The following is a 370,688-nucleotide window of genomic DNA, read 5'->3' as shown; positions in this document are numbered from 1 at the left end:
AACCGCCTAGACAAACAAACCCAAAAGCCCCGCAACAAAAGCGGGGCTTTTTTATGTTTTAATAGATTGAATGGTACCGTCGTCTTGCACACAGATTGCGGTCGGATTGTCCGGCGATCGGGTTAAAGTGCGCGAGATTTCCGCAGCGTTCGCATGGCAAAAAGCCGTGGAAAGCGCGTCTGCCCAAGTGGCCGTGTTGGCGATGACGCTGACGGTTGACCACAAGGCTGGATCTTGCCCGTCGGGGTTCAGGATGTGGGATTGAGTTCCTTCCAGGTACATCGCGCCAGGGCTGGAGGTTGCGACGGAACGGTTTTTGAGCGCGACCGTTTCTACCAGGCCATGTAGGGGATCAGCAATGCCCATAGTCCAGGGGCGGCCCCCTGCGTAGAATTCACCTATGTTGACCAAAACGCTGGACCATCCGGCCTGTTTCAGCGCATGTGCCACAAGATCGGTCGCATATCCTTGCGCGATGCCATTCAGCGTCAATGCCTGACCATTGTCCAGCCTGATCCGTTCGGCTGTGATGCTAACGCGTTCCCAACCGATCAGGGAGCGCGCATCATTCACATCCCCGCCCTGCCGCAAAGCGGCCCAGAGCGGTTGTACCGTTGGGTCAAACAGGCCTTTGGTCACTCGATGTGCTTGCCCGCAGATGCGCAACAGGTCCAGCATTTCGCGCGGAGGGTTCCTCAGAAAACCGGTCTTGTTGAGTTCAGATAGGACCGAGTTTGGATCATAGAGGCTGAACATCTCCTCGCATCGTTTGAGCAGCCTCTCAACGCGGGAAATGGCGATTTGGGCATCTTCGGGGGTGGCATCCAGGGTCAGGCTGACCTCGGCCCCCATGGCGTATCCCTGCCAGTGGATGGACCTCGCCGCGGCAGGCGTGGCCAGTGCGGCGGCGGATATAGTAAGGAAACGGCGGCGGGCGATCATTCGGCGGCGACCTTTCTGGCCTGACGTCGGGCCGCGACGATCAGTGGTACGCAGCGCTGTTTGTCATCGTGGATGGCGACGCAGTCGAGGCATTGGAAGCACTCGTCATATTGAATCTGGCCTGTTTTCTTGATCGCGCCGTATTTGCACTTCACACGGCAAAGCTGACAGGGAGAGCCGCATTCGGCGCGTCGATCGATCCAGTCGCGTCCGCGTAGAAGCCCACCGATCGCCAGAAATGCGCCCAGGGGGCAGACATAGCGACAGAAGCCTTTGAACAGGACCATGCCCAGCAGCAGCCAGAAGACGGCATAGGCCACATAGTACCATTCACGGATGAAGAACGTGGTGATTGTGGTTTTGAAGGGCTCGACCTCGGCGGCTTTGTCGATCTGATCAGGTGCAACGAATACGGTGACGATCAGACCGCCCAGCACAATGTATTTCAACCACTTCAACCTTTGGTCCCAGGCGCGGGAGGGTTCGATTTGCGGGACGCGCAGGGCTTTTCCGACATGATGTGCCAACTCTTGCAATGCTCCAAAGGGGCAGAGCCAGCCACAGAACAGCCCCCTGCCCCACGCGACGAGGCCTGCAATCGACACGGCCCAGATCAGCAGCGAAAACGGGTCGTATAGAAGGAAAGCATAGCTGCCCCCGTCGAGGGCTGTTCTAAGCGTGCCCAGTACGGTGACAATGGAAAGCTGTCCCTGTCCCCACCATCCGACAAAGCCAACCACCACCGCCAGAATGGTCAGGCGCAGTGGTGTGAACATAGGTTGCGCGGCCAGTGCATTCATGCGCAGGCTCAAGATGCCAACAAGCACGGTCAGCAGGACACCAAGCACAATCATATCGTTTTGACGATTGCGCAGCGCTTCGAGCCAAGGTGGCGCGGGCTTGATTTGCACGGGGCGCTGAAAGAACCGCGCAGGGGTGACATGGGGGACGTCCATGGTGACCGAGCCGATCTCGGGTTGAAACATCCCGTGTTCGCGCACAGCCAGTACCTTAAGCACCCATTCCCGCGATGGATCGAAGCCCAGTCGCCGGTCGGTGCGCAGGATCATAGCGGTGCCGTCCGGCATTCCGTCGGCAAGCTCGACCAGCAGGTCTGCATCGCGCAGCGCGACAGGCAGTCCATCCTGTTCGGCCGAGATCCAATCGGGCGCGGTGTTGCGTACAAACTCGTCGCTGACCAAGCCGTGACGGGCGGTTTCGATCAGCAGGATCGGCTCATCATTGTCCGAGATTTCCATGAAGCGTTGAAGCTCATCAAAACTGTCTTCAGACAGGGCCGCGCGGGCGATAGATTTCGGTCCGAGGTCCACAATCCAGAGGTCCAGGAACGGCTCGGCCGGGTAGTCCTGCGCTTCGGGGTCGTCATCCTCCCACAATGTTCCAGCAAACAGCGCGTCGACCTCGGCATTACTGAGGGTCTTGTGGGTGGCGATGCCTTGATCAACCAGAGCGTCCCATGTCAGCGCCTCGTCATAGTCGGGGTCGGGATAGGCCGGGGGCGCGGTGGCCAGTCCCTGCATCTTTTCGCGGGCAACCGCCAAGGCGGCCCCCATGACAGATTCGTGGGCAATTCGGACGCTGGCCGTGGCCTTGGTGACGCCGTCGAGGTAAACAAGCTGTGAGCCGCTGGCGGCATCCCCATAGGGCGTGCCGACGACGATCGAGTCTGAAATAGACAGCCCTCCATACTGTTCGAAATATTTGTGGAACGGTGCCTGGCCCAGACCTGACACAAAGATCGGCTCATTATGTTCGATCAGTTGGACGTCCAGAAAACGACCTTCGAGATCGAGCACGACCAGCATGTTGATAGGCGCGCCCGAGAAACCGGGCAGCGGGGCTAACGGTTCTGTTTCAAAGACATAACCCGCCTCGATCCCGCCAGAGTTGAGCAAGGAATAGACGCCGTCGTCGTTCAGGGCCTCGCCCAGCGAAAAGGGAGCGCGAACGAACGACGCCAGTTTCTCACGTGGCAACGGCTCGGCCATGGCCGTCAGACCGCTTAGGATCAGCAAAAGCAGGGCAACGATCACGCGCATATACGCAACATTATATTTACGCCCCAAGCCGCGACATTCGACAAAAGTCCTAAGCCTTATCTACGACCCCAAGACGGTTGACGTGGTGGGGCGCGGCTCGGACACTGTGACCGGAGCGTACGACCAAAGCAGCATTTTCCGAAAATGATGTGGGTTGTAGGTTTTTTGAAATTGCCAGTCACTCATGGGAGGTAGCGATGACTTGGAGCACACCGAAACTGAAAGAAGTGAACTGCGGTATGGAGATCAACATGTATTCTCCGTCCGAGGATGAAGGCCGCGAGCACGAGCGCGACCTGTTCTGATTATGTGAACTCTAGCGGAGGCCCGAGGTGCATTTTCTGGTTCTTGGGGCTTCTGCAGGCGGTGGTTTACCGCAATGGAATTGTGGTTGCCGGAATTGCGAGGATGCCCGCAAGGGCCTTATCTCGTCTTCCGGCCAATCGTCACTGGCAGTCTCGCCTGACGGCGTTCGGTGGAGCATTCTGAACGCATCACCTGACATCCGGCAGCAGATGCTGGACAATCCGAAAATGCATCCCCGTGCGCTGCGCGACACGCCTGTGGCGTCAGTGTTGCTGACCAATGGGGATATCGACCATATCGCCGGGTTGTTGAGCCTGCGTGAACAGACGCCGTTTTCGCTGTTTGCAACGGGGGATATTCTGGATGTTCTGGCCCAGAACAGGATCTTCGATGCTGTGAACCGTGAAAAGGTCGAACGGACACGGATATCTCTGGATCAGGACTTTGCTTTGCAGGATGGGTTACAGGCGCGCTTGTTTGCGGTTCCGGGCAAAGTGCCTTTGTTCATGGAAGGTGACAGTGTTCAAACCGATCTCATTGGGGAGCAAACTGTTGGAGTGCGCCTGACGACAGGGGACAAGGTTGCCTATTACATTCCGGGATGCGCGCAAATCACCCCGGCTCTGCTGGATCAACTTGTGGATGCGGATCAGTTGTTCTTTGACGGAACACTTTGGGATGATGATGAGATGATCCGCACCGGCACCGGTATAAAGACGGGTCATCGTATGGGCCATATCTCGGTCAGTGGTGGGGACGGCTCGATCGAGGGCTTAAAGGGCATCGCGGCGGCCAAGACCTATATCCATATCAACAACACCAATCCTATTTTACAACCGGACGGGCCGGAGCGTGCCTTTGTCGAGGCCGCAGGCTGGACCATTGCCTACGACGGGCAGGAGATCACGATATGAGCCGAGAGAGCCTTGAAGCCCGTCTGCGTCAGATCGGGGCCGAGCGCTATCATGACAAGCACCCGTTTCATCACCGCCTGCACAGCGGCGAGTGCACCCCGGATCAGGCGCGAGCCTGGGTGATCAACCGCTGGGCCTATCAGGCCGCGATCCCGATGAAAGACGCGGCCTTCATGTCGCGCTGCACCGATCCGGACATCCGCCGCGAATGGCGCTCGCGCATCGAGGACCATGATGGCGACATTGGCGAAGGCGGTGGCATCCGGCGCTGGTTGAAACTGGCCGAGGCGGTTGGGCTTGATCCGGACTATGTCGCCTCGGGGCGTGGGATTTTGCCTGCCACGCAATTCGCAGTGGATGCTTATGTGCATTATGTGCGTGAGAAGCCGCTGTTGCAGGCAGTCGCGTCCTCGCTGACCGAGCTTTTTGCGCCGAAGATTCATGAACAGCGGATCGAAGGGCTGCTGGAGCATTACGATTTTGCCAATGCCGACAGTCTGTCCTATTTCCGCAAACGTCTGACTCAGGCCCCCAAGGATGTGGCTTTTGGCCTGAATTGGGTTCTGGATCATGCCGACACGTCCGAGAAAGAGGACATGGCCTGCGAGGCTCTGATCTTCAAAACCAATGTGTTGTGGGCGCAGTTGGATGCGCTGTGGTCGGCCTATGTTGAACCTGGGATGATCCCTCCGGGTGCGTGGCAACCGGGCGAGGGTTTGCTATGACTCTGGAACTGCGCCAGAGCGACCGTCCATACCTGCCGCGCGGCGTGCGGGTGCAGCGCGATGAGGTGCGCGACCGCACGGTGTTGATGGCGCCCGAGAAGGTGATCGAGCTGGATCAGATCGGGATGGCTATTTTGTCCCGCGTCGATGGGTCTGCCCGGTTTTCCGAGATCGTGCAGGACCTTGCCGCTACCTACAACGCCCCGGCCGAGCAGATTGAAACGGATGTTCAGCGCTTTTTGCAGACCTTGCGCAGCCGCGTCTATCTGATGGTGCGGGAATGAGTGCCCCTGCCCCCATCGCAATGCTGGCCGAGCTGACGCATCGCTGTCCGCTGAGCTGCCCCTATTGCAGCAATCCGGTGGAACTTGAACGCAAAGAGACCGAGCTGGACACTGAGACTTGGAAAGACGTGTTCAAACAGGCCCGCGCGCTGGGTGTTTTGCAGCTGCATCTCTCCGGGGGGGAGCCCGCATCCCGGAGAGATCTGGAAGAACTGACAGAATACGCATCACAAATTGGGCTTTACACCAATCTGATCACCTCGGGCATCGGGCTGACCCCCAAAAGGCTGGACCGGCTGGAAGAGGTCGGGCTGGATCATGTCCAACTGTCGCTGCAAGGGACGAATGCCGCTTTGGCTGATCATATCGGTGGGTATCGCGGCGGGTTTGACCGTAAGATGATCGTTGCGCGCGAGATCCGGGATCGGGGCATTCCCTTGACCCTGAATGCCGTGATGCATCGGCAAAATCTGGATGATCTGGACCGCACGATTGAAATGGCCGTCGAATTGGGAACACGCAGGCTTGAGGTTGCCTGTGTCCAATTCCATGGATGGGCTTTGAAAAATCGTGCCGCACTGTTGCCGACACGTGAGCAGACTCTGGCCGTGAAGGACACGGTCGCCAAAGCCGCGCAGCGTCTGCAAGGCGTTCTGGCGTTCGATTTTGTTCCGCCAGACTACTATGCGGATTTTCCAAAGGCCTGCATGGGCGGCTGGGGCTCGACCGGGTTGAACGTGACGCCAGATGGCACTGTTCTACCCTGCCACGCCGCGCAAACCATCAAAAATCTGCAGTTTGACAACGTCCAAAATAAAACGCTGGCGGAAATCTGGCAAAACAGTCCGGCCTTCAACGCCTATCGCGGGACGGATTGGTTGCCGGAACCCTGCCAGAGTTGCGAGCGGAAAGAGATCGACTTTGGCGGCTGCCGCTGTCAGGCCTTGGCCTTGGCCGGGGATGCGGCTGCGACTGATCCGGTGTGTCGCAAGTCGCCCTTGCATGCGCAGGTCTCGGCCATCTTGCAGGAAGAGCCGGAAGCAGGTTCGAATGATCTGATCTACCGAAAGCTTTGATTTCACGTTCGGTTTTTTGCTGGTGAAAATATGTTACAAAAATATTGAATATTGGAAAAAATGTAACATAATAGAGGGTGGGACGACTGAATCAGTCACCCTAGGGTGTGTAAGGAGGACGCAGCCATGTACGCGCAGATGGTACAGTCGACCGGAAAAGGTGTTCAGGACCGCAAGGAGATGAGCCCCGAGGATCAGGCCTTTCAAGACCGCATTGATCGCGGCGAAAAGATCGAGCCCAAGGATTACATGCCCGATGCCTATCGCAAGACGTTGATCCGCCAGATCGGCCAACACGCCCATTCCGAGATTGTCGGGCAACTGCCCGAAGGCAATTGGATCACCCGCGCCCCGACACTAGAACGCAAAGCCAATCTGCTGGCCAAGGTGCAGGACGAGGCGGGGCATGGGCTGTATCTTTATTGCGCGGCCGAAACGCTGGGGGTCAGCCGGGATGAGCTGGTCGAGATGTTGCACTCCGAGCGGATGAAGTATTCGTCCATCTTCAACTACCCCACCCTCACATGGGCCGATATGGGCGCGGTTGGTTGGCTGGTTGATGGGGCTGCGATCATGAATCAGGTGCCGTTGCAGCGCACCTCTTTTGGTCCTTACGCGCGGGCGATGGTGCGTATCTGCAAGGAAGAAAGCTTTCACCAGCGCCAAGGCTACCACATCATGATCAAGATGGCGAAAGAGGGCACAGCTGATCAAAAGCGCATGGCGCAGGATGCGCTGAACCGGTTCTGGTACCCCGCGCTGATGATGTTTGGGCCGTCCGACAAGGAAAGTGTGCATTCGGCGCAGTCGATGGCGTGGAAAATCAAGATCAACACCAATGATGAGCTACGGCAGAAATTCGTGGACGAAACCGTCCCGCAGGCCGAGTTCCTTGGCCTGACCATCCCCGACGAGAACCTGCGATGGAACGATGAGACCGGACACTATGAATTCAGCGAACCCGACTGGTCCGAATTCTTCGAAGTGATCTCGGGCAATGGCCCGTGCAATGTCGAGCGTCTGAACGCCCGGCGGAAGGCCTGGGACGATGGCGCGTGGGTGCGAGAGGCCATGCTGGCCCATGCCCGCAAATCCCAAAAACGCGCGCAAGCGGCGGAGTAAGCAATGACACATGAAAACGAATGGCCCCTGTGGGAAGTCTTTATTCGCGGCCAGCACGGTATGAGCCACCGGCATGTCGGCTCATTGCACGCAGCCGATGCGGAACACGCGATCCGCAATGCGCGTGATGTCTATACCCGTCGGAACGAGGGCGTCAGTATCTGGGTGGTCGAGGCCGCGAAGATCACCGCCTCCAGCCCCTCGGATAAGGGGCCTCTGTTCGATCCGGCGCGGGACAAGGTTTATCGTCATCCAACGTTCTATGATATCCCGGAAGAAGTTGGGAAAATGTGATGGCCGTGGAAAACCCCCTGTTCGAATTTCTGCTCAGGCAAGGGGACAATGCCCTTGTGCTGGGGCATCGCACGTCGGAATGGTGCGGGGTCGCGCCAATTCTGGAAGAAGATATAGCGCTGGCCAATATGGCGCTGGACCTGATCGGTCAGACGCAGATGTGGCTGGGCTATGCGGGCGAGGTCGAAGGGACCGGTCGTTCGGCCGATGATCTGGCCTATCTGCGCGACGTCTACGATTTTCGCAACCTGTTGATGCTTGAGGTCCCGAATGGTGACTTTGGCCGAACCCAGATGCGTCAATTCCTGTTCGATGCGTTTCAGGTGCCTTGGCTGACGCGCTTGCAAGACTCCGGCGATACCCGCATTGCCGAGATCGCGGCGAAATGCGTGAAAGAGGCGCTTTATCATTTGGAACGGTCGTCCCAGACCGTGATCGCTTTGGGTGATGGAACCGAGGAGAGCAACGCGCGCATGGTTGAGGCGTTGATGTTCCTGTGGCCCTATAGCGGCGAGATGTTTGTTGATGACGCAACCGATCAGGCGATGGCCGATACGGGCGTTGCCCCCCTGCCCTCGGAGCTGCGCGCGCCGTGGTTGGAGACCGTTGAAGCTGTTGCGGCAGAGGCCTGTCTGACCCTGCCTGACAGCGACTATGCGCAGAAAGGCGGGCGTACAGGGTTCCGCCATACAGAACACCTGGGCCATATGCTGGCGGTGATGCAAACCTTGCAGCGCTCCTATCCGGGGGCCACGTGGTAGGTACGATGGCTGTCACCGAAGCGGAGGTCTGGGATTGGCTTGAAAACGTGCCTGACCCCGAGATTCCGGTGATCTCGGTCGTTGATCTGGGCGTGATCCGGGGGGTGGACGTCAGGAATGACAGTGTGACTGTGACGATCACGCCGACCTATTCCGGGTGTCCCGCCATGGCGGTGATTGCGTTGGACATAGAAGCCGAATTGTCGCGCAACGGCATCGACAATCTGGACATCCAGACCCGTATAGCCCCGGCATGGACAACTGACTGGCTGTCCGCCAAAGGCCGCGCCCGGCTTGAGGAGTTCGGCATCGCCCCGCCGCAACCCGCAGGTGGCCCTGAACGGTGCCCGCATTGCAAATCAAAGCAGGTCGAAAAGATCAGCCAGTTCGGCTCGACCCCTTGCAAGGCCCAGTGGCGCTGCATGGATTGTCTTGAACCCTTTGACTATTTCAAATGTATCTGAGGTCCCGTTATGGCTATGTTTCATCCCCTTAAAGTAACGGACATCCACAAAACCATCCGCGACGCGGTGGTCGTGACCTTGAAACCCGAAAACCCCGAGCATTTTGCGTTTGCGCCGGGCCAGTATCTCACCTTCAAACGGGATTTCGATGGAGATGAGTTGCGCCGGTCCTATTCGATCTGCGCCGCCCCGCATGAAGGTATCTTGCAGGTTGGCATCAAAAGCGTGGATGGCGGTGCCTTTTCCACCTGGGCTAATACCGAGCTGCAAGTGGGCGACGTCATGAACGCCATGCCGCCGATGGGCAATTTCCATGCGGCCGCCAATGCCGATGCGCCGCACTACCTGGGCTTCGCCGGGGGCTCTGGCATCACGCCGGTGCTTTCGATCCTGAAAACCGCATTGACCGAGGACCCGTCGGCCCGGTTCACACTGGTTTACGCAAACCGTACCCCCAATACGATCATGTTCCGGGAAGAGTTGGAGGACCTCAAGAACCGCTTTCTGCACCGGTTGAACATCGTGCATATCCTGGAAGATGACAGTCAGGAGATTGACCTGTTCAAAGGCCGCGTCGATGCCGAAAAATGCGCGGCCCTGTTCCAGCACTGGATCGACATCAACTCGGTCTCTCTGGCCTATATTTGTGGGCCAGAACCGATGATGCTGGCGATTTCGCAGTCGTTGCAAGATCACGGCCTGACAAAGGATCAGATCCGGTTCGAGCTGTTTGCTTCATCCCAACCGGGACGTGCCAGAACCCGCGCTGTCTCGCGGTCGGTGGCTGAGAATGGCATCAAGGGGCGCGTCACATTGGGCGGCGAAACGCGGCAGTTCACCATTCCCAAGGATACCAGCCTGCTCGAGGCCGCGCTGGCTGAAAACCTGGATGCGCCCCATGCCTGCAAGGCGGGCGTGTGCTCGACCTGCAAGGCGAAAGTGTTGGAGGGCGAGGTCGAGATGGTCGCCAACCATGCGCTGGAAGACTATGAGGTTGAGGCAGGGTTCGTTCTGACTTGTCAGTGCTTTGCACTGTCCGACAAGGTGGTCTGGGACTATGACGAGGCGGGGCACTAGCCCGCGTTCTGCACTCCGGGCAACCCGGCAACGGTTAGGCGCGCGATGGTTCTGGCATAGCCTTCGCGATCGGCCCGCGTGGCTTTGGGTTGCCACATATAGTACCAGTTCAGCATTCCGAAGACTGACATTGTCACTTCGCGCAAAAGCTGCTGGTTTTCTCCCAGCTTGCCGTCACTGATCGCGTTGAGAATAGCGCTCATCTGCGCAACCATGTCTTTTTGGTAGGCCTTCAGAACCTTCTGCATGTTTTGCGGCAGCAGCGACACGCCTTCGCTTTGGATTTTGTGTTCGAAATCCATGCCTTCATAAGCCAACAGGTATTCCCGCAGAACCAGATGCAATCGATCAGCTGGAGGTATGCCGTCCAGATCAAGGGCAGAGACGCGGCTATTCAATTCAGAGAGGTAAGTGTTCAGAATGTCGAACAGCAAAGCCTCTTTGCCGTCGTAATAGTGGTAGATGTTGGCCTTCGAAATCCCCGCCGCTTTTGCGACTTGGTTCATCGAAGCCCGCGCGATGCCTTCGCGTGCGAACACGCTGGCGGCGACCGACAGGATGCTTTGACGTTTCTGGTCGTGGTCTTTTGCGATAGTGCGAGCCACTGGCTTAGCCCTTGGGCCTGTTGTCGATCACGCGGCGGGCTTTGCCCTGACTGCGTTCAACACTGCCAGGGGTGCCGACAGATACGGTCGCGCCGACGCCGATTGTGTCCCTGATCTTTTTGGCCAATACCCCGGACAGGGCCTGTCTGGCGTCCTCGCTTGCCGCAGCCTCAACATGCACCGTCATCGCGTCCATGCGCCCGTCGCGGGTCAGTTCGATCTGGAAATAGGGGGCCAGATCAGGGGTCGCGAGAACGAGTTCCTCGACCTGAGTGGGAAACACATTCACGCCGCGCAGAATGATCATGTCGTCCGAGCGCCCGGTGATCTTCTCCATCCGCCGCATGGACCGCGCTGTGCCCGGCAACAGCCGTGTCAGATCGCGGGTCCGGTAGCGGATCATGGGCAGGCCCTCTTTGGTGAGGGTGGTGAAAACCAATTCGCCCATTTCGCCATCCGGCAGAACCTCTCCGGTTTCGGGGTCGATGATTTCGGGAAAGAAGTGATCCTCCCAGATATGCAACCCGTCTTTGGTTTCGACACATTCATTGGCCACACCCGGCCCCATGATCTCGGACAGGCCGTAGATATCGACCGCATGCATGTCGAACGCCTCTTCGACCTCGGCACGCATTGCGTTGGTCCATGGCTCTGCGCCAAAAATGCCGACCTCCAAAGAGGTGTCACGCGGGTCGATCCCCGCCGCGTGGAATTGTTCCAGGATGTTGAGCATATAGGACGGCGTCACCATGATCGTGCTGGGGCGGAAGTCTTGAATCAGCATCACTTGCCGCTCGGTCATACCGCCCGAGACCGGGACGACAGTGCAGTTCAGCTTTTCCGCACCGTAATGTGCACCCAAGCCGCCGGTGAACAGGCCATAGCCATAAGCGACTTGCACAGTATCACCGGGTTTGGTGCCGCTGGCGCGCATGGATCGGGCGACCAGATGGGCCCAGTTGTCGATATCCGTGCGCGTATACCCGACCACCGTCGGCTTTCCGGTGGTCCCGGATGAGGCATGAAGGCGCAGGATCTGATCCTGCGGCACGGCGAAAAGCCCAAACGGATAATTGTCGCGCAGGTCATTTTTGTAGGTGAATGGGAATTTGGACAGGTCGCTCAGGTCCGTCAGATCATCCGGGTGAACCCCTGCTGCATCGAACCGCTGTCGATACATGGGCACATTGTCATAGGCGTGTTTCAGTGACCATCTGAGCCGCTGCAACTGAAGCGCTCGGATTTCATCTAAAGAAGCAATTTCGATCGGGTCGAGCGTGTCTCGGGCCGGTGTCAGGTCTTTCATGGGCGCCTCCCTATTCTTCGAACAACTGTCCGCGCACGGCCCGAGAGCATCCGCGGAATTCAGCGATCACAGCGTCGCTTTGGTTGGTGACGGTCACGTCGTAAATGCCGCTGCGCCCGGTCAGAGCGACCTCGCGCGCGCGGGCCGTCAGTCGGTCGCCCAAGCGGCCGGGCGTGATATAAGAAATCGTGTTGTGTTGGGCGACTGTGGATTGATTGCGACTGTTGCAGGCAAAGGCAAAGGCGCTGTCGGCCAGCATGAAGATCAGCCCACCGTGGCAAATCCCGTGCCCGTTGACGTGGTGTTCTGCGACGGTCAGGGACAGCTGCGCCTGCCCCTCATCCACCATATCAATCTGCATACCTGCCCAGGGGCTGGCATTGTCCGAGGCCCACATGACCTGCGCGGCACGTTCGGCGCGCTCTTTCGGGGTCATGATGGTACCTTTGGGCGTCTGTCAGGCGCGTTATCCGGCACGACATTCTCCTTGATCTTTGCCCGTCCTAAATCTAAACATTACATAAACCGACCGGTAGGTCAATTAATCAGTGACGCCTTGCCGGTCCTTATCACGGGGATCGCCAGATGAATATTCAGGACGTGCACAGCTATGTTTGCGGGCAATGGATCGGCAGCGACAGCACCGCGCGCGAGATCCATTCGGCCGTTACCGGCGAGCTGATCGCGCGCGCCGGAACCAGCCACTTGGATGTGGGCGCGATGCTGGAATACGCGCAGACCAAAGGCGGCCCTGCCCTGCGCAAGATGAGCTTTCACGACCGGGCCAGAATGCTCAAGGCGCTGGCGCTGCATCTGGGTCAGCATAAACAGGCGCTTTATGACGCCTCTTTCGCGACAGGGGCGACTCAAAGGGATCACATGATTGATGTCGATGGCGGGATCGGCACGGTTTTGGTCATCGCCAGCAAGGGTCGGCGCGAGATGCCCAATGACACGATCTATCTGGACGGCCCGGTTGAACGTCTGTCGCGGCAGGGCACGTTTTTGGGCCAGCATGTCTGCACCTCGCTGACCGGAGTGGCGGTTCACATCAACGCGTTCAACTTCCCGGTCTGGGGGATGCTGGAAAAGCTGGCTCCGACCCTGCTGGCCGGTATGCCCGCGATTGTGAAACCGGCCACTGCGACCTGCTATGTGACCGAACTCTGCGTTCGGATCATGCTGGACAGTGGTTTGCTGCCCGAAGGGGCCGTGCAGCTGGTCAGCGGCAATTTGGGCCCGATGCTGGATCATCTGGGCGGGCAGGATGTCGTCAGCTTCACCGGCTCGGCGGCGACGGCCCGCAAGCTGCGCAATGCGCCCTGCATTCTGGACAACGCCACCCGCTTTGTGGCCGAGCAGGACAGCCTGAACGCGTCAATCCTTGGTCCGGATGCAGGGCCCGGAACGCCCGAGTTTGACCTGTTCATCAAGGAGGTCCAGCGTGAGATGACCGCGAAAGCCGGGCAGAAATGCACCGCCATCCGCCGCATCATGGTGCCTGAGGCGCATATCGACGCGGTGTCAGATGCCCTGCGGGATCGGTTGAGCTCGGTCGTGATCGGGAATCCGGCGGATGAGAAGACTCAGATGGGAGCGCTGGTTTCACAAGCGCAACGCCGTGATGTGTTGGAAAAGGCGGCTCTGATCGGGCAAGAGGCCGAGCGTATTTTCGGCAACCCCGATGATTTTACTGTCCACGGCGCCGACGCGGACAAAGGGGCATTTGTCCCGCCGATGCTGTTCCGCTGTAATACACCGGATGCGGCCCAAACTCTGCACGCGGTCGAGGCCTTTGGTCCTGTTTCTACAGTGATGCCCTATCGGGATTTGGATCACGCGATTGAACTTGCCAACAAGGGCGAGGGCAGCCTTGTGGCTTCGGTCATCACACATGACCCCGAGGTCGCGCGCCAGTTTGTAATTGGTGTCGGGGCGTTTCATGGGCGGCTCTACCTCAACAACCGCGACTCGATGAAAGAAAGCACCGGCCATGGGTCCCCCCTGCCCCACATGGTTCATGGCGGCCCTGGTCGCGCAGGCGGCGGCGAAGAGCTGGGCGGCATACGCGGTGTAATGCACTATATGCAGCGAACTGCCGTACAAGGCAGCCCGGACCTGTTGACGCGGATCGGCAAGAGATGGGTGCCGGGGGCGACTGAGGCCACGGACCGCGCCCATCCCTTCATCCGGACGTTCCACGAATTGGAGGTCGGTGAGACGCTGGTGACGGACCCGCGCGAGATATCGCTGGATGATATTGAAACCTTCGCCCATTTCACGGGCGACACGTTCTACGCGCATATGGACGAGGTAGCGGCAAGTCGAAATCCGTTCTTTCCGGGGCGGGTTGCCCACGGATACCTGCTGCTGAGTTTTGCGGCGGGGCTGTTTGTACAGCCGGACGAAGGCCCGGTACTGGCCAATACCGGCCTCGACAATCTGCGGTTCCTGAAACCGGTGCAGGCGGGCGATAGTATCCGCGTGCACCTGACGGTCATGCAAAAGACCCCGCGCAACCAGGACTATGGTGAGGTGCGCTGGCATGTCTCGATCCGCAACCAAGAGGACGAGCTGACCGCCGAATACGAGTTGCTGACTATGAACGCCTATGCGCAGCCTGATCCTGCGGGATAAGCGTAGCCACGTGACCCGTCGGCATGGTACTTAAAGGGGCGCAACAGAGTGTACCCCCTTGGAAAGACCTACATTTGACTCCTGCCGAGACATTGATTGAAGACCTTAGCGCGCTGGAGCCGATCAAGACCTGGTCCCTGATCGTGACGCTGTTTGGTGACCTGAATGGTCAGCCCGTCACCGGCAAGCAGCTGGGTGCAATTCTGGGCCGGGTCGGGATTAAGACCGAAGCCATGCGCGTTGCCCTGCACAGGCTGCGCAAGGACGGCTGGATCGTATCCACCAAAATCGGCCGCGAAGTGACCTATAGCCTGTCCGGCCATGGTATGGCCGAAACCCGCGCGGTCTATGAGGACGTGTACCGTCAGGATGTTAAATTTCCCGATGGTTGGTGTGTGGCTTTGACTCGACAGGATTGTGAGCCGACCGGCGCGATGATCCGTCTGGACCGGGCATTGTTTCTGGTGCCGGTATCCGAGGCTACGCGCAGCGATCAGACACGGCTGCGGTTTGAACCCGAGCCCGTGCCCATGTGGTTCGCCGGCAAGATTGTTGCACCGCAGACCATAACGCATGTGCAGCGTCTTCATGATCTGGCGGGACGCATGGATTTTCTGACCCTGCCCGCCCTGCCCCAAGCCACGATACGCCTTCTGCTTCTGCACCATTGGCGCAAAATTGCGCTGCGAGGGTCAAGCTGGGCCCATATCTCACTATGTCCAGACGGCCCGCTTGCGCTATGCCATCAACGTGTTTCGGGTTTGTTGGCCGAACTGCCCAATCTTTCAACGGATCACCTGACGATGTGAGATCGACTCCGTCGTGCTCACCGATGCAACAGCGCAACGAACCCTTTTTGTAACCTGGTGTTGATTGGTATTTCATTGCCCAATACGCCATCTTTTACCGATCAGTAAGAAAACGGGTTGAAATTTGACCGCACGATCAAGGTGACTGCGTGACGACAAAGATAGTTTCATTTCTAAACGCAGCGCTGGTTTCGGTGCTGATGTTGGGCGGCCACTCGGCCTCGGCACAGCCAGATATTCTGGTGCTTGGGGATAGCCAGATCTCGTTCGGGGCGGGCAAGGAATATGTTCGGTTCTTTGCGGAATTGCCGAACCGCTGCGAGATGACGCAAAAGCGCACCAAACTGCTGGAAAAGCTGGGCACGCGCCAGACGGCGGCCATCGGGGTGCGGTCGACATCGCTTCAATCATGGACCTCGACCAGCGGGCCGACGCGCGGTGCCATTTGTGACGTTGACAAGAAATACGGCGTGAATGCAGGCGCCTACGGCATCGACGGCAACCCGGACCGGGTGTTCATCCAGATCGGCAAAGGCAAGTCCTATCAGTTCTGCAAGCCGAAACAGACCGCCTTCGAGTCGATGTTTGCAGATGGCTACTATGACCCTGACCTGCTGATCCTAACCTTTCTGGGCAATTCTGCGGACAGATGGGCAAACTCACCCGACGCGGCCGAAGAGGACGTGCGGCGGACTTTAGCACAGGTGCCTGAAGATACGGCATGTATCTATATCTCCAGCGCACCGGTTTACCTGAAAAAGACCAATGACAAGCGGATGAAAGCGCAAACCGCCATCGCCCGCGCGTTCGACCGCGCCGATGCGCAGTGTATTGCGGTTGAGGGGTTCAACGCGAAAACACGTGCGGCAATCGAAGGGAAGCCCAAGTTTTTTCGCCGCAACGATGCCGGTCGCGTCAAAGACCCGCATCATCCCAGCAACGCCGCCATTCGCCAATTTTTAAAGATCAACACGACCGAGTTTTGCGACGCCATATTCTCGGCCCTTGAATAAAGAGACCGCATAAAGGGGGAAACATGCAGTTTCTGACAAAAGCACTGAGCCTTGTCATAGGCGCGTTGATGATGGTGCCTGCAGCGCAGGCGGAACCTTTCGACTCGCCCGAGATTTTGATTATCGGTGACAGCCAGATATCTTTCGGGTCAGGCCCGGCATTTCTGGAGTTTTTCAGCGACATAAAAAGCCATTGCAAACCAAACGCCCAGCAAAAAAGCCATCTGAAACGTTTGGGGAAGATGCGCGTGGGTGTCATTGGTGTTCGTTCCAGCTCGATCAGCGCGTGGACGGCGCGATCGGGGGCCGGAAAGGACACGATCTGCAAGGTCGATCCGAAATGGCGGGTGAACGCGGGTGCCTATGGTTTTGTCAACAATTCCGACAAGAAATTTGTCCAGATCGGGCAAGGGCGTGAATATCAGTTCTGCGCGCCGGGGACCTCGCCTTTGGAGCAGATGCTGCGCGAAGATTACTATGACCCAAAGCTGATACTGATGTCATTTCTGGGCAATTCGGCCAAACGTTGGGCCAACAGCCCCGAGGCCGCGATCCGCGATGTGCAGCGCCTGAAAAGCCAGCTGCCGCCGGATTTGCCCTGTATCTTCATGACGACGGCACCGGCCTATAAGAAAAAGATCGTGGACCTGCGTCTGCGCGCGCAGGAAAACCTTATGAAGGCGTTTGAAACCTCTGGCCTGCGCTGTTCTTTCGTGCCGGGGGCGACGCCGGAAACCGTTGCGGCCAATCAGGGCAACAAAGAGTATTTCCGGCTGAACAAGAAAGGGCTGGTCAAGGATCCCTACCATCCCAACGAAGCGGCCGCGAAAAACTTCTTTGCGCTTGAGATGGATCAGATTTGCACAGCCATTTTCACCCAGATCGAACCGGTAAAAGAGCAGAGCTAGTCCGACGCCGTCTTGGACGAATAGTAGAACGCAATTGCCTGGGCCCGGTTCTTGACCGAGAGCTTTTCGTAGATGTTGGACAGGTGAAACTTCACCGTGTTGGCCGAAATTTGCAGCTCTTTCGATAGATCACGGTTGGATAAGCCTTTGGCCAAGGCTTCAAGGATTACAATTTCCTTGCGCGACAGGCTTTGCAGCGGGTCCCTTTGCATTTTGCGCACGTCGATAAATGGGAACACCATCTTGCCGCGCGCAACTTCGATGCAGGTTTCCAGCAGCCCCTCGACCTCGACCGAGCGCGAGGCGAACCCGGCCGCCCCCGCCTGCATCGCCAATCGGGGGATTTCTCCGCCGTCATCGCCATAGACGACAAAACGCGGCGGGTTCTCTTGTTCGCGCAGGACCTCGATCAGCTTTGCAGCACCAAGAACGGGCAAATTCCACGAGATCACGCAGATTTTGACCGGCACCCGCATGATGGCACCCAGAAACCCTTCGGCCGTTGCTGACGTAGCGACCAGAGAGAATCGGGGGTCACGCTCGAATATTTCAGACATGGCCGACAGAACCAGCGGGTTGTTGTTGGCCAGCATGACATCAATGGGGCGTGAGGCGGCATCGGACATTGATTTTCCCCGAAAAATTACAAATACTACCCGTATGGGTAGGATCAAAATCCGTATACAACGGCATATTTACCAGAATGGGTAGTTTCTTTCCCACCCCAACAGATATCCAAAGGCAGTAGTAAGTTACGTTGCGTGACGAGGCAAGATTCGATTTTCCTCACCCTCAACACGTCTGGCCGGGCGCCCCCAACCCCGGTCGTTTTGGAGGATCGAACGTGACATTTCAAATCTACCCTACCCTCGAAATCCCTGAAACACTTGCTGCGGGTCCTGGCCCCGGCAATACGGATGCCCGTGTTTTGCAGGCATTCGCCAGTGCCGGTGTTGCCGACCATATGCAGGGCGACGTTCTGCGCGGTATGATCGAATGCAAGCACATGCTGCGTCAGATCTGGGGGACTGAGAACACCTATACTTTCGCTGTCGCCGGAACCGGTTGGAGCGGGCTGGACACCATGTTCTCGGCCGTGATGCCGGGTGACAAGGTTGTCGCCTTTACCAACGGCACCTTCTCGGGCATCGATGCGCTGACCCTGCGGATCAAAGCCGCCACCCCGACCGAGCACGCAGCAAACCCGCTGGACCCGCAAGCTGCCAGCGTCACCGTGATTGAGGTGCCCCATGGCCAACCCGTCACCGGCGAGATGGTCGACGAGGTTTTGGCGCAGCATAAACCGAAATGGGCCTTCATGGCGCACTGGGAAACCGGTTCGGGCCGTGTGAACGATATTCAGGGCTTTTCGGACGCGTGCGAACGTCATGGCGCGATGGGCCTGATCGACGCTGTGTCGTCTCTCGGTGTGTCGGATTTCCGCATTGACGATTTCCCTGGCGTCGCAGGATGGGCGTCGTGTCCGCAAAAAGGCCTGTGCTGCCTGCCGCTGACCTATGCACCAGTCAGCTTTACCGACGCTTATATCGAGGTATTGAAGACGTCGGGCGCTTATTCCTACGTTCACAACCCGATCTTCGAGGCACGCCACTGGGGCATCGTCGATGGACAAGATGTCGAGAAAGGCGCTTACCACCGCACCCATTCGGGCTATGCCGTGGCCGCCTTCCATGAATCCCTGCGCCTGACCCTGATCGAGGGGTTGGCCAAACGTGCCCAATCCTACAAAACGCACGAAGCCGTGCTGCGCGATGCCGTGACTGCGATGGGATGCCAGGTGACGTCGGATATGCCCAGCCTTGTGGTGTTGAACCTGCCGCCGGAACTGGCCGGTCGTGAGATGGAGCTGGTGCAGAATTGTCGGGCACAGGGATTTGGTATCTGGCCGACGCTCAGCGCGCCTGTTCAGGTCCGGATTGGCATCCTGAACCAGCTGAACCACCAGGCCATCAGCCACATCGTGCGCCTGTTCGGCCAAGCGGTGCAGGACATGGGCGGCTCCGTTGATCTTGAGGCGGTCGAGGCCCTGCTGGAAAGCCGCTACGGCACGTCGATCGCGGCCTGACCGCGCTGCATGAACGGGAGGAATGCAGATGGATATCCATGAATATCAAGCGAAAGAATTGCTGTCGAAATTTGGTGTCGAGACCCCTTCGGGGGCCTTGGCCTACAGCCCCGAACAGGCCGCTTATCGCGCGCGCGAACTGGGCGGTGACAAGTGGATCGTCAAGGCGCAGGTCCATGCCGGTGGGCGTGGCAAGGCCGGTGGCGTCAAGCTGTGCAGCTCGGAAAGCGAAATCCATGCGGCCTGTGACGACATGTTCGGCCGCAAGCTGGTCACGCATCAGACCGGGCCCGAAGGCAAAGGCATCTACCGCGTCTATGTGGAATCCGCGGTGCCGATTGATCGTGAGATCTATCTGGGTTTTGTGCTGGATCGGTCCAGCCAGCGGGTGATGATTGTTGCCTCGTCTGAAGGCGGGATGGAGATCGAGGAAATTTCAGCCGAGCGTCCCGACAGCATCGTGCGCTCGATCGTTGAACCGGCGGTGGGCCTGCAGGAATTCCAGGCCCGCGAGATCGCGTTTAAATTGGGGCTTGAGCCGAAGCTGACCCAACACATGGTCCGCACCTTGCAGGGTTGCTATGCCGCTTTCAGCGAGCTGGACGCAACTATGGTCGAGATCAACCCGCTGGTCATCACTGGCGACGACCGTGTGTTGGCACTGGACGCGAAGATGAGCTTTGACGACAACGCTCTGTTCCGTCGCCCTCAGATCGCTGAACTGCGCGATAAAAGTCAGGAAGACCCGCGCGAAAGCCGCGCGGCGGATCGGGGCCTGTCTTATGTCGGGCTGGATGGCAATATCGGCTGCATCGTGAACGGCGCCGGTCTGGCTATGGCCACGATGGACACGATCAAGTTGGCCGGTGGCGAGCCTGCGAACTTTCTGGATATCGGTGGAGGTGCCTCGCCCGAGCGGGTGGCCAAGGCCTTCCGGCTGGTTCTGTCAGATGACAATGTTCAGGCGGTTCTGGTCAATATTTTCGCCGGTATCAACCGGTGCGACTGGGTGGCCGAAGGTGTCGTGCAGGCGCTGCGCGAGCTTGAGATTGACCTGCCAGTTATCGTGCGCCTTGCGGGCACGAATGTTGAAGAAGGTCAGAAAATCCTGGCCAAGTCGGGCCTGCCGATCATCCGCGCGACGACACTGATGGAAGCCGCCGAGCGCGCCGTAGGCGCATGGCGCAACGATTTGACCCAAAACACCAAGATGAGGGCCGTGCAATGAGCATTCTACTGGACCGTGATAGCCGCGTGATCGTTCAGGGCATCACCGGACGCATGGCACGCCTACACACTAAGGATATGGTGCAGTACGGCACCAATGTCGTCGGTGGCGTTGTCCCGGGTAAGGGTGGCGAAACCGTTGAAGGTGTGCCTGTCTTTGACACCGTCAAACAAGCGGTCGAGGCCACCGGCGCCGATGCCAGCCTTGTCTTCGTGCCGCCCCCGTTTGCGGCGGATTCGATCATGGAGGCCGCAGATGCCGGTATCCGTTATTGCGTCTGCATCACCGACGGTATCCCGGCGCAGGATATGATCCGCGTCAAACGCTACATGTACCGCTATCCCAAGGACAAACGCATGGTGCTGACCGGCCCGAACTGCGCTGGAACCATCAGCCCCGGTAAGGCGCTGTTGGGGATCATGCCGGGCCATATCTACCTGCCTGGCAATGTGGGCATCATCGGACGCTCGGGCACGTTGGGCTATGAAGCCGCAGCGCAGTTGAAAGAGCGCGGCATCGGTGTTTCGACCAGCGTCGGCATCGGCGGCGACCCGATCAACGGCTCGTCCTTCCGCGATATTCTTGAGCGTTTCGAACAGGATGAAGACACTGAGGTTATTGCTATGATCGGCGAGATCGGCGGCCCTCAGGAAGCCGAAGCGGCGGAATATATCCGCGATCACATCACCAAGCCCGTTGTGGCCTATGTCGCGGGTCTGACCGCGCCCAAGGGCCGGACGATGGGCCATGCAGGTGCAATCATCTCGGCCTTTGGCGAAAGCGCCAGCGAGAAGGTGGAAATCCTGTCGGCGGCGGGCGTGACCGTGGCCGAAAACCCGGCGGTGATCGGCGAAACCATCGCTCGTGTCATGGGAAAGGCTGCGTGATGGTCAAACCTTCGGTCCTTGTCACCCGTCGCTGGCCTGCCGCCGTCGAGGCGCAACTGGCCGAAAGCTATAACACCGTGCTGAATACCGGGGACATTCCGATGTCCCCGGCCGAGATCCGCGACGCGCTGAAAAAATACGACGCGGTTCTGCCCACTGTGACCGATACGCTCAGCGCCGAGGCGCTGGACGTGCCCGCCGCGCAAACCAAAATCCTCGCCAATTATGGCGTTGGCTACAGTCATATCAACGAACCGGCCGCCCGTGATCTGGGCATGACCGTGACCAACACGCCGGACGTCCTGTCCGAATGCACCGCCGATCTGGCCATGACGCTGTTGCTGATGGCCGCCCGTCGCGCGGGTGAAGGTGAGCGCGAGCTGCGCGCTGGTGGCTGGACCGGCTGGCGCCCGACCCATCTTGTGGGCACCAAGGTCAGCGGCAAGACGTTGGGCATTATCGGTTTTGGCCGCATCGGTCAGGAAATGGCCCGCCGGGCGCATCACGGGTTCGGTATGAACATTCTGGTACAAAACCGCAGCACGGTCTCGCCCGACGTACTGAAGCAATTCAACGCCACGCAGGTCGACACGGTGGACGATTTGCTGCCGCAATGCGACTTCGTCTCGCTGCACTGCCCCGGTGGGGCCGCGAACCGTCACCTGATCAACGGGCGCAGGCTGGACCTGATGAAGCCTGATGCCTTCCTGATCAACACTGCGCGCGGTGAGGTGGTAGACGAGCATGCTCTGGTGCAGTCGCTGATGTTCGAAACCATCGGCGGGGCCGCGCTGGATGTGTTCGATGGCGAGCCGCGCATTAGCCCGGACCTGCTGCAATGCGACAATCTGGTGATGCTGCCGCATCTGGGCAGCGCCACCCGTGAATCGCGCGAGGCCATGGGCTTTCGCGTGTTGGACAATCTGGGCGACTTCTTCGCAGGCCGCTCACCCCGAGACCGCGTGATCTAACGCACACTTCTTTCAAAGGACCAAACCCATGAGCTTTTATGCCATCGAACAGGCACCCGCGCGCCTGAACCGCAGCGAACTCGCCGTGCCGGGCAGCCAGCCCAGTATGTTCGAAAAAGCGGCCCAGTCGGATGTCGATGTGATTTTCCTTGATCTGGAAGACGCGGTCGCGCCCGACGAAAAGGAACAGGCCCGCAAGAACATCATTCAGGCTTTGAATGACATCGACTGGGGCAACAAGACCATGTCCGTGCGGATCAATGGTCTGGATACCCACTATATGTACCGCGACGTGGTCGATGTGGTCGAACAGGCGGGTGAACGTCTGGACCTGATCATGATCCCCAAGGTCGGCACCGCAGCAGATGTTTATGCGGTCGACATGATGGTCACTCAGATCGAAGACGCGATGGGGTACAAGAAACGCATCGGGTTCGAGCACATTATCGAGACCGCGTTGGGCATGCAGAACGTCAGCGAGATCGCGGCCGCCTCGAAACGCAACGAAAGCCTTCATTTCGGTGTGGCTGACTATGCGGCCTCGACCCGCGCGCGCACCACGATCATTGGTGGCGTGAACCCGGACTATTCCGTACTGACCGATCCCGATGGTGACGCATCCCGCGCAACCCATTGGGGCGACATGTGGCACTATGCGCTGGCGCGTATGGTCGTGGCTGCGCGCGCCAACGGCCTGCGCCCGATTGACGGCCCGTTCGGCGATTTCCAGGACCCCGAAGGCTATAAGGCGGCTGCCAAACGCGCAGCCGTTCTGGGCTGCGAGGGTAAATGGGCCATCCACCCCAGCCAGATCGCGCTGGCCAACGAAGTCATGTCGCCCAGCGATGCTGAAGTCACCAAAGCACAGCGCATTCTGGTCGCCATGGCCGAGGCCGAGACTGCCGGCAAAGGGGCCGTATCGCTGGATGGTCGCCTGATTGACCATGCTTCGATCCGGCAGGCCGAAGTCATGGTCGAAAAAGCAAAGCAGATTGCAGCCGCTTGATCTGCTTGCCTCGCGCGGCGCTGCCTGATCCCAAACAGCGCCGCGCGTTTTAGTCCCTTTTCTGTGGGTTTGGACGGTCTGACTTGCCAATCCTGGTTCACATTTGCGCGCACGTTCCGAAATCTGAACGATCTGTGCTGGATTTTGAACGGCTGAGTATGTGGTCTTGATCATCGTTGGGGATACTGGGCGCATCAGTCCAATCCAACGGAGATCCGTCATGAAAAGATTCCTCGCCACTTTCGCCATTTCGCTGGCTGTCGTAACCGCTGCTTCGGCGCAGGACGTTGCTGATATGAGCGACCTGGAATACGCGCATATCGCCTATACTGCTGACAACATTGACATTCGCTATGCGCATCTGGCCTTGGCGCTGTCGGAAAATCCCGACATCCACGAGTTTGCCAATACGATGATCCGGGATCATACCGCCGTTAACGCAGCGGCGCTGGGACTGCTGGACAAGTTGGGTGCATCGGCGCAGGACAATGCATTCAGCCAGACATTGAATTCCAACGCGGAAGAGATCATCAACAATCTGTCGCAGCTGCGTGGTGCCGAGTTCGACAAGGCCTATGCGGCCAATGAACTGGCGTATCATCAGGCCGTCAACGAGCTGGTTGAGAACACCATGATCCCCAATATCGATAATGCCGAGGTTAAGGCGCTGTTCGAGCAGGGCCTTGAGATTTTCAAGGCGCATGAAGGTCATGCGGAAATGATGGTCGAGTCTCTGAACTGATGTCCAAACCTGTGTCACGTCGATTCGTCGTGATCGGAGCGGCTGCTTCGGCAGCCGCTTTGGTATCGCGGGGAAGTGCAGAGAATGCCCCAATGACGCATGAAATCCAAATCCGTCGCTTCAAGTTCGAGCCCGATCAAATACAGGTTCGTCCGGGGGATAGGATCAAGTGGGTCAATCTGGATATCGCACCCCATACAGCGACCGCAGTTGATCGCAGTTGGGACACGTTTGAGCTTGAAAAAGACTCAAGCAGTGAAATTCAGGTTACGGAAGGGATGGAACAGTCCTATTTTTGCGAGTTTCATCCTCATATGAAGGGCCGGATCGAAATCCTTTGATCGGTCGATTTGGCTTTACCTAAGCCTCATCGAGCGAACCGTCGTCCCAATCTTTGGAGCGCGGAAACCGGTTCCATTCCAACAAAAACTTTAGAAAGAAATGGTGCGGGTGGAGGGACTTGAACCCCCACGCCTTGCGGCGCCAGAACCTAAATCTGGTGCGTCTACCAATTTCGCCACACCCGCATCGTGGCATCTCGTGCCAGACTGAGGGCCAAATAGCAAAGCTTGAACCCAAGTGCGAGAGGGAAATTTCGACTCAGGTCAATAAATTCGGCTGGTCGGATCACGTCGTAATCACGGGCCGGCAGCGTTCGCCGCTTGCTCGCGTGGACAGCTTGGTGGTTGAGTGCATTATTGTCGCCTGCGGTCGCACAAAAATTATCGCTAAGATATTGTATATAAACAAGAAACATATTTGCGCCACATTTCAAACGCCAAAAAATCTTATTCGCGTCAAATTAAGACCCCCTTGCAGATGGTTGATGGGCGCTGGGACCAGATGAGTCTTTTTGCCTCCGGGCGTTGTTGAAGAGCTTTTGCTCAACTCCAGAAAAAGGGTCGAAAACGTGACCAACATGATGAATTCCGCTGTGACCGAGCAAGACGCCGTTGGCCTTGCACGGGAAAGTTTTCTGGGCGAACTGAAATCCCTGAACCGGGATCATCCGAATACGGGTTTTGGCATTTCGTTGCGCACACATTCGGGGGGCCATTATCTGTTGGCAAATTCCCGCATGCCGCTGCCCGAAACCAAAGCCGCAGGTTTCCCCACGGGCCGTCGTCTGGCCTGTTTGGAAAACAGTGACAGTTTCAGCTCGATCGAAGTGCTGGCCGATTCCGGTGCTTATGAAAAGATTTCGCCCTCGGCCGAGGCTGCCATTCTGGGCAATGCACTGAACCTGATCGCGCGGATCGACACGCTGACCAGCGTGCAGCACGACCAGATTGACCACCCCATCGCCGCTACAGGAACCGGAGGTTAACCATGGCGCGTAACGATCACCTTTTGTCCGTTGGCAACGAAGCTCTGACGCCGATGACCTCGGCCATGACGGCTTTGACCACGCAGATCGACCAGCTGACAGAAGTGGCGGATGCGCGCTCCTCGGCGCGTCTTGCGACGCTGAAAACGCGGATGGAGAACTTCACCGCCAGCGTCACGCTTGTGGGACAGGTCAAGGCAGGGAAATCCTCGATCGTGAATATCCTGGCCGGGCGCCCTGCCCTTTTGCCTTCGGATGTGAACCCGTGGACTTCGGTGGTGACGACGCTGAACATCAACACCCGGACTGAGGGCGACAAAAAGGCCAAGTTTACTTTCTTCGAACAGGAAGAATGGGACAACCTAATGGTCGGCGGTGGCCGTCTGGGTGAATTGGCTAATCGCGCCGGGGCCGATGACGAGATGGACGATATCCGCCGCCAAATAGGCGAGATGAAGGCCAAGTCGGAAGATCGTCTGGGCAAGCATTTCGACCTGATCCTGGGCCAGAGCCACCAATACGATTATTTCGACGAAGAACTGATCCAGCGCTATGTTTGCCTCGGGGATGAGGATGACCCGGATATCAATCCAAAGACTGGGCGATTTGCCGATGTGACGAAGTCTGCGGAACTGTTCATGGACATCCCGCAATACCCGATTTCGCTCAGACTGTGTGACACGCCCGGCGTCAACGATACCTTCATGGTGCGGGAGCAAATCACCTTGCGCAGTCTGCGCGGGTCCGAGGTTTGCGTGGTCGTACTGGCGGCAAGTCAGGCGCTGACCACGATGGATATGGCACTGATGCGCATCATAGCGCAGTTCGAGAACCGCCAAATCATCCTGTTCGTGAACCGAATTGATGAACTGGCCGATCCGGTCAATCAGGTGCCCGAAATCCGCGACCGTATTCAGGACACGCTGAAACAGAACAATATTGACGGCAATACTAGCGTCGTGTTTGGCAGCGCGCTTTGGGCCGAGGCCGCACTGACCGGTAATCCTGACATCATGAACGAGGAATCGCGGCAGGCGCTGAACACCTTCTATTTGGCTGCAGGGTTTGGCGATCAGGCCCCCTCGCTGGACAAAATCTGGGCGCTTTCAGGCCTGCCCGATCTGCTGTTGGCGATGAACGAACGGATCGCCGAAGGCGCAGGCACCCGCCTGTTGGACCGTGTTCGCCACAAAGCGCGCAACATTGCCAGCCAAATCCGCGCAACTGCCGTAGCCAAGAAACTGTCAGATGGTGATGGTGTGGTGCGTGACCTCGACGGTGTCTCTCCTGAGCAGGCCATTGCGACCGTTATTGCGGAATATGACAAAAAGGCCGCTGTGCTGACCACATCCCTGCGGGAAAAAGTGCTGGAGCGTCTGAACTCGGCCGAAAAGAACTTTGTCAAACGCGCGACGGATTCCTTGATTGCGCATCTGGAAGAGAATGGCGAAGAAGGCACTTGGCAATACGATCCCGCCGGACTGCGGACCTTGCAAAAGGCGGCCTATTTCAGCTTTGCCCGCGCGATGCGTAAAGAGGCTGGTGCGCTTTACAGTGCTGCTGCGGCGGATGTTGAAGCCCTCTATCATAAGCTGCTGGGTAATCATCTTGGCGAGTTCGCAATCGAAGCACCAATTGTGCCGCGTGTCCCGCCCCCGTTGGGCATCGGGCGCACGATTGCGCTGGATTTGCAAAGCACGTGGTGGCGCCGCTGGTGGCAACGCCGCAAAGGGTTCGAGGCTTACGCCGCAGACTACACCCGCCTGATTGCGTCCGAAGCAAGCTCGATAACGAAGGATATCGAAGAAAACCAGATCGCGGCGGTGTTGGAAAACGTGCGTGCTGTTCTGTCTGACTTCCTGCGCGAGCAGAAAGAGACATTGCTGAACATATCGGCCACCGCCGAGACCGACGCATCCCGGAATGCGCTGATGGCGGGCATGGCCCCGCAGAAATCGCGCGACGATATCCTGGGCGACATCCTGAAAGATCTAAGCAACGAGGCAGCATAAGTAGCGACATGGCAAAAGATTCACAAACCCGCTTCGTTTCAACCAAGGCTTGGGAGCGCATTGAAAACTGGTCCCGGCGCAAACCCGTTTTCGCGCTAATGGGAGAGTTCAGCGCAGGCAAATCGACGCTGATGAACTTCCTGCTGCGCTCGGACGCTTTGCCGACGCAGGTCACCGCCACCCAACTTCCGCCCGTGTGGTTTAGCTGGGGTAAGCAGTCCGCCTATGTCCAACGACCGGATGGGTCCCGGGACACAATCGGATTGGATCAGCTTGAATCGGTCGGGGTCAACGACGCTCAGTTCGTTCGGATTTTCCTGCAATCGGATATTCTGGAAGCTGTCGATCTGATCGACACGCCCGGTATCTCGGATCCGAAGATCTCGGACGATGTTTGGCGGCGTGCTGTGGGTCAGGCGAATGGCGTGTTGTGGTGTACCCATGCAACGCAAGCCTGGCGCGAGACTGAACGCGCGACATGGGTGTCTTTGCCAGAGCGGTTGCAGCACAATTCACTGTTGTTGGTCACGCGGGCAGATGTTTTGGACGCAAAGGACCGCCAGAAAGTTTTGCGCCGGGTCAACCGTGAGGCTGGGCATCTGTTCAACCGTTCCATTCTGTTCTCGGCCCGCGATGCGATTATGGCTCGTGACAAAAGCGGCGATGCCGAGCAATGGGCGCGCAGTGGCGGTGGCAAGATGGTGGACAGTTTTCTTGAGATCACCGAACAGATCATGGACAACCGGGCCCATCAGTTGGCCAGATACCAGATTGATGACAGCCTGACCGGCGCGCCTGACATGAACGCTTTGCGCCCCGATGCCAACGGTGCGCGCGCACCACTGAAGCTGGTAGACCCGGTTGATGTCTCGGATGCCGAGGATGTTGTGACATCCTTCCCGGTTCGCCCCGCCCGAGTGGAACTTCGCAAGGACGACGCGGATCGCGCGCCTCGGATCGACGCGGACGAAGCGGAACGGATGCGTGCGGAGATGACGAACTCGCCCGAGGACGCACAGGAGGAAGACCTGCGATCCTTCTTCCGGGACGCCGAAGAGCCCGAAGTGACGTTGACAGAAATGTCCGCTGGAGCAGAGAGCGACGACACCGAGGTTGATGCGTTCGAACAGGAAGTTGCTGCATTCGAAGCTCCAGTTGACTCGGACGAGGAAACATTTGTCGATGCGCTTGAGGAAAAACTGGCTTCAACTCCAGAACAGCCCGAGGTTGAGGATACTTCGGCTCCGGAAATTAGCGCAGAAGGTTCCGTTTCGTCCATTGCCGCGTTGATGGCCGAACAACCCGAAAGTGCCGAGGATGAGTTTGAGCCTGAACCCGAGAGCAACAGCCTGATCGACATTCAGGTTGTCCCTCTCACCGGTGCCAAACGGACCGACAGCGACGCGCAGCCCGAAAAGCTGGAAGATCTGCTGAATGTGCCCGCCGGATCACCGCTGAGTGCGGCCGCGATGTGGCGCGACATTACCGAGGACGAGGACCTGCCTCAGGATGCGGACGGCCTGAAAGCTATGTTCCAGTCCTTCCTGGTCGAGTTTGACCAGATCGCGGCAGAACACAGCGCACGTAAATCTAAGCAGGACATGTCTTCGCTTGCCAAAAGCAACAAATCCGGCGGGGCCGAGTGGCATGTTCTGTAACCGACCGGCAGGTAGAAAGTAGACGTTCAGATGCCTATCGAAGCCGCTTTGAATGCCGCCATGAGCACAATACCCGACTGCATCGCAGCCGGGTATGTCGATATGGAGACGGGGATGTTGTTGGGCTCGGTCACGCCGGACCCAAACGATGCAGAGATTCTGGATACGCTCGCGATCGCGGTTGCCAACCTGTTTCAGGGGCGTGGTGTAAAGGGGTTCGAAGCACTGCTGCGCGAGGCCGGCGAGGATGCGAATGAACCGACTGGATTTGGTGAAATTGCGGTGTTCTCGAAAGACCGTTTGAACATCTTCCTGCGTACCAAGTCCTATCCGGACCATGTGCTCTGCTACATCTGCCGCAGCAGCGCCAATCTGGGCCTTGCGCTAACGAAATCACACCTAACCCGCGGACCGGTTGCGGCTGCGGTATGAACGGGACCAGAGGGGGTCACGGCATGATCGACGCGAACATACTCGACATGCTCGAGAATATCGGGCGCAGCGTTGTCGCGCGGGTGAATCCAGCGGTAACCTTGACAGGAACAACGGCTCAGGATCGGCGTGATCAGGTTTTGCGCACTATTCGCGGAACCGTTTTGCCCCGCAGGTTGGAGTTTACGGCAGCCAATGGTGACTGCCTCGCGATTGAGGTCAACAGCTCGCGCGTCACAGATGTTTTCTGCGTGAGCGACGGGGTTGCCCCTGATTTTGAAACAACATCGAGGGAAGAGTTGGCTGACCGCCTGGCGCAGCTTGTCAGTGACATTGCCACTGCCCCTGCCCCGCTGGAGCTTGTGTCCGTGCAACCTGAAACAACGCTGGATGCAGATGATGTCGGGATCACGTTCAGCGAGATTTCCAAATGCTGCAAAGCGATTGAATTGTCTGCTGAACCAGTGGTGTCGCTGGTGCCAGATGCGCCAAAGGCAGAGGAAACGCAGGGCTTGGCCAATCTGTTCTATGACGGGTCTGACCGGTTCGGATTGGGTCGCGTGTTGGCTTCGGCCAAGGACGGGACCCTCATGTCCACCGCGGGCGATTGTGCTGCCGACGGTTCCGCGCATGTAAGTCAGGACCTGATGCAGAGTTTCGCGCGTGATCTGGCGGGTTGGGACAAGGATACCCACGCAGATCTGGATTATCCGCAGCTAATCGTCATGCGTCCCTCAGGCGGCAAAGGCACCGGGCTGGCCGTTCTGCATGACGGTGAAAAGGTCTCGGTCGTGACCCACGAGGCGCGCAGGCTGGGTGCTGTTGTGGGAGTATGGGCTGCGTTAAAGGGGACGGACGAATGATCGCGCCCCAACCATTCAAATTTTCCAAGAATCCCATCAGTGAACAAGTGTGACCAGGGTAAGTGTTATGAGTGAGAGTAATCGCCGCGAGTTGATCCGCATCGCCGAAGACCTGAACGAGGTCAGCAACGACGAAACACGTCAGTTTATCTCGCGCATCGTGGGAGATCTGTCGAACCTCAAGCCCTCGATCGCCTTTGTGGGTCAGATCAAGGCCGGGAAATCGCGCCTGATCAATGGTTTCACCGGTCAGGCCGAGTATCTGCCGTCGGACGTCAACCCGTGGACGACCGTGATCACTGACATGCACTTCGGCCATCCTTCGGGACGGACAGAGGGCGCCGAGTTCCACTTTTTCGACAATCGCCAATGGCAAGCCCTGATCGCCGAGGGTGAAGAGCTGCGCAACATGTTCCCCGATGACGAGGACAGCTATAAGCGCGAGATGATCGAAGAACAGGTCGAGGCGATGAAAACCCGCGCCAAGCTGCGTTTGGGCGAAAGCTATACGCAGCTTCTGGGCCAGCATCACGATCTGGATCATCTGACATCTGACGATCTGGCGCGCTATGTCTGCGCCGGTGATGAGCCGTCCGAGGATGGCACGCTTGATCCCGGTTCCGATCGCGGGCTTTACAGCGACATCACCCGCAAGGCCGAGGTATATTTCGACATTGGCCATTTCCCGTTCCCGATCACTGTGACGGACACGCCGGGCGTCAATGACCCGCTGCTGATCCGCGAGGAAATCTCACGCCAGTATCTCAAGGAAAGCGATTTCTTCGTGGTTGTCCTGTCGGCGCATCAGGCGCTTTCGCGGGCGGACCTCAAGCTGTTCCGTCTTATGCAGGCGTTGGAGCTGGGCCAGATTGTAGTTTTCATCAACCGTGTCGATGAGCTGGGCGGGGGTGCAGATGACGCGACCAAAGTCCGCGCTGATGTAATGGACGGGTTGGAAAAAGCGCTTGGGAACTCGGATATCGACGTTCTCATGGGCAGTGCGCAATGGGCGCACTACGCATTGACCGGCGATGAAACCGGCGTGAACCATGACGATGTTCTGGCCTGGCTACGTGCCCACCCCGAGCAGATGAAGCAATATCTGGACGGTGTCGAAGAGATCAAGCAAGGCCCCGGCCCGATTAGCCGCGAGGGCGTTCTGCGTTTTGCGGCCATGATCGCCTCGGGCCTGCCGGATTTGCGTCGCCATGTGACCCGCGCCCTGGCAGATGGGCCGCGCAACGAGCAGATGCAAATGGCGTGGCAACACCTCAACAGCTTTGCGCAGGGTGAGCTTGACCGCACCAAGGCGCATCTGCGCGCGATCGAGGATCAGGGCGCAGACGGGGCGGATGACCCCAGCGAAAACGACAAGACTCTGGCCGACCTGCGCGCGCTGGTTCAAGACAAGACCGAGATGATCGTCAAGGATATGGATGACGTTTTGGCCAACCTGCGTGGTGTCATGGACGATACCGTGGCCGAGGCCGTATCGGACGTGGTGCGTGGCCCGAACGGAGATTCTCCGCTGTTGGCCAAAGGGGGCGAGACAGAGCTGAACTTTGGCCCCTTGCGTGATCGGATGAGAGAGCTGGTGCAAGGCGCAACCCAAGTTGTCCGCCAGCGTATGCTGAGCGAGCTTTATGCGGTTGACATGCAAAGCAATGCGGCGTTGCGATCCCTGCCGGGCTGGCAGGACTCCGGGGACAACCGGATGAACACCAGCGCGGTTCGCTGGTTCCGCCCTGATACGACGGCCTTGACCCGTGGCATCACCGTGGAACTGCGCGTGACATGGTTATCGCGACTGATTTCGCGCAAAAGCGTGGTCAATCGGGCGGAACGCATGATCGTTCAGGAATTCGAAATGATTGGCGACGATCTTGTCGATACGGCCCGTGAAAACCTGCTGGGGCGTTTGAACACAGTGCTCGACCACTATCTGGCCCTTCTGGCAGGACACCTTGAGCATCGCGCTGGAAGTGGTGAGACCAACGAACGGACCGAGGCGCAAACTGCCTTTAACACCGCGCAACGGATTGCGGATGAACTGGGTGCTGTCTACGGACCGGGCCAATCAGAAATTGAAATACCAAAGGCTGCGGAATGATCGAATTTCCAGGGACCGAACAGGAAGTACGCCAACTCGAGCGTTTCCTGACCGCGACTGAAAAACTACCATCCGACGAATCTGTGGATGACATGCGCGCGCGTGCACTGAGCCATGCCGAGCGGCTGTCGAATGCGATCAACATTGGGTTTGTTGGGGAGTTTGGAGCTGGCAAGTCGAGCCTCGCCAATATGTTGGCAGGGGCCGATATCCTGCCAACCGGACCACAGCATCTTATATTGCCCTTGGTGATCGTGGCCTATGCGGATGAGCCGGAAACCACGGTGGGCTGGTGGGACAAGGAACCCAAGGTCTATTCTGGCATCGCTTTGGAAAAGGCAGCGGCAGACAAACCTGATTTCATCTCGGTTGGGTTAAATACCCCCGCTTTGAAGGAAATTTCCCTGTTTGACCTGCCTGGTACGGGGTCGCTTGATGACGCGTCGAAAACTACGCTGGATTTGTTGCAATATGTCGATTGCGCCATCTGGTGCACCAATGGCACCAGCGCCTGGCGCGAGTCAGAGCGGCATTTGTGGTCCAAAGTCCCACCCGAATTGCGTGCAAACAGCCTGCTGGCCATCACACATACGGACCTTCCGCCGGTTCATGACGCGCTGGATCGGGTCCTGGCCCGGTTGAACAAGGAAAAAGGCGATATGTTCCGGGCGGTCGTGCCTATTGGAACGCCGGTTGCCGTCAAAGCCATGGCGCAAGAGCCCGAGCCCGATTTTGCCCTGTGGCAGAGCTGTGGTGGTCAGAACCTTGCTGAGCAAGTATTGCAAATCGCCTCAGACCGGCGGCTGGGAGATCTGAAGGCCGCGCGGGATGCGCTGGAACGCGAGTTTCTGCCCTTCCTCGACAGTTTGACCCTCGACCAGCCTGCACCTGTCGCGTCGCCCTCGGTTCAAGCCCCGCTTGAGGCTGCGTTGCCTCCGTTGGAAAACCCGATCCTCGAAGATTGGTTGGCTGCTATCGCCAGCATCTATGAGGACTTACGTGAATCCTCGGATATGGAGCCCAGCAGTTTTCTGAGCAGCTGTCAGGAGATTGTCGAAGATTTTGCCGAGCGTCTGGAACAGGGTGGTGAGATTGATCCGTCAGCCGATTGGATTCCAGCCGAGTTTGAAAAGGCGACCGACCTGCTGTTGTTGCTGCAATTCGAAACCGGGGCCGGGCCGCTTAGGGATGCCGTCAGTATCCTCACACAGCTGAGTGACTGCCTTGCCTGGGCCGGAAGTCGCGCCGAGTCCGCTCACACAAAAACCGGAACCTGAGGTCATATCGCATTTGAATCGCGCCGCAGGGCGCGATTCGAGTTGTCAAGAATCGCGCGCTTATTGTTTCGGAATCGCGCAACAATCATCCTAAATCCTGCGTTCAGTCCGCAATTTCTTGCGGGTGTCGGGCTATATATTGTGCCGCTAGTCGTTCGGGAAACAATATATGCGATTCGCGAAGTTTTGGTTCTCAGTGAAGCCATGAGGCGGCCCCAATAAAGTCAAATTTGAAACGTCTAACGTTCTTAAGTGTCCTGCGGTTGTGTTTGGTCGTGAGTTGACGGGCAGTTTACCCGAACACGAACCGCAAAATGTTTAGAACGGGCGGAAAGAAATGAGCCACAATCAGGCTGTCGATACGACGCATGACGAACCCAAAATTGAAGGCCTGGCACCCGGTGCAAAGTTGTTGCGCGGGCAGTATGAAATCCTGCGGTTTCTCAGCAATGGCGGTTTTGGCATCACCTATTTGGCGCGCGACAGTCTGGAACGCGACGTGGTTATCAAGGAATGCTTCCCCGGCGCCCTGTGTCATCGCAACGGCGATACGGTCGAACCAATCGATCCTTCCTACAAGGACGACCTGCGCTCGATCATTGACCTGTTTATTTTGGAAGCCCGCAACCATGCGCGGCTGGTGCACCCCAACATTGTCGACGTTCATCAGGTGTTTGAGGACAATGACACAGCCTATATCGCGATGGATTTCATCAAAGGCTGCGACCTGCTGGATTATGTTGAAAACCCCGAGAATGATGCCGGTCCCGATTTCATCGTGCAGGTCACCGAAAAAATGCTGTCGGCCGTGTCCTTCATCCATCAAAGCGGGATGCTGCACCGGGATATCTCGCCCGATAACATTCTGATCAACGAACATGGTGAGCCCGAACTGATTGACTTCGGTGCGGCGCGGGATCAGGCGGCCAATCAATCGGCGGCGCTGTTGACCCTGCGTGTGATCAAGGACGGGTATTCGCCGCATGAATTCTATGTGCGGGGGGCCGAGCAAGGCCCAAGCAGCGACCTCTATGTTCTGGCTGCAACGCTTTACCATGCCATCAGTGGCGAACGCCCCATTGATGGTCAGACGCGGCTGACTGCCTTCAATAACGGGCAGGATGATCCCTATCAGCCTCTGACAGGTCGGTATGATGGATACCCCGATGGGTTCCTTGAGGCGATTGACAAGGCGATGGAGGTGCACGCAACCGATCGTCTGCAAAGCGCGCTGGACTGGCTGCGGATGTTCCGTGGGCCTGGCGTAATGTTCGATACCTTCGCTCACCGTCCCATCTCGGTCATTGTCGGGATGGATCGCAAGGATGAAGAGGCCGAGAAAGCCCGGATCAAAGCAGAAAGCGAAAACGCCGAGGCAGTGGTGACCGCACTGCTGGCAGGCAACCCGGATATCGTTCTGGGTCATGAGGACAAGAAAGAAGAGGAACTGGCCACATTCACCGCGCCTGAGGAACCCCCGGTCGCCGTTGATACCGTGGTCAAAAGCGGCTCGGGTGGTAGTGGAAAACTGATTGCTGCTGCCGTAGTCGTCATCGCGGCCGCAGCCGCAGGTGGGTTTTTCGTGATGTCGGGTCAGGACGCGCCTGCAACTCAGGACCTAGCCCTTGACGAAACTCCTGCCGAGATTGAACCGGTCGAACCACCCGAGCTGGCCGTGCTGCAAGACACGGCCCCTGTTGAGTTGACCGCGACCACCGAACCGCAAGACATCGCGCCAGAGCTGACCTCACCCGAGGTTGACACTGGCGAACCGACGTCACCCAAGCAGGCGGAAGCAGTGCCAGAACCTGTCGAGCAGACCCTGGCCGAAACGGCTGCCACAGAAGGGCTAGAAGCCCCGGCAGCCGACCTTCCCGCAGAAGATGTGACCGAAACTGTCGCGGAAGACCCGGTTGAGCCTGCAACTCCGGTCACTTTGACCGAACAACAGGTGGCGTTTTCCCATTGGGACGTTGAAATTCCGTTCCAGACCTCGAAACGGCGCGCATCGACCGGCAGCGTCATTGCTGTGACTGGTGTTGATCCGGCGCTGGACATGTCCGTGATCGGAGATTGGGTGCAGCGTGGGGCCGCGATCTACACCCTGAATGGCGAACCGATCGAGGCCGACACCAGCTTTGCGGCTCAGGTTCTCAATGATCTCAACGTGGATCCTGACGGCTATACCCGCATCACCGCGCGCTATCGCCCGCTGGGTCAGACCCGCGCGCAGAACGGCCTGTTGGCTCTGCCCACCATGCGCATGGTGGGGCTGGACAACGGCTATGGTTTCACAGTTCGCAACAGTGGCGGTACCGGATGGCAAACCGTGGTCAAAAGCGTTCCCGCCGCAACCGCTGGTGGCCTGCAGGCGGGCGATATCCTGATCTCAGAGGCGCAGACGGAGCTGACCATCGACGGGCCGGAAAGCCTGGATGCCATGCTGGCTGATCTTGTGTCCGAAGGACAAGCTGAAGCCCAGTTGAACGTTCTACGGAACGGTACCGAAGCAGATGCCACTATGCAGTTGACGCAGGAGTAATCAGACCGGTTCGTTTGTAATCCGCCAGTGTGTGTTTGCTGAGGGTCACGACAGTGGAGTGACCCCGACGGGAACCGGCCCGTCGCGGAAAGTACCAGTGACGTTTGTTTTCCATCATCAGTGCCTCTGCGTGATCTGCGAAGGGGTGAGTAGAAGCCCAGCGGGGCATTGCCTCGTGCCAATAAACAAAGGTGTCGTCACCATGTTCAAATATAAAAGCCCTCTCAGCCGGCTTCTCGAAGGTGCCGGCAAACCGAAAGAAGCCGAGGCGGAAGACATCGCTGAAACCAGCGAAGACAAGCCCGAGCCGATTGCAGACTTCAACGCACTGCGCGTGGCGCTTGCTGGAAACAACATGCCAGCGTCGGACAGCTACGATGAGGCTGAGGACCTGATCCCCGAAGCCGAGATGCCGGACTTCTCCGAGGCCGATGCCGAAGACAGCGCTGAAACCGATGATGCGGCAATCCTTGCGGATGTTGTGGACGTCCTTGAGCCGACCGAAGAGCCCGCCGCCGAGGAAGAGATTGCCGAAGAAGACCCGATTGTGACGTTGCACGTTGCATCGGACGAAGAGGTTGGCGAGGCCGAAGAAGAAAACAGTAACCTGTTTGATACGACGCCGGCCGATCCTGTGATCGAAGTCGTCGCGGAAGATCCTGCGCCCGAGTCGGTGGCCGAGATCGTGGAGGCTGTGGACCTGCAACCTGAACCACTGCCCAATGCTCCGGCGGCGCAGATGGCGGAAACACCGTCCGCCGCGCAACCGGCCCAGTCGGATCGTCGTGGTCGTGTCAAAACCACCTTCCTGGGGTTTGAGCGAGCCGACACCCATGTTCAGGACCTGATGGAAACCGCCGAGCCCGTCGCCAAAACCGAGACTGCACAGCAGACCTTTCCGGTCGGTTGGCTGGTTGTAACCGGCGGTCCGGGCCGCGGCGCGTGCATTACTCTGACCGAAGGGCTGATGCAGATTGGTCGCAACGACGATCAGGCGATCCAGCTTGATTTTGGCGACACCGGCATTTCGCGCAGCAACCACGCTGTGATTGCCTATGACCCTGAAGATCGCAAATGCTATCTGGGTCACGGTGGCAAGGCCAATCTGGTACGTCTGAACGGTAAACCCGTTCTCAGCACCGTGGCGCTGGCCAGCGGCGATTTGATCCGCATCAGCGAAACCTCGATCCGGTTTGCAGAATTCTGCGGTGACAATTTCGACTGGCGGGATGCCTGATAGATGCTGGCGACCCCGGCATATGACATTGCGCTGATCCTCGATCAGGGTCGGCGCGACACGCAAGAAGACGCGGTCGCCGCGCGCATGTTCGATGTGGCGAATGCTGGGTATATCGTGGTTGCTGATGGCATGGGCGGGCATGCGGCAGGTGACATCGCATCCGAGCTTGTGATCAAAGCCTGGCGGGGTGCGCTGGACCCTGAACTGGAAACGGGTGCGCCATCGAAGCCCGCCCTGATCGACGCCCTGCCCTTGGCGGCAATGCAGGCAAATGCGCTGATCGCGCAGCATTCCGAAGAACAGGGTGATGGTTTCAACATGGGCTCGACCCTGTTGGGTACTCTTCTGATGGGGTCGGACGTCTATTGGATATCGATCGGGGACAGCCCTTTGTACCTGTTCCGCGACGGAGCGCTGCGCCAGATCAACGAAGATCATTCGATGGCGCCGATCATCGACGCGCAATGCGCCGAGGGCAAGCTGACGCAGGACGAAGCGCATACGCACCCGGATCGCAACCAACTGACCTCGGTCATCATGGGCGCGGCGATCCCAAAAGTGGATTGTCCCGAACACCCCGTCGCTTTGACTGCGTCGGATGTTTTGATCGCGGGCAGCGATGGGCTGCAATATCTCAGCGATGCTGAGATCGAGGCCATAGTTCAGGCCCAATCGGGTGACTTGGCACAGGATATAGCCGACGCGCTTTGGCAGGCGCTTCGGGATAAAGGCGACCCCGATCAGGACAACGCGTCCATTGCGGTCGTGAAATTGACAAGAAACGAATGAAGGCAAAGCGACAGGACACATGAGACCTCAACTGATCATCTCCAGCCTGGCTCTTGCGGCGGCAACAGGTGCCGCCTCGGCGCAAGAGGCGTGCTCGACCTACGAAATCAAGCGCGGCGACAGCCTGCGCGAGCTGGCCATTCAGGTCTATTCGACCGAAGACTTCAGCATTATCTTCGACGCCAACCGCGATGTGATCGGGAACAATCCCAACATCATTCGCGTGGGCGACGTTCTGACAATGCCCTGTCTGGAAGACGTGGGCCGCGCGCCGGAACCACCTGCGACCGAGGCCGAAGCCATGGCCGCCGAGATGGCGTCTGAACTGGTCAAAGCCGCAGAGGAACGTGCCGCCAAAGCCATAGCTGAGGCCGAAGCCCGCGTGGCCGCCGCTGAGGCCGAGGCCAAACAGGCCAGCGAAGACGCGGTGCTTGAGGCCAAAGCTGCCGCCAAGACAGAAATCGAAGCTGCCCGCGCCGAAGCCGCTGCGCTGATCCGCGACGCCGATACAAGTGGCCGTCCTGAGTTTCAGGATCGTCAGCTGCTTTTGATCACAGGCGGCAATTATGCGCCTTTCACCGATGAGGCCCTGCCCCACCGTGGCCTTTACACCAATCTGGTTGAGACCGCGATGCTGCGCGCCGCGCCCGAGCAAGGGTACAAGATCCAATTCGTGAATGACTGGTCCTCGCATCTGGACCTGTTGATGCCGACGCTGGCCTTTGACGCAACCTTCCCTTGGTCGCGCCCGAATTGCGAAGAACCCGCCGCCCTGTCTGAAACTGACCGGAACCGGTGCGAGACCTACAACTTCTCGAACCCGTTTTACGAGGTTGTGGATACCTTCTTTGCCCGTGAAGGCTCGGGCTATGAGCAGACCCTGACCTATGCCGATTTCGCGGGTACCACGATCTGCCGCCCCGAAGGCTGGTCACTGTCGCATATGGATGCGGTGGGTCTGTATGAGCCAGCGATTTCGATGCTGCGCCCGGTGTCGCCTGACGACTGCTTCCACGCCTTGATGGACGGTACGGCCGATATCGTCGCGGTCGAAGCGCATCTGGCGGTCGAAGCAATTGCGCGCCTTGGCTATGAACATCGCATTGTAGAAAACCCCAACCTTGCGGCGATCAAGTCGCTTAACATCATGACCCACAAAGATAATCCAGATGGGGAAGCGATCCTTGAGACGCTCAACCAGGGTCTGTCGATCATGCAGCAATCCGGAGAGTGGCGGGACATCGTCTCAACCGCTCTGCGCTATCAAATGGAAAATGGATAAGGCCCCAACTGGCCTGAAAACAACAAAAGTCTGGAGGACGAGACATGTTTAATTTCAATCTGAAGAAGGTGGCATTGTCGGCCACGGCTGTAACTGCCCTAAGCGCTGGTGCGGCAGCGGCTCAGGAAGCGTGTACCAACTACACCGTGCAGGATGGCGACACGATGGCGACCATTGCCATCGCGGCCTATGGCACCTCAAACTATCAGCCGATCTTCAACGCGAACCGCAATGACATCACCAACCCCAACGCGCTGGAGCCCGGTCTGGTTCTGGCACTGCCCTGTGACGATGGCAGCCTGCCGAACGGCCAGAGCGCGCAGGACATCATCGCCGCCGAAGAGCAGCGCGCCGCCAGTGTCAAACGTTCGAATGTCTACGCTCCGCCAATCAAGATGGTTGCCGGCAATGGCTGGGAACCTTTCACCAGCGAAGGTCTGGGCGGCGGCGGTATCATGACCCGTCTGGCGACCACCAGCCTCCAGCGTGCAGGAAACCAGCGTGAATATTCGGTCAGCTTTGTGGATGATTGGGCATCGCACCTGGATACGCTACTGCCACTTGGCGCGTTCGATATCTCGATCGCCTGGACAGTTCCGGATTGCACCAACCGCACCTATGAATGGTCCGAAGAAACCGAAGCACGCTGCTCGCAATTTGTGGCTTCGGTTCCGGTCTATGACGTCGTAGGCGGCTTTTTCACCCTGCCCGAGAGCGAATATGTCGACGCAACCTCCTTCTCGGATTTCGAAGGCGCAACCATCTGCCGGATGGCCGGTTGGAGCATGGTCGTTCTGGAAGAGGTTGGCCTGAACCGCAGCAACACCACCGTGGTTCAACCCAACTCGGCCCGCGAATGCTTGGATGCGGTTCTGACTGGTACCGCCGATGTCGCAGCGTTCGAAGTTGAATTGTTTGCGGCCACGAAGAAAGACATGGGCCTTACGTCGGCTGACATCGTGGAGAACCCCTATGTTTCGACCCTGTCGTCCATGAGTTTCCTGGCGCACCGCACCAACCCGTTCGCACGCGAATACATCGCCATGATGAACAAGGGCCTGAACGAGATGCGCGAAAGTGGCGAATGGTATGCGATCATTTCGGACACGCTGCGCGAGCAGAATGAAAAGCTGAACGCAGCATCGAACTAAGAGACTGGGGCCGGTCACACGATCGGCCCCTTTTTTGCGACGACGCCGCATAGCAGGCGTTGCAGACCAAGAACCTCGATCGGGAAGGCGCAGTTCTTTCCTGCTCACTCTAAAAAAGGGCCGACTTTGGGGGTCGGCCCTTTTTTTTGATACTGTGCGCGTACGCGGTGTTTTATGCGTCGATCAACGCATTCAGCGTGGCGCTGGGGCGCATAACCTTGACGGTCTTGGCCGGATCAGTGTGGTAGTAGCCGCCCAGATCAGCCGCTCCACCCTGCGCCGAGGCCAGCTCGGACAGGATCTCTTCTTCGCTATCGGCCAGCGCTTTGGCCAAAGGCGCGAACTCGGCGGCCAGGTCGGCATCGTCCGATTGCGCCGCCAAAGCCTCGGCCCAGTAGCGCGCAAACCAATAGTGGCTGTCGCGGTTATCGGGCTGACCGACCTTGCGGCTGGGCGAGCGGTTGTTGTCCAGAATGCCCTGCGTCGCGGCCTCGGCTGCCGCGCCCAGAACGCCCGCCTTGGCATTACCTTTGCTGTCGGCCAGGAAGTTCAGCGACTCGCCCAACGCGCAGAATTCCCCCATCGAATCCCATCGCAGATGGCTTTCCTCGACCAGCTGCTGCACGTGCTTCGGGGCGGAACCACCCGCGCCGGTTTCGAACAGGCCACCGCCATTCATCAGCTTGACGATGGACAGCATCTTGGCCGAGGTGCCCAGTTCGAGAATCGGGAACAGATCGGTCAGATAGTCGCGCAGCACGTTGCCGGTAATCGCAATCGAGTCGTTGCCGGCCGTGATCGTCTCCAGCGATTGACGGGTCGCTTCGCGCGGGGCCAGGATCATGAACTTGTCAGCCACGCCTGCGGCCTCAAGCGCCGGTTTGACGTATTTGATCAACTCAGCGTCATGTGCGCGGTTTGCGTCCAGCCAGAAGATCGCCTCGGACCCGGTCAGGCGCTGACGGTCCATGGCCAGCTGAATCCAGTTCTCGATTGGGGCTTTCTTGACGGTGCAAGAACGCCAGATGTCACCCTTTTCGACGTCGTGCGAATGTAGCACGTCACCATTGGCCAGAACGATGCGAATGGTGCCGTCGGCGGGTGCCTGGAACGTCGTCGGGTGGCTGCCGTATTCTTCGGCCTTCTGCGCCATCAGGCCCACATTGGCTACCGCGCCGGCTGTGGCCGGGTTCAGAGCGCCATTGGCTTTGAAGAAGTTAATCGTTTCGTCATAGACGGACGCATAGCAACGGTCAGGAATCACGCAATTGGTGTCGCCCTTGGCACCGGTCTCGTCCCAGCCCTTACCACCCGCGCGGATCACGGCAGGCATCGAAGCGTCGATGATCACGTCCGAGGGCACGTGCAGGTTGGTGATGCCTTTATCGCTGTCCACCATATACATGGACGGGCGGTCGCCCTTGATCGCGTCGATGGCGGCCATGATATCTGCATTACCCTGAACGCGCTCCAACAGGTCGCCGAGCCCTGAGTTCGGGTTCACACCCAGCGCATCCAGTTCCGCGCCGAATTTGTCAAACACCGGGGCCAGCCACGTCTTTACCGCATAGCCAAAAATGATTGGGTCCGAGACCTTCATCATGGTGGCTTTCATGTGCAGCGAGAACATCGTGCCGTCTGCTTTGGTGTCCTCGATGGCCTCGGCCAGAAACGCGGACAGAGCTTTGACCGACATGAATGTCGCGTCGGCCACGGTGCCTTCCGCCAACGGCCAGCCGTCTTTCAAAACGGTGGTGCTGCCATCTTTGCCGACGAATTCAATCCTTGCGTCGCCTGCTTGGTCTGCGGAGATGGTGGCCGATTTCTCATTTGCGTAGAAATCGTTGCCGGGCATGGACGACACTTTGGTTTTGCTGTCCGAGACCCATTCGCCCATCGAATGCGGGTTCTTCTGGGCGTAGTTCTTCACGGCCTTTGCCGCGCGACGGTCGCTGTTGCCTTCGCGCAGAACCGGGTTCACGGCCGAGCCCTTGATGGCGTCATAGCGCGCGCGAATAGCCTTTTCTTCGTCACTCGAGGGTTCTTCGGGATAGTTCGGAATGTTGTAGCCCTGCGATTGCAGCTCTTCGACTGCGGCCACCAATTGCGGGACCGAGGCCGAGATGTTGGGCAGCTTGATCACATTCGCTTCGGGTGTCTTCACCAGTTCACCCAGGGCGGCCAGATCATCGGTGATGCGCTGCGCGTCAGTCAGGTTCTCGGGGAAGGTCGCCAGAATACGTCCGGCCAGCGAGATATCCTTGGTCCCAACGCTTACGCCTGCGGCGGATGCGAACTTGCGGATGATGGGAAGGAACGAGGCGCTGGCCAGCTCGGGCGCTTCGTCTACAATGGTATACAATATGTCGAAGTCTGATTTATCTGCCATATTCTTTTACCTTTTTTAAAGCCTTTCGGGGCGTGCGTTCCAAGAGTTGGCCACTTTCGAGTGGCATAGGCGGGGCACGGCTATCCTGGTGCCCCAACGGTGACTCTGATTTGACAGGGCCTCCCTTAAATCACGTTTGGCTTGGGATCAATCACATCTGACCGCGCATTTTGACACGGTTTGCGGAAAATCGCGTCAATCACCCCGTCGCGCTCAATTTTCAGACGCCCCAGGTGTCGCTCAGCTTGTAGCCGCCCGGCCAGGGATCGCTGGGGTCCAGCATGTGTTGATGAGTGCCGGTGATCCAGCCGCGACCGCTGATTTCGGGGATGATGGCGGGGTGTGACCCGACTGTTGCGGTGTCCAGAATTTTGCCGGTAAAGCGAGAGCCGATGATCGAGACGGCCTCGAACGTCTGCCCAACGGCCAGTTCACCCTTGGCGGCCATCAGGGCCATGCGCGCCGATACAGCAGTTCCTGTGGGCGAGCGGTCGATCTTGCCCGGTTGAATAGCGACGGCGGATTTGCCCCGCAGCCCGGTTTCTGTCTTCTCAACCGGGCCACAGAATGCGCAAAACGAGATATGGGTCCAGTCTGGGTTTTCGGGGTGCCGGAAACCGAGTTGTTCATTCGCAGCATTGGTGATTGCAACGCCAACACGCGCCAGTTCACGTGCCTCAGATTCGACGATGTCAAAGCCAAGCTGCGTCGCGTCGACCACGACGAAACTATCGCCGCCATAGGCGGTGTCCACTGTCAGGTGCCCGAGCCCCGGAACCTCCAACGATGCCGCAATCCGGTCGGCGAAGCTGTGTAGGTTCTGCACATAGATGCGCTCGGCCGTGCCATTGCGACAGTCGGCCCGCACGCGGACCAGCCCGCCGGGGGCCTCGAGCGTCAGATGCGTGACGGGTTCCTGCATGGGGATCATCCCGCTATCCAGCAGCACGGTCGCTACGCAGATGGAATTCGACCCGGACATAGGCGGCGTATCCTCGGGCTCCATGATGATAAACGCTGCATCCGCCTCGGGGTGTTTGGGCGGCACCAGAAGGTTCACATGCCGAAACACGCCGCCGCGCGGCTCATTGAGCACGAAGTTGCGCAGCGTCTGGTCACGCGCGATGAAGGACCGCTGATCCCAGAGGGTCTTACCGGGCGGAGGCAAAACGCCCCCGACGATGACATCGCCCACCTCGCCTTCTGCGTGGGCGGAGATGATGTGGATGGTTTTCACGCTGCGCATCTGACCTCCCTAAAACCGAGTGGCGGAATAGGGGTTCATCGAGATGGGCGGCTGTGTCCCGTCCAGCAACGCACCAACCAATTCGGCGGTGCCTGCGGATTGCGTCAGCCCCAGATGGCCATGTCCGAACGAATAGATCACATCGGGCGCGTTGGGGGACGGCCCGATGACCGGGATACTATCTGGCAGCGATGGTCGAAAGCCCATCCACTGTGTGCCCCCTTGCGTGTTCAGTCCAGGCATGAACTGCGCGGCCTTGTTCAGCAGAGTCTCGGCGCGTTTGAAATTGGGTGGCAGGGAGAGCCCTCCCAATTCGACCGCACCACCGATGCGCACGCCGCCGTTGATCCGACTGGCTACAAAGCCGTGGCCGGAAAACGTCAGATGCATCCGCAGATCGAAGGCGCCCGGCGGCAGGGTCGTATTGTAGCCGCGCTCGGTCTCAAGGGGGATGTGATCGCCCAGCGTTTGTGCCAGATGGTGCGACCACGCGCCCGCCGCGACGACGACCTTTGCCGCATCCAACGTTCCATCCTCAAGGGTGATGCGTGTCCCATGTTCCAGCGGGGTCAGGGCCCGGACGCCGCGCGTCTCGATCCGCCCTTGCCGGTCGCTGAATGCTTTGGCCAGATGTTGGACCCACGTCTTTGGATCGATTGTATTCATCCAGTTCGGCGTAAACCCTGCATGGGTGAAGCAGGGGCTGAGGCCCGGTTGTTTCTCGGCTATCGCTTCGCGCGTTTCAAGCAGTTCGAATTCAATCCCATGCGCGCGCCGCTGGTCCCAAGCGGGCAAACTGATGCGGAACTCAGCTTCGGATTCGTAAAGTTGCATCTGTCCATCGCGCTGCATCATCGTCTCGCCCTCGACGGCCGGTATCAAACGCTCTAACGCAGAGCTTGAGACCTGCATCAGTCGGGCCTGCGCGTCCAGCAGATCCGCATAGCGCGAAGGCCGACTTGCCCGCCAAAAGCGGTACATCCACGGTGCGATCTTCGGCGCGTATGAGGGCGGGATAGACAAAGGACCCAGCGGGTCCAGCAGCCATTTTGGCGCTTTGCGCATGATACCGGGCGTAGCCAGCGGCTCGACCTCGGGGAAAGCAAATGCCCCTGCATTCCCCGCCGAGGTTTGAGAGGCGACCCCGTCCCTGTCCAGCACCAGAACCGAATGCCCTCGGCGCTGCAGTTCCAGCGCGGTCGTGATGCCAATTACCCCAGCCCCGATGATGACGACCTGCTCGCTCAAACTTGTATCCCTGTTCTGAACGGGTCAGATTCCGGGAAGATCAGCGTGGTTTCCGCCATGACATAAGCCTGCCCGGTGATGGAGGGGATCACGCCGCCATCCAGGCCGGGCTGATAAGACAGGCGATAGGTGCTGCCGATAACGCTCTGCTGCGTGATCTCATCGCCGGGGGCCAGCGCGCCATCGGCGGCCAAACAGGCCAACCGGGCCGAACAGCCGGTGCCGCAGGGCGAGCGGTCATAGTTATCGTCCGGGCACAGCACAAAATTGCGGCTGTGAATGGCTGGATCATCCGACGCGCCCTGAAAGATCACATGGTCTATCGGCTCACCCTGTTCGCCGCCTATCCCCTGCGCAATCGAGGCCTCGCGAATAGCGACCGTCATATCAGTGAGCTTGCGAATATTGGCAGATTCAACGGCAATCGGGCTGGGATCGACGATAAAGAACCAGTTTCCGCCATATGCAACATCGCCGGTCACCTGGCCATGACCCGGCACGTCCAGTGTCACGTCGCGATGCACCCGGCGGCTTTCGATATTCTGGACGGTCACTGTGTTTGCGTCGTGCAAAGTGACCGTCACCACACCAGCGGGGGTTTCGATGCGATGTTCTCCGATGCCGATACGTCCCAGATGCGCCAGCGTCATCGCCAGCCCGATGGTTCCGTGGCCACACATACCCAGCACTGCGTCAACGTCGAAATAGATTACGCCGGTTACGCATGTTGCGTCGACCGGTTCAACCAGCAACGCCCCGACCATGGCGGGTTGACCGCGTGGCTCCAGCATGATCGAGCGGTAGAATTCTTCGTGATCGGTTGCCAGCCTGCGAGCGCGGTCGGCCAGCAACCCAGTACCCAGATCGGGTGCACCATCCAGAATAACCCGCGTGGGCTCGCCTCCGGTATGGCTGTCGATCACATGCATTCAGCGATCACTCCGCCCTGTTTCGTCCAATTGGCGAACCACGCGCCGAACAAGGCATATTGCTGTTCGCAATAGTTACGCTGCGCGTCAGTCAGCTCGTCCGTTTCGTTGAAGTGCAACCGGTATTCCTCGTCCCCGTTCAGCACCAGAAGATGCTTGTAGTAAAGCACCAGATCCGGCCCTTCGTCAAAGCTGGACAGAACGTGAATCGCCTCGGTTAGTTCCTGCGCGCGCTGGCGGGCTTCGGCATCACCTTTAGCTGCCCTCTTGGACAGTTCGGCCAGCAACAGCGCCTCGCGCGGCAATGCGGTGCCGATGCCTGTAATCGAGCCGGTTGCGCCGCAATTGACGAACCCATGATAAACCTCGGTATCAACGCCAACCATCAGCGTGACCTGATCGTCCTGGCTGGTGATATTTTCCGCTGCATAGCGCAGGTCTTCTTTGCCGCCGAACTCTTTGAAGCCGATCAGGTTGGGATGCTCGGCTCGCAGTGCAAAAAACAAGTCGGCCCGCGTGGCGAACCCGTAGTAGGGGCTGTTGTAGATGATCGCAGGCACATCCGGTGCTGCGGTCAGGATTGCCTTGAAGTGGTTCTTCTGCGCGGTCGGCGAGCTGCCACGCGACAGAACACGTGGGATCACCATCAACCCAACGGCACCCACCTTTTGCGCATGCGCCGCATGGGCCACAGCGGATTTGGTATTGATCGCCCCGGTGCCCACGACAACGGGCAGCCCCGCGGCCACCAGACGTTCAACCCCTTCCATACGCTGGGCATCGGTCAGCAAAGGCCAATCCCCCATCGAACCGCAATAGACAACCGCAGACATGCCTGCGTCGATCATCTGTCGCCCCTTGCGCACCAACGCGTCGAAATCTGGTTGACGGTCCGCTGTGCAGGGGGTCATGAGCGCTGGCATTGTGCCGGTGAAAACATTGGTCGTCATACGGCGATCCTTCGACAAATCTGAGGTTGCGGCGCAGGAGATGCGCCGTTTCAACCGCGATATCGGATATTGGATACAAAATCCACAACAAAATTGCGCTTCAAAAGGCGCCGTGTCTCGTGGCCAACGCCCTTCTGCGATGGACTGGTCTGCGTTTACCGCAACCGTTCACCCGTTTCGGCGTCGAACATCATTGCACGGTCGGGCGAGAAGGTGACGCCAATACGTGCGCCTTGCTTGCTGCGCTCATCGTCCCGCTCTTCCACGATCAGCTTGTCGCCATTCGCGGTCAGCAGATACGAGTAACTGACTCCCCCCAAAGCTTCGGTCAGGTCCACGGTGCAACTGTCGCCAGAACGGTCCACCTGAATGTGTTCGGGGCGAACGCCCAGCGTCACTTTCGTTGCGTTAGCAGGAACCGAAGACGTCACCGGCACTGGCTGGCTGAACGCGGGATGCGTCACATGGCCATCTGTCACGTCGCACTCCAAAAAGTTCATCGCAGGCGAACCGATGAAGCCCGCGACGAACCGGTTGTCGGGGTCGCGATAGAGGTCCATCGGCGCGCCCACTTGTTCGATCCGGCCATCGCGCAGAACCACGATCTTGTCCGCCATGGTCATCGCTTCGACCTGATCATGGGTCACATAGATCATGGTCGCGCCGATTTCATTGTGCAGGCGCGCGATCTCGACCCGCATTTCGACGCGCAACTCGGCATCCAAGTTGGACAGAGGCTCATCGAACAGAAACACCTCGGGGCCGCGCACGATGGCTCGACCGATAGCAACACGTTGCCGCTGGCCACCGGACAGAGCTTTGGGCTTGCGCTTCAGATACTGATCGAGTTTCAGAATGCTCGACGCTTCTTGTACCTTCTTGTCGATTTCGGTCTTGGCGACGCCGTTCATACGAAGACCAAAACCCATATTCTCGGCCACTGTCATATGCGGGTAGAGCGCGTAGGTCTGGAACACCATTGCAACCCCCCGTTTGGCCGGGTCCAAATGGGTCACATCGCGCGACCCGATCCGGATCTCACCCTCTGTCGTTTCCTCAAGCCCCGCGATCATCCGAAGCAAAGTGGATTTGCCGCACCCAGATGGACCCACAAAGACGCAAAACTCGCCATCCTCGATCTGTAAATCGATTCCGTGAATAACCTGCGTCTCACCATATCGCTTGATCGCACTGTTCAGAGTGACGCCTGTCATGTCGCTTGCATCCTGTCCTTAGATCCGTTTGGACGGCTTTCGGGAAACCGCCAAGCTTGCGCTTCAATTCCAATTTGATCAGCCACGCGGCGTACACGAGGCACCCATGCCTGCAACTGATCAAAGCTCATTCGTTCCGTCGATCCGGTGATCGAAATCGCACCCAAAATCCGCCCCCCTTCGGTCAGGACGGGACAGGCTACGCAGATAATGCCCGGTTCGTGTTCTTCATCATCCACGGCGTATCCCCGCGCACGGATGACATCGAGATCCGCCCGCAAGAGTTGTTCCGACGCCAAGGTCTTGTCGGTAAACCGATGAAAGCTTTGCTGCGACAGAGCTTTATCCAGCGCGTCAGCGTCCAGATACGCCATCATGGCCTTTCCCACGCCTGTGCAATAAGCGGGGCCAACTTTACCCGCTTGCGAATACATTTCTACCGGTTGGGTTGCGTTGCGCTTGTCGACATACAGAACCTGACCTGAATCCAGTTGGGCAAGGTGTACAGTCTCGCCCGTTTCGCGGCTGAGCGCGTCCAGAAAAGGTCGTGCAATCGGGGCAAGCGAACTTTGGGTCCACGCCGCATGCGCCAAACGGACGAGGCGCAGCCCGGGCGCGTATGTCTGCCGGTCCGGGTCATAAGACAGCATGCCCTGGTTTGTCAGGCTTTGAAGAAAGCGATACAGGGTCGCCTTTGGAAAATCGCTGCTTTCCAAAAGTTCCGCGAATCGGACCGGGCGGGCAAACGCTGCCACCTGTTCCAATACGTCGCACGCTTTTCCTATAGTACCGTCGCCAGCCACGAGCGCCTTCCATCCTCCCATTGATCCACCGTCTTCGTCACGAGGGTCTTGACAAGATTAACCGATTCGATGTGTAGTTTTCAATATGTAAAACAAGGTTTCATTATTTGGAACCAAAATAACCAAAAAAATGGAATCTAAGGGAGGACACCATGAATTCCAACTTCAAGCGCACTGCGGCAGCTTTGGCGGCGAGTGTGGCACTTGCAGCGCCTGTAGCAGCTGAACTGACCGGCGAGCTGCGCATTTTCCTGGACACATCGAACCCGGCGCCTCGCGCAACGATGGAAGCGATGATCGACCGGTTTGCGGCGCAACACCCTGGTCTGGAGATCGAGACCACTGTGATCGACCGTGAGGCCTACAAGACTCAGATCCGCAACTTTCTGACTGCTGATACTCCGGATGTTGCCACCTGGTATGCTGCCAACCGGATGAAGCCCTATGTGGAGGCTGGCCTGTTCGAAGACGTGTCGGACCTTTGGGCCGAAGCCGAGATTGGCGACAATCTGGCTTCGACCAAAGGCGCGATGACCATCGACGGAAAGCAATGGGGCGTGCCCTATACTTATTACCAGTGGGGTGTTTACTATCGCAAAGACATCTTCGATGAGTTGGGTCTGACCGAGCCGACCACATGGGAAGAAGAGCTGGCCAACTGTCAGAAGATCGTCAATTCCGGCCGCGCCTGCTATACGATCGGCACCAAATTCTTGTGGACCGCAGGCGGCTGGTTTGACTATCTGAACATGCGTACCAACGGCTTCGACTTCCACCAGCAGCTGGCCAATGGCGAAGTGAGCTGGGAAGACGACCGCGTCAAGCAGACGTTCGCCAATTGGAAACAGCTGATCGACATGGGCGCGTTCATCGACAACCACCAGACCTATAGCTGGCAAGAAGCCCTGCCCTTCATGGTCAATGGCGAAGCTGCAGCCTATCTGATGGGCAACTTCGCCGTGGCCCCGCTGCGCGAAGCCGGTCTGAGCGACGATCAACTGGATTTCTATCAGTTTGTGTCGATCAACCCCGATGTCGAACTTGCCGAGGACGCGCCAACGGATACGTTCCACATCCCGTCGAACGCCTCGAACAAGGAAGCTGCGCGTGAATTCCTGCGCTTTGTTGTCTCGCCTGACGAACAGACCGAAATTAACAACGGCAAAAACCTGGGCCAGCTTCCTGTCAACGCAAAATCGGCCGTGGATGACGACAAATTCCTGAACCAGGGCTTCGAGATGCTGTCGTCCAACAGCCCCGGCGGTGTCGCCCAGTTCTGGGACCGCGACGCACCGGCAGAAATGGCCAAAGTGTCGATGGAAGGCTTCCAGGAATTCATGGTCAAGCCTGACAATGCCGACCGCATTCTGGCCAAGCTGGAACGCGCGCGTCAGCGCATCTACGACAACTGATCCGGTCAGACCGGGCCTCTGGCCCGGTTTGTACCAAGACCTGCGCAAGGCGGGTAAAGCCCGCCTTGCTCCTTTGATCCAATCCGAGTGTCCCCATGACCATTGCCGCCGAAGCTCCTGAACAGGAAAGCTGGTTTCACCGCAACCAGCAGCGCATCGCCCCGTGGCTGTTCCTTGCCCCTGGCCTGCTGTTCTTCATGGTCTACGTCATCATTCCAGTTTTTCAGTCCTTTAACCTCTCTCTTTATGAGTGGGATGGGCTGGGTGCTGCGGAATATGTAGGCTTTCGCAACTATGAGGACCTCTATTGGGAGTGGGTCGACCGGGATGCCTTTTTCATCTCACTCAAGAATAACCTGATCTGGCTTATACTGTATCTGGCCGCGATCCCTGCAGGACTTTTCATTGCGCTGTTCCTGAACCAGACCGTTTGGGGTATTCGCCTCTACAAGTCGCTGTTTTTCTTTCCGTTCGTGATCTCACAGGTTGTTGTGGGCCTTGTTTTCACATGGTTTTACGACCCGACCTTTGGATTGCTGAACGAATTCCTCGCCTTCTTCGGTCTTGGCCCGCTCAACGTGCTGGGCGACGAGCGCTTCGTGACCTATGGCATCATCGTTGCCGGTCTCTGGCCGCAAACCGCTTATTGTATGATCCTGTATCTGACAGGTTTGAACGCCGTGGACCCGGAACAGATTGAAGCCGGCCGCTTGGATGGCGCAAAGGGCTGGCGGATGCTGTGGCACATCATCCTGCCGCAACTGCGCCCTGCCACATTCATTGCTTTCGTCGTTACAATCATCGGCGCCTTACGCAGCTTTGACTTGATTTCGATCATGACCCAGGGCGGTCCTTTCGGTTCGTCTCGCGTGCTGGCCTACTACATGTTCGAAGTTGCCCTGTCCGAATATGGATTCCGCATGGGCTACGGTGCCGCCATTGCGGTCATTCTGTTCCTCATCATGCTGTGCTTCATCGCCTACTTCCTGTGGTCGATGTACCGCGAAGAAAGGGGACACTGAGATGTTTCCCAAACCTATCGAAAAACAGCCCCGCGCGGCGCGGATCACCTATCAGGCCATGCTACCCGTTGCCCTGCTGCTGTGGTTGGGACCATTGCTGGCGGTGGCGCTGTTCTCGGTCAAACCCGCGGCGGATTTCACCAACGCCAACTACTGGGGTATGCCGTCCAGTTTTGAAGGAGCATTCAACTATGGGCAGGTGTTCTTCAACTCGGACATGCCGCGATATCTGTTGAACTCGTTCCTAATCACCATTCCTACTGTGATTGGTGCCGTTGCGCTCAGCTGCATGACTGGATTTGCCCTTGGTATCTACAAGTTCAGGTCGAACCTGTGGATTTTCTTCCTCTTCGTGGCCGGCAACTTCGTGCCTTTCCAAATCCTGATGGTGCCGGTGCGCGATCTCACGCTGGAATTGGGCCTCTACAACACCAAAACCGGGCTGGTGTTGTTTCACATTGCCTTCCAGACTGGGTTCTGCACCCTCTTCATGCGCAACTTCATCCGGGCGCTTCCGTTTGAGCTGATCGAGGCCGCGCGGGTAGAAGGTATTAGCGAGGTGCGTATCTTTTGGTACGTCGTTCTGCCGCTGATGAAGCCGGCCATCGCTGCGTTGAGCGTGCTGATCTTCACCTTCATCTGGAACGACTATTTCTGGGCGGTGGTGTTGACCCAAGGGGCTGAAAGCCAGCCTGTTACCGCCGGGATCACCAGCTTTAACGCCCAATTCCGCGCCGCTTATCAACTGATGAGCGCCGGTTCCATCGTCGCGGCACTGCCGCCCGTGGCGATGTTCTTCCTGATGCAGAAACACTTCATCGCGGGTCTGACCCTCGGTGCCGTAAAATAACGTCAAACCAAAGGTTTGCAAAATGACAAAGATTGCCTTCGTCGGAGCGGGCTCCACGATCTTCATGCAGAATATCGTCGGCGATGCCCTGCTGACCCCTGCGCTTGCAGACAGCCATTTTGCGTTGATGGATATCGACGCGAACCGCTTGGCAGAAAGTGAAATCGTTGCCCGCGCCATGATCCGCTCGGTCGGGACCGGCGCAACCGTCACGACCCATACAGACCGCCGCACGGCGCTTGATGGGGCGGATTTCGTGGTAACAGCGTTTCAGGTGGGGGGCTACAAACCCTGCACGGTCACGGATTTCGATATCCCCAAGCAATACGGGCTGCGCCAGACCATCGCCGATACATTGGGCGTCGGCGGCATCATGCGGGGCCTGCGCACGGTTCCGGTTCTTTGGGATATCGCGCATGAAATGCTGCAGCTTTGTCCAAATGCAACGATGTTGCAATACGTCAACCCCATGGCGATCAACACCTGGGCTCTGGCCGAACGTTTCCCGACGCTCAAACATGTCGGGCTGTGTCACTCGGTCCAGAACACCGTCGAAGAACTGGCCCATGATCTGGACCTTCCAAAAAGCGATATTCGCTACAAAGTAGCGGGCGTAAACCACGTCGCCTTTTTCCTGCGGTTGGAGCATGAAGGACACGATCTTTATCCCGCGCTGCGTCAGGGCTATGCCGGTGGGCGGTTCCCGAAGCCGCCTTTGTTGATGCCCCGCTGTCCCAACAAAGTGCGGTACGAGGTGATGGACCACCTTGGCTATTTTTGCACCGAGAGTTCCGAGCATCTGGCCGAGTATGTTCCATGGTTCATCAAGGACGGTCGTGAGGACCTGATCGAGCAGTTTTCGATTCCGCTGGATGAATATCCCACCCGCTGCGAGGAACAAATCGTCAGTTGGAAAGAACAGGCAAAGACCCTGACGGATGGGCGCGACATCGCAGTGACGCGCAGCCACGAATTTGCGGCCGATCTGATGAATGCTATCGTAACCGACACGCCTTATGTGGCTTATGGCAACTTGCCCAACACCGGCCAAATCCCGCAATTGCCTTTGGGCGCGGCGGTTGAAACGCCCTGTCTGGTGGATAGTAACGGGGTACAGCCCTCGGTCGTGACAGATATCCCTCCGCAACTGATCGCGCTGATGCGCAGCCAGATCAATGTGCAGGAGTTGACCGTGCGTGCGCTTGTCGACCAAAACCCTGAATATATCTATCACGCCGCGATGATGGACCCGCATACAGCTGCGGAACTGGACTTGCGGCAAATTCGCAATCTGGTCACCGAACTCCTGACCGCGCATTCCGAATGGCTGCCCGATTGGTGTCAGCCTGCCAGGGCCGCGTGAGAGGCCCGACAAATTATTTTTCCAAACGGGCCAAACTACGCGCCCCGTAAGCAGAAAGAGCCGCTGATGAGCCAACCCGCCACATTCCACGACCTAAACGGTGCCTCGGTTTATATCACCGGTGGAGGCTCAGGCGTTGGCGCTGCGCTAACCGACGGGTTCATGGCGCAGGGGGCCAATGTCGCGTTCATCGGCCGGTCTGATGCCAGTGCTTTTGTTGAAGAGATGCGCGAAAAACACGGTCGTGCGCCGCTGTTCCTGCAAGGGGATATGACGGATACCGAACTGCTACGCGCCACGATGACCAAAGCGGCCGAGGCGCACGGACCGCTCAACGTGTTGGTCAACAACGCAGCCAATGACAAGCGCCACTCACTCGAAGAAACAACGCCCGAATTCTGGGATTGGATGATCGAGGTGAACCTCAAGGCGTATTTCTTTGCCTCACAGGAAGCCGCACGTCAGATGACTGAAGGCGGCGCGATCATCAATTTCAGTTCGATCAGTTACATGATGGGCAATGCCGGCTATCCGGTCTACACCACTTCGAATGCAGGGATAACCGGCATGACCCGCTCATTAGCACGTGAACTTGGCCCCAGGAATATCCGTGTCAACGCGCTGGCCCCCGGCTGGGTGCTGACGCAGAAACAACTGGACATGTGGGCCACGCCCGAAGATCTGGCCTCGCATCTGCACCGGCAATGCCTGAAGGAACATCTGACCCCAGAAGACATGATTGCGCCTACGCTTTTTCTGGCCTCGCAGGCCAGCCGAGCGATGACTGGTCAGTGCATGGCGGTCGATGGCGGTGTCGTGGTGACGGGATGAGACCATGAGTATCGAATGGATCGCAGCAGATTGGGGAACATCTCATTTACGAGTTTGGGCGATGCAGGGCAGCCATGTTCTGGATCAGGCGGACTCGGATAAGGGTATGGGAAGTCTGACCCGGGGCGCGTTTCAGGATGCATTGCTGGAATTGATCGAGGATTGGCTTGGTGCCGAGCCGGTCGATGTCATCGCCTGTGGTATGGTAGGCGCGCGTCAGGGCTGGGTCGAGGCCCCTTACTCTGCTGTGCCTTCAGCGCCAGTGCCACGCGCTCCGATCAGGGTGCCGGGCACGGACCCGCGCTTCCGCGCTTTTGTGGTGCCCGGTTTGAAACAGGCCAACCCGCCAGACGTCATGCGGGGTGAGGAAACTCAGATCGCAGGCTATCTGGCAGGATACAAGAATTGGGACGGCGTGATCTGCTTGCCGGGGACCCATACTAAGTGGGTGCAAGTCAGCGCGGGCGAAGTGGTCAGCTTTCGCACCTTCATGACCGGTGAGATGTTCAGCCTTCTCAGCGGGCATTCGGTGCTGCGTCACTCGGTCGGAGAAGGATGGGACGATGCGGCTTTTGCTGAAGCCGCGGCAGATGCTTTGTCCAAACCTGAACAGATGGCGGCGCGCCTGTTTGGACTGCGCGCAGCTGATTTGCTGAATGGGGAGGATGCTTCTGTTGCCCGCGCCCGTCTGTCAGGATTTCTAATCGGGGCAGAACTTGCTGCCACGCGACCCTATTGGCTAGGTCAGCAGATCGCGATCATCGGGGCTGAGGGGCTGTCGGATGTCTATGGTCACGCCCTGAAACAGCAAGGCGCTTTTTTTGAAATCGCCGATAGTACGAACACCACTCTGGCGGGTCTGCATCAGGCCCGAAACCTGACGAGGCAGACCGCATGAGCCGTCCCATTATTGCAATCCTCAGAGGTCTTCACCCGACCGAAGCGGCCGATGTTGGCCAGGCTCTGATTGATGCCGGTATCGACCAGATCGAAGTGCCGCTGAACTCGCCCGAGCCGTTGAAAAGCATCGGCATACTGGCCGAAAAATTTGGTGACACGGCGTTGATTGGTGCGGGCACGGTGTTGACCGTGGAACAAGTGGATGCCGTGGCCAAGGTTGGCGGCAAGCTGATCGTTTCGCCCAATTGCGACACGGATGTCATCCAGCGCACGGTCGCGCTGAACATGCAAAGCTGGCCCGGCGTCTACACCCCAACCGAGGCGTTTGCCGCCCTCAAAGCAGGCGCAACGGGGCTCAAGTTGTTTCCCGGTGTGATGGCGGGACCGACCGGATTGGCCGCTATGCGCCCAGTATTGCCGGAAGGGGCAAAGGTCTACGCCGTTGGTGGTGCTGGGCCCGATAATTTCGATGTGTGGATCAATGCGGGGGCGGACGGTTTCGGCATTGGATCGGCCCTTTTCAAGCCCGGCTTTTCAGTAGCCGAGATCTCGGAACGTGCACGCGGAATCGTCGCGGCCTACAACGAGGCCGCCGGATGAGCACCGTCTTTGACGACCGCCCTTGCGCATTGGGCGAGGGGCCGCTGTGGCATCCCCAACGGAAGCAGCTTTTCTGGTTCGACATTCTTGGCAAACGTTTGATGACGCAGGTCGATAGCGCGCCCGTTGAATGGCAGTTCGACGAACATGTCTCGGCCGCCGGGTGGATCGACACTGAGACGCTGCTGATCGCGTCTGAAACCGGGTTGTGGCACTTCAATCTTGAAAGCCGCGAAAAGACGCTGATCACTGCGCTTGAGGCAGAAAACTCTGTCACACGCTCGAATGATGGCCGGGCTGATCCGTGGGGCGGGTTCTGGATCGGAACGATGGGGAAAAATGCTGAGCGTGGAGCAGGCGCGATTTATCGGTTTTGGCGCGGGGAACTGCGCCGTTTGGTGCCTGACGTCACGATCTCGAACGCGATCTGTTTCGCGCCCGACCGATCCTGCGCCTATTTCAGCGATACAGCGACCCAGCAGGTGATGCGCTGGACTTTGAATTCATCGGATGGCTGGCCCGAGGGCGACAGCACCGTCTTTCTTGATTTGCGCGCAGATGATCTGAACCCTGATGGTGCAGTGGTGGATGCCCAAGGCAACATTTGGATTGCCCAATGGGGTGCAAATCGCGTTGCAGCCCATGCGCCGGACGGTCAGTTCCTGCAGTCGGTGGAATTTGATGCGGCACATACTTCATGTCCCTGCTTTGGCGGGGCCGATCTGACAACCTTGTTCTGTACTTCGGCCCGGCAGGGGCTGGATGCGGATATCCTTGCAAAACAGCCTTCAAACGGCATGACCTTTGCGGCACACAGCGCGGGAAAAGGTCAGCCAGAATACAGAGTTATCCTATGAAACCGGAACTTGGCGTCTGCTATTATCCTGAACATTGGCCAGAAGTGATATGGGCCGAAGATGCCGCACGCATGGTCGAAAACGGCCTGTCCTGGGTGCGCATCGGCGAATTCGCTTGGAGCCGGATGGAACCAACTCCGGGTGATCTGCAATTCGACTGGCTTGACCGGGCCATCGACACTTTGGGCGCGGCGGGTTTGAAAGTGGTTCTGGGGACACCAACCGCAACGCCACCGCGCTGGATGCTTGAGAAATACCCGGACATGCTGGCAGTTGACGCGGACGGGAACCCACGCAAATTCGGATCGCGCCGGCATTACTGCTTTAGCCATCAGGGCTATATTGAGGAATGCGCCCGGATCACGCAGATCATGGGGCAGCGATATGGAAGGAACCCCCACATTGCAGCGTGGCAGATCGACAATGAATATGGCTGCCACGATACCACCATCAGCTATAGCCCGGTCGCCCTTGCCGCGTTTCAGAACTGGCTTGAGGGTCAATACAGCTCGATTGACGCTTTGAATGCGGCCTGGGGCAATGTGTTTTGGTCGATGGAATATGATGGGTTCGACCAGATTGACCTGCCCAACCTGACTGTGACTGAACCCAACCCCGCCCATGTTCTGGCCTTTCGCCGGTTTAGCTCGGATCAGGTGGTGGTGTTCAACAAGGCGCAAGTGGATGTGCTGCGCAAGCTGACCGACGCGCCGCTGCTGCACAACTACATGGGCCGAGTATTGGAATTCGACCATTTCAAGGTCGGCGCTGACCTGGATATCGCGACGTGGGACAGCTATCCGATCGGCTTCTTGTCTGACCGGCTTGAGGTGGAAGAGGCGCATAAAGCCGCCTTTTTGCAACAGGGCGATCCTGACATGCAGGCGTTCCACCACGACCTCTACCGCGCCGTGGGGCGGGGTCGCTGGTGGGTGATAGAGCAGCAACCGGGTCCGGTGAACTGGGCGCCCTACAACCCGGCACCTCTGCCGGGTATGGTGCGCCTCTGGTCACTTGAGGCTGTTGCCCACGGGGCCGAGGTGGTGAGCTATTTCCGCTGGCGGCAAGCACCCTTCGCGCAAGAACAGATGCATGCAGGGCTACTGACACCAAATAATCGCCCTGCCCCAGCCTTGGCCGAGGCGCGAGAAACAGCGGATACCCTTGCCCAAATCGGTTCTGTGACGCAGCGCAAGACGGATGTCGCCATTCTGTTCGACTACGCCTCGGACTGGGCGTGGGCGACGCAACCGCAGGGGGCCGGGTTTGACTATTTCCGGCTGGTCTTCTCGACCTATCGCGCGTTGCGACGGGCGGGCTTGTCGGTGGACTTCCTGTCGACCGCCAGCATTCCGGCGGATGGCTACAAAATCATACTGGCACCTGGTCTGGCCACGATCGATAAGGACTTGGAGCGGAGTATTTCAAACGGCTGTGATCTGGCCATTCTGGGACCGCGCAGCGGGGCGATTACCCGCGATTTTCAGATTCCTCAGGCTGGTCGACCGGGCCTGGTCGGTGTGGACAGCCATGTTGACCTGGTCGAAACCCTGCCACCCACGTCCAAACGCGATGTCTCAGGCGGAGGAGCTGCCTGTCACTGGGTCGAGCGTTTGTCTGGGACCGCCCCAACACTGTTGACCCATGAAGACGGAACGCCAGCACTGACGGGCACCGAATTCATGTGGTACCTGGCCAGTTTCCCGGACGACACTCTTTGGGATCGTGTCGTTCGGATGGCCGCTCAGCATACGGGGTTGAGTGTGTATCCCATGTTGAGCGGCCTCAGACGTCGTGAGACAGGCGAACATACATTCCTGATCAACTACAACGCCGCGCCGGTCACGTGGAACGGGCATGTGATTGATGCCTGTGATGCGCTTGTTCTGGAAAAAGGCGCGCCCGCCGAGGGATAATCCCGGCGGGCGCAGATTGCGCTATTCGTCCGTTTTCAGACTGTTGGGGTCAAACGCTCCGCCGAACCCGCCATTGGTCGAAGGTTGCGGCTCGGCGTTGGATTCATCTTCGTCACCACTCAAAGCATTTGGCGCGAAGACATTGCCAAACCCGCTATTGTTCGACGGTTTCGGAGCGGATTGCGTCTCGCCTTGTTCTGCCTCGTCAACTTCGCGCTGTTTGCGGCGTTCTTCGCGCTGCTTACGCAGCTCTTGGATACGCTGGTCGGCTTCAAGCTGCTTTTGCTCTTTCACGTTGGCGATGCATTGGTCCGGGCTGTAGGCGGTTGCCGTGCCCACAACTGTGATCGTAGCGGCCGCGAAGATAACCACGAGCATGGCGGCGGCATTGCCTGCAAAGAAACTGGGCAGTTTGATCTTGCCCGCCAGTTCTTCGACCGTGGCATTCTTGCGCGCGGCGGCGACCAGTTCCTGTCGCTTCAACTTCGCCTCGTTCAGCAGGGCAAAAAACACCGTCAGAGCCACGATGATAAAGGCCAGGGCCGAGATCGACGGCGTTATGCCATAGCGTACTTTCTGTGCCAGTTCGATGGTCAGTGTCGGGTATTCGCCGAAGGTGAAGGTGGTCGTGTTGTAGTTTTCGAACGACGCGAGGAACGCCAGCACTGCGGCGCTTGCAATCGCGGGCCGCATAAACGGCAGCAGGATTTTGCGGAACGCCTGCGCATGGGTCGCGCCAAGGTCCAGTGCGGCCTCGGTCAAGGCCACGTCATACCGCTGCAGCCGCGCCACCAGAACCAACATGCAATAGCTGGCGATAAAGGTGGACTGGCCAATCACCGTCAGGAAAATGCCGTTCGACAGGACACTATCCGCGCCCAGCCCCAGCATCCGGTTGATCCGGTCCCAGAACACCAGGGTTGAAATCCCCAGAACAACCCCGGGGATCAGGATAGGCGCGATGATGATTGTGTAATAGGTTGCGCGCAGCTTGGGCCAGATCTGGGTCAGCATCAGCGCCCCCGCCAGCCCCATCGCCACCGACAGAACCACCGTACCGGCCCCGATGATCAGCGAGTTCTTGATGCCGTTCAGGATGCGCTGATCCTGAAACAGCTCTCCGAACCACTGGAAGGTCAGGCATTCCCACGGGGTCATCCGCGGGAAGGCAGACGAGTTGAAGGCCGTGACCGACATGATCACCAGCGGGCCCAACAGATACAGGAAGAAGATTGCCAGATAGACCCAGATACTTACACGAAGGAAGGACAGGTTCATTTGCCGATATCCCCCATATTCACCTTGAACAGGCGCATTACGGCCAACACAAACAGGATACAGGTCACCAACAGCACGATCGCGTAAGCGGCACCCTGCGGCCAGTCATTGTTATCGTTGAATTGCTGATAGATCAGCTGCGTGAACCACAAGCTGGACGGCCCGCCCAGAATTTGCGGCGCAGCCAGCGCACCTGCCGACAGCATGAACACCATCGTACAGCCCGAACTGATCCCCGGCTTGGCATAGGGGATTACAACCCGCCAGTGAATCCGCCACCACGGGGCACCCAGATCCCGTGCGGCCTCGATCTGGTTGCCGTCGAGGCTTTCAATCACGTTATACATCGGGAAAATCATCAGCAGGATGTAGGCGTAGCCAAGCCCTGCATAGAGCGCGATGTCGTTGCGGATGAAGTCGAACGGCGTGTCAAAGACGCCAAGGCCGACGAACAGGGTATTCAGCACGCCTGTCTCACCGAAGATGATGCGCAAGGCAAAGGCGCGCAGGATTTCGTTGATCCAGTAAGGGATGATCAGCATGATCGCAAAGATGCGAATATGACTGCCCTTGGACTGGCCCAGATAGTAAGCGATTGGGTAGCAGAGGATTAGGTTGAAGATCGTTACGCAGACCGCCGCAACCAGAGTGCGGAAGAACACGCGCAGATCGACCGCGTTGTAATCCTGACTGCCGCCTTCGGGGCCGTAGATCAGATATTTGTAATTCTCCAGCGTGTAGACATCCTTGGGCCCGCCAATCTCAGGCGGAGGCAGGTTAGGCCGGAATGAGAAATCCAGCATCGACAGCTGCGGCAGGATGATCAGGCCGATGGTCCAGAAGATCACCAGACCTAGAATCGCTAGCCCCATACCGGTACCGTTGCGGTTAAAGAACTCTTTCAGGAAGCGGGGCATTTCAGTTCCCCCTATTCCGCGGCCAGCTCACCGGCCGGAACCAGAACCGCATTCTGCGCCTCATATTCCAGCGTGATGTTCTGTCCGGTGTGATCCTGGAAGGATTGACCATGGTTCGGGATCGAGACCTTGATCTCCTTCCCGCCCTCACCCTCAGTGAAGATGTTGAAGACGTTCCCCTCGAATTCCTCGTGGTTAACGCGGGCGGTGACGAAATGGTCGCCCGTCGCCCCATCGGGGGCGATGGCAAACGCTTCGGGGCGGATGAACATCATGGCGTCATCCCCCTCTTTCAACTTGCCTTGGTTGGCGGTGGAAATTCGCGCCACTAGATCACCAGAGCGATTGGTCGCGATCATCGCCTCATTGCCCATGACCTGCTTGATCTTGCCCCGGAACACATTGTTTTCCCCAACGAATGAGGCCGCGAAGGCTGTGTTGGGATCATTGTAGATGGTCTTGCCATCGGCGATCTGGTCGATCACGCCCGCACGCATCACGGCGATGTTGTCGGACATGGTCAACGCCTCGCCCTGGTCGTGGGTGATGTAGATGAAGGTGATGCCAACACGCTGCTGAATCTCGCGCAGCTCGGTGCGCATATGCTGGCGCAGCTTCAGGTCCAGTGCCGACAGGGGCTCATCCAACAACAGCACATCGGGTTCGGCGCAGAGCGCACGGGCAATGGCGACCCGCTGGCGCTGACCACCCGACAGTTCGCTGGGCAGTTTGTCGCCCTGCCCCGGCAGCGCGATCATGTCCAAAAGCTCATCGGCGCGCTTGCGGCGTTCCTTGGCGCTGGCGCCCTTGATCTCCATGGAAAAGGTGATGTTCTCCCACACTTTCATCAGTGGAAACAGCGCGAGGTTCTGGAAGATCAGAGCTGTAGGGCGTTTGTTCGGTCCAATCCCGCGCATGTCGTTGCCGCCGATCAGAACCTTACCCTCGCTGGGGTCCAGAAAGCCCGAAACCGCACGCAGGATCGTGGTCTTGCCACAGCCCGAAGGGCCAAGGAACGAAAAGAAATCGCCCCCGTTGATGTTCACATTGGCATCCCGCACGGCGACGAAATCGCCGAACCGAATCCACAGGTTTTCCAGATCTACACCGACCCCTGCACTCATTTTAGGTATCTCCGTCTGGTGCGGATGGGGACCACACCGATATAGGGTCCGTCACGCCAAAGCGCACGGATGGATGGCCCCCCGCGACATCGCGGAGGGCGTCGTTTCAAAGCGATCAGGCGCTTTTGAACTTGTTGACGAATTCGGTCCGGGTTTCAGCGTACCACGGTGCTTCGGCCGGCCACGGGTTGAGGTTGGCCAGCGAGTCGCCCGGATAGGCCTCGGCAAAGTTCTTCTTATAGGTGTCGCCCGAGTATTGATCGGCACCCAGAACCGGCGAGTTATAGCCATGGCTATCAATCGCCACACCAGCCGGCTTCGCCTGATAAGCGAAGTCGATGAAGGCGTAGATCTGGTCGATATTTGCCGCACCGGTCGGAATCGACATACCGTCAACCCAGGCCATCGCACCTTCGACAGGAGCTTGGTAGTGCACCGGCTCGCCGGCCGATTTCAGCGCTAGCGGCGGACCATCCCAGGTCTGGCCGACAACAACACCTTCGTTCAGCAGGCCGTTTTTCTGAGTATCCGCGTCGTTCCAGATCAGTTTGATCCGGTTCTTGCGTTCGATGCACCAGTCGGTGATCTGACCCCAAACCTTGCGCATGGTGTCTTCGTCACCATAAGCGGCCCAGACCGAGCCCGGCTCCATCTCCCCCGAACGTTCCATGTAAAGACCTGCGCCCAGCATCATCGAATGCGCGCGGCCCATGGTTTTGCCCGCGTTCTCCTCGGACCAAACATCGCCATAAGACGGCGCATCGCCCTCGGGCAGCCATAGATCGGTGCGATAGGCAATGCCCTCGGTGCCCCAGATATGCGGCAGCCAGTGCACGCCCGCATCGCCAAAGTTCCACGCATCTGTGCCAATTGCGGCCATCGCCGGGTTCACCAGATCAATCGGCACCTTGTTCATGTCGAAGGGCTGCAACAGCTCCAGAGGTTCCCACTGCAACGACCGGTTGTTGGTGGGCGAGACGATGTCAAAGCCCTGGCCCTTGGTCGCCTTCATCTTGTTGATGATCTCTTCGTTCGACCCGATGCCGGTATAGTTGACCTTGATTCCGGTCAGAGTTTCAAACTCTTGCAGGAAACTGGGTGGCAGATAATCCGACCACATCAGAATGTTGATCTCACCTGAAGAGGCCAGTGCGCTTTTGCTGTAAAGAGGGGCCGCCAGAGCCGCGGCACCTGCGCTTTTCAGCACCGTCCGCCTGGACAGGTTTGTTAGTTTAGTCATTGTTAGATCTCCCGTTGTAAATCCGTTTTTTTGTTTTTGTGGATACAGGTTAGACCTTTGCGATCCAGCTGTCAGTCCAAAAGTGACAGTTGGCAGTTTCCATAAGTCCAGTTTGAATTGACTTGACGCCTTTGCGACCGCGTAACACCGCTGGTCGACGGGTCGGAAGATTTAACCAACCAGTGCGTTCACAAGCTAAAAAACACGTTCCATTATCCGATTAAGGCACGTTGGATTACCTGGCGGCGTGGCCGACAGGTACAATCGAAATGATCAACGCTGATGATTAAATTGGACTTCACCAATTCGCAGAAAAGTCAGGACCTGCCGCGCATAGATTTTCCGTCGTGAAACAAATGCACCTTTTCAGGACGGGCTGAGACACCAACAGTTTGTCCCCGCATATTGCGCTGGATACCTTGCAACTTGGCAATCACAGATTCAGCCCCGGTGCGGTTTTCAAAGTACAGCAGTGTGACTTCGCCTAGTGCCTCGGTGAAGTCCACCACCCCTTGAAAGGCCGCGTCCGCGTCAGCTGGAACAAAATCTTCTGGCCGGATGCCGACATTCACTTGTTTGCCCATGTCCTCCGCCTGGGTCGCGATAGCGCTCGTGATCGTTCCACCGGCCTCTAGCGTGACAACTGTCGTTTCGCCCGTTTGTGTGATGATACCAGGCAGCAGGTTCATCGAGGGCGAGCCGATGAATTGCGCGACAAATTCGTTATCCGGCGTCTCGTACAATTCCAGTGGAGTCCCAACTTGCGCGATCCCCTTATTGGCAAGCACCACGATGCGACTGGCCAAAGTCATCGCCTCGACCTGATCATGGGTCACGTAGATCATGGTGCTGTCAGGCATCGCCTCTTTCAGGCGCGCGATTTCGATCCGGGTGGCAACTCGCAGGGCGGCGTCGAGATTCGAGAGCGGTTCGTCGAACAGATAGACCTTGGGATCGCGGACAATGGCCCGCCCAATGGCAACCCGCTGACGTTGTCCGCCCGAAAGTGCCTTGGGGAGCCGATCCAGAAATGGTTCAAGCTGAAGGATACGCGCGGCGCGTTCGACAGCGGCATCCACATCCGCCGCAGGCATCTTTGCGATCTTGAGAGCAAAGGCCATATTCTCGCGCACGGTCATGTGGGGATAAAGCGCATAGCTTTGGAACACCATCGCAATGCCGCGCTGCGCCGGGGGCACATCGTTCATCACCTGCCCTTCGATCTCAAGCGTTCCGCCCGAGATCTTCTCCAACCCTGCAATCATACGTAGCAAGGTGGATTTACCGCAGCCCGAAGGACCGACGAACACGATCAGCTCGCCCCGGTCAATGTCCAGATTGATGTTCTTCAGAACATCTACATGACCATATGTCTTGGCCACGTCCGTGAGTTTGAGTTCAGACATAACCTACCCCTTGTCCCGCGCCAGCAGACAGAATTGCGCAGCGTCGAGGGACAATGCCCCTTCCCCGTCGACGCTGCCCAACTCCTCCCCGATTACATACCAGTTCCCCTCCGGCAGAGTGATTTGGGTCGGATCCGAGCCCAAATTGAAGGCACAGAACACCTGTTCAGTCGGGGCGTCCCGTAGGAAGGTCAGAACAGGGCCGGTCTGGGCCATCTGCATCTGCTCCCCGGACATCAGTGCCGGATTCGCATGTCGCAGCGCAATCGCGCGGCGATAGTGATGCAGCATTGAATTGGGGTCCTGTTCCAACCTGTCGACGGCGCGTTCGGCTTGCAGCGGGCTGACTGGCAGCCACGGTCGGCCAGCACTAAAACCCGATTGCTCGTCCTGCGCGGCCCAGACCATCGGTGTGCGGCACCCGTCGCGTCCTTTGAATTCGGGCCAGAATTCGATGCCGTAGGGATCTTGCAGATCTTCGAACGCCACATCGGCCTCGGGCAGACCCAGTTCCTCACCCTGATAAAGGCAGGCAGAGCCGCGAAGGCACATCATCAGAACCGCATGCTGTCGAACGGCCTCGTCGCTTAATCCCCAACGCGTCGCGTGTCGCGATACGTCATGGTTCGAGAAGGCCCAGCAAGGCCACGCATCACCGGCCTTGTCCTCTAACTGATCGAAAACCTGTTTGGCATAAGTCGCCGTTAGCGCGCGTTTTTCCAGAAACTCGAAAGCATAGCACATGTGCATCCGCTTATCGCCGGTTGTGTATTCGCCCATGATCTCAAGCCCGCGCTGCGCGTCGCCGACCTCACCCAGACAGGCGCGGCCTTCGTATTCGTCGGTCAACGCACGCAACCGTTCGAGGAAGGCGATATTCTCAGGCTGGCTCTTGGAGAAAAGGTGATCTTGATGGTTATACGGGTTCACCATGGGCGCGATTGAGGCGTTGCGCTGCTCCATCGGCAGGCCGGGGTTGTCGCGCAGCTGCTTGTCATGGAAGTAGAAGTTGATCGTATCCAGCCGGAATCCGTCGACACCCAAATCCAACCAGAATCGGGCCACATCCAGCAAGGCGTCCTGAACCGCCGGGCAATGAAAATTCAAGTCGGGCTGCGAAGTCAGGAAGTTGTGCAGATAATACTGCAACCGGCGCGAATCCCACTGCCAGGCCGAGCCTCCGAAGATCGACAACCAGTTGTTTGGCGGCGTTCCGTCCGGTTTCGGGTCCGCCCAGACATACCAATCGGACTTTTCGTTTTCGCGGTTGGACCTGCTCTCGCTAAACCACGGGTGCTGATCCGAGGTATGCGACAGCACAAGGTCGATCATCACTTTCAGCCCAAGCCCATGCGCCTGATCCAGAAGCTCTTTGAAATCCGCCATCGTTCCGAACATCGGGTCGACATCGCGGTAGTCGCTGACATCATATCCGAAGTCCTTCATCGGAGACTTGAAGAACGGCGATATCCAGATCGCATCGACCCCAAGCGAGGCGATATAGCCCAGACGCTGAGTAATCCCTTTCAGGTCGCCAATTCCGTCGCCGTTGCTGTCCTGAAAGCTGCGGGGATAGATCTGATAGATCACACCGCCGCGCCACCAATCGGACGCTGCTTGGGTTACCTTGGTTGTGTCCACAGTGTTCTGCACGTTCATCAGAAGCCTCTATTTGACGGATCCGGCCAGCAAGCCCCGGACCAGATATTTTTGCATTGCGAAGAAAACGATCAGCGGTACGGCGATCGATACGAACGCCGCCGTGGCCAGAATTTCCCAGTTGCCGCCCCGCGTGCCCAGCAGTTCGACAATCTGGTTGGTCATGACGGTGGTCTGACCAGACGCGTCGATCAAAAAGACCTTGGCAACCAGCAGATCATTCCAAGTCCACAGGAACTGGAAGATCGCAAAAGAGGCCAGCGCCGGGAAACTTAGCGGCAGGATCAGTTTGGTGAAGATCTGGAACTCGGTCGCTCCGTCAACCCGCGCGTTTTCGATCAGGTCTCGGGGAAGGCCAGCCATGTAGTTGCGCAGCAGGTAGATTGCCAGCGGCATCCCGAAGCCGGTATGGGCCATCCAAACCCCAAGATAGCCTTTCCCGATCCCGATATTGAGGTGGAATTTCAAAAGTGGGATCAGCGCCAGTTGTAACGGTACCACCAACAATCCAACTACGGCAGCAATCAGCAGGGCGCGGCCGGGGAAATCCATCCACGCCAATGCGTAGGCCGCAAAGGCGGCCACCAAGATCGGAATGATTGTCGCAGGGATGGTCACAGTCAGAGTATTGAAGAACGCCCGCCCCATGCTGTCAGAGGAATCTTCGGCCAACAAAACCTTGTGGTAATTGGCCAACGTGAACTCGGGCGGCAATTCTGCGGTCACGAACACACGCGCGCCGCGGCTGCCGGTAAATTCTTCCGAATTCTCCATCCGGTAGTTGCCTTGCGCGTCCACGGTAATCGTACCCCCCCGACGCAGCTCAGCAGTATCACCCGGAACAAACGCATCCACGGCCCGAGAGCTGACTCCCCATTGAGAGATCGTAGCCGTTGTGCCCGCGTCAAACAGGTTGCCTTCGATCACGTAAACCCCGTTTTCCAGTACCTGTGTGTCCGGCGCTGCAGACCGCAAAGTCAGATTCTGTTCGGACGGGAAGAGAGATTTCCACCAGCCGCTTGTGGCAATTTGATCGGCCGTGCGAAAAGACGAGATCAACAGCCCCAGTGTTGGCACCACCCAAAGCACGACCAGAAATATGACCGAGGCATGGACGACCCAGCGCAGCGCCGGTTTGGTTCCTGCAATATCGCTCATCGCCTCACTCCATCTCTTTGCGCGCGTTGCGCACGTTCCAGATCAAGATCGGTGTTACCAGCAGCATAATCACCATGGCTGAAGCCGACCCCACACCCCAGTCATTGGCGCGGAACAGCTTGTCATACATGTAGTTGGCCAGAACCTGTGTCTCCCACTGGCCGTTGGTCATGGCAAAGACGATGTCAAAGACCTTGAGCACGGTGATCGTGATCGTGGTCCATACGACTAGAATTGTGGTCTTGATCTGCGGCACCTTGATGCGGAAGAAAATCTGGAACGGGTTGGCGCCGTCCAGAATGGCGGCCTCGACGGTTTCCTCGGGGATGCCACGCAAGGCCGCGGACAGGATCACCATGGCAAAGCCGGTCTGAATCCAAATCAGCACGACCATCAGGAAGAAACTGTTCCAGAACGGGATGGTCAGCCAAGTTTGCGGCTCGGTCCCGCCAAAGAAGATATAAAGCGCGTTCAGCATCCCGATCTGATCCTGTTCGGCCGGGCGAGTGTCATAGACCAGCTTCCAGATCACCGATGCACCCACAAAAGAAATCGCCATCGGCATGAAGATCAGCGACTTGGCGATATTGCCCCAACGAATGCGGTCGGTCAGTTGCGCAACCAAAAGACCCAAAGCGGTGGACATCGCCGGCACGATGATTAACCAGAACATGTTGTTGCGCATGGCTTCCCAGAATTTGGGCTCATTCGCCATCTGGATGTAGTTTTCCAGGCCCACCCATTCATAGCCCCCACCGGGTACCCGATCCGTAAGAGACAAGCGCAGCGTTTCGACCACCGGATAGGCCAGATACAGACCCAACGCCGCCAACGCCGGGAACAGAAACAACCACGGACGGATCATGTTGGCGCGGTTGATATTGCGCCCTGCATTCGGGCCGCGCGCCGGGAACAGCACTTTGTCCAGAAATTGGTTGGAGAGGTAGAAATAGCCCACACACCCTGACACGCCGATGGCGATGGTCAGCAGGCCCTGTAATGCCGGATGCATGCCGCGTCTCCCTTGCGACGGTGGCAGGCAACCCGAACTGGCGGGTTGCCCGATCAGGAACGCTCAGTCCAGCGCGTCCCAGGAGGATTGGATTTCGTTGGCAACCTCTTCCGCCGAGGCCCCGCCCGCATAGTCGACCATGCCGGTCCAGAACGTCCCTGCGCCGACACCGCCGGGCATCAGGTCAGACCCGTCAAACCGGAAAGTGGTTGCTCCCAGAAGGATGTCGTTCATCTTCTTCAACGTCGGGTCCGAGAACAGCGAGGTATCAACGCCCTTATGGGGTGTCAGGAATCCGGTTAGCTGCATCCAGGTCTCGTGCGCTTCGGGGGCCTGCAGATACTCGATCAAAGCATGCGCGCCGGGGCTGTCATTGGTGATCGCCCAAAGCGTGCCCGCACCCAGAACTGGACTGCCCAAGTCCTTGCTTTCATAAGCGGGGAAGTAGAAGAAATCCACGTCTTCTCCCACGACCGTACCTTCCGGGAAGAATGCCGGAATGAACGAGGCCTGCCGGTGCAGATAGCATTGCGGCGGAGAGCTGAACATGCCTTTGGGACTGTCGCGGAAATCGGTTGTGGCTACGGCCCCTGCCCCACCAGCGACATAGTCGTCATTGCGGGCGAAAGCTCCGAATTCTTCGATGGCCGCGATGACCTTTGGGTCATTGAACTTCATCTCATTTGCGACCCATGCGTCATAATCCGCGGGCGATTGTGTGCGCAGCATCATGTCCTCGACCCAGTCGGTCGCGGGCCAGCCGGTCGCTCCGCCAGACCCCAGACCGATACACCAAGGCGTCTCGCCGTCCGCCACGATCTGGTCCGTCAGAGCTTTGAGTTCTTCCATCGTGGTCGGCACTTCGTACCCGGCGTCTTCGAAGTTCTCGGGAACATACCAGACCAGCGATTTCACATCGACCTTGTAGAAAAATCCGTAAAGATTGTCTGCGCCGTCCGGACCTGCGTAAGTCCCCAGATCGACCCAGGATTGACCCGCAGCGTAATTGTCGCGAATCCAATCGGATGTGCCATCTGCCAAAGGCGTCAGAAAGCCGGATTTGGCCATATCCGCCGCCAGACCGGGCTGCGGGAACACCGCAACGTTAGGGGCAGATCCTGCTTCCGCGTCGATGCGGATCTGCTGTTCGAAACTATCCGAGCCGACATAGGCGTACTCATGCCCGGTCGCGGCAGCAAAGCCGTCCAGCACCTTTTCGACATTTTCCTGATCCGGTCCCAACCAGGGGCCAAACACCGTGACCTTGTCGGCATGCGCCGCGCCCGCCATCAGGGCGAACGTTGCCGCGCCTGCGTAAAGCGAGTGTTTCATGAATTCTCCTCCCAACTCTGTTGCGCCCATGAGACTCAGTTTTCAAAGCGCTTTGAATGACGGGTTTTATCCGCTAACATTCAAGTTCTGTCAATATTAGGTTTGAAATTCGCCTAAAAATTAATAAAACACACGGTGAGTAGAAACAGGTTGACCCAATAGGAAAACCCACTCACAACAGTTTTGCCACCAATTTGAAGGCGCTTTGAAGCGAAATGAACCTAAAGCAGCTCTCAGAAATCCTCGGTCTTTCGCAAACAACGGTCAGTCGCGCGCTGAACGGATACCCCGAGGTGAACGAGGCCACGCGAGAGCGGGTTCAGGCTGCGGCGACCAAACACGGCTATCGCCCGAACAGCCGCGCTAAGGGACTGGCCACGGGGCGTTCTATGGTGATCGGGCACGTGATCCCCAGTTCCTCGCAACATGAAATGGTCAACCCGATCTTCGGGGATTTTGTCGCCGGGGCCGCTCGAACCTATGGCGCGCATGGCTATGACATGATGTTCACCAATGCCGACGATACCTCGATCGAACGAACCTATCGGGACCTCTTCCAACGTGGCGCTGTCGACGGGGTCGTTCTGCAAGGCCCCAAGGTCAACGAACACCGGATCGAGGTTTTGACCCGCATGGCGGTTCCGTTCATCGTCCATGGCCGCTCGACCGGGATCGAGGTGCCTTATGACTGGGTCGACGTTAACAACAAAAGCTCATTCCTGAGGGCGACCCGTTTTCTGGTTGATCTGGGACATAAACGTATCTCTCTGATCAATGGGCTAGAGGATATGGACTTCGCCCAACGTCGCCGCGAAGGATATCTGCAGGCACTGCAAGAAGCTGATCTGACGCCCGAACCCGCCCTAATGCGCAGCGCCGAGATGACCGAGGTTTACGGCCATCACGAAGCCCGCGACATGCTGCAGCTGGACACCCCCCCGACGGCCATATTGGTCTCGTCAATGATTTCTGCCATCGGGGTGCGGCGCGCTTTGAATGAGGCTGGGCTGAAAATGGGTCGCGATGTGTCCGTCATCGCGCATGATGACGACCTGTCCTATCTCAAGAATGGGCAGGACGTGCCTATCTTTACAGCAACGCGATCCTCGGTCCGGCAGGCTGGGGAAATCGCCGCCGAAATGCTGATCGACCGGATCAAATCACCGGACGACCCGGTTAAAACTAGATTGCTGGAGGCCGAACTGGTAGTTGGCGGCTCGACCGGCCCCGCTCCTGACAGGTTCTGAACATGAAATATACCCGTACTGATTTCCCCAAAGACTTCCTCTTTGGTGTCGCAACCTCTGCCTATCAGATCGAAGGCCACGCGCAGGGTGGCGCAGGTCAGACCCATTGGGACACGTTTGCGAACACGCCCGGCAATGTGGTGCGGGGCGAAAACGGAGACCTCGCCTGCGATCACCTCAACCGTTTCGATCAGGACTTTGATCTGGTGCGCGAAGCCGGTTTTGATTGCTATCGCTTTTCAACCAGCTGGGCCCGGGTTCTGCCCGAAGGACGTGGGGCCGTGAACCAAGCCGGGTTAGACTATTACGACCGACTAGCCGATGCTCTGCTGGAACGCGGCATTCGCCCCTGTGCGACGCTCTATCATTGGGAACTGCCCTCGCCGCTAGCGGATCTGGGCGGCTGGCGAAATCGGGATATCGCTGGGTGGTTCGCCGACTTCACTGAGGTCATTATGGGCCGCATCGGCGACCGAATGTTCAGTGTTGCCCCCATCAACGAACCCTGGTGCGTAAGCTGGCTGAGCCACTTCGACGGTCACCACGCCCCGGGCTTGCGCGATATCCGCGCGACGGCTCGCGCGATGCATCATGTTCTGCTGGCGCATGGCCGCGCGATCGAGGCGATGCGTGGTCTGGGCATGTCCAACTTGGGAGCGGTGTTCAATCTGGAATGGGCCGAACCCGCCGATGACAGCGCCGAGGCGCGCAAAGCCGCTGACTTGTATGACGGTATCTACAACCGGTTCTTTCTGGGCGGCGTATTCAACAAAGCCTATCCGCAAAATGTTCTGGACGGGTTGGAACCCTATCTACCCGCTGGCTGGCAGGATGATTTCGACACGATCGGCGCGCCCGTGGACTGGTGCGGGCTGAACTACTACACCCGCAAACTGATCGCGCCCGCCGACACCGCCTGGCCCAGCCTGCAAGAGGTCCCTGGCCCCCTGCCCAAAACGCAAATGGGGTGGGAAATTGAGCCTTCCGCCCTGACACGTTTCCTGACCCGGGCCGCTCGTGAATATACCGGCGATCTGCCGATCTATGTGACCGAAAATGGCATGGCCAGCTCTGAGCGCCAGCAAGATGAGGACCGGATCGACTACCTCAACCAGCATTGGGCCGCTGTGAAAGACGCGTTGGATCAGGATGTGCCCGTCAAAGGCTATTTTATCTGGTCGCTGCTGGACAACTACGAATGGGCCCTTGGCTACGAGAAGCGCTTTGGTCTGGTTGATGTGGATTTCGACACGATGGGGCGGACGCCCAAAGCGTCCTTTGAGGCGGTGAAAACTGCCCTCGCCGGTGCACAAGTCTCTGTCCCCTTAGCACAACCCGCCGGAGCCATGCATGAACACTGGAATCTGGTGGCCGATATCGGCGGGACCAACACCCGTTTGGGGGTTATCTCAAACGGGAGACTAACCGATCTGCGCAAATACCCAACGGGACAGCTGCCGCAACTGCTTGAGGCGTTTCACAGCCTGCGCGACGAGGTTGGCACCGACCCCCGCGCGGTTGTCGCCGCTGGGGCGGGCCCTGTGCGGGATGGTACGATCCGACTGACCAACGCGCAGCTTGATTTGTCCGAGGACGACATCGGACGCGCGACCGGCGCGCAACATACTTTTGTGATCAATGACTTCACCGCAGCCGCGTGGTCTGTGGCTGAAATCAGGGCCGGTGACGTCGAGGTTTTGCAAGGTGCGGAAACCCCGCCGGTCGGCACTCGCTTGGTCGTTGGGCCGGGCACCGGGCTTGGGGTTGGGTCGCTGCTCTATTCCGAGGGGCACTACCATACGGCATCTGGCGAAGGCGGCCATGTAGGCCTGTCCCCGCGCCACGCTGACGAGGTTGAAGTATTTCGCGCCGCCCGCGAGGTCGCGACCGAGTGTTTCTTTGACGACTCGCTGACCCTTGAGGCCGAGATGTTCCTGAGCGGCACCGGCCTGCCCATCCTCTACCAAGCCATCCAACTCGCAGCCGGTCAAACCAACGCGGAAACCCGTCCCGCAAAGGATATCCTGCAAGACGCGCTGGCCCAAACCGACCCTCATGCGGTACGCGCGGCCCATATGTTCACCACTCATCTGGGGGCTGTCATGGGCGATATGGCTGTGACCATGATGCCAGCGGGCGGTGTTTTTCTGGTGGGCGGCGTGGCCGAAAAGAACCGTTGGCTGTTCAAGGACGCCTTCCGCGACGCTTTCAACGCCGGGGGTCGGTTCAGTGAGCTACGCCGGTCGATGAACCTCTATGTCTCGGAACAGGATGAATTTGGCATTGTTGGCGCTAACAATTTCTGCAAAAGTGCGCTCGCGCGTCGGATGGCCTGACGCGGCCAAACTGGAAAGGTCCCGGCATGATCCTGTGCTGCGGTGAAGCGCTGATCGACATGATCCCCACCCCAACCACCGACGGGGCACAGGGCTTTGTCCCCCATTCAGGCGGAGCGATCTTCAACACCGCCATAGCGCTTGGTCGTCTGGGCGCGTCGGTTGGGATGCTAACTGGCTTGTCCAGCGACATGTTCGGGGCACAACTGTCCGACGCGCTGACCGACAGCCACGTGGATCAGACTCATGTCATCCGCTCGGACCGTCCATCGACACTGGCCTTTGTGCAGTTGAAGGACGGACAGGCCAGCTACAGCTTTCTAGATGAAAACTCGGCCGGGCGGATGCTGCGGCCCGAGGATATGCCCGCGCAGTTGCCCGGCACCACAGCGCTCTATTTCGGTGGTATCAGCCTGGCCTGCGAACCTTGTGCGGATGCGTATGCGGCCTTGTTGGACCAACATGCCGACGCGTGCGCTGTGATGCTCGACCCCAATATCCGCCCCGGCTTTATCGCGGATGAGACCCGGTACCGCACCCGCCTGAACCGCATGATCGAACAGGCCGACATCGTAAAAGTATCTGACGAAGACTTGAATTGGATCGTCCCCGGACCTGAATCCCTGACCGAGAAAGTCCCTGCCCTGCTGGAAGCCGGACCGTCTGTTGTCATTATTACCAAGGGCAGCGAGGGCGCCTCGGCCTATCTAAACGACGGGTCCGAGACCTCGGTGTCGGTCAAACAGGTGCAGGTGGTCGACACAGTCGGAGCGGGCGACACGTTCAATGCGGGCGTTCTGGCCCAGCTTGACGCGGACGGCTTGTTGACCAAATCCGGTCTACGCTCGGTGGACGTCAGTGCCATACGATCCGCTCTAAGCAAAGGGGCCGAGGTTGCCGCCGTCACCGTATCCCGCGCCGGGGCGAATCCGCCCTGGGCACACGAACTCTGACCACGAAGGCCAAACCGATGAAACGTTCCGAAATCAACGAGATCAAATCCGCAGCCGAGGCGTTCATTCATTCCTTTGGTGCGGTTCTGCCTCCTTTCGCAACATGGTCGCCTGAACAGATGCGCAGCGCTCGGGCCGATGGCATTCGCGCGCGGGGATTGGGCTGGGATATCACCGATTACGGTCAGGGCCGATTTGATGAGCTTGGATTGTTCTTGTTTACACTGCGCAACGGCGATGTCACTGACCTGAGCAAAGGGCGCGGTATGCTTTATGCGGAAAAACTGCTGGTCTCGCGAGACAAACAACTCTCACCCATGCACCGCCATATCGTGAAGGCCGAAGACATCATCAACCGGGGCGGCGGTGATCTGGTGATGGAGATCTATGCCTCGGACACGGATGGCGGCATCGACCGCGACAACCCGGTCATTGTGCCAAGCGACAACTGCCCGGTCACGATCCAACCCGGTGAACTGTTGCGCCTGAAGCCCGGTGAAAGCGTGACATTGATGCCGGGTATCTGGCATGCCTTTTGGGCGGAGAAAGGCGATTGCCTGATAGGCGAAGTCTCAACCGTCAACGATGACCGAACCGACAATGTGTTCGAGGAGCCAATTCCGCGCTTTGCCACGATCGAGGAAGATGCCGCGCCCGATTTCCTGCTGGTGGCCGATTACTGAAAATCTCAATGCGTGCCGCGGGGCACGAAGTGAGGTTTAATCAGAATTGTTTCGCTGGCTTTCAAAGGGTTCTTCAGCCGTTTCTCCAAAAGTTGGATGACGGGCTCGACAGCTTCGTCGATCGGGTTGCAAACCGTTGACAGATCGAATGTTGGCCAGCCAGCCATCTCAATATCATCGAACCCCACAACTGACAGGGTTTCTGGAACTGATACTCCCAAGTCTCGGGCCGCTGTCAAAGCCCCAATCGCGGTTGCATCATTGGCACAAATCAATGCATCCAGTGAATGCGTGGTCAGCAGGCGGGTGGCCGCCCTGTGGCCGGCGTCGACAGTGAAGTCGCCGTCGGTTTCGGCAACCAGCGAAAGCCCAGCCTCAGCCAAACTGTCCAGTACCCCAGCCCGGCGACCGCTAGAAGAGGAGAAAGCCTCGGGGCCACCGATATAGCCGAATTTCTTTCTTCCCTTTTCGATCAGAACCCGAGTGGCAATCCGGGTGCCCTCGGCGTTTCGACAACAAACATTGTCAACACCCTGGGCCTCGACGACGCGCCCAGCGGAAATCATTGGAACCCCGATCTTGCTGCATTGCGTGACGACTTCGGCCTGCATACTTCCACCACGCAGGATCAACGCGTCCAACGGGTAGCGCAAGACTTGCTGAATTGCCTTTTCCGCAGACTGATCGCCGCCGTCGATCAGGATCGGCCATTTGTTCAGCGCGTTCAATTGCCCAACCAAAGCCATTACGAACTCGGTGTCATAAGCGCTGCGCATATTTCCGACAAAAACAGCGACAAGATGCGAGCGGCCATCTTTCAGCCCTGCCGCCAGCGCATTGGGCTGATACCCCATCTGCGCCGCGACCTCATGTATCTTTTTCCGCTTATCTGCATCCAGATAGGCGCCAGGTGTGAACGCGCGTGACACAGACGACCGCGATACACCTGCCGCTTCGGCCACAATCTGGGCAGTCACCCGCCGGGGTCGCGGGGTGTTATATTCATTGTCACTGCTCACGCACTACCTGTCCTCTGTTTCTGAATAATTTGTCAATAATGCTAAAAATCTTTCACCGAACTGTCACATGCAAAGCGTATGTGACCACGTGTGCACAAGATGTGCATCACGAATGGGATTCGCCCTATTTGTGCAGATTTTTGACGCTGCCTGGGGCTTCGGCCCCGCAACCTGGTGCGCTGACCAAAACCTTGGTCCGCGGCCAAACCGGAGAGAGACATGACCAAGCTGACCTTCAGCGCTACCGCCGCCGCACTCGCCTTTACTGCGACCGCAACTTTTGCCGAAACCGAGATCACATGGTGGCACGCAATGGGCGGCCAACTGGGTGAAACCGTCAACAAGATTGCCGAAGATTTCAACGCCTCGCAGGACGATTACAAGATCACTCCGGTCTACAAGGGCAGCTATGAGGAAACACTGACCGCAGGTATCGCCGCCTTCCGTGCGGGCGAGCAGCCCAACGTCATGCAGGTCTTCGACGCCGGTGCCGCCACCGTGATCGGAGCCAAGGGAGCAACTATCCCCGTTCAGGATCTGCTGGCCGATAATGGCGTGAATTTCGACATCAACGACTACATCGCCGGTGTGCGGTATTTCTATGCCGACAGCGACGGCAAGATGATCGGCATGCCCTTCAACTCGTCCACGCCAATCCTGTATTTCAACGTGGACGCGCTGGAAGCTGCAGGTGTCACTCCGCCGAAAACCTGGGAAGAGTTCCAGACAACCACTGCTCCTGCGCTGAAAGACGCGGGCTACATCGCGCTCAGCCAGTCGCACCTGCCCTGGATTTTCACCGAAAACTTCATGTCGCGCCACAACCTGCCGTTTGCCACCAACAACAATGGCTATGACGGCATCGACACGCAGATCCTGGTGAACAATGACGCCATCAAGGCCCACTTCACCGCCGTGACCGATTGGAAAGACGAAGGTCTGTTCGAATGGTATGGTACCGGCTGGGGCGACAACGCCAAGCCGTTCGAAGAAGGCAAAGTCGCCATGTGGCTGGGTTCGTCGGGCTCTTTTGGTGGCCTCCTGCAAAAAGACCTGCCGTTCGAATTCAGTGCAACCGAGCTGCCCTATTGGGAAGCCGTGACCGCCGAGCCTACCCAAACCTTCATCGGTGGCGCCGCTTTGTTCGCAATGTCCGGCAAATCGGACGACGAGAACAAGGCCACGGCTGAGTTCTTCCGCTTCCTAACCGCGCCTGAAACCCAGTACTTCTGGCACCAGGAAACCGGATACGTACCGATCACCGAAGCCGCATATGAGGTTGCCAAGAAAGACGGCCATTATGACCGCTTCCCGGCCGCCGAAGTTGGTGTGAACCAGTTGCAGGCTAAGGCGGGCGACAACACCAAGGGCTACCGCATGGGCTTTTACGTCCAGATCCGCGACATCATGAACCGCGAATATGGACGTATCCTGACTGGTGAAACCGACGTCGAGACCGCCTTCAAGACAATCGAAAAAGAAGCCAACGAACTGCTGGCACGCTTTGGTAAGACCCAGGGTTAATCCCCGTTATCACCCCCTGGATGGTCGCGCCTCCGGGTGCGACCATCGCTCATTATTCGCACGGAACCATTCATGAAACGCGCGGGCTTTGACACGATCTGGCTTCCTGTGGCGCTGCTGATGCCGCAACTGCTGATCATTGCCATCTTCTTCTACTGGCCTGCGGGCTGGGCTTTGCAATCCTCGTTCTACTTGCAGGACCCGTTTGGGTTCGGCTCGACCTTTGTAGGGGGGGAAAACTATACCTCGCTGCTGGGCAATGATCAGTACAAGCGCGTGGCAGGGTTCACGATCCTTTATTCGGTGCTTGTGACGTTCTTTTCGCTCGCCATCGCGCTGCTGCTAGCGGTCAAGGCGGACAAGGTAATCCGAGGGGCAAAGACCTATCGCACGCTTCTGATGTGGGTCTATGCCATCGCACCACCTGTGGCCGGGTTTCTGGGCATCCTATTCTTTGATCAAAGCACTGGGCCGCTGACCAAGTTTTTCCAGATGTTCGGCTGGAATTTCAAACTGGGCGTGGACTATAACGCCACGGCCACCGCTATGGTCATCGTGGCCGTGTGGAAGCAGATCCCGGTCAATTTCATCTTTTTCCTCTCGGGCCTGCAATCCATTCCGCGATCCGTGCGCGAGGCGGCGATGATCGACAACCGCTCGGCTACCGGACGGTTCTGGCAGGTGACTTTCCCGCTGCTGGCCCCCACCGCGTTCTTCCTGCTAATCATCAACATCACCTACGCGCTGTTCGACACCTTTGGCGTTATCGACGCGCTGATGAAGGGTGAGCCGGGCAACAACCCGATGACGCTGGTTTACAAGGTCTATCTGGACGGGTTCCGGGGCAATGACCTTGGCGGCTCATCCGCGCAATCGGTGATCCTGATGGTGCTGGTGCTGATCCTGACCGTGTTTCAGTTCCGCCTGGTGGAACGCCGGATTCACTATACGTAAGGGCTTTGGACATGGCAGAGACAACACTCGAAACTCCCGTTGAAACCCATCGTCCCCGCCGCATCAAATGGGGCGCGATCGGCGATCACACCGCCCTGATCCTAGGCGCTTTGCTGATGATGATACCACCGCTGCTGGCGCTGACCACGGCCAGCCATGACGCTGTGACGATCCACCGCGAGGGGTTGCAGCTGACGCTGGGCGACAATCTGGGCAAGAACTTCCATGCCGCCATGTTCGAAAAGGGTGGGTTCACCCAGACGGTGGATGGCACGCTGATGCTGATGAATTCCTTCATCCTTGGCATCGGCTTTGCGGTGGGCAAGATTATCATCTCGATGATGGCGGCCTATGCCATCGTCTATTTTCGCCTGCGCTTTGCCACGCTGGCCTTCTGGGTGATCTTCACCACCCTGTTGCTGCCGCTGGAGGTGCGCATCCTGCCCTCATACGAGGCGATCCAGAAACTGGGCCTGACAAACACCTATACCGGTCTGATCGTACCGCTGATCGCATCCGCAACCGGCACGTTCTTTTTCCGTCAGTTCTTCATGTCCGTCCCTGAGGAGCTGGCCGAGGCCGCCCGGATCGACGGCGCAGGCCCATGGAAGTTCTTTGTCGATATCCTTGTACCGCTTAGCCGGACGATGATCGCTGCGATCTTCATCATCATGTTTGTCTTTGGCTGGAACCAATATCTGTGGCCGACACTGATCACGACGGATGAGAGCTTTTTCACCCTGGTCCGGGGCATCAAACAGATCGTGCTGTCCTACACAGATAGTCAGATCCCAGAACACGGGCAGGCATTGGCGCTGGCCATTGTCGCGATGATCCCACCCGTGGCGATCGTCGTCTTTTTCCAAAACTGGTTCGTTAAGGGCCTTACAGAATCCGACAAATAAGGAATACGCGCATGGCTCAGGTTTCATTAGAGGGCATCCGCAAGGTCTATCCCAACGGCTTTCAGGCGGTTCAGACCGCCAGCTTCACCATTCAGGACGGCGAGTTTGTCGTGCTGGTCGGCCCCTCGGGCTGTGGCAAATCCACCCTGCTGCGGATGATCGCGGGGTTGGAGGAGATCACCGAAGGTACACTGAAGATCGGCGGCCGGGTGGTCAATGACGTGGATCCGGCGGACCGGGACATCGCGATGGTGTTCCAGAACTATGCGCTCTACCCGCATATGACCGTCCGAAAAAATATCGGCTATGGCCTCAAGAATCGCGGCAACCCGGCCTCCGAGATAGCGGCCAAGGTCGAAGACGCCGCCAAGATGCTGAACCTGACCGAATATCTGGACCGCAAACCAGCGCAGCTGTCGGGTGGTCAACGTCAGCGCGTCGCAATGGGCCGCGCCGTAGTGCGTGATCCGGCGCTGTTCTTGTTTGATGAACCGTTGTCGAACCTCGACGCCAAGCTGCGCAACCAGATGCGGATCGAGATTAAGGCCCTGCAACGCCGCCTTGGCACCACAGCCGTCTACGTGACCCATGATCAGGTCGAGGCGATGACGATGGCCGACCGGATCATCGTCCTGAACGCTGGCCGGATCGAACAGATCGGCACGCCGTCGGAAATCTACCACAACCCAGCCTCGACCTTTGTGGCCTCATTCATGGGGGCACCGCCGATGAACCTGATCCGAGCTCAGGTCGAGCAAGGAGAAGTGCGCATCAATGGCTATGACGGTCTGATGCCAGCACCTGCTTCGCAAAACGGGCCGGTGACTTTGGGCATTCGCCCCGAGGATGTGGTACTGGACGATCACGGCAACATCCCGTTCCGTGTAGACATTCTGGAAGAGCTCGGCGCCCATCGCCTGTTGCATGGCGTGGTGGGGGAACAACCTTTTTCGGTGATGATCGGCAAGGATGATGCAGCCTCCACCGGGACCGTGACATTGAATTTGAAGCCCGAGGCCCTGCGGCTGTTTGATACCGAAACAGGGCGCAAACTGTGACGGTGCAAACGTTTGAGACATTGCCCGCCGTGACGCTGGAACAGCGTAATGCGATCTTGGCTGCGCCGCGCACGGCTGAAGCGCATCGCGATTTGCTGTCCAGCCTGCCTGCCATGAATGCCGTGCAAGTTGGAGGCCGTGCTACGTCCACTCATTTGCAAAGCGATTTCACAGTGGCTGCCTGGAATGTGGAACGGTGTCTTTTCCCCGAAGAAACCGCCGCACATCTTGGCAAGGTCTGCCCCGATATCGTCTTGTTGTCCGAGGTCGATCACGGCATGGCCCGCACTGCACAGCGGCATACCACTGAAGTGATGGCCGACGCGCTTGGCATGACCTACGCCTATGGTGTCGAGTTTCACGAACTTGATCTCGGCGGCGCGACCGAGCGGGGCTTTTGCACGGATGACTTCAACAGTCTAGGCTGGCATGGGAACGCAATCCTGTCCTCGGTGCCGTTTGAACGCACGGCGATGATACGGCTGGACGATCACGGCCCTTGGTTTGCCTCGGACACTGGCGCGACGGACCCGGATCAACCGCGGGTCGGCGGTCGCAATGCCATCGCCGCCATTATCCCGGCCACGCAGGGTTCGCTTTGCGTTGTGTCCACTCATCTGGAAAGCAACGCAGATGCAGCGCACCGCCATCAACAGTTCCAACGGTTGTTAGATGAAATCGACGCGTTTGCGCCCGGACTGCCCGTTCTGATCGGTGGGGACCTGAACACCGGCAACCATCTGCCCCCCGATTTTGACTGGCGACGTGAAACCTTGTTTGGGTTGGCCGAACGCCAAGGCTACTCATGGTCTTTCACCGCAGAAGGTCCTACAACCCGACCCAGCCTGATCACTCCGCATCCTGAGCGAGTCATGAAACTGGATTGGCTGGCCGGACGGGGTCTGAAGTGCCTAGACAAAGGCATTCTGACTTCAATCTCGGACGAAGGTACGCCGCTTTCGGATCATGATTGCGTCTGGTGCCGCACAGGCTAAGCACTGGCCCGCTCAACTATCTGGATAAGTCCCTTTTACCGAAACAGAAAAACCGTCTAACATGCGGTTCATCGCGGTAGAGGGACGCAACCATGGTAACAAAAGCAGAATTGGAAGCAGAGGTCGCCGAACTGCGCCGCCAGTTGGCCGAACACGCCAACCCCGAGCCACCCAAGGCCCCGGAACCAGCCGATGCATTCGTCGACAACCTCGGCCATTGGACTGCCCAAATTGATGAAGTTCTGACAGAATTCGAGGATTTGCCGCATAAAAAGCCCATCCTATTCGCCCTTGGCGTCTTTGCGCTTGGGTACATGATCGGTCGATCCCGGTAGGAGTCTGACATGAGCCGCATTTCCCGAAATATCTCGATCATTTTGCGCGCTGAACGGCTGATTGCACAGCGTCAAGTCGCAGTTGCCGCAAAGCGCACAGGCATCTATGCCGCAGCAGGTCTTGCCGTGGGTCTTGCCGCCGTGATGCTGAACGTGGCCGGGTTTTTCTGGCTGTCAGAGACTCTGTCGACGACCTCGGCCGCGCTGATTGTGGCCGGGATTGATCTGGTGGTGGCCGTTCTGCTTGCGGCAGTTGCGAATTCCATGACGGCACAGACAGACACGTCGGATGCCGTCGAACTGCGCGACATGGCTTTGCGAGATATTGAAACCGAAATCCGAGAAAACTTCGCGGATGCGCGCAACGCCGTAACCGGCATTAGGCGCGATCCGCTTGGCACGCTGACACCTGAAATTGTCAGTGCACTTCTTGGGGTCCTGCTGAAATACGCCAAGACCCGTAAAAAGCCGCAGGACTAGGTCACTCCATTAGGTTCGCAGCCGCGCGGGCGATCACCATTTCCTCATTCGTCGGAATCGACAGAATCCGCACGCGGCTGAAATCGGTTGAAAGAACCGTGCCACCATCGGCATTCCGGGCGTGATCCATCTCGATCCCGATCCAACGCATGCCGTCACACACCATCTGCCGGATTGCGGCCGAGTTCTCGCCAACACCACCCGTAAAGACCAGCGCGTCGATCCCTTCCAGTGCGGCTGACAATGCGCCCAATTCGCGGCGTATGCGGAAGACGTAATAGTCAATGGCCTTACGCGCCTCGGACGTGTCAGCGGACAGAAGGGTGCGCATGTCCGACGATATCCCCGACAGACCCAGCAGACCGGATTTGCGATACAGAATCTCGGCAATCTCATCCGCCGACAGGCCTTCCTGCTGCATCATGTAAAGCACAACACCAGGGTCAAGCTGCCCGCTACGCGTTCCCATTGGCAACCCGTCCAGCGCCGAGAACCCCATAGTCGAGGCCACCGCCCGACCACCCGAAACCGCACACATCGAGGCCCCGTTACCCAGATGCGCAATAACCACGCGCCCGTCGTACAAGCCCGGCGCGATCTCTTTCAGCTTTTGCGTTATGTAGTCGTAGCTGAGCCCGTGAAACCCGTACCGTCGTACGCCTTTGTTATAGTAGCTCTGCGGCAGGGCGAAGGTGTCGTTGACCCAAGGGTGTGTCCGATGGAACGCCGTGTCAAAGCAGGCGATCTGCGCCGTGTCCGGGAAGGCCGCGCTGGCTGCGCGTATCCCTGCAAGACTATAGGGCTGATGCAGCGGCGCGAAAGGTATGAACCCAGACAACGTCTCGACAACCGAGGCGTCAATGCGCACCGGCTCGGAATAAACAGTGCCCCCGTGGACGACGCGGTGCCCGATGGCACGTACATGGATGTCCGGCAGGTATTCCCGCGCCATTTCCAGAAAGGCGTGGATCGCCTCGTCATGGCTTTTGGTGTTGGTCAAAGGACGGTCGATCGAGCGTCCTCCAGCGGATTGGGCCAGCAAACGTGGTGCGTCGCCCAAACGTTCGATCTGGCCACGCCAGCGCATACTGGGGCGATTGCCCTCAACCAGCTCATAAAGCGCGAATTTCAGGGAAGAAGACCCGGCGTTCAGCGCCACAACATGATCAGCCATGGATTTTACCCTTGTTTGCATGCGCATGAAGCGCGGCTACAGCACAGGATGCCAATCGCGAGGCATCATCATCGGATCGTGACGTCAAAATGATGGGAACGACCGCACCGATCACGACCCCTGCCGCCTCGGCATGAGAGATGAAGGTCAACTGTTTTGCCACCATATTCCCGGCCTCAATATTAGGCGCGACCAGAATATCGGCAGCACCGGCAACCTCTGACGTGATCCCTTTGGTACGGGCGGCGTTCAGATCAACCGCATTGTCCATCGCCAGCGGCCCATCGACCAACCCGCCGGTGATCTGACCGCGCTCGGCCATTTTCGACAGCAAGGCCGCATCGACCGATGACGGCATATGCGGGTTGATCGTCTCAACCGCCGACAACACGCCGACCTTGGGCTGTTCGATTCCCAAAGAATGTGCCAGGTGAATCGCGTTTTGCACGATATCCGCCTTGGTTTCCAAATCAGGCGCAATATTCACCGCCGCATCCGTCACCATGATCGGGCGCGACATGCCCGGAACATCCATTACGAACACATGTGACAGTCGCCGCCCTGTGCGCAGCCCTTTTTCACGACGCAAAACCGCGTGCAGCAACTCATCGGTATGCAGATACCCCTTCATCAGGGTCTGCGCGCGTCCGTCGACTACAAGATCCACGGCACGGTGCGCGGCGATGCCGTGGCTGCGGGCCTCGACAATTTCGATGCCAGACAAGTCGGCCCCCAGCTCAGCGCCAGCAGCGGCGATTTTATCGGGGTTCCCGACGAGGATCGGCGAAATAATATGATTGGCATGCCCCAGCAACGCGCCGCTCAGAGAGTTGGGCTCTTCTGGCGCAACAACGGCGGTTGGCATCGGCTCTAGTGGGCGCGCTTTTTCCAACAGCGCGTCGAAATGGCGGTGCCGCTGCACGATCAGGCCAGGGACCTCGACCGAGTCGAACTCCATATGCGTCGAAGGCGGTGTGACCTGAACGGTGCCGCTGAGAACCAGTGCATTGTCAACGACCCGTCGCACTTCGGCTGAGCAGAGCAGATCACCATCGTCGCGCTTTTCCTCAACAGCGACAAAGGCAGTCAGTTCTTCACCCGCAAGCACCGGGAGGTGGAAGGCCAAATCCGCGCGGCGAGTCTGCGTTCCGGCGCCGGGCATGTAGTTTCCCAGCACGGCTGCGACCAGACCGGCGGGCCACAGCGCGGGTGCGACGGCTTCGGCAAGGCCGTCGCCATCCCCGTCATAGGTTGCCAGATGCAGCGGATTGTGATCGCCCGAGGCCGAGGCAAAAGCATAAAGGTCGTCAACCGTGCACAAGCGGGTCAGTTGTGCCGCGTCGCCAACCTTGAGCTGCTCGAAGGTTTTATTTTCCTGGATTTTCATAGCGTGCCAACTTTGGTTTTTCGGACGTCTTACCGACTTGGGTCGCGGGTTTAATTGATGCAGGTCAGTTCGGGGTCACAATAGTACCTCCAGCACCCTTGAGCCCGCAAAACGTAGCCTCGGCTTTCAAATTTTGCTGCGTCGCAGCATAACTGATTGCCCACTGAGCAGCAATATCCTTTGCGCTGTCTTCACCGGAACGTTGCGGAATCCATATTGACCCATGCTCTGATCTGAGGCAGTGACGCTACGATGGTTCCCGATGCTGCACGCGCGGGATGAAAAGGGAATACGGTAAGGTGCAGACCAAATCCGTAACTGCCCCCGCAACTGTAGGCGGTGAGCGACGCCAATATCCCACTGGCCGGATCAGGTCGGGAAGGGTGGCCAAGCACAGACCCGCGAGTCAGGAGACCTGCCATCTCAAACGCAACCAAACCGGGGCGGGGTGTCCTGGAAAGAGGCTCAATGTCACATCGACCCGATGTCATCAGAACCGTTCCTCTCCCTGCCCGTCTGGCATGCAGGTGGGGCGGAGCATGACGGATCATGTGGTGCTGATCTGCACGACCTGCCAAGGGGCAGAGGCGGCGCTATCGATTGCCGAGGCCCTGCGCGAGCGCCTGCCCGAGGGCTACGGCACACGGATGATCGAGTGTATGGCCGGCTGCGATCACCCACTGACCGTTGGATTTCAGGCGGGTGCGAAGGCACAATATCTGTTTGGCGAAATTCAAACCTCGGCCGATATCGACGCTTTGGCCGCTTTCGCGCGGCAATACCAAAACAGTTCCACAGGTTGGACCAAGGCAACGGATCGCCCCGAGGCGCTGTTGCACAAGACCTTGTCGCGGATGCCGCCCTTGGCGACGGAGGCCACATGACCGAACATGCGTTCCTTCAGGTCAACGGCGTCGGTTATCACGCCTATCACGGCGAAGTTCTGCTTCAGGACATCACCTTTGCGCTTCACGAAGGCGCGGTTCTGGCCATCGCCGGGCCCAACGGCGCGGGCAAGACAACGCTGATGAACCTTCTATGCGGGTCCGAGCATCCTTCTGACGGCAATGTATTGTTCAAGGGGCGAAATTTGCGCAGCATGTCGGCGACCGAGCGTGCGCGGATGATCGCTGTTGTCAGCCAGCAGGAATATCCCGACGGGCGGCTCTCCTTGCGCGAGTATGTAGCGCTGGGACAGATCCCGATCCGGTCCGACCGCTCGGCCGAGGCCCATGCCGCCGATCTTGCGCGAATTTTGGACCTGACCAGCCTGAACGATCTGGCCGACAAGCGCATGGCGGTTCTGTCGGGCGGGGAACGGCAGCGCGCCCATATCGCGCGGGCATTGGCACAAAACCCGGCACTGCTGTTTCTGGACGAGCCCACCAACCATCTGGACCCGGACGCCAAGGGGCGGATGTTGTCACTGGTGGCCGGGCTGGGGATCACAGTGGTGATGATCGTCCACGATCTGGTCATGATCCCGGAATTTGCGACGCATGTCGCGCTGATGAAATCCACCCGTCTTACCGGGTTCGGACCTGTGGCCGACGTGCTGACCACCGACCGCGTGCGTGACACGTTCGGTGTCGATTACCTGTTTTTCCAGCACGAGGGCCGCTTGATCCCGGCGCTAGACATCCGAAAAACCTCAGTTTCCAATCCAGTTAGGAGCATTTCCGAATGAAACACATCTTGTCCGTGGCGCTGGTTACAGCCATGGCGGGCGGTGCCGCCGCGCATGAAGTTACCGTCAACAATTGCGGCGAACCGCTGGTGTTTGAAACCCAGCCCGAGCGTCTGGTCGTGCATGACATGAACATGACCGACATGGCCTTTGCACTGGGTCTACAAGACAAGATCGTCGGCCTGACCGGGATTACCGGCTGGTACAAAACCAGCCCCGAGTTCGACTCGCTGCGCGGCGATATCCCGGAACTGGCCCCGAAATATCCGACGGTCGAGAACCTGGTGGCCGTTGAACCCGACCTGTTCTTTGCCGGTTGGTACTACGGAATGCGGCCCGGCGGTGATGTGACACCGGAAACGCTGGCGCCCTTCGGGATCAAGACTATGATCCTGTCGGAAAGCTGCGTTCACCTGCATAAGGACCGCCCAAAGGCCAGCATGGACCTGCTGTTTGACGATGTCCTGCGTCTGGGCAAGGTCATGCATGTTGAAGACAAGGCCGAAGCGTTGGTTTCAAGCTGGAAAGACGAGCTGGCCGCGATTGAGGCGAAAACCGCCGATCTGCCGAAACCGCGCGTGTTCCTGCTGGACGGGCCCGCTGATGCGCCCTTCACCGCCGGAAAATACGCCATCCCTGATGCGATGATTGCCGCTGCGGGCGGTCAGAACGTGACCCATGACATGGATACAAGCTGGGGCCGAAGCTCTTGGGAGGCCGTCGCCGCCGCGAACCCCGAGTTCCTGGTGCTGTTGGACTATCAAACCGGAAATGGCGCGGTGGATACGTTCAAATTCCTGCAAGAGCACCCGGTGATGTCGCAAACCGATGCGGTCAAAAACGAGCGCTGGATCGGTCTGCGGTACGAAGAACTAACGCCGGGACCCGCGAACATTCAGGCGATCTCGAAAATGGCACAGGCCATGCATAAGGGCCTGAACTAATTTGGGCCGTCTGGGGCTGACACTTTTGGTGGGGGCGGTCATTCTGGCCGCCCTTCTTCTGGTTTCAACAATCTACGGAACCACATCCATCCCTCTGTCCGATACATTCAAGGCCATATTGCTGGGCACAGGCCTTGTGGATGGAGACGTGTCGCCCCTGCACCGTATCGTCTTTGACCTGCGCCTGCCCCGCGCGCTGTTTGCGGCCGTGATCGGCGCTGGTTTGGGGATTGTCGGCGTTGTCTTGCAGACAACCACTCGGAACGATCTGGCCGACCCGTTTCTGTTCGGGCTGTCTTCGGGCGCTGCAGCGGGTGCTGTGTTCGTCATCACCGTAACCGGGGACATTCTGGGGTTCTGGACCTTGCCGCTGGCGGCGTTTTGCGGAGGGCTGGTGGCCTCTGGCATCGTGCTGGCTTTGGTACACGGATTGCGGACGAGCGCGCCTGAGAAATTGATTCTAGCCGGGCTTGCGGTGTCCTTCCTGTTCTCAGCCCTAACCAATTACCTGATTTTCGCAGGCGACAACCGTGCTGCCCATTCCGTCATCTTCTGGATGCTTGGCGGTTTGGGTCTGGCGCGATGGGAAACCTTCCCGCTGGTCTGCGCCGGGCTGGCGCTTATTCTGGCCTATGCCCTCTATCGTAGCCGCTGGCTGGATGCGCTGCTGACCGGAGATGTCACGGCAACAACACTGGGCGTTCCGGTTCAGTCGCTACGGTTCAAAATGTTCTTTGTTGCAGCACTCGCGACCGCCGTTTTTGTGTCGGTCGCCGGAGTGATCGGCTTTGTTGGCCTGATGGTTCCACATATTGCGCGCGGCATCGCTGGTCCTTTGCACAATCACCTTGTCCCGACGGCAGCCGTGGTTGGCGCGGTGCTGTTGACCGGGTCCGATATCCTCAGCCGCCTGATGCTTGCCCCGCAAGAACTGCCGGTCGGAATTGTGACGACCTCACTGGGGTCGATTTTCGTTTTCATTCTGCTGCTCAGAACGGCGAAGCCCAAAAGATAAATTGGCTTGTCTTTGTCAGTCCCGACGCTTGCCGGGCTGTCAGCGCACCTGCAACAATTTGACAAAACAGATTTTTTGCATGCATATTTTTTTAAGTTCCATGCAAAAACTGCCAAGAAATTGATCAATATCAAATCCGGCGCTGAACGAAGCCGTTAATCGGGAATAGCGACGAACAGAATCTAGCAAAGCCAGGTCTTTGAGAATGGGCCAAGTGACTACCCGGCGCGCCTTCCTGAGCGCGAGATTTCACGATGAGGACGGTGTGACAGCCAGACCTCCGGGATCGGTCGGGCCTGACTTTCTGAAGCACTGCACGAAATGCGGCGATTGCGCCTCGGCTTGTCCTGAGGACGTGATTGCAATCGCTGCGGACGGCTTTCCTGTTTTTCAACCCTCAGACAATCCTTGCACTTTTTGCGGTGACTGCGCCAATGCCTGCCCAACCCCTGCTTTGGATATCGACCTTGTGTCCAACTGGCCCTGGCGTGCCGCGCTGAAGCTGGACTCCTGCCTGTCGATGAATGGCGTCAGTTGCCGCCTCTGTCAGGACAATTGCGAAGAAAGCGCGATCCGGTTCTCGCTGCAAACCGGTGGTCGGGCCAAACCGACACTGGATGTGGCGGCCTGCACCGGCTGCGGGCTCTGCCCTACCGTTTGCCCGGCGGATGCCATCTCGCTGGACCACACCCCTCAACTCAAAATGGAAGCTGTGCAATGAACATCTGCGGTTGCCTTGCCCATGTCGCGCCCGACTACGCTACGGCTGCGGCGCAATCCATGAGCGATACACCGGGTGTGGAAATCCACGCCCAGACCGAAGACGGCCGTTTCGTCGTCGTGGTCGAAGATACCCCTGAACGCCTTGCGTCCGAGACCATCATGGATCTGCACCAGATCCCCGGGGTCGTGTCTCTGACGTTGACCTATCACCATTTCGAGGACCTTGCAGAGACCCGCCCGCGTCCCGATGCCCTAAGCCAAACCACCAGCCGGAGGCTCACGCTATGACACATTCTGAATCACGCCGGACATTCCTCAAGGCCACTGCGGCCACAGCCACGGCCTCGGCCGCCGGTATTCCGCTGGCCACAGGCGCGGCCGACGCTCAGGCGGCGACACCGGATATCCGCTGGGACAAGGCCGCGTGCCGGTTCTGCGGAACGGGCTGTTCCGTTCTGGTTGGCACCAAGGAAGGCCGCGTTGTGGCCACTCAGGGCGACCCGGACGCGCCGGTGAACCGCGGCCTGAACTGTATCAAGGGCTATTTCCTGTCCAAGATCATGTATGGCAAAGACCGCCTGACCACTCCGTTGCTGCGCAAGACCAATGGCGAATACGACAAGAATGGCGAGTTCGAACCGGTCAGCTGGGACGAAGCCTTTGATGTCATGGCCGCTAAGTGGAAAGAGGCGCTGGCCAAGAAAGGCCCGACCAGCGTGGGCATGTTCGGCTCGGGTCAGTGGACGGTCTGGGAAGGCTATGCCGCCGCCAAGCTGATGAAAGCGGGCTTCCGCTCCAACAACATCGACCCCAACGCGCGCCATTGTATGGCTTCTGCTGTTGTTGGGTTCATGCGGACCTTCGGCATAGATGAGCCGATGGGCTGCTACGACGATTTCGAGCACGCAGACACATTCGTTCTGTGGGGTTCCAATATGGCCGAAATGCACCCCATCCTGTGGTCGCGCCTGACAGACACGCGTTTGACCAAACCGGGCAGCGAAGTTCATGTTCTGTCAACATTTGAACATCGTTCTTTCGAATTGGCGGACAATGGCATCGTGTTCAACCCACAGACCGATTTGGCGATCCTGAACTACATCGCCAACTACATCATTCAGAATGGCGCGGTGAACGAAGACTTCGTCAAAAAGCACGTAAACATCACCAAGACGGCAACCGATATCGGTTACGGCCTGCGCGACGAAAACCAACTTCAGCAAGACGCGGAAAACCCGAACTCGGGCAAAATGGAACCCATCAGCTTCGAAGAATATGCCAAAGCTGTTGAGCCTTACACTTTGGAATATGTATCTGAACTCTCAGGTGTTCCCGCTGACAAGCTTGAGAAACTTGCGAAACAATATGCGGATCCGAACCGGAAAGTCATGAGCCTTTGGACCATGGGTTTCAACCAGCATACGCGCGGTTCGTGGGTGAACTCGCTGATGTACAACGTCCACCTTTTGGTTGGCAAGATTTCCGAACCCGGCAACTCGCCCTTCTCGCTGACCGGCCAACCATCTGCCTGCGGCACCGCCCGAGAGGTTGGCACATTTGCCCATCGCCTGCCCGCGGACATGGTTGTCGCGAATGACGAGCACCGCGAGATTTGCGAAACCGCATGGAAAATTCCCGAAGGTACAATCCCGCCAAAACCTGGCTTCCACGCTGTTTTGCAACACCGAATGCTGAAAGACGGTGTGCTGAACGCGTATTGGGTTCAATGCAACAACAACATGCAAGCCGCCCCGAATATCAATGAGGAAGGGTACCCCGGTTATCGCAATCCTGAAAACTTCATCACAGTTTCAGATCCCTATCCAACCGTCACCGCAGTTTCAGCTGACCTGATCCTGCCAACGGCTATGTGGGTCGAGAAAGAAGGCGCATATGGAAACGCCGAGCGCCGCACTCAGTTCTGGCATCAACAGGTTAAAGCCCCGGGCGAGGCTAAGTCCGACCTTTGGCAGCTGATGGAATTCTCGAAACGCTTCACCGTAGAAGAAGTTTGGGGCGAAGAGCTGCTGGCCAAGATGCCAGAGCATCGCGGCAAGACGATGTTCGAGGTTCTGTTCCAGAACGGGAATGTGGACAAATACCCGCTTTCTGAAACCGCCGAAGGTTTCGACAATGACGAAGCAAAGCATTTTGGGTTTTACGTGCAGAAAGGATTGTTCGAAGAATACGCCGAATTCGGGCGCGGCCATGGGCACGATCTGGCACCTTTCGAAATGTACCATCAGGCACGCGGTATGCGTTGGCCGGTCGTGGACGGTAAAGAAACGCTTTATCGTTTCCGCGAGGGCTATGACCCCTATGTGCCCGAAGGGGCCGACGTGAAATTCTATGGCCACAAGGACGGCAAGGCCAAAATTATCTTCGCGCCTTACGAACCTGCTGCTGAAGAGCCGGACAATGAATACGACTTGTGGCTCTGTACTGGTCGGGTTCTGGAACACTGGCATTCGGGTTCGATGACCCGCCGGGTTCCGGAATTGCACCGCGCCTTCCCATCAGCTGTTGTTTTCATGCACCCCGACGACGCCCGGGATCGCGGTCTGCGGCGCGGTCAGGAAATTGTTTTGTCCACTCGCAGGGGCGAGGTGACCAGCCGGGTCGAAACCCGCGGGCGCAACAAGGTGCCACGTGGGCTGGTCTTCATGCCTTGGTTTGACGAGCACCAACTGACTAACAAACTGACGCTGGATGCAACCTGCCCGCTGTCGAAGGAAACCGACTACAAGAAATGCGCCTGTAAGGTCGAGCGCGCGTAAGAGACTGGCAAGGTAAAGGTAAGACCCATGTCTGGTGTTGGCTCTCCCCTCTCGCCGCGGCGGCGCCGGTTCCTGCAGGACTCGGCGCGCGCCGCTGGCGGCTGCGTGGCGGCCGGGTCCTTGTTGGCCTGGCTGGCACGCGACGCGCGGGCTTTGCCGGCCGAGGCCTTGCGTCCCCCCGGTGCCTTGCCGGAACAAGACTTCCTGTCCGCCTGTATCCGTTGCGGCCTGTGCGTGCGGGACTGCCCCTATGACACGCTGAAACTTGCCGAGCTTGGCGTCGATGCCGTCGCCACCGGCACACCCTATTTCACCGCTCGCGACGTGCCTTGCGAGATGTGTGACAACATTCCCTGTGTCGCCGCCTGCCCCACTGGGGCGCTGGACCCCTCGCTGGACAACATCGACGACGCCGACATGGGGGTGGCCGTTCTGGTCGATCAGGAAAACTGCTTGAACTTCCTGGGGCTGCGGTGCGACGTCTGCTACCGCGTCTGCCCCGTGATTGACGAGGCAATCACGCTTGAGACCGCGCATAACACCCGTTCGGGTCACCACGCGCTGTTCCTCCCTACCGTACACGGCGACCGCTGCACCGGTTGTGGAATGTGCGAGAAAAGCTGCGTTCTACCGGAAGCCGCGATCAAGGTTCTGCCCACCCGGCTGGCACGCGGTAGCAGTGCCGACCACTATCGCAAAGGCTGGGAAGAAAAAGCCGCCAAAGGCGCGCCTGTGGTCGAAGGTATCATAGACCTGCCCGACCGCCTGCCCGGACCGGGTACCGATAATCTGGTCACGCCTGGCGGCTTTGCGCCGGAGTACAATTTGCCGGGGGCCGGACAATGAGCACCCGCACCCATATGCCTGTCGGACAGGAAGCCATCGAAGTCAAAGGCTGGATCGGCGCGCACAAATACCTGCTGCTGCGCCGTGCCTCTCAACTGTTCTTTCTGGTTCTGTTTCTGCTGGGCCCGTGGTTTGGCATCTGGATCGTACAGGGCACGCTGGCCGGGTCGTTGACCCTTGGCGTGCTGCCGCTGACCGACCCTCTTGTGCTGCTGCAAAGCGTGGTTGCCGGGCACTGGCCCGAACTGACCGCCCTGATCGGAGGCCTGATTGTTCTGGTCGCCTACGCGCTGATCGGCGGGCGCGTCTATTGCTCCTGGGTCTGCCCGATCAACCCGGTAACCGATGCCGCCCATTGGCTGCACCGCAAGCTAGGCCTGCCCAAAGGCTGGCAACCCAAACGCGGTACGCGGCTGTGGATATTGGCCACGGTACTGATCGTCTCGGGTCTGTCCGGGGTCATCGCGTGGGAACTGATCAACCCGATCACCATGCTGCATCGTGGCCTGATCTTTGGCGCGGGCTTTGTCTGGGCGATGATCGTTGCGATCTTCTTCTTCGACCTGTTCGTGTCACGCCACGGATGGTGCGGGCACCTGTGCCCGGTCGGAGCATTCTATGGCCTGATCGGCACCAAAGCGATGTTGCGTGTCAGCGCGCCCAATCGCGCAGCCTGTGACGACTGCATGGATTGCTTTGCCGTCTGCCCGGAAAACCACGTCATCTCACCCGCGTTGCGCGGCAAAACCGGCACCACACCGCTGATCCTGTCGCCCGACTGCACGAATTGCGGCCGCTGTATCGATGTTTGCGCGGTTGATGTTTTCAAGTTTACTCACCGGTTCGACGACCACGTCGCCGCACCTTCCGAACCCGTTCCCGCGCCCATTCAGCGCGCAGCCAGACCCACCTAAGGGAGTGCCAAGATGAACAAGCTAATCCTGACCGGCGTCACAGCCCTGATCCCCGTCATACTCCTGAGCGGTTTCGCCCTTGCCCAATCCGCGCAAGTCGAAGCCCTGCGCGGGGCCGAGGTTGATGAACCCGTTCCACTCGATCAGGTCCACCGCACTATCGAAGGGCGTATGCAGAGGAATTACCGGCAGCAACCTCCGCTGATCCCGCATTCAATCGAACAATACCAAATCGATCTGCGGACCAACCAATGCCTGTCCTGCCACGACTGGACAAAGGCGGGTGAGCGCAACGCACCCACTTTATCGATGACGCACTATCTGGACCGCGAAGGACGTGAACTGGATCAAATCGCCGGTACTCGGTACTTCTGCAACCAGTGTCATGTCCCACAGGCAGACACGCCGGCGCTTGTCGATAACGTTTTTGAACCTTCTTCCGGAAACTGATCCAACGCTTGACTGAAAGGAGCACCGAAATGGCAGACTCCCCCGAAAAACGCGGCTGGATCGGCCGCATCTGGAATGCGATCTGGACACCGACCGTTCTGTTCAGCTCGGGCTTTTTGGTGCTGGCAGGGTTTCTGGCCGGTATCCTGTTCTGGGGTGGGTTCCACTGGACCCTGGAACTGACCAATACCGAAGAGTTCTGCACCTCGTGCCACACGATGGAAACGAACCTTGGCGAATACCGCGAGACGATCCACTACAACAACCACTCGGGCGTGCGGGCTATATGTTCGGATTGCCACGTGCCGCATGAGTGGAACCACAAGATCAAAGCCAAGATCATGGCGGTCAAGGATGTCTATCACGAGCTGGCTGGCACCATCGGCACGCCCGAGAAATACGAAGAACATCGACTGAGCATGGCCACCGCCGTGTGGAAAAAGATGAAAGCTTCAGACAGTCGTGAATGCCGCAACTGTCACAACTTCGACTATATGGACTTCACCCTTCAGGAAAATCGTGCGGCGTCCGAGCATCAGCGTGCCATCGACACCGGCATGACCTGCATCGACTGCCACCAGGGGATTGCGCACAGCCTGCCACCTGGACATCTGCAGCGGTATCAGGAAATCACCGAAGAGCTGGCTGCTGACGCACCGACACCGCTGGGTCAACAGGTGGCGGACGGAAGTGAAGAAATCCGGTCATTCCTGACCAATCGGTCCGAGTAAAAAGGAGGCAGATATGCTGGAACTTCTGGGAACAATCGGAGCCAACATAATCAGCCTGCCCGGTATATTGGGCCTGGCACTGGGTATGATGACCCGCAACCCCTTGCTTGGCGCGGTGATGGGAGGCGTTGTTGGAGTCGCTGAAACGCTAATCTTTGCGCATTGGTCATTCGCCAATTTCGGAACAGGCGAACTGCTTATCGCAGTGGTCGTCGGGATGTGCGCAGGGGCCTTGGGTTCGGCAATTCGCATCAAGGGCGCTACTGTTTGATGTTTTGACAAACAGGTTTGCCGTAGCAAACTTTGCATTGAACAGTTGAAGGCGGTGCTAAATTGGCGCCGCCTTCTCTTTTCGCGCAAAAGTTGCGCTCGACGAAAACGGCCCACAAACATAGAAAACATCAAACAATCTGACTCATTTTAGCGGATTGTTGAAACACCAGGGCACATAGATACTTCAAAAATTGGTGTCCATTGGGGTGCAACAAGGTTCGGTTTTTGCACAAACGCGCTGAATTTTTATTTCAACGTTTTCCGACGCTTGTTGACCAGAAGATACGATGGGCATCTTGAAGTCGCAATACGAAGACCGCTGTTGCAAATTTGCAATCTGAAAAAATTTTCCAACCAAACACTTTCCACCATTTACGCCCCCAACTCGCATTGGCTACTAATGTTAACATATCGTTAACGAGTTCATCTTTGGGGGTATGCAGTGAATAGTTGCGCAAAGCAGCACACGCCGGCACATGTGGCAAGAGGCGGTCGTGTTGTGAAGTGGAAGGGCCGGGTGGCCAGTGTTGCGCCTTCGGTATTCCTGGCCTCGATAGCGGTAAGCGCTTGCGCAACTGTTGCTTCTGCGGATGTTGTCATTTCTGCACCGCAGACGACCCCGGCGGACTTTCTCATCGACGAGGACATAACGATCACCGAAACCGGGGCTGTTAATCTGACCGCGGATTCTGGCCCCGCCGTGCAGATCAACACCGATTACACCAGCGTCTTTACCAATGACGGAACGATCTCAGGCCCCGCCCCCGGAGAACAACTTGGGTTCGGCCTGGAGCTAAACGGAGATCTGGGTGAAACCGGACAGGTTATCAACAACGGGTCGATCGACATTGATATCGACGCCAATGGGTCCGCACTTGGCCTTGGTGTCCTGTTTGACGACGATCTTGCCGGAACATATCAGAACAACGGGACAATCGACGTCAATGTCAGCAGCGACAATGCCGTCGCATTGGCGATTGGAACTGTGGTCGACGGTGTTGCTCAATCAACGGCGACGATCGAAAACAACGGGGACATACTGGTACAGTCCTCGTCGGTTCCGACTGAAAACGTGGCTGCGGCCGGGTTTCTGTTCGTGAACCCCGCCGAAACAGACATCGACAATGCCGGTACGATCCAAGTCACAGCCCAGACGGGCGAACAGGCCTCGGCCTTCGGCTTTCAGTTTGAAGGAAGTCTGAACGGCAATCTGACCAACTCGGGCACGATCAGCGCTACGGCCACGGACGGGGTGGACGATGTCTATGCCATCGGGGTTGAGGTGATCACCGATGTAAACGGCGACATCAACAACACCGGCACTATCTCAGTTCTGGCCAATGGTTCAGCGGATGACGCGACTGCCTGGGGCATCCATGTCGAAGGCGACCAGAACGGTGCCTTGATCAACTCGGGCACCATCGTCGCAACGGCGCAAACGACCTCGGGCAGCGCTGATGGCGCGGCTGTCTATGTTGAGGGCAACACGGTTGGCAACATCACCAACAGCGGGACGATTGATGCACGCGGCACCGGGACGGCATCTGCCAGCGGAGCGGCTTATTATCTAGGCGGCGATTTCGACGGCGATTTCGAAAACTCGGGCACCATTCTGCTGGCCTCTGACTCCACCGCGTCCGAGGCAGAGACTTTTGGCCTGTTTGTCAGCGGACAAATGGACGGTGATTTCACCAATGGTGGCACGATCACCATAAGCGCCACGGGTAGTTCGGCCGAAGCCCGGGCCCTGACGATCAATGGCGGCTTGATCGGGGAAATTCGCAACACTGGCACGCTTATGATCCAGGTCAACGCTTCCTCCGAGGGATCTGGCACCGGCTTTTACATCCGCAACGGGCTGACCGGGAATTTCGCCAACACCGGCACGCTTCAGATCAATGTGACAAGCGATACCTCCGAGGCAACGGCCTCTGGCCTGCGCGTCTTTGGTGGAATGGACGGTGACATCATCAATGACGGCACAATCACAGTCGAAGCCGAGGGCGATTTCTCGGCCTTTGCGGCTGCTGCCGATATCCGCAACACCCTGACCGGATCAATCACCAACACTGGCACTCTGCGTATTCAGGCCGAAGCGTTTTCGACCGCAACTGCCGGGGGCTATACGATCACTAACGGGATGGTTGGCAGTTTCAGCAACAGCGGTACCCTAATGGTGTCGGCCATTGGCAGCACGAACGAGGCCCGCGCCTTCGGCCTGCGCGCCTTTGGCGGGGTCGATGGGGACATCACGAACTCTGGCACGATTGCCGCTCAAACCAGTGCGGCGCAAACATCGGTGGCTACAGGCTTTATTGTCGGCGGGCCGTTTGACGGTAACTTCCTGAACACCCAGACAATTACGGCAATGGCCGAAGCCAGCACCGGGTCGGCCCGCGCCCATGCCCTGGACATCACTAGCACCTCGACAGGACAGATCGAAAACAGTGGCACACTGAACGTGCGGGCCGAAGGATCGACCAACGCCTTTGCATCCGCCATCGACATCAGCGGCGGCTTGAATGGCGACTTTGTCAATTCCGGCACCGTCCGCGCCGAAGCGGACAATCTGTCCGGTGGCTCCTCGGCCTCTGCTTTCGGGGCGTTTATTGCCAACGGCATGACCGGAAATATTGAAAACTCGGGCACGCTTACTGTTGAAACCAACGGACAAACTCTGGGTGTCGCTGCCGGGGTTTTCGTGACCAATAATGGGTTGGACGGAGATTTCACCAACTCAGGCACAATCATGGCCAATGGATCAGCCGAAACCGGCGACGGTCGCGCCTTTGGTCTGCTTGTGAATGGCGGCATTGATGGCGTGCTGACCAACAACGGCACCCTGATTGCCGAAGCCTCGGCCCTTTCTTCGGCCCGTGCAACTGGCATTGTCGCGAATGGTGGACTGACGGGAAGTTTTGCCAATTCGGGTACGATCTCGACCACGGCGATTTCAGAAACCGATGAAGCGCTGTCGCAGGGTATTTTCACGGGCAACAGCAGCGATGCAGCCGCAAGTAATACCGGCAATGTCTCTGCGTCTGCCACCGGCGCATTGGGTGCAACGGCGCAGGCGTTGTCTCTGGGCGGGGTCTACAATGACGCAGTCACCAACTCGGGCCAGTTGACGGCAGTCGCCGCTATCGCAAACGGAACCGGTGATGCCGACGCCAGTGGTGTGTTTATTGCCGATTTGCAGGGCACATTCGCCAATACTGGCGTGATCAATGCCGCTGCTTCGGGCGGCGACACGTCCGAGGCCTTTGGTCTGAACATCCAGAATTTCGACGGCGAGATTACCGAGGTTGGCTCTATCTCGGCGCGTTCGGACACAGATGATGCCTATGCCATCTTCTTGGGCTCGGGAACCGGGACGCTGAATCTGGACACTCAGGACAATGTCGACGGCTTGATCCGTGTTCAGGATCATCAGGTCAATCTGTTCGCCCAAGGCGGCAGTTCGGTGTTCTTTTTCGAAGATGCCGCGCCAGGAACAGAGGATTTCAACACGATTATCTCGGACGGCCGGTCGGGATGGTTCGTGCAGAATGAAGGTGGCCCGGCACCGGTCTATGCCGCTGTCGATCCGGCCGAAATTCTGACATCGGCCGATATCGTAGCCTATTACGGCACTCTCATCGGCAGCTCGAACGGCGCGCTGCGCTATGAGGCTGCGCAGGTCACACGCAATGCCGAAACCGGCAATGTCTCGGGCCTGAGCATTGGTGGCTTTCGTCCTTATGTGCATCTCGACGCGGCCTCACGCCGGTTCGAGAATGTGCCGGGCATTGATACGGATGTCACGGCGATCAACGGTAGCGTCGGCTTTTCGGGACAGTTGGACAATGGCACCGCGCTGGCCTTTGGGCTGGGTGTGTTCCGCACGGATGGCGACACCGACACCACCGATTTTGACACGGACGGCTTCTATATCGACGCCTCGATCGGACGTCAGATCGGCGACTATACGGTCGAGGCCGGGCTGGGCTATGGCTGGCTATCCACTGACCGCACGCGCGAGATTTCGGGCAGCGCTGATGCGGATGCCGATTTCGACAGCACCTTGCTGACGGTCTACGCCGGTGTCGAGCGGGATTTCGAGACCACAGGCACCATCGGCCTGACCGGTTTTGGCGACCTCCGCTATACCCGGCAAGAGGATGACAGCTACACCGAAACCGGCTCATCCGCGAACGCGACCGTGGACGACGCCACAACTGACGTGATTGAGGTCCGCTTGGGTGTCGAAGCCTCCAAGGCTCTGAACACAGGCGGCGTGTTGGTCGGTCAGCTTTCCGGCGTTGTCCGGCAGGGTCTGGGCGACTCGGATGCGGATGTCACTGTCTTTGGCTCAACCCAAAGCCTCAGCTTTGCGGCCACCGACTTCTCGGGCGGGAGTGTTCTGATTGGATATGAGCATGAGTTCATCCCCAACATGCAGTTCGAGGCCAACGCCTCGCACGAGGTTGGCAGCGATGCGCAGGGACCGAATTTCCTTGCGGGCATTCGCTGGTCGTTCTGAGGAACCGATCTAAAAGAACAAGGGCCGAAGTGGTTGAACACTTCGGCCCTTGCTTTAGCGGCGGCCTTTCTTCCTGTTCATCCAGAAAGGCGGCACATCACCTGCCATGATACAGCCGTAGGGGTCGATATAATCCTCGATTTCGGCCAGATCATAGGATTTGATCTGCGCTACAACACTGTCCGCACTTTTGTAGCTGGACGGCAGTTCCGAGGCGTCCACACCGCCGGCATGGAAGCGAATATCCAGACCTTCGGTTTCCGCCTTCAACATCTCATCCGGCGTAACAGACCCCATCCGGCGCTTATGTTCGGAACGCGAGAAATTCCGCCCCGCCCCATGTGGGCTGAAGCCCAGACCGTGGCCTGCATCCTTGCCGCGCACGACCAGCACCGGCTCGGACATGTTCAGCGGGATCAGGGTCAGCCCGGTCGCGTCCGCGGCATAGTCACCCCACGCCGGGGTTGCGCCCTTGCCGTGATAGAACAGATCGCCCCGTTTGAAGACGAAGTTATGTTCGTTCCAATACCGGTCCCCGACATCGCCCACTCGCGCGGCCTCAACCGTTGCCTGATGGATCGCGTTGTGGTTGGCCTTGGTCCATTTGCGGATCAGTTGCAGGGCATCCCAATAGTCGCGCCCTTCCTGCGTGTCAGCTGGAATCCAGGCGTTTTGCTTCGGCGTACCCGGCGACAGCTCCTTGCGGAAGCGATGCGCGACGGTCATGCCGTTCTTATACAGAACAGCCCCCGGCCCGCGCGAACCGTGATGGGTCACAATCGCCGTCCGCCCGGTTTTGCGCGACCGGCCGACAAACAGGAAATGGTTCCCGTCGCCTTGCGTCCCCATATGCTCCTGCGCCATACGCAGCGATTTCGGGTTGTCGAGAAACGGATTTTCACGGAACGCATCCAGCAGTTTCAGCGAGGTTGTGAAGCGCTTGCCCTGCGGCCGACCACCCGGTCCGAAATGGGTCACTGACTGCGCCGCATCCAGCACGGCCTTTGGGTCAGCATTGCCCAGATCAGTGATCATGACCGAGCAGCAAATGTCCGCCGAGTGCATCCCCGGATGGATCGCATTGCGCGCCGCCGCGACGCCGCCAACCGGGATCGTGCCGACCGGACCGGCCGGACAGGCATCGGGCATAATCGCCCCGGCCTCAATCGTCGGGGTCCGCATCAGCGCGGTCATCGTTTCGCGGACTTTCTCGACGTTGTCCTCCTCATCCGGATCGCTGGCGTCGATATTTTCGTGAAACGGCACCTCACCGGGCGCGCGCAGATCCAGCGTAGGCGGAGTCGGAAGGATCTCACCCTCCAGCTCCTGCCGGATGCGCACCAGACCGAAGCCTTCGGCCCGCATCTCATTCGCGCGCGCCAACAGGGCGGGGAATTGCTTGCCAGGGCGATGCCCCCAGTCTTTCAGATGTTCACCCGTTACGGGATCAAATGTGTTTTCCATCATCATATTCACTCAAATTCAGGCCCCGGCGACAAGTGGGGAAGAAACAGTTCGGGAGGCCCGCCCCGCATCTGAATGGGCAGATGCGTTTGCCGTCCGGGCGCCGGCACGGAGGGGAGTTGAACCCGCTCGACCTGTCCCTGAGGTGCCATGTAGTTCCTTCGGCATTCGCCGGGGGTGTCCTTTCGTTTTGGGTCTCGACGACAAGAGTTTGGTGAAACGCCCTGCTCTACCCAACTGAGCTACCGTCCGTCCCCCGTGGGGCTCGGACGAGCGGGATTCGAACCCGCGACCTGGAGATTAACAATCTGTAGTTCCACCGGCATTCGCCGAGACATGTCCTTTCGTTCGGGTCAGGCAGACAAGGGGTGATGAGACCACGCCCTGGTCAGGGCGCGGATCGGTAACAGCGATGTAGTCCCACCGGCATTCTGCCTGATGTTGTTCTGATGGCCGGGGCAGCGCACTGCCCGAGCCTTGTTTATACATCGATCTTTTCGATCTCAGCGACCCAATGATCCGGGCCGGTTTGACCGCTGGCAAATGCCGCGATCTGGTCAAAGACCGCATCCGAGAACCCGCCGACATTCAACACATCGGCACGCGTCTGCGCCTGAGTGGTCCCGTATGGGGCGATGTCAATGCAGACCAGCTTGGCCTGCGGATTGCGACGCTTGATCACCTCCCACTCCTTCAACATCGCTGTGCCCTGACCACCATTCCGGGCATCCACCCACGACTGGTTGTCAGACACGAACACCACCAGATCCGGTGCGCGGCCGCGCTTGTTCAGCCAGGCCAGTGGCGCGGAACAGTTCGTCCCGCCACCGGCCAGTGCGGCCAGACGCTCGGCATTGGTCAGGATTGTGTCGCGCGGTTCCAGACGCACATCACGCACATCGAAATCGAACGGCAACACCTGACACCCACGGTTCACCCGTTGGAAGGACGCCGCCACCAGCGCCGCCACATCCACATGCCGCACGGCCGAGGTCGCCCCCGGACGATACCCGGTCACGGACCACGTCATCGACCCCGACACGTCTGGGCACACAACCACCTGCCCCGCAACCTGCGGTACGTTCTGCGCGGCGATCTCCATCGCGTCGTGCAGCGCGTCCACGATCAGGCGCGGCATATCCGGCACCACGTTTTGCGCAGCCACCATCAACTGGTACGGAAAGGCCCGAGCCTTGGCGATGGCTTTTGGGTCGCGCAGCGAAGCAGCCACGTGATCCACGTTGCGGGTCACGTCGAAAACGCCGTGACGCTGGAAGGTGTTCAGGTTCTGACGAACCATCTGCCACGAGCCCTTGCGCGCAATCCGCGCCCATTGGACCTGCGTCAGTTCCAGTTGCGTCAGCATCTGGAACGGCACGTCCGGCAACGGACCCTTGCCGGTTTCCCGAAACGCGATCCAATCCCTCAGGGCCTGCGGCAGCCGTGCCAGATTGCACGGCCGCCCGACGATCCATGCAAACAGCGCCTCCCGCTCGGCCGAGGCCGGTTTCGGGTGCACCATCTTGATCACGTCCGCCAAAGACGGGTCATTCCCGATATTGGCATTCAGCAGCGCACGGTCAGAGGCGGTGTTCAACCAGGTCTGGACCATCGCTTTCGGTGCCGACCCCAGAGACTTACGCCCCGTTTGACCCGACCGGACAACCTGCACGAACGTGCGCAGCATCTTGCCGTTATCAACCACGCGGGCGAAAGCCGCCCGAAACAGAACCGGGTCACGCCGCGCCAGAACAGCCAGCAAGACAGCAGGCATGTCCTTCATGTACCCCGACTGGCGGGCATAGATCGCAGCCTGCGCCAGGTACTTAGGCTCAACGGTCTCAGCCACATCCAGAACGTATTCCAACTCTTCCTGCGGCGACTGATAGAACATGCCGCCAAATGTTCCCGTCACGGCGACCTGCGCCAGAGCATGGGCATCTGAATATGCAAAAGCCGGCGCGCCATGGGCGTTCTTCGCAGTTGCTTTCGGCAGCAACCGGCCTTTCAACGATGCAAACACGGATTTGTTCGCCATTTTCCTATCCTCGTTTTGTCTTGAGGATGTTTTCTCATGGTCCAGCCAAAGCGCAGAGAAAAAAGTGAAAACAGTATAAGCTGTTGTTTATAATATAGTAATCGGCGATTTGCGATACGCGTAAACTCGCGATATTATACTTTTGTATCTTATATTATAGAATTGGATATACCATGAAGAATGTGGTCATCGGGTTTCTTGGTACGCAGCTAGATATGGGCAAAAAACGGCGCTGGAAGCCGACGCCCAGCCTGACATCGCATGATCATTTTCCTGTGCATCGGCTCGAATTGTTGCACGACCGCAAGTTCAACCGGCTTGCCCATCAGGTCAAACATGAGATCGCCGAGATATCGCCCGAGACCGAGGTCCTGCTGCAACAGATGGATTTGGATGACCCATGGGACTTCCAAGAGGTCTACGGCAAGCTGTATGACTTTGCCCGCGCCTATGGCTTTGACGAAGATCGCGAGCAGTATCATGTGCACCTGACCACCGGGACGCATGTGGCGCAAATCTGCTGGTTCCTACTGACAGAAAGTCGCCATGTCCCGGCGCGGCTGATCCAAACCGGCCCGCCCGGCCCGGAGGATCCAACCCCGAAATTCGATGTCATTGATTTGGACCTGAGCCGCTACAATGCCCTTCAACAACGGTTCGACCAGCTTTCGCGTGAATATAGCGATCAGTTAAAAGGCGGGATCGAAACACGAAACGCGCAATATAACACCTTGATCGACCGGATTGAGTTGGTTGCGAGCAATTCCGACGAACCGATCCTGCTGCTGGGCGAGACCGGGACCGGCAAGACGGAATTGGCTCAGCGGATTTACAACCTCAAACTGGATCGGCGCAGGGTCAAGGGACGACTAGTCCATGTCAATTGTGCCACGCTCAACGGCCCCGATGCGCTGGCCACCCTGTTCGGCCAGCGACGCAGCTATCTGGGGCAGGCCGGGACCGAACGTGGCGGGCTACTGCGTGAAGCAGATGGCGGCGTCCTGTTTCTGGACGAAGTTGATGAATTAGACTGGTCCGAGCAATCCATCTTGCTCAGCGCGATAGAGACCGGACGGTTTTACCCACTTGGATCGGATCACGAGGTGTCCAGCCGGTTTCAGGTCATCGCAGGTGCCAGCCACGATCTGCGCGCGTTGACGGCCGAGGGACGTTTTCGCCCTGACTTGCTTGCCCGCCTGAGCATGTGGAACTTCAGATTGCCCGCCCTGCGCGACCGGCGTGAGGATATCGAGGCCAACCTTCACTATGAACTCGCTCGGTCCGAGCGCAGCCTGGGCATTCAGGTCGGCTTCAACATCGACGCGCGCGAGAAGTTCATACAGTTCGCCACCAACCCATCGACCCATTGGCCAGGCAATTTCCGCGACTTCAGCGGATTGGTGAAACGCCTCTGCACACTGGCCCCGCGGGGCCGGATCACCCGAACAATGGTCGAGGATGAGACAGCCGCGCTGCAACAAGATTGGGCATCCTCGACCTCAGGCAGCGACGAGACACTGGTGCGCGGTATTTTGGGATCAGCCACGCGTGACATTGATCCCTTCGACCTGGTGCAATTGGCGAATGTCATCCGAACATGTCAACGCGCCCCCAATCTCAGCGCGGCGGGTCGCGCGTTGTTTTCGGTCTCACGGGAAAAGCGCAGCACGCAGAACGATGCGGATAGGCTGCGGAAATACCTGCAAAAATTCGACCTCGACTGGCACAAACTAACCGTCCCCGGCCAATAGTTGACCAATATTTTCACACTGGAGCAATCACGGAACGGTGAGAGATTTCTAAATTGGAAAAAAAATATTACCAATTCCTGAAGTCTCCTCTATGATCTCTAGCTATCACCATGTTTTCCACGAAAGCATGGTGATGATCTATGGGAGGATCAAATGAGCAATAAACTGATTACACGCCGCAACGCGTTCCGCACCCTTGCCGGTGCCGGGGCGGCCACCTTGGCCGCACCGCATATCGCCACCGCAGCAGGTGAGACCACCACTTGGAAGATCCAGACATCCTGGCCCGGGGGCATCGGGTTACAGACTTTCAAAGACTGGTGCGCTACGATCGAAGAAAAAACCGGCGGTGAGCTGGCCTTCCAGGCCTTTGGCGCCAATGACGTGGTTGGGGATTTCCAACTGGCCGATGCGGTGAAGAACGGTGTGCTGGACGCTATCAACCCGTTCACCATCTACTATCAGGGCATCATCCCTGCCGCCGTTTTCCTCAGCTCGTACCCGCTGGGTCTGCGCCAACCGCATGAATACGACACCTTCTACTATGGCCTGGGCGGGATCGATATCGCACGCGAGCTGCTAGGCCGTCAGGGTCTGCACTTTGTCGGACCGGTGCATCACGGACCGAACATCATCCACTCGAAAGTTCCGATCCGGTCGGTTGACGACTTCGCGGGCCGTAAAATGCGCCTGCCGGGCGGTATGGTGGCCGAGGTATTCTCGGAGCTGGGCGCTGAAACAACCGTTCTGCCGGGCTCGGAAATCTTCCCGGCGCTGGAAAAAGGCACTATCGACGTGGCAGACTTTGTGGGTCCGGCCGTGAACCACGCCTTGGGCTTCAGTCAGGTGACGGACTATATTGTGATGGGTCCTCCGGGCTTCATGTCGGTCTATCAGCCGGTCGACATCATGGACATCACCGTGGGCAAGGCCGCATGGGACAAACTGAGCCCGCAGATGCAGGAATTCGTGGAAATGGAAACTCACGTCTATTCCGATCTGCATCACGCCGCCATTCAGGCCGCCGACCAGGAAGCCTGGAAAAAGTTCGAAGCAGAAGGCACCGAAATCACACGCTTGTCTCAGGACGATGTCGAGCTGATGACCGAAGTCGCCGTGCCAATCTGGTTCAAATATGCCAACCGCGACAAAGACGCGGCGCGTGTCTTCAAGATCCAACTTGACTACATGATGTCGGGTTCCTTGGGCTATGTGACGCCTGAAATGATCGAAGGCTATACACTGGACCTGTAATCCGCTGAAGCCTAATCAAAAGTCCGCGCGAATTTCGCGCGGACGTGCCTTTTCTTTGGAATTCGGAACGTACTATGCCGAGCGTCGATTTCACGCTGCCGCACTGGCTATACTGGGTCGGGCTAATCGCTTTCCCGGCCCTGGCCATGGTGCTGGCGCGCAAAGCCCAACCTGAACAGCGCACCTATGGGTTGCCGCTGGGCTATCTGATCCTTGTCACTGGGGGAATGCTGGGTCTGCACCGCTTCTACCTGCGCAGCCTGCTGGGGTTGGTCTATCTACCGGTCTTCCTGCTGATCCTGTTCGCCAATGGCGAAGAGCGTACGGCCCGCAACGAATTCTCGAACGCGGTCAATATCGTCCGTCAGGCCGAACGCACGATCACGCGCGAAACCGAACGGGTCGCCACTGCCGAAGAAGGGCTGGAAGATCTGCGCGCCGCCGCTGAGGCCGCGCAAAATGGCACTGCGCTGCAAAAACGCCGGGCAGAACGCGCTTTGGATCGGGCGGAAAAAGCTATTGAGACCGGGCGCGAACGGCTTGCGGAATCCGAGGCAGCGCTAGCTGAGGCGCAACCGCTGGCCGAAATTGCCGGTGCTGATCGTGCCTTCTGGAGCTCGGTAGCGCGCTATGCGTTCTTCACGATCCTCGCCTTCTTGGCGATTGATGCGCTGATGCTGCCGCGCCTTGTGGCCAGTGCGCGCGTCAAGGCGGCTGCGGATCCACATGAGCCCGAGATGGAGATCGACGAAGAAACCGCAGCCCGCGCGGCGGAAATGGACCCCGGTGCCCGTAAGGCTGATCAGGATTATGCCGAGAACTGGATTGACCGCCTGTCTCTCTATGCAGGTGAGTTCGTCAGCTATTGGGCCGTGATTGCCGTATTCGTCTATTACTACGAAGTGATCGTCCGCTACGTGTTTAACGCCCCTACCAACTGGGCGCATGAATCCATGTATCTGATGTTCGGGATGCAGTACCTGATCGCCGGGTCCTATGCGATGCTGACCGAAAGCCATGTGCGTGTGGACATCTTCTATGCACCGCTGACCAAGCCGAAGCGCGCGTGGGCGGACCTGTTCACTTCGATTTTCTTCTTCATCTTCGCCGGAACCCTCCTGGTGACATCCTACATCTTCGCGATGGACGCGATTGCCGTTCCGACCGGTAACTCCGTCGTCTCAGACTGGGCGCGGGGCGAGATGAGCTTCTTCCAGATGTTCGGCGCACTGACCTTCGGCGACTGGACCGATCCGAACATCCGCTGGGGCGAAATCAGCTTTAACGAATGGGAAATCCCGCTTTGGCCAATGAAATGGATGATGGTCGTGGGCGCGGTTCTGTTGATTTTGCAAGGGGTGTCGAAACTATCCAAAGACATCCGAACGATTGCACGGGGGTACTGACCGATGGGTCTTGATATGTCCATCGAGCTGTTGACGCTCGTAATGTTCGGCTCGCTGCTGGTTCTGCTAATGGCAGGCCTCCCGCTGGCCTTTGTGACCGGAGGCCTGGCCTGTGTGTTTCTGTTCGTTCTGGGGGATGCGCGTGCGCTGAATATCGTACCCAGCCGGATTTTCCCGCTGATGACGAACTATCAGCTATCCGCCATTCCCTTGTTCATCTTCATGGCGTCAATGCTGGAACGGGCCGGGATCATCAACGATATGTTCGATGTGATCTACAAGGTGCTTGGCGGTCTGAAAGGCGGCCTTGCTGCGGCGACGATTATTGCGTCGACCGTTCTGGCGGCTATGGTCGGTGTGATCGGCGCAGCTGTGGTGACAATGGGGATCATTGCCCTGCCCGCCATGTTGAAACGCGGCTATGACACCAAGATCGCTATGGGTTCGATCATGGCCGGGGGGACATTGGGCATCCTGATCCCACCTTCCATTCTAGCCATCATCTACGCGGTTGTTGCCGAACAATCGGTGGGGGAGCTGTTCATCGGCGCGGTCATTCCCGGCCTGATGTTGTCGGGCATGTACATCATCTACGTGGTGGTTCGGTCCTATATCAATCCGGTCCTTGGCCCGCCAATCCCGGTTGACGAGCGCATCTCGAACCGAGAAAAAATGCGCCTGCTGGGCAAAATGTCCGCTCCGATTGCGCTGATCGTGATTGTTCTGGGCGTGATCTTCTCGGGCGTTGCAACCCCGGTTGAGGCGGCGGGTATCGGCACCTTTGGTGCCTTCATCGTAGCGGCGATCCACAACAAGCTGGACTGGCCCACCGTACGCGAGGCATGTCTGACCACTCTGAAAGCCTCGGCCATGGTGATCTGGATCATGTTCGGCGCCACGATCTTTGTGGGTCTCTACGTGTTGGAGGGTGGACAGCAATTCGTGCAGGAAACCATGCAAGGCGCAGGTCTGGGGCCCTGGGGTATCCTGATCGTCATGCAAATCCTGCTGGTGGTGCTGGGGATGTTCCTGGACTGGGTCGGCATCCTGTTGCTGTGCGTTCCGATCTTTGTGCCGATCATCAAGGCGCTGGGGGCTGCGGCCTTTGGCTTTGATGACCCTAACGATCTCGTGCTGTGGTTTGGCGTGCTCTATCTGGTAAACATGCAGATGAGCTTCCTGTCGCCGCCCTTCGGGTATGCGCTGTTCTATCTGCGCGGCGTGGCCCCACCGTCGATTCCGATGACGGATATCTTCAAGGCGGCGCTGCCCTTCCTGTTCCTGCAGATTGTCGGATTGGTCATCTGTATGATGTTCCCGTGGGTTGTGACGTGGTTACCCAATATCGTCTACGGGTAGACAAAATAACGGGCGGGGAATTCTCCCGCCCGTTTTCGTTTGACCGTTCTGTCGGTCTCTGCCGTCATTTTCTATTGGTTCAGTTCGTGAAGTCCGGCTTACGCTTTTCCTCAAACGCACGGATGCCTTCCAGCGCTTCGTCCCGGCCCAGAGCAAGGCCCATCTCCCGGCGTTCGCGTAGCAGATGTGCCTCAAACTCGGCCGTATCGGGGGCAGAGAGCAGCGCCTTGATCGCCGCTTGCGCCTCTGGCGGTCCCGAGACCAGATCCAGTGCTAGCTCCAATGCCTGTTTCAACGCCGAACCGGGTACAACCACCCGGTTCACGACACCTACGTCATACATGCGCGGGGCAAGAACTGGCCTGCCGGTCAAGCACATCTCGGTTGCAAGTTGACGTGGCAAGTTCGTGGTCAGGAATCCCGAACCACCCCCATCAGGCACTAGCCCCGCTTTGACATAGGCCAGCGTGAACTTTGCATCTTCCGCGGCAACGATCATGTCGCAGGCAAATGCCAATGAAGCACCCGCCCCTGCAGCCCCCCCTTCCACAGCCGCAATCACCGGGACAGGGCACGCTCGGATGGCCCGGATCATGCGGTGCAGGTATTCAATCTGTGCCTCACGCTCCGGCAGGGTCATTTCGCGACGGGACTTGAGCATCCGCAAATCGCCACCGGCAGAAAAAAACCCGCCGGCACCCGTAATCACCACGGCGCGGACGCCGGATTCAGCTGCGGTAGCGTCGCGCAGCGCTGACTCAACCGGTTCATAGACCAGACGCGACAAAACATTGCGCCGGGCCGGTTCATTGATGGTGATAATCAGCACCGCATCGCGAGTTTCGAACAAAACAGCCTCGCTCATGAATCAGCTCTCCATGACACGGTGCAATTGCGCATAGTGATCGCCCAATTGGTGGTCGATCATCGTCAATCGTTTGGCGTAGTGCGAGCCGGGATATTCCCAGGTCATTCCGATCCCTCCGTGAAGCTGAATGCATTCTTCTGCAATCATCGTACCTGCGCGTCCGATCAGGTTCTTGGCCATTGCGATATACTTCGCCTCGGCATCGGAGCCCAGTTTACTTGCTGCCAGAATAGTGATCGAGCGGCATTGCTCCATCTCGATGGCCATATCGACCGTACGATGCTGCAACGCCTGAAAACTGGCGATCGGTCGCCCGAACTGCGTGCGCTGCTTGAGGTAATCGACCGTCATGTTGACCAACACCTCCATCACGCCCACAGCCTCGGCACACAGCGCCAACCGACCCGCGTTCAGGGCGGATTCAATGATGTCACCAGCATTCTCACTCAGGCAAATGGCGGTTGCGCTGTCGAGGATCAACTCCCCTGCTCCACCGCCGTCAATCATCGCATAGTCGACGGTTTCAGGATTTTCGACAAGAAACAGGCCAAGCCCCTCATCAAGGCGTGCTGCGACCAGCACGCCATCTGCCCCAGGCAATCCATAGACCACCGATTTACGACCATTCAGCACCCAGTGATCGCCGGATTTGTCTGCGCTGGTGCGGATCAACGCCAGACTGTCCGCATCCGGTTCAAACACAGCCAAAGCAATCCGCTTTCCACCTGTGACCAACTCTTCAACCAAGGCTGTAGCACCACAATCGGCGGCGGCGCGAGCCGACATCAACGCGGCCAGCATCGGCTCAGGGCACAGACCACGGCCCAGCTCCTCAAATATGGTTGTGATGTCGAAACCTGTGCCGCCAAAGCCGCCTTGCTGTTCCGGGACAAAGGCACCGATCAGGCCCAATTCGGAGAGTTCAGCCCATTTGGCCGGGGAATGGAACGGCGCATTGTCCAGCACGCCGTAGCGGGTGTCGAAATCATACTGATCCGCCAGATAGCGCCTCACCGTGTCCGACAACATCTGCCTGTCTTCGGTTAAGTTGAAATCCATAGGTCAGCCTCCAAACAGGTCTTTGGCAATGATGTTCCGCTGAATTTCGTTCGATCCACCGAAGATTGAGAGTTTTCGATTGTTGAAATAGCTCGCCGCCGCACGCCGGGCGTCTTCGGGCACCGTCACCGCGTTTTCGAGCAGATCTTCAACGGGGAACGGCGCGGCGGCTGCCCCCAGGGCAGTGCGCGTCAAGCTGAGTACCCGCTGCCGGATCACCGTGCCTTTGATCTTCAGCATCGAACTTTGCGTACCCGAGGCCGCGCCTTCCTTGGCCGCCGACAACATCCGCAGGTTCGTCACGCGCAACGCCTCCAGATCAATCTCGACCTCGGCCATTTCGGCGGCGAACAACGGATCCTGCGCCAAGGGCCTGCCCGCGCGCACCAGCATCTGCGACAAGTCCTTGAGCTTTTCCAGATCGCGGGTCGAGAACCCGACACCCGCGATATTGGTCCGCTCATGCGTCAGCAGATATTTGGCGATGGTCCAACCTTTGTTCTCTTCACCGACCAGATTTTCCACCGGCACCCGAACGTCGGTGAAAAAGACCTCGTTCACCTCATGCCCGCCTTCCAACAGTTTGATCGGGCGCAGCTCAACGCCGGGGGCGTCCATATCGACCAAAACAAAGCTGATGCCTTCCTGCGGCTTGCCCTCGGTCGACGTGCGCACAAGGCAGAAGATCTTGTTTGCGTGTTGACCCAGCGTGGTCCAGGTTTTTTGACCGTTGATGACGTAGTCACCCCCGTCCCGCACCGCGCGAGTTTTCAGGCTGGCCAGATCCGAGCCAGCGCCCGGCTCTGAATAACCCTGACACCACCAGTCTGAGCCATCCAGAATACGTGGCAGAATCTCAGCCCTTTGCTTATTGGTGCCGAATTTGATCAGCACCGGCCCCAGCATGTTGAGGCCAAAGGGCACGATGCGCGGGGCGTTGGCGAGGGCGCATTCTTCGTCAAAAATATGCCGCTCAACCGCGCCCCAGCCGGGGCCGCCATATTCGGTGGGCCAGGTCACAGCAAGCCAGCCCCGCGCGTTCAGCCGGGCGTGCCAACCTTCCATTTCCTCTTTGGTCAGACTTTCCGAGTTACGGCCTTTTCGGACCAGCTCCGGGCTCAGGTTTTCCGACAGAAAGGCGCGGACTTCAGCGCGAAAAGCCTCTTCTTCGGGGGTGAAACTCAGGTCCATGCTCAGCCCTCTTTGTTGAGGTCGTTGAAGGTTTTGCCCGCCTCGACCAGTTCGCGCAGCAGGGCGGGCACCTGCCAATAATAGGGGTCTTCCTGCGCATATTGTTCGATCCGCTGCACGATGACAGCCAACCCGGTGATGTCAGCATATTGCAGCGGACCGCCCCAGTGGCGCGGGAAACCATAACCAAACAGAAAGACCGCATCCACGTCGATCGGGCGCAGGGCGATCTTGTCTTCGACCACCCGCGCGGCCTCGGACACCATCGCGGCCATATAACGATCCACAATTTCGGCATCGGTAAAACTGCGAGCAGTGATACCCTTAGCCTCCCGCTCGGCCTGTGCGAATTCCGCCACGGTCGGGTTCACGCTGCGATTTTTGCCGTCGTAGATATAGAAACCCTTGCCGCTTTTGCGCCCGAACCAACCCTGTTCACACACTCGGTCGGCAATCTCGACATAGCGCTCTTCGTCCGGACGGAACGCGGCCTGACGTTTGCGCGTGGCCCATCCGATGTCCTGCCCCGCAAGATCGGATACGGCGAACGGCCCCATGGCAAAGCCAAAATCTTCAAGGGCAGCGTCAATCTGTTCGAACGGTGCTCCGTCCAGCTGCATATAGGCCGAGGACTTGCGATAATGTGCCAGAATGCGGTTGCCTATGAAGCCATCACACACCGCAGATCGGACCGCGACCTTGCGCAATTTCTTCGCCAGCCTGAAGCTGGTCGCCACGATCTCGGGGGCCGTGTCTTTGCCGACGACAACCTCCAGCAATCGCATCACATGCGCGGGCGAGAAGAAATGCAACCCGATCACGTCCTGCGGTCGGTTGGTGGAGGCCGCAATTTCATTCACATCCAGATACGAGGTGTTGGTCGCCAGAATAGCACCTTGTTTGCAAATATGATCCAGCTTGCCAAAGACCTCGCGCTTGACATCCATGGATTCAAATACCGCTTCGATCACCACATCCGCGTCGGCAAGCGCGGACATATCGGTGGTGCAAGTCAGTTTCGCCAGCGTCGCATCGCGCTGTTCCGCGTTCAGCTTGCCGCGTTTCACAGCACCCTCGAGGTTCTTGGTGATCGTATCGCGCGCGAAGGCCACGCGGTCCTCTTCCATCTCGATGAGAGTGACCGGCATCCCGGCCAGAAGCATCGCAGTGGCAATGCCCGACCCCATGGTACCGCCGCCGATCACCCCACCGGTTTGCAAATCGCGCGCCTCGGCCTTGGATTCGGGGATATGAGAAACGGCCCGTTCGGCAAAAAAGGCATGTTTCAGGCCCTTATGGGCATTGCTCGCCATAGCCTCGGTGAATAGACGCCGCTCTTCTTTTAGTCCATCAGACAGCGGCAAATTGCTGGCCTCGGCCGCTTTCAAGGCGCGTTCCGCGACCTCGCCCCTTGTCTTTGCGCGGAAGGCGTCCAGATCGTCAGTGGTTATGCGGTTATCCAGATGCGCCGTTACTCGGGGTGTAAGCGCGCCGTCCAAAACCTGTCGACCGGCGGCCAGAGCGACCTTGGCCGGGTCGCCATCTTGCAGATCATCCAACAGTCTGGCCTCTAAGGCGGTCTCGGCGGAAATCGGTTTCCCCGAGGTGATCATGGTCAGCGCGGTCATCCCTTCGACCAGCCGCGGCAGGCGCTGCGTGCCGCCAGCACCGGGCAGAAGACCCAGATTGACCTCTGGCAGACCCAACTTAAGACCCTTGATCCCGACCCGTGCCTGACAGCTCAGCGCGATTTCAAGACCGCCGCCCAAAGTCGTGCCGTGCAATACGCAGACAATGGGCTTGGCGCTGGCCTCAAGGATTTCGCAAACTTCAGGCAGCATAGGCTGTTTCGGAGGTTGGCCGAATTCCCGAATGTCGGCGCCCGCCACAAAGGTGAGGCCCGCCGCATAAAGCGCGATGACCTTGACGCGTTCATCCCCCTCCAGCGCGCGCACCGCATTCACCAACCCGATGCGCACATCAATCCCCGCCGCATTGACTGGCGGGTTGTCGATTTTCACCAGCGCAACCTGACCTTCGAGCTTTGTTTCAACCGCTGCCATAAAAACCTCCTGTTCTCAACCACATATGCCAAGGCTGCGCCCAAGCGTTTGTACCGTGTCGCGCAGTTTCGGCCCCACGATCTGTTCCAGTTTCTCGCGGTTCAACTCAGACGTGTTGGCCCCGCAAAGAAACGCAAAGGGCGGGGCACCGGGGGCGGGGCTGAAGGGAACCGCACAGGCGTTGACGGCCCGGTTCCACCCGCCCAGAGACGACACATAGCCCATGCTTTCCAACTGTTCGCGATCCGTGCGCACCTGATCTGTTTCCCGCGCTTGCGCAGGTTCTACGGCCAGGATGGCCCGGCCCGCCGCGCTTTGTTCCATCGGAATGCGATGCCCTTCACTCAACCATAGTGACGACGCGTTTCGCGGTCGCCAGCAGCGCGTCAGCATCACCGCGTCGCCGTTGCGCATGGTCAGGGCGACCAGAACGCCGGTGTCATCGGCCAACTGCTGCATGATGTTTTCGGCCATTGGCAAAAAGGACAATCCCGCCCGCGCCGTGTACCCCAGCGCCATGACCGAGGGCCCAAGCCGGTACGCCTCGGACGGGTGCAACTGTTCCAGAAACCCCATCGAGGCCAGCGTGAACGTCATCCGCGCCACGGTCGAGGGCGGCATGCCTGTGCGCCGGGCCAGTTCGCGGTTGCCCAGCGACGCATCGTCGGGCTTGAACGCCTGCATGATCCGCAACCCTTTGGCCAGGGTCGCGGCGAAGCGGCGGTCTCGTTCCGCGTCCGGCATCCAGGTTAGACGCGCTCGAGGATCAGCGCGATCCCCTGCCCTACGCCGATGCACATGGACAGGCAGGCATAGCGCCCGCCGGTTTCCTCAAGGTGGCGCATGGCGGTTAGGATGATCCGCGCGCCTGACGCGCCCAGCGGATGCCCAACCGCAATCGCGCCTCCGTTCGGGTTCATGCGGCTGTCAGCGGGGTCCAGGTCCAGATGTTTGCAGCAGGCCAGAACCTGCGCGGCGAATGCCTCGTTAATCTCGATCAGGTCCATGTCGTTCATGTTCAGTCCCGCGCGGTCCAAGGCCTTTGGGATGGCCAGCGCCGGCCCGATCCCCATGATCCGGGGCGGCACGCCTGCGATAGCACCGGCCACGATACGGGCGCGTGGCTTGGCACGGTCGGTCTTGGCGCCGATCATCAGCATCGCCGCGCCGTCATTGACGCCCGAGGCGTTGGCCGCCGTCGTCACACCTTCGGGAAAGATCGTGCGCAGCGATGCCATTTTCTCAAGCTGTACATCCGGGCGAGGATGTTCGTCCTGCGTCACCTCATGGGTCGCGCCTTTACGGCCTTTGATCGTGATCGGAGTGATCTCGGCATCAAAGAACCCCCGCGCGCGGGCGGTTTCGAACCGGACCTGAGAGGCGTATCCAAACTGATCCGAGGCTTCGCGGGTGATCTGGTAATCCTGCGCCAGATTGTCGGCGGTCTGGGGCATTGGATATTCGCCATGCATCTGGGCAATGCGCGGATTGGGAAACCGCGCACCAATGGCACTGTCGTAGATTTGGGTCTGACGGGCATAGGGAGTTTCAGATTTGGCTATTGTGAAGGGTGCGCGGGTCATGCTTTCGACACCGCCCGCCACATACAAAGGCGCCTCGCCCACCGTGACCGACCGCGCCGCGTCCAGCGCCGCCGACATGCCCGAACCACACAGGCGGTTGACGGTTTGCCCCCCGACCTCGACCGGCAGACCGGCCAGCAGAGCGCTGTAGCGGGCGACATTGCGGCTGTCTTCGCCCGACTGGCAGACATTGCCCAGAATGACATCCTCAATCTCAGCAGCATCAAAAGCACCGCGCTGAACCAGCGCCTCCAGCACCTGTGCGGCCAGATCGTCGGGCCGAACCGAGGCCAGCGCACCGCCATGGCGGCCAAAAGGGCTGCGCAGCCCGTCATATATGTAAGCGTCAAGCATTCTTGGCCTCTAGATCCAGTTGTGCCAGTTCGGGCGCAAAGGCCCGAACCAACTTGTGTTTCAGAATTTTCCCCGTCGCGGCTTCTGGCAACGCGTCGGTGACAACAATGTGATGGGGGATTTTGTAGCGGACCAGAGTTTCCCCCAGATGAGCCTTCAACTCGGCCACGGTCGCTGGAACGCGTAGGGTCACAAAGGCCAGCACGTCTTCATTCCCATCCCGCGCGCGGCCCACAACGGCGGCTTGCGTGACGGATGGATGGGCGTTCAGCGCGGCTTCGATCTCGGGCGGGTAAACGTTGAAGCCGGAATGGATGATGACCTCTTTGCAGCGCCCTACGATGTAGATGCGCCCGTCTTCCTCTATTCGCGCCAGATCACCAGTGCGCAGGAAGCCGTCCGGGGTAAAGGCCTGCGCGGTTGCTTCCGGATTACGGTAATATCCCTTCATGATGTTACGTCCGCGCGCCAGCAACTCGCCGACTCCGTCCGCGCCGGGATTGTCCAACCGCACGTCGATCCCCGGCAAAGCAGGACCTACCGAGTCGTCCTGCGGCGGGTTCTCGGGCTGCGTGGTGGCAATGCCCGGAGACCCCTCAGTCAGACCATAGCCGTTATGGATCGGACAACCGAATATCCGCTCGACCCGGCGCTTCCAGCTTGGGTCCAGAGGCGAGCCCCCCGAAGACAGATAGCGCAATCCACTGTCCACGCGGTCTATGCCGTTGTCTTTGCAATGTTTGAGGATCAACGCAAACATCTGCGGCACGCCCGACAGCATCGTTGCACCGCTGTGCAGCCCAGCGATCACCTGCACCGGGTCGAACCGGGGTTGAAACCGCAGGCAGCCGCCCGCCAGAAACGTGGTCAGGATGATCGAGGAAAACCCGAAAATATGTGTCCCCGGCAGAACCACCAGCGACTGATCGGCCGCCGTTGCCTGCCGACGTTGTTTCGAGGCGTTGGCCGTGAACAGCAAATTATCATGGGTCAGCATCACCCCTTTGGGTGCGCCGCTGGTGCCAGAGGTATAGAGGATCGCCGCCACCTGCCCCGCACCGGCTTCGACCGGTTCGGGCGTTTCATCCCGCAAAGGTGAGACCACAAGAGACCCGCAGCACAACTGCCCCGATGAAACGGCCCCCAACCGTTGCGCATGGGCCCGCGCAGCATCGGACACATCCGATGTGCAAATCACGCAACGCGCGCCGGAATGGGCGATGACCGTGTCGACCTCTTGTTCGGTCGCACGCGCATTCAGCGGGACGATCCACGCGTCCAAGTCACTGAGCGCGAGAACAACTGCCGCATAAGTGGCGCAGTTCTCGGCCAGTACAACAACCCGGTCGCCCGGACGCACGCCATGCGCCCGTAACATCCGGGCGGCCTCCCTTACCGCGCCCCGCAACTCCTCATAGCTGAGCCGCGTTTCATCATAGTCGATGATCGCCAGCGTTGCCGGGTCCTTGCCGTCGATCAAGTGGTGAATTCGGTGCAACGCATTCTCCTCAGATGCGGTGCGACTGTTCTAGCAATCCGTCAGAAAGGCGTCAATATTCGGCACTCTGTTCCGCAATGCAGAACACAAACTCGTCAGAATACCTCAAAAAGGCCCGCCGCGCCCATTCCGCCACCGATACACATGGTTGCCACGGCATATTTCGCCCCGCGGCGTCGGCCCTCGATCAGCAGGTGGCCCGCCATCCGCGCGCCGGTCATCCCAAACGGATGCCCGATCGAGATCGAGCCGCCATTCACATTACAAATCTCTGGATCAATCCCCAGCGTCTGACGGCAATACAGCGCTTGCGAGGCGAAAGCCTCGTTCAACTCCCACAAGTCGATATCATCCACAGTCAATCCATGACGTTTCAGCAGGCGCGGCACGGCAAAAACCGGGCCAATGCCCATCTCATCTGGCTCACAACCGGCAACGGCAAACCCCATGAACGCACCCAACGGCTCCAGCCCTTCTCGCGCCGCGAAATCCGAGTCCACCACCACACAGGCTGACGACCCATCGGACAGTTGCGACGCGTTCCCTGCCGTCACGAATTGGTCCGCACCGCGCACCGGCTCTAGCCCGGCCAGACCTTCGAGCGTCGTGTTCGGCCGATTGCAATCGTCCCGATCAATAGTCACGGCTTTTTCAGAGATTTCGCCCGTTTCTTTGTCTTTGACCCGTTGCACCGCCTGCATCGGCACGATCTCGTCGTTGAACTTACCGGCGGCTTGGGCAGCGGCGGTGCGTTTCTGGCTTTCCAACGCCAGTTCGTCCTGCGCTTCACGGGTGACACCATAGCGCGCGGCTACGATGTCGGCGGTTTCGATCATAGTTAGATAAACGTCGGGCTTATGTTCCAACAGCCACGGGTCGCGGTCAAAAGGCCCCGGTGTCTGATCCCTTAGCGTGATGGATTCCACCCCACCCGCAATCGCGGCAGGCACCCCGTCCTGCACCACTGCATGCGCTGCCATGGCAATCGCCTGCAAGCCCGAGGAACAGAACCGGTTGATGGTCGTCGCGCCCACGGTCACGGGCAACCCTGCGCGCAGCACCGACTGGCGGGCGATATTTGCGCCGGTCGTGCCTTCGGGGAACCCGCAACCGATGAAGGCGTCTTCGATTAAGGCAGGATCAACGCCGGCGCGGTCAACCGCGTGTTGGATCGAATGCCCCATCAAAGAGGCCCCAAACGTGTTGTTGAACCCACCCCGGAAGGACTTGGCCAAACCCGTGCGGGCGGTTGAAACCAGAACGGCTCGTTTCATCTGTTGGGTTCTCCTTTTGCTTTACGTGTTTGGCGACACCCTCGCTTTGTAGCAAGATTTGCATTCCGCTCGGATCAATCCCGGCTAAAAGCGGCCAAGCGATCTGTGATGATCTCGTTGGCATCCGACATGATCCGATCAATCAGTTCCTGACAGGTAGGGATGTCATGGATTAACCCCGCAACCATCCCGCAGGACCACGCGCCTGCATCCATCTCACCATCTTGCATGACGCGCGGATAGACACCTGCGACTTCATTCATGATGTCCTCGAATTGTAGCTCCGTACCCTTGGCACGCTCCGTTTCCAAAACACGTTCGACGGCTGTGTTGGTCAGAACGCGCTCAGTGTTGCGCAAGTGGCGCATGACAAGGCGTGTGTCCAGTTCCGAGGCCGCGACGATGGCATCCTTGACGTTCTGATGCACCGGAGCTTCTTTCGTGGCGATGAACCGCGTACCCAGATTGATCCCGTCCGCCCCCATCGAAAGCGAAGCCACAAGACTGCGCCCATCCGCCTGCCCGCCCGATGCGACAAAGGGGATCTCCAGTTCATCCGCTGCGCGCGGCAACAGGATCATGTTCGGGATATCATCCTCGCCCGGATGACCGCCGCATTCAAACCCGTCGACCGACACCGCATCGCAACCGATCTCTTGCGCTTTCAGCGAATGGCGAACCGACGTGCATTTGTGGATGACCTTGATCCCGGCCTCTTTGAGGTAGGGCATCACCTGCACAGGATTGCGTCCGGCCGTTTCGACAATCTGCACCCCGCCATCGATGATTGTTTTGATGATGGCCGGGTAGTCGGGCGCATTTACCTTTGGCAGAAAGGTGACATTGACCGCGATAGGCTTGTCGGTCATGTCCTTGCAGCGCGCGATCTCATTGGCCAAATCTTTGGGTGTCTTCTGTGTCAGTGCAGTGATCGTCCCCAACCCGCCCGCGTTTGAGACCGCAGCCGCCAGTTCTGCAAAACCCACGTAGTGCATTCCCCCCTGCATGATGGGGTGTTGGATGTCGAACAACTCGGTAATTCGGGTTTTCATACTCTGCCCTTCAAATTTAATCTTCGATCGTTCAATCTGCCATCTATGCCAAAGAACCGTCTTGGGAACAGGTTCTGCCTCAAGACTGTATGATCAGTCTATTTCCTTCATTCTGTCCTTGGGAATGCGCGCGCCGAAATGCCGGATAACTTCGCCCGCCGTCCTCTGCCCCCAATGAACTGCCTTTTCCTGATCACAGCCTTTGAACCGAGCGGAAAGATATCCAGCGTTGAATGCATCTCCGGCACCCGATGTGTCGCGAACACCATCCACGGATTGGGTCGGAACTTCGCTCAGATGATCGTCGCAAAACGCCGTCAGAGCCGCCGCGCCATTTTTGACGGCAATTTCAACGACGCCAGCGCGACGCAAACGTTCAACTGTCTGAACCGGCGACTCGTCGCCCCACAGGGCGCTTTCATCGTCAAAGCTGGGGAGCGCGATATCGGTGAGCGTATTGATCCTGGCCAGAACAGCCCGCGTTTCTTCAGCAGACCTCCATAGTCGCGGGCGCACGTTAGGGTCGAATGACACGATCGCTCCCTGCGCCCGCGCCTTGGTTAAAGCTTCAAACAGAGTTTCACGGGCGGGCTCAGACAAAATGGCCAGTGTAATACCCGACAGATGGATCAACCCTGCACCGGTCACGGCCTGTTCCAGCCATTCCAGATCGTCAGCCAACAACCTCGCCGCTGACGTATCCCGCCAATACTGGAAACTGCGCTCAACCCCATCAAGCTCAATCATGTAAAGACCCATCGTACGAGCCGCTGATCGACCAACACCCGAGACATCCAGCCCGTCCTGCTGCGACTGCTCGACAAAAGCATCTGAAACGGAATCCATGCCAACTTTGGTAACAAACCCGACCTCGGCCGCATCCCCAAGTAGTTGTGCCATGTGCCAAGCGGTGTTGAACGTATCGCCGGCAAAGCCCCGGCGATAGGTTTCGTTGCCTACATCCGCCATTTCGATCATCGCTTCGCCGATAGCGAGCGCCTTTCGGGATCCAAACGCTAACACTGGGCAACCTCCAATTCGGGCTTTCCGCCGGGCGGCCGCGCGCAGCAGATTTTATCTGGCAATAGAAACGCCTTCGCGATGCGAGAACGGGCCAAAAAACACTCAGCGATTCCGCCACTCACATGCGGGTTTATCATTCAAAATTCCAACGGATTGATGGCGATAACAATCTTGTATCGTCAATGTATCGCAATCGACAACGGTTTCTTGTAGCGCGCCCTTTCAGACCCATCGACCATGGGCCCTGGACCACGAGAAATCCAGACCCGTCAGCATGGCCATTTTTTAAAAGACGTTGTGGTCCTGTTTGATCATATCTGCAGCCTTTTCACCGATCATGATCGACGGCGCGTTTGTGTTTGATGAGTTGACAGTTGGCATGATCGACGCATCTGCGACCCGCAGCCCCTCGATCCCATTGAAGCGCAAACGCGGGTTCAGAACAGCTCCGGTATCGCCGCCCATCCGGCAAGTGCCGGCGCAATGGTGTGAGGTTTTGGAATGTTCGCAGATGAAATTGAAATAGTCTTCGTCCGTGCGTACATCCGGCCCCGGAAGGCGTTCGGCCAGAATGTAGGGTTTCAGCGCCTCCTGTGCCAGAATTTTCTGCACCAATTTCAGCCCGCGAACGGACATCTCACGATCATAAGGATCTGACAGGTAATTCGGATCGATCAGAGGCATTTCGGCGGGATTGTCACTGCGCAACCGAACCGATCCCCGTGACCGTGGCCGCAAATGACAGGCGTTCAGCGTCACACCGCCATTTGGCATTGCCGCGACACCGGCTTCGATCCCGGTGCCAAGGCCCAGATGCATCTGGATATCGGGTGAGCGGGCGTTTTCATCTGCATACCAGAACCCACCCGTCTCAAACAGGCTGGAGGCAACCGGGCCCTTGCGCGTGAGCAGGTATTGCAAAGCCGCCAGCGCTGACAGATGCGGCTTGGCATAGCGGTCATAGGTATGTGGGCCCGTAACCTCGCATATCGCATAGAGGTCCAGATGATCCTGCAAATTCGTCCCTACATTGGGTTGGTCATAGACGACATCAATTCCCAAAGCTCTCAGCGTGTCTGCCGGACCAATACCCGAAAGCTGCAACAACCGGGGCGAGCCGATGGCTCCCGAGGACAGGATCACCTCAGCCTCAGCGACGATTTTGCGGCCGTCCAGTAATTCGACGCCCGTTGCCCGCCTGTTTTCAACCGTGATCCGGCGCACCTGCGCGTGTGTCTGAATGGTCAGGTTGGGCCGCGATTGCGCAGGCGCAAGGAAGGCCATCGCGGCAGAGGACCGACGTGCACTGCGCTGGGTCAGTTGGTAATACCCTGCCCCGTCTTGCTTGGCCCCATTCACATCCGTTGTCTTTGGTATACCCAACTGACCGGCGGCCTCGATAAACGCATCGCAGATCGGCAGAGGGGCTGCGGGCATGGAAACCCCCAACAGGCCGCCTTGGCCGTGGAACTCTCCCCCATATGTGTCATTGTCTTCGGATTTCTTGAAATAAGGCAGAACGTCCGCGTAACCCCATCCCTCGCAGCCCATCTGACGCCAGTCATCATAGTCCTGTGCCGCTCCGCGGGTGTAGATTTGGGCATTGATGGCCGAACCACCACCGATCACCTTGGCCTGTGTATAGGTGAACACCTTGCCCTGCATGTGCTGCTGCGGCACGGTGCTCCACCCCCATGACCCAATGCCTTTAGTCATCTTGGCGAAGCCTGCGGGCAGATGGAACAAGGGGTGACGGTCGCCGCCTCCGGCCTCAAGCAGCAGGACCCTCAGATCGGGGTTTTCCGAAAGGCGTGCGGCGATGACGGACCCGGCAGACCCCCCGCCTACGACGATAAAGTCGTAGCCGGTTGTCATGCGTTTAGGCCCTTCATCACAGTGGACTATCCCTGAATGCGGTTTTCGGTTTCAGGATCGAAGGCCACCGCTTTTTCCATGTTGACCGCAAAGGTGAAGTCCTGCCCAGGCGAAACCTCTGCATCCGACCGCATGCGTGCAATCACATCCCGACCACCCAGCGTCATGGACACAAATGTGTCGGACCCCGCCGGTTCTGTCACGACGATCCGATTGGTCATCTGCGCGATATTCGACGATTTCCGATCTGCCCCGTCAACATCCGTGATCGTCTCGGGTCGGATACCAAGCAGGATGTCGCGCCCGTCCCAATGGGATAGGTTGTCCTGGCTGAACGGCAGTTGCGCCATCGCGCCGTCATGCAAGGCAACCTCGGCATGGGGGCACCCATCCACCATCACCACCTTGGCAGGCACCACATTCATCGCGGGCGACCCCATGAAGGTGGCGACGAAGATATTGGCGGGGGTGTCATAGATCTCTTGAGGAGTGCCCAGTTGTTGCACGTAGCCACCGTTCATGACGGCAATCCGGCTGGACAGCGTCATCGCCTCGATCTGGTCATGGGTCACGTAGACAATGGTCGTGCCAAGGTTCTGGTGCAGTTTCTTGATCTCGGTCCGCATGTCGACGCGCAGCTTGGCGTCCAGATTGGACAGAGGCTCGTCGAACAGGAACACATCAGGGTTGCGCACCAAAGCCCGCCCCATGGCCACGCGCTGACGCTGACCGCCCGACAATTGGCCCGGCTTACGATCCAGTAACTGCTCAATCTGCAACAGCTTGGCAACCTCGGCCATGGCCTTTTCACGTTCGGGTTTCGGCACGCCGTGCATTTCAAGTCCGAAGGTGATGTTCTGCCCCACGGTCATGTTGGGGTACAATGCGTAGCTCTGGAACACCATGGCGATGTTGCGGTTTGAGGGATGAACCCCGTTCATCACCTGATCCTTGATGCGGATCTCACCGCTGGTGATCTCTTCCAGCCCCGCGATCATGTTCAGAAGGGTGGACTTACCGCAGCCCGAGGGCCCGACGAGCACCAGAAACTCGCCCTCCTGCACCGAGATGTCCACCTTGTGCAACACCTCGACCGCACCGTAGGACTTGGTTGCGTTGTCGATATCAAGAAATCCCATGGTCCGTTATCCTTTCACTGAACCCGCCATCAGGCCGCGGACGAAGTAACGACCGGCCACGATATAAACGAGCAGCGTTGGCAGCGCGGCCAGAATGGCGCCTGCAAAATGTACGTTGTATTCCTTTACCCCCGTCGACGACTGCACAAGATTGTTGAGCGCGACCGTCATTGGCTGGCTGTTGGCATCGGCAAATGACGCTCCAAACAGGAAGTCATTCCAGATATTGGTGAACTGCCAGATGATCGACACCACCGCGATAGGGCCTGAACTGGGCAGCAGGATGCGCCAGAATATCTGGAAGAACCCCGCCCCGTCGATCTGTGCCGCCCGGATCAGTTCGGTAGGGAAAACGGCATAGTAATTTCGGAAGTAAAGCGTGGTGAAGCCAATGCCGTAAACCACATGCACCAGTGCCAGACCCCATGTGGTGCCCGCTAGGCCCATCAGGCCCAGCATCCGCGCCATCGGGATCAGAACGATCTGGAATGGGATGAAACAGGCAAACAGCATCAGCCCGAACAGGATGGTGTCATACTTGAAGCGCCACTTGGTCAGTACGTATCCATTTAGCGCGCCCAAAATGGTCGAGACGATAACGGCGGGCACAACCATCTTGATCGAATTCCAGAAATACGGGCGCAAGCCCGTCGGTTCGACCCCAATCTGGGCCGAGGACCAGGCTTGCAGCCACGGCTCGAGCGTGAAGACCTCTGGCAGGTTCATCATGCCGCCGCCAGTAATTTCCTCCAAGGGTTTGACCGAATTCACCAGCATCACGTAAAGCGGCAAGAGGTAAAACAGGGCAAACAGCAGCAAAACCAGATAGATCAGCGTGCGCGTAACGCGGCCCGTGCGGATTGCGGTATCTTGAGAGGCCTGAGACATCAGCGTTTCTCCCGCAATTCAGCGTAGAGATAAGGGATCATGATCGCGGCTATGGTCATCAGCATGATCGTGGCCGAGGCTGCCCCGATCCCCATCTGATTCCGCGTGAACGTGTAGGAATACATGAAGGTTGCGGGCAGCTCGGTCGCGCGGCCCGGACCGCCGCCGGTCAACGCGATTACAAGGTCAAAGGTCTTGATCGCAAGGTGGCTGAGGATCACGAAAGCCGACAGGAAAGCGGGCCTCAGCTGCGGGATGATGATCCGACGATAGAGGTTCCAGTTCGACGCCCCGTCCATTTGTGCCGCGCGCAGGATTTCATTGTCGATACCCCGCAGACCGGCCAGAAACATCGCCATGACAAAGCCCGAGGTCTGCCAGACCGCCGCTAACACGACGGTGTAAATCGCAAAGTCGCGGTTCTTGATCCAATCGAACTCAAAACTGGTCCAACCCCAAGTATGCATCACGTTTTCCAGCCCGATGCCGGGATCGAGGAACCATTTCCACGCCGTTCCGGTCACGATGAAGCTGAGCGCCATCGGATACAGGTAAATTGGACGCAGCAGGCCTTCACCGCGAATTTTCTGATCGAGGAAGATCGCCAATCCCAAGCCGATACAGGTGCAGATCACGATATAAAGCCCCGCGAAAATCCCCATATTGATGAGCGAGGTTTCCCAATGGCTCAATCGCCAGAGCTTGTCGTAATTCTCCCAGCCGACCCAGCCGAAGCTGGGCAGTATACGACTGTCGGTGAAGGACAGGTAGACCGAGAACAGGATGAACCCGTAGACAAAGACCAGAACCATCGCCAGTGAAGGCGACAGGACCAGTTTGGGAATCCAGTTCTGAAGGCGTGTCTTGAAATCCGCGTCGGCTGAAGCAGCCATGGCGCGCCCTCCTCGTTCCAGAGTTGGTGTTTTGGGGCTTATCCTGCCCCTTTCAAGACAGGGCGGCCAGGCAGCCGCCCCGTCAGAAGGTTCAAGTCGGGATTACTTTGCGATGGAAACCGCGTCGACCAGTTCGGTCACAGCTGTTTCACTGTCATACTCGCCGTTGAAATGCGCCGTCACGACGTCATAGACCGCGTTTTTCACCGAAGCCGGCGCCGCGTGGCCGTGCGCCATAGAACCGAACAAGTTGCCCGACGATGCAGCGGCGGCCAGATCCTTCATGCCTTGCTGACCACAAGCGTCTAGGTCGCTGCCATCCACGTCGGTCCGGGCCGGAACGGAACCCTTCACCTTGTTGAATGCAATCTGGAAGCTTGGCGACAGAATGGCGCTGGCCAACGCGGCCTGCTCGGCTGAAACCGAACCGCCTTGGTCGAACATCATGAACTGGTCGGCGTTGAAGGTGACCTGGTCCTGCGTGCCGGGGAAGCGGAAGCACAGGAAGTCCTGACCCGGAACTTTGCCCGCGTTCAGGAATTCACCCTTGGCCCAGTCACCCATCATCTGGAAACCGGCCTCGCCATTGATCACCATCGCGGTGGCAAGGTTCCAGTCGCGGCCCGAGAAGTTCTCGTCCACATTGGCGGCGATGAAGGACATGCGATCGAACGCTTCTTTCATAGCATCACTGCCCAGCGTTTCTTCGTCCAAATCAATGAACGCCGCCTTGTAACCGTCCGCCCCCAAGGTTGACATCGCGATTGCGTCAAACACGGTTGCATCTTGCCAGGCCTGACCGCCATGGGCGATCGGGGTGATCCCGGCGGCTTTCAGCGCTTCGACAGCCGCGACGAACTCGTCCCAGTTGGTGGGCTGGGCGATACCGTTTGCATCCAGGACCGCCTTGTTTGCCCACACCCAGTTGGTCGAATGCACATTGACCGGAGCCGAAACCCACTTGCCGTCATGCTTGGCAAAAGCCTTCAATGCGTCTGGCACCACATCGTCCCAACCTTCTTTGGCTGCAACTTCGTTCAGGTCCGCCAATGCGCCCTGATCGGCCCAGTCCAGAATGTCGAAACCCAGTGCCTGAACGGCAGTCGGGGCATTCCCGGCTGTGACACGGGCACGCAGAACGGTCATCGCCTGCTCACCACCGCCACCGGCGACAGGCATGTCGGTCCAGCCGATACCCTGCCCGGACAGGTCGTCTTTCAGAACATTCAGTGCGGCGGCTTCACCACCGGACGTCCACCAGTGCAGAACCTCAACCTCTTCCGCCTGCGCCAGGCTGGTGGTGCACAACAGCCCTGCCACAATCAGAGATTTTGTTTTCAGTAAGTTACGCATTTTCTTTCCTCCCAATATGCGATCTTTTTTGCACGGCCCCTTTTCGGGGTCCCTTTCTTCCGTCTTGCGGCCATCCTCCAACCGCACATTCACCCGAAACGTTTATTGCGTTTTCTCGGCGAAATACTCCCAAACACTTAAGTTCATTCTTACCGAAGTCCCGGCCAAAGTGAATGTCAGCGCTATCATTGATCAAGGAACCGGCTTCGTCCAGTGTTTTGAACGCCAAAGTCAAAAGAAGGGTTTCAAATACCCGAGTCTTTTCGATCGGTTCGTTCGGGCACATGGCAGGGCCGCCAGATCGAAACGTCGCTTGGCTTGATCCGTGGGCCAATAGTCCGCATGATCACGAAATGAGTTTTGAAGTCACGTCATGGCTGAAAGACCTTGGAATGGAGCAGTATGCTGACACGTTCCTGCAAAATGACGTCGATGCACGTGCCCTACCGCTGCTCTCAAATGAAGACCTCAAAGAACTTGGCTTGTCCCTTGGCCACAGGAAGATCGTCCTTGCCGCCATAGCAAAGTTGGATGGCAACCCCGGATTGCCCATCACAAACGCCCCACCAGATGGAAACAAACCCGGTGAAACCGAAACCCGAGCACCTGCTGCCGAGCGACGCCATCTGACCGTGTTTTTTGCCGATCTTGTCGGATCGACCGAATTGACAAACAAGTTCGATCCCGAAGATATGCGCGCCTTGCTGCAAAGTTATCAAGACAGTGTCGCTGGGGCAGTGACGCGTTTTGGCGGCTATGTCGCCAAGTATCTGGGCGATGGATTGCTGGTCTTTTTTGGTTGGCCACAGGCCTATGAAGACCACGCCATCCGCGCGGTGAAGGCGGGATTGGATTCAGTTGCGCACGTGAAAACCCTGAAATCTCCTGACGGCGAGCGTTTGTCCGTTCGGATCGGTATCGCAAGCGGTGACGTGGTCGTAGGCGACGCCGTTGGTGAAAATACCTTCGAAGAGGGCGCAATGACCGGTCCGGTTCTGAACCTGGCGGCGCGGTTGCAGGAAAACGCGCAGCCGAACACGGTGGTAACTACAAGCGAGGATTCTGATGCCAGCCTGCGACGGGTCTTTTCGATTTCCTCACTTGGCCCTGTTTCGCTAAAGGGCTTTGACACCCCGCGTACCTTGCTGCAGGTCACGGCCGAGCGCAGCGCCGACAGCCGTTTTCAGGCGTTGCATCGTGAAAGTGAAAGCTCGGAAATGATCGGGCGGGACTTCGAAAAAGGTATCCTGCACCAAACCTGGCAACGGGCCTCTGCCGGGCATGGTGAGGTCGTCCTGCTGTCTGGCGAAGCCGGGATCGGCAAATCCCGCCTGACGGAAGAGTTTCTGAGCGGCGACGACATCGCTGCGACGGCAGACGTCTTACGACTGAATTGCTCGCCCTATCTGACCAGCAGCCCCTTTCACCCGGTGACCGAGCGCATCTCGCAGGATGCAGGTGTCGGACCGGATCTGGATGACGATCGGGTGGTAGAGCTGGTCCGCGCCATGCTTGAGAAACGCGAGGGGATCGAACTGGATCACGTCCTGCCGGTTTTTGCGGCGCTGGTCGCCCCGCACAGTGATGTGGCCGAAAAGATTCTTGACCTGTCACCACAGGAACAGCGGGATTTGACCATCCAGACGTTGATCGACACGGTCAAGGCCCGCTCAACCGTGCGACCGGTTGTTTTGTGTGTTGAGGACGCGCATTGGATCGACCCCTCGACAAACGCCTTGCTGGAAAGGTTCAAGTCCATCTGTTCGGACCTGCCATTGATGATGTTGATCACCCACCGCCCCGGCTGGGATCTTGCGCGGGACGAAGGGGAAGCACACACTCAAACCCTACACCTGCGCCGCTTTGATCCAGACCATGTGGCGAACTTGATCCGCAATGTCTCGGGTAAAACCCCTGACACCGATCTGGTTCAGCTGATCATAGAAAAGACGGACGGCGTCCCACTATTCGTCGAAGAACTGACCCGCGCCTATCTAACCACAGGTGGGCAGGGTGCAGTGGCTGTTCCTTCGTCACTAAAAGGCGCGTTGATGGCGCGGTTGGACGCGGTTTCATCAGACGCGAAACAGGTGGCACTGACAGGCTCGGTGATCGGGCGCGAGTTTGAACCTGGCCTGCTACGTGCAGCACTGACGGATGCCACGGTCGACACCGCAAAGGGCTTGGACGAACTGTGCAAAACCGGACTGGTTTTCGAAAGCGGCAACTCCAGAGGCCACTTCGTTTTCCGTCACGCACTGATCCGCGACACTGCCTATCAATCCATGCTCAGCACAACTCGGCGGGCGCAGCATGCCCATGTTGCCAAGGCGTTGGCAGCGTTGCGGTCCGCCGAGATTGAACGTCGACCTGAACTTGTCGCCCGACACCTGACCGAGGCCGAAGACTGGAGTGCGGCGTTCAAAAAATGGCAGGCGGCAACCGAAATGGCGCTGGCTCGTTCCGCCAGTCACGAGGCAATGACTAACGCGCACGAGGCGCTGAATGCAGCACGGAACCTTGAGGGCGACAATCAGTCCGAAACAATCCGGGCAACTGTTCTTGTCGGGCGCAGCTTTGATAGTTTGGGACAGCTACCCGAAGGCATTGCGGAACTCAAAAGCGCCTCGGACGCGGCAAATGCCCTTGGGGATGTCGAATTGGCCGCCGATGTAGCCCTGCATTTTTCGGATTCCTGCATGATGGCTGGGCAACGACATGGCGAAGTGATTTCCCTGTGCGAGGCCGCTTTGAAAAACCTGCCCGCGCAAGACGAAAGACGCCAGTGCCAGCTAAAAAGTCAGCTTGCCCGCGCCTGTCTGTTCCTTGGTCAAGCCTCAGAGGGTGCCCGATACGCCCAGGAATCGATGGAGCTTGCCGCCAAACTGGGAGACAACAAATCCCAGTTCTCGGTCATGATGATGCAATACGGCGCGCCATTTATCGCAAGACCCGCCGACGAAAGGCACAAATGGCGGGAACATCTGGACAAGATGCACGAAGTAGCGCAGCATCTTGGCTCGATTGATCAGGGTCGGGACCGCACACTCAGCCTGTTTGTTGGGGCCGAAATGGCTGACCGGGCTCTGCTGGACCGGTCATTGAAACTGCTGACCGAGGTGTCCCAGAAAGACAATCACTTGCAGCTCTATTGGGTTCAGACCCATGCCCGGGCAATGATAGCGATCATGGAGGGCGACTTTGGCAAGGCCGAAAAGCTAGCTACCGAGGCGGTGAAAATCGGCCGCAAAACCCACGGGAAACATATCGAGGGCGTGTTTGGCGTTCAGATGTTCACCCTGCGCCGAGAACAAAGCCGTTTGCACGAAGTGGCTCCGGTCATTAAAAAACTGATGGATGAAAACGCTGACGACATGACCTGGAAGCCCGGTTTTGGCGTCATCGCAGCTGAACTGGGGTTTCATGACCCCGCTGAACGCATCCTGAACGAGGTCGCCGAGAGCGGATTTTATCTGCCGTCAGACGCCATGTATTCGACCACATTGTCCTATCTGTCCGATATTTGCGTCGCAGTCGGTCATACCACGCACGCGCAAACGCTGTTCGAGATGTTGGCCCCTTACGAAGACCTCACCATTACCGCTGGGGCAACGACAGTATGTACTGGCGCGGGTGCGCGGCGGTTGGGAAATCTGGCTGCATTGCTTGAAGATTGGCCAACTGCAGAACGGATGTTTACCAAGGCAATCCAGATTGACACGGACATGGATTGCCCGCCCTGGGTGGCACACAGCAAAGCCGCCTATGCGGCGGCTCTGCGCAGGCTTGGCGGCAAGGACAACCTTGAACAGGCCATCCATCTCGAGGCCGAGGCGTTGGCAACAGCTCAGAAATTGAGTATGGTTTCCCTTAGGGAAAGGCTTGAAGGAACTGCAAGCTGAACCCTGTTTTCATTTCCTGGGGGGGAAATATGCCAAGGTATATTATTGAACGCCAATTCGCCGAACAGGTAAACCTGACCGAAGGCGACAAAGCACATATTAAAGAAATAAATGACGAAGAAGGGATCGAATGGATCTTTTCTTTCCTCAGCGCGGACAAGCGCAAGACTTATTGCCTGTACGAGGCCCCTGACGAAGAAAGCCTGAAACAGGCCGCCAAACGGCTGAATATTCCGGCTGATGTGATCACTCCGGTGGATCGCATCGACCCCGGCGTTTTTGCCTGAGTTCTCGCAAACTATAAAAGGCGCGTACCCGCCGGACAACAGGCGGGGCACAGGGGCAAGAAACCTTCCTTGAACCAGGAAGGAATTTAAGATGTTTGACGTCAAGACATTGGACGGCAGCGCCGCTCGGATCGATCGCGCTGCCTTGGACACTTTGGACGCAACGCTGCGCGGCGGCGTCCATTTGCCCGGCAGTCCCGAGTATGATCAGGCCCGCACAACCTGGAATAGCATCGTGGAGCGGCACCCAAGTTTCGTGATCCGCGCGCTTGGGTCCAGTGACGTGCAAAAAGCGGTGAATTTCGTGCGCGAGGCCGGGTTGACCATGTCCATTCGGTCGGGTGGTCACCAGATCGCGGGCCATGCTGTCGCCGACGATGCGGTTATGTTGGACCTGTCGCAGATGCGTTCGGTACATGTGGACCCGGTCAACCGAACTGCGCGCGTAGAACCCGGCGCCGTATTGGGCGATGTCGACCGCGAGACACAAGCCCATGCGCTGGCGGTGCCATTGGGCATCAACTCGACCACCGGAACGGCTGGTTTGACACTGGGTGGCGGCTTTGGCTGGATCACGCGGAAATTCGGGATGACCATCGACAACCTGATCTCTGCCCAAGTTGTAACCGCCGACGGCGAAATCGTCACCGCATCTGCCAAAAGCCACCCTGACCTGTTCTGGGCCCTGCGGGGCGGAGGTGGCAACTTTGGCGTCGTCACATCGTTCGAATTCCAACTGCATCCGCTGGGCCCCGATGTCTTGTCAGGTTTGGTCGTTCACCCGATCGAAGCGGCCCCCGACCTACTGCCGGAATACGTGAAAATCGCGGATTCCGCGCCGGATGAACTGACGGTCTGGACCGTGATGCGCAAGGCCCCGCCTCTGCCCTTCTTGCCCGAAGAATGGCATGGGCGCGAGGTTTTAATCTTTGCCGCGTGTTATGCCGGACCAATGGCCGATGGCGAAAAAGCTATGGCCGGCTTGCGCGGTCTTGGTGATCCGATTGCAGATGTCATCTCGCCCCATGCATTCGTGGACTGGCAAGCGGCCTTTGATGGGCTTCTGACGCCCGGCGCGCGCAATTACTGGAAAAGCCACGATTTCAGCACGCTGACATCCCACGCGACATCCGACCTGCTTGCCGCAATCGCCACGCTACCTGATCCGGCTTGCGAAGTGTTCATCGCACATGTAGGCGGTGCCATGGCGCGGGTACCCGCGGATGCAACGGCCTATCCCGAGCGCAGCGCTCATTTCATCATGAACGTTCACACCCGATGGGAAGATCCCTCAAAAGACGCTGCCTGCATCAGTTGGGCGCGGGCGTTGTACGATCAGATGGCACCTCACGCCACAGGCAGCGCCTATGTGAACTTCATGCCCGAAGATGAGGCCAATCACATGGCTGGAGCCTATGGTTCCAATGGCGCTAAACTGGGTCAGATCAAAGGACAATACGACCCGCAGAACCTGTTTCGGATCAACCACAATATCGTGCCAACCTGAGCGCAGATTTCAGAGCGACAAGGCCGAGCGCGCCAGCCACGCGCTCAGGTCCTTTTCAGCAGCAACGATGGCTTCGTTGTTCAAAATCTGCGAGGTCATCGCCTTGGACACGGCGCGCACGCGTTTGTTGATCGCAATATCTCCGGCTTCGATCAGCAAGTCGTTGACGTCCAGTTTTTCGTAGATCGACAGCAAACGGTTCTGGATAGTGCGCAGCGCCAGTTTTCTGCGCACGGCAATGGCCTTGTCTGGAAGACCTAGCGCAAGATCGGTCAGGATCGCCAGTTCGACCTCGGTCAGCGCCTCGCCCGACCGGCTTTGATCCCGCTGAATTTGGTGAATCTCACGGTCGACCATGATCTGGGCTTCCAGCAGGACTGCCCTTAACGCCAAATGCATGCGCGATGGACTGGCGGTTTTCAGAACATAGCCATACGCAGCCTCTTTCGGGACGATCCGGGCGATGCCGCGCAGATACGCTTCGTCTGAATAGTTCGACCAGAACAAGATGCGCGTTTCCGGTCGCTCGGACCAAATGGTGCGGGCCGCCTCGATCCCGTTGCGCTCTTTCATGCGCAGGTCCATGACGATGGCGTCGACACCATCTTCTCGGGCCTTGACCTCACCCTCGCGCCCGTTAGAGGCTAGGCTGATTTCCGACGCTTCGGGCAAAGCCTCCAGTACCAACTCTTTGAGGTAGTTGGCGTGCATGGCATCATCTTCGACCAGAAGAACCTTCATGCCACTTCCTCTCTGCCGCGGCACTCCGACACCGGCAGCCTGACACTAATCTCAGTCCCTTCGGCGTAGCGGATGTCAAATTGTGCCGCGATCAACCGGGCACGCGTTCGCATATGGGTCAAACCGCCCGAGACTTTCCCAGTTTCGATCGCTGCTGAGCTGGCCCCATCGTCACGCACTGATAGATGCAGCCCATCCCGGCATTCGATCTCGACCAAAATGGACGAGGCCTGAGCGTGGCGTACTGCATTATTGATTGCCTCCTGCGCGATACGAAAGAGCGCAATCCGTTTGGTCTGTGGCAGATCATCGATCAGCCCGTCGGACAGGTCGCGCACGTCAATGTCGATCTCCTGATCCGTTCCGACCGCGCGCTCAAGATGCGTGCGCACGGCGTGTTGAAATCCAAAAAGTTCCAAAAGGGACGGGATAGAGGTGTCGATAATCTCGCGCAATCCCTGGATGCAGGTTTGCATCGACCCGCGCACAGCTTCGATATCTTTCTGAGTTTTGCAGCGCTCAAGCTCTCGGCTGATCCGGGTCATATCGGCCAGCGTCTGGTCGTGCAGATCCATGCCGATCCTCTGCCGCTCAAGCTCAAGCGCGTCGGTCAGGCTTAGTGCGCCCAGACGTAACCCTTCTTCGCGCGCCTGCAATTCCGCGCGCATGATCGCTTCGCGCCGCGATTGTTCATTGGCCCGTAACGCATAGAAATAGGGGGCAAGAATATCGGCAATGTTGCGAACCTGTTCGACCGCCTGATCGTCATAGAAATCCAGCTTCTGCGACGAGCAGTTCAAGGCACCGATCGTGCGACCCAGCACTTTCATCGCCACGTTAACGCGACTGCGCATCTGATGTTTGATGATCGGCTCGCAATCGGCCCCTTCGAACACATATCGCGGGTCTTCCAGCGCGTTGCCGGTCAACATGCTGTCGCATTCCCCCCGCAGGATATCGCGCACCGGAGAAACCTCGACAGGCGCGCGCGTGCGGCTCCAACTGGTGCGCAGGCCGACCTCGTAGCTGGTGTTCCAGTTTCCCTTGTCATCGACCAGACACACATCCAGATGATCAACCTGCAAAATGCGGTCGATCTCGGACTTGACCGAGCGCAAAGCGGACTTGATGTCGAGGTTGCCTGCCAGGTGATTGGAAATCCGCAGGTAATAGGCAAGATCGGCCATGGACGCACTTTCGAAAAACCGGTCCGCGGCGACCGGCACAACACAGTATAGAAGTCCGACCCCACCCTGTCATGCGGATCACCGCAATAGTTTTGCGGGAACCCGCAATCTTTGCGCGCATCCTACTCTTACACTTTTGCCCATTGCGCGGAATCCTCTCGCTGCCTGCCGGATTGAGCGGGCCCGATGAACGTGCGGCGGAGGGGCCGCCCAGGGAGGAAACTATGACACTCAAGGCAATCATGCTCGGCGCTGTCGCCGGCATTACCGTATTGGCGGCCACCGGTGCCACCGCAGACACATCCGACAAACGCATCGCGCTGTCCAACAACTATGCCGGAAACTCGTGGCGTCAGGCCATGCTGGAAAGTTGGCAGAAGAATGGGGACGCAGCCGTTGCCGAGGGCCTGGTTGCCGCAGCGGATGCCTTCACCACCTCTGAAAATCAGGCGACCGAACAGGCCGCCCAAATCCAGAACATGATCCTGCAGGGCTATGACGCCATCGTCATCAACGCGGCCTCGCCCACGGCAATCAACGGCGCGGTCAAAGCCGCTTGCGACGCGGGCATCACCGTTGTCTCATTTGACGGGATCGTGCAGGAGCCCTGCGCATGGCGCATCGCCGTCGACTTCCAACAGATGGGCCGCGAACAAGTGAAATACCTGGCACAGCGCTATCCCGATGGCGGCAACCTTTTGGAAATCCGTGGGCTGGCCGGTGTCTTCGTCGATGATGAAATCAGCGCGGGTATTCATGACGAGGTAAAGAACTCCAACTTTGAGATCGTAGGTTCGGTTCATGGCGACTGGGCGCAGGACGTTGCGCAAAAGGCCGTTGCGGGCATTCTGCCAAGCCTGCCGGAAATCGTCGGTGTCGTGACCCAAGGTGGTGACGGCTATGGCGCCGCACAGGCCATTGGAGCCACCGACCGCTCGATGCCAACCATCGTCATGGGCAACCGTCAGGACGAATTGCAGTGGTGGGCCGACGAAAAAGCCGCCAACGGGTATGAAACCACGTCGCTGTCGATTGCTCCGGGCGTCAGCACGCTTGCTTTCTGGGTCGCGCAGCAGATTCTGGACGGAAACGACGTGCCCAAGGACCTGACCGTGCCTTTCCTGACCATCACTCAGGACGAATTGGAAGAGTCGCTGAAAACCACGCCCAAAGGGTCGGTCGCCAACGTTGAATATACGTTGGATCAGGCCAAAAACGTGATTTCGTCGGCTCAGTAGTCAATGAGCGATTTACACACGATACCCGGCGCAGTTTCTGCGCCGGTTGTCTCTCTGGACGCGGCCCATATGTCTTTTGGGCCCGTTCACGCGTTGCGCGCAGCGACGCTGGAAATTGCCGCGGGCGAGTGTATCGGATTGGTCGGCCACAATGGCGCGGGCAAGTCGACACTGGCCAATGTAATCAACGGGCGGCTGTCCCCCACTCAGGGCGCTGTGACCTACCGCGCCGGGGATGCCACGTTGACCAATGGACAAAAAGCGCAGGCATCCGGCGTGCGCAGCGTGTTTCAGGAATTGTCGCTTTGCCCGAACCTGACCGTGCTGGAAAACCTACGCATTCCATTTCGCACCATGCCACGCAAGAATTGGCGACGCGTGGCGCGGCAGAAAATGCAGGACGCGCTGGATCTGGTTTTTCCCGGCCACGGCATCAAACCAAGTGCCACTGTCGGCAACCTGACCATTGCCGAACGCCAGATGGTCGAAATTGCCATTGCCTTCGCAGACCGCGACAGCGAACCCAGCCTTGTTATTTTGGATGAGCCGACCTCATCACTTGATGCGGCCATCGCGCAGCAGTTGCTGGATCATATCAAACGTTTTTGCACCGAGGGTGGCGCGGTTCTGTTCATCTCGCACATGATGGGTGAGATTTTCGATGTGTCGACCCGGATCGTGATCATGAAGGATGGTCAGATCGTGGATGACCAACCGGCCCGAAATTTCACCCGCGAAAGCATTGTGGACGCTATGGGCCACGTGGCACCAGACGACACCCATACCAGCGAAACCTGCGCCACCAAAACGCTGGGTGCCGAGGTTGTGCGCGCCGAGAATGGCCTGAACGCCCGTCAAGGCGAGATCGTGGGCTTGGCCGGGCTGGCCGGTCATGGTCAGGCCGAGGCCCTCGCACAGATCTTTTTCGACCATTCATCGGTCTGGAAATCCTCGGGTGATCCCGAGGTGGTCTTCGTCGCGGGTGACCGTACCCGGGACGGGGTTATGCCGCTTTGGTCGATCCTCAGAAACTTGTCTTTGACCACCCTGTCCGAATTCAGCAGCCGAATTTTGGTGGATCGCGGAAAGGAATCCGATCTGGTTCAGAACTGGAAACAGAGGATTGGAATTCGCACCGACAACGTATCGAACCCCATCCTGTCTCTGTCCGGGGGGAACCAGCAAAAAGTTTTGTTCGCACGGGCATTGGCCTCATCAGCGCCGATTGTGGTGATGGACGACCCCATGCGCGGTGTCGATGTGGGCACCAAGAAGGAAGTCTATCAAATGATCCGCGACGAAGCCGCCAAGGGACGCAGTTTCTTGTGGTACTCCACCGAGACGGACGAGATTCTAGAATGCGACCGGGTGTTTGTCTTCCGCACCGGACACATTGCAGCGGAACTCAGCGGGGATGAGATCACCGAAGAGAACATTCTTGCCGCCTCATTCGAAATGCAGGAGGCCGCAGAATGACCGGGGATCGTCTGCGTCTCGCCCTGCCCGTTTTGTCGCTGGCCGTGCTTTTGGGGGCTGTCTTCTACCTGCAACCGCGCGCGATGAGTTATTTCGGTCTGAACCTGCTGTTCAATCTGGCGATTCCGGTCGCCTTAGCGACCATCGCCCAGATGATGATCATCATGGTCAACGATATCGACCTGTCGATTGGTACATTTGTCAGCTTCTGCGCCTGCGTGACTGCTACGTTCGTTCACGACACACCACTGATCGGCTATGCCATCCTGGCGACGGCTATTCTGGCTTATGCTTGTTTGGGCGCGCTGATCCAATTCCGAGGGTTGCCTGCCATTGTCGTAACTTTGGGTATGTCTTTTGTCTGGGGCGGGCTGGCCGTTTTGATCCTGCCTTCGCCCGGTGGCGCATCGCCGGAATGGCTCAAGACGTTGATGAGTTACAAGACACCTCTGGTCCCCATTGCTGTGGTCGCACCTTTAGTTATTGCATTGGTGGTACACCTGCTGATCAAACGATCCTGGGTCGGCGTGATCCTGCAAGGGGTCGGCGGCAATGACCGCGCGATGGAGCGCGCAGGGTGGTCTCTGGTCAAACTGCGCGCGTCCGCCTATGGGCTGGCCGGGTTGTTCGGCGTTCTGGCCGGAATGTGCCTTGTCGGTCTGACAACAGCGGCAGATGCCAACATTGCGCTGCGATACACTCTGCTGTCCATTGCCGGTGTCATTCTGGGCGGGGGCGAGTTTGTCGGTGGACGCATCTCTCCGTTTGGGGCGGTGATCGGCGCGCTTACCCTGACCCTTGCAGCCAGTTTCCTGTCCTTCTTGCGCCTGTCGCCTGACTGGCAGATCGGAGCGCAAGGGGCGATCCTGATCCTTGTTCTGGCGGTGCGGCTGCTCTTCGTTCGGAAGGAGGCTGCGGCGTGACCGATAATACCTCATCCACCGAAGGGCCCGTGAATCCTGTACGGATCTTGTTCTCAAAACCCTGGATCTGGGCCTTTGTGGCCGCCGCCCTGACTTTTGCGGCAACCAGTCTGATCGCCGGTTCCGGTGCTGGGTCGCTGTTCTATGCCGCCCTGACATTTGCTGCTTTTTCCGCCATCGTCGGGATCGGGCAGATGCTGGTGATCACCTTGGGTCCCGGCAATGTCGACCTTTCGATCCCCGCATCAATGACATTGTCGGCGACGCTGGCCCTGAAGTTCATGGACTCGGAAACCGCGCTGATCATACCCGGTCTATTGGTTGCAATCGGCGTCGGCATTGGCTGCGGCCTGGTGAATTTCGCCTTGATCCTGTTGCTGCGTATTCCACCAATCATCGCGACCCTGTCTGCCTCTTTCCTCTATCAATCACTGGCCATCTGGTCGAACCGAGGGCTGCGTATCAAACCGCCTGAGCCGCTGGCCGATTTCGCAACCGGTGGCGTGATTGGAATTCCCAACGTCGCCGTGATCGGTATCCTTCTGGCGATTTGCGCTTGGGTACTTTTGGAACGGTCGATCGCGGGACGGTGGATATCGGCCATCGGCCAGAACCTGCGCGCTGCCCGACTCAGCGGAGTTCCTGTCAACGCGGTCCGCTTTGGCGTCTATGTCAATTCGGCTGTCTGTGCTGCGCTGGCGGGGTTTCTTCTGGCCAGCTTTTCGGGGGGTGCAAACCTGAATATGGGGACTGAATACATGTTGATGTCCATTGCGGTCGTCGTGATCGGCGGATCTTCCATTGGTGGCGGCAATTCCAACGTGCCCGGTATCTGGGGCGCCGCTTTGTTTATGTTTCTCATCGTCTCAATGCTGAACTCCTACGGTTTGGGGGCTGGCGTCCGGCTTATTTTGACCGGGCTTGTCATCGTCGGAGTCGTCGCATTGGCCAGCCGTAAAGGATATGACGTATGATTTTTTCGCAGACCTACGACATCATCCGGCCCGAGTTCCGCGATCTGATCCATAGCAATATGGGCCTTGCGCGCCTCTCATCGGGGCACCGCTGGACAGAAGGGCCGGTCTGGTTTCCCGCACATAACCTGTTGCTGTTTTCAGATATACCCCATGCCCGCATCTACCAATGGACCGAAGGTGGTGGGGCAAGTGTGTATCGTCAGCAGTCCGAATATTCTAATGGCAACACCCGCGATCCAAACGGTCGCCTTGTTACTTGCCACCATGGAAGCCGCTCGGTTGTGCGCACGGAACATGACGGCACACGGCAGGTGATTGCCGAAAGTTACATGGGCAAGCGCCTGAATTCTCCTAACGACGTGGTGGTTCGCTCGGACGGGTCCATCTGGTTCACGGACCCGACCTATGGCATTCTGTCCGATCTGGAAGGGCATCAGGCCACCCCGGAACAAGAGGGCAGCTTTGTCTATCGCGCCAGCCCGGATGGGCAGGCACTTTCGGCGGTTGTCACCGATTTCGTTCAGCCCAACGGACTTGCCTTTTCGGTCGACGAAAACCGGCTCTATATTGCGGAGTCAGGCAGCAGCCACGACCCTGAAGTTCCTTCAGTGCTACGAGCGTTCGACGTAGACACGGATGGCAGTCTGAGCGGCGGTCAGGAGTTTGCAACCATCGACAACGGATTGCCGGATGGGTTGCGGGTGGATCGCTACGACAATATCTGGTGCTCGGCAGCAGACGGGGTGCATGTCTTTTCGAAGGCAGGAGATTTGCTGGGTAAGATCCTAGTGCCCGAAACGGTTGCGAACCTAACATTCGGGGGCACGCGCGGGAACATGCTGTTCATCACGGCCTCGACCTCTGTCTATTCGATCTTCGTCAATTCCGCCGCGGCCTGACGGGCTCAAGGCCCTATAGGCTATGAAGCTTCAACAGTTTCTTTGCAAACTTACCGGTCTTTCCGCCAGCTTTGATCGCCGCCAAAGCTGCTGTAGACTTTGGTGCTGTCAAACCAGACCCTGACAGCACACAAAGCTCATGGAGCAGTTCCAGAATTCCACCCAAATCGCGCGGAAGCGTGTCGGGCAAGTCATACAGCATCGCTGACAAAGCTTTTTGAATCTCATGCGCGTGCATTTTGGATAGCTCAGGGACTTGCGCCATGCGTTTGGTCCAGCGCCGCAGGGGGAGCGCTCCGAAAAAGACCAACTCGCGCGCGGCGTCGGCAAATTCTTCGGATTGAAATCTGCCCTGCGCAATCAAGGTTGCGATTGCGTCACCGGCGGTCATTCCGATACTTTCATCCGCACTTGCCAAATACCACGCCAACATCGCATGGGCCATTTTACCCGGCTGCAATCCGGGGCGAAAAAACGGGTCCAGATAGGTCAGGCAATGGTGCCGTGTCAGCTTTTGATCCAGTTCCAGATCGAAAATACCGGCAACGAAATACAACTCTGGCTGCGTAGGGTTTATCAATACTGCCCACGGGTTCAGTCCTAGCAGCCAGCTGGCACCAGGATCGCTTCCATAGCTGTGTTCGAGTTTTGCAGGCAGGGAAAAACCCAAACTCGGATCAACATCACCCGGTATTTGCGGTAAAATAGAAACGCTGGGCTGCGGCCAGAAATATTCGTCAATACGCCGGATTTTGGCCGTGAAACGATACTCTGCAGGAGTACCCAGACCGGGAATAATACCCCCAACCAAACGCTGGATATTGGGGTCGGCCTCAATCGGTCGGCGCCCCTGCCAGGCCATAGCCCAGAGTTGGCAATCTGTCTCAGGCCTGAACTCACCGCCCAAGGCATATCCCAACGCACGCTCTGCTTCGGTCTGCGGGTTTAGAGCCGCCAACGCCTTTTCGCGCCCTTCCGACCCCAGCCGCAGGATCGCAAGCCTGAAATCCATGGCACCCGGCCGAACGCCCAGGCCACGGTAACGTTCCAGCCTGTCAATCAAAGGCAATGGGTCAACACATCCGCGATTGTCGGAAGGGGCCGAGAGCATCGGAACCGAATGGCCCGCCTGAACGAAAGACAACAGCTCTTTGGCGCGCGCCGCGAATATCCCTTCGAAACTATGGGGCGAAATACCCAAGGGTTGGTGACCGGAATATCGTGGCTCTAGATAGGGTTGCAGTTCGGCATCGAAATCGGACCCGTTGGCCCAGCTCAATCCCGCAACCGAAATAGGTCGCTGAAAATACTTACCCGGACTAAAACCGCCCTCGAGATCGCGCGTTCTGATCTGATTTGCCCGCTTTTTTAGAGGGCCAAGTAGCGGGGCAGCCTCGGCTCCGAACCGCGCTATTCCATCAAATGCCTGCTCGATCAGGAAGGGGTCATGGCAATCCTCCAGGAGGGCCAGATATGCCGAAACCGCCTCATCTACGGAGGAAACAGGCTCAAACGGCTCAGGTCTAGGAACGGGAAAGTCGGTGATTTCCGCTTTGGCCAAAGGTGCGGTGTCAGCAAGCCGCGCGCGGACCGTCGGCGTCACCACATCCAGATAGTCCGCCATCGCCGTCTGAACCCCGGCATTATGCATCTGACCGAGGCTTTCTATCAGATCCACCGCCCGCGTTTGCACATCCCCAACCTCTGATATCAAAGACGAGGTGGCGGTTTCGGCAATTTCGGCCACCCTATCCGGAGTGCGTTTGGCGCAGGATTTCAATAGACCTAACGCATTCAAAGCCGTCGATTTCTGGCGGCTTTGCAAAGCAGGTTCAATCGCGTCGAGCAGGGCTTTGGCGTCAAGTTCACCACATTTGTCGGCGCGCTTGAGCGCCTTGACCGCAATCGCCACTGTCGGGGGAACCGCACTATTGAGGAGGCCGAGGTACTGATCCACGCGCTCAACGATTTCAGCATCGCTCGGTTCTAGCGCTGTATGAAACCGCGAGTACCAACCCGCGCGAAACTGCGCAAAATCCCGCTTCAGGGCCTCTAGTGAGCTATCCAACAAGCGCTGTCGGTCCAGGTCACCGATTTCGCTCAGAGCTCGCAAAACATCCGCCCATCCTGCGCGGGGTCCTGAATATTTGTCATGCGCAGCAAGACTGAGATCACCACCGCCTTCAACCTCGAAGAACCGCCAGACATCCTGAGACAAAAACTGATCCCGCGCGTTGTCGGGAACGCCCGCCTGAATGGCGTAGTAGCCAAGAATATAGGCGTCCGTCTGAGGGATTGAGCACAACCCCTTTTGGTTCAACAAATGTACCGCGTCGATCAGGCGGGGATTGTCTTCAACCGCAGCCTCGGCCCAGGCGTCGATCCAACTGAGCTTAAGCTGCGCAAACACTTCGTCCAAAGGAAGGGATTGCGGCAAGATACGCCAATCCCCACAGGCATATTCCGAGGGTCTGGCGGTGGCAATCACGGCGATCCCCAATGCTTCGCCGTCTTTGGCAAATGCTTTGAGCGGCTTTTGGCCTTTCATCTGCGCTTCCCACCAGACCTTTTCATAAGCTTTTTGCGTCTTCAGCGCATGCCGGGCAAATGGCCTTCGATCCGCCTCCGACATCTTTGCGAGGGCCTTTAGAACATAGCGCGCAGTGCGCGTTGTAATCAGGGTCAGAAACTCCTGTTCAATCACGCTTGGCGCTCCATCATCAGTTCGACGGCTAAAATGTGTTTGCAGGGACCACGCGTATGGCCATTGGCAGCAAACCACGGGCATGTGCAGCTGTGCCCGTCCTCGGCAAAGCGAACCCGATGCGTAACATCGCCACTTTTCACATCCGCATAGTTTTGGGACAAAGCGACCGCTCCGTTGTCCGCCAGGTTTGCGGCGGCTTTCAGCCTTGGATTCAAAGATCTGACGCGCTCGAAGCCAAAGGGGAGTTCTCGGTGAAACCAGGTTTGCGACCAAAGATCATAACCTACACGACCCAACGCAGCCAATTGGCACAGCGCGATGTGCACCTCGTGCGGTGAGGCGTTGATGAGGGGTGCCAGGATATTGGGATCAAGCCGGTCCTGCCAGTTCAATTGCGCGGTTACTGCAGCCGTTTTCTCGGCCTCGGTCGTGAGTTCAGAGAGCAACTGCCCGTCGCCTGAAAACCCGCGCCAAGGATCTGCATTCAAGACCAGACACAAACGCTGCCCAGCAAAATCCAAAACCCAGGCCGAACTTTTCAGACCTTCGTTGACAAAAACACGCAGTATCTTCGCCTTGGGAGCCAGAGACAGCAACACGTTTAACCGATGACCACCGCGCAACGGCACGCTACCCAGCGAAGCTCGGGTTGTTGCTCTGACCCGTTGCCCCTGAGCCGATACCCAAACCAGATGATCCGATTTCGATCGCGGCAACCTGCGCAAAAATTTCTGTGCTGGTGTCGGGGCCAATGAAAGAGCGGGTACCATACCAGCCATATGGCTCTGCACCTCGGCAAATCCCTTCAACCAGCGCAAGGGAAGCGGTACTTTTCGTTCGACGAGTCGGTTTTCATCATGTGTCAGGGCCACGGCTTTGGGCCCAATCGAGATCTGCAACTGGCTGTCGGGCGAAACCTGGGCCAGCATAGCCCTCAAGTTGGGGCCAAAATCCACATTGGTTGTCCCTGTGCGACGCTGTTCGGCGTCTAGCGCGGCCTCATCTATGTCCAGACGGGCATAGGTGCTGCAACAAGCTGAAAACCCCTCAAACCGCACGGTTTCGTGCCCTACTGTGACCACTGGGTCCGCTTCGCGCAGAATCCGGGCCAGCATCGCGGGTGGGACGTAAAAGCGGCTGCCGACGATATCGGAAACCGCGCGCAAAGACCTAGCCGTGATCAGAGGGTGTTTGGCGTGTGCGATCAGGAAATCCTGAGAAGCATCTGGATCGGACTGATCAGCCACCAGACTCAGCTTCTGCTGAGATGACATTCCGGTCAGAGATGACCGGCCCGCATAGTGATACGTGTAGTCGAGTTCTCTCATCTCCGTATACCGGAACTTAAAAACTAATCAATTTGTTCCGATTCATCGTAGACGCCGATTGCACCGCTATTCAACTGACCGAAACGGCCCGAGGGCGTCGTGAGACATTATCGCCGCAATTCCGGAATTGTCAGGGGAGCAACGGCGTCTGATCCGCGGCGGTCCGATCATTCCCATCACTGTGTGTTTGATGTTGCTTTTGCGGCAGTGTTCCGCTCTATCTCGCAACCCATGCATTTTAACTGTCTTTGTGGTGCGTTAGAGTCAAAACAGCATTGTCGTCGAAAGTCCTATTCGTGAAGCCAGCAAGCCGTTTCTCTCAACCTCCACAACACGAGCTGCGCAAAGTTCGCAATCAGGGATCAGCCTTTCTGACGCTCGCCTTCCTGTTCAGCATCTTCGTGAATCTGCTGATGCTGACCGGACCGTTGTTCATGCTGCAGGTTTACGACCGCGTTCTGGGGTCGCGCGCGGTCGAAACATTGACTGCTCTTTTCCTGTTAGTGGCGCTTTTGTACGGGTTGATGGCAATGCTAGACTATGCAAGGGGCCGTATCGTGGCCCGTTTTGGTGCCCGGTTCCAGTCAACCCTGGACGAACGTGTGTTCGAGGCGACGTTACAACGATCTTTGAATCCTCAGGTCCGGGCTGCGCCTTCAACAGGTTTGCGGGATTTGGAAGCCATTCAAAACCTCTGCTCATCGCCGGTATTGTTGGCTGTGATGGACATTCCGTGGACACCGGTTTTCATGGCTGCCATCTTCCTGTTCCACCCGATGCTGGGATGGCTTGCCGTAGGCGGCGGAGCATTTCTGGTGACTATAGCATTGCTGAACCAAGCGCTGACACGGCGCAAGGTGGCCACGGCGCAATCGGCTTCGGCACAGGCGAATTCCTTTTCCGAACACGCGCGGCAAGCGGCGGAAATTGTACGCTCTCAAGGCATGCAGAAGGACATCATTCAGCGTTGGCAAAAACAACGCACCAATGCATTGCACCAGACAATCGCAGCCAGCGACTGGACTGGCAGTTTTACCTCACTGACCAAATCACTGCGACTGTTCCTGCAATCCGCTATGCTGGCCTTGGGAGCCTGGCTGGTTCTGCGCAACGAGTTGACACCGGGCGCGATGATTGCTGGCTCTATTCTGCTGGGTCGCGCGCTGGCTCCGATCGAGCAGACAATTGGCCAATGGGCGATGATCGAACGTGCCCGAACAGCCTGGGGGTCTCTGAACGAGTTTCTGGATTCAACTCCACCTGAAACGCCTCGTACCAAGCTGCCTGTTCCCGAGGCCCGGTTGACGGCCAAGGGACTAACCGTCATTCCACCGGGTGCGGAAAAACCAACTTTGCGCAACATTTCCCTAAACCTGGCACCGGGCAGCGCTCTGGGCGTGATCGGGCGCAGCGGTTCGGGCAAATCGACACTAGCCAAAGCCTTGCTGGGATTGTGGCATCCGGCGGTCGGCGAAATCCGCTTGGGCGGTGCGACGTTGGATCAATACGACCCGACCGATCTGGGCCAGCATATCGGCTATCTGCCGCAGACCGTGACCCTGTTTAATGGCACTGTTGCGGAAAACATCGCACGAATGTCGGAAAACCCGGACGCCGAGGCCGTGGTTGAAGCTGCCCGAAAAGCGAACGCGCATGAGCTGATCCTGACGCTGCCAAAAGGCTATGACACGTTTCTTGAAGGCAACGATAGCCAGCTTTCAGGTGGTCAAAAACAGCGGATCGCTCTGGCGCGCGCCCTCTACGGGGACCCGGTACTTTTGATTTTGGACGAACCGAACTCGGCCTTGGACGCCGATGGGACAGAGGCACTGAACACCGCAGTGCGCGGCTTCAAGGCAGCTGGGAAATCCGTGATAATCATGACGCATCGTCCGCAGGCAATTTCGGAATGTGAAAACCTGATCGTTGTCGAACGCGGGCAGATCATCAAGTCCGGTGCTCGCGACGAGGTGCTGGGAGCCACGGTCCAAAACGCGGGTGCGATCAAACGCGGCCTCAGTCAGGCGGGGGAATGATGCAAAAAAGCAGCTCTGATACTCGTCCTGTTTGGCGCATCACATTTCCGGCGATGGTGGGATTTGTCGCCTTAGCCATTCTGGTTGGCGGTTTGGGGATCTGGGCCGTTCAAACCCGACTTGCAGGCGCTATCATCTCGCAGGGGACGATCGAAGTTCAAAGCAACCGGCAGGTCGTTCAGCACCCCGACGGCGGCGTGGTCGGAGAGATTTTCGTGCGCGATGGTGACGAGGTTCAGCAGGGCGATCTGTTAATCCGGTTGGACGGTACTTTTCTGAAATCTGAGAAAATCATCGTAGAAACTCAACTGTTCGAGCTTTTGGCCCGCAAAGCCCGACTGGAAGCGGAACGTGACGGCATCCCGGCACAGGAGTTGCGCGCACGTCTGGACGAATTGGAACGGCAAGAGGCCATCGAACCCGAACTAGTCAGCGGCCAGCAACGTTTGTTCGAGGCCCGGTTGGACACATTAAATAAACAAGCCGAGCAGCTCGGGAAGCAACGCATTCAGACGGAAAGCGAGATTGAAGGTACGGAGGCTCAGCTTATCTCTCTGCGCCGTCAAGTCGAGTTGATCCGGGAGGAGCTGGAAGATCAGCAGAGCTTGTTCGATCGGGGCCTGACACAGGCCAGCAGGGTCTCGGCGCTGTTGCGGGAAGAGGCCAGCCTGACCGGGGATATCGGCCGGTTAGAGGCCAATATCGCCCGTTTGCGCGGGCAGATCGCGGCAACCGAGATCCAGATTGTCGAGCTGAAAGCAGCCCGCCGAGAAGAGGCGATATCGACCCTGCGCGATGTTCAGGCACAGATCGCTGAACTGGCCGAGCGACGCCTGTCCCTGACCGTGCGTCTGTCAAGGCTGGATATTCGCGCACCGGTGACAGGGGTCGTCTATGGCAGTCAGGTTTTCGCGTTGCAATCCGTGGTCCAACCCGCCGAGCCTATGATGTATGTGGTGCCCTTGGACACACCTTTGCTGGTAGCCTCGCGCGTGGACGCCATTCATGTCGATCAGCTGCACGTGGGACAGCCTGTCCTGCTGCGATTCACCGCGTTCAATCAGCGTGAAACACCAGAAATCGAAGGGCAAGTCATCAACGTTTCGGCTGATGCTTTTACCGATGACAACACCGGGCTGACCTTTTATCGCGCCGAAGTTGTACCAAATGAAGGACAGCTTGGCCGTCTGAACGGTCAGGAACTGCTCCCCGGAATGCCCGTCGAAACCATGATTAAAACAGATGAGCGTACGCCTCTGTCCTATCTGGTCAAACCATTGTCGGACTATTTCAACAGGGCGTTCCGGGAATAGAGCGGCTAGGCCTGTTCAATATTGCCAAGCAGGATAGTGGTCATATCTGCGGTGATCACGTTGTCTACGGCAACGATATCGACCCCTGTTTCGTAGGACACATTGTTCGGCGTGATGCCGCTGAGATCCGCATCATCGTCCAAGAACACCCATTCCGGCGAATGTGGGGTAGATTGCCCAACAGAAACCTGCAAAATCGCCAGCGCGTCCAACGCATTTACAGTGCCGTCTTGCGAGATGTCGGCCGCAATCAGATTCTCGGCCGAGGCCGGTCCCCATGTTGGTTCAAGCCCGACGGAAATACGCAAAACCTGAAGCGCGTCTAGAGCATTGATATCGGCACTTGCCGTTGAATAGCCCTTGATCACGTCAAACTCACCCGAGAACATCCCAGGAGGGAGGTCAAGGTCGAATACACCATTCTCGTCCGCGCGCACGGTCAAAATGCCCCCGCCTTCGAGCGCTAACTGGATTTCTGCATTCGCCAAAGCCGGATTCTGCGTTTGGGAATCGATCGAGATATCGCCCAGAACACCATCCGAGCTACCGGGGTCCAGGCCCCCCAAAGTCCCCAGGTCCACGGGTATATGATCGGGGCCACCAAAGCCCGCGCCGAATACCTGTTGCTCGGACAATGGACCTCCCGCAGCGGATATGAGTTCGACCGTAGTGTCCAGAAACTCTATCAAGGCCCCCTGACCTGTAGCTGTGAATGTAAGTTGATCCGGTGTGCGCAGCAGTGGGAAATCGAACATGTCCAGACGGTCTGTACCCGCCTCGAAATCAGTAATGATCACAGGGGCGCTGCCATGCTGCATGACGAAAATATCCGCTCCGGCCCCACCGGTCATCTCTGTGGCTCCGGCACCGGCGATCAGGATGTCATCTCCCACCCCACCCGACAAATTCGTGTCGAGGATACCTCCGTTAAGCATGTCGTTTTGATTTGTGCCAGTGATCGTGCCAAACCCTTCCTGCACGATCCCCAGATCAGAGAGGTCGACTGTCAATTGCGTCAGACCACCATCCTGTTGTGAGGAGGCAAATATTTGCAGCTCATCCCCGACATGAGCCGTGATCACCGTCTCAACATTCTGTAGTCCGGTGTCCAACGTGTCGGCAAAACTGTCCAGGTAAACCAGTTGCCCGCCCGGTGTCATCGTGAAAAGTGTGACCCCGTCATCGCCTCCCCCAGCCACTAAGAACACATGGCCGTCCACCTCGATGACGGACATGTCCTGAAGGGTTTCGAACCGCGTGTGCAACGAATCCAACACGTGATCCGTGGGTACAAGCGAACCCGAGGCATCCAGCTTCATCAAGCTGATGGAATTGCTCTGCGCCCCGGCGACGACGACCCATGACTGACCGTACGCTTGCACCACGTCAACCGCGGTAGGCACTGCAATGCCCAGTTGGTTCAGCGCATCGCTGTTATCAACTTCTGACAGTCCCCCCGTGGCGGAATCCACTGTGTAAATCGCGATGGAATCCGTCTCTGCATCAGAGGCCACCACGACATTCTCACTGCCAAATTGAATGACCTCCATCGAGTCGGCGCGACCGGCGATGGATCCCGACACCGTCAGACTTCCGTCCGGATTCACTAGATAGGTCGAGATTTGACCCGTATCTTCATGGGCCAAGGCCAGCACTCCACCCGTCTCAACCGAGTATTGCACAAGCGCGGCAACATCTCCGCCCCCGATCAGACTGTCGGTGGTCTGCAACGTTCCGACAGTTCCATCTGGATTAAGTGTGTATCCTACCAATCCCGTGGCCAAATCGACATCCAGAATCAGTTGGTCACTACCGGCAAGCGTCACGAGCTCGGCACTATTGCCTATTTGTTGCGAAATCGTCCCGCTGTAATATTGAATGTCTTGCTGTTGCGGAACAATGCCTTCTAGCAACTTCCAAACCGTGATGCCACCTCCAGGGCCCGTCACGCTGTATAGAAACGTGTCCCCGTTAAACTTTTTTAAAGCCGTATCGCTGATACCTGAATCGAGCGCTACGCTTCCCGTTGCAACCACGCCTTCGAACTGAAGCATCATGTCAAATCACCCCGTGCCACACTTGGCTTCAATGAAAGGATGATCTGATGCCCGGTCCGAAACCAAAGCACAAATGTGGTGAAAACGCGAAGTTCGGCATCAGTTTAACTCAATTTTTTCTGGTCCGACCGCATGAGTCACTGGAGGGCAAGACAGATGAACAAGAGCTGGACCCCTCGGGCGGACGCGGACACCACATGTGAGGGTAAGATGACCAAGGACCACGATTCCAATCGCCACGCGAACAACCCCGTGACCGGGGTCGAGGGCAAAGCGCAGATTCGTCGTTGGCTGGATGACAAAATGCGCCGCTGGGCAGGTCGGGGTCTTGCAGGTGGGTTGGGCTCAACGCTGATGGCGCTGCCTGCTCTGGGGCAAGCCACGATCGAAGAGCTTTACGCCTTTCAATTCGCCGAAACCATCCCGGGTGTCAGATCGGTCAAACTGCTGAAAGATGGCGATGTCCTGGTTAAATTGGCGAACGGGAAATCGATGATCGTGGCGTCAGAGAACATCCAGATTCTCGATAGTGGTGCAATCATGATCGCGGAAGATATCGTGGCTGAGATTGCGCAGTTCAGCCTGGCCGCAGAAGCGGGCGGCGCGGCTGCCGCAAGTGGCATCAGTGGGGTTGGCGCTGCCGCACTAGGTGGACTTGGTTTGGCCGGGGCGGCCGCTGCTGCAGGCGGCGGGGGCGGAGGCGGGGGCGATGATCCCGCTCCAGCACCAACATATCCCCACCTGAATTTGGCAGGAGCCCAATCCAACGCGCTGAGCAGCACCGCACTAAATTCGGTCACGCCCGATGGGACAACAGATATAGAAGTGTCGATCGGATCCGTTTCCGTATCGGTGGTGCCCGAACCAGACGGAAGCTGGAACGTTGCACTGACACCCGACCAAGCGGCAAACCTTCCCCAAGGTGTCAACACCGTTACGATCCGTCATCTTGACGGCGACGGGAACGAACTGGCGGTCGAAAACGTGACCTTCAATGTCGATACAATTGCTCCGACGCTGGCAATAACCGATTTCTCGCACGGCGCGGTTTTGAACGCCATTGAGCAAGGAAACGACCTTACCGTATCCGGAACTTCGGACGCTGAAAACGGGCAAACCATCACGGTGTCCGTCAACGGACAAGTCTATTCAGCCACGGTGAACGCAGGCCTATGGACAGCGACAATACCAGCGGCAGACCTGTCAGCTTTGCCAGATGGAACAACTATTTCGGTAACAGCAGATGTGACAGACGCTGCGGGCAACCCTGCGCCACAGGCAACAGGCAGCTTTGAAACGGATTTCACCGCGCCCACGTTGACCCTCAATCCGTTAGCTGGCGGATCCATCGACCTGATTGACGTAGGGAGTGACCTTAATATTACCGGGACGACCACGGCTGCCGATGGCGAAATAGTCTCGCTTGACTTCAATGGGCAGGTCTACACGGGCACCGCATCCGGAGGAAACTGGACTGTCACAATCCCCACCGCGGACCTAAGCGGACTGTCGACCGGCACACCTGTCGCAATTGGCGTTTCAGTAGCAGATGCGGCTGGCAACATTTCTACCTTGGTCAACGCATCTATTCCGGTCGACTTGACCGGGCCATCGATCTCGATCGCAACCCTCCCCGTTGGCGACGCACTGAACACGGCGGAAGTGACATCAGACCTGACAATTTCCGGGACGACGGCAAATGTTCAGGATGGTCAAACCGTAACCGTCACACTGGACGGCCAGACCTATACAGGTACGGTCACAAGTGGAGTATGGAACGTTACTATCCCTGCATCCGATCTCGGCGCATTGACCGATGGCGGAACATTTTCCATCACAGCAGATGTGTCTGACACGGATGGATTGATAGCACCGCAAGCCAGCACGGCCATCGTCAAGGACGTCACCGCGCCGACACTTAGCATCGACAGTTTTTCGGCTGGCGCTGTCATGAATGCATCCGAGAGGGGTACGGATCTGACAATCACTGGCACCACCAACGCCGAAGACGGGCAAACGGTCACCGTCAATCTCGGAGGCCAATCCTACACCGCTACGGTATCTGGCGGCGCATGGACAGCAACTGCTCCTGCGAGTGACGTAGCCGCCCTATCGGACGGCGCAACCATCGCCGTCACCGCTGATGTTTCCGACGAGGCCGGAAACCCAGCTGTACGAGCCACAAGCAGCTTTGACACCGACTTTTCCGCACCCTCAATCAACGTGACTTCACTTTCGGACGGGCCTGTTCTGAACTTCGCAGAACTTAGTACCAACCTCGTGGTTTCCGGCACCTCCGATGCGGGCGACGGAGCTGTCGTTTCCGTCCAAATTGTCCGGGGGGATGGCACCGTAGACGTCGCAGGGACCGCCACTGTAAATTCGGGAAGCTGGTCGTTTACCGCGCCACCTTCTGACCTGACTGAATTACAAGACACGGAATCCTACACCGTATCCGCCTCTGTTTCCGACACGGCAGGCAATACCGCATCCGACATCAGCACTTTCGATACCGATTTTTCAGCGCCTGTCATAGCGATTGACCCATTAGCTGTCGGATCTACGCTGGACATCGCGGAAAGGGGCTCGGACCTGACGGTATCCGGCACCACGACCGCTGAGGATGGGCAAACTGTTACGGTCTCTCTGAACGGTCAGGACTATGTCGCCACGGTTGCTTCGGGAAGTTGGAGCGCGACCATCTCTTCTGGAGATCTCGGCAGCCTGGCAGACACAACAGCCTTCACCATAAGCGCAAATGTCGCTGATTTGGCAGGCAATCCGGCGACACCGGCGACGGCAGCGATAACGACGGATTTCCGCCCGATACTATCCTTGAATTCCACGGGTACCAACGGAGCGGTCTTGCTCGCAGACGCGCAGAGTACGGGACTCACAGTCTCTGGAAGTTCGATAGGTCTTACAGCAGGACAGACTGTTAGTGTAACCCTGAACGGAACACCTGTGGGGACAGCCTCGGTTGGCGCAGACGGGACATGGTCTTTGCCGGTCTCTTCAAGCGACTTTGCTGGTCTAAACGCTGGTGACGACCTCACTTTTCAAGTTCAGGCAACAGTTACGGGTGGGCCGGATCCCGCACCTACAACAGATACAACAACCGCGTATTTACCCGCCGCATACACAATCTCGGAAGTCAGCAACGATGGTTCTTCAGTGATATTCCAAATTCACGCCGACCCGAACCGCGATATCTCGGGCGGGCTGGCCGTCACAGCAGAAATCGGATTTGATCCGGCCGTTGTCACAATCAACCCTACCTCCATTTCCGAGAACAGTGATTTCGGGCTTTTCCTGACCAATCCAGTCGGAGCATCAGCTGTCAACATCGCGGGGGTCGCAACGACCTATTCGGACCTGTCACAACCCGTTGTGACATTTACCGCGGCTGTCGTTGATCCTTCCAAACCAATCATTCTGACCATAGACACGCCCGACGGTGGTCCTTCGGTCTACCAATTGGGCAGTGGAGGAGACGATACGCTCACCGCAAACGCCGTCGACAATTTCCTGCAAGGTTTCGGAGGAAACGACACCATAGACGTATCGAACGCAGGGCGGGATGTCGTGGTCTTCGAAGCTACGCCAGCAGCCAACGGCGTGGACACCATTACGGGCTTTACGCTCGGCGCAAAGGCTGAGGTCACAGATGCGATTATGTTCAATGGGTTCGACACTACCACACTGCGGGGAGACGGAACTAATTTCGAAACCCTGGAACTGGGAGACGCCGTTGGCACAAATACTGGTTTCGTGGGTCTTACGACCGTTTTGGTAGATTTGAGCGCAGGCACAATTGAAAACGCTGTCGAGAGTTTGAGCGATCTGCAAGCGGGTGACGAAATCTATGTCATGGCCACAGATGGCGATGACAGCGTGTTGGTCCATGTCGAATACAGCGCAGCAAATGCAGCATCGGTTGAAACAGTTGCAGAATTCACAGGGCTGGACGACCTAAGCGGTTTGTCCCCCGACAATATCCTGCACACCGACCCAACTGGCGCATCCGCCTGATCCAACGACACCGCCGAATTTGAAAATCGGCGGTGTCTTATATCCGCATGAGGTGAATATGTCACAGAACGGTCAGTTTCCACTGACGTTTTCGAGGTACCAAGGAAAATACTGGAAACGTTTTACCTCTTTTCGCTTTGCGCAAAACCTCACGGAATGTCCGATCGTCGAGAAAGAGATTCGTCAGGTTGCGGCGGCTTTTCCGATCGTGTTTCGGCGCGCGGGCACTGAAATTCACCCCTTTGCTTTGCTGAGTCTAAGCGGCGCCCGCACCCCTTTCGTCTCAGATGATGGGCGATGGTTGGCAGGCTATGTTCCATCCGATTTGCGCTGTCCTCCTTTTCGCTGGCGCACCAGTCAAGATCCGGCCAAGCAGGACTTGAACGCAGAGGGGCTTTTGGTCGACGAGTCACTGGGGTTTGTAGGTCAGGAAGGAGAACCCTTCTTCAATGCCAGCGGTGATCTAACGCCTGAACTGCGCCAGGTCTTTGGCTTCTTAAAAATGCGGGCTCAAAACGAACAGAAAACCGCAGCGATTTGCAATAAATTGGATACGTTTGACTTGCTGCAATCCGCCGGAATGCACGAAGGAATCGAATTTCCCGAAGGTATTCTTATCGTAGATTCTGGAAAGCTGGCGGCCCTGACCGACAAAGACAAATTGGCGCTGATCAATGATGGAACGCTGCGGCTGGTTCACGCCCATCAAGTGTCGTTGTCTCATTGCGCTTGGCTGGCAAGCGCCGAGCGAAATCTGACAACTTGTCAAGTCCAAACCTCGTACACCGAAAATTCAGATCTATCGGGTTTCCTCGGCGCAATGGCCCTCGCCCAATGGAACGAAATTCAAAAAAACGGTAGTTATTAAATGCGGCTATCTCCTAGAAGACTGGTCCTTTACTTCATCCTCTCAGGCTGGCTTACCGCTTGCGCTTTCGGACCGAATTTATCTTATGTCGACTCGTCTCTTTCCGCTGGTGCAGTCGGTCGCGGGGCCACTGCTCCTTCACTGACCCTGCTTCGAACGTCTTTTGGGCAACGCGTTAAGCAGGCGGTCGAGGACAACCCGAGCCTTGCGGAAAGTGAAAGCCGCTATAAAAGAGCTACCGCAACCGAAGAAGCGGCACGTGGAGCTTTTCTTCCCCAAGTAAATCTCGGTCTCAGCGCTCGATCGCAACGATCCGATTCCGACCTTGCGAATTTCACGCCCTACGTTCGTATTTCCCAACTCGTCTATGATGGCGGGGTCGCCTCCAGTGAGCTAATCGCAGCAAAAGCGCGCGTCCTTGAAAGCAGGGGAGACCAACTGCAAACAGGGTCCGCAATAGCTCTTGCAGCAATCGAAGCATACGTTTCGGTTCTCAGCCGTCGTGAGATTTTCGACATTTCAGTTCGAAACGTCGAAGTTCACGAAGATATCCTGCACCAGATCACTGAAAGGTCCTCTCTTGGTGCCGGATCAACGGCGGATGTCATGGCGGCGCGATCTCGAATGGCGGATGCGCAGACACGCCTCGCAGATGCACGCGCCAGAATCGACCGTGCCGAAGCGCAATTCCGCGACATCTTCGGCCAACAGGCCGGGGATCTATCGAAGCCGGCAAAGGCGCCGAAGCTGACGCGAACAGACGCGGAAATTGTAGTGAACAGCCCTCAGGTCAGACGAGCAGACGCGGCCTTATTGGCCGCTAAGGCAGATTTGACAGCGGCTTTGGCACGCCGTCGTCCGGGCGTCGAATTGGCTGCCTTTGCAGACCGCGACGATGACGATGATACAGATTTCGGAATTGACCTGTCCGTGAACTATGAGCTGGATAGCACCGGCCAGCGCCGCGCTTCGATTTCTGCCGCTGAAGCCAGAGTAAGCGAAGCCGAATTCGCGCGCGAGACGCTGATACGAGATATCCGGCGCGAGCTTGACTTTATTCGCTCTGACCAGCAAGCCGGCGCCAAGCGACTGCAAGCTGCCAAGATCGCCGCGAAGGCAAACGAAGACAGCGTGGAGGCAGCGCAGGCGCAATTCACCATAGGTCGGCGTAGTCTCATCGAAATTCTCGACGCCCAACGTGACTATGTAAACGCTCAGGAAAGGCTGATCCTGGCAGATCAGAATTTCTTTTTGACGAACTATGCTGCGCTCAGTTTGACAGGTGACATTTTGGACCTTCTCGGCCTTGAGGTCGTGACCCAGGGGGCAAGACAATGACACAACAACAAATTCTGATTGGGCCGTCCAAAACGTCTGGGCTTGAAACGTGTTTTTTGCATGTTGCAGCTCATCTCGATCGTCCACTTACAAGCGCTGCATTGAATGCCGCACTAACCGGAGACGGCGGCGGGCTGACCATTCACGACCTGCTCGAGGTGGCTCAGAATGCTGGGTTGCAAGCCGGTTATGGGCGTTGGGCGCTCGGGGATTTGGACAGTAGTTTTACGCCCGCAATTTTACTTCTGACAGATCAACACGCCGTCGTCTTTCACGGTTTTTCGGAAAACGGCGATCTCCTGATTTTTGACCCAAAGATGGGAAACGAAATAACCGAGATCGAAGGGGCTAAGTTGGCAACGATCTACACTGGCTACGCGATATTGTTTCGGCGCGTGCACAACGAAGATCACAACAGGACATTCAGACCCGAGACCGGTCATTGGTTTTGGTCGGCCATTGGTTCAAACCGCTGGTCCTACGCGCAAGTTGCGCTTGCGGCTGCGGTGGCAAATTTGCTCGGGCTTTCCACATCTGTCTTTATCATGGTGGTCTATGATCGAGTGCTACCCAATGAAGCAACTGAATCGCTGATCGCATTGACCCTTGGTGTCGGTCTAGCACTGGTATTCGACTTCTTCCTGAAACTGTTGCGCGCCGGGTTTATCGACCGAGCAGGTCAAAAATCGGACAGGATGATGGGACGACGCATTTTCGACCACCTTCTCAACATTCAGATGAAATCCAGAACCGGATCGACGGGCGCTATGGCCAGCACAGTTCGCGAGTTTGAAACGCTGCGCGAGTTTTTCACCTCGGCAACCTTGGTTGCTGTCGTTGATCTGCCTTTTGTCGCTTTGTTCGTATTCGCCATCCACCTTGTTGGTGGCCCTCTTGCCATAATACCAGCCATGGCAGTGCCAATCGTGTTGCTTTCGGGGCTGGCCGTGCAACCGTTTTTGTCCCGGTTGGCCGAACAAAACTTTTCCGGAGGGCAATCCAAACAATCCGTTTTGGTCGAAACGGTTTCGGGACTTGAAACCATCAAAACGACGGCCGCTGCCAATCAGATGCGTTGCCGTTGGGAAGGTGCGGTCGAACGGCAGGCATCACACAGTGTAAAAAGTCGAGCTATTACTCAATTGGCTCTGAACCTGACAGGGTTCACTCAGCAAGCAGCCCAGGTCTTGATCGTGTTCTATGGTGTCTTTCTGATCACCGAAGGGGCGACCAGTATGGGTGCCCTTGTCGCCTCGGTCATGTTAACCGGTCGGGCTCTCGCCCCTTTGGGGCAACTCGCGCAAACGTTGACACGCGCAAATCAGGCGCGCAGCGCGTACCGCAATCTGAACGCGCTGATGGAAGCAGAAAGCGAGCGTCCCCAAGGGAGGACATGGATCACCCGTGGCACTATTGAAGGACGTATCGCATTTAAGAACGTCTCGTTTTCTTACCCTGGTCAAACCCGTGACACCCTCAGCGATGTGTCCTTCGAAATTGAAGCTGGCGAAAAAGTCGCAATTCTAGGCCCCATCGGGTCGGGCAAAAGCACTATCTCGCGGCTATTGCTGGGTCTCTACCAGCCCCGCGCAGGGTCAGTGATGCTGGATGGTGTAGACATCCGACAAATTGATCCAGGCGACCTGCGGCGCAACATTGGTTCAGTGCTTCAGGACATATGGCTGTTTTCGGGAACGATCCGTGAGAACATTGCCAGTGGCACGATCAGGCCGCAAGATCAGGACCTAATTGACGCAGGGCAAGTTGCCGGAGTGGAAGATTTCATCGCCGACCATCCTGGCGGTTATGACCAGCCTCTTGCCGAACGTGGCGAGGGATTGTCCGGCGGGCAACGCCAAGCCATTGCCTTGGCACGGGCTTTGATTGGCCGTCCTCCGGTACTTTTACTGGACGAACCCACGAGCGCGATGGATGTGAAAACCGAGGCTGAGGTCATAAAGCGCCTGCATAGCGCTACCAAACGCGACACGATGATTATCGTGACCCATCGCACCAGCCTTCTGGCGCTTGTTGACCGGATTATCGTGATCGAAAACGGACAGGTTGCCGCAGATGGGCCAAAATCGATTTTGACACGGCAGCCACGCCCCAATGGGAGGCATCTGAATGTCGCAGCATCCTGACTTTGCATCATTGGCCAATGAAATAAGGGGGCAATCTCCTTGGCGCGGTTCTGTGTTGTTGTTTGCAATTCTGGCTTGCCTGCTGACAGTAGGGTTCTGGGCGTATTTTACTGAGTTGGACGACGTCACACGCGTGGACGGGCGCATCGTTCCATCAGCCAATGTTCAACTCATCGACGCCACAGAATCCGGCGTATTGCGATCGCTGCACGTCAAAGAAGGCCAAATCGTGGATGAGGGCACTTTGTTGATGGAGTTCGACACCACGCAAATAGACAGCCAACTCAATCAGGAACAACAAAGGGCTTTTGGCTTGATGGCCAGAGTCCACCGGTTGCAGGCGGAAATAAACGAAACCGAATTGCGATTTGCGCCAAGGCTGGTCGAAGGCGCGCCGGAAGTCGTCAGATCGGAAGCGGCCCTATTTGACGCCCGGCAATCCGAGTTGAGATCTGAGATCGCGATCCTGGAGCGACAACGACAACAACGTCACCGGGAATACGAGGAAAGCTTGGTTGATCAGGTAACTGCCGACGAAACCTTGCAAATCCTGGCAGAGGAACGCGCCATCATGACACCATTGGTCGAACAGCGCATGGAACCCGCGACGACACTGCTGACGTTGCGACGAAATGAGGCCGAATGGGAGGGGCGGCTTACACGGGCTGTTGCGATCACGCATCGCTTGAAAACCGGGCTGGATGAAATTGACGATCGGATTTTAGCAGCGCAAAGCCGGTTTCGAAGCGCAGCATTGACCGATTTGGCGATCACCACGGCAGAACTTGCGACCCTACAACCTCTTTTACCGGCCCTTAAGGATCGTGCCGAACGTGCCCAAGTCAAATCCCCAATGCGCGGCGTGGTTAATCGGATCTACCGTACTACGATCGGAGGGCTGGCCAGAAGCGGAGAAGAGTTGATCGAGATTATCCCTCTCGACGATCGCTTGCTGGTCGAAGCCTATGTAAAACCGGAAGATATCGCCTTTCTGCGCGCAGGGCAGCCGGTCAAAGTAAAGATTACGGCCTACGACTTTGCCCGTTATGGTGCATTGGATGGCCAGATCACGCGGATTGGAGCCAACACCATCACCCGGTCCGAGCGAAATGACGAAGAGGTTTTTGTCGTCGAAATTCAGACCAAACACTCGATTTTGGATGCCAATGGTGTAGAAGTGGAAATCATCCCAGGCATGATCGCAGAAGTGGATATTTTGTCGGGCAAGAAAACCGTGCTGGACTACGTTTTGCGTCCCGTCGTCAAAGTCAAAGACCAAGCGTTTCGCGAATAGTCCCGTCTGAAAGCCTCCGCATCTCATGTACAAACTGGGCAGCGGGGTCTCGACGACTATGAGACCGTCCGATCAGGCCCACTCAACATCCCCCAGAAAAATATATCCTGCGCCATAAATCGTCTTGATCAGACGCGGGTTTTTAGGGTCTTCACCCAGCTTCGTCCGCAGCCGAGATATGCGCACATCCATGGCCCTGTCAAAACTGTCACCGGCTCCCCCACCCAGCGCCTCTTGCATCTGAGCGCGGCTGATCAAGCGTTTAGGACTTTCAAGAAACAGTCGTAGAACTTCGCCTTCCGCATGGCTGAACGAAGTTTCCGCACCATCCTCGTTCTCAAGGATGTAGCGATCGAAATAAGCCGACCAGCCGTTAAAGCGGGCCGTATCCGACTGCACGGCCTGTACCCGCGGCGATCGCAATCGGGCGCGGATACGCGCAACAACTTCGGCAGGATCAAAGGGTTTGGTGATATAGTCATCGGCCCCCAATTCAAGCCCTGTGACGCGGTCCTGAACTTGCGCTCGGCCGGAAATGATGATGACTGCCGCGCCTTGCTCCAACGCCAACCGGTGCACCAGCGCCAAGCCGTCCGTGTCGGGCAGGGACAGATCCACAAGGCAGACATCGGGTGTGGCGCGTTTTAGCGACGCCTCGAATTCGCGGGCTCGGGCGAAGCTTTGAGTCCGGAACCCGGCATCTTCCAGGGCATCGGTCAGGATGCGGCGGATTTCAGGTTCGTCATCGACGATGGTGACCAATGGCTGTGTCATCAAGCAACCTCGGATCGGAGAAGGGCGGAAAGTTGTGCCCGCGTAAAGGGTTTGCGCAGAACAGGGGCGCGCGTCAGAGCTTCGCGGTGTAACGGGTCGGAATATGGCAGGGATGTCATCAGGATTGTTGGTAAACGTGACCGCATCCGTGTCAGCAAGTCCAAACCGGTTGCATCCCCTTCAAGCCGAATATCTGACAAAACCAACGCGATGTCGTTCAGGTCACTGGTCAAAGCCAGCGCTTCGTCGGCCGAGGTGGCTTCGATTACAGTGAACCCCAGATCAATCAGCATATCGCGAAAGTTCTGGCGCAAGGCATCGCTATCTTCGACCAACAAGACCAACCCTTCCTGCACCGGCGGCGCGGGACGATAGGGCAGCCGCAGAACGACGGATGCACCGGACGGCGTGTTGCGCAGGCTCAGATCGCCGCCTGCCAGTTTCACCGTGTCATAGACCATTGGCAGCCCCAGGCCCGATCCTTTGTCGCCCTTGGTGGTAAAGAACGGGTTCAGCGCCTTGTCCAGCGCCTCGAGCGAGAAACCGGGGCCGGTATCGGACACCGCAATTTCGATCCAGATTGTCCCGATCGTATGTGCGCTGATCGTCACCTGCCCCGAGCCGCCACAAGCATCGCGCGCATTCAGAACCAAGTTCAACAATGCGTCCTGCACCATGCCCGGATCCAGCATCAGCGCCTCATCGGGCAGAGTATTCACCACCGAAAGACCCACGCCGCGTGGCAGAGAGGGTGAGGCAAGGATACGCAAATCCTCTAACAAACCTCGCATATCGGTTGCCTTGGGCTGCGGCGTTCTGCTGCCGGTCATGTCAGCGATGCGGTTTAGAAGCTGGCCGCCTCGGCGCGCCGTCTGTTGCGTGGCGGCCACCAGTTCTCGGGCGCTTTCAGGCAGATCCATCTTTTGCAGCCGCGACTGTATGCCCAGAATGATCGTCAACAGGTTCGAGAAATCATGCGCCAGCCCGCTGGTCATCTGGGCAGCCATCGCCCGACGACGTGTTTGTTGCAGTGCGACTCTGGCCTGCGTTTCTTCGGTGATGTCCACCGACATGACATAGACGCCTCCTTCGCCATCTGGCGTGAACGAGACCCGAATGCGACGGGAATCCTGATCCTCGTTAAACTCGAAAACCGAGGGTTCTCCGCCATAGGCATTTTGCAAATGCGCTTCGACCCGGAGATATGTGGCCGATCCCAACGCTTGCGAAATATGCATCCCAAGTATATCGGACGGACGGCCAGGCAGTACGGTGCTCAGACGGCGGTTCGAGTAGTCATAGCGTCCCTCAGAATCCAGATGCGCGATATGGGCTGGCATCATTTCTGTCGTCATCCGGGTACGGGCTTCGATCTCGGTCAACTGTCGCTTGGCTTCCTCTAGCGCCGAGATCGTCGCAGCCAGTTTCCGGTTTGTTGCTGTCAATTCTTCGGCCCGGTCCAGAAGTTGTTCGGACAATTCCTCGGATCGGGCACGCAACAGGGCCTCAGCCTGTTTGGTGTTGGTTATGTCGGTATAAACGGCGACCCAGCCACCTTTAGGAAGCGGTGCCCCCTCGACCGAGATCACCTGCCCATTGGCCCGCACGCGTTCCATATAGTGGGGTTCGAAAGCAAGTGCCTGTTGGACACGCTGTTCAACGATTGTATCGACATCGGCTACGTCGCCATATTCGCCAAGTTCGGCAAGATATCGGATCGTGTCATGAAAGAACGCGCCGGGCTGGACCAAGCGATCCGGCAAATCGAACATTTCCTGAAACGGACGATTACTGACGACCATCCGCAACTGGCTGTCATAGATCGACAGCCCCTGACCAATCAGGTTTAGGCCTGCGGTCGTCATGGCCTTTATGTTCTTGTCAGTTAAGTCCAAACCCGTCCTCCCCGACATATGCGTAGCACCGGATCTTTCCCAGGTGTAGAGGGCACAGGCGCGACATTCGCGCCGGTGCGCGTCAATAGCGGGTTTGCACCTTCGGTCCATCCGAGGTGATGGAATGCAAGGACAGCGTATGATCCGTATTGCGCATCCGGTGACGTAGCATCTGCCGCCCCAATCGCGCCAAATCAGCCGCATAGACCGGATCGTTGGCTACGTTTTGCATTTCACCGGACTGTTGGTGATCGAACAGAATGGGCGGCAAGTCGGCGGCAAATTCGACCAAAGTAAACCGCGCGTCGCGCAAGATGGACAGGTTCGAGTCGCTATGGCCGGTTCCAAGCTTCTGTTGCCACAGAGTATTTGCTTGCGGGTCTCCGAAATCCAGTTCGCTGTAGGTATAATTGCGCCAATCTTCGGGCGCGTCCCCCGTCAGCAAGGGCAGCAATGACCGTCCGTCCATCGCATTGGGCGGCGTCCGGCCAACCCAGTCGAGGATGGTGGGCGCAATGTCAATGGACTCGGTCGGAACGGTCACAACCTGACCGGCCTGTGCCTGATTGCCCGGCACCCGAATGATCAGTGGCGTATGATAGGCGGCGTCAAACACCGTCATTTTGCCCCAGCTATGATGATCGCCCAGCATCTCGCCATGGTCTGCGGTCACTACGATAAGCGTCTGCTCATACTGGCCACTGTCTTTCAAAAACTGGATAACTCGCCCAATATGGTGATCGACCTCTGTGGTCAGGCCCAGATAGACGGACCGCAATGTCTGAATATTCTGATCACTCGGTTCGACTTCATCGAACCCCAACACAACGTCTCGTGCGCTATGGCGGTCTATGGTCGGCTCAAAGAACGGGTGCATGGCGCGATCTTGCGCCTCGTCTGCGTGCCGGATCGGCAAAGGCAACGCGGCGGGATCATACATGTCGTTATAGGGCGACGGGGCCACCAGCGGCGGATGCGGCCGGATATAGGTCAAATGCGCAAACCAGCCCTGACCGGCCATCGGCGCCATATGGTTCAGGAAGCTGTCCGTCAGAAAGGCTGTGTCGCTGTCCTCGGCCCGATAAGGTGCGGGATCGTTCAGCCTTGGCGCGCCACCGTCGGGTGCGGTTGGCTTGTGAAGATCCCAATAGTCCTGAAACGCATAGCCCTTTTGCATCAGATGGGCGCGCCAAGGATAGGACTCCTCCAACCGCATCTCCAGCACTTCATCAAAACCAGGCATCGGATGCTCATAAGATTTGAGGATCGGGTCTGACGCATCATAGGCCCTTGGGTCCGCCGAAGTATCGGTATAGCCGAACAACATCGGGCGATACCCCGCCTTTCGCATTTCCGATGCGATGCTGGGCGTGTCATGCCGCAGCGGCGTTCCGTTGCGCACAGACCGGTGGTTCATCGCATATTGCCCGGTCAGGATAGATGCCCGTGACGGCCCGCAGGGATTGGCGACTGAAAAATGGCGGTCAAAGCGGACGGCATCAGCTATCAACGCCCTGAGATTCGGCAGCTCGATACAATCCGCCAGAGCGCCGCTCAGACAATCTGCCCGAAGCTGATCAATAACAATGAAAAGGACATTCCCCGACTGCGGCATGTCAATTCTCTCAAACCCGAATTTAACCTGCGGCCACACTGTCCTGAACAGGTGAATTGAGCAATAGGTATAGACCACGCGCAATCAGGCTTTGGGGCTTGTCGCATTCACGACATGATGCAGGGACAAAATTGCTTCTTCCCAAAAAATTACATTGCAGCCCCACACTGTTTTACATCACATACAGCCATGACGCGACCTAGCCTGAATTCGGAAACAAGCGCCGACGGCGTTTACCTTCGGGTGTCCGGAGACTTGCTGACTCAGACACTCAGTAGCGTCGAACAGAGCTTTGCGGCGTATAAGCCTGACGATAGCAATCTGATCATTGATCTGTCTGGAATCCAGGCGCTGGACACCAGTGGGGCTTGGGTGGTTGCCGACCTTGCGCATAGGGCGAAACTGGCCGGAGCCGAGGTGCGGTTTCAAGGGGCGTTGCCCGCGTATTCCGACCTGATCGAGACGGTCACACGCAACATCCCCGAGGATCCGGAATCAGAAGACACTAGTCGCAGTTTCGCAGATTGGATCGAAAGTCTGGGCAAGCGGACTGCAGGAGGGTGGAAAGACACGCTGTCGATGCTGGAATTCCTTGGGATGACCCTGCACCGGTTGATGCGCACCCTAATGATGCCTCGACGACTGCGCGGTGCCGCGCTTGTGTCGCAAATGGAGGAAACCGGCTTTCGCGCCATTCCAATAGTCGCGCTGATGGGCTTTCTGATCGGGGTGGTTCTGGCGTTTCAGGGCGCAACCCAGCTGAAGCAATTCGGAGCCGAGATCTTCGTGGTCGAGTTGATCTCGATCTCGGTCCTTCGGGAACTGGGCATTTTGCTCACGGCCATCATCGTGGCGGGCCGCTCTGGCTCGGCCTTTACGGCCTCGATCGGGTCGATGAAAGTGCAAGAAGAGATTGACGCGATGAGGACCCTCGGCCTGGATCCGATCGAAGTTCTGGTCATACCCCGCGTCATGGCATTGCTGGTCATGCTGCCCATTCTGGGGTTCATTGCCAATATGGCGGCCCTGATCGGCGGCGGATTGATGAGCTGGATTGATCTGGGCGTCAGCCCCGGCATGTTCGCCACGCGTCTGAAGGAAAACACCGGCATCTGGCAATTTGCCATCGGCATGATCAAGGCCCCGTTCTTTGCGCTTGTGATCGGGGTGATTGCCTGCTGGCAGGCGTTACAGGTCAAGGGCTCGGCCCAAAGCGTTGGGCAGCGCACAACGGCGTCTGTGGTTCAATCCATTTTTATGGTGATCGCCTTGGACGCCTTGTTTTCCATCTTCTTTTCGGTGATGGGTGTCTAACATGGACGGGACTTTGCCGCAGCACAGCCAAAAGGCGGACACACAGCGCGAAGCTGTTATCCGCGTGCGCAACCTGACCAACCAATTCGGCCCTCAGATCGTGCATCAAAATCTGGATTTAGATGTCTGGCGCGGTGAAGTTCTGGGCATCGTTGGCGGATCAGGCACCGGGAAATCCGTTCTGCTGCGCACGATCGTCGGGCTAAACAAACCGGCCGCTGGCAGTATCGAGGTTCTGGGCGTCAATGTTGTGAACGGCCCCGAACAGGAACGCCGCCGGATTGAACAGCGCTGGGGCGTTGCGTTTCAGGATGGCGCGCTGTTTTCCTCTCTGACCGTGTTGCAAAACATCATGGCGCCGCTTCGCGAACACACGGGCCTCAGTGAAAGCCTGATGTGCGCATTAGGAAACCTCAAGATCAGCCTTGTCGGCCTGCCACAATTTAGCTGCGGCAAGTTTCCGTCCGAATTATCCGGAGGGATGCGTAAACGCGCCGCCCTTGCACGTGCGCTGGCGCTGGACCCCGAGATTGTCTTTCTGGACGAACCCACCGCCGGTTTGGACCCGATCGGGGCCGCCGCCTATGACGATCTGATCGGCGAGTTGCAACACGCGCTTGGGCTGACCGTTTTCATGGTAACTCATGATCTGGACAGCCTTTATGCCATCTGTGACCGGATTGCCGTACTTGCAGAAAAACGCGTCCTGGTTGAAGGTCCGATTGAAGAAATGACCAAAGTCGATCATCCTTGGGTGCAAGAGTATTTCACCGGCCCAAGGGCACGCGCGGCACAAGAAAAAGGGCTAGGCAGGTAACGGCAATGGAGACCCGAGCAAATTATATCCTGATCGGTGCCTTCACGCTTGCGGGCATTCTTGGTGCGTTCGGGTTCTTCCTTTGGCTCGCCAAATTCGAAATCTCGCGCCAATACGCGTATTATGAGGTGCTGTTCGACAATGTCTCGGGCCTCTCCGCCGCCGGTGGGGTCAGCTATAACGGGTTGCCCGTCGGACAGGTCATTTCGCTGGAGCTGGATGAGGACGATCCTTCGAAAGTACGAGTCCGTCTTGAGGTGGACGCGGAAATCCCGGTGACATCCGAAACTATTGCGCAATTGCAATCACTTGGGGTGACCGGCGTTAGTTTCGTGGAACTGACCGGTGGATCGTCAACCGCAGAACGCCTACCGCAGAACAGCCTGATCCAAAGCAAACGCAGCGCCATTCAGTCCCTCTTCGAAGGCGCGCCTTTGTTGATGGAGAAAGCCATCACCCTGCTTGAAGACATCAACGAGGTTGTAGACGATAAAAACCGGCAGGCCGTGTCCGATATTCTGGCCAACGTCGCCTCGGCCACCGGGCGGCTGGACAAGACTCTGTCAGATTTCGAATCCCTCTCGGCCGATCTGGGCGGCGCTGCCCGAGAGATTTCGGACTTCTCCAAACGCCTGGATCAGCTCGCCGATACGGCCGAGACCACTCTGACCACCGGAACCGATACACTGAATAGCGTCAAGACGGCCTCTGAATCCGCTGCCGCCGCGCTGGATAGCGCCAAGACGACTTTTGAGACCGCAGACCAGGTTATCCAGCAGGATCTGAGGCCGTTTATTGACCGCGCCTCATCTCTGGCAGAAAATCTGTCCGGCCTGTCAGATGAAGGCAGCGTGGCGCTTGCGACTGCCACGGAAACCTTCCTGAATGCCAACGAAACACTGGGCTCTATCACCGGTGCAATGGACACCGCAAAAGGCACGCTGACATCTGCCGAGAGCGCCTTTGATTCAGCCAATCGCGTGATCAACGAAGACGTGGGCGCTGTCATGGCCGACATCCGCAACGCCGCCAATCAGGTAGCAACCACTGTCACCAGCGTCACCGACAGGCTGGACGAGATTTCCAAGGATATCCTCAGCGCGTCGGAATCGGCCTCGAACCTGTTGGGAACGATTGACGGAATCGTCCAGGAAAATCGCCGTCAGATTTCGGATTTCATGCGCGTTGGCCTGCCCCAATTCACCCGGTTCATCGAGCAATCCCAACGATTGGTGGTCACTTTGGATCGGCTGGTCGATAAGGTTGAACGTGACCCAGCGCGGTTTCTGCTGGGCACTCAAGCATCGGAGTTTCGCCAATGATCAGGTTTCTTCCTTTCGTTCTGGCGGCAGTGGTTCTTGCTGGATGCACCGGGCTGGGTACGTTGCAACAGGCGTCAAAGCCCAACGACCTGTATCTGCTGACGCCTAAAAGCACGTTTTCATCGTCGCTGCCACGCGTACAGAAACAGATCGTTGTAGAAGAGCCGACCGCAACGGCGGCGGTCAATACGGATCAGATTGCGATCCAGCCTTCGCATCTGCAAGTACAGTACCTGTCCCGCGCGCGTTGGGTCGACCGAGCTCCCCTGATCGTGCAGGCGCTAATGGTTGAAAGCTATGAAAACAGCGGCAAAGTGGCCGCGGTTGGACGGTCCACTGTTGGCCTTCGAGCAGATTATGTCATCGTCCCCGATCTGCGCGAGTTTCAGGGCATAGTCGTCAGCGGCACAGATGGCGAGTCGACCGTTCGCATAGAAGTGCGCATGAACATCAAGATAATCGACGAGTTCGAAGACAAGATCATAGCGTCTGGTTCGTTTCAGGAAGCCGTGATTGCCGAAAGTGAACAAACCCCGGATCTGGTCAACGCTTTCGATATCGCCCTGGGCAAAACCATGCGCGACGCGGTCGAGTGGAGCGTTCGAAGAATACACACACACTCAACCAATAACCCAAGGTCGTTCTAATCGGCCAAGGACTGGGCCAGGCGCATCAACATGATTGCCTCGGCCCTGTATCCAAACGGATCGTCCCCCCGTGCCGCCGTGGCCATATCGATGGCTTGCGGATAAGACCAATTGCCCAGATATTCACCGCCCCGCAGCGCCTGAGCGTATCCCGCAATCGCGTGGGAAAACGCGACATCGTCCGTCACAACGCCCTGGTCGAAACGAATAGGGTTTTCGATCAACTGGCTGCGGTCCGATCCGGGTTGCTTGTAGCGCAATTTGAAATATCCGATCTCCTTGTCCGTATCCGCGACCACCTGAGACGCGCCATAGCGCAAGGGACCATTGCGGATCGCGTCGGAGCCGACAGGTGTGACTTCGTAAATCGCAGTCACACTGTGCCCTGCCCCGATATCGCCTGCATCGATTGCATCATTGTCAAAGTCCTGACGCTGAAGTGCCCGCGTCTCATAGCCAATCAGGCGATATTCGGCGATTTGCGCGGGGTTGAACTCGACCTGAATTTTGACGTCGTTGGCAATCGGAAACAGCACGCCGGTCAATTGATCGACCAGCACTTTACGCGCCTCGCCCAACGTGTCGATATAGGCCGCCTGCCCGTTCCCGTTCTGCGCTAAGGCCTGCATCGTGGCATCATCCAGATTGCCGCGTCCAAAGCCCAAAACGCTCAGATAAGTTCCGCTGTCGCGTTTCCGAGCGATGAAGTCCTTCAAAGCCTCCGGATCCGACAGCCCCACATTGAAATCACCGTCCGTTGCCAGAATGACCCGCGTCACCTCGCCATCCGACGCAATCTCCTCGGCCACCTGATAGGCCTGTTGCAACCCGGCTTGTCCGGCGGTCCCGCCTCCAGCCTCGAGCTTATCCAGCGCCGCCAAAATCTTACTCCGCTCGGTGGCCAGGGTCGGTTCCAGCACCTGCCCTGTATTGCCCGCATAGGTCACGATTGAGACCTGATCTTCAGGCCCAAGTTCCGACAGCAACAGCCGGAAAGACTGTTTAAGAAGCGGCAGCTTGTTTGCATCCTGCATCGAGCCTGAACTGTCGATCAAAAACACAAGATTCAGGGGCGGACGTTCGGCAATCTGGGGCAGCGCGCCCTGAATACCGATATGCACAAGCTGCGTTCCCGCGTTCCAAGGCGTCGGGCTGACCGTGATCGTCGGACGAAACGGGGCCTCACCATCGGGTGCCGGATAGGCGTAGGGGAAGTAATTCAACATCTCTTCCACCCGCACCGCGTCTTTCGGCGGCATCTGACCATTCAACAACGAGGACCGGACAATTGCATAGGATGCCGTGTCCACGTCGATCGAGAAGGTCGAAACTGGGTTCTCGGCCGTGACTTTCAGTGGATTGATATCGGCGTTTGCGAAGGCTTCTGTGTTCGGAGTTGATGCGACTACGACGTCGGGTGCAGCCGGGGCGATCCGGGCAACCTCGGCGACATTATCTCGACCGAGGCGAACCGTCGGCTCGCTGTTTGCACCTTCCGCGCGCTTGCTCAGCGCCTGCGGGGCAGCGGCGATAGCGTCGGCAAATTTTTCCTCGGCTTGTGGCAACGGCTGAGGGATAGTTGCCGGTTCAACAACCCGGCTTTCGATCTGGTCCGTCACGCGCAGCGGGCCAGTTTGCATCTGCGGGACAATAAGCACCAATGCGATAGCCCCAAGGGCTGTTGTAGCGGTCAGAACACCACGGGAAGTCAGGGAATTCAGCATGAAAATCGCTCCTTCTGTCAGGCGGGCTACTGGGCCACGCTTGACAGTGGGACGTGCGCCGACGCGAGATCCTTGGGCACGCGCAAAAGATTTTCGTGCCCGGTCCAGATTATTCGCCCGGCGTGCGCTGTCGGGGGCGGGTGTTGCCGCATCCATCAGCGATTTGAGATGGTCAAGATCGTCGGTCATTGGTCCAATTCCTCTTGCCGCATGGCCCGCAAGCGCTTTCGGATGTCCGACATACGCCACGAGACCGTCCCTTCAGACACGCCCAGAACCTCAGCCGCCTGCGCGTGGGTCATCTCTTCCTCAAGGGTCAGGGCAAGCGTCTCCTGCAAATCCTGCGGCAGGCTGCGCATTGCCCTTTGCAACCAATCCACGGCCTCGGCGGCCTCGGTCGCTTCGGCCCGACGCATCTGTTCGACGTCGCCCCACCCTGCTGCGGCGCGACTGTGAGAAGTGGCGCGGCGACGCGCATCCTCGGCTGCATTGACCACCACACGATAAAGCCATGTGGTGAACTTGGCCCGCGCCTGAAAGGCCTGGACTTTCAAAGGAAGCGCCGCGCAGATATCCTGCGTCAGGTCCTCAGCCTGATCCGCCCGCCCGGTCAGCCGGAAACACAGCCGGAAAATCCGGTCATAGTGGCGCCGCAAAAGAGAAGCGAACGCGTCCGCGTCGCCTTTTGCCGCCGCCCGGGCCAGATCCTCATCCGATGTTTCCATACGCATCACGATGAGTAAGACGGATGGAAAAGGTCAATCCTTGGCGCGCGCGTGAAAAAAATCAGAAATGCTGGGCCGAGGCGATTTTCCAATCGGCTGCGAACTCATCCGGGACGGCATCGCCCAGGAACGCGCCCTCTTCCACGATATCGTACAGTTCTGCGTAAGAGTGCTCTCGCTCATCCGCTGTACGACGCCGGATATCCGAGGGGTTAAGTTCGGACACTTTCTCTTTGCCCATGGCCCCCAGAATTTCGCGGAAACTTTCCAGCGTGGCGTCGTGATAGCGATGAACCCGCTGTCGTTTCTGCGGCACGTTCACGGCGCGACCACGAACCGGGTCCTGCGTGGCGACGCCGGATGGGCAGCGGTTGGTGTTGCAATGCAGCGCCTGAATACAACCAATGGCAAACATCATCGCCCTTGCCGCGTTACACATATCCGCACCAAGCGCGAATTTCTCGATCATGTCATAACCGGTGGCCACTTTGCCCGAACAAATCACCCGGATCTTGTCGCGCAACCCTGCGCCACGCAGGCAATTGTTCACAAAGATCAATGCCTCGTTCAGAGGCATGCCCAGACGGTTGGTGAACTCGACCGGAGCCGCGCCAGTGCCCCCTTCGGACCCGTCAATAGTGATGAAATCCGGCAGAATGCCTGTCTCAAGCATCGCTTTGCAGATTGCCATGAATTCCGACGGGCGACCGATGCATAGCTTGAAGCCAACCGGCTTACCACCCGACATCTCACGCAGATGCTGAACGAACTGCATCAATCCGGTCGGACCCTCAAAGGCGGAGTGCGTGGGGGGCGAAATGACGTCCTGGTGCACCGGAACGCCACGAATTTCAGCAATCTCCTCATCAACCTTGGCGGCAGGCAACACCCCCCCATGCGAGGGCTTGGCCCCCTGCGACAGTTTGATCTCAATTGCCTTTACAACGTCCTTTTTGGCCTTTTCGGCGAATTTGTCCTTGTCGAACCCGCCATCCGCTGAGCGGCATCCAAAATAGCCGGTTCCGATCTGCCAGATGATATCCCCACCCTCGGCCAGATGATGCGGAGACAAACCGCCCTCGCCAGTGTTATGAGCAAATCCTCCATCCTTGGCACCGCCGTTCAGAGCCCTGATCGCATTTGCACTAAGCGCGCCAAAGCTCATCGCCGACACGTTCAGGCGCGAAGCATTGTAAGGCTGGGAGCATTGCGGACCGCCAAGCAAAACGCGCTCTTCGCTTTCGTCCACATGTTTGGGGGCGAGTGAGTGATTGGTGCGGTGATAACCCACGGAATTGATATCGTACTGCGTCCCAAAAGCCTGCGTGTCCACCTGACCTTTCGCGCGGGAATAGACCAACCCGCGAACAATTCGGTTATAGGGGCGGCCACTTTCGTTCGTTTCTACGAAATACTGGCGGATTTCGGGGCTGACAAACTCCAGCATATAGCGAAAATGCCCAAGCACCGGGTAATTGTTCAGAACATTGTGCTTCGTCGTCAGTATGTCGTACAGACCGATCACTGCGTAGGGGATCAGCAAGATCAACAGCCAATGGATCGGAGACCAGACAAACCCAAGGATCAGGGTCAGCGGCAGGCAAACACAGCTTAGAAAGTAATAGAGTCGGCGGACTATCATTGGGGCTCTCCTGAACTGGCCTGCGTTACATCGGAAGTTGGGCAATTCGATATTTTGTTGCAAGCGTTTATGCCATTTGTCACCTGTTCCAGCGGATTCGTGATAGTGGCGGTCGATGGTTGATCCGTCCCCAGCCAGTGGGTATGCCGAAAGGCACAAAGAACTGGGCAGGGTCTGTGACTGATAGCAAACTTCAACCCAACATTGGGCGCATGTTCCTTGCCGTTTTTGTCGGCGGCGCGGCAGGTTCGCTGCTGCGTGAAGGGTTGTCGGTCCCGCTGCCCAGTATCTTGGCCGTAACGACGACCTTCGGGATCAATGTTCTTGCCTGTTTCGTTCTAGGCTGGCTCTATTCCATCCGGCACCGGGTTCATGCGCATGTATTGCATCTGGGAGCTGTGGGGTTTTGCGGCGGGCTGTCCACCTTTTCCTCTTTCGTGGCCGATCTGGCCGCGATCGCCTCAACTAGCCCATGGGGCGCGGTCTATGCTGCCACGTCCGAGATTGTCTTTGGCCTTGCCGCAGCCCTGTTGGGTGAGGCAGTCGGGCGGCGCGTTCACGGCGTGAAGGGGGCCAGATGACCGAAGCCTATCTGCACGCCATCTTTGGCCTCGGCGGAGGGTTGGGAGCGGTTCTGCGCCATTGGATCGCCTTGCGGCTGCGGCACGATCTGCCGATTGCAACGCTGTTTGTGAACGTGCTGGGCAGCCTGTTGCTGGGGCTTTGGATAGGGGTTCTCGGCGGGCCGGTCGAGATGGGGGAGGAGGCACGGCGACTGGTATTCGGATTCTGCGGCGGCTTCACCACGTTTTCTAGCTTTGCCTATCAAACGCTGGACCTGAAACGAGAACGCACCCTTGTGTTGGCCGCTGGCAACATCGCGTTCAGCCTTGCCCTATGCTGGGGGGCGGTAGTACTGGGAATGTGGCTGACGCAGTGACTGATTGCGGCCCCGGCGGGCTACATCGGATAGGTATGCATCCGCACCGACAGATTGCCCATGATCCAGACCGTGCCCACGATGATGATCAACAGGACAAGCGTTGAAAACAGCACGAGGTCCAAATCCTCGCGGCTGCTGCGGCGGCGATCAATATGCAGGAAATACACCAGTTGCACGATCAGTTGGGCCAGGCCCAACAGACCAATCGTCAGGTAGACGCCCGTGGTTTTAATGCCGAACACATAGGCAATGATGAAAACGATCAGCGTCAGCACCAATGAACCGCCGTAACCGACAACATAGCGTCTGCGTTCGCGCCGGTGCATCTCGGTGAGGTTATCCATAGGTCAGCCCTCCGAAGTAGACGATAGTGATGATGCCGATCCAGATCAGGTCGAGAAAGTGCCAGAACAGCGCCAGACGCACAACGCGGGACATCAGCACATCAGTCAGGCCAAAGACGCGCAGCTGTATGCCCAGCACGACCAACCACAGACACCCCGCCGCAACATGCAGCCCGTGTAGCGGGACTAACCCGTAGAATGCCGACAGGAAGCCGCTGCGCTGGGGTACTCCGCCCTTCTCTGCCATGGCCATAAAGTCGCGCAGTTCCAGCACCAGAAAGCTGAGGCCAAGGACCAGCGTTATCCCGAACCACATCACGATGCGGGATCGGGGCAGGTTGTATTTCAGCGCCAGCATTGCCAGCCCGACCGTCAGGCTGCTGGTCAGCAGGATCAGCGTCTGGGCGAAAATACTGGTCAGATCGAACAGCTCATGCGGACCGGGGCCACCGGCCTGAGCGTCGATCATGGTGATGTAGATGGCGAACATCAGGCCGAAATAAACCAGATCGCTCATCAGAAAGACCCAGAACCCGAACGAGACGACCTCACTGGCCTTGTCCGCGCCGGGGTGGCGGCGACCAAGATTCAGGCCCGGATAGCTGTGAGTGGGCGCGCGTTTCATGTCGCCACCTCCAGATCGGGGCGAGCGAGACCGCGGTTTTCCGACGCATATTCGTGATCGCGGTCAACGGGGGTCGCTGCGCGGACCAGATCCAGCCAGGCCTCGTGTTCCTTGCGCACCTGTTCGGCTGAGATAACTTCTTCGGTATCGGTTCTGAACGTCCAGGCGATGAAGGACACGAGCATCAGACCGGTAGTCAGCGCCGCCAGCCACCAGATCCACCAGACAAGTGCGAACATCCACACCCCGCTGAGCACGCAGAGGATGAAACCGATGCTTGTGTTGCGCGGCAGCAGGATATCCTCGTAGGCATCCGGCGTTGGATAGGCCGCGCCGCGCTCTTTCGCTTCGACAAAGTCGTCACGGTCTGTCACCTGCGGGATAACGGCGAAATTATAGGGCGGCGGCGGGGCCGGGATGGACCATTCCAACGTGCGCGCGTCCCATGGGTCCCCGACAGGAACGCGTGTGGTTTCACGCTGTTTGATACTGACCCACAACTGCGCGACAACCGACAGAAGTGCGGCCAGAATGACCAGCGAGCCCAGGGCAGCCACGATCATATAAGGGTGAAAGCTGGGGTCTTCCCAACTGAACGACCGGCGCGGCATCCCCATCAGTCCCACGAAATAAAGCGGCAGGAAGGTCAGCATGAACCCGACCGTCCACAGGACCACCGAGATCCGGCCCCATGTTTCGTTCAGGCGAAATCCGAAGGCCTTGGGGAACCAATAGTTATATCCGGCCAACAGCCCGAACAGCACCCCCGGCAGTAGCACATTGTGGAAATGGGCCACCAAGAACAAAGTATTGTGCACCTGATAGTCGATGGTCGGATTGGCAAGAATGACACCCGACAGCCCTCCGATCACAAAGAGCATCAGGAAGGCCAAACCGTAAAGCATCGGCACCGAAAACCGGATGCGCCCGCGAAACAGCGTCGCCATCCAGTCATAGACTTTCACACCGGTCGGGATGGCAATCAGCATCGTGGCGATCCCGAAAACCGCATTGATCAGCGCGCTTTGCCCCATGGTGAAAAAATGGTGCAGCCAGACGGTAAAGGACAGGATCGCAATCGACATGGTCGCAATAACCAGCGAGTTGTAACCGTAAAGCCGTTTGGCCGAAAAGGTGGCGAAAATCTCGGAATAGATCCCGTAGGCGGGCAGAACCAACAAATAGACCTCGGGGTGGCCGAACAGCCAGAACAGATTGGCGTAGTTCATCATGTTGCCGCCAAGGTCATTGGTGAAAAAGTGGAAATCCAGATACCGGTCAGCCGCCAACATCAAGGCGGCCACACCCAAAGGCGGCATTGCAAAGATGATCAGGATCGAGCTGCAAATGATCGTCCAGCAATACATCGGCAGCCGCATGAAGGTCATACCCGGCGCCCGCAGCTTGTAGATCGTCACCGCAAAGTTGATTCCTGTCAGGGTGGTGCCGATCCCCGATACGACAATCGCCCAAATCCAGTAATCCGGCCCGACCCCCGGGTTGAACGCGGCGCCGGTATAGGGCGGATAGGCCGTCCACCCTCCGGTCGAGAAAGCGCCCACCACCAGCGAAACCATCAACATCATCCCGGCAGAAACCGTCAGGCCCAAGCCGATCTGGTTCATGACCGGAAAGGCAACATCACGCGCGCCGATCATCAGGGGGATCAGAAAGTTCGCGACCCCAAACACAAAGGGCACCGCCACAAAGAACACCATGATCGTGCCATGGGTGCTGAAAAGCTCGGCGAAATGTTCGGCTTCAAGGAACCCGTCCCCAGGCCCCGCAGCCTGCTGGGCGCGCATAACGACGCCTTCCAGCACCCCACGCGCCAGCATGACGATCGCAAAGACGATGTACATGATACCGATTTTCTTGTGATCCGCACTGGTCAGCCAATCACGCCACAAGGGCCCCCACAGGCGGAACCATGTCAGCAGCCCTACAACGGCAACCACCCCGACCAGAACAACGGCGGCGGCGGCATTGGCCACGATCTCATTGGCGTTCGGCGTCTGGATCAGACCTACGATCGGGAACGCATCCCAGCTTAACCGCCCGATCAGCCCTCCTGCTTCCGACGTCATTGCGCACCCTCCTGCCCATAGGTTGCGGTTCCGGGTTGCTGATCTGTCGGTAGCGGTTGCCCACCGTGATATCGGTGCAGGATCGAGTGGAACAAATCCCCCTCCTCAAGCGTGAAATACAGCGCGTTGAGCGGCATGAGCGGCGTACCCAACGCGGCCTGTACCTCATCGCGGTCGGTGCGCATGGCCAATGTTTGATAGGTCTCATCGGTCAGCGGAATGCCATGGGTGCGGACGCTGTTGACCCAGACCTCAAAATCGCCCGGTTGCATCGCTTGCGTCACGAATTTCTGCTTGGTGAACCCACGGCCGTTATATTGGGTGTTTTCGCCCTGCATGGTCCGGGGGGTGTCGGCCACCAGATGCAATTTGGTTGTCATGCCGGGCATCGCGTAAATCTGCCCTGCCAGCGCCGGGATCATGAAGGATTGCATGACCGTATCGGTCGTCAAGGTCAGGGCCACCTGCTGGTTCACGGGTATGCCGAACTCTCCCACGCTGGCGATGCCATGATCGGGGTAGATGAACAGCCATTTCCAGTCGAGCCCCACAACCTGAACGTTCACGGCAGGCTGATCTCCAAACGGCGCGGCATAGGGATCAAGCCGATGCGTCGCTTTCCACAAGTAGAACGACAGGATGGCCACGATCAGTACCGGCACCCCCCACATGGCAAATTCCAGCGGACCAGAGAAATCCCATTTGGGCCGGTAAGCGGCAGAGGTGTCGGGGCGGCGGCGATAGCGATAGGCGATCAGGGGTACCAGCACCAACACCGGGATCACCGCAATCAGGATCAGAGCCGTTGCGCGCAGCAGATGGGTTTTCTGCACGGCCGCAATCGGCCCCTGCGGGTCTAGGAAACTGTCGCTGGCAAAAACGGATTGCGCGGACACAAGTGCAAGCACAACCAGCACGAGCACCCGCGACCAATTGAAATACCTCACACCCAAAAGCCCTTATACCGATATCTGGGTCAACTATCGGCAGAGTCACACGATTACTCAAGGCTTTTTCGGGTCGGATTTTCGCCCGACCCAAGCGAGCGGTGTCAGCCGCGCCCACGATAGGGCGGCACGCCCTGATCGGGAATCCAGACATGCTCGGGTATGGCCCCCGTCTGCCAGAAAACATCAATCGGAATACCGCCCCTCGGATACCAGTACCCGCCGATCCGCAGCCAGCGCGGGTCAAGAAAATCGACCAGACGGCGCGCGATGGACACGGTGCAATCTTCGTGAAACGCGCCGTGATTGCGGAACGAGCCCAGAAACAGCTTGAGCGACTTCGATTCCACCAACCATTCGCCGGGCACATAGTCGATCACCAGATGTGCAAAATCCGGCTGCCCCGTCATCGGGCACAGCGAGGTGAACTCGGGCGCGGTGAACCGCACGCAATAGTCGATATCGGCCTGCGGGTTTTGCACCCGCTCCAGCTCAGCCGCTTCGGGAGAGGTGGGCAGTTCGGTTTTGCCGCCCAATTGGGTCAGGTCGCTGTAAATAGTTTCCATTGTCTTCTCCTGATGGGGTTTTAGACCCCGCGTTTGTTGCCCCACAAAAGGACATGCAGTTGCGGCAACACCCGAGGGGTGAACCAGCCATCTGCGGTGACTTTCTCGACCAGCCATAGCAGCCGATCCGACAGGGTTTGCGGATCGACGGGCTGCGTGGGGTCGACCGTCTCATTACCCGGCTGTAGATACAGTGGCAGCGCCGGATAGCGATCCGCCGCGGCACGGGCCCAAGCGTAGTCACGCTCATCAAAGATCACGATTTTCATCACCGTTTTGGGGCCGTTTCCAGCAGCCGACAGGCAGGCGTCGAACGCGACCCAATCCACCGACTCCCCGCTCGAGGGCGGTTTAGGGCTTAGGACCAGCGTATCCAGATCGCTGAACCACGGCTTTGCGATAGAACCTTGCGTCTCGCAGGCGAACCGATAGCCTTCGACCTTTCCCTTGGCGATCAGAGGGGCAAAATCCTGAATGGCAGGATTGCCACCCGACAGCGACACGGTCAAAGGCCGCCCGCCTGACAGGTCGCGCACTCGGCTCCAAACCGCATCCGTGGTCATCGCCGCCCAGTCATGACGATAGGCAGTATCAACCGCGTGCAGGCTGTCGCACCAGCTGCACCGGTAATCACATCCGCCGGTGCGCACGAATACAGTAGGTTCCCCGATCAGCGCGCCTTCGCCCTGAATCGTGGGGCCGAAAATCTCGGCAATGCGCAGGCGGGTCATGGGCGATACTCGGCCCATGTTTTAGGAGTTTCGCTGACCCGCACGGCAGCGGTTTCCGGCCAACGGGCAGCACACCAGTCATAGAAATGACGCGCCATATTCTCGGCCGTGGTCAGGATGTTCAGCACATCGTTCAGATGGCGATGATCAAACGTCTCATCGATATAGGTCTTGAGCGGCTTCAGCTCGCCAAAATCGCGGACAAACCCGTCAGCGTTCAGGTCCTTGGCGGCCAGTTCGACCTCGACCACATAATTATGCCCGTGCATCCGCGCGCATTGGTGATCGTCGGGCAGATGGGTCAGTTGGTGCGAGGCAGAAAAGTGGAATTCCTTGGTGATCCGATACATCAGGCGCTTTCCTTCTGTGCCGTGGCTGCCACCCAGAAATCAGGGTCGTCATAGGTTGTAGGGTCAGGGATACCGGCCAGATGGAAGGCCTCTCGCCGCTCGACACAGGTACCGCAGCGCCCGCAATGGTTGTCTCCGCCTTTGTAGCAGGACCATGTCTGGGCAAAGGGGGTGTTCACACGCGCGCCCTCGGTCACGATATCGGCTTTGCTGCGATGCACGAACGGCGTGAACAGCGAGACGTCGGCATAGCCGTCCAGCGCCAGCTTCTGCATTGCCTCAAAGGCTTCGGTGAAGGCAGGGCGGCAATCGGGATAGATGAAGTGATCCCCACCATGCACGGCGGTGGCCACCGCATCTGCCCCACGGGCGGCGGCGGCACCGAATGCAACTGTCAGCATGATGGCGTTGCGGTTGGGCACCACGGTCACTTTCATGCTGTCTTCGGCATAGTGCCCATCGGGCACATCCACATCATCGGTCAGGGCCGAGCCGGTCAGAACCGCTCCAACCGAACGCAGGTCGATGATGTCATGGGGCACACCAAGGCGCAGCGCGCAAAGCGCAGCATAGTCCAGCTCTTTGCGGTGACGCTGGCCATAGTCGAAAGAGATCAGGCCCGCCAATTCGTGATTCTGCGCAACCATATGCGCCAAAGATACCGAATCCAGCCCGCCCGAGCAGATTACGATCGTTTTCATATTTTGAACCCTTGTTTTGATACCCGGGTAGGCTGCGACCGGGATGGGCCCTGTTATGCTCTGTCGTGCGCGGTGCCAAGGCCCAAGCGCCTGATTGCCGGATCACAAGACGGACAGATGGATTCAGGAGCGATTCGCATTTTTGGATCAGGTGACGTGAGGGAAACACAAAGACTTCAGGTCAAGTCCAAGCCACATGCTTCACGAAAGTGTCAAGAACACGTCAAGTTTCGCCATTTTATTGCCTGCGACCTCTCGGTTTCATTCACAATCCACCTAAGGTTGCCTAATTTGCAGGCAAAGGCTTTAACCTTTTTTGAAATAATGCCAACGTCTGCCCCAGTGAAAGGCGACTTTCGCAACAACATTCCTGACTGCAAACCGAAACCCAGTGACGCGGTGTTCATTGCGATCTGACAAAGCAAAATCTGAACCTGTTCCGGGCCGCTTTCTGGTCGGGCAATCAAGGTGGCAACGGGCCACCCTGATCGGCTGCGTGCGCCTTGCCTTCAAAAAACGGGAGTTAACAATATGAACAAGTATATTCGGACATCTCTAGCAGGCCTGCTGACCTCGACTATGATCACCGGCGCGGCTTTTGCCGCCGGAACCCACCCAACCACGGGCGAAGCGCTGGCCGATGACCAGACGTTCACCTATCGCATTCTGGACGAGCACAGCTCGGTCGATCCGCAGGTAGTTGAGGATGTTTCGGGCGCCGAGATCGTCCGCGATCTGTTCGAAGGTCTGATGAACCAGGACGAAGACGGTAATTTGGTGCCGGGTGTTGCCACCAGCTTCACCACCAATGATGCCAAGGACGTCTATACCTTCACCCTGCGCGACAATGCCAAGTGGTCCAATGGAGATCCGGTTACAGCTGGCGATTTCGTTTACGCCTGGAAACGTGCCGTCGATCCCGCGCTGTCCTCACCCTATGCGTGGTACATGGAGCTGATGTCGATCGAGAACGCGTCTGAAATTATCGCAGGCGAAAAGCCGGTTGACGATCTGGCCGTCAAAGCCATCGACGACCACACGCTGGAAGTAAAGCTTAGCGCGCCGCTGTCCTATTTCCCGCAGATGACCACGCATGCGACCACCTTCCCTGCCCCGCAGAAAGTGATTGAGGAGTTCGGCGACGCCTGGACCAAGCCCGGCAACATCGTGTCGAACGGTGCTTATGTTCTGACCGAGCATCTGCCGCAGGAACGCTCGGTTCGCGAGCGCAACGAGATGTACTGGGACAACGACAACACGATTATCGAAAAAGTCGTGGCCTTGGTCATTAACGACGAAAACGTGGCCCTGACCCGCTATCTGGCCGGTGAACTGGACCGCACCGAAGTGCCCGCAGGCCAGTTCCCGCGCCTGCAAAAAGAGCACCCGGAAGAGGCGATCAGCTTCCCGCGTCTGTGCAACTATTATTACACGTTCAACCTGTCCGAAGGTGGTCCGGAAGCGTTCAAAGACCCGAATGTCCGTCAGGCTCTGTCGCTTGCTGTCGATCGTAAGATCATCACCGAGAACATCATGGCAGGCGGTCAGCCACAGGCATATACTTTCGCACCCGAAGCAACCGCAGGCTTCACCGTTCCGGACGTCGAAATGGCGTCGATGTCGCAAGCCGAACGGGACGAACTGGCCAAAGAACTGCTGGCCGAGGCTGGTTATGGCGCAGACAATCCGCTGAGCTTCGAGATGGTCTACAACACGTCAGAAGCGCACAAGAAAGTTGCCGTGGCGCTGAGCCAGATGTGGAAACAGAAACTGGGCGTGAACGCCGAGCTGGCCAACATGGAATGGAAAGTGTTCCTGGAAGAGCGCGGCAACCAGAACTTCGATCTGGCCCGTGGCGCATGGTGTGGCGACTATAACGAAGCCTCGACCTTCTTGGACCTGTTGCAGTCCGATTCGGGCTATAACGACGGCAAGTACAACAACGCCAAAGTTGATGAACTGCTGGCCTCTGCCAAAACCGCAGACGATGCCGCGCCGCTTTATACCGAGGTCGAGCGTATCATCGCGCAAGAGACCCCCGTCATCCCGATCTATCACTATGCTGGCGTCTATATGATGGACAGCGATGTGGGGAACTGGCCGGTCAATAACGTAGAGCAGAACTGGTACTCCAAAAACCTCTACAAAACAGCCGAGTAATCACCTTTAGATCCCGCTGTGCCCCAAGGACCGCTTTGGGGCACAGCCAATAATTGGGGGCATGAAATGCTTGCCTATATTATCCGGCGGCTATTGGTCGCCGTTCCGACGATCCTTTTGCTGATCGTCGCCAGTTTCTTTCTGATGCACTTCGCGCCCGGTGGGCCCTTTACCTCGGAACGGCCTCTGCCGCCCGCGGTTCTGGCCAATATCGAGGCACGCTATGGGCTGGACCAGCCGCTGTGGAAGCAGCTTTGGGACTATCTGTATAACATCGTGGTGCATTTCGATTTCGGGCCATCCTTCAAGTTCAAGGATCGCGATGTGAATGATATCATCGCCCAAGGTTTCCCGATCTCACTGACCTATGGGTCCCTGTCGTTCCTGTTTGCCACCACGATTGGTGTGGGGCTGGGGATTGCGGCGGCCATCAAGCACAATAGCTGGATCGACTATTTCGCTGTCGGTCTGGGCATTGCAGCTCAGGCGCTGCCGAACTTCATCATGGGCCCGATCCTGATCCTGACCTTCACCCTTTGGCTGGGTTGGCTGCCGGGCGGTGGCTGGAACGGAGGGCAATGGCCATATCTGATCATGCCCGTTATCGCGCTCGCGACCTCATATATCGGCTCGATCGCGCGGATCACACGATCGTCTATGCTCGAGGTTCTGAACTCGAACTTCATCCGCACCGCGCGGGCCAAAGGACTGCCGACCAGAACCGTGATCTGGCGCCATGCGCTGAAACCGACGCTTTTGCCGGTGGTGTCCTATCTGGGACCGGTCTTCGTCTATGTTCTGACGGGTTCGGTCTTCGTTGACATCTATTTCTCGACCGGCGGTCTGGGGCAAGCCTATGTCGGCTCGGCCCTCTCGCGTGACTATGCGGTGCTCTTGGGGGTCACGATCCTCTATGGCGCGCTGACCGTCATCGTGAACCTTTTGACCGACCTAGCCTATGCCTGGTTCGATCCGAAAATCCGGTACTAAGGGGCGAAACATGCTTGGAAAATCTCAAAAAGCCGCCCATCTGGCCGAAGATATCACCGATTACACGGTCATTCAGGGGCGTTCACTGTGGCAAGACGCACGGATGCGTTTTGTGCGCAACAAGGCCGCAATGGCCAGCGTAATCATTCTGGCGCTGATCGTTCTGTTCACCCTTATCGGGCCCTACTTCGCGGTCTGGAACAATGAAGAGATCGACTGGAACGTTATGGGTGACGTGCAGGGCATGGGTATGCCCTCAGTCGAAACCGGCCATTTCTTTGGCGTCGATGACTTGGGGCGCGATCTGTACAGCCGCGTCATTCAGGCCACCACCACATCGCTGCTGGTCGGTCTGATCGGTGCAGCGACAGCGCTGATCGTTGGCACCTGCTATGGCATCGCCGCCGGCTATATCGGTGGCCGGACCGACAGCGTCATGATGCGCTTTGTCGACATCTTGCTGGCGATCCCGGCAACTCTGGTGATTATTCTGCTGCTTGTCGTGGCGGGTCGATCCTTCTTCATGCTGTTCATCGCACTTGGCGCGGTTGGTTGGCTGACCATGGCGCGGATCGTACGGGGTCAGACCCTGACCCTGAAGAACCGCGAGTTCATCGAGGCCGCCCGCGCCGCAGGTGTCAGCGAATTTACCATCATGTACCGCCATATCCTGCCCAACTTGCTGGGCGTTGTGATCGTCTATGCCTCGCTTCTGGTGCCTGAAATGATCCTGACCGAGAGTTTTATCTCGTTCCTTGGGCTGGGGATTTCAGAACCTTACACCTCGCTGGGTCGTCTGATCGCGGAAGGGGCCGGAACCATGGGGTATGGCACCCTGTGGCAATTGATGTTCCCGCTGACTTTCTACGTCGCCATCATCATCACGATGTTCTTCATCGGGGATGGTCTGCGTGACGCTCTGGACCCGAAGGATCGCTGATATGAGCCTGTTTTCCGTAAAAGACCTGAAGGTCCAGTTCGACACCCCCGATGGCGTGGTCGAGGCCGTCAAAGGCATCAGCTTCGACATCAACCCCGGCGAATGCCTTGGCATCGTGGGCGAAAGCGGGTCGGGCAAAAGCCAGACCTTCATGGCCGCGATGGGGTTGCTGCCACCCGCAGGACGGGCGCTGGGGTCGGCCACTCTGAACGGCACCGAAATCCTGAACCTGCCGATCAACCGCCTGAACAAGATCCGTGGCTCTGACGTGGGCATGATCTTTCAGGACCCGTTGACGGCACTTACCCCGCATCTTCGGATAGGCCAGCAAATGCGCGAGGTTCTGCAGGTGCATGAAGGGTTGCAAGGCGCGAAGGCGCGGGCCCGTTGCCTGGACTGGCTGAACCGCGTCCGTATCCCTGAGGCCGCGCGGCGACTGGACCAGTTCCCCCACGAACTGTCCGGCGGGATGCGCCAACGCGTGATGATCGCCATGTCGATGCTGTGCAATCCCAAGCTGCTGATCGCGGATGAGCCCACCACGGCGCTGGACGTGACCGTTCAGGCCGACATTCTGGACCTGATGGTGCGCCTGCAAAAAGACGAAGGCACCGCCATTGCCCTTATCACCCATGATATGGGCGTAGTCGCCCGTATGTGCGACCGCATTCAAGTCATGCGCATGGGCGAATTTGTCGAAGCCGGAGACACCCGCGAAATCTTCCGCGACCCGCAGCACGACTATACCCGCACCCTCCTCGATGCGATGCCGCGCATTGATGCGGGCGATGCGCCCAAGGCGTTGGAGAAGGTCGAAGAACCGCTGCTCAAGGTCGATGACGTCAAGGTGCATTTCCCGATCAACGTCAAAGGCGGGTTGTTCGGCCGCAAAGTGCCGCTCAAGGCTGTCGATGGCGTCAGCTTTGACATCCGCAAGGGTGAAACTCTGGGTGTTGTGGGCGAATCCGGCTGCGGCAAGTCCACGCTGGCGCGCGCCGTATTACAACTGATCGAACCCAGCGGTGGAAATGTCAGTTGGTTGGGCCATCCCATTGTGGGTCTGAAACGCGCCGAGCTGAACAAGTACCGCAAGGACTTGCAGATCGTCTTTCAAGACCCACTGGCCAGCCTCGATCCGCGCATGACAATCTCGGCCTCAATCGCCGAGCCGCTCAAGACCTATCGCCCCGATCTGACGGACCGCGAGCGCAAGCAGATGGTCAGCGAAATGATGGAGCGTGTGGGCCTGAATGCCAACATGATCAACCGTTATCCGCACGAGTTGTCAGGCGGTCAGAACCAACGGGTCGGCATCGCGCGCGCGATGATCAACAAACCCAAGCTGATCGTCTGCGACGAGGCAGTCTCGGCCTTGGACGTGTCCATTCAGGCGCAAATCGTTGAATTGCTGCGCGAGTTGCAGCAGGAGTTCGGTCTGTCGATGATCTTCATCAGCCACGATCTGTCGGTGGTACGCGCCGTGTCGAACCGGATCATGGTGTTGTATCTGGGTCGGATCGTGGAGCTGGGCGATGGCGAGGTGATCTGCTCGGACCCGATCCATCCTTACACCAGGTCACTGATCTCGGCCGTTCCGATCCCTGACCCGGATGTGGAACGCACCCGTCAGCGGCTGAAGCTGCCAGGAGAGCTGCCCTCACCCATGGACCCCAAAGCCGCGCTGCGCTTTTTGCCCAGCCGGTTGTCTGCCGGTGAGACCGACTATGTTCCAAGCCTCAGCGAAGTTCGTCCTGATCACTTTGTCGCCGAACACGACCCGTTGGATGCCATCATGGCCAATGGGTGATACCCGGCCCGAAGTCAGAATGCTGACTTCGGGCGTATTCAAACCCTGCTTAATTTGCAGGCAAGATTAACTAATAATTCAGCACTAGTTTAACTCAAATAAGTAAGATTGTTTCCAAACCGTTGGAACTCATTCGCCCGGCGCGCACCTTTGACATCGGATCGTTTTGACTTCCTGCCGTCTGAGTGGCACGCTTGTCGGCGATTGGTTATTTGATACGAGTGTTGACGTTGTACATTCCGGCCGCACCGCCTATGAACTCGCCGTGGGCACTTGACGGAATTTCCGGCACTATAGATTGAACTTGAGAGGTACTATGGCACGCAAGGTCACCAAAGCAATTTTCCCGGTAGCGGGACTTGGTACCCGCTTTTTGCCTGCGACGAAATCCGTCCCAAAAGAGATCATGACTCTGGTGGATCGCCCGCTGGTTCAATACGCGATCGACGAAGCCCGGGCAGCCGGAATTACGGAATTCATCTTTGTCACGTCACGCGGGAAATCCGCCCTCGAAGACTACTTTGATCACAACCACATCCTCGAACAGGAATTGAAAGCCAAGGGTAAGGATGACCTGCTGGAAGCGCTGAATGCCACCAATATGGAAAGCGGCGCGATTGCCTATATTCGTCAGCACAAAGCACTTGGTCTTGGGCACGCAGTCTGGTGCGCCCGCCGCCTGATCGGGGATGAGCCCTTTGCCGTTATGCTGCCCGACGATGTGATTGCGGGGGACAAACCTTGCCTTCAACAGATGGTCGAAGCCTATGAGGAAACCGGCGGCAATATGGTTGCCGCGATGGAAGTTCCGCAAGAGAAAACAAAATCTTACGGTGTTCTGGATGTCGGTGAAAACATCGGATCGGTTGTGCGCGCGCGCGGCATGGTAGAGAAACCAAAACCCGAAGAAGCCCCGTCGAATCTGGCTGTGATCGGGCGCTATATTCTTGGGCCGTCGGTTCTCTACAACCTCAACCAAAAGAAGAAAGGCAGCGGCGGTGAGATCCAGCTGACTGACGCCATTGCAGAAGATATCGGCAACGGAGTTCCCGTCTTTGGCTACAAGTTTGAAGGCCAGCGGTTCGACTGCGGTTCCAAGTCCGGGTTCCTGCAAGCCACCGTGGCCTTTGCTCTGGCCCGCCCGGATCTGCGCGACGATCTGCGCGAATATCTGCATGACATTGTTGCGACGGATCAGGCGGCCCAGTAATCGGCCACTCTTTCCTTTGATCGCAAGACGCGCAATATAGGCGCGACGCGCTAATAGGCAGATATTGATGACTACGATTTATCCCGTGATTCTTTGCGGTGGGGCGGGGACTCGACTGTGGCCCTTGTCGCGCAAGAGCTATCCCAAGCAATTCGTGCCGCTGATCGGCGCGACAAGCCTGTTGCAGGATTGTGCCGAGCGGATGCGTGGCCCTGCGGATGCCCCTTATGCCAAGCCATTGATTCTGACCAATGATGCTTTTCGCTTTGTGGTGCCCGAACAACTGGCGGAAATCGGCATTGATCCCGGCCCCATTCTGATCGAACCCGAAGGGCGCAACACTGCCCCGGCGGTTCTGGCCGCCGCGCTCTATCTGCACGCCAGCGACCCCGATGCGGTGATGCTGGTCGCCCCGTCCGATCATGTGGTTCCGGACAAACTGGCATTTCATACGGCCGTTGCAGCCGGTGTGGACGCCATCACCACTCGCAGTGATTTGGTCACATTCGGTATTCAGCCCGACCGCCCCGAAACCGGCTATGGCTATTTGAAACTCAGCCATGCACCGACCGGTGAGGGCCAAGCTGTTCCACTGGAACGGTTTGTTGAAAAGCCCGACCTGGCCCGCGCACAATCCATGTTGGAGGATGGCAGCTATCTGTGGAATTCGGGCATCTTCTTGTTTGCGGTCCGCGATATCATCGCAGCCTTTGAAGGCCATGCGGCCCAATTGATGGACCCTGTGCGCGCCGCAGTCTCGAACGCCAAAACGGACCTTGGTTTCTTGCGCCTTGACCCCGAGGCTTGGTCGCAGGTCGAGGATATCTCGATCGACTACGCCGTCATGGAAAAAGCCCCGAACCTGAGCGTCGTGCCCTATGCCGCAGGCTGGTCCGATGTCGGCAGTTGGTCCGCTGTTCACGAGTTAGGAGAACCAGACGCGCAAGGGGTCGCAACTGCAGGCGAGGCGACCGCTATCGACTGTCAGAACGTGCTGATCCGCTCGGAATCCTCGGCGCAGGAAGTAGTCGCGTTGGGGGTACAAGACATGATCGCCATTGCAATGCCAGACGCCGTTCTTGTGGCCAGTATGGATCGGGCGCAGGACGTGAAGAAAGCTGTGGCCGCCCTGAAGGAAAAGGGCGCGAAGCAGGCAGAATCCCTGCCGGTGGATCATCGCCCCTGGGGCTGGTTCGAAAGCCTGGTGATCGGCGACCGCTTTCAGGTCAAACGCATCCACGTGCATCCCGGCGCCGCGCTAAGCTTGCAATCGCATCACCATCGGTCCGAGCACTGGATCGTTGTGGAAGGAACGGCGAAAGTCACGATTGATGACGAGGTGCGTCTGGTCTCGGAAAACCAATCGGTCTACATCCCGCTGGGCGCGGTCCATCGGATGGAGAACCCGGGCAAGGTTCCGATGGTTCTGATCGAGGTGCAGACAGGCTCGTATCTGGGTGAGGACGACATCATCCGATACGAAGACATCTACGCCCGCGACTAACCAACATCTGCTTGCAAACTGGAAGTTACCAACTGGTTTCGCCGCCGTGCGTGCCGGTCACACGGGATTCATGCGCTTAATCTCATTGTGGCGCGCAGTGAATGCCGGACCGACAACCACAGGAGGGCGCGCCCAATGTCACAGAACTCACCCCGTTTGAACCTGCCATTTATCCAGCCATCGCAGGCGCAAAAGCATGTCACCCACAACGAAGCTCTGCGCCATCTGGATCTGGTCGTGCAACTCAGCCTTATCGCAACCGATGCTGTTACCCCGCCCGCGACGCCCGCGCAAGGTGACATCCACGCTTTGGGTGCCGCGCCCACCGGCGATTGGGCGGGACAAGGCGGGAAGCTGGCTGCATGGCTGGACAATGGCTGGGTGTTTTTTGACCCGAGCTTGGGATGGCGCGCCTGGGATCAGGGTGCGAGTGTCCTCAAGTTGTGGGACGGGTCGAATTGGATCGCGCCCCCGGCGGGCACGCAGAATCTAGAAGGTGTGGGCATTGGAACATCGTATGATGACACCAACAAGCTGGCGGTGCGGGCAAATGCTACGTTGCTAAGCCATGATGGCGCGGGTCATCAGTTGAAGATCAACAAGGCAGCGGCGGGCGAGACCGCGTCGCTGCTGTTCCAGTCGGAATGGACAGGTCATGCCGAGATGGGTTTGACCGGAACCACTGGGTTTACGATCAAAGTATCCCCGGATGGCAGCAACTGGAGCGACGCGTTGGCTTTGGACCCCGCAACCGGCACTGCATCCGGTACCGCGATCCAGCAAAACGCCAGTGACACCACAACCGGCCGGTTGATGCGGGCAGATTATGGTTATGGTCCCGGCAACCTTTTGGGCTCGGTGCAAGAAAACGCAGGCACTCCAACTGGCGCAGTGATCGAACGGGGTTCAAACGTGAATGGCGACTATGTCCGTTTTGCAGATGGCACCCAAATTTGCACAGCCCGGCTAAACCCGACGGATTGCACCACGGCGACAGGCGGGGGGTTCACCAGCGCCGAAGCCACCTGGACGTTTCCAATGCCCTTTGCGGCGGGTTCTGTTCCCGCGTTGTCAGGTGATGGCGGCGACACAAACCGCTTTGCTGCGTGGGGCACCCCAAGCACGACGCAGGTCAGCTTTAAGGTACAATCGTTCACCTCAGGCGCAGCCATGGTCGCCCCCGGCGCTGTCGCCATCGGTCGCTGGTTTTGATCCTAAGGCCGCCCGGCAATCTGTCGGGCGATTACTTCGCGCGGATTTGCGTCTGAGACTGATCCAGAAACCACGCATAGGTTTCGCGAATACCGTCATCCAGCCCGACCCGCGCACGCCATCCCATGTCGGCCAGCCGCGAGACATCCATCAACTTGCGCATCGTCCCGTCCGGCTTGCTGCTATCCTGTGAAATCCGCCCGTCATACCCCACGGTCCGCGCCACCAGTGCGGCAAGTTCCGCGATCGAGATATCTTCACCACAGCCCACATTGATATGGCTCAGCATCGGCTGGGTATTGGCCTCGTAAATATCGCGCGGCAGGTCGAGCACGAACAACGAGGCCTCGGCCATATCGTCCACATGCAGGAATTCGCGCCGGGGCTTGCCAGTGCCCCAGATCACCACCTCATCCAGCCCGTCGCGCTTGGCCTCGTGAAAGCGGCGGATTAGGGCGGGCAGCACATGGCTGTTCTCGGGGTGGAAATTGTCACCCGGACCATAAAGGTTCGTCGGCATGACCGAGCGGTAGTCGACCCCATGCTGCCGGTTGTAACTTTCGCACAGCTTGATCCCCGCGATCTTGGCGACTGCATAGGGTTCATTTGTCGGCTCCAACACGCCAGTCAGCAGGGCATCTTCGCGCATGGGTTGCGGAACCGCGCGCGGGTAGATGCAGGAACTGCCCAGTTGCAATAGGGTCTGAACCCCTGCAGCAAAAGCCTGATGGATCACATTGCACTCGATCATCAGGTTTTCGTAAATGAAATCCGCTGGATAGGTGTTGTTGGCATGAATGCCCCCAACCTTGGCGGCGGCCAGCACCACCACATCGGGGCGTTCGGATTGCATGAAGTCGCGAACTGCCGCCTGATCGGTCAGATCAAGCTCGGCATGGGTGCGGGTGATGAGCTCAAGCGCTTCACCTGCTTTTTTACGGCCTTGCAACCGACGCAGGATCGCGCCACCGACCATGCCGCGATGTCCGGCAACATAGATCTTTCGCATGCCCCGCTCCTCAGCCATTTTCCAGACTGACCGGCAAGTCATACCCGTGCTCTTTCAACAAGGCATGGCGTTTGGCGGTCTTCAAATCCTCACGCACCATTTCGGCGCACATTTCCTGAACGGTCAACTCGGGTTCCCACCCCAGTTTGTTTTTGGCATTTGACGGATCGCCCAACAGAGTTTCCACTTCAGCCGGGCGGAAATATTGCGGGTCGATCCGCATCACAACGTCCCCGGCCTTCAATGCAGGCGCATCCGCGCCTTCGACCGAGACCACAGTGGCAATCTCATCCACGCCGTCGCCCGAAAACGCCAGCGTCACGCCCAGTTCGGCCGCTGACCATTCGATGAACTGACGCACCGAATACTGCACCCCGGTTGCGATCACGAAATCCTCTGGCGTGTCCTGCTGCAACATCAGCCACTGCATACGCACATAGTCCTTGGCGTGACCCCAATCCCGCAGGCTGTCGATATTGCCCATATACAGACACTCTTCCAGACCCTGCGCGATATTGGCCAACCCCCGCGTGATCTTGCGGGTGACAAACGTCTCGCCCCGGCGTGGGCTTTCGTGATTGAAGAGGATTCCGTTGCAGGCATACATGCCATAGGCTTCGCGGTAGTTCACCGTAATCCAATAAGAATAAAGCTTGGCCACCGCATAGGGTGAGCGCGGATGGAACGGCGTTGTCTCACGCTGCGGAATTTCCTGAACCAGACCGTAAAGCTCCGAAGTCGAGGCCTGATAGAACCGGGTTTTCTCCTCCAGCCCCAGAAAGCGGATCGCTTCCAACAGGCGCAGGGTTCCGATGGCGTCCACATCGGCAGTGTATTCCGGCGACTCAAAGCTGACCGCCACGTGGGATTGCGCTCCCAGGTTATAAACCTCATCCGGTTGCACCTGCTGGATGATCCGGGTCAGGTTCGACGTGTCGCTCAGATCGCCATAGTGCAGATGAAGGCGTGGATTCGGCACGTGCGGGTCCTGATAGATATGGTCGATCCGCTGCGTGTTAAATGACGAGGCACGGCGCTTGATACCATGCACCTCATATCCTTTTTCCAGCAAAAACTCGGCCAAGTAAGAGCCATCCTGCCCAGTGATGCCGGTAATTAATGCTGTTTTTGTCATCGGTCCATTCCACACATTCTATCTGCTTGATCGCAGACTCAGAAACAGCAAGATACCCCGGAATGCAACCCAAGGTCACGGCTGGGCATTGAAACCGGCGAAACTTTCCTGAATGAATGCGCCACAAGGCGGTTTCCGAAGAAGGATATTGATACATGCGTATTGCAATGATCGGCACAGGGTACGTGGGGCTCGTGTCGGGGGTCTGTTTTTCGGATTTTGGCCATGACGTCATTTGCGTAGACAAGGCCGAAGGCAAGATCGAGATGCTTCAGACGGGCGAAGTTCCGATCTATGAGCCCGGTCTGGACGTGCTGATGGCCAAGAACGTCGCCTCGGGACGGTTGAGTTTCACCACCGACCTCGCCGCTGCCGTAGATGGGGCGGACGCTGTGTTCATTGCGGTGGGCACCCCGACCCGCCGCGGCGACGGGCATGCAGACCTGACCTATGTGATGGCCGCCGCCGAAGAGATCGCCAATGCGCTGACCGGGTATACCGTGATTGTCACAAAATCCACTGTTCCCGTGGGCACCAACCGTCAAGTTCAACAGGTGGTCGCCGCCGCCAACCCGCAGGCCGAATTCGATGTCGCCTCGAACCCGGAATTCCTGCGCGAAGGGGCCGCCATTGATGATTTCATGCGGCCCGACCGGGTGGTTGTCGGTGTCGAAAACGACCGGGCCGCCGGGGTGATGGCCGATATCTACCGCCCGCTCTACCTGCGTGATTTTCCGATCCTGACGACCGACCTGGAAAGCGCCGAGATGATCAAATACGCGGCCAATGCATTTCTGGCGACCAAGATCACCTTTATCAACGAAATCGCGGGCCTGTGCGAACGTGTGGGCGGCGATGTCAAAGAGGTGGCTCGCGGTATCGGTCTGGATGGTCGGATCGGTAACAAATTCCTGCATGCTGGCCCCGGTTATGGCGGATCATGCTTTCCAAAGGATACCAACGCGCTGGCGCGGATCGGACAGGATCACGCCTATCCGATGCAAATCACCGAGACGGTCATTCGGGTCAATGACGGTGTAAAAAACCGGATGATCGACAAGATCCGGGATGCCTGCGACGACAGTTTCAATGGCAAGACCATCGCGGTGCTGGGCGTGACCTTCAAACCCAACACCGACGACATGCGCGACGCGCCCTCATTGACCATCGTGCCCGCCCTGATCGGGGGCGGTGCCCGTGTCCGCGTCGTCGATCCGCAAGGCCGCGCCGAAGGCGAGGCCCTGCTGCCCGGTGTCGACTGGTTCGACGATCCTTATGCCGCCGCAAAGGATGCGGATGCGGTCGTGCTGCTGACCGAGTGGAACGAGTTCCGCGCCCTGAACCTCGGCGATATGGCGGCCTCGATGACTTCGGCCAGAATGGTCGACCTGCGCAACATCTATTCCCGCGACATGGCCCTGAAGGCCGGGTTCGAGAGCTATTCCGGGGTCGGTCGCTAACCGTACAGCGGCACATCCGCCTGCGCGCCCTCGGCCAAAGCCTTGCTCTGGTCGCGCCGCACCTGGTCGTACAGAGCCAGCGATTCTGCTGAAAACAAACTGTTGGGCGGGGGAACGGGAACAAAATTGCTCTGCCCGTCGCGCCCACGCGCCAGCATGGCATAGTCCTTTTCGGCCACCAATTGTTTGGCATTGGGGTTCAGATACCGGATCGCCAACCCGATGCGCCGGTCGTCCGAGCTGTTCGGTCCTGACCCGTGGATCGTTAAACCGTGATGCAGCGACATTTGCCCCGGCGACAGCTCTATCCGGGTTTTGTCCTCCTCCAGCACCTCCACGGCGATCTCTTGCCCGCGTGACAGAAGGTTCGTGTCAGAATAGGTGTCGTTATGCGGCAGGATCGGGTTCTTATGGCTGCCCTGCACAAAATCCATGCAGCCGCTTTCAGGCGTCGCAGGCGACAGCGCGATCCAGGCCGTAACCTGATCCGGCGTCTCGCCCATACCCCAATAGGTCAGGTCCTGATGCATACCGACCGTGTGCGCTGTCCGCGGTTCCTTGACGAAAAATTCGGCTGACCAGATCATGATATCGGGGCCCAAAACGCCCTCGACCAGATCCAGAACACGGGGGTCCATGGCAACGCGGGCGGCCAAAGGCATTACAAGATGCGAATTGACCCGCTTATAGGTGTTCAACGGCAAAGGCAGATCGGCATCCAGCCATTCCCGCTCAATCTGTTCGAACTCGGCCCGCAGGGCGGCCGTTTCCGTGCCCGTGAAAACGGTCAGGGGAAACAAATACCCATCCTCCCAATACTGAGCGGATTGTTCGGGCGTCAGGGCGGTTTGAGCCATTGAGACAGGGTCAGACATGCGCGCTCCTCCTTACTGCATGTGATTGCAGTCTAGTTGATGCGTCATTAATGGCAGAGCACAGGTTCTTGCCCGTCAGGCTAAGTTCAGCTTAGTCTAATTGCCATGGCAGGCCGTATCCCATCGCTGAACTGGCTGCGCGTGTTCGAGGCCGCCGCGCGAACCGAAAGCTTTGCGCGCGCGGCAGCCCAATTAAACATGTCCGCCGCCGCCGTCAGCCAACAGGTCAAGGCTCTCGAGACGCAATTGGGCTCCCCTCTGTTTCACCGCCATGCGCATTCCGTCACCCTGACCGAGACCGGACGCGCCTATCTGCCATCGGTGCAGCAATCACTGCTGATGCTGGAAACCGCAACGACCGGATTGTTCGGCGAAACACGCGAACAGCGGCTTTACGTGCAGTCGGTTCTTCTGTTCGCTCATGGGGTTTTGGCCGGGAGTCTGCCCGATTTTCACACGCAAAATCCCCATATCAACCTGTCGCTGTCGACCGGCAATCTGGACGCTGATTTCAGCAATCGTTTCACCGATCTTCAGATCGTGTTTGGCAATCCAAACCTCTTTGGCACGGAAAGCGATGAACTGGTGCGTGAAAGGCTGTATCCCGTGGCCCCGCCCGAATTGGCTGCGCAGATCGACACGCCGCAGGATTTGTTCAACTTCACCCTGATCGAGGTCTCGACCCACCGGGCAAGCTGGCCACATCTGTTCGAAACGCTACGCCTGCCCGGGGGTCAGGCGCGGTATTTCTTTGCAGACAACTCACTTATCGCGGCCGAGCTTTCGGCGGCAGGCGCGGGCATTGCGCTTGCCCGAGCGCCTGCGTCAGACCGTATTGTAGCTCTGTCAGGCTTGGTTCCATGCCTCGACGGGATCGAGGTACCGGGGCAAGAAGCTTATCACTTGATCTATCCGTCCCGCCGAACTCTGCGCCCTCCGGCTCGGCGTTTTCGGGACTGGATCATGGATCACAGCGCGGCAGTCCAGACGCGGTAACGCCCCTGCCCGGTCACTTCACGGATCAAGCCGCGATCCGAAAACCTGTCGATATTGCGCTGAACCGCCGCACGCGAGGCACCCGTCAACTCTTCGGCCAACGGGGCCGACACCATGGGCCAGGCTGTCAGCGCTTCGATCAGTTTGGGTGGGGTTCGTCCGCTCAGGTCGCCGGTCGCGGCGCGGGCACGGTTATCCCAGGCGCTGACACGGTCCAGATGCAACAAGGCGGCCAAGGCGGCCTGCCCAAGACCCCGATACCACGCGCCCAGCTTTTCCCCGGTATCACCCATGCCGCGCAAAGCGCCAGGGCCAGACAGGGCCAATGGCATGAAAAGCGCGCCGCCCCGACCCATCGTGGCCGCATGGCGTGCTGCGATGATGGCTGCTTCGGTGTCGTGCCCGACGCCGGGTGAAACCGCACGCCACGCATGAAAAGCAATCGCGGCTTGCGTGACCGGGTGCAGCCCGTCTGCATTTCCCATCACCTCGGCCAGATCGGCAATGGCCTCGGGCACTTCGTCGATCCCCTGCGCCATCCGGTCAAGAAAGGCTGTCACCCCGGTGGCCCATCCACCCTCGGACGGTCCAGCACCCGATGTCAGACGCCGCACGGCCCAGCCGGACCGAAACAAAGCCTGCACGTCATCACCGGTCGCGCCGATCCGCAACCCGGTCCACAGCGCCAAGCGATCCACACCGATCCGATCACCAGTCCACCAACCCAGATCAGACACATCCATCAATGCCAGACGATGCGTCCAGCCTTTGGGACCAGCCCGTAGCCTTTCATCCAAGGCGCCGAATGTGGCCGCCAGATCCGCCAGTTCCAGTGACAGTTCTGCCTGCGCCGCCCGCCAATCCCGAGGGTCGAACAACAGCCTGCGATCGGCCTTTGGGCCGGGCAGGATAAAATCCTCTTCGGGCTCTTCGTCGGGGGGCAGAAACCACAGATCGTCATCCTCGGGCGGGTCGACATCATAGATACTGCCGGGGCCCAGCGTTTCGTCATCCTCATCGGGATCAGGCATGGCAGGGTTCGTGGTCATACCCGACATATTTCGGGTATTTCCACCGGTTCACAAGGTGTTTCTGTGGCTGCGGACCTAGCTGGCGAAACCTGTGGTCAGAATGTCCAACTGTCCCTTCAGTGGGGTCTGAGGGCTACTGCCAATCAGCATATAGCCATAGCCTCCTTCGGACCATGTCGCGGTTGCCAGACCGCTCAACTCGGCAAGCTTCACGGCCTTGCTGGGGGCGCCTTCGCCCTGACGTATGATGCAGAAGGCGAAGGGCTGCCCCTGTTCATCTGCGAACACGACCTGAATCAACGGCTTTCCGTTGAACGACAAAACCTGCGCGCGCTTTAGCTCCATCCCCGGCAGGGCTTCCAGCGTGTCGCGGTTCAGCGACCGTCCCAACTCGGCCTCGGCCAATTCGAACTGCGCGTCCAGCGCCTGAGCCGAATTGTCCAGCGAAGCAATCGTATCGGGCACATATAGCGACTGGTAGATCGCCGCCTGTTCGGCCCAGCCCAGCGGCTCGGGCCGGGTGCTCCAGAAGGTTGCCGACACCGCCAGCACCGCGACCGAAGCGGCGACAGCCACCAAACGCCACGGGCTTCCGGAATGGTGAACAGGAACAGCCGACTGCGGTTCAGGCAGATCGACCTGCGGTGCCTCGGCGGGCACGTTTTCAAACACCGCCTGCACAACCGGTGCAAACGGATCCAGCGCCATCAGGCGCGCTTCCAGCTCGGGGTCGGCCGCAACCGCGGTTTCAATCGCGTTTGCCTCGGCCTCATCCACATTGCCTTCCAGATACGCTGTCAGCGTCTCATCGGAAAACTTCATTTGCCACTCCGTCGAACGGCGCTTGCAGCATCCTGCTGCATCACGGTTTTAAGTTTCTGCCGGGCGTTGGACAACCGGCTCATAATCGTACCAATGGGAACGTCCAGCATCGCCGCCGCTTCGCGGTAACTGTAGCCTTCGACAAAGACCAGCATTACCGTTTCGCGCTGCGCTTCTGGCAGTTGCATCACTTGGGTAAACACCTCAGCCGCGAAAATATTCGTTTCGGAATCGGAATCATGTGAAATTAATTCCGCCTCGGGCGTCACCGACAACGCCTGCGCCTTGCGGACCGAGCGCGAGCGCACCTCATTCAACCAGATCGAGCGGCAGATCGTCATCAGCCAACTGTCCAATCGATCATGCGAAGTCACCTGATGGTGACGCTCCAACGCACGCAGGCACGTGGATTGCAGCAAGTCATCCGCCACATCAGAGGCTCCGGACAAGGCAAGCCCAAAGCGCCAGACGCGTTTCGAATGCGTCTGTATCGCGCCGCGCACGGCCTGTTCGGAACTAATTTCACCACCCATTGAATAAATAGTGACCTGTGTGTGTTTGACATTCACGGATCGGGCCCGCGAGGTCAGGAATGTCATAACCTGTGGAGGAATGAAATGAAACTTATGTTGAAAGCAGTCACGATTGCGTCGGCAATTATTGCAACCCCGGCCTTGGCTGAACATTGGACCTTGTCGCCCGAAGGCTCGCACCTGGCCTATGGCACCATCAAGAAAGACACCGTGGGCGAAGTCAATTCCTTCACCAACCTGTCGGGCCATGTCAGCCCCGATGGCAAGGCCGAGATCGAGATCGACCTGTCCTCGGTCGAGACGAATATAGACATCCGCAACGAGCGCATGATCGAGCATGTCTTTCGCAATGCAGGCACGGCGACTTTGACCGCCCAGATCGATATGGACGAGGTGAAGGCGCTGGCCGTCGGTCAAACAGCAGTCGTTGATGTCGAAGCGGCACTGTCGCTGATCGGCACGGATGTTGAGTTTGATACTGAAATGTTCGTCCTGCGGGTTTCTGAGAAATCCGTGATGGTCTCGACCAACGACATGGTGTTTCTCAGCACGGAAGACGCGGGCGTAAATGCCGGGGTCGACAAGCTGATGGAGCTGGCCAGCCTTCCCGGCATCACCCGGACCGTGCCCATCACCGCACGCCTATTCTTCAAGATGGACGAGCAAAAAGCCGACGCTGGGACCGCTGCTCCGGTAGAGGTCGCCGCTGTTGCCGCAGTTGAAGGGGATATCAAGGCGGGCAAAAAAGTTTATCGCAAGTGCAAGGCGTGCCATCAGATTAAAGAGGGCAAGAACGGTGTAGGCCCCTCGCTGTACGGCATCGTTGGCGCGTCGGCTGCCCAAGCGGATGGGTTCAAATACTCGGACGCGCTGAAAAGCTCGGGCATTGTTTGGGATGTCGAGACCCTGACCACTTTTCTGGCTGACCCCAAGGGCACTCTGCCCGGCAACAAGATGCAGTTCGCCGGCTTGAAGAAGGATGAGGACATCACCAACGTCATTGCCTATCTGCAATCAGAATCGGAAGGCTAACGCCGGAAAGCTGTTCCTTCGCCTGCCCCGCCGCGCTATTCCTGTCCATGGCAACATGGAAAAGGAAGGCGGGGCATGAGCGAAACGGTCAAACTGACTTTGGATGAGATCCACGGGCTAAGCCTGACCATCCTAAAAAACGCGGGCTATGGCCCGGACCATGCCACCGCCATCGCGGATTTGCTGACCACCTGCCAGATCGACGATTGCCACTCGCACGGACTGTTTCGCCTGCTCATGTGCGCAGAAACGATGGACGCGGGCAAGGTCGACGGCCATGTCGCGCCAGTCATCACCCCCTCAGACAATGCCATTGTCCGTGTCGATGCACGCGGCGGGATCTCCTTGCTGGCCTTTCATGAGGCCCTTCCCCACCTGATCGAGAAAACGCGCACGCACGGCATCGCCGCAATGGCGATCAACCGGTGTTTCCATTTCTCAGCCCTCTGGCCCGAGGTTGAACAATTGTCCTCGGCTGGGCTGGCCGCGATGGCGATGGTGCCCAGCCATTCCTGGGTCGCCCCAGCCGGAGGTACACGCGGGTCACTTGGCACCAACCCGCTGGCCTTTAGCTGGCCGCGTCAGGGTCAGGATCCATTCACCTTCGACTTTGCCACCAGCGCCTTTGCGCGGGGAGAGATCGAGCTTTACCGCCGCGCAGGCAAACCCCTGCCCGACGGCGTAGCGCTCGACAAGGAGGGCAACCCAACAACCGACCCGCACGCTGCGATGGAAGGCGCGATGCTGACCTTCGGCGGCTATAAGGGGTCAGCTTTGTCGATCATGATCGAGCTTTTGGCTGGGCCCTTGATCGACGATCTGACCAGTCTGGAAAGCTTGGCCTATGCCGACGGCACCAGCAGCGCACCTTATCATGGCGAGATCATCCTGGCCTTCGACCCCGCCCAGTTCAGCGGCGGCCGCGTGGACGAAAACGATGCCCGCGCCGAGCGGCTGTTTGCCGATATCACGGGTCAGGGCGCGCGCCTGCCCTCGCAACGGCGCTATGCCGCGCGTGCGCGCAACAGGGCGCGGGGCTATGCAGAAATCTCAAAAACGCTGCACGACGATCTGCTGGCTCTGGTCCGTTAGAATTCGACCTCTTTCCCTTGCCGGTGCCTGTGGCTAAGAAGACCCTCCGACCCAGTTGAAGGAGACCCCCTTGGACCGCATCGCACGCACCATCGCCGCCGAGATCAACGCCCGCCCCGATCAGGTAGGCGCTGCGGTCAAACTGCTGGACGAGGGGGCCACAGTGCCATTTGTCGCCCGCTACCGGAAAGAGGCGACCGGCGGGCTGGATGACAGCCAGCTACGCACCCTGTCTGAGCGACTGGACTATCTGCGCGAACTCGATGCCCGCCGTGACACGATCCTGAATTCAATCCGCGATCAGGGCAAACTGACCGACGACCTGGCCAAGTCCATCGCCGGGGCCGAGACCAAAGCGCAGTTGGAAGACATCTATCTGCCCTACAAGCCAAAGCGGCGCACCAAGGCGATGATCGCGCGCGAAAACGGGCTGGAGCCGCTGGCAGAGGCGATATTGGCCGACCGCTCTGCCGATCCCGAAGCGCTGGCCGGGGGCTATGTCTCGGACGCAGTACCCACCACCAAAGATGCCCTGAACGGTGCCCGCGACATCATCACCGAACATTTGACCGAAAACGCCGTCCTGCTGGGTGAGTTGCGCAGCTTCATGCAACGCGAGGCCCTGCTGACCGCAAAAGTAATCGACGGCAAGCAGACCGAAGGGGCCAAGTTCAGCGATTATTTCGACCACAGCGAACGCTGGGCCGATACACCCTCGCACCGGGCGCTGGCGATGCTGCGCGCCTCGAAAGAGGGGATCGTGACGCTCGATATTGCCCCCGACCCCGAAACCGGCGCCGCAAGGGCCGAGGCTATGGTCGCCGCCCATCTAGGCACGCGGACCAATTCACCCGGCGATCTTTGGCTTCGCAAGGTGGCGGGCTGGACATGGCGGGTCAAACTGTCTCTGTCGATGTTGGTCGAGTTGATGGCCGATCTCAGAAGCAGCGCGCAGGACGAGGCGATTCAGGTCTTCGCCCGCAACCTGAAAGATCTGCTGTTTTCCGCCCCCGCCGGGGCCAAGGCAACGCTGGGACTGGACCCCGGTATTCGTACTGGTGTCAAAGCGGCGGTGGTCGATCCCACCGGCAAGCTGGTCGCCACCGACACCTTGTATCCGTTCCAGCCCAAAAACGATCTGCGCGGCGCGCAAGCCGCCATTCTCAAGCTGATCTCGACCCATGACATTGACCTGATCGCAATCGGCAACGGCACCGCCAGCCGCGAGACTGAAAGCTTTGTCGCCGATACGCTGAAACTGCTGCCAAGCGCGGTGAAAGCCCCGACCAAGGTGATCGTCTCAGAGGCGGGCGCGTCTGTCTATTCCGCCTCGGAACTGGCCGCGCGCGAGTTTCCCGATTTGGACGTGTCCCTGCGCGGCGCGGTTTCAATCGCGCGCCGTTTGCAAGACCCGCTGGCGGAACTGGTCAAGATCGAACCCAAGTCCATCGGCGTCGGGCAATACCAGCACGATGTCGACCAGCACCGTCTGTCGCAATCGCTGGATACTGTGATCGAGGATGTGGTGAACGCGGTCGGTGTCGATCTGAACACCGCCTCGGCCCCCTTGCTGTCGCGCGTATCGGGTTTGGGTCCGGGTTTGGCCGACGCGATCGTGGCACATCGGGACGTGAACGGCGCGTTTGACCGCCGCGAAGACCTGCTGAACGTCGCGCGCCTTGGCCCACGCGCTTTCGAGCAATGCGCCGGATTCCTTCGGATTAGAGACGGATCAGAGCCGTTGGACGCCTCTTCGGTCCACCCCGAGGCCTATAGCGTGGCGCGCCGCATCGTGGCCGCCTGCGGGCGCGACATTCGTCAAATCATGGGGCAGAAAGACGCCCTGAAAGGGCTGCAAGCCCGGCGTTTTGTCGACGATGCCTTTGGCCTGCCCACCGTGATGGACATCTTTACCGAGCTTGAAAAGCCCGGCCGCGATCCGCGACCCAGTTTCAAGACCGCCTCTTTCGCGGAAGGGGTCAATGAGATCACCGACCTGAAACCTGGTATGCGGCTTGAGGGCACCGTCACCAATGTCGCGGCTTTCGGCGCATTTGTGGATATCGGCGTGCATCAGGACGGGCTGGTGCATATCAGTCAACTGGCCGACCGCTTCGTCAAAGATCCGCATGAGGTCGTAAAGACCGGTCAGATCGTCAGAGTCTCGGTCGTGGAAGTGGACGTCAAACGCAAACGCATCGGCCTGTCCATGCGCAAGGATGGCGGGGCCGGTCAAACTGGGCGCGGGCGTCGTTAACAGATTATCTATTTGGGTTGCCCGCTCGGTTTCGCTAGGTTGACGGAAAATCACAGTCGGAGAGACCAGAATGCCCTCATTGTTCAGTCCATTTGACCTGCGATCTGTGTCGTTCAAGAACCGTATCGCGGTCTCACCGATGAGCCAGTATCGGGCGAATGAAGGCCGCGCCAATGATTGGCATCTGGTGCATCTGGGCCGGTTTGCCATGGGCGGTGCGGGGCTGATCTATGCCGAAGCGACCGCCGTCACCCGTGACGGGCGGCGCACGCCCGGCGATCTGGGTTTGTGGGAAGACGCCCAGATTGCCCCGCTGAAACCCATCGCCGATTTCATCACCCGCGAAGGCGCGGTGCCGGGCATTCAGCTGAGTCATGCGGGGCGCAAAGCCTCGGAGCGGCGTCCCTGGCACGGCGAAACTCCGCTGAATGATGAAGACGCCACGCAGCGCAAGGAAGCGGCTTGGCCTGCAATGGCACCCTCTGCCCTGCCCTATGCCGAGGGCTGGCCGACCCCGCGCGAAGTGACCCAGGCCGATATCGAAGACGTCATCGCCGCCTTCGGTGCAGCGGCCAGACGGTCACAGGCGGCCGGGTTCAAGATGATCGAGGTCTATGCAGCCCATGGTTTTCTGGTGCATCAATTCCTGTCTCCGATCACCAACCAGCGGGCGGACCATTGGGGCGGAAGCGCGCAGAACCGGGTGCGCTTTGCCGTCGAGATCGCACGTGAAATCCGACGAAACTGGCCCGAGGACTATCCTCTGGCTTTTCGGTTATCGGCGTCGGATTGGGTGGACGGCGGCATGACCGTCGAAGACACCGTTGACATCGCCAAGGCGCTCAAAGCTGCCGGCGTGGACATGATCGATTGCAGCTCGGGCGGGATCGGCGGCAAGGATCGCCCACAGCGGATGACCATCGAACACGGCTTTCAGGTGCCGTTTGCATCGCAAGTCCGGTCCTGGGCGGATATGCCGACAATGGCAGTCGGTTTCCTGTGGGACCCCAAGGTGTGCGACGCGGTGATTCAAAAGGGCGACGCCGACATGATCGCCGTGGCCCGCGAATTGCTGGACGACCCGAACTGGCCCCAGCGCAGCGCCGCTGCACTAGGGGCCGACCAGAACCATGCCCTATGGCCCGTCGAGGCCGGATGGTGGCTGATGAAACGCAACCGGCTATTGTCCAAACTGGGCCTGCGATAGCGCATCAGATCGCGCCTCGAAGTCCAGCGAGGCGCTTCTCTGTGTCGAAAATGGCGTCGCCTGCGCGAACATGGCTAAGACGGACACATCCGATACAAATGATACACGTCTGGGGATATTCTGGCGGACAACGGATCGCTAGCATCTGCGCCAAACTCGTAGTTTGTTGGTCAGGATTTAACGATGTCAGAATACCAGTTTGTCGAATCTGCCCCGTTTGAGACCGGGTTTTCCCGGATCTTTGACCAGCAGATCGCCCCATTCCTACGCGAGAAAGAAGTTGAACGTCAGGCCGCCGTCTCGCGCAGTATGTTCTGGATCAAGTTCTCTGGCGTTGTTGCCGTCGTACTGGCCGGATTAGGCGGGTACTACATTCATCCTCTTTTTGCGATTTTTCCACTTGCTTTCGGCGGGGCCGCGGCCTTGATCCTTTATCTGGAACGAGGCGGAAAAGTCAGTTCCGATGTTTCGAAATACATTCGCCCCATCCTGTGCAAATTCCTAGGGCATATGGAGCTGCACTCGGACGTACCTATGAGCTTCCTTCCGATTGGGCGCTTGGTTTCATTGCAAATCATACCTGAATCCGAACGCGTGCGCGAAAATCACGCGATCAGCGGCACCTGGCGGGACACTAATTACAAACTGCTGCAAATGAGCTGCTCGGACACTTACAGAGACAGCGACAACAAACGAAAGACCAGAACCCTGTTCTCGGGCATCGTGCTGGAAATCGACTGCCCGGCCGCATTGCCACGCACGGTCTTCGTCAAGGACTTCGGTGAGACCCTAAACAAGCTGTATAGCTGGGCAAGCCGCAACGTCTTGCCCCAACATCGCTGGGATCTTGGCCTAGAGGATGCCGAGAAGATCTTTGAGGTTTTTACCGACGACCCGCACCAGCTGGAACAATACGTCAAACCCGAATTCGCTTATACGCTGAGCGAGATCGCCAAACGCTACCAAGGTGGGCGCGACTATTGCTCAGCGGCATTTTCGGGCAAGAAATTCTATCTGGCGCTCAGCCTTCCCCACGGGTTTCTCAGCTTCAACCTTGGTGGTGCCCCGCTGAGTGAAGCGGATGAAACCATCCATCGCGCCTTCCGCGATCTGGTAATGCCACGACAGATCATTGATGCACTGCATCAATGAACGCTGTCGGGCGGCTCAGTCTTTCACCGATTGCATCGACACATGGGTCGAGGTGCTGTCCACATGCGGGAGCGTGGACACGACACGGCCCAAAATCTCACGGTAACTGCGCATATCCTTGGTGCGCAGTTTCAGCAGATAGTCAAAGGCACCCGCAATCATGTGGCATTGTTCGACCTCGGGCGCTCGTTGCACAGCTTCATTGAACTCAGTCAAAGCCGCTTCGGTGGTGATTTTCAGGCTGACCTCGACAAAGACCACCTGTTCGACCCCCAGCTTCGAAGGGTCCAGAATCGCGCGAAACCCCTGTATATACCCTTCCGAGATCAGACGTTTCATCCGCACCTGACAAGGTGTCTTGGATAATCCGACCCGCGCCGACAATTCCGTCACCGGAATACGGCCTTCACGGCTCAGAATACGTAGGATTTTCAGGTCATGTCGGTCTAGTTGACTATTTTTCTCTATTAACACGGTCTCAATCGCCAAAACTAAATAGGAAATTTGGTCAATAATCACGCCTATTTTGAAGCTTTAGTCAACATAACTTTCGGCGATTTGGTAAGATTATTTAAATCGAACGCGGATTGGAAAGAACATGACTGGGCTACATGATATTCGTCTGAACCTTCGACACAACCACCTGCGGGCAGAATCCAAGGTATTGCGGGACCTGACAAGCCGCAATCCGATTGACGCAGCAAGGCGGGCGGTGGTCCAGAATCGCGCGGCTGATCTTGTACGCGCGATCCGCAACGACAGCCGCCCCGGCCTGATGGAAGTCTTTCTGGCCGAATATGGCCTGTCCACCAATGAAGGCGTGGCCCTGATGTGTCTGGCCGAGGCACTGCTACGGGTGCCCGACGCAGATACGATTGACGCGCTGATCGAGGACAAGATCGCACCTTCGGCCTGGGGGCAGCATCTAGGGCAATCGTCGTCGTCTCTGGTCAACGCCTCCACCTGGGCATTGATGCTGACGGGCAAGGTTCTGCAGGATGGCACCGGCATTGCTGCGACCCTGAAAGGGGCGGTGAAACGGCTGGGGGAACCGGTGATCCGGGTCGCGGTGGCGCGGGCGATGAAGGAAATGGGCGCGCAGTTCGTGCTGGGTGAAACCATCGAAGAAGCACTGGAACGCGGCAAGAAACAAGAAGCCGAGGGCTATACCTATTCGTACGACATGCTGGGCGAGGCTGCTTTGACAGCCCACGACGCCAAGGCGTTTCTGGCCGCGTATTCGGACGCCATCGCCAAGCTGGCCAGGGAATGCGACGCGCAAGACATTCGGGAAAACCCCGGCATTTCGATCAAGCTCTCGGCGCTGCATCCCCGCTATGAGGTCGGGCAAAAAGACCGGGTGATGGCCGAGCTGGTGCCCCTGACGTTGCAACTTGCACAACAGGCCAAGGCCGCCAATATGGGCCTGAATATCGACGCGGAAGAGGCGGATCGGCTGGATCTGTCCCTTGACGTGATCGAAGCTGTTCTGCGCAACCCGTCGCTTGCGGGCTGGGACGGGTTCGGCGTGGTCGTGCAGGCCTATGGCAAGCGCGCAGCCTATGTTCTGGATTGGCTGCATGCGCTCGCCGCTGAATTGGACCGTAAAATCATGGTGCGTCTGGTAAAAGGTGCCTATTGGGATACCGAGATCAAGCGCGCGCAGGTCGAAGGGCTGCGCGGCTTCCCGGTTTTCACCCGCAAGGCGGCCACCGATATCTCGTATATCTGCTGCGCCCAGAAACTGCTGGGCATGACAGATCGAATTTATCCGCAATTTGCCACCCATAACGCCCATACAGTGGCCGCGATCCTCGACATGGCCACAGACACACGCAGCTTTGAGTTCCAGCGCCTGCATGGCATGGGCGAAAGCCTGCATGATCTGGTCCTGAAGGGCAGCGGCACCCGTTGCCGGATTTACGCGCCGGTCGGGGCGCATCGGGATCTTCTGGCCTATCTGGTGCGGCGCTTGCTGGAAAACGGGGCGAACTCTTCGTTCGTGAATCAGATCGTGGACCAATCCGTGGCCCCGGAAATCGTCGCCGCCGACCCGTTTGATGCGCTGGACTCAGGCTCTAATGCGGCTGTTTGGATGCCTGCGGACCTTTATGGGACCGAGCGCCCGAATTCACGGGGCTGGGATTTGCACGGCGCCGACGATCTGGCCGAGATCGAACAGGCCCGCGCGCCATTTCGCGCAAAGTTCTGGCAGGTTGGGCCGCTTTTGGAGGGCGCGTCGCAGAACACCACAGACCGCCCTGTCCTTAATCCCGCCGATCACGCGGACAAGGTGGGTGTGGTGGCTGAGGCATCGGTCGAGGATGTCAAAACGGCACTTGGCGCGGCAGCCCAGTGGAACGCGGGTGCTGAAACGCGTCGCCAGACCCTGTTTCGCGCCGCCGAGCTATATGAGCAGAACTTCGGAGAGCTGTTTGCCATCCTCACCCGCGAAGCGGGGAAGACCCCGATGGACGCCATCGCCGAGCTGCGCGAGGCGGTCGATTTCCTGCGCTACTATGCTGTGCGCGGCACCGAAGTCACGCGACCTGCGCGCGGTGTGATGGCTTGCATTTCACCATGGAACTTCCCGCTGGCCATCTTCACCGGGCAGATCGCCGCCGCACTGGCCGCTGGCAATGGTGTCCTGGCCAAACCGGCGGACCCAACGGCCATAACCGCCTGGGTCGCCGTCAACCTGATGCATGAAGCCGGGGTTCCGAAGACGGCGTTGCAACTGCTGCCGGGCCGCGGCTCGGTCGTGGGCGCACGGCTGACGTCGGACCCAAGGATCAAAGGGGTGTGCTTTACCGGCTCGACCCACACGGCGCAAACGATCAACCGCGCCATGGTGGATCAGATCGCCCCCGAGGCCCCTTTGATCGCCGAAACTGGTGGGCTGAACGCGATGATCGTGGACTCCACGGCGCTGCCGGAACAGGCGATCAAGGATATCGTCGCCTCGGCCTTCCAATCCGCCGGTCAGCGCTGTTCTGCGCTACGGCTGCTCTACGTGCAAGAGGACGTGGCCGAACCATTCCTCGAGATGCTATACGGAGCGATGGATGAGCTGGTCGTGGGCAACCCATGGGACTTGCGCACAGATGTCGGGCCAGTGATCAGTGACGGCGCGCAGGGTGAAATTCTAGCCTATGTCGAAGGCGCCCGCGCGCAGGGACGCGTGTTGAAACAACTGGATACTCCGACAGACGGCACTTTCGTGGCCCCAACCGTCCTGCGTGTATCGGGTATTGCTGATCTGGAAAAAGAGGTGTTCGGCCCGGTCATGCATGTGGCCACCTACAAGGCGTCGGAACTGGACGCGGTGGTCGCTGCGATAAATGCCACCGGCTTTGGCCTGACCTTCGGAATGCACTCGCGCATCGACGACCGGATCGAACAGGTTACGTCGCAACTGAACGTCGGCAACATGTATATCAACCGCAACCAGATTGGCGCGATCGTGGGGTCCCAACCCTTCGGGGGTGAGGGATTGTCGGGCACCGGGCCCAAGGCGGGCGGTCCGTCTTACGTCAAGCGTTTCACCAAACCCGCGACGCATAGCCTTACCGCGGCCACGGGGCAGGCCGCCGATCAGGCCACGGTTCAGGCTGTCCTGACGGCAACCAAACGCCCGCCGCGTATCGCGTTGAAACGGCACCAGCTACCAGGACCGACGGGCGAGTCGAACACGCTGTCGACCTATGGCCGTGGCATCATCCTGTGTCTTGGCCCATCGCTTGAGGCCGCGCAGGCGCAGCGCGAAATCGCTGTGGCGCATGGCTGTTCCGCCGTCGTCGTTGCGCCTGCGGCGAGCGGTCCGAACACGGTGGACGGTGTACTGGAACCCGCTGTGTTAGGCTCGATTTCGGGCTTCGATGCGGTTGTCTGTTGGGGAGAAGAGGCGCAGCTTCGGGCCATCCGCACGGCCTTGGCGCAGCGAGCCGGTGCTTTGATCCCGCTGATCAATGACGCGGATTTTGGCGATCGCTGCCAGCTTGAGCGTCACGTGTGTATTGACACCACCGCCGCCGGGGGCAACGCCTCGCTTTTGGCGGCAGCAAGTTAACCCGCGACCGCCCCGGCAGACCGATTTGTCCGGGGCGGTGCGCAAAAATGAGAGGCTGTCAGATCAGCCCACCTTTACGACCATTTTACCAAAATTTCCCCCGGCCAATAGCTGATTGAACGCTTCAGGCGCGTTTTCCAGCCCCTCGACCAAGTGTTCTTTGTAAGTGACCGAGCCGTCTTTTAGCCAGCCGGTCATATCGCGAACGAATTCCTGATACACTTCGGGGCCGAAATTGTCGAAAATGATGAAACCCTGCATGCGTACCTTCATCCGCAACAACGTCCCCATGATCACCGGGCCCATATCCGGCCCCTCGGGCAGACCGGGCAGGTTGTACCAGGCCATGACGCCGCAAACCGGAACGCGCGCAAACGGGTTTAACAAAGGCAGTACGGCATACAGCACCTTGCCGCCGACATTCTCGAAATAGACGTCGATGCCATCCGGGCAGGCATCACGCAGTTGTCCAGCCAAATCATCCGAGCGATGATCCAAACAAGCATCAAATCCCAGATTTTGCACCACATGCGCGCATTTCTCGGGCCCACCCGCAATGCCGACCACCCGGCAACCTTTCAGCTTGGCAATCTGACCCACAGTCGCCCCTACCGGGCCTGAGGCTGCGGCGACAACAACGGTTTCACCGGGTTTAGGCTCACCGATTTTCAGCAGCCCGGCATAGGCCGTATAGCCCGGCATCCCCAAAATCCCCAGCGCCCAGGACGGGTTGTCTGGTGATTGACCAAGATTGACCACCTGCGCCCCGTCCGAGATCGCATAATCCTGCCAGCCGCTCATGTTCAGGACATAATCGCCAACCGCAAAGCCCTGAAGGTTCGACTGCTCGACCCGTCCCACGACCTGCGCAGTCATAACACCGCCGATCGCCACCGGCTCGGCATAGGATTTTGCATCATTCATGCGTCCACGCATATAGGGGTCCAAAGACAGAAAGACCGTGCGCACTAGCATTTCATCTGCCCCGGGCGTCGGGACATCGGTTGTCTCTAACCGCAGAGTGTTCTCGTCTGGCTGGCCCTTGGGACGTTCAGCCAGAACAATACGGCGGTTTGTGTCGGGGGATTGGGGCATGGTGCTCTCCTACAAATCGGTTTGCCGTAGCAGAGACCGGATAGCTAAGATGTGCAACCCAATCTGCCCCGGAATTGTGGCGATACAACCATAGGCTGCTGAAACCCACCGATCTTTTCACCTTGCAAGGGTTTGACAATGCCGGGCCAATCGCCAACAACTTGCATGTCTCATTTCGTCAACCGACCCGCTGCGCCCGTGGTTTACAATCCTCATTTCGAAGGGCTGGCGCGTTTTGGGCCTGTTGCGGCGGGGACACGGCCCTCGGGGGCACGACACAACCAGGAGGATAGGCAATGAAAGTCGGCGGCGTTCACTATCGGTCGATCTGGCGCGATGCGCAAAGCGGCGCAGTGCGGATCATTGATCAACGCTGGCTGCCGCATGAATTCAAAGTCGTCAACTTGTCCGCATTGGAAGATTTCGAAGTCGCAATCCGCGACATGTGGGTGCGCGGGGCGCCTCTGATCGGGGCGACCGCCGCCTATGGCATGGCCGAAGCGATGACGAGGGACCCCTCGGACGTGAATTTCGAACACTCCAGCACCGTTTTGAACGCGACGCGGCCCACGGCGGTAAATCTGGCCTGGGCGCTTGCGCGGTGCCGCGCGACTCTGCTGCCGCTGCCCCCTGAAAACCGGGCTGACGCTGCTTGGGCGCTGGCGCAGGAGGTGTTCGAGGAAGATATCGAAATCAACCGCCGCATTGGTGAAAACGGCCTGGCCCTGATCAGAGAGATCGCCGCGAAGAAGCCCGCAGGCGAGCCAGTGAACCTTCTGACCCATTGCAACGCCGGCTGGCTGGCGACGGTCGATTGGGGCACGGCCACCAGCCCGATGTACCACGCCTACAACGAAGGGGTTCCGATCCATGTCTGGGTCGACGAAACCCGCCCCCGCAACCAAGGGGCCCTGACCGCGTGGGAGCTGGGCGAACATGGCATCCCGCACACCTATGTGGTGGACAATGCAGGCGGGCATCTGATGCAGCGCGGGCTGGTCGATCTGGTCATCACCGGCACCGATCGCACCACCGCACGCGGCGATGTGTGCAACAAGATCGGCACCTATCTCAAGGCGCTGGCGGCCCATGACAACGGCGTGCCGTTCTATGTCGCCCTACCCTCGCCCACCATCGACTGGTCACTACAAGACGGGGTCGCCGAAATCCCCATCGAAGACCGCCCCGAGGCCGAGATTACCCATATTCAGGGTCTGCAACAGGGTCAGATCGGCGATGTTCAGATCACGCCGCAGGGCACACCCGGCGGCAATCCGGCCTTTGACGTCACCCCCAACCGGCTGGTCACCGGCCTGATCACCGAACGCGGCATTTGCGACGCCAGCGCCCAAGGCTTGGCGGGTCTGTTCCCCGACAAAACCCATTGAAAGCCCACAGACTGCAAACTGAAAGAACACCGATGATTGAGAACTGGTACGACGCGGCAAAAGCACTGGAATGGCGCGCAGCGGCAGGTGATGACCCTGCCGATCAGGAACTGGCCGAGCGTGTCTATACCTCGCGCCTGATCGGCCAGAACCCCGACCTGTTGATGCATGGTGGCGGCAATACTTCGGTTAAACTGGAGCGTCCTGATCTGTTCGGCGACCAGCGCCAGGTGCTGCATGTCAAAGGTTCGGGCTGGGATCTGGACACGATTGAGGCACCGGGTCTGCCAGGGGTCTGGCTTGATCCTTTGCTGAAGGCCCGGCAACTTGAAACCCTGTCCGACGAAGACATGGTCAACTACCAACGCTCGAACTTGCTGGATTCGACCTCGCCCAACCCGTCGGTCGAAACGCTGCTGCATGCGTTCCTGCCGCATAGATATGTTGACCACACCCACGCGACACCTTTCCTGATCCTTGCTAACCTGCCGAACGCAGCCGAGATCTGCCGCGAGATCTTCGGCGATCGTTTGGGCATTGTACCCTATATCATGCCCGGCTTCGATCTGGCCAAAGCGGCCGCTGATGTCTACGACGCCAACCCTGCCGTCGACGGGCTCTTGCTGCTGCAACACGGGCATTTTGCCTTCGGTGACACGGCGCAGGAAAGCTATGACAAGATCGTCAGCCACAGCAATGAGGTCGCCGCCTATCTGGGCCTGACGGGCGTCACCCCTATCGGCGAACGCCGTCCAGCTGAGGGTTTGCAGGTTCTGCCTATGCTGCGCGGTGTCATCGCCGAGGTGAATGCCGAGCGCGACGACGCGATGCCCATCTTTGATCTGCGCAACGGCGATCATACCCATACCTTCATGGCCCGCCCCGATATCAACGCGCTGGCCACACGTGGGATGGCCTCACCCGATCACGTGATCCGCACCAAGGGCCGCCCGCTGGTGCTGCGCCGCGCCGATCTAGCCAACCGCGAGACCATCAAAGCCAAGGTCGAAGGTTTTGCCGACGAGTATCGCGCCTATTTCAACCGTCAGGCTCCGCACGCCAAGGAACCCAAAACCCTGCTGACCCCTGATCCCAAACATGCCTGGATCGAAGGGATCGGCATCGTCGGCATGGGCGGAAACGCCAAAGCAGCAGCAGCAGCGGCCGATCTGGCCGAGCAAAATATCCGCGTGCGCGCCGTTGGCGAAGATGCGGGCGGGTTCTATCCAATCAGCGAAAAGGACATGTTCGACTGCGAGTATTGGTCGCTGGAACAGGCCAAGCTGGGCAAGGGAACGCCACCGCCGTTTCAGGGCAAAGTCGTCATGATCACGGGCGGTGCGGGCGCGATTGGGCTGGCCACGGCCAAAGCCTTTGCCGCCAAGGGGGCCAACCTGGTGCTGATCGACAAGGACCCGCAGGCCTTGGATCAGGCACTGGACCAGCTTGGGCGGTGGCACGTCGCCCATGCCGAAGACATCACTTCGGACGGTGCGGCCCAGCGGGCGATGGACGCAGCGATCCTCGCCTTTGGTGGGTTGGACATCGTGATCTCAAACGCAGGCACAGCAAGGTCGGGGGCCTTGCTGGATCTGGACGATGCGGCCTTCCGGCAGGCGTTCGAATTGAATTTCTTTGCCCACAAGAATTTTGCCACCGCCGCCGCCCGCGTGATACAGGCGCAGGGACGCGGCGGGCAGATTCTGTTCAACATCTCAAAACAGGCGGTCAATCCCGGCAAGAATTTCGGGGCCTATGGCACACCGAAAGCGGCCACCATGTTCCTGATGCGCCAGTTGACTTTGGAACTGGCCGGTGCGGGCATTCGCGTGAACGGGGTGAATGCCGACCGCATCCGCTCGGGCCTGTTAACGGACGATTTCATCAAGGAACGCGCCGCCGCCCGTGGTGTCAGCGAAGACACCTATATGGGCGGAAATCTTCTGGGCCGCGAAGTTCAGGCTCACCACGTCGCCGACGGTTTCGTGACCCTTGCACTGTCCGAGCGTACCACCGGCCACGTCCTTACCGTCGATGGCGGCAACACTGAGGCCGAACTGCGTTAGCCGGGTGATTTCTGCGCCTGCTGCCACTCTCGCCAATGCTGGTCCAAAGGCCCCTGTACTGCAGCCATCACGGCCTCGGCCTGTTCAGCGGGAATGGCGACGCGGTCAATCGGATCGATACTGGGATTGCACCAGGTCGTGGCCCCCAGCCGGTTGCCAAAGCAATCAAAAATCACATAGTCGAAATGGTCAAACATATCGGCTAGCAGATAGCTGTTATTGGGTGAACTCGTGACATTGAACTCAAACGCCACAACGGGTCGGAAGTTTTCGAACGTTTTGTGAGCACCGTGCAGGACCTCAAGCTCGAACCCTTCCACGTCGATTTTGATGAAACCAGGTGTCAGGCCGAACTGATCGACCAGCACATCAACGTTCAGCATATCCATACGGATGGTTTCAAAATCATCCTCGATATCAGGGAAGAACTCTTCAATGTAATTTGGGCGCGCGGAGCCAAGCTCGTGATGAGTTTCGGAATAGGTAAAGCTGACATCGCTGGCCGCCCGAGACCCGATAAGCACATTGGCAATGTCGACCTGCGGGTCGCCCGCAAAACCTTGCTGCAACGCGCGATGCAGCGTCGGGTGGGGTTCGACTGCAATCAGCTTCTGGTCCGGTCGGCGAAAGGCATTGCGCATGGCATGGGTGTGAAACCCTTTGTTTGCCCCGATGTCGATAGCGTCACCGCCGCGTTCAAGCACTGGCGTATAATATAGCCGGACAACATCATGCAGCGCCTGCATGAAAGGATCAGGAAACCAGCCGTCTTTTACAAACGGAGCATACTGCGTTTGCAACTGCTGCGGCGTCGGTGCTTGAGGACTGGATTGCACCGTTAGATTTAACGCTTTGAACGTCATCAGGGTTATACGCGGGTCGCTGAACCGAAGGCCAATGATCGGATCAACTTCGGACCCATCCAGCTCGAAAACCAAGGTCTCGCGGCCCCAAGCATAATCCAGCAACCGCTGGTGAGAAGCCGCGTTGAAATTTCGATTTTCAGGGGCGCCCTGCTCCAAATAAGCTTCGAAAACAGGCGGCATGTCGCCGCTTTGATCATGGCGCCCAAACCATGAGAATGACACTTCAACCCACTGTTTTCCTCCTGACAGGTCAAGAACCTGGTCAAGGCGGAAAAATGCGGCATGGAAGTGCATATCCTGATTTTGAGAAACCCGGACGAAACGCGCTGTTCTATCCCTGACCTCGAAGGTCATATAATCTGGGCTTGTCGAAAATACTTCCATCAAATGCGATCCTTAGTGAGGCGTCGGAGGCCAAAAAAGCTTACGGCCCAAAATAGCTGTTGTGTGCGGTAAAGTCAGCCCGCACGCTAGAAGTCAATCGACATAAACACAAGCAATGACCCCTTAAATAACCCATTCGAAACTGGCGATTTTCCGCTTGTCCCGCTCCACTGCATTTGCCCCTGTTCAAATCCAATGTGCTAGTGTCTGGTAAATGTCACTTTAGTGTGCGAGTGACCTACCCGACGAATGCGGAATGAGGCTCAGTATGAGAGTATTGGTGACGGGTGGAACCGGTTTTCTGGGGCAAGCAGTCTTACGCCAATTGGCGGAGAAACCTTTTCACATAGGCAGCTTGCAACGTGCATCATCTACCTCTGTTGACGACCTTCTCGCAGATGGCGCCGCGACCGTTGAGACACTGATCCTGAAACCAGAACTGAAGGATATTTGCGCGCAGGTCGAAGCCTTTTCGCCTGATGTAATCGTGCATATCGCGGCCGTTTCTCGGGCCAAGGAAGACGAAGAGGGCATACGCGCGATGCTCGAGGTCAACACGCTATTGCCGTCGCTTCTGGCCCAAAGCGCGGCGCGCTGCGGGGCGAAGGGCATGGTGGTATGCGGCACAAGCTGGCAAACTTCGTCGCCAGAAAACATCTATGACCCGTTCAACTACTACGCAGCGACAAAGCAGGCCGCCGAAGATATTCTGGTTCCTTTCGCAAAGAACGGGCTGAATGTCATTTCCCTTAGAATGTTTGACAACTACGGCCCATCAGATTGGCGCAACAAAGTCGTCGATCTTGTTTTTAACGCGGTCGTCGCGCAAGAGCCCCTGAAAATGTCGCCGGGGTTTCAGAAAATGGACCTCGTCTACGTCGAAGATGCTGCGGCTGCGATTGTCGCCGCGACCGAGCGCGCGGCAGGCGACCCGCTGGACCAATTGGAAGTCTATGGTGTGTCTTCAGGTGAGCATCACTCGCTTCGCGATCTCGAAGCATTGATCGGCGAGATCACGGAGGCAGCACCCCCCATCCAATGGGGCGAACGCCCGTATCGTCCGAATGAAATAATGGAGCCCAATCGCAAATTGTCGCGCGTTCCGGGGTGGTCCCCTCGCGTCAGTCTTCGTAAAGGTCTTGAAAGAGTGTGGGAATCAAAACGCAAAGCATTGAGACTGGCAAAGTAAATGTCGCAAAAACACACGCTCACAACTCTCGCGCTGCTGGACAACATCCAGTTTCCAAAGCTGGAAAACGGCAAACCGCTTGCCTTGAACTACAGCCACGACAAGAACCTGTTTCAATTTGTGCACGAAGCGCTCAGACGCGGTCACACTGTATTCTTGGCCTCAGCGCAGGAATCTACGGACCCGAAATTCCGCGTGAAGGTAGTCAGCGCCTACCCCAACTATGTGTGCGAAACCGCAGATATTAACAACAAGGACGTCGATTTTGTCGTGAGCGTTTTCCCCGACGCTCTCAACATCAAGCCGACATTTCCCAATGCCAAGATCATCGCCATTATGCCCGCTTTGCATTGGGTTGAAGATCCCGGCTTGTTTACGCACGACTACTTGCGGCGGGTGATTACCGCGGCCCGCTATCATGTGGACTATTACGTCACCCAAAATATCCGTATGAAGCAGGTACTGTTTTCCTTGCTGCACCTGCTGGCGCGGTTTCCTTACGAAGATCGTATCCTGGTCGCACCCCAAGGGATCGTGGATGAGGTCAAGCGACAGGCCCCTGATCGGCAGGAACTGCGGCAGAAACTGGGACTAGAGCCCGATGACATCATGGTTCTGAATTCCGGCGGCATTTGGAAATGGACAGACTTCAACACTTTTTTCCAGGCGTTCTGCGAATTTACTGTCGAAAACCCGTCTCATAGGCTGCGGCTCTACATGATGGGAATTGTGCAGCCTTTTAACCGCGATCACGACGAATACGTCGCGCAATTCCGTGCCATTCTGGACAAATACCGGGATAAGCTGGGTAAACACCTTGTCCTGTTTGAAGACTGGGACGAGGGCGGTAAACATGTCCAAGACTATCTGAGCATCGCCGATGTTGGGATCAATGTCAGCCAGGACACGCTCGAGGCGTGGCAAAGCTACAGAATGCGCTTTCTGGACTACATGTATTTCGGCATTCCAGTGATTAACACGTCCGGGGATGATTTTTCGACCAGGCATCCCGACGCGTTGTTCGTTTGCAAACCCAAAGATACAGAATCGTATAAAACCATATTCCGGCAAATTACGGATCGCCCGGAGCTTGTCAGCGAAAAATCAGCCATGATGCGCGAAATTGCAGCTGAATATGATAGCCAGCAAACCTATGGCCGCCTGATCGAAAAGCTCGAGCGTTTACCCGCGCGCCCTGAAAAAGACCACGTCATGTGGGATGCAAGCATTGCCGATCAGCCAGATTTTTCGGCAACACCTACGCTGCACCATGCTCAGGAACGGCATAAAAACTGGTTTGTCAGAACTTGGAGACGCCTCACCCAGAGCCGAAAACGCAACCGAATGCGGATGAGGCACATGTTAGCCGGACAAAGTTATCTGATCGAGCGGCAGGCGGTGGCTGTCGACCAGCTTTCGAAGATAGATATGCAGCAAAAGGAAATTGCCGACGCTCTGGATCGCCTGAACTCGGCCGTCAATCAAAAGGACGCGCCAACGCAACAAAAGTAGGAATGGAATACTTGTTGCAAAGGGCAGCAGCATTTGGGAAGCGTAAACCACAATAAATACTAGAAGAAATTATTTGCGTTCAATAAATCCAAACACCCAGGAACTGAAAGATAGAAAAATGAAGGCTGTTATTCTTGCCGGCGGGTTCGGTACGCGCCTTGCAGAAGAAACCGGATTGCGCCCAAAGCCGATGGTTGAAATAGGCGGCAAACCGATCTTGTGGCATATCATGAAAACCTATTCCCACCATGGCATCAATGATTTCGTTATTTGCCTGGGATATAAGGGCTACTTTATCAAAGAGTATTTCCAAAACTATTTCTTGCACAATGCCGACGTCACTTTTGACATCAAACAAAACAGCATGACCGTCCATGAAATGCGAGCCGAGCCTTGGACCGTTACACTGGTTGAAACCGGCGAAAACTCTCAGATTGGCGGCCGGATCAAGCGGGCTTCGCGGTATTTCAAAGATGACGAGGCCGTGTGCATCACCTATGGGGACGGCGTCGCTGACGTTAACATCACTGCTGCCATCGAATTCCATAAACAACACGGAAAACTGGCTACCGTCACCGCCGTTCAGCCTCCGGGGCGGTTTGGCGCACTGGACCTTCAAGACGAGAAGGTGCTCGGGTTTCAGGAAAAGCCGGTCGGCGACGGCGGCTGGATCAATGGCGGATATTTCATCGTTTCTCCGAAAATCGTGGACTATATCGACGATGACTTCACGGTTTGGGAGCGCGAACCTCTGGAAAACCTTGCAAATGACGATCAGTTGCGGGCTTGGTACCACCATGGTTTCTGGCAACCCATGGATACCCTGCGGGACAAGGAGCATTTGAACCGTCTTTGGTCCAACAACGAAGCAAAATGGAAAGTGTGGTGACGTAGCATGTCTAAGAAAATCCTAGTGACCGGAAACACAGGTTATGTCGGCCCCGTTCTGGGGCGTTTTCTGAAACAGCGACACGCGGACCTGCATCTGGTCGGGTACGACGCGGGCTTTTTCTCGCATTCGCTGACCGGGTCCGATTTCCTGCCCGAAATCGTGTATGACACACAGCACTATGGCGACACACGCGACATCACCGCTGACCATCTTGCGGGCTGCGACGCGGTGGTCCATCTGGCCGCCGTTTCCAACGACCCCATGGGCAAAGAATTCGAAACAGTCACCCATGACATCAACCGCGCCGCAAGCGTTCGGCTGGCCAAGCTTGCCGCCGAATGTGGCGTATCGAATTTCGTCTTTGCCTCCTCCTGTTCCATGTACGGCGCGGCCGAGGGCGGCCCGCGCAAGGAAACCGACGCTACCGCCCCGCAAACCGCCTATGCCCGGTCCAAAATAGGCACCGAGCTTGACCTGCAAGAGGCCGATCTGGGCGACATGACCCTGACCTCTTTGCGGTTCGCAACTGCCTGCGGCATGTCCGACAGGCTGCGTCTGGATCTAGTGCTGAACGACTTCGTGGCCTGCGCCATGGCTACCAACAAGATCGTCGTTCTCAGCGACGGAACGCCGTGGCGGCCCTTGATCGATGTCGAGGACATGGCTCGCGCCATTGAATGGGCAGCTCTGCGCGAAACGTCGAATGGCGGTAAATTCCTGGCCGTGAATGCCGGACGTGACGAAAGCAATGTGCGTATCTCTGAGCTGGCCGAAAAGGTCAAAGCACAATTCCCCGGCACCGTGGTCGAGATCAATACCGACGCGCCGCCCGACAAGCGCTCGTACCAGGTTGACTTCGCGCTGTTCAAATCGCTGGCCCCCGAGTCCATCCCGCAAGTGACGCTCGAGCAATCCATCGAACGTCTGCGTGCAGGGCTGGAACATTTCGGCTTTGGCGACACTGATTTCCGCAGTTCGTCCTTCATCCGCCTGAACGCACTGCGTGCGCATATCGACAGCGGACGTTTGTCGCGTGATCTTCGCTGGGGGTCGCTGTAAATGCTGTTCACCCCGACCCCGCTTGAAGGGGCTTACCTGATCGAGCTGGAAAAACGCGGCGATGACCGCGGCTTCTTTGCCCGAATGTTCTGCGAGGACGAGTTCAAAGCACATGGCCTTGTCGGAAAGTTCATGCAGATCAACAATTCATTGACCATGTCGAAGGGCACAGTGCGGGGTATGCATTATCAACTTCCCCCCCACGCCGAGGTCAAGCTGATGCGCTGCGTAAAAGGTGCGATCTTCGATGTCATCGTCGATCTTCGGGATGGGTCAAAGACGTTCGGTCAATGGTTCGGCGCTGAACTTACCGCTGAGAACCGCAAGATGATGTATGTGCCGAAAGGCTTTGCCCACGGCTTCATGAGCCTTACTGATGACACGGAAATTATCTATCCGGTCAGCGCGGCATACGCGCCGGAAAGTGAGCGTGGTCTGCGTTGGGATGATCCGGCGATCGGCATCAATTGGCCTATGGCAGCTCAGGAAGTTTCGCAGAAAGACCAAACGTGGAACGATCTGGACAGATCGACCCATGCAGTAAAAGAAACTGAGTAATTTGCGGAAACTGGCCCAGGATTTCTGCAGGTCAGCTTCGGAAGTTACCCGATTTTGAAACTCAGAATGTTGTGGCATAGCCGCTAGAGCACACGGAAGGCACCGTAAGATGAAAAACCCTATGAAATCGCGGATTCGAAACAAACACATCAAGCGCAGCGTTGACGAATTGATCGCACAAGTTAGCGAGCTAAAACAGGCGCTGACAGGTGACGGTTCGCTTTATCCAGCGCAACCTGCGGAACTTGCCTTGAATCTACACAAGGCGATCGTAGGGAACTGGAGCGCGGTTGCTGCTACATGGCCGCTGGCTCGGACACCCAATGTCGACATTGCTCCTGACTACGAAACCCCCATACCGTCGCGCGACAATATTGGCAGGATACAGGGTAAGTATAATCCCTGTGTCGTGGGCACAGATGGATCTGAACCGGATGCGCTGAATAAGTCGTTTATTTCAGGCGGCATAGAAGACATGACCGTTGTCATGAACATCAGCGAGGTTATGGGACTGCCGCTAACCAAGGACACCGTTACACTTGATTGGGGCGTCGGTTGCGGACGCATCGCCAGACATATCCCCGACATATTGAAACCAAACTTGTTCGGCGCTGACGTTGACCCTGTCAATATTGCCTATTGCAAGGAGAACATGCCGTTCGGGGACTACACAGTGCTCGATCCATACAGCGCAACACCTTACGATGACGATCAGTTCGATCTGGTCTACTCTCATAGTGTGCTGACCCATCTTGCAGAACCTGACCAAAATCACTGGCTCAAAGAATTGTCGCGCATAACCCGTGGCTTGATGGTTCTGTCTGTTCACGGCCCGTATAGCGTGTCTACCGCCGAGTGGTCGAAAAACCCCTACGCGGTCGAACACTACATGTTGCAAGGCATCGTAGACGCACCCGACCCGAACCCAGACATCGCAGACGTAACCGACCCGGAATATTATCGCGATATTGGCCATACACCCCAGTACATTCAAAACCACTGGTCAAAATTCGTGGAAGTCGTCGAGATTATTCCTAAAGGCTTCGGGCATGTGCATGATGCAGTGGTCTGTCGTCCAAAATAAGATAATTCCCGCAGGTTCAACTAACCTACGAGCCTGCGGAAAAACCACTTGGGCTCGGCACCTGAGCGGACCGATACATTGAAGGCCGGCGCATTTCCGCGATAAAATGCGGTGGTCAGATCCCGGTTTCAATTGGTTGCCACCTTCAACAGGGCTCGAACTTAAATAACAGGTATGAACAACTTGGCTCCAAGCGATCAACTGCTCGAACGCGTCGATTCCTTTGATTTTCTATCGGTCGATATTTTCGACACGCTTCTGTTCCGCCACTGCAAGTCTCCTGTTGATCTGTTCGAATTCATGGCGGACCACCCTGAGGTCCTCCTAGCTACCCAACATTTCAAAGACTATCGCACTGGCGCCGAGGCAATGGCGCGAGAGGATGCTTCCGCACAGCGGATCGAAGACGTGACGCTGGATCAGATCTATGCCTGTTTCGCGCAACTGACAAATTGCACAAAAAATCAGGCTGACAAGATCAAACAGCTGGAACTTCGGACTGAACGCGATCTGTTGCATGTGACGAGCCTGGGTAGAAAACTTCTGACACGTATTCAGGACAGTAAGTCGCGTTGGGTGATCACCTCGGACATGTACCTGCCGAAAGACGAGTTGGAAGATCTCCTGACGCAAAAGGGTATAACCGGATGGGAGCGCGTCTTCGTCTCCGGTGAACAGGGTAAGACCAAGCACACGGGCAGCCTGTTTGACGACGTCGCAGCGCATTTTGATGTACCCCGCAACCAGATCCTCCACATTGGCGACAACCGCCATGCAGACGGGAAAATGGCGACGCAGGCAGGGTTCATATCGCATGTGCTACTGGCCAGCAAAGACCTGCCAACGCGATCTCCAAAACCCCGGCGACACACTAGTCTGCTGAATGGAACGCAGCCGATCTCACAGATTTTTACCGCCAACTACTTGGAAACACATCACTACGACTCGGAAAATGTCGACTTTCGAAAACTGTCCGACGACCAGTATCTTGAAGCGTTTGGCGCCTTGATGATTGCTCCGCTCATTACATCGCTGTTGATTTGGATAAAGCGGGAAATGGACAAACAGGGCATTTCGCGGCTCGCGTTTCTGGCACGGGATGGAATGTTTCCAAAAGCTGTTTTCGATCTACTTTGGCCGCAAGGATATGAAACTCAATATGTCGCTGCTTCCCGGCGTTTGTTGACCCTTCCTTTTACCGAGTTAGACCCTGATACAATCGCGGGAATGTTGCATGCCACGCTTGAGGGTTCGCAAACGCTCGACGCGTTTCTCGGGAAGATTTCCGCAGGCCCGCTGTTGAAATCTCTATTTACAGACGCCGGCCTATCCGGCACGGACGAACTGACAAAAGAGCGCCGCCGCACCATCCTGAACCTGTTGCGTGAAAACCCTGACGCTTTCTATCAATCTTTCGCGCATGAAAAGGAGGTCCTGTCCGACTACTACCGCTCGGTCTTCCCTGAAGGCACACATACAGCCATCTTCGACGTCGGGTGGCGCGGCAGTTTACAGCGGTCTATTGATGAGATTATCGGCAAGGACGCACATGTTCTGGGTCTTTATTTTGGCACGAGCGCTCAGGCTGCCTCTATTCTGCGCCGAAATGGGCTGGAGTACGAAAGTTTCGCCGCCTCCAATGGCCTTCCTCTGTTCATGTATCCTTGGGTCGAAGACTTCCGCGATATCGTAGAATTCTTCTTTTCTGCCGATCATGGCAGCGTTCTGGGTCTACAGGAAAAACCGCAGGGCGAAATCGCTTGGAAAACGTCTGACGTCAGTAAGGCAGAAGCTGAAAACCTCCAACGCGCCAAAAAGATTCAGGATGGCGCGCTGTGTGCCATCAAGTCGGTCACTTCGGCCATACCCATCGATGTGCTCGCTAAATATGCCGATCCAAGGGACGAAAAGGATCTTCGACAGTTTCTAAGCAAACCGCACCGCCACGATGCCGCCCGCTTCAACAAGGTCCGCATATTTTCAGGTGTGGGCGATACCACCGGAGAAAGCCTGACCCGCGTTGGCGAACGCAAATCCCATTACCGAAATGCGAAAGGCAGCCGGTGGAGGGCTGGCTACGTTGCTCAGCTAAACCCGATCGCATTCGCCTGGGTGAAATTGCAGTTCCGGAAAAGGAAGCGCATCCGATTGTAACGGATCGAGCCAGAACGCGAATCTAGCCCGGGCATTACTGGCACTTAATGTCGAAACACACAGTGGCTTCCCTGAGGATACGGCCCGTAAACCTGACGTCAAACCACCGCTTCGGCCGCATCGGGCAGCAACAAGGTCAGATCATCTTCCGCAAACAGGTCAAAAGACACGACCCATGCAGCGCCGGGCCACAGAAGTTGCAGCTGTTTCTTCGCGGGCCGGTAGACGGCTGTATAAAGCGTCCCGAACCCGGATTTGAAGGCGGTGGAATAAAGCGGCGGGCGCAGGAACGCGTCGATGAAACGCTTTTCGCTTTCGGGGTGCTGGTTCAGGCGGTTCAGCAGAAACCGTTCCCGTTCGACCGTTGCGGTAAACCGCGCATGTTTGGACCACTCAACCTGCCCCTGATGGTTTGTCGCCACCGACACATCTGAGATTTGAGGGTGCCGGTCAGGGGCAAGATAGACCGTGCTGTGATTGTATTTCGCGTCCAGAACGGTGACGTTATAGCTCATGTGGCAGGGAATGCGGCAGAGCGCATCTACCGCTTGTGCCGTGGTCTCACAGGTCTGCAACACATAGCGCAGGATCAGCGGCACGCCGAAGCCGTCGCCCACCTCGCGCCGACCGCCAAAGGTCAATGAGACCGTAAGGCCGGTATCGTTGATGCCATCCAGCAGGCCCAGAATGCCATCGCTCATCCCGATCACGCCGCGCCCGCCCCAGCGGGTTTTCAACAATGCAGCGTCAAAGGTTTTGGGGTGGTAGTCGTAGTTGCGCACCAAAATGGGTGTCTTGCCACGCCAGATCGCCTGGCTACACCCCGACAGATATTTGGGCGGGCAATAAAAGCTGAGAAACCGCGCCTGACTGTCGCTGCCGCCCACCAGTTCAACCACCTCTTCATATAGCGGCAGGATCTCGGGCATGTGCGTTTGCAACGCGCGCAAGCATTCGCGATAGGTGGGCCGCGCCGAATACCCCTCTTGCACCCACCATTTATGGTAGGCGGGCCAGTATTCGGCAAACAGCCCGGCCAGCTTGGGACCGGGCTGTTCCTCGTCGATTGAGCGAAAAACAAGCGCCATGAGGCCTTCTACATGATTTTGAACGCAGGATCTTCCATCGGCTGCGCGGCTGGCAGCGGTTCGGCGGCGTAGGCCGACGTAATGCCGTGAATCCACTTTTTCGACTTGTCCGTCAGCTTGAACCCCTTGGTCATTGACCGTCCCCGCGTCACCAGAATGCCCAGATCGGCCCCTTCATAGCGGTAGTCGCCGACATTCGAGATGCGCAGAAAGAACGCCTCATTCTCTCCCACTGCGCGGCGGTGATAGTCGAAGCGGTCAAACACCACACGGCCATCTTCGAGCATCTTGTAGATGCCCGATTGCGGGGCCTGCGTGATGCGGTCGACGCTGTCATCGGTATGCTTGATCACCATCTGCGACCAACTGTCGATCATGTCAGGGTCGGCCCAACGGGCGTTCAGTTCCTCGACATCCAACTCGAAGGGCTTCTTCGAAAATTCCAGCAGGTGGAACAGGAACAGCGGCGCGTCGGCATGGGCAAAAGCCGCATGGTTGGTCATCGAACTGGCCCCAGTGATACGCGGGTTCAGCTCACCCAGCCATAGCTCATCGGTTTTCTTGTCGATCAGGAAATCCAGTTCGAAATAGCCACGATAACCGGATTTGCGCAGTTCCTCGCCGAACTGGAAGGTCAGCTGCCGCGCCTGTTCGCGCGCCTTGGGTGGGAAGGCAGTCGAGAATATCTCGTTCCCGCACCAACCGCCGCGATAGGGGGTGAGTTCGTTGAAGCCCACGAGCTCGGTCATCAGCGGTCCCACAATAGTGCCTTCGGACGTCGCGCAGGCCTCGATCGCCGCACCGCGACAATCGATCCGCTTCATGATCTTGATCTCGCCCTCGCCTACGATCTCATCCTTGTGTTTGTTGAAATCCGCCTCGGATTTGATGAAGAAAGTGGTGTGACCGCTGTCGCCAAAGGCCGATTGTAGCACCAGATCATGCCCCAACCCGGCTTTGTCGCAAATTTTCTTCAGGTGATCATAGCTTTTGACCACGCTCAGCGTATTGGGCACCGACGGCACACCCGCCTTGTTGCCGATGCGGACCGTTTCGATCTTGTTGTCGCATTTGGTGCGCAGCTTGGCTTTGGGGAACCACAGCTGACCACCCAGTTCCTTGACCAGTTTCTCGGTCGTCTCATCGAACATCAGGAACACAAATTTGGGCTTGCCACCGCGCCGCTTGACCAGGTCAATGACCTCTTTGTGCTGTAGCAGATAGTTGTTGATGTCTTCGATCGACTGGAATTCGTCATGCGGCATCTCAGATGGCACGAACACGTTAGGATGCCGCCCGTCAAAGCAATCCATGTAGCAGATATAGGTGAAGTTCATCACCCACTCATCCAACCCCAACAAGTTGAAATTAGTCGCCGACACGAAATAGATCGGGTCCTTGTTGGTGTGGAAATACCGGCGGATTTCCGAAATGTTCTTCAGCACCTTCTTAGGCATATGGTCCTCCCAGTCCCTTATGTTTTCTTGACTGATTTCAAAGCGTCTTCGGTAAAAACGCGCAGGCCCAGATCGGCGCGGAAACCGTGGATCTCCGACACGTCCAGTTCCTGCATGAATTTAAGAATTTCCGGGCTGATCACCTGCCCCGGTACCAGAATAGGAAAGCCGGGCGGGTACGGGATCACGAAGGTGGCCGAGACCATTTCTTCGCCCGCCTCCAGCCGGTCCAGCATGTCATGATCGGGTTCCACGTAGTCACAATTGTCCTCGTCATAGGACAGGAAGAACGCGGTGCGGATATCGCCCGCTTCGGTGCCTTCAACACAGCGGAACGCATCATGGAAGCGGCTGAAGTCGGGCAGTGGCGGGACGTGTTCGCTCAGGTTGCGGACACGCTTGTCGAAGGCGCGCTTTTCCATCTTGGACGCATCGTCCATCAGATCGTCCAGCTCCTTGGCGATCTCGACCAGCACCTCGATCAGATAGGCGACCGAGCTGCGCGTGGTGCCGATATTGGTCATGAACAGCACGGTATTGCGCGAGGTCTTGTTGATCTGGATGCCGTATTTGTCCATCAGGATCTTGGTCTTGAACGTATCACCGTCCCAGCCCGTTGCGCCCACATGCAGCGTAATCCGGGTGGCATCCAGAACAAATTCATCCTTCGCCCAGCAATCCCAAACGTCCGCCCAGCCCTGATCGGGATCGAAATAGCTGCTCATACCGCTTTCGCGGTACTCCTCGGGGATCATGTCGCCCGCCGTGACCAGTTTGAAGTATTTCTTCAGCAGCGGATGCGTCGTGACCGCCCGGCGGATCGCCATGGCGCTTTCGACCTGACGCTGGACGAACTCATAACCTTCGATCTCGACCTGCCTGCGGCCAACATCCAACGAAGCGATGATCTGATAGTTGGGCGAGGTCGAGGTGTGCGTCATGTAGGCTTCGTGAAACGCTTCTTCCACAGCGCCTTTGAACTGTTGGTCGTAGACGTGGATCATCGAGCCCTGCCGCAGCGCGGTCAGCGTCTTGTGTGTGGATTGCGTGGCATAGACACGCACCCGTGCGTCCGGCGGGGCGATCAGACGGGTGTTCAGCAGGGTCTCATCATCCGCGCCCTCCAGCTCGACCTGTTGGGCTGCATAGGCTTCGGAATGGTCTGCGGAGCGGAACTGTTCGCGCAGGATATTGGCCGAGCGCATCGCCGTTCGCACGCGCGTGTTGGGTGCGAAACGGGCATAACCGAACCAGGCTTCATCCCACAGGAACACAAGGTCTTTCTTGATCGCCAGACATTCCTGCATCACCCGCTGAACGTTGTAGACGATGCCATCAAAGGTGCAGTTGGTCAGCAGCACCATGCGCACCTGATCCAGCTTGCCCTCGGCTTTCAGGGCCAGCAGCTTGTGCTTGATCTCGCGGATCGGCACCGCACCGTACATCGAATAGTCGTGCAGAGGGTAGCTGTCCATATAGACTACGCTCGCCCCCGCCAGCACCATGCCGTAATGGTGCGATTTGTGGCAGTCACGGTCGACCAGAACGATATCGCCAGGGCGTACCAGCGCCTGCACCACGATCTTGTTGCAGGTCGAGGTACCGTTGGTAGCAAAGAAGGTCTGTTTTGATCCGAACGCACGGGCGGCGGCCTCTTGCGCTTCCTTGATGGGGCCGCGTGGCTCCAGCAGAGAATCCAGCCCGCCCGATGTGGCCGAGGTTTCGGCCATAAAGATGTTCGACCCGTAGAACGCCCCCATATCCTGAATCCAATGGCTACGGCTGATCGACTTGCCGCGGCTGATCGGCATGGCGTGGAAAACGCCGGTGGGTTGCTTGGAATATTCTTTCAGCGCGGTGAAGAACGGGGTTTTGAACCGCCGCTGCACCCCGCGCAGGATGTTCAGATGCAGTTCCAGAAAATCTTCCTGATTATAGAACACCCGCCGGCACAGGCCCAGATCAAGCCCGGCGATATCCTCGGCCGAGCGGTCGGTGATCAGATAGGCATCCAGCTCAGGGCGCAGCATTCCAATCCGGCGACAGGTTTCCGGCCCGTATTCCGAAGGGGACAGCGCATCAAGATCTGCGCCTTCGCCGTAAAGGCTGATATAGCGCCCCAACACGTTGGTTTCGTTCTTGGACTTCAGGCTCAGACCCGGACGAACGATCACGGCCTGCACATTCTGGTTGAACAGAACGCCAATCAGCGCATCCTCGACGCTGGGCACCACGACGGTCTCATAAATGAACGGGTCTTCGCTGCGGCGCATCCGTTGCAGGCTGGATTGCAGGAACCGTTCCTGATGTTCGTTGACATTGTCGACGATCATTACCTCGAAATAGGGTCGCCCCAGCGCACGAGCTTCGTGGCTTTGAGCCGCTTCATCCTCGAACTCGTCGCCCTCGGTCTCATCCGCGATCAGAGGGATCGAGCGACGCCGATACGCCCCCGATGTCAGCGCGCGCGAGACCCGGCGCACGGCGGTCGAGAAATCGCCGAAATTGCCGTGGTCCAGCAGCCTGCGCAAATAGTCAAACGCCGACGCGCCAGGAAACGCGAAATAAACCTCGATAGGGGCCAGTGCCTGAAGCAGACGGCGCGCCCTGTCCCGATCAGAGTCACCGGCGTTTTGATCCAGAGATTCGGCTGTTTCCCGCAGCGCGCTCCACCTGTCCGCCCGCAATTGCGAGGCGCTGTAATAGTCCGAGATGGTGTGGAGCTTTTCGCTGTCGGATAAGCCGTGCATGAGATCAATGTCCTTTCTGCAATTCCCGAAAAGCTGCGCTGGTATCAGTCTGTGCCTGAGCGCCCTTTGTAGAGATAAAGATTATCGGGCTTGGTCGAGGTATCTTCGTTGTATCCCAGCGCTGTTCTGGGGTCGGAAGCGGCAACACCGGCAACATCGCCCTTTTGCGGGATGCGCAGCGGCCCCAGCGTGTGCAAATAGGCATCTGCTCCGCTGGCCCGGTCATAAACCGGGAAATCCGCCTCGCGGTCGCGGAAGCTTTTGAGGACCTGACCCAGACCTTTCAGCCCGACCTCGCGCTGGCGGCGGACCTGATCCAAATCGATCTCGATGGGGAAGATGTCCTCTTGCCCCGCCGATTGGTGCAGCACCGTGGCCGAGGGATCAACCACCAGCGACCGCCCCACCCCGCCAGCGGCCAGACCGTTCACGTCGAACACGTAACACTGGAACTGCGCCGCGGTGGCCTTTGCAATCGACAATTCGGCCTCACGGTCAGTGGTGCCGGTCAACACCGGATGCAGCAGAACCTCGACCCCCTGGCTGGTCAGGTGGCGAGTGGTTTCGGGGAACCAGATGTCATAGCAGATCGACAGGCCGAACCGACCCACATCCGGGACGTCAAAAATGCAGAATTCCGTGCCGGATGAAATGCTCTGTTCGTAGGGTTTGAACGGGAACATCTTCGAGTATTTCGAAACGATCTCACCCTCGGGGTTGATCACCACCGAGGTGTTGAAAATCCGCCCGTCCTCGCGCTTTTCGAACATCGAGCCGGGGATCAGCCAAATTCCATAGCGACGCGCAGCGTCCTGAAAACGCGACAGATCGTCATTGGGAAAAGGCTGGGCAAACCGGTCGAGCGGACCATAGGGGGCCAACTCGCTGAACAGCGCCATCTGGGTCCAGGGAAACCGCGCCATCATGATGTCGATCCGGTGCAGCATCGCATCTACATTCGACTGCAACGCGCCCACATGCATCTGAATTCCGGTTATCGCAAAAGGGGTCATCTTGTTTGTCTCTTCTTCTTGCCGATTGCGACCGCCGAGGTGGTCCGGCGTTCTTCATCGGAACATGAAAGCACGGATTGGTGCAAGCCCACGATCCGCAAGGGGGTGATTTAGTCGGCCTCCTCCTCGCCGGGGGATTCCACAAAGTCGATATCGTTGCGCACCCAAAAGAACCGGAACCCGCAACTACGCAGCCATTTCTCCAACCGGTCCAGACTGGACCATTCCCGCCGCAGACCGCGCGTGGATTCCACCAGCGCCCACTGACCGTCGACCAAAAAATAGACCGTCCAGGTGTTGGGATGCGCCGAGTGGTTGGCAAAGCCGCCGCTAACTACCTCGCGCGCAGTGCGCACGGCGACAGGATAGTCTCCGATCCGGTTCTCAGCGGCAAGGATGGCCAAGTCGTTCTGGCGGATCGTGAAAGTGGGAAAGGGAACGTCGTTCATGATTAGCCTGTTAATGAACACACCCATTCCGGCACCCCACGATCCGTCTGTAGATCAGCATATGACGGATCACGCGGCCACGGTCTGGTTTGCCGGCTCAGTGGTCTCGACCACAGCTTCAGCATCCTGATCCTGAATGGCGCGGAACAGGGCCCTGCGGCGCTCGCTGATATCTTCAGACTTCAGATTTTCGATCCGCGTCGCCAGTGTCCAGATATGGCCAAACGGGTCGGCAACCGTGGCGCAACGTTCGCCCCAATAGGTGTCGATTGCCTCGGCCATCAGGGTTGCGCCGTTTTCCAAAGCGGCCTCCAGCGCGGCATCCGCGTCTTCGACATACATGTGGTGGCCCACCGGGGTAACGGTGCCCGCAACTGTCGGAACATGTGCGCCCCAACCCGCAGTGACGAACAGCATCGAGTTGCCGATCTTGATGGCGGCAAAGCCGGGGGCCTCATCCGCGTCAAAGGCCTGAATCTTGGCGTCAAAGGCTTTTTCGTAAAATGCCAGCGCCGCGGGCACGTCCGCAACAGCCAGCGATGCCGTGCAGGTGCGATAGCCGCGAGGTAGGGTGGCAGGCTTCTTTTTCATATCTCAAATCTCCGAATTGGGCGGGGGAGCGCCCGATGAGACATGCGGGAAAATCCCGCACTATGAATCATACTGTGGATCAACTGGTCATTCATTGCAACACTATGGTTCATAGTGCGGATGCATCCGCGATGACGGTCAGAAAGTCGGCGGGGTACAGGCGCTGACGATCCGGCATTTTTCCGGTCCAACCTGACGGAACCGGTGCGGGGTGCGGCTGTCGAAATAATAGGCGTCCCCCGGCCCTAGCACCTTGCGTTGATCGCCCACCGTAACCTCGACCCGACCCGAAATCACCACGCCGCCCTCTTCGGCCTCGTGGCCATACATTACACGTCCGGTATCCGCGCCCAGATCATAGGTTTCCTGCAAGATCATCATCGCGCGCCCGTGCAAGTTCGATCCCACCTGCCGCAGCGACAGCCCGCCCTTGCCGATCTCGGTCAGGTCTTCTGCAGCATAGAACACGGTCTGCTCGGCCTCGATCTCGAACGAGAAAAAGTCGGACATGCCAATCGGAATACCCTGCAAAATCCGCCGCAACGCTCCGACCGAGGGGTTCATCTTGCCCGACTCGATCAGCGAGATGGTCGAGTTCGGCACATCCGACTTTTTGGCCAACGCCCGCTGTGACAGACCCGCGCGTTCACGCAGGGCGCGCAGGCGCAATCCAAGGGTCAGATCATCCTGATTGGCGTTCTTCATGTTCACTATCCGCATCACTTGAGGGGTGCAGGGACCGTAAATCAAGGGCTTATGGTTGGCAAGAAACAGGCTTTCGCTCAAACCTGTGGCTACTACAGTCACGCGATCAGATTTACGGGCGCGCGCCCGACAACCCGAAAGGACGCAATATGCTGAATGCTCAGATTGCTGAACGCCGCAACACATCGATCGCGCAAGGCGTGGGAATGCAGACGCAGGTCTATGTGGACCGCGCTGCGAACTCCGAGGTGTGGGACGTCGAAGGCAAGCGTTACATCGATTTCGCCGCAGGCATAGCCGTTGTGAATACCGGGCATTGCCACCCCAAGGTTATGGAGGCGGTCACGACGCAGGCCGCGAACTTTACTCATACCTGCCATCAGGTTCTGCCTTACGAAAACTACATCCGTCTGGCCGAGCGTCTGAACGAAAAGGTGCCGGGTGATTTCACCAAGAAGACCGTCTTTGTGACCACCGGTGCCGAAGCGGTGGAGAACGCCGTAAAAATCGCCCGTGCAGCCACCGGCCGCCCCGCCGTGATCGCCTTTGGTGGCGGCTTCCATGGCCGCACCTTCATGGGCATGTCGCTGACCGGCAAGGTGCAGCCCTACAAGGCCGGCTTCGGCGCGATGATGCCCGACACCTATCACGTCCCTTTCCCGGTTGAGCTGCACGGCACCTCGACAGAGGATTCGCTGGGCGCGCTGACCAAACTGTTCAAGGCCGATCTGGACCCGGGCCGCGTTGCTGCCATCATCATCGAGCCGGTTCAGGGTGAAGGTGGCTTTTACCCCGCCCCGGCCGAACTGATGCGCGGCTTGCGCGCCCTGTGCGACGAACACGGCATCGTTATGATCGCAGACGAAGTGCAGACGGGTTTTGCCCGCACCGGCAATTTGTTCGCGATGGAAGCCTATGACGTGGCCGCCGACATCACCACCATGGCCAAAGGTCTGGCGGGCGGTCTGCCGTTGGCCGCAGTCACGGGTCGCGCCGACCTGATGGATGCGGCGCAACCCGGCGGTCTGGGCGGCACCTATGGCGGCAACCCGCTGGGCATCGCCGCCGCCCATGCGGTGATGGACGTGATCGAAGAAGAGGACCTGTGCGCCCGCGCAAACGAGCTGGGCTCGCGTCTGAAACAACGTCTGGAATCGATCCGCGCCCGTACACCCGAGATCGTCGACATTCGTGGCCCCGGTTTCATGATCGCGACCGAGTTCAACACCACCGACGGTAGCGCAACAAACCCCGAGATGGCCAACGCCGTGCGGGCCGAGGCGCTTAAGCGCGGATTGATCCTGCTGACATGTGGCGTATATGGGAACGTAATTCGCTTCCTCGCACCGCTGACGGTGCAGGACGAGATCTTCGCCGAGGCGATGGATATCCTCGAAGCCTCGGTCGACGCTGCCAAAGGAGCCTGAACATGCTGGATACCAAAGTGACCAAGCTGGAGCTGAAAGATCCCAGCCTTCTGGAAACCCGCGCCTATATCAACGGCACATGGGTTGAGGGTGAAGCGACCTTTCCCGTTTACAACCCTGCAACCGGCGATCTGATCGCCAATGTGACCGATGTCAGCATCGAAGGCACCGCGCGAACCGTGGACGCGGCCTATGCGGCAAAGAAAGAATGGGCCGCGCAAACCGGCAAGGAGCGCGCCGCAATCCTGCGCAAATGGTTCGATCTGATGGTGGAAAACGCCGACGATCTAGCCACGATCCTGACCGCCGAGATGGGCAAACCCTGGGCCGAAGCGCGGGGCGAGATCCTGTACGGGGCGTCTTTCATCGAGTGGTTCTCGGAAGAGGCCAAGCGGGTCTACGGCGACGTCATCCCCGGCCATCAGCGTGACAAACGCATTGTCGTTCTGAAACAGCCTGTGGGCGTGGTCGGTTCGATCACCCCGTGGAACTTTCCCAACGCCATGATTGCCCGCAAGGTTGGTCCGGCACTGGCTGTAGGCTGTACCTTTGTGGCCCGTCCGGCAACGCTGACGCCTCTGTCTGCGCTGGCGATGGCTGTTCTGGGCGAACGTGCGGGCATCCCGGCAGGTGTGTTCAACGTCATCCCCGGCACTGACAGCTCGGGCGTGGGCAATGAGATGTGCACCAATGACAAGGTGGCCAAGATCACCTTCACCGGGTCGACCCGTGTTGGCCAGATCCTGATGCGGCAGGCGGCAGGCACGATCAAAAAGATGAGCCTCGAACTGGGTGGCAACGCGCCGTTCATAGTGTTCGACGACGCCGACGTGGACGCTGCCGTAGATGGCGCAATGATCGCCAAATTCCGCAACAACGGCCAAACCTGCGTCTGCGCCAACCGCATCTATGTGCAGGCGGGCGTCTATGACGAATTCGCCGCCAAGCTGGCCGAGAAGACCAAAGCCCTGAACGTGGGCGACGGTTTCGGTGACGGTGTCACCACCGGCCCGCTGATCAATGACGCGGCCGTCGCCAAGGTCGAGGAACATATCTCGGACGCGGTGTCCAAGGGCGCAACGGTCACGCTGGGCGGCAAACGCTCGGACCTTGGCGGCACGTTCTTTGAACCCACCGTTCTGACCGGTGTGACCCGCGACATGGTGGTCGCAAAGGATGAAACCTTCGGCCCTGTCGCGCCCCTGTTCAAGTTCGAGGACGAGGACGACGTCGTCGCCATGGCCAACGACAGCGAATTCGGTCTGGCCTCGTATTTCTACAGCCGTGATCTGGCGCGCGTCTGGCGCGTGGCCGAAGGGCTGGAATCGGGCATGGTGGGCATCAATACCGGTCTGATCTCGACCGAGGTCGCGCCCTTCGGCGGTGTCAAACAATCCGGTCTGGGCCGTGAAGGCTCGAAATACGGGACCGAGGATTTCCTCGAGATCAAATACCTCTGCATGGGCGAGATTTCCTGACCTTATCGGGCAGGATCTGACCCCGCGGCACCAAAGAAAAGACCGGGCTTCAACGCAAGCCCGGTCTTTTCTTTCCAATTCTGGCGGCTTCAGAACCCTACCGGATCACCGCCTCACTCTTTAGTGCGAAAAGCCAAAGATCTTCAGTATCCCTTGCGCACAGAGCGATCCGCCGACAGCGAATTTTGACTCTGTTCAACCAGCATTTCGATTGCATCTGCCAGATGTTCCCGGTTGATGTGATGATCCCCGCGCGCGACGCGAAGTTTATGCGCTTTTAGCAGTACATCAGCATGGCGACAGCCTTCGGGCGGTTCGAACCTATAGCTTGCAATTTCAAGCCGGAGCCCCAGCGGATCGCGGAAATAGATCGAATCCATGAAGCCCCGATCGACGGGACCCGTGTTATCAACGCCCCGCGCATCCAAACGCGCTGCCACTTGCCAGAATGTGGCTTGGCTGACGTTGAACGCGAGATGATGCAAAGACCCGATGGCCTCTGGTACAGGGGTCGCATCCGGTTTCCGGTCTTCATTGGTAAAAATTGTGATGAGGCGCCCATCGCCGGGGTCAAAATACAGATGCCCCTCGTTAGGGTTGTCGAGGTTCGGCTGATCAAAAATGAACGGCATTCCCAGAACCCCTTCCCAGAAATCAATCGACGTCTGTCGGTCCGCTCCGTTGATTGTGATGTGGTGCACGCCCTGCGTTTGAATTTTCTTAATCTGATTGGACTTTGACATTTTGCGACTCCGGGGTTTGTTCACTCAGGCCCGACCTGTCGGGTTTGATTTCTGCTGCATCACAGGTGCGGGCCCAAGGTTCATAAGCTTTGCCAGTGCAACAATTTTGCGCCCCACATTGGTTTTCAAAAACGTTTCAGCCGGGCCCTTTCACGTGTTGGTGACAGAATACAGCATTTCCCTTTTGCACGGCTCATTTGGTCAACCGGTCTTCTGCGAAAAGCTTAGGGTCAATGATCGCGACAATGTCGCTGCCGCTGTCCTGCAATCCAAGCCTTTCACACAAACAGGCAGACGCAACATTGCCGGGCGCAATGCCCGTCTTGAACCCCGCAGCGCCAAGCTGTTCATGAGAGTGTATCAGAGCCATTGCCCCCAAGATTGTCGCAATCCCCTCGCCCATACGCTCGGGTTTGGTCGAAAGCTGACCCCATTGCGCGCGACGATGCAACGGGCTGCTGGGTGGATGACACAGAACCGAGCCCGCGGTTGCGACCGGTGTACCCGACCTGTCAACGGCGACCATGGCAAACCCGGGCCGGGACACTCCACGCATAACCGGTCCGATCGGCGGCAAAACTCCGTGGCTCAATGCAACTTCGGCAAAAGCTTCCAGCCATTCCGGCGGAGAGTCGCGATCAATCACGCGCACGGTCAAATCCTCGGGCAGCGTCCGCGTCTCGACAACGTGGCGCGCGATGTCAACGCAATTCAGACCTCCCAGATAGCAGGCTATCGTATCTGTTTTGAAACCCTGGCTTTCAATTTTTGCCAGCGTTTTCGCAACCTCAGGACGTGGTATGCTCTCTATCGCGGTCACGCCAAGGATCCGGGCCATTGCATAGGCATCATCCAATGCCTCGCTATACTCATTGGAAACCTGAATACCCCGCCCATGGCTACAGAACCGAGGGTCGTCCCCCAGCAGATGCAAAAGATGCTCGCCCGTGGTGGACATTTGTCGCTGGGCTTCACTACCAAACACTTCCATCGGTTTTCCTTCAGGGCACCCCATGACAGTGAACCGATGATCATTTGATCAGGGGTGCGCCGTCAAGACGCTCGACCGTATTCTACCCGCCATGTCTCGGACTTGAGATTTCCCTCAGAAAACTTGCGCTTGCTTCGTCGGATGGAAAGAACAGTTCGATCTTCAAGTCATCCAGAGTGACATCCGTCACTGTGCTGAATTGCGCAACAGTCCCAAACATCGACACCCGTTGCTCCCCAAAACGATAGATCGCCGGAACCGTTGGACCGGGAACCATATCCCTGTGGATGCTTGCATAGGGCGCAAGCGCCTTGGCCGCAGCGTCCAATTCGGGCAACCCGCCAGCATTCGCGCTTTCCGAGCGCAAACGCAGCATTGTATGATGCGCAACCTCGGGCCAGTTTTCTACTAGCTCGGCCATGACCGGGCTTGTAACAAGCGCCAACAGGCTTTGCCCGGTTTCGATCCCAAGCGGTGTAAACAGAAGCTCGGCCGCTTTGTTCAATCTGACGATCCTCCAAACCCGATCCAACACCATCCCCGGATAGGGGTCATGCTGTTTCAGTGTCCATTCTACGGCATCGCGGATCGGGGCCATGGCGGCGTCGTCAAAGGGTGTTTTGGCAAAGCGGGCGGCAAAACCTTCTGCCTGCAGCATCTGGTTTCTGGCGTCGACAGGTACATCCATAACGTCCGAAAGATGAAGGATCATATCTGGGCTGGGCCGGGACCGACCGGTTTCGAGAAAGGATATATGTCGCGCACTGACATTGGCTTCGGTCGCCAGGTCAAGCTGGCTCATCCGCCGAAGCTTCCGCCATTCTTTCAGCAAACTGGAATACGGGGTCATGGTGCCACCTTAGTGACCCTGCAGGTAGAAATCACTTACCTCTGACGTAATTGATCTCGACCCGCCCCGACCGCATGAAGGACACCATCGAAAGGAGGGCGTCATGACCCCACAACACATCGCAATGCGACGGTCGGGCACGGCATTGGTCGCCACCGGAGTTCTATTTACATTGACCGCACTGCCTGCCTTGCACAGTCTGGCGCATATTTTTCTGACAGTGGCGTATTGGCCGATCCACTCGGTTGCAGCCGATATCACCGTCCCAGCGCCATTGTTGCTTGCAATTGTTGGCGGTCTGACGGCCGGGCTAGGCGCGATGCAATGGGCGTTGGGAACCTACGTTGTGCCGATATCCCCTGCCGCCGCAGCCAAAGTGGCACAGATCACCGCATGGGTCTGGTTTTGCACCGACAGCACTGGCTCGGTCTTGGTCGGAGCGCCCTTAAACGTTGCCCTCAACATTTCCTTCCTGCTGTTGATCCTCTGGTCCAGCCGACCGCAACCAGATGAAAATCCTTGAGGATCTGACGTTTTCGATCACCCAGCGATGGGTTCAATCTCGAATTGTCGAGGCCCGCTGCAAGCAACGGGCACGACGTCAGGGTTTTCAAAATCCATATCGACGGACACACAAATACAAATTCACCAGAGTTAAGTTGGAAATAGCCGGGTGGGATACAAAAAGTACTGGGTCAGCACAAAGGTGCCCTGCAACATGCCTGTAAAATCTCACTCGATGAAACTGATGACTGATTTCAGCAAGCGCCGGATGATCGTTTATAAAAAGCGATAGAACTCCAGGGGTGCTGAGTTGCAAAATCACGTTGAGAAACCTGTTTCCAGCTTGAAAAGGTCAGAGCCCCAAGGGGCTCTGACCCGTACCAGCGGCGTTACATGTCACTATCCGAGAACGGACGCGGACAGTTGTTGATCTGCTCGGGCGTGAAGGGCAAATTCTCGACCTCGACTGGAGCGGTATAAAGCTGCCGCGTCTCGGGCCGTTCGTTTGCGATACCCGTCAGGGCAGGCCCCGGAGTTGGATCGGGACGGTTCGGATATTGGTCCATCCACAGCTCGTGCCGAGCGCGTTGGCGATTGAACATCGACTTGATGTGGAACTGCTCGATTATCTCGCCGGTTTTCTCGCGCGGGTCGGTATAGAGATCATAGAACTCGTTCTTCGACAGGCCGGGAGTTGCGTTTTTCCAATCCCGCTTGAACCGGCCCTTGACGCCAGCCGACAGGTTGGGACCCTGATAGATCATGACATAGTCGCGGCGGCTGAAGCCGTCTCCGTTCAGCAACAGCGAGGTCTGATCGACACCGTCGATCACCCGGTCGGTTGGGATGGCATCCATCGCACCTCCAAGGCGCGCGAAGGTGGTGAAAAGGTCGCTGACATGCAAGATGTCCCCCACGATCTGATCGGGCTCAATCACACCCGGCCACTTCGCGATTGCCGGAACCCGCACACCGCCTTCGGTAAAGTCACCCTTACCGCCTGTATACAGCGTCTCGACCATGCCACGCGGCCCGTAGTGAATGAATGGACCATTGTCGGCCATCACGATCACCAGCGTGTTTTCAGCGATGCCCTTGGCCTCGAGATAGTCAAACAACTCTCCCACGAATTGATCGATTGCAACCAGACCTTCTTGCGCAAGGTTCTTGTTGGCCGTGTCTTTCTGCGTCTTGCGCGGATCAGGAAAAAATGCCGCCAGGATCGGGTGATAAGCGATGAAAAAAGGCTTTTGCTCCTCGACACTCTTGTCGATGAACGCCAGTGTCCGGCGCTGCGCTTCTGTTTCGATATCCCAATAGTTCTCGATATTGGGCGGCGGGCCCCATTCCAGCGTCTCGCCGCCTTTGGTTCCCTCAAGCGTCCAGACCTGACCCAACGGCTGCCAGGAGTTGTCGATGTCATATTTGTCTTCACCATAGAAGTCCGGATAGAGGCCGGTGATCACGTTGCCGACCTCGGCCTGCGGTATCCACATCGACGGAACCTGATTGTAGGGGGTAAACAAGGCCTCGTCATAACCCTGGTTGTGGGCGTATGAGAACTCGGTATCCCCCAGGTGCCACTTGCCGTAAAACGCGGTGTTGTACCCGGCACCCGAGAGGACCTCGGCAATGGTCACCTCCTCAGCATCCATGCCTGAATATTCAACGGGGAAGGACACTGTGTGCATCCCGCTGCGCACGGCGTAGCGACCGGTCTGAAATGCTGCCCGCGTGGGGGTGCAAGCGGGTTCGGTATACATGCGCATGAAGTTGATCCCTTCATCCGCCATCTGGTTCATATTGGGGGTCTCGAACCCACGCACGGCCTGAATTTCGGGGATGCCAACCTCGCCCACGGCGGTGTCGTCCCACATGATGTGGATGATGTTGGGTTTGGTGCCGTGTTCAGCCGCAAGCGCATCGAGTTTTTCCTGAAGCGCGGCATCTTCGGTCGCCCACCGCTCGCCGTGCTGAGCATGAAGGATGTAATGTTCGGCGTCGTGGATGATGGGCTGAGCCGCCACATCCGACGAAAGCACAGCTGCCGCTGCGCCACAGATTGCCAGACTAAATTTCATTTCAATTTCCCTTTCCTCTATGCTGTTTCCAATAAGTTGATCGGATCCGCGCGGCTGGCGTTCAGCCCCCAAGATTGCGTTCAAGTACGGTTTCGATTTCGCGGACCAGCCCCTGCAGGCTTTCAAGCAGAAGGTCGCGTTCGGCCTGTGTTCCCGGATGCGAGCTGGGACGGCATCGGATCAGAGCGTTCAGGTCACCGGCCAGCAGCTCGTAGTCGCGGCAGATTTCGGCGAAAACTACGTTGGATTGCCGAAGCTGCGTGATAAGCACCTGCCGGTCCGGCAGGTACAATTCGACCGTCGAAGGGTATAGTTCCGATCTGTCAATATGCAGAGCCATGCATGGCAGCATGAGCGCGGTTGAAAGGACCCGATAGGGGTTATACGGTGAAATACGACGTGAAGCCGTGACTTCATACCGGTTTAGAAACTTGTTTTTGTTGACTTAAGCGACTCTGAGATGAGCGGCGCATCGAATATGGAAAAGCGTGACGAGCCTTTGACCGAAGCCCAGATCCGAGAGGCGTTGTCCAGAGTTCTCAACAGCCCGCAGTTGTCAGCCTCGGCGCGGTTGCAGGACTTTCTGACTTACGTTGTCGACGAAAGCCTGCACGGTCGGGGGCAAGCCATTGTCGGCAAAATTATCGCGCAGGATGTTTATGGGCGCGACCCCACCAAGGGCAGCGACAACGTTGTTCGGGTTGATGCGCGTAGGTTGCGACGGGCGCTCGCGGAATATTATGGCGCGGATGGTGCGGATGACCCAGTGCTTATCCATATCGACAAAGGCCACTATACGCCGCGGTTCGAAGCACGGTCGCAGGCAGATCGGCCAGGACCACAACATGCGCGTGCTCAGTGAAGACGAATGCCCGCGCTCTGGCCCATTCTGATGGTCGGCGCGATCGTCAGTTTGGCAGTTGTATTCTGGATGTCTTTTAAGGAAACGCCGCAACCCTCAGAAACAGAAAACACAAGCAATGCTGCGCAGGAACGGCTGGCTCTGGCGGCAAAATCAATGGCAACATTGCAGGCTGCCAACATGTCGCAAAAGGCCAGCGAACTTTTGTTTCCCATAGCGGATACAGATCATCAGAATTCGGCCACGCAAATGTTCAAAGAGGCCATCCGCATCGATCCCGAGTATTCAGGCGGCTATGCAGGTGCCGCGCACAGCCTGTCAACTCTGGCTATTCTGTCCCCGGATGAAACCCGGCGGCAGGCGATGCTTCGCGAAGCGTCGCAGATGTCGCAAAAGGCGGTCGATCTTGACCCGACGAATGGGTGGTCAATCTCGTCTCAAGCATGGCTGGCTTTTGCTTCGGGTGACTTGGAAACCGCAAAAGAATTAGCGGATCGGGCTTTCAAACTCAGTGACATGGATGCGCGGGTTTTGGATTTCAGCACGGTGATCTTTTTACTGACAGGTGATTTTAAATCCGCTCAGATGATTTCTGACCCGGAACAGCCACGCAGAGCTGCGGCATTGCATCACGCACATCGAAACATTTTTGGCGTCGCGAGTTTCCATTTGGGCAACTACGAAGCCGCTATCTCGGCCTTTGATACGGCCATTGCTTCCGGAGGTCCCGTCAGTGAGTTGACACTGCTTTTCAAAGCCGCCTCCTATCAAGCTGATGGTCAGACAGATATGGCAAAAGTGCTTCTTTCAGAACTGGCACAGATTTGGCCCGATTTTCATCCTTCTGTCGCGCTGAACGGGCTATACATCAATCCCGATCACGCGAGCGCTGTGCTGTCGCAATTGAAAGCCGCGGGTTGGCAAGAAAACCCGAATGTGCCGAAACACTCGGACGCCAATTGACGGGCACGACGGCCCGTTCTGCTTTGCTTGCGACGTCTCCCTGTTAGTGAAACACGGTTTCACCAGCGTCGTCGCGGATGGTCGTTCCCTTGGTACCGGCCGCGATCCCAGCCAGATCAGCCAGGGCGCCGATGGCGGCGGATTTGCCGGTCAAGCGGGCGAACTGAACCGCGGCATCCACCTTGGGACCCATCGAGCCTGCGGCGAAATCATAGGCGTCGATCGCATCAGGTGTTGCCGTCTTGATGCCACGTTGATCATCAGTGCCCCAGTCCAAATAGACGCTGTCCGCATCGGTGGCTGAAATGAACAGGTCCGCCCCCACTTCGCGAGCCAGCAGTTCTGAGGCCAGATCCTTGTCGATCACCGCTTCGATCCCCTCCAGCGTACCCGCGTCGTTATAGACGGTGGGGATTCCGCCGCCACCGGCGCAGATCACCACGGTCTGTTTCTCCAACAACCATTTGATCGGCCGGATCTGGAAAATCCGCTTGGGCAGGGGTGAGGCGACCACCCGCCGCCATTTGTCGCCATCGGCACGGATGTCCCAACCCTTGTCAGAGGCCAGCCGTTCGGCCTCGGCCTTTTCATAAACAGGCCCGATGAACTTGGTCGGGTTGTCAAAGGCGGGGTCCTTGGCGTCGACCTCGATCATGGTCAGCAGCGTGGCCAGAGGGGTTTCCTGCGGCAGGCGGTTGCCCAGCTCCTGTTCGACCATATAGCCGATCATGCCTTCGGTCTCGGCCCCCAACACGTCCAGAGGGTAGGCTTCGTCCGGTTTGTAAGCATTGCCTTGCAGCGCCAGCAAGCCGACCTGTGGGCCATTGCCATGGGTCACGATCAGCTCGTTGCCTTCGGCGATGGTGGCCAGCGCCTCGGCGGCGATGGCGGTGTTTTCGCGCTGGTTCTCCGCGGTCAAGGCCTGACCGCGGCGCAGCAGCGCATTGCCCCCAAGGGCGACGACAATGCGCATGGCTCAGCTCCCTAATGTGGCGACCAGAACCGCCTTGATGGTGTGCATCCGGTTTTCCGCCTGCTCGAACTGGATCCCGGCGGGGCTTTCGAACACCTCTTCGGTCACTTCCATTTCGGTGATGCCGAATTTCTGATGGATGTCCTCGCCCACCTTGGTTTCCGTGTTGTGGAAAGCGGGCAGGCAATGCATGAATTTGACGTTCGGATTGTTCGCCGCCGCCATCAGATCGCTGTTGACCTGATAAGGTGTCAGCTCCTTGATCCGGCTTTCCCAGACCTCGGCTGCCTCACCCATCGAGACCCAGACATCGGTATGGATAAAGTCCACGCCGTCCACCGCCTCTTTCGGATCGTCGGTGATGGTCAGCTTGGCGCCATAGCGCGCGGCGGCCTCTTCGGCGGGACCTCGGAATTCGTCCGAGGGCCACAGCTCTTTCGGGGCGCCGATGCGCACGTCCATACCCATCATGCAGCCCGCGATCATCAGCGAATGACCCATGTTCGAGCGCCCGTCACCAACATAGGCATATTTGATGTCATGCAAGGGTTTTTCGCCATATTCCTGCATGGTCAAAAGGTCGGCCAGCATCTGGGTCGGGTGGAACTCATCCGTCAGGCCGTTATAGACGGGCACACCCGCATAGTCGGACAGCGTTTCGGCCAGATTCTGACCGAAGCCACGGTATTCGATCCCGTCGAACATCCGGCCCAGCACGCGGGCGGTGTCTTTCATGCTTTCCTTATGCCCGATCTGCGACCCCGAGGGCCCAAGATAGGTGACGCCCGCGCCCTGATCCATCGCCGCTACTTCAAAGGCACACATGGTCCGGGTCGAGGTCTTTTCAAAGATCAGGCAGATATTCTTGCCCTTCAGGTGCTGAATCTCGGATCCGGCGTATTTCGCACGTTTCAGGTCGCGTGACAGGTCCAAAAGATAGCGCAGTTCGCGCTGGTTGAAGTCGAGCAGTTTGAGGAAGCTGCGGCCCTTGAGGTTAAATGCCATCGTCTTCGTCTCCTTTTCGTCATCAGTCTCAATAATCTACGGGGTCGCGCCAGATCGGGCAGGTCATGCAATGCCCTCCGCCACGTCCACGGCCCAGTTCGGACCCGGAAATGGTGATCACCTCGACACCCGCCTTACGCAGCAGCGTGTTTGTATAGGTGTTGCGGTCATAGGCCACGACCACGCCGGGCTCTAGCGCGACCACGTTGTTGCCATCGTCCCATTGCTCGCGCTCCTGATTGAACGCATCACCACCGGTCTGCACGATGTTTAGCGATTTGATGCCAAGGCACTCTGCCGCGACATCAAACAGGTGTTTGTCCTCACGCCGGAACTCGATCGAGCCCTCTTTGTTGCCCGGATGCAGGCTGATACACTGGATCTCGTTACAGACATCCACAAAAGCGGTCGCGGTTTCGCGGTCGCAATGGCTAAACACCGTATCCAGATGCATGGCCGCCCGGCTGCGTGGCATCTGGCAGGCCACAACCCGTTCCGCCGCTCCCTTGGCGAACAGCGCGCGTGCCACCTGACCCACCGCCTGCGGGCTGGTGCGTTCGCCCATACCGATCAACACGCTGCCATTGCCCCAGGGCATGACATCGCCGCCCTCGACCGTGGCCGCGCCATGATCTTCGTCGGGGTCGCCCCACCAGATTTCGAAATCCCCGTTCTTGAAATCAGGGTGGAACTTGTAAATCGCGGTGACCAGCAGCGTTTCAGGCCGCCGCGCGGGCCAATACATCGGGTTCACCGTCACACCGCCGTAGATCCAGCAGCTGTTGTCGCGGGTGAACTGCGTGTTGGGGATTGGGGGGATCACAAATCCCAGAGGGCCAAGGTAGCTGCCGAACATGCCCGAGGGCTTGAAGGGCATATCCTCGACCGCGATGCCGCCGATCAGGTACCTGGCCAGTTCTTTGGCCGGCATTTCATCAAGCCATCCGCGCAACTCAGTCAGCATGCCGACGCCAACCTGATTTTCCGTGATCCGCCGTTCCAGCACCCAGTTGCGGGCATCTTTGTCCTTGAGTGTCGTCTCTAGCAAAGCGTGGAATTCCAGCACTTCGACCCCGCGCTCTTCCATTTTCATGCGGAAATCAGCGTGATCGGCACGGGCTTTGTGCACCCATAGAACGTCATCATACAAAAGCTCGGCTGCGTTGCCCGGGGTCAGGCGTGAATGGGCAAGGCCCGGTTCGCACACCATCACCTTGCGAAGTTTGCCAATCTCGGAATGGGCTCCAAATCCAGTCATGATGTCTCCTTCGGTGTTGCTTTGCCGGACTGCCAGCGCAGCCAGACATGGATGGGCAGACCTGCCAAAAGCAGCAGAACGCCCCAGAAAACCACATCCTCACCCGCGCCGTAGATCGCCCAGAGCGCGTAGGCAAAGCCCAACGTGGCAAGGATAAGGATGTTGGGTGACAGCCGGATGTGGTCGCCCCGACGCGCACGGATCATGATCTCGGCCAGGGCGCATAGCAGATAGGGGATCAGGGTCGACAGCGTGGCCAGCAGGATGATAAATTCGAACTGCTCGGCCAGCGACCGTGTGTAATTCATGGCAATGAGGGCACTGGCCAGAAGACTGGACACGATCAACCCAAAGGCCGGTGTACCTGAGCGGGACAGGCGCGCGAAATAGGCCGGGAACAACCCGTCGCGGGCCGCGCCTAGGGGCACCTGCCCAGTCAGAAGAACAAAACCGTTCAGCGTCCCAAAGGTTGAGATACAGGCCCCGATGGCGATAAAGACAGCGCCACCGAAGCCCCACATGACTGTGGCGACATCGGCAAGCGGCGCATTGCTTCCCGCCAAAAGTGACGAGGGCACGACACCGAGCGCCACATAGGTTGTCGCGATATAGATCAATGCCGCCACGCATGTGCCAAGGATCGTGGCGCGGGGAATGGTGCGCTTGGGATCTTTGACCTCACCTGCCGGGACGGTCGCCGATTCCAGCCCCACAAAGGCCCACAGTGTCAGCGCAGCACAAGTTGAAATCGCCGAGATGTTGGACATTCCGCTGACATTCACCGGTTTGAAATTAGCGCTGTCTACATATGCAAAGCCCAAAACGATCAGCACCAGCAGCGGAGCCAGTTTCATCACGGTGGTCACGACCTGAATGATCCCCGCTTCACGCACGCCGCGCACGTTGATCCAAGTCAGCAACCACATCGACCCCAGTGCAGCGGCCAACCCGGCCAATGCGCTTTGGCCCACGGCAGGGACCATAACGCTGAGATATCCAGCAAAGGCCACGGCCACGGCGGCATTTCCCGACCAAAGGGCGATCCAATAGCCCCACGCGATGATGAACCCTGCAAAATCCCCAAAGCCTTCGCGGGCATAGGCATATGGCCCACCGGTATCAGAAGACAGGCGCGCCAGCCGTCCGAAGATCAGCGCCAGGACGATGGCTCCTCCGGCGGTCAGAACCCATCCCGCCATCGAGATCGGCCCAAACGCTGCAAGAGACGACGGCAGCAGGAAAATTCCCGACCCGATCATATTGCCCACCACCAAGGCGGTACACATCCAAAACCCAAGAGCGTGTGGGGTATCAGAAGAGGTCATCGGACAGCCTTACGCAATTGCCGACAGGCTGAGACCGACCATGATGATCACGATCAGTACACCCAGCAGCGGAAGGGTGAATTTCAACCACCGTTCATAGGGCACACGTCCCAACGCCAAGCCACCCATCACCACAGCCGAGGTCGGCGTGATCAGATTCACCAGACCGCTAGCGGACTGATAGGCCGTGACGACCAAAGAACGGTCCACGTTCGAAAAATCCGCCAGTGGCGCCATGATCGGCATGGTCAGAACCGCCAGACCCGATGAGGACGGCACCAGGAAAGACAACAGCCCCTGCAGCCCGAACATGGTATTGATGAAAGCCACCTGACCCAACCCGTTCACTGCACCCTCGGCCCAATACAGGATCGTGTCCGTTATACTGCCAGCATCCATCACGATAACGATGCCACGTGCAATCCCGATCACCAGCGCCACGCCCAACAGATCACGCGCGCCATCCACGAAAGTCGAAGTGAACTCTTCTTCTCCCATCCGTGCGATCAGCCCGACGACGATGGCGGCCACAAGAAACAGGCCCGACATCTCGGCCATCCACCAACCTCCGACGGATACGCCCCAGATCATCACGCCGAAGCTGGCTGCAAAGATCACAAGGATTACACCATGGGTGCCCGTAAAGGTGACAGGCGCATCGCCCTCGCGTTTGCCTTTGAGGAAATGTGTTTCATTGCTTTCGCGTTTGTCGGCGACGATCGACAGCTGAGGGTCGGCTTTGACCCGCGCCGCGTAGCGCATGACAAACGCGACACAGGCCAGCCAGCAGACCGCAAGCAGTCCAAAGCGCAGCATGATCCCATTGGTGAACGGTACCCCCGCCGCGTCCGAAGCGATCACGGTGGCAAAGGGGTTGATGGTGGACCCCAGCGTACCCACGCCCGCGCCCAGCATGATGATCGCCACACCTACTGCGGCGTCATAACCCGCCGCAATCATCACCGGAATGATCAGGGTGTAGAAGGCCAGCGATTCCTCAGCCATGCCATAGATGGTGCCGCCTGCAGCAAACAACGCCATCAGGATGGGGATCATCCACTTTTCATGCCCCTCCATCCTTGCCATCGCTTTGGCGATGCCTGCGTCAATGGCTCCGGTATGGGCTACGATCCCCAGAAAGCCTCCAATCACAAGAACAAACAGCGCAACGTCGATGGCCTGAGCCTCATAGGTGGCGGGATTGTAGAAACCCGCAATCGGTGCCAGAACCACGTCGAAAAAGCCCTGCGGCTGCGGGTCAACTACCTGATAGCTGCCTGGAACCGGGACATCCTTGCCCAGCTGTTCATTTGCGACTCGGTCATACTGACCGGCGGGCACGAACCAAGTGGCGATCGCAACCACTGCGATCAAAGCAAAGAGAATGGTGTATGCAGTAGGGAACTTGAACTTCATTTGAACGATCCTCTGAAAATACCGAGAATGAAAGCTAAGCTGCCTGCGTGCCCGATGATCTTCCGTTCAGTCCGGCCAGGTTCGTTGCAAGCTGTTGCGTGAAATGTGCAAAGCAAAATCAAACAGGACTTTGACTTGGATCATTTAAAACCCAAAAAGATGTAACTGATTTGTGAAATTTAGCCCTCGGAATTTTGCATGGGCAGACAAAAGCCGTTTTTTGCGGGCTAGCTGTTCACGTTATCCGGATCGAACGTTCCCGATGACAGATCGACACGCGCGTCGACCTCAGCTGCGTTGACGGTGGCGTCGGCCACCGGATCGCTCACAATAGTAGCTGTCTAAGGGGCCGGCTTTTGGCGTGTCACACTTCGAACTTTTCCCGGCACAGGCTTTCAATCTGTGCCCAAGTTGATTTGAATTCAGGTGTATTTTCGGCCGCGTAGTGGAAGTTCTTCATCAAGCCTGTCAGCTGCGTAAACACCTGACGTACTTCGGCTTTATCGGCGAAATCGGCGGTGGATTGGGTCACGCCATAGACCAGCTTGAAGGTCATCTTCTGCCGCTCCAGCGGGACGGTTGCGTCCACCTGATCAAAGGCGTCCTGCTGCAGATAAACCATGTCCACAAACAGTGCTTTTTGCTGGGTGACAAAGTCCTCGATCGTGACGCCCTCTTCGCCCGTCACCTGCATCATTTGATCGACCTGTTCGCCCTTTTCGATAAGCGCCAGCAGATCGCGGACCTTGCCGGTCCAGCCAGCTTCGGCATTCTTGTCATACCAGTCGGACAGCTGATCCAGATATCGTGACCAGCTGAGCATCGGGTCCACCGCCGGGTAAAACCGCTTGTAAGCGCGCTCGGACGACAGGCCGAGGAAACACTTGACCGTAGACAGGGTCGACTGCGTGACCGGCTCGTCAAAATTGCCCCCGGCGGGTGAGACCGTGCCGATCAGGGTCAGGCTGCCCAACGCGCCGTCATTGGTCTTCATCGCGCCTGCGCGCTCGTACAGACCCTTGATCGAGCTTTCCAGGTAGGCCGGGAAGCCCTCCTCACCCGGAATTTCCTCAAGCTTGCCCGAAGTCTCGCGCATGGCCTGCGCCCAGCGGCTGGTGCTGTCGGCAATCAGCAGCACGTCATAGCCCATCTGGCGGTAATATTCGCCCAGTGTGATGCCTGTAAAGATCGACGCCTCGCGCGCAGCGACCGGCATGGACGAGGTGTTACAGATGATGATTGTCCGGTCCATCAGGCTGCCGCCCGAGGTCGGGTCGGTCATCTTGGGGAATTCCGCGATAGTTTCCACCACCTCGCCCGCGCGCTCGCCGCAGGCGACAACGATCACGATATCGACCTTGGAATTCCGTGCGATCAGGTTCTGCAGCACGGTCTTGCCTGCACCGAACGGGCCGGGAATACAGGCCGTCCCGCCGCGCGCGATAGGGAAGAACGTGTCGATCAGGCGTTGCGAGGTCAGAACCGGCTCGGTCGGGTAAAGACGTTCAGACAAGGCGCGCTTCAGGATGTTTTCCGGCAACGCCCTCCGGACGGGCCATTTCTGTGACAGGGTCAGCGTGTGTTCGCCGCCCTGCGCATCCTCAAGCCGGGCCACGATGTCGTGGATCATGGCAGCCCCTTTCTGGACCCAGACGACCTTGTAATCGCCAACCCAGTTAAACGGCAGCATGATCTTATGCTCGAACCGCCCCTCGGGCACCGTACCGATGCTGTCGCCCGCTGTCACCGTGTCGCCCACCTTTACCGAAGGTGTAAACGACCATTTCGCCAGCGTATCCAGCGGGGCCACGTCCGCGCCGCGCGGCAGGAAAGTGCCAAACTCAGCGGCGACCTTGGGCAAGGGCGATTGCAGCCCGTCAAACACCTGACCCAGCAGACCCGGACCCAGTTCGACCGATAACAACTGGCCAGATTGCTCCACCGGGTCGCCCACGGCCACGCCGTCGGTGCTTTCATAGACCTGCACATCCGCTGTATCCCCGCGCACGCGCAGCACTTCGGCCTTGAGACGTTCCTGACGACCACCGGGGCCTGGGCGCGTGGGCAGGATGAAGACCACCTCGTTCTTGACCAATTGCCCCGGCGCGCCCGAGGCATCTGCGTTGGCCTGAATTTGCACCAGCCCCTCTTGCACCGAGACAACGCGGGCAGTGGCGGTTTGCGTGACGGGGGTTGCGGCGGTCATGCGTAGGCTCCCTCAAAGTCGATATCGGCGACGTCGGCCATTGCCTGTTGCGCCAGTTTTTCAAATCGCGTTGCCGCATCCTGCGCATTGCTTTGCGCCCAGCGGTTGAAAATATTCCAGATCAGAACGTAAATCGCTAGGGCCTCGAAATCGAACAGATGGCGGGCGGCGTGGCGTTTCAGCTGTTTATGGCTAACCGACAGCAGAAGCCGCTCCAGACCCAGCGGGTCCTCGGCCTCCAGCAGTTGCTGCGCTTCCTTGAGCCACGGCATCGAGGTCTCAAGCTTGAAGGTCGGATCGCTCCAGTTGGCCGGGATGTGGCGGGCCCAGCGGCCCATGCCGAAGGTTCCGGTAGGCGGGCTTCCGCCCTGTTTGCGCAGGCGCAAAGCGGCTACGGCGGTACGCAAGTCCATCCGCTCCAGAAACAGCTTCTGTAGGGTCGGCTGCGGGATATCAGCCAGCGCGGCCTTGCACCGTTCGACGGCCTGCACGTCTGTCACGTCCATATCGTAGTCACCCCAATTCAGAGCGTGCTCCAACACCCGCAGCACCTGCGCATCCTCACGCGCCAGCGCGCGCAACCGACGGTCCAGGCGAAGGCGCGAGATCGGGGGCTGCTTGGCGACGAACAACCGCTCCGAGCCCGGGAGGCTGCTGATTAGCGCGATATAGGCGTCGGGGTCCGACATGTCAGCGGATCACCCCTTCCAGCACGGCACGGAACCGGGGTTGCAGATGCTCCATCAGCAAGGAGGCAACAGCCTTGTCCGTCAGGTCCAGCACCACGCCCTGATCCTCGGCCTGCACCCGGATGCCATCCTGCGTGCTGTCTGCAGCGTGCAGTTCCACCTGTTCGCGTAGCATGTCGGCGGTCAGGCCCAGCACGTATTTCGTCAGCTTGCCCGACTGGATATCGTCAGCGTTCTGCTTGATATCCTCTTGCGTGGCCACCTTAGCAGGCAGGATCACCTGCACCTTACCGCCCAGCTTGGCCCCTTCAGCCCCGCGCCCGACGACCTCAAGGATCATCTGTTTCAGCATCTCGGGGTCAGCCATTTCTTTGGTGACAAGGCGTTCGACATCTTCGCGGAACCGGTCGGTCAGGCCCGCCTTCATGGTCAGCACCGCATCACGCATGGCGGTGTTCAGCGCCTCTTCCCCGGCGGCACGGTAATTGTCGGATTCGGTGCGCGCCTTTTTCTGATACTCATCCGCTTCGCGCTTGGCATCGGCGAGAATCTTCGCCGCCTCGGCCTTGGCTTCAGAACGCAACTTGTCTGCATCCGCCTGCCCCGCCGCGACACCGTCGCTGCGCAGCTTGTCGATCAGCGCATCGACCCCGTGCGAGATCATTCCGTCCTGTGCCATCAGCTGATCCCCGCGCTAATGACCAAGGCAAAGACAAAGGCAAAAACGCCAAAGCCTTCTATGATCGCCGCAGGGGCCAGTGACAGGCCGAAGATTTCCGGTTTCTCCTTCGTGGCATTGATCGCCGCCGCACAGGCCCGGCCCTGCCAGATGCCGCAATACATCAGCGCAATCCCCGAAAGGATGCCGATGCCGAACAACCCGCCCGCGTTTTCCGGCGTCACATCGCGGTTCAGGGTAAACATGATCACGATGCCGTAGATCACCATGGTCGACGGAAAGGCCGAGACGCCGATGAACCGGCCATAGCCGCCCTCGGTCTCGGTCATCGCGCCGATACTGGCCTGCCCCGCAATGGCACAACCAATGGCGCTAGACGCCGCACCCAAAGCCATGGGCGCATAGATTCCCAGCCAACCCAATGTCAGTACAAGCTCATTCATTCCTGAACCTCCTTGCGGGCGAACGGGCGAAAGACGATGCCTTCATCCGGCAGACCCCATTTAAAGAATTCGATGTAATTGAGACGTAACCCGTGGACGACGCCGCTCATCAGTGCGAGTGCGAAATTGAGGAGATGCCCGGCAATCAGGATCAGCAGCCCGAACAGGATGCCCGGCCCTTTCAGCGCCTGCATCACTTGGACCGCCAGATCGTTGAACGTGATCGCCAGCGAGGCCGAGGCTAGCCCCAGCGCGAACAGGCGCATGTAACTCAGAACATCGCCAAACGCCCCCATCGCCCCCGCCAGCCCCTGCAGCCCGTCGATCAGACGCCACAGCCAATCGGTGGGTTTGGTGATCTGACGCTCGCTGGTGAACAGCAGGATCGCCAGAAAGCCTGCGCCCATCAGCACCGCTCCGGGCAATGTCGCGCCGTCGTTCATGTAAGCCAGCCACAGAACGAACCCGCCGATCAGCACGGCAATCCAGCCCAGATTGGCAATGGCTCTGCGCCGCCCCCACGCCGCCCGCGCGGCCAGTGCGTTGGCCAGCACCAGATGGAACACGCCAACAACGATCGAGATCATCATCATCACGTTGAAATTGTTCAGATCCAGTATCTTGAGCCGCGCCCAGATCGACCCCTCTGCCGGGGACGCGCCAAAATAACTGCCAACCATGACACCGTAAATTACCGTCGCACCCGCGATGATCACACCATAGAGCCGCCACGACCGCTGCGCCGGGGACTTGTCCATCTTTTTCCAGAAGGCCAGCAGGCCCAGCAGGATCACCGCGCCATAGCCCGCATCCGCCACGATCATCGCAAAGAAGATCGCGAACGAGGCCGCAACGATGATGCTGGGATCCCAATCCCGGTAGCCCGGTATCTGGTAAAACAGCGCCAGATCGACCGCTGCGCTGCGGTTTTCGGGCTGCTCCAACAGCGTCGGAGGGGCGTCATCCGGGCCCGGTTCCTCGATCAGAACAGCGGCGTCTCGCGCCTGCGCCATCTCCAGCACCGCATCCACACGATCTTCAGGCACCCAGCCCTGCAGGGCAAACATCGCGCCCTCGTCGCGAACCTTCTGCGTGGCATGGGCGAGTTCAGCCGCGCTTTCCGCCGCCGACAGGTTGCGGCGCATCAGCGTCAGGTAGCGGGTTTGGGCGATGCGTTCGGCCTCCAGCGCCTCGATCGCAATCTCGGCCTCTTCCAGCTGCGCCTCAAGCTCATGGATCGGCAGCGATCCGGTATGGGTACGCGGCACCGGCAGAATATCATCACCCGGATCGTCGGGCGCGACCAGCACAGCGTAGATATAGCGGTGATCCTGTTCCAGAATGGCCCAGGGCAGTTTGACCTCGGACAGCGCCTCACGGTGTTTCACCGGTAGTTGGTAGAACCACAGCCGATTGCCCGCCAGAACGTCATTGGGCGGAAAATCCAGATCCCCCCACGGGCGGACTTGCCCAATCCGGTGCGCCAGAAAATCCCGCCGATCTGTTGCCTCTCGGGTGCGCTGCATCAGGTCCAGCACGTAGCGCACGAACTGGTCCATATCGAACGCAGGGTCACGTTGTATCTGGCGGCGCGGGTCGGCCACGTCGGTCAAAAAGCGCAGCGCCTTATAGGCATCATGCGCACCCCGTTCGCTGATCTTTTCCGGCTCGGCGGGTAGAGGCGCCAGCGGCAGTACATGCATACAGCCCAGCCCTTGCAGCGCCTCTAACGTGTCGCCCTTATGCGCGGCGGGTCCGACGAGGGACAGTTTCTTCAGCCGCGCGACGCTCATGTCAGCGCCTCCTGCGCATGTTTGCGTTTGGAGATTTTCGAGCGCACAACCGCCTGCATCTGCTCATCGCTCAGATAGATGCGGATTTTCTTGATATTGGCCTTGGCGCGTGGGATCAGAACCTTTTCGAACAGGTTGACCCGTTGCGTGATCGTGGCCACGGCCTTGTCGAAAATGCGCACCCTTTCTTCGGCGACCTTCACGCGTAGCCGCGCCTCGATCATGTCATGCAACAGGTTGGCGGCGGCATCGACCCAATGTGGTTTGGCCAACAGCGAATAGGGTCGCACGGCAACTTCGATTCGGTCCAGATCGGGCATCTTGACGCCGACCACGTTGACCTCTTTCAACTGGTAATCCTTCAACTCGACCAACCCGTCCAGGTCGACCCCCTGCTGCGCCAGCATCGGCAGTTTTTCCCCGACCTGCTGCGCCAGATTGTGCACCTCTTGCTGCAGGCGGTGGACGTCTTCGCGGGCTTTGGCACGTTCCGCCATCAACTGCTGGCGCTTGAGGTCCAGCGACGGCAGGAACCGCTCATAGCTTTTCAGCTGGGTCTGCTGACGAGCCAGCGACGATTTATTCAGCTGCAACCGCGCCATCGGTATCCTTTGGGAAATACTTCTCGACCAAAGCCTGCTTCATCAGCAACTGTTCAGGCTGGAAACACTCGGCCAGCGTCTTCCACCCCAGATCCAGCGCGTCCTCGAGCGGGATCGAGACGTTGATGTCCATAAACCGCGCCCGGAACAGCGCGCCGAATTTCAGCAACTGGTGATCGTAATCCGAAAGATCAAAGGCCATCGCCTGTTTCTGCGCCGCATCGCGGCTTTCGGAATAGAAGCGGATCATCGTGTTCATGATCTGCCCGTGATCTTCACGCGTGGTCTTGCCGATCACGTTCTGCTTGAGGCGTGACAGGCTGCCAAACGGATCAATCACCCCCGAATGCAGGTAAAACTGCCCCTCGGTGATATAGCCCGTGTTGTCCGGCACCGGATGGGTCACATCATTGCCGGGCATCGTCGTGACAGTCAGTACAGTGACCGAACCGCCTTTGGCATAGTCACACGCCTTTTCGTACCGCCGCGCCAGTTGGGAATAGAGATCGCCCATATAGCCGCGCTGCGAGGGCACGCGTTCCTGACTGATTCCCACTTCTTTCATCGCGTCGGCATAGGCGGTCATGTCGGTCAGTAGCACCAATACCCGCTTACCTTCCTCGACCGCGAATTTCTCGGCCACCGCCAGCGCCATGTCCGGCACCAAGAGCCGTTCCACCAGTGGGTCCATCGCCTGATTGACGAACATCACAGTGCGCGAGAACACGCCCGCATCCTCGAACGACGTCCGGAACGTGTGATAGTCGTCAAAGATCAGCCCCAGCCCGCCAAAGACTACGATATCCGCATCCGCCTGAATGCCGATCCGGCTGAGAAAGGCATTGAACGGCTCGCCCGAGACCGAAAAGATCGGGATTTTCTGGCTTTCGACCAGAGTATTGAACACGTCGATCATCGGCACGTCCGTGCGGATCATCTTGTTGGGCACTGCGCGTTCCGAAGGGTTTACGGTCGGCCCGCCAATCTCGATCCGCGGCTCGGATGACAGATCCGGCCCACCGTCGATTGCCACCCCTGCCCCGTCAAAGACGCGGCCAAGAATATTGGCCGAATAGGGCGTCTGCATAGGATGACCCAGAAAAGTGGCTGTCGCCTCGGTCGAGATACCCTTGGTGCCCGAGAACACCTGCAGCGTCACCACATCCCGGTCGATGAAAATCGCCTGCGCCAGCGTTTTGTGTCCGTCGATGGTTTCGATCACTGCCAGATCGTTGAACCTAACGGTTGCTTCAGCCGATCCGTCCAACGGAACCCTAACTTTGATCGTATCCCCAACGATTTCCAGAACACGAGTATATTTCAAGAGACTCTGAGACATCGCCTACCCTAAGTCGCATGATTAAGAGTTTATTTTTCTTTCCACCTTCAAACTGCCCACCGAACCAGTGCGCTCGGAGGGTTTAATATTGATTTGGTAAATCCGGTTGCCTCCAAGCTAATAGAGATTGCAGGCCTAAAGCAATGGAATCAGTTCAATTCTGACTGGATTTTGTGTCGCCATTCGATTTCAAGACTTTGCCATTGACGTCTGCGACGCCGCCTTTGGCCCCGTTTCAGCATCGGGACGATAGTCCAAAACGCGCAAAAGCAAGTTGGCCATCTCTTCAAGTTCTTTGGAAGGTGTTTTGACTTCCCCTATGATGCGTTTGACCAGATCAACGGCTTCAGTGCGCTGCTCCTCGTCAGGCAACAGATAAGGCAACGTCTCGACTGCACCCTTCGGATCGAAAGTGGCGACCAGAGTCTGCTCGTGCAACATACGTTGACGTTCTACAACCGAAATGGATTTGAACGGCGCTTCGTGCCGAAAGATATGCGCCCAGCGGTGCAGAATCTCAGCGCGAAAGCCTTTGTGACTGTCGGCCAATAAGATCAGCATTCGAATGACCGCCTCGGGCAGACCTCCTTGCCGCATATGCGCAAGCACCGTGTTGACCTCTGGCAAATTGCGCAAAGACGCTGGGTCTGGCAGGGTTCGGCGCTTGGAATACTCTTGCCCGAACCAAGTTGCGAACGGCCCGCCCCAAGTGGCGAAGAAGGTTGCCTCATACCATGCGTCGCGCAAATCACGGCCCAAATCCATCGATTGCTCGATCCATTCACCGGTGAGTTTTTCCCATTTTAGAAACAGGTTGTCAGCATCGGCTGGCGCGCGCTGCGCTCTGGCGTCCTGCGCCAGTTTCTCGATCCCTTTCCCCATAACTGTGTTCGAAGACATCGAAGAACGCTGTACGCGCAGCGGATGCGCATCGCGCAAAGCCTGCGCTGTCACCGGTGTCGACATTGTTTGCACGACTGGGCGACCAAAGGTTTCATAGGCACCCGCTTGCACTTCCGACATATGCGCCACGGCGGCAAAGCTGGTTTCATCCTGGCGACCGTCATCCAATGCAGCGACATCTGAAAGCGTTCGATCGACGAACCGAACTTCGAAGGATTTTTCGACCCCGTCCCCTTCGATGTTATCAATGACCATTTCATAAAGACCGGGTGCCATTGCCTCGACTGTTTCAAGTGTAGAGGCAAGGCCTGTGTGCTCTTTGCGCGCAATCTTGGAGGAAACAAAAATGCCCAGATGCCCCACTTCATCATGAAGCATGTAAATAATGCGCTGGCCGCGTACTCGTATCTCTTCTTCGTCCGCATACGTTTCAGCGATCCAGTTCAAAGCCTGTTGCGGCGGCGTGATATTGTCGCCATGACTTGCAAAGACAAAAATCGGCGCTTTGATCGCCTTGAGATCTACGGGAACTCCGGGTTCCAGTTGTGCGGTATTCTTGACGAGCCGGTTTCCAACGAACAGTTGTTCGACAATCCATCGAATTTCGGCCTCGTTCAGAAGAAAGAAACCGCCCCACCAACGCTCAAAATCGATGAAACGCTGACGGCCGGCTTCGGGATCGCGGTACAGGTCGAAATACTTGCCAAAGTAGTTGCGGCTGGGATTTAGCTGCTCGAAATTCATCACCAGATTGGCACCGTCAAATTTGCCGTTCCCCATATCTGACCAGAGCATCGGCTGCCATGTACCGCCAAGCATCCCACCATTGTAGCGCATTGGATTTTCACCAACTTCACCCGACCAAGGTGCGACCGGCGCACCATTGAGCACCAGAGGCCCAGTCAGATCGGGGTTGCAGGCCGCCATCAGCAAGGTCGCCCAGCCGCCCTGGCAGTTTCCTGTCACAACAGGTTGCGGGCTTTTTGGGTGACGCGCGCTGACGGTGCGAACAAATCCAGCTTCGGCATGCATCACATCCGCCAGTGTCTGTCCTTCGACCGGGTCACGGCCAAAACTCACAAAGTATACCGGGTGGCCCTTCGCCAGCGCCACGCCGACCTGGCTGTCGGACTTGAACCCACCAATACCACCGCCATGTCCAGCACGAGGATCAATAATGATGTAGGGGCGTTTGTGATCGTTTACGTTGATCCCTTGAGGGGGAACAATGCGCAAAAGCTGATAGTTGCAGGGCCGGTCGAGCTCCCTCCCGTCAACCATCACTTCGTAGTCATAGACAAGCACTGGCGGGCAACCGGCCGCTTCATGTTCGAGGAAAACGTCTCCGCGCTCGCGCAAGACGTCCATCGTCAGGGCGACGCGCTGACCTGCATCCTTGATATAGTCCGTCCATGCCGAACCTACGGATTTCGTCTGCGCGAATTGCACCGCAAGATCTCGCAGATCGTTTGACCATTTCGTAGACCGGTTTGAATGGTGCTCAGTTATTTTCTGTGCCTGATTAGTGGCGGCTTGCGACAAAATTTGGTACTGCATACCAGATTGATCAAGCACACCAGAAATCGCATCAAGCACGTTGCTGTTTACGGTCGCTGTGGTTTTTTCACCGGTTGAAGGGTGCGATGCATTTTCTTTCGCAATTGAATTCCGGGCCATAGGTCAATCCTTCCTCAGACGATGCTGTACCCACCGTCGATGGGGTGTACGCCGCCAGTCACGTTGAACGCCTCGCGGCTTGCAAGAAACGCGGCATAGGCACCGACATCTTCGATGGTCGCCAACTGATGGGTGGGTGCACGCTCGGCAGCGGCGCTCAACAGTGCATCAAAATCGGACAGCCCGGTGGCCGCGCGGGTTTTCAGAGGGCCAGGCGACAGAGCGTGCACCGAAATGCCTTTGGTCCCCAGTTCTGCAGCGGCATAGCGCACCGAGGCTTCCAAAGCGGCCTTCACCGGCCCCATGATATTGTAGTTTTCAACAACCCGAGTCGCCCCAAGAAACGAGACCGTCATACATGTTCCGCCACGCACCATCAGCGGTTCGGCCATGCGGATCATGCGCAGAAACGAATGAACAGAAATATCCATGGCCACCCCAAACCCTTCGGCCGAGGTATCAATAACCCTTCCGTGCAGATCATCGCGTGGCGCAAAGGCAATAGAATGCACAAGAGTGTCAATCCGGCCCCATTGCGCCCGGATTGCATCAAACAAGGCGTTTGTCTGGTCTGCATCCCGCACATCCAGCGGAAGACAGATTTTTGCATCAACCTCTTCAGCCAGCGGGACGACGTATGGTTTGGCCTTTTCGTTTACATAAGTCAGCGCGATCTCTGCGCCTTGTGCATGAAGCGCACGCGCGCATCCCCACGCAATCGACTGATCGTTTGCGACACCGATAACAACTGCTTTGTATCCGTCCAATCGAAACATAGCACGCCTTTTTCTGCAGTGCAGCATAGCGCCTTTTCCTCGATTCGGGAAAGACGATTGCGGGGCAATTCTGCCTACGCTGCGTCACAGAGCGATGAACACGCACCAGTATGCTCAAAAACGGGCGAATTATGTCCGGGCTCTTTCCGTTTCAGCAATTCGCGCAGTAGACGATAGTATACGCCCCTGCCTTGTCCGGCCACGAGTGTTGAGATGACACTCAAACGGAAACGACGCTCTAAACTTCGGCTCTGTACCTCAGCGGAGTGCGAAGGGGTTTTCTTGGATTGCCGTGTTTGCTCGTGTACTAGCTGTGAGCCCAAAGCAACCATACCCGCATTAACTAAAGCGCAAGACCGTATCGAAAGCTCAAATCAAAAAGAAATTTTAGCGCATTGCCTGCAATTGCTAAGGGCCCATCAATTTCGCGTTTCGACGGCGCGCAATCTCCTGTCGAATTAGGTCTATGTGCAAACGTGCATCATAAGCGCCTTGGCGATATGCGAGCGGCAGGTTCAGGTTTGCTAGTGCGGTGTCCACTTCTTCGAATTTATTGGCGACTTCTTCCACCTCAGCCAAAGTCTGTGCCTTGCTGAGTTCTTCCTCAAGCGCAGCGATGCGCTGGTAAAAACGCCAGACCCTACGCTTTTGAAACCAAACGTAGCCAGACGGGACGATCCGCAGAAAAGGAACTAAGAACAACAAAGGCAATAACAACAGCAATACACTGCCAAATTGCGCTGCGATCCAATATGGCAAGACGCCATGCAAAAAGTTTGGCCCAGAATTTATGAGTTCTGTCGCAATTTTGTTTAGTGGCACAGGCGGTGAAGCTGTGTTTGGATACTCGCGCGCACTTTGCAAAATAGTGGCTTCGCTATGAATGTTCTTCGCTGCATTCACCAACCTATCGGTTACTGCAGGATGAAGATCGGAAGCGGCGATAAGTGAAGCCCTCAACGCTAAGATTTTGACATCCTCCGGCGGCCTCGGAGGGTCCAGTGTGATTGATCCTGCCGGTACAGTTACCGAATTTGCGCCTGAAAGTTTCAATGCCAGAGCATCGACCAAAGCCATGGGAACGAAAACGATTTCTGGATCAAAAATTGCGTCCATAAGATAAGGCGCATCGAGGGGTGCGACAAACAACGCTGCATCGGCATCGTTGGAATACAACGCCTCTATTGCATCGTTTCCCCCGGCATCGACTAGGGTTATGCCGACATTTTGCAAACCTGCGGCCTCAATTAGCGATAAAGCAGCGGCGCGAGTACCAGACGCCTTGGTTCCTGCTGCTAAACGTATGTCTCCCCATTCGCCTGCATTGGCCCCAACTGAACTAGACGTTCCACGGAACACCACCATGGGTTCAAGAAAAATGGCACCCAGGGACTGTAAGTTTTCGTCCTGAGGTAGTTCGAGACCGCCTTGAACAAAAGCGGCATCCACTTCGCCGGAAACAAGTTTTTGAATGTTCTCAACGGACCCCTCGGTTTCAACCAGAATTACCTGAATGCCGTCACGTGCAAGTTCTGCTTTATAGAGTTGTCCAACTTGCCAGTATCCGCCGCCGTTTATGCCAGCAGCCAGCTTAATATTGTTGGGCGGTTTCAAACCAAAGATCAGAAAAACAACCAAACCGACAAACATAATCGGAAAGAGAATGAAAAGAGCTAAGCGCATTTATTCCCACATTCGGATGATCGGAACCGTTAAGTCGTTCTCATTTGATAGCAATCTTTTTGCCAACGAGAAACTGATCCCAGCGATTGGCACTCGTAGCTCTTATGAGCGTCAAGACCCATAAGTATGCACCTGATACTCCTGATCGAGTTTGTGTTTTGCGTCAGCCAACCAGTCTTGTAATGATCATAGTAAAGACTTTTTGCGCACTACATGATTGAGCACATAATCTATCCTCGTCACGAACTAGACAGCCAAAGCGGCATTCAAGCCTACTAAATAAGGATTTGACTCCAATACATCCCCTTGTGTCCACCTCCTGCAGCCCCCCCCTGCCCTTACATGTTGCGCCGTTGCCCTACCGACCGCTGTGCTTACTGGGTCCACGAACCCCTTCTTTGTAGACAAACCCAGTCATTGCGTTCCAAGCATCCAATCCCAAGCTCGCATCATATGCCTGGGCTCGGCCACAAGATTCTCTGCCAACTACCATCAAGTCCAAAACAGCTTATGGGAAAACCCGCTCTAAAAATGGCGCACGAAAAACGCCAGACACTAGCCCGGCGTTTCTGTTTGTTAGCATGTTGCTGATCTTACCCGTGGGTAAGGTCGTCGTCTTCCTGCAACTCGTCCAGCAATGAGGCGATCGCTTGCTCTAGCTTGGCACGGTTCACCCGAGTGAAGTCCAGATTATAGCGCAGTTCAATTCGCCCGCTTGAGGCCGAGCACTTCGCCACCCCTGCCCTGCCCGAAACTTGAAACGTAGTCTTCGCTCGCCGCGTCTTTCCACCGCTTGCACCTGGCACTTTCTTGGGGTTGTCAGCTGTCGGCTCTAAAAACGAGCGGAGAATAGCAACCTCGCGCGCGCCGTCGCGATCCGGTTCGTTCATCAAACTGGTGCTCACATGACGCGCCAAACCGGGATCGGCATCCAACTTACGTTTCAGCTCAACGCCGACATTGCGCGGAATATCGTTAGGATGCATCAGCACCTTGTCCAGCATCATCAGCAGGCTGGCGAAAGATCGGATATAGCTGCGTTTGGTATAGCTGGCGGACTTGAACAAAAGCGCAACGGCCTTGTCCACGTCCGGGCATTCATTCGCAGGGTTCTCGGCAAAGGCCCGCGCCAATGCACCCATTTCCGCAAATGAGATATCCTTGCGGATCAGGTTTTCATCTACCATGCGACGGTAGCTGTCATTCAGATCCGCGCCTTCCGAAATGCCCGCCGGGATAGTCGCATACACTTCATTGCCGGTTTCCTGATACAGAGCTCGATAGGCAGACAATCTCCGCATCCCTTGAATGAGCTCGTACCGACCATCAGCCCGACGCTCCAACCGGATTGGGTTCGACAATCCGATTTCGCGGATCGAATCCTTCAACTCGTCCAATTCAGGATCCGGGCCGTCCTTGCGATCCCGGGTCAGCTTTTCAGTTACCACATCAGCCAGAAGTACATGCTCAGTCACCAGACCTTCGGACCGCAGACGAACAAGCTCATGGGCCAGGCGATCGTTTTCGGCGCGTATGGTGTCCTCTGTCGATTGTTGCCCGCGCAACGCTTCGGCGTTTTCCGAGATCGCGGCGGCCATCGGGCCGCGGCGTTTTTCCAAGACCTTGTCAGGAACTTTGCCAACCGGGATATCCTCCATGGATGGCATGTCGATGTCGAACATTCTGCGTTTGCGGCTCATGCGTCATCCTCCAACTGGTCCCAGGCCGAAAGCATCACGCCCCGGAATTCCTCGTACACGTTATCAAATGTAGACCGCGCCCGGCGCCATGTCTCGCGCGTCATTTCGCGGTAGTCCATTTCATAGACCGAACTCAGAAATCGGCCGGACTGTTCGACCGCACGGGTCATTTCAACCGGATGCTCGGCCACATGTTCGCCAAACACTTTCTTGAACGCTTCGAACATAGCCGAATGCAACGCGTTGCCCGGCTCGTACCGGGTCAGCAGAAAGCGCATTTCACAGAATGTCTTGGGCAAGCCAATCTTACCCGTGGGTAAGGTCTTGTCGAAACCGTAGGCAAGGTCTTCCAGCGCTTCGGCCAGCTGGCCAATGAAAGAGGTTGTCGAGTCGTATTCCCAATAGCCGGGCCCTGAGGGAATATAGAGCATGTCTGCCGCGAACACCGCGTTCATGGATTGATACCCAATCGCAGGCGGGCAATCGAACAGGATCAGGTCATAGGCATCATCGGGGATCTGATCCAGATAACGCGACACGGCCGCGAAGAATGACCACTCTGGGTTCAAGTGACGATACTGGGCCGAGGCGAACTCGACAAAGGCGGCGTTGGCGCAGGAGGGGACAACGTCAATGGTCGACCACGAGCTTTGCTTGATGAAATCCCCAATCCGAAGATCGCCCAGGCCCATGTCCGTGATCGACGGCGGCAATTCGCGGCGGGGCAGGGCGGTGCCTGATTCAGCAGCGACGGGGCGGTTGTTCATACGCTCGGTTTCGCGGATCAGATCGCGGGCCATAATACCCCAGACCGTGAAATCTTCGGCCACATCGGTCAGGCCCATGGAATGGCTTAAAGTGGCTTGCGGATCGAAATCCACCACCAACACGCGGTAGCCATCCAGCGCCGCCGCATGAGCCAAGTGAAGCGCAACGGTCGACTTACCAGCGCCGCCTTTGAAATTTGCCACCGCCGCACGTATCGCGCGCTTACCAACGGGGCGGGGCGGCATAAGAGATTTGCGGTTCACCTTGAGCCGCCGGCGGAGCTCATTCACCTCTTCCAGGCTGAACCAGCGTTGCCGGCCGTCTGGTTCCACCTCACCACCCGGCAGCGAGGGATCCGCAGCCAACTTGCCCCGAAAGGTCGACTGGTTAATGCGAAAGATCAGCTCGGACACTTCCCAGCTGGAAAAACGACGAAGAGTCTTCTCCATCTCAGGACTAAAGGTTTGCTGCCGAATCCAGCCCTGCAACTTAAGGGACTGGTTCCGCAATGCGTTCAGGTCTTCGTGCGTATACATGCCTCGGGTCTCACTATTATGGACGCTATTTTTTATGATTTCACTATTTACGCCCTATTTGCACTTTAAGCAAAAGAAAATATACTCAGATCACGATCTTACCCATGGGTAACATAAACAAGGGAAATCAACGTCCTTCAGGACCCGAATCGCGGTGATTCGCGGTGCCTCTGGAAAATAGGGCAGGACGCTATATTTAGGGGGGCGTTAGACTCTCTATCGGTCGATTTGGGGGGACAAATATGCCACTTAAGGGGACAACTAGAATGTCCCCCATCACCAATACTTCACCATTTTTCTTTTTTAAAATTGGGTTTGAGTTGCTGAAAAACCGGGTCAAATCAAACTTCTCTTGACAGAATCGTCGCTTTGGACGCTAATCAGGGCATCAAGACGAAAAGCGTTGGCAAACAGCGCAACAGGGGTGGAAACTCCGCCCGAGGCAGACAGAGCGGTAAGATTGGAATGCAGGTTGCAAAACCGGTTGGGCTAAACGCGCCCGCCATAAAATATGATATCCTGTCCGCGATGACGGTGCACGCTTTGTCAGGCGACAAGCATCGGCAGCGCAGTATTCTACGCATCATTGCGTTGATCACCACGCGGTATAACTGGCGCGCGAATGAGTTGTCGATCGGGCGGGAAGAGATTGCGCGGCTATGGTCGGTGAATGAGCGCACCGTCAAACGTGAGATGTCCAAGCTGCGGTCTATGGGTTGGATTGCGGTCAAACGCCCCGCCGCGCGGGGCAGGGTGGCGGTGTATGAGCTGGACCTCAAACAGGTGATGATCGACACGTCCGAGGTTTGGCCGACGATTGGCGCGGATTTTGTCGCGCGGATGTCAGACTCGCCCGAGCCCGGCACAAATGTGGTGCCGTTCAAAGTGAAACCTCCGGCGCCCGAGGAAAGCGATGGAGATATCTGGACGCAGGTTCAGGCCATTTTGCACGGGCGCGATCCCGAGCTTTGGGCCAGCTGGTTTCGCCATTTGATCGAGGCCGAGAGGGCAGGGGGGGCCGTAACCCTTGTCGCCCCCTCACGGTTCGAGGCGGACTATATCCATCGCAACTGGTCCGAGCGTCTGCTGGCCGCCTATAGCCGCATCGCGCCCGAGATCAGAAAAGTGCGGATCGAATCTAGCGGCTAGACAGGAGGGTTAACCAGAAGCACTGAAATCACGCAGAACCTGACCGGAATTGCTGGATGTGCGCAGGCCGTTCCGCATCGCCAATGCCCCGTTCACCAGCACATGTGCAATGCCCGAGGCATAACGGCGGGGGTGTTTCGCGGTTGCGTTGCTGGCAATATTGACCTGATCGAACACGCAGATATCGGCCTGTTGCCCTGCGGCCAAAACCCCGCGGTTCTTCAGCCCCAACCGATTGGCGGGGATCGAGGTCAGCTTGGCCACCCCCTGTTCCAGAGACAGTGTCGACTTGTCCCGCACGTAGTATTGCAGGAACCGCGCGGCCCAGCCGTAACCCGATAGCGAGCCAATGTGGTCCTTCAGAACGCCCTCATTGGCGATGGCCACAGTGTCCGAGATCACGGCGCATTCGGGTTGTTCCAGACAGAGTTCCACATCCGAGTTGCGGAAGGATTTGGACGACCACATGCAGGCCATCAGGTTCTCGCCTTCCTCCATCAGGATATCGAGCACTGCGTCATAGGGGTGGCAATTCCGCATTCGGCCGATCTCGGCGAAGTCGGCGCCGACGATGTCCTTGTTGACGGTGGCGTTCAGCAAGACGATGTCCGACCATTTCTCGGCATTGACGATCAACCACATGGGTTGGGGGTTGGCCTTGATCCGCGCGCGGGATTCAGGGTCGGCCAGTCGCGCAAGCACATCGTCCACGGACCCTGCCTGCGCCCATTTCGGCAGGATCGCCGCCATGAGGGTATGGTTCCAGTCATGCGGGATGACGTCAAAGGCGATGTCCACGTCGTGGCGGCGAGCCAGGTCGATCATTTCCAGTGTGTGGTCCATGGCATAGTCCGGCGCGCCGAATTTGGGCTGGATATGGCTGATCTGCAGCTTGGAGCCGGATTGGCGTGCGGTGGCGATAGCTTCGGCAAAGCCCAGATCGTAATGCGTATCGCGGTTGCGTACATGGGTGGCGTATAGGCGTTTGTATTTGGCCGCGACCTCACACATCGGCACCAGATGTTCCGGCGAGGCGAGGCTGCCGGGGAAATATTCCAGACCCGAGGAGAACCCACCTGCGCCTTCGTCCATGCATTGATCGACCAACCGGGCCATTTCGGTGACGTCTTCGGCCTCGCCCGGATGAAGCTGATCGCCCAGAACCGCGCGATGCACGGTGCCGTGGCCGACAAAGGCCATGACATTCACGCCGAGCTCTGTGCGATCCAGCACATCCAAATAGTCGCCGAAACCCAGCCATGTGTCATGCTTGGCCTGATCGGTGTACCACGGGGCCACGCGGCTGATATCGCCGGGGCTGTTAACGGGCGCGCAGCTGATGCCGCATTGGCCGATCACCTCGGTCGTGACGCCCTGATGCACCTGACTTTCCGCGCGTCCATCAGCGATCAGCGTGAAATCGGAATGAGTGTGCATGTCGATGAAACCCGGCGCGACGACCAGGCCCGAGACGTCGATCTCTTGCGCGGACTTCTGCCCGGTCAACTCACCGGCGGGCAGGACGGCGCTGATGGTCTCGCCTGTGACTGCCACGTCGCCCAAATAGCCGTCCTGTCCTGTACCATCGACAATGGTGCCGCCTTTGAGAACAAGATCGAACATGGGTGCCTCCTATTTCGCTTCTCCGTACAGCCAGTCGGGCAGGAAGGTGGTGAGGTCGGGGAAGAATATCAGGATCACCATGCCGATGATATAGGCGAGGATGAACGGCAGGACGGCGACGGATATGCGTTCGATGGATATCCCGGAGATCCGCGCCGCAACCGTCAGGTTGGCGCCAAGGGGAGGTGTCAGGAACCCGATTTCGCAAGTGATGACGGTGAAGATACCGAACATCACCGGATCAACGCCCAGAGAGCTGACCAAAGGCAGGAACACAGCGGTGAAGAGGACGATCTGAGCCAGCGACTCCATGAAAGTGCCGATGAAGATGTAGAACACGCCGATCAGCAGCAGGACGAGGAATTTGTTCTCGGTGATCGAGGTGATGCCGTCTTGCACGGCCGTGGGCACGTCATAGAACGCGGTCAGTTGCCCGAAGGCCAGCGTGGGCGTCAGCAGGATCAGGATGCCGGTCAGCAGCGAGGTAAATCGCAGCGCTTCGATCAGCTTCTTCAGGGTCAGTTCGCGGTAGATGAAGAAGCCCACGAACAGTGAATAGAAAACCGCCACGCCTGCAGCTTCGGTCGGCGTGAAGGCCCCGCCATAGATGCCGCCCAGGATCAGAACCGGCGCGCCGATGGACCATTTCCCGTCCCAAGCCGCGCGCAGGAATGGACCCCATGAGAACCTCTCGCCGTCGCCGCCATATCCGCGCCTACGGGCGACGATATAGGTGGTGATCATCAGCAGGATCGTGACCATGACACCGGGGATGAGCCCCGCCAGAAACAGGCGCGGAATCGAGGTTTCAGACACCAGCCCGTAAATGATCAGCAGGTTCGAAGGCGGGATAAGACTGCCCAAGGCGCCTGCGCTGGCGGTGATGGCGGCAGCGAAGGGCACGTCATAGCCTTCGCGTTTCATTGCAGGCACGGTTACAGACCCAATCGCCGCCGTGGTGGCAGGGCCTGAGCCCGAAAGTGCGGCAAACAACATGCAGGCAAACACTGTCACCAGCCCCATCGAGCCGCGATAGGCCCCCACCAGATTGGTCGCGATCGAAATCATGCGGGTGGCCATGCCGCCCACTTCCATCAACCGTCCAGCCAGCACAAACAGCGGAATGGTCAGCAGCGGGAAGGGGGTCAGGCTGCCATAGCCGGTCTGCGCCATCAGCGTATATGGGATGTCGATCAGATACAGCGCCAGCGCCGTGGTCAGACCGACCGACACAAAGAGCGGCACGCCCATGACGGTCAGCACCACAAAGGCGATGGCCAGGATCATCAGAGCGCTCATATCTGATGCTCCTGATCCTTGGTGGTTGCTTCCCATTCCTCATCCAGCATTCCGGGCAGGCCGTTGCGCCCGTCGCGCCACCAGTTGACATAGGTTTGTGCCAGACGGATCAGCATCAGCGCGTAGCCGATTACCAGAATGGTTTGCGGGTAGAACTGGTTGATGCCTAGACTGGGGCTGGTTTCGGGAAAGCGCCAGAAGACGGTCAGATAATCCCAACTGATCCGCAGCATGAAGAGGCAGAAGAAGGCCCAGAAGATATCTGCGATGAAGATGACGATCTTGCCGAAGCCGGTGGGTAGCGCCTGTACCGCGACCATAATGCGGATGTGGAACCGCTCGCGCACACATAGCGATGCGCCCATATAGACCGCCCAGACCATGCACATGGCGGCGGTTTCCTCGGTCCAGTGCAGCGCCACCTGAAACACGTAGCGCGCCACCACCTGCGCAAAGACTGCCACGGCGATCACCGCCAAACAGGTGCAGCAGATCAGTTCCTCGAAATGCCGTTCGAGCCACTTGAGTGCAGCCATTTTGTCCCTCGTCCGCTTGCCGGGCCGAAAAAAGGGCGCCTTGTGGCGCCCCGGTTTTTTTTATTGGGCGGCGGCCTGAATGGCGTTCACCAAGGCGATGAATTCATCACCGCGTTTTTCCGCGAACTCCTGCTGCACGCCTTGGGCCGCGGCAATAAAGTCAGTGCGATCCGGGTCGGTGCGGGCCATGCCGCCTTCGTCAACCAGCCACTGGCGGACCTCTTCGGTTTCGGTCGCGACCTGAGCGGCAAATTCGGCCCCGGCCTCGGCAGCGGCGGCCATGATCTGGGCACGCTGTTCATCGTTCAACTTCTTCATGAAATTGTCCGACGCGAACAGAGGTGCGAAGGCCACGAAATGCTCGAGGATGACCAGATGCGGCTCGAACTCGAAGAACTTCATGTCGCGAATGAAGGATGTTCCGTTGTCGCCACCATCCACGGTGCCAGTTTGCAGCGCGGTGGGGGTCTCGGACCACGCAAGCGGCACTGGGTTTGCGCCAAAGGCTTCGAAGGTGGCAATCATCACCTCGTTCTTGGGGACGCGGATTTTCAGACCTTCCATATCCGCCATGGTGTTCACGGGGCGAACAGAGTTGTAGAAATCCCGATAAAGCGCCGGACCAAAGGCCAGCAGGTGGACGCTGGTATCGGCTTGCAACTGATCTTTCATCTGCTGTCCGACTTCGCCGTTCAGCACCCGGTCCAGATGTTCGGCGTTCTGGAAGATATAGGGCAGCACCGTGACATCCATCAGCGGCCAATGGGGCGAGACGTTGTTGGCGGTGATAAAGAACCCATCAACCGTGCCAAGCTGCATGGCCTTGAACGCCTCATCCTCGCTGGAGATCTGGTTGCAGCAGCGCAGTTTGACTTCGATTGCACCGTCCGAGTGCTCGGCCACTTTTTCCTGAAAAATCTTGCCGAACCGGCCATAGAGCGATTCCTCTGGCGCGCCAAAGCCGACATTCATCGTGATGTCAGCGGCCAGTGCGGATGTGGCGGAGAGTGCGAGTGCCAGTACCGGCATCGTCACCGTTTTCAAGTTCCAAAGTTTCATGAAGTCCTCCTGGTTGGTGCGTTCTTGTTGTTTGATCTTGCCGTTTGCCGCCCCGATTTTGTTGATATTCCGTAAGCCTATTACGGGGCGGTAGAATTCTGCAAATCCCAGCGCGCCAAAGAGTGTCAGGCAGCTAAAGCCTGATCCCTCGGATCTGTGAGTGGGACAGGGAAACGCTACCCAATCCTCATTGATGCAGAAAACAGTTGTTTTCTGGGGGTATTATTGCATTTTTTGGGTTTATTGCGCCGCGTACGGCGTAGGCTGCGTCAGGAGGTGATCAAACCCGCCCTGATCCGAGATCTCGCGGCAGGTTTCCAGCACCTTGCGCACCAGGGCCGAGCGTTTGCCCGCGCCGGTATAGGCTACCCCGTAAAAAGGCGCATCCTGATCCCCTGAAATCGGCCGCGCGACATAGCCGTTCTGACCTTTGCGGTCCAGCGGCCCGCAGATGTTCAGAATGGCATAGCCCAGATCCGCCGCGACCATCCCGCGCAGAACCGAGGAGCTTTTGGTGGTGTGGGCAATACGCGGGCGCAGCCCTTCGGTGGTGAACAGTGCCTCGAAATAATCCGGGGCGCCAGGCAGATCCAGCAGGATCATCGGCAGGTCGGCCAGATCGGACAGCGCCACCTGGTCCTTTTGGGCCAAGGGAGAGACATCGGGGATCATCGCAATTGGTGCCGCCTTGAACATGGGCAAGAAGGGCTGCGCCTTGGGCGCGGCGCGACGGTAGGTCAGGGCCAGATCGACCACGCCGCTGTTGAGCATTTCGGCAATGCTGAGCATGTCGCCCTCTTTAATCTCGACCCTGATCTGGGGGAAATCCTGCGAAATGCGCTTGAGGATCGGTGGCAGAACATAAGGCGCGGTGGGGGCATAGCAGCCCAGACGCAGAGTGCCAGCTGGATCTCCGGTTAGGGTCAGCAGATCGGATTCGAAGATGCGTGCCTGTTCCAGAAAGGTGCGGATACGAGCACCGATCTCGATGCCTTTGTCGGTGGGGACAATGCCTTTGGCAGGCATCCGCCGCAACAGTTCGGCCTGGGTCGTGCTTTCGATCATGTCGATGGCGGCCGTGATCGAGGATTGCGAGATATTCATCTCGACCGAGGCCCGCGCGATCGAACCGGTGCGCAGGGCCGCATCGAAATACTGAAGCTGTTTGAGGGTAAAGCGCACGGGTAATTCCTGTATTTTTTGTGTGATACTCTGATACTAATTCTATTTTTCCAAGTGACCAAGCTTGGCTAGCTGTAGGAGACCCGAGAGGAGGGGGACATGGGCAAAACGCTTCTTTTCCATGCGAAATCCGTGGTCACGATGGACAGAAACCAGCCGCGCGCCGGCCATGTGGCGGTGCGCGACGGGCGGGTTCTGGCGGTAGGCGGACCGGATTGCGCAGACCCGTGGGGCGGGGCCGAGGCCCATGTCGATCTGTCTGACACGGTGTTGATGCCGGGTTTTGTCGAAGGCCATGCGCATATGATGGCCGGGGCCATGTGGGACTATGCCTATTGCGGCTATCACGACCGGATCGACCCGCAGGGTCAGATGCACAAAGGTATGACGCAGATTGATCAGGTCATTGCGCGGCTGTCAGAGTTCGAGGCGACCCTGGCACCGGAGCAGCCGCTGATCGGCTGGGGGTTCGATCCGATTTTCCTGACCTCGGAGCGGCTCAGCCGCCATCATCTGGATCAGGTCAGCACCACGCGTCCCATCGTTATCATCTTTTCGAATTTTCACCTGCTCTGCGGCAACAGCGCAGCGCTTGCACTGGCGGGCTATGACGCTGCCACCAATGTCGAGGGCGTCACCAAGGGGTCGGACGGTCAGCCGACCGGAGAGTTGCAGGAAATGGCCGCGATGTTTCCAGTCATGCGCCGGACGGGGATCGACTTTCGCGACCTGACGCAGACCGATGCGGCGCTGCGGTCTTATGGTGAGGTCTGCAAGCGCGCGGGCGTCACCACCGTGACCGATCTGTTTGCCACGCTGGGCGATGAGGATGTCGCGCGTTTGGCCGCTGCGACTGCGCGGTCGGATTTCCCCGTGCGTCTTGTCCCTGCGCTGGGGGCGATGGGCGGCACCCCGGCCGAGATTGCGGCACAGGCGCGGGCGATGCGCGACCGCTCGACCGAGAAGCTGCGGCTAGGCGCGGTTAAGCTGATGACGGATGGTTCCATTCAGGGGTGGACAGCGCGTGTGCGGGCGCCGGGTTACGTGGGCGGGCAGCCGAACGGGCTGTGGAACACCGCGCCCGACCAGATTTTCCAGCTGTGCGAAGAGATGCAGCGCCAGGGGCTGCAAATGCATATTCATGTCAACGGGGATGAGGCGGCCGAGGTGACGCTGGACGCGTTGGAGGCGGCGGCGCGCAAACATCCGTGGCCGGGTGCGCGCCACGTGTTGCAGCATTGCCAGATGATGGATGTCGCTCTGTTTCGCCGCGCGGCTGAGCTGGGCGTTGCCTGCAACATCTTCGCCAATCACCTGTGGTATTTCGGCGATCAGCACACGGCTCTGACCATCGGCCCGGATCGGGCGCAGTCGATGGATGCGGTGCGTGATTGTCTGGATGCGGGGGTGATCACCGCCATTCACTCGGATGCGCCGGTGACGCCTATGGGGCCGCTGTTTACCGCGTGGTGCGCCGTGAACCGTCGCACCATGAGCGGCCAGACGTTGGGCCCGGCGCAATGTATCTCGGTCGAGGAGGCGCTTTATGCCATCACTCTGGGCGCGGCGCAGACGTTGAAAATGGATGCCGAGATCGGCTCGATCCAAACCGGAAAGCGCGCTGATTTCGTACTGTTGGGCGCGGACCCGACCGCAGTGGATCCGGACGCGTTGAAGGATATTACCGTCTTGGGCACGGTGCTGGGCGGTGAGGTGCATCGGCTATGACGCCGCTGCCCATGACGGTGATCGGAGGGTATCTGGGAGCGGGCAAGACAACGCTGATCAACCGGATTCTGTCAGGCGATCACGGGTTGCGCATTCTTGTGCTGGTCAATGATTTTGGTGCGATAAACATTGATGCCGACCTGCTGGTTTCGGCCAAAGAGGACACGATAGAGCTGGCCAATGGCTGTGTGTGCTGCACCATGGGCGCTGATCTGTTTCTGGCGGTTGGCGATGTGCTGGACCGTCGCCCAAGGCCCGATCATCTGATCATCGAGGCCAGCGGCATCGCCGACCCCGCGCGGATTGCAAACGTGGCGCAGGCGGAGCCTGATCTGGACTATGCAGGGATCGTGACGGTTGTGGACGGTCAGCAGGTGCAGGCGCTGTGCGCTGATCCTTTGATTGCACCACAGGTTCTAGGGCAGATCGCCTGCGGCGATATTATTGCCGTCAGCAAATGTGACCTGTCCCCTGCGTTGCGACAAACCCTGTCGGGCCTGAATACCACAGCGGTGCTGACCCGGACGCAGGACCTGAACATCGCGCAAGTGCTGATCGCACCGCAGGGTCCGATTGATCTGCCGCAGACCCCGCACCCGGCCTATACCAAGTGGTCGTTCACCGGCCCGGATCCGGTTGATCGGACGGCGTTGCAAGCCGCCCTGCGTGCCCGCCCCGAGGGGCTATTCCGGGTCAAAGGGCAGTTGAGGGGCCTGGATGGGTCGGGTCTTTTGGTGCAGGTGGCCGGGCGCGACATTGACATTGGCGATATCGAACAACCGGCGCAAAGCCAGTTGGTCGGGATCGGTCTGGCGACCAAATTATCAGCGAAGGCATGTGACCTTTGGTGGACGAAGTCCGCGTTGCGAAAGCAATAGTCGCAAAGGATTGAATATCTCCTCCGAAATACCCGTTGCACGAAAATAAATTGATGAGACAATGCAGTCACCGGCAAGGTTAGGGTGGTTGAGCCGCAGGGGAGGCGACTGAACGGGGGCTTTGTGCCTGGCCGGCATCATTCACAGTCAAAAAGCGCGGCTGCGCGGGGGGAAATTTTGACTAAAGTTCTTTTGGTGGAAGACAACGAGATGAACCGCGATATGCTGTCGCGCCGTTTGCAGCGCAAGGGCTATGAGGTCGTGGTTGCAAAAGACGGGTTAGAGGGTGTGTCGATGGCGGGTTCGGAAAACCCTGACATCATCCTGATGGATATGAGCTTGCCCGAGATCGACGGCTGGGAAGCGACGCGCCGCATCAAGGCCACGCCCGAGACGGCGGCGATTCCGGTTGTTGCCTTGACGGCGCATGCTATGGCCAGCGACCGGGAAAAGGCGCTGGAGGCCGGGTGCGATGATTTCGACACCAAACCGGTCGAGCTAAGCCGACTGCTGGAAAAAATGGATAAGCTGGTGCCTGCCTCCTGACAAGTCCGGCTATTTCGCTGGCGGTTTGCGCCCCGTGACGAAGTGCGTTCTGACCTGACCCTTGCCCTTGATGCGGGTCTCGATCGGGTCCGAGACTTGAAACCTGTGTGCGATCCGCCACGCGGTGTCTTCAGACACCTGCACCTGACCGGGTGCACCGGTTGATTCCAGACGGCTGGCGACATTCACCGTGTCGCCCCAGATGTCATAGAGAAACCGGTGCGAGCCGATAATGCCCGCAACCACCGGCCCGCTGTGGATGCCGATCCTGATATGCATTGGATGATCGACCTCGCGATTCAGCGCCTCGACCTGCGCCAGCATCCTGTGGGCCATCTCGACAATCACCTCGGCGTGGTCATCGCGGTGATCCGGGACACCGGCGGCGACCATATAGGCATCTCCGATAGTCTTGATCTTCTCGACGCCCAGTTCCGTCGCGGTCCGGTCAAAGCCCGAGAAGATGCGGTTCAGGTAAGACACCACATGGGCCGGGGGCAGTTTGGCCGACATCTCGGTAAAGCCCACGATGTCGGAAAACAGGACAGTGACATCGCTGTGTCGGTCGGCGATGGTCGCTTCGCCTTGGTTCAGGCGCGTCACGATTTTCTGGGGTAGGATGCTGTGCAGAAGGTCTTTGTATTTCTGCTTTTCCGCCTCCATCTGATCCAGATAGTGACGTTCGCGTACGCGCCAGCGTTTCTTCTCCAGCGCGGCGTTGATACGCGCTTGCAGCAGAACAGGGTTGAAGGGTTTGGGCAGATAGTCCTCGGCCCCGGCTTCGATACAGCGGGCGACGCTTTCTATTTCGTCCAGCGCCGAGATCATGATGACCGGGATGTCGTGCAGAGCGTCATCCTCTTTCAATCGGGCCAGCACGTCAAACCCGTTGATGTCAGGCATCATCAGGTCCAACAGGACCAGATCGAAGGGTTGCATGGACACCATTTGCAGCGCCGAATAACCGCCATCGGCGGTCCAGACCTGATGGCCATCGCGCTGAAGCCGTCGGGCCAGCAGCGCCCGGTTGGCCTCGACGTCATCAACCACAAGGATGTTGCCAGTTAAAAGCTCGGTCTCGGCAATCGGGTCGATCGAGCGCATGCTGTCGGCCAAGTTGGCGAACATCGCGGCAGTGTCCTGCGGCGCGTTGGGGATGTCCGCCGAATTGCCTGCCGGATCATCGGACAGGGCGGCAAGATGGTCGATCTGCTGCAAAAGCGCGTCGGTATGGTCCAAAAGGCCTACCAGGTCACCCTGAAGATGGCTTGCGTCCAGATCGTCCAGATCCTCGAGCAGCATTTCACTGTAGCCTTTGATCGCGTTCATGGGCGTGCGCAGGTCGTGGCGCAAACGCTGCACGCTTTCATCGCCACCTACGGTCAGTTTCAGCGCCGTTTCGGGATGCAAAAGCTGATCCACCTGTGTGTTCAGATCGGCGGTGGCCTTCGAGATCCGGTCGAGATCCGAGGCCACGTCCGACAGCGCCTGCCGGTCGACCTCGGATTGAAGCAGCTCGCTGAATCCCACGATGGCGCTGACCGGTGAGATCAGGCTCTGGCGCAGATTGGCCAACCACGCCGCCTTGGCGCGCTGGGTTTCATTGTCGGGCTCGGGGCGCATGATCTAGCGGTTCCCGGTTCGCGCGTTGGGCAGGATGGCGTTCAACTGGGACAAGATGGTTTCAACCTCGTCCCCGTCCTTGCTGATCAGCGTCTGGACCGAACCATTCAGCCGGGCGCGGTCCTCGTTCGACAGGGTTTTTGCAGTCACCACGATGACTGGAATTTCACCCCAATCGGGGTTCTTGCGCATTCCGGCCAGAAATTCGAACCCGTCCATCTCGGGCATCATCAGGTCCAGCAGGATCACATCCGGGGTGGATTTCGACATCTGGTTCAGCGCGTCCAGCCCGTTTATGGCCTGATCAATCTGCCAGCCCTCTTTGCCCAGAACACGGCAGATCATCTCGCGCGTGGCGGCTTCGTCCTCGACCACCAGTACGCGGGTGGAGGGTTGGGCGGAGCAATGCTGTTTCAGGGCGTTCAGCAATTCGACCGTGTCAATCGGCTTGCCCAGATACTCGCTTGCGCCCAGCGACAACCCGCGGGACCGGTCATCAGCGAAGGTCAGCATGATCACCGGAATTTCGGCCAGTTCGGGATCGTCCTTGAGTTTGGACAGCACCGCCCAACCGTCGATTTCGGGCATGAACACGTCCAGCGTGATCGCGTCAGGCCGGGTCTTGCGCGCCAATTCAAGCGCATCCTCACCTCTGGTCGAGGCCAGCACCCGGTATCCTTCGCGGCGCAGACGCCGCCCAAGCAGATCATGCACGGTCGGATCATCGTCGACCAGCAATATCAGCGGCGCGGTCGGATCACTGTTCGGATCGCCCTCGGTATAGCCCGGCCCGTGCAGCAGATTGGCTGCGGGATCGCGGCAGACACCCGGCAGGCGGATAGTGAAAGTCGAGCCTTCGCCTAGTGTGCTGGTGCAGCCGATATCGCCGCCCAGCTGTTCGCAGAACACCTTGGTGATCGACAGCCCCAGCCCGGTGCCGCCGTAATTCCGGGTGGTCGAGGAATCGGCTTGGGTGAAAGCCTCGAAAACCTTCTCGACTTGCTCGGGCGTCATACCGATGCCCTGATCGGTGACGGCGAATTCGATCAGATCGGGATCATCCGTGCGCTGCACGGTCAGAGTGATCCTTGCGTCTTCGGTGAATTTACAGGCATTGGACAGAAGGTTCAGCAGGGCCTGCCGGACCTTGGTCAGATCGCATACCATCTCGCCGATATCCTCGGGACACGAGATTTCCAGCGCATTGGCGTTTTTCTCGGCCAAAGGTTGCACCGTCGTGCTCACATCCATGACCATCTGGCAGATGTCAAAGGATTCCAGATTGAACTCCATCTTGCCCGCTTCGATCTTTGACAGGTCCAGAACGTCGTTGATCAGGGCCAACAGGTGCTTCCCGGCGGATTGGATCTTGGTCAGATCGCTGAGGTTGGCCTCATCATTCTGGTCAATGGCGTCTTCCAGCATCAACTCGCTGTAGCCGATGATCGCGTTCAGGGGCGTGCGCAGCTCGTGGCTCATATTGGCGAGGAAGGTGCTTTTGGTCTTGTTCGCAGTCTCAGCGATGTCACGGGCCACGCGCAATTCGCTTTCCACCTGTTTCTGAGTGGTGATGTCGCGCCCGTAGATATTGGCATAGCCACCATCGGGCACGGGCCACAGAAGCAGGGCGTAAATCAAGCCGCCGGCCTCGTACTCGAAATCCTGGCGTTGATCTTCTTGCAAGCCCTTGGCAACGCGCCTGCGCCATCCGGTGCCGACCCGGTCGCCCACCTTGAGCTGAAGCGCCGAGATCAGCGCCGCACTGGCGCGGTTGGCGTAGATCAGTTTGCCGTCGGCGCTGATGCGCATAACGGGGTTGGGATTTTCCTCGGGGATGCGGGACAGTTCACGCATCCTGTTCTCGGCCTGTTTCAACTGGGTGACATCGCGGCCGTAGAGGTTGACATGTTTGGCATCGGGCAGGGGCCAGAGCAGCAGGGCATAGACCATCCCGCCCGCCTGACATTCGAAATCCTGTCGTTCGTTCTGGCGCAGGCCTGTCTCGACCCGCTTTAGCCAGTCGGGGCCGACCCGCTGGCCGAATTTTAGGTCCAGCGCGTCCAGCAGCGGGTCGCTGGAGCGGTTGGCATAGATCAGCACCCCGTCATTGCTGATGCACATGACCGGGTTGGGGTTTTCCTCGGGGATCTGCGCCAGTTCGGCGTTACGGGCCTCGACCTTCTTCAGGTCCGAGACATCGCTGTAGATAGCGACAATCCCGTTGTCGCTTGTCTTGCGCTCGCTGATCTTGATCCACCCGCCCGAGGCGCGGCTTTGCATCTGGGTGCCTTCAGGGTTGAAGTGGCGCTTGAGCCGCTTGGTCAGCCATTCCTCTTCACGACCGGCTGCGTCCTGTATCACGCCCAGCGAAAGGGCTTTGCGGACGACCTGCTCAAACTTCATTCCCGGTTTGATTACATCTTCATGTCCCGGATACAGCATCTGGCGGTATGTTTGATTGGCCAGCACCAACCTGTCATCCGCATCGTAAAGGGCGAACCCCTCGGGGATGGTGTTGATCGCATCCACCAGACGGGCCAGCGTCTGTTCTGCCGCGCCATTTTCGGAGCTAGGGCTAAGCCCCGAGCATTGGGTGGTGAGCTGTTGGGTCAGCGCGATCTCATCTTCGCTGAACCCGGCGGCTTGGAGACGTGTGATCAGTTCGTCGGCGTCCTGCATCCGGGCCGTTAAATCTGCCAAAACCTGCAAGATCTCGGATCGGGTCATTTATGTGCTCTCCCACGTGGCGAGACCAGAAAACCGGGAAGCCGTCATATTGGTCGCCTGTCTATTCAGCAGTTCAAAGGAAATGCATGCACAAAACAAGGCGTTTTCCGAGAATGAGAGAAACTGTTTGGGCCGGGGAAGGCCCAAAAAGCACAGACATTAGCATGTCAAAATACAATCTAAGATTAATCATATCTACATATCACACAACGTCAAATTGTTGACGCAATTCCTTGGCACCTAAAATCTCAAAGTGATTTGTGCAGGAGATTTTCGATGCCGAAGCCAAACAAGGGTGGCAGCAATGTCATTTCGGGGAACAAACGGGACAACACTCTGACCGGAACCAGCGCGGATGAGGTGCTGGACGGCAAAGGTGGTAACGACCGTCTGACAGGCGGCGGTGGCGATGATACGATCCTGGGTGGCAGCGGGACCGACACGGCGGTCTATGCCTATGCGCGCGATGCTTATGAGGTCACGCTGCTGGATGACGGGCGCATACAGATCTCGGGACCCGAGGGGACAGACACCCTGTCTGATGTCGAGCTGTTCGAGTTTGCGGATATGACCCAAACAGCCTCTGATGTGATATTGCCTCGTTTTGCCAATCTGAGCGCGCAGGCGGTGCAAGTCGAGGACACCGTGCTGTCGCCGGGTGAGGTGACGGATTTGAGCGTTTCGATCGCTTCCGACGGTGTGATCGACGCTACCGCGTCCAGTGTTGACCTTGTGATTGCCACCGCTCCGGACGAAGGGGCGATCATCGACACAATTGACACGGCGCAACTGGGTGCTTTGGCGACCGGCAGCAGCGACTCGGTTTCCTTCACGCTTGATCCCGGCGCGTTGCAGCCCGGCACCTATTGGGTTGCGGTACGCGTGGACAGTGGCGATGCCCTGACCGAAGAGGATGAGACCGACAACCTGACAGAGTGGGTTCAGATCACAGTCGAGGCTCCCAGCACCGATTTGCAACTGCTTTCGGCCTCGGTTGGCGACGGATCGGACCTTGATTTGGACGGCGGCGCGCGGATCGAGATCGACTATGTCATTCAGGACGCCTCGAACATGGATGTGTCGGGGTATACGGTCGCCACCTATATCTCGACCGATGCAACGATTTCCGAAGATGATCAGCGTATTTCAGTGATCACTGGCGGCACCGATCCCGAGATGACGACAAATGTGACTGGAACGCATTGGCTGCCCGAAGGCTTCGCGCCGGGCACCTATCACCTGATAAGCGTCGTCGAATGGGATGACGGATCGACCGATACGCAGCCTGACAACAACACCATTGTGCATACCGTCACCCTGACCCCTCCGCCCGCGCCAGTGGTGGACCTGTCGGTGGGAACGCTCAGCATCGCCGCGTCCTCGGATCTGGATCTGGGACCCGAGGGATATTTGTCTGGCCCGACAGGCGGGCAGCTTGATTTCAGCTTTGACGTCTCGAACTTGGGCTCTGACCCGGCAATCGATACGGGCTTCACGGCCTATCTGTCGACGGACGGTACTGTGTCAGGCGACGATATTGTGATCTGGAGCGGTTCGGCCACTCTGACGGCTGGAGGTTCGGCGACTCTCACGGGATCGGCCAGTTTGGATGCGGGTCTTTCCGCCGGGGACTATCAGGTCATTCTGGTGGCGGATGCCCAGAATGAGGTGGACCCGTCTAACAATAGTGGCACCGCAGACGTCACCCTTATCGGAGGGTCCGCCGTGGGCACCGAAGGAAATGACGTTTGGGTCGGCACTGCGGGCGGGGATAGTGTCAATCTGCTGGGCGGCGACGATATCGCGCTTGCTGGGAGCGGGCTGGACACGGTAGATGGTGGCGACGGGGTCGATACGCTGGACTTCTCGGGCAGGGCACAAGGCGTGCAATTGGCTTATGATTTCGTTTTCGATCCCGAGGACCCTCAGTATCTGGTCGAACAGGGCGCGACCGAGGCGCAATACATCAATTTTGAAACCCTCATATTGACCGCGCAGGACGACCATATTGATCTGTCCGCTGGCGCGGCGGCCACGGTCAAAGCTGGCGCAGGCAACGATCTGATCTTTGGAAGTGCCGGGGATGATATCCTTGAGGGCGGCGCCGGGGACGATTTGATTGCTGGCTATATGGGCAATGACACGATCAGTACCGGTGAAGGTATAGATATGGTTGGTGTTGCGCGCAATGCCTCAGCGGACGGGGTCAGCGGATTTGGTCATGATGTGGTGGATGATTTCGACTTCAACTTTGACGCCGTAGTGATCAATGTGGGGTATCAGGACACCTACGACCCCATGGTCGATTTAATCCAGACCAGCGAGGGTGCGCTTTTGCAATATGCCGATGACTCGAGCCTGTTGCTGGAGGGGGTCGACGTTGCCGATCTGGATGCGAACCACTTTATCGTCGTCGAAGACGAGCCCGCTATGACCGGAATCTAGGGTGACGATCCGGGTGCTTGGGTGTCCAGAACCGCTGCGGTGAACCGGCGCAGGCCGGGGATGTCTTGTGACGCGGACAAGGTCGCAATTCGGGTCGGCCAGCTTAGGGGCGATGTTAGGCGCAACGTCGCAACGCCCGCGGTATCCGAGCTGCGCAGGATATTTGCATCGACAATGGCGCACCCGGCCCCTTGCGCCACCATATGGACCAGAGCGGTCTGTGTCTCGGCCTCGGCCCGGACCTGAAACGATGTGCCGGCGCGGTCGAACATCATCTCGACCGCGCGTCGAAATGGGCTGTGCGGGGTCAGCGTTATCAGCGGTCTTGTCGCCAGTTCAGCCGCCGAAACCTCGGATCTGTCGGCCAGCGCATCGGTGCGCGGCACGATTGCGACCGGGTCCAGATCGGTCAGGCGGGTGCAGGCGAGGTTGGGGTCTCCGGGGTCCGAGGAGACGACCGCACAATCCACCCGTCCTTCTCGTAGGGCCGCAAGACCAGCCCTTTCATTCAGAACGACCACATCCACGCGCAAGGCCGGAAACTCGGCCATCAACCGTCCGGCTGCAATGGCCACCCGCGTATCGGCCACGGCCGGAACTGTTGCCACGCGCAAATGCCCTCCGGTCCCAAGGGCGATCTGGGTGGCGGTGTCGCGGATGCGATCCAGCCCTTGATAGTGTTTCTGAACCGCCTGCTGCAAACTATGCGCCGCGGCGGTGGGTTCGAATTTTCGTCCGGCGCGGTCAAACAGGGCCACGCCCATCTCAACCTCGAGCTCGGCCACAACGCGGCTGATTGCAGGTTGCGAGATGTGCAGGGCGTCGGCGGCTTTTCGGGTGGACCTGTGGCGGTAGGCCATCTGAAACAGCTCAATCTGGCGGGCGGTAATGCGCATGCAAGTTGATAACATTTGAGCATCAATAAATACAATAAGATGATTTTTCATCATAGTAGATGAGCGCTAGGGTCATCGCTGCGAACCGCAGAAAGGACCTTGCCCCGTGTCGGCTGATTTGCTGATCTTGCTGATTGCCATCGTTTTAGGGGCCGGGCTTCAGGTTGGGGTCGGGATCGGTTTCAGCATCGTGGTGGCCCCGGTGATGATGGTGTTGCTGGGCACGGCGACGGCGGTGCCGGTGCTGTTGATGCTGAACACGCTTGTGTCGCTTGTGGCCACCGACCCGCAGGTCTGGCGGCGCGACCGGGGGCTTGTGCGGGACGCGGTTCTGGCCTGCCTGGCTGGGATCGCGCTGGGGCTGCTGATCTATCCGCTTTTGTCCGAACGCGCGGTTCTGTTTTTGACCGCCGCGCTGCTGCTGATTGGGGTTGCAACTTCGTTGATCCCATTCGGGCAGAACATCGGACCATCAGGATTCCGCACCATTTCGGGTCTGTCCGGCCTGGCAACTGTCTGGGCGGCCACGCCGGGGCCGTTGATGGTGCTTGGTCTGCTGGCGGTGGGCCGGTCGCCGCAAGCTGCCCGCAAACTGGTGCAACCCGTTGCTCTGGTTGCCTATGGCAGCGCCTTTGCGCTGCATTTGGCGCTGGATTGGACGGCCTTTGCTGGTGCGCCGTGGTTGGTGCCTTTTGCCGCCGCGACGGTATTGGGCAGCGTTTTGGGTCGTTTGATTGGCCCGAAGTTACCGCAACGCGTAATTGGGCAGGCGATCCGGGTGATCTCGGTTCTGGCCTGCGTGGCCCTCATTCGACGGGCCTGGATGATGGGATGACACAGGATGACCATGCACATGCAGATTGACCGAAAACTGACCGAATTTCCCCGCATCCGGTTGATGACTGAGGTCACTCCGGTCGAGCGGATGAACCGGATGTCGGACCGGTTGGGCATCGACCTGTGGTTAAAGCGCGACGACCTGACCGGGTTGAGTTTTGGCGGCAACAAGACCCGGCAGCTTGAATTCTACTTTGGCGAAGCCCTGCATCAGAAGGCTGACACGGTTTTGATCACGGGCGCGGTGCAGTCCAATTTTGTGCGCACTGCCGCCGCCGCTGCGGCGCGGTTGGGTATGACGTCGGTGCTGCAACTGGAAGAACGCGTACCGGGGATGGGGCCGGCCTATTACCGCTCGGGCAATGTTCTGCTGGCGCAGATTCTGGGGGCCGAGCATATGCACTTTCCGGTAGGCGAGGACGAGGTCGGAGCGGACAATGCGTTGCACGATCACGCCGCGCGCCTGAGGGCCGAAGGGCGAACACCTTATGTCATTCATCTTGGCGTCGATCACCCACCGCTGGGGGCCTTGGGCTATGTGCAGGGCGGCGCGGAACTGGCCGATCAGATGGCGGAATTTGATGTGGCGGTGGTGCCTTCCGGCAGTGGCGCGACCCATGGAGGGTTCCTGACCGGGCTGCGCCTGTCAGGTCATGGCGCGCAAGTCTACGGCATCTGCGTCCGCCGCGACCAAACCCAGCAGAAGGCCCGGATGGAGAAAGTTCTTGGCAAGCTGGCAGCGTTGATGGGTTTTGACCCGGCTTTGGTGAAGGAAGACATCCACGTCTGGGACGGTGCGCTTGCCCCCGGCTATGGTCAAATTGGGGACCGGACCCGCACGGCACTGGAGCTTATGGCCCGGACCGAAGGCATATTTCTGGACCCGGTCTACACCGCCAAGACCTTTGCAGGGCTTTTGGGGCTTCTGGACAGCGGCGCGATCCGCAAGGGCCAGAAGGTCGTGATGCTGCACACGGGCGGTTTGCCTGCGCTGTTCGGCTATCAGGACCAGCTTGAACCAACCTGACCAAACGACACTCAAGACAATCTCAAAGGGAGGAAATTATGAATAAGAAACTGATTTTGGCGTCGACCCTGACGCTTGCGCTTGGCACCGTGGCCGCTGAGGCTGAAGAGTTCGTGACCATTGGAACTGGCGGCGTGACCGGCGTGTACTATCCGACCGGTGGCTCAATCTGCCGTCTGATGAACAAGAATCGCAAGGAAACCGGGGTGCGTTGCACGGTCGAATCCACCGGTGGCTCGGTCTATAACATCAATACGATCCGCGAGGGCGAACTGGAATTTGGCGTGGCCCAGTCCGACTGGCAGTTCCACGCGCTGAACGGCACCTCAAAATTTGAAGAGGCCGGGCCATTCGAAGAGTTGCGCGCGGTATTCTCGGTCCATGCCGAGCCGTTCAACGTGATGGTTCGCGCCGATTCCGGGATTGAGCATTTCGATGATCTGGCAGGCAAGCGGGTTAATATCGGCAATCCGGGATCGGGCCAGCGCGGCACGATGGAGGTGCTGATGGACGCCAAAGGGTGGACAAAGGATACGTTTGCACTGGCGGCCGAGCTGAAATCGGCGGAACAGTCCAGCGCCCTTTGCGACAACCAGATTGACGCGTTCATCATCACTGCGGGCCACCCGTCCGGCAACCTGACCGAAGCCGCGACGACCTGCGATGCCAAACTGGTTCCGGTGACCGGTGACGCCGTGACCGGGTTGATCGACAACAACGCCTATTACCGGGCAGCGACCATTCCCGGAGGCATGTATCGCGGCACCGACGGGGATGTGGACACGTTCGGGGTCGGCGCGACGCTTGTGACCTCGGCCAAGGTCTCGGAAGCGGCGGTCTATGCGCTGGTGTCGTCGATCTTTGAGAATTTCGACGACTTCCGTACGTTCCACCCGGCATTCGCAAATCTGACCAAAGAAGAAATGGTTTCAGCGGGCCTGTCCGCGCCCATTCATCCCGGAGCACTCAAATATTACCGCGAGCAGGGTCTGTTGAAATAACGAAAGCGCAATCACTTGCATATCTCAGGTGAGGCCCAGGAGGGCTTCACTTTGCTGCAGGACTGCCTGTGCCGGTTGTTTTAGGATCTTCCCGGTCGGGCGGATGCGTCGGGTTTTCGGCGAGAAGGCATCCAGGGTTCATGATGCCTTTAGGGTCGAGCGTGAATTTCAACTGAGCCAACAGGTCATGACGTGCAGGAAGAGTTTTTCGGAACCACCCGGCCTTGGTGCGGCCAATGCCATGCTCTGCTGAAAATGAGCCGCCGAGCTCTGTGACAATGTCAAATATGCGCGCTTCGATGGTCTTTCCGACGGCGCGCGCCTCTTCCTCGGACTTGGACTCCGGGGGTAGGGCATTAAAGTGAAGGTTGCCGTCGCCCAAATGGCCGTAGGTCTGCGGTATCCAGCCCGGAAACTCCTCAGCCAGCATGGTTTCGAGCGCGACCGCGGCTTGGGGCACATGCCCCAAGCGAACCGACACATCGCTGCGCACGTGGTAGCCGCGCTTGATCTGTCCTTCGACCAGCCCTTCGCGGATGGACCAGAACCGGGCGGCCTGAGATTGCGATTGCGCGATGACGGCGTCCTGCACCACCCCTTGCTCAAATGCTGAGGCCAGAAGTGCCTCCAGATGGTCTTGCAGCGGTAGGTCCATCGCGGATGAAAACGCGATCAGCACATGGACGGGCGCATCGACCGGCAGGATCATCGAGGGGTCAACGGATTGGGCCAATGGCATACAGCTTTGGGACATCACTTCAAAGGCCGACAGGACCTCGTGCCCGTTGCTGCGAATATGCCGCAGCAGGTCCAGCGCGCCCTGCATCGAGGTGCAGCCGGCATATGCGGTGGCGCTATGTGTCTGGCGGGGAAGAATGCGCAGGCAGGCACGGGTGACCACGCCAAATACCCCTTCGGCGCCGATAGCAAGCCGCAACGGGTCCGGCCCCCGGTTGTCTTTGTGCAATCCTGTGATCGACGATAGGATCTGCCCTTGGGGCAGCACCATTTCCAACCCCAGAACCTGAGCACCCATCATGCCGTGGCGCAGGACATTCACTCCGCCCGCATTCGTGGATATCAGCCCCCCGATCTGAGCGCTGCCCTGAGAGCCGATGGCAACACCGAACTGGAAACCCTGCTCGCCTAGGGTCGTTTGCACTGTTTCAAGGACGGCGCCCGCCTGCACCGTGCATGTCATGCCGTCGGCGTCGATCTCTTCGATTGCGGTCATGCGTTGGGTGGAAATCAGAATGCAATCGCCCCGATTGCGCTGCGCGCCCCCGACCAGACCGGTATGCCCCCCTTGCGGGATGATACCGATGCCTGTGGCGTGGCTGAGGGCACAGACCTGCGACACCTCGGCTGAAGTGGCGGGTTTGACAACGGCCAGGCATTGTCCGTGCCGGTCTCGGGTCCAGTCTCGGGTGTAGGTCTCGGAAATATCTGAACCGGTCAGGACGGCGGCTTCGCCCAGCGTCGCCCTAAGCGCAGACAGATACGAATGAGTTGTGGCCTGGTCGTGCGAATCTGTTGGGGCTGATGGTGTCATGTCGGACCTTTGTCACATCCGCCCCGCAAGTAAACCATTATCGGTCCCTGCGCGTTTGCCTTTTGCCATGGCGTCAGGATCAGCTGGCAAGGATGCTGTTGCGCGGAGCCAAAGGGAAGACGTGATCGAGGTAGCGGGTCAACATGCCAGCAATCCGCTCGGATTTGGCCATCCCCTGTTGGGCCAGTCCAAGGCCGCGGTTTCAATGAATGTCAAAGACTGTGCTGCGCTTGCGACAATTGCTTGTGGAAACTGTGGCCCCAGAAATTGCAGGCCCAGATAGTGGTCGGGATGCGGGTGCGTGATCACGATATGGGTCAAAGGTTTGCCGGTTTCGCGGACCAGACGCGCCAGATCCTGCGCCTCGCTCACGTTCAGATTTGCGTCGACCAACTCACAGCTCTGAGGGCCTTCGATCAGACAGGCACTGGCGAAAAAGCCGACCTCTGGGGTCGGGTGACGGTCGAGTTGCGGCGCATCGGCCTGCGCCGGACGGGCCAACGCCGACAGCATGGCGCAGCCCGCAATCCGCATCCATTAGCGGCGCGAAATCATGGCGGGCTGTTTAGTTGCAACTGCCAACGGACCCAACGGCGCATTGTCGCGCGTCGTTGAAATAGGCCCCGTCAAATCTGGTGCCTTCGAAATTGTTGCCCCTCAATTGGGCTTTGGTCATGAAGGCCCCGCGCAGGTCCGCGCCCGCGAAATTGACTTGTTGCAAATCCGCGCCAATCAGGATGGTGCCGGTCAGATCGGCATGGGACAGGTTGGTCCCGCGCAGCTTGGCTGCAGTCAGTTTTGCGCCGCTGAGGTTGGCGTGGCTGAGATCCAAGCCCGAGAAATCCTGATGCGCAAAATCACAGCCGTGCCAATCCACTCGCGGCGCTGGTTGGGCATCGCAGTGATCGACCGCAGTCCCCATCTGCGCCAGAGCGGGGCAGGCTGCAAAACAGGCGACGAGAATGAGCTTATGTGACACGTGAAAGTCCAGAGAGGTTTTTGGGGTGCGAATGTTTTGGCCACCTATTGGCCACCGCGCCGACCTGACGCGATGGCATTCAGAGGTCGATCCGCTTAGTTCGCGCTGAGGATCGCGTAAAAGCGGGTGAAATCCATATCCTCGTCCGCATTGTCGATATGGCACGAGGCGCAGGCCTCGATTGGGGCGGAGGCGGCGGTTTCGGCATAGGGTGGGGCATGGTGGCCAAAGTTGAAATAGCCCCAGTTGTTACTTTCCGCAAAGCGCGAGGAATCCTTGACCGCGATGTCGATGCCGTTGAACCCGGCCGGGAAATAACCCTGTCCCGACACCTCAAGCCGCGATCCGTCCGCTTCCTCGCCGGGTTGGGTCAGTTGCAGCTCTTTCAACAAGATAGTGCCTTCGGGAAATTCCCCGGTTTCCTTGTACTGAGCATAGGCCGTCGGATGCATGTAAACATTGTGGTATTCCGGGAACCCGGCCTGCCCGCCGTTTAGTGCGTTCGGCGTCAGGGGTGAGCCCAGGAACACCCATTCCCTGTAGCCTGTCGGTAGAACCAGTTGACCATCCTCGGTCCATTGAGGCTGCCAGTCGTCGGACACTTGCGCGTTGACCGATGTGCTGAACTGACTGATCCCAAGCGCTGCAACACCCATCGCTGCGCCCAATGTTAGGATTTTCAATACTCTCATGGCTGATGTCCTCTTGCTTGGAAGTTTTCGTCGCCCGGAAATTTGGGGCGGGTTTATGTGACACCAGCCTATCCAAGCCGGCCCGGCGTCAAATTGCGTATCATCCGGAAAAGATGCAGATCGTTCAGCCTCACGAGCTTATCAGCAAAAACAGCGGTGATTTGACTGCCCGTGCGCATATTGGACGCTCGCATTTTTACGATGCCCGCGTCCATTTGCCCTGACTTGGTTTGAGTGAAAAATATTGCAACCACAAAATTTATCGATAAAAAATGACCGAAATCTCGGGTTACACGAAAGATTATAGATAAAATGCAGACCCAACCAAACTCGTGGACACGTGACGCGGCTCAGGCGCTGTATGATCTGCCGCTGATGGATCTTCTGTTTCGCGCCCAGACAGTGCATCGCGCCAATTTCGATCCCAATAAGGTCCAGACCTCGAAACTGCTGTCGATCAAGACCGGAGGCTGCGCCGAGGACTGCGCCTATTGCTCGCAATCGGCGCGCAATGGGTCCAAGCTGTCGGCCTCGAAACTGATCGAGGTCGAGCGGGTTCTGTCCGAGGCCCGTAAGGCGAAAGAGGGCGGCGCGACCCGGTTCTGCATGGGGGCCGCGTGGCGCGAGCCCAAAGACCGCGACATGGCTGCGCTGGTTGCCATGGTCGAAGGCGTGCGCGACATGGGGATGGAATCCTGCATGACGCTTGGCATGCTGAGTGACACGCAGGTGGTGCAACTGCGTGATGCGGGGCTGGATTACTACAACCACAATATCGACACGTCCGAGCGTTATTATTCCGAAGTGATCACCACCCGGACCTTTGCCGACCGGATCGACACGATGAACCGGGTGCAAGAGGCGGGGATCAAGGTGTGTTCAGGTGGCATTCTGGGCATGGGCGAGGGCGTTCAGGACCGCATGGACATGCTGGTGACGCTGGCCAACATGGCGCCTGCGCCGGATTCGGTTCCGATCAACATGCTTATGCCGCAGCAGGATACACCGCTGGCCGATGCCAAGCCGATTGATCCGATTGACTTTGTGCGGGTGATCGCTGTGGCGCGGATCATGATGCCGCAATCCTATGTCCGCCTGTCTGCCGGGCGCAGCGACATGAGCGATGAGCTGCAGGCGATGTGTTTCTTTGCCGGTGCGAACTCGATCTTTGTGGGCGAAACGCTGCTGACGGCGGAAAACCCTGAGGAAGACACCGACGCGGTTCTTTTTGCCAAGCTGGGGCTTCAGGCCGAGGTCGCGGCGCAGGACAGCCGGGCTGACGCGGCCGAATGACGGTTACGGCGCGCTTGTCCTCGATGCTTGAGGTGCTGGACAACCGGCATCGTCGGCGGGTGTTGTCACCGCGCCGGGGGTTGGATTTCGCGTCGAACGACTATCTGGGGCTGGCTCAGTCACCCGAATTGGCCGAGTCCGCGCAGCACGCGCTGTCGCGCGGGGTGCCGTTGGGGTCGGGCGGGTCGCGCCTGTTGCGTGGCAACCATCCCGAGCACGAGGCTTTGGAGCAGTTCGCTGCCAGTTTTTTTGGGGCCGAGGCCGCGCTGTTCATGGGTGGCGGGTTTCAGGCCAATCAGGCCATCTTTTCCAGCCTCCCCGCCGCGGGGGATCTGATCCTGCATGACGCTTTGGTCCATGCCAGCGCGTTCGAAGGGATGCGCACCGGGCGTGCCGACACACGGGGCTTTGCTCATAATGACTTGGCCGATGCGCGCCGGGTTCTGACGCAATGGCGCACCGAGGGTGGTTCGGGTCAAGTTTGGGTTGCGGTCGAAAGTGTCTATTCGATGGAAGGCGATCTGGCCCCGTTGGTCGATTTCGCAACGCTGGCGCGGGACCACGATGCGGTGCTGGTGGTGGATGAGGCCCACGCAACGGGCGTCTTTGGTCCACAGGGCCGGGGGCTGGCGCATGGGCTGGACGCGGATGTGCTGACCTTGCACACCTGCGGCAAGGGTCTAGGTGTTGCGGGCGGATTGATCTGCGGTCCGCGTGTGATGATCGACACTTTGATAAATCGCGCGCGCCCGTTCATTTTTGCCACCGCCCCGTCGCCCTTTAATGCAGGCCTCGTGCGGGCCGCGCTTGAGCTGCTGAGCAACGACCCGATTTGGACGCAGCAGGCGCAGGACCGGATCGCGCATGCCCATTCGGTGGCGCATAGTGCTGGGATCGCGCCGCAAGCTCTGACCAGTCAGATTATCCCCGTTATTCTGGGTGATGACGCCAGCACCATGGCAATGGCGGCGCGCTTGCGGGAACAAGGTTTTGATATCCGCGGCATCCGCCCGCCGACCGTGCCGAAGGGCACGTCGCGGTTGCGAATCTCGATCACCGGGAATGTCACCAAATCCGAGATCAGCGCCTTGTTCGAAACACTGTCGCGCTACCGGAAGGAGGCCGCATGAGCACTCTGGTCGTCACCGGCACCGATACCGGTGTGGGCAAGACCGTCCTGTCCGCCGGGCTGGCCGCTGCCCTTGGGGCCAGCTATTGGAAGCCGGTCCAGTCCGGGTTGGAAGAGGCGACGGATACCGAAACCGTGCAGGCCCTGTCTGGCGCGCCGGTCTTGCCCGAGGCGTATCGGCTGAACCTGCCCGCCTCGCCGCATCTGTCGGCCGAGGATATGGGGGTTGAGATCGACCTTGAGCGACTGACTTTGCCTCAGGTTCCCGGCCCGTTGGTTGTGGAAGGGGCGGGTGGCGTGATGGTGCCTCTGACCCGGCAGCATTTCTTTCTGGACCTGTTTGCCCGTTGGCAGGCGCCGGTCGTTCTGGCGGCGCGCACGGCTTTGGGCACAATCAACCACACCGCGCTGTCCTTGCGCGCCTTGCGCGGCGCGGGTGTCGACGTGGTCGGCGTGGCATTCATCGGAGACGCCGAGCCGGATGTCGAACAGACTATTGTCGAGATGTGCGAGACGCGCCATCTGGGACGGCTGCCGGTTCTTAACACCGTGACGCGTGCCTCTGTGGCTGATGCGATGGCGGGGATGGACCTGACCACGATACGGGGTGCGCTTTGACCCCATTGGATTTTGACGCGCGCCACCTGTGGCATCCTTATACCAACGTGCTGGATCCGGGGCCTATGCACCTGATCTCTTCGGCTGAGGGCGTCTGGCTGACGCGCGAGGACGGCGGTAAGATGATCGACGCCATGTCATCTTGGTGGTGTGCGGTGCACGGCCATCGTCACCCGGCCATCATCGCAGCGATGCAGACGCAGTTGGATCACTTGCCCCATGTCATGTTCGGCGGCTTGACGCATACGCCCGCGATTGAGCTGGGCAAGCGGCTGATCGACATGCTGCCCGATGGATTGGACCGGATTTTCTACAGCGACAGCGGCTCGGTCGCGATCGAGGTCGCGTTGAAGATGGCTGTGCAGTACCAGATGGCCAAGGGTCATTCGGGCCGGACAGAATTTGCCACGATCCGGGGCGGGTATCACGGCGATACATGGAAAGCGATGAGCGTCTGCGATCCAGTCAATGGAATGCATGGGCTGTTCCGGGGGGCGATGTCGATCCAGCATTTCCTGCCCCGGCCCTCTGTGGCGTTGGGACAGGACTGGCCGGAGGATCCGGCGTTGAATGGGCTTGGCGCTCTGGAAGAGATGCTGGACCGTCAGGGCGACCGGATCGCCGCGTTGATCCTTGAGCCGGTGGTACAGGGTGCGGGCGGGATGTATTTCTATCACCCGTCCTGGCTGAAAGGCGCGCGCGAGCTGTGTTCGGCCCATGGGGTGTTGCTGATCTTTGATGAGATCGCCACCGGGTTTGGGCGGACGGGTCAGCTTTTTGCCATGCAGCATGCGGATGTGGTGTCGGATATCCTATGCGTGGGCAAGGCGCTGACCGGCGGTCATATCACTCTGGCCGCTACAATTGCGACCGAAGCCGTTGCGCGCGGGATTGGTGAAAGCGAGGCCAGCGTGTTGATGCACGGGCCGACCTATATGGCCAACCCGCTGGCGTGCGCGGCGGCCATCGCCAGCCTCGACCAACTGAAACAGCGTGACTGGCATCATGAGGTCAGCGCAATTGCCAAGCAGATGGAGCATGAGCTTGCGCCCGCGTGCGACATACCGGGCGTGGCTGATGTACGGGTTCTGGGCGCAATCGGCGTGATCGAGATGGAGCAACCGGTTGACCCTCGGATCGCGCATGCGCAAGCACCCGAAACTGGTGTCTGGCTGCGGCCCTTCGCGCGCAATATCTATTGTATGCCGCCTTTCGTGATCTCGGGCGATGAGTTGAGCCGGGTGACGGCGGCGATGGTTAATCTGGCGCGGGGCGAGGCATGAAGGCGGTTTGGCTGTCCCGCTCTGGTGTTGAAAACCTGACACTAGTGTTCGGTGGTTGGGCGCTGGGGCCTGCCCCGTTTGCCGGGCTGGAGGGCGGCGGGGACGTCCTGTTTGTCGACGACTATACCCAGCTTGATGCTGAACTGCCCGAACTGGCCGATTATGATCGGCTCGATGTGCTGGCGTTTTCCTTCGGTGTCGCCTCGGCTGTGCACTGGTTAGAGGGGGCGGGGGTCAACCCGGATCGTCTGGTTGCGGTCAGCGGCACCTTGTTTCCTGCGGATGTGGAAAAAGGCATCGCGCCGGACATGATCAACGCCACTGCCGACAATCTGAGCGCGGCTAGCTTTGCCAAGTTCTGCCGCCGCGCCGGGTTCGAAGGACCAGCACCGCAGATTGACATCCATGCGGCGCAAGCGGAACTGCGTGCGATCCTTCAGCGCGGCCCCGCTCTGGCGCGTCGGTTTGACCGAGTGTGGATTCCGCACCAAGACCGGATCATCCCCACCAAGGCGCAAGAGGCGGCGTGGCAGACCTCAACCATTCGGCGCATTGACGGCCCGCATGTTCCGTTTCGAGCGGGTCAAAGCTGGGCAGAGTGGTTGGCATGAACACATTGATCACAGACCGGGTACAACGCAGTTTTAGCCGCAGTTTTGGCAGCTATCATGCGGCGGCGGGTCTGCAAGCGCAGATCGCCGCAGACTTGGCCGACGCGTTGCACGCCCACGACGCGCCTGCGCAGTTTGACCATGGGCTGGAGTTGGGCTGCGGTACCGGACATCTGACCCATGAGTTACAGGCCAGGTTCCGGTTTCAGGCTCTGACGCTCAATGACCTTGCGCCCGAGGCCGCAGCAACCGCGACCGCTGCAAAGGCGCGGTTTGTATGTGGCGATGCGGAACGGATTGCTTGGCCGCAGCGGCCCGATCTGATCTGCTCGGCGTCGATGATCCAGTGGTTGCACGATCCGGCGGCCCTGATGCGGCGCATGTCGCGTGCGCTGGCACCCGGTGGTTGGCTGGCAGTTTCGGGCTTTGGGCCACGGCAGTTTCACGAGTTGACGCAGATCGGGTCATCCGCCGAAGCGCCGGGCCTGAGTCGCCCCGAGGATCTGAGCGCGGCCATTTGCGATGAGTTGGAAGTGATGGTGGCAGACGAGGATATTCGGACCATTCGGTTTGCCTCACCCCACGACCTGTTGCGCCATTTGCGCAGCACTGGGGTGAACGGCCGTGCCCGCGCGGTTTGGACCCGCTCGGATTTGCGGCGGTTCTCGGACGCGTATGTCGCGCGCCATGGCTGCGGCGGCACCGTGCCGCTGACCTATCACCCTATCTGGATCATCGCCCGCAAGCCGGACTGATCGCCCACCGGGATCACAGCGCTGTCACACAGGATTGACCCGTTGGTTACGCGCCTCCGTGCTAGGCAGGACAGGCGCGCGTGTTTCCACCTGAATCTTCCGAACACAAAGGTCCCCAAATGATCAGAGCCGTCCTCATCTCCGCCAGCTTGCTACTCATCGCCGCCTGCGACAGCGGCCCAAGTGGCGGCAGCGCTGAAAATCAAACTCAGGACTTCGAAGAGAGCTTCCGCAATCGCGGCAGCTGATGCCTAATGGCTGGGCCAGGTGGTTTCGGCCCAGCTTTTCCTGACCGTCTGTCCAAGACGGGATAGGGCATTCTGGTCGGTTTGCTTCCTGCGCGCGGCAGGTATGCGTGCCTCATTTCCGCTCTATACATCCCCGTCGTCTCTCGCTATGAGCGGCGCTTCGACGATGATCCGTGTGTTGGACGCTCTGAGGGTGACAGCATCACCAGAGCGAGCCGATCTATGAAACAGACATTGCAGGATGCGCTCACGCGCAAAGGATATGAAACGCTGACCCCGGTACAGCAGGCCGTGACCGCGCCCGAATTGCAGGGGCGCGACCTGTTGGTTTCCGCGCAGACGGGTTCGGGTAAGACCATCGGGTTCGGATTGGCCATCGCGCCCACGCTTTTGGGTGAGGGCGATGACTTTGACGCGGCCGCAGCACCTTTGGCGCTGGTGATTGCGCCCACGCGCGAGCTGGCGATGCAGGTAAAGCGCGAGCTGGCGTGGCTTTATGCTGAAGCGGGGGCGTTTCTTGCCTCTTGCGTGGGCGGAATGGATATGCGCGACGAACGCCGCGCCTTGGCCCGAGGCGCGCATATCGTTGTCGCAACGCCGGGCCGGTTGCGCGATCATATCATGCGCGGTTCGATCGATCTGACTGATGTGCGGGCGGTGGTGCTGGACGAAGCTGACGAGATGCTGGATCTGGGCTTCCGCGAGGATCTGGAGTTCATTTTGGAACAAACGCCCGAGACGCGTCAGACGCTGCTGTTTTCGGCCACGGTGCCGCGCGCGATTGTCAGCCTTGCGGCGCGCTATCAACAGGATGCTGAACGGGTCAGCACGGTCAGCGAACGCACGCAGCACGCGGATATCGAATACCGTGCACTGAATGTGGCGCCGCGCGATGGCGAGAACGCAATCATCAACGTGTTGCGCTATTACGAAGCCCCGAACGCCATCGTCTTTTGCAACACACGCGCCATGGTCAGCCGTTTGACGGCACGCTTGTCCAACCGGGGGTTCCCGGTTGTCGCTCTGTCGGGTGAGTTGACGCAAAGCGAACGCTCTAACGCGCTGCAAGCGATGCGCGATGGCCGCGCCCGTGTTTGTGTGGCCACCGATGTCGCGGCGCGGGGGATCGACCTGCCGAACCTGGATCTGGTTGTTCACGCCGAACTGCCCAACAGCCATGAAACCCTGCTGCACCGCTCGGGCCGTACCGGGCGGGCAGGCCGCAAAGGGGTCAGTGCGCTGATCGTGCCCCCGGCGGCGTTCAAAAAGGCACAGCGCCTTTTGAAATTTGCCAAACTCACCGCCGAGTGGGGGTCTGCGCCCTCGGCTGAAGAGGTCAACGCGCAGGACTTGCAACGAATGTTTGCGTCCGACGACTGGCAGTCCGAGGTTCCCGAGACCGAGCGCGCCTCGGTCGAGCAACTGGTCGCGCGGTTCTCGTCAGAACAGCTGGCCGCGGCTTACGTTCGCCAATACACGCGCCAACATTCCGCGCCGGAAGAACTGAGCGAGGTCAACGCGGCAGCCAAACCCAGCGCTTCCTTTGGTCCCAGCGTTTGGTTTTCCCTGTCTGAGGGGCGCAATCAGCACGCCTCGCCGCGCTATGTTCTGCCGATGATCTGCAAGGCCGGGAACATCACGAAATCCGATATAGGCGCGATCCGCATTGCCGACGATGTGACCTATATCGAAATCCGCGAAAGCAGCGTGCCCGGTTTTATCGAAGCCATTGGGCCCGAGATGAAGGTCGAAGGAGCGAAAGAGATCGTTCGACTGGACACGGCCCCAGACCTGTCGCGACCCGCAAAACCGGGCCCCAAACGTGGGATGAAGGACAAGAAACGGGGAAAAACTGAGCGTCCGGAGCGTCTGGTCGAACCGCAACCGGCAAAGACGCGGAAGAAGGACACACCCAAACCTGCGGACAAGGGAAAAGCCGATCCCAAACCCAAGCGCAGCAAGGCCGGGGACGCCTGGGCAGGCAAGACACCGGATCGCCGCCCCAAAGGTCCTCCGCCGCCAAAAGGCAAGCCCAACAGCAAGAAGAACCGCGCGCGGGCCGCGGCGGCCAAGGGCGGCAATGCAGTTCCGAAACGCCGGACGTAAACTGGGGCGTTAATCGCGCTGCGAAGCCCCTTTGCAGAGGTCGTGCCTCGGTTCCGAGGCAGCCGCAGTCTGCTGCGCCGTACTCTCCCTGTGCGCGGCGATAGGGATGGACAATTGGCTGAAGCTCTAGGCAGCTTGCAAAAAACAATTGAGAGCGGGTCTGGGAAATTTATCAATGACGAACTAACAATCGTATTGGATCAGTCAGATAAGGCTGCTCTGTGTGTTACTTGGACACGAGTTTTTGTTATTAAGTATGACCCGTTAAAATTTAGACCATTTACCGCAGCAGAACTCTACGAAGCCCGATGGGAAACTCCCGATGATGCTGTGTTTGTCGAATTGGTGGATATGATACCTTTCCTGGAGGGGCAGAGAGACCAATGGTTATGGATCGGATTGATTAGGTCTCTAAATCCTGACATCAAAGGTTACATCGATGTTGTAACTTGGATTTTGGATCAGGATGACTGTGACGTTGCAGTTGCAATGTACGCTTATGGTTGCCTACAGGGACCATATGCTTGTGGTAGGCCGACATCCCGAGGAACCTCGTCTGAGTCAGAAGAACTGATCCCTCTTCGCGTGATTGAAGCACGAAATAAGTCTCGACCGTATACACAGAACAACCTCCTAATTGAGCAAAATGACTTTCAGCGCGGTGATCCAGATCAACTGCTTCAACAGAGTTTAGAATACGCTGACAAAATGCTTGAGAAAGCGAAGAAGGAGGCCGAAATCAAAGGCGAGACCTTGAGGGAGGAAGACTTTCCCAAGCCGCTTATTGCTCCCCCGGTAGAATTGCTGCAAACTCCGTTAACCGGACATCAAAGACGCGTCGACTACGTTATCGATGAGAACTACGCGGTTTTTGTGCCTGTTTGAAGCTTGCTGCATTAGAGTTGAACATTCATAGCCTGACATCCTGCGCAGAGCTGCCAATGCGTTAGAGTTCGAATAACGCTCAGGTTCAATGGACCGCGGATTGCTGTCTAATATACAACAAAGGCCCCTCAGGGGCCTTGTTTTTTGGTCGGAGTGAGAGGATTCGAACCTCCGACCCCTGCCTCCCGAAGGATCAGGCCGGAGCCTAACCCCCTGTATTTATTATGATGCGTTGTCATTTGACTGCTCCTTTGTTAACGTTTGTGATGGTCTATTTCCGGAAATGATCCGGATGTCAGATGGCATCCGCCGCCCCGCGCTGATGGTCTGGGTGGTGGTGCCCGTAGTTCTTTTCGAGCGTCTCGAGGGTCATCCCCAGAAAGCCGCAGGCGTCCCACTTTGGCGCACCCTTCTGCATGAGCCAGGTTGCGCAAGTGTGCCTCAGAGTGTGCGGCACGACTTTCCGGTCTCCCTGACCTTCGAGGCCAGCCGCTACAACGGCGGATCGAAACGCACGCTTGATATTCTGCAGGGACTTGCCGCGATGGGTGACAACGAATTCGTCTTCCGGAAATCGCTTCCGCCTGCGCAACAAGTGTTTCTTCAGGCGCGCGGGCAACCTTGAGCTCGGGCGCTCCTTCTTGGTCCGTCGACGCCCGACCGGATTCCAGTAGATGATGTTGCTGTTGAAATCGATATCGGACCAACGCAAGGACAGGATCGCTTCCTTCCGCTGGCCCGTCAGTAAACCGATACGGAGAAACAGGGTCAGGTGTTCGGTTTTTGACTCCGTCGGCACACCATCTTCCAAAGGGGTATCGAAGCTTCGCGAGGCTTTTATAAGTTTTATCGCTTCATCGCACGTCAGGAACCGGATTCGACCTTCGGGCTTCGGTGGAAGTCGAACGGCTATCCTGCGCGTGATCAGCTGATCTTCTTCGGCGCGCCTGATAGCGGTCGACAACAGGCTGAGTTCTCGTCTGAGCGTGCCGTCCTTGAGACCCTTTTCACCCCGGCCCTTTCGTCGCTTCTGGCAATACTCCTTGATGAGCGCATCATTGATGTCACCAACGGCGTAGCCGTCGAAAAATCGGATGATCGGCTTGGCCGCATTGGCCAAGCGCTCCGGATCGGAGACGTCATCAAGCCGTTTTGCCAGGTAGTGCGAAATTGCGTCGGCCACATAGAATTCGTAAGGCTCGACTGCTCGATCTGGCCTAAAGCGCCTTAGCTTCCACTCTGCGAAGTAGAGTTCAGACTGGTCGCGATCCCCAGTGCCAGTCGAGTGCTCGCGGCTGCGTCCCCCCTCGGTCCAGTAGATGTACCAGTTGCCCTCGGACGGACGCTTGCGGTCGCGCTCGAGGCGCGGCGGGGATGGCTTTCTGGGCATGTTTTCACCGTGAAATTGTCGACGTACCGCTCCCACGCGCCGGAAGGGATTTTCGGATTTCTACGCCCAGGGGCCGTATAGATGTGGTCCAGCATGTCTTCGCGGATCAGGTAGCGAATATTGGACACAGGAATGCCAACGCGCTCGGCCAGTTCTTTCGGGGTTTCCAAGAGCTTTTCCACGCTTCACCTCCTCAAACTCTTTGCTCACAAATCGAGGCAGTTAATTTCATTTTGCGTTCAGAATGAAACAAACATACGCTGATCTTACGTGAATCGAGCGCGTTGACACGATTTATGGTCATATGTGATTCATATAACCAGTATCGTGGTCAATGCAACCATTAAGAAGGTTTTCTATGACAGTTCCCGGTTTGGGACATCGCCTTGCGGCTGTGCGAAACATGGCAAGCCTCTCCCAAGAGGAGATGGCGCAGCGCCTTGGCGCCAGTCGGAGCGCATACCAGTACTATGAACGCAGCCAGCGGGATTTGACGGCTTCACTACTGTTGAAAGTCTACGAGGAATTCGACGTTGATCCGCTCTGGATGCTCGAAGGCGACTCGGAAGATGGCAAGAGCCGAAGGCACGAAGAGATCGCCGCCGCCTATCGTAAGATCGGCATCGCAGTCGAGCGCCGGATCAATGAACGCGGACTGACTGTGACCCCTGAAAAGAAGTGGGATGCCATCGATTTTCTCTTCGATGAGTTCCTGAACACCGATGCCCTGACGATTGAAGGCGGGGAACCGGACACAACAAGGATCGACAGCGTATTGAGGCTTGTAAGCTGATGTTGAATGAAGAATTTCCCGATGAAGTGCTGAAACTACGCCCGCGAAAGCTGCGGCTTGGTCAGGATATAGAGCGCCTGCTCGAAGGCGTCTGCGGGGCTGAAGAAGTCCCCGATCGCGAAGGTCAGAAGAAACACCTGCGCCCGAAAGCGGATAGTATCAATGCGGTCCGCTGCGCAGCCTGCGGACAGGTTGAGTACATCACACGCGATTATTGCCGCTGTGACCACTACATCGCTGGCCAAGTCATGGACGAATTCCTAGCATGGGAGCGCGATTTGGTCGAGATTCATGCCCGGTTGGCTGCGGAAGCCGAGGAAAAGATGAAACCAGTCAAGTGGTCAGCCCTGGCTGCCATGCCATTCTTGATTTGGCCTCTTCTCCAAACTTTGCTCTACAGTGAGCAAATGCCATTGGCGACGGGGCTTTGGTTCTTCCCGGGCATGGTAATTCTTGGCCTGTGTGCCGTGATCGAAAAGGTTATTACCCGGAAGCGCGATATCAGCGCATATGCGGTCGAAACCGCCACCTTCGAACAATTTCTAACTGAGCGCATTCCCGTTTCGAACAACTAACTTCACATGAGCAAAGCCCCACAGATCGACGAGTTCGTCGCGCACTGGAAATACACCGGTGGGAGCGAACATGCCAGACTCGAAGAATTTTGGTCAGTGCTCACCGAGTCGTCACACTATCATGTTCAGGATTTGACGGGCACGAATGCAGACTTCGGCGGTGCTCTTTTTCCTTCTGACCACAGATTTTATCCTCAGACGCGTATCATTTAGCTGGTACGGGGACTTTAACAGAGCGAGGGCCATAATCGTACACCTGCCGTTCGCTTCAACAGGAGCGAACTGGTAAGATGCGGGACAAACCGGACTTGTGCGATTGCGGCAATTGCTGACGCAGCATTGATTTGCTGTCGCAACACATTCATCGCTGCGTTGCAGCTGTTGTCGCCAGACCGGTCATTCAAAGCTATGATGATGCGATACTATCAAACTGTAGTTTCGAGGCACATAGGATCAGCAACTTAGACGCCGAACAAAGCCAACGTTTGCGTTGTCGCAGGCAGTGCAGCAGGACAGGCCATGCGGGCCTTCAGCCAGTAAGCAAATTCTCGTTGTGGCTCATGCAGGTGGCGGGGAAGAGGGAGTAATTCGCGGTCGTGGAATTTTTCATTAAGTTGAGATATTGCAGAGATTGGATCTTTGGTTCTTGCTTCGTGTTTGAATTGATCGGGAACGAAGCACCAATAGTGCTTCTATTTGTTGTTATGCTTTTTTGACGAGCGTAATCTTGTTTTTCTGACAGGAAATTAACGTTACTGCCGAACGCGATAGCCGGAAGCAATGATCTTGTTTATCAGAACAGCGGCGGCCTGGTGCATGTCCTTTTCATCGTTATTGCCGACCGCTGTTTCGTGGACAGCAGCTGCGTCATGCAGAACTCCCACAATTTCATGTTCGGGCAGAAGCTCACGATCTTTAATTGCAAGCAAAAGCGCTTCACAAATTGAGAGTGCGGCCATTCCTGAATGGTCTTGCCGGTCAGCCATGGTAGACGTCCTTTTCTAACAGGCGTCCAAGCATGGAAGCGCCACGATGAATTGCACCATACTGGCATAGATTGCTGTATACTTAACTGATCGAAAGCAGTCTTGGCGTCGGATAGTTTCGCAGGCTGCTCATCGATGAAGGAAGAACACTTGCGCACTATCAAAAATAGTCCACTCACCCGAAAGCTTTCAAACTTCGTCGCTCTGACTGAGGTTGAACTTGCGGTATTGGCACGCCTGCACAAGCGTCGCAGAACCTTTGAAGCCGGACGTGACCTTGTGCATCAAGGGCAATCAGAGCAGGCTGCCTACATTCTGGCCTCGGGCTGGGTTTGTTCCTACAAAACCCAGACTGACGGGTCGCGTCAGATCGTCGATTTCCAAATACCGGGTGACTTTCTGGGCTTGCGAAGCGTTCTGCTGCACACCTCGGATCACAGCATAGAACCAATCATGGAAATCCAAGCCATTGAAGTAGTAGTGGATGATCTCCTGGAAGCATTTGCGCAAACGCCCCGGCTGGCGACAGCAATCCTTTGGGCGGTCTCTAGAGATGAAGCGATGGTGGTTGAGCACCTGGTCAACATAGGACGGCGAGATGCGGGTGAGCGCATGGCGCATTTTCTTTTGGAACTTGGTGTGAGGCTGACTCAGGTCGGGATGGCAACCAAGATGGGATATACCTGCCCACTGACACAATACCATCTTGCCGATACGCTGGGACTTAGTGCCGTGCATGTTAATCGTGTCCTACGGCAACTGCGGGAAAAGGGGCTGGTTACTTTTCAATCCGGGCAAGTGGTATTTGATGATTATGACGGACTGGTGACGTTGGCCGGTTTTGACCCCACTTATCTGGATCAGGCCGGGCCACTGTTGAAGCAATAAGTTCACCCCTACAGCGATGCCGGGATTTTGATGATCGTTGCCTGTTAGAGACGGAATTCGCTTCGGCAGATTTGGGATTTCACTGAAAAAGAAGCGCAAGATAAATACAGTCCGATTGCGGTACTGGATTTCCTGCGCTTCTCAATTACTCGTTAAGAACACGCCAGCAAATATCCCGCCAACATACATCACGTTGCCGGAATCCAAACATCGTTGCACTGACGCAGGTTAGTCAATTTTTTACAGTACCTGATCCTCGGGCACCAAATGCATTTGAAATTCCAATAAAATCTCAGGTCATTGGTCGAAGACTAACATCGATCAGCGCGCGTCTGCCATTTGCACATTATTCTAAATTACAACGCCAGTACTACCGCAGCGCTTACGAGCGTGTACCGCGGCAGACTGCGCGGGGAAGATCCAACAAACTATATGGAGGACCAAGGTGAGCACGAGATCGTCCAGTTCTTTGGTGACGTTTTCAAATCCGTTCTCTTTGTCCGGCTACCCGGATGAACTTCCTGCAGGCGAGTATGAAGTAGTTGTTGAAGAAGAACTACTACAGGGCCTGAGTTTCGAAGCATATCGCAGAACCGGAACCTACCTGACAGTTCAGGGCAAAGGCAGCAAGCCAGGCCGCACGGAAATGCGCCCAATTGACCCAGAAGATTTTGAACTGGCGCTTAAGCACGACCAGACCTTGGCCACATCTAACAATGACAGCGATGCGGCGCTTTCCCCGCAGGAGGAATAGATTATGAACACGCCCGAATGGCTTAAACCCGGAATCTACGGTGCTCTGATCGGCGGGGTTTTCGTAGGCGTCGTTGGATTTTCATGGGGTGGATGGATGACCGGCGGTAGCGCGGACAAGATGGCCAACGCCATGTCCCGCGATAATGTAATCGCTGCGTTGGTTCCGATCTGCGTCGACATGGCGAGAACTGACACTCAACGCGCCGAAAAAATAACGACGATCAAAGAGGCTTCTTCTTTCAAGCGAAAGGATGCCGTTATGGCAGCCGGCTGGGCAACGGTACCGGGATCTCAAACCCCCAACAAAGATCTGGCACAGGCCTGCATTGAGGGGCTGAACCTGGATGGATCGTAACTCAATCACTCAACATTCGGACAAAGCCGTTTGCACCAGGACAAATCGAAAAAATCAGCACTGGTTTTACTCTCACTTTATGACGGCGCTGTTTGTCGGCGTTTTCAGCTGCTTGGCGGGCTCCTTTATCTCATCAAGTCCCGCATCGGCAGAAACAAATTCGATCCCGGATAACGCGCATCCCAATAAGTATGGCGACGGTTGGGAATGCGATTTGTCCTATCGGTTGGAAGGCGAAGAATGCGTGGCCATTGTCGTGCCGGGAAATGCCTACCCCACAAACAGAACATACGGCTCAGGGTGGGCATGTATGCACGGCTTTGTTGAAGTTGGCGGCACCTCATGCACTGAAGTGATTGTGCCTGAAGGTGGATATCTCGATCCATCAGGTGAGAGGTGGCGGTGCCTGCGTGGATACACAAGAGTAGACGATAGCTGCCAGAAAATCGTGGTGCCGGATAATGCTTACCTGACGAATAGCACTTATGGATCTGCATGGCATTGCAACCGTGGCTACGAAAAAGACGGAGAAGCATGCGTGGCAGTAGCGGTACCGGAAAACGCTTTTCTGAACGCATCAACCAGCGGGCGTCCCTGGACGTGCGAGCGTGGGTTTTTTGAGCGCGACGGACGGTGCGATGCCGTGTTTGTGCCTGAAAATGCTTTCTACGATGACGCGATCCATGGAGTTGGATGGAAATGCGAACGTGGCTACGAGGCGTCCGGTGATCGCTGCAATGCAATCGAGCTGCCGGCAAATGCCCATATCGACCGATCCGGCAATGGGTGGCAATGCCACAAAAACTATCATCGATCAGAAGGGCTGTGTGTTCTGAACCAGTGAGAATTCAGACAGAAAGCCCACTTTCCCAAACTTCACAATTTTTGCCCGTCCTTACCAAGGACGCGCGTTTCACACTCCAAAAAAGGAACAAATATGAAACCCGTACCCATTGCGTCGGATGCCAAGCAGTTCATTGCCAGCGATGCGCAAAAGCTGGCGCCTGAACAAGCAGTTTTTCCAGAGCTTCACCGCAAGACACTCGTGACAGATACACCGACTGCAATTGTGTATTGCGAAGGAAACTTCGCAAAGATCGATGGCAAGACGGCTAATGGTCTCGTTCGACATTCACAGGCCTATCGCGTTCTTTCGGTGATCGACAGCACGTATGGCGGTTGTGACAGTGGCAAAGTGCTTGATAATATCGCAAATCAGGTTCCCATCTTCGATGATCTTGATGCCGCCGTCGCTAGTGAAGCTACGATCCCCGACACTTTTATTTACGGAATGGCGCCGGCCAGCGGCAGAATGTCCCTTGAGGATCGCGAAGTTGTTGTGGATGCGATAACGCTCGGAATGAACATCGTCAGTGGGCTGCATGAATTTCTTAGCGATGACAAGGAGCTCGCCGGATTTGCCAAAATTCACGATGTCACGATACGCGACATTCGCAAGCCGCGGCCAAATCCCGACCTACGCCTGTTAGATGGCAGTATTGGAGACGTCCAGGCGATCCGCATCGCAGTGTTCGGCACCGATTGTGCAATTGGAAAGCGTACAACCGCGACAATCCTGACAGGCGCACTTAACGCGCATGGGATCAAAACAGTTTTGGTCGGCACCGGCCAAACTGGTTTGATGCAGGGCGCCAAGTATGGTGTCGCGATGGATTCGGTGCCGCCGCAATTTTGTTGTGGCGAACTTGAGCGCGCTGTCGTTGCGGCATCCGAGGGTGAGCACCCGGATGTAATAGTGATCGAGGGCCAGGGCGCGCTAAGCCATCCGGCTTTTTGCACATCAGCCTTCATTCTGCGAGGCAGTCAGCCACATGCAGTTATTCTTCAACACGCGCCTAAACGAAAACGTCGATGTGATTTCCCCAACATGACAATGCCCGACCCTTGCGATGAAATCACCCTGATCGAGGCTTTTGCGAACACAGAGGTAATTGGCATGACGATCAACCATGAAGGAATGAATGATATTGAGATTTCAAAGGCCATCACAGACTATAACCGCAAATTGTATCTCCCGGTCACTGACGCATTGAACCGTCCTCCAAAAAACTTGGTGAATATGGTTCTATCTGCCTTTCCGCGCTTGCAACCCGTACGTGCTACGACGATTGAATGAGCAAGCTGCGTATTGACGTTGATCTGGACAAAATTCGGTACAACACACGGTTCCTGGTCGACCACCTTAGACCCCGCGGAATTACGGTGACAGGTGTGACAAAAGCCGTTTGCGGTCATCCTGAGATTGCGAATGCTATGCTTGAAGGTGGCGCGACAGGGCTGGCGGACGCGCGGATCAGCAATATCATACGTATGCGCGATGCTGGGATCTCGTGCTCCATATCCTTGATCCGAACGCCCATGCTGAGCCAGGTCGCGCAAGTTGTTGATAACTGCAATGTCAGCTTCAACACAGAAATGGACATTATCGCAAGCCTGGCCGTGAGTGCGCTGGGAAAGAACATTACTCACAGTATTATCCTGATGGTGGAAATGGGGGATATGCGGGATGGCATCTTGCCTGAACACCTTGAGCGCACTGTGTCTCAAATTCTTAGAATGGAAGGGATTTCTCTGAAGGGGATTGGTGCAAATTTTGCCTGTCTGGGTCATGTGGCACCCTCTGCAGGAGCAATGGAATTGCTTTCGTCGCTTGCCGTCGATACCGAACTTGCAAGTGGACCCGCTCTGGAAACAGTGTCAGGCGGCGGTTCTGCCAGTTTGCCATGGGCGCTTGGCAAGGGGGCGACCGGAAAGATCAACAACCTGCGTCTGGGTGAGGCCATCCTGTTAGGTACCGATCCCGTTTCGGGATACGCGATCGACGGGCTTTACACAGATGTTTTTACGCTTTGGGCGGAAGTGATCGAAACGAAGACCAAATCAAATCCAAATCCCTTGCAATTGAATTATCCCATACCTTCAATGCAGTGTGTGACTTTAGACAGTCCTTCGAACACTCGGTCGATCCTCGCCATTGGACTTCAGGACACCGATGCTGCGGGTCTAATATTCCCTGCTGGCGTCACGTTCGTCGGAGCCACCAGTGATCATATCGTTGTTGAAACCACCGATTGTCCGGCTCGCGCTGGTGGCGAGATGAAGCTGAGAATGAAGTATGGCGCGCTTTCGCGTAGCATGGCAGCACCCGATGTAGCAAAGGTCTTCCGGGGTGCTAGCGCATTGGCAGAATTCAGCGCTGCGAACAATGATCGCCCATATTCGAAGTGAAGGCAGCGCACCAAGATCGTCGCCGATTAAACCCAAACCTCAGTCTACCGTCTTATTCTACAGCTTTACGTAGTAAATTGGGCCACCAACACCTATATTGGTGGTATCCGCATTCACTTTTCACACCCTATCTGGGCTCGTGGGTGTTGCGGACAATCAAAGGATCAAAATGATGTCTTTCAAAGACCTGACGACCAGGGCGGCTGCCGCACTGAAGGAAAACGATGCGGACGCGTTAAAAAAAGAAGTGACGTCGAAAGGGCAGGACGCCGTCCCCGAAAAATCAAAGCCTAAACCTCAAAACTGATAATACCCTGCCGGGAGCGGGTGGCTTGTTCTTGTCTGCATCTCCGAGCGAACGGTATCAGCAAAGGAGAACTACCCAAATGAACCAGATAATCAGCAAGACAATCGCAGTCTTTTCCAGGCCGTTTACTTTCCCTGGTTTCGACGAATTACTCCCGGCAGGCGAATACGACATAGAAACTGAGCTTTCCGCACCACCAGATTATTCGGACCCAGAAGCCTGGAAGGCCTCGGTGTTAATCTGTCTGCATCCACGGAAATCTCACCCCGGTCTGGCGCGTACCTTGACCGTTTCTCTTACTGATTTGGAGAGAGCCCGCGCAAAGGATAAATTGTCTTCAAAGCAGTTGTCGCAGTTCTTGCTCGACCAACTTTTGGCCGATCCCATGGTGCAATTGATTATGGAAGCGGATGGTGTGTCTGAGACTCAACTTCGGCACCTCTACTCGGAGTCGCTCATTTCTGAGGCAGACGACGGATCATCAGATCAACGAGCCATACCGCGAGGATGCGCAAGCGGTTCTCGGTATGCTTTCGCTGTCCAAGCTGCTGAGAACGAAGGAATGCCAGTTCGTCCTATTAAAACCCCTCGGATTACAGGCCGTCCCATCGGACAGTCTGAACCAGGCAGCTCCTTCAATCTCAAGGCTTAGGGCTCGGAACTTTCTTTTCCAGTCGCTGTATAAACCAAAACAGAAATCGAGGCTAAGAACTGATGGAAGACTTCGACAACGACGCAGATACGATCATGGCTCGCGCCCACAATGACGTGCCGCAAGAACGCCCGTGTCTTCGTTGCAGAACGCCATTCTGGAGCGAAGGGTTCGGAGAGCGGATTTGTCGACGCTGCAAGGGGTTGAGCGCGTGGCGAAATGGCGTATCGGTAAGCCCCGGGTTAGCTCGGCGTCGCTGATAACCTGACGCCGGTCTTACCAGCTTTTCTGATCATATCTCATTTTACCTTATTGGTGCTGACCCAGCCCGCTAATCCGGGCCGTTTTAATGTGGAACCAGATCGGTAATCGGCGCTGAAGACGAAGCGTAACCGCAATCGGATTGGAACCGAGCGGACATGGCACACATTCGCTTCGCCAAACCAATGTAGCTGAGATCTACCGCAAGACAGGAAATCTCCGCGCGGTCCAACTTCTGCTTGGGCACACAAAGGTCGATAGCACCGTGCGATACCTGGGCGTTGAATTGGAAGACGCGCTAAGCATTGCAGAGCGCATAGACATCTGAGACAGTTTGGCGAGCGGCGCTGTCGGTCGCCAATCCATAGCGGTTCTGGTTCTTTTACGCAGGGGTGGGGTGTAGCGAGCCCTGAGCGGAAGTGTCAAAATCTTGTTGCGTGCGCTCGCAGCACAGATTTCTCGGCACAGGCGCAATTTACAGAGTGCGGGACCGAGCGGCCATTTGATCGCGCCGCGGGTACTTGTGCAGAAGCGGCGCGAACATCCCCGCGTTGCAGCCAATGTCGTCCGGCCAGTCATTCCTAGTTACGAGGAAGCCTTGATCACATACTCCTCTTTCGCCGCACTCAGGCCCGACAACTGAAACGCGGACTTAAACTGCCACCCGCTGCTAGTCTGGCCCCAAGTCGATACAACGAAAAACTAATACCAGATAATTTCTTTCGGTAGTTCACCAGGAATCTTGGTCACCAGCAGTTCCAAAAACTATCTGCCCTAGTGGTGCTAGCGTTGCGACGAGGGAAACTTCCTTGACTCTATGCTGGCTAAGGACCACAAAAAGTGCATTGGTGAAAATTACTCGTCGCCGCGATGCTGCCGGTTTCGATGATCCAATGGCCTTCAGACTAACTGTAGCATGTACCCCAGCAAAGGAACGGGTTTCGCTGGGGTCTTCGTGATGAGCTAGTTCCTCGCAAGCATACACAACTGTCACCTGACAAGTCCCAGTCGTCGAGTGACCCATGAAAGAAAGCGCCGTATGAACAACACATGGCTCATAAATTGCGTGCTTGATGCCCGATAGATCAGGTCTCAGGCTTCGCTTCAATCTGTCATTCATCGTGTTTTCGAACCGCGTTTTTTGTTTGATCCCGACACTCTTGTTGTTGCTCACAGGGACGCAGCTTCCTGCCCAAGTCTCAGGCAATGCCGACGGAATGGTTTGTGAGGAAGGTTTCGAAAACAAAAACGGATCGTGTCAAAGAGCAAACGCACCTGAAAATGCGCATCTGACCGGCAGTTCCTATGGTCCAGTTTGGGAATGCAACCATGGATTCCAGCGTGTTGGAGATCTTTGTGAGGAAATAGCAGTTCCTAAAAACGCATATCTTGCATCGACCGGAGATCGATGGGAGTGCAATCGGCTCTTCCGACAAGTCGGAGAAAAATGCGAAGAATTGATTGCGCCTCAAAATGGGTACGTCGAAACCCGGTTTGGCGCACAGGAAGTACACTGTGACTGGGGATTTCGTAAGGAAGACCAGGATTGTGTTGCGATTAGTGTCCCCAGCAACGGCCGCCTGACTGACAAAAACAGCGCGGATGGTTGGGTGTGCCTCAGAGGTTTCAGAGAAACGGAGAGCGGTTGCGAACCGGTGGCAATTCCACAGCATGCATACCTTGCACCTGCAACCTACTCTGGATGGAAATGTGAACGTGGCTTTCGCTCAAACCAGGACAGGTGCGTTGCGATCCTTGTCCCTTCAAATGCTCACTTGAATCGGAGAGGTGACGGTTGGGAATGCAATCGGCCGTACACACGACAGAATGACAAGTGCACCGAAACTGTGCCGCGACAATAGGTTAATGGAAACCAATACCGCCTGAAATATCCGGAAGGACCAAGCCGTGAACCATAACTCGATTGACGAAAATCTGGGTAAAAGGCTCCAAGCCGAAAGGGCTCGTCGCAGATCCTACGGGATTAAAACATCTATTGCGTTAGCAGTGTGTGTTGCGGCCATAATTGTGGTGGTGTTTCTCTGATGCGTAAAAGCACCCCTCAGGTTAGCCTCCGGCACCCAATATCGGCAATTCGCGACCTAGAACAAAGAGCATTTCAGGACCGCAGTGTTCGTAAGTCGCGGAACGCTGACGTAGCCGGTGTGATTGAGGAAGAGTTTGGCAAGTACTTGATTAAGGCTGGCATTCTGAGCGGTAACAGCGTTGCGCGCGCATTCCCCAAGCCACCAGCTAAAACGCAGGCAATGATTGCCGATGCAGTCGGTGAAACACCGGCATTGGCCATTGAAACCTTAAAAGAAATTCTCGAAGAACGAGACAGGAAACGTAGCGGTCAACGCCGTTTGGAGGGAAACTCCGGCACCCTCGTTCCCAGTGAAAGAGAATATGCCGAAGCATTGCGACAGATCAGGCTCACCCCTGCGCAGGTCACAATGCTCAAAGCACTTACTATCGCTGGTAAGGAAGGTCTGACCATTGGTCACTTGTCACAGGCAGCCGGTTACAAATCGCGCGAGGCGTCCGTCAAGGTATTCAAGAAAATCGGGTTTTTGATCGCAGAATATCTGGAACTCGAACTTCCCGAAGGCGGGTCTGCTCAAAATGATGGCGCTGCTCAAGTCCTGGCATTTTCTCACGTCGAAAATGACGATAAACCAGCTACTTGGATCATGCATCAGGAACTGCGCGACGCCGTGCGTTCTATTCTATGACGAAAAACCAAGCACCTAAATACGAAGAGAGTTCCTGACCGCTCCAAATGCACGAAAGGTTGCACACATAGCTTATGCTGGAGAAAAAATCATACCCGCTCGACCTGATCTATGTACCTGTGAAACGTGCAAAAACACTTGATCAGCAAAAAGTCCTGACGCTGGCCGAAGATATCCTGAAGAACGGCCAGAAGACCCCGATTCAGATACGCGCGGACAACAAGAGGTTCGTGCTGATTGAAGGCCTTCACCGACTAGAGGCCATTCGCGCCCTCGGCGGTGATACTGTCGACGCCTTTTTGGTGCGCGCCAGATTACACTAAACTCTTGTTGGGATTGGCGTTCGACAAAGCCTGAGAAAACGTCAGCAGGCGCTGACTTTCTTCATCCCAAAGATGCAATCGTGCGCAATGAAGGCTCTCATATAGAGTAATACGCTGGCAATTTTCCAACTCGGAATGGTCACGCAAAACCTCGTTTAGCCGATAAAACGGTATGCGGCTGGCAAGGTGGTGAACATGGTGCACACCGATATTGGCAGAGAACCACCGCAGGATGCCTGGCAGGGCGTAGTGAGAACTTCCATAGAATGCGGCGTTCTGAAGATTCCACACTTCTTCCCGCTCCCAAGTCGTGTGTTCAAACTGGTGTTGAATATAGAATAGCCAAATACCAATCGATGCGGCGACGATCATGGTTGGAAGGAATACAAAAACCAGTACATCCAGGCCTCCGGTCCAAAAAATCAGAGCCAGGACCACCGCAATCGCGGCGTTTGTTCCCATTGCACTTGCCCAATTCAGCCAGCCTGACCGCATGAAACCAAAGGGCAAGCGATTTTGAAAAAAGAACGTGTAGACCGGTACTATACAGAACAGGAAGAAGGGGTTCCGGATTAACCTGTAAGCGGCACGCCCGAACCAATTCCGTTTCAGGTATTCCTCAATGGTCAATGTAGGAATGTCACCCATACCACGCCGATCAAGGTTACCGGTTGAGGCATGGTGAATCGCATGGCTTTGCCGCCAGACGTCATAGGGTGTCAGGGCGAGAACACCCAGAACCCGGCCGGTCCAATTGCAAACGGTGCGGCTTCTAAAGAAAGATCCGTGACCACAATCATGCATGATGATGAAGATACGCACCAGAAATGCGGCGTTCAGGATGGCCAATAGAACAGTGACCCAGATACTAAGGGATAGCGCAAACCACGCTGCGCCCCATAGCGCGAAAAAGGGGATGACAGTGATTGTCAGTTCAATAACGCTACGCTTCGTATCGGGCACACGGTATTGCGCGAGCGCCCGGGTCAATTCCTGCTGTTGCAACTGACTTGTTCTCCAAGGGCTTTTAGCAGCCCATTGTGCAAACGGGCACCCCATAAGGGTGCCCGTAAAAGGTCAGGCCAGTGCCAGATTGGCGGCGCTGTCGCGCCCGTCACGGCCAGCTTCGACGTCAAAAGTGACCTTCTGGCCGTCCTTCAATTCGCTGATGCCGGAACGCTCAAGTGCTGAGATATGCACGAACACATCGCGCTTGCCATCTTCAGGTTCGATAAAGCCAAAACCTTTGGTCGAGTTGAACCATTTTACTGTGCCATTTGCCATGGTGGAAGTCTCCTAATACTTGCCGCCCGCATTATTGCGGCGACTCGGCGTGGTCGGTCTGAATCGAAAGACTGAACGCCGAGTTTGGGAGACAGCAGGTCGAAAAAGAAAAACGTAAGCCCTGTGTATATGGACTTCGAGTACACACGATACAAGCCTTGATACAACGGAAAGCAACAGAAGATCTAAGTCTGCCCAGCCCAATTTGGGACAAAGATAAGCAGAACCATTGCTCTGTGGTTCGGAAATCAGAGGTCGGCTTCCGATAAAACCTGCCGAATGCGTATGCAGCAAATTGATTGCTCAGGCACGGCAGGTAGGGCTCACTGTCCGAAATCGCCGCGTGCTTCAAGAACACCGCGGCAAGGCACAAATGTTCATTGAGTGATTGAAACATTGCTAAATCAACGAGTTGACCTCTCTAACGAACGGTAGATTCTGCGCGGCCCGAATCTTGGGTCATGCTGCGTTGGCATAGGGCGACTGCGAGCCTCAAAGTGCCATTAGTAGGTCCGTATCTGCGCAAGCATCGGGCAAGAAACGTTCCCGATGTTACAGTTGGCCGTAAGTTCATTCAGGGCGGCCTCCAATCGCTTAAGTTCGATTATCTTCATACGCACATTGGAGATATGAAGCTCGGCCAGTTCCTTAACGGATTGGCAATCCTCGCTATCACCTTCGGATAGGTTGAGAAGCACCTTTGCATCGGCAAGCGAAAAACCCATGTCTCGGCACTTCCTTAGAAAACGAAGCCGTCCAACATCGTGCGCGGAGTACATGCGTCGATTATTCGATGCCCTTTCTGGTTTCGGCACGATCCCTTCGCGTTCGTAGTAGCGGATAGTATCAATTCCGACACCGCTTTGCCGGGATGCCTCCCCAATCGCAAACATGTGAGATTTCCTGTCTTGATCCTGTAGTGGCTACAGAAGTTAAACGAGAGGTTGTTGTCTCTACAACTCCGCGCGACGTAGTCCATCAGGGAAACAGAATGCAGAAGTACCTTAGCCTCAGCTATTTGGGATCGCTATCAGCGCTTGGCGTCGCGACTTGCTGCGTTTTGCCCATGACGATGATGTTACTGGGGCTGGGTGGCAGTTGGTTGGCAATCTTTGGGAAGGTTGCCGCAGCGAGTTACTATGTGCTGACGATGTCAACGGCGCTCGTCGTGATATCATGGATGGTATCTTATCGGCGCGGTTCCTTGCCGACGTTGAAATGGTGGCTTGCAGGAACGACTCTAATCACCGGCGTGGGTTGGGTCGTTGTGTTTAACGAGGCATGGATTAACGATTACCTGATCATGCAGATGTGAGACTATGACAAAACAAACTGTAGTCCTAGAAAGCACCCTGATTTGCCCGAAGTGCGGCCACAGTGAAACCGAGCAAATGCCAACGGATGCTTGCCAGTGGTTCTATGAATGCAAGTCGTGCAAAACAGTTTTGAAGCCGTTGGAAGGCGACTGTTGTGTTTACTGTTCATATGCCACGGTCCCGTGTCCACCAATTCAGCTAGGCGATAGCCGTTGCGGATGAAGTGAAGGACGGCTTTGTTGAGCAAACTATGAACTGCCGCCGCGAGCATCGCTGCTATTTGCATGAATGACAGTTCTTTCCGCTGCTTGGCCGCACAAGATATTCGGCAGTTGCAATGTTGTTACTGCTACAAGCGCATGCAGCAATAAAATCCAGGGTACAGGTTGGGCTCGCAACTGACCTTCTCTGCGCACACCATGAATGGCCGTTCCGGCGCTAGCGTACTATATCGCCCCCAGCCTTAAGCGACCCCACAAACTCAATCAATGGCTCAAAATCAAACCCATCAGCAGCCCGTAGTGCCGCGATGTAACGTGTGCGGTGGTCACCGTCCGCAGTCAGTGTCCCACTGCCTGACCAGTCGAGGAATATGTCCGGATCAATCGTGGTTAGGTAGGCATCCGCCATGATCCGAGCCCAGCGTCCGTTACCGTTGGCGAAGGGGTGAACCCATACCAGTTTGTGGTGGAAGCGTGCGGTGGCTTCCAGCGGCTCGTAGGTGCCGTTGTCGCACCAGTATCGGGCGTCGTCGAGGCAGGTGCGCATCTCGGTCGAGATGTGCCAGACCGGCACGCCGATGTTCTTCTCGGTCAAGCGGTAGACGCCTGCCCAATCCCAGACTTGGCCGAACAATCGCTTGTGGACCTCTCGTGCTGCATCGTCGGTCATAACTTCAAATGACTTGGGCCGCCGATCTAGCCAGGTAAGCCCTTCGATAATGTTTTCACCCTCCAGCTCATTCAGCTCGCCGCGCGTGGTGATGTGCTTGGCCTTAAGACCAAGCAACTCGTCCGGTGTCAGTGGTGTTGCGCCGGTGGGTTCGTGCAGTTCCAAGGTCACTTCCAGAAATCCCGCGGCTTCTCACGTGCGATTTCCTTCGCAAGCTCTTCAATCATCTCTTCCTGGCTGCGCAGGCCTTCGATCTGCTCTTCCAAGGCCATGTGCGCGCGGGTGCGTTGTATGATGCGTTTGGCCTTCTTGCGAGCCTGCGCCATGACGATCTCCTCGACCGCTCCTTTGCGCGGAATGATCGCGTAGACCAGTTTACCGCCCATCGCCTCAGCCATCTTGTCCAGCTGGTTAAGGGAGATTGTTCCAGCTTTTTCCTTTTGGATAGAGCTGTAAACGCTGTTCCTGGATACGCTTAGCCGTTCGGCTAGCGTTGGTGCGCTCATGCCAATGGCTTCCTGGAAGGTTGCGATCCAACCTCCAAGTGGCTTGGCGAAGGCCTGAGCCACTTGACTAGCCTGGTTTATCTTGCCTTCGGCTTGCCGCTGTTTTGCGCTTGATACGGACATCTGCCAACCTATGGTTTTGCATATTTACGTCTATTGTAATACTTTAGTATGTCATTATAACACGATTTGCAATACTATAATATGCCAAGTAATTTGATTTTGCCATGCCATAGCATTGCGGAATTACCAAAAGTTTTCGTAATCGGAAACACTCAAACTCATTGATGTGCTGGGAAGGCCGAGCAGAAATCACTAAGTTTCCGAGAGGAGAAATTGCTGTCCAACGGCAATTTCCTTCGCATTGATACCCAACTCCTTGATCGGATAGCCTTTATCGCCCCACCAACGAATATTTCGCATGTAGCCATTTCCAGCAACGTCCACAAACAAGCAGCGGATGTTCTGGTAGTCGCCCCAGACACCCGCTACGGCAATAAGCGGAACCCCTTCTGGAAGGCAAGCCACCTTTTCAAAACCGCGATAGTCGATGCCGTATTCGCGGGCTTGATGATAGCTCATGGTGAAGTGGTCGTGTGCAAAACTCATTGGTTTCCCTTCTTCACTAAAGTTCCAGACCATGGCTGCGGCCTCGTTCGATCTGCAATTCGTTCAGCTCTGCTTCAGCTTCTCTTCGGCGGCCTTCACTAAGCTCAAGCTCTCGTTCAACTTCGTGTCCAGCGCGTTGTAAGTGGCCTCTTCGTTCAGCAAGCCACGCAACGCCCTCATTGACGCGATCTGCGAGCGTATGAGCAACGTCGTGCAGGCCGCGATACCATCCAATTGGGCTTGCAGCCTCTTCGTTGAGCGTGCCTCTAATCCGCTCAATTCTTTGGCTGAGGTTTCGCAGGCCGTCACCAACCGCTCGACGCAGGCGAGCAAGTCGCGTTCCAAGGCTGTCAGGGGCGTTGTCATTCATCTCTCCTCGATCTTGATGCAAATGACCGGCCTCCCAGCCATCGTGCAGGTCTTCAGCTCGGTCTGGTCGGGGTCCAGCGTCAGCCAGGTCTGTTCCCCTTGGTCGATCCGCGTCAGGCCCAGTTCCGCCAGCTCCGAACGTGTCAGCAGAACCATCCAAAACCAGCTCGCGGCCATCATCGAGGCGATCCCCGTCACGATCAGCCCTGAGATCACCCAAGGAGAGATCGTCAGCCAGCGCCTGATCTGCTCGGTCCGTGTCTCGAACAAGCTCCTGCTCTCGTTCAGGAAGTGACGCGTATCGCTCTCGATGGTACGCCGCGCGTCGCTCACAATGGCTGTCAAATCGGTTCTGAAGCTCTCCAGCTGGGATGCCATCGAGGCGGCGTAGTCTTGGCGTATCGTGTCCAGCTCCGCGTTCAGTTTCTCGCTCAGCCGCGTCGGCTTGCCAGTCTTCATGAAAAATCTCTCCTTTAAGGCGCCAGCGTTCGCCGGACGCGGGGTCTTGGGCGGTCAGATAGGATTTGCCCGCACGAGGTAGGTCGAAGCCCGCGTCGGTAAGCGCCTCGATCATGCTTGCACGATCCTCGATCAGACCCATGGAAATCTGATCGAGGATCCACGCATGCAGTTCGTCGCGGCCTTGGGCGCGGTTCGGAGCTTCGATGGTGTCACGCACTTCTTGGGTGCGCTCCAGTTCCATTGGATCGGCCCAGCCGTGGCGCTGGTTCATCAGGTCGCGCAGGCTGTCATAGGCGTCCTGGTAGCCCGGTGGCGCGATGTTAAGGCTGCGCCCGGTGGTCAGCTCCAGACGCGGGGTGCAGAAATGCAGCTCGACGCGGTCTTCGTGGCTGTGACGGACCCAGAGCATGTCATACTGCTCGCCGTCCAGCCCGGCGAAGGCTAGTTGCTCAAAGGCGTCCATTACCTCGGCCTGCCGCGCCTCGCTGGGAGCATCCTCGGCGGCAAAGCTGATCACGCCTGCACGATAGGTCCACTGGTGACGGCTCGCATCGATCAGGGCCTCGGTGCGGCTGGGATCGCCACGCAGCACCTCGGGCAAGGGATCGCGCGTCACCGTCAGCGGCTGGCCGTCTGCATCGCGGATCAGGTCACGGTTGCCATCGTAGGCCAGCACGCGCTCAGCCACGAGGTAGCCGACCGGCCCGGCGCCCGCGCCCTTGCCGTTGGGAAAGAACTTGATCAGCACCGCCGCGCCTCGTCGAGGAGCTGGGCAAGCTGGCGTTCGATCACCAACAGGCGGCGAGCAACCGCCAGGCTGTCGAGGTCGGTGCGACCCACCAGCATCGCCCGGTTCAGCCAACGCGCGATCTGGTTGAGGTTGCCGCCGATACGCCCCACGGCCAGCACCAGCGCCGGATCGACGCGCGGCACGGGCTTGCGACGGCGGGCCTCGGTCAGGCCAAGTGCCTCCCGCAGGAGCGTCGCGGCGGGCAGGCCAGCGGCCTCGGCTCTGGCGCGCAGCTCGGCCTTCTCGGTCGCCGTGCAACGGAAGACGAAGGTCTCTGTCAGCGGCTCCTTCGCGCGGGGCTTGCTCGCGCCGGTGGGGTTCGAAGGGGAGGCTTGCCGCCCCTCGCAAGGTCCCATGTCATCCGCGCCAGCGTATGACATGGGTCGCCTTGCTGTTTGCTCAGACCGCATGGCGGTGCTCCGCGTTTTCTGACGTCTCGCGGATCAAATCTCTGAGCAATTGGAGCTGGTCCTGCCACTCAGCGCTGCCCAACGGGGCCGGTGTTCTCGCTGGAAGCCAGAATCCCAGGTGATGTTTATGCGGGGACAGGGGAAGGCTGCATTCCAGCGTGGTCATACCCTCCCTGGCCAGCCTCTCGTTCCAGTCCCGGACAAAGCAGATGCCCCTCGGGACGAAGACCAGGTGCTGGCCATCCGGGGCTCGTTTTGAGCGTGTTCCGCCGGATTGCCCTTCATCGAGCAAATCCGGCGCGGACGCGTGCCCTCGTTCTATTCTAAGTTCTTGTTCTCTGTTCGGGGGGCGATCCTGTCCCCCTTTCCCGGACAGGTCTGTCCCGCTTTGTGGACAGGATTGTCCCCCTTTGGTGCGGCTAAGCGGGACAACCTTGTCCCGCTCCCGGCGGCGATCCGTGGCTCGTTTCAGAGCCGCGTCGGTCGGGCGATAACGGGACGCGTTCCCCTTGTTGGTCCCGCGCTTGATGGTCATGTAACCCGCCGCCTCGACTTTGTTCAGCGCTCGCTTGACCGACTTGGCGTGCTTGCCGATTGCCGCGCCGATGGTCTCGAAAGACGGGCGGCTCTCGCCGGTCTCATGATTGGCATGTGCCAGTGCCAGATAGAGCGCCACGCGCAGGGCGTTGTCGTCCAGTTCGTGGTCGGTGACCATCTCCAGCAAGTATTGCAGCTTGATCTTGCAGAAGGGCAGAAGCTCAGACATCGGCCCCTCCCGCGATTGCGATCACGCCCGCGATCTGGTATCCATTCTGTGCAAACTTTTCGATTTGGCCGTTGACGCGGGTGCCAGCCCAGTCAGCGGCCTTTCGATTTCTGAGGGGGCTGGACTCACCGAAACCCGCCTCAAAAGCCGCATAATCCGGATCAAATCCGGACCGAGCCTTAACAACGGTAATGACAAAACCGACTAAGTATCTGGATTTATTGGTCGGAGTGAGAGGATTCGAACCTCCGACCCCTGCCTCCCGAAGACAGTGCTCTACCAGGCTGAGCTACACTCCGACCGTGGCGGCGGGTCTATACCCGGCAATTTGGATGTGCAAGAGGGATTTTGCGGTTTCAAACCCCGCGCTCATTGTCGCGATTGGTGTCAGGGCAGGGCGTCCGTGCGGTAGAGGCGGATTTTGGTGCCGCCGTGGTCAACCACCGGTCCGGGCGGCAGCAAAGGCAGGCGAGTTGCGCGGGCAAGCCCCGCATTGCTGGTCACGATCCCCGCGCGCCATCCGCTGAATCGAGAGGCAAGCACCTTGCCCAACGCCCCGTAGAGAGAGCGCAGGCGTTTTTCATCACCGATTCGTGCACCATAGGGCGGGTTGACGATGACAAGACCGGCGTCGCCGGTTGGGGGCTTGATGTCGCTGACGGCGCGGGTTTGGAACTTTGTGACCTCACTCACTCCGGCCTGCGTCGCATTGGCTTGGGCGGCTTCAACCGCGCCCGAATTGCGGTCGGAGCCGGAGAAAACAAGATCGGTTTCGGACATATCCCTGTTGGCGCGTAGATCGCCCCAAGCGGCAGGGTCGAACCCGGCAAGGTCTTCGAAGGCAAAGCTGCGGCCGCGACCGGGGTTCAGCCCCAAGGCGATCTCGGCGGCTTCGATGACGAAGGTGCCGGAGCCACACATCGGGTCCAGGACCGGTTCGGATCCGGTGTATCCGCACTCGCGCAGGAACATGGCGGCCATGGTCTCGCGCATGGGGGCTTTGGCAACTACCGGTTTGTGGCCGCGTTTGTGCAGCGGCTCGCCGGATGTATCGACTGAAAAAGTGCAGATATCCTTTTCAATGCGTAGCAGGACCCGCAGGGTGGCATCGCCCGAGATTGGCGCGCCGAGAGTTTCGGTAATTGCGTGCTCGACCCGCTGCTTTGCGGCGCCTGCATGGTAGATACGGGATTTGCGGCTGGTCGCCTCGACTTTGACCGGCACATCGGGGCGCAGAAAATCTGACCATGGAAACTTGCGGGCACGTTTGTCGAGCTGGGCCAGGTGAACGGCAGGAAAGCTACCGATGCGCAGCAAGACCTTGTTGGCACCCCGCAGACACAGATTGGCGCGCCAGACATCGGTCCATCCGCCGCGCAGGCTGACACCACCGGGTACGATTCTGGCGTTTTCGAATCCGTTTTCGACAGTCTCGGCCAGCAGGGGGGCCTCGAGGCCGGGCGTGGCCACCAGAAATATCTCGAATTTGTCGCTGTGTTCCATTTTGGGTGCTTACACCGGATGCGATCCGGGTGCGACATGCATTTTCCACGCATCGAAACTGCGCAACGTGATAGGAATGTGACAATTACTTGCGGCTTTGAGCGGTAACAGGTTTGCGTTTATGACCATCCCCGCGTAAAGGGTCCATGATCGAAAATATGCCTGCGGATTTTGGACCGTTTTCGGCGCTTTTGCGACGGAGATCCCGAAAAACCGTGCTATTGCAGGATTCCGAAAGGACGTCGGCAGAGTTGGCGCAGACAAAGAGGCTTGGAAGACCGTAGCGACATGCAAACTTTCAAACTGAAAAAAGGGTTCGAGCTGCCGGTGCTGGGTGCGCCGGATCAGACGATTCATCCTGGACCCGAGTTTTCGACCGTCGGGGTTTTGGGCGGCGACTATATTGGCCTGAAACCCAAGATGCTGGTACAAGAGGGTGACGACGTCCAGCGCGGCACGCCGCTGTTTAGTCACAAAGACGCGTCCGATGCGATGATGGTAGCGCCAATGACCGGCAAGGTCGTCGCAGTCAATCGCGGTGCTCGGCGCGTGCTGCAAAGCGTCGTGATCGAGGTGTCAGACCCCAATGACACCGGGGTTGATTTCTCGGGCACCGGGAATGCCGACAGCGCCGAGGGCGTGACGGCCAAGCTGTGTGCTGCGGGTCTTTGGACGGCCTTCCGAACGCGGCCCTATTCCAAAATGCCGACACCCGGCACCACACCTGCAGCGATTTTCGTGACGGCGATGGACAGTGAGCCTCTGGCGGGTGATGCAGCCGTGATCATCGCTGACGCAGGGGAAGCTTTCGCTGCGGGTCTGGCGGCGGTCGCGAACCTGACCGAAGGCAAGACCTATCTGTGCCACAAAGAGGGTGACTCGGTACCGGGCGCCGATGTGCCAGGAATTGAAGCCGCCGCATTCGCAGGGCCGCACCCGTCGGGGCTGGCGGGGACGCATATCCATTTCCTCGAGCCGCTGGCAGGGGACAAGCAGGTCTGGACCATCGGGTATCAGGACGTCATCGCCATTGGTCGCCTGATGCAGACCGGCCATCTGGACCCCAATATCGTGATCGCTCTGACCGGTCCGGGCGCGCGTCAGCCGCGCTTGATCCGCACGGTCATGGGCGCATCGACCGACGATCTGACCCGTGACGAGGTCGATGTGGACGGGACGCCCCGGATTATCTCGGGTTCGATCCTGTCAGGTGCACAGGCTGAAGGCCCGACCGCTTATCTGGGCCGCTTTGCGCGGCAGGTTTCGATCATCCGTGAAGATCACGATCAACACACGATGGGTTGGATTCTTCCGATGCCGTCGAAATTCGCCGTACAGCCCGTGTTGGGCTCGGCCTTTGCGAAAAAGCTGTATGCGTTCACTTCAAACCTGAACGGCGGCCGTCGTGCGATGGTGCCGACGGGCGTGTTCGAAGAGCTGATGCCGCAGGACTATTTGCCAACGCAACTGCTGCGCGCATTGCTTGTCATGGACACGGACACGGCGCAGGCGTTGGGTGCGTTGGAGCTGGATGAAGAGGATTTGGGCCTTGTGGGCTTTGCCTGTCCGGCAAAATATGAATACGGGCTGGCGCTGCGCGACTGCCTGACCAAGATTGAAAAGGAGGGCTGATCCACATGGGTTTGCGCAGCTTCTTCGATCGGATTGAGCCGAACTTTACCAAGGGCGGCAAGTACGAGAAGTATTTCCCCATCTACGAGATGGTCGAAAGCTTTATCTACACTCCGAAAACCGTAACCACCGTGGCCCCGCATGCGCGGTCCTACGTGGATATGAAGCGGATCATGACCTATGTCGTGATCGCCACGATCCCCTGTATCCTGTGGGGGATGTGGAATACGGGCTATCAGGCGAACTCGGCCATTGCGACGCTTGGTCCGGATGCCGCGACCGGTTGGCGTATTGCTTTGCTGCAGATGTTCGGTATCTCGCTGGATCCGTCCAGCCTGTTAGCCAATGTGTTGCACGGGTTGCTTTATTTCCTGCCGATCTACATCACGACGCTGGTTGCGGGTGGTATTTTCGAGGTCATCTTTGCCACCGTGCGTGGGCATGAGGTGAACGAGGGCTTCCTTGTCACATCGATGCTCTACACGCTGATCCTGCCCGCATCGACACCGCTGTGGCAGGTCGCTTTGGGCATCATCTTCGGCGTTGTCATCGGCAAAGAAGTATTTGGCGGCACCGGTAAGAACTTCCTCAACCCGGCATTGGTGGGGCGGGCGTTCTTGTATTTCGCTTATCCCGCGCAAATGTCGGGGGACTCGGTCTGGACTCCTGTGGATGGGTTTTCGGGCGCGACCGGGTTGGGGATCACCGCAGCCGAGGGCGTTCAGGCGCTGGCGGCCGACGGTATCACTTGGGCCAATGCGTTCTTCGGCACCATTCAGGGCAGTTTTGGCGAGACATCGACCCTGGCCTGTATGATCGGCCTGGCCTTCCTGCTGACAACGAAAATTGCCAACTACCGCCTGATCCTGGGCTGTTTGGCGGGGACCATCGGCTTTAGCCTGTTGCTGAACCTGATCGGGTCGGACACCAACCCGATGTTTGCGATGCCTTGGTACTGGCACATCGTTCTGGGCGGCTACGCCTTTGGTCTGGCTTTCATGGTCACCGAGCCGGTTTCCGCCAGCCACACTAACATGGGCCGCTATATCTACGGTGCGCTGATCGGTGTCATGGTTGTGATGATCCGCGTCATTAACCCTGCTTTCCCCGAAGGCATGATGCTGGCTATCCTCTTCGGAAACGTCTTTGCGCCGCTGATCGACTATTTCGTCGTGCAAGCCAACATCAAACGGAGGGCGCGTCGCCATGTCTGATACGCAGTCCCAAGAACCAAAGGGCGCGATTGCAAAATTTCTGGCCGCCTCGCCGGATTCTGTCGGTAAAACGATAGTCGTCGCGGTCGCTGTCTGCCTTGTGGCCTCGATGGTCGTATCCGCCGCAGCGGTCAGCCTGCGCCCGGTGCAAGAAGCCAACGCGCTGAAGGACAAGCAGGTCAACGTTCTGCAAGTCGCCGGTGTCTATGAGCCGGGCGTCGATGTCTCCGAAGCGTTCGCTGCGTTCGAACCGCATGTACTTGAACTGTCGACGGGCGCTTTCGTCGACGATCAGTTCGACGCTGCCACGTTTGATGACATCGCTGCGGCCAGCGATCCCGACCTGAGCGTTGCGCTGGACAATGACCCGGCAGGTATTGGGCGTCAGTCTAAGTACCGCGTGATCTATCTGTTGCGCGACGATGCGGGCGAGTTGGACAAGGTGATCCTGCCGCTGCATGGCTACGGCCTGTGGTCCACGCTCTATGGCTTTATCGCACTGGAGAACAACGGCAACGATATCTTCGGCCTGCAATTCTATCAGCATGGTGAGACGCCGGGCCTTGGGGCCGAGGTGGACAACCCACGCTGGAAGGCACTGTGGAATGGAAAACGTCTGCGTGATGACGCGGGTGAGCTTCAGATCACCGTCGCCAAATCGCAACCCGCCGCTGGCCCTGACTTTTACGTCGACGCGCTGGCCGGGGCGACGCTGACCTCGGTAGGTGTCGATAACCTTGTACGGTTCTGGATGGGAGATGCGGGTTACGCTCCGTTTCTGGCCAAACTGCAAGCAGGAGAATTCTGATGTCTCAGACTAAGAAAGAGATGCTGGTCGACCCGCTTGTCGACAATAACCCGATCACTCTGCAGGTGCTGGGCATCTGTTCGGCGCTGGCGGTGACCTCGTCACTGCAGGTCTCGATGGTGATGGCGCTGGCGGTGATCTTCGTGACCTCGTTCTCGTCCTTCTTTATCTCGTGCCTGCGCAACCAGATACCCGGCTCGATCCGGATCATCGTGCAGATGGTGATCATCGCCTCGCTGGTGATCCTGGTGGACCAGATCCTTAAGGCCTATGCGTTTGAGATCTCGAAAACCCTGTCGGTTTTTGTCGGCCTGATCATCACCAATTGTATCGTGATGGGCCGGGCTGAGGCGTTTGCGATGAAGAACCCGCCCGTCGCGTCGTTCATCGACGGCATGGGCAACGGTATGGGCTACGGCCTGATCCTGCTGCTGGTCGGCTTCATTCGTGAGCTATTCGGTGCCGGGTCGCTGTTTGGCATCACCATTCTGGAGACCGTCAACAACGGTGGCTGGTACGTTCCCAACGGCATGCTGCTGCTGCCTCCGTCGGCGTTCTTCATCATCGGTCTGATCATCTGGGCCTTCCGCACATGGAAGCCGAACCAGGTGGAAGAGCGTGAATATAAAATTCAGCAGGTAGAGGCCCACTGATGGAAGGTCTGATTTCACTGGCCGTAAAGGCCATATTTGTCGAAAACCTTGCGCTCAGCTTCTTTCTGGGGATGTGTACCTTCATCGCCGTGTCCAAGAAGATTTCGACCGCGCTGGGTCTGGGCATCTCGGTCATGGTGGTGCAGGCCATCACCGTGCCGGCCAACAACCTGTTGCTGAACTACCTGCTGAAGCCCGGCGCATTGGCCTGGGCCGGGTTCCCGGATGTGGACCTGACCTTCCTTGGCCTGATCTCGTATATCGGTGTGATCGCGGCGATGGTTCAGATCCTTGAGATGGTTTTGGATAAGTATTTCCCGCCGCTCTACAACGCGCTGGGGATCTTCCTGCCGCTGATCACGGTGAACTGCGCGATCTTGGGTGGTTCGCTGTTCATGGTGGAGCGTGACTATAACTTTGCCGAGGCCGCGACTTATGGTCTGTCTTCCGGTTTTGGCTGGGCACTGGCGATCACTGCGATGGCGGGTGTGCGCGAAAAGCTGAAATATTCGGATATCCCCGACGGCCTGCAAGGGCTTGGGATCACCTTCATCACCGCGGGTCTGATGGCGATGGCCTTCATGTCCTTCTCAGGCGTGAAACTGTAAGGAGGGGCGCATGGAAACTTTTAGCTTAGGCGTCGTTCTTTTTACCCTGATCGTGTTGGGGCTGGTGGCCATCATCATGGCTGCGCGGTCCAAGCTGGTGTCGACCGGGAACGTGAACATCACCATCAACGGTGAGAAAACCATCTCGGTCCCAGCAGGTGGCAAACTGCTGCAAACGCTGGCGGCCGAGAAGCTGTTTGTTCCGTCCGCCTGTGGCGGCGGCGGTACCTGCGCGCAATGCCGGGTGCGGGTGCATTCGGGCGGTGGCTCGATCCTGCCAACTGAGGAAAGCCATATCACCAAGCGTGAGGCTTCGTGCGGTGACCGTCTGTCCTGTCAGGTCGCGGTCAAGCAGGACATGGACATCGAAGTCCCCGAAGAGGTCTTTGGCGTCAAGAAATGGGAATGCACCGTTCGCTCGAATGAAAACGTGGCGACCTTCATCAAGGCCCTGACCCTGGACCTGCCTGAAGGCGAGGACGTGAACTTCCGCGCCGGTGGCTATATCCAGATCGAGGCCCCCGCGCACGCGTTGAAATATACCGATTTCGACGTGGAAGAGGAATATCGCGAAGATTGGGACAAGTTCAATCTGTGGCAATACGAATCCGTCGTGGCCGAACCGATTGAGCGGGCTTATTCCATGGCCAACTATCCGGACGAAAAAGGCATGATCATGCTGAACGTCCGAGTGGCTTCGCCGCCTCCGGGTTCGGATGGTATCCCCCCGGGTCAGATGTCGTCGTATATCTTCAACCTGAAACCGGGTGACAAAGTCACGATTTCGGGTCCGTTTGGTGAGTTTTTTGCCCGCGACACGCAGAAAGAGATGGTCTTTATTGGTGGTGGTGCGGGCATGGCCCCTATGCGCAGCCACATCTTCGATCAGCTCAAGCGTCTGGAAAACCGCGATCGCAAGATCAGCTTCTGGTACGGCGCGCGGTCGAAGAAAGAGATGTTCTTTGTCGAGGATTTCGACCAACTGGCCGAAGAGTTCGACAATTTCGAATGGCATGTCGCCCTGTCGGATGCGCAGCCCGAGGACGATTGGAAAGGCTATACCGGCTTCATCCACAACGTTCTGTTCGAGGAATACCTCAAGAACCACCCCGCGCCCGAGGATTGCGAGTTCTACATGTGTGGACCGCCGATCATGAACCAGTCGGTCATCAACATGCTGCTGGACTTGGGCGTGGACCGCGAAGACATCATGCTGGACGATTTTGGCGGATAAGACAGGATAAACCGGCGCAGCACAGCGCCGGTTTTTTTTACAACCGGAGGTCGCTGGCCTCTGGCGACAGACAGGATTTGACGTCGAACAACACGCTTTGATCCTTGCCAAAGGCGCGTATCTCGGCTGGGGCGAGCGCCAGAAATTCCTGATGGGCAACTGCCAGAACGATACCGTCATAGGCACCGGTTTCAGGCTGCGAAGTCAATGAAATCCCGTATTCCTTCTGCGCGGCAACTGCATCCGCATGGGGGTCGTGGACATCGACCGTGACGCCATAGTCTTGCAACTCGTCAATGATATCGACAACGCGCGTGTTGCGCAGGTCGGGGCAGTTTTCCTTGAAGGTCAGACCCATCACCAGCACACGGGCGGCGGCCACATTGATCCCGTCGCGCATCATCCGCTTGACCAGTTGCGAAACCACATAGCCGCCCATACTGTCATTCAACCGACGCCCGGCGAGAATGATCTGAGGGTGATGGCCCACAGCTTCGGCCTTGTGGGTCAGGTAATAGGGGTCGACGCCGATGCAATGCCCGCCCACCAGACCGGGGCGGAAGGGTAGAAAGTTCCACTTGGTCCCCGCGGCGCGCAGAACTGCATCGGTGTCGATATCCATCCGTCCAAAGATCATCGCCAGCTCGTTCACCAATGCGATATTCAGGTCGCGTTGGGTGTTCTCGATCACCTTTGCGGCCTCGGCCACACGGATGCTTTCCGCCTTGTGGGTGCCTACCGTGATGATCCGCGCGTAAAGCGCATCCACCAGATCGGCCACCTCGGGGGTCGAGCCGGACGTAACCTTGCAGATATCCGCGATCCGATGGGTCTTGTCGCCGGGGTTGATCCGCTCGGGGCTGTAGCCTGCAAAGAAATCGCGGTTGAACACCAGGCCCGAGGCGCGTTCCAACACTGGCACACAGTCTTCCTCGGTCGCGCCGGGGTAGACGGTGGATTCGTAGATAACCAGATCACCGGGTTTCAGCACGCGTCCAACGGTTTCAGACGCGCTGAGCAGCGGTGTTAAGTCAGGCTGCTTGCCTGCCGTGATCGGGGTGGGGACAGTGACGAAATAGGTGTCGCATCCGGCGATTTCTGCCGCATCGGTGGTGAAGGACAGGCCGGTTGCGGCGCGCAGGTCCTCTGGCTCGACCTCATGGGTTGCGTCCTGACCGGCGCGCAGGGCGGTTATCCGGGCTGTGTTGATGTCAAAGCCAATCACAGGGCCTATTTTGCCGAAGGCCACTGCCAGCGGCAGGCCGACATAGCCCAGTCCGATCACGGCGATCTTGCGGGCGTTGGGGTCTGTTTCAAACATCGCCGTCATTTTCCATGATAGTCGCGGAACCACGCGACGAACCGGGCAATGCCCTCTTTGAAATCGGTTTGCGGGCGGTACCCTGTCAGGGATTGCAGCAGATCATTATCGGCCCATGTCGCAGGCACATCGCCCATCTGCATAGGCATGTAGTTTCGGATAGCCTTTTTGCCCAAGGCATCCTCAATGGCCTCGATGAAGTCCATCAGCCGCACCTTGTCTCCATTGCCGATATTCACCACCCGCCACGGCGCTGCCGGAGACAGGCTGTCGCCCTCGGCAATCTGATCCGCGCTGTCCGGGCGCGCGGGCGGCACGTCGATCAGCAGGCGGATACCCCGCACCAGATCCTCGACATAGGTGAAGTCGCGGTACATGTCGCCGTTGTTGTAGATGTCGATCGGTCGGTCATCCAGAATGGCGTCCACAAATTTGTAGAGCGCCAGATCGGGACGCCCCCAACTGCCGTAAACAGTGAAAAAGCGGAACATCGTCGTCGGCAGGTTCCACAGATGAGCGTAGGAATGGCCCATCGCCTCATTTGCTTTCTTCGTGGCTGCGTAGATCGTCAGAGGGGTGTCGGCCTTTTCGACCTCGGTAAACGGCATCTCTTCGTTCGCACCGTAAACGGATGAGGTCGATGCTATCAGCAGATGCGCAACTTCATGTTCTCGGGCAATCTCCATGACATTGAATGTGCCCACGACGTTTGAGTTGATATAGCTGCGCGGGTCTTCCAGGCTGTAACGCACCCCGGCTTGTGCGGCGAGGTGAACGATGACCTCGGGCTTGAAGTCATCGGCGATCTGTTTCAGGCGGTCGTGATTTTCCAGCAAGTCCTCGGTTGCGGAAAAGCCCGGGTTTTGCAGCAACATCTGGTGGCGGCGCTGCTTGAGGGTGACGTCGTAATAGTCGGTCATCCCGTCATAGCCGTGCAAACGAAAGCCTTCGGCCAGCAAAAGCTTGGCCAGATGGAACCCGATGAACCCGGCCGTTCCGGTGACAAGAACCCGTTTCATGCAACCCTCTGTTTCATCGCCGTTTGATGCTGCATCAGGGATACTGTCACCGGCCCGAGGTCAAGCGGTTTTCGCACTTTGGAGCGTCAACCGACGATCATCTGTTTCATGCGAAGGGCTTCGTATTCCAGCTCTTTCAGGCGGAAATGCACGACGTCGCCAATGGTGATCACGCCGCGCAGGGCGCCGTCGGCGAGAACCGGCATATGGCGGAACCGCCCCTCGGTCATGGTTTTCAGAACGTCGTTCAGCGGGTCATCAGGTGCGCAGGTTTTGACCTCACGCGTCATCAGGTCCTCGACCGATTGTGGAAGCGTCTGACCGGGGGTGTCGGCCATGCGGCGCACGATATCGCGTTCCGACAGAATGCCCTGCAGTGCGCCGTTTTGATCTGTCACCAGAACCGCCCCGATTTTCTTTTCCTTCAGCGTGTTCACCACCGAGTGAATCGTGTCGTTTGGACGCACCGAGAACACCGCATTTCCCTTGCCCTCAAGCAGTTTCGCCACGGTCGTCTGCGAGTGTGACAGGTTCGAGTCGACCGACTGGCTGCGCGTGCTGGTCTCGGCCTTGTCGCCGCGGGTCGGTGGCTGGTAAGAGCTTGGGGCCATGGGCAATCTCCTTCTGCTTTGTTATTTACCTTAGCGCAGCCAAACGACCTGTATAGGGTGCAATTGCCCGTTCCGGGGAAAACTGCCGAAAACCAAGGATATCCGAACTTTTGTCCGACCTTTCTCTGACCCCGCCTGTTGCAGCGCTGATCTTTTTCGCCGTGGTTGTATGCGGGCACAATTTTCGCATGGCATGGAAACAACAAGCGCCGGGGTGGCAGAAAAAGGCGTGGCTGTTTGGGGTGCCTGCCGGAATTGGTCTGCTGGTTTTGGGCTTCATGCCGCTGAAACTCTGACGCAGGTTTGACTCTGATCCGGGGCGCTGGCATATGCCGGGCACGTTTTCCTAAGAGGGTGCTGTGATGCGTCTTGTCCCCGTTTTGGCTGTTGCCGCGCTGGTGTCTGGCTGTTTGTTCGACAAAGAACCAGAGGTCGTGCGCCTGTCTGGCGAAACCATGGGGACGACCTTCAACATCACCGCCATCGGCGTGGACCTTGACGAAGAGGCGCTGGCAGGTGCAGTCGATCAGACGCTGGCCGAGGTCAACGCCAAGATGTCCAACTGGGATCCGAATTCCGAGGTGTCCACCTTTTCTGCGTTGGACAGCACCGATGCCGTGGCAGTATCTGACGAATTTGCGTTGGTGATTGATGCGGCAAATGACGTGCACGAGAAAACGGGCGGCACGTTTGACGTCACCCTTGGCCCGCTGATTGAGCTGTGGGGCTTTGGCCCGCGCAAACCCGAAGATCCTGTGCCATCGGATGCCGAAATTCAGGCCGCGCTGGACAGCGTCGGTCAGTCCCGCCTGTTGACGCTGGACCGCGAGGCCGGGACGTTGGCCAAATCGGATGCGGATGTAGGCATCAACTTGTCGGCCATCGCCAAAGGCTATGGCATTGATGCGGTGGCCGAAACGCTGCGCGAAGCTGGGATCGAGAACTACATGGTCGAGATCGGCGGCGATCTGGTCACTATGGGTCAGAATGACAAGGGTGAGGCATGGCGGATCGGGATCGAAAAACCTGAAACTGGCGTGCAGGCCATTCAGTTGATCGTTCAGCTTGACGATCTGGGGATGGCGACCTCGGGCGATTACAAGAACTTCTTCGAACAGGACGGCGTGCGCTATTCGCATATTATCGACCCGGTGACAGGCCGCCCGATCACGCATCGGACCACCTCGGTCACGGTGCTGGCGGAAAACGCGATGATGGCCGATGCCTGGGCCACGGCCATGTTGGCGCTGGGGCAGGAAAAAGGGCTGGAACTGGCCGAAAAGCATAAACTTGCCGTGTATTTCATCTCGCGGGATGTGACAGGGGGCGAAGATGCCTATATCACGGTTCATAGCAGCGCGTTCAAAGACGCCTTGGGCAGCAACTGACGGATACGGATCATGAGCACCTTTATTCTGGCTTTCATACTGCTGGCTCTTGTGATGGTGGGCATGTCGTTGGGCGTGATGCTGATGGGCAAGACCATCAAGGGCAGCTGTGGCGGTCTGAACGCGATCTCGGGTGCGGATAAATGCGTGGTCTGTCAGAAAGATGTCGACCCGAACAGCCCGCTGCGTGATCAGTTGCAGTGCAAGCGCGCCAAGAAGATGCTGGAACAGATGGAACGCGAAGCGCAGGTGTAAATTCCGCTTCGCCGCTGACGCCGAATTGGTTAGCCTAAGCCCCGGACGATCAAAGGGGCGTATCCGTGGCAAAAGCCAAAAACATCCTGTTCATCATGTTCGACCAGCTGCGCTGGGATTACCTGAGCTGCTACGGCCATCCGCATCTGCATACTCCGAATATCGACCGGTTGGCGGCGAGGGGTGTGCGATTTGACAGGGCTTATATCCAATCACCCATTTGCGGCAGCTCTCGCATGTCGACCTATACGGGGCGCTATGTGCATTCGCACGGCGCATCCTGGAACGGCATCCCGCTGAAGGTTGGGGAGATGACGATGGGCGATCACCTGCGCAGGGCCGGAATGGAGTGCTGGCTGGTCGGCAAAACTCATATGCGCGCGGATGCCGAGGGGATGGCCCGACTGGGTCTGGAGCCTGACAGCCTGATTGGGGCCCGTGTGGCCGAATGCGGTTTTGACGTGTTCGAACGCGATGACGGGATGCTGCCCGAGGGACCGGATGGCTATTATGATCCGGACGGCGCGAAAGAGTACAACAAGTACCTCACTGCCAAAGGGTATGAGAGTGACAACCCGTGGCACGACTTTGCCAATTCTGGTCTTGATGCAGATGGCAACGTTTTGTCCGGCTGGTTCCTGAAGCATTCGACCGAGCCCGCAAATATCGCCGAGGAAGACAGCGAAACCCCATACCTGACCGGGCGCGGGATCGAGTTCATGGATACTCATGACGGACCCTGGTGTTGCCATCTGAGCTTCATCAAGCCCCATTGGCCTTATATCGTGCCCGAGCCCTATGCCTCGATGTACGGCCCCGATGACGTGCTGCCGGTAAACCGGTCCGAGGCTGAGCGTGACAACGCGCATCCCGTTCTGCGCGCTTTCATGGACACAAAGATCGGCCAGACATTCTCGCGGCAGGATGTGCGCAAGGCGGTGATCCCCGCCTATATGGGTTTGATCAAACAGGCGGATGACCAGATGGGCCACCTGTTCGACTGGATGGAAAAAACCGGCCGGATGGAGGACACGATGATCGTGCTGACCTCGGATCACGGCGATTTTCTGGGCGATCACTGGATGGGGGAGAAGACGTTCTTCCACGATGCCTCGACCAAAGTGCCGCTGATCATCTATGATCCATCGTCCGCCGCTGACGCCACGCGCGGCACGGCCTGTGATGCGTTGGTGGAATCCATCGATCTTGCCCCGACCTTTCTGAATGTGGCCGGTGGCGCAGATGCCTCGCATATCCTCGAAGGGCATTCCCTGTTGCCGATCCTGTATGGGACACAGGCGGAAACTCCGCGGGATGTGGTGATTTGCGAATATGATTATTCGGCCTCGCCACTGGCGGAGAAACTGAATGCCTCGGTCCGCGACGCGGTGATGTTCATGGTCGCCGACAGGAAGTGGAAGCTGATCCATTGCGAGGGTGGCCATCGTCCTTTGCTGTTTGATCTGGAAAACGATCCACAGGAATTGACCGATCTGGGCGACAGCGCCGACCACGCCGACGTCATCGCGCAGATGTATGAGCATCTGTTTACGTGGACCCGCAGGCAATCTCAGCGCACCACGCGGTCCGAGGCGCAACTGATCGAGATGCGGACCAAAAGCCGGGGCCGGGGGGTTGTTGTCGGCATCTACGACGAAAACGACATGCCGTTGGAGTTGACGGTGAAATACCGAGGCCGCAAAGCGCGCCCGTATCGGGAGATTGTCGGCAAGGATTAAATTCGCCGCGTCTACGCCAAAAGGCGGTTCACCCGGCGTCGGCCAAGGGGTAAAAGGTCAGGCAAGAGCAGCAATCCCGGAGAGTCCGAATGACCGCCCCCAAACCTGTCGTCCTGTGCATTCTTGATGGTTGGGGTTTGTCCGAGGACACCGAGGCCAACGCCCCCTATCTGGCGCAGACCCCGACATTTGACGCGATCATGGCGCGAGGGCCGCACGCGCAACTGATCACACACGGGCCAGACGTGGGTCTTCCCAGCGGCCAGATGGGCAATTCCGAGGTCGGCCATACCAATATTGGCGCAGGCCGCGTGGTTGCTATGGATCTTGGTCAGATTGATCTGGCGATCGAGGATGGGTCATTTTTCGAAAATCAGGCGTTGCAGGCCTTCATCGCCAAGGTGAAGGCGGCGGGCGGCACGGCGCATCTGATGGGTCTGGTCTCGGATGGCGGCGTGCATGGGCACCTGAACCACATCGTGGCGGCGGCCAAGGCGATCAGGGATGCGGGCGTGCCGGTGGCGTTGCACGCGGTGACGGATGGGCGGGACGTGGCCCCGAAATCGGCCGCGCCCTTTGTTGCCGAACTGGAAGAGCGACTACCCGAAGGCGCGCAGATCGTCACCGTCAGCGGGCGCTACTATGCCATGGACCGCGACAATCGGTGGGAAAGGGTCAGTCAGGCCTATGCTGCCATGATCAACGGGCAGGGGCGGGCGGCTAGCACGGCGCATGGGGCCATCGACCACGCTTACAACCAGTCGGAAACCGATGAATTCATCGTGCCCACGGTGCTGGGCGGGTTCGATGGGGTGACGGATGGCGACGGGTTCTTCTGTCTGAACTTCCGCGCCGACCGCGCCCGCGAAATCCTGCGCGCGATTGGCGAGCCGGGTTTTGCCGATTTCGACACCGGGCCGCGTCCGCATCTGTCGGCTTTGCTGGGAATGGTGGAATACTCAGACGGCCACAACGCCTATTTGACCACTGTATTCCCCAAGCGAGACATCGTGAACACCCTCGGTGAATGGGTGGCCAAACAAGGTCTGCGTCAGTTCCGTTTGGCCGAGACCGAGAAATACCCCCATGTCACCTTCTTCCTCAACGGTGGCAAGGAAACCCCCGAGGCGGGCGAAGACCGCTATATGCCCAAATCGCCAAAAGTGGCGACCTATGATTTGCAGCCCGAGATGTCGTCGGCCGAGGTGACGGCCAAATTCGTTGAGGCGATTGAAGAAGGCTATGACCTGATCGTCACCAACTATGCCAACCCCGATATGGTCGGCCATACCGGCGACCTTCAAGCAGCCATCAAGGCATGCGAGGCGGTGGATCAGGGCTTGGCACAGGTCGTTTCTGCGCTGACCAAAGCAGGGGGCGCGATGATCGTGACGGCGGATCACGGCAACTGCGAGGTGATGGTCGACCCTGAAACCGGTGGACCGCATACAGCGCATACGCTGAACCCGGTGCCCGTGGCTTTGGTCGGCGGACCCGAGGGCGCTACGCTGCGCGAGGGGCGGCTGTCGGATCTGGCACCGACACTGTTGGACCTGATGGGACTGGAGCAGCCTCAGGAAATGACCGGGCGCAGCTTGCTGTCATGAGGGCGCTTCCTGTTCTGCTCGCAGCCCTTCTGGCAGCCCCGCTTTACGCGCAGACGGACCCGTCCACTGCGGCGCTGAACGCGGCACGCCAGCTCGAGGCGGCCTCGATCGCGCTGACCGAAGCCGACAGCGCGCGGGATCGGGTGCGGGCGTTGACCACCACGGTGCAGGCTTATGAGGCCGGGTTGACGGCGATGCGCGAAGGCTTGCGCAAGGCCGCTACGCGCGAGGCGCAGCTGACCGCCGAACTGCACGCGCGGGAAAAGGATGTGGCGCAACTGTTGGGTGTGTTGCAAACGATCGAGACCACAGCGCCGCCGGTTTTGATGCTGCACCCGTCGGGCCCGTTGGGGTCCGCGAGGGCGGGCATGATGTTGTCCGAGGTCACGCCGGGCCTGAATGCCCGCGCTCAGGCCCTGGCCAGTGATCTGCGAGAGGTTCAGACGCTGCGCCAATTGCAGCAAAGTGCGACCGAAACCCTGACCGAAGGTCTGGTGGGTGTGCAAACCGCCCGAACCCAACTAAGCGCCGCGATTGCCGACCGTACAGACCTGCCGCGCCGCTTTGTCGAAGACCCTATTCGTACCGCCATCTTGATTTCCTCGACCGAGACTTTGGAAGGCTTCGCAAGCGGTCTGTCCGAGATTTCCGAGGGTGAGATTGCCGCCACCAATGCCGATGTATCCGACCGCAAGGGTCAGATCGACCTGCCGACGCAGGGGATCATCCTGCATCGCGCGGGCGAGACCGATGCCGCAGGCGTGACCCGCCCCGGCATTGTGATGGGCACCCGGCCCCGCGCGATTGTTACATCGCCCACGGCCGCGACGATCCGCTATCGCGGGCCGCTGCTGGATTTGGGCAATCTAGTGATATTGGAGCCGCAACCGGGTCTTTTGTTCGTCTTTTCCGGCTTACAAGAGGTGTATGGAGAGACGGGTCAGGTGATCCCGCAAGGCTCACCCGTTGGGTTGATGCCAGGTGAAACGCCGGAAATCGGCGCTATTTTGTCAACAAGCAGTGATGGCACTGGAACTGACCGCTCAGAAACGCTCTATATAGAGGTAAGACAAGAAAACAGCCCCGTGGACCCGGAATCGTGGTTTCGGACCGACAAGGATGGATAACCGAGTATGAAGAAATTTGTGATGGCCGGTTTGGCCGGAACCGTGGCAGGCATTATCGCAACCACTCAGATTGCAGGCCCCTTGCTGGCGCAAGAGGCCGAGAACAAGGCGAGCGTTTATCAGCAGCTTGACCTTTTTGGGGACATTTTCGAGCGTATCCGTTCGCAATATGTCGAAGAGGTTGAGCCCGAAGATCTGATCGAAGCGGCGATTGACGGAATGCTGACCTCGCTTGATCCCCATTCCAGCTACCTGTCGCCCAGCGATGCAGAGCAGATGCGTGTTCAGACGCGCGGTGAGTTTGGCGGGCTGGGGATCGAGGTTACGCAGGAAGAAGGCTATGTCAAAGTGGTCTCACCCATCGACGACACGCCGGCTGATGAGGCCGGGATCGAAGCGGGCGATTTCATCACCCATGTGGATGGCGAAAGCATTCTGGGCCTGACGCTGGACAAGGCGGTCGATCTGATGCGCGGGCCGGTGGGCTCGGAAATCGTGATCACCGTAGTTCGTGAGGGCGAGCAGGAGCCTTTTGACATCACCATTGTCCGCGACACGATCAAGCTGACTGCCGTGCGCGCCCGGACCGAAGGTACCAGTGTCGTTCTGCGTGTGACGACGTTCAACGACCAAACCTTCCCCAATCTGCAAGAGGGCTTGAACGAGCAGATCGAAGAGATCGGCGGCATCGACAAAGTCAACGGCGTTGTTCTGGACCTGCGCAACAACCCCGGTGGTCTGCTGACGCAGGCGATCAAGGTTTCAGACGCATTCCTGAATGAGGGCGAAATCGTTTCAACCCGTGGTCGTGACCCGGGCGAGGGTGAGCGGTTCAACGCCACCGCCGGCGATCTGGCCGAAGGCAAGCCGATCGTGGTGCTGATCAATGGCGGGTCGGCCTCAGCCTCGGAAATCGTGGCGGGTGCGCTGCAAGACCATCGCCGGGCGATTGTCGTGGGCACGAAGAGTTTTGGCAAAGGCTCGGTCCAGACGGTCATGCCGCTGCGCGGGGATGGTGCGATGCGTCTGACGACGTCACGCTATTACACGCCGTCGGGACGCTCGATCCAGGCGCTTGGGGTCAGCCCGGACATTATTGTGGAACAACCGCGTCGCGCTGCGGATACCGAGGAAGAGGAAACAAACCCCCGCACCCGGTCCGAGGCCGATCTGCGTGGCAGCCTGAACAATGACAGCCTCAGCGAGGATGAGATCCGTCAGATCGAGGAAGACCGCGCCAAGGCTGAAGAAACCGCCGAATTGCGGGAAGAGGATTACCAATTGGCCTATGCCATCGACATCCTCAAAGGTCTGTCGGCCTTCCGGCCCAACGGCCCGTCCCAGTAAATCGAAGGGCCGCTCCAGGGCGGCCCTTTTCTTATGAACTTAGCTTTCGACCTTCCGAAGCTTCTCTTCATCCAGCATCGTCGCGAGGATCATACCGACCGAGACCGAGATGGCGGCGAAGACAAAGGCCATGTTCATGCCGCTGTCAAACGCCGATGCGATAGCGGTTTTCACCTGTTCGGCCTCTGTCGGGGTCAGCTTGGCCATCACGGTTTTGGCGGAATCGGTAGTCAGCGTGCCGCCGTTGATGGCCCTTTGATCCGCATCGGACATTTTGATGCCATCCACCGCAAGCTGTTTGCCAAGGCTGGAGAGGCTGGTGGCATACATGATCGCGGTGGCGAACGCGACTGAGATGGCACCATAGACGAGATGGGTCATGAAGCTTAACCCGCCAACAAGCCCGGCGCGTTCGGGTTTGACCGCACTGACCGCAGCCGTACCCGATGGCCCCACTGTCAGCGTTGCGCCCAGCCCGATCATGGCCATGCCGGGCAGGATCTGGAAATAGCCCAGCCCTGCAGGCATCACCACGATGCTGAGCGCCCCTACGGTGGCAATGAGATAGCCCCAGAACAACAGCCGCTTCGGCCCGAAGTCGTTATAAAGCGTCCCAGAAACGATCGACCCGATCGCCAACAGTAAAGTCAGCGGGGCCAGCCCAAGCGCCGAATGAAAGACCGACCAGCCCAGAACCTTCTGCATATATTGCGGGAAATACAGCAGCCCGACAAAGGCGGCTGAGACGTTGAACATGTTCAGACCCAGCGTGATCAGAAACTCTCGGTTCTGCATCATTTGGGGCAGCAGCAGTGGCTCTTTCACACGCTTTTCGATTATGGGGAAAGACAGGAACAGCACGGCGCTGACGAAGAACACCATCAGCAGTGGCGGCGAGGCCCAACCCCAATCCGCGCCCACATCCAGTCCGTAAAGCAGCAGCAGGACCGCCAAGGACAATAGAACCATTCCGGCGATGTCCAGATGCTCACCCTGTTTGTGCTGTTTTTCACGCTCCATCAGGATCAGTGCCGTAATCATCGAGATGGTCGAGAATATGACATTGGCCAGGAAGAACAGCCTCCAATCACCGAAACTGACCGCTGCGCCGCTGATCAAGGGACCAAACACATTGCCACTGGTGACACCCGCCAAGATCATGCCCATGACCAAGGCCCGCTGTTCAGGCTTGGCGATCTTGGTGGCGCCAAAGGCCAGCGCGCAAGGCCAAACACAACCTGCGCCGATACCTTGCAAGGCGCGCGAGAGGATCAGGAAATCGAGGCTGGGGGACAGAAAACACATGACCGAAGATAACAGAAAGATCGACAGCCCGATCAGCATCATTTTGCGGTGGCCGAACATGTCCCCCATCCGGCCTCCGGCCACCATGGTCATGGCAAAGAACAGGGCGTAGATGTTTAACACCCATTGGGTCGAGGTGATGTCCGCGTCAAAGCTGTTTTCGATCGCGGGGACCAGTATCAAGGCGCCGGTAAAGTCGATCCCGATGCCAAACCCTGTCACCATCAGGGCGATGACCTTGATAATACTCGTCCGGTCCATACCAATACTCCACCAATCGCCTATCGGTTCATGATGCACGGAAAACGCTGGAAAGATAGGGGCTTGGGTCGCAGGCGTCAGGTATCGGACTGTTGCGACCGGCGAAAGGCGCGTTTCAGAAGGTCCAGTTCCGCGCGCAGCAGGTCAATCTCGGCCCGCAGATCGTCCGCCGCAGGAACCCCTGCAATGATGGTGAAATCGCCCAGTTTTTCCGAACTGTCCCGATCTAGGATGACAAAGCTGTGCACCCCGTCCGACAGAGCCGAGTTCGGGACGGGAATAGCCAGCGCCCAGCCATCGGGCGAGGCAGTCAGAGTTACGCCGTCCAACACCTCATCCCGGTAGTGAACTGAGACGTGCGGCTCGGCTGAGGATGTGATCAGCCCTTGCCAGATTCCGTTTTCCAGTCTGAGCGGCGTCAGGATGGGGTGCGTCATGATATGGGCCTCATAAATCGGCGCGATGGTGGCGGCAGAAGGTCAGTTCGCGCACAAAAATGCGGTTCATCGTCGGGGCGTCAAAGATGAGATCTAGCCAGATCTTGTCGATCCGCCGCTCATTCAGGGGTAGGTGGGCCAAATCGAAATCGACCCCGCCTGTTCGGTTTGGGTCTAACTCCCTGAGAACCTGTTCGGTATTGGGGCCGTGCTGGATGTTCAAACGGGCCATTCCGTGTGTATCGCGTTCCGCCTCGATCTGCGCATCGACCCGTATCAGGTGCTGCTTGGTCAGACCCTGCGCGGCATCTGCGGGCAACGCGACGGACAGGGACAGAAAGGAGCCTGCGAATTCGAACACCTCGAGACTGAGCCCAAAGGGTGCCAGATCATTGTCGCGCCGGTTGCGCGTCTGGCGCAGGCTGATTTCCGACAGCGCGCAGTCGTGAAACAAGGTAGTCTGACCGTCCAACGGTGTTCTGCGCGGGGCCGAGGCCAGCCCGCTGCGCGACAGCGGTTCGCGCCAGAGGTCGGGGCGCCAGCTCCAATCTGTGCCAAGGGGTTTGGCGAATTGGTTTGATCCGATCAGGGGCCGCGTCAAACGGCCATCCGCCGCATGGATCAACCGGTCCAGATCGGCGCGCAGCTTGCGCGCTTCGTCTCGCTGGTGGCGCAACTGGGCGGGGGGTGTGTGCCCGGCCATCTGTGCGGCCTGCCGCCAACGGGCCTGCACCTTGCGGAAAATATAGCGATCCAGAAATTTGCCCATGGTCCCCGTCATCTTTTGTTGACCACTGTTTAGTCAATGACGGTGGTTAGGATAAAGCCGAAACCCGGAAATATCGCGTTAATTCCGACGGAACAGTCGGGTTTCGGCTGGGCAGGCGGGTTGCGATCTGATACCCGCAGGGCCGTTCTTGCAATCGCGTGGACCAATGCGTACCGTCCGGCACCTGATTGCTGTAGATCATCCGAAAAAGCGCGTATCAAAAAACTTGAGGCAAGGCCGGGGTATGGAACCCACTCTTTTTTCGTTCATTTGGAAGTATTCGAAGAAGCAACAGATTGTGCTGTTGGTGCTGACGGTTCTGTCCTTCCCGTTTCTCTACGCCTCGTTGGAGTTGCCCAAGCAGATCATCAACGATGCCATCGGTGCGCCCAGCGACACGGTGACGGTGCTGGGGATCTCGTTCACACAGGTCCAGTATCTCTTGATTCTGTGCTGCGCGTTCTTGCTGACGGTGATCATCAGCGGGCTGATGAAGATGCGCATCAACACGATGAAGGGCGTTCTGGCCGAACGGATGCTGCGTCGGCTGCGGTTCACACTGATCCACCGTACCATGCGCTTCCCAAAATCCTATTTCCAGACCACCAGCCAGGGTGAGCTGGTGTCGATGATCACCTCCGAGGCAGAGCCGATGGGAGGGTTGATGGGCGATGCGATTGCCCAGCCGGTCTTCCAGTTCGGGCAGATGATGACCATCGTCACCTTTCTGTTTATGCAAAGCGTTTGGTTCGGATTGGCCAGCATCGCGCTGATCCCGCTGCAAGCGTGGATCATTCCCAAGCTGCAACGGCAGATCAACCTGCTGAACAAGGACCGCATCCAGGAGGTGCGTCATCTGAGTTCGGAAATCGGCGAAAGTGCCGCGGGCATCAGTGATCTACGCACCAATGGGGGCTGGCGATATCGTCTGGCGCTGTTCAGTCATCGGTTGGGCACCTTGTTCGAGATACGGTTCAAGATCTACAACAAGAAATTCTTCATGAAATTTCTCAACAATCTGATCACTCAGATGACGCCGTTCCTGTTCTATTCGGTTGGCGGCTATCTGGCGATCAAAGGAGAGGTTACGGTGGGCGCGCTGGTTGCGGCGCTGGGGGCCTACAAGGATCTGAGCGGCCCGTGGAAGGATTTGCTGACTTATTACAATCAGGTGCAGGATATGTCTCTGCGCTGGGAAATCGTGACCGAGCGGTTCGCGCCGGACAATATGATTCCAGAAAACCTGTTCGTGGGCGAGCCAGAGACGATTCCACACCTTACGGGCGTAATTCAGTTGCGCAACGTGACAGTCCGCGACGATGACGGCAAAACGATCCTTGAAGATATCGACCTGACGATCCCCAAGGGCGCGCGGGTTGCGATCCAATCTTCGAACGCGGCCGAGCGCAGTGCGTTGGCTCAGGTCCTCACGCGCGAGTTGCTTCCGGTGCAAGGCGATGTGACCATTGGCGGGCACGATCTGCAAGGGTTGCATCAGGCGGTGATCGCGGCCCGGATAGGCTATGCCTATTCGCGGCCCTATCTGTTCGACGGGACCTTGGGGGACAATCTGCTGATGCCCCTGCGCACCCGTCCGAAACATGCAGAAGAGGCCCAAAAAGCGCCGACACGTTGGCAGATCGAAGCGGAACGCGCCGGAAACCCGGTAGATTCCCTGTCGGACGAGTGGATCGATCCCGCGCTGGCCGGGTTGGAGGATATCGACGACATCCGGGACTGGTGGTTCCAGCTGGTCGAATCCATGGGCATTGACGAGTTCATGTTCCGTCGGACGTTGCGGTCTCAGTTCGATCCGGTGCAGCACCCGTCGTTGGCGCGTGAAATTGTCGATCTGCGCGGCCGCGTGGCCGAGCGGTTACAGGAAAAGGGGCTGGACCGGTATGTCTACCGCTTCGACCCGGATCTGTTCAACCCGGCGGTTCCATTGGGGGGCAACCTGCTTTACGCCGCGCCGTCGCATGATATTTCGCCCGATATTCTGGCGGGCGACCGGCGGTTCATGTCGATGTTGCGGGCACATGATTTGGATGACGACGCGATGGGGATCTCCAGCGCGGTGCTGAAGACACTGAACCGAACTTTCGGACGGGATGGCACCGATCACCCGCTATTCCTGCGGTTGGGCATGACCAAGGACATGTATTACCGCCTGCTGGATATCGAGGAACGGCGCAAGCTGAAGGGTGAGGCCGGGATCACCGATCAGGAACGCGCGCTGCTGTTGACCGTTCCTTTCCTGTTAACGGCGGAACAGATTGGCCCCGATTTCCCCGACGAATACAAAGAGAAAATTCTGGCCATCCGCAGCGGACAGGCGGACCGTCTGCGCGCGCATCTGAAGGGCATGTTCATCCCCGTTACGCCTGACGCCTATATCGAGCGTATGACGGTCATTGAGAATGCGCTCTTTGGCCGTATCTCGTTGATGGCGGGCGCGCATGCGGATGAGATCGAGGATGTGGTGGCCGATATCTTGAACGAGGCCGGTCTGCGCCGTCGTGCGGCGGCGATCATCTATGACTTGCCCTCGGGGCTGGGCGGAAACAACCTGCCGACGGTGTTTCAAGAGCGCGCCGCCTTTTCGCGCGCTGGAATCAAGCGGCCCGATGTCTTAATCTTGGACAAGGCGCTGGCCAGCCACGATTCCGAAAGCCGACTGCGGACGCGGTTGAAACTGCGAGAGCTGTTGCCCGACTCGATCATGATCTTCATGGAAGATCACTTTGCCCATCCCGAGGCTTACGACCTGTTTGTCGAGATCAAGGATGGCCGTATCGACGGCGTCTCCAAGACGCGAACCCTGGACGAGGTGGACACGACTGAGGATCTCAGCCGCAAGCTCAAGATCATATCCTCGACCGAGCTGTTCGCCGGCATGGATGGCCGCAACCAGCGCCTGCTGGCTTTTTCGGCGCAATGGTACCATGCCACGGCTGGTCAGGTCATCTTTTCATGCGGTCAGGCACCGGATGCGGCCTATCTTTGCATCTCGGGCCGAGCCAGCCTGGAATGGCCCATCGAGGGCGGCACCTCGCGGCAGGTTTCGGTTATTGAACCGGGCCGTCTGATCGGGGATTTGTCCATCATCACTCGGGACCCCCGTCAGTTGGACCTTGTGGCGCTGGAGGAGTGTTCCTTCCTGCGCATTGGTGCCGAAGAGTTCCGCGCCGTGGTCGACAGCGACGCGGGTGTTGCCGTTCAGTTGCTTGAAACTGTTGCCGGGTATCTGACCTCACTGGCCAACCGGGTGAACGAGACCAAGGACCCAACCATCTTCCTGGAAGATCCCGGCCAGCCCGAGAGCGTAAATGAACGTGCCTGAGATCAGCTCGCCCCGCTACGGGTCGCATGAACAGCTTGTGGCCCCGGCTCGGGCGCGCGCTGAGATTTGGCGTCTGTTGGCGGGGTTGGGCATCGTCGCAGCCGTTGTCATTGCCCTGAATCTGGCGCTTCTGATCGTCATTTCAGCTATAGGGTCCTACGAATGGGCCGAGGCGTTTTTGTCCGGTTCCTCACCGTTGTCCATGTTGGTTCTGCTGAGCAGTTTCGCCTTTGTGACATTGGGCGTTCGACTGGCGGTCCGCCGTCTTCACCAAAGGTCGCTCGCGTCTGTTTTGGGCCCACTAGGTCAAAGTGTTGCACAGTTCTGGGTCGTCTTGCGCGCATTGGTGGTGCTTGGTGTCGTCATCACGGTGTTGCCGCCATATGATATGGGGGCCGCTTTCGTTCCGAATCTGGCCTTGTCGACATGGCTGTTGTTTCTGCCCCTGTCTTTAGGTGCAGTTCTGATTCAAACCAGCGCAGAAGAGTTTTTGTTTCGCGGCTATATGCAACAAGCCCTCGCTGCGCGATTCCGGTCGCCTGCGGTGTGGATACTCGTCCCATCTTTGCTGTTCGGAATAGGCCACTACGCCCCCGGTACCGCCGAAGGGAACGCCGGGCTGATTGCGCTTTGGTCTATCATGTTTGGCGTTTTCGCGGCTGATCTCACCGCGCGCTCAGGCACGTTGGGCCCTGCGATAGCACTCCATTTCTTCAACAATACCGTGGCGTTGCTGTTCATCTCGTTGCCTGACAGCCTAAGCGGCCTTGCCCTTTTCCACCTGCCTTACGACATGTCCGATACCGGTATATTGCGGCAATGGCTCTACGTGGATTTCGCCATCATGACCGTCAGTTGGCTGACCGCGCGCCTTGCGCTCAGGCGTTGATTGCATTTCTTTCCGTTGCGTCTTATTTGACGTCAAAGCCGCATTAGCAAGGTTCCGACATGAACTGGATCACAAACTACGTCCGCCCCCGGATCAACTCGATCTTTTCGCGCCGCGAGGTTCCCGAAAACCTTTGGCACAAATGCGATGAATGCGGAACGATGTTGTTTCACCGCGAACTGGCGGCAAACCAGAATGTTTGCACCCAATGCGATCATCACATGGCGATCACCCCACGGGAACGCTTTGCTCACCTGTTCGACGGCGGTATCTTTACCGAGGTAGAGGTCCCTGCGCCCAAAGACGACCCGCTGCAGTTCCGCGATCAGAAGAAATACCCCGACCGGATGAAGGCGGCGCAGAAAAAGACCGGCGAGAAAGAGGCGATGCTGGTGGCTGCCGGTGAGATTGGCCGCACACCGATCATTGCGGCAGCGCAGGACTTTTCCTTCATGGGCGGCTCAATGGGCATGTATGTCGGCAACGCCATCATCGCCGCCGCGCAAGAGGCGGTGAAGCTGAAACGCCCGTTGATCCTGTTTTCTGCCGCTGGGGGTGCGCGGATGCAGGAAGGCATCCTCAGCCTGATGCAAATGCCGCGCACGACTGTGGCGGTCGAGATGCTGAAAGAGGCGGGCCTGCCTTATATCGTCGTGCTGACTCACCCGACCACCGGTGGCGTCACTGCGTCTTATGCGATGCTGGGTGACGTGCACATTTCCGAACCCAATGCGCTGATATGTTTTGCCGGGCCGCGCGTGATCGAACAAACCATCCGTGAAAAACTGCCCGAAGGGTTCCAGCGCGCCGAATACCTGCTTGATCACGGTATGCTGGACCGCGTCACCAAGCGCACCGAAATGCGGGACGAGTTGATCACCATCACCCGGATGCTGCTGAATCAGCCGCCAGCGGTGATGGGCGATCTGCCCGCTCCAACCCCGGAAGAAGCCCAGCCCGAAGCAGCGGCTGAACCTGCGGACGAAAAATGACATCACCGTCTTCTGACGTCGTCCTCGACCGGATGATGGCGCTGCATCCCAAGATCATTGACCTGACCTTGGATCGGGTATGGCGTTTGCTGGCCGCGCTGGATAACCCGCAAGAGATGCTGCCCCCGGCGATCCATATCGCCGGGACCAACGGCAAAGGCTCAACCCAGGCGATGATCCGCGCAGGGCTCGAAGGGGCAGGGCTGTCGGCCCATGCCTATACCTCGCCGCATCTGGCCCGGTTCCACGAACGTATCCGCTTGGCCGGAGAGCTGATCTCGGAACCGGCCCTGACCGAGGTGCTCGACGAATGTTACGCCGCCAATAACGGCGAAAACATCACTTATTTCGAGATCACGACCTGCGCCGCCCTTCTGGCTTTTGCGCGCACACGGGCCCATTACACTCTGCTCGAAGTGGGTCTTGGCGGGCGTCTAGACGCCACCAATGTGATCCACGAACCCGCAGTTACGGTGATCACGCCCGTGTCCATCGACCACGAACAGTTCCTTGGCAATACGCTGGGCAAGATCGCGGCGGAAAAGGCCGGGATCATCAAACCCGGCGTGCCCTGCATCGTCGGACCCCAACCCGATGAAGCGCTCGAGGTCATAGAATACACCGCCGCCCGTCTTGGCGCGCCGCTGCTGGTTTACGGCCAGCACTGGCATGTACACGAGGAAAACGGACGCCTGATCTATCAGGACGAAACGGGTCTGCGCGACCTGCCTCTGCCAAACCTGTTGGGCGCGCACCAGATCCAGAACGCAGGTGCCGCGCTGGCGGTCCTGCGCCACCTGAACCTGGGCGATGACGCCTATGAGGCCGCTGTCACCCGCGCCGAATGGCCAGCCCGGATGCAGCGCCTGAAAACCGGCCCGCTCGTTGATGCCGCTCCCCAAGCAGAGCTATGGCTGGACGGAGGCCACAACGCCGCCGCCGGGATCGCCTTGGCCGATGTGCTGGCGAAACTGCCTAAATGCCCCACCCATATGATCTGCGGGATGCTCAACACCAAGGACGTCACCGGATACCTGGCTCCACTGGCCGCACAGGCCCAAAGCCTGACTGCCGTTTCCATACCGGGAGAAGCCGCCACGCTTAGCGCCGAAGACACCGCATCCGCGGCCGCCAAAGTCAATCTGCCGGCCACTACTGCAAACAGTGTCATGGATGCTTTAACCGCCATCGTCACGGATGACCCGCAAGCCCGCGTCCTGATCTGCGGCTCGCTCTATCTGGCTGGTCACATCTTACGCGAAAACGGCTAACTCCCGATCCGCGCCGCTTCATCTGGCCAAAAATATCCCCGGGGGAGGCGCGCAAAGCGCGTCGGGGGCAGAGCCCCCTATGCTCCCCAATCCTGTGCTTGCATTTCCCGCAGACGTGATGCGGTGCGTTCGAACTCAAACGTCCCTTCGCCCTCGACATACAACATCTCAGGTTCCGCAGCCGCCGAGCAAATCAGTCGCACTTTTGCCTCGTAAAGCGCGTCGATCAGAGTCACAAAGCGTTTTGCCTCGTTAAAATTGTTGCGAGAAAGGCGCGGAATATCCTCTAACACAAGCACTTTGATGGCTTCTGCAATGGCCAGATAATCTGCAGGCCCCAACATCCGCCCGCATAGATCGTAGAAGCTGGCGCGCGCCACCCCATTCCGAAACGCCGGTAGCTCGACAGCGCGACCATTGACCTGCAAAACCAAGGGATCAGCCTGACCCCCGGACAAGTCCTGCCACACAGCCCGAACGCTCTGCCGCGCCTCAGGTCCAATCGGGGTGAAATAGACCGGCGCTCCTTCCAAACGGTTCTGTCGATAGTCGGTGGGCGAGACCAACTCCCACACCTGAAGCTGTTCCTTGATATGCGCGATGAACGGCAGGAACAGCTGCCGGTTCAGGCCATCCTTATACAAATCGTCCGGGTGCCTGTTCGAGGTCGTGATCACCGCCACCCCGCCCGCATGCAGCAGGTCGAACAGACGTCCCACAATCATTGCATCGGTGATATCGGTGATCTGCATCTCATCAAAAGCCAGCAGGCGGACGGATTTCACAACCGCATCGGCCACCGGGGCCAACGCATCCTCGACGCCATCGGCGCGGGCTTTGTGCATCCCGGCATGGATTTCCTGCATGAAGGCATGAAAATGAACGCGTCGTGCGGGAATATCCTCCAGCGCATCAACAAACATGTCCATCAGCATCGACTTGCCGCGCCCAACGCCGCCCCACAGATACAACCCCTGCGGTGAAGGTGGGGCCTTGCGGAAGAATCCGCGTTTAACCGGGGCGGCCAGAGCCTGACGGATACGTTCGAAATGAGGAAGAACAGCCTCTTGCGCATCGTCTCGGGTCAGGCTGCCATCGGCAATGCGTGCCTCGTAAAGCGAAATCAAATCCGTCATATTCCGAGGCATACCCGCCGCGCAGCCCGTTGAAAAGCGGCCATTCCCGCGACGCATCAATTTTGCTGATCCGAAGTCCCAAAACTCCTGAATTGACCACGTCAAGATTTCCTCTACCGTCCTTGGACCGAACCGTCCGAGGGCCCAATGCCGCAATACGAACGCCTGCTGAACCCGATCCTGATCGTTGGCTGCATCATCATCACGGTTAGCTTTGCCGTACGCGCGTCGTTCGGGGTGTTCCAGATTCCGATCGCCGACGAATTCGGCTGGTTGCGCACCGACTTCTCGATGGCGATTGCGATTCAGAACCTGGCCTGGGGGATCGGCCAGCCGATCTTTGGTGCGCTTGCGGAAAAAATTGGTGACAGGCGCGCGATTGTTCTTGGAGCGCTGACTTATGCCGCGGGCATGGTCCTGACCGCGTGGTCGGTGACACCGTTCGAACATCAACTATACGCTTGGCTTGTAGGTTTTGGCATTGCCGGAACCGGGTTTGGTGTAATCCTGGCTGTTGTCGGGCGGGCGTCTTCGGATCAGAACCGCTCGATGTCTCTGGCTATCGTGACGGCAGCGGGCAGTTTTGGACAGGTCCTTGGCGCCCCCGCAGCCGAATGGATGCTGAGCTTTCTGCCCTGGCAGCAGGTTTTCATCATCTTTGCGCTGCTTATTCTGGCCCTTGTCCTGACCTTGCCTTTCATGCGCGCGCCGCAAGCGGCCACCAAGGCCGAGTTGCAGGACAGCATGGGAGAAATCCTGGCGCGCGCTTTCCGAGACCCATCTTACGCGCTCATTTTTCTAGGCTTTTTTAGCTGTGGCTACCAATTGGGTTTCATCACCGCCCATTTCCCCGCCTTCGTGACTGAGATGTGTGGGCCGATCCAACCAGGAGGAGTACTGCACGCCGTCGGGATCACGACAACATCGGCGCTGGGGGCTGTGTCGATTTCTCTGATCGGTCTGGCTAATATAGGCGGCACACTGGTAGCGGGTTGGGCGGGTAGCCGCTTTCCCAAGAAATATCTGTTGGCCGGGGTCTACACGGCGCGGACACTTGCGGCCGCTGTCTTCATCGTCTTTCCGATTACACCGATCTCTGTCATCGTCTTTTCTCTGGTCATGGGGTCGCTATGGCTGGCCACAATCCCGCTGACATCAGGGCTGGTCGCTCATCTTTTTGGGTTGCGGTATATGGGTACGCTCTACGGGATCATCTTTTTCAGTCACCAGATTGGTAGCTTTTTGGGCATTTGGTTGGGGGGCCGCATGTATGACGCTTATGGCGACTACACGATGGTCTGGTGGATCGGCGTTGCCATCGGTGCTTTCAGCGCAATCGTTCACCTGCCCATCTGCGAAAACCGTACCCCTGTTCCAGCGTGACCATGGCCTTAAAAACCGCCGCGCGGCACGCGCTGCCCGGCCCAACCGGAGGTGACGCATCTTTGATGCGGCTTCGACGGGCGGGAGCGTTACGCCCTTTGTGCCGCGCGTAACTCCCGTTCCAAAGCGTCCAGAAACCGGGATCGGTCGGCCCTGTTGAACGGTTTCCCTCCGCCACCAGCGCCCAGCGGATTGGCCGCGCGCAGGTCGGCCATCAGATCGCGCATCGCCAGTTGCTGGCCGATATTGGCGGCGGTGAAGGCCTCGCCATTGGGGCGGAGAACCCGAGCACCGGCTTCGACGCATTTCGCGGCCAGCGGGATGTCGGACGTCACCACCACATCGCCGACACCGCAGCGCTCGGCTATCCACTTGTCCGCCTCGTCCGCGCCCTCAGATACGACCACAACCTGTACCAAAGGATTGGCCGAGGGGCGCAAACCCCCGTTTGACACCAGTGCCATCGGTACCTTGTGCCGGGTCGCCACACGTTCGGCCTCGGCTTTTACCGGGCAAGCATCGGCATCAATATAAAGCGTGGTCACGCCTTTTTCGCCTGTTTCGCTGCGGGTTTTTTCTTGACCTTGAACTCTTCGGGAATGGGCATTCGGTTGAACGCATCCAGCCCGGCGATTTTATAGGCTTCGGCCAGTGTCGGATAGTTGAACGTGTTCTGCACAAAATAGTCCACGGTGCCCTTCAGGTTCAGCACGGCCTGCGCGATGTGGATCAGCTCGGTTGCGCCTTCACCGACGATCTGCACCCCCAGCACCCGGCGGGTCTTCAGCGAGAACAGCATCTTCAGCATCCCGTGCTCCAGTCCCATGATGTGCCCGCGCGAGGTTTCGCGGAACCGCGCCACGCCGACCTCATAGGGGATACCGCGTTCTTGAAGCTCTTCTTCGGACATGCCGCAGGTGGAAATCTCGGGGACGGAGTAGATGCCGTAGGGGTACCACGGGCTTTCCGGCAGGGTTGGGGTCTCCAGCGCATGACAGGCCGCGACGCGACCTTGTTGTAGGGATGTGGATGCCAGAGAGGGATGCCCGATCACGTCGCCTGTCGCATATATATGCGGCACAGCGGTTTGATAAGTCTTGCGATCTACCGTGATCCGGTTGCGGTGATCTGTCTCCAGACCCACCGCCGACAGGTTCAGGGCCGATGTCGCGCCCATGCGCCCGGCGGCGAACAGCAGCATCTCGGCCCGGACATGGCGGCCATTGTCCAGCGTGACTTCCACATGGCCGCCGGCATCCTCGATCTTTTCGACCGCCGAACCCAACCGCAAGTCCACGCCGTTTTCGCGGATCTGATGGGTGAAATCGTGGATCAACCGGCTGTCGATGAAGTCCAGAAAGGTCTCGCGCGGCTCGATCAACGTGACCCGCACATCCAGCGCCGAGAACATGGTGGCATATTCCACCCCGATCACGCCCGCGCCGATCACGCAGAGCGACCGGGGGATCTCGTCCATTTCAAGAAAATCGTCGCCGTCCACCACAGTCTTGCCGTTGAAGGGCACATAATCGGGCCGGTAGGTCTTGGTTCCGGTGGCGATCAGGAACTTGGCGGCTGTCAGCCGGGTCGTCTTGCCCGCATCCGTTGCAACCTCGATCTCATGCGGGCCGACGAATTTCGCCAGACCGTTCAGCGTTTCCACGTGGTTGCGGTTGAACTGGTGTTCCAGAACATCGACCTCGTGATCCAGCGTCATGTGCAACCGGGCCTTGAGGTCCTCGGCCCGGATTTGGTCTTTCACCCGATAGGACCGCCCATAGAAACTGCGCTCGCGCCAGCCCGAGAGGTTCAGCACGGTTTCCCGCAGGGTCTTCGACGGGATCGTACCGGTGTGAACCGAAACGCCGCCCAAGCGGTCTTTGCGGTCGATCACCAGCACCCGGCGTTGCAGTTTGCCTGCCTGAATCGCAGCCGCCCGCCCCGAAGGGCCAGACCCGATGATGATCAGGTCGTAGTCGAAATCGCTCATGCGTTAGTCTCCGTACAGCGCCTCGGCGTGGAAGGTGATATGATCTTCCATGAAGGTCGACACAAAGAAATACGAATGGTCATAGCCCGGCTGCAAGCGATAGGTTGCCTGTTGGCGACGCTCTGCAATCGCCTGCGCCAACGCCTCAGGGCGCAGCAGGTCCATGAATTGATCGCTGGCCCCGGTGTCGATCAGGATGGGGCCGTCAAAGCCTTTTTCCTTCATCATCAGCGAGGCGTCATGTTTGGTCCATGCGGCCTCATCATCACCCAGATAGGCGCTCAACTGCTTGCGACCCCAATCGGCCCCCGTCGGGTTCGAGATCGGCGCAAAAGCCGAGACTGAGCGATAGCGCCCCGGCAGGTTCATTGCCAGCGTCAGCGCGCCATGACCGCCCATCGAATGGCCGGAGATGGCCTGACGCTCCATGTCGATGGCAAAGTTTTCAGCCAGCAGGGCGGGTAGTTCCTCGGCCACGTAATCCCACATGTTGAAATGTGGGGCCCAAGGGGTTTGGGTCGCGTTCACGTAAAAGCCCGCACCTTGGCCCAGATCGTAGTCCTCGTGATCGGCCACGCCCTCACCACGCGGAGAGGTGTCGGGAAACACAACCGCAATCCCTTGTTCTGCCGCCCACGCCTGCGCGCCCGCTTTGGTCATCGCGTTTTCATGGGTGCAGGTCAGGCCCGAAAGATACCACAGGACTGGAACTGGGCCGTCCTTGGCCTCGGCAGGCAGAAACAGGCCAAAGGTCATGTCGCATTGGCAAGCGGTCGAGGCATGGCGGTAGACGCCCTGTACGCCTCCGAAGCAGGTGTTTTCCGAAACGGTTTCCATCTGGCTTGTGTCCTTACATTGGGGTTGCGCCATGGCTAACCGCCCAAAAGCCGCACGTAAAGTGCGGTGGACACTGGGTGCGCGCATTTTTCGGAAAGGTGATGGTCAGGGCGTGCTGACCCACGCGATGACCAGCGGAACGGTCAGGATACTTGCGGCGGTCGACAGAAGGATAGCCGCCGATGCCCGATGAGGGGCGACGTTATAATGCGCGGCCAGCATATAGACATTTCCGGCGACCGGCAGCGCAGCGGCGGCAATGGCCACCGAGGCCGGAAAGGCGGCAATTGGCATGATCCACAGCAAGGCCACCGCCACACAGGCGGGATGAACCACCAGTTTGCAAAAACTCAACCACCCGGCGACCTGAACCCGTTCTGCGGATTTGGAGGCCAGCGACGCCCCGATGGCGAAAAGCGCGCCGGGTGTGGCTGCACCGCCAAGAATGGTCAGAAAGTCATTCAATGGCGCTGGGACAGGAAACTGCATGGCGGACCACAGCATTCCGGCCGAGATGGACACGATCATCGGGTTTTTTACCAGACCCAGTCCGATTAGTTTGAACGTGGCCGGGGCCAACCGCCCGTCGCGACCTGCATTGATCAGGATCACGATCAGCGACGAGAACACCACCAGATCAACGGTCAGCACCAGCATGACGGGGCCGATCGCGGCCTCGGTGAACAGAAGCGCGAGCATCGGAAGGCCCAGAAACCCCACGTTGCCGATAGCCGCGCACTGTGCCTCGACCGCGGCGGTTGGAATGTCGAGCCCGCGCAGCCAAGCGACGCAAGTGGCCAGTCCGTAGACGGCCACCGTGCCTATAAGATAGCCGATGACAAGGCGCGCGTTGAAAATCTCGGCGAAAGGCAGAGTGGCGGCAAACCGAAACAGCATCGCCGACAGGGCGAAATAGAACACGAATTTTGTCAGATAGGCCGTCGCCTCTTCGGTAAAAAAGCGGGTGCGACCGGCCCAGTATCCCAGGCCGATGATCGCGAAAAAAGGCAGGGTGCGCAAAAAGATATCGACCATGGCCGAAGTGTTAGCACGGTTTGGCAGAACGACAAGGCCGCGTATGTATGGTCATGGGGATCAAAGACCACGTTGGATACGTCTAGACAAAATTACAGGTTTTGTAGGGTTTCGGCGGCATCATTTTGTGCGAATCGTTGTGTCTGAACTAAACGGTTTATAAACTTTAACCTCTTCATCAACGGAGTGAGCATGTCAGAACCAGCCGCCATTTTGCGCACCGGACGCAAGTTCGATCAGGTATTGCGCGGTGCGCGCGAGGTGTTCATGGCGGATGGGTTCGAAGGCGCAAGTGTTGACGACATCGCGCGCGCGGCCGGGGTGTCAAAGGCGACGCTTTACAGCTATTTCCCTGATAAACGTCTGTTATTCATGGAAGTTGCGCAGACAGAATGTACCCTCATGGCCGAACACGTCGTGTCGATGGTGGACGATACGCTGCCGGTGCGCGACGTTCTGTTGATCACGGCCAAACAGTTGACCGCATTTCTTGTATCTGATTTTGCGCAACAGGTTTTCCGTATTTGCGTGGCCGAGCGCGACAGGTTCCCGGAACTGGGCCGCGCGTTTTTTGAGGCCGGGCCGAAACGCGGTACCGGCCACATTGCGGAGTATCTGCAACTGGCAGTCAAAAATGGCGAATTGGCGATTGAGGATGTGCAACTCGCGGCCGAGCAGTTCTCGGAGTTGTGTAAGGTGCGGATCTGGGCGCGGGCCGTTTTTGGAATTCAGAACCAGTTTTCGCAGGACGAAATAGATGCGGTCGCCTTGCAGGCGGTCGACATGTTCATGGCAAATTACGGGGTTCGATAGGTCGGGATTTGGTTAAACTTTAGGCATTGGGACGTGGCTCTGCGCGTCGCCTCAAGGCTGGGTTTGACTGCGCCGGAATAATAGCGAACCATCGGGTGTATGAAACCTAAGGCCCGGAACTTTTGACCAGTGTGAATTCCAGTTTCTCGCGCCGGCTGGCTGAGCTTGTCGCGCAGATCTACCCTGACAAGGACGTGCCGGACATTGCGAAGCGCGTGTCCGAGGCGTTCTGGCCAACCGGCACACATCGTCGCAAACAAGGACGCAAGCCGGGCAATGGTCTTTGGTCCGAGAAAGACAGCGTTCTGATCACCTACGGCAATTCGATCGAAGATCAAGTGCACAAGCCGCTTGATCTGCTGCATGATTTTCTGATCCGTCACCTGAACGGGGTGGTCAACGGCGTTCATATCCTGCCGTTCTTTCCATTCACCTCCGATGATGGGTTCGCCGTATCGGATTATTACAGCGTCAGTACGCAGCTGGGAGGTTGGCCGGACATCACTCGGATTGCCAGTGATTTCCACCTGATGTCCGATCTTGTGCTGAACCATGTCTCAAGTCAGGGTATGTGGTTCACAAATTATCTGCAGGGTAAACCGCCACATAACCGGTTCTTTTTCGAAGCTTCACCCGAGGATGATCTGTCTGCGGTTGTCCGTCCTCGCACCACGCCGTTGTTGCGGCAAGTCGATACCAGCGAGGGCGAGAAATACGTTTGGTGCACTTTCAGCCACGATCAGGTCGATCTGGATTTCTCGAACCCCGAGGTTCTGATCGAGATGCTGCGGATCATCCGCCTGCACATCGACAAGGGCGTGCGTATTCTGCGCCTGGATGCGGTGGCGTTCGTGTGGAAAGAGATCAGAACGAATTGCATCCACCTGCCGCAAACGCACGCTATCGTGCAATTGTTGCGGCTGTTGTGCGACTATGCCACCGAAACGCTGGTTCTGCTTACGGAAACCAACGTGCCGCGGACTGAAAACCTCAGCTATTTCGGCAACCGGAACGAGGCGCACGCGGTTTATAACTTCCCTCTGCCGCCTTTGATCCTGCATGCGATGCAATCAGGTACGGCGCAATATCTGCGTGAATGGCAGGCCGCGATGCCACCCGCGCAGCTGGGCTGCGCCTATCTAAACTTCACCGCCAGCCATGACGGCATCGGGATGCGCCCCGCCGAGGGCGTTTTGCCCCCCGAGGAAAAGGACCGAATGATCGACTCGGTGCGCCGGATCGGCGGATTGGTTTCGATGCGCGCGCTGCCCGACGGGCGCGAGGAACCCTATGAGCTCAACTGCGGTTACTTCGACGCTATGTCCGAGACGTTCCACGGGTCCGATCAATATCATCTGGCACGGTTTATCTGTTCGCAGACCATCGTGATGTCTTTGGAAGGGATACCGGCCTTCTACATCCATTCTCTGCTGGCCACGCCCAATGATCACGAGGCGGTCGAACGACGCTGCATGAACCGGGCGATCAACCGGCATCGCTGGCACTATCCCGATTTGTTGGCACGTCTGGCCGATCCGGGGTCAAATCAGGCGCTGGTATTGTCAGAGCTGTCCAAACGTCTGCACCTGCGGTCGCAGCAACCGGCCTTTCACCCCAACGCCACGCAGTTTACCCTGCGGCTGGATGATCGCGTCTTTGGCATCTGGCGGCAGAGTCTGGATCGCAGCCAGTCGATCTTTGCGCTGCACAATGTCTCGGCTGAATTGGTCCATGTCAGCCCCGCCGAGATCAATATGATCGCCGAAGAGGTCTGGACCGACGCATTGACCGGCGAAATCCTAGCCACCAACGGCCCGGATATTGTTCTGGCTCCGTATCAGTGCCGCTGGATCACGAACGCGGGCTGAATTCGTCCAGATCGTCGGATACGGCGGCCTTGAGACCCAGCAGAAACTCGGGGTCGGCCGAATGCACTCGGTTCCATGTAGGGATGAACGGCGTCTCATGCGGGTTGTCCAGAAACACCTGCCCGGCGCGAATGATGTTTTCGGCGAACAGCTCGATGGACTTCTCTTCCTTGTGGCGGTCCAGTTCCAGCCCGTTCATCTTGGCATCGGTATAGTAACCCTCGAGCAGATCCAGCGCCGAGCGATAGTAGGTCGCCTTGAGCGTGCGGAACGTATTGGGCGTAAACACGGTGCCATCGGCGGCCAGTTTGCGGAAGATCGCCTTGCAGATATCGGTGGACATACGCGACAGGCCGCGATTTGCGTCCTCGGGCGAAAGGTCTTGATGTTTGTGGTCGTAATTGTCGGCAATCTCGACCTGACAGACGGATTTCGGGGCCAGATTACGCCACGCTTCAGACAATACGCCGATCTCTAGCCCCCAATCGGATGGAATGCGCAGGTCGGGCAGGGTGGGCGTGCGGATCGCGAACTCTCCCGACAGCGGATAGCGAAAACTGCGCAGGTAATCGAGGTAATCCCGGTCGCCAATGACCTTTTTCAGCGCGATTAGCAGCGGGCTGACCAACAGGCGCGTGACGCGGCCGTTCAGCTTGCCATTGCCAATGCGGGGGTAGAACCCCTTGGCCATCTGGAACGGAAAGGTTGGGTTCACCACCGGATAGACCAGACGATCCAGCATTTGCCGGTCATAGGTCACGATATCGCAATCATGGATCGCCATCACGGAACTGTCGGCGCAAGCCAGCAGATACCCTATGCAGGACCAAACATTCTTGCCCTTGCCCGGCTCTTGCGGCGCCAGTCCCAGTTCTTGCAGATGCGCCTGCAACGCAGTCAGGCGGGGGCTGTCATTCCAGATGACGGCATGGTTTTGCGGCAGATCGGCAAAGAACGCCCGCGCGTGGCGATATTGCGTCTCATCCGCTTGATCCAACCCAATAATGACGCGGTGCAGGTAGGGCACTTGCGCCAGTTCGTGCAAAATCCCGGTCAATGCGGGACCTGCCAACTCTGAATAGAGGCAGGGCAGGATCAGAGTGATCTTGCGCGTCTCGGCAAAGACCGAGATTTCATGGGCCAACTGGCCGGCGGGTCGGCTGCGCAGGTTGTGCAGAGTGGTAATGTTTCCGTTCTGGTGAAAATCGGCCATGTCGTGCGCCTCGTTTTGTCAAAGATCCCGGGTCAGCGCCAAAATCGCGTCCGACCACCCTTGTGGACCTGCCTGTTTTGTTCTGAGAATGTGGGCTTCGGTATCGGACGGAAAGTGCGATATCCCAGCGCTGTGGGGGTTGTGCACGACCACGCCGTGATCGGCCAGCTCCAGCATCTCACGGTCATTCGGAGCATCCCCCAAAGCGATCGTCAGACGAGGGGTAAAGTGGCTGATAACCTCGCGCATCGCGTCCGCTTTGGTCGAGCCAAACGACAAGGTCAGAAATCGCCCACCCTGACGCGCGTGCAATCCGTGTTCCTGCGCGGCAGCAAGGAATGCTTCAAGGCCTGAAGTGGAGCCAGTCCACAGGCCCGGCTCGCTAAACCGACGCTGTCGGGCAAGCGACGCCTGCTGGGGGTCGAGGCCCGTCAAATTGGCGATCTCGCTATCGGACATATCCCCGAAGCCTTCAAATCCCTTGGGCAGTTCTGCGAGACTTGCGCGCAGCTTGGCATAACAGGTTTCGCCGCTATTGGGCTGGTCCGGCCATAGAACGCCCGAGCCGTTTTCAACGATGGCGGGCATCCCGACAAGCCCGAGTTCCTGTTGCAGAGGCAGAATTTCAGCCGCGGTTTTGCTGCTGGCTAAGACCAGACCGGCCTTCAGATAAGACAGGCGCTGAAGCCCGGGTTTGGCGGCTGCCCAGCTATAGTCGTGATGATCCAGCAGCGTCCCGTCGAGATCGGAAAAAACCAATAAATCAGGCGCGCGCGTCATGGCCGGGGAGGGGTCGTGCAGAGTTTCATATCGTGAAATTAGAAAACCATGCCCCAGCGAAGTAAATGTATAGCGGTGATAAATGCGCCAAAAGAACAACCCGCGCCTAAAAAATAGGCGCGGGGGTACCCAGGTCACTCGATAAACGTTTTGGCCAACCGGTCGCTGATAGGTTGCGACAGGTAGGTAAAGACTGCCCGTTCGCCGGTATTCACAAACAGATCGGCGGGCATTCCCGGCACCAGATCCAGTGCCGCGATCGCCTGCGGCTGATCGGCGTCCAATTTGACGCGGGCTTTGTAGTAAGCCTCGCCTGTGCGGTCGTCTTCCAGCGCGTCGGCTGAAATGTCGAAGATCTGACCATTGGCTTCGGGGACATCGGCCTGCGCGAAAGCGGACAGGCGGATACGCGTGGTTTGCCCGATATGCAGCTTGTCGATGTCACCGGTCTTGACGTGAGCTTCGACGATCAGGGCCTGATCGGCGGGCACGATGTCCATGATCGGCTCACCGGGTCGGATCACACCACCGGTCGTTGATACCGCCAGGTTCACCACACGGCCGCTGGTCGGGGCCAGAACCTGCGTGCGGTTCAGACGGGCCAGCGTTCCTGCAAATTGCGGACGGACCAGATCAAGCTGGGCTTCGACTACGGCCAGTTCTCCGGCGATGACCTCATCACGCAGTTTCTGCTGGCTGATCAGCGACAATTCCAGTTCCTGCACCTGGTTTTCGGCTTGCGCGATTTGCGCGCGCAGCGAGGCATCGACACCATTAAGACGCTCCAACTCGATCCGGCGGGCGCTGACGCGAGTGATGGCAACCAGACCTTTGGCCAACAAAGATTCCAGGTTGGTCAGCTCACCTTTGGTGATATCGATCTGGTTTTGAGTGCTTTGGCGTTGCTCTTTCAAACCCGCGATCTGGGCACGCAGACCCGACACGCGCTGCGCGTTGATTTGGGCTTCGGTGTTGCGGGCGCGGGCCTCGGCATCGAAGAGTTGTTTCTGCGTCAGATAGGGCGAGACCCAATGCAGGCGCTCCATGCCTTCCTGAAAACCCGCAAATGCGGCAGCTTCGTCGAAGTGACCTTGGCCGCTCATCTGTGCCATCAGACGGGCGCGGCGTACTGAAAGCTCGCCCAACTGGCTGCCCTGCACGCTAAGATCGACGTCGATCTCGGTGCTGTCGAGCCGCACGAGGGGTTGCCCGGCCTGCACAAACTCGCCATCCGTGACGAGGATTGCGTGAATGATGCCGCCATCCAGATGCTCGACCGTTTTGCGGTCGCCTTCGACCACGAACGAGGCAGGGGCAACTACTGCGCCGTCCAGTTTCGAGGCCAGGGCCCAATAGGCGCTGCCGCCGACAAAGGCCATCAGGGTGAAGACGCCGAACAGGATATAGCGTCCGATATTTGATGTGGTGTCGTTGATTTCCTTCAGCTGCGCCTCGTGAAAGGCAACTGCACCGTAGGATTGGGAGTGGGGAACCAAGTTTGTCATTGGGCTGCTCCGCTGATCTGAATTTCATTTGCAGGGCGTGGCGACGGGGTCGCAGCGCCGGGTTGATTGGGGGTATCAAGAACGTTGCGCCGGTTAACCTTCAGCACGTCGTCTTTGTCGCCGAATTGGGTCTGGTTACCGTCGCGCAGCACCATGACCTTGTTGGCCGCTTGCAGGGTGGCCGGACGGTGCGTCATCACGATCGAGATCGCTCGGCGGGCTTGCGCGGCCAGAATAGCGTCACGCAGAGCCTGTTCGCCTTCGGCATCCAAGTCCGAGTTCGGTTCGTCCAGAACCAGAACGAACGGATCACCATAGAGCGCGCGGGCCAGGGCCAGACGCTGGCGTTGACCACCCGACAGGAAAAAGCCTTTGCCGATGCGCGTTTCATAGCCGTCGGGCAGCGAGCTTATCAGCTCGTGCACACCGGCCTCGCGGGCGGCACGCAGAACTTCGGCGTCGTCGATGGCGATCGAGAAGCGGCCGATGTTTTCGCGGATCGTTCCGTCGAACAGCTCGACATCCTGCGGCAGATAGCCGATCTGTTTGCCGAGGTCTTCGTTGTTCCATTTCGATAACGGGCTTCCATCCAGCAGAACCTCGCCGCGCTGCGGGAACCAGATCCCGGCCAGCATCTTGCCCAGCGTGGTCTTCCCTGATCCGCTATGTCCGATCACAGCCAGCACGTCACCCGGTTGCAGGCTGAAATCGATACCGCGGACCGTGGCGTTCATCGCACGCGGCGGACCAGCCTGCGCGATTTTGACGTCCAGAGATTTGAATGCGCGTGGCAGGTTCAGATTGGTCGGCGCTTCCGCATAATCCTCGGTCAGTTTCTTGATCTTGGCATAGGAACCGCGCGCGGCCAGGAAGGTGCGCCACTGGCCGATCAACTGGTCGATAGGCGACAAAGCGCGGGCCAGAACGATGGTTGCAGCGATCATCACACCGGCGGTGGATTCCCCGGTGATGGCCAGTGCGGCACCCAGACCCAGTATGGCTGATTGCAGGCCCATACGGATTGTTTTGGACAGTACCGAGAAGCTGGCCACACGGTCCGAGGCGCGCGTCTTGTACTGGTGCGCATCGGCTTGCAAGGCAGTCCAACGGCGCATCAGGTCTGACTTCATTCCCAGCGCATGCACAAGTTCGGCGTTCTTGTCGCTGGTGTTGAACAGCGCGTCAGAACGTCCACGCGCCTGCGAGGCTTGCTCCATCGGGCCGCGGGCGCGCGAGTTGTTGATCAATGCCATGATGGTCAAGGTCAGCGCGCCGACCAGACCCAGCAGGCCCAGCAGTGGGTGCAGAACATACAGCACCATCAAATAGATCGGGATCCAAGGGGCGTCGAAAAAGGCGATCAGGGTCGTGCCCGAGATGAACTCGCGGAAGCCGTTGACATCCTCGACCAGATGCTCGCCGGCGTCGCTTTCGCCCTGCACCCGGCGGCGCATCGCAGCGCTGAGGACGGGGGCACCCACGGTCAGCTCGAACCGGGCGGCCAGACGGCCCAGGATGCGCATCCGCATCAGGTCAAGGCAGGCGATTACAATGAAAACACCAACCAGAAGAACGGACAGAGCGATCAGTGTGTCGACGTTCTGGCTGGTCAGAACACGGTCATAGACCTGTAGCATGTAAAGCGGCCCGGCCAGCATAAGCAGGTTCAGAAACAGGCTGAAGAAGGCGACCGCAACAAAACCCCTGCGCAGTGACCCCCAGGCAATTTTGACGGGATTGGCTTGCTTGAACATTTCTTTGACCCTTTCCGGTTTGAAGAACGGGGCGACCCAAGGCCGCCCCGCAGTTGGTCAGTTACGCGACAAAGTCGTCGTCGTTCAGGTCGGTGCTGTTGACACCGGCGAGGCGGACGGACCCTTCACTGCCGAAGGTGATGACCGCGTCGTCGCCATCTTGTGCAACGCTGACACTGCCGTCGAAGTCGGGTCCGAATTCGCCGAACTGGAGCTGGTCCAGACCGACTTCGAAGTCCTGAATGACGTCATTGCCGAAGTTGCCTTCGAAGACGAAGGTGTCGTTGCCTGCGCCACCGATCAGGATGTCATCGCCACCCTCACCGTTCAGCACATCGTCACCGGCCTGACCGTTCAGGGTGTTGGACCCCGAGTTGCCCGACAGGATGTCGTTGCCACCATTCGGGCTGCCAGCGTTGTTCGAGCCGTTGATGTTTTCGAACCCAAACACCTGATCCAGGATTGCTCCATCGGGTGCATTGACCTGTGCAACGCCGTTGCCTTCTTCATCCAGATCCAGAACAACGCCCGGCCCTGCAGTGAACAGCGCGGTGTCGATCCCTTCGCCACCGATGATCACGTCGGCACCTCCGAAGGAATGGATCGCGTCATTGCCGGCACCACCGTCGAGGATGTTGAACTCGTTGTTGCCAAGGATCAGGTCATCCCCGTCCGAGCCTACAACGTTTTCGAAGTCATCAACTTCGGCGACGATCTGGCCATTCTGGATGATGGCACCGTCCTGCGGACCTTCATCACCGCTGCCAGCAGGGTTCGGCGAAGGACCGCTGAGGTCCAGATCAACGGTTACACCGTCAAAGCTGGAGACGTCGATCGTGTCGCTGTCATCCGAGCCGACAACCCGCTCGATCGAGCGCAGGATGTCCACTTCGATCTGGTTGTCGATGACGTCCTCGCCGATGACACCTGTGCCACCAGTGGCTTCGGTATCCAGCGTTGCACCAGCATCTACCAGCGTGTCCTGCACGACCGGGCCGTTCTGACCAGCAGGTGCATTGTGCAAGTGCACAGCCGAGACAACACCCGGGATCGGCGTCAACAGATCAGCTTCGTTCAGGCCCGTCACGCTCAACTCGCTGGAATAGGTGACTTCACCGGTTTCCAAGTTTTGAGTGACGACGAGGGTAGCCTGACCGGTCGCTTCGCTGTCGGATGTAGGACCAGGCTCCTGCGAGGCGTCCAGACCACCGCTCAGCGTGACAGTACGGATGCCATTCTCGGTCACGTCGCTGTCAACCAGCAGTTGCCCGCGAATTTCACCAGCCGGGAAGTCCGATGTGTGGATGTTGTAGTACAGGTTGCCCTGGACTGCCTGCTCCACGAACTCGGCGCCGTTGGTGATGGACGATCCGAACTGATCCGGTGCTGCAACAACCGCGTCGGTGATGGTGACGTTAAAGCCTGTGTCACGTGTGGCAGTGCCATTGCCGTTTGCATCCAGGCTGACTTCGACCGCGACATCCAGATCCGAGAAATCGGCTGTGTCGATGCCTTCGCCACCGTCGATGAAGTCATTGCCAAGACCGCCGGTGATGACGTTGTCTGCGTCGCCTGCGATCAGAACGTCATCTCCTGCGCCGCCCGAGATATCACCGTTGGTGGTGCCCAGGTCGACAAAGATGTCGTCGCCGTCGCTCAGCAGAACGTTGCCGTTGATCACGCCTTCGTCGTCGTTGACGATGGTCACGAAGCCTGCATCCGATGCGTCGATCGCATTGACCGTGCCGCGGATTTCGCCTTCGTTCAGGATCGCGCCAACCAGGTTCAGGCCGCCATCAACGCGGATACCTGCTGCGGCGTCCGAGTCCTCGGAACCGGCGATCAGGCCTTCGTTGACCACAACACCCGCGAAAGAGGCGTCGTCCTGGCTGGTGAACAGGCGCAGACCGTCACCGACCTGGTTGCCTTCCAGCGCATCTCCACGACCTTGCAGCGTACCTTCGTTGATGACTGCTGCGGACACGATGTCCCCCGACTCGTCGCCGGTTTGCAGCGAAACGGCGGAACCGTTATTGCCTTCGCCTGCATCGACCAGACCCGAGTTGGTGAAGCTGTAGTTGTCAGCAGTGCCATCGGCATAGACTGTGCCGTTGCGCTGATCGCCAGTGCCAAGGATTTCGCCTTCGTTGACAACATCCAGACCGATCCCGTCGATGTTCACCGCACGGCTGTCCGATGTCACAGTGCCGCGGTTGACGAACGAGCCGCCTGTGTGATCACCGGTGCCAAAGTACACACCGTTCTGGCCGCCTTCGAACAGACCGCCTTCTTCGTTGATCAGCTGACCTTGGAAGTTGACGTTGTTCACCGCACGGAACGCACCGACGGTGCCGTTTGCACCTTCGGATGCAACGGTGCCCGAGTTGGTGATGGTGCCCGAGAACGTGCCCGTGTTGCCGACATTGCCAATACGGATGCCGTCTCCGGCGCCGTTGGTGCCTGCCGCCGCGTTGCCGCGACCCTGGATGGTGCCTTCGTTGTTCAGCTCAAAGCTGTTCTCGCCTGCAATCTCAGCGCCAAAGCCCGAACCTTCATTGCCTTCGCCCGCATCGACCACACCGGTCGAGAGGTTGTTGAAGGTAAAGTCCTGCGCGGTGCCATCGGCATAGACTGTTCCGTTGCGCTGATTGTCGGTGCCAAGGATGTCACCGGTGTTGTTCACTTCCAGACCGATGCCATCAATGTTGAACGCGCGGCTGTCGGACGAGATGGTCCCGCCTTCCAGGTTGTTGAACACACCACCGGTGTGATCTGCGCCCTCACCGTTGACCGGGTTGCCGAAATAGACACCGTTCTGCACGCCCGAGATATCGCCCGAGTTGTTGAACTCACCCTGGAACGAAACGCCGTTTACGAAGCGTACGCCAGCAACGGTACCGTTTGCGCCTTCCGAGTCGATGGTGCCGGTGTTGTTGATGACCGCATCGGTGGTGCCGATGTTGCCGACATTGCCGATCCGCACGCCGTCACCGGCTGCGTTTGTGCCCGCTGCGGCGTTGCCGCGGCCCTGGATCGTACCGGCGTTGTCCAGCGTGAACGAGGTCACGCCGTCTGGAGCGTCACCGATTTCAACACCAAAGCCCGAGCCTTCGTTGTGCTCGCCCGCGTCGATGGTCCCGGTTGCAAGGTTGTTGACCGAGAAATCATCGGCGGTGCCATCGGCATAGACAGTGCCGTTGCGCTGATCGTCGGTGCCCAGAATGTCGCCACCGTTGATCAAGTTAACGCCTGTGCCGTCGATGTTTACGGCGCGGCTGTCGGATTGGATGGTGCCAAAGTTCAGAACGTCAAGATCATGTTCACCCTGGCCGATATACAGACCGTTCGCGGCACCTTCGATCACCCCGGTCGAGGTGTTCAGGATTTCGCCTTCGGTGTTGGCGCCGTCGGCGATGCGGATACCACCGGCAGTGCCCTGGGTGCTTTCCGACGTAATCAGGCCGCTGTTGACGATTTCGGTTTCCAGGATGGTGCCCTCGGCGCCGTTGTCGACACGGATGCCGTCACCGGCCAGCGATGTGTTCGATGCCGCCTGACCGCGACCCTGGATGGTTGCGCCAAAGCCGTTGAAGATGTCGGTTTCGACACGATCGCCGACCTCGTCACCCACTTGCAGCGAAACGCCTGCGCCCCGGTTGCCGTCGCCCGCGTCAATGGTGCCACCGGTGAAGTTCGAGATCGAGACGTCCTCGGCGGTCGAGTTGGTGTAGATGGTGCCGTTGCGCTGATCGCCGGTGCCGATGATGTCACCAAAGTTGCGAACGTCGATTCCCTGGCCCTGAATGTCCACAGCCCGGCTGTCCGAGCTGATCACGCCGCCTGTAAAGTTGTCGAGGCTGCCCGAGCTTTCGGCGCCAGCAAATTGCACGCCGTTGAATTCGCCCACGATCTCGCCAAAGTTGCGGATCGAGGCGCTGCCTGTGACCTGAACACCGGTTGCCAGCGCGTCAGGGCCGTTGTTGGCTTCGATACGGCCGGTGGCGAAGTTGAAGATGTCGACGTCCTGGCCTTGGGCTTGAACAGCGGCAACTGCGTTGTTGGTGATGATTTCACCAAAGTTCAGCAGACGCGAAAAGTCGTTTGCCAGTACAAAAGCCGGGGTGTCATCAACCACGGTGCTTTGCGCGAAGTTGTTAATTAGAGTCTGACCATCACGAGAGGTCTCTTGCGCCAGCGTGGACGTCGTCAAGAGACGTGCGCGAAGGCTGCTTAGAAGTTGGGACAGCATTGGATACTCCGTCAAAAATTGTTTCGTTTTGCAGATCGCTCGCTGCGATGGGCGTTCCGCGTATCAAAGGGGTAGCCAGCCGTGCCGGTCAGCTAAAATTCATCCTTCGAATTGGGGGTATAACCAACGCAAATACTCACGTTATTCGTGAAGATTTTGAGCGTCGCTTGGTGTAAAAACAATGACTTAGCCGAAATCAGATCACTTCGGTAAACTATTCGGTTGCGACAGTTGACACTTATGTGACCAGACGTGATCGTGTTTTCATACACGAGGGGTAGCATTGGGGTAAGAATTGGTCGGCCCGCAGGGGTGCGACTCGGTTTTTATAGTTTGCGAAAATGAATTTCAGAGATTTGGAATATGTCTTGGCCATCGCCAAACATGGCCAGTTCAGTCAGGCCGCCGCGGCCTGCAATGTCTCGCAACCCGCATTGTCCAATCAGGTCAAGAAACTTGAGCAAGAGTTGGGAGCTGAACTGTTTCTGCGCCTCAATAACGAAGTGCGTCCGACAGCCTGTGGTCTACAAGTTCTGCGCATTGCCGAACGTGTTCTGAACGATGCGCAAAAGATCCGCGATACGGCGACTCAGTTCCGCGACCCCGAGGCGGTTCCCTACACTATAGGGATGACGCCGACGCTGGCCCCTTATCTGACGCAGTATTTCTCGGACCTGTTCAGCGCCCTGTTCCCGAACATGCGCGTGACGATGATCGAGGATCTGCCGCATAACATGTTGCGCATGGTAGAAGATCACACATTGGATCTTGCACTGGTCGCCAAGGTCAACAACACCGAGACGCTGGAGTTCACCTCGATCTGGTCCGAGCCGTTGTTTCTTGCGGTGCGCGAGGGGCATCCGCTTTGCACCCTTCCATCAATTGCCCCCGAAGACGTGCCGCGTCACGATTTCATCCGCCTGCCGCATAGTTTCGGCTATGAGCTGGAAAACAGGCTGCCCAAGATCGACCCGGTAAATCGCGCCAGCAAACGGTTCGATCTGACCGCCCTGCGGTTCGAGACGATCTGTCGGCATATTTGTCATTCCGATGATTGCACAATCGTGTCGGCCTTGGCAGCCGAGCAATTCAAACGCGACCGCTGGCCTTTGTGCTTTATCCCCTTTGACGCGCCGGGCAACCTGCGCGATCTAGGCGCGGCGACCCGTCCGGGTTGTCCAAGACGGCCGCTTTTGGATCGGATCGGGGCGTTCGTTCTGGAACAGCCTCCGGTCGGTGTGGCCCCAACATTCCAGATGTGATCGCGGAAATCCGAAAACTTGCGCTGTATCAAAGTCGGCGCGACTGATTCCCCTCAAAGCTAGGAACATAACCGGGCCGTCCCACGCCGGATGGCTGTCTTTGCGTATGCACGCGCTCGCGGACTCGTTAACTTTGTTGACAATGGATTTTGTATTTTGGATACATTGGGCAGTGATTTCGCGACGGCAAGCGTTGCCAAAGAGTGTTCTGACAAAAAAGCGCTAAGCGAAAACCAAGCAATATTTACTGGGAGAAACTCATGAAACTTAAGTTTTTGGCCGCAACCGCAGCGATTGCGTTGTCCAGCGCCGCGGCACAGGCAAATACGTTGGTCTATTGCTCGGAAGGCTCGCCCGAAGGTTTTGACCCGGCGCTGTTCACCGCTGGCACCACCTTTGATGCGTCCTCGCACCCGATCTACAACCGCTTGCTGGAATTTGAGACCGGCACCACCAATGTGATCCCAGGCTTGGCCGAAAGCGTCGAGGCCAGCGATGACGGTCTGGAATATACGTTCAAGCTGCGTCAGGGCGTCAAATTCCACTCGAATGACGAATTCACCCCAAGCCGCGACTTCAACGCCGATGACGTGATTTTCTCGTTCATGCGCCAGAAGGATGAAGGCCACCCATATAATCAGGTGTCTGGCGGTACGTGGGAATATTTCCAGGGCATGGGTATGCCCGATCTGGTCGAGTCCATAGAAAAGATCGACGACTACACGGTGAAATTCACGCTGTCCAAACCCGAGGCGCCTTTTGTCGCAAACATGGCAATGGACTTTGCCTCGATCCTGTCGGCTGAATATGCCGATGCGATGATGGAAGCGGGCACACCTGAAAAGCTGAACACCGCGCCTATCGGCACCGGCCCGTTCTCATTCGTGGCCTATCAGAAAGACGCCGTGATCCGCTATGCGCAGAACGCTGATTACTGGAAAGCACCGGCGGATGTGAGCAATCTGATCTTTGCGATTACGCCTGATGCGTCGGTCCGTTATCAAAAGCTGAAGGCGGGTGAATGCCACATCATGCCTTATCCGAACCCCGCCGACATTCAGGCGATGCAGGATGACGCTGACATCAACATGATGGAGCAAGAAGGCCTGAACGTGGGTTATCTGGCTTACAACACCACGATGGAGCCGTTCGACAACCCGAAGGTCCGTAAGGCGCTGAACATGGCGATCGACAAGCAGGCGATCATCGATGTGGTCTTCCAGGGCTCGGGGCAAGCGGCCAAGAACCCTATCCCGCCGACCATGTGGGGTTATAACGAGGCCATCACCGACGATGCCTATGATCCCGAAGCGGCCAAGGCGATGCTGGAAGCTGAAGGCGTCAGCGATCTGTCGATGAAAGTCTGGGCGATGCCGGTTCAACGCCCCTATAACCCGAACGCCCGCCGCATGGCCGAGCTGATCCAGGCAGATTTCGCCAAGGTCGGTGTGGATGTCGAGATCGTCTCCTATGAATGGGGCGAGTACCTGTCACGCTCTAAAGAACTGAACCGCGACGGTGCTGTTCTGCTGGGTTGGACCGGTGACAATGGCGATCCAGATAACTTCCTGGCCGTGCTGCTGGGCTGTGACGGCCGCGAAGCCTCGAACCGTGCACAATGGTGCCACGAGCCTTTCGAAGATCTGATCCTGAAGGCCAAGCAGACCACCGATCAGGCCGAGCGCACCAAGCTGTATGAAGAGGCGCAGGTCATCTTCAAAGAGCAAGCCCCATGGGCCACCATCGCACACTCGGTCGTTTACATGCCGATGCGCAACGAAGTGCAGGGCTACAAGGTCCACCCGCTGGGCGGCCACATCTTCTACGGCGTCAGCGTCGAATAAATCATCACTCACGGATCGGAGCCGCCCGCGTGGCGGCTCCGGTTTTCTTTTTTGGAGGTCGGCCCTCATGCCGGATTTGTCCGAGTACCGTCAACTGGCAAAGGACATGTCAGTCGATGCCGTGGCCCTCGTGCCCGGTCCCAATTTCACCCGCGCTTTGGGGAAACCCTTCATGAGCCACGAGCGACCCTTTGTGGTCGTGATCCCGGCCCAGGGCGCCCCTGCCGCGATTGTCCCCAATCTTGAACTTGGCACCTGGGCTTTGGTCGGCTTTGACGGCGTCGTTTTCGATTGGCTGGACCAGACGGGCTATGACAGCGCTTTTGCTGCTTTGGCTGCGCATATGCCGCTGACATCGCTGGCTGTCGAAGGGCAGGTGATGCGGGTCTTTGTGTCGAAGGCTTTCACCAACGCGCTACCTGATCTGCGCATTGTGGATGCCGAACGCGAAATCTCGGGCTTGCGGATCATAAAGACCGATGACGATATCGCGGCACTGCAAGCTGCCATTGATATCTCGGAACGCGCGCTGGAGCGTGTGATAGCCGATGTGCGCGTCGGACAGACGGAAAAACAGATCGAACAGGCGCTGATTCAGGCACTGTTCGCCGAGGGTGCGGCCTCGTTGGCGTTCGCACCAATTGTGGCGGCTGGTGACAATTCGGCCCAACCGCATGGCAAGGCGCGAGCGGATTATCAGATCAAACCCGGCGACGCGTTGTTGTTCGATTTTGGCGCGCGCAAACACGGCTTTGCCGCTGATATCACCCGTACGTTCTTTGTGGCCGAGGTTTCGGACGAGGGCAGGGATGTCTACGACACCGTCCTGCGTGCCAACCTCGAAGGGTTCAACGCCTGTCGCCCAGGCATGACGGCGCATGACATCGACGATGCTGTCACCCGAGTACTTGAGGCATCGCCCTATGCTGACCGTATCCGTACCAAGACCGGGCACGGGCTGGGCCGCGACGTACATGAAGCGCCCTATATCATGCGTGGAAACCATCAGGCCATCCTGCCGGGCATGGTCTGGACCAATGAGCCGGGGCTTTATGACCTTGGAAATTTTGGTGTTCGGATCGAAGATGATGTTCTGGTGACGCAGGATGGCTGCCGGTCACTGACCCGCTTTCCCAAAGATCTCACAATCATAGGTCGCTGATGTTTGGCTACTTCCTTTCGCGCCTTGGAATGTTCGTTCCGACATTTCTGGGCGTGACGCTGATTTCCTTCATGTTCATCCGGGTGCTGCCCGGCGATCCCATCATCGTCATGGCCGGAGAACGCGGTATGACTGAAGAACGCTATCAAGAGATGGTGGTCAAGCTGGGCTTTGACAAACCGGTGCTGCAGCAATACTGGGACTATCTGGTCGGCGTTATGCATGGCGACTTAGGCGAAAGCTTTGTCACTAAGAAACCGGTCTGGGATGAGTTCTTTGCCCTGTTTCCCGCCACGCTGGAACTGTCGATCTGCGCAATGATCTTTGCGGTGGCTCTGGGCTTACCTGCGGGTGTGATTGCAGCCGTGAACCGAGGCAGGTTCTTTGACCGCGCGTTGATGTCCTCGGCTTTGGTTGGCTATTCGATGCCGATCTTCTGGTGGGCCCTGCTGCTGATCATCGTGTTCTCGGGCAATCTGGGTTGGACGCCGGTATCGGGGCGGATCGACCTGCTGTATTACTTCCCCAGCGTGACCGGGTTCATGCTGATCGACAGCCTGCTGTCAGGGCAGGAGGGGGCGTTTACGTCAGCCGTGCGTCACTTGATCCTGCCGACCATCGTACTGGGCACCATCCCGCTGGCGGTGATCGCGCGCCAGACTCGCTCGGCCATGTTGGAAGTTTTGGGCGAGGATTACATTCGCACCGCCCGCGCCAAGGGCCTTTCACCCACGCGGATCAACGGGCTGCATGCGCTGCGCAACGCTCTGATCCCGGTGATAACAGTGATCGGCCTGTCGGTCGGCACGCTGCTGGCCGGTGCGATCCTGACCGAGACAATCTTTAGCTGGCCGGGAATCGGCAAGTGGATGGTCGACAGTATTTTCCGCCGCGACTACCCGGTGGTGCAGGGCGGGCTGCTGATGATCGCTGTGATCGTGATGCTGGTGAACCTGCTGGTCGATGTCCTTTACGGCATCATCAACCCCAAAATCCGGAGGCGGTGATGGCCGAGCTTTCCGCAACCACCCCCAAGACCGAGGACCGCCCAAGCGCCCTGCGCGAATTCTGGTTCTATTTCAGCGAAAACCGCGGCGCGGTGATCGGGTTGTATGTGTTCATGGCCTTCGTAATCTGCGCGGCCTTTGCGCCTTTGCTGGCGCCCTACGACCCGACTGAGCAGTTCCGCGACCACATCCTGCAACCCCCCGCGTGGCAAGAGGGCGGCAGCTGGGCCTTTCCGCTGGGCACCGATCCGTTGGGGCGGGATATGCTGTCGCGGCTGATCATGGGATCACGCTATTCCTTCTTTGTGGGCATCGTTGTTGTCTGTGTGGCCGTGACGGGCGGCGTGATCATCGGGCTTTTGTCCGGCTTTGCGCCGAAATGGGTCGATACGCTGATCATGCGGGTGATGGATATCATCCTGTCCTTCCCCTCGCTGCTGTTGGCGCTGGTGCTGGTGGCTATTCTTGGGCCGTCGCTGACCAATGCGATGATCGCTATCGCCATCGTTTTTCAGCCGCATTACGTGCGCCTGACCCGAGCCTCGGTTCTGTCTGAGCGACAGAAAGACTATGTGACCTCGGCCCGTGTGGCGGGCGCGGGCAAGGCGCGGCTGATGTTCAAGACTGTGCTGCCCAACTGTCTGGCCCCGATCATCGTGCAGGCGGCGCTGTCCTTCTCGACCGCCATTCTGGACGCCGCCGCGCTTGGATTTCTGGGGATGGGCGCGCAGCCACCCACGCCGGAATGGGGCACCATGCTGGCCGAGGCGCGTGAGTTCATTCTGCGCGCTTGGTGGGTCGTCACCTTCCCCGGCCTTGCCATTCTGGTCACGGTGCTGGCGATCAACCTGATGGGCGACGGCCTGCGCGACGCACTGGACCCGAAACTGAAGCGGAGCTGACGATATGAGTTTGTTGGATATCCGAAACCTCACTGTCGAATTCGCCACCGCCTCGGGCAAATTCCGCGCCGTGGACGGGGTGGACTTGACCGTCGATAGGGGCGAACTGATGGCCATCGTCGGCGAAAGCGGCTCGGGCAAATCCGTGTCGATGCTGGCGTTGATGGGCCTGTTGCCGTGGACCGCTACGATCACTGCCGACCAGCTGAGTTTCGAGGGCATAGACCTGACCAAAATTTCGGCCCGCGACCGGCGTAAGATCATCGGCAAGGACATCGCCATGATCTTTCAGGAGCCGATGTCGTCGCTGAACCCCTGTTTCACCGTGGGCTTCCAGATCAAAGAAGCGCTGCGCATCCATCTGGGCCTGAACCGCAAAGACCGCCACCAACGTGCGATCGAGTTGTTTGATCAGGTCGGCATTCCCGCGCCGGAAAGCCGGTTGAACACTTTTCCGCACCAGATGTCAGGGGGGATGAACCAGCGGGTCATGATCGCCATGGCGATTGCCTGCAACCCCAAGCTGCTGATCGCTGATGAGCCGACAACAGCGCTGGACGTCACCATTCAGGCGCAAATTCTCGATCTGCTGGTGCGGCTGCGCGATGAACAGGGGATGGGTCTGGTTTTGATCACCCACGATATGGGCGTTGTGGCCGAAACCGCCGAACGGGTGCAGGTACAATATGCCGGTCAGAAGGTCGAGGAACAACCGGTCAAAGACCTGTTCCGCACCCCGCGCCACCCCTATACCTCGGCGCTGCTCAGCGCGCTGCCGGAACGGGCGACCTCTAAAATGTTGCCGACGATTCCGGGTGTGGTGCCGGGGCAGTTCGACCGCCCCAAAGGCTGTCTGTTCAGCCCACGCTGTCAGTTCGCCGATGTCACCTGTCAGGCCATCCCGCCCACACCGCATAGCGATTTGTTCGGCAAGGCGCGGTGTCACCATGTCGAAAGAATTGCAGCCGGAGAAATGGCATGACAGCTCCTATCGTTCAGGCAAACGCGCTGGCGCGACACTATGAGGTCAAGGGCGGGCTGTTGTCTAAATCGGCCACGGTCAAGGCCTTGTCCGGCGTCGATTTCGCGATGCAACCGGGCAAGACACTGGCGATTGTCGGCGAGTCGGGCTGCGGTAAGTCCACGCTAGCGCGCGTCGTCACAATGATCGAAGAGCCGACCTCGGGCACGTTGTCCATTGACGGGGTCGATATCACCCCGTCGAAATGGGCGCAGATGCGCGATACGGTGCAGATCGTGTTTCAAGACCCCTATGGCTCATTGAACCCACGCCATCGGATTGGGCAAATTCTGCAGGAGCCGCTGATCATCAACCGCCCTGACATGTCTGCCGCCGACCGCGAAGCACGGGCGCGCGAGATGATTGATCTGGTCGGGCTGCGGTCGGAACACTATGACCGCTATCCGCACATGTTCTCGGGCGGTCAACGTCAGCGGATCGCAATTGCACGCGCGCTGATGCTGAACCCCAAAGTGCTGGTGCTGGACGAGCCGGTCTCGGCCTTGGACGTGTCGATCCAGTCGCAAATCCTGAACCTTCTGGTCGAATTGCAAGAGCGCCTGAACCTTGCCTATCTGTTCATCTCGCATGACCTGTCGGTAGTTAAACACTTCGCCGATGATGTGATCGTTATGTATCTGGGCCGCGCGGTCGAGCACGCCACGAAAGGCCAACTGTTCGCCGCCCCCCGTCATCCCTATTCTAAGGCGCTGTTATCGACCACGCCGCGCGCGGACCCTGAGGCGCGCAAGGAACGGATCAAGCTGGAGGGCGAGTTGCCCTCACCCATGAACATCCCCAAAGGCTGCGCTTTTGCGCAAAGATGTTGGCTCGCAACAGATGAATGCCGCGCAGCCCCGCCCGAGCTGTCGGGCGAAGCCCATCGCGTGGCCTGTCTGCATCCGCTGGACTGACACTAGTCTTCGGGGTTTCGCGTTGCCGTGACCATGGCCAGCAACTGGTCTTTGGTGCGTTGGATGTGCCGGGTTAGCAGATCGCACCCAGCTTCCACATCGCGCGCGCGGGCAAGGGCCAGCAACTCGCCATGATCACGCTTGGCGGGTTCGCGCTGTTCCATGACGCTTAGATGCATACGGACATAGCGATCCGATTGCACATTGACCCGTTGCAGAATGTCATTGGTAAGCCCGCGCCCTGCCGCTGCATAAAGCGCCTTATGATACTCATAGTTCAGACCGCCCCAGCGCCCGACATCGTAGGCTTCGTAGGATTTCTCCATCTCATCCAGCAACCTTTCGCATATGGCGAAATCGGCTTCGGTCATAAGTGGGATCGCGCGGCGGAACAGGTCAACTTCGAGCAACACGCGTAGGTCGAATATCTCGGCGATTTCGTCCAGCGAGTGCGTGGTCACGGCAGCGCCGCGATTGTTGGTCAATTGTACCAGCCCTTCGGCATCCAACCGCTTGAGCGCCTCGCGGATCGGCATACGCGAGACATCATAGTCCTCGGCCAGCGCTTCTTGGCGGATGGTCTCACCCTCGGCCATCTCGCCGCTAAGGATTCGCTCGCGCAAGTCATTGGTAATGACATCTGGCAGGCTTTGCCGTGGGATCGCGCGGGTGCTTGGCATTGTGTTCATCTCGGGCAGTGCATTTTGTATCCAAAGTACAAACTGGAGGCGAGATTTCCAAGGCCTTAGCGAATGGGTATTTTGCGCACCCAAGCTGACCTGACATTCGGTTGATGCAGCCATTAAAATAAAACCCCAGACTGCTGACGCGATCTGGGGTCCATTGGTAAGTGATTTGGTGCCAGGGTTAGCCCTGAACAACATCCTGCCGTTGCACGCCCAGTCCTTCGATCCCCAACTCCATCTTGTCGCCGG

General features: G+C 58.0%; 318 protein-coding genes, 2 tRNA genes, 2 pseudogenes and 1 riboswitch. Of the genes and pseudogenes, 180 read left to right on the top strand and 142 right to left on the bottom strand.

The features are described from left to right. Positions 1–51: 51 nt before the first annotated feature. Positions 52–942 carry an FAD:protein FMN transferase gene (locus tag GOV79_RS12640; protein ID WP_170790040.1) on the bottom strand — a complete coding sequence of 297 codons (891 nt, stop codon included), beginning with the start codon at positions 940–942 and terminating at the stop codon, positions 52–54. Beyond that, on the bottom strand, positions 939–3,002 hold the full coding sequence (locus GOV79_RS12635) for a 4Fe-4S binding protein (RefSeq protein WP_170790039.1): 2,064 nt from the start codon (positions 3,000–3,002) through the stop codon (positions 939–941). The genes GOV79_RS12640 and GOV79_RS12635 overlap by 4 nt, the downstream gene beginning before the upstream one ends. Positions 3,003–3,199: 197 nt before the next feature. Here GOV79_RS12635 and pqqA point away from each other — a divergent pair, with 197 nt between their 5' ends. From pqqA to GOV79_RS12585, 10 genes are all read left to right on the top strand, one after another. Next, a complete protein-coding gene (gene pqqA, locus GOV79_RS12630; RefSeq protein WP_170537497.1) occupies positions 3,200–3,307 on the top strand; it encodes a pyrroloquinoline quinone precursor peptide PqqA in 108 nt (35 codons plus the stop codon). Positions 3,308–3,334: 27 nt separating this feature from the next. After that, entirely contained in the window at positions 3,335–4,222 is an 888-nt protein-coding gene (gene pqqB / locus GOV79_RS12625) for a pyrroloquinoline quinone biosynthesis protein PqqB (RefSeq protein WP_170790038.1), read from the top strand. After that, a complete protein-coding gene (pqqC, locus tag GOV79_RS12620; RefSeq protein WP_170790037.1) occupies positions 4,219–4,947 on the top strand; it encodes a pyrroloquinoline-quinone synthase PqqC in 729 nt (242 codons plus the stop codon). Before pqqB ends, pqqC begins: the two co-directional genes overlap by 4 nt. Beyond that, positions 4,944–5,231, top strand: coding sequence for a pyrroloquinoline quinone biosynthesis peptide chaperone PqqD (gene pqqD / locus GOV79_RS12615; RefSeq protein ID WP_170790036.1), 288 nt, complete (start codon positions 4,944–4,946; stop codon positions 5,229–5,231). The genes pqqC and pqqD overlap by 4 nt, the downstream gene beginning before the upstream one ends. Then, positions 5,228–6,307, top strand: coding sequence for a pyrroloquinoline quinone biosynthesis protein PqqE (pqqE, locus tag GOV79_RS12610; RefSeq protein WP_170790035.1), 1,080 nt, complete (start codon positions 5,228–5,230; stop codon positions 6,305–6,307). The genes pqqD and pqqE overlap by 4 nt, the downstream gene beginning before the upstream one ends. Before the next feature lie 126 nt (positions 6,308–6,433). Next, positions 6,434–7,429, top strand: a complete 996-nt coding sequence (gene paaA / locus GOV79_RS12605; RefSeq protein WP_170790034.1) for a 1,2-phenylacetyl-CoA epoxidase subunit PaaA — start codon at positions 6,434–6,436, stop codon at positions 7,427–7,429. Positions 7,430–7,432: 3 nt separating this feature from the next. Next, positions 7,433–7,723, top strand: a complete 291-nt coding sequence (gene paaB / locus GOV79_RS12600; RefSeq protein ID WP_170785990.1) for a 1,2-phenylacetyl-CoA epoxidase subunit PaaB — start codon at positions 7,433–7,435, stop codon at positions 7,721–7,723. Continuing rightward, positions 7,723–8,484: a 1,2-phenylacetyl-CoA epoxidase subunit PaaC gene (paaC, locus tag GOV79_RS12595; protein WP_170790033.1), complete on the top strand. Its 762-nt coding sequence runs from the start codon at positions 7,723–7,725 to the stop codon at positions 8,482–8,484. The genes paaB and paaC overlap by 1 nt, the downstream gene beginning before the upstream one ends. Before the next feature lie 5 nt (positions 8,485–8,489). After that, positions 8,490–8,948: a 1,2-phenylacetyl-CoA epoxidase subunit PaaD gene (gene paaD, locus GOV79_RS12590; RefSeq protein ID WP_170790032.1), complete on the top strand. Its 459-nt coding sequence runs from the start codon at positions 8,490–8,492 to the stop codon at positions 8,946–8,948. A 9-nt stretch (positions 8,949–8,957) separates the two neighbouring features. Next, positions 8,958–10,025, top strand: a complete 1,068-nt coding sequence (locus GOV79_RS12585) for a ferredoxin--NADP reductase (RefSeq protein WP_170773567.1) — start codon at positions 8,958–8,960, stop codon at positions 10,023–10,025. Here GOV79_RS12585 and GOV79_RS12580 read toward each other — a convergent pair. Genes GOV79_RS12580 through paaI form a run of 3 tightly spaced genes read right to left on the bottom strand, consistent with a single transcriptional unit; the run spans position 10,022 to position 12,372 of the window. Then, a complete protein-coding gene (locus tag GOV79_RS12580; RefSeq protein ID WP_170790031.1) occupies positions 10,022–10,630 on the bottom strand; it encodes a TetR/AcrR family transcriptional regulator in 609 nt (202 codons plus the stop codon). The genes GOV79_RS12585 and GOV79_RS12580 overlap by 4 nt on opposite strands. A gap of 4 nt (positions 10,631–10,634) precedes the next feature. After that, positions 10,635–11,936, bottom strand: a complete 1,302-nt coding sequence (paaK, locus tag GOV79_RS12575) for a phenylacetate--CoA ligase PaaK (RefSeq protein ID WP_170790030.1) — start codon at positions 11,934–11,936, stop codon at positions 10,635–10,637. 10 nt (positions 11,937–11,946) lie between these two features. Further along, entirely contained in the window at positions 11,947–12,372 is a 426-nt protein-coding gene (gene paaI / locus GOV79_RS12570) for a hydroxyphenylacetyl-CoA thioesterase PaaI (protein WP_170790029.1), read from the bottom strand. Positions 12,373–12,521: 149 nt separating this feature from the next. Here paaI and paaZ point away from each other — a divergent pair, with 149 nt between their 5' ends. The 4 genes from paaZ (at position 12,522) to GOV79_RS12550 (ending at position 17,303) form a co-directional block, all read left to right on the top strand. Further along, positions 12,522–14,573 carry a phenylacetic acid degradation bifunctional protein PaaZ gene (gene paaZ, locus GOV79_RS12565; protein ID WP_170790028.1) on the top strand — a complete coding sequence of 684 codons (2,052 nt, stop codon included), beginning with the start codon at positions 12,522–12,524 and terminating at the stop codon, positions 14,571–14,573. Between the two features lie 74 nt (positions 14,574–14,647). Beyond that, positions 14,648–15,382 (top strand): hypothetical protein, encoded by a 735-nt coding sequence (locus GOV79_RS12560; RefSeq protein ID WP_170790027.1) that lies wholly within the window; start codon positions 14,648–14,650, stop codon positions 15,380–15,382. Positions 15,383–15,531: 149 nt separating this feature from the next. Further along, a complete protein-coding gene (locus GOV79_RS12555; protein ID WP_170773555.1) occupies positions 15,532–16,395 on the top strand; it encodes an SGNH/GDSL hydrolase family protein in 864 nt (287 codons plus the stop codon). A 23-nt stretch (positions 16,396–16,418) separates the two neighbouring features. Beyond that, a complete protein-coding gene (locus GOV79_RS12550; protein WP_170773553.1) occupies positions 16,419–17,303 on the top strand; it encodes an SGNH/GDSL hydrolase family protein in 885 nt (294 codons plus the stop codon). Here GOV79_RS12550 and GOV79_RS12545 read toward each other — a convergent pair. Next, positions 17,300–17,929, bottom strand: a complete 630-nt coding sequence (locus GOV79_RS12545; RefSeq protein ID WP_170790026.1) for a response regulator transcription factor — start codon at positions 17,927–17,929, stop codon at positions 17,300–17,302. The genes GOV79_RS12550 and GOV79_RS12545 overlap by 4 nt on opposite strands. 218 nt (positions 17,930–18,147) lie before the next feature. Here GOV79_RS12545 and GOV79_RS12540 point away from each other — a divergent pair, with 218 nt between their 5' ends. From GOV79_RS12540 to GOV79_RS12510, 7 genes are all read left to right on the top strand, one after another. After that, entirely contained in the window at positions 18,148–19,389 is a 1,242-nt protein-coding gene (locus tag GOV79_RS12540) for a pyridoxal-phosphate-dependent aminotransferase family protein (protein WP_170790025.1), read from the top strand. A 28-nt stretch (positions 19,390–19,417) separates the two neighbouring features. Then, positions 19,418–20,617, top strand: a complete 1,200-nt coding sequence (locus GOV79_RS12535) for a malate--CoA ligase subunit beta (RefSeq protein ID WP_170790024.1) — start codon at positions 19,418–19,420, stop codon at positions 20,615–20,617. Beyond that, positions 20,614–21,504: a succinate--CoA ligase subunit alpha gene (gene sucD, locus GOV79_RS12530; RefSeq protein WP_170773545.1), complete on the top strand. Its 891-nt coding sequence runs from the start codon at positions 20,614–20,616 to the stop codon at positions 21,502–21,504. Before GOV79_RS12535 ends, sucD begins: the two co-directional genes overlap by 4 nt. Beyond that, the gene (locus GOV79_RS12525) at positions 21,504–22,475 is read left to right on the top strand and encodes a 2-hydroxyacid dehydrogenase (RefSeq protein WP_170773611.1); all 972 of its coding nucleotides are present in this window, start codon (positions 21,504–21,506) and stop codon (positions 22,473–22,475) included. Before sucD ends, GOV79_RS12525 begins: the two co-directional genes overlap by 1 nt. Positions 22,476–22,503: 28 nt before the next feature. Beyond that, on the top strand, positions 22,504–23,481 hold the full coding sequence (locus tag GOV79_RS12520; protein ID WP_170790023.1) for an HpcH/HpaI aldolase/citrate lyase family protein: 978 nt from the start codon (positions 22,504–22,506) through the stop codon (positions 23,479–23,481). Positions 23,482–23,701: 220 nt separating this feature from the next. After that, positions 23,702–24,223, top strand: a complete 522-nt coding sequence (locus GOV79_RS12515) for a DUF4142 domain-containing protein (RefSeq protein ID WP_170773541.1) — start codon at positions 23,702–23,704, stop codon at positions 24,221–24,223. Further along, a complete protein-coding gene (locus tag GOV79_RS12510) occupies positions 24,223–24,564 on the top strand; it encodes a cupredoxin domain-containing protein (protein WP_269150136.1) in 342 nt (113 codons plus the stop codon). The genes GOV79_RS12515 and GOV79_RS12510 overlap by 1 nt, the downstream gene beginning before the upstream one ends. Before the next feature lie 101 nt (positions 24,565–24,665). Here GOV79_RS12510 and GOV79_RS12505 read toward each other — a convergent pair. Next, positions 24,666–24,750: transfer RNA gene (locus GOV79_RS12505), tRNA-Leu, on the bottom strand. A gap of 392 nt (positions 24,751–25,142) precedes the next feature. Here GOV79_RS12505 and GOV79_RS12500 point away from each other — a divergent pair. From GOV79_RS12500 to GOV79_RS12445, 12 genes are all read left to right on the top strand, one after another. Beyond that, entirely contained in the window at positions 25,143–25,550 is a 408-nt protein-coding gene (locus GOV79_RS12500) for a hypothetical protein (RefSeq protein ID WP_174819453.1), read from the top strand. Positions 25,551–25,552: 2 nt separating this feature from the next. Next, positions 25,553–27,562, top strand: coding sequence for a dynamin family protein (locus GOV79_RS12495; RefSeq protein WP_170773538.1), 2,010 nt, complete (start codon positions 25,553–25,555; stop codon positions 27,560–27,562). Positions 27,563–27,570: 8 nt separating this feature from the next. Continuing rightward, complete coding sequence (locus tag GOV79_RS12490) at positions 27,571–29,220, top strand: dynamin family protein (protein WP_170790021.1); 1,650 nt, start codon at positions 27,571–27,573, stop codon at positions 29,218–29,220. Positions 29,221–29,250: 30 nt separating this feature from the next. After that, on the top strand, positions 29,251–29,652 hold the full coding sequence (locus GOV79_RS12485; protein WP_170790020.1) for a hypothetical protein: 402 nt from the start codon (positions 29,251–29,253) through the stop codon (positions 29,650–29,652). 23 nt (positions 29,653–29,675) lie between these two features. Further along, positions 29,676–30,515 carry a hypothetical protein gene (locus GOV79_RS12480; protein ID WP_170790019.1) on the top strand — a complete coding sequence of 280 codons (840 nt, stop codon included), beginning with the start codon at positions 29,676–29,678 and terminating at the stop codon, positions 30,513–30,515. Positions 30,516–30,582: 67 nt separating this feature from the next. After that, on the top strand, positions 30,583–32,625 hold the full coding sequence (locus GOV79_RS12475; protein ID WP_170790018.1) for a dynamin family protein: 2,043 nt from the start codon (positions 30,583–30,585) through the stop codon (positions 32,623–32,625). Next, a complete protein-coding gene (locus tag GOV79_RS12470) occupies positions 32,622–33,902 on the top strand; it encodes a dynamin family protein (RefSeq protein WP_170790017.1) in 1,281 nt (426 codons plus the stop codon). Before GOV79_RS12475 ends, GOV79_RS12470 begins: the two co-directional genes overlap by 4 nt. Before the next feature lie 337 nt (positions 33,903–34,239). Beyond that, complete coding sequence (locus GOV79_RS12465) at positions 34,240–36,444, top strand: serine/threonine protein kinase (RefSeq protein ID WP_170790016.1); 2,205 nt, start codon at positions 34,240–34,242, stop codon at positions 36,442–36,444. 202 nt (positions 36,445–36,646) lie between these two features. Further along, the gene (locus tag GOV79_RS12460) at positions 36,647–37,681 is read left to right on the top strand and encodes an FHA domain-containing protein (RefSeq protein WP_170790015.1); all 1,035 of its coding nucleotides are present in this window, start codon (positions 36,647–36,649) and stop codon (positions 37,679–37,681) included. 3 nt (positions 37,682–37,684) lie between these two features. Next, positions 37,685–38,473, top strand: a complete 789-nt coding sequence (locus GOV79_RS12455; RefSeq protein ID WP_170790014.1) for a PP2C family protein-serine/threonine phosphatase — start codon at positions 37,685–37,687, stop codon at positions 38,471–38,473. Positions 38,474–38,492: 19 nt separating this feature from the next. Beyond that, on the top strand, positions 38,493–39,755 hold the full coding sequence (locus GOV79_RS12450) for a transporter substrate-binding domain-containing protein (RefSeq protein ID WP_170790013.1): 1,263 nt from the start codon (positions 38,493–38,495) through the stop codon (positions 39,753–39,755). Between the two features lie 44 nt (positions 39,756–39,799). Then, entirely contained in the window at positions 39,800–40,906 is a 1,107-nt protein-coding gene (locus tag GOV79_RS12445) for a LysM peptidoglycan-binding domain-containing protein (RefSeq protein ID WP_170773525.1), read from the top strand. 172 nt (positions 40,907–41,078) lie between these two features. Here GOV79_RS12445 and GOV79_RS12440 read toward each other — a convergent pair whose 3' ends face one another. The 7 genes from GOV79_RS12440 to GOV79_RS12410 all read right to left on the bottom strand — a co-directional run bounded on the left by GOV79_RS12440 (position 41,079) and on the right by GOV79_RS12410 (position 49,685). Continuing rightward, a complete protein-coding gene (locus GOV79_RS12440) occupies positions 41,079–43,295 on the bottom strand; it encodes an NADP-dependent isocitrate dehydrogenase (protein WP_170790012.1) in 2,217 nt (738 codons plus the stop codon). Between the two features lie 220 nt (positions 43,296–43,515). Continuing rightward, on the bottom strand, positions 43,516–44,541 hold the full coding sequence (locus GOV79_RS12435; RefSeq protein ID WP_170790011.1) for a trans-3-hydroxy-L-proline dehydratase: 1,026 nt from the start codon (positions 44,539–44,541) through the stop codon (positions 43,516–43,518). A gap of 9 nt (positions 44,542–44,550) precedes the next feature. Beyond that, positions 44,551–45,789 carry an NAD(P)/FAD-dependent oxidoreductase gene (locus tag GOV79_RS12430; RefSeq protein WP_170790010.1) on the bottom strand — a complete coding sequence of 413 codons (1,239 nt, stop codon included), beginning with the start codon at positions 45,787–45,789 and terminating at the stop codon, positions 44,551–44,553. Next, complete coding sequence (locus GOV79_RS12425) at positions 45,786–46,718, bottom strand: 4-hydroxyproline epimerase (protein ID WP_170790009.1); 933 nt, start codon at positions 46,716–46,718, stop codon at positions 45,786–45,788. The genes GOV79_RS12430 and GOV79_RS12425 overlap by 4 nt, the downstream gene beginning before the upstream one ends. Beyond that, positions 46,709–47,668, bottom strand: coding sequence for a dihydrodipicolinate synthase family protein (locus GOV79_RS12420; protein ID WP_170790008.1), 960 nt, complete (start codon positions 47,666–47,668; stop codon positions 46,709–46,711). Before GOV79_RS12420 ends, GOV79_RS12425 begins: the two co-directional genes overlap by 10 nt. Before the next feature lie 155 nt (positions 47,669–47,823). Next, the gene (locus GOV79_RS12415) at positions 47,824–48,882 is read right to left on the bottom strand and encodes an ABC transporter ATP-binding protein (RefSeq protein ID WP_170790007.1); all 1,059 of its coding nucleotides are present in this window, start codon (positions 48,880–48,882) and stop codon (positions 47,824–47,826) included. Next, positions 48,879–49,685: an IclR family transcriptional regulator gene (locus GOV79_RS12410; protein ID WP_170773516.1), complete on the bottom strand. Its 807-nt coding sequence runs from the start codon at positions 49,683–49,685 to the stop codon at positions 48,879–48,881. Before GOV79_RS12410 ends, GOV79_RS12415 begins: the two co-directional genes overlap by 4 nt. Positions 49,686–49,837: 152 nt before the next feature. Here GOV79_RS12410 and GOV79_RS12405 point away from each other — a divergent pair, with 152 nt between their 5' ends. The 9 genes from GOV79_RS12405 (at position 49,838) to GOV79_RS12365 (ending at position 59,436) form a co-directional block, all read left to right on the top strand. After that, on the top strand, positions 49,838–51,097 hold the full coding sequence (locus GOV79_RS12405; RefSeq protein WP_170790006.1) for an ABC transporter substrate-binding protein: 1,260 nt from the start codon (positions 49,838–49,840) through the stop codon (positions 51,095–51,097). A 95-nt stretch (positions 51,098–51,192) separates the two neighbouring features. Beyond that, positions 51,193–52,119: a carbohydrate ABC transporter permease gene (locus GOV79_RS12400; RefSeq protein WP_170773511.1), complete on the top strand. Its 927-nt coding sequence runs from the start codon at positions 51,193–51,195 to the stop codon at positions 52,117–52,119. Between the two features lies 1 nt (position 52,120). Beyond that, positions 52,121–52,969 carry a carbohydrate ABC transporter permease gene (locus GOV79_RS12395; RefSeq protein WP_170790005.1) on the top strand — a complete coding sequence of 283 codons (849 nt, stop codon included), beginning with the start codon at positions 52,121–52,123 and terminating at the stop codon, positions 52,967–52,969. Between the two features lie 22 nt (positions 52,970–52,991). Beyond that, complete coding sequence (melA, locus tag GOV79_RS12390; protein WP_170790004.1) at positions 52,992–54,332, top strand: alpha-glucosidase/alpha-galactosidase; 1,341 nt, start codon at positions 52,992–52,994, stop codon at positions 54,330–54,332. 66 nt (positions 54,333–54,398) lie between these two features. Next, complete coding sequence (locus tag GOV79_RS12385; RefSeq protein ID WP_170790003.1) at positions 54,399–55,163, top strand: SDR family NAD(P)-dependent oxidoreductase; 765 nt, start codon at positions 54,399–54,401, stop codon at positions 55,161–55,163. Positions 55,164–55,167: 4 nt separating this feature from the next. Beyond that, positions 55,168–56,061: a 2-dehydro-3-deoxygalactonokinase gene (locus GOV79_RS12380; protein ID WP_170790002.1), complete on the top strand. Its 894-nt coding sequence runs from the start codon at positions 55,168–55,170 to the stop codon at positions 56,059–56,061. Continuing rightward, the gene (locus GOV79_RS12375; protein ID WP_170785923.1) at positions 56,058–56,663 is read left to right on the top strand and encodes a 2-dehydro-3-deoxy-6-phosphogalactonate aldolase; all 606 of its coding nucleotides are present in this window, start codon (positions 56,058–56,060) and stop codon (positions 56,661–56,663) included. Before GOV79_RS12380 ends, GOV79_RS12375 begins: the two co-directional genes overlap by 4 nt. Then, entirely contained in the window at positions 56,660–57,520 is an 861-nt protein-coding gene (locus GOV79_RS12370) for an SMP-30/gluconolactonase/LRE family protein (protein ID WP_170790001.1), read from the top strand. Before GOV79_RS12375 ends, GOV79_RS12370 begins: the two co-directional genes overlap by 4 nt. Further along, positions 57,517–59,436, top strand: a complete 1,920-nt coding sequence (locus tag GOV79_RS12365) for a beta-galactosidase (protein WP_170790000.1) — start codon at positions 57,517–57,519, stop codon at positions 59,434–59,436. The genes GOV79_RS12370 and GOV79_RS12365 overlap by 4 nt, the downstream gene beginning before the upstream one ends. Positions 59,437–59,457: 21 nt before the next feature. On the opposite strand, the gene GOV79_RS12360 is transcribed toward GOV79_RS12365, so the two are convergent. The 9 genes from GOV79_RS12360 to GOV79_RS12320 form a co-directional block, all read right to left on the bottom strand. Next, positions 59,458–60,714 (bottom strand): ABC transporter permease, encoded by a 1,257-nt coding sequence (locus GOV79_RS12360; protein ID WP_170789999.1) that lies wholly within the window; start codon positions 60,712–60,714, stop codon positions 59,458–59,460. After that, positions 60,711–61,631 (bottom strand): ABC transporter permease, encoded by a 921-nt coding sequence (locus GOV79_RS12355; protein ID WP_170773497.1) that lies wholly within the window; start codon positions 61,629–61,631, stop codon positions 60,711–60,713. Before GOV79_RS12355 ends, GOV79_RS12360 begins: the two co-directional genes overlap by 4 nt. Positions 61,632–61,642: 11 nt before the next feature. Continuing rightward, on the bottom strand, positions 61,643–62,755 hold the full coding sequence (locus tag GOV79_RS12350; protein WP_170785917.1) for an ABC transporter ATP-binding protein: 1,113 nt from the start codon (positions 62,753–62,755) through the stop codon (positions 61,643–61,645). A 115-nt stretch (positions 62,756–62,870) separates the two neighbouring features. Then, positions 62,871–63,995: an extracellular solute-binding protein gene (locus GOV79_RS12345; protein WP_170773495.1), complete on the bottom strand. Its 1,125-nt coding sequence runs from the start codon at positions 63,993–63,995 to the stop codon at positions 62,871–62,873. A 317-nt stretch (positions 63,996–64,312) separates the two neighbouring features. After that, on the bottom strand, positions 64,313–65,401 hold the full coding sequence (locus GOV79_RS12340; RefSeq protein ID WP_170789998.1) for an ABC transporter ATP-binding protein: 1,089 nt from the start codon (positions 65,399–65,401) through the stop codon (positions 64,313–64,315). Positions 65,402–65,404: 3 nt separating this feature from the next. Further along, complete coding sequence (locus GOV79_RS12335) at positions 65,405–67,060, bottom strand: alpha-amylase family glycosyl hydrolase (RefSeq protein WP_170789997.1); 1,656 nt, start codon at positions 67,058–67,060, stop codon at positions 65,405–65,407. Between the two features lie 9 nt (positions 67,061–67,069). Next, complete coding sequence (locus GOV79_RS12330; RefSeq protein WP_170789996.1) at positions 67,070–68,218, bottom strand: carbohydrate ABC transporter permease; 1,149 nt, start codon at positions 68,216–68,218, stop codon at positions 67,070–67,072. Between the two features lie 4 nt (positions 68,219–68,222). Continuing rightward, positions 68,223–69,230: a carbohydrate ABC transporter permease gene (locus tag GOV79_RS12325; RefSeq protein ID WP_170754134.1), complete on the bottom strand. Its 1,008-nt coding sequence runs from the start codon at positions 69,228–69,230 to the stop codon at positions 68,223–68,225. A gap of 63 nt (positions 69,231–69,293) precedes the next feature. Continuing rightward, positions 69,294–70,562, bottom strand: a complete 1,269-nt coding sequence (locus GOV79_RS12320; RefSeq protein WP_170789995.1) for an ABC transporter substrate-binding protein — start codon at positions 70,560–70,562, stop codon at positions 69,294–69,296. 215 nt (positions 70,563–70,777) lie between these two features. On the opposite strand from GOV79_RS12320, the gene GOV79_RS12315 reads away from it, so the two are divergent. From GOV79_RS12315 to GOV79_RS12300, 5 genes and pseudogenes are all read left to right on the top strand, one after another. After that, complete coding sequence (locus GOV79_RS12315; RefSeq protein ID WP_170789994.1) at positions 70,778–71,809, top strand: LacI family DNA-binding transcriptional regulator; 1,032 nt, start codon at positions 70,778–70,780, stop codon at positions 71,807–71,809. Positions 71,810–71,811: 2 nt separating this feature from the next. Next, positions 71,812–73,113, top strand: a pseudogene (locus GOV79_RS22365) (GH1 family beta-glucosidase); the annotation flags it as partial. Positions 73,114–73,155: 42 nt separating this feature from the next. After that, positions 73,156–74,145: a glucokinase gene (locus GOV79_RS22360; protein WP_237218022.1), complete on the top strand. Its 990-nt coding sequence runs from the start codon at positions 73,156–73,158 to the stop codon at positions 74,143–74,145. Between the two features lie 26 nt (positions 74,146–74,171). After that, the gene (locus GOV79_RS12305) at positions 74,172–75,098 is read left to right on the top strand and encodes a carbohydrate kinase family protein (protein WP_170789992.1); all 927 of its coding nucleotides are present in this window, start codon (positions 74,172–74,174) and stop codon (positions 75,096–75,098) included. A gap of 17 nt (positions 75,099–75,115) precedes the next feature. Next, positions 75,116–75,781 (top strand): D-lyxose/D-mannose family sugar isomerase, encoded by a 666-nt coding sequence (locus GOV79_RS12300; RefSeq protein ID WP_170789991.1) that lies wholly within the window; start codon positions 75,116–75,118, stop codon positions 75,779–75,781. 5 nt (positions 75,782–75,786) lie between these two features. On the opposite strand, the gene GOV79_RS12295 is transcribed toward GOV79_RS12300, so the two are convergent. Further along, complete coding sequence (locus GOV79_RS12295; RefSeq protein ID WP_170789990.1) at positions 75,787–76,800, bottom strand: LacI family DNA-binding transcriptional regulator; 1,014 nt, start codon at positions 76,798–76,800, stop codon at positions 75,787–75,789. A gap of 219 nt (positions 76,801–77,019) precedes the next feature. Between GOV79_RS12295 and GOV79_RS12290 the strand changes: the two genes are divergently transcribed. From GOV79_RS12290 to GOV79_RS12260, 7 genes are all read left to right on the top strand, one after another. Continuing rightward, on the top strand, positions 77,020–78,324 hold the full coding sequence (locus GOV79_RS12290) for an extracellular solute-binding protein (RefSeq protein ID WP_170773473.1): 1,305 nt from the start codon (positions 77,020–77,022) through the stop codon (positions 78,322–78,324). 72 nt (positions 78,325–78,396) lie between these two features. After that, positions 78,397–79,278, top strand: coding sequence for an ABC transporter permease subunit (locus tag GOV79_RS12285; protein ID WP_170789989.1), 882 nt, complete (start codon positions 78,397–78,399; stop codon positions 79,276–79,278). Between the two features lie 11 nt (positions 79,279–79,289). Beyond that, positions 79,290–80,183 carry an ABC transporter permease subunit gene (locus tag GOV79_RS12280; protein ID WP_170789988.1) on the top strand — a complete coding sequence of 298 codons (894 nt, stop codon included), beginning with the start codon at positions 79,290–79,292 and terminating at the stop codon, positions 80,181–80,183. Positions 80,184–80,194: 11 nt separating this feature from the next. Next, a complete protein-coding gene (locus GOV79_RS12275; RefSeq protein ID WP_170789987.1) occupies positions 80,195–81,241 on the top strand; it encodes an ABC transporter ATP-binding protein in 1,047 nt (348 codons plus the stop codon). Then, positions 81,238–82,236 (top strand): endonuclease/exonuclease/phosphatase family protein, encoded by a 999-nt coding sequence (locus GOV79_RS12270; RefSeq protein ID WP_331252570.1) that lies wholly within the window; start codon positions 81,238–81,240, stop codon positions 82,234–82,236. The genes GOV79_RS12275 and GOV79_RS12270 overlap by 4 nt, the downstream gene beginning before the upstream one ends. A 92-nt stretch (positions 82,237–82,328) precedes the next feature. Further along, a complete protein-coding gene (locus GOV79_RS12265) occupies positions 82,329–82,571 on the top strand; it encodes a hypothetical protein (protein WP_170773454.1) in 243 nt (80 codons plus the stop codon). Positions 82,572–82,580: 9 nt separating this feature from the next. Next, a complete protein-coding gene (locus GOV79_RS12260) occupies positions 82,581–83,051 on the top strand; it encodes a phage holin family protein (protein WP_170789986.1) in 471 nt (156 codons plus the stop codon). Between the two features lies 1 nt (position 83,052). Here GOV79_RS12260 and GOV79_RS12255 read toward each other — a convergent pair whose 3' ends face one another. Both GOV79_RS12255 and GOV79_RS12250 read right to left on the bottom strand, forming a co-directional pair. Further along, entirely contained in the window at positions 83,053–84,225 is a 1,173-nt protein-coding gene (locus GOV79_RS12255; RefSeq protein ID WP_170789985.1) for an acetate/propionate family kinase, read from the bottom strand. Continuing rightward, on the bottom strand, positions 84,218–85,612 hold the full coding sequence (locus GOV79_RS12250; protein ID WP_170789984.1) for a bifunctional enoyl-CoA hydratase/phosphate acetyltransferase: 1,395 nt from the start codon (positions 85,610–85,612) through the stop codon (positions 84,218–84,220). The genes GOV79_RS12255 and GOV79_RS12250 overlap by 8 nt, the downstream gene beginning before the upstream one ends. A 237-nt stretch (positions 85,613–85,849) precedes the next feature. Continuing rightward, positions 85,850–86,049, top strand: a riboswitch (cobalamin riboswitch). Between the two features lie 102 nt (positions 86,050–86,151). Between GOV79_RS12250 and GOV79_RS12245 the strand changes: the two genes are divergently transcribed. From GOV79_RS12245 to GOV79_RS22595, 13 genes are all read left to right on the top strand, one after another. Next, positions 86,152–86,496 carry a DUF1636 family protein gene (locus GOV79_RS12245; RefSeq protein WP_170789983.1) on the top strand — a complete coding sequence of 115 codons (345 nt, stop codon included), beginning with the start codon at positions 86,152–86,154 and terminating at the stop codon, positions 86,494–86,496. Continuing rightward, on the top strand, positions 86,493–87,299 hold the full coding sequence (locus GOV79_RS12240; protein ID WP_170789982.1) for an ABC transporter ATP-binding protein: 807 nt from the start codon (positions 86,493–86,495) through the stop codon (positions 87,297–87,299). Before GOV79_RS12245 ends, GOV79_RS12240 begins: the two co-directional genes overlap by 4 nt. Then, the gene (locus tag GOV79_RS12235; RefSeq protein ID WP_170789981.1) at positions 87,296–88,243 is read left to right on the top strand and encodes an ABC transporter substrate-binding protein; all 948 of its coding nucleotides are present in this window, start codon (positions 87,296–87,298) and stop codon (positions 88,241–88,243) included. The genes GOV79_RS12240 and GOV79_RS12235 overlap by 4 nt, the downstream gene beginning before the upstream one ends. 1 nt (position 88,244) lies before the next feature. Beyond that, complete coding sequence (locus GOV79_RS12230) at positions 88,245–89,258, top strand: FecCD family ABC transporter permease (RefSeq protein WP_170773440.1); 1,014 nt, start codon at positions 88,245–88,247, stop codon at positions 89,256–89,258. Positions 89,259–89,463: 205 nt separating this feature from the next. After that, entirely contained in the window at positions 89,464–89,979 is a 516-nt protein-coding gene (locus GOV79_RS12225) for a ferredoxin-type protein NapF (protein WP_170789980.1), read from the top strand. After that, a complete protein-coding gene (locus tag GOV79_RS12220) occupies positions 89,976–90,269 on the top strand; it encodes a chaperone NapD (protein ID WP_170773436.1) in 294 nt (97 codons plus the stop codon). Before GOV79_RS12225 ends, GOV79_RS12220 begins: the two co-directional genes overlap by 4 nt. Next, on the top strand, positions 90,266–92,758 hold the full coding sequence (gene napA / locus GOV79_RS12215) for a nitrate reductase catalytic subunit NapA (RefSeq protein WP_170789979.1): 2,493 nt from the start codon (positions 90,266–90,268) through the stop codon (positions 92,756–92,758). The genes GOV79_RS12220 and napA overlap by 4 nt, the downstream gene beginning before the upstream one ends. Positions 92,759–92,785: 27 nt before the next feature. Further along, on the top strand, positions 92,786–93,604 hold the full coding sequence (gene napG / locus GOV79_RS12210) for a ferredoxin-type protein NapG (protein WP_170789978.1): 819 nt from the start codon (positions 92,786–92,788) through the stop codon (positions 93,602–93,604). Next, complete coding sequence (gene napH, locus GOV79_RS12205; protein WP_170789977.1) at positions 93,601–94,518, top strand: quinol dehydrogenase ferredoxin subunit NapH; 918 nt, start codon at positions 93,601–93,603, stop codon at positions 94,516–94,518. Before napG ends, napH begins: the two co-directional genes overlap by 4 nt. 12 nt (positions 94,519–94,530) lie before the next feature. After that, positions 94,531–94,968, top strand: a complete 438-nt coding sequence (locus tag GOV79_RS12200) for a nitrate reductase cytochrome c-type subunit (protein ID WP_170789976.1) — start codon at positions 94,531–94,533, stop codon at positions 94,966–94,968. A gap of 29 nt (positions 94,969–94,997) precedes the next feature. Beyond that, positions 94,998–95,699 carry a NapC/NirT family cytochrome c gene (locus GOV79_RS12195; protein ID WP_170773426.1) on the top strand — a complete coding sequence of 234 codons (702 nt, stop codon included), beginning with the start codon at positions 94,998–95,000 and terminating at the stop codon, positions 95,697–95,699. Positions 95,700–95,712: 13 nt separating this feature from the next. Further along, entirely contained in the window at positions 95,713–95,970 is a 258-nt protein-coding gene (locus GOV79_RS12190; protein ID WP_170773424.1) for a hypothetical protein, read from the top strand. 501 nt (positions 95,971–96,471) lie between these two features. Then, positions 96,472–100,494: a beta strand repeat-containing protein gene (locus GOV79_RS22595; protein ID WP_170789975.1), complete on the top strand. Its 4,023-nt coding sequence runs from the start codon at positions 96,472–96,474 to the stop codon at positions 100,492–100,494. 54 nt (positions 100,495–100,548) lie between these two features. Here the strand turns inward: GOV79_RS22595 and GOV79_RS12180 are convergent, their stop codons facing one another. Both GOV79_RS12180 and GOV79_RS12175 read right to left on the bottom strand, forming a co-directional pair. Beyond that, positions 100,549–101,961 carry an RtcB family protein gene (locus tag GOV79_RS12180; protein WP_237218015.1) on the bottom strand — a complete coding sequence of 471 codons (1,413 nt, stop codon included), beginning with the start codon at positions 101,959–101,961 and terminating at the stop codon, positions 100,549–100,551. 478 nt (positions 101,962–102,439) lie between these two features. Next, on the bottom strand, positions 102,440–103,996 hold the full coding sequence (locus GOV79_RS12175) for a vWA domain-containing protein (RefSeq protein WP_170789973.1): 1,557 nt from the start codon (positions 103,994–103,996) through the stop codon (positions 102,440–102,442). Positions 103,997–104,169: 173 nt separating this feature from the next. Here GOV79_RS12175 and rtcR point away from each other — a divergent pair, with 173 nt between their 5' ends. From rtcR to GOV79_RS12155, 4 genes are all read left to right on the top strand, one after another. Then, positions 104,170–105,747: an RNA repair transcriptional activator RtcR gene (gene rtcR / locus GOV79_RS12170; protein WP_170789972.1), complete on the top strand. Its 1,578-nt coding sequence runs from the start codon at positions 104,170–104,172 to the stop codon at positions 105,745–105,747. A gap of 153 nt (positions 105,748–105,900) precedes the next feature. Then, positions 105,901–107,001 (top strand): TRAP transporter substrate-binding protein DctP, encoded by a 1,101-nt coding sequence (gene dctP, locus GOV79_RS12165; RefSeq protein WP_170789971.1) that lies wholly within the window; start codon positions 105,901–105,903, stop codon positions 106,999–107,001. A gap of 74 nt (positions 107,002–107,075) precedes the next feature. Further along, positions 107,076–108,407, top strand: a complete 1,332-nt coding sequence (locus tag GOV79_RS12160) for a TRAP transporter small permease subunit (protein ID WP_170789970.1) — start codon at positions 107,076–107,078, stop codon at positions 108,405–108,407. A 15-nt stretch (positions 108,408–108,422) separates the two neighbouring features. Further along, positions 108,423–109,766: a TRAP transporter large permease gene (locus GOV79_RS12155; protein ID WP_237215859.1), complete on the top strand. Its 1,344-nt coding sequence runs from the start codon at positions 108,423–108,425 to the stop codon at positions 109,764–109,766. 79 nt (positions 109,767–109,845) lie between these two features. Here the strand turns inward: GOV79_RS12155 and GOV79_RS12150 are convergent, their stop codons facing one another. The 15 genes from GOV79_RS12150 to GOV79_RS12080 all read right to left on the bottom strand — a co-directional run bounded on the left by GOV79_RS12150 (position 109,846) and on the right by GOV79_RS12080 (position 127,879). Then, positions 109,846–110,631, bottom strand: coding sequence for an oxepin-CoA hydrolase, alternative type (locus GOV79_RS12150; RefSeq protein ID WP_170789969.1), 786 nt, complete (start codon positions 110,629–110,631; stop codon positions 109,846–109,848). A gap of 3 nt (positions 110,632–110,634) precedes the next feature. Beyond that, complete coding sequence (locus GOV79_RS12145; RefSeq protein ID WP_170789968.1) at positions 110,635–111,693, bottom strand: acyl-CoA dehydrogenase family protein; 1,059 nt, start codon at positions 111,691–111,693, stop codon at positions 110,635–110,637. Between the two features lie 3 nt (positions 111,694–111,696). Continuing rightward, entirely contained in the window at positions 111,697–112,884 is a 1,188-nt protein-coding gene (locus GOV79_RS12140) for an acyl-CoA dehydrogenase family protein (RefSeq protein ID WP_170789967.1), read from the bottom strand. A 2-nt stretch (positions 112,885–112,886) separates the two neighbouring features. After that, on the bottom strand, positions 112,887–114,947 hold the full coding sequence (locus GOV79_RS12135) for a 3-hydroxyacyl-CoA dehydrogenase NAD-binding domain-containing protein (protein ID WP_170789966.1): 2,061 nt from the start codon (positions 114,945–114,947) through the stop codon (positions 112,887–112,889). Between the two features lie 15 nt (positions 114,948–114,962). Beyond that, complete coding sequence (locus GOV79_RS12130; protein ID WP_170789965.1) at positions 114,963–115,691, bottom strand: IclR family transcriptional regulator; 729 nt, start codon at positions 115,689–115,691, stop codon at positions 114,963–114,965. 5 nt (positions 115,692–115,696) lie between these two features. Next, positions 115,697–116,884 carry an acetyl-CoA C-acyltransferase gene (locus tag GOV79_RS12125; RefSeq protein WP_170789964.1) on the bottom strand — a complete coding sequence of 396 codons (1,188 nt, stop codon included), beginning with the start codon at positions 116,882–116,884 and terminating at the stop codon, positions 115,697–115,699. Continuing rightward, positions 116,877–118,382, bottom strand: a complete 1,506-nt coding sequence (locus tag GOV79_RS12120) for a class I adenylate-forming enzyme family protein (protein WP_214648130.1) — start codon at positions 118,380–118,382, stop codon at positions 116,877–116,879. The genes GOV79_RS12125 and GOV79_RS12120 overlap by 8 nt, the downstream gene beginning before the upstream one ends. A 95-nt stretch (positions 118,383–118,477) precedes the next feature. Further along, positions 118,478–119,656: an acetyl-CoA C-acyltransferase gene (locus tag GOV79_RS12115; RefSeq protein ID WP_170789963.1), complete on the bottom strand. Its 1,179-nt coding sequence runs from the start codon at positions 119,654–119,656 to the stop codon at positions 118,478–118,480. A 74-nt stretch (positions 119,657–119,730) separates the two neighbouring features. Next, positions 119,731–120,708 carry an NAD(P)H-dependent flavin oxidoreductase gene (locus tag GOV79_RS12110; protein ID WP_170789962.1) on the bottom strand — a complete coding sequence of 326 codons (978 nt, stop codon included), beginning with the start codon at positions 120,706–120,708 and terminating at the stop codon, positions 119,731–119,733. Between the two features lie 93 nt (positions 120,709–120,801). Next, entirely contained in the window at positions 120,802–121,731 is a 930-nt protein-coding gene (locus tag GOV79_RS12105; RefSeq protein ID WP_170789961.1) for a sugar kinase, read from the bottom strand. A 285-nt stretch (positions 121,732–122,016) separates the two neighbouring features. Continuing rightward, positions 122,017–123,606, bottom strand: a complete 1,590-nt coding sequence (locus GOV79_RS12100) for a GMC family oxidoreductase (RefSeq protein WP_170789960.1) — start codon at positions 123,604–123,606, stop codon at positions 122,017–122,019. A 26-nt stretch (positions 123,607–123,632) separates the two neighbouring features. After that, on the bottom strand, positions 123,633–124,745 hold the full coding sequence (locus GOV79_RS12095; RefSeq protein WP_170773387.1) for an ABC transporter ATP-binding protein: 1,113 nt from the start codon (positions 124,743–124,745) through the stop codon (positions 123,633–123,635). Positions 124,746–124,751: 6 nt separating this feature from the next. After that, positions 124,752–125,633 (bottom strand): carbohydrate ABC transporter permease, encoded by an 882-nt coding sequence (locus GOV79_RS12090; RefSeq protein WP_170773385.1) that lies wholly within the window; start codon positions 125,631–125,633, stop codon positions 124,752–124,754. After that, the gene (locus tag GOV79_RS12085; protein WP_170773383.1) at positions 125,633–126,526 is read right to left on the bottom strand and encodes a carbohydrate ABC transporter permease; all 894 of its coding nucleotides are present in this window, start codon (positions 126,524–126,526) and stop codon (positions 125,633–125,635) included. Before GOV79_RS12085 ends, GOV79_RS12090 begins: the two co-directional genes overlap by 1 nt. 102 nt (positions 126,527–126,628) lie before the next feature. Continuing rightward, a complete protein-coding gene (locus tag GOV79_RS12080) occupies positions 126,629–127,879 on the bottom strand; it encodes an ABC transporter substrate-binding protein (RefSeq protein ID WP_170773381.1) in 1,251 nt (416 codons plus the stop codon). Between the two features lie 353 nt (positions 127,880–128,232). Between GOV79_RS12080 and GOV79_RS12075 the strand changes: the two genes are divergently transcribed. The 3 genes from GOV79_RS12075 to GOV79_RS12065 all read left to right on the top strand — a co-directional run bounded on the left by GOV79_RS12075 (position 128,233) and on the right by GOV79_RS12065 (position 133,575). Beyond that, the gene (locus tag GOV79_RS12075; protein ID WP_170789959.1) at positions 128,233–131,781 is read left to right on the top strand and encodes an adenylate/guanylate cyclase domain-containing protein; all 3,549 of its coding nucleotides are present in this window, start codon (positions 128,233–128,235) and stop codon (positions 131,779–131,781) included. A 29-nt stretch (positions 131,782–131,810) separates the two neighbouring features. Beyond that, positions 131,811–132,068 (top strand): DUF4242 domain-containing protein, encoded by a 258-nt coding sequence (locus tag GOV79_RS12070; RefSeq protein ID WP_170789958.1) that lies wholly within the window; start codon positions 131,811–131,813, stop codon positions 132,066–132,068. A gap of 91 nt (positions 132,069–132,159) precedes the next feature. Continuing rightward, positions 132,160–133,575 (top strand): FAD-binding oxidoreductase, encoded by a 1,416-nt coding sequence (locus GOV79_RS12065; RefSeq protein WP_170789957.1) that lies wholly within the window; start codon positions 132,160–132,162, stop codon positions 133,573–133,575. 9 nt (positions 133,576–133,584) lie between these two features. Here GOV79_RS12065 and GOV79_RS12060 read toward each other — a convergent pair whose 3' ends face one another. Further along, positions 133,585–134,316, bottom strand: coding sequence for a response regulator transcription factor (locus tag GOV79_RS12060; protein ID WP_170789956.1), 732 nt, complete (start codon positions 134,314–134,316; stop codon positions 133,585–133,587). Next, positions 134,313–135,503 carry a GAF domain-containing sensor histidine kinase gene (locus tag GOV79_RS12055; RefSeq protein ID WP_170789955.1) on the bottom strand — a complete coding sequence of 397 codons (1,191 nt, stop codon included), beginning with the start codon at positions 135,501–135,503 and terminating at the stop codon, positions 134,313–134,315. Before GOV79_RS12055 ends, GOV79_RS12060 begins: the two co-directional genes overlap by 4 nt. Positions 135,504–135,727: 224 nt before the next feature. Between GOV79_RS12055 and GOV79_RS12050 the strand changes: the two genes are divergently transcribed. The 5 genes from GOV79_RS12050 to GOV79_RS12030 are packed head-to-tail and all read left to right on the top strand — an operon-like array spanning position 135,728 to position 141,016. Continuing rightward, positions 135,728–136,741, top strand: a complete 1,014-nt coding sequence (locus GOV79_RS12050; protein WP_170789954.1) for an ABC transporter substrate-binding protein — start codon at positions 135,728–135,730, stop codon at positions 136,739–136,741. 3 nt (positions 136,742–136,744) lie between these two features. Next, positions 136,745–138,217, top strand: coding sequence for a sugar ABC transporter ATP-binding protein (locus GOV79_RS12045; RefSeq protein WP_170789953.1), 1,473 nt, complete (start codon positions 136,745–136,747; stop codon positions 138,215–138,217). Continuing rightward, complete coding sequence (locus tag GOV79_RS12040; RefSeq protein WP_170773368.1) at positions 138,214–139,140, top strand: ABC transporter permease; 927 nt, start codon at positions 138,214–138,216, stop codon at positions 139,138–139,140. The genes GOV79_RS12045 and GOV79_RS12040 overlap by 4 nt, the downstream gene beginning before the upstream one ends. Next, entirely contained in the window at positions 139,137–140,114 is a 978-nt protein-coding gene (locus tag GOV79_RS12035) for an ABC transporter permease (RefSeq protein ID WP_331252565.1), read from the top strand. Before GOV79_RS12040 ends, GOV79_RS12035 begins: the two co-directional genes overlap by 4 nt. Continuing rightward, complete coding sequence (locus GOV79_RS12030; RefSeq protein ID WP_170789952.1) at positions 140,111–141,016, top strand: SMP-30/gluconolactonase/LRE family protein; 906 nt, start codon at positions 140,111–140,113, stop codon at positions 141,014–141,016. Before GOV79_RS12035 ends, GOV79_RS12030 begins: the two co-directional genes overlap by 4 nt. A 13-nt stretch (positions 141,017–141,029) precedes the next feature. Here the strand turns inward: GOV79_RS12030 and GOV79_RS12025 are convergent, their stop codons facing one another. Further along, positions 141,030–143,720 carry a DUF6493 family protein gene (locus GOV79_RS12025; RefSeq protein WP_170789951.1) on the bottom strand — a complete coding sequence of 897 codons (2,691 nt, stop codon included), beginning with the start codon at positions 143,718–143,720 and terminating at the stop codon, positions 141,030–141,032. Then, positions 143,717–145,051, bottom strand: coding sequence for an SWIM zinc finger family protein (locus GOV79_RS12020; protein WP_170789950.1), 1,335 nt, complete (start codon positions 145,049–145,051; stop codon positions 143,717–143,719). Before GOV79_RS12020 ends, GOV79_RS12025 begins: the two co-directional genes overlap by 4 nt. 296 nt (positions 145,052–145,347) lie before the next feature. Between GOV79_RS12020 and GOV79_RS12015 the strand changes: the two genes are divergently transcribed. Together GOV79_RS12015 and GOV79_RS12010 are read left to right on the top strand one after the other, a co-directional pair. Beyond that, positions 145,348–147,087, top strand: coding sequence for a type I secretion system permease/ATPase (locus tag GOV79_RS12015; RefSeq protein ID WP_170789949.1), 1,740 nt, complete (start codon positions 145,348–145,350; stop codon positions 147,085–147,087). Then, positions 147,084–148,400, top strand: a complete 1,317-nt coding sequence (locus GOV79_RS12010) for an HlyD family type I secretion periplasmic adaptor subunit (RefSeq protein WP_170789948.1) — start codon at positions 147,084–147,086, stop codon at positions 148,398–148,400. The genes GOV79_RS12015 and GOV79_RS12010 overlap by 4 nt, the downstream gene beginning before the upstream one ends. Positions 148,401–148,405: 5 nt before the next feature. Here GOV79_RS12010 and GOV79_RS12005 read toward each other — a convergent pair whose 3' ends face one another. Then, positions 148,406–150,457: a dockerin type I domain-containing protein gene (locus GOV79_RS12005; protein WP_170789947.1), complete on the bottom strand. Its 2,052-nt coding sequence runs from the start codon at positions 150,455–150,457 to the stop codon at positions 148,406–148,408. A 156-nt stretch (positions 150,458–150,613) separates the two neighbouring features. Here GOV79_RS12005 and GOV79_RS12000 point away from each other — a divergent pair, with 156 nt between their 5' ends. The 5 genes from GOV79_RS12000 to GOV79_RS11980 are packed head-to-tail and all read left to right on the top strand — an operon-like array spanning position 150,614 to position 160,133. Then, positions 150,614–154,489: a beta strand repeat-containing protein gene (locus GOV79_RS12000; RefSeq protein WP_237218013.1), complete on the top strand. Its 3,876-nt coding sequence runs from the start codon at positions 150,614–150,616 to the stop codon at positions 154,487–154,489. A gap of 58 nt (positions 154,490–154,547) precedes the next feature. After that, on the top strand, positions 154,548–155,357 hold the full coding sequence (locus tag GOV79_RS11995) for a SapC family protein (RefSeq protein ID WP_170789946.1): 810 nt from the start codon (positions 154,548–154,550) through the stop codon (positions 155,355–155,357). Then, positions 155,358–156,695, top strand: a complete 1,338-nt coding sequence (locus tag GOV79_RS11990; protein WP_170789945.1) for a TolC family protein — start codon at positions 155,358–155,360, stop codon at positions 156,693–156,695. Then, positions 156,692–158,839, top strand: coding sequence for a type I secretion system permease/ATPase (locus tag GOV79_RS11985; protein ID WP_170789944.1), 2,148 nt, complete (start codon positions 156,692–156,694; stop codon positions 158,837–158,839). The genes GOV79_RS11990 and GOV79_RS11985 overlap by 4 nt, the downstream gene beginning before the upstream one ends. Continuing rightward, complete coding sequence (locus GOV79_RS11980; protein WP_170773358.1) at positions 158,823–160,133, top strand: HlyD family type I secretion periplasmic adaptor subunit; 1,311 nt, start codon at positions 158,823–158,825, stop codon at positions 160,131–160,133. The genes GOV79_RS11985 and GOV79_RS11980 overlap by 17 nt, the downstream gene beginning before the upstream one ends. 72 nt (positions 160,134–160,205) lie before the next feature. Here GOV79_RS11980 and GOV79_RS11975 read toward each other — a convergent pair whose 3' ends face one another. The 3 genes from GOV79_RS11975 to GOV79_RS11965 form a co-directional block, all read right to left on the bottom strand. After that, positions 160,206–160,907, bottom strand: coding sequence for a response regulator transcription factor (locus GOV79_RS11975; protein ID WP_170785802.1), 702 nt, complete (start codon positions 160,905–160,907; stop codon positions 160,206–160,208). Further along, positions 160,907–162,820 (bottom strand): PAS-domain containing protein, encoded by a 1,914-nt coding sequence (locus GOV79_RS11970; protein WP_408015518.1) that lies wholly within the window; start codon positions 162,818–162,820, stop codon positions 160,907–160,909. Before GOV79_RS11970 ends, GOV79_RS11975 begins: the two co-directional genes overlap by 1 nt. Before the next feature lie 64 nt (positions 162,821–162,884). Beyond that, positions 162,885–164,360 carry a sulfatase-like hydrolase/transferase gene (locus GOV79_RS11965; protein WP_237218018.1) on the bottom strand — a complete coding sequence of 492 codons (1,476 nt, stop codon included), beginning with the start codon at positions 164,358–164,360 and terminating at the stop codon, positions 162,885–162,887. On the opposite strand from GOV79_RS11965, the gene GOV79_RS22345 reads away from it, so the two are divergent. From GOV79_RS22345 to GOV79_RS11945, 5 genes are all read left to right on the top strand, one after another. Further along, positions 164,280–164,477, top strand: a complete 198-nt coding sequence (locus tag GOV79_RS22345; RefSeq protein WP_237218023.1) for a hypothetical protein — start codon at positions 164,280–164,282, stop codon at positions 164,475–164,477. The two genes, GOV79_RS11965 and GOV79_RS22345, sit on opposite strands and share 81 nt — an antisense overlap. A gap of 129 nt (positions 164,478–164,606) precedes the next feature. Then, complete coding sequence (locus GOV79_RS11960; protein ID WP_170785795.1) at positions 164,607–165,731, top strand: ABC transporter permease; 1,125 nt, start codon at positions 164,607–164,609, stop codon at positions 165,729–165,731. A gap of 1 nt (position 165,732) precedes the next feature. After that, entirely contained in the window at positions 165,733–166,548 is an 816-nt protein-coding gene (locus GOV79_RS11955) for an ABC transporter ATP-binding protein (protein WP_170789941.1), read from the top strand. A gap of 5 nt (positions 166,549–166,553) precedes the next feature. Then, positions 166,554–167,870 (top strand): MlaD family protein, encoded by a 1,317-nt coding sequence (locus GOV79_RS11950; RefSeq protein ID WP_170789940.1) that lies wholly within the window; start codon positions 166,554–166,556, stop codon positions 167,868–167,870. After that, positions 167,867–168,517: an ABC-type transport auxiliary lipoprotein family protein gene (locus GOV79_RS11945; protein ID WP_170785788.1), complete on the top strand. Its 651-nt coding sequence runs from the start codon at positions 167,867–167,869 to the stop codon at positions 168,515–168,517. The genes GOV79_RS11950 and GOV79_RS11945 overlap by 4 nt, the downstream gene beginning before the upstream one ends. Here the strand turns inward: GOV79_RS11945 and GOV79_RS11940 are convergent. The 3 genes from GOV79_RS11940 to GOV79_RS11930 all read right to left on the bottom strand — a co-directional run bounded on the left by GOV79_RS11940 (position 168,514) and on the right by GOV79_RS11930 (position 172,608). Next, positions 168,514–170,430, bottom strand: a complete 1,917-nt coding sequence (locus GOV79_RS11940; protein ID WP_170789939.1) for a vWA domain-containing protein — start codon at positions 170,428–170,430, stop codon at positions 168,514–168,516. The genes GOV79_RS11945 and GOV79_RS11940 overlap by 4 nt on opposite strands. Continuing rightward, the gene (locus GOV79_RS11935; RefSeq protein WP_170773347.1) at positions 170,427–170,966 is read right to left on the bottom strand and encodes an RNA polymerase sigma factor; all 540 of its coding nucleotides are present in this window, start codon (positions 170,964–170,966) and stop codon (positions 170,427–170,429) included. The genes GOV79_RS11940 and GOV79_RS11935 overlap by 4 nt, the downstream gene beginning before the upstream one ends. Positions 170,967–171,027: 61 nt before the next feature. Beyond that, entirely contained in the window at positions 171,028–172,608 is a 1,581-nt protein-coding gene (locus GOV79_RS11930) for an FMN-binding glutamate synthase family protein (RefSeq protein ID WP_170789938.1), read from the bottom strand. Between the two features lie 176 nt (positions 172,609–172,784). Between GOV79_RS11930 and GOV79_RS11925 the strand changes: the two genes are divergently transcribed. Both GOV79_RS11925 and GOV79_RS11920 read left to right on the top strand, forming a co-directional pair. Beyond that, the gene (locus tag GOV79_RS11925; RefSeq protein ID WP_331252561.1) at positions 172,785–173,189 is read left to right on the top strand and encodes a fluoride efflux transporter FluC; all 405 of its coding nucleotides are present in this window, start codon (positions 172,785–172,787) and stop codon (positions 173,187–173,189) included. Then, positions 173,186–173,548 carry a fluoride efflux transporter FluC gene (locus GOV79_RS11920; RefSeq protein ID WP_170773343.1) on the top strand — a complete coding sequence of 121 codons (363 nt, stop codon included), beginning with the start codon at positions 173,186–173,188 and terminating at the stop codon, positions 173,546–173,548. Before GOV79_RS11925 ends, GOV79_RS11920 begins: the two co-directional genes overlap by 4 nt. 20 nt (positions 173,549–173,568) lie before the next feature. Here GOV79_RS11920 and GOV79_RS11915 read toward each other — a convergent pair whose 3' ends face one another. The 8 genes from GOV79_RS11915 to queC all read right to left on the bottom strand — a co-directional run bounded on the left by GOV79_RS11915 (position 173,569) and on the right by queC (position 179,902). Continuing rightward, positions 173,569–173,895: a cytochrome o ubiquinol oxidase subunit IV gene (locus GOV79_RS11915; protein WP_237217442.1), complete on the bottom strand. Its 327-nt coding sequence runs from the start codon at positions 173,893–173,895 to the stop codon at positions 173,569–173,571. Then, the gene (locus GOV79_RS11910; RefSeq protein ID WP_170789937.1) at positions 173,888–174,520 is read right to left on the bottom strand and encodes a cytochrome c oxidase subunit 3; all 633 of its coding nucleotides are present in this window, start codon (positions 174,518–174,520) and stop codon (positions 173,888–173,890) included. The genes GOV79_RS11915 and GOV79_RS11910 overlap by 8 nt, the downstream gene beginning before the upstream one ends. Beyond that, positions 174,517–176,607, bottom strand: coding sequence for a cbb3-type cytochrome c oxidase subunit I (locus tag GOV79_RS11905; RefSeq protein WP_170789936.1), 2,091 nt, complete (start codon positions 176,605–176,607; stop codon positions 174,517–174,519). Before GOV79_RS11905 ends, GOV79_RS11910 begins: the two co-directional genes overlap by 4 nt. Then, positions 176,604–177,524: a cytochrome ubiquinol oxidase subunit II gene (locus GOV79_RS11900; protein ID WP_331252559.1), complete on the bottom strand. Its 921-nt coding sequence runs from the start codon at positions 177,522–177,524 to the stop codon at positions 176,604–176,606. Before GOV79_RS11900 ends, GOV79_RS11905 begins: the two co-directional genes overlap by 4 nt. Before the next feature lie 134 nt (positions 177,525–177,658). Further along, positions 177,659–178,120: a preQ(1) synthase gene (gene queF / locus GOV79_RS11895; protein WP_170789935.1), complete on the bottom strand. Its 462-nt coding sequence runs from the start codon at positions 178,118–178,120 to the stop codon at positions 177,659–177,661. 20 nt (positions 178,121–178,140) lie between these two features. Continuing rightward, positions 178,141–178,851 (bottom strand): 7-carboxy-7-deazaguanine synthase QueE, encoded by a 711-nt coding sequence (gene queE, locus GOV79_RS11890; RefSeq protein WP_170789934.1) that lies wholly within the window; start codon positions 178,849–178,851, stop codon positions 178,141–178,143. Beyond that, entirely contained in the window at positions 178,848–179,201 is a 354-nt protein-coding gene (queD, locus tag GOV79_RS11885) for a 6-carboxytetrahydropterin synthase QueD (protein ID WP_170789933.1), read from the bottom strand. Before queD ends, queE begins: the two co-directional genes overlap by 4 nt. Beyond that, positions 179,201–179,902: a 7-cyano-7-deazaguanine synthase QueC gene (gene queC, locus GOV79_RS11880; protein WP_170789932.1), complete on the bottom strand. Its 702-nt coding sequence runs from the start codon at positions 179,900–179,902 to the stop codon at positions 179,201–179,203. The genes queD and queC overlap by 1 nt, the downstream gene beginning before the upstream one ends. A gap of 531 nt (positions 179,903–180,433) precedes the next feature. On the opposite strand from queC, the gene GOV79_RS11875 reads away from it, so the two are divergent. From GOV79_RS11875 to GOV79_RS11845, 7 genes are all read left to right on the top strand, one after another. Beyond that, positions 180,434–182,062: a peptide ABC transporter substrate-binding protein gene (locus GOV79_RS11875; RefSeq protein ID WP_170773328.1), complete on the top strand. Its 1,629-nt coding sequence runs from the start codon at positions 180,434–180,436 to the stop codon at positions 182,060–182,062. A gap of 66 nt (positions 182,063–182,128) precedes the next feature. Next, positions 182,129–183,052 (top strand): oligopeptide ABC transporter permease OppB, encoded by a 924-nt coding sequence (gene oppB / locus GOV79_RS11870; protein ID WP_170773326.1) that lies wholly within the window; start codon positions 182,129–182,131, stop codon positions 183,050–183,052. A gap of 10 nt (positions 183,053–183,062) precedes the next feature. Further along, entirely contained in the window at positions 183,063–183,992 is a 930-nt protein-coding gene (locus GOV79_RS11865; RefSeq protein WP_170773324.1) for an ABC transporter permease subunit, read from the top strand. Position 183,993: 1 nt separating this feature from the next. Next, positions 183,994–185,799 (top strand): ABC transporter ATP-binding protein, encoded by a 1,806-nt coding sequence (locus tag GOV79_RS11860; protein WP_170789931.1) that lies wholly within the window; start codon positions 183,994–183,996, stop codon positions 185,797–185,799. A 316-nt stretch (positions 185,800–186,115) separates the two neighbouring features. Continuing rightward, the gene (galU, locus tag GOV79_RS11855) at positions 186,116–187,009 is read left to right on the top strand and encodes a UTP--glucose-1-phosphate uridylyltransferase GalU (RefSeq protein ID WP_170773319.1); all 894 of its coding nucleotides are present in this window, start codon (positions 186,116–186,118) and stop codon (positions 187,007–187,009) included. A 67-nt stretch (positions 187,010–187,076) separates the two neighbouring features. After that, positions 187,077–188,513: a mannose-1-phosphate guanylyltransferase/mannose-6-phosphate isomerase gene (locus GOV79_RS11850; RefSeq protein ID WP_170789930.1), complete on the top strand. Its 1,437-nt coding sequence runs from the start codon at positions 187,077–187,079 to the stop codon at positions 188,511–188,513. Positions 188,514–188,648: 135 nt separating this feature from the next. Then, on the top strand, positions 188,649–189,725 hold the full coding sequence (locus tag GOV79_RS11845) for a DUF2793 domain-containing protein (protein WP_170789929.1): 1,077 nt from the start codon (positions 188,649–188,651) through the stop codon (positions 189,723–189,725). Between the two features lie 31 nt (positions 189,726–189,756). On the opposite strand, the gene fcl is transcribed toward GOV79_RS11845, so the two are convergent. After that, a complete protein-coding gene (fcl, locus tag GOV79_RS11840; protein WP_170773315.1) occupies positions 189,757–190,734 on the bottom strand; it encodes a GDP-L-fucose synthase in 978 nt (325 codons plus the stop codon). A 10-nt stretch (positions 190,735–190,744) separates the two neighbouring features. Next, positions 190,745–191,869, bottom strand: coding sequence for a GDP-mannose 4,6-dehydratase (gmd, locus tag GOV79_RS11835; protein ID WP_170773314.1), 1,125 nt, complete (start codon positions 191,867–191,869; stop codon positions 190,745–190,747). Between the two features lie 155 nt (positions 191,870–192,024). Here gmd and GOV79_RS11830 point away from each other — a divergent pair, with 155 nt between their 5' ends. Beyond that, entirely contained in the window at positions 192,025–193,329 is a 1,305-nt protein-coding gene (locus GOV79_RS11830) for a UDP-glucose dehydrogenase family protein (protein ID WP_170789928.1), read from the top strand. Here GOV79_RS11830 and GOV79_RS11825 read toward each other — a convergent pair. Beyond that, complete coding sequence (locus GOV79_RS11825; protein WP_170789927.1) at positions 193,326–194,204, bottom strand: phytanoyl-CoA dioxygenase family protein; 879 nt, start codon at positions 194,202–194,204, stop codon at positions 193,326–193,328. The two genes, GOV79_RS11830 and GOV79_RS11825, sit on opposite strands and share 4 nt — an antisense overlap. 105 nt (positions 194,205–194,309) lie before the next feature. On the opposite strand from GOV79_RS11825, the gene GOV79_RS11820 reads away from it, so the two are divergent. Beyond that, positions 194,310–195,200 (top strand): LysR substrate-binding domain-containing protein, encoded by an 891-nt coding sequence (locus GOV79_RS11820; protein ID WP_170789926.1) that lies wholly within the window; start codon positions 194,310–194,312, stop codon positions 195,198–195,200. Here GOV79_RS11820 and GOV79_RS11815 read toward each other — a convergent pair. From GOV79_RS11815 to GOV79_RS11805, 3 genes are read right to left on the bottom strand one after another with little or no spacing between them, the layout of a single operon-like run. Continuing rightward, the gene (locus GOV79_RS11815) at positions 195,173–196,258 is read right to left on the bottom strand and encodes a helix-turn-helix domain-containing protein (protein WP_170789925.1); all 1,086 of its coding nucleotides are present in this window, start codon (positions 196,256–196,258) and stop codon (positions 195,173–195,175) included. The genes GOV79_RS11820 and GOV79_RS11815 overlap by 28 nt on opposite strands. A 48-nt stretch (positions 196,259–196,306) precedes the next feature. Next, on the bottom strand, positions 196,307–197,053 hold the full coding sequence (locus GOV79_RS11810) for an anti-sigma factor (protein WP_170789924.1): 747 nt from the start codon (positions 197,051–197,053) through the stop codon (positions 196,307–196,309). Continuing rightward, the gene (locus tag GOV79_RS11805; protein WP_170789923.1) at positions 197,050–197,586 is read right to left on the bottom strand and encodes an RNA polymerase sigma factor; all 537 of its coding nucleotides are present in this window, start codon (positions 197,584–197,586) and stop codon (positions 197,050–197,052) included. Before GOV79_RS11805 ends, GOV79_RS11810 begins: the two co-directional genes overlap by 4 nt. An 84-nt stretch (positions 197,587–197,670) precedes the next feature. Between GOV79_RS11805 and GOV79_RS11800 the strand changes: the two genes are divergently transcribed. From GOV79_RS11800 to GOV79_RS11780, 5 genes are all read left to right on the top strand, one after another. Further along, complete coding sequence (locus GOV79_RS11800; RefSeq protein ID WP_237218012.1) at positions 197,671–198,618, top strand: c-type cytochrome; 948 nt, start codon at positions 197,671–197,673, stop codon at positions 198,616–198,618. Positions 198,619–198,693: 75 nt separating this feature from the next. After that, positions 198,694–199,710 (top strand): Ldh family oxidoreductase, encoded by a 1,017-nt coding sequence (locus GOV79_RS11795; RefSeq protein ID WP_170789922.1) that lies wholly within the window; start codon positions 198,694–198,696, stop codon positions 199,708–199,710. Between the two features lie 70 nt (positions 199,711–199,780). Beyond that, positions 199,781–201,967: a Tex family protein gene (locus tag GOV79_RS11790; RefSeq protein ID WP_170789921.1), complete on the top strand. Its 2,187-nt coding sequence runs from the start codon at positions 199,781–199,783 to the stop codon at positions 201,965–201,967. 70 nt (positions 201,968–202,037) lie between these two features. After that, positions 202,038–203,174 (top strand): NADH:flavin oxidoreductase/NADH oxidase, encoded by a 1,137-nt coding sequence (locus tag GOV79_RS11785; protein WP_170789920.1) that lies wholly within the window; start codon positions 202,038–202,040, stop codon positions 203,172–203,174. A 183-nt stretch (positions 203,175–203,357) separates the two neighbouring features. Next, positions 203,358–204,326, top strand: a complete 969-nt coding sequence (locus GOV79_RS11780; protein WP_170789919.1) for a DUF3137 domain-containing protein — start codon at positions 203,358–203,360, stop codon at positions 204,324–204,326. Between the two features lie 15 nt (positions 204,327–204,341). Here GOV79_RS11780 and GOV79_RS11775 read toward each other — a convergent pair whose 3' ends face one another. Further along, complete coding sequence (locus GOV79_RS11775) at positions 204,342–204,800, bottom strand: Lrp/AsnC family transcriptional regulator (protein ID WP_331252117.1); 459 nt, start codon at positions 204,798–204,800, stop codon at positions 204,342–204,344. Positions 204,801–204,924: 124 nt separating this feature from the next. Between GOV79_RS11775 and putA the strand changes: the two genes are divergently transcribed. Then, entirely contained in the window at positions 204,925–208,395 is a 3,471-nt protein-coding gene (gene putA / locus GOV79_RS11770) for a bifunctional proline dehydrogenase/L-glutamate gamma-semialdehyde dehydrogenase PutA (protein ID WP_170789918.1), read from the top strand. Positions 208,396–208,458: 63 nt separating this feature from the next. Here the strand turns inward: putA and GOV79_RS11765 are convergent, their stop codons facing one another. Then, a complete protein-coding gene (locus tag GOV79_RS11765; protein WP_170789917.1) occupies positions 208,459–209,490 on the bottom strand; it encodes an NADPH-dependent curcumin/dihydrocurcumin reductase in 1,032 nt (343 codons plus the stop codon). Positions 209,491–209,786: 296 nt separating this feature from the next. On the opposite strand from GOV79_RS11765, the gene mtnA reads away from it, so the two are divergent. Together mtnA and GOV79_RS11755 are read left to right on the top strand one after the other, a co-directional pair. Beyond that, positions 209,787–210,878 carry an S-methyl-5-thioribose-1-phosphate isomerase gene (gene mtnA, locus GOV79_RS11760; RefSeq protein ID WP_170789916.1) on the top strand — a complete coding sequence of 364 codons (1,092 nt, stop codon included), beginning with the start codon at positions 209,787–209,789 and terminating at the stop codon, positions 210,876–210,878. Between the two features lie 32 nt (positions 210,879–210,910). Continuing rightward, positions 210,911–212,944, top strand: coding sequence for a bifunctional aldolase/short-chain dehydrogenase (locus GOV79_RS11755; protein WP_170789915.1), 2,034 nt, complete (start codon positions 210,911–210,913; stop codon positions 212,942–212,944). Here the strand turns inward: GOV79_RS11755 and GOV79_RS11750 are convergent. Then, entirely contained in the window at positions 212,941–213,990 is a 1,050-nt protein-coding gene (locus GOV79_RS11750; protein ID WP_170789914.1) for an FkbM family methyltransferase, read from the bottom strand. The two genes, GOV79_RS11755 and GOV79_RS11750, sit on opposite strands and share 4 nt — an antisense overlap. 472 nt (positions 213,991–214,462) lie before the next feature. Between GOV79_RS11750 and GOV79_RS11745 the strand changes: the two genes are divergently transcribed. The 7 genes from GOV79_RS11745 to GOV79_RS11715 all read left to right on the top strand — a co-directional run bounded on the left by GOV79_RS11745 (position 214,463) and on the right by GOV79_RS11715 (position 222,642). Further along, positions 214,463–215,383 (top strand): NAD-dependent epimerase/dehydratase family protein, encoded by a 921-nt coding sequence (locus GOV79_RS11745; protein ID WP_170789913.1) that lies wholly within the window; start codon positions 214,463–214,465, stop codon positions 215,381–215,383. Between the two features lie 195 nt (positions 215,384–215,578). Then, entirely contained in the window at positions 215,579–216,895 is a 1,317-nt protein-coding gene (locus GOV79_RS11740; RefSeq protein WP_170773286.1) for a glycosyltransferase family protein, read from the top strand. Between the two features lie 118 nt (positions 216,896–217,013). Next, the gene (gene rfbF / locus GOV79_RS11735; RefSeq protein WP_170773284.1) at positions 217,014–217,784 is read left to right on the top strand and encodes a glucose-1-phosphate cytidylyltransferase; all 771 of its coding nucleotides are present in this window, start codon (positions 217,014–217,016) and stop codon (positions 217,782–217,784) included. A 6-nt stretch (positions 217,785–217,790) separates the two neighbouring features. Beyond that, positions 217,791–218,846, top strand: coding sequence for an NAD-dependent epimerase/dehydratase family protein (locus tag GOV79_RS11730; RefSeq protein ID WP_170773282.1), 1,056 nt, complete (start codon positions 217,791–217,793; stop codon positions 218,844–218,846). Then, on the top strand, positions 218,847–219,404 hold the full coding sequence (gene rfbC / locus GOV79_RS11725; RefSeq protein ID WP_170789912.1) for a dTDP-4-dehydrorhamnose 3,5-epimerase: 558 nt from the start codon (positions 218,847–218,849) through the stop codon (positions 219,402–219,404). A gap of 109 nt (positions 219,405–219,513) precedes the next feature. Beyond that, positions 219,514–220,488 carry a class I SAM-dependent methyltransferase gene (locus tag GOV79_RS11720; RefSeq protein ID WP_170789911.1) on the top strand — a complete coding sequence of 325 codons (975 nt, stop codon included), beginning with the start codon at positions 219,514–219,516 and terminating at the stop codon, positions 220,486–220,488. Positions 220,489–220,662: 174 nt separating this feature from the next. Next, on the top strand, positions 220,663–222,642 hold the full coding sequence (locus tag GOV79_RS11715) for an HAD-IA family hydrolase (RefSeq protein WP_170789910.1): 1,980 nt from the start codon (positions 220,663–220,665) through the stop codon (positions 222,640–222,642). A 98-nt stretch (positions 222,643–222,740) separates the two neighbouring features. On the opposite strand, the gene GOV79_RS11710 is transcribed toward GOV79_RS11715, so the two are convergent. The 7 genes from GOV79_RS11710 to GOV79_RS11680 form a co-directional block, all read right to left on the bottom strand. Further along, on the bottom strand, positions 222,741–223,730 hold the full coding sequence (locus GOV79_RS11710) for a C45 family autoproteolytic acyltransferase/hydrolase (RefSeq protein ID WP_170789909.1): 990 nt from the start codon (positions 223,728–223,730) through the stop codon (positions 222,741–222,743). 8 nt (positions 223,731–223,738) lie between these two features. Next, positions 223,739–225,187 carry a biotin carboxylase gene (locus GOV79_RS11705; RefSeq protein ID WP_170785722.1) on the bottom strand — a complete coding sequence of 483 codons (1,449 nt, stop codon included), beginning with the start codon at positions 225,185–225,187 and terminating at the stop codon, positions 223,739–223,741. 17 nt (positions 225,188–225,204) lie between these two features. Further along, positions 225,205–227,937, bottom strand: coding sequence for an aminotransferase class I/II-fold pyridoxal phosphate-dependent enzyme (locus GOV79_RS11700; protein WP_170789908.1), 2,733 nt, complete (start codon positions 227,935–227,937; stop codon positions 225,205–225,207). A 44-nt stretch (positions 227,938–227,981) separates the two neighbouring features. Next, entirely contained in the window at positions 227,982–228,950 is a 969-nt protein-coding gene (locus GOV79_RS11695) for a carbon-nitrogen hydrolase family protein (RefSeq protein WP_170773267.1), read from the bottom strand. Between the two features lie 110 nt (positions 228,951–229,060). Then, entirely contained in the window at positions 229,061–229,399 is a 339-nt protein-coding gene (locus GOV79_RS11690; RefSeq protein ID WP_170789907.1) for a hypothetical protein, read from the bottom strand. A 69-nt stretch (positions 229,400–229,468) separates the two neighbouring features. Next, a complete protein-coding gene (locus tag GOV79_RS11685) occupies positions 229,469–229,990 on the bottom strand; it encodes a VOC family protein (RefSeq protein ID WP_170789906.1) in 522 nt (173 codons plus the stop codon). A 138-nt stretch (positions 229,991–230,128) separates the two neighbouring features. Continuing rightward, positions 230,129–230,695: a cupin domain-containing protein gene (locus GOV79_RS11680; RefSeq protein WP_170789905.1), complete on the bottom strand. Its 567-nt coding sequence runs from the start codon at positions 230,693–230,695 to the stop codon at positions 230,129–230,131. A gap of 149 nt (positions 230,696–230,844) precedes the next feature. Here GOV79_RS11680 and GOV79_RS11675 point away from each other — a divergent pair, with 149 nt between their 5' ends. Together GOV79_RS11675 and GOV79_RS11670 are read left to right on the top strand one after the other, a co-directional pair. Next, positions 230,845–232,122 (top strand): 4-aminobutyrate--2-oxoglutarate transaminase, encoded by a 1,278-nt coding sequence (locus GOV79_RS11675; protein WP_170789904.1) that lies wholly within the window; start codon positions 230,845–230,847, stop codon positions 232,120–232,122. Positions 232,123–232,124: 2 nt separating this feature from the next. Beyond that, positions 232,125–233,600, top strand: a complete 1,476-nt coding sequence (locus GOV79_RS11670) for an NAD-dependent succinate-semialdehyde dehydrogenase (protein WP_237215846.1) — start codon at positions 232,125–232,127, stop codon at positions 233,598–233,600. Positions 233,601–233,743: 143 nt separating this feature from the next. On the opposite strand, the gene GOV79_RS11665 is transcribed toward GOV79_RS11670, so the two are convergent. The 3 genes from GOV79_RS11665 to GOV79_RS11655 all read right to left on the bottom strand — a co-directional run bounded on the left by GOV79_RS11665 (position 233,744) and on the right by GOV79_RS11655 (position 236,184). Beyond that, on the bottom strand, positions 233,744–234,325 hold the full coding sequence (locus GOV79_RS11665) for a VOC family protein (protein ID WP_170773595.1): 582 nt from the start codon (positions 234,323–234,325) through the stop codon (positions 233,744–233,746). Positions 234,326–234,536: 211 nt separating this feature from the next. After that, positions 234,537–235,334 (bottom strand): hypothetical protein, encoded by a 798-nt coding sequence (locus tag GOV79_RS11660; RefSeq protein WP_170789903.1) that lies wholly within the window; start codon positions 235,332–235,334, stop codon positions 234,537–234,539. An 82-nt stretch (positions 235,335–235,416) separates the two neighbouring features. Beyond that, on the bottom strand, positions 235,417–236,184 hold the full coding sequence (locus GOV79_RS11655; RefSeq protein ID WP_269150133.1) for a helix-turn-helix domain-containing protein: 768 nt from the start codon (positions 236,182–236,184) through the stop codon (positions 235,417–235,419). 103 nt (positions 236,185–236,287) lie between these two features. Here GOV79_RS11655 and GOV79_RS11650 point away from each other — a divergent pair, with 103 nt between their 5' ends. Continuing rightward, the gene (locus tag GOV79_RS11650; RefSeq protein ID WP_170773252.1) at positions 236,288–236,707 is read left to right on the top strand and encodes a hypothetical protein; all 420 of its coding nucleotides are present in this window, start codon (positions 236,288–236,290) and stop codon (positions 236,705–236,707) included. A gap of 370 nt (positions 236,708–237,077) precedes the next feature. Here GOV79_RS11650 and GOV79_RS11645 read toward each other — a convergent pair whose 3' ends face one another. Continuing rightward, complete coding sequence (locus GOV79_RS11645) at positions 237,078–238,769, bottom strand: sulfatase-like hydrolase/transferase (protein WP_170789901.1); 1,692 nt, start codon at positions 238,767–238,769, stop codon at positions 237,078–237,080. 61 nt (positions 238,770–238,830) lie between these two features. Further along, positions 238,831–239,109, bottom strand: a complete 279-nt coding sequence (locus GOV79_RS11640) for a hypothetical protein (RefSeq protein WP_170789900.1) — start codon at positions 239,107–239,109, stop codon at positions 238,831–238,833. A gap of 120 nt (positions 239,110–239,229) precedes the next feature. Between GOV79_RS11640 and GOV79_RS11635 the strand changes: the two genes are divergently transcribed. Together GOV79_RS11635 and GOV79_RS11630 are read left to right on the top strand one after the other, a co-directional pair. Then, positions 239,230–239,631: a helix-turn-helix domain-containing protein gene (locus tag GOV79_RS11635; protein ID WP_170789899.1), complete on the top strand. Its 402-nt coding sequence runs from the start codon at positions 239,230–239,232 to the stop codon at positions 239,629–239,631. Between the two features lie 30 nt (positions 239,632–239,661). After that, positions 239,662–240,594 (top strand): tetratricopeptide repeat protein, encoded by a 933-nt coding sequence (locus GOV79_RS11630; RefSeq protein WP_170789898.1) that lies wholly within the window; start codon positions 239,662–239,664, stop codon positions 240,592–240,594. A gap of 43 nt (positions 240,595–240,637) precedes the next feature. Here GOV79_RS11630 and arcC read toward each other — a convergent pair whose 3' ends face one another. From arcC to GOV79_RS11545, 17 genes are all read right to left on the bottom strand, one after another. Beyond that, positions 240,638–241,567, bottom strand: a complete 930-nt coding sequence (gene arcC / locus GOV79_RS11625) for a carbamate kinase (protein ID WP_170789897.1) — start codon at positions 241,565–241,567, stop codon at positions 240,638–240,640. A gap of 3 nt (positions 241,568–241,570) precedes the next feature. Further along, positions 241,571–242,572: an ornithine carbamoyltransferase gene (argF, locus tag GOV79_RS11620; RefSeq protein WP_170785704.1), complete on the bottom strand. Its 1,002-nt coding sequence runs from the start codon at positions 242,570–242,572 to the stop codon at positions 241,571–241,573. Positions 242,573–242,600: 28 nt separating this feature from the next. After that, positions 242,601–243,830 carry an arginine deiminase gene (locus GOV79_RS11615; protein WP_170789896.1) on the bottom strand — a complete coding sequence of 410 codons (1,230 nt, stop codon included), beginning with the start codon at positions 243,828–243,830 and terminating at the stop codon, positions 242,601–242,603. After that, positions 243,827–245,155: an amino acid permease gene (locus tag GOV79_RS11610; RefSeq protein WP_170789895.1), complete on the bottom strand. Its 1,329-nt coding sequence runs from the start codon at positions 245,153–245,155 to the stop codon at positions 243,827–243,829. The genes GOV79_RS11615 and GOV79_RS11610 overlap by 4 nt, the downstream gene beginning before the upstream one ends. Before the next feature lie 9 nt (positions 245,156–245,164). Next, on the bottom strand, positions 245,165–246,571 hold the full coding sequence (locus tag GOV79_RS11605; protein WP_170773236.1) for a YfcC family protein: 1,407 nt from the start codon (positions 246,569–246,571) through the stop codon (positions 245,165–245,167). A gap of 364 nt (positions 246,572–246,935) precedes the next feature. Continuing rightward, complete coding sequence (locus tag GOV79_RS11600) at positions 246,936–248,777, bottom strand: V-type ATP synthase subunit A (RefSeq protein ID WP_170789894.1); 1,842 nt, start codon at positions 248,775–248,777, stop codon at positions 246,936–246,938. Further along, positions 248,774–249,466, bottom strand: a complete 693-nt coding sequence (locus tag GOV79_RS11595; protein ID WP_170789893.1) for a hypothetical protein — start codon at positions 249,464–249,466, stop codon at positions 248,774–248,776. The genes GOV79_RS11600 and GOV79_RS11595 overlap by 4 nt, the downstream gene beginning before the upstream one ends. A gap of 1 nt (position 249,467) precedes the next feature. Then, a complete protein-coding gene (locus GOV79_RS11590; protein ID WP_170789892.1) occupies positions 249,468–250,145 on the bottom strand; it encodes a hypothetical protein in 678 nt (225 codons plus the stop codon). After that, positions 250,145–250,588: an ATP synthase subunit C gene (locus GOV79_RS11585; protein WP_170352721.1), complete on the bottom strand. Its 444-nt coding sequence runs from the start codon at positions 250,586–250,588 to the stop codon at positions 250,145–250,147. The genes GOV79_RS11590 and GOV79_RS11585 overlap by 1 nt, the downstream gene beginning before the upstream one ends. Beyond that, entirely contained in the window at positions 250,585–252,381 is a 1,797-nt protein-coding gene (locus GOV79_RS11580) for a V-type ATP synthase subunit I (protein WP_170789891.1), read from the bottom strand. The genes GOV79_RS11585 and GOV79_RS11580 overlap by 4 nt, the downstream gene beginning before the upstream one ends. Beyond that, complete coding sequence (locus GOV79_RS11575; protein WP_170789890.1) at positions 252,378–252,983, bottom strand: V-type ATP synthase subunit D; 606 nt, start codon at positions 252,981–252,983, stop codon at positions 252,378–252,380. Before GOV79_RS11575 ends, GOV79_RS11580 begins: the two co-directional genes overlap by 4 nt. Continuing rightward, complete coding sequence (locus GOV79_RS11570; RefSeq protein WP_170785689.1) at positions 252,961–254,322, bottom strand: V-type ATP synthase subunit B; 1,362 nt, start codon at positions 254,320–254,322, stop codon at positions 252,961–252,963. The genes GOV79_RS11575 and GOV79_RS11570 overlap by 23 nt, the downstream gene beginning before the upstream one ends. 189 nt (positions 254,323–254,511) lie before the next feature. Beyond that, positions 254,512–256,902 (bottom strand): DUF3141 domain-containing protein, encoded by a 2,391-nt coding sequence (locus GOV79_RS11565; RefSeq protein WP_170789889.1) that lies wholly within the window; start codon positions 256,900–256,902, stop codon positions 254,512–254,514. A gap of 14 nt (positions 256,903–256,916) precedes the next feature. After that, positions 256,917–257,678, bottom strand: a complete 762-nt coding sequence (fabI, locus tag GOV79_RS11560) for an enoyl-ACP reductase FabI (protein ID WP_170789888.1) — start codon at positions 257,676–257,678, stop codon at positions 256,917–256,919. A 408-nt stretch (positions 257,679–258,086) separates the two neighbouring features. Then, positions 258,087–259,361, bottom strand: a complete 1,275-nt coding sequence (locus tag GOV79_RS11555; protein ID WP_170789887.1) for a TAXI family TRAP transporter solute-binding subunit — start codon at positions 259,359–259,361, stop codon at positions 258,087–258,089. A gap of 593 nt (positions 259,362–259,954) precedes the next feature. Beyond that, positions 259,955–261,061 (bottom strand): ParB/RepB/Spo0J family partition protein, encoded by a 1,107-nt coding sequence (locus GOV79_RS11550; RefSeq protein ID WP_170789886.1) that lies wholly within the window; start codon positions 261,059–261,061, stop codon positions 259,955–259,957. Next, positions 261,058–262,365: an AAA family ATPase gene (locus tag GOV79_RS11545; RefSeq protein ID WP_170773215.1), complete on the bottom strand. Its 1,308-nt coding sequence runs from the start codon at positions 262,363–262,365 to the stop codon at positions 261,058–261,060. The genes GOV79_RS11550 and GOV79_RS11545 overlap by 4 nt, the downstream gene beginning before the upstream one ends. Before the next feature lie 465 nt (positions 262,366–262,830). On the opposite strand from GOV79_RS11545, the gene GOV79_RS11540 reads away from it, so the two are divergent. Continuing rightward, complete coding sequence (locus tag GOV79_RS11540) at positions 262,831–263,514, top strand: DnaA N-terminal domain-containing protein (RefSeq protein ID WP_170789885.1); 684 nt, start codon at positions 262,831–262,833, stop codon at positions 263,512–263,514. Between the two features lie 9 nt (positions 263,515–263,523). On the opposite strand, the gene GOV79_RS11535 is transcribed toward GOV79_RS11540, so the two are convergent. The 5 genes from GOV79_RS11535 to GOV79_RS11515 all read right to left on the bottom strand — a co-directional run bounded on the left by GOV79_RS11535 (position 263,524) and on the right by GOV79_RS11515 (position 269,213). Beyond that, entirely contained in the window at positions 263,524–265,137 is a 1,614-nt protein-coding gene (locus tag GOV79_RS11535; RefSeq protein ID WP_170789884.1) for an N-acyl-D-amino-acid deacylase family protein, read from the bottom strand. 9 nt (positions 265,138–265,146) lie between these two features. Continuing rightward, a complete protein-coding gene (locus GOV79_RS11530) occupies positions 265,147–266,436 on the bottom strand; it encodes a TRAP transporter large permease (protein ID WP_170785678.1) in 1,290 nt (429 codons plus the stop codon). After that, positions 266,433–266,972, bottom strand: a complete 540-nt coding sequence (locus GOV79_RS11525; RefSeq protein WP_170789883.1) for a TRAP transporter small permease — start codon at positions 266,970–266,972, stop codon at positions 266,433–266,435. Before GOV79_RS11525 ends, GOV79_RS11530 begins: the two co-directional genes overlap by 4 nt. A 60-nt stretch (positions 266,973–267,032) precedes the next feature. Then, entirely contained in the window at positions 267,033–268,031 is a 999-nt protein-coding gene (locus GOV79_RS11520; protein ID WP_170789882.1) for a TRAP transporter substrate-binding protein, read from the bottom strand. A 240-nt stretch (positions 268,032–268,271) separates the two neighbouring features. Further along, positions 268,272–269,213: a LysR substrate-binding domain-containing protein gene (locus GOV79_RS11515; RefSeq protein WP_170773203.1), complete on the bottom strand. Its 942-nt coding sequence runs from the start codon at positions 269,211–269,213 to the stop codon at positions 268,272–268,274. Between the two features lie 99 nt (positions 269,214–269,312). On the opposite strand from GOV79_RS11515, the gene GOV79_RS11510 reads away from it, so the two are divergent. The 3 genes from GOV79_RS11510 to GOV79_RS11500 all read left to right on the top strand — a co-directional run bounded on the left by GOV79_RS11510 (position 269,313) and on the right by GOV79_RS11500 (position 272,365). After that, the gene (locus GOV79_RS11510) at positions 269,313–270,941 is read left to right on the top strand and encodes an amidohydrolase (RefSeq protein WP_170789881.1); all 1,629 of its coding nucleotides are present in this window, start codon (positions 269,313–269,315) and stop codon (positions 270,939–270,941) included. Continuing rightward, complete coding sequence (locus GOV79_RS11505) at positions 270,938–271,819, top strand: CobW family GTP-binding protein (protein WP_170789880.1); 882 nt, start codon at positions 270,938–270,940, stop codon at positions 271,817–271,819. The genes GOV79_RS11510 and GOV79_RS11505 overlap by 4 nt, the downstream gene beginning before the upstream one ends. A gap of 177 nt (positions 271,820–271,996) precedes the next feature. After that, positions 271,997–272,365 (top strand): response regulator, encoded by a 369-nt coding sequence (locus tag GOV79_RS11500; protein WP_170773197.1) that lies wholly within the window; start codon positions 271,997–271,999, stop codon positions 272,363–272,365. Positions 272,366–272,374: 9 nt separating this feature from the next. On the opposite strand, the gene GOV79_RS11495 is transcribed toward GOV79_RS11500, so the two are convergent. Next, a complete protein-coding gene (locus GOV79_RS11495) occupies positions 272,375–273,988 on the bottom strand; it encodes an adenylate/guanylate cyclase domain-containing protein (protein ID WP_214648129.1) in 1,614 nt (537 codons plus the stop codon). 3 nt (positions 273,989–273,991) lie between these two features. Then, entirely contained in the window at positions 273,992–276,715 is a 2,724-nt protein-coding gene (locus GOV79_RS11490; RefSeq protein WP_170789879.1) for a response regulator, read from the bottom strand. Between the two features lie 276 nt (positions 276,716–276,991). On the opposite strand from GOV79_RS11490, the gene GOV79_RS11485 reads away from it, so the two are divergent. After that, the gene (locus tag GOV79_RS11485) at positions 276,992–279,160 is read left to right on the top strand and encodes a CARDB domain-containing protein (RefSeq protein ID WP_170789878.1); all 2,169 of its coding nucleotides are present in this window, start codon (positions 276,992–276,994) and stop codon (positions 279,158–279,160) included. On the opposite strand, the gene GOV79_RS11480 is transcribed toward GOV79_RS11485, so the two are convergent. Continuing rightward, positions 279,157–280,056 carry a LysR family transcriptional regulator gene (locus GOV79_RS11480; protein WP_170789877.1) on the bottom strand — a complete coding sequence of 300 codons (900 nt, stop codon included), beginning with the start codon at positions 280,054–280,056 and terminating at the stop codon, positions 279,157–279,159. The two genes, GOV79_RS11485 and GOV79_RS11480, sit on opposite strands and share 4 nt — an antisense overlap. A 106-nt stretch (positions 280,057–280,162) precedes the next feature. Between GOV79_RS11480 and GOV79_RS11475 the strand changes: the two genes are divergently transcribed. From GOV79_RS11475 to GOV79_RS11465, 3 genes are read left to right on the top strand one after another with little or no spacing between them, the layout of a single operon-like run. Next, complete coding sequence (locus tag GOV79_RS11475) at positions 280,163–280,891, top strand: TSUP family transporter (protein WP_170773190.1); 729 nt, start codon at positions 280,163–280,165, stop codon at positions 280,889–280,891. Between the two features lie 6 nt (positions 280,892–280,897). Beyond that, positions 280,898–281,920, top strand: coding sequence for a D-cysteine desulfhydrase family protein (locus GOV79_RS11470; RefSeq protein WP_237218011.1), 1,023 nt, complete (start codon positions 280,898–280,900; stop codon positions 281,918–281,920). Positions 281,921–281,958: 38 nt separating this feature from the next. Beyond that, entirely contained in the window at positions 281,959–282,921 is a 963-nt protein-coding gene (locus GOV79_RS11465) for a TAXI family TRAP transporter solute-binding subunit (RefSeq protein WP_170789876.1), read from the top strand. 46 nt (positions 282,922–282,967) lie between these two features. Here the strand turns inward: GOV79_RS11465 and GOV79_RS11460 are convergent, their stop codons facing one another. The 4 genes from GOV79_RS11460 to GOV79_RS11445 form a co-directional block, all read right to left on the bottom strand. Beyond that, complete coding sequence (locus GOV79_RS11460) at positions 282,968–284,473, bottom strand: FAD-binding oxidoreductase (RefSeq protein WP_170789875.1); 1,506 nt, start codon at positions 284,471–284,473, stop codon at positions 282,968–282,970. 138 nt (positions 284,474–284,611) lie between these two features. Then, the gene (locus GOV79_RS11455) at positions 284,612–284,986 is read right to left on the bottom strand and encodes an MBL fold metallo-hydrolase (protein WP_170789874.1); all 375 of its coding nucleotides are present in this window, start codon (positions 284,984–284,986) and stop codon (positions 284,612–284,614) included. 52 nt (positions 284,987–285,038) lie between these two features. After that, positions 285,039–285,452, bottom strand: coding sequence for a pentapeptide repeat-containing protein (locus GOV79_RS11450; RefSeq protein ID WP_170789873.1), 414 nt, complete (start codon positions 285,450–285,452; stop codon positions 285,039–285,041). A 95-nt stretch (positions 285,453–285,547) separates the two neighbouring features. Beyond that, complete coding sequence (locus GOV79_RS11445) at positions 285,548–286,144, bottom strand: cytochrome P460 family protein (RefSeq protein ID WP_170789872.1); 597 nt, start codon at positions 286,142–286,144, stop codon at positions 285,548–285,550. A gap of 312 nt (positions 286,145–286,456) precedes the next feature. Between GOV79_RS11445 and bioB the strand changes: the two genes are divergently transcribed. From bioB to GOV79_RS11405, 8 genes are all read left to right on the top strand, one after another. Then, the gene (bioB, locus tag GOV79_RS11440; RefSeq protein WP_170789871.1) at positions 286,457–287,437 is read left to right on the top strand and encodes a biotin synthase BioB; all 981 of its coding nucleotides are present in this window, start codon (positions 286,457–286,459) and stop codon (positions 287,435–287,437) included. After that, positions 287,434–288,567, top strand: coding sequence for an 8-amino-7-oxononanoate synthase (locus GOV79_RS11435; protein ID WP_170789870.1), 1,134 nt, complete (start codon positions 287,434–287,436; stop codon positions 288,565–288,567). Before bioB ends, GOV79_RS11435 begins: the two co-directional genes overlap by 4 nt. Then, a complete protein-coding gene (gene bioD / locus GOV79_RS11430; RefSeq protein ID WP_170789869.1) occupies positions 288,564–289,184 on the top strand; it encodes a dethiobiotin synthase in 621 nt (206 codons plus the stop codon). Before GOV79_RS11435 ends, bioD begins: the two co-directional genes overlap by 4 nt. Next, positions 289,181–290,467, top strand: a complete 1,287-nt coding sequence (gene bioA, locus GOV79_RS11425; protein ID WP_170789868.1) for an adenosylmethionine--8-amino-7-oxononanoate transaminase — start codon at positions 289,181–289,183, stop codon at positions 290,465–290,467. The genes bioD and bioA overlap by 4 nt, the downstream gene beginning before the upstream one ends. Further along, positions 290,464–291,078 (top strand): pimeloyl-ACP methyl esterase BioG family protein, encoded by a 615-nt coding sequence (locus tag GOV79_RS11420; protein ID WP_170789867.1) that lies wholly within the window; start codon positions 290,464–290,466, stop codon positions 291,076–291,078. The genes bioA and GOV79_RS11420 overlap by 4 nt, the downstream gene beginning before the upstream one ends. Beyond that, positions 291,075–291,833 (top strand): methyltransferase domain-containing protein, encoded by a 759-nt coding sequence (locus GOV79_RS11415; RefSeq protein WP_170789866.1) that lies wholly within the window; start codon positions 291,075–291,077, stop codon positions 291,831–291,833. The genes GOV79_RS11420 and GOV79_RS11415 overlap by 4 nt, the downstream gene beginning before the upstream one ends. A 470-nt stretch (positions 291,834–292,303) precedes the next feature. Further along, positions 292,304–294,187: a DEAD/DEAH box helicase gene (locus GOV79_RS11410; protein WP_170789865.1), complete on the top strand. Its 1,884-nt coding sequence runs from the start codon at positions 292,304–292,306 to the stop codon at positions 294,185–294,187. A gap of 114 nt (positions 294,188–294,301) precedes the next feature. Beyond that, the gene (locus GOV79_RS11405) at positions 294,302–295,072 is read left to right on the top strand and encodes a hypothetical protein (protein WP_170789864.1); all 771 of its coding nucleotides are present in this window, start codon (positions 294,302–294,304) and stop codon (positions 295,070–295,072) included. Between the two features lie 295 nt (positions 295,073–295,367). Here the strand turns inward: GOV79_RS11405 and GOV79_RS11400 are convergent, their stop codons facing one another. Further along, entirely contained in the window at positions 295,368–296,462 is a 1,095-nt protein-coding gene (locus GOV79_RS11400; protein WP_170789863.1) for a tyrosine-type recombinase/integrase, read from the bottom strand. 358 nt (positions 296,463–296,820) lie between these two features. Between GOV79_RS11400 and GOV79_RS11395 the strand changes: the two genes are divergently transcribed. Both GOV79_RS11395 and GOV79_RS11390 read left to right on the top strand, forming a co-directional pair. Further along, on the top strand, positions 296,821–297,255 hold the full coding sequence (locus tag GOV79_RS11395) for a helix-turn-helix domain-containing protein (RefSeq protein WP_170417167.1): 435 nt from the start codon (positions 296,821–296,823) through the stop codon (positions 297,253–297,255). After that, positions 297,255–297,830, top strand: coding sequence for a hypothetical protein (locus GOV79_RS11390; protein WP_170670435.1), 576 nt, complete (start codon positions 297,255–297,257; stop codon positions 297,828–297,830). Before GOV79_RS11395 ends, GOV79_RS11390 begins: the two co-directional genes overlap by 1 nt. 752 nt (positions 297,831–298,582) lie before the next feature. On the opposite strand, the gene GOV79_RS11385 is transcribed toward GOV79_RS11390, so the two are convergent. Then, positions 298,583–298,816: a hypothetical protein gene (locus tag GOV79_RS11385; protein ID WP_010442296.1), complete on the bottom strand. Its 234-nt coding sequence runs from the start codon at positions 298,814–298,816 to the stop codon at positions 298,583–298,585. A gap of 135 nt (positions 298,817–298,951) precedes the next feature. Between GOV79_RS11385 and GOV79_RS11380 the strand changes: the two genes are divergently transcribed. The 11 genes and pseudogenes from GOV79_RS11380 (at position 298,952) to GOV79_RS11335 (ending at position 308,342) form a co-directional block, all read left to right on the top strand. Further along, entirely contained in the window at positions 298,952–299,704 is a 753-nt protein-coding gene (locus GOV79_RS11380; RefSeq protein WP_170596903.1) for a Crp/Fnr family transcriptional regulator, read from the top strand. 445 nt (positions 299,705–300,149) lie between these two features. Then, complete coding sequence (locus GOV79_RS11375) at positions 300,150–300,458, top strand: hypothetical protein (protein WP_170336653.1); 309 nt, start codon at positions 300,150–300,152, stop codon at positions 300,456–300,458. A gap of 3 nt (positions 300,459–300,461) precedes the next feature. Continuing rightward, entirely contained in the window at positions 300,462–300,815 is a 354-nt protein-coding gene (locus GOV79_RS11370) for a hypothetical protein (protein ID WP_170670434.1), read from the top strand. Further along, positions 300,805–301,659 carry a hypothetical protein gene (locus tag GOV79_RS11365; protein WP_170789862.1) on the top strand — a complete coding sequence of 285 codons (855 nt, stop codon included), beginning with the start codon at positions 300,805–300,807 and terminating at the stop codon, positions 301,657–301,659. Before GOV79_RS11370 ends, GOV79_RS11365 begins: the two co-directional genes overlap by 11 nt. Before the next feature lie 93 nt (positions 301,660–301,752). Then, positions 301,753–302,952 carry an N-acetyltransferase DgcN family protein gene (locus GOV79_RS11360; protein ID WP_170789861.1) on the top strand — a complete coding sequence of 400 codons (1,200 nt, stop codon included), beginning with the start codon at positions 301,753–301,755 and terminating at the stop codon, positions 302,950–302,952. After that, complete coding sequence (locus GOV79_RS11355) at positions 302,949–304,064, top strand: alanine/ornithine racemase family PLP-dependent enzyme (RefSeq protein ID WP_170670431.1); 1,116 nt, start codon at positions 302,949–302,951, stop codon at positions 304,062–304,064. Before GOV79_RS11360 ends, GOV79_RS11355 begins: the two co-directional genes overlap by 4 nt. 172 nt (positions 304,065–304,236) lie before the next feature. Further along, positions 304,237–304,371, top strand: a complete 135-nt coding sequence (locus GOV79_RS22500; protein ID WP_269150132.1) for a hypothetical protein — start codon at positions 304,237–304,239, stop codon at positions 304,369–304,371. Between the two features lie 79 nt (positions 304,372–304,450). Next, on the top strand, positions 304,451–305,023 hold the full coding sequence (locus GOV79_RS11350; protein WP_170545357.1) for a hypothetical protein: 573 nt from the start codon (positions 304,451–304,453) through the stop codon (positions 305,021–305,023). A gap of 388 nt (positions 305,024–305,411) precedes the next feature. Next, positions 305,412–305,612 (top strand): annotated as a pseudogene (locus GOV79_RS11345) (tyrosine-type recombinase/integrase); the annotation flags it as partial. Between the two features lie 1,717 nt (positions 305,613–307,329). Next, the gene (locus GOV79_RS11340) at positions 307,330–308,019 is read left to right on the top strand and encodes a hypothetical protein (RefSeq protein ID WP_170789860.1); all 690 of its coding nucleotides are present in this window, start codon (positions 307,330–307,332) and stop codon (positions 308,017–308,019) included. A gap of 74 nt (positions 308,020–308,093) precedes the next feature. Continuing rightward, positions 308,094–308,342: a ParB N-terminal domain-containing protein gene (locus tag GOV79_RS11335; RefSeq protein WP_170789859.1), complete on the top strand. Its 249-nt coding sequence runs from the start codon at positions 308,094–308,096 to the stop codon at positions 308,340–308,342. Here the strand turns inward: GOV79_RS11335 and GOV79_RS11330 are convergent. The 3 genes from GOV79_RS11330 to GOV79_RS11320 form a co-directional block, all read right to left on the bottom strand. Beyond that, positions 308,334–309,347, bottom strand: a complete 1,014-nt coding sequence (locus GOV79_RS11330; protein WP_170674489.1) for a fatty acid desaturase — start codon at positions 309,345–309,347, stop codon at positions 308,334–308,336. The two genes, GOV79_RS11335 and GOV79_RS11330, sit on opposite strands and share 9 nt — an antisense overlap. 72 nt (positions 309,348–309,419) lie before the next feature. Next, a complete protein-coding gene (locus tag GOV79_RS11325; protein ID WP_170430361.1) occupies positions 309,420–309,626 on the bottom strand; it encodes a cold-shock protein in 207 nt (68 codons plus the stop codon). A gap of 503 nt (positions 309,627–310,129) precedes the next feature. Continuing rightward, positions 310,130–310,519 carry a MerR family transcriptional regulator gene (locus GOV79_RS11320; protein ID WP_170637988.1) on the bottom strand — a complete coding sequence of 130 codons (390 nt, stop codon included), beginning with the start codon at positions 310,517–310,519 and terminating at the stop codon, positions 310,130–310,132. Between the two features lie 98 nt (positions 310,520–310,617). Between GOV79_RS11320 and GOV79_RS11315 the strand changes: the two genes are divergently transcribed. Beyond that, the gene (locus tag GOV79_RS11315; protein ID WP_170447553.1) at positions 310,618–310,941 is read left to right on the top strand and encodes a hypothetical protein; all 324 of its coding nucleotides are present in this window, start codon (positions 310,618–310,620) and stop codon (positions 310,939–310,941) included. Between the two features lie 4 nt (positions 310,942–310,945). Then, positions 310,946–311,164 carry a GDCCVxC domain-containing (seleno)protein gene (locus tag GOV79_RS22340; protein WP_237218010.1) on the top strand — a complete coding sequence of 73 codons (219 nt, stop codon included), beginning with the start codon at positions 310,946–310,948 and terminating at the stop codon, positions 311,162–311,164. Positions 311,165–311,380: 216 nt separating this feature from the next. Here GOV79_RS22340 and GOV79_RS11310 read toward each other — a convergent pair whose 3' ends face one another. The 8 genes from GOV79_RS11310 to GOV79_RS11275 all read right to left on the bottom strand — a co-directional run bounded on the left by GOV79_RS11310 (position 311,381) and on the right by GOV79_RS11275 (position 317,248). Next, the gene (locus tag GOV79_RS11310) at positions 311,381–312,004 is read right to left on the bottom strand and encodes a mobile mystery protein B (RefSeq protein ID WP_311201794.1); all 624 of its coding nucleotides are present in this window, start codon (positions 312,002–312,004) and stop codon (positions 311,381–311,383) included. Beyond that, complete coding sequence (locus GOV79_RS11305; RefSeq protein ID WP_170417143.1) at positions 312,001–312,462, bottom strand: helix-turn-helix domain-containing protein; 462 nt, start codon at positions 312,460–312,462, stop codon at positions 312,001–312,003. Before GOV79_RS11305 ends, GOV79_RS11310 begins: the two co-directional genes overlap by 4 nt. A gap of 192 nt (positions 312,463–312,654) precedes the next feature. Further along, positions 312,655–312,981 carry a hypothetical protein gene (locus GOV79_RS11300; protein WP_237218009.1) on the bottom strand — a complete coding sequence of 109 codons (327 nt, stop codon included), beginning with the start codon at positions 312,979–312,981 and terminating at the stop codon, positions 312,655–312,657. Continuing rightward, on the bottom strand, positions 312,965–314,527 hold the full coding sequence (locus GOV79_RS11295; protein ID WP_170789858.1) for a relaxase family protein: 1,563 nt from the start codon (positions 314,525–314,527) through the stop codon (positions 312,965–312,967). Before GOV79_RS11295 ends, GOV79_RS11300 begins: the two co-directional genes overlap by 17 nt. Beyond that, the gene (locus GOV79_RS11290; protein ID WP_237218008.1) at positions 314,521–314,949 is read right to left on the bottom strand and encodes a plasmid mobilization protein; all 429 of its coding nucleotides are present in this window, start codon (positions 314,947–314,949) and stop codon (positions 314,521–314,523) included. The genes GOV79_RS11295 and GOV79_RS11290 overlap by 7 nt, the downstream gene beginning before the upstream one ends. 19 nt (positions 314,950–314,968) lie before the next feature. After that, positions 314,969–315,745 carry a helix-turn-helix domain-containing protein gene (locus tag GOV79_RS11285; protein ID WP_170789857.1) on the bottom strand — a complete coding sequence of 259 codons (777 nt, stop codon included), beginning with the start codon at positions 315,743–315,745 and terminating at the stop codon, positions 314,969–314,971. A gap of 222 nt (positions 315,746–315,967) precedes the next feature. Further along, positions 315,968–316,044: transfer RNA gene (locus GOV79_RS11280), tRNA-Pro, on the bottom strand. Positions 316,045–316,132: 88 nt separating this feature from the next. Then, on the bottom strand, positions 316,133–317,248 hold the full coding sequence (locus tag GOV79_RS11275) for a THUMP domain-containing class I SAM-dependent RNA methyltransferase (protein ID WP_170789856.1): 1,116 nt from the start codon (positions 317,246–317,248) through the stop codon (positions 316,133–316,135). A 288-nt stretch (positions 317,249–317,536) separates the two neighbouring features. Between GOV79_RS11275 and GOV79_RS11270 the strand changes: the two genes are divergently transcribed. The 6 genes from GOV79_RS11270 to nqrF are packed head-to-tail and all read left to right on the top strand — an operon-like array spanning position 317,537 to position 323,397. Then, positions 317,537–318,880 carry a Na(+)-translocating NADH-quinone reductase subunit A gene (locus tag GOV79_RS11270; protein ID WP_170789855.1) on the top strand — a complete coding sequence of 448 codons (1,344 nt, stop codon included), beginning with the start codon at positions 317,537–317,539 and terminating at the stop codon, positions 318,878–318,880. Positions 318,881–318,885: 5 nt separating this feature from the next. Next, on the top strand, positions 318,886–320,094 hold the full coding sequence (locus GOV79_RS11265) for an NADH:ubiquinone reductase (Na(+)-transporting) subunit B (protein ID WP_170789854.1): 1,209 nt from the start codon (positions 318,886–318,888) through the stop codon (positions 320,092–320,094). Further along, on the top strand, positions 320,087–320,902 hold the full coding sequence (locus tag GOV79_RS11260) for a Na(+)-translocating NADH-quinone reductase subunit C (protein ID WP_170789853.1): 816 nt from the start codon (positions 320,087–320,089) through the stop codon (positions 320,900–320,902). The genes GOV79_RS11265 and GOV79_RS11260 overlap by 8 nt, the downstream gene beginning before the upstream one ends. Then, a complete protein-coding gene (locus GOV79_RS11255; RefSeq protein WP_117873115.1) occupies positions 320,902–321,555 on the top strand; it encodes an NADH:ubiquinone reductase (Na(+)-transporting) subunit D in 654 nt (217 codons plus the stop codon). The genes GOV79_RS11260 and GOV79_RS11255 overlap by 1 nt, the downstream gene beginning before the upstream one ends. Beyond that, on the top strand, positions 321,555–322,163 hold the full coding sequence (nqrE, locus tag GOV79_RS11250; protein ID WP_050603817.1) for an NADH:ubiquinone reductase (Na(+)-transporting) subunit E: 609 nt from the start codon (positions 321,555–321,557) through the stop codon (positions 322,161–322,163). Before GOV79_RS11255 ends, nqrE begins: the two co-directional genes overlap by 1 nt. Positions 322,164–322,173: 10 nt before the next feature. After that, positions 322,174–323,397, top strand: coding sequence for an NADH:ubiquinone reductase (Na(+)-transporting) subunit F (gene nqrF / locus GOV79_RS11245; RefSeq protein ID WP_170789852.1), 1,224 nt, complete (start codon positions 322,174–322,176; stop codon positions 323,395–323,397). A 37-nt stretch (positions 323,398–323,434) separates the two neighbouring features. On the opposite strand, the gene tviB is transcribed toward nqrF, so the two are convergent. The 3 genes from tviB to GOV79_RS11230 form a co-directional block, all read right to left on the bottom strand. After that, the gene (gene tviB, locus GOV79_RS11240) at positions 323,435–324,718 is read right to left on the bottom strand and encodes a Vi polysaccharide biosynthesis UDP-N-acetylglucosamine C-6 dehydrogenase TviB (protein ID WP_170789851.1); all 1,284 of its coding nucleotides are present in this window, start codon (positions 324,716–324,718) and stop codon (positions 323,435–323,437) included. A 5-nt stretch (positions 324,719–324,723) separates the two neighbouring features. Then, positions 324,724–325,737, bottom strand: a complete 1,014-nt coding sequence (locus GOV79_RS11235; protein ID WP_170789850.1) for a GDP-mannose 4,6-dehydratase — start codon at positions 325,735–325,737, stop codon at positions 324,724–324,726. An 86-nt stretch (positions 325,738–325,823) separates the two neighbouring features. Then, entirely contained in the window at positions 325,824–326,348 is a 525-nt protein-coding gene (locus GOV79_RS11230; protein WP_170773146.1) for a CBS domain-containing protein, read from the bottom strand. Positions 326,349–326,458: 110 nt separating this feature from the next. Between GOV79_RS11230 and GOV79_RS11225 the strand changes: the two genes are divergently transcribed. From GOV79_RS11225 to GOV79_RS11195, 7 genes are all read left to right on the top strand, one after another. Further along, positions 326,459–326,644: a hypothetical protein gene (locus GOV79_RS11225; protein ID WP_170773143.1), complete on the top strand. Its 186-nt coding sequence runs from the start codon at positions 326,459–326,461 to the stop codon at positions 326,642–326,644. A gap of 66 nt (positions 326,645–326,710) precedes the next feature. Further along, the gene (locus GOV79_RS11220) at positions 326,711–327,736 is read left to right on the top strand and encodes an FAD:protein FMN transferase (protein WP_170790042.1); all 1,026 of its coding nucleotides are present in this window, start codon (positions 326,711–326,713) and stop codon (positions 327,734–327,736) included. Positions 327,737–327,748: 12 nt separating this feature from the next. Beyond that, positions 327,749–327,991 carry a (Na+)-NQR maturation NqrM gene (gene nqrM / locus GOV79_RS11215; protein ID WP_170356551.1) on the top strand — a complete coding sequence of 81 codons (243 nt, stop codon included), beginning with the start codon at positions 327,749–327,751 and terminating at the stop codon, positions 327,989–327,991. A gap of 65 nt (positions 327,992–328,056) precedes the next feature. Next, positions 328,057–329,730: a sulfatase-like hydrolase/transferase gene (locus tag GOV79_RS11210; RefSeq protein ID WP_170789849.1), complete on the top strand. Its 1,674-nt coding sequence runs from the start codon at positions 328,057–328,059 to the stop codon at positions 329,728–329,730. Positions 329,731–329,819: 89 nt separating this feature from the next. Then, a complete protein-coding gene (gene gpmI, locus GOV79_RS11205) occupies positions 329,820–331,337 on the top strand; it encodes a 2,3-bisphosphoglycerate-independent phosphoglycerate mutase (protein WP_170789848.1) in 1,518 nt (505 codons plus the stop codon). Further along, positions 331,334–332,464: a murein hydrolase activator EnvC family protein gene (locus tag GOV79_RS11200; RefSeq protein ID WP_170789847.1), complete on the top strand. Its 1,131-nt coding sequence runs from the start codon at positions 331,334–331,336 to the stop codon at positions 332,462–332,464. The genes gpmI and GOV79_RS11200 overlap by 4 nt, the downstream gene beginning before the upstream one ends. 6 nt (positions 332,465–332,470) lie before the next feature. Beyond that, positions 332,471–333,811 carry a S41 family peptidase gene (locus GOV79_RS11195; RefSeq protein ID WP_170789846.1) on the top strand — a complete coding sequence of 447 codons (1,341 nt, stop codon included), beginning with the start codon at positions 332,471–332,473 and terminating at the stop codon, positions 333,809–333,811. 39 nt (positions 333,812–333,850) lie between these two features. Here GOV79_RS11195 and GOV79_RS11190 read toward each other — a convergent pair whose 3' ends face one another. The 3 genes from GOV79_RS11190 to GOV79_RS11180 all read right to left on the bottom strand — a co-directional run bounded on the left by GOV79_RS11190 (position 333,851) and on the right by GOV79_RS11180 (position 336,583). Next, entirely contained in the window at positions 333,851–335,377 is a 1,527-nt protein-coding gene (locus tag GOV79_RS11190; protein WP_170789845.1) for an MFS transporter, read from the bottom strand. A 77-nt stretch (positions 335,378–335,454) separates the two neighbouring features. Then, on the bottom strand, positions 335,455–335,814 hold the full coding sequence (locus tag GOV79_RS11185) for a hypothetical protein (RefSeq protein WP_170785606.1): 360 nt from the start codon (positions 335,812–335,814) through the stop codon (positions 335,455–335,457). 10 nt (positions 335,815–335,824) lie between these two features. Continuing rightward, a complete protein-coding gene (locus GOV79_RS11180; protein WP_170789844.1) occupies positions 335,825–336,583 on the bottom strand; it encodes a DUF6478 family protein in 759 nt (252 codons plus the stop codon). A 244-nt stretch (positions 336,584–336,827) separates the two neighbouring features. Between GOV79_RS11180 and GOV79_RS11175 the strand changes: the two genes are divergently transcribed. From GOV79_RS11175 to GOV79_RS11160, 4 genes are read left to right on the top strand one after another with little or no spacing between them, the layout of a single operon-like run. Further along, positions 336,828–339,926 (top strand): ABC transporter transmembrane domain-containing protein, encoded by a 3,099-nt coding sequence (locus GOV79_RS11175; RefSeq protein ID WP_170789843.1) that lies wholly within the window; start codon positions 336,828–336,830, stop codon positions 339,924–339,926. Further along, complete coding sequence (locus GOV79_RS11170; protein WP_170773123.1) at positions 339,913–340,815, top strand: CPBP family intramembrane glutamic endopeptidase; 903 nt, start codon at positions 339,913–339,915, stop codon at positions 340,813–340,815. The genes GOV79_RS11175 and GOV79_RS11170 overlap by 14 nt, the downstream gene beginning before the upstream one ends. A 59-nt stretch (positions 340,816–340,874) precedes the next feature. Next, a complete protein-coding gene (accD, locus tag GOV79_RS11165) occupies positions 340,875–341,807 on the top strand; it encodes an acetyl-CoA carboxylase, carboxyltransferase subunit beta (protein WP_170789842.1) in 933 nt (310 codons plus the stop codon). After that, on the top strand, positions 341,804–343,078 hold the full coding sequence (locus GOV79_RS11160) for a bifunctional folylpolyglutamate synthase/dihydrofolate synthase (protein ID WP_170789841.1): 1,275 nt from the start codon (positions 341,804–341,806) through the stop codon (positions 343,076–343,078). The genes accD and GOV79_RS11160 overlap by 4 nt, the downstream gene beginning before the upstream one ends. A 77-nt stretch (positions 343,079–343,155) precedes the next feature. On the opposite strand, the gene zapE is transcribed toward GOV79_RS11160, so the two are convergent. Beyond that, positions 343,156–344,214, bottom strand: coding sequence for a cell division protein ZapE (gene zapE, locus GOV79_RS11155; protein WP_170789840.1), 1,059 nt, complete (start codon positions 344,212–344,214; stop codon positions 343,156–343,158). Positions 344,215–344,361: 147 nt separating this feature from the next. Between zapE and GOV79_RS11150 the strand changes: the two genes are divergently transcribed. Next, positions 344,362–345,597 (top strand): MFS transporter, encoded by a 1,236-nt coding sequence (locus GOV79_RS11150; RefSeq protein WP_170789839.1) that lies wholly within the window; start codon positions 344,362–344,364, stop codon positions 345,595–345,597. Positions 345,598–345,686: 89 nt separating this feature from the next. Here GOV79_RS11150 and GOV79_RS11145 read toward each other — a convergent pair whose 3' ends face one another. The 4 genes from GOV79_RS11145 to GOV79_RS11130 all read right to left on the bottom strand — a co-directional run bounded on the left by GOV79_RS11145 (position 345,687) and on the right by GOV79_RS11130 (position 349,459). After that, positions 345,687–346,142 (bottom strand): YaiI/YqxD family protein, encoded by a 456-nt coding sequence (locus tag GOV79_RS11145; protein ID WP_170789838.1) that lies wholly within the window; start codon positions 346,140–346,142, stop codon positions 345,687–345,689. Further along, positions 346,139–347,587, bottom strand: a complete 1,449-nt coding sequence (gene sthA / locus GOV79_RS11140) for a Si-specific NAD(P)(+) transhydrogenase (RefSeq protein WP_170785590.1) — start codon at positions 347,585–347,587, stop codon at positions 346,139–346,141. Before sthA ends, GOV79_RS11145 begins: the two co-directional genes overlap by 4 nt. Positions 347,588–347,590: 3 nt before the next feature. Beyond that, complete coding sequence (gene fghA, locus GOV79_RS11135; RefSeq protein WP_170789837.1) at positions 347,591–348,424, bottom strand: S-formylglutathione hydrolase; 834 nt, start codon at positions 348,422–348,424, stop codon at positions 347,591–347,593. A gap of 105 nt (positions 348,425–348,529) precedes the next feature. Further along, entirely contained in the window at positions 348,530–349,459 is a 930-nt protein-coding gene (locus GOV79_RS11130; RefSeq protein ID WP_170789836.1) for an AEC family transporter, read from the bottom strand. A 192-nt stretch (positions 349,460–349,651) separates the two neighbouring features. On the opposite strand from GOV79_RS11130, the gene GOV79_RS11125 reads away from it, so the two are divergent. Then, complete coding sequence (locus GOV79_RS11125; RefSeq protein WP_170773104.1) at positions 349,652–350,272, top strand: TetR/AcrR family transcriptional regulator; 621 nt, start codon at positions 349,652–349,654, stop codon at positions 350,270–350,272. Between the two features lie 131 nt (positions 350,273–350,403). Continuing rightward, on the top strand, positions 350,404–352,140 hold the full coding sequence (locus tag GOV79_RS11120) for a sugar phosphorylase (RefSeq protein ID WP_170790041.1): 1,737 nt from the start codon (positions 350,404–350,406) through the stop codon (positions 352,138–352,140). On the opposite strand, the gene GOV79_RS11115 is transcribed toward GOV79_RS11120, so the two are convergent. From GOV79_RS11115 to GOV79_RS11095, 5 genes are all read right to left on the bottom strand, one after another. After that, entirely contained in the window at positions 352,124–353,353 is a 1,230-nt protein-coding gene (locus GOV79_RS11115; protein WP_170789835.1) for a glycosyltransferase family protein, read from the bottom strand. The genes GOV79_RS11120 and GOV79_RS11115 overlap by 17 nt on opposite strands. Positions 353,354–353,371: 18 nt before the next feature. Beyond that, a complete protein-coding gene (locus tag GOV79_RS11110) occupies positions 353,372–354,133 on the bottom strand; it encodes an HAD-IIB family hydrolase (protein ID WP_170789834.1) in 762 nt (253 codons plus the stop codon). Positions 354,134–354,267: 134 nt separating this feature from the next. Next, positions 354,268–355,638 (bottom strand): HlyD family type I secretion periplasmic adaptor subunit, encoded by a 1,371-nt coding sequence (locus GOV79_RS11105; RefSeq protein ID WP_170789833.1) that lies wholly within the window; start codon positions 355,636–355,638, stop codon positions 354,268–354,270. Beyond that, on the bottom strand, positions 355,635–357,392 hold the full coding sequence (locus GOV79_RS11100) for a type I secretion system permease/ATPase (protein WP_170789832.1): 1,758 nt from the start codon (positions 357,390–357,392) through the stop codon (positions 355,635–355,637). Before GOV79_RS11100 ends, GOV79_RS11105 begins: the two co-directional genes overlap by 4 nt. A 61-nt stretch (positions 357,393–357,453) precedes the next feature. Beyond that, entirely contained in the window at positions 357,454–361,641 is a 4,188-nt protein-coding gene (locus tag GOV79_RS11095; protein WP_170789831.1) for a beta strand repeat-containing protein, read from the bottom strand. Between the two features lie 341 nt (positions 361,642–361,982). On the opposite strand from GOV79_RS11095, the gene GOV79_RS11090 reads away from it, so the two are divergent. From GOV79_RS11090 to GOV79_RS11060, 7 genes are all read left to right on the top strand, one after another. After that, entirely contained in the window at positions 361,983–362,903 is a 921-nt protein-coding gene (locus tag GOV79_RS11090) for a LysR family transcriptional regulator (RefSeq protein WP_170789830.1), read from the top strand. 260 nt (positions 362,904–363,163) lie between these two features. Further along, positions 363,164–364,747 carry an ABC transporter substrate-binding protein gene (locus GOV79_RS11085; protein ID WP_170789829.1) on the top strand — a complete coding sequence of 528 codons (1,584 nt, stop codon included), beginning with the start codon at positions 363,164–363,166 and terminating at the stop codon, positions 364,745–364,747. A 67-nt stretch (positions 364,748–364,814) separates the two neighbouring features. After that, positions 364,815–365,909, top strand: coding sequence for a M24 family metallopeptidase (locus GOV79_RS11080; protein ID WP_170789828.1), 1,095 nt, complete (start codon positions 364,815–364,817; stop codon positions 365,907–365,909). Beyond that, on the top strand, positions 365,909–366,916 hold the full coding sequence (locus GOV79_RS11075; RefSeq protein WP_170789827.1) for an ABC transporter permease subunit: 1,008 nt from the start codon (positions 365,909–365,911) through the stop codon (positions 366,914–366,916). The genes GOV79_RS11080 and GOV79_RS11075 overlap by 1 nt, the downstream gene beginning before the upstream one ends. Then, positions 366,916–367,818: an ABC transporter permease subunit gene (locus GOV79_RS11070; RefSeq protein WP_170785567.1), complete on the top strand. Its 903-nt coding sequence runs from the start codon at positions 366,916–366,918 to the stop codon at positions 367,816–367,818. Before GOV79_RS11075 ends, GOV79_RS11070 begins: the two co-directional genes overlap by 1 nt. A 4-nt stretch (positions 367,819–367,822) precedes the next feature. Beyond that, on the top strand, positions 367,823–368,800 hold the full coding sequence (locus tag GOV79_RS11065; RefSeq protein ID WP_170789826.1) for an ABC transporter ATP-binding protein: 978 nt from the start codon (positions 367,823–367,825) through the stop codon (positions 368,798–368,800). Beyond that, complete coding sequence (locus GOV79_RS11060; protein ID WP_170789825.1) at positions 368,797–369,753, top strand: ABC transporter ATP-binding protein; 957 nt, start codon at positions 368,797–368,799, stop codon at positions 369,751–369,753. The genes GOV79_RS11065 and GOV79_RS11060 overlap by 4 nt, the downstream gene beginning before the upstream one ends. A gap of 2 nt (positions 369,754–369,755) precedes the next feature. On the opposite strand, the gene GOV79_RS11055 is transcribed toward GOV79_RS11060, so the two are convergent. Beyond that, a complete protein-coding gene (locus GOV79_RS11055) occupies positions 369,756–370,433 on the bottom strand; it encodes a GntR family transcriptional regulator (protein WP_170773079.1) in 678 nt (225 codons plus the stop codon). Positions 370,434–370,688: the final 255 nt, after the last annotated feature.

It is taken from the genome of Ruegeria lacuscaerulensis (genome assembly GCF_013034745.1).
In the GTDB taxonomy this organism is placed as follows: Bacteria; Pseudomonadota; Alphaproteobacteria; order Rhodobacterales; family Rhodobacteraceae; genus Ruegeria; species Ruegeria lacuscaerulensis_B.
The sequence above is the reverse complement of the archived record's forward strand: the minus strand, read 5'-3'. Positions and strand labels throughout refer to the sequence as shown.

What these genes read in the sequence shown, in the direction of transcription:
- GOV79_RS11190 (WP_170789845.1), bottom strand. Translation starts at nt 335,377, where the DNA reads ATGGACCGGACGAGTATTATCAAGGTCATCGCCCTGATGGTGACAGGG.
- GOV79_RS12050 (WP_170789954.1), top strand. Translation starts at nt 135,728, where the DNA reads ATGACACTCAAGGCAATCATGCTCGGCGCTGTCGCCGGCATTACCGTA.
- GOV79_RS11360 (WP_170789861.1), top strand. Translation starts at nt 301,753, where the DNA reads ATGAAACCCGTACCCATTGCGTCGGATGCCAAGCAGTTCATTGCCAGC.
- GOV79_RS12085 (WP_170773383.1), bottom strand. Translation starts at nt 126,526, where the DNA reads ATGGCTGCTTCAGCCGACGCGGATTTCAAGACACGCCTTCAGAACTGG.
- GOV79_RS11655 (WP_269150133.1), bottom strand. Translation starts at nt 236,184, where the DNA reads ATGACCCCGTATTCCAGTTTGCTGAAAGAATGGCGGAAGCTTCGGCGG.
- GOV79_RS11970 (WP_408015518.1), bottom strand. Translation starts at nt 162,820, where the DNA reads ATGTCGGGGAGGACGGGTTTGGACTTAACTGACAAGAACATAAAGGCC.
- GOV79_RS11065 (WP_170789826.1), top strand. Translation starts at nt 367,823, where the DNA reads ATGAGTTTGTTGGATATCCGAAACCTCACTGTCGAATTCGCCACCGCC.
- sthA (WP_170785590.1), bottom strand. Translation starts at nt 347,587, where the DNA reads ATGAGCGATTTCGACTACGACCTGATCATCATCGGGTCTGGCCCTTCG.
- nqrM (WP_170356551.1), top strand. Translation starts at nt 327,749, where the DNA reads ATGAGCACCTTTATTCTGGCTTTCATACTGCTGGCTCTTGTGATGGTG.
- GOV79_RS12510 (WP_269150136.1), top strand. Translation starts at nt 24,223, where the DNA reads ATGTCCAAACCTGTGTCACGTCGATTCGTCGTGATCGGAGCGGCTGCT.
- GOV79_RS11505 (WP_170789880.1), top strand. Translation starts at nt 270,938, where the DNA reads ATGACGCCGCTGCCCATGACGGTGATCGGAGGGTATCTGGGAGCGGGC.
- GOV79_RS11990 (WP_170789945.1), top strand. Translation starts at nt 155,358, where the DNA reads ATGCGGCTATCTCCTAGAAGACTGGTCCTTTACTTCATCCTCTCAGGC.
- GOV79_RS11685 (WP_170789906.1), bottom strand. Translation starts at nt 229,990, where the DNA reads ATGAAAAAGAAGCCTGCCACCCTACCTCGCGGCTATCGCACCTGCACG.
- GOV79_RS11390 (WP_170670435.1), top strand. Translation starts at nt 297,255, where the DNA reads ATGTTGAATGAAGAATTTCCCGATGAAGTGCTGAAACTACGCCCGCGA.
- GOV79_RS11810 (WP_170789924.1), bottom strand. Translation starts at nt 197,053, where the DNA reads ATGAAGTTTTCCGATGAGACGCTGACAGCGTATCTGGAAGGCAATGTG.
- GOV79_RS12290 (WP_170773473.1), top strand. Translation starts at nt 77,020, where the DNA reads ATGACCAAGCTGACCTTCAGCGCTACCGCCGCCGCACTCGCCTTTACT.
- GOV79_RS12350 (WP_170785917.1), bottom strand. Translation starts at nt 62,755, where the DNA reads ATGAGTGCAGGGGTCGGTGTAGATCTGGAAAACCTGTGGATTCGGTTC.
- paaI (WP_170790029.1), bottom strand. Translation starts at nt 12,372, where the DNA reads ATGACCCCGAAAGAGCGCGCCGAACGTGCCGCGCAGGTCATGTGGGCC.
- GOV79_RS11785 (WP_170789920.1), top strand. Translation starts at nt 202,038, where the DNA reads ATGCCCTCATTGTTCAGTCCATTTGACCTGCGATCTGTGTCGTTCAAG.
- GOV79_RS12180 (WP_237218015.1), bottom strand. Translation starts at nt 101,961, where the DNA reads ATGATGGAAAACACATTTGATCCCGTAACGGGTGAACATCTGAAAGAC.
- GOV79_RS11230 (WP_170773146.1), bottom strand. Translation starts at nt 326,348, where the DNA reads ATGGCCCCAAGCTCTTACCAGCCACCGACCCGCGGCGACAAGGCCGAG.
- GOV79_RS12360 (WP_170789999.1), bottom strand. Translation starts at nt 60,714, where the DNA reads ATGAACCTGTCCTTCCTTCGTGTAAGTATCTGGGTCTATCTGGCAATC.
- pqqC (WP_170790037.1), top strand. Translation starts at nt 4,219, where the DNA reads ATGAGCCGAGAGAGCCTTGAAGCCCGTCTGCGTCAGATCGGGGCCGAG.
- GOV79_RS11750 (WP_170789914.1), bottom strand. Translation starts at nt 213,990, where the DNA reads ATGCCGCCTGTTTTCGAAGCTTATTTGGAGCAGGGCGCCCCTGAAAAT.
- GOV79_RS11125 (WP_170773104.1), top strand. Translation starts at nt 349,652, where the DNA reads ATGTCAGAACCAGCCGCCATTTTGCGCACCGGACGCAAGTTCGATCAG.
- GOV79_RS11905 (WP_170789936.1), bottom strand. Translation starts at nt 176,607, where the DNA reads ATGACGTCGGAAGCAGGAGGGCTGATCGGGCGGTTAAGCTGGGATGCG.
- nqrF (WP_170789852.1), top strand. Translation starts at nt 322,174, where the DNA reads ATGGAAACTTTTAGCTTAGGCGTCGTTCTTTTTACCCTGATCGTGTTG.
- GOV79_RS11765 (WP_170789917.1), bottom strand. Translation starts at nt 209,490, where the DNA reads ATGCCCCAATCCCCCGACACAAACCGCCGTATTGTTCTGGCTGAACGT.
- GOV79_RS12405 (WP_170790006.1), top strand. Translation starts at nt 49,838, where the DNA reads ATGAATTCCAACTTCAAGCGCACTGCGGCAGCTTTGGCGGCGAGTGTG.
- oppB (WP_170773326.1), top strand. Translation starts at nt 182,129, where the DNA reads ATGCTTGCCTATATTATCCGGCGGCTATTGGTCGCCGTTCCGACGATC.
- bioB (WP_170789871.1), top strand. Translation starts at nt 286,457, where the DNA reads ATGCAGACCCAACCAAACTCGTGGACACGTGACGCGGCTCAGGCGCTG.
- arcC (WP_170789897.1), bottom strand. Translation starts at nt 241,567, where the DNA reads ATGCGCATTGTCGTCGCCCTTGGGGGCAATGCGCTGCTGCGCCGCGGT.
- GOV79_RS11605 (WP_170773236.1), bottom strand. Translation starts at nt 246,571, where the DNA reads ATGAAGTTCAAGTTCCCTACTGCATACACCATTCTCTTTGCTTTGATC.
- GOV79_RS11980 (WP_170773358.1), top strand. Translation starts at nt 158,823, where the DNA reads ATGTCGCAGCATCCTGACTTTGCATCATTGGCCAATGAAATAAGGGGG.
- GOV79_RS12000 (WP_237218013.1), top strand. Translation starts at nt 150,614, where the DNA reads ATGAACAAGAGCTGGACCCCTCGGGCGGACGCGGACACCACATGTGAG.
- GOV79_RS11690 (WP_170789907.1), bottom strand. Translation starts at nt 229,399, where the DNA reads ATGAACGACGTTCCCTTTCCCACTTTCACGATCCGCCAGAACGACTTG.
- GOV79_RS12365 (WP_170790000.1), top strand. Translation starts at nt 57,517, where the DNA reads ATGAAACCGGAACTTGGCGTCTGCTATTATCCTGAACATTGGCCAGAA.
- GOV79_RS12550 (WP_170773553.1), top strand. Translation starts at nt 16,419, where the DNA reads ATGCAGTTTCTGACAAAAGCACTGAGCCTTGTCATAGGCGCGTTGATG.
- GOV79_RS11635 (WP_170789899.1), top strand. Translation starts at nt 239,230, where the DNA reads ATGAGCGGCGCATCGAATATGGAAAAGCGTGACGAGCCTTTGACCGAA.
- GOV79_RS22500 (WP_269150132.1), top strand. Translation starts at nt 304,237, where the DNA reads ATGTCTTTCAAAGACCTGACGACCAGGGCGGCTGCCGCACTGAAGGAA.
- GOV79_RS11060 (WP_170789825.1), top strand. Translation starts at nt 368,797, where the DNA reads ATGACAGCTCCTATCGTTCAGGCAAACGCGCTGGCGCGACACTATGAG.
- GOV79_RS11220 (WP_170790042.1), top strand. Translation starts at nt 326,711, where the DNA reads ATGCGTCTTGTCCCCGTTTTGGCTGTTGCCGCGCTGGTGTCTGGCTGT.
- galU (WP_170773319.1), top strand. Translation starts at nt 186,116, where the DNA reads ATGGCACGCAAGGTCACCAAAGCAATTTTCCCGGTAGCGGGACTTGGT.
- GOV79_RS12010 (WP_170789948.1), top strand. Translation starts at nt 147,084, where the DNA reads ATGATGCAAAAAAGCAGCTCTGATACTCGTCCTGTTTGGCGCATCACA.
- GOV79_RS11540 (WP_170789885.1), top strand. Translation starts at nt 262,831, where the DNA reads ATGCAGGTTGCAAAACCGGTTGGGCTAAACGCGCCCGCCATAAAATAT.
- GOV79_RS12420 (WP_170790008.1), bottom strand. Translation starts at nt 47,668, where the DNA reads ATGACGACCAATGTTTTCACCGGCACAATGCCAGCGCTCATGACCCCC.
- GOV79_RS12135 (WP_170789966.1), bottom strand. Translation starts at nt 114,947, where the DNA reads ATGGCAGCGGTTGAAACAAAGCTCGAAGGTCAGGTTGCGCTGGTGAAA.
- GOV79_RS11185 (WP_170785606.1), bottom strand. Translation starts at nt 335,814, where the DNA reads ATGACGCACCCCATCCTGACGCCGCTCAGACTGGAAAACGGAATCTGG.
- GOV79_RS11495 (WP_214648129.1), bottom strand. Translation starts at nt 273,988, where the DNA reads ATGCGCCCCGAGCCCGACAATGAAACCCAGCGCGCCAAGGCGGCGTGG.
- pqqA (WP_170537497.1), top strand. Translation starts at nt 3,200, where the DNA reads ATGACTTGGAGCACACCGAAACTGAAAGAAGTGAACTGCGGTATGGAG.
- GOV79_RS11170 (WP_170773123.1), top strand. Translation starts at nt 339,913, where the DNA reads ATGAACGTGCCTGAGATCAGCTCGCCCCGCTACGGGTCGCATGAACAG.
- queE (WP_170789934.1), bottom strand. Translation starts at nt 178,851, where the DNA reads ATGACCCGCCTGCGCATTGCCGAGATTTTCGGCCCCACGATTCAGGGC.
- GOV79_RS12250 (WP_170789984.1), bottom strand. Translation starts at nt 85,612, where the DNA reads ATGAAAATCCAGGAAAATAAAACCTTCGAGCAGCTCAAGGTTGGCGAC.
- GOV79_RS12480 (WP_170790019.1), top strand. Translation starts at nt 29,676, where the DNA reads ATGATCGACGCGAACATACTCGACATGCTCGAGAATATCGGGCGCAGC.
- GOV79_RS12075 (WP_170789959.1), top strand. Translation starts at nt 128,233, where the DNA reads ATGAGTTTTGAAGTCACGTCATGGCTGAAAGACCTTGGAATGGAGCAG.
- GOV79_RS11530 (WP_170785678.1), bottom strand. Translation starts at nt 266,436, where the DNA reads ATGAGCGCTCTGATGATCCTGGCCATCGCCTTTGTGGTGCTGACCGTC.
- GOV79_RS12640 (WP_170790040.1), bottom strand. Translation starts at nt 942, where the DNA reads ATGATCGCCCGCCGCCGTTTCCTTACTATATCCGCCGCCGCACTGGCC.
- GOV79_RS12150 (WP_170789969.1), bottom strand. Translation starts at nt 110,631, where the DNA reads ATGAGCGAGGCTGTTTTGTTCGAAACTCGCGATGCGGTGCTGATTATC.
- GOV79_RS11610 (WP_170789895.1), bottom strand. Translation starts at nt 245,155, where the DNA reads ATGACCTCTTCTGATACCCCACACGCTCTTGGGTTTTGGATGTGTACC.
- GOV79_RS11115 (WP_170789835.1), bottom strand. Translation starts at nt 353,353, where the DNA reads ATGGCCGATTTTCACCAGAACGGAAACATTACCACTCTGCACAACCTG.
- GOV79_RS12325 (WP_170754134.1), bottom strand. Translation starts at nt 69,230, where the DNA reads ATGCATCCGGCATTACAGGGCCTGCTGACCATCGCCATCGGCGTGTCA.
- GOV79_RS12340 (WP_170789998.1), bottom strand. Translation starts at nt 65,401, where the DNA reads ATGTCTGAACTCAAACTCACGGACGTGGCCAAGACATATGGTCATGTA.
- GOV79_RS11510 (WP_170789881.1), top strand. Translation starts at nt 269,313, where the DNA reads ATGGGCAAAACGCTTCTTTTCCATGCGAAATCCGTGGTCACGATGGAC.
- GOV79_RS12455 (WP_170790014.1), top strand. Translation starts at nt 37,685, where the DNA reads ATGCTGGCGACCCCGGCATATGACATTGCGCTGATCCTCGATCAGGGT.
- GOV79_RS12495 (WP_170773538.1), top strand. Translation starts at nt 25,553, where the DNA reads ATGGCGCGTAACGATCACCTTTTGTCCGTTGGCAACGAAGCTCTGACG.
- GOV79_RS11335 (WP_170789859.1), top strand. Translation starts at nt 308,094, where the DNA reads ATGCTGGAGAAAAAATCATACCCGCTCGACCTGATCTATGTACCTGTG.
- GOV79_RS11565 (WP_170789889.1), bottom strand. Translation starts at nt 256,902, where the DNA reads ATGGCCCGGAATTCAATTGCGAAAGAAAATGCATCGCACCCTTCAACC.
- GOV79_RS12160 (WP_170789970.1), top strand. Translation starts at nt 107,076, where the DNA reads ATGCCGAGCGTCGATTTCACGCTGCCGCACTGGCTATACTGGGTCGGG.
- GOV79_RS12285 (WP_170789989.1), top strand. Translation starts at nt 78,397, where the DNA reads ATGAAACGCGCGGGCTTTGACACGATCTGGCTTCCTGTGGCGCTGCTG.
- GOV79_RS11670 (WP_237215846.1), top strand. Translation starts at nt 232,125, where the DNA reads ATGCTGGATACCAAAGTGACCAAGCTGGAGCTGAAAGATCCCAGCCTT.
- GOV79_RS12045 (WP_170789953.1), top strand. Translation starts at nt 136,745, where the DNA reads ATGAGCGATTTACACACGATACCCGGCGCAGTTTCTGCGCCGGTTGTC.
- GOV79_RS11590 (WP_170789892.1), bottom strand. Translation starts at nt 250,145, where the DNA reads ATGGCACAGGACGGAATGATCTCGCACGGGGTCGATGCGCTGATCGAC.
- GOV79_RS11865 (WP_170773324.1), top strand. Translation starts at nt 183,063, where the DNA reads ATGCTTGGAAAATCTCAAAAAGCCGCCCATCTGGCCGAAGATATCACC.
- GOV79_RS22340 (WP_237218010.1), top strand. Translation starts at nt 310,946, where the DNA reads ATGACAAAACAAACTGTAGTCCTAGAAAGCACCCTGATTTGCCCGAAG.
- GOV79_RS11460 (WP_170789875.1), bottom strand. Translation starts at nt 284,473, where the DNA reads ATGACACCATCAGCCCCAACAGATTCGCACGACCAGGCCACAACTCAT.
- GOV79_RS11470 (WP_237218011.1), top strand. Translation starts at nt 280,898, where the DNA reads ATGACCATGCACATGCAGATTGACCGAAAACTGACCGAATTTCCCCGC.
- rfbF (WP_170773284.1), top strand. Translation starts at nt 217,014, where the DNA reads ATGAAGGCTGTTATTCTTGCCGGCGGGTTCGGTACGCGCCTTGCAGAA.
- GOV79_RS12110 (WP_170789962.1), bottom strand. Translation starts at nt 120,708, where the DNA reads ATGAAAACCCGAATTACCGAGTTGTTCGACATCCAACACCCCATCATG.
- GOV79_RS11150 (WP_170789839.1), top strand. Translation starts at nt 344,362, where the DNA reads ATGCCGCAATACGAACGCCTGCTGAACCCGATCCTGATCGTTGGCTGC.
- rfbC (WP_170789912.1), top strand. Translation starts at nt 218,847, where the DNA reads ATGCTGTTCACCCCGACCCCGCTTGAAGGGGCTTACCTGATCGAGCTG.
- GOV79_RS11830 (WP_170789928.1), top strand. Translation starts at nt 192,025, where the DNA reads ATGCGTATTGCAATGATCGGCACAGGGTACGTGGGGCTCGTGTCGGGG.
- GOV79_RS22345 (WP_237218023.1), top strand. Translation starts at nt 164,280, where the DNA reads ATGGCGGTCAAAGCGGACGGCATCAGCTATCAACGCCCTGAGATTCGG.
- GOV79_RS12155 (WP_237215859.1), top strand. Translation starts at nt 108,423, where the DNA reads ATGTCCATCGAGCTGTTGACGCTCGTAATGTTCGGCTCGCTGCTGGTT.
- GOV79_RS11415 (WP_170789866.1), top strand. Translation starts at nt 291,075, where the DNA reads ATGAACACATTGATCACAGACCGGGTACAACGCAGTTTTAGCCGCAGT.
- GOV79_RS11720 (WP_170789911.1), top strand. Translation starts at nt 219,514, where the DNA reads ATGAAAAACCCTATGAAATCGCGGATTCGAAACAAACACATCAAGCGC.
- GOV79_RS12220 (WP_170773436.1), top strand. Translation starts at nt 89,976, where the DNA reads ATGAACATCTGCGGTTGCCTTGCCCATGTCGCGCCCGACTACGCTACG.
- paaA (WP_170790034.1), top strand. Translation starts at nt 6,434, where the DNA reads ATGTACGCGCAGATGGTACAGTCGACCGGAAAAGGTGTTCAGGACCGC.
- argF (WP_170785704.1), bottom strand. Translation starts at nt 242,572, where the DNA reads ATGGCATTTAACCTCAAGGGCCGCAGCTTCCTCAAACTGCTCGACTTC.
- GOV79_RS12275 (WP_170789987.1), top strand. Translation starts at nt 80,195, where the DNA reads ATGGCTCAGGTTTCATTAGAGGGCATCCGCAAGGTCTATCCCAACGGC.
- pqqE (WP_170790035.1), top strand. Translation starts at nt 5,228, where the DNA reads ATGAGTGCCCCTGCCCCCATCGCAATGCTGGCCGAGCTGACGCATCGC.
- GOV79_RS12585 (WP_170773567.1), top strand. Translation starts at nt 8,958, where the DNA reads ATGGCTATGTTTCATCCCCTTAAAGTAACGGACATCCACAAAACCATC.
- GOV79_RS11585 (WP_170352721.1), bottom strand. Translation starts at nt 250,588, where the DNA reads ATGAATGAGCTTGTACTGACATTGGGTTGGCTGGGAATCTATGCGCCC.
- GOV79_RS11315 (WP_170447553.1), top strand. Translation starts at nt 310,618, where the DNA reads ATGCAGAAGTACCTTAGCCTCAGCTATTTGGGATCGCTATCAGCGCTT.
- GOV79_RS12315 (WP_170789994.1), top strand. Translation starts at nt 70,778, where the DNA reads ATGAACCTAAAGCAGCTCTCAGAAATCCTCGGTCTTTCGCAAACAACG.
- melA (WP_170790004.1), top strand. Translation starts at nt 52,992, where the DNA reads ATGACAAAGATTGCCTTCGTCGGAGCGGGCTCCACGATCTTCATGCAG.
- GOV79_RS12175 (WP_170789973.1), bottom strand. Translation starts at nt 103,996, where the DNA reads ATGGCGAACAAATCCGTGTTTGCATCGTTGAAAGGCCGGTTGCTGCCG.
- GOV79_RS11860 (WP_170789931.1), top strand. Translation starts at nt 183,994, where the DNA reads ATGAGCCTGTTTTCCGTAAAAGACCTGAAGGTCCAGTTCGACACCCCC.
- GOV79_RS12380 (WP_170790002.1), top strand. Translation starts at nt 55,168, where the DNA reads ATGAGTATCGAATGGATCGCAGCAGATTGGGGAACATCTCATTTACGA.
- GOV79_RS12440 (WP_170790012.1), bottom strand. Translation starts at nt 43,295, where the DNA reads ATGGCAGATAAATCAGACTTCGACATATTGTATACCATTGTAGACGAA.
- GOV79_RS12305 (WP_170789992.1), top strand. Translation starts at nt 74,172, where the DNA reads ATGATCCTGTGCTGCGGTGAAGCGCTGATCGACATGATCCCCACCCCA.
- GOV79_RS12235 (WP_170789981.1), top strand. Translation starts at nt 87,296, where the DNA reads ATGAAACACATCTTGTCCGTGGCGCTGGTTACAGCCATGGCGGGCGGT.
- GOV79_RS11380 (WP_170596903.1), top strand. Translation starts at nt 298,952, where the DNA reads ATGAAGGAAGAACACTTGCGCACTATCAAAAATAGTCCACTCACCCGA.
- GOV79_RS12445 (WP_170773525.1), top strand. Translation starts at nt 39,800, where the DNA reads ATGTTTAATTTCAATCTGAAGAAGGTGGCATTGTCGGCCACGGCTGTA.
- GOV79_RS11550 (WP_170789886.1), bottom strand. Translation starts at nt 261,061, where the DNA reads ATGAGCCGCAAACGCAGAATGTTCGACATCGACATGCCATCCATGGAG.
- GOV79_RS12065 (WP_170789957.1), top strand. Translation starts at nt 132,160, where the DNA reads ATGTTTGACGTCAAGACATTGGACGGCAGCGCCGCTCGGATCGATCGC.
- GOV79_RS11255 (WP_117873115.1), top strand. Translation starts at nt 320,902, where the DNA reads ATGTCTCAGACTAAGAAAGAGATGCTGGTCGACCCGCTTGTCGACAAT.
- GOV79_RS12100 (WP_170789960.1), bottom strand. Translation starts at nt 123,606, where the DNA reads ATGACAACCGGCTACGACTTTATCGTCGTAGGCGGGGGGTCTGCCGGG.
- GOV79_RS11930 (WP_170789938.1), bottom strand. Translation starts at nt 172,608, where the DNA reads ATGATAGTCCGCCGACTCTATTACTTTCTAAGCTGTGTTTGCCTGCCG.
- GOV79_RS12140 (WP_170789967.1), bottom strand. Translation starts at nt 112,884, where the DNA reads ATGGACCTGAGTTTCACCCCCGAAGAAGAGGCTTTTCGCGCTGAAGTC.
- GOV79_RS11615 (WP_170789896.1), bottom strand. Translation starts at nt 243,830, where the DNA reads ATGACTGGATTTGGAGCCCATTCCGAGATTGGCAAACTTCGCAAGGTG.
- GOV79_RS12095 (WP_170773387.1), bottom strand. Translation starts at nt 124,745, where the DNA reads ATGGGATTTCTTGATATCGACAACGCAACCAAGTCCTACGGTGCGGTC.
- queD (WP_170789933.1), bottom strand. Translation starts at nt 179,201, where the DNA reads ATGTATCGGATCACCAAGGAATTCCACTTTTCTGCCTCGCACCAACTG.
- GOV79_RS12395 (WP_170790005.1), top strand. Translation starts at nt 52,121, where the DNA reads ATGTTTCCCAAACCTATCGAAAAACAGCCCCGCGCGGCGCGGATCACC.
- GOV79_RS12490 (WP_170790021.1), top strand. Translation starts at nt 27,571, where the DNA reads ATGGCAAAAGATTCACAAACCCGCTTCGTTTCAACCAAGGCTTGGGAG.
- GOV79_RS12145 (WP_170789968.1), bottom strand. Translation starts at nt 111,693, where the DNA reads ATGGATTTCAACTTAACCGAAGACAGGCAGATGTTGTCGGACACGGTG.
- GOV79_RS11910 (WP_170789937.1), bottom strand. Translation starts at nt 174,520, where the DNA reads ATGAAACGCGCGCCCACTCACAGCTATCCGGGCCTGAATCTTGGTCGC.
- GOV79_RS11395 (WP_170417167.1), top strand. Translation starts at nt 296,821, where the DNA reads ATGACAGTTCCCGGTTTGGGACATCGCCTTGCGGCTGTGCGAAACATG.
- GOV79_RS11695 (WP_170773267.1), bottom strand. Translation starts at nt 228,950, where the DNA reads ATGACCCCTTTTGCGATAACCGGAATTCAGATGCATGTGGGCGCGTTG.
- GOV79_RS12060 (WP_170789956.1), bottom strand. Translation starts at nt 134,316, where the DNA reads ATGAAGGTTCTTCTGGTCGAAGATGATGCCATGCACGCCAACTACCTC.
- GOV79_RS11845 (WP_170789929.1), top strand. Translation starts at nt 188,649, where the DNA reads ATGTCACAGAACTCACCCCGTTTGAACCTGCCATTTATCCAGCCATCG.
- GOV79_RS11465 (WP_170789876.1), top strand. Translation starts at nt 281,959, where the DNA reads ATGAATAAGAAACTGATTTTGGCGTCGACCCTGACGCTTGCGCTTGGC.
- GOV79_RS12335 (WP_170789997.1), bottom strand. Translation starts at nt 67,060, where the DNA reads ATGAACGTGCAGAACACTGTGGACACAACCAAGGTAACCCAAGCAGCG.
- GOV79_RS11455 (WP_170789874.1), bottom strand. Translation starts at nt 284,986, where the DNA reads ATGCTGTCGGCGTTGGCCCGTCCGGCGCAGGCCGATGCGCCGCAACTC.
- GOV79_RS11825 (WP_170789927.1), bottom strand. Translation starts at nt 194,204, where the DNA reads ATGTCTGACCCTGTCTCAATGGCTCAAACCGCCCTGACGCCCGAACAA.
- queF (WP_170789935.1), bottom strand. Translation starts at nt 178,120, where the DNA reads ATGGAAACTATTTACAGCGACCTGACCCAATTGGGCGGCAAAACCGAA.
- GOV79_RS11795 (WP_170789922.1), top strand. Translation starts at nt 198,694, where the DNA reads ATGAGCGAAACGGTCAAACTGACTTTGGATGAGATCCACGGGCTAAGC.
- GOV79_RS11920 (WP_170773343.1), top strand. Translation starts at nt 173,186, where the DNA reads ATGACCGAAGCCTATCTGCACGCCATCTTTGGCCTCGGCGGAGGGTTG.
- GOV79_RS11285 (WP_170789857.1), bottom strand. Translation starts at nt 315,745, where the DNA reads ATGTCTGAGCTTCTGCCCTTCTGCAAGATCAAGCTGCAATACTTGCTG.
- GOV79_RS11290 (WP_237218008.1), bottom strand. Translation starts at nt 314,949, where the DNA reads ATGTCATACGCTGGCGCGGATGACATGGGACCTTGCGAGGGGCGGCAA.
- GOV79_RS11525 (WP_170789883.1), bottom strand. Translation starts at nt 266,972, where the DNA reads ATGGCTGCACTCAAGTGGCTCGAACGGCATTTCGAGGAACTGATCTGC.
- GOV79_RS11180 (WP_170789844.1), bottom strand. Translation starts at nt 336,583, where the DNA reads ATGGGCAAATTTCTGGATCGCTATATTTTCCGCAAGGTGCAGGCCCGT.
- rtcR (WP_170789972.1), top strand. Translation starts at nt 104,170, where the DNA reads ATGAAGAATGTGGTCATCGGGTTTCTTGGTACGCAGCTAGATATGGGC.
- GOV79_RS11325 (WP_170430361.1), bottom strand. Translation starts at nt 309,626, where the DNA reads ATGGCAAATGGCACAGTAAAATGGTTCAACTCGACCAAAGGTTTTGGC.
- GOV79_RS11200 (WP_170789847.1), top strand. Translation starts at nt 331,334, where the DNA reads ATGAGGGCGCTTCCTGTTCTGCTCGCAGCCCTTCTGGCAGCCCCGCTT.
- GOV79_RS12535 (WP_170790024.1), top strand. Translation starts at nt 19,418, where the DNA reads ATGGATATCCATGAATATCAAGCGAAAGAATTGCTGTCGAAATTTGGT.
- paaB (WP_170785990.1), top strand. Translation starts at nt 7,433, where the DNA reads ATGACACATGAAAACGAATGGCCCCTGTGGGAAGTCTTTATTCGCGGC.
- GOV79_RS11675 (WP_170789904.1), top strand. Translation starts at nt 230,845, where the DNA reads ATGCTGAATGCTCAGATTGCTGAACGCCGCAACACATCGATCGCGCAA.
- GOV79_RS11090 (WP_170789830.1), top strand. Translation starts at nt 361,983, where the DNA reads ATGAATTTCAGAGATTTGGAATATGTCTTGGCCATCGCCAAACATGGC.
- GOV79_RS11580 (WP_170789891.1), bottom strand. Translation starts at nt 252,381, where the DNA reads ATGAGCGTCGCGCGGCTGAAGAAACTGTCCCTCGTCGGACCCGCCGCG.
- GOV79_RS12355 (WP_170773497.1), bottom strand. Translation starts at nt 61,631, where the DNA reads ATGCCCCGCTTCCTGAAAGAGTTCTTTAACCGCAACGGTACCGGTATG.
- GOV79_RS11100 (WP_170789832.1), bottom strand. Translation starts at nt 357,392, where the DNA reads ATGTTCAAGCAAGCCAATCCCGTCAAAATTGCCTGGGGGTCACTGCGC.
- GOV79_RS11370 (WP_170670434.1), top strand. Translation starts at nt 300,462, where the DNA reads ATGAACACGCCCGAATGGCTTAAACCCGGAATCTACGGTGCTCTGATC.
- GOV79_RS12080 (WP_170773381.1), bottom strand. Translation starts at nt 127,879, where the DNA reads ATGCGTAACTTACTGAAAACAAAATCTCTGATTGTGGCAGGGCTGTTG.
- GOV79_RS12090 (WP_170773385.1), bottom strand. Translation starts at nt 125,633, where the DNA reads ATGTCTCAGGCCTCTCAAGATACCGCAATCCGCACGGGCCGCGTTACG.
- tviB (WP_170789851.1), bottom strand. Translation starts at nt 324,718, where the DNA reads ATGTTTGAAACAGACCCCAACGCCCGCAAGATCGCCGTGATCGGACTG.
- napG (WP_170789978.1), top strand. Translation starts at nt 92,786, where the DNA reads ATGTCTGGTGTTGGCTCTCCCCTCTCGCCGCGGCGGCGCCGGTTCCTG.
- gmd (WP_170773314.1), bottom strand. Translation starts at nt 191,869, where the DNA reads ATGACAAAAACAGCATTAATTACCGGCATCACTGGGCAGGATGGCTCT.
- GOV79_RS12545 (WP_170790026.1), bottom strand. Translation starts at nt 17,929, where the DNA reads ATGTCCGATGCCGCCTCACGCCCCATTGATGTCATGCTGGCCAACAAC.
- GOV79_RS11780 (WP_170789919.1), top strand. Translation starts at nt 203,358, where the DNA reads ATGTCAGAATACCAGTTTGTCGAATCTGCCCCGTTTGAGACCGGGTTT.
- napH (WP_170789977.1), top strand. Translation starts at nt 93,601, where the DNA reads ATGAGCACCCGCACCCATATGCCTGTCGGACAGGAAGCCATCGAAGTC.
- GOV79_RS11355 (WP_170670431.1), top strand. Translation starts at nt 302,949, where the DNA reads ATGAGCAAGCTGCGTATTGACGTTGATCTGGACAAAATTCGGTACAAC.
- bioD (WP_170789869.1), top strand. Translation starts at nt 288,564, where the DNA reads ATGAGCACTCTGGTCGTCACCGGCACCGATACCGGTGTGGGCAAGACC.
- GOV79_RS11745 (WP_170789913.1), top strand. Translation starts at nt 214,463, where the DNA reads ATGAGAGTATTGGTGACGGGTGGAACCGGTTTTCTGGGGCAAGCAGTC.
- GOV79_RS12415 (WP_170790007.1), bottom strand. Translation starts at nt 48,882, where the DNA reads ATGACAGGCGTCACTCTGAACAGTGCGATCAAGCGATATGGTGAGACG.
- GOV79_RS12040 (WP_170773368.1), top strand. Translation starts at nt 138,214, where the DNA reads ATGACCGGGGATCGTCTGCGTCTCGCCCTGCCCGTTTTGTCGCTGGCC.
- GOV79_RS11960 (WP_170785795.1), top strand. Translation starts at nt 164,607, where the DNA reads ATGACGCGACCTAGCCTGAATTCGGAAACAAGCGCCGACGGCGTTTAC.
- GOV79_RS12370 (WP_170790001.1), top strand. Translation starts at nt 56,660, where the DNA reads ATGAGCACCGTCTTTGACGACCGCCCTTGCGCATTGGGCGAGGGGCCG.
- GOV79_RS11110 (WP_170789834.1), bottom strand. Translation starts at nt 354,133, where the DNA reads ATGACGCGCGCGCCTGATTTATTGGTTTTTTCCGATCTCGACGGGACG.
- GOV79_RS11410 (WP_170789865.1), top strand. Translation starts at nt 292,304, where the DNA reads ATGAAACAGACATTGCAGGATGCGCTCACGCGCAAAGGATATGAAACG.
- GOV79_RS11730 (WP_170773282.1), top strand. Translation starts at nt 217,791, where the DNA reads ATGTCTAAGAAAATCCTAGTGACCGGAAACACAGGTTATGTCGGCCCC.
- GOV79_RS12070 (WP_170789958.1), top strand. Translation starts at nt 131,811, where the DNA reads ATGCCAAGGTATATTATTGAACGCCAATTCGCCGAACAGGTAAACCTG.
- GOV79_RS12450 (WP_170790013.1), top strand. Translation starts at nt 38,493, where the DNA reads ATGAGACCTCAACTGATCATCTCCAGCCTGGCTCTTGCGGCGGCAACA.
- GOV79_RS11305 (WP_170417143.1), bottom strand. Translation starts at nt 312,462, where the DNA reads ATGTCCGTATCAAGCGCAAAACAGCGGCAAGCCGAAGGCAAGATAAAC.
- GOV79_RS11520 (WP_170789882.1), bottom strand. Translation starts at nt 268,031, where the DNA reads ATGAAACTTTGGAACTTGAAAACGGTGACGATGCCGGTACTGGCACTC.
- GOV79_RS11935 (WP_170773347.1), bottom strand. Translation starts at nt 170,966, where the DNA reads ATGGAAACATCGGATGAGGATCTGGCCCGGGCGGCGGCAAAAGGCGAC.
- GOV79_RS11570 (WP_170785689.1), bottom strand. Translation starts at nt 254,322, where the DNA reads ATGTCTCAGAGTCTCTTGAAATATACTCGTGTTCTGGAAATCGTTGGG.
- GOV79_RS12465 (WP_170790016.1), top strand. Translation starts at nt 34,240, where the DNA reads ATGAGCCACAATCAGGCTGTCGATACGACGCATGACGAACCCAAAATT.
- GOV79_RS11400 (WP_170789863.1), bottom strand. Translation starts at nt 296,462, where the DNA reads ATGCCCAGAAAGCCATCCCCGCCGCGCCTCGAGCGCGACCGCAAGCGT.
- GOV79_RS11875 (WP_170773328.1), top strand. Translation starts at nt 180,434, where the DNA reads ATGAACAAGTATATTCGGACATCTCTAGCAGGCCTGCTGACCTCGACT.
- GOV79_RS12190 (WP_170773424.1), top strand. Translation starts at nt 95,713, where the DNA reads ATGCTGGAACTTCTGGGAACAATCGGAGCCAACATAATCAGCCTGCCC.
- GOV79_RS11435 (WP_170789870.1), top strand. Translation starts at nt 287,434, where the DNA reads ATGACGGTTACGGCGCGCTTGTCCTCGATGCTTGAGGTGCTGGACAAC.
- GOV79_RS12255 (WP_170789985.1), bottom strand. Translation starts at nt 84,225, where the DNA reads ATGGCTGATCATGTTGTGGCGCTGAACGCCGGGTCTTCTTCCCTGAAA.
- GOV79_RS11535 (WP_170789884.1), bottom strand. Translation starts at nt 265,137, where the DNA reads ATGTTCGATCTTGTTCTCAAAGGCGGCACCATTGTCGATGGTACAGGA.
- GOV79_RS12435 (WP_170790011.1), bottom strand. Translation starts at nt 44,541, where the DNA reads ATGCGCAGCGTGAAAACCATCCACATCATCTCCGCCCACGCAGAAGGC.
- GOV79_RS11055 (WP_170773079.1), bottom strand. Translation starts at nt 370,433, where the DNA reads ATGCCAAGCACCCGCGCGATCCCACGGCAAAGCCTGCCAGATGTCATT.
- GOV79_RS11420 (WP_170789867.1), top strand. Translation starts at nt 290,464, where the DNA reads ATGAAGGCGGTTTGGCTGTCCCGCTCTGGTGTTGAAAACCTGACACTA.
- GOV79_RS12500 (WP_174819453.1), top strand. Translation starts at nt 25,143, where the DNA reads ATGATGAATTCCGCTGTGACCGAGCAAGACGCCGTTGGCCTTGCACGG.
- dctP (WP_170789971.1), top strand. Translation starts at nt 105,901, where the DNA reads ATGAGCAATAAACTGATTACACGCCGCAACGCGTTCCGCACCCTTGCC.
- GOV79_RS11485 (WP_170789878.1), top strand. Translation starts at nt 276,992, where the DNA reads ATGCCGAAGCCAAACAAGGGTGGCAGCAATGTCATTTCGGGGAACAAA.
- GOV79_RS12240 (WP_170789982.1), top strand. Translation starts at nt 86,493, where the DNA reads ATGACCGAACATGCGTTCCTTCAGGTCAACGGCGTCGGTTATCACGCC.
- GOV79_RS11800 (WP_237218012.1), top strand. Translation starts at nt 197,671, where the DNA reads ATGAAACTTATGTTGAAAGCAGTCACGATTGCGTCGGCAATTATTGCA.
- GOV79_RS11490 (WP_170789879.1), bottom strand. Translation starts at nt 276,715, where the DNA reads ATGACCCGATCCGAGATCTTGCAGGTTTTGGCAGATTTAACGGCCCGG.
- GOV79_RS11160 (WP_170789841.1), top strand. Translation starts at nt 341,804, where the DNA reads ATGACATCACCGTCTTCTGACGTCGTCCTCGACCGGATGATGGCGCTG.
- GOV79_RS12425 (WP_170790009.1), bottom strand. Translation starts at nt 46,718, where the DNA reads ATGCATGTGATCGACAGCCATACCGGAGGCGAGCCCACGCGGGTTATT.
- GOV79_RS11265 (WP_170789854.1), top strand. Translation starts at nt 318,886, where the DNA reads ATGGGTTTGCGCAGCTTCTTCGATCGGATTGAGCCGAACTTTACCAAG.
- GOV79_RS12260 (WP_170789986.1), top strand. Translation starts at nt 82,581, where the DNA reads ATGAGCCGCATTTCCCGAAATATCTCGATCATTTTGCGCGCTGAACGG.
- GOV79_RS11095 (WP_170789831.1), bottom strand. Translation starts at nt 361,641, where the DNA reads ATGCTGTCCCAACTTCTAAGCAGCCTTCGCGCACGTCTCTTGACGACG.
- GOV79_RS11680 (WP_170789905.1), bottom strand. Translation starts at nt 230,695, where the DNA reads ATGAAGAACGCCAATCAGGATGATCTGACCCTTGGATTGCGCCTGCGC.
- GOV79_RS12030 (WP_170789952.1), top strand. Translation starts at nt 140,111, where the DNA reads ATGATTTTTTCGCAGACCTACGACATCATCCGGCCCGAGTTCCGCGAT.
- GOV79_RS12525 (WP_170773611.1), top strand. Translation starts at nt 21,504, where the DNA reads ATGGTCAAACCTTCGGTCCTTGTCACCCGTCGCTGGCCTGCCGCCGTC.
- GOV79_RS11985 (WP_170789944.1), top strand. Translation starts at nt 156,692, where the DNA reads ATGACACAACAACAAATTCTGATTGGGCCGTCCAAAACGTCTGGGCTT.
- GOV79_RS12280 (WP_170789988.1), top strand. Translation starts at nt 79,290, where the DNA reads ATGGCAGAGACAACACTCGAAACTCCCGTTGAAACCCATCGTCCCCGC.
- GOV79_RS11365 (WP_170789862.1), top strand. Translation starts at nt 300,805, where the DNA reads ATGGATCGTAACTCAATCACTCAACATTCGGACAAAGCCGTTTGCACC.
- GOV79_RS12475 (WP_170790018.1), top strand. Translation starts at nt 30,583, where the DNA reads ATGAGTGAGAGTAATCGCCGCGAGTTGATCCGCATCGCCGAAGACCTG.
- paaD (WP_170790032.1), top strand. Translation starts at nt 8,490, where the DNA reads ATGGCTGTCACCGAAGCGGAGGTCTGGGATTGGCTTGAAAACGTGCCT.
- GOV79_RS22360 (WP_237218022.1), top strand. Translation starts at nt 73,156, where the DNA reads ATGCATGAACACTGGAATCTGGTGGCCGATATCGGCGGGACCAACACC.
- GOV79_RS11555 (WP_170789887.1), bottom strand. Translation starts at nt 259,361, where the DNA reads ATGCGCTTAGCTCTTTTCATTCTCTTTCCGATTATGTTTGTCGGTTTG.
- sucD (WP_170773545.1), top strand. Translation starts at nt 20,614, where the DNA reads ATGAGCATTCTACTGGACCGTGATAGCCGCGTGATCGTTCAGGGCATC.
- napA (WP_170789979.1), top strand. Translation starts at nt 90,266, where the DNA reads ATGACACATTCTGAATCACGCCGGACATTCCTCAAGGCCACTGCGGCC.
- GOV79_RS11715 (WP_170789910.1), top strand. Translation starts at nt 220,663, where the DNA reads ATGAACAACTTGGCTCCAAGCGATCAACTGCTCGAACGCGTCGATTCC.
- paaK (WP_170790030.1), bottom strand. Translation starts at nt 11,936, where the DNA reads ATGAAAGACCTGACACCGGCCCGAGACACGCTCGACCCGATCGAAATT.
- GOV79_RS11300 (WP_237218009.1), bottom strand. Translation starts at nt 312,981, where the DNA reads ATGGTCTGGAACTTTAGTGAAGAAGGGAAACCAATGAGTTTTGCACAC.
- GOV79_RS11820 (WP_170789926.1), top strand. Translation starts at nt 194,310, where the DNA reads ATGGCAGGCCGTATCCCATCGCTGAACTGGCTGCGCGTGTTCGAGGCC.
- GOV79_RS11700 (WP_170789908.1), bottom strand. Translation starts at nt 227,937, where the DNA reads ATGCACGGCTTATCCGACAGCGAAAAGCTCCACACCATCTCGGACTAT.
- GOV79_RS11105 (WP_170789833.1), bottom strand. Translation starts at nt 355,638, where the DNA reads ATGACAAACTTGGTTCCCCACTCCCAATCCTACGGTGCAGTTGCCTTT.
- GOV79_RS11575 (WP_170789890.1), bottom strand. Translation starts at nt 252,983, where the DNA reads ATGGCGCGGTTGCAGCTGAATAAATCGTCGCTGGCTCGTCAGCAGACC.
- paaZ (WP_170790028.1), top strand. Translation starts at nt 12,522, where the DNA reads ATGAATATTCAGGACGTGCACAGCTATGTTTGCGGGCAATGGATCGGC.
- zapE (WP_170789840.1), bottom strand. Translation starts at nt 344,214, where the DNA reads ATGACGGATTTGATTTCGCTTTACGAGGCACGCATTGCCGATGGCAGC.
- GOV79_RS11385 (WP_010442296.1), bottom strand. Translation starts at nt 298,816, where the DNA reads ATGGCTGACCGGCAAGACCATTCAGGAATGGCCGCACTCTCAATTTGT.
- mtnA (WP_170789916.1), top strand. Translation starts at nt 209,787, where the DNA reads ATGAAAGTCGGCGGCGTTCACTATCGGTCGATCTGGCGCGATGCGCAA.
- GOV79_RS11350 (WP_170545357.1), top strand. Translation starts at nt 304,451, where the DNA reads ATGAACCAGATAATCAGCAAGACAATCGCAGTCTTTTCCAGGCCGTTT.
- GOV79_RS11755 (WP_170789915.1), top strand. Translation starts at nt 210,911, where the DNA reads ATGATTGAGAACTGGTACGACGCGGCAAAAGCACTGGAATGGCGCGCA.
- GOV79_RS11175 (WP_170789843.1), top strand. Translation starts at nt 336,828, where the DNA reads ATGGAACCCACTCTTTTTTCGTTCATTTGGAAGTATTCGAAGAAGCAA.
- GOV79_RS11915 (WP_237217442.1), bottom strand. Translation starts at nt 173,895, where the DNA reads ATGGATAACCTCACCGAGATGCACCGGCGCGAACGCAGACGCTATGTT.
- GOV79_RS11445 (WP_170789872.1), bottom strand. Translation starts at nt 286,144, where the DNA reads ATGAGAGTATTGAAAATCCTAACATTGGGCGCAGCGATGGGTGTTGCA.
- pqqD (WP_170790036.1), top strand. Translation starts at nt 4,944, where the DNA reads ATGACTCTGGAACTGCGCCAGAGCGACCGTCCATACCTGCCGCGCGGC.
- GOV79_RS12400 (WP_170773511.1), top strand. Translation starts at nt 51,193, where the DNA reads ATGACCATTGCCGCCGAAGCTCCTGAACAGGAAAGCTGGTTTCACCGC.
- GOV79_RS12320 (WP_170789995.1), bottom strand. Translation starts at nt 70,562, where the DNA reads ATGAAACACTCGCTTTACGCAGGCGCGGCAACGTTCGCCCTGATGGCG.
- GOV79_RS11195 (WP_170789846.1), top strand. Translation starts at nt 332,471, where the DNA reads ATGAAGAAATTTGTGATGGCCGGTTTGGCCGGAACCGTGGCAGGCATT.
- GOV79_RS12470 (WP_170790017.1), top strand. Translation starts at nt 32,622, where the DNA reads ATGATCGAATTTCCAGGGACCGAACAGGAAGTACGCCAACTCGAGCGT.
- GOV79_RS11275 (WP_170789856.1), bottom strand. Translation starts at nt 317,248, where the DNA reads ATGGAACACAGCGACAAATTCGAGATATTTCTGGTGGCCACGCCCGGC.
- GOV79_RS11950 (WP_170789940.1), top strand. Translation starts at nt 166,554, where the DNA reads ATGGAGACCCGAGCAAATTATATCCTGATCGGTGCCTTCACGCTTGCG.
- GOV79_RS11955 (WP_170789941.1), top strand. Translation starts at nt 165,733, where the DNA reads ATGGACGGGACTTTGCCGCAGCACAGCCAAAAGGCGGACACACAGCGC.
- nqrE (WP_050603817.1), top strand. Translation starts at nt 321,555, where the DNA reads ATGGAAGGTCTGATTTCACTGGCCGTAAAGGCCATATTTGTCGAAAAC.
- GOV79_RS12200 (WP_170789976.1), top strand. Translation starts at nt 94,531, where the DNA reads ATGAACAAGCTAATCCTGACCGGCGTCACAGCCCTGATCCCCGTCATA.
- GOV79_RS12115 (WP_170789963.1), bottom strand. Translation starts at nt 119,656, where the DNA reads ATGAAACGAGCCGTTCTGGTTTCAACCGCCCGCACGGGTTTGGCCAAG.
- fghA (WP_170789837.1), bottom strand. Translation starts at nt 348,424, where the DNA reads ATGGAAACCGTTTCGGAAAACACCTGCTTCGGAGGCGTACAGGGCGTC.
- GOV79_RS11815 (WP_170789925.1), bottom strand. Translation starts at nt 196,258, where the DNA reads ATGTCGGGTATGACCACGAACCCTGCCATGCCTGATCCCGATGAGGAT.
- GOV79_RS12130 (WP_170789965.1), bottom strand. Translation starts at nt 115,691, where the DNA reads ATGCCGGACGCGGAACGAGACCGCCGCTTCGCCGCGACCCTGGCCAAA.
- GOV79_RS11075 (WP_170789827.1), top strand. Translation starts at nt 365,909, where the DNA reads ATGTTTGGCTACTTCCTTTCGCGCCTTGGAATGTTCGTTCCGACATTT.
- GOV79_RS12345 (WP_170773495.1), bottom strand. Translation starts at nt 63,995, where the DNA reads ATGACTAAACTAACAAACCTGTCCAGGCGGACGGTGCTGAAAAGCGCA.
- GOV79_RS12635 (WP_170790039.1), bottom strand. Translation starts at nt 3,002, where the DNA reads ATGCGCGTGATCGTTGCCCTGCTTTTGCTGATCCTAAGCGGTCTGACG.
- GOV79_RS12385 (WP_170790003.1), top strand. Translation starts at nt 54,399, where the DNA reads ATGAGCCAACCCGCCACATTCCACGACCTAAACGGTGCCTCGGTTTAT.
- GOV79_RS11260 (WP_170789853.1), top strand. Translation starts at nt 320,087, where the DNA reads ATGTCTGATACGCAGTCCCAAGAACCAAAGGGCGCGATTGCAAAATTT.
- GOV79_RS11650 (WP_170773252.1), top strand. Translation starts at nt 236,288, where the DNA reads ATGACCCCACAACACATCGCAATGCGACGGTCGGGCACGGCATTGGTC.
- GOV79_RS11660 (WP_170789903.1), bottom strand. Translation starts at nt 235,334, where the DNA reads ATGGAAGTGTTTGGTAGTGAAGCCCAGCGACAAATGTCCACCACGGGC.
- gpmI (WP_170789848.1), top strand. Translation starts at nt 329,820, where the DNA reads ATGACCGCCCCCAAACCTGTCGTCCTGTGCATTCTTGATGGTTGGGGT.
- GOV79_RS12375 (WP_170785923.1), top strand. Translation starts at nt 56,058, where the DNA reads ATGAGCCGTCCCATTATTGCAATCCTCAGAGGTCTTCACCCGACCGAA.
- GOV79_RS11085 (WP_170789829.1), top strand. Translation starts at nt 363,164, where the DNA reads ATGAAACTTAAGTTTTTGGCCGCAACCGCAGCGATTGCGTTGTCCAGC.
- GOV79_RS12515 (WP_170773541.1), top strand. Translation starts at nt 23,702, where the DNA reads ATGAAAAGATTCCTCGCCACTTTCGCCATTTCGCTGGCTGTCGTAACC.
- queC (WP_170789932.1), bottom strand. Translation starts at nt 179,902, where the DNA reads ATGAAAACGATCGTAATCTGCTCGGGCGGGCTGGATTCGGTATCTTTG.
- GOV79_RS11705 (WP_170785722.1), bottom strand. Translation starts at nt 225,187, where the DNA reads ATGCCTAAGAAGGTGCTGAAGAACATTTCGGAAATCCGCCGGTATTTC.
- accD (WP_170789842.1), top strand. Translation starts at nt 340,875, where the DNA reads ATGAACTGGATCACAAACTACGTCCGCCCCCGGATCAACTCGATCTTT.
- GOV79_RS12225 (WP_170789980.1), top strand. Translation starts at nt 89,464, where the DNA reads ATGGGCCAAGTGACTACCCGGCGCGCCTTCCTGAGCGCGAGATTTCAC.
- GOV79_RS11595 (WP_170789893.1), bottom strand. Translation starts at nt 249,466, where the DNA reads ATGTCGGACCCCGACGCCTATATCGCGCTAATCAGCAGCCTCCCGGGC.
- GOV79_RS12265 (WP_170773454.1), top strand. Translation starts at nt 82,329, where the DNA reads ATGGTAACAAAAGCAGAATTGGAAGCAGAGGTCGCCGAACTGCGCCGC.
- GOV79_RS11850 (WP_170789930.1), top strand. Translation starts at nt 187,077, where the DNA reads ATGACTACGATTTATCCCGTGATTCTTTGCGGTGGGGCGGGGACTCGA.
- GOV79_RS12125 (WP_170789964.1), bottom strand. Translation starts at nt 116,884, where the DNA reads ATGCTTGACGCTTACATATATGACGGGCTGCGCAGCCCTTTTGGCCGC.
- GOV79_RS11270 (WP_170789855.1), top strand. Translation starts at nt 317,537, where the DNA reads ATGCAAACTTTCAAACTGAAAAAAGGGTTCGAGCTGCCGGTGCTGGGT.
- GOV79_RS11080 (WP_170789828.1), top strand. Translation starts at nt 364,815, where the DNA reads ATGCCGGATTTGTCCGAGTACCGTCAACTGGCAAAGGACATGTCAGTC.
- GOV79_RS12460 (WP_170790015.1), top strand. Translation starts at nt 36,647, where the DNA reads ATGTTCAAATATAAAAGCCCTCTCAGCCGGCTTCTCGAAGGTGCCGGC.
- GOV79_RS11645 (WP_170789901.1), bottom strand. Translation starts at nt 238,769, where the DNA reads ATGAAATTTAGTCTGGCAATCTGTGGCGCAGCGGCAGCTGTGCTTTCG.
- fcl (WP_170773315.1), bottom strand. Translation starts at nt 190,734, where the DNA reads ATGCGAAAGATCTATGTTGCCGGACATCGCGGCATGGTCGGTGGCGCG.
- GOV79_RS12520 (WP_170790023.1), top strand. Translation starts at nt 22,504, where the DNA reads ATGAGCTTTTATGCCATCGAACAGGCACCCGCGCGCCTGAACCGCAGC.
- GOV79_RS11340 (WP_170789860.1), top strand. Translation starts at nt 307,330, where the DNA reads ATGCGTAAAAGCACCCCTCAGGTTAGCCTCCGGCACCCAATATCGGCA.
- fabI (WP_170789888.1), bottom strand. Translation starts at nt 257,678, where the DNA reads ATGTTTCGATTGGACGGATACAAAGCAGTTGTTATCGGTGTCGCAAAC.
- GOV79_RS11975 (WP_170785802.1), bottom strand. Translation starts at nt 160,907, where the DNA reads ATGACACAGCCATTGGTCACCATCGTCGATGACGAACCTGAAATCCGC.
- paaC (WP_170790033.1), top strand. Translation starts at nt 7,723, where the DNA reads ATGGCCGTGGAAAACCCCCTGTTCGAATTTCTGCTCAGGCAAGGGGAC.
- GOV79_RS11940 (WP_170789939.1), bottom strand. Translation starts at nt 170,430, where the DNA reads ATGACCGACGATCTTGACCATCTCAAATCGCTGATGGATGCGGCAACA.
- GOV79_RS11630 (WP_170789898.1), top strand. Translation starts at nt 239,662, where the DNA reads ATGGTCGGCGCGATCGTCAGTTTGGCAGTTGTATTCTGGATGTCTTTT.
- GOV79_RS12055 (WP_170789955.1), bottom strand. Translation starts at nt 135,503, where the DNA reads ATGGCCGATCTTGCCTATTACCTGCGGATTTCCAATCACCTGGCAGGC.
- GOV79_RS11235 (WP_170789850.1), bottom strand. Translation starts at nt 325,737, where the DNA reads ATGAAACGGGTTCTTGTCACCGGAACGGCCGGGTTCATCGGGTTCCAT.
- GOV79_RS11545 (WP_170773215.1), bottom strand. Translation starts at nt 262,365, where the DNA reads ATGTATACGCACGAAGACCTGAACGCATTGCGGAACCAGTCCCTTAAG.
- GOV79_RS11640 (WP_170789900.1), bottom strand. Translation starts at nt 239,109, where the DNA reads ATGGCTCTGCATATTGACAGATCGGAACTATACCCTTCGACGGTCGAA.
- GOV79_RS12245 (WP_170789983.1), top strand. Translation starts at nt 86,152, where the DNA reads ATGACGGATCATGTGGTGCTGATCTGCACGACCTGCCAAGGGGCAGAG.
- GOV79_RS11320 (WP_170637988.1), bottom strand. Translation starts at nt 310,519, where the DNA reads ATGTTTGCGATTGGGGAGGCATCCCGGCAAAGCGGTGTCGGAATTGAT.
- GOV79_RS11995 (WP_170789946.1), top strand. Translation starts at nt 154,548, where the DNA reads ATGTCACAGAACGGTCAGTTTCCACTGACGTTTTCGAGGTACCAAGGA.
- GOV79_RS11805 (WP_170789923.1), bottom strand. Translation starts at nt 197,586, where the DNA reads ATGGGTGGTGAAATTAGTTCCGAACAGGCCGTGCGCGGCGCGATACAG.
- GOV79_RS12005 (WP_170789947.1), bottom strand. Translation starts at nt 150,457, where the DNA reads ATGATGCTTCAGTTCGAAGGCGTGGTTGCAACGGGAAGCGTAGCGCTC.
- GOV79_RS12195 (WP_170773426.1), top strand. Translation starts at nt 94,998, where the DNA reads ATGGCAGACTCCCCCGAAAAACGCGGCTGGATCGGCCGCATCTGGAAT.
- GOV79_RS11480 (WP_170789877.1), bottom strand. Translation starts at nt 280,056, where the DNA reads ATGCGCATTACCGCCCGCCAGATTGAGCTGTTTCAGATGGCCTACCGC.
- GOV79_RS11070 (WP_170785567.1), top strand. Translation starts at nt 366,916, where the DNA reads ATGGCCGAGCTTTCCGCAACCACCCCCAAGACCGAGGACCGCCCAAGC.
- GOV79_RS11600 (WP_170789894.1), bottom strand. Translation starts at nt 248,777, where the DNA reads ATGACCGCCGCAACCCCCGTCACGCAAACCGCCACTGCCCGCGTTGTC.
- GOV79_RS12020 (WP_170789950.1), bottom strand. Translation starts at nt 145,051, where the DNA reads ATGAGAGAACTCGACTACACGTATCACTATGCGGGCCGGTCATCTCTG.
- GOV79_RS11945 (WP_170785788.1), top strand. Translation starts at nt 167,867, where the DNA reads ATGATCAGGTTTCTTCCTTTCGTTCTGGCGGCAGTGGTTCTTGCTGGA.
- GOV79_RS12300 (WP_170789991.1), top strand. Translation starts at nt 75,116, where the DNA reads ATGAAACGTTCCGAAATCAACGAGATCAAATCCGCAGCCGAGGCGTTC.
- GOV79_RS11130 (WP_170789836.1), bottom strand. Translation starts at nt 349,459, where the DNA reads ATGGTCGATATCTTTTTGCGCACCCTGCCTTTTTTCGCGATCATCGGC.
- putA (WP_170789918.1), top strand. Translation starts at nt 204,925, where the DNA reads ATGACTGGGCTACATGATATTCGTCTGAACCTTCGACACAACCACCTG.
- GOV79_RS11710 (WP_170789909.1), bottom strand. Translation starts at nt 223,730, where the DNA reads ATGGCGCTTGTTTTTCGCTCAATCGACGAGGAACAGCCCGGTCCCAAG.
- GOV79_RS12330 (WP_170789996.1), bottom strand. Translation starts at nt 68,218, where the DNA reads ATGAGCGATATTGCAGGAACCAAACCGGCGCTGCGCTGGGTCGTCCAT.
- GOV79_RS12485 (WP_170790020.1), top strand. Translation starts at nt 29,251, where the DNA reads ATGCCTATCGAAGCCGCTTTGAATGCCGCCATGAGCACAATACCCGAC.